The 353101-nt window shown below is 62.0% G+C and carries 320 protein-coding genes, 1 tRNA gene and 6 pseudogenes; 140 read left to right on the forward strand and 187 right to left on the reverse strand.

What is annotated here, in order from left to right:
• Window positions 1–173: succinate dehydrogenase, cytochrome b556 subunit (locus NCR40_RS22290; protein ID WP_502801018.1), on the reverse strand; the 173-nt coding region annotated here is incomplete at its 3' end.
• Between the two features lie 219 nt (window positions 174–392).
• Here NCR40_RS22290 and NCR40_RS22295 point away from each other — a divergent pair.
• Window positions 393–1283, forward strand: coding sequence for a LysR family transcriptional regulator (locus tag NCR40_RS22295; protein WP_244830215.1), 891 nt, complete (start codon window positions 393–395; stop codon window positions 1281–1283).
• A gap of 29 nt (window positions 1284–1312) precedes the next feature.
• On the opposite strand, the gene NCR40_RS22300 is transcribed toward NCR40_RS22295, so the two are convergent.
• The 6 genes from NCR40_RS22300 to NCR40_RS22325 form a co-directional block, all read right to left on the reverse strand.
• Window positions 1313–1588 (reverse strand): YlcI/YnfO family protein, encoded by a 276-nt coding sequence (locus NCR40_RS22300; RefSeq protein WP_250494073.1) that lies wholly within the window; start codon window positions 1586–1588, stop codon window positions 1313–1315.
• A 174-nt stretch (window positions 1589–1762) separates the two neighbouring features.
• Window positions 1763–2467 (reverse strand): TetR family transcriptional regulator, encoded by a 705-nt coding sequence (locus tag NCR40_RS22305; RefSeq protein ID WP_250510671.1) that lies wholly within the window; start codon window positions 2465–2467, stop codon window positions 1763–1765.
• Window positions 2468–2508: 41 nt separating this feature from the next.
• The gene (locus NCR40_RS22310; RefSeq protein WP_250510672.1) at window positions 2509–3426 is read right to left on the reverse strand and encodes an ABC transporter permease; all 918 of its coding nucleotides are present in this window, start codon (window positions 3424–3426) and stop codon (window positions 2509–2511) included.
• Window positions 3423–4529 (reverse strand): ABC transporter permease, encoded by a 1107-nt coding sequence (locus NCR40_RS22315; protein WP_502801015.1) that lies wholly within the window; start codon window positions 4527–4529, stop codon window positions 3423–3425. The genes NCR40_RS22310 and NCR40_RS22315 overlap by 4 nt, the downstream gene beginning before the upstream one ends.
• Entirely contained in the window at window positions 4526–6097 is a 1572-nt protein-coding gene (locus NCR40_RS22320) for an ABC transporter ATP-binding protein (RefSeq protein WP_250510673.1), read from the reverse strand. Before NCR40_RS22320 ends, NCR40_RS22315 begins: the two co-directional genes overlap by 4 nt.
• Window positions 6094–7101 (reverse strand): BMP family protein, encoded by a 1008-nt coding sequence (locus NCR40_RS22325; RefSeq protein WP_404989399.1) that lies wholly within the window; start codon window positions 7099–7101, stop codon window positions 6094–6096. The genes NCR40_RS22320 and NCR40_RS22325 overlap by 4 nt, the downstream gene beginning before the upstream one ends.
• Before the next feature lie 176 nt (window positions 7102–7277).
• Between NCR40_RS22325 and NCR40_RS22330 the strand changes: the two genes are divergently transcribed.
• The 5 genes from NCR40_RS22330 to hpxZ are packed head-to-tail and all read left to right on the forward strand — an operon-like array spanning window position 7278 to window position 11232.
• Window positions 7278–8081, forward strand: a complete 804-nt coding sequence (locus NCR40_RS22330; protein ID WP_250510674.1) for a cysteine hydrolase family protein — start codon at window positions 7278–7280, stop codon at window positions 8079–8081.
• Entirely contained in the window at window positions 8078–9211 is a 1134-nt protein-coding gene (locus NCR40_RS22335; protein ID WP_250510675.1) for an amidase, read from the forward strand. Before NCR40_RS22330 ends, NCR40_RS22335 begins: the two co-directional genes overlap by 4 nt.
• 49 nt (window positions 9212–9260) lie before the next feature.
• Window positions 9261–9458, forward strand: a complete 198-nt coding sequence (locus NCR40_RS22340) for an AtzG-like protein (protein WP_250494077.1) — start codon at window positions 9261–9263, stop codon at window positions 9456–9458.
• On the forward strand, window positions 9455–10858 hold the full coding sequence (locus tag NCR40_RS22345) for an AtzE family amidohydrolase (RefSeq protein WP_250510676.1): 1404 nt from the start codon (window positions 9455–9457) through the stop codon (window positions 10856–10858). The genes NCR40_RS22340 and NCR40_RS22345 overlap by 4 nt, the downstream gene beginning before the upstream one ends.
• Window positions 10855–11232: an oxalurate catabolism protein HpxZ gene (gene hpxZ / locus NCR40_RS22350; protein WP_250510677.1), complete on the forward strand. Its 378-nt coding sequence runs from the start codon at window positions 10855–10857 to the stop codon at window positions 11230–11232. Before NCR40_RS22345 ends, hpxZ begins: the two co-directional genes overlap by 4 nt.
• Window positions 11233–11288: 56 nt before the next feature.
• On the opposite strand, the gene NCR40_RS22355 is transcribed toward hpxZ, so the two are convergent.
• From NCR40_RS22355 to NCR40_RS22375, 5 genes are all read right to left on the reverse strand, one after another.
• Window positions 11289–12725 carry a purine-cytosine permease family protein gene (locus NCR40_RS22355; RefSeq protein WP_250510678.1) on the reverse strand — a complete coding sequence of 479 codons (1437 nt, stop codon included), beginning with the start codon at window positions 12723–12725 and terminating at the stop codon, window positions 11289–11291.
• A gap of 108 nt (window positions 12726–12833) precedes the next feature.
• A complete protein-coding gene (argE, locus tag NCR40_RS22360; RefSeq protein ID WP_250510679.1) occupies window positions 12834–13997 on the reverse strand; it encodes an acetylornithine deacetylase in 1164 nt (387 codons plus the stop codon).
• Complete coding sequence (locus NCR40_RS22365) at window positions 13990–14667, reverse strand: DUF1028 domain-containing protein (RefSeq protein ID WP_250510680.1); 678 nt, start codon at window positions 14665–14667, stop codon at window positions 13990–13992. Before NCR40_RS22365 ends, argE begins: the two co-directional genes overlap by 8 nt.
• Before the next feature lie 15 nt (window positions 14668–14682).
• Complete coding sequence (locus NCR40_RS22370) at window positions 14683–15114, reverse strand: RidA family protein (RefSeq protein WP_244830202.1); 432 nt, start codon at window positions 15112–15114, stop codon at window positions 14683–14685.
• 57 nt (window positions 15115–15171) lie between these two features.
• Complete coding sequence (locus NCR40_RS22375) at window positions 15172–16503, reverse strand: flavin-containing monooxygenase (protein ID WP_250494083.1); 1332 nt, start codon at window positions 16501–16503, stop codon at window positions 15172–15174.
• A gap of 234 nt (window positions 16504–16737) precedes the next feature.
• Here NCR40_RS22375 and NCR40_RS22380 point away from each other — a divergent pair, with 234 nt between their 5' ends.
• The 6 genes from NCR40_RS22380 to NCR40_RS22405 all read left to right on the forward strand — a co-directional run bounded on the left by NCR40_RS22380 (window position 16738) and on the right by NCR40_RS22405 (window position 23413).
• Window positions 16738–17664: a LysR family transcriptional regulator gene (locus tag NCR40_RS22380; RefSeq protein ID WP_250468380.1), complete on the forward strand. Its 927-nt coding sequence runs from the start codon at window positions 16738–16740 to the stop codon at window positions 17662–17664.
• Between the two features lie 166 nt (window positions 17665–17830).
• The gene (locus NCR40_RS22385) at window positions 17831–18979 is read left to right on the forward strand and encodes an SRPBCC family protein (protein WP_250510681.1); all 1149 of its coding nucleotides are present in this window, start codon (window positions 17831–17833) and stop codon (window positions 18977–18979) included.
• A 26-nt stretch (window positions 18980–19005) separates the two neighbouring features.
• Entirely contained in the window at window positions 19006–20187 is a 1182-nt protein-coding gene (locus NCR40_RS22390; protein ID WP_250494087.1) for an ABC transporter ATP-binding protein, read from the forward strand.
• A gap of 1 nt (window position 20188) precedes the next feature.
• Window positions 20189–21235 (forward strand): ABC transporter substrate-binding protein, encoded by a 1047-nt coding sequence (locus NCR40_RS22395; RefSeq protein WP_244830197.1) that lies wholly within the window; start codon window positions 20189–20191, stop codon window positions 21233–21235.
• A 77-nt stretch (window positions 21236–21312) separates the two neighbouring features.
• The gene (locus NCR40_RS22400) at window positions 21313–22566 is read left to right on the forward strand and encodes an ABC transporter permease (RefSeq protein ID WP_250510682.1); all 1254 of its coding nucleotides are present in this window, start codon (window positions 21313–21315) and stop codon (window positions 22564–22566) included.
• A 19-nt stretch (window positions 22567–22585) separates the two neighbouring features.
• Entirely contained in the window at window positions 22586–23413 is an 828-nt protein-coding gene (locus NCR40_RS22405) for an ABC transporter permease (RefSeq protein ID WP_244830195.1), read from the forward strand.
• A gap of 58 nt (window positions 23414–23471) precedes the next feature.
• Here NCR40_RS22405 and NCR40_RS22410 read toward each other — a convergent pair whose 3' ends face one another.
• Window positions 23472–23660 carry a hypothetical protein gene (locus NCR40_RS22410; RefSeq protein WP_250510683.1) on the reverse strand — a complete coding sequence of 63 codons (189 nt, stop codon included), beginning with the start codon at window positions 23658–23660 and terminating at the stop codon, window positions 23472–23474.
• 265 nt (window positions 23661–23925) lie between these two features.
• Between NCR40_RS22410 and NCR40_RS22415 the strand changes: the two genes are divergently transcribed.
• Window positions 23926–24129 carry a CsbD family protein gene (locus NCR40_RS22415; RefSeq protein WP_250510684.1) on the forward strand — a complete coding sequence of 68 codons (204 nt, stop codon included), beginning with the start codon at window positions 23926–23928 and terminating at the stop codon, window positions 24127–24129.
• Window positions 24130–24171: 42 nt separating this feature from the next.
• On the forward strand, window positions 24172–25341 hold the full coding sequence (locus NCR40_RS22420; protein WP_250468385.1) for a zinc-dependent alcohol dehydrogenase: 1170 nt from the start codon (window positions 24172–24174) through the stop codon (window positions 25339–25341).
• Between the two features lie 19 nt (window positions 25342–25360).
• Here the strand turns inward: NCR40_RS22420 and NCR40_RS22425 are convergent, their stop codons facing one another.
• The 3 genes from NCR40_RS22425 to NCR40_RS22435 form a co-directional block, all read right to left on the reverse strand.
• Window positions 25361–25618, reverse strand: coding sequence for a hypothetical protein (locus tag NCR40_RS22425; protein WP_250468386.1), 258 nt, complete (start codon window positions 25616–25618; stop codon window positions 25361–25363).
• 201 nt (window positions 25619–25819) lie between these two features.
• Window positions 25820–26482, reverse strand: a complete 663-nt coding sequence (locus tag NCR40_RS22430) for an HAD family hydrolase (protein ID WP_250510685.1) — start codon at window positions 26480–26482, stop codon at window positions 25820–25822.
• A complete protein-coding gene (locus NCR40_RS22435; protein WP_250510686.1) occupies window positions 26479–27993 on the reverse strand; it encodes a xylulokinase in 1515 nt (504 codons plus the stop codon). The genes NCR40_RS22430 and NCR40_RS22435 overlap by 4 nt, the downstream gene beginning before the upstream one ends.
• A gap of 275 nt (window positions 27994–28268) precedes the next feature.
• On the opposite strand from NCR40_RS22435, the gene NCR40_RS22440 reads away from it, so the two are divergent.
• Complete coding sequence (locus NCR40_RS22440; RefSeq protein ID WP_244830188.1) at window positions 28269–28691, forward strand: RcnB family protein; 423 nt, start codon at window positions 28269–28271, stop codon at window positions 28689–28691.
• Between the two features lie 91 nt (window positions 28692–28782).
• Here the strand turns inward: NCR40_RS22440 and NCR40_RS22445 are convergent, their stop codons facing one another.
• The 3 genes and pseudogenes from NCR40_RS22445 to NCR40_RS22455 all read right to left on the reverse strand — a co-directional run.
• Window positions 28783–29190: a VOC family protein gene (locus NCR40_RS22445; protein ID WP_250494094.1), complete on the reverse strand. Its 408-nt coding sequence runs from the start codon at window positions 29188–29190 to the stop codon at window positions 28783–28785.
• 188 nt (window positions 29191–29378) lie between these two features.
• Window positions 29379–30014: a TetR/AcrR family transcriptional regulator gene (locus NCR40_RS22450; protein WP_250510850.1), complete on the reverse strand. Its 636-nt coding sequence runs from the start codon at window positions 30012–30014 to the stop codon at window positions 29379–29381.
• Window positions 30015–30383: 369 nt separating this feature from the next.
• Window positions 30384–30569: pseudogene (locus NCR40_RS22455) on the reverse strand (helix-turn-helix domain-containing protein); the annotation flags it as partial.
• 93 nt (window positions 30570–30662) lie between these two features.
• On the opposite strand from NCR40_RS22455, the gene NCR40_RS22460 reads away from it, so the two are divergent.
• The 3 genes from NCR40_RS22460 (at window position 30663) to NCR40_RS22470 (ending at window position 32792) form a co-directional block, all read left to right on the forward strand.
• Complete coding sequence (locus tag NCR40_RS22460) at window positions 30663–31391, forward strand: haloacid dehalogenase type II (protein WP_250510687.1); 729 nt, start codon at window positions 30663–30665, stop codon at window positions 31389–31391.
• Window positions 31392–31646: 255 nt separating this feature from the next.
• Window positions 31647–32138 carry a DUF2753 family protein gene (locus NCR40_RS22465; protein ID WP_250510688.1) on the forward strand — a complete coding sequence of 164 codons (492 nt, stop codon included), beginning with the start codon at window positions 31647–31649 and terminating at the stop codon, window positions 32136–32138.
• Between the two features lie 30 nt (window positions 32139–32168).
• Entirely contained in the window at window positions 32169–32792 is a 624-nt protein-coding gene (locus tag NCR40_RS22470) for a superoxide dismutase (protein WP_250468391.1), read from the forward strand.
• Between the two features lie 100 nt (window positions 32793–32892).
• Here the strand turns inward: NCR40_RS22470 and NCR40_RS22475 are convergent, their stop codons facing one another.
• Genes NCR40_RS22475 through NCR40_RS22485 form a run of 3 tightly spaced genes read right to left on the reverse strand, consistent with a single transcriptional unit; the run spans window position 32893 to window position 33846 of the window.
• Window positions 32893–33309, reverse strand: a complete 417-nt coding sequence (locus tag NCR40_RS22475; protein ID WP_250510689.1) for an organic hydroperoxide resistance protein — start codon at window positions 33307–33309, stop codon at window positions 32893–32895.
• A 36-nt stretch (window positions 33310–33345) separates the two neighbouring features.
• The gene (locus tag NCR40_RS22480) at window positions 33346–33618 is read right to left on the reverse strand and encodes a hypothetical protein (protein WP_250468393.1); all 273 of its coding nucleotides are present in this window, start codon (window positions 33616–33618) and stop codon (window positions 33346–33348) included.
• Between the two features lie 39 nt (window positions 33619–33657).
• Window positions 33658–33846: a DUF4148 domain-containing protein gene (locus tag NCR40_RS22485; RefSeq protein WP_250510690.1), complete on the reverse strand. Its 189-nt coding sequence runs from the start codon at window positions 33844–33846 to the stop codon at window positions 33658–33660.
• Between the two features lie 271 nt (window positions 33847–34117).
• On the opposite strand from NCR40_RS22485, the gene NCR40_RS31345 reads away from it, so the two are divergent.
• Genes NCR40_RS31345 through NCR40_RS22495 form a run of 3 tightly spaced genes read left to right on the forward strand, consistent with a single transcriptional unit; the run spans window position 34118 to window position 36328 of the window.
• A complete protein-coding gene (locus tag NCR40_RS31345) occupies window positions 34118–34240 on the forward strand; it encodes a hypothetical protein (RefSeq protein WP_284507835.1) in 123 nt (40 codons plus the stop codon).
• A 7-nt stretch (window positions 34241–34247) separates the two neighbouring features.
• Window positions 34248–34988, forward strand: a complete 741-nt coding sequence (locus NCR40_RS22490; RefSeq protein WP_250510691.1) for a response regulator — start codon at window positions 34248–34250, stop codon at window positions 34986–34988.
• Window positions 34985–36328 carry a sensor histidine kinase gene (locus tag NCR40_RS22495; RefSeq protein WP_250510692.1) on the forward strand — a complete coding sequence of 448 codons (1344 nt, stop codon included), beginning with the start codon at window positions 34985–34987 and terminating at the stop codon, window positions 36326–36328. Before NCR40_RS22490 ends, NCR40_RS22495 begins: the two co-directional genes overlap by 4 nt.
• Before the next feature lie 94 nt (window positions 36329–36422).
• Here the strand turns inward: NCR40_RS22495 and NCR40_RS22500 are convergent, their stop codons facing one another.
• Together NCR40_RS22500 and NCR40_RS22505 are read right to left on the reverse strand one after the other, a co-directional pair.
• Entirely contained in the window at window positions 36423–37175 is a 753-nt protein-coding gene (locus NCR40_RS22500) for a hypothetical protein (RefSeq protein ID WP_250510693.1), read from the reverse strand.
• 312 nt (window positions 37176–37487) lie between these two features.
• Window positions 37488–38069, reverse strand: a complete 582-nt coding sequence (locus tag NCR40_RS22505) for a flavin reductase family protein (protein WP_250468397.1) — start codon at window positions 38067–38069, stop codon at window positions 37488–37490.
• A gap of 149 nt (window positions 38070–38218) precedes the next feature.
• Here NCR40_RS22505 and NCR40_RS22510 point away from each other — a divergent pair, with 149 nt between their 5' ends.
• From NCR40_RS22510 to NCR40_RS22555, 10 genes are all read left to right on the forward strand, one after another.
• On the forward strand, window positions 38219–38980 hold the full coding sequence (locus tag NCR40_RS22510; RefSeq protein WP_250510694.1) for a PadR family transcriptional regulator: 762 nt from the start codon (window positions 38219–38221) through the stop codon (window positions 38978–38980).
• Window positions 38981–38994: 14 nt separating this feature from the next.
• On the forward strand, window positions 38995–39825 hold the full coding sequence (locus NCR40_RS22515; protein WP_250468399.1) for a siderophore-interacting protein: 831 nt from the start codon (window positions 38995–38997) through the stop codon (window positions 39823–39825).
• 62 nt (window positions 39826–39887) lie between these two features.
• The gene (locus tag NCR40_RS22520; RefSeq protein ID WP_244830173.1) at window positions 39888–40064 is read left to right on the forward strand and encodes a hypothetical protein; all 177 of its coding nucleotides are present in this window, start codon (window positions 39888–39890) and stop codon (window positions 40062–40064) included.
• A gap of 221 nt (window positions 40065–40285) precedes the next feature.
• On the forward strand, window positions 40286–42895 hold the full coding sequence (locus NCR40_RS22525) for a PAS domain-containing hybrid sensor histidine kinase/response regulator (protein WP_250468400.1): 2610 nt from the start codon (window positions 40286–40288) through the stop codon (window positions 42893–42895).
• A 19-nt stretch (window positions 42896–42914) separates the two neighbouring features.
• Complete coding sequence (locus tag NCR40_RS22530) at window positions 42915–43502, forward strand: peroxidase-related enzyme (RefSeq protein WP_250510695.1); 588 nt, start codon at window positions 42915–42917, stop codon at window positions 43500–43502.
• Between the two features lie 149 nt (window positions 43503–43651).
• Window positions 43652–44548, forward strand: coding sequence for a LysR substrate-binding domain-containing protein (locus tag NCR40_RS22535; protein WP_244830168.1), 897 nt, complete (start codon window positions 43652–43654; stop codon window positions 44546–44548).
• Between the two features lie 135 nt (window positions 44549–44683).
• The gene (locus NCR40_RS22540; RefSeq protein WP_250510696.1) at window positions 44684–45433 is read left to right on the forward strand and encodes an SDR family NAD(P)-dependent oxidoreductase; all 750 of its coding nucleotides are present in this window, start codon (window positions 44684–44686) and stop codon (window positions 45431–45433) included.
• 88 nt (window positions 45434–45521) lie between these two features.
• Window positions 45522–46850, forward strand: coding sequence for an MFS transporter (locus NCR40_RS22545; RefSeq protein WP_244830166.1), 1329 nt, complete (start codon window positions 45522–45524; stop codon window positions 46848–46850).
• A gap of 24 nt (window positions 46851–46874) precedes the next feature.
• Window positions 46875–47717, forward strand: coding sequence for a transketolase (locus NCR40_RS22550; protein ID WP_244830165.1), 843 nt, complete (start codon window positions 46875–46877; stop codon window positions 47715–47717).
• Window positions 47714–48715 carry a transketolase family protein gene (locus NCR40_RS22555; protein WP_250510697.1) on the forward strand — a complete coding sequence of 334 codons (1002 nt, stop codon included), beginning with the start codon at window positions 47714–47716 and terminating at the stop codon, window positions 48713–48715. The genes NCR40_RS22550 and NCR40_RS22555 overlap by 4 nt, the downstream gene beginning before the upstream one ends.
• 25 nt (window positions 48716–48740) lie before the next feature.
• Here the strand turns inward: NCR40_RS22555 and NCR40_RS22560 are convergent, their stop codons facing one another.
• The 7 genes and pseudogenes from NCR40_RS22560 to NCR40_RS22590 form a co-directional block, all read right to left on the reverse strand.
• Complete coding sequence (locus NCR40_RS22560) at window positions 48741–49298, reverse strand: DUF2894 domain-containing protein (protein ID WP_244830163.1); 558 nt, start codon at window positions 49296–49298, stop codon at window positions 48741–48743.
• Window positions 49295–49936, reverse strand: coding sequence for an OmpA family protein (locus NCR40_RS22565; RefSeq protein WP_244830162.1), 642 nt, complete (start codon window positions 49934–49936; stop codon window positions 49295–49297). Before NCR40_RS22565 ends, NCR40_RS22560 begins: the two co-directional genes overlap by 4 nt.
• Window positions 49933–52212 carry a DUF802 domain-containing protein gene (locus NCR40_RS22570; protein ID WP_250510698.1) on the reverse strand — a complete coding sequence of 760 codons (2280 nt, stop codon included), beginning with the start codon at window positions 52210–52212 and terminating at the stop codon, window positions 49933–49935. The genes NCR40_RS22565 and NCR40_RS22570 overlap by 4 nt, the downstream gene beginning before the upstream one ends.
• Window positions 52213–52221: 9 nt before the next feature.
• Window positions 52222–52926: a DUF3348 domain-containing protein gene (locus NCR40_RS22575; RefSeq protein WP_250510851.1), complete on the reverse strand. Its 705-nt coding sequence runs from the start codon at window positions 52924–52926 to the stop codon at window positions 52222–52224.
• Between the two features lie 82 nt (window positions 52927–53008).
• On the reverse strand, window positions 53009–54094 hold the full coding sequence (locus tag NCR40_RS22580; protein WP_250494111.1) for a linear amide C-N hydrolase: 1086 nt from the start codon (window positions 54092–54094) through the stop codon (window positions 53009–53011).
• Window positions 54095–54568: 474 nt separating this feature from the next.
• A pseudogene (ampC, locus tag NCR40_RS22585) lies at window positions 54569–55744 on the reverse strand (class C beta-lactamase).
• A 23-nt stretch (window positions 55745–55767) separates the two neighbouring features.
• Window positions 55768–56529, reverse strand: a complete 762-nt coding sequence (locus tag NCR40_RS22590) for a YoaK family protein (RefSeq protein ID WP_250468407.1) — start codon at window positions 56527–56529, stop codon at window positions 55768–55770.
• Window positions 56530–56635: 106 nt separating this feature from the next.
• Between NCR40_RS22590 and NCR40_RS22595 the strand changes: the two genes are divergently transcribed.
• The 12 genes from NCR40_RS22595 to NCR40_RS22650 all read left to right on the forward strand — a co-directional run bounded on the left by NCR40_RS22595 (window position 56636) and on the right by NCR40_RS22650 (window position 72142).
• Window positions 56636–57115 carry a MarR family winged helix-turn-helix transcriptional regulator gene (locus NCR40_RS22595; protein WP_250510699.1) on the forward strand — a complete coding sequence of 160 codons (480 nt, stop codon included), beginning with the start codon at window positions 56636–56638 and terminating at the stop codon, window positions 57113–57115.
• Window positions 57112–59214 (forward strand): FUSC family protein, encoded by a 2103-nt coding sequence (locus tag NCR40_RS22600; protein WP_250494113.1) that lies wholly within the window; start codon window positions 57112–57114, stop codon window positions 59212–59214. Before NCR40_RS22595 ends, NCR40_RS22600 begins: the two co-directional genes overlap by 4 nt.
• Before the next feature lie 34 nt (window positions 59215–59248).
• Window positions 59249–59458, forward strand: coding sequence for a DUF1656 domain-containing protein (locus NCR40_RS22605; protein ID WP_244830156.1), 210 nt, complete (start codon window positions 59249–59251; stop codon window positions 59456–59458).
• Complete coding sequence (locus tag NCR40_RS22610; RefSeq protein ID WP_250510700.1) at window positions 59455–60459, forward strand: efflux RND transporter periplasmic adaptor subunit; 1005 nt, start codon at window positions 59455–59457, stop codon at window positions 60457–60459. Before NCR40_RS22605 ends, NCR40_RS22610 begins: the two co-directional genes overlap by 4 nt.
• Before the next feature lie 17 nt (window positions 60460–60476).
• The gene (locus tag NCR40_RS22615) at window positions 60477–61955 is read left to right on the forward strand and encodes an efflux transporter outer membrane subunit (protein ID WP_284507836.1); all 1479 of its coding nucleotides are present in this window, start codon (window positions 60477–60479) and stop codon (window positions 61953–61955) included.
• A 506-nt stretch (window positions 61956–62461) separates the two neighbouring features.
• Complete coding sequence (locus tag NCR40_RS22620) at window positions 62462–64708, forward strand: polysaccharide biosynthesis tyrosine autokinase (protein ID WP_244830154.1); 2247 nt, start codon at window positions 62462–62464, stop codon at window positions 64706–64708.
• An 80-nt stretch (window positions 64709–64788) separates the two neighbouring features.
• A complete protein-coding gene (gene tviB, locus NCR40_RS22625; RefSeq protein WP_250510701.1) occupies window positions 64789–66066 on the forward strand; it encodes a Vi polysaccharide biosynthesis UDP-N-acetylglucosamine C-6 dehydrogenase TviB in 1278 nt (425 codons plus the stop codon).
• 18 nt (window positions 66067–66084) lie between these two features.
• The gene (locus NCR40_RS22630) at window positions 66085–67170 is read left to right on the forward strand and encodes an SDR family oxidoreductase (RefSeq protein ID WP_250510702.1); all 1086 of its coding nucleotides are present in this window, start codon (window positions 66085–66087) and stop codon (window positions 67168–67170) included.
• A gap of 85 nt (window positions 67171–67255) precedes the next feature.
• A complete protein-coding gene (gene murJ / locus NCR40_RS22635; RefSeq protein ID WP_244830151.1) occupies window positions 67256–68551 on the forward strand; it encodes a murein biosynthesis integral membrane protein MurJ in 1296 nt (431 codons plus the stop codon).
• Entirely contained in the window at window positions 68548–69726 is a 1179-nt protein-coding gene (locus NCR40_RS22640; RefSeq protein WP_250510703.1) for a glycosyltransferase family 4 protein, read from the forward strand. Before murJ ends, NCR40_RS22640 begins: the two co-directional genes overlap by 4 nt.
• 17 nt (window positions 69727–69743) lie before the next feature.
• The gene (locus NCR40_RS22645; protein ID WP_250510704.1) at window positions 69744–70925 is read left to right on the forward strand and encodes a glycosyltransferase family 4 protein; all 1182 of its coding nucleotides are present in this window, start codon (window positions 69744–69746) and stop codon (window positions 70923–70925) included.
• Window positions 70922–72142 carry a glycosyltransferase gene (locus tag NCR40_RS22650; protein ID WP_250510705.1) on the forward strand — a complete coding sequence of 407 codons (1221 nt, stop codon included), beginning with the start codon at window positions 70922–70924 and terminating at the stop codon, window positions 72140–72142. Before NCR40_RS22645 ends, NCR40_RS22650 begins: the two co-directional genes overlap by 4 nt.
• Window positions 72143–72173: 31 nt before the next feature.
• On the opposite strand, the gene NCR40_RS22655 is transcribed toward NCR40_RS22650, so the two are convergent.
• From NCR40_RS22655 to NCR40_RS22665, 3 genes are all read right to left on the reverse strand, one after another.
• The gene (locus NCR40_RS22655; protein WP_250510706.1) at window positions 72174–72383 is read right to left on the reverse strand and encodes a hypothetical protein; all 210 of its coding nucleotides are present in this window, start codon (window positions 72381–72383) and stop codon (window positions 72174–72176) included.
• 215 nt (window positions 72384–72598) lie between these two features.
• Window positions 72599–73750 (reverse strand): glycoside hydrolase family protein, encoded by a 1152-nt coding sequence (locus NCR40_RS22660; protein WP_250510707.1) that lies wholly within the window; start codon window positions 73748–73750, stop codon window positions 72599–72601.
• A gap of 616 nt (window positions 73751–74366) precedes the next feature.
• Window positions 74367–75512: a GNAT family N-acetyltransferase gene (locus NCR40_RS22665; protein ID WP_250510708.1), complete on the reverse strand. Its 1146-nt coding sequence runs from the start codon at window positions 75510–75512 to the stop codon at window positions 74367–74369.
• A 525-nt stretch (window positions 75513–76037) separates the two neighbouring features.
• Between NCR40_RS22665 and NCR40_RS22670 the strand changes: the two genes are divergently transcribed.
• A complete protein-coding gene (locus NCR40_RS22670; protein ID WP_244830144.1) occupies window positions 76038–77000 on the forward strand; it encodes a GNAT family N-acetyltransferase in 963 nt (320 codons plus the stop codon).
• A 42-nt stretch (window positions 77001–77042) separates the two neighbouring features.
• Here NCR40_RS22670 and NCR40_RS22675 read toward each other — a convergent pair whose 3' ends face one another.
• Window positions 77043–78125: an EpsG family protein gene (locus tag NCR40_RS22675; protein ID WP_250510709.1), complete on the reverse strand. Its 1083-nt coding sequence runs from the start codon at window positions 78123–78125 to the stop codon at window positions 77043–77045.
• 105 nt (window positions 78126–78230) lie between these two features.
• The gene (locus NCR40_RS22680; protein WP_250510710.1) at window positions 78231–79286 is read right to left on the reverse strand and encodes a glycoside hydrolase family protein; all 1056 of its coding nucleotides are present in this window, start codon (window positions 79284–79286) and stop codon (window positions 78231–78233) included.
• Window positions 79287–79944: 658 nt separating this feature from the next.
• Between NCR40_RS22680 and NCR40_RS22685 the strand changes: the two genes are divergently transcribed.
• Window positions 79945–81069: an MraY family glycosyltransferase gene (locus tag NCR40_RS22685; protein WP_250510711.1), complete on the forward strand. Its 1125-nt coding sequence runs from the start codon at window positions 79945–79947 to the stop codon at window positions 81067–81069.
• Here NCR40_RS22685 and NCR40_RS22690 read toward each other — a convergent pair whose 3' ends face one another.
• Window positions 81070–82092, reverse strand: coding sequence for a polysaccharide deacetylase family protein (locus NCR40_RS22690; RefSeq protein ID WP_250510712.1), 1023 nt, complete (start codon window positions 82090–82092; stop codon window positions 81070–81072).
• A gap of 169 nt (window positions 82093–82261) precedes the next feature.
• A complete protein-coding gene (locus tag NCR40_RS22695) occupies window positions 82262–84076 on the reverse strand; it encodes a DNA-binding protein (RefSeq protein WP_250510713.1) in 1815 nt (604 codons plus the stop codon).
• Between the two features lie 200 nt (window positions 84077–84276).
• Here NCR40_RS22695 and NCR40_RS22700 point away from each other — a divergent pair, with 200 nt between their 5' ends.
• The 10 genes from NCR40_RS22700 to NCR40_RS22745 all read left to right on the forward strand — a co-directional run bounded on the left by NCR40_RS22700 (window position 84277) and on the right by NCR40_RS22745 (window position 95260).
• A complete protein-coding gene (locus NCR40_RS22700; protein WP_250510714.1) occupies window positions 84277–85152 on the forward strand; it encodes a GNAT family N-acetyltransferase in 876 nt (291 codons plus the stop codon).
• A gap of 5 nt (window positions 85153–85157) precedes the next feature.
• Window positions 85158–86084, forward strand: coding sequence for a 2-hydroxyacid dehydrogenase (locus NCR40_RS22705; RefSeq protein WP_250510715.1), 927 nt, complete (start codon window positions 85158–85160; stop codon window positions 86082–86084).
• A 139-nt stretch (window positions 86085–86223) separates the two neighbouring features.
• On the forward strand, window positions 86224–87654 hold the full coding sequence (locus tag NCR40_RS22710; RefSeq protein ID WP_244830136.1) for an aspartate aminotransferase family protein: 1431 nt from the start codon (window positions 86224–86226) through the stop codon (window positions 87652–87654).
• A 45-nt stretch (window positions 87655–87699) separates the two neighbouring features.
• A complete protein-coding gene (locus NCR40_RS22715) occupies window positions 87700–88197 on the forward strand; it encodes an Lrp/AsnC family transcriptional regulator (protein ID WP_244830135.1) in 498 nt (165 codons plus the stop codon).
• A gap of 133 nt (window positions 88198–88330) precedes the next feature.
• On the forward strand, window positions 88331–89410 hold the full coding sequence (locus NCR40_RS22720; RefSeq protein ID WP_250510716.1) for a tartrate dehydrogenase: 1080 nt from the start codon (window positions 88331–88333) through the stop codon (window positions 89408–89410).
• Between the two features lie 10 nt (window positions 89411–89420).
• Entirely contained in the window at window positions 89421–90887 is a 1467-nt protein-coding gene (locus NCR40_RS22725; protein ID WP_244830133.1) for an NAD-dependent succinate-semialdehyde dehydrogenase, read from the forward strand.
• Entirely contained in the window at window positions 90884–91861 is a 978-nt protein-coding gene (locus tag NCR40_RS22730) for a M14 family metallopeptidase (protein ID WP_250510717.1), read from the forward strand. The genes NCR40_RS22725 and NCR40_RS22730 overlap by 4 nt, the downstream gene beginning before the upstream one ends.
• Window positions 91862–91886: 25 nt before the next feature.
• A complete protein-coding gene (locus tag NCR40_RS22735) occupies window positions 91887–92234 on the forward strand; it encodes a cupin domain-containing protein (protein ID WP_250510718.1) in 348 nt (115 codons plus the stop codon).
• Between the two features lie 243 nt (window positions 92235–92477).
• Complete coding sequence (locus NCR40_RS22740; protein ID WP_244830130.1) at window positions 92478–93494, forward strand: ABC transporter substrate-binding protein; 1017 nt, start codon at window positions 92478–92480, stop codon at window positions 93492–93494.
• A gap of 23 nt (window positions 93495–93517) precedes the next feature.
• The gene (locus NCR40_RS22745) at window positions 93518–95260 is read left to right on the forward strand and encodes a GMC family oxidoreductase (RefSeq protein WP_250510853.1); all 1743 of its coding nucleotides are present in this window, start codon (window positions 93518–93520) and stop codon (window positions 95258–95260) included.
• Between the two features lie 56 nt (window positions 95261–95316).
• Here NCR40_RS22745 and NCR40_RS22750 read toward each other — a convergent pair whose 3' ends face one another.
• The 6 genes from NCR40_RS22750 to NCR40_RS22775 all read right to left on the reverse strand — a co-directional run bounded on the left by NCR40_RS22750 (window position 95317) and on the right by NCR40_RS22775 (window position 101651).
• Window positions 95317–96744 carry an aldehyde dehydrogenase family protein gene (locus NCR40_RS22750; RefSeq protein WP_250510719.1) on the reverse strand — a complete coding sequence of 476 codons (1428 nt, stop codon included), beginning with the start codon at window positions 96742–96744 and terminating at the stop codon, window positions 95317–95319.
• A 23-nt stretch (window positions 96745–96767) separates the two neighbouring features.
• Window positions 96768–97562 (reverse strand): ABC transporter permease, encoded by a 795-nt coding sequence (locus NCR40_RS22755; RefSeq protein WP_250510720.1) that lies wholly within the window; start codon window positions 97560–97562, stop codon window positions 96768–96770.
• On the reverse strand, window positions 97559–98428 hold the full coding sequence (locus tag NCR40_RS22760; RefSeq protein ID WP_502801016.1) for an ABC transporter permease: 870 nt from the start codon (window positions 98426–98428) through the stop codon (window positions 97559–97561). Before NCR40_RS22760 ends, NCR40_RS22755 begins: the two co-directional genes overlap by 4 nt.
• A 38-nt stretch (window positions 98429–98466) precedes the next feature.
• Entirely contained in the window at window positions 98467–99777 is a 1311-nt protein-coding gene (locus tag NCR40_RS22765; protein WP_250510722.1) for an NAD(P)/FAD-dependent oxidoreductase, read from the reverse strand.
• 2 nt (window positions 99778–99779) lie between these two features.
• The gene (locus tag NCR40_RS22770) at window positions 99780–100493 is read right to left on the reverse strand and encodes an HAD-IA family hydrolase (protein ID WP_244830125.1); all 714 of its coding nucleotides are present in this window, start codon (window positions 100491–100493) and stop codon (window positions 99780–99782) included.
• 81 nt (window positions 100494–100574) lie between these two features.
• The gene (locus tag NCR40_RS22775) at window positions 100575–101651 is read right to left on the reverse strand and encodes an ABC transporter ATP-binding protein (protein ID WP_250510723.1); all 1077 of its coding nucleotides are present in this window, start codon (window positions 101649–101651) and stop codon (window positions 100575–100577) included.
• Window positions 101652–101754: 103 nt separating this feature from the next.
• Between NCR40_RS22775 and NCR40_RS22780 the strand changes: the two genes are divergently transcribed.
• The gene (locus NCR40_RS22780; protein WP_250494137.1) at window positions 101755–102726 is read left to right on the forward strand and encodes a LysR family transcriptional regulator; all 972 of its coding nucleotides are present in this window, start codon (window positions 101755–101757) and stop codon (window positions 102724–102726) included.
• Here NCR40_RS22780 and NCR40_RS22785 read toward each other — a convergent pair.
• The 12 genes from NCR40_RS22785 to NCR40_RS22835 all read right to left on the reverse strand — a co-directional run bounded on the left by NCR40_RS22785 (window position 102640) and on the right by NCR40_RS22835 (window position 115125).
• Window positions 102640–103086: a helix-turn-helix domain-containing protein gene (locus NCR40_RS22785; protein ID WP_250510724.1), complete on the reverse strand. Its 447-nt coding sequence runs from the start codon at window positions 103084–103086 to the stop codon at window positions 102640–102642. The genes NCR40_RS22780 and NCR40_RS22785 overlap by 87 nt on opposite strands.
• A complete protein-coding gene (locus tag NCR40_RS22790) occupies window positions 103083–104252 on the reverse strand; it encodes an NAD(P)/FAD-dependent oxidoreductase (protein ID WP_250510725.1) in 1170 nt (389 codons plus the stop codon). The genes NCR40_RS22785 and NCR40_RS22790 overlap by 4 nt, the downstream gene beginning before the upstream one ends.
• A complete protein-coding gene (locus NCR40_RS22795) occupies window positions 104249–105667 on the reverse strand; it encodes an FAD/NAD(P)-dependent oxidoreductase (protein ID WP_250510726.1) in 1419 nt (472 codons plus the stop codon). The genes NCR40_RS22790 and NCR40_RS22795 overlap by 4 nt, the downstream gene beginning before the upstream one ends.
• Window positions 105646–105966 (reverse strand): (2Fe-2S)-binding protein, encoded by a 321-nt coding sequence (locus NCR40_RS22800; RefSeq protein WP_244830119.1) that lies wholly within the window; start codon window positions 105964–105966, stop codon window positions 105646–105648. The genes NCR40_RS22795 and NCR40_RS22800 overlap by 22 nt, the downstream gene beginning before the upstream one ends.
• On the reverse strand, window positions 105963–107810 hold the full coding sequence (locus tag NCR40_RS22805; RefSeq protein WP_250510727.1) for an ABC transporter ATP-binding protein: 1848 nt from the start codon (window positions 107808–107810) through the stop codon (window positions 105963–105965). Before NCR40_RS22805 ends, NCR40_RS22800 begins: the two co-directional genes overlap by 4 nt.
• Entirely contained in the window at window positions 107807–108751 is a 945-nt protein-coding gene (locus NCR40_RS22810; RefSeq protein WP_250468441.1) for an ABC transporter permease, read from the reverse strand. The genes NCR40_RS22805 and NCR40_RS22810 overlap by 4 nt, the downstream gene beginning before the upstream one ends.
• Window positions 108748–109704: an ABC transporter permease gene (locus NCR40_RS22815; protein ID WP_244830116.1), complete on the reverse strand. Its 957-nt coding sequence runs from the start codon at window positions 109702–109704 to the stop codon at window positions 108748–108750. Before NCR40_RS22815 ends, NCR40_RS22810 begins: the two co-directional genes overlap by 4 nt.
• 75 nt (window positions 109705–109779) lie before the next feature.
• Window positions 109780–111396 (reverse strand): ABC transporter substrate-binding protein, encoded by a 1617-nt coding sequence (locus tag NCR40_RS22820; protein ID WP_244830115.1) that lies wholly within the window; start codon window positions 111394–111396, stop codon window positions 109780–109782.
• Between the two features lie 86 nt (window positions 111397–111482).
• Window positions 111483–112757, reverse strand: a complete 1275-nt coding sequence (locus NCR40_RS22825; protein WP_250510728.1) for an NAD(P)/FAD-dependent oxidoreductase — start codon at window positions 112755–112757, stop codon at window positions 111483–111485.
• A gap of 22 nt (window positions 112758–112779) precedes the next feature.
• Window positions 112780–113448 carry a haloacid dehalogenase type II gene (locus tag NCR40_RS22830; RefSeq protein WP_250468443.1) on the reverse strand — a complete coding sequence of 223 codons (669 nt, stop codon included), beginning with the start codon at window positions 113446–113448 and terminating at the stop codon, window positions 112780–112782.
• Window positions 113445–113576, reverse strand: a complete 132-nt coding sequence (locus tag NCR40_RS31350) for a hypothetical protein (RefSeq protein WP_255784709.1) — start codon at window positions 113574–113576, stop codon at window positions 113445–113447. Before NCR40_RS31350 ends, NCR40_RS22830 begins: the two co-directional genes overlap by 4 nt.
• Before the next feature lie 70 nt (window positions 113577–113646).
• Window positions 113647–115125, reverse strand: a complete 1479-nt coding sequence (locus NCR40_RS22835) for an aldehyde dehydrogenase family protein (protein ID WP_250510729.1) — start codon at window positions 115123–115125, stop codon at window positions 113647–113649.
• Between the two features lie 237 nt (window positions 115126–115362).
• Here NCR40_RS22835 and NCR40_RS22840 point away from each other — a divergent pair, with 237 nt between their 5' ends.
• Both NCR40_RS22840 and NCR40_RS22845 read left to right on the forward strand, forming a co-directional pair.
• Window positions 115363–116235, forward strand: coding sequence for a GNAT family N-acetyltransferase (locus tag NCR40_RS22840; protein ID WP_250510730.1), 873 nt, complete (start codon window positions 115363–115365; stop codon window positions 116233–116235).
• A 113-nt stretch (window positions 116236–116348) separates the two neighbouring features.
• Window positions 116349–117758: an HdeD family acid-resistance protein gene (locus NCR40_RS22845; protein ID WP_244830110.1), complete on the forward strand. Its 1410-nt coding sequence runs from the start codon at window positions 116349–116351 to the stop codon at window positions 117756–117758.
• A gap of 10 nt (window positions 117759–117768) precedes the next feature.
• Here NCR40_RS22845 and NCR40_RS22850 read toward each other — a convergent pair whose 3' ends face one another.
• Together NCR40_RS22850 and NCR40_RS22855 are read right to left on the reverse strand one after the other, a co-directional pair.
• Window positions 117769–118509: a beta-ketoacyl-ACP reductase gene (locus NCR40_RS22850; protein ID WP_250510731.1), complete on the reverse strand. Its 741-nt coding sequence runs from the start codon at window positions 118507–118509 to the stop codon at window positions 117769–117771.
• Window positions 118510–118525: 16 nt separating this feature from the next.
• Complete coding sequence (locus NCR40_RS22855) at window positions 118526–119182, reverse strand: TetR/AcrR family transcriptional regulator (protein ID WP_250510732.1); 657 nt, start codon at window positions 119180–119182, stop codon at window positions 118526–118528.
• A 95-nt stretch (window positions 119183–119277) separates the two neighbouring features.
• Between NCR40_RS22855 and NCR40_RS22860 the strand changes: the two genes are divergently transcribed.
• Window positions 119278–120390, forward strand: coding sequence for an MBL fold metallo-hydrolase (locus NCR40_RS22860; RefSeq protein WP_250510733.1), 1113 nt, complete (start codon window positions 119278–119280; stop codon window positions 120388–120390).
• 94 nt (window positions 120391–120484) lie between these two features.
• Here the strand turns inward: NCR40_RS22860 and NCR40_RS22865 are convergent, their stop codons facing one another.
• The 3 genes from NCR40_RS22865 to NCR40_RS22875 form a co-directional block, all read right to left on the reverse strand.
• Window positions 120485–120718 (reverse strand): pentapeptide MXKDX repeat protein, encoded by a 234-nt coding sequence (locus tag NCR40_RS22865; protein ID WP_244830106.1) that lies wholly within the window; start codon window positions 120716–120718, stop codon window positions 120485–120487.
• A gap of 70 nt (window positions 120719–120788) precedes the next feature.
• Window positions 120789–121565 carry a molybdopterin-dependent oxidoreductase gene (locus tag NCR40_RS22870; RefSeq protein ID WP_250468450.1) on the reverse strand — a complete coding sequence of 259 codons (777 nt, stop codon included), beginning with the start codon at window positions 121563–121565 and terminating at the stop codon, window positions 120789–120791.
• A 19-nt stretch (window positions 121566–121584) separates the two neighbouring features.
• On the reverse strand, window positions 121585–122199 hold the full coding sequence (locus NCR40_RS22875; RefSeq protein ID WP_250510734.1) for a cytochrome b/b6 domain-containing protein: 615 nt from the start codon (window positions 122197–122199) through the stop codon (window positions 121585–121587).
• Between the two features lie 322 nt (window positions 122200–122521).
• Here NCR40_RS22875 and NCR40_RS22880 point away from each other — a divergent pair, with 322 nt between their 5' ends.
• From NCR40_RS22880 to NCR40_RS22890, 3 genes are all read left to right on the forward strand, one after another.
• Window positions 122522–123067 (forward strand): sigma-70 family RNA polymerase sigma factor, encoded by a 546-nt coding sequence (locus tag NCR40_RS22880; RefSeq protein ID WP_250469490.1) that lies wholly within the window; start codon window positions 122522–122524, stop codon window positions 123065–123067.
• Complete coding sequence (locus tag NCR40_RS22885) at window positions 123064–123705, forward strand: DUF1109 domain-containing protein (RefSeq protein ID WP_250494149.1); 642 nt, start codon at window positions 123064–123066, stop codon at window positions 123703–123705. Before NCR40_RS22880 ends, NCR40_RS22885 begins: the two co-directional genes overlap by 4 nt.
• 183 nt (window positions 123706–123888) lie before the next feature.
• Window positions 123889–124266 carry a DUF1090 domain-containing protein gene (locus NCR40_RS22890; protein WP_250510735.1) on the forward strand — a complete coding sequence of 126 codons (378 nt, stop codon included), beginning with the start codon at window positions 123889–123891 and terminating at the stop codon, window positions 124264–124266.
• Between the two features lie 4 nt (window positions 124267–124270).
• On the opposite strand, the gene NCR40_RS22895 is transcribed toward NCR40_RS22890, so the two are convergent.
• The 3 genes from NCR40_RS22895 to NCR40_RS22905 form a co-directional block, all read right to left on the reverse strand.
• Entirely contained in the window at window positions 124271–125134 is an 864-nt protein-coding gene (locus tag NCR40_RS22895) for an NmrA family NAD(P)-binding protein (protein WP_250510736.1), read from the reverse strand.
• A 113-nt stretch (window positions 125135–125247) separates the two neighbouring features.
• Window positions 125248–125661, reverse strand: coding sequence for a DUF1801 domain-containing protein (locus NCR40_RS22900; RefSeq protein WP_244830100.1), 414 nt, complete (start codon window positions 125659–125661; stop codon window positions 125248–125250).
• A gap of 172 nt (window positions 125662–125833) precedes the next feature.
• Window positions 125834–127057, reverse strand: coding sequence for a PepSY-associated TM helix domain-containing protein (locus NCR40_RS22905; protein WP_250510737.1), 1224 nt, complete (start codon window positions 127055–127057; stop codon window positions 125834–125836).
• 248 nt (window positions 127058–127305) lie between these two features.
• Here NCR40_RS22905 and bluB point away from each other — a divergent pair, with 248 nt between their 5' ends.
• Complete coding sequence (gene bluB, locus NCR40_RS22910) at window positions 127306–127962, forward strand: 5,6-dimethylbenzimidazole synthase (protein ID WP_250510738.1); 657 nt, start codon at window positions 127306–127308, stop codon at window positions 127960–127962.
• On the opposite strand, the gene NCR40_RS22915 is transcribed toward bluB, so the two are convergent.
• A complete protein-coding gene (locus NCR40_RS22915) occupies window positions 127953–128153 on the reverse strand; it encodes a hypothetical protein (protein ID WP_250510739.1) in 201 nt (66 codons plus the stop codon). The genes bluB and NCR40_RS22915 overlap by 10 nt on opposite strands.
• 6 nt (window positions 128154–128159) lie before the next feature.
• Between NCR40_RS22915 and NCR40_RS22920 the strand changes: the two genes are divergently transcribed.
• Complete coding sequence (locus NCR40_RS22920) at window positions 128160–128864, forward strand: DUF4148 domain-containing protein (protein WP_250510740.1); 705 nt, start codon at window positions 128160–128162, stop codon at window positions 128862–128864.
• Between the two features lie 6 nt (window positions 128865–128870).
• Here NCR40_RS22920 and NCR40_RS22925 read toward each other — a convergent pair whose 3' ends face one another.
• The 4 genes from NCR40_RS22925 to garD form a co-directional block, all read right to left on the reverse strand.
• Window positions 128871–130052, reverse strand: coding sequence for a lipocalin-like domain-containing protein (locus NCR40_RS22925; protein ID WP_250510741.1), 1182 nt, complete (start codon window positions 130050–130052; stop codon window positions 128871–128873).
• Window positions 130052–132619, reverse strand: coding sequence for an FtsX-like permease family protein (locus NCR40_RS22930; protein WP_250510742.1), 2568 nt, complete (start codon window positions 132617–132619; stop codon window positions 130052–130054). The genes NCR40_RS22925 and NCR40_RS22930 overlap by 1 nt, the downstream gene beginning before the upstream one ends.
• Window positions 132616–133317 (reverse strand): ABC transporter ATP-binding protein, encoded by a 702-nt coding sequence (locus tag NCR40_RS22935; protein ID WP_244830087.1) that lies wholly within the window; start codon window positions 133315–133317, stop codon window positions 132616–132618. Before NCR40_RS22935 ends, NCR40_RS22930 begins: the two co-directional genes overlap by 4 nt.
• A gap of 173 nt (window positions 133318–133490) precedes the next feature.
• Complete coding sequence (garD, locus tag NCR40_RS22940; protein ID WP_244830086.1) at window positions 133491–135083, reverse strand: galactarate dehydratase; 1593 nt, start codon at window positions 135081–135083, stop codon at window positions 133491–133493.
• Window positions 135084–135277: 194 nt separating this feature from the next.
• Here garD and kdgD point away from each other — a divergent pair, with 194 nt between their 5' ends.
• Together kdgD and NCR40_RS22950 are read left to right on the forward strand one after the other, a co-directional pair.
• Window positions 135278–136195, forward strand: coding sequence for a 5-dehydro-4-deoxyglucarate dehydratase (kdgD, locus tag NCR40_RS22945; RefSeq protein WP_244830083.1), 918 nt, complete (start codon window positions 135278–135280; stop codon window positions 136193–136195).
• 90 nt (window positions 136196–136285) lie between these two features.
• Complete coding sequence (locus NCR40_RS22950) at window positions 136286–137638, forward strand: MFS transporter (RefSeq protein WP_250510743.1); 1353 nt, start codon at window positions 136286–136288, stop codon at window positions 137636–137638.
• Between the two features lie 59 nt (window positions 137639–137697).
• Here the strand turns inward: NCR40_RS22950 and NCR40_RS22955 are convergent, their stop codons facing one another.
• From NCR40_RS22955 to NCR40_RS22975, 5 genes are all read right to left on the reverse strand, one after another.
• The gene (locus NCR40_RS22955) at window positions 137698–138030 is read right to left on the reverse strand and encodes a DUF2322 family protein (protein WP_244830080.1); all 333 of its coding nucleotides are present in this window, start codon (window positions 138028–138030) and stop codon (window positions 137698–137700) included.
• 45 nt (window positions 138031–138075) lie between these two features.
• A complete protein-coding gene (locus NCR40_RS22960) occupies window positions 138076–138570 on the reverse strand; it encodes an MOSC domain-containing protein (protein WP_250510744.1) in 495 nt (164 codons plus the stop codon).
• A 48-nt stretch (window positions 138571–138618) separates the two neighbouring features.
• Window positions 138619–139917 (reverse strand): MFS transporter, encoded by a 1299-nt coding sequence (locus NCR40_RS22965; RefSeq protein ID WP_250510745.1) that lies wholly within the window; start codon window positions 139915–139917, stop codon window positions 138619–138621.
• A 71-nt stretch (window positions 139918–139988) separates the two neighbouring features.
• Window positions 139989–140759: an enoyl-CoA hydratase/isomerase family protein gene (locus NCR40_RS22970; RefSeq protein WP_250510746.1), complete on the reverse strand. Its 771-nt coding sequence runs from the start codon at window positions 140757–140759 to the stop codon at window positions 139989–139991.
• Between the two features lie 26 nt (window positions 140760–140785).
• On the reverse strand, window positions 140786–142306 hold the full coding sequence (locus NCR40_RS22975) for an acyl CoA:acetate/3-ketoacid CoA transferase (RefSeq protein ID WP_250510747.1): 1521 nt from the start codon (window positions 142304–142306) through the stop codon (window positions 140786–140788).
• Between the two features lie 196 nt (window positions 142307–142502).
• On the opposite strand from NCR40_RS22975, the gene NCR40_RS22980 reads away from it, so the two are divergent.
• From NCR40_RS22980 to NCR40_RS23005, 6 genes and pseudogenes are all read left to right on the forward strand, one after another.
• The gene (locus NCR40_RS22980) at window positions 142503–143168 is read left to right on the forward strand and encodes a TetR/AcrR family transcriptional regulator (protein WP_250510748.1); all 666 of its coding nucleotides are present in this window, start codon (window positions 142503–142505) and stop codon (window positions 143166–143168) included.
• Window positions 143169–143295: 127 nt separating this feature from the next.
• A pseudogene (locus tag NCR40_RS22985) lies at window positions 143296–143982 on the forward strand (3-ketoacyl-ACP reductase); the annotation flags it as partial.
• Window positions 143983–144082: 100 nt separating this feature from the next.
• A complete protein-coding gene (locus tag NCR40_RS22990) occupies window positions 144083–145246 on the forward strand; it encodes a dihydrodipicolinate synthase family protein (RefSeq protein ID WP_250510749.1) in 1164 nt (387 codons plus the stop codon).
• A 4-nt stretch (window positions 145247–145250) separates the two neighbouring features.
• Window positions 145251–146102 carry a sugar phosphate isomerase/epimerase family protein gene (locus NCR40_RS22995; RefSeq protein WP_250510750.1) on the forward strand — a complete coding sequence of 284 codons (852 nt, stop codon included), beginning with the start codon at window positions 145251–145253 and terminating at the stop codon, window positions 146100–146102.
• Window positions 146103–146194: 92 nt separating this feature from the next.
• A complete protein-coding gene (locus NCR40_RS23000) occupies window positions 146195–146653 on the forward strand; it encodes a GNAT family N-acetyltransferase (RefSeq protein ID WP_250494166.1) in 459 nt (152 codons plus the stop codon).
• Window positions 146650–147267, forward strand: coding sequence for an FMN-dependent NADH-azoreductase (locus NCR40_RS23005; RefSeq protein ID WP_250510751.1), 618 nt, complete (start codon window positions 146650–146652; stop codon window positions 147265–147267). The genes NCR40_RS23000 and NCR40_RS23005 overlap by 4 nt, the downstream gene beginning before the upstream one ends.
• 18 nt (window positions 147268–147285) lie before the next feature.
• Here the strand turns inward: NCR40_RS23005 and pdxR are convergent, their stop codons facing one another.
• The gene (gene pdxR / locus NCR40_RS23010) at window positions 147286–148734 is read right to left on the reverse strand and encodes a MocR-like pyridoxine biosynthesis transcription factor PdxR (protein WP_250468520.1); all 1449 of its coding nucleotides are present in this window, start codon (window positions 148732–148734) and stop codon (window positions 147286–147288) included.
• A gap of 105 nt (window positions 148735–148839) precedes the next feature.
• Here pdxR and NCR40_RS23015 point away from each other — a divergent pair, with 105 nt between their 5' ends.
• Entirely contained in the window at window positions 148840–149586 is a 747-nt protein-coding gene (locus NCR40_RS23015) for an SDR family oxidoreductase (protein WP_250510752.1), read from the forward strand.
• Window position 149587: 1 nt separating this feature from the next.
• Here the strand turns inward: NCR40_RS23015 and NCR40_RS23020 are convergent, their stop codons facing one another.
• Entirely contained in the window at window positions 149588–150706 is a 1119-nt protein-coding gene (locus NCR40_RS23020) for a porin (protein ID WP_284507838.1), read from the reverse strand.
• A 151-nt stretch (window positions 150707–150857) separates the two neighbouring features.
• Between NCR40_RS23020 and NCR40_RS23025 the strand changes: the two genes are divergently transcribed.
• Window positions 150858–151493: a TetR/AcrR family transcriptional regulator gene (locus NCR40_RS23025; RefSeq protein WP_244830063.1), complete on the forward strand. Its 636-nt coding sequence runs from the start codon at window positions 150858–150860 to the stop codon at window positions 151491–151493.
• 268 nt (window positions 151494–151761) lie between these two features.
• Window positions 151762–153792 carry a glycoside hydrolase family 28 protein gene (locus NCR40_RS23030; protein WP_250510753.1) on the forward strand — a complete coding sequence of 677 codons (2031 nt, stop codon included), beginning with the start codon at window positions 151762–151764 and terminating at the stop codon, window positions 153790–153792.
• Window positions 153793–153868: 76 nt separating this feature from the next.
• Here the strand turns inward: NCR40_RS23030 and NCR40_RS23035 are convergent, their stop codons facing one another.
• From NCR40_RS23035 to NCR40_RS23055, 5 genes are all read right to left on the reverse strand, one after another.
• The gene (locus NCR40_RS23035) at window positions 153869–155140 is read right to left on the reverse strand and encodes a hypothetical protein (protein ID WP_250510754.1); all 1272 of its coding nucleotides are present in this window, start codon (window positions 155138–155140) and stop codon (window positions 153869–153871) included.
• A gap of 166 nt (window positions 155141–155306) precedes the next feature.
• Window positions 155307–155837 carry a hypothetical protein gene (locus NCR40_RS23040; RefSeq protein ID WP_250494172.1) on the reverse strand — a complete coding sequence of 177 codons (531 nt, stop codon included), beginning with the start codon at window positions 155835–155837 and terminating at the stop codon, window positions 155307–155309.
• A gap of 24 nt (window positions 155838–155861) precedes the next feature.
• Window positions 155862–156800 (reverse strand): CsgG/HfaB family protein, encoded by a 939-nt coding sequence (locus NCR40_RS23045; protein WP_244830057.1) that lies wholly within the window; start codon window positions 156798–156800, stop codon window positions 155862–155864.
• A gap of 14 nt (window positions 156801–156814) precedes the next feature.
• On the reverse strand, window positions 156815–157255 hold the full coding sequence (locus NCR40_RS23050; protein WP_250510755.1) for a curli assembly protein CsgF: 441 nt from the start codon (window positions 157253–157255) through the stop codon (window positions 156815–156817).
• Window positions 157256–157288: 33 nt separating this feature from the next.
• Entirely contained in the window at window positions 157289–157906 is a 618-nt protein-coding gene (locus NCR40_RS23055; protein WP_244830053.1) for a CsgE family curli-type amyloid fiber assembly protein, read from the reverse strand.
• A gap of 352 nt (window positions 157907–158258) precedes the next feature.
• On the opposite strand from NCR40_RS23055, the gene NCR40_RS23060 reads away from it, so the two are divergent.
• On the forward strand, window positions 158259–158459 hold the full coding sequence (locus NCR40_RS23060; protein ID WP_250510756.1) for a hypothetical protein: 201 nt from the start codon (window positions 158259–158261) through the stop codon (window positions 158457–158459).
• Between the two features lie 39 nt (window positions 158460–158498).
• On the opposite strand, the gene NCR40_RS23065 is transcribed toward NCR40_RS23060, so the two are convergent.
• The 4 genes from NCR40_RS23065 to NCR40_RS23080 all read right to left on the reverse strand — a co-directional run bounded on the left by NCR40_RS23065 (window position 158499) and on the right by NCR40_RS23080 (window position 161719).
• Window positions 158499–158846, reverse strand: a complete 348-nt coding sequence (locus tag NCR40_RS23065; RefSeq protein WP_250468531.1) for a ribbon-helix-helix domain-containing protein — start codon at window positions 158844–158846, stop codon at window positions 158499–158501.
• Between the two features lie 99 nt (window positions 158847–158945).
• Complete coding sequence (locus NCR40_RS23070) at window positions 158946–160529, reverse strand: GMC family oxidoreductase (protein ID WP_250510757.1); 1584 nt, start codon at window positions 160527–160529, stop codon at window positions 158946–158948.
• An 81-nt stretch (window positions 160530–160610) separates the two neighbouring features.
• A complete protein-coding gene (locus NCR40_RS23075; RefSeq protein WP_250510758.1) occupies window positions 160611–161258 on the reverse strand; it encodes a twin-arginine translocation signal domain-containing protein in 648 nt (215 codons plus the stop codon).
• A gap of 62 nt (window positions 161259–161320) precedes the next feature.
• Window positions 161321–161719, reverse strand: a complete 399-nt coding sequence (locus NCR40_RS23080; protein WP_244830045.1) for a VOC family protein — start codon at window positions 161717–161719, stop codon at window positions 161321–161323.
• Between the two features lie 180 nt (window positions 161720–161899).
• Here NCR40_RS23080 and NCR40_RS23085 point away from each other — a divergent pair.
• Window positions 161900–161976: transfer RNA gene (locus NCR40_RS23085), tRNA-Val, on the forward strand.
• Between the two features lie 76 nt (window positions 161977–162052).
• On the opposite strand, the gene NCR40_RS23090 is transcribed toward NCR40_RS23085, so the two are convergent.
• The 5 genes from NCR40_RS23090 to NCR40_RS23110 form a co-directional block, all read right to left on the reverse strand.
• Window positions 162053–162271 carry a hypothetical protein gene (locus NCR40_RS23090; protein WP_244830044.1) on the reverse strand — a complete coding sequence of 73 codons (219 nt, stop codon included), beginning with the start codon at window positions 162269–162271 and terminating at the stop codon, window positions 162053–162055.
• Between the two features lie 89 nt (window positions 162272–162360).
• Window positions 162361–164595, reverse strand: a complete 2235-nt coding sequence (locus NCR40_RS23095) for a putative bifunctional diguanylate cyclase/phosphodiesterase (protein ID WP_250494175.1) — start codon at window positions 164593–164595, stop codon at window positions 162361–162363.
• A 141-nt stretch (window positions 164596–164736) separates the two neighbouring features.
• On the reverse strand, window positions 164737–166854 hold the full coding sequence (locus NCR40_RS23100; RefSeq protein ID WP_250510759.1) for a hybrid sensor histidine kinase/response regulator: 2118 nt from the start codon (window positions 166852–166854) through the stop codon (window positions 164737–164739).
• 161 nt (window positions 166855–167015) lie between these two features.
• Window positions 167016–167654: a Vgb family protein gene (locus tag NCR40_RS23105; protein WP_244830040.1), complete on the reverse strand. Its 639-nt coding sequence runs from the start codon at window positions 167652–167654 to the stop codon at window positions 167016–167018.
• Between the two features lie 39 nt (window positions 167655–167693).
• Complete coding sequence (locus NCR40_RS23110; RefSeq protein WP_250510760.1) at window positions 167694–168914, reverse strand: helix-turn-helix domain-containing protein; 1221 nt, start codon at window positions 168912–168914, stop codon at window positions 167694–167696.
• Window positions 168915–169015: 101 nt separating this feature from the next.
• Between NCR40_RS23110 and NCR40_RS23115 the strand changes: the two genes are divergently transcribed.
• The 4 genes from NCR40_RS23115 to NCR40_RS23130 all read left to right on the forward strand — a co-directional run bounded on the left by NCR40_RS23115 (window position 169016) and on the right by NCR40_RS23130 (window position 174275).
• On the forward strand, window positions 169016–169777 hold the full coding sequence (locus NCR40_RS23115; RefSeq protein WP_250494181.1) for a DUF899 domain-containing protein: 762 nt from the start codon (window positions 169016–169018) through the stop codon (window positions 169775–169777).
• Between the two features lie 234 nt (window positions 169778–170011).
• Window positions 170012–170986, forward strand: coding sequence for a glycosyltransferase family 2 protein (locus tag NCR40_RS23120; protein WP_244830034.1), 975 nt, complete (start codon window positions 170012–170014; stop codon window positions 170984–170986).
• A gap of 190 nt (window positions 170987–171176) precedes the next feature.
• Window positions 171177–172733: a methyl-accepting chemotaxis protein gene (locus NCR40_RS23125; RefSeq protein WP_284503442.1), complete on the forward strand. Its 1557-nt coding sequence runs from the start codon at window positions 171177–171179 to the stop codon at window positions 172731–172733.
• A gap of 225 nt (window positions 172734–172958) precedes the next feature.
• The gene (locus NCR40_RS23130) at window positions 172959–174275 is read left to right on the forward strand and encodes an MFS transporter (RefSeq protein ID WP_250494183.1); all 1317 of its coding nucleotides are present in this window, start codon (window positions 172959–172961) and stop codon (window positions 174273–174275) included.
• Between the two features lie 58 nt (window positions 174276–174333).
• Here NCR40_RS23130 and NCR40_RS23135 read toward each other — a convergent pair whose 3' ends face one another.
• The gene (locus tag NCR40_RS23135) at window positions 174334–175257 is read right to left on the reverse strand and encodes a LysR family transcriptional regulator (protein WP_250510761.1); all 924 of its coding nucleotides are present in this window, start codon (window positions 175255–175257) and stop codon (window positions 174334–174336) included.
• 169 nt (window positions 175258–175426) lie between these two features.
• Between NCR40_RS23135 and NCR40_RS23140 the strand changes: the two genes are divergently transcribed.
• The 5 genes from NCR40_RS23140 to NCR40_RS23160 are packed head-to-tail and all read left to right on the forward strand — an operon-like array spanning window position 175427 to window position 180869.
• A complete protein-coding gene (locus NCR40_RS23140; RefSeq protein WP_250468560.1) occupies window positions 175427–176602 on the forward strand; it encodes an L-rhamnonate dehydratase in 1176 nt (391 codons plus the stop codon).
• A gap of 53 nt (window positions 176603–176655) precedes the next feature.
• Window positions 176656–177942, forward strand: coding sequence for an MFS transporter (locus tag NCR40_RS23145; protein ID WP_250510762.1), 1287 nt, complete (start codon window positions 176656–176658; stop codon window positions 177940–177942).
• Window positions 177943–177964: 22 nt separating this feature from the next.
• Window positions 177965–178966 carry a 4-hydroxythreonine-4-phosphate dehydrogenase PdxA gene (locus tag NCR40_RS23150; RefSeq protein ID WP_244830026.1) on the forward strand — a complete coding sequence of 334 codons (1002 nt, stop codon included), beginning with the start codon at window positions 177965–177967 and terminating at the stop codon, window positions 178964–178966.
• 6 nt (window positions 178967–178972) lie between these two features.
• Entirely contained in the window at window positions 178973–179929 is a 957-nt protein-coding gene (locus NCR40_RS23155) for an amidohydrolase family protein (protein ID WP_250510763.1), read from the forward strand.
• Window positions 179930–179948: 19 nt separating this feature from the next.
• On the forward strand, window positions 179949–180869 hold the full coding sequence (locus NCR40_RS23160) for a dihydrodipicolinate synthase family protein (protein WP_250494189.1): 921 nt from the start codon (window positions 179949–179951) through the stop codon (window positions 180867–180869).
• A 28-nt stretch (window positions 180870–180897) separates the two neighbouring features.
• Here NCR40_RS23160 and NCR40_RS23165 read toward each other — a convergent pair whose 3' ends face one another.
• The 7 genes from NCR40_RS23165 to NCR40_RS23195 form a co-directional block, all read right to left on the reverse strand.
• Window positions 180898–181287, reverse strand: a complete 390-nt coding sequence (locus NCR40_RS23165) for a hypothetical protein (protein WP_250510764.1) — start codon at window positions 181285–181287, stop codon at window positions 180898–180900.
• On the reverse strand, window positions 181284–181976 hold the full coding sequence (locus NCR40_RS23170; RefSeq protein WP_250510765.1) for a substrate-binding domain-containing protein: 693 nt from the start codon (window positions 181974–181976) through the stop codon (window positions 181284–181286). The genes NCR40_RS23165 and NCR40_RS23170 overlap by 4 nt, the downstream gene beginning before the upstream one ends.
• A gap of 1 nt (window position 181977) precedes the next feature.
• Complete coding sequence (ligK, locus tag NCR40_RS23175; RefSeq protein ID WP_250468575.1) at window positions 181978–182661, reverse strand: 4-carboxy-4-hydroxy-2-oxoadipate aldolase/oxaloacetate decarboxylase; 684 nt, start codon at window positions 182659–182661, stop codon at window positions 181978–181980.
• Window positions 182662–182663: 2 nt separating this feature from the next.
• Window positions 182664–183689, reverse strand: a complete 1026-nt coding sequence (locus NCR40_RS23180; protein ID WP_244830019.1) for an amidohydrolase family protein — start codon at window positions 183687–183689, stop codon at window positions 182664–182666.
• A 14-nt stretch (window positions 183690–183703) separates the two neighbouring features.
• Window positions 183704–185056, reverse strand: a complete 1353-nt coding sequence (locus NCR40_RS23185) for an MFS transporter (protein ID WP_250510766.1) — start codon at window positions 185054–185056, stop codon at window positions 183704–183706.
• A gap of 30 nt (window positions 185057–185086) precedes the next feature.
• Window positions 185087–186388 (reverse strand): gallate dioxygenase, encoded by a 1302-nt coding sequence (locus tag NCR40_RS23190; RefSeq protein ID WP_250510767.1) that lies wholly within the window; start codon window positions 186386–186388, stop codon window positions 185087–185089.
• Window positions 186389–186692: 304 nt separating this feature from the next.
• Complete coding sequence (locus tag NCR40_RS23195; protein ID WP_250510768.1) at window positions 186693–187898, reverse strand: MFS transporter; 1206 nt, start codon at window positions 187896–187898, stop codon at window positions 186693–186695.
• Window positions 187899–188006: 108 nt separating this feature from the next.
• Between NCR40_RS23195 and gcvA the strand changes: the two genes are divergently transcribed.
• Window positions 188007–188939 carry a transcriptional regulator GcvA gene (gene gcvA / locus NCR40_RS23200; RefSeq protein WP_250510769.1) on the forward strand — a complete coding sequence of 311 codons (933 nt, stop codon included), beginning with the start codon at window positions 188007–188009 and terminating at the stop codon, window positions 188937–188939.
• A gap of 89 nt (window positions 188940–189028) precedes the next feature.
• Window positions 189029–189805 (forward strand): EAL domain-containing protein, encoded by a 777-nt coding sequence (locus NCR40_RS23205; RefSeq protein ID WP_250468590.1) that lies wholly within the window; start codon window positions 189029–189031, stop codon window positions 189803–189805.
• A 352-nt stretch (window positions 189806–190157) separates the two neighbouring features.
• Here NCR40_RS23205 and flgM read toward each other — a convergent pair whose 3' ends face one another.
• Window positions 190158–190463 carry a flagellar biosynthesis anti-sigma factor FlgM gene (gene flgM, locus NCR40_RS23210; protein ID WP_250510770.1) on the reverse strand — a complete coding sequence of 102 codons (306 nt, stop codon included), beginning with the start codon at window positions 190461–190463 and terminating at the stop codon, window positions 190158–190160.
• Between the two features lie 250 nt (window positions 190464–190713).
• Here flgM and NCR40_RS23215 point away from each other — a divergent pair, with 250 nt between their 5' ends.
• The 4 genes from NCR40_RS23215 (at window position 190714) to NCR40_RS23230 (ending at window position 193071) form a co-directional block, all read left to right on the forward strand.
• Window positions 190714–191319, forward strand: coding sequence for a TetR/AcrR family transcriptional regulator (locus NCR40_RS23215; protein WP_250510771.1), 606 nt, complete (start codon window positions 190714–190716; stop codon window positions 191317–191319).
• 129 nt (window positions 191320–191448) lie between these two features.
• Window positions 191449–192138 (forward strand): type 1 glutamine amidotransferase domain-containing protein, encoded by a 690-nt coding sequence (locus NCR40_RS23220; RefSeq protein WP_250510772.1) that lies wholly within the window; start codon window positions 191449–191451, stop codon window positions 192136–192138.
• Window positions 192139–192496: 358 nt separating this feature from the next.
• Window positions 192497–192715 (forward strand): hypothetical protein, encoded by a 219-nt coding sequence (locus tag NCR40_RS23225; RefSeq protein WP_244830010.1) that lies wholly within the window; start codon window positions 192497–192499, stop codon window positions 192713–192715.
• A 122-nt stretch (window positions 192716–192837) separates the two neighbouring features.
• Window positions 192838–193071 (forward strand): hypothetical protein, encoded by a 234-nt coding sequence (locus NCR40_RS23230; protein ID WP_244830009.1) that lies wholly within the window; start codon window positions 192838–192840, stop codon window positions 193069–193071.
• 21 nt (window positions 193072–193092) lie between these two features.
• Here the strand turns inward: NCR40_RS23230 and kdgT are convergent, their stop codons facing one another.
• Entirely contained in the window at window positions 193093–194109 is a 1017-nt protein-coding gene (gene kdgT, locus NCR40_RS23235) for a 2-keto-3-deoxygluconate transporter (protein WP_250510773.1), read from the reverse strand.
• Between the two features lie 238 nt (window positions 194110–194347).
• Between kdgT and NCR40_RS23240 the strand changes: the two genes are divergently transcribed.
• From NCR40_RS23240 to NCR40_RS23250, 3 genes are all read left to right on the forward strand, one after another.
• A complete protein-coding gene (locus NCR40_RS23240) occupies window positions 194348–195238 on the forward strand; it encodes a LysR family transcriptional regulator (protein ID WP_250510774.1) in 891 nt (296 codons plus the stop codon).
• A gap of 146 nt (window positions 195239–195384) precedes the next feature.
• On the forward strand, window positions 195385–196560 hold the full coding sequence (locus NCR40_RS23245) for a CaiB/BaiF CoA transferase family protein (protein ID WP_250510775.1): 1176 nt from the start codon (window positions 195385–195387) through the stop codon (window positions 196558–196560).
• Window positions 196557–197321, forward strand: coding sequence for an enoyl-CoA hydratase (locus tag NCR40_RS23250; RefSeq protein ID WP_250468598.1), 765 nt, complete (start codon window positions 196557–196559; stop codon window positions 197319–197321). The genes NCR40_RS23245 and NCR40_RS23250 overlap by 4 nt, the downstream gene beginning before the upstream one ends.
• Window positions 197322–197331: 10 nt before the next feature.
• Here the strand turns inward: NCR40_RS23250 and NCR40_RS31520 are convergent, their stop codons facing one another.
• The 9 genes and pseudogenes from NCR40_RS31520 to NCR40_RS23290 all read right to left on the reverse strand — a co-directional run bounded on the left by NCR40_RS31520 (window position 197332) and on the right by NCR40_RS23290 (window position 208652).
• The gene (locus NCR40_RS31520) at window positions 197332–197784 is read right to left on the reverse strand and encodes a response regulator (protein WP_350029322.1); all 453 of its coding nucleotides are present in this window, start codon (window positions 197782–197784) and stop codon (window positions 197332–197334) included.
• 298 nt (window positions 197785–198082) lie between these two features.
• Window positions 198083–200860: pseudogene (locus NCR40_RS23255) on the reverse strand (CheR family methyltransferase); the annotation flags it as partial.
• 392 nt (window positions 200861–201252) lie between these two features.
• Complete coding sequence (locus NCR40_RS23260) at window positions 201253–202020, reverse strand: ABC transporter ATP-binding protein (RefSeq protein ID WP_250469491.1); 768 nt, start codon at window positions 202018–202020, stop codon at window positions 201253–201255.
• 20 nt (window positions 202021–202040) lie between these two features.
• A complete protein-coding gene (locus NCR40_RS23265) occupies window positions 202041–202832 on the reverse strand; it encodes an ABC transporter permease (RefSeq protein ID WP_250510777.1) in 792 nt (263 codons plus the stop codon).
• A gap of 9 nt (window positions 202833–202841) precedes the next feature.
• Window positions 202842–203672, reverse strand: a complete 831-nt coding sequence (locus NCR40_RS23270) for an ABC transporter permease (RefSeq protein WP_250468606.1) — start codon at window positions 203670–203672, stop codon at window positions 202842–202844.
• A gap of 29 nt (window positions 203673–203701) precedes the next feature.
• Window positions 203702–204763: an ABC transporter substrate-binding protein gene (locus NCR40_RS23275; RefSeq protein ID WP_250494202.1), complete on the reverse strand. Its 1062-nt coding sequence runs from the start codon at window positions 204761–204763 to the stop codon at window positions 203702–203704.
• A gap of 64 nt (window positions 204764–204827) precedes the next feature.
• Window positions 204828–205763 (reverse strand): TauD/TfdA dioxygenase family protein, encoded by a 936-nt coding sequence (locus NCR40_RS23280; RefSeq protein WP_250510778.1) that lies wholly within the window; start codon window positions 205761–205763, stop codon window positions 204828–204830.
• Between the two features lie 148 nt (window positions 205764–205911).
• Window positions 205912–207003 carry an NAD(P)H-dependent flavin oxidoreductase gene (locus NCR40_RS23285; protein WP_250510779.1) on the reverse strand — a complete coding sequence of 364 codons (1092 nt, stop codon included), beginning with the start codon at window positions 207001–207003 and terminating at the stop codon, window positions 205912–205914.
• Between the two features lie 137 nt (window positions 207004–207140).
• Window positions 207141–208652, reverse strand: coding sequence for a CoA-acylating methylmalonate-semialdehyde dehydrogenase (locus tag NCR40_RS23290; protein WP_250468613.1), 1512 nt, complete (start codon window positions 208650–208652; stop codon window positions 207141–207143).
• Between the two features lie 108 nt (window positions 208653–208760).
• Here NCR40_RS23290 and NCR40_RS23295 point away from each other — a divergent pair, with 108 nt between their 5' ends.
• On the forward strand, window positions 208761–209702 hold the full coding sequence (locus NCR40_RS23295) for a LysR family transcriptional regulator (protein WP_250510780.1): 942 nt from the start codon (window positions 208761–208763) through the stop codon (window positions 209700–209702).
• Between the two features lie 82 nt (window positions 209703–209784).
• Here NCR40_RS23295 and NCR40_RS23300 read toward each other — a convergent pair whose 3' ends face one another.
• Window positions 209785–210084 carry a DUF4148 domain-containing protein gene (locus tag NCR40_RS23300; protein WP_244829995.1) on the reverse strand — a complete coding sequence of 100 codons (300 nt, stop codon included), beginning with the start codon at window positions 210082–210084 and terminating at the stop codon, window positions 209785–209787.
• A gap of 280 nt (window positions 210085–210364) precedes the next feature.
• Here NCR40_RS23300 and NCR40_RS23305 point away from each other — a divergent pair, with 280 nt between their 5' ends.
• Window positions 210365–211603 (forward strand): NAD(P)/FAD-dependent oxidoreductase, encoded by a 1239-nt coding sequence (locus NCR40_RS23305; protein WP_250468615.1) that lies wholly within the window; start codon window positions 210365–210367, stop codon window positions 211601–211603.
• Window positions 211604–211648: 45 nt separating this feature from the next.
• On the opposite strand, the gene NCR40_RS23310 is transcribed toward NCR40_RS23305, so the two are convergent.
• From NCR40_RS23310 to NCR40_RS23320, 3 genes are all read right to left on the reverse strand, one after another.
• Window positions 211649–212545, reverse strand: a complete 897-nt coding sequence (locus NCR40_RS23310; protein ID WP_244829993.1) for a fructose bisphosphate aldolase — start codon at window positions 212543–212545, stop codon at window positions 211649–211651.
• A 189-nt stretch (window positions 212546–212734) separates the two neighbouring features.
• Window positions 212735–213151 (reverse strand): hypothetical protein, encoded by a 417-nt coding sequence (locus NCR40_RS23315; RefSeq protein WP_250510781.1) that lies wholly within the window; start codon window positions 213149–213151, stop codon window positions 212735–212737.
• 198 nt (window positions 213152–213349) lie between these two features.
• The gene (locus NCR40_RS23320) at window positions 213350–214219 is read right to left on the reverse strand and encodes an alpha/beta fold hydrolase (RefSeq protein WP_250510782.1); all 870 of its coding nucleotides are present in this window, start codon (window positions 214217–214219) and stop codon (window positions 213350–213352) included.
• 106 nt (window positions 214220–214325) lie between these two features.
• On the opposite strand from NCR40_RS23320, the gene NCR40_RS23325 reads away from it, so the two are divergent.
• Window positions 214326–215177 (forward strand): LysR substrate-binding domain-containing protein, encoded by an 852-nt coding sequence (locus tag NCR40_RS23325; RefSeq protein WP_250510783.1) that lies wholly within the window; start codon window positions 214326–214328, stop codon window positions 215175–215177.
• Here the strand turns inward: NCR40_RS23325 and NCR40_RS23330 are convergent.
• The 4 genes from NCR40_RS23330 to NCR40_RS23345 form a co-directional block, all read right to left on the reverse strand.
• The gene (locus NCR40_RS23330) at window positions 215155–216216 is read right to left on the reverse strand and encodes a phytoene/squalene synthase family protein (protein ID WP_250510784.1); all 1062 of its coding nucleotides are present in this window, start codon (window positions 216214–216216) and stop codon (window positions 215155–215157) included. The two genes, NCR40_RS23325 and NCR40_RS23330, sit on opposite strands and share 23 nt — an antisense overlap.
• A 49-nt stretch (window positions 216217–216265) precedes the next feature.
• Window positions 216266–216796: a septal ring lytic transglycosylase RlpA family protein gene (locus NCR40_RS23335; RefSeq protein WP_250510785.1), complete on the reverse strand. Its 531-nt coding sequence runs from the start codon at window positions 216794–216796 to the stop codon at window positions 216266–216268.
• A gap of 156 nt (window positions 216797–216952) precedes the next feature.
• Window positions 216953–217885, reverse strand: a complete 933-nt coding sequence (gene galU, locus NCR40_RS23340) for a UTP--glucose-1-phosphate uridylyltransferase GalU (RefSeq protein WP_244829987.1) — start codon at window positions 217883–217885, stop codon at window positions 216953–216955.
• Between the two features lie 100 nt (window positions 217886–217985).
• Entirely contained in the window at window positions 217986–218138 is a 153-nt protein-coding gene (locus NCR40_RS23345; RefSeq protein WP_244829986.1) for a hypothetical protein, read from the reverse strand.
• A 217-nt stretch (window positions 218139–218355) separates the two neighbouring features.
• On the opposite strand from NCR40_RS23345, the gene NCR40_RS23350 reads away from it, so the two are divergent.
• Window positions 218356–219492 (forward strand): acyltransferase family protein, encoded by a 1137-nt coding sequence (locus NCR40_RS23350; protein ID WP_250510854.1) that lies wholly within the window; start codon window positions 218356–218358, stop codon window positions 219490–219492.
• A gap of 56 nt (window positions 219493–219548) precedes the next feature.
• Here the strand turns inward: NCR40_RS23350 and NCR40_RS23355 are convergent, their stop codons facing one another.
• Genes NCR40_RS23355 through NCR40_RS23365 form a run of 3 tightly spaced genes read right to left on the reverse strand, consistent with a single transcriptional unit; the run spans window position 219549 to window position 225733 of the window.
• Entirely contained in the window at window positions 219549–221987 is a 2439-nt protein-coding gene (locus NCR40_RS23355) for a glycosyltransferase family 4 protein (RefSeq protein WP_502801019.1), read from the reverse strand.
• A gap of 23 nt (window positions 221988–222010) precedes the next feature.
• Complete coding sequence (locus NCR40_RS23360; protein ID WP_250510787.1) at window positions 222011–223522, reverse strand: oligosaccharide flippase family protein; 1512 nt, start codon at window positions 223520–223522, stop codon at window positions 222011–222013.
• Window positions 223523–223537: 15 nt separating this feature from the next.
• Complete coding sequence (locus NCR40_RS23365; protein WP_502801017.1) at window positions 223538–225733, reverse strand: NHL repeat-containing protein; 2196 nt, start codon at window positions 225731–225733, stop codon at window positions 223538–223540.
• A gap of 281 nt (window positions 225734–226014) precedes the next feature.
• Between NCR40_RS23365 and gmd the strand changes: the two genes are divergently transcribed.
• Together gmd and NCR40_RS23375 are read left to right on the forward strand one after the other, a co-directional pair.
• Window positions 226015–227058, forward strand: a complete 1044-nt coding sequence (gene gmd / locus NCR40_RS23370; RefSeq protein ID WP_244829983.1) for a GDP-mannose 4,6-dehydratase — start codon at window positions 226015–226017, stop codon at window positions 227056–227058.
• Window positions 227059–227064: 6 nt separating this feature from the next.
• A complete protein-coding gene (locus NCR40_RS23375; RefSeq protein ID WP_250510788.1) occupies window positions 227065–227982 on the forward strand; it encodes a GDP-mannose 4,6-dehydratase in 918 nt (305 codons plus the stop codon).
• A 63-nt stretch (window positions 227983–228045) separates the two neighbouring features.
• Here NCR40_RS23375 and NCR40_RS23380 read toward each other — a convergent pair whose 3' ends face one another.
• From NCR40_RS23380 to NCR40_RS23425, 10 genes are read right to left on the reverse strand one after another with little or no spacing between them, the layout of a single operon-like run.
• Window positions 228046–229212, reverse strand: coding sequence for a glycosyltransferase family 4 protein (locus NCR40_RS23380; protein WP_250510789.1), 1167 nt, complete (start codon window positions 229210–229212; stop codon window positions 228046–228048).
• 60 nt (window positions 229213–229272) lie between these two features.
• Entirely contained in the window at window positions 229273–230451 is a 1179-nt protein-coding gene (locus NCR40_RS23385) for a glycosyltransferase family 4 protein (protein WP_250494217.1), read from the reverse strand.
• Window positions 230448–231962: a glucose-6-phosphate isomerase gene (locus NCR40_RS23390; protein WP_250510790.1), complete on the reverse strand. Its 1515-nt coding sequence runs from the start codon at window positions 231960–231962 to the stop codon at window positions 230448–230450. Before NCR40_RS23390 ends, NCR40_RS23385 begins: the two co-directional genes overlap by 4 nt.
• A 4-nt stretch (window positions 231963–231966) precedes the next feature.
• Window positions 231967–233094, reverse strand: coding sequence for a glycosyltransferase (locus tag NCR40_RS23395; protein WP_250510791.1), 1128 nt, complete (start codon window positions 233092–233094; stop codon window positions 231967–231969).
• Complete coding sequence (locus tag NCR40_RS23400; protein ID WP_250510856.1) at window positions 233091–234062, reverse strand: glycosyltransferase family 2 protein; 972 nt, start codon at window positions 234060–234062, stop codon at window positions 233091–233093. The genes NCR40_RS23395 and NCR40_RS23400 overlap by 4 nt, the downstream gene beginning before the upstream one ends.
• A 29-nt stretch (window positions 234063–234091) precedes the next feature.
• Entirely contained in the window at window positions 234092–236323 is a 2232-nt protein-coding gene (locus NCR40_RS23405; RefSeq protein ID WP_502801020.1) for a polysaccharide biosynthesis tyrosine autokinase, read from the reverse strand.
• Between the two features lie 32 nt (window positions 236324–236355).
• Window positions 236356–237552, reverse strand: coding sequence for a polysaccharide biosynthesis/export family protein (locus NCR40_RS23410; RefSeq protein ID WP_370652230.1), 1197 nt, complete (start codon window positions 237550–237552; stop codon window positions 236356–236358).
• The gene (locus NCR40_RS23415) at window positions 237531–237974 is read right to left on the reverse strand and encodes a low molecular weight protein-tyrosine-phosphatase (RefSeq protein ID WP_250510792.1); all 444 of its coding nucleotides are present in this window, start codon (window positions 237972–237974) and stop codon (window positions 237531–237533) included. The genes NCR40_RS23410 and NCR40_RS23415 overlap by 22 nt, the downstream gene beginning before the upstream one ends.
• Before the next feature lie 9 nt (window positions 237975–237983).
• The gene (locus NCR40_RS23420; RefSeq protein WP_250468654.1) at window positions 237984–239381 is read right to left on the reverse strand and encodes a UDP-glucose dehydrogenase family protein; all 1398 of its coding nucleotides are present in this window, start codon (window positions 239379–239381) and stop codon (window positions 237984–237986) included.
• A 56-nt stretch (window positions 239382–239437) separates the two neighbouring features.
• Window positions 239438–240829 (reverse strand): undecaprenyl-phosphate glucose phosphotransferase, encoded by a 1392-nt coding sequence (locus NCR40_RS23425; protein ID WP_250510793.1) that lies wholly within the window; start codon window positions 240827–240829, stop codon window positions 239438–239440.
• 384 nt (window positions 240830–241213) lie between these two features.
• Between NCR40_RS23425 and NCR40_RS23430 the strand changes: the two genes are divergently transcribed.
• Window positions 241214–242719 (forward strand): mannose-1-phosphate guanylyltransferase/mannose-6-phosphate isomerase, encoded by a 1506-nt coding sequence (locus NCR40_RS23430; RefSeq protein WP_250510794.1) that lies wholly within the window; start codon window positions 241214–241216, stop codon window positions 242717–242719.
• A gap of 57 nt (window positions 242720–242776) precedes the next feature.
• Here NCR40_RS23430 and NCR40_RS23435 read toward each other — a convergent pair whose 3' ends face one another.
• Entirely contained in the window at window positions 242777–243634 is an 858-nt protein-coding gene (locus NCR40_RS23435; RefSeq protein WP_250494223.1) for a DUF6566 family protein, read from the reverse strand.
• A 416-nt stretch (window positions 243635–244050) separates the two neighbouring features.
• On the reverse strand, window positions 244051–245367 hold the full coding sequence (locus NCR40_RS23440; protein ID WP_250510795.1) for an acyltransferase family protein: 1317 nt from the start codon (window positions 245365–245367) through the stop codon (window positions 244051–244053).
• Between the two features lie 62 nt (window positions 245368–245429).
• Between NCR40_RS23440 and NCR40_RS23445 the strand changes: the two genes are divergently transcribed.
• On the forward strand, window positions 245430–246569 hold the full coding sequence (locus NCR40_RS23445; protein WP_250510796.1) for an acyltransferase family protein: 1140 nt from the start codon (window positions 245430–245432) through the stop codon (window positions 246567–246569).
• 79 nt (window positions 246570–246648) lie between these two features.
• Here the strand turns inward: NCR40_RS23445 and NCR40_RS23450 are convergent, their stop codons facing one another.
• Both NCR40_RS23450 and NCR40_RS23455 read right to left on the reverse strand, forming a co-directional pair.
• Window positions 246649–247359 (reverse strand): DUF899 family protein, encoded by a 711-nt coding sequence (locus NCR40_RS23450; protein WP_250510797.1) that lies wholly within the window; start codon window positions 247357–247359, stop codon window positions 246649–246651.
• A gap of 23 nt (window positions 247360–247382) precedes the next feature.
• Window positions 247383–248042 carry a glutathione S-transferase family protein gene (locus NCR40_RS23455; RefSeq protein WP_244829969.1) on the reverse strand — a complete coding sequence of 220 codons (660 nt, stop codon included), beginning with the start codon at window positions 248040–248042 and terminating at the stop codon, window positions 247383–247385.
• A 201-nt stretch (window positions 248043–248243) separates the two neighbouring features.
• Here NCR40_RS23455 and NCR40_RS23460 point away from each other — a divergent pair, with 201 nt between their 5' ends.
• Window positions 248244–248741, forward strand: coding sequence for a response regulator (locus NCR40_RS23460; RefSeq protein ID WP_250468672.1), 498 nt, complete (start codon window positions 248244–248246; stop codon window positions 248739–248741).
• 27 nt (window positions 248742–248768) lie between these two features.
• Here the strand turns inward: NCR40_RS23460 and NCR40_RS23465 are convergent, their stop codons facing one another.
• A complete protein-coding gene (locus NCR40_RS23465) occupies window positions 248769–249101 on the reverse strand; it encodes a hypothetical protein (protein ID WP_244829967.1) in 333 nt (110 codons plus the stop codon).
• 215 nt (window positions 249102–249316) lie between these two features.
• On the opposite strand from NCR40_RS23465, the gene nudC reads away from it, so the two are divergent.
• On the forward strand, window positions 249317–250243 hold the full coding sequence (gene nudC, locus NCR40_RS23470; RefSeq protein ID WP_250510798.1) for an NAD(+) diphosphatase: 927 nt from the start codon (window positions 249317–249319) through the stop codon (window positions 250241–250243).
• 3 nt (window positions 250244–250246) lie between these two features.
• Here the strand turns inward: nudC and NCR40_RS23475 are convergent, their stop codons facing one another.
• The 6 genes from NCR40_RS23475 to NCR40_RS23500 all read right to left on the reverse strand — a co-directional run bounded on the left by NCR40_RS23475 (window position 250247) and on the right by NCR40_RS23500 (window position 255249).
• Window positions 250247–250981, reverse strand: a complete 735-nt coding sequence (locus NCR40_RS23475; RefSeq protein WP_250510799.1) for a ribonuclease activity regulator RraA — start codon at window positions 250979–250981, stop codon at window positions 250247–250249.
• A gap of 4 nt (window positions 250982–250985) precedes the next feature.
• Window positions 250986–252740, reverse strand: a complete 1755-nt coding sequence (gene araD / locus NCR40_RS23480; protein WP_250510800.1) for an L-arabinonate dehydratase — start codon at window positions 252738–252740, stop codon at window positions 250986–250988.
• Between the two features lie 120 nt (window positions 252741–252860).
• A complete protein-coding gene (locus NCR40_RS23485) occupies window positions 252861–253526 on the reverse strand; it encodes a MarC family protein (RefSeq protein WP_244829963.1) in 666 nt (221 codons plus the stop codon).
• A 6-nt stretch (window positions 253527–253532) separates the two neighbouring features.
• Window positions 253533–254006: a hypothetical protein gene (locus NCR40_RS23490; protein ID WP_250510801.1), complete on the reverse strand. Its 474-nt coding sequence runs from the start codon at window positions 254004–254006 to the stop codon at window positions 253533–253535.
• Between the two features lie 54 nt (window positions 254007–254060).
• Entirely contained in the window at window positions 254061–254402 is a 342-nt protein-coding gene (locus tag NCR40_RS23495; protein WP_250510802.1) for a hypothetical protein, read from the reverse strand.
• Window positions 254403–254478: 76 nt separating this feature from the next.
• Window positions 254479–255249 (reverse strand): flagellar brake protein, encoded by a 771-nt coding sequence (locus NCR40_RS23500; protein WP_250468695.1) that lies wholly within the window; start codon window positions 255247–255249, stop codon window positions 254479–254481.
• Between the two features lie 277 nt (window positions 255250–255526).
• Here NCR40_RS23500 and NCR40_RS23505 point away from each other — a divergent pair, with 277 nt between their 5' ends.
• Window positions 255527–255970, forward strand: a complete 444-nt coding sequence (locus NCR40_RS23505; protein ID WP_244829959.1) for a DUF2000 domain-containing protein — start codon at window positions 255527–255529, stop codon at window positions 255968–255970.
• 12 nt (window positions 255971–255982) lie between these two features.
• Here NCR40_RS23505 and NCR40_RS23510 read toward each other — a convergent pair whose 3' ends face one another.
• Entirely contained in the window at window positions 255983–256801 is an 819-nt protein-coding gene (locus NCR40_RS23510; protein ID WP_244829958.1) for a helix-turn-helix transcriptional regulator, read from the reverse strand.
• A complete protein-coding gene (locus NCR40_RS23515) occupies window positions 256798–257436 on the reverse strand; it encodes a TetR/AcrR family transcriptional regulator (protein WP_244829957.1) in 639 nt (212 codons plus the stop codon). The genes NCR40_RS23510 and NCR40_RS23515 overlap by 4 nt, the downstream gene beginning before the upstream one ends.
• 159 nt (window positions 257437–257595) lie before the next feature.
• Between NCR40_RS23515 and NCR40_RS23520 the strand changes: the two genes are divergently transcribed.
• Window positions 257596–257877 carry a hypothetical protein gene (locus NCR40_RS23520; RefSeq protein WP_250510803.1) on the forward strand — a complete coding sequence of 94 codons (282 nt, stop codon included), beginning with the start codon at window positions 257596–257598 and terminating at the stop codon, window positions 257875–257877.
• A gap of 63 nt (window positions 257878–257940) precedes the next feature.
• On the opposite strand, the gene NCR40_RS23525 is transcribed toward NCR40_RS23520, so the two are convergent.
• The 9 genes from NCR40_RS23525 to NCR40_RS23565 form a co-directional block, all read right to left on the reverse strand.
• The gene (locus NCR40_RS23525; protein ID WP_250510804.1) at window positions 257941–259221 is read right to left on the reverse strand and encodes an MSMEG_0569 family flavin-dependent oxidoreductase; all 1281 of its coding nucleotides are present in this window, start codon (window positions 259219–259221) and stop codon (window positions 257941–257943) included.
• Window positions 259222–259248: 27 nt separating this feature from the next.
• The gene (locus NCR40_RS23530; protein ID WP_250468704.1) at window positions 259249–259533 is read right to left on the reverse strand and encodes an MSMEG_0570 family nitrogen starvation response protein; all 285 of its coding nucleotides are present in this window, start codon (window positions 259531–259533) and stop codon (window positions 259249–259251) included.
• A gap of 12 nt (window positions 259534–259545) precedes the next feature.
• Window positions 259546–260703 carry an MSMEG_0565 family glycosyltransferase gene (locus tag NCR40_RS23535; RefSeq protein ID WP_250510805.1) on the reverse strand — a complete coding sequence of 386 codons (1158 nt, stop codon included), beginning with the start codon at window positions 260701–260703 and terminating at the stop codon, window positions 259546–259548.
• The gene (locus NCR40_RS23540) at window positions 260700–261671 is read right to left on the reverse strand and encodes a sll0787 family AIR synthase-like protein (RefSeq protein WP_250510806.1); all 972 of its coding nucleotides are present in this window, start codon (window positions 261669–261671) and stop codon (window positions 260700–260702) included. Before NCR40_RS23540 ends, NCR40_RS23535 begins: the two co-directional genes overlap by 4 nt.
• Complete coding sequence (locus tag NCR40_RS23545) at window positions 261668–262219, reverse strand: MSMEG_0567/Sll0786 family nitrogen starvation N-acetyltransferase (protein ID WP_244829951.1); 552 nt, start codon at window positions 262217–262219, stop codon at window positions 261668–261670. Before NCR40_RS23545 ends, NCR40_RS23540 begins: the two co-directional genes overlap by 4 nt.
• A 2-nt stretch (window positions 262220–262221) precedes the next feature.
• A complete protein-coding gene (locus NCR40_RS23550; RefSeq protein WP_370652265.1) occupies window positions 262222–263292 on the reverse strand; it encodes an MSMEG_0568 family radical SAM protein in 1071 nt (356 codons plus the stop codon).
• Entirely contained in the window at window positions 263285–264289 is a 1005-nt protein-coding gene (locus NCR40_RS23555; RefSeq protein WP_244829949.1) for a Nit6803 family nitrilase, read from the reverse strand. Before NCR40_RS23555 ends, NCR40_RS23550 begins: the two co-directional genes overlap by 8 nt.
• Window positions 264290–264294: 5 nt before the next feature.
• Window positions 264295–264777, reverse strand: coding sequence for an MSMEG_0572/Sll0783 family nitrogen starvation response protein (locus tag NCR40_RS23560; RefSeq protein WP_244829948.1), 483 nt, complete (start codon window positions 264775–264777; stop codon window positions 264295–264297).
• Between the two features lie 154 nt (window positions 264778–264931).
• Window positions 264932–265129, reverse strand: a complete 198-nt coding sequence (locus NCR40_RS23565; RefSeq protein WP_250510807.1) for a hypothetical protein — start codon at window positions 265127–265129, stop codon at window positions 264932–264934.
• Window positions 265130–265146: 17 nt separating this feature from the next.
• On the opposite strand from NCR40_RS23565, the gene NCR40_RS23570 reads away from it, so the two are divergent.
• Window positions 265147–266538, forward strand: coding sequence for an aminotransferase-like domain-containing protein (locus tag NCR40_RS23570; RefSeq protein ID WP_250510808.1), 1392 nt, complete (start codon window positions 265147–265149; stop codon window positions 266536–266538).
• Window positions 266539–266593: 55 nt separating this feature from the next.
• On the opposite strand, the gene NCR40_RS23575 is transcribed toward NCR40_RS23570, so the two are convergent.
• The 13 genes and pseudogenes from NCR40_RS23575 to tssB all read right to left on the reverse strand — a co-directional run bounded on the left by NCR40_RS23575 (window position 266594) and on the right by tssB (window position 291292).
• A complete protein-coding gene (locus NCR40_RS23575) occupies window positions 266594–268402 on the reverse strand; it encodes a tetratricopeptide repeat protein (RefSeq protein WP_250510809.1) in 1809 nt (602 codons plus the stop codon).
• A 341-nt stretch (window positions 268403–268743) separates the two neighbouring features.
• Window positions 268744–269802 (reverse strand): alpha-amylase family protein, encoded by a 1059-nt coding sequence (locus NCR40_RS23580; RefSeq protein ID WP_350029323.1) that lies wholly within the window; start codon window positions 269800–269802, stop codon window positions 268744–268746.
• A 44-nt stretch (window positions 269803–269846) separates the two neighbouring features.
• Window positions 269847–272780, reverse strand: coding sequence for an NfrA family protein (locus NCR40_RS23585; protein WP_250510810.1), 2934 nt, complete (start codon window positions 272778–272780; stop codon window positions 269847–269849).
• A gap of 131 nt (window positions 272781–272911) precedes the next feature.
• Window positions 272912–275092, reverse strand: coding sequence for a glycosyl transferase family protein (locus NCR40_RS23590; protein ID WP_250510811.1), 2181 nt, complete (start codon window positions 275090–275092; stop codon window positions 272912–272914).
• A complete protein-coding gene (locus tag NCR40_RS23595) occupies window positions 275089–277314 on the reverse strand; it encodes a cellulose biosynthesis cyclic di-GMP-binding regulatory protein BcsB (RefSeq protein ID WP_250510812.1) in 2226 nt (741 codons plus the stop codon). Before NCR40_RS23595 ends, NCR40_RS23590 begins: the two co-directional genes overlap by 4 nt.
• Window positions 277315–277506: 192 nt before the next feature.
• Window positions 277507–278706 (reverse strand): non-hydrolyzing UDP-N-acetylglucosamine 2-epimerase, encoded by a 1200-nt coding sequence (gene wecB, locus NCR40_RS23600; RefSeq protein WP_244829942.1) that lies wholly within the window; start codon window positions 278704–278706, stop codon window positions 277507–277509.
• Between the two features lie 466 nt (window positions 278707–279172).
• Complete coding sequence (tssJ, locus tag NCR40_RS23605; protein WP_250494245.1) at window positions 279173–279703, reverse strand: type VI secretion system lipoprotein TssJ; 531 nt, start codon at window positions 279701–279703, stop codon at window positions 279173–279175.
• A 24-nt stretch (window positions 279704–279727) separates the two neighbouring features.
• Window positions 279728–280870, reverse strand: coding sequence for a type VI secretion system baseplate subunit TssG (gene tssG, locus NCR40_RS23610; protein ID WP_250510813.1), 1143 nt, complete (start codon window positions 280868–280870; stop codon window positions 279728–279730).
• Window positions 280834–282681 (reverse strand): type VI secretion system baseplate subunit TssF, encoded by a 1848-nt coding sequence (tssF, locus tag NCR40_RS23615; RefSeq protein ID WP_244829939.1) that lies wholly within the window; start codon window positions 282679–282681, stop codon window positions 280834–280836. Before tssF ends, tssG begins: the two co-directional genes overlap by 37 nt.
• Window positions 282682–282689: 8 nt before the next feature.
• On the reverse strand, window positions 282690–284270 hold the full coding sequence (gene tssA / locus NCR40_RS23620) for a type VI secretion system protein TssA (protein ID WP_250510814.1): 1581 nt from the start codon (window positions 284268–284270) through the stop codon (window positions 282690–282692).
• Window positions 284270–289393, reverse strand: coding sequence for a type VI secretion system tip protein VgrG (gene vgrG / locus NCR40_RS23625; protein WP_250510815.1), 5124 nt, complete (start codon window positions 289391–289393; stop codon window positions 284270–284272). The genes tssA and vgrG overlap by 1 nt, the downstream gene beginning before the upstream one ends.
• A gap of 8 nt (window positions 289394–289401) precedes the next feature.
• Window positions 289402–290733, reverse strand: a pseudogene (gene tssC, locus NCR40_RS23630) (type VI secretion system contractile sheath large subunit); the annotation flags it as partial.
• A gap of 46 nt (window positions 290734–290779) precedes the next feature.
• Window positions 290780–291292, reverse strand: a complete 513-nt coding sequence (tssB, locus tag NCR40_RS23635; protein ID WP_250510817.1) for a type VI secretion system contractile sheath small subunit — start codon at window positions 291290–291292, stop codon at window positions 290780–290782.
• Window positions 291293–291820: 528 nt separating this feature from the next.
• Between tssB and tssK the strand changes: the two genes are divergently transcribed.
• The 6 genes from tssK to tssE all read left to right on the forward strand — a co-directional run bounded on the left by tssK (window position 291821) and on the right by tssE (window position 299387).
• Window positions 291821–293173 (forward strand): type VI secretion system baseplate subunit TssK, encoded by a 1353-nt coding sequence (gene tssK / locus NCR40_RS23640; protein WP_250510818.1) that lies wholly within the window; start codon window positions 291821–291823, stop codon window positions 293171–293173.
• A gap of 32 nt (window positions 293174–293205) precedes the next feature.
• Window positions 293206–293898 carry a DotU family type IV/VI secretion system protein gene (locus NCR40_RS23645; RefSeq protein WP_250510859.1) on the forward strand — a complete coding sequence of 231 codons (693 nt, stop codon included), beginning with the start codon at window positions 293206–293208 and terminating at the stop codon, window positions 293896–293898.
• 5 nt (window positions 293899–293903) lie between these two features.
• Window positions 293904–295577, forward strand: coding sequence for an OmpA family protein (locus tag NCR40_RS23650; RefSeq protein ID WP_250510860.1), 1674 nt, complete (start codon window positions 293904–293906; stop codon window positions 295575–295577).
• Window positions 295578–295670: 93 nt separating this feature from the next.
• Entirely contained in the window at window positions 295671–296156 is a 486-nt protein-coding gene (locus NCR40_RS23655) for an Hcp family type VI secretion system effector (RefSeq protein WP_244829927.1), read from the forward strand.
• 119 nt (window positions 296157–296275) lie between these two features.
• A complete protein-coding gene (gene tssH / locus NCR40_RS23660) occupies window positions 296276–298951 on the forward strand; it encodes a type VI secretion system ATPase TssH (RefSeq protein ID WP_250510819.1) in 2676 nt (891 codons plus the stop codon).
• A gap of 10 nt (window positions 298952–298961) precedes the next feature.
• On the forward strand, window positions 298962–299387 hold the full coding sequence (tssE, locus tag NCR40_RS23665; protein WP_244831024.1) for a type VI secretion system baseplate subunit TssE: 426 nt from the start codon (window positions 298962–298964) through the stop codon (window positions 299385–299387).
• Between the two features lie 56 nt (window positions 299388–299443).
• On the opposite strand, the gene NCR40_RS23670 is transcribed toward tssE, so the two are convergent.
• The gene (locus NCR40_RS23670) at window positions 299444–300502 is read right to left on the reverse strand and encodes an NAD(P)-dependent alcohol dehydrogenase (RefSeq protein WP_244829925.1); all 1059 of its coding nucleotides are present in this window, start codon (window positions 300500–300502) and stop codon (window positions 299444–299446) included.
• Between the two features lie 413 nt (window positions 300503–300915).
• Between NCR40_RS23670 and NCR40_RS23675 the strand changes: the two genes are divergently transcribed.
• Window positions 300916–301194 carry a hypothetical protein gene (locus NCR40_RS23675; protein WP_244829924.1) on the forward strand — a complete coding sequence of 93 codons (279 nt, stop codon included), beginning with the start codon at window positions 300916–300918 and terminating at the stop codon, window positions 301192–301194.
• Window positions 301195–301211: 17 nt separating this feature from the next.
• Here the strand turns inward: NCR40_RS23675 and NCR40_RS23680 are convergent, their stop codons facing one another.
• Window positions 301212–301532: an HNH endonuclease gene (locus NCR40_RS23680; protein WP_244829923.1), complete on the reverse strand. Its 321-nt coding sequence runs from the start codon at window positions 301530–301532 to the stop codon at window positions 301212–301214.
• A 140-nt stretch (window positions 301533–301672) separates the two neighbouring features.
• Between NCR40_RS23680 and NCR40_RS23685 the strand changes: the two genes are divergently transcribed.
• On the forward strand, window positions 301673–301975 hold the full coding sequence (locus NCR40_RS23685) for a hypothetical protein (protein ID WP_244829922.1): 303 nt from the start codon (window positions 301673–301675) through the stop codon (window positions 301973–301975).
• 30 nt (window positions 301976–302005) lie between these two features.
• On the opposite strand, the gene NCR40_RS23690 is transcribed toward NCR40_RS23685, so the two are convergent.
• The 3 genes from NCR40_RS23690 to NCR40_RS23700 form a co-directional block, all read right to left on the reverse strand.
• Window positions 302006–302437, reverse strand: a complete 432-nt coding sequence (locus NCR40_RS23690) for a hypothetical protein (RefSeq protein WP_250510820.1) — start codon at window positions 302435–302437, stop codon at window positions 302006–302008.
• Between the two features lie 117 nt (window positions 302438–302554).
• Complete coding sequence (locus NCR40_RS23695) at window positions 302555–302767, reverse strand: DUF3079 domain-containing protein (RefSeq protein ID WP_250468816.1); 213 nt, start codon at window positions 302765–302767, stop codon at window positions 302555–302557.
• A gap of 116 nt (window positions 302768–302883) precedes the next feature.
• A complete protein-coding gene (locus tag NCR40_RS23700) occupies window positions 302884–304089 on the reverse strand; it encodes an NAD(P)H-dependent flavin oxidoreductase (protein WP_250510821.1) in 1206 nt (401 codons plus the stop codon).
• A gap of 556 nt (window positions 304090–304645) precedes the next feature.
• Between NCR40_RS23700 and cyoA the strand changes: the two genes are divergently transcribed.
• The 8 genes from cyoA (at window position 304646) to NCR40_RS23740 (ending at window position 312248) form a co-directional block, all read left to right on the forward strand.
• Window positions 304646–305530, forward strand: a complete 885-nt coding sequence (cyoA, locus tag NCR40_RS23705; protein WP_244829918.1) for a ubiquinol oxidase subunit II — start codon at window positions 304646–304648, stop codon at window positions 305528–305530.
• Between the two features lie 3 nt (window positions 305531–305533).
• On the forward strand, window positions 305534–307549 hold the full coding sequence (gene cyoB / locus NCR40_RS23710) for a cytochrome o ubiquinol oxidase subunit I (RefSeq protein WP_250510822.1): 2016 nt from the start codon (window positions 305534–305536) through the stop codon (window positions 307547–307549).
• Window positions 307550–308167: a cytochrome o ubiquinol oxidase subunit III gene (cyoC, locus tag NCR40_RS23715; protein WP_250510823.1), complete on the forward strand. Its 618-nt coding sequence runs from the start codon at window positions 307550–307552 to the stop codon at window positions 308165–308167.
• Complete coding sequence (gene cyoD / locus NCR40_RS23720) at window positions 308167–308499, forward strand: cytochrome o ubiquinol oxidase subunit IV (RefSeq protein ID WP_250510824.1); 333 nt, start codon at window positions 308167–308169, stop codon at window positions 308497–308499. Before cyoC ends, cyoD begins: the two co-directional genes overlap by 1 nt.
• Window positions 308500–308688: 189 nt before the next feature.
• The gene (locus NCR40_RS23725; RefSeq protein ID WP_244829914.1) at window positions 308689–309216 is read left to right on the forward strand and encodes a 2,4'-dihydroxyacetophenone dioxygenase family protein; all 528 of its coding nucleotides are present in this window, start codon (window positions 308689–308691) and stop codon (window positions 309214–309216) included.
• Window positions 309217–309325: 109 nt separating this feature from the next.
• Window positions 309326–310627, forward strand: coding sequence for an MFS transporter (locus tag NCR40_RS23730; RefSeq protein WP_250510825.1), 1302 nt, complete (start codon window positions 309326–309328; stop codon window positions 310625–310627).
• Between the two features lie 15 nt (window positions 310628–310642).
• Complete coding sequence (locus NCR40_RS23735) at window positions 310643–311371, forward strand: SDR family NAD(P)-dependent oxidoreductase (RefSeq protein WP_250510826.1); 729 nt, start codon at window positions 310643–310645, stop codon at window positions 311369–311371.
• Window positions 311372–311438: 67 nt separating this feature from the next.
• Window positions 311439–312248 (forward strand): IclR family transcriptional regulator, encoded by an 810-nt coding sequence (locus NCR40_RS23740; RefSeq protein ID WP_250510827.1) that lies wholly within the window; start codon window positions 311439–311441, stop codon window positions 312246–312248.
• A gap of 11 nt (window positions 312249–312259) precedes the next feature.
• Here NCR40_RS23740 and NCR40_RS23745 read toward each other — a convergent pair whose 3' ends face one another.
• Window positions 312260–317287 (reverse strand): autotransporter outer membrane beta-barrel domain-containing protein, encoded by a 5028-nt coding sequence (locus NCR40_RS23745; protein WP_250510828.1) that lies wholly within the window; start codon window positions 317285–317287, stop codon window positions 312260–312262.
• Between the two features lie 417 nt (window positions 317288–317704).
• Window positions 317705–319042 (reverse strand): AarF/UbiB family protein, encoded by a 1338-nt coding sequence (locus tag NCR40_RS23750; RefSeq protein WP_250510829.1) that lies wholly within the window; start codon window positions 319040–319042, stop codon window positions 317705–317707.
• Between the two features lie 493 nt (window positions 319043–319535).
• Here NCR40_RS23750 and NCR40_RS23755 point away from each other — a divergent pair, with 493 nt between their 5' ends.
• The 3 genes from NCR40_RS23755 to NCR40_RS23765 all read left to right on the forward strand — a co-directional run bounded on the left by NCR40_RS23755 (window position 319536) and on the right by NCR40_RS23765 (window position 321470).
• Complete coding sequence (locus tag NCR40_RS23755; protein WP_244829908.1) at window positions 319536–319928, forward strand: hypothetical protein; 393 nt, start codon at window positions 319536–319538, stop codon at window positions 319926–319928.
• Between the two features lie 542 nt (window positions 319929–320470).
• On the forward strand, window positions 320471–320881 hold the full coding sequence (locus NCR40_RS23760) for a hypothetical protein (RefSeq protein ID WP_244829907.1): 411 nt from the start codon (window positions 320471–320473) through the stop codon (window positions 320879–320881).
• 178 nt (window positions 320882–321059) lie between these two features.
• The gene (locus NCR40_RS23765) at window positions 321060–321470 is read left to right on the forward strand and encodes a hypothetical protein (protein WP_244829906.1); all 411 of its coding nucleotides are present in this window, start codon (window positions 321060–321062) and stop codon (window positions 321468–321470) included.
• A gap of 6 nt (window positions 321471–321476) precedes the next feature.
• Here the strand turns inward: NCR40_RS23765 and NCR40_RS23770 are convergent, their stop codons facing one another.
• Window positions 321477–321914, reverse strand: coding sequence for a response regulator (locus NCR40_RS23770; RefSeq protein WP_250510830.1), 438 nt, complete (start codon window positions 321912–321914; stop codon window positions 321477–321479).
• 228 nt (window positions 321915–322142) lie between these two features.
• Here NCR40_RS23770 and NCR40_RS23775 point away from each other — a divergent pair, with 228 nt between their 5' ends.
• Window positions 322143–322385 carry a hypothetical protein gene (locus NCR40_RS23775; RefSeq protein ID WP_250510831.1) on the forward strand — a complete coding sequence of 81 codons (243 nt, stop codon included), beginning with the start codon at window positions 322143–322145 and terminating at the stop codon, window positions 322383–322385.
• Between the two features lie 10 nt (window positions 322386–322395).
• Here the strand turns inward: NCR40_RS23775 and NCR40_RS23780 are convergent, their stop codons facing one another.
• From NCR40_RS23780 to NCR40_RS23790, 3 genes are read right to left on the reverse strand one after another with little or no spacing between them, the layout of a single operon-like run.
• Window positions 322396–323970 carry an efflux transporter outer membrane subunit gene (locus NCR40_RS23780; RefSeq protein WP_250510832.1) on the reverse strand — a complete coding sequence of 525 codons (1575 nt, stop codon included), beginning with the start codon at window positions 323968–323970 and terminating at the stop codon, window positions 322396–322398.
• Entirely contained in the window at window positions 323954–325537 is a 1584-nt protein-coding gene (locus NCR40_RS23785) for a DHA2 family efflux MFS transporter permease subunit (protein ID WP_244829902.1), read from the reverse strand. The genes NCR40_RS23780 and NCR40_RS23785 overlap by 17 nt, the downstream gene beginning before the upstream one ends.
• A gap of 10 nt (window positions 325538–325547) precedes the next feature.
• Window positions 325548–326735, reverse strand: a complete 1188-nt coding sequence (locus NCR40_RS23790) for an HlyD family secretion protein (RefSeq protein WP_250510833.1) — start codon at window positions 326733–326735, stop codon at window positions 325548–325550.
• Between the two features lie 338 nt (window positions 326736–327073).
• On the opposite strand from NCR40_RS23790, the gene NCR40_RS23795 reads away from it, so the two are divergent.
• The gene (locus NCR40_RS23795) at window positions 327074–327607 is read left to right on the forward strand and encodes a universal stress protein (protein WP_250510834.1); all 534 of its coding nucleotides are present in this window, start codon (window positions 327074–327076) and stop codon (window positions 327605–327607) included.
• Here the strand turns inward: NCR40_RS23795 and NCR40_RS23800 are convergent.
• Entirely contained in the window at window positions 327574–328320 is a 747-nt protein-coding gene (locus tag NCR40_RS23800; RefSeq protein ID WP_250510835.1) for an IclR family transcriptional regulator, read from the reverse strand. The genes NCR40_RS23795 and NCR40_RS23800 overlap by 34 nt on opposite strands.
• A 147-nt stretch (window positions 328321–328467) precedes the next feature.
• Between NCR40_RS23800 and NCR40_RS23805 the strand changes: the two genes are divergently transcribed.
• On the forward strand, window positions 328468–329655 hold the full coding sequence (locus NCR40_RS23805; RefSeq protein WP_250510836.1) for a fumarylacetoacetate hydrolase family protein: 1188 nt from the start codon (window positions 328468–328470) through the stop codon (window positions 329653–329655).
• 79 nt (window positions 329656–329734) lie between these two features.
• On the opposite strand, the gene NCR40_RS23810 is transcribed toward NCR40_RS23805, so the two are convergent.
• Together NCR40_RS23810 and msrC are read right to left on the reverse strand one after the other, a co-directional pair.
• A complete protein-coding gene (locus NCR40_RS23810) occupies window positions 329735–330718 on the reverse strand; it encodes a substrate-binding domain-containing protein (RefSeq protein WP_250510837.1) in 984 nt (327 codons plus the stop codon).
• A gap of 309 nt (window positions 330719–331027) precedes the next feature.
• Entirely contained in the window at window positions 331028–331534 is a 507-nt protein-coding gene (gene msrC, locus NCR40_RS23815) for a free L-methionine (R)-S-oxide reductase MsrC (protein WP_250510838.1), read from the reverse strand.
• A 327-nt stretch (window positions 331535–331861) separates the two neighbouring features.
• Between msrC and NCR40_RS23820 the strand changes: the two genes are divergently transcribed.
• The 4 genes from NCR40_RS23820 (at window position 331862) to NCR40_RS23835 (ending at window position 336719) form a co-directional block, all read left to right on the forward strand.
• On the forward strand, window positions 331862–333103 hold the full coding sequence (locus NCR40_RS23820; RefSeq protein ID WP_250494370.1) for an ROK family transcriptional regulator: 1242 nt from the start codon (window positions 331862–331864) through the stop codon (window positions 333101–333103).
• A complete protein-coding gene (locus tag NCR40_RS23825) occupies window positions 333093–334652 on the forward strand; it encodes a sugar ABC transporter ATP-binding protein (RefSeq protein ID WP_250510839.1) in 1560 nt (519 codons plus the stop codon). The genes NCR40_RS23820 and NCR40_RS23825 overlap by 11 nt, the downstream gene beginning before the upstream one ends.
• A 19-nt stretch (window positions 334653–334671) precedes the next feature.
• Window positions 334672–335688 (forward strand): ABC transporter permease subunit, encoded by a 1017-nt coding sequence (locus tag NCR40_RS23830; RefSeq protein ID WP_244829893.1) that lies wholly within the window; start codon window positions 334672–334674, stop codon window positions 335686–335688.
• A gap of 80 nt (window positions 335689–335768) precedes the next feature.
• A complete protein-coding gene (locus tag NCR40_RS23835) occupies window positions 335769–336719 on the forward strand; it encodes an ABC transporter substrate-binding protein (RefSeq protein ID WP_250468890.1) in 951 nt (316 codons plus the stop codon).
• A gap of 75 nt (window positions 336720–336794) precedes the next feature.
• On the opposite strand, the gene NCR40_RS23840 is transcribed toward NCR40_RS23835, so the two are convergent.
• A complete protein-coding gene (locus NCR40_RS23840; RefSeq protein WP_250510840.1) occupies window positions 336795–337712 on the reverse strand; it encodes an NHL repeat-containing protein in 918 nt (305 codons plus the stop codon).
• 136 nt (window positions 337713–337848) lie between these two features.
• Here NCR40_RS23840 and NCR40_RS23845 point away from each other — a divergent pair, with 136 nt between their 5' ends.
• From NCR40_RS23845 to NCR40_RS23855, 3 genes are read left to right on the forward strand one after another with little or no spacing between them, the layout of a single operon-like run.
• The gene (locus NCR40_RS23845) at window positions 337849–338334 is read left to right on the forward strand and encodes a molybdopterin-dependent oxidoreductase (protein WP_250468894.1); all 486 of its coding nucleotides are present in this window, start codon (window positions 337849–337851) and stop codon (window positions 338332–338334) included.
• Entirely contained in the window at window positions 338331–338879 is a 549-nt protein-coding gene (locus NCR40_RS23850; protein ID WP_250510841.1) for a nitrogen fixation protein NifQ, read from the forward strand. Before NCR40_RS23845 ends, NCR40_RS23850 begins: the two co-directional genes overlap by 4 nt.
• Before the next feature lie 35 nt (window positions 338880–338914).
• Window positions 338915–339304: a winged helix-turn-helix domain-containing protein gene (locus NCR40_RS23855; RefSeq protein WP_250510842.1), complete on the forward strand. Its 390-nt coding sequence runs from the start codon at window positions 338915–338917 to the stop codon at window positions 339302–339304.
• On the opposite strand, the gene NCR40_RS23860 is transcribed toward NCR40_RS23855, so the two are convergent.
• Window positions 339301–340632 carry a DUF2325 domain-containing protein gene (locus tag NCR40_RS23860; RefSeq protein WP_250510843.1) on the reverse strand — a complete coding sequence of 444 codons (1332 nt, stop codon included), beginning with the start codon at window positions 340630–340632 and terminating at the stop codon, window positions 339301–339303. The two genes, NCR40_RS23855 and NCR40_RS23860, sit on opposite strands and share 4 nt — an antisense overlap.
• 248 nt (window positions 340633–340880) lie before the next feature.
• On the opposite strand from NCR40_RS23860, the pseudogene NCR40_RS23865 reads away from it, so the two are divergent.
• Window positions 340881–341099: pseudogene (locus tag NCR40_RS23865) on the forward strand (biotin/lipoyl-containing protein); the annotation flags it as partial.
• A 171-nt stretch (window positions 341100–341270) separates the two neighbouring features.
• A complete protein-coding gene (gene lpdA / locus NCR40_RS23870) occupies window positions 341271–342680 on the forward strand; it encodes a dihydrolipoyl dehydrogenase (RefSeq protein WP_250510861.1) in 1410 nt (469 codons plus the stop codon).
• Between the two features lie 6 nt (window positions 342681–342686).
• Here lpdA and NCR40_RS23875 read toward each other — a convergent pair whose 3' ends face one another.
• Window positions 342687–346172: a response regulator gene (locus NCR40_RS23875; RefSeq protein WP_250510844.1), complete on the reverse strand. Its 3486-nt coding sequence runs from the start codon at window positions 346170–346172 to the stop codon at window positions 342687–342689.
• Between the two features lie 437 nt (window positions 346173–346609).
• On the opposite strand from NCR40_RS23875, the gene NCR40_RS23880 reads away from it, so the two are divergent.
• Entirely contained in the window at window positions 346610–346909 is a 300-nt protein-coding gene (locus NCR40_RS23880) for a DUF4148 domain-containing protein (RefSeq protein ID WP_244829885.1), read from the forward strand.
• A 37-nt stretch (window positions 346910–346946) separates the two neighbouring features.
• On the opposite strand, the gene NCR40_RS23885 is transcribed toward NCR40_RS23880, so the two are convergent.
• The 5 genes from NCR40_RS23885 to NCR40_RS23905 all read right to left on the reverse strand — a co-directional run.
• Window positions 346947–347273, reverse strand: a complete 327-nt coding sequence (locus NCR40_RS23885; protein ID WP_250510845.1) for a hypothetical protein — start codon at window positions 347271–347273, stop codon at window positions 346947–346949.
• 93 nt (window positions 347274–347366) lie between these two features.
• Window positions 347367–347585 (reverse strand): hypothetical protein, encoded by a 219-nt coding sequence (locus NCR40_RS23890; protein ID WP_244829883.1) that lies wholly within the window; start codon window positions 347583–347585, stop codon window positions 347367–347369.
• A gap of 79 nt (window positions 347586–347664) precedes the next feature.
• Window positions 347665–348408 carry an acetoacetyl-CoA reductase gene (phbB, locus tag NCR40_RS23895; protein WP_250510846.1) on the reverse strand — a complete coding sequence of 248 codons (744 nt, stop codon included), beginning with the start codon at window positions 348406–348408 and terminating at the stop codon, window positions 347665–347667.
• Window positions 348409–349254: 846 nt separating this feature from the next.
• A complete protein-coding gene (locus NCR40_RS23900; RefSeq protein ID WP_250510847.1) occupies window positions 349255–351570 on the reverse strand; it encodes a cytochrome P450/oxidoreductase in 2316 nt (771 codons plus the stop codon).
• Between the two features lie 80 nt (window positions 351571–351650).
• Window positions 351651–353101 (reverse strand): autotransporter family protein (locus NCR40_RS23905; protein WP_250510848.1); only part of this gene is annotated, 1451 nt, incomplete at its 5' end.

Raw genomic sequence — 353101 nt, forward strand, 5'->3', positions numbered from 1 at the left:
GTCAGGCTCTGATCGAGCAGATAGAGAATGAACGGCAGCGACACGAAAAGCAGCAAGCCGCTGATGCGATGCAGGATAGACACCTTCCCCGCGAGCGGCAAGCGATACTTCGCGAGTTGACCAAGCCCGATGTTCCGGAACTCGGGCCTTGGTTTTTTTACGGCTTCAGCCACGGGAAGACCCCTTCTCACTTTGGATTGAGCAACCGCAGCACGTCGCCGGCACGCTCGTCGAGCGCGACTCGTCCCGTCGGCCTCAGTCGAAAACCGGCCGTGTGTATTGGAGGAAGAGTTATAGGCGCGCGGTCTGCGCGATAGCGTTATTTTGTCGCGTCGTTGTTATACTGTCAAATATCTATCTCGTCTTTCTGAAATAGCTTTAACAGATATCGCATGGAATTGCGCCATATTCGTTATTTTCTGGCCGTGGCCGAAGAGCTAAACGTGACGCGCGCGGCGGAGCGGCTCGGCATCGGGCAGCCGCCGCTCAGTCAGCAGATTCACGCTCTAGAAGACGAAATCGGCGTGCGTCTGTTCCGTCGCACGGGGCACGGCGTGGTGCTAACCGAGGCCGGAGAAGCGTTTGCGGCCGATGCCAGACGCATCCTGAACGACACGCGCATTGCCGTGGAAAACGCGCAAAGCGCGGGACGCGGTGAAATGGGGCAACTCAACATCGGTTTCACGGGTTCGGCGGCGTTCAATCCGGTCGTGTCGCAACTGATTCGCGCGTATCGGCAGGCGTTTCCTAACGTTACTCTTACGTTGGCCGAAGGCAACACCGCCCAATTGCTGGCTTATCTCGATGCAGGCACCGTCGATGTCGCGTTCGTGCGGCTCGGCAGCCAGTCGCCCGTGGGCGTCGAGTTTCACCACATCGCGGTAGAGCCCATGCGCGTGGTGCTGCCCGTCACGCATCGGCTGGCGAAGAAAAAGAAGATCGCATTGTCAGCGCTGGCCGAAGATCCCTTCGTCATGCTGCCGCGCGTGGCGAGTCCGACGCTGCACGATGTGATCGTCGGCGCATGCAGGGAGGCCGGTTTCGAGCCCGTTGCAGGCCAGCAGGCGCCGCAGCTTTCGTCGGTCGTGAACCTCGTCGCGGCCGAGTTCGGCGTGTCGCTCGTGCCGGCTTCCGTGTGCCAGATACAGGTCGAAGGCGTCGTGTATGCCGACATGACCGGCAAAGCCGTATCGATCAGGCTTGCGTTGGCATCGCGGATTGAAGCCACGCAAGCCAAGACCGCGAACTTTCTCGATATGGCACTGGGTTTTGCTCAGGTTTAGGGTGGCCGCTTCCGCGTGAGCGAAGCCGCTCAATCGGCCTGAGCGTCGTGCAAATCGCCGAACAAATCCGACGTCGCACCGCTCGATGGCTGCAACGACTGCAACGCGCCGCTCCTGACCTGTTCGAGCACTTGCGGCGAGAGCCACCGCTCTTCCATTGCGGCGATGCCGCTTTCGATCATCTGCTGCAGAAAAAACGACTGCTTGCGCCCAGTCGCTTCCGCCAGTATGCGTAATCTTTGTTCGATCGCGGGCTCGACACGAACCGCGACGACCTTCAACTTGTTTTCGGCGGACCTTCTCAACCTTGACTCCCAATGCATGTCCCGCGTCGATAACGGACGCGTGCGTGGCTCGGCTTTTATCACAAAGAGGCGGCGCATCGCAATGCTTCTTTGTTGCGGCCTTCGCAAACATGCCTGCGCGCGCCTTGAATCGCACGCTTATTCACGCATCCACCGCTACACGCATTCACCGCATCACGCATTCACCGCAAGCTTCATCGCACCTTCTCTTGCGAGAAACGCACGCACGAGTTGATGCGCCTGATCCTTGTGCGCGGACTGCCACGATGCGGCGAGCATCTCGGTATCGAACATGCGTGACAGCGTGTACGCGTTCGATTTGTGAAAATACGCGAGACTCACCAGCGTGACATAGAGATGCAACGGGTCGATGCCGCGTCTTAACGTCCCTGCCGTCTCGCCACGACGGATCAGCGTGCGCAGCATGTCGAGCACCGGCGACGACATTGCGGGAATGACCTTCGAACGCTTCATGTAGCGCGCGCGATTCAGGTTCTCCCATGAAAGCAGACACAGCAACTCGGGGTGTGCCGCGAAATGGCCTTCGGTGAAGTCATAAAGTTGCAAAATGCCCGCGGCGGGATCGACGGTATGCGCGTCGAGCGTGACAGCTAATTCGGCTTCGCGAAGGCGCGCGAGCACATGCTCCAGGACTTCGACATAAAGCGCTTCCTTGCCGCCAAAGTAGTGATAGATCATGCGGATGTTGACCTTCGAACGGCTCGCGATGGTCTCTACGCGCGCACCGGAAAAGCCCTTGTCCGCGAACTCGCGAATGGCGATCCTGAAGATGCGCTCCTTCGTCTTCGCCGCGAGCTGCGTGCGGCGTGTGGGCGCGGCATCTTCTTTCGAGGCGCTTTTCAGCTTGGGCGGGGCCATGAGTCGTGTCGTTGATAAGGACATGTCGATGTTACCCGCCTTTAACGTCTGAACGGCAGCGTGAGCGCGGGCGGTGCGGTCTGTCTGCCGATGAGCCCCGCCACCGCGATCAACGCAAGCAAATACGGCAACATGATGAGCAACGCGGTGGGCACGTGCAGGCCGAACATCGGTAGCTGAAACTGCATGGCCGTGGCGGCACCGAACAAGAGACACGCGAGCGCCGTGCGGCCGATCTTCCAGTTGCCGAAAATGATGGCGGCAATCGCCAGATAACCCGTACCGTTGGTCATATTCTCCGTGAACGTGTGTATGTCGCCGATGGAAATGAAGCAGCCCGCTGCCGCCGACATCACGCCCGAGTACAGCACCGCGCCATAACGAATGCGCGTGACAGGCAGCCCCGATTGATCGACGGCGCGTGGCGCGACGCCTGTCGCATGCAGCGCAATGCCGAGCGCGGTGCGGCGCATGATGACCGACGTTGCGATCAAAACTGCAAACCCCGCATACAGCAGCCACACCTGACCGAACACCGGCTCGCCGATCAACGGCAATTTGCCGAGCACGGGCGGCGACCAGTGCGCGAGGCCGGGAATGACCGCGCTGGAACGTTCGCCGAAAACTGCCCGGTATGCGAGCGTCGTGCCACCAAGCGCGAGAATGTTGATGCCGATGCCCGTCACGATCTGATTCGCGCGCAAGGTCACGCTCAGAAACGCCTGCAGCAAGGCAAGCGGAATCACGCCGAGCATGCCGCATAAAAGCCCGAGCGATGGATGCCCCGTCAGCCAGGAAAACACCGCGCCGAGAAACGCGCCCGTCAGCATCATGCCTTCGACGCTCATGTTCAACACGCCTGCGCGTTCGCTGATGAGTTCGCCGGTCGAAGCAAGCAACATGGGCGCGGCCAGGCGAATGGATGCGCCGGCAAAGACCGCGAGAAGTTCGAGGTTCATCGCGAAGTTTCTCCTTTATCGAGCCACATTGCGCCGCCTGCCAAAGCGATGGTGACGATGCCCTGCACGATCAGCACGAGCGCTGATGGTACTTGCGCGACCATCTCCATGTTGATGCCACCCGAGCGCAATAAGCCGAACATCAAGGCCGCCGCGAACACGCCGGTTATCGAACCACGCGCGAGCAAACCGACGACGAGGCCATCGAAACCGTAGCCCGACGAGAAGCCCGCCTTCAGCGAGTATTGATCGCCTTGCAGCATCAACGCGCCGGCGAGTCCGCTGAACGCGCCTGCGATCGCAAGCGCGCCGACGAGCGATGACGTAATCGGCAAGCCCGCGCGCTTGGCGGCAACGGCGTTGAGCCCCGCTGCGCGCAACGACAGGCCGAAGCGCGTGCGCGCGAGCATCACGGCCGACGCAACAGCCAGCACGAGCGTCACCGGCAAGCCGATATTCAGATTCATGCCGCTTGCCATGAAGATGGCCGGCAGCTTGGTTACGTCGGGTATTTCCAGCGATTCAGGCAAGGTCGCGCCGCTCGTCATTGGTTGACGCAACAGTGCATCGCTTTGCACGCACCAGTAAAGCAGCCACACGGCGATGAACGAAAGCAGCAGCGTACTGATGACTTCGTTGGTACCGGCTTTAGCTTTCAGCACGCCGGGAACGCCGCCCCATACCGCACCTGCGGCGGCCGCCGTGAGCATCGGCACGATAAAGGCGAGGCCGAAAGGCAAGTGCGCGCATCCGCCGTAGAGACTCATCGCCGTGGCAACTATGCCGCCTATCGCCAGTTGCCCTTCTCCGCCCACGTTGGTCAGCTTCGCGCGATTTGCGATGACGAAGCCCGTGCCGACGAGCGCGAACGCGAGGCTGCGATTGACGGAGGCCCCGATTGCATAGGGCGAGCCCCACGCGCCATCGGCGAACGCGGCGAGCGCATCGGCAATGGATACGCCCATCAACGCAATCAAGCCGAGCGCCGCGAGCATCGCAAAGAGCACGGCCGCCGCGATCACGAACGCAACGCGTAATTGCGGCGCATGGCGCGCGCCGGACGTTGCCGCGAAGGGCCGATGCAGCTTCATGTTGACGTTCATGCGTTATCTCCCGAGCCCGCCATCCATGCGCCGATACGACCGCGATTGTTCGCATCGGGCGTACATGTGCCCATGATGCGACCGCGATACAGCACGACGATGCGATCGGCGACGCTCATCAGTTCGTCGAGTTCGGAGGAAATGAGCAGCACGCCCACGCCGCGGTCGCGCGCCGCGCGAATATGCGCATAGACGGCGGCCACCGCGCCGACATCGAGCCCGCGCGTGGGCTGCGCCGCAAGCAGGAACAGCAAAGGGTCGAGCGTGAGTTCGCGTGCAAGAACGGCTTTCTGCTGATTGCCGCCAGAGAGTCCGCCGAACAACGCATCGGGGCCGCTTGCACGCACGTCGAAACGTTGCATGAGTTCGAGCGCGGCATCGCGCATGGCGCGGCGGCGCAGAAAGCCACCGCGCGTATAGCGGTCGAGATGATTGAGCAAGAGGTTGTCGGTGAGACTCATGCCGGTGACGCAGCCTACCGCGTGACGATCTTCCGGCACGATACCGACGCCCGCTTCCGTTAATTCGCGCGGGCTGGCGTTGGACATGTCGCGGCCAGCGATAAAGAAGCGCCCCGACGATGCGCTCAGCATGCCCGCGAGCACCGCGCCGAGTTCGCTTTGACCGTTGCCCTCCACGCCCGCGATACCGACGATCTCGCCGCGATTCACGACGAGCGTGCAGTCCGCGAGACGCGTGACGCCTTCCGCGTCGCGAGCGCTCAGGCCGTCGAGTTGCAGTACTTCGTCATCGAGCGGTCGCGAGTACGGCGAGCCGCTTTGCACGAGTGACAGACGCGTCGCGAGATCGTCGGCGGCATCGCTGTCTTCGCGATGAATCATCGCGTGCACGAGCCGGTCGATATCCCTCGATGGATTCGACGAACGCGCGACCACGCGTCCGGATTGCAGCACGGTCGCATGTGTCGCAATGCGGCCGATTTCCTTGAGCTTGTGCGTCACGAGCACTACCGCGCAACCGCGTTTCGCCACGCGTTCGCACGTGTCGAGCAACGCATCGATCTCGGCGGGCAAGAGCACGGCGGTGGGTTCATCGAGCAGCAGAAGACTCGGCTCGCGCATCAGGCATTTGACGATCTCGACGCGTTGCCGTTCGCCGACGGACAAGTCCGCGATCTTCGCGTCGAGCGAAAGATCGAGACCGACGCTCGCCAACACGTCTTGCACGCGCGTGGCTTCCGCTGGCCGGTCGAGCCAGCCGCGCGCCTGACCGAGCAACAGGTTGTCGAGCACGGTGGCATCGTCGACGAGACTGAAATGCTGATGCACCATGGCGATACCGTTCGCGAGCGCTTCGCGCGGATTGCGCGGCCGATACGGCGCGCCGTTGACGCGCATGGCACCCGCGTCCGGCTGATGCACACCGAAGATCACATTGCACAGCGTCGACTTGCCCGCGCCGTTCTCGCCGAGCAGACAATGCACGTCGCCGGGAAACAGGTCGAGCGAGACGTCGTCGAGCGCCGTGAACGCGCCGAAGCGTTTGCCGATTCCCTGCAGCGAGAGAATGGGCGAACTATCGGCGGATGGGGAAGCCAGCGTGCTCATCCTTCAGAAACCTTGATCTTGCCGCTCTGGATATCGTCTTCGATCTGCTTGATCTTGGCGTCCATGGCGGGCGTGGATTTGCAGATCACCATGCCGGATGCTTTCGGCCCCATTGCAAGGCCGAACGCTTTATAGCCCGGCTGCCATTGCCCCTTCTCCAGTTGCTCGATGGCGTACTGCGCCTGATAGCCCACGCCCGTGATGCTGTATGCGATGTAAAGCGGATCGCTTCCGCAACGGTCCGTATAGCTGCCGATGATGTGCGTGTCTTTTTCCTTCGCCGCTTGTTCGAGCCCGCGCAAGCCGAGATTCAGGATGTGATAGTGCACGTCCGCGCCCTGCGCGATGGCCGCTGCCGTCGCTTCGCGCGCCTTCGCCACGTTGTCGAAGTCGCCGGTATAAGCCTCGAAGTACTTAACCTTCGGATTGATATAGCGCGCACCGTTGCCGAATTCCTTGCCCGCATTCACGATCGACGGGATCTCCATGCCGCCCACATAACTCACCGCGCCGTTCTTCGACAGCATGGCTGCGGCCGCGCCCGCGACATAAGCGATCTCGGCCTGCTTCACGTCATAGCCCGCGACATTCGGCGGCATGTTCTCGCCCTTGTTGCCGCCGACGATGGAGAACTTCACATTGGGAAAGCGCTTCGCGACCTTGAGTACCGCAGCCTGCGTCTGACCGCCGATACCGATCACGAGCTGATTCTTCGTCGCGAGATTCGTGAGCGCCTGCTCCATGTCCGCGTAGTTGATGTTCTCGATGATCTGCGTCTTCAGCTTCGGGCCGAACTCCTTTTGCGCGGCCGCGACGCCTTCATACCCCGACTCCATCCAGCCCTTGTCGGATTTCGAACCGGGGATCAGGACGCCCACGCGCATCGCTTCATCGGCCGCGTGCGCAGGGCGGATAAAGAACGCCGGCACGCCGAGCGCAACTACGCCGGCAATGGCCACGACGCGTTTCATCAGGATGGAAGGCTGTTGCGAACGGAACATCACTGGCACTCCTTTTGCGTTGAGTTTCGGTAAGTAGGTTATTCATGAGCGAAATGCACATTGCAACTTCAATGCCATGTTCAACCCGCGCGTGAATGTCGAATACTTCGCGTCAGTCGCGTTCGGTGTCATCGGCGACCTGCGGCAACATCCTCAACTCTTTTCCGATGGAGAACACGATGGACCACGCCCCGAACCCCGCCACGGCAGGCGCTGGCTTGCTCGGCGCATTTGCGCAGACGCGCTGGCAAGCGACGGAAACGCTCGTCGATATGGCCGTGCCAACGCCCGTTCCGCGCCTCGCGACACTCGATGCCAAGCCGCAGAAAGTGCGCTTCGACATCGAGAAAACAGCGCTCGTGATCATCGACATGCAGAACGACTTCTGCACCAAAGGCGGGTGGGTCGACCATATCGGGGGCGATTACGGTGCGGACCGTGCACCAATAGCGCCATTGCAAAGCCTGCTGCCGATCGCGCGAGAAAGCGGCGTGCCGGTGATTTGGGTTAACTGGGGCAATAGGCCCGATCTCGCCAACATGCCGCCTAATCAACTGCATCTGTATAAGCCGAAGGGAACGGGCATCGGGCTTGGCGAGGCCTTGCCTGAACATGGCGCACATGTCCTTGAAAAAGATTCGTGGGCAGCCGCCGTGGTCGATGAACTGAAGATCGAACCGCAAGACATCTGCGTGGACAAGTACCGCATCAGCGGCTTCTGGGACACGCCGCTCGACAGCATTTTGCGTAATCTCGGTACACGTACCGTGTTTTTCGCGGGCGTGAACACGGACCAATGCGTGATGCACACACTCACCGATGCCAATTTTCTCGGCTACGGTTGCGTCATGCTCACCGATTGTTGCGCGACTTCATCGCCCGACTTCTGCACGGAAGCGAGTATCTGGAACGTGAAGAAATGCTATGGCTTCGTCGCGGATTCGTTGCAATTCGCCGACGCATTGAACAGCGCGGCCGCATGAACGCTTTCGTTCCCGGTCCGCGTATTCGCGTGAACGCAACCGGCAGCGGCGCGCTCGATGGCTTGCGTTTTGCGGTGAAGGATTTGATCGATATCGCGGGCGTAACGACGGGCGGCGGCAATCCCGATTGGTTTGCCACGCACGATGCCGCGCAATGTCATGCGCCGTGCGTGGCGAAGCTGTTAGCGGCGGGCGCATCCGTGGATGGCAAGACCATCACCGATGAACTCGCCTATGGCCTCGAAGGCGCAAACGAACACTATGGCATACCGCTCAATCCGCGTTGGCCGCATGCATTGCCCGGTGGATCGTCGAGCGGATCGGCATCGGCGGTTGCGAGCGGCAGTGTCGATTTCGCACTCGGCACCGACACCGGCGGCTCGGTGCGTGTGCCTGCCGCGTTCTGCGGACTCTGGGGCATACGGCCAACGCACGACGCGGTATCGCTCGATGGCGTGCTGCCGTTTGCATCATGCTTCGACACGGTCGGATGGTTCGCGCGCTCGGGTGATGTGCTTGCGCGCGTTGCAAACGTGCTCCTCGATGAGGTCGCTTCCCACGATGCTCCCGCGCGTCTCGTGTGCTGCAAGGAAGCATTCGACGCGCACGGTTCCGCGCGTCTGCGCGAATTTGCACCCGCATCCGCCGAGATCGAACTCTTCGCGGGCGAGGGCTCGGACTGGCTGCATGTCTATCAGCAGTTGCAGGACGACGCGATACGTGCGTCTCTTGGTTCATGGATCGACACGCATACGCCGCGCTTCGGAGCGAACATCGCGCCACGCTTCGCGCGGCTCAAGTCGATCGACGACGCGGAGGTGAATCGGTGCCACGCTTTACGTGAGGAATATGCGGCACGTATTGCGCATATCGTCGCCGATGCCTTGATCGTGCTGCCAACTACGCCCGTCTCGCTTTTGCGCCAGAATGAAACGTCGGAGCGTATCGGCGCGTTCTATCGCGATGCCTTGACCTTCAACGCCATCGCGGCATTTGCCGGACTGCCGCAAGTGACCATACCCATTGCGAACGAATCGACCGGCCCGCTCGCGTTGTCCTTGATCGGTCCGCGTAACAGCGGCCGTGCCTTGATTGCGCGGGCGCGAAGTCTGTTTTCCAAAATCGAATGAGGTAGACGACCTTGTCTACTCATCATCGCTTTCAACATCGAACGAGACCATGAACAAGCCACCGGAAATCGATGGAACGCTCGACGCTTATGCCGACGCCGCACTTCGGCTGCACTTCCCTCATCTAACGGATGACACCGCCGCGCGTGTCAAGACGCAATTCGCGCGCATCGCGCAACTCGCGGCACCGGTACTCGCCTATCCCGTCGATGCCCAGGATGAACCTGCGCCGGTGTATCGCCCATGACCATCAACGACGCATTCCCTGCTGGCGCAGTTGCCATTGCACGTGCCTATGCCGAAGGTGCATTCAGTGCGCGCGAATTGATCGAAACAACGCTCGCTCGCATCGACACGTTTAACGCGCAGATCAACGCCTTCACCACGATCACGCGCGAACGCGCACTCGATGAAGCCACTGCCCTCGATGCACGGCGCGCGAGCGGCGCTGCTTTGCCACCGCTCGCAGGCGTTCCCTTTGCGGCGAAGAACCTGTTCGACATCGCGGGCGTCACGACGATCGCGGGATCGCGCGTGCTCGCCAATGCCGCGCCCGCCGCTGCGGATGCAACGCTCGTTACACGACTCACCGATCATGGCGCAATCATGGTCGGCGCGCTCAACATGGATGAGTTCGCCTACGGCTTCACCACCGAGAACAGTCACGCGGGACCGTGCCGCAATCCGCACGACCTGACACGCTCGGCGGGTGGATCGTCAGGCGGCAGCGCCGCGGCGGTCGCGGCGGGCTTCGTGCCGCTCACTCTCGGAAGCGATACGAATGGGTCAGTGCGCGTGCCTGCCTCGCTGTGCGGCGTGTTCGGCGTGAAGCCGACCTATGGACGCTTGTCGCGGCGCGGAACGTATCCGTTCGTCGCGAGTCTGGATCATATGGGCGCATTCGCGCGCAGTGTCGAAGACCTCGGCGCTGTCTATGACGCGCTACAGTTTGCCGATCCACTCGATATGGCTTGCGCGCAGCGTGAATTCGAGCCCGCGCGTGCGATGAGCGGAACCTTGCGCGTTGCACGTCTGACGGGCTATTTCGACGACTACGCAAACGACGATGCACGCAACGCATCGCTCACTGCGTCAGCCGCGCTCGATGCGACGGATACCGTCGAGTATCCGGATGCCGATGCGGCGCGTGGTGCAGCGTTTCTCATCACCGCTGCCGAGGGCGGCCAATTGCATATGAAGGACCTTCGCGCGCACTACGACGAGCGTGAGCCTTTGTCGCGCGACCGCTTGATCGCGGGTGCGTTGCTGCCTGCCGCATGGATCATTCAGGCGCAACGCGTCCGCGCTTCGTTGCGGCGACGCGTGCTGGAACTCTTCGAGCGCTACGACGTCTTGATCGCGCCAGCGACGCCAGTCGTGGCGCCGCGCATCGGCGACGAGTTCATGGAGGTCCGCGGTGCGCGAATGGCAGTGCGAGCCAGCCTCGGCATGTTGACGCAACCCATCTCGTGCCTTGGGTTGCCCGTTGTGACCGCGCCTATGCGAACGGAAGCCGGCTTGCCGATGGGAGTTCAGTTGATTGCCGCGCCGTGGCGCGAAGACCTGGCATTCGAAGCCGCCCGGCGTCTGGAGCAAGCTGGCGTAGCGGGTTGTGCGACACCGCGTTTTGCCGAGGAGACAGCGTGAACGAGATCAATCGACCGGATGTTCTTGAGGAAGTGAATGCGGTGTTCGACGCGTATGAACGTGCCCTGACTAGCAATGACGTCGCGATGCTGGATGACCTGTTTTTTGATTCGTCGCTAACGGTGCGCTATGGGGCGACGGAAAATCTCTACGGCTACGACGCCATACGCGAGTTTCGTGCGGCACGGTCCGGGACAGGTTTAGCGCGCGAGGTGACGGCACGAATGGTGACGACCTATGGAGAGTCGATGGCCGTTGCAAATATCGAATTCCGGAGGGAAGGCGACGCGCGTATAGGCCGACAAAGTCAGACGTGGATACGCTTAGAGGATGGATGGAAGGTCGTCAGCGCGCATGTCAGCTGGATGACCTAAACGCGACCGCGAGCGGCGATCCTCATGCAGACGGATCGCCGCGCCGCCAGGCATCATCACTCGTACCCGGGACCCGTGCGCGCTTGCCGCATCGTCAACGCGCCCTCTTGTCTGCGCCGATAGCCCGAATCCCGCGAAGCCAGCCAGTAATAAAGCGGCGAAGTCAGCAGCAGGCCAATGACCCACGACAGATCCGCGCCATCGAGATACTTCGGCACGGGACCGGCGTACATCGGCGTATTCATGAACGGAATCTGCACGATGATGCCGATTGCATAAGCGATCAAAGCCTGCGGATTGAAGCGCCCATAAATGCCGCCATCGGCTTCGAAGATCGATTGAATATCGTACTTCCCTTTATGGATGATATAGAAGTCGATCAGGTTGATCGCGGTCCAGGGCACGAGCACCACGAGCAAGGCAAGCACCAGATCGACGAGATTTCCCACGAAGTTGGTCGATGCGCCAATCGCTCCATAGCAGCAGGCAAGCAGAATCGCGACTGAAAGCACGGCGCGCGCTTCGGCCGTGGGAATCCAGCGATAAGCAAACGTCTGCAACGAAGTAATCGTGGCGAGCACCGCGCCATACAGATTGAGCGCGTTATGACTGATCACGCTAAGCAGAAACAAGACGAGCATGGGCAAGCCGAGGGGGCCGGTCGCAGTCTTGACGGCGTCCATGGTATCGGCGCCGGGCGCGACGGCAAGCGCGGCGACCGCACCGAAGGCAAACGCAAGCGAGGAGCCAATGGTGCAGCCCAGATACGTCGCCCAAAACGTCGACGCTACACGCACATTGCTCGGCAAATAGCGCGAGTAGTCGGAAACATAAGGTGCAAACGCAATCTGCCATAGCGCGGACAAGGAAACGGTGGCCAGCCAGCCTGCGAAATTGAAGCCGCCGCGCGTGAAGAAGTCGGCCGTCGCGATATGCGTGAAGATGTACGCAAAGCCTACGAAGATACCGATGCCCAGCACCCACGTACCGATTCGGTTGAGTATATGAATGAATCGATAGCCGATGATCCCGATCAACCCCGAGCCCACCGCACCGACGACGATCCCGACCGGCACCGATATCGACGTTTCGATGCCATGCAACGACTTGCCTGCGAGCACGATATTCGATGCAAAGAAGCCCACGTACATCACGCCCGCAATCACCGTGACGAGCAAGGCACCCCATGATCCGAACTGCGCGCGGCTCTGGATCATCTGCGGGATACCCATCTGTGGCCCTTGCGCCGAATGCAGCGCCATCAACACGCCGCCCACTGCCTGACCGACGATGATCGCGACGATTCCCCACAGCAAGTTCAAATGGAATATCTGCACGCCAAGCGCGCCCGTCACGATAGGCAATGGCGCAATGTTTCCGCCGAACCAGAGCGTGAATAGATCGCGCACCTTGCCATGCCGATCCTCCGTCGGCACATAGCCGATCGTATGCTTCTCGATGAACGAGGACGTGTTGCTATCCGACGTATTCAAAGTCGTCTCCTTTATTGATTTGGCGCATGCGCGAGTCGTTTCGAAAGACCATGCGCACCGCGGAGCCCGTCGAAAGTCTCGGGGCTCTTGAACGCGCCATGGCGCGTGTCAGGAAGCGGTTGCTAGATAATCCGCAAGACGCGCGAGCATGGCGTCGCAGGCGTCGAGTTGCTCGACGCTCACGAACTCGTCGGGCTTGTGCCCTTGATCCATGCTTCCCGGTCCGCACACCACGGTTGGGATGCCCGCTTGATTGAAGAGTCCGCCTTCGGTGCCGAACGCCACCGTGCCGAACTCGTTCGAGCCACTAAGAAGCGTCAGCAAGCGCGCTGCTTCGCTATCTGGCGGTGTGGCCAAGCCCGGATAGGCGCTCAAGGATTCGAAGCGAATGTCCGTGTCCGCTTTCACCGCGCGCATCTTCGGAAGTAATTCGGCTTCGGCAAAGCTTTGCAATTCATCCGCCACCTCATGCGCGTCGAAGCCGGGAAGCGCACGCACTTCAAAATCGAATTCGCATTCCGCCGGCACGATATTGAGCGCACGCCCACCTTTGATGACGCCTGCTTGCACGGTCGAAAAGGGTGGATCGAAGAGTGCGTCATGGTGCTCGGGCCGTGCCAGGTGCTCGCCAATATCATCCAGCTTGCCGATAAGACGTGCTGCATACGCTATGGCGTTCACGCCGTAGGGCGCGTAAGCCGAGTGACAAGCCGCGCCCTTCACCTGGCAGCGCATGGCGAGCTTGCCTTTATGACCGAGCACGGGCTTCAGTTCGGTAGGCTCTCCGATCAGGCACAAAACGGGCTTCTGTGGGCGCCTTGCCAGTTGCTCCAACATGGGCCGCACCCCAAGGCAACCGACTTCCTCGTCGTAAGAGAAGGCAAGGTGTACGGGCATGAATAGCGATTTCTCAAGAAACGTAGGCACCGACGCCAGCACCGAGGCGATAAACCCCTTCATATCCGCCGTGCCGCGGCCATATAAGCGCCCTTCCTTCTCGGTAAGCCGAAAGGGATCGAGCGTCCAGGCTTGGCCATCGACGGGCACGACATCGGTATGACCGGATAGCACGATGCCGCCCCTGTCACGCGGACCGATCGTCGCAAACAGATTCGCCTTCGTCCGCTCGGCGTTATAAAACAGTTCGCTCTCGACGCCGAGATTCGCAAGGGTGTCGCGAACGAACTCGATGAGTTTCAGGTTCGAATCGCGGCTGACGGTTGCAAAGCCGATCAGCCGTTCGAGCACGTCGCGGCTCGACATCTCACTCATTGCCCGGCACTCCATAGCTAGGCGCCGCTGTCGGGTTCAGCGCACGGGTCACGTAGTCCTGCATTTGCGGCCGATAAGCCTGCCACAGACCATCGAGCTGGCCGATGGGGTCGGCGTCGGCCCAATCGACGCGCAGATCGACGATAGGCCAACTCAGATCGCTCACGATCTTGAGCGCTGCGGAATGCACCGGCCCGGCTTCGCCGCCTGCGGTCATCGCCGCCTGCATCGCAGCGAGCAAACGATCCGCCAGCATGCCTTTTGTGTTTTCGAACGCGGGAATCATGGCTTCGATCACGCCGAGGCTCGCAAGCATGTTGCCTGCGGCGACGCATTGATCTCCAGCCACCGCGTGATGCAGGCCAAGCGCTTCCTTGCCGCTAAAAAGCGCGGTGCGGCCATGAGCGTCGATGACCGTTACTTGCCGATATTCGCTGTACGCGTTCGCATCGAGCGCACGGTCGAGCGCCGCCTGAGGATCGAGTTGCGCAGTGTCGATGAGGTCGAGGATCTGCGGCCCAAGTGCGGGCAAAGTCACGTTCTGCGTGGCCACCGCGCCCACGCCGCCGCGTGCCCACGGACATCGCGCGCCCACGGCGATACTCGACGAACTGATTGCAATGCCAAGCTGGCCGGTTTCCTGGCAACGTCCGATCACGGAGAATGTCATGCAAGGCTCCTCGACTTAGGCGGGCTTCCAACCTTCAGGAATGACCGCGATCACATCGATTTCCATCAGCCATTCCGGCTGTCCCAACGCGCTCACCACCAGCCCCGTCGAAATGGGAAACACGCCCTTGAGCCACTTGCCGACTTCCTGGTACACCGGCTCGCGATAACGCGGATCGATCAGATACGTGGTCGTCTTGACGATATGGCTCATGTCGCTGCCCGCCTCTTCGAGCAACTGCTTGAGATTCTTCATCGCCTGCTCGGCTTGCGCGCGTGCATCGCCGAGACCCACCAGATTGCCTTCGAAATCCGTTCCCACCTGACCACGCACATAGACCGTGTTGCCGGCGCGCACGGCCTGGCAAAGATCGTTATCGAGCGTCTGGTTCGGGTACGTATCCTTCGTGTTGAACATGCGGATACGCGTATGCGTAGGTTGGCTCATCGATGCACCTCGAAGCTGAGAATGATTGAATAGTGAATGCGGCGTCTTGGGCGATCGTCAGTTCACGCCCATCTCGCTGACCTTGTGCACGCGCGGATCGCTGAATGTCGCGGCTTGGCCGGCATGACGGCGCGACGCATCGTGATACGCGAGATACTTGCGCTGCGTGACGATATGATCGGCAATATGTTTTGCATCGTGCCAGACGCCCCAGATGAAAGCGGAGCCGCGCCGCGAAAGCCAGGGCAAGCCAAGGAAATAAACGCCGGGCTCCTTGGAAACGCCGCGCTGATGCTTGGGCTTGCCTTTATCGTCGAAGGCGTTGACATCGAGCCAGCTGAAGTCGACGGCGTAGCCGGTTGCCCAGATGATCGAACTCACGCCAGCATCGGCAAGGTTCAGTTCGAGAACAGGTTGCTTCATGCATTCCGGATCGGACGGAATGATGCGTGCCTCGGGCTCGTCCGGCAGATCGATACCATTGCGCGCCACATACGCGTCTGCGGCGCTCAGCAAAGACAAGTAGTTGTCGTCGCCGTTGTTGATGTTGGTCGTGAGGTCTGGCTGAAACGTTGCAATGCCATTCTCGAATGACTTCGTGAGACCGACGAGGTTCATGCCCTGATGCGCGAGACGGCGGAAATCGACTGTTTGTCCACCGCGCGCGCCACTCACTGCAATCGTGACGTGCTCCTTGCCCGGCCGCATGACTTCCGCATCCCACTCGCCGAGCACGCCCAGCCACCAGCAAAAATCACGGCCACGATACGCGCGCGGCGGACGGTCATGCGGGCCGACCGACAAATACACCTTCCTACCGGCGCGCATTAGTTCATCCGCAATCTGCACGCCTGACGATCCCGCGCCGACCACGAGCACCGCGCCTTCCGGCAATTGCTCAGGATTCCGATAATCAGCCGAATGAAGCTGCGTAAGACGTTCGTCCTTCGGGGCGATAGCCGGGATGACCGGCTTCTGGAACGGACCAGTAGCGACGACTACACGGCTCGCTTCGATCACGCCTTCCGATGTTTCGACGGTGAAGCCTTGCCGCCCGACATTGCGAACCACCTTCTTGACTTCGACGCCCGTGCGAATGGGTGCATCGAACTTTTCGGCGTAGGTGACGAAGTAATCGGCGACCTGATCTTTATTGGCAAAGCCATCGGGATCGACTTCATCGAACTCGAGATTGGGGAAACGATCGTGCCACGCCGGACCGTTCGCCACGAGCGAGTCCCAACGTCCCGTGCGCCAGCGTTCCGCAATGCGGTCGCGTTCAAGAACGAGGTGCGGCACGCCGAGCTTGCTCAGATGCTCGCTCATCGCCACGCCGGCCTGACCGGCGCCAACGACGAGCGTGTCGATTGAGGTTATTTCCACTGTCATGGCTATGTCCTTCGATATGGCTTTACTTCGCGGAAGTGTCCGGCGAAGTCAGCGTCCTTGAAATACGTGCAGTCGTGCGTGGCTGGCGTTCTGCCAATGAAGCCCAAATTTACGCTTGAGCGCAGAATTCTAAAAATATATTTAAAAAATGCTTAGCATCGGTTTTGGCTATGCAATCCTTTTTGGCGAAGCCACAATTCGGCCGGTCAACCGTTTAGAGGCGGAGCGTTTCCGATGGAAAACCACCCTTTGCGCTACTCGCTTCGGCAATTGCGCTACTTCGTCGTAACGGCGGAAGTGCTGTCTTTTACAGCCGCCGCACGGCGCCTGCACATTTCGCAGCCGTCGATCTCCACCGCGCTCGCGGACCTCGAAATATCCTTTGGCGTGCAGCTTTTCATACGGCATCACGCGGCGGGATTGTCGCTTACGCAAGCAGGCCGAGACCTTTTGGGGCAAGCGCGCAACCTGCTAAAAATAGCCGAAGAATTGCAAATGGCCGCTAAGGAAATGGATGGCGGCATGACGGGCTCGATCGCACTCGGCTGCCTCGTTTCACTTGCGCCGCCGCTCATGCCGGGGCTCATAAGCCGCTTTACCGGCGAGCATGCAGGGATTTCCTTTAGGACCGTCGAGGCGCATCAGGATGGCCTGCTAAGAGGCTTGCACGACGGCTCGCTCGATATTGCGCTGACCTATAGCCTGGATTTGACCGAGGACATCGCATTTACGCCACTGCTTTCTCTGCCGCCTTATGTCATCTTGCCGAAGACGCACCGGCTAGCCCGCGCGCGCAAGGTCTCATTAGCGGATCTCGAAGCGGAGCCTTACGTGATGCTGGATTTACCGCATAGCCGAGAGTATTTCGCGGCCCTTTTCGATGCCGTCGGCAACCGGCCGGTTCCCGCATTTCGGTCGTCGCAGCCTGAAGTCGTGCGCGGCATGGTGGCTAACGGCTTAGGCTATAGCATCCTCAATTTTCCGCTCAAATCGAATCGCACCGTAGATGGTGAAGACTTCGTGATTAAGCGCTTCAAGGACAACGTCAACGCAACGACGCTAGGCATTGCGCAATCGCGCACCATGAAGCCGCGCCAAGTGGTGCAACGCTTCGCCTCGTTTTGTGAGAACTATATCCGGCGGCTGCATCTAGACGCCTAAGAAACGCCAAAGCCAGGAACGCTACATAGGCAAAAGCTCTGCTTTGTATCCGAAAACAATATTTTGGCTGGTAATTTGGCTTGATAAATTTGTTGCCATGCGAGCGCAACGCCTTGCCGACTCTACGCTGGCGCGCTTATAAGGAAATAGATTCAAGGAGTCTTTCATGACCAGCCAGGCAAGAACGATCCCGATCACGGCACTCGTCGATGAGTTGCGCGCCGGTTGCGAACGATCGTTCAACGACGCGCATGCCATGCCGCCTGGCGTCTACACCTCCGCCGATTTCTTGTCGCTCGAAGAGCGCGACATCTTCGAACACGAATGGCAATGCGTTGGCCGCGCAAGCGCCTTGAAGATGCCGGGCGACTACCTGACGGCGCGCATTGGCGCACAGCCTATCGTGGTGTTGCGCGATGAGCAGATGCAACTCAAGGCGATGTCCAACGTCTGCCTGCATCGCATGTCGGTTTTGCTCGAAGGGCGCGGCAACGTGCGCAGGATCGTGTGTCCATATCATGCATGGAATTACTCGCTGGATGGCGCGTTGCAAGGCGCACCCCTGATGGACCGTCAAGAAGGTTTCTGCAAGGAAAGCTATAAGTTGCCCGCCGTGCGTTGTGAAGAATGGCAAGGCTGGATCTATGTAACGCTCGACGATCAAGCGCGGCCGGTCAGTGAACAGCTTGCCGATTTGAGCGGGCTCATCGATGCCTACGGCATGGAACACTACATCGAAACTTTCTATGAAGAGCACGTGTGGGACACCAACTGGAAGATCCTCGCTGAAAACTTCATGGAGAGCTATCACCTGCCCATGCTGCATCGCGCGACAGTAGGACCGCATTCACGTCTTGAAGAGATGGAATGCCCGCCCGGCTTTCCCGCATTCAACTACCACTGGATCACGAAGGAAGCGTCTCTGCCCATTGGTAACGCGCATCCGGACAACGCGCGGCTTACGGGACACTGGCGCAAGACCACGGCGCTGCTGGCGATCTATCCGACGCATCTCGTCACGCTCACACCTGGCTATTTCTGGTATCTCGTGCTGCAACCGCAAGGCGTTGGCCGCGTGCATATTCGTTTCGGCGGCGGTCTTGCGCCCGAGTTCATCGCCGACCCAGAAGCGAATGCGCATATGGCCTCCCTCAAGACCTTGCTCGATGAAGTCAACGCGGAAGACAAGCGCGGCGTCGAAGCGGTTTTTCGTGGCGTGCATGCGCCGCTTGCAAAGCCCGGCCATCTCAGCCATCTCGAACGGCCCAACTATGACTTCGCGCGCTATCTCGCCAGCAAGGTTGGCGCGCATTGAACACTGCAAACGGACAGGACCGAACGATGCCTGACGCTTCCTTCATCTCGTTCACGGGCGTGAGCAAGTCTTATGACGGCGTGCATTATGTCGTCGAAGACTTGAATCTCGACGTGCGCAAGGGAGAATTCCTGTCGCTGCTCGGGCCATCGGGCTCAGGCAAAACGACCACGCTCATGATGCTCGCGGGATTCGAATCTCCCACGCAAGGCGAGATTCGTCTCGATGGCAAACGTCTCGACGACAAGCCGCCGCATCTGCGCGATATCGGCATGGTGTTTCAGAACTACGCGCTCTTTCCGCATCTGACGATTGCAGAGAACGTCGCGTTCCCGCTTTCCGTGCGCCACGTGAGCCGCGCCGATCAGAAGGCGCGTGTCAAGCGCGCGCTCGAAATGATCGAACTGCCGCATCTCGCGAACCGGCGTCCTTCGCAGCTTTCCGGTGGTCAGCAACAGCGCGTGGCGCTCGCGCGCGCGCTCGTCTTCGAACCGAGCGTCGTGCTCATGGACGAACCGCTCGGCGCACTCGACAAGCGTCTGCGCGAAACCATGCAATACGAGATCATGCGGCTGCATCGCGAGTTGTCGCTCACCATCGTCTATGTCACGCACGATCAGGCCGAAGCGCTGACCATGTCGGACCGCGTCGCCGTGTTTTCCGATGGCCGTATTCAGCAAGCCGCCACGCCCGGCGAACTCTATGAGAACGCACAGAACGCTTTCGTCGCGAACTTCGTGGGCGAGAACAACGGCCTCATTGGCCGCGTGGCCAGTGCGAGCGACGAATGGGCGACCCTGGCCCTCGCGGACGGCAACATCATTCGTGGACGATGCGAACCCGGCCTCACCGAAGGCGACGAAGCCATGCTCGCGCTGCGCCCCGAACGCGCCCACATTCCGAGCGCGGAAGGTTCGCATGTCGACGAACACAGCAACGTGGTGCGCGCCCGAGTCGAAGAACTCGTGTATTGCGGCGATCATCATCGCGTGCACCTGAAGCTCGGCACGCGCGACAACCTCGTCGTCAAGCTGCCGAACACTCAGCGTCACGCCTTGCCCGCGGATGGCAGCACGGTCGATGTCGCCTGGCGCCACGACGACTGCAAGATACTTGCGATGAGCGCGTCCAGAAGCGTGTCCACACCTCTTTCTTCCACACCGTCGTCAACTTCAATCACCACGCCCGCTACAGCAGGAGCCAACTGACATGCGCACTTTTATCAAAACTCAATGCGCGGCACTCGCGTTATGCGCGTTTTCCAGCATCACCGTTCAGGCTGCAGAGACACTTTCGGTCGTGACGTTCGGCGGCGCTTATGAAGCCGCTGCGAAGAAGGCTTATTTCGAGCCCTTTACGCAAGCCACGGGCGTCGGCTTCTCGACGGAATCGTATGATGGCGGCTTGGCCAAGCTCTCCGCGATGGAACAGGCGAAGAACACGACGTGGGACCTGATCGACCTCGAAACCAACGACGCGATCACCGCTTGCGACGAAGGTCTTCTCATGAAGTTCGACAAGAAGACGCTCGGCAAGACGAGCGACTTCATTCCCGGCTCCATCCTCGATTGCGCAGTGGCGAGCATGGTGTGGTCCACCGTCTACGCCTACGATGCGAGCAAGTTGAAGACCGCGCCGACCAGCGTCAACGACTTCTTCGACTTGCAGAAGTTTCCCGGCAAGCGCGGCCTGCGCAAGTCGCCAAAGGTGACGATGGAATGGGCGTTGATCGCCGACGGCGTCGATCCCAAGGATGTCTACAAGGTGCTTGGCACGCCAGCTGGCGTGGATCGCGCATTCAAGAAACTCGACACCATCAAGAAGAACATCGTGTGGTGGGAGTCGGGTGCGCAGGCGCCGCAATTGCTCGCCGACGGCGCAGTGGCGATGACACAGGTCTACAACGGCCGTATCGACGATGCAGCGAAGAAGGACAACAAGCCCTTCAAGGCCGTGTGGGACGCGCAGGTGTACGACTTCGAATGGTGGGGCATTCCGACGGGCGCGAAGAACGCGAACACGGCGGCCAAGTTCATCATCTCGGCATCGCAGCCGAAGGCGTATGCGGATCTTACGAAGTACATCGCTTATGCGCCGCCGCGCAAGGACGCTATAGAACTGGTGGACAAGCAGCGTCTTGCCGACCTGCCGACCTCGCCTGCCAACTTCAAGCGCGCCGTGCAGATCAACGCGAATTTCTGGGCCGACAATGCCGATCAGATCAACAAGCGCTTTCAGGTGTGGCTGACGCAGTAAGACAGCAAGGTATCGACGCTGTCCGCTTCACGCGAAACATGATCCGAAGAGAGCCCGACTTGACCGCGACCACCAACATGTCCGTATCCGCAAAGGCCGCGCCATCGGGCTCTCCTAGAAGCGCCGACGGCCACGCGTCTTATCAGAAGGCGCGTCGCCGTGCATCGTTGCAAGCGCTGTTGCTTGCGTTGCCGCTGATCGTGTTTCTGTTGTCCACCTTTATCGCGCCGATTGCGCTACTGCTCGCGCGCAGCGTGCAGAATCGCGAAGTCCCCGACAGCATGCCCGCCCTCACGCGCGCGCTCGATGCGTGGGACGGCCACGGCTTGCCCGACGAACGCACCTTCGCATTGCTGGCCGCCGGCCTCAAGGAAGCCCAGCAAAGCGGTCAGCTCGGCACCGTGGCGCGCCGTCTGAACTTCGCGCAAGCGGAGTTTCGCAGCCTGTTGATGCGTACCGCACGCAGCCTGCCCGCCGATGCACCACCCGCATGGAAACCCGCGCTCATCGAAACCGACGAGCGCTGGAATTCACCGGAAATCTGGCGCTTGCTCAAACGCGCCGCGGCATCGCCCACGCCCGACTATCTGCTCGCAGCCGTCGATGCGCAAGTGACACCGCAAGGCAACATCGCGTCCATGCCGGCCGATTCATCGGTGTTTCGCGAGGCGTTCGTGCGTACCATCTCTATCAGCGCAACCGTCACGCTCATGTGTCTCGTGCTCGGTTACCCCGTTGCGTGGTTGCTCGCCAATCTGCCCGCTAAGAGCAGCAACCGTCTCATGCTGTTTGTGATCGTGCCGTTCTGGACCTCGCTTCTCGTGCGCACGACCGCCTGGTATGTGCTGCTGCAACCGGGCGGCGTCATCAACAGCCTGCTCATGGGGCTGGGCCTTGCGTCGCATCCCGTGCCGCTCATCTTCAATCGCGCGGGCGTGCTGATCGGCATGACGCACGTGCTGCTGCCTTATATGATCCTCGCCATCTTCTCGGTGATGAAAAGCGTATCGCCCGTTTATATGCGTGCAGCGAAGTCGCTGGGCGCGCATCCGTTCACTGCGTTCATGCGGGTCTATGTGCCGCAGACGCTGCCGGGCGTGGGCGCGGGATGCTTCCTCGTGTTCGTGCTGGCGCTCGGCTACTACATCACGCCTGCGCTACTCGGCGGCGCGGGCGATGAAATGATCAGCCAGCTCATCGCCATTCAGACCAACACGCAGCTCAACTGGGGACTCGCGGGCGCGCTGTCGGCGTACCTCGTGATCTTCACGGCGGTCTTCTATTTCCTCTTCAACCGCATAGTCGGCATCGACCGGCTGCGTTTCGGTTGAACGACACGGACTCGACGACATGCAAGATCAACGCAATACCGTGCTGACCGAACGCGTGGCGAATCGCTGGGTGCGCGTGCATACGGCGATCGTCTTGTTCTTTCTGATCGCGCCCATCCTCGCGATCATTCCGCTCTCGTTCAATTCGGGTTCGTACTTTTCATATCCGATGCAGGGCTTTTCAATGCGCTGGTACGAGCAGGCGTTGACGAGCGCGGACTGGCAGCGCTCGCTATTGAACAGCATCGGGATTGGCGCGGCGTCGACGTTGATCGCGACATGTCTCGGCACGCTGGCCGCGTTGGGCCTGAGCCGCGCGCAATTTCCGTGGCGCTCGCTCATCATGCCCATTATCATTTCGCCGATGATCGTACCCATCGTCGTCGTGGCTGCGGGCTTCTATCTAATCTTCGCGCCGCTCGGTCTCGTGAACTCGTATCCGGGCGTCGTGCTCGCGCATGCGGCGCTTGGTACGCCCTTCGTGGTCATCACCGTGACGGCTTCGCTGCTGTCGTTCGATCAGAGCCTGCTGCGCGCGGCGTCCGGTCTTGGCGCGGCGCCATGGATCACGTTCAGGCGTGTGACGTTACCGCTGATCATGCCTGCAGTCGCCACAGGCAGCGTGTTTGCCTTTGCCACTTCATTCGATGAAGTCATCGTGATTCTATTCATCGGCGGGCCGGATCAGAAGACCGTGCCGCGTCAGATGTGGAGCGGCATCCGCGATTCGATCGACCCTTCAATACTTGCGGTCGCGACCATGCTGATCGTCTTCGCCGTGCTGCTTTTTGCGAGCATCAATTGGCTGCGCGGACGTGCGGCGGCGGCCAGTCAGGCGCTCGGCTGATCAGACACACAATAAGCGGCGCGGGCCATTCAGACCGCGCCGCCCACACCGCTTTACATCAAGATTTATCGTCTCCTTCCGGCTCGATTTCCGTCAGATCGTCCGGGTCTACTTCCGCTTCGCGGACAGTCGTTCCTTCATCGTCGGTTTCCGATACATCCGTGGTGAGCGCATCGTCCGTGCCGGATTCGCCTTCGTCGTCGCTTTTCGGATCATCGGTCATGGGGGTTTCGGCGGGCGTGTTCATCTTGTTGCTCCTGATAGTTGCGTTTAAGTGATCGGATGGATAAACAGACGAATCACATCCGGACGCACAGATCAGGCGTGGATTCGATGCGCGATGTCGAACCATGAAGCGCACTTCTTTCTCGCAGCAATCGTAGTGCCGCATGTCGGCCGGAGCGCTCGCGCAATGTGTACACGCGCGAAGGCACACGCGTTGCTGAACTGTATCGACGCCAACGATTGGCGCAGAGATTCTTAGGCTTCCGATACATGGCACGGAGAACGCAATGAACAAGGATCAGAAAGAAGGCATCAAGGAACAAATAAAGGGCTGGACCGACACGGCCATCGGCACACTCACCGGCAACGAAGATCGCAAGCTGAAGGGTGACGTCGAGATAACGAACGGTGCGAATCAAAAGGACTACGGTGACCAGAAGGACAATATGGAAAAGGGCATCGAAGATCCCGGCGAGCCAACCAACAAGTAAGGCTTCGTCGACAGTTCACTCTCAAGGACAAGGATACTTCCAATGAAAGCGCTTACCTGGCACGGCAAGAAGGACATTCGCTACGACACGGTACCGGACCCGCAGATCGAACATCCGCGCGACGCGATCATCAAGGTGTCGAGTTGCGCCATTTGCGGCTCGGACCTGCATCTGTTCGATGGATTCATGCCGGGCATGGAATCCGGCGACATCATGGGCCACGAGTTCATGGGCGAAGTGGTCGAAGTCGGCGCTGAAAACGCGGCGCTCAAGGTCGGCGACCGCATAGTCGTACCGTTCACCATCTTTTGCGGCGAATGCGATCAATGCAAGCGCGGTAATTTCTCCGTGTGCGAGCGCAGTAATCGCAACAAGAGCACGGCCGACAAGGTTTTCGGACACACCACGGCGGGTCTCTTTGGCTACACGCATTTGACGGGCGGCTATGCCGGCGGCCAGGCCGAGTACGTACGCATACCTTTCGCCGATAAAACGCACGTGAAGATTCCCGATGGCCTTTCAGACGAACAAGTGCTTTTCCTCGGCGACATCTTCCCGACAGGCTGGCAAGCGGCGATCAACTGCGATATCGAGCCAACGGACACCGTGGCGATCTGGGGCGCGGGACCGGTGGGACAAATGGCGATTCGCAGCGCGTTTCTGCTTGGTGCAAAGCATGTCGTCGTAATCGACTGCGTGCCTGAACGCCTTGCAATGGCGCGCGTCACTGGCGCCACCACCATCAACTTCAAGGAAGAGAGCGTGGTCGAGCGCCTCGCCGATCTCACGCAAGGCAAAGGCCCGGAAAAGTGTATCGATGCCGTTGGCATGGAGTCGCACGCCACGGGCTCGTTCGACTCGCTTTACGATCGCGCCAAGCAGGCGGTCATGCTCGAGTCGGACCGGCCGCACGTGTTGCGCGAGATGATCTACGTGTGCCGTCCCGCAGGCATTCTGTCGGTACCGGGCGTCTATGGTGGACTGATCGACAAGATTCCCTTTGGCGCCTCGATGAACAAGGGCCTCACCTGGCGCATGGGTCAGACGCACGTGGCCCGCTGGACCGACGACCTGCTCAGCCGCATTCAGGAAGGTCAGATCGACCCCTCGTTCGTCATCACGCACCGCGTCTCGCTTGCGGAAGGACCGGAAATGTACAAGACCTTCCGCGACAAGGAGGACGGTTGCATCAAGGTGGTACTCACACCCTGAAGCAAAAAAACGCCGGTCTTCAAAGACCGGCGTTTTTCGATTCCTCGTCACGCACGACGGATTGTGGCGCAATAGGCAGTGGTTCACCATCGACGAAAGCGGTGCCGCATGTAAGCGCAAACTGCAGCGCCGCGTCGCGGCTGGGAAATGCGCCCAACTCGCGCAGTACCGTCTCCTCGCCGTCTTCTTCCAGAATCGATACGCGCGATACGAACAGCTTGCCGCTTCGACCTGCGGACGGCTGTAGCGCCACACCTCGATGATAGAGCGTAAGCATGGTGTCTCCTTCTTTTCCGAGCGTCCGTTCGCAGCGCGCGGCGCCTTATGCGAACGAGGCACGTTCCATGTGCAGCCATTCATATTAGCGCGTCATTAAGCGCGTGCTTTGCATAGAATCATGCTCGCTTAATGAAGGCATGCACCGATTGCCATCTCGCTTTAGCAAGCGGCGCACCTGAAAACACCGGCACCTTCTTGCTTAGGCCAGGTTTACGCCCAGCGCCTTGGCAAGCTCCTCGGCGGAGCGGACGATTTGCGCATCGTTCGAAAAAAGCGCGGCGCCAGTATCGTCGAAAGGCCAGGCCAGCACGCGCATGTTCGCCGCGATCGCCGCGCGCGCCCCAGTGGGACTGTCTTCCACGACGACCACTTCCTCCGGCTCGAGACGCATGAGCCACGCCGCGCGTTCGTACGGCTCGGCGCTCGGCTTGCCATTGCGCACGTCGTTCACACTGACGCTCACGAGTTGCGGTTCCTCGATGCCCAGTGCTCGCAAGTTCGCTTCAAGCAACATGCGCGACGAATTGGACACGATTCCTTGCGTTATGCCCGCCCGCTTCACCGCGCGATACACCTCGAGCGCGCCAGGACGCGGCACGAGCCGAGGCGCGCCTTTGAGATAATGCCGTGCGCGAAACGCGGACCAGTCCGCGAAGTCCGTCTCGATGCCAAAGCGTTCGCTACACAGCGCGTGCACTTCGCGCCCTGTCTTACCGAAGATCAGCGGATGCAATTCGTCGCCCGCTTCGATGCCGTGATGCGCAAGCACCGCAACCAGCGTGCTCAAATGAAGCGGTTCGCTTTCGGCGAGCGTGCCGTCCATGTCCCAAAGGACAGCCTTGATGGAAGTCTGATTCGTCATGTAGAGGTTGGGTTGTCTGGAAAGAGTCGGTCGAGATCGTCGTAAAACTGCTGCGAGTGCACATAAAGGCGCTCGAAAATCGGCATCATGCGGTCATAGGTATCGCTCGCACGCGGGTCGGGCTGCACTTCGCGCTCGAACTGCACGAAGGCGCGCACGGCGTCGGCGAGACGTACGAACTGGCCATGCGCGGTTGCAGCAAGAATGGCGCAGCCTATCACGCCGCATTCCACTTGCGCCGGCACGAGAATGGGCGTGCGGTACATGCTGGCCTTGATATCGAGCCAAAGCGACGCCTTCGCGCCGCCGCTTGCCGCAACGAGCCGCTCGACACCCACGCCTTCGGGCTGGATGAGCGCGATATGCCGACGCACGCCAAATGCAACGCCTTCGAGCACCGCGCGATGCAGATGGGCGAGCCCGTGACTCGCCGCAATGCCGAAGAACTGTGCACGCGAATTGGCATGCTCGCCGAGACGCTCGCCCGTGAGATACGGCAGAAAGAACAAGCCTTCCGAACCCACCGGCGCGCTTGCGGCCTTGGCAGCGACATCGTCGTAGGACAGCGCGTTTTCGTGGAACGCGCGACGCGCCCAGCGCATGGCATCGCCGCCCGAATCGAGCAACATGAAGCGTCCCCACAGCCCTTCGCAAGTCGCCAGATTCGACACTTCGGGATGCAGCATCGGTGTGTCGGCGATGATCGTGATGATCGACGATGTGCCCGTGATATCCGATGCCAGCCCCGGCTCGAACACGCCCGAGCCGAGCACGGACACCGGATAATCCGCGCCGCCAACCAGCACCGGCGTACCCGCGCGCAAACCGGTTGCGGCGGCCGCTTCGTGCGTCACGCCGCCGAGTATGTCGAGCGGCGCACGAATCGGCGCGAGCTTCGCGGCATCGAGCCCGAGCAAGGTCAGCATGTCTTGCGACCACTCGCGCGTGCGCGGGTCCATCATGAAGCTCGTCGATGCATCGCTCCAGTCGCACGCACGTTCGCCCGTGAGTTTGAAGTTCACGTAGTCCTTCGGCATGAACACCGTGCTCGCGCGTTCATAAGCCGACGGGTCGTGCTCCTTGATCCATTGCAGCTTGAAACCGGGCCACGCGGGTGTCGCGGGGTTCGCGGTCTTCGCGAGATACGAGGCGCTTGCGTGGCGCGCGCGGAACGCCGCGACCTGTGCGAAGGTGCGCTTGTCGTTCCAGAGCGGCGCGGTATCGCGTGTGAGTTGACCATCGGCGTCGATCAGCACCGTGCCGTGCATTTGGCCGCATGCGCATATCGCGACGACATGGGAAGCTGCATCCGGAACGTCGTCGAGCACTTCGCGTATCGAGCGCGCGGCGCCTTCCCACCAGTCCGCTGGGCGTTGCTCAGACCAGCCGTAACGCGGCACGATTTGCTCGTGCTCATGTGCGGCGATGCTGCGCACCACGCCACGCGCATCGACGAGTGCGGCTCGCACGCTGCCCGTCCCGACATCGATGGCAAGATAATAGGTCTGCATGTCGTTCCATCCGTTGGACAGCTTCATTGCGGTCATGCAGTCCACGCGGCCTGCCTTTCAAGTGTACCGACAGATGCCGAAGTACCCGGCCAGGCGGTACGTGCCGCGATCTGTATCCTTCGCGTGTCTGCTCCCCCCTCGCCGTAATGATACGTAAGCGACGCTTACATCTGCTCACCCCGTTTCCTTTCGGCTTTGAGTAAAGTCCGCTCATCGATTCGCAGCGCACGCATCAGGCGATGCACGCGAACCTCTCACTCGATTGGAGAATCAACATGAAGCAGAATCGAATCGTTGCCGCGCTGTTGTGCGCGACCTTGAGTCTTGCCGCCGGCGCTTCCTTTGCGCAGCAAGGCCCCGGCGGTCCGGATCAGAACCATGGCGGCGGTCCGGGACAAAATCACGGCGGCCCGCAAAATCATGGCGGTCCTGGCCAACCAGGACACGGCCCTGCTAATTACGGACATGACGCACCGCGCCCGCCCGAGCATGCGGACAACGGCCCACGCCATTCAGACTGGCAGAAAGGTCAGCATCTGTCGCAAGACTATCGTGACCATCAATACGTCGTCGATAACTACCATGAACACGGCCTGCGTCAGCCGCCGCGCGGCTATCAGTGGGTAGGCGTCGGTGGCGACTATCTGCTCGTCGCCGTTGCTTCGGGGATCATCGCGCAAGTCGTGCTTTCGCAGTAACTCGCACTACGCCGCGAGGCGTCTCGCGAAACGACACAAGCCGCATTGCCTTTCACGGGGCAATGCGGATTTCGCAATCTACGCTCGATGCTTACTCGTCGAACGTGCCGCGAAACTCCGGTGCGGCGTCCGAACGCGTATTCAACTCGAACATCACACCGCCCGGCGCGCGGCAAAAGAAGCGCGAGCCACGGCCATTGTTGAAGACCGCCGTTTCCATCTGAACGCCCTCTTGCTTGAAGCGATCATGCAGTTCCTGCAACGCATCGACAGTGGGCAGTTCGAAGCCCGCGTGGAAATTCCGGGGCCACGTGACGTCATCGCTTTCGACATGATCGATTACCACGTCGAAGCCCGGACGCTTCAAAATGTACGACTTGTCCCAGCTTCCTGAGACGGTGAAGCCCAGATAGTGTTCGAAGAATTTCGCGGTTGCAGCAGTATCGCGTGAAGGAAAGCTCAGGTGGTTGAGCTTCATGCTCTTGATGGTTTCTGTCATCGTCGTTCTCATTTGTTAATGGCGAAGGCCCATGCCGTTTCGCTCGACGACGTCAGAATAAAAGTAAAAGCTCACATTGGACAACTCGCATCGAGCGCCTCCAAGCGCGCGGCGTGAAGTCCGCATCGCGCGGTTCGTCGCGGCTTGGCACGCCCGTGCTTGCTTTGCGCTTGCTCACATTCGCATGTTCAGCTCTCGCGCGCGAGATACCCGAAAACCGCCGCGCGAACGCGCCGTTGCAGACGTTCGAGGTCGCGTTCCCCGCGTTCGCCCGCCGCGTCGGTCATGCCTCGGATAATCGCCGACAGGTCGCCTGCCGCTATTTCCGGTTGCGGATGCTTCGCAGCCGCTCTCGCTACGATTGCAGCAAACAGCCCCGCGAGGTCCACCTTGGCAAGCTCATCGCGCAAGGCCGGACGGCTCTCCTCGATATCGAGCAGACGCGCGAGCATCGGACGCTCGAGTTGCTGACGCACCGACGCGCCGATGAGATATTCGAGCGCCGCCTTGCCGCTTCGCTTATCCAGCGCGATGGCTGCGTCATCGTAGAAGCGTTGCGTCTCACGATGGATGAGCGCAACGGTCAGCGCGTCCTTGCCCGGGAAGTACTGATACAGCGAGCCGATGCTCACGCCGGCACGCGCGGCGACTGCATTTGTATTGAAGCCTTCGAAGCCTTCGCTTTCGAGCACTTGAGCCGCGGCTTCCACGATGGCGGCGACAGTCTCCGACGAGCGCGGCTGCGTCGGCGATTTACGCAGGCGCAAATGGGCACGCGGCTGACGCTTGTTTGCTCGCGACGTTTGCGGTGCGCGCTCGATCATGACTGCTTTTGCAGGGCGCGGCTTGCTCGTGTAAGCCTCGACGAGCGCGATCAGTTCCCATCGAAACACGGGTGATGCCAAGCGTTCGTTGCGCGCTGCCTCCTCAAGCGCGCCGCCCACCGCGCCCGCAAGCACTTCAGCGCCAATGGGCCTGTGCTCCGCGGAGCATCGCGTCAAGGCCGCGAAGAGCGCTTCGTACGCTCGTCTGCATTCGGCTTCGCAGCGTCCGTCTTCCAGCAGCACACGCTGCGCGGCAGGATTGCGGCGATGCACCTCGATCATCCCGTCGACGAACGCGGCGACTTGCCCACGTCCGACTTGCAGCACGGGAAGCAGATCATTGCGATGACGCTGGCGGACGGCGTCGATCAACGCGCCCTTGTCTGGAAAGTATCGATACAGCGAACCGATGCTCACGCCCGCCGCTTCTGCGACCGCATTCGTCGTCAGAAGCTGGCCGCGTTCACCGAGCAGGCGCGCGGCGGCATCCACGATGGAATCGATGGTCCTTATCGAGCGGTCTTGCCGGGGAGCGTTGCGAGCTTGCGCCATCATGCGGCCTTATCATTTTAAAATGAGTGATTCGCTCATATTCTAATCCGCGGCAAGATACCGGGTGTTCGTTACCAACGCCAAAAAGGAGCCGCAGTGAATCTTACCGATTTCGATACGCTCACCTTCGACTGCTACGGAACCTTGATCGACTGGGAAACCGGCATTTTCGAAGGCTTGCGGCCATTGCTCGAACGCGCGGTTCCGCCGCCCACGCGCGATCAGGTACTCGAAGCGCATGCGCGTCACGAGTCTTCGCAGCAGCACTACACGCCGGGCAAGCGCTATCAGGAGGTGCTGGCCATCGTTTACAAGCGGCTGGCTGAGGAATGGAAACTCTCTTACACGCAGGAAGAATGCGTCGCGTATGGTCGGTCCATCCGCAACTGGCCTGCGTTCGCGGATTCGGCCGAAGCGCTTCGTTATCTGAAGCAGCATTTCAAGCTCGTGATTCTCTCAAACGTCGATAACGAAAGCTTTGCGTTCAGCAACGCGAAGTTGCAGGTGGAATTCGACGGCATCTTCACCGCCGAGGATGTCGGCGCATACAAGCCATCACAACGTAACTTCGAGTATTTGCTGGAGAAGCTTGCAAGCCGAGGCATTCGCAAGGAGCAGATTCTTCACGTCGCGGAAAGTCTGTTTCACGATCACAAGCCCGCGAACGAAATCGGGCTGACGTCATGCTGGATTTATCGACGGCACGGGCAGCTGGGCTTCGGCGCAACGATGGACCCAGGCGCGCAACCTCGCATCGACTTTCGGTTCAAGAGCATGGCGGAGTTTGCGCAGGCGCATCGGGATGCATTGAGTGATACGGCTTGACCATGCCACTGTCTTTATTTGGAAATCATGTTGGCAAGCGGAGTCGCTAATAGGCTACTGGTGGGCCAATTCGTCGACGGTCAGAAGGAAGACGGTTAGTTGCTCTACGATCCGCGCATGGCAACCTTGCAAGCTTTCGCTTTACGCGAGGTTTAGCCCCCGCGTGCAGACTCCCTCGATACTGGTTATCATTGTTTGTCCCGAGTACGCAGGCTTTTCGTCGACGCAAAGGGCGCAGGAACTGGAGCCTACGCCATGCACGAACGAATCGAATTCCAAGCCGTGGACATATCGGCACAAGACAGCCCGAGTCTTCCCGTGTGGGAAGCACTCATGCGGCAAGCGATCAAAGCCGCAGCGGAACAACAGACCACGGCAGCACGCTCGACCTTCGAGCACGCACTTGAGATCGCGCGTCGACTCATCGAAGCACCTCCGCCCGGACGCGGCGAGGACTGTATCGCGGCGCTCGTCGTCTCGCATCACAACCTCGCCGATCACTACGCAGAACAAGGCAATCAAGACGCCGCCGCGCAGTTGCGCTGCGAGGCGCACGAAGCACTTCTGGCGCTGTCCGTAAGCGCAGAGCGGCCGGTCACGATCCGGCAAGCCGCCTTGCGTCACAGCCGCGAAACACACGTGGCGCTGATCCGCCACGTCGCCCGTCATGGGCCGCATTCCCTCATTGCCCGGACCATCGAAAACGCCAGTCTGGCGCTTTCCGCCAGCGGCCCGGCCCGGCATTGATTCCTCTCATCGTCAAAAAGGAGATTCGCAATGGCTTATTCCCTGCCTCCCCTGCCCTACGCTTACGATGCACTCGAGCCGAACATCGACGCGCGCACGATGGAAGTGCATTACACAAAGCATCATCAGACCTATGTGAATAATCTGAATGCCGCGCTGGAGAGTTCGGAGCACAAGGACTTGCCGGTCGAGCAACTGATCACGCAGATCGACAAACTGCCCGAAGCGGTCCGCACCCCGGTGCGCAATAACGGCGGCGGCCACGCGAACCATAGCCTCTTCTGGACCATCATGTCTCCGCAAGGCGGCGGCAAGCCGGAAGGCGAAGTAGCCCAAGCTATCGATACCGACCTCGGCGGCTTCGATGCCTTCAAGGAAGCTTTCACCAAGGCCGCACTCACGCGCTTTGGCAGCGGCTGGGCGTGGCTTAGCGTGACACCGCAGGGCAAGCTCGCGGTCGAAAGCACGGGCAATCAGGACAACCCGTTGATGTCGGGAATCGGCTCGGGCAATACGCCGGTTCTCGGTCTCGATGTATGGGAGCACGCCTATTATCTGAAGTATGAGAATCGCCGGCCCGAATACATCGCCGCATTCTTCAATGTGATCGACTGGAAGGAAGTCGCGCGGCGCTTTGCCGAAGCAAAGAAGTAAGTCTCGAGTATCGCGAGCGGGAGCTTTCCCGCTTTGAACGGCCAGCAGAAAGAAGCGCAGCCAGTGCACTTTGCACGGCTGCGCTTAGTTTTTTGCGGCTTCAAACTACCGTAATGGTCACATCGATATTTCCGCGCGTCGCCTTTGAATACGGACAGGTTTGATGCGCGCCCTCGACGATCGCCTGCGCCGCATCACGTTCGATGCCCGGCAAGCTCACGTTCAGGCGCGCGCGCAGCAAGTACGCATCGCCATTCATACCCAGATCGATCTCCGCATCGACGGCGGTATTGGCCGGCAATTTCACTTGCAGTTTCGCGGCGGCCTTGCCCATCGCGCCGATGAAGCATGCGGACCATCCCGCTGCGAGCAATTGCTCGGGATTGGTCCCCGCGCCAGGCGCGCCGGGCGGCGTGAGCGTGACATTCAGCCGGTCGTCGGAACTGCGCGCCGCGCCATCGCGGCCTCCGGTCACGTGTGTCTTGCCGGTGTAGAGAAGTTTGTCGAGTTGCGTCATGGTGTTCATCTCCTTCGGTAGGCGTTGATCAAGGCGTTAGTGATGCGCGAAGAGCGAACCCGTGCCGCTCGTCGGAAAAGTCGTGATCGTCGATGCGCTGCCAGATTGCGTCTGGACATCGCGCATGCCGCCATAGCCCTGCATGCCGCTATCGTTGATCGACTGCACACGCTGAGCGCGTTGCGATGCGCGCACGCCGGCCGACGTGTCACCGTGCGGCGCGAGACCGTATCCGCTGCTTGCGAAAACGGAACCCGCGGCAGTGGCGCTAGCAACGACGACTGCAGCGGTGATGAGCTTCTTGAACATGGTGAACCTCACGAAATGGATTGAGACAATGCGTGCCGATCAGCTACCGCGATACAGATTCGCGAGCGCCGCGATCTGCCCGTTCTTTTGCGCTTGCACGAGTTCGCGCTTCACTTCCGCGCGTGTCTTGCCGACCTGCGGTTGCGTCGACGTGGTGTGAACCTCCGCGTGAGCAATGCCCGTCATGGCGCTTGCAACGAGAGCGAAAGCAACGATGGAAATCTTCATGGTGCTACTCCTTAACTGGTGGGTGGGAGGCGACGCTTGAAATCCGCTGATGCCGTCGTTGAAGCATTAAAACGTTCGGACGTATCCGCTGTGTGTTGCGTGAGCAATGTTTTGTATCGAAGGCAGCGCGGATACATTGCGATACGAAGCGCCGTTCAAGACCCGCGAGTGAATCCGCATGTGTCGCGAGAAAGTCCGGATACACTGCGATACAAAACCGCTCGCGTTTTGCGCTATAACGCAGACACAGCGATCACGCGGGAGATTGAAAATGAAGCAGTTCTTCGCCGTCGCAGCGTTTTTATTCGGCGGTATCGCAACCGAACTGGCCCATCCGGTGCAGTGCCTCTCGATAACCCCGGGCCGCGTGCAGATCAAGCGCAAGAAGCCGTGAGCTATCGATGGAAACGACCGACCATGTGCTGATCGTCGATGACGATCGCGGTATCCGCGAGCTGCTCGCGACCTACCTCGAAAAGAATGGCATGCGCGTTTCGCTCGCCGCCAACGGACGCCAGATGCGCGCGGCGCTCGAACAGGGCGCGCCGGATTTGATCGTGCTCGACCTGATGCTGCCCGGCGAGGACGGCCTCGTGTTGTGCCGCGAATTGCGCGCGAGCAAGTTCCGCGCGGTGCCCGTGCTCATGCTCACCGCGCGCAACGAGGAAGCCGACCGCATTCTCGGCCTCGAAATGGGTGCGGACGACTACCTGCCCAAGCCCTTCGCCGTGCGCGAACTGCTCGCGCGCATCCGGTCCGTGCTGCGTCGCACACGCATGTTGCCGCCGGGAATGGAAGTGACCGAATCGGCGCAAATGCTGGGCTTCGGCGACTGGCGGCTCGACACCACCGCGCGCCATCTGCTCGATGCAGAAGGCACCATGGTGGCGCTGTCGGGCGCGGAATATCGCCTGCTGCGCGTGTTCCTTGACAATCCGCAACGCGTGCTTACGCGCGATCAATTGCTCAACCTGACGCAAGGCCGTCAGGCCGATGCCTTCGACCGCTCCATCGATCTGCTGGTGAGCCGTTTGCGTCAGCGTCTGCGCGACGAGGCGCGCGAGCCGCGCTACATCAAGACGTTGCGCAACGAAGGCTATGTGTTTTCCGCTGCGGTCACGCCGCTGGATGCATCGTCATGAGCGCGCTCGGTGCAACGACATTGACCGCGCATCCGCCACGGTTTTTGCCCTGGCCGCGCACGCTGTTCGCGCGGCTCGCGGTGATTCTGTTCGTGGGTATCGCGCTTGCGCAGACGCTGTCGTTCTGGATCACGATGACCGAGCGCGATCAGTCGATGACCAACGTGATGGTCGGCTACGTCGAGCGCGAGGTGACGAGTTCCGTGGCGCTGCTCGATCATCTGCCGCCCGCCGAACGTGCCGAGTGGCTGCCGCGACTGGCGCGCCGCAGCTATCAATTCATCCTCGGGCTGGGCGAAAGCGGCACGCCGCTCGATGCCGCGCTTTCCGAGCGCTTTGCGAAGTCGATAGCGGATGGCATCGGCAAGCGTTATCCGCTGACGGTCAATGCCGTTCCCGGCGATGCCGAACGCATGCAGGTTCACTTGCGTCTCACCGATGGCAGCCCGCTCACCATCGACATGCATCCGATGGTCGGCACGCCGCTGTCCGCGTGGCTGCCGCTCGTGCTTGCAGGACAACTCGTGCTGCTCGCGGCATGTTGCTGGCTCGCGGTGCGTATCGCGACGCGCCCGCTCAAGCAATTGGCCGAAGCCGCGGACACGCTCGGTCCGGACCTCAAGGCCACGCGTCTGCCCGAGCACGGTCCGGACGAAGTAACGCGCGCGGCCAAGGCATTCAACGCAATGCAAGACCGCGTCTCGATGTACATGACCCAGCGCATGCAGATACTCGCGGCCATCACGCATGACTTGCAGACGCCGATTACGCGCATGCGATTGCGCGTCGACACGATGGATGAAAATCCTGCCGGTGCCAGGTTACAGCAGGATTTGCAGGAGATGGAAACGCTCGTGAAGGAAGGCGTGACTTATGCACGGACGTTGCACGGCACGACCGAGGCGCCGCTCCGTGTCGATTCGGACGCGCTATTCGAGAGCCTTCTCAACGATTATCTCGATGCGGGCAAGGTCGTGTCGCTCAAGGGAAGTATCGGCGGCACGATGGTGACGCGGCCGCAGGCGTTGCGACGGATCGTCGGCAATCTCGTGGATAACGCGCTCAAGTTCGCCGGAGCAGCGGAGATCGAGATCGGCGGACTGCCGGACGGAGGCGCTTCGATCGTGGTGCTGGATCGCGGACCGGGTATTCCGGCTGAGTCGCTGGAAGCGGTGTTCGAGCCGTTCGTGCGGCTGGAAGGATCGCGTAACCGGCAGACCGGAGGGACCGGGCTGGGGCTCGCGATTGCGCGTCAGTTGACGCTTGCGATGGATGCGACGCTCACGCTGCATGAGCGTGAGGGGGGTGGGTTGGAGGCTAGGTTGGTGGTGAAGGCTTAGTGGGCCGCGGCTTTGCCTTCCGCGTGCCGACAAGCTGCCTCCAACATCCCCGCCGATACGCTCATCCACCAAGCATATCGGCGAAACACCTCTCCTACTCAGCCGCGACAGCCACCGGCATCAGCACCTCAGCCGCGATCCCCGCGATCAAGGCGGCAGGCAACGCCAATCCGGCATCGGTCGAAGCCACACGCGAGGCGGAAGAAGCCGCTGTAGCCTCGGGCGCAGGCAAAGCCAACTGCATCGCCCGTCGCGAACGTGCCAGCGAATTACGCACACGCCGCTCCGGACGATTCAGCATCCCGCCGCCAACCAGCGACACGAAAGTACCAATGAGCGGCAGGGCCACAAGCATCGTCGCGAACTTGAAGAGGCCGATCTTCAACGGACTGCGCGCCGCCACCGCCGACCACGCAAGCGAAAACACCAGATACGCGAGACCCGCTGGCGCACCCGCAAGTTCAGGCATGCCAAGGCGCTCGGCGAGCGGCATCGGAAAGATGAGCAGGAATAAAATGACGCTTGCAAGCGCATGCATGAGCAGCGCGCGGCGCTGTTTGAAGAGGCTCGTCACCGACCAGAACGCAAGCAGCAAGACGAATGGCGGACACGCCACGACCACTGCCGCGATGGCAAGATAAACCACCACGCCACCGGCAAGGTTGCGAAAGTAACCCTCCGACGCCGCGTAATAAACCAGATAAGCCGCCGCGAGCGAGGCCACGCACGCGAAGAAGGCCAACACGCCGCTTTTGCCATCGGGTGAGATCAAAAGTCTCAGCCACAATAGCCCCGTGAAGCCCACGAGATAAACGACGAATCGCAAACCCGAAAACCGTTGTTTCATACCACACCCCTTTCCCCGGATGGTGCGAGCGGCCTTCATGGCAGTCACACCGGCGCGCTGCTTTCGCAGCAAGCCCGTGACTGTATGAAACCTGTCCTCACCCACCTATCGCACACGTCCGAGTTCATGTGACGGATCGCGTGCTTGTTATTTGCGACGCAAGTGCACCATCGGTGCCTCGCGTTCGTCGACTGCTTAACGACCGGGAAAAGAGATTCTTTAGACCTTTTAAGTCACGCTTAGAACATGCGCTCTAAAGGCGTACAAGGCCGAGTCAGATCGACCGACGACAGCCTCGACAAGCGGCAAGTTTTATCGCGTGAGCGGCTTGGCTTGCTGCATGGATGAGCCGCGCACGAACTTGCCCGCGCCAAGATGATGGATGGTATGCAGCGACGCATTGGAGTCATCCACGTTCCAATGACCGTTAGAGAAAATGCGTTCGTCGGCCGCAGCGGACACGACTTCGGCGAAGCACGTGTCATAGGCGTCTTGCGTATGCGGCTCGCTGATGAGCCGGCATTCCAGCCATGCCGCACAGTTCGTCTCGATCAACGGAAGACCGAGCACTGGTCCTTTTATCGTCTCGATCCCGAAAGTCTTGAACTTGTCGATCTCGCGTCCGCTCGTCGAGCCGACCGCAAACGTCAAGTCGATAGCCGCCGCGCCCGGAATGACGACGCCGAAAACGCCGCTCGCCATCGCGAGTTCACGCGTGTAAGTGCTCTTGTCGATGACCACGGCGATACGCGGCGGCGTGAATTCGACCGGCATCGACCAGGCCGCGGCCATCACGTCGCGACGTTCGCCATGAACGCTCGTGACGAGCACGGTGGGTCCGTGATTGATCAACCGGCTTGCGTGTTCAAGGGCGACGGAGCGGAAGTGAGTCATCTGAGTTTCCTGCGTGTTAGGTAGGGGTGAATATCGAAGAATTGTAGGTGGCATCGCCGGACGGTTGCTTATCGTGAAATAGTCGCTTGACAGACGCTCTTACGATATATATCTTTAGATATGTTTTACGATATCTAAGGAGTGATCTCATGCGATCCAAATGTTTTCATCGCGGGCGCGACGCGGGTTCTCGCGCGGCTGGCTTCGATTTTCCCTTCGACATTCGCAACGCGCCCGAGTGGGTCGAGCGTTTCGCCTTCTCCCGCCTGGGGCTGATCGGCCGGCACGGACGCGGAGGTGGCGGCGGAGACGACCGCTTCGGCGGCGGCTTCGGCGGCGGCTTCGGTGGCCGTGGCGGACGCGGTGGCTTCGGCGGCGAAGACGGCATGCCGCGCGGCCGCAAGTTCTCCTCGGACGACCTGCAACTGCTGCTGCTCGCCATGCTGGCCGAGGCGCCGCGTCACGGTTACGAACTCATCAAGGCGCTCGAAGACCGTTCGAACGGTTTCTATGCCCCGAGCCCCGGCATGGTCTATCCGGCGCTGACCTACCTGGAAGAAATCGGCTACGCGACTGTCGAAGTGGAAGGCAACCGCAAGCGCTACGCGCTGTCCGACGCGGGCCGCGACTATCTGGAAGCGAACCGCGAACGCATCGACCTGATGCTCGCGAAGCTCACGCACTTTGCCCGCAAGATGGACCTCGTGCGCCGCGCCTATGCCGGCGAGGAAAGCGACGATGCCGCCGCCGACAACGGCTGGACGCCCGAGCTGATCGCCGCGCGCCGAGCGCTGAAACGTGCGCTGGTCTTGCGCACCGATGTATCGCCGGACGAGCAACGCCGTATCGCCGAAATTCTGGCGCGCGCGACCGCCGAGATCGAACAGAATCCCGCGCCCAAGCAGGCGTAAAGGAGCGACACACGATGACAGAATCCGCACTGCAACACCGTCCCGAACTGGAAGTCACGCGCGTGCGGCATGCGCTCAAGTTTCGCTTGCTGCAAGTCACGCAGGTTGCCACGCTCAACCCGCATTTGGTGCGCGTGACGCTTCGAGGCGACGATCTCGCCGACTTCGAAAGCGCCTCGTTCGACGACCACGTCAAGGTGTTTTTCCCGCTGCCGGGCGAGGACAAGCCCGTAGTGCCGCAAGCAGGCCCGAATGGTCCAGTGTTCGATCCAGACAAGCCGCGCCCCGTCGCGCGGGATTTCACGCCGCGCCGCTTCGATCGCGCCGCGCGCGAGCTCGACCTCGAGTTCGCCATGCACGAAGCCGGGCCGGCCACCGCATGGGCGGCACAAGCCAAGCCAGGGCAGTACCTCGGCATCGGCGGGCCGCGTGGCTCGTTCGTCATTCCCGCGCAATTCGACTGGCATCTCTTGATCGGCGATGAAACCGCCCTGCCCGCCATCGCGCGGCGGCTCGAAGAATTGCCTGCCGGTACACGCGCGGCCACGCTGATTCAGGCGGCGGACCTATCGGCGCATATCGAACTCGACACGCGTGCCGATCTCTTCGCGCAGTGGATTTATCGCAGCGACAGCGACGATGCACATGCCGCGCTCTTGCACGCCTTGCGCTACACGTATCTGCCCGAAGGCGACGGATACGTCTGGGCCGCCGGCGAAGCCACGCTCATGCGCGCAGTGCGCCAGTTGCTGTGCAACGAACGCGGTCTCGACAAGCGGCGCATTCGGGCTTCGGCGTACTGGAAGCATGGCGAGCAAGGCGTGCACGGGACCATCGACGAGTAACGCTAGAAGCCTGGGCACGCCGCGTGCAACATGCTCCATCGAACCCAACGCGTGGAGCGCACATGAGCGAGCAAAACGAACGGCAGACGCCGCCGAAGCAGACGAGCGAAGATCCGAACGTGGCTGACCGGCGTCTTTCCGATGAGCAGAAAAGTGAACTGAAGAACGAGCCAGAACCCGCCAAGGGCAGCGAAGGAGGCAAGCTGCCCGATCCGAAAGACGTAGGCGAAGCAGGCTAGTTCTCTTAACGAAGTGCAGAGTACATAGCGCCGCGAACGGGCGTTCGCAGCGCACTTTGTACCGAATCACACGGTTTACCAAGTGTTGAACTTGCTCGGAAGCGCCGATGTTGCCGCGCTTTGATGTATGGTATCCCTAAGCTATTGGTACGACCCCTAGCTCACAACCATATATCGCACCAGGCAACGCGTCTTGCCGGTGATTCGAAGCAAAGACGCCCATGCACGATCCTGCTCATTTCCTGCCGTCCTTCGTCTGGCGTGCGGCGCGAGACGGCACTATCCGCTACGCCAATCCGTGGGCTTGCCGGTATCTCGGCATTGCCATGCCGGAACTCGAAGGCCGTCACTGGGACGCCTTCGTTCATCCCGACGACATCCCGCCCGTGCTCGATGCGCTCCGTCAAATGCGCGACGGCACGCTGCTGCGCAATGTCGATGTGCGTCTCTTGCGCGCGGACGGCGCTTACCGTTGGCATACGCTTCACTTACAGGCGCGTCGCGACGACGAAGGCGAGTTCGGCGATACGGTCGGCGTGGCCATCGACATCCACGAATCGCGGCATGCATGGGCCTTGTACGAAGCAAGCGAACGGCGTTTGCAGGCTGCGTTCGCGGGCGCGCGCATGGGCGCGTGGGAATGGGACATGAAAACGCGCGTGGTGCGCATGACCGCGCAACTCGCTGCGCTCTATTCGTTTCCGCCGGGCACCGAGGCCGTCATGCTCTCGGAAGTGTGGGATCGCGTTGCGCCGGAATATCGTGAGCCGTTCCAGCGCATGCTCACCGAAGCACTGCGCGACGGCGGTCCGTTCGAGTTCGATTTCATGCTCGATGGCGATCAGTCCGAGCATCGCTGGCTGCGCATGCGCGGGCATCCCGAGTTCGACCGGCATGGCGTGCTGACGCGCGTCTACGGCGTGAGCTTCGATATAAGCGAACAGCGCGCGGACGAAGAGCGTCTGAGCCGTTCCGAGCGACGATATCGGGCGCTCGTCGAATCGACGGATGCGCTCGTCTGGTCCGCCGATGCCAACGGCGCTATTCGCCCCTCCGGCGGCGACTGGGAGAAGTTCACGGGCGCGCCGCCCGATCGTCTGATGGGCTTCGGCTGGCTCGACTTCGTGCATCCCGACGACCGCGAGCGCACGCGCAGCACGTGGCTCGACGCCGTGCGACAAGGCAACGCGCTCACGCTCACGTTCCGCATGTTCAGACGCGATGGCACCTACCGCATCGTGCAGGCGCATGCCGCGCCGCTCTACGATCATCAGGGCGCCCTGCAGGAATGGTTCGGCACGACCACCGACGTCACGCCACAATACGAGGCGCAGGCCGCCATCGAAGCGCGCAGCCTGCGTCTTACGGTGGCGATGCAGGCGGCCAAGATTCATATCGTATCGCTCGAACTCGAAACCTGGACGCTCCTTTTCGAAACCGGCGGCGAATGGCAGGTGAACGACACGATCACGTATGACGCGGCGCTCGCCCGCGTGCATCCCGACGATGCCGCGACGCTCGACCATTACGTGCGGCGCGTGGCATCCGGCGAAGATCCGGGCAGCCAGTTCGAGTTTCGTGTGCAGACGATGCACGGGGAACAGTGGATGCAGGGCAGCGCCCTGCTTCAGCGCAGCAAGGACGGCGTGCCGTTGCGCATCATCGGCAGCGTGATCGACATCACCGAACGCAAGCACATGGAACTCATGTTGCGCGAGGCCGGCCGTCGCAAGGACGAGTTTCTCGCAATGCTCGCGCATGAATTGCGCAATCCGCTCGCGCCGCTGCGCACGGCGATTGCCCTCGTGCAAAAGGATCACGACGTAGAGGCGCAAACGCGCGAGATGATCGACCTCATGCGCAGACAAGTGGAACACATGACGCGTATCGTCGATGACCTGCTCGAAGTGTCGCGTATCACACAAGGGCGCATTGCGCTGCAAGTGGAACCGATACTCGTGGGCACGGCGGTGTATCACGCGGTCGAGGCGATTGCCGGCATGGTCGAGGCGCGCTCGCAGCACATTGCCGTCGATGTCCCCGATGCCACCACATGGGTCTGCGGCGATGTCACGCGGCTCTCGCAAATCCTCGTCAACGTGCTCAATAACGCGAGCAAGTACACGCCCGAGCAGGGACGCATTTCGGTGAGTGTTCAGGCGGATGCGCAGTGGGTTTCGATCGTCATCGCGGATAGCGGCACGGGCATTTCGGCGGACCTTCTGCCCAAGGTTTTCGAGCTGTTCTCGCAAGGCGAGCGCACGCTGGACCGCTCGAATGGCGGGCTTGGCATCGGCCTTTCGCTCGTGAAGAAGCTCGTGGAGATGCACAAGGGAACCATCACCGTGCAAAGTCCGGGACCGGGACTCGGCACGACGGTTACGGTACGGCTGCCACGGCTTCATCATCATGAGCGGCATTCCGCGCGCGCGTTGTCGGATACCGAAGCGCCGAAAGCGAATGCTTCGTTGCGCATACTCGTGGTCGATGACAATCGCGATGCCGCCGATTCGCTCGCCATGCTGTGCGAATCCGAAGGACACAAGGCACGCGTGGCGTATTCGTCGGCCGAGGCGCTCGATGCCGCGCCGCCGTTTCATCCGGATGTCGCGCTGCTCGACATCGGCTTGCCGGATATCGACGGATACGAACTGGCGCGGCGCTTGCGGCGCAAGGGCGAACGTGCGCCCATGCTGATCGCGATTACCGGCTACGGGCAAGCGGAGGATCGCTTGCGCGCGCAGTCGGCGGGTTTCGACTATCACTTCGTGAAGCCCGTCAACGTGGATAGTTTATTGAAGCTGCTTTCGTCGCTGACCGTCGCGCGATGAAGCCATGACCGGAGAAACGATGACCACGCGTCCCATCAGCCGCTACTCCGTTCCCGATCCGCAAGCGTGGCCGGACGATATCCGTGCGCGCATTCTCGAAGTGCAGGAGAAGGCCGGCTTCGTGCCGAATGTGTTCCTGACGCTTGCGCACAGGCCCGACGAGTTTCGTGCGTTCTTCGCGTATCACGATGCGCTGATGCTGAAGGACGGCGGGCTGACCAAGGGCGAGCGCGAGATGATCGTGGTGGCGACGAGCGCGGTGAACGATTGCCTTTACTGCGTGGTCGCGCATGGCGCGATTCTGCGCATCTACGAGAAGAATGCGCTGGTGGCGGATCAGGTCGCGGTGAATCATCGCAAGGCGGACATCACGCCGCGTCAAAAGGCCATGCTCGATTTCGCGTTGAAGGTCTGCCAGGCTTCAGGCACGGTGGACGATAGAGACTTTGCCACGCTGCGCGAACACGGTTTCAGCGATGAAGACGCGTGGGATATCGCGGCGATCACGGCGTTTTTCGGGTTGTCGAACCGCATGGCGAACGTGATCGCCATGCGGCCGAACGAGGAGTTTTATCTGATGGGACGGGTGGGTAGGGAGCGCGGTTAGCGGCCTGTCGAGAGAAGGAAGCATTCGTTTCACAAGTCTTCCCGCGGCGCTGAAATGGCTGTGCTTTGCGAGTCCATTGCACTGCGTATGCCCCACGAATCGAGCTAAACTTCACCGCCCCGCTCCTCGACAACTCCACGCTCGCATCCATGCGCCTTCCTCCCCTGAAGTCGATCATCGCGTTCGAAAGCGTCGCCCGCACCAAGAGCGTCAACCGCGCCGCCGATGAACTCGGCCTCACGCCCTCCGCGGTCAGTCATCAGCTCGCGAATTTAGAGAGCATCGTGGGCCGCGCGCTTTTCACGCGGCTCGGACGCGGCCTCGTTCTCACGCCCACCGGCACGCAATATCTTGCCGATGTCACCGGCGCGCTCGCCGAACTCAACCGCGCAACCGAGCGGGCATCGAGCGAAACATCGGTCGAGATACTACGCATTCATTCGAGTCCGAGCTTCGGCCTCATGTGGCTCTTGCCGCGCCTCGCCGCGTTCCAGGAGGCGAATGGCGATATCCAGATGAACCTCGCGTGCTCCTATGAAAACGTGTCCTTTACCTCGGGTTTTTACGATGTCGATGTCCGTCACGGCTACGGGCACTGGACCGATATCGAAGTCAGAACCCTGCGTCACGAAACCATTGCGCCGCTTGCATCTCCCGCGTATCTGGAACGCTATCCGGTCGCATCGCCCGACGATCTGATCGAACACAGGCTGATCTTCTCCGAGTCGCCGCTCGTGCAATGGCAGCAGTGGTTCGGCAAGTTCGGCGTGGCAACGCGGCGCAAGGCATTCGACTTCTCTTTCGATCGCTCCTACATGTCGCTCGAAGCCGCCGCGCTCGGTCATGGCATCGCGCTCGAAAGCACCATGCTCGCCTCCGTGCATCTCGAACGCGGTTCACTCGTGCCGGTATTCGGGCGCGAGTATGCCGTCGAAGTCGGCGCGCATCATCTGGTATACCCCAGTCAGAACGCGGACCTGCCGCGCGTCGCGAAGTTTCTCGCGTGGATGGACCAGGAGATTGAACGAGGCCGTGAGAGACGGTGACAGCCCTCAAGGCCCGTAGTGAAAGGCGCCGCGAACACCTGAAAATTTCTCAGCAATAGCTGAGACAAACTCCGTTGATCGTCATGTGGAACGCGAAGACACTGCATCCACACCAGACAACCAACGGAGACAGACATGCTGCTCGACAACCAGGTAGTGATCGTCACGGGCGCGGCTTCGGCGCGCGGGATCGGCAAGGCAACGGCCAGGGCGCTCGCGGCGGAAGGCGCGCGCATCGTCATTCTCGATCTGCGTCAGGCCGATGCCGAAAGCGCCGCGAGCGATCTCGGCGACGGCCATCTCGGTCTTGCCTGCGACGTCACCGACAAAGCCGCCTGCGTCGATGCCGCCAACGCGACCATCGAGAAATACGGGCGTATCGATGCGCTCATCAACAACGCGGGCATCACGCAACCGATCAAGACGCTGGAAATCAGCGCGGACAATTTCGATGCGGTCATCGGCGTGAATCTGCGCGGCACGCTCCATATGTCGCAAGCCGTGATTCCGCAGATGAAGAAGCAGCAGCAAGGCTCGATCGTCTGCATGTCGTCGGTCTCCGCGCAACGCGGCGGCGGCATCTTCGGCGGCCCGCATTACAGCGCGGCCAAAGCGGGCGTGCTCGGTCTTGCCCGCGCGATGGCGCGCGAACTCGGCCCCGACCACATCCGCGTGAACTCCATCACGCCGGGCCTGATCCAGACCGACATCACGGGCGACAAGCTCACACCTGAAATGCGCACGGACATCATCAAGGGCATTCCGCTCGGACGTCTGGGCGACGCCGCCGATATCGCCAACGCCTGCCTCTTTCTCACGAGCGGCCTCTCTTCCTACCTCACCGGAGTCACACTCGACGTGAACGGCGGCATGCTGATTCACTAAGCATTCGACCTCAGATACGCACCCGGACCAACCGGGGCACGTGACCGGATCAACGCGCAGGCGCTTTTCCGGTCCATTGGAGACAAGCATGAAACCGAAATATTCCGCGCCGGCCGCCACGGCCGAATTTGCTTCGCCTGCCGATTCCACGAGCTTCGAAGCGCAGACTTACGCCAAGGTCGGACGGCGACTCATCCCCTTTCTGATGCTGTGCTATCTCGGCGCGTATCTGGATCGCGTGAACGTCGGCTTCGCCAAATTGCAGATGCTCAATGACCTGCGCTTCAGCGAAACCATCTACGGCGTGGGCGCAGGCATCTTCTTCCTTGGTTACTTCCTCTTCGAGGTACCGAGCAATCTCGTTCTTCATCGAGTCGGCGCGCGCAACTGGCTTGCGCGCATCATGCTCACGTGGGCGGTGATCTCGGCGAGCTTCGTGTTCGTCAAGTCGCCGACGATGTTCTATGTCCTGCGCTTTCTGCTCGGTGTCGCCGAGGCGGGCTTCGCGCCGGGCGTGATTCTCTATCTCACGTACTGGTTTCCCGCTGCGCGGCGCGCCAAGGCATTGTCGCTGTTCTTCATGGCCATTCCGCTCGCGGGCATGGTCGGCGGTCCGCTCTCCGGCTGGATCATGCATGCGCTTGCCGGTGCGCACGGACTTGCCGGATGGAAGTGGCTCTTCATGCTCGAAGCGTTGCCTTCGCTCTTTCTCGGCGTCGCGATCCTTTTCTATCTCGACAACAGCATTGCGCAAGCCAAGTGGCTCACGGATGCGGAGAAAGCCCTGCTCGCTCGCAACGTCGAAAAGGACAACGCGCAGACCGTGCAGCACGTATCGATTCGCGCGTTCATTGGCGACCGTCGCTTGTGGCTGATGGCATCGATCTACTTCTGCGTCGTCCTTGGACAATATGGGCTCACGTTCTGGCTGCCGACCATCGTGCGACGTGCCGGCGTGGCGGACCCGCTGTGGGTCGGCATCTTCACCGCGATTCCGTATCTGTGCGCCATCATCGCGCTGCCGCTCATCGGTTCGAGCGCCGACAAACGCCGCGAGCGGCGCCTGCATCTGGCCATTCCCATGCTCATCGCCGCAGCGGCGTTCGCCACCTTGCCGACGCTTGGCAGCGTGAGCGCGTCGATCATCTGTGTGAGCGTGGCGGCGGCAGGCATCCTGAGTTCATCGGCGCAATTCTGGTCGTTGCCAACGGCCGTGCTGGGCGGCATGTCGGCGGCGGCGGGCATTGCCGCGGTCAACTGCTTCGCCAATCTCGCGGGCTTCTTTTCTCCGGCCATCGTCGGATGGCTGAATGACTTCACGGGCAAATCGACGGCCGGTCTCATCTTCATCTCGATTGCAATCGTCGTGGGCGCGGCGCTGGTCTTTCTCGTGCCCGCCAAGACCGTGAACCGCTAAAGATTTTTCAAGGAGACAAACATCATGAGTAGTGCAGTCATCGAAGAGGTCACGCTCGCCGAGCGTGCCTACCGTATCCGCCGCAATGCGTTGTTGATGGGCGAAGTGCAAGGTCAAGGGTATATCGGCCAGGCGCTCGATATCGCCGACGTGCTGGCCGTCGCTTACTTCGGCGCGATGAACTATCGCCCCGAAGATCCCGAATGGGAAGAGCGCGACCGCTTCCTCTTGTCCAACGGTCACTATGCAATCGCGCTGTACGCTGCGCTCTTCGAAGCGGGCATCCTGCCGCAAGCGGAACTCGAGACCTACGGCAGCGACGACAGCCGTCTGCCCATGTCCGGCATGGCGAGCTATACGCCAGGCATGGAAATGTCGGGCGGCTCGCTCGGACAAGGGCTCACGATCGCGGTCGGCCGTTGCCTCGGTCTCAAGCGTAAAGGATCGAAGTCTTTTGTCTACACGCTCTTTTCCGATGGCGAATTGGACGAAGGCGCGATCTGGGAAGGGCTGATGTCGGCATCGCACTGGAAACTCGACAACCTCATCGCCATGATCGACGTGAACAATCAACAGGCGGACGGACCCTCGACGCAGATCATGGCGTTCGAGCCGCTCGTGCCGAAGCTCGAAGCGTTCGGCTGGTATGTGCAGCGCGTGACTGGCAACGACATCGACGCCGTCAAACAAGCGTTCGATAACGCGCGCAATTTGAAGGAAGCGAAGCCGCGCATCATCGTGTGCGATACGCGCATGGGCTGCGGCGTGCCGTTTCTCGAAGAGCGCGAAAAGAACCACTTCATCCGTGTCGATGCCGACGAATGGCAACTGGCGCTGCAGGCACTTGAACAAGGGAGACAAGCATGAGCGACACGCTGACACAAAAGCCGCGCCTGAAGACATCGGCGATGATCGCGTCCATCGCGAGCGAAGGACAGCTCACGCGCTCGGCGCCTTTCGGACACGCGCTGGTGGAACTTGCACGCACCAAGAGCAATGTGATCGGCATGACGGCCGACCTCGGCAAGTACACTGACCTGCATATCTTCGCGAAGGAGTTTCCCGAGCGCTTCTACCAGATGGGCATGGCCGAGCAGTTGCTGATGGGCGCGGCATCCGGCTTCGCGCATGAAGGCGCGCAGCCGTTCGTCACGACCTATGCCGTATTCGCGACGCGGCGCGCGTATGACTTCATCCACCAGACTATCGCCGAAGACAATCTCGATGTGAAGATCGTCTGCGCATTGCCGGGGCTCACCACGGGTTACGGTCCGAGCCATCAGGCCGCCGAAGACATTGCGTTGATGCGCGCCATGCCCAACATGACCGTGATCGATCCGTGCGACGCGCTCGACATCGAGCAGATGGTGCCCGCCATCGCCGCGCACAAAGGGCCTGTGTACGCGCGCCTGTTGCGCGGCAACGTGCCCGCCGTGCTCGACGAATACGACTATCAATTCGAACTCGGCAAGGCGAAGCTTCTGCGCAATGGCGCCGACGTGCTGATGATCTCGTCCGGGATCATGACCATGCGCGCGCTGGAAACCGCGAAGGCGCTCGAAGCCGACAACGTGGATGTCGCGGTGCTGCACGTGCCGACCATCAAGCCGCTCGACACCGAGACCATCGTGCGCGAAGCGCGGCGTTCGGGACGGCTCGTGCTCGTGGCCGAGAATCACACGGTGATCGGAGGGCTTGGCGAAGGTGTCGCTGCCGCGTTGCTGAACGCTGGCGTCGCGCCGCCGTTCAAGCAGATCGCCCTGCCCGATGCGTTTCTGGATGCCGGCGCGTTACCGACCTTGCATGACCGTTATGGCATTTCCACCCGCGTGATGAGCGAAACCATCAAAGGATGGTTGGGCTAACGGCACGAATGCGGGCGGGCGCGGCTCAACCGCGAGCCGCCTTGCCCCGCATGGGTTTCTTGACGGCGGGTGCATCGCCCGCCATTTCTTCCATCCACGAAAGCCCGTCCAGATACGCAAGAAAGTGCTGCAAATAAGCGGGTGAAACTTCGCGCATCAATGCAAGCGAACGATGCACCAGACTGCTCGAATTGAGCGGACCCGCGTTTTTCGGCACCCGCGCGAGAGACTCGTTCAGGCGCTGCTCGGCGCTGAGTCGGGCCCACACTTCACGGAAGTATTCGAGCAATTCGCTCTGTGAGGCATGCGCCACGCGCGCATTCATGTCGGCGACAAGCACGGCGAGCGGCGTGCTTTCAACCTTTCGTGACGGCTCGACAGGCGCGGCAAGTTGGACTTCTCGCGCGTAGTCATGGAGCAAGGTCTGCAAGCGCGCATCAAGCAAACGACGCGCCTCGCCACGCTGCGCGCTCGCTCTCCGTTCGAGCGAATCGATGAACGCGAAGCGCAGCGGACTCACGCGATCATCGCCCTGAACGCGCCATTCATCGAGCATTGCGCGTGCTTGCGAGCGCTCAGTCACCGCTTTACTCCACCGTTGGTCGGCCGCGGCACCGCTGAAATCTCGACTCGACGATTCTTCGCGCGACCCAGATCGTCGGCATTGGAACTGATCGGCTGCTCGGAGCCGAACGCCGCCGCGAATACGGACGACGATGGCACACCCGCGTCGATCAGCGCGCGCGTCACCGTCAAGGCGCGTTTGGCCGAGAGTTCCCAGTTGTCGGCGAAGCGGCGATTGCCTTCGTGCACCTGCTGATCGTCGGCGAAACCGCTCACCATCAGAATCTCTTCGTGCGAACCGAGATAGGCGGAAAGCGGTCCTGCAAGGCTCTTGAGCACATCACGCCCTTGCGGCTGCAACTGATCGGAATTCAACGCAAACAACACGCTGCCGCTAATGCCGATGCGCCCGTTCACCAGCGTCACGCGCCCCGACGCGAGCGGGCCAGCCAGCGCCTGCTCCAGCGTCTTGCGGCGCTGCGTTTCCATCTGCCGCTGCTTGACTTCGTTTTCCAGCCGCGTCGACAGTTGCAACTGCACGCCAATGACGCCGACCAGGATCAGCACGAACGCGCCCAGCAGTACCGACATGAGATCGGCGAACGCAGCCCAGATGGGCGCGGCGGCCTCCACGCCGCCATCGATCTCCTCGTTCATGCGGCCTTCGCTCCGGCGGCGCGCTGCCCCGCGATACGCTGCAGGTCTTCGACGATCTGCTTCTGCGAAAGCGTGCTCAGATCGATCACCTCACGCGCCTGCGCCACGTAATAGGCAAGCTGTTCGTCGCTGCGCGCAAGCGACTTGTCGAGCGCGGCCTCGATGCTCTTGAGATGCGCGACGAGCAGTTCGTTCGATGCGCCGAAAGACTGCACGGCGCCGCCGAGCGCATCGCCGAGACTCGCGACTTCGAGCGCGCCGCTCGTGACTTGCGCCGCGACCGCTTCGAGTTTGAGGGTCTCTGCCTCGACCTTGTCGGTGAACTGCGTGCCGACGCGCGCGAGCAGGTCCGATGACGAAGCGACGAGCGCATCGACGGCCACACGCTGTTCGTTCGACGTGTGATTCACCGCATCGAGCAAGGTTTCGAGCGTGGCGAGCAAGCGCGTGCGCTCGTCCAGCATGGCGTTGTCGTGGACCATGGATTCGCTGAGTTTCTCGCGCATCTGCGCAATCACATCGGCGGCGAGCTTCGGCGCTTCCGACGCCGCCGCGACCAGTCCTTCGATCTTCGCGATGGTGCCGCTTGCGCGCTTCTCGGCATCGGCGGCCATCTCGCTCGCGGTGCGCGCGAGCGTGTCGCAGATGTTCTGCTGACGCTCGGCGGCGAACGCGCTCGTCTCTTGCCATTGTTCGCGCTGGTTGGCGGCGAGCGTGGCGAGCGCATCGGTCCAGGCGTTCAGGCGCGCTTCGCTGTTCGATGCGATCTCGTCGCGCAAACCGGCGTGCGATCGATCGACGGCGAGCAGCAGCGAAGCGGCGTGTTCCTCGAAACTCGCCGTCGCTTTAAGCAACGCCTGCTCGTGTTGCGCGGCGAGATGCTCGCCGGTGCGCGTCTGTTGCGTGAGCGCTTCGCTCCACGTTTCGGCGAGCGTGGATGACGTGTGGTCGAGCCGCGCGGCGACGCCATCGATCAAACCGGACGCGCGTTGTTCGAACGTTTCGGCAAGACCATCGAGCGCGGCGCGCGTTCCCGTCGTCAACGCCTCGTTCGACTTTCGATGCCCGGCGAGCGACTGGTTCCAGTGCTCCGCGATCTCCGTCACCGAAGTCGTGAAGGCGCTCGTGATGCGTTCCATGCGCGCCGATACGCCTTCGAGCAACGCGGCCGAGCGCGTTTCGAAGCCCTGCGCGAAGCCGTCGAGCGACGTGCCCATGCGCGTGACGAGCGCTTCGTTCGACTGCCGATGTTTATCGAGCGAGTCTTGCCAGATGCCCGCGATTTTCGCCGACGAAGCCTCGAAGCCGCTCGACAAGCCATCCAGCTGCCGCGCCACGGCCTGTTCGATCTTGCCGTGCAAGGCTGCCGTCTCGCCCGCGATGCCGTCCATGGCGGATTGCATGATCGGTTGCAGCGCGCTGCTCGCGGCGCGCGCGCTGTCGGCGACGCTCTGCTTCAACGACTGTTCCACCGATGCCGCCAGCCGCCGATACGAAGTCTCGGTTTTGGCATGAAACGCATCCTGATTGGTCAGTTGCCGCTCGTTTGCCGCGATGCTCTGCTGTTCGATGGCGTGCATCATCGCTTGCAGGCGATCGACCAGCTTCGGCATGAGTTCGGCCTGCCGTTGCATCAGCTTCAGGCCTTCCTCGCGCCGATGCGTCTCTGTAAATACGCGCAGTGTCGTCGCAATCTTGAGGTCGAGGGTCTGCACGGCGTCGAGCCGTTCGCGGCGGCACAGCGCTGAAAGCAGGCCAAGCATGGCCGATGTCGCGACACCCGCGATCGATGTGCCGAACGCGAAACTCAGGCCCGTGACCGGCGCCGCGAGCGACGAGCGGATCGCCGAAAGATCGGTCGCGCTTTCCAGCGCCGCGCCGGTGCCGCGCAGCGTCACGACCATGCCGAGCAGCGTGCCGAGCATGCCGAGCAACACGAGCAACCCGACGAGATATGGCGCAAGCACAGGCGCCGGCAACGCGGCGCGCTCGCCTTCGACCCGCAAGCGCACCGCATTGCGCAAACCCACGGGCAGGCTTTCGAGCCAGACGGCAAGGCTCTTCGGCGTGACGGCGAGTTGCCGCAGCGCATGCGCGAATGCATAGGTGGTTTGCTGATAGCGCTGCAGTTCGGCCGCGCCCGCGAGGTAGCACGCGCCGATCAGGAGCGTGACGCAAAACGCGAGCGCATTCGAGCCGACATAGCCAATGGCGATTCCGCAAACGGCGGCAAGACCAGCGAGAAAGACGGCGACATTCAGGATATAGCGAGGCATGGCGTGGCTTTAGCGGGTTCGAAGGGCGGCAAGCAGCCCTTCGACCGGTTGAAAACGGACTTCGAGTTCGGCGAGCGAGACGTGGCGCATGTCGTCGCGAAAGGCATCGAGCCAGGCGTTCGACACGGGTGCGGCTTGGTCCGCGGCTGCGCGCTTCATGCGCTCGAAATACTTGCCGAGCAACACGGGCACGTGCGCGAGCAGGCTGCGTTCGCGTGCGCTCAACGCCTGTTCCATGACGGCATCGACGGCGGCGAGACGCGCCAGATCGGGCGATTGCGCCGCAAGCGCCGCGCGCAAGCGGCCGCGCAACAGGCCGATGTCGGTTTCCATGGTCTGCTGCAAGGACACATAGCGCTGGCGGAACGCCGCAAAGTCGAGCGAAAGATCGTCCGGAGGTGGCGTCGGCACGCGTGCGCGATGCCGTCCGGCTGCAGGCTTCTCGCCGCCCGCGACGGCATTCACCAGCGACGCGCGCATGCGCATGCAGGCTTCTTCCAGCGCGTGCGCACCTGAGTGCATTGGCACGAGAGGCGCCGGCGGCGCATCGGCGAGCGCGGTCGAAAGCGCGATCGCATCGGTCCAGCCGAGCCATTGGCTCAGGCGGTCCGAAAGCGATGCGGCGGGTTCGTGAACATCTAGGTTGGCGATGCGTGCCAGCAGACGCACGAGCGCCGGGCCGCTGAGCGCCGTGCGCGTCTGGGCTTGCACGATATGACCAGGGCAAAAGCTGCCTATTTTAACCGCTGACGCAGCGCCGGCCTCGATTTTGAGATGGAGGGACGCCGCACGTGCGTCACTGCGCTTTCGCGGGCAGGAAGGTGAACGACGGCGTCGTCACGAATTTATCCGCCGTCTCGCCCGAGAACACTTGGCCCGCGTCGATGGTCAGCTTCCTCACCGGCGCGCCCGGGCGCAGATCGACCTTGCTCAGAGACACCCAGAACGTGTCCGGGCGCGTGGCCGAATCGAAGTAATAGACGAGGTTGGTCTGGTCGGACACCGTGCGCCAGATCGTCGACGAGAGATTCGGCATGTTGTCGGAGCGAATGCCGAGCGGCACGCTCACCGAACGCATCACGCTCATCACGCTTGCCGCCGCCTGGAACGGATACGACTTCTGCGGCACGCCCGCCATGTAGTTCGGGTCGGCCTGCTTGGGGATCGAATTCATGAGGAACGACGCGCGCACGAAGCGGTCCGCCGCGCGGTTCGTGCCCGGCAGGAACGCCGTGCCGCTGACGCCTTTCCAGTATGCGTCGATGGCGAGCTGGTCTTCATACGCCGGTGAATTCGTCACCACCTTGTACTGCTTGCTTTGATGGATGATCAGTTTGCCCTTGATGTACTCGAAGATCGCGGAGTCGCCGCGCGCGTCCGAGAGCGCCAGATGGATGGTGAGAGGCTTGCCGTCCGGCAAAGGCGGCGCGATGATCTGAAACGGCTCGCGGCTCAGCACATAGACCGCTTGCGCGACCGTCGCGAAATTGTCGAGCGCGTACTGGGCCCACAGGCTGATGGAGAGCGGATCGCGTTTCGGGTCGGGTTTGCCGTAGTCGCTCTCGGCGAGATAAAGCGCATTCGCGACGAGTCCGCGTTCGTTCATGCCATCCACGGTGCCGATGTCGTAGCCCGATACCACCACGCTCCCGTACTTCGCTTTCCATTTGGTGGAACGCTCGCCGGCGTTGCCATCGCGCTCGATGCCGGCAGGCATCACCCAAAGGTTGGACCGCATGTCTTCGGACCAGTCCATCGTGCGGCCCGTGATGGTGAGTTTGTCGCCGACATACAGCGCGCGCGTACAGGCGAGAGCAAGCGAGGTGGACAACCAAGCAAGTGCAAAGAGACAGACGAGCTTCCGGGTGAATCCTCGGGTCATGGCAACAGTTCCGTTTATCGTTTCGAATTCTGAATGAGGACGGCGAAACCCTTTCGCGCGATGAACGGCGGCGCGTTTCTAGAGGTGACGCCGCGCCGTCTTCAGAAATAGGGGAATTCACAGCGTTTGTAAAGACGAAATGCCAAGCACGCTGAACATCGGCGCCAAAGGTGAGCCAGCTTAACCAACCGGTGAAAATTACCTAAACAAATACAATGAATCAATAGCTTCAGGATTTTTTCCCGCACGTCGTCAAGTGAGCAGGAGCGGCAGAGTAACAGGCCCGCTTTCAATCACACGCATTTTCGGAGAATAGTGCGGCGTCGAATATCGACTTCGCAACCGACCCGGCCGCCAGGCAGTCATAGCGATACGGTAATCGCGACGGTGATGTTCTGAGCGCGTGGGTATCGGCTCAACCCACGCGCCTTTATGGACGTCGATGCGCTTCTCGCGATGCAGCGCATCTGTAACCTACTTCACGGTATCCAGCGCCTTGACGATCGCATGCGCCGCCGCGACGCGTTCCGGAATAGGGAAGTTCTTGTTCGCCAGAAACACGATGCCCACGTCCTCTTCCGGCACGAATGCCAGATAAGCACCAAAGCCGTTGGTCGAACCCGTCTTGTTGATCCACACGTCCTGACGCGGTTTCATCGGCGGGTCGAGGCGCGTGGCGGGATGCGCTTCCAGCGCCATCGAAGATGAATTGCCGTCGAGCAACGCCTGCAGTTCGACCGGATACGGATACTGCTCCCAGATCAAATCCTGCGTCATCGGCGCGGTTTGAAAGTAGCCCGTATGCGTGGCGACGATCGCGCGTTGCAGTTTTGCATCGATACGTCCTGCTTCGTTCATGTTGGCCAGCAAGAAGCGCGTCATGTCGCCAGCAGTCGACTTCACGCCATAAGCCTCGGACGACAACACGCCCGGCGCCATGCGAATGGGCGCGCCGTCCTTCGCATAACCTTGCGCGTAATCGTGCTTGCGCGAAGGCGGCACGTCGATGAACGTGTTCTTCAATCCCAGCGCCGGAAAAATGCGCTGCTGCATGAGCTGATCGAAATCGGCATTCATGCTCTTCGCCGCGATGAACCCCAGCATGCCGATACCCGGATTCGCATACGTGCGGCACGTGCCCGGCTCGCACGAAGGTTTCCACGCCTCGAAATACTTGATCAGTTGCGCGTTGTCGTGAATGTCGTCGGGGACTTGCAGCGGCAAGCCGCCCGGCGTGTGCGTGCCGAGTTAGACGAGCGTCACGTCGTCGCCGAAACGGCTGCCGCGCAGCGACGGCACGAAGCGGCTCACGTGATCGTCGAGAGAGAGATGGCCGGTCACTTCGGCATAGGAAGCGAGCGTCGCCGTGAACGTCTTGCTCACCGATCCCAGTTCGAACAAGGTATCGCGCGTGACGGGCCTCGCGCCTTCCTTCGACGCCACGCCATAGTTATAGATATGCGTCTTGCCATCGAGTACGATCCCCACCGCCATGCCCGCAATGCCATTGCGAGCCATCAAGGGCTCGATGGTGCGATCGACGGTCTGCCTGATGGCCTTGTCGCTCGCCGCCGCCGCATTCGCCGCTTGGCTCGCGCCGATGGAAAAAATGGCCGTTGCCAAAAGGCTCAACGTCCCGATCCTGATCATGCAACGTCTCCGTTTAAGTGTGACTACTTCCGCGCCCGTCTCAGGCCAGCGGATAAATCGTCCATCACCGGCACCGCCGCAAAGAGCAGCAGCAAGGCCGCAAGCGGTACGGTCGCGATGAACCCGAGATGCGCGAAGCCTACCGCGCCTGCAAAGCCGCCCGCGATGAACATCGCGAAAAGCGAACTCAAGAGCGCGAGCCGCGCATGATTGGCGCACACATAGCGCTCGTCGTCGCGCCCGACGCGCCGGTTCCAATACAGACTCTTGCCCAGCTCTATGCCGATATCCGTGACGAGCCCCGTCACATGCGTCGTGCGAATCTCGGCTTTCGATATCTTGGTGATCATCGCGTTCTGCAGGCCCATCACGAAGCACAGCAGCATGACGGTCATCGGCACGTCCCAGAAACGATGCGCCTCCAGATTCGCGCCGAGCACGCCGAACACCAGCAGGAGGCAAGCTTCGAGGACGAGCGGAACCGCGAACACGCTATGCGCCGCGCGCTGGCGTCCCCAGTTGATGAGCAACGCGGAAGTCGCGGCTCCCGCGACGAATGCGAGCACCGCGCTCATCGCCGAGAACACGAGCGCCGCTTGCCCGAGCACGAAATTATCCGCGATCGACGACACCAGCCCCGACATGTGCGAGGTGTATTGACCCACGGCGAGAAAGCCGCCCGCATTGGCCGCGCCCGCCACGAAGGCCAGCGCGCAACCGAGGCGGCGGTTGGCCGACTGCGTGCGGCTGGGCGAAGTCAGGCCCCGGAGATAGGCGATCGGCATGACGTTTCCCGCGCGATGAAGAGACAAAAAAGATAACACGAGCGTGCCGCGATATTTTTGATCGATAGGACGCTAACGAATAAAACTGCCGATATAATCGCGCCCCATGAGCCATCTCGACCTTCTGCGCCGCTCCGTCAGCAGCACACTCGTACTTGCCGCGCGGCGCTGGCGGCGTACGAGTCATGGCGTGCTCGCGTCCTATGGCGTCTCTGAAGCGTGCGCGGTGCCACTGCTCACGGCCAACCGGCTCGGTGAGGGCGTGCGGCAAGTGACGCTCGCGGAGCATGTCGGTATCGAGGGACCGTCGCTCGTGCGTCTGCTCGACCAGCTATGCGCGGCCGGACTCGTGCGGCGCGACGAAGACCCCGAAGACAAGCGCGCCAAGACCATCACACTCACCGACGAAGGCCGCGCCGTCACCGCGCGCATGGAAGAGCGCCTGATGTCGCTGCGCGCGCGGCTGCTCAAGGGCGTGAGCCGCGAGGACCTCGAAACCACGCTGCGCGTGCTCAACGCGTTCAGCGCCACGCTCGACACCGTGCCCGCACGCGATGACGGCAAGAGCGGAGCGCGCACGCCATGAACTTCCCGTCCGCGCGCGAGTGGCTCTTCTCCGGCAAGACCTTCGCCGCCGCGATGATCGCGCTTTATATCGGCCTCGCGCTCGAACTGCCGCGCCCGTACTGGGCAATGGCCACGGTCTATATCGTCTCGAACCCGTTCGTCGGCGCGACGCGCTCGAAGGCTTTGTATCGCGCGCTCGGCACGGCTATCGGCGCGGCGGGCGCGGTGCTGATCGTGCCGCCGTTCGTCGAGTCGCCGTTTCTGTTCAGCGTGATCGTCGCGCTATGGACGGGCTCCCTGCTCTTTCTCTCCATGTTCGACCGCACCGCGCGCAGCTACGTGTTCCTGCTCGCGGGCTATACGCTGCCGCTGATCGCGCTGCCTTCCGTGTTGAACCCGGCCACCGTGTTCGATCTCGCGATCTCGCGCACCGAAGAGATTCTGCTCGGCATCGTGGTGGCGAGCATCGTCGGCTCCGTGGTGTTTCCGAGCCGGCTCGCGCCGACGCTCGTCGAGCGCACCGACGCGTGGTTTCGCGACGCCGCGTTCTACGCGAGCGAATCGCTCTCCGGGCGGCTCGCGGGGGCCGCCATCTCGGCGGCGCGGCAACGGCTCGCCGCTACGGTGAACGGCCTCGAAGTGCTGTTGAGCCAGTTGACCTACGACCATACGCGGCCGGATATCGTGAGCCGCGCGCGCGCCTTGCAAGGACGCATGCAGATTTTCTTGCCGCTGATCTCGTCGATGGCCGACCCGCTCATCGAACTGATCGATAAACGCGGCGCGGGCACGCCGGAGTTGCAGGCGCTGCTGCAAGACGTGGCTGCGTGGGTCGCCGCGCCCATGCCCGATTCCGCCGAGCCGACCGCCGTCGAAGCCTTCGCGCGCACGCCGGATGCGCTGCGTGCCCGCGCCGAAGCCATGCGGCCATCCGCCGAAGGACTTGCGAGCGAGAACGGCGCACTGCTCTCCAGCGCGCTCTGGCGGCTCACCCAAGTCATCGACGTATGGCAGGACATCCGCAGTTTGCGCCTCGCCATCCTGAACGACACTCACGAATGGCAACCGCGCTTTCGTCACTGGCGTCTTGGCGGCACCGCGCGCTTCTTCGATCGCGGCATGATGCTGTTCTCGACGGGCGTGGCGGTCAGCGCGATCATCGTCGCGTGCGGCTTGTGGATCGAATCAGGCTGGAACGACGGAGCCGGCGCCGTGACGCTCGCCGCTGTCGCCTGCTGCTTCTTCGCGGCGCTCGACGAACCCGCGCCCCAAGTGTTCGCGTTCTTTCTCGCCACCTGCATGAGCGTGGTGCTGGCCGGTCTCTATGTGTTCGCGGTGCTGCCGCACGTGCACGACTTCGCCATGCTCGTGTTGATCTTCGCGATACCGTTCCTGATCATCGGCACGCTGATTCCGCGGCCGCGCTTCAATCTCGTCACCATGCTCGTGGCCGTCAACACGGCGACCTTCATCAGCATCCAAAGCGCCTACGAAGCGGACTTCTTCGTGTTTCTCAACAGCAATCTGGCGGGCGTCGCGGGACTTCTGTTCGCCTTCGTCTGGACGCGCGTGACGCGGCCCTTCGGCGCGGAACTGGCCGTCGCGCGGCTCACGCGCTCGGCGTGGCGCGATATCGTCAGGAGCACCTTGCCCGAAGCCTTTCACGACCAGCGCAACTTCTACTCGCGCATGCTCGACCGGCTGATGCAGGTGCTGCCGCGTCTCGCCGCAACGGATGCGCACCGGCATCCGTCCATCGAAAGTTTTCGCGATTTTCGCGTGGCGCTCAACGCGCTCGATCTGCGCCGCGCGCGCCGCAAGATGTCGGTGGAAGTGCAATCGTCCATCGACGATGTGCTCGCCGGCGTTCGCCAGTATTTCCAGCATTGCCTCGAACGGCGCGCGCGTCAGCCGGTGCCGGGCACGCTCATTCAGACCATCGACGCCGCCGCGCGGCAAGTCGTGGCGGCCAACAGCGTCGCGGAAGAAGCCGCGCCCGTCGCGTCGCGCGGCGAGCGTTCGTTGCGCGATACGCTGCATGCGCTCGTCGGCATCCGGCTTTCGCTGCATCCGCCCGCTGTCGATAAACCCGCCAACGAACGTCAGGAACCCGCGTGATGCCGTCTCGAACGCTCTCTTCGGATCGACTCGCATGATCGGCGAAATCGATATTCTCGGCGTCTTCGTGCCCGCCGTGCTCGTGCTCATGTTCATCGCTTATCTGGTGAACCTCGTGATTCGCACGGTGCTCGCACGCGTGGGCTTCTATCGTTTCGTGTGGCATCGCTCCGTTTTCGATCTCGGCATCTACGTCTTGGTGCTGGGGCTTGTCGTCGTCGTTTCGCATCGGCTCATCCCGTGAAAAAAACCTGGTTCTCCGTCGGGCAGATTCTGCTCACGCTCATCGTCGTCGCAATTGCAGGCGCGGTCCTGTGGAAGCTGGTCGATTACTACATGTTCGCGCCCTGGACGCGCGATGGCCACGTGCGCGCCGACGTCATTCAGGTCGCGCCGGACGTGGCCGGTCTCATCACCGATGTCAAGGTCGTCGACAACCAGCAAGTCAAACGCGGCGACGTGCTCTTCGTGATCGATCAGGCGCGCTACACGCTCGCACTGCGCAACGCGCAAGCCGCCGCGCAACAACGCCGCGCCACGCTCGATCAGGCGAAGCGCGAGGACGTGCGCAATCGCTCGCTCGGCAATCTCGTTGCGCGCGAGGTCGTGGAAGAAACGCATTCGCGCGTCGAACAGGCCGCTGCCGCGCTCGCGGATGCCGACGTCGCCATCGATACCGCGCGGCTCAATCTGCAGCGCACCGAAGTGCTGAGCCCGGTCGACGGTTATCTCAACGACCGCGCGCCGAAAGTCGGCGAATACGTCGCCTCGGGCCGCGCCGTGCTGTCCGTGGTCGATATGAACTCCTTCCGCGTCGATGGTTACTTCGAAGAGACCAAGCTGCATGGCATCGACATCGGCCAACCGGTGGATATCAAGGTGATGGGCGAGCCAAATCTCCTGCGCGGTCATGTGCAGAGCATCGTGGCGGCAATCGAGGATCGCGATCGTCAGCAAAGCTCGAGTCTTCTGCCGAACGTGAACCCTGCGTTCAGCTGGGTGCGGCTCGCGCAGCGCATCCCCGTGCGCGTGACGCTCGATGAGATTCCCGCCGATTTCCGCATGATCGCGGGACGCACGGCGACGGTTTCGGTACGCGGCATCGGCCCGACGGTCGGCGCGCGGCCCGCTTCGAACACCGTGCCCGCTCAGGCCACCGCGCCTGCATCGCCGGTGGCGGCGCATGCGGCTTCGGGTGCTTCGGGTGCTTCGGGTGCTTCGGGTGCTTCGGGTGCCTTCCGATGAAACACCGCGTCATCTCCATGCCTAAGCGACCCAAGCGACCCAAGCTGCTCAAGCGCTGCGGCCTCACGCTTCTTGCTTCCACGCTCGCGCTTGCCGGCTGCATGACCGTCGGACCGAATTACAAGCTGCCCGACGGCGCGGTCGTCAACCGGGACTACGCGAATGCCGCCATCGATGGAGCCGATCGAGCGCCCGTCACGCAAGGCACGGTGCCCGCGAAGTGGTGGCGTCTCTACGACGATCCCGCGCTCGACGAGCTCGTCAACGAAGCGCTGCTTTCGAATTCCGATCTGCGCGTGGCGGCGGCGAATCTCGCGCGTTCGCGCGCCGAAGTGGAATTCGCCAATCAGCAAGGCGGCTTCTCGTCCAAGTCGTCGGTGGGGTTTCAGCGCGCGCAGGAATCGGCGGAGCAGTATCTGCTGACCGAAAAGCTTCCGGTCGTCAATGAAGGCGTGCTCGACCTGAGCGTCTCCTATGAATTCGATCTCTTCGGCAAGCTCAAGCGCGGTGTTGAAGCCGCCAATGCCGATGACGAAGCCATCGAAGCCGCCCTCGATCTCGCGCGCATCACCGTGGTCGCCGATGTCGTGCGCGCGTATGTCGATTCGTGCGCGGCCGCCGAAGAGCTCGGCATCGCGCAACGATCGCTGTCCTTGCAGAAGCAGCGTGTGACGCTATCGCAGCGTCTGCGCGATGCAGGCCGTGGCAATCAGTCCGAGGTTACGCGCGGACAAACGCAGTCCGACACGCTCGCCGCCGACATCCCGCGTTATGTGGCGCGTCGCCGCGTGGCGCAGTATCGGCTCGCCATGCTGCTCGCGCGTCCTGCCGCGCAATTGCCGCGTGCCACGCTCGCCTGCAAGAAGGCGCCGCATGTGCGGCAGCCGATTCCGGTCGGCGACGGCGCGGCGCTGCTCAGACGCCGACCCGACGTGCGGCAGGCGGAGCGGCAACTGGCGGCATCGACGGCGCGTATCGGCGTGGCGACGGCGGCGCTTTATCCTTCGGTGAGTTTCGGGGCATCGGTCGGGTCGGTGGGCGTTGCCGAAGACTTGCTCGGCGCCTCGACCAACCGGTGGGCTTTCGGTCCGCTCATCAACTGGAACTTTCCGATCAACGGTCAGCGTGCGCGCGTGCGCCAGGCCGAGGCGGCATCCGGCGGCGCGCTCGCGCATTTCGACGGCGTCGTGCTCAACGCGCTGCGCGAAACGCAAAGCGCGCTTGCGAACTACGCGTCCGACACCACACGCGCCGACGCATTGCGCACCGCGTACAAGTCGGCGGTCGAATCGGCCGATGAAACGCATCGGCTGTATTCGGCGGGACGCGAATCCTTTCTCTCGGATCTCGACGCCACGCGCACCTTGACGAGCGTCGCCGCGCAAGTGGCGGCGGCCGAAGCGCAGGTCGCGCAGGATCAGGTCACGCTGTTTCTTGCGCTTGGCGGCGGATGGGAACGCGATGAAGAAGTGGCGGTGGGGGGCGGGGGTAAGTAATCGTGCTCCTTGGGCATCGACTGGAACCAGGTCGATGCCCGAGCGCATCGACTTGCAGTCCGCTATTCCCGACACTGGTTTTCCCTAATCAAAAACAAATTAGCGCGGGTTTGTATAGCGTATTAAATCTGAACAAGTCATTACGCTTATCAAAGCCTTATAAATTCGCCTGAAGATAATCACGCAATCAGGCTTGTACGTGTAAATCCCAATACTGATTTTCTCCGGCTTGTCACAAGCCATTCACCGGGAAACACCAAGCCAGATAATCGCCTTCAGGAATCCGCATGAATTTTTGAAGGCTGGCATGCACCACGATTGGATATGTGGGCTTCCGCGCATACCAGCAACCTACCCGCTGATACGGTTGCGACACGCACAATCCTCGCCTCTCTCACGGTCCATATCGATCGGCGGCACCTTCGCGAGACGGCTCGGCAGGCCGTTACCAGCATGTCGTCTTCAAGCCTCGTTTGAATTAACCATAAGATTCGGGATCTGCTCACATGATTGCGAGTGATAAATCGTCTGAAGAAGCCGGCGTTGAATCCGATGACGAAATCCCTTTCGCTGCGCTGATTGATACGATTATTAACCACCGCATTCTTATTAGCACGGTGGTTTGTCTCGCGCTATTGATTGGCGCCGCGTATGCCTATCTAAGTCCACCGATTTTTCAATCCGCCATTCTCATCAAGGTGGATGACAACAAGGACGTTTCCAATTCACGCGCTGGCGACCCTTTAAGCAATATGTTGCCGACACTCGATGACCGCTCTTCCGCTGAAGGCGAAATTCAGGTGCTGGGTTCGAAGCTCGTCGTCTCGCGCGCCGTCGACGCACTCAAGCTCTATATCAGCGCGCGGCCGTTGCGCCTGCCCTTCATCGGCAGCCGTCTGGTTCATCACGACGGCTCGCTATCCGAGCCGGGCCTCTTCGGCTTCGGCCATTACACCTGGGGCGACGAATCCATCAGCGTCACGGACTTCGACGTGCCGCGCTCGCTCGAAGGCCAGAACTTCCTGCTCACGGCCGGCAGCGATGGCGAATACACGCTCGGCCACCCGGCGCTCGGCGCGCCCGTGACGGGCAGGGTGGGCGAGATTCTGGAAGCGCAAACCGCCAAGGGGCCGGTCAGGCTTTTCGTCTCTTCGCTCAAGGGCAATCCTGGCGCCGGCTTCAACGTCAATCATTACTCGCGTCAATTGACCATCGACGCGATTCAGAACCAGCTCAAGATCAGCGAACAAGGCAACAAGTCGAGCGTGCTGAAGGCGACGCTGGAAAGCGCCGATCCCGTGCAAGTGGCCGCGACCATCAACGAGATCGGGCGGCAGTATGTGCGTCTCAACGGCGACCGCAAGGCGGTGATCGCGGAGAACTCGCTCACTTATCTGCAGCGCCAGTTGCCCGTGCTCAAGCAACAGATGGAAGAAGCGGAGAACGCGTACAACACGTACCGCGACGCCAACTCGCTGCTCGATTCGGACGAAGCCAACCGTCTGCTGCTCAAGCAGACAGCCGACGCCAACGGGCAACTGCTGGCCTTGCGCCATACCCGCGACGATCTCGCCACGACCTTCTCGCCTTCGCATCCGCGTGTGGTCGCGGTGGACCGGCAGATCGCCGCGACTCAGCAATTCCTCGAAAAACTCAACGACCGCACCCGCTCGATGCCGATGGCCGAGCAAGGCGCACTGCGCCTCCTGCGTAACGTGCGCGTGAATACCGATCTCTATACGGCGCTGCGCAACAACATCGAAGAGATGATGCTCATCAAGGCGGGCAAGGCGGCATCGGTGCAACTGATCGATATCGCCGACGTGCCCGAACAACCGGTCAAGCCAGTCAAGCTACTGGCGCTCGCCATCGCGCTCGTGCTCGGTCTCTTCTTCGGCATCGGGCTCGCGATGCTTCTGGATCGCGTCTTCCGTGGCGTCACGGACACGCAGGAGATCGAGATCGAGACGGGCCTTTCCGTATTCGCAACCATTCCGAAGAGCGCGCGGCAAGCTGCGCTGACGACCGCCATCGGTGGTTCCGCGCCGCGTCAGGCCGTGCTCGCCGCGCAGTTCCCGAAGGACCCGACCGTGGAGGCGCTGCGCATCCTGCGCTCCGCGTTGCAATTCACGCTGGTCGGCGCGCGCAACAACGTCGTGATGATCGCCGGGCCGCTGCCGGGCGTGGGCAAGTCGTTCCTTTCGGCGAATCTCGCCACCGTGCTGGCTTCGGGCGGCACGCGCGTGCTCCTGATCGACGCCGACTTGCGCAAGGGTTATCTGCACAAGCAGTTCGGGCTCGATCCGGGACCGGGTCTCGCCGACATGCTGGCGGGCAACCGCACGCTCGAGGCCACCGTGAATCGCCAGGTGTTTCCGAACCTCGATGTGCTGCAAGGCGGTCCTTATCCGTCGACGCCGGCCGAGCTGCTTCTGCGAGCGAAGTATCGCGAAGTGATCGACGAGGCATCGAAGGCCTACGACATCGTGCTGGTCGACGCGCCGGCCGTGCTCGCCGTATCCGATGCAGGCGCCATTGCGCCGGCCGCAGGCAGCATTTTTCTGGTTTCGTCTTACGGGCAGACGCGCGTCGGTGAAATCAAGGAATCGATCAAGCGCCTCAATCAAACCGGCGCACGCGTGACGGGCGTGCTGCTCAACAGCGTCGCATTGCATACCGCCAATACCGCGCTCGCGGGGCGCTACGGCAGCAGCGCTTATGTCGCGCATAACTACGAGTCGGCGCCCGACTGAAGCGAGAGGACATCCGGCTTTAACGGATATGCGGTAACCCAATCACAACCTTGCGTTGCTTCGAGACTGGAGACACCTCAATGCGTTCGCTCACGGACCAGAAGATCGCCGTCATCGGGCTGGGCTATGTCGGCCTGCCCCTCGCGGTGGAGTTCAGCAAGCATCACGCGGTAGTCGGCTTCGACGTGAACCGTCATCGCATCGACTCGTTGCGCGAAGGACACGACGCCACGCTGGAAGTCGGCGACGACGAGCTGCATGCGGCGCAATCGCTTGCATTCACCGACGATCCCGAAGCGCTCAAGGATTGCACCGTGTTCATCGCCACGGTGCCGACGCCGATCGACCGGCACAAGCGCCCCGACCTCGGCATGCTGCTGCGCGCAAGCGAAACGATAGGCGGCGCGCTCAAACCGGGCGACGTGGTGATCTATGAATCGACCGTATATCCGGGCGTGACCGAGGAGGAGTGCGTGCCCGTGCTCGAACGCGTGTCGGGCTTGCGCTTCAATGTCGATTTCTTCGCGGGCTACAGCCCCGAGCGGATCAACCCGGGCGACAAGCTGCATCGCTTGCCGGACATCAAGAAAGTGACATCAGGGTCCACCCCCGAAGTGGCCGAAGCCGTGGATGAACTCTACGGACAGATCATCACCGCCGGCACGCACAAGGCCGCGAGCATCCGCGTGGCAGAAGCGGCAAAGGCAATCGAGAACACACAGCGCGACGTGAACATCGCGCTCGTCAACGAGTTGTCGATCATCTTCAACAAGATGGGTATCGACACCGAAGCCGTGCTGCTCGCCGCCGGCACGAAATGGAACTTCCTGAACTTCAGGCCCGGACTCGTGGGCGGTCACTGCATCGGCGTGGACCCGTACTACCTGACGCACATGGCGCAGTCGATCGGCTACAACCCGGAAATCATTCTCGCCGGACGGCGCCTGAACGACAGCATGGGCACGTATGCGGTCTCGCAACTCGTCAAGGCGATGACGCGTGCGCGCATCTATATTCCCGGCGCGCGCGTGCTCGTCATGGGGCTCGCGTTCAAGGAGAACTGTCCGGACATGCGCAACTCGCGTGTGGTGGACATCGTCACTGAACTCACGCAATACGGCACGAATGTCGATGTCTACGACCCGTGGATCTCGCGTGAAGACGCGTTCCACGAATACGGCATCCAGCCCGTGGAAGAGCCTGCCAAGGGCGTGTACGACGCAATCGTCGTGGCGGTATCGCACCGGCAATTCACGGAAATGGGTGCGGCCGCGCTGCATGCCTACGGCAAGGAGCAACACGTCGTCTACGATCTGAAATACGTTCTTCCCGCCGACGCAAGCGACTTGCGCCTGTAGTGCAGGCATAAAATGACAATGAAAGATCGATACGAAAGCGTGCGCGAACAATTGCGCGCACGTCCGGAGACATGGCTCATCACGGGCGTGGCCGGCTTCATCGGCTCCAACTTGCTCGAAGCGTTGCTCGCGCTCGATCAGCGCGTGGTCGGACTCGATAACTTCGCGACCGGGCACGAACGCAATCTCGAAGAAGTGCGCGAGAGCGTCGATGAAAGGCAGTGGCGGCGCTTTCGCTTCATCGAAGGCGACATCCGCAATCTGCTCGATTGCCAGGCGGCCATGCAAGGCGTGGATCACGTGCTGCACGAAGCGGCGCTCGGTTCGGTGCCGCGCTCGGTGGCCGACCCCATCGCCACGCACGAAACGAATTTAAGCGGCTTCCTGAACGTGCTATGCGCCGCGCGCGATGCGCAAGTGCAGAGCTTCACGTATGCGGCATCGAGTTCGACATATGGCGATCATCCCGGCTTGCCGAAGGTGGAAGATCGCATCGGCCAGCCGCTCTCGCCTTACGCGGTCACGAAGTATGCGAACGAGCTCTATGCGTCGGTGTTCGCGCGCGCTTACGGCTTCAATGCGACGGGCCTGCGCTACTTCAACGTCTTCGGCAAGCGTCAAGACCCGGATGGCGCTTATGCCGCCGTGATTCCGAAGTGGACGGCCGCGCTCATCAACGACGAGATCGTGACCATCAACGGCGACGGTGAAACGAGCCGCGATTTCTGTTTCGTCGATAACGTCGTGCAGATGAACCTGCTCGCGGCCAAGGCGGATGCCGCGGCCCGCGGTCAGGTCTACAACGTCGCCGTGGGCGATCGCACGACGCTCGGACAACTCTTCGCGGAACTCAAGCGTCTGCTCGCCGCGCACGGCATCGCTTATGAGCGCGATGCGCAGTTTGGACCTTTTCGAGCGGGCGATGTCCGTCATTCGCAAGCCGATGTCGGCAAGGCCGAACGTCTGCTCGGTTATGACGGCAAGGTGCCGTTTGCGGAAGGACTCGCGCGCGCGATGCCGTGGTACATCCGCTTTCTGGCAGACCGTGCTGGCCACGAGCCGAACCGCGTCGACGCGCTCTCGGCCATGGCCAGCGGAAAGTGAGGCCGCCGCGTTGATATCACAATTCGCCGCGTTGAGAGACCGCTTGCTGCAGCTTCATCCCGACCATCTTCGCGCTGCGCGGGGTATGTCGAGAGTGGCGGCGTTCGTGCTGATCGGGCGCTCCGCGGGCGCGTTCAAGGAGATGGTGATCGCATATCGCTACGGCATCAGCAACGTGGTCGATGCCTATCAGATCACCCTCATGCTGGTTTCGTGGCTGCCGTCGGCGTGCTCCGCCATCTTCGCCATCGTTCTGGTGCCTGCATTCGTCGATCTGCGCAAGCAATCCGCGAGCGAAGAAGCGCAATTTCTGAGCGAACTCGTTACATGGTCGGCCGTGGTGGGACTCGGTTTCACCGCGATCCTGTATCTGATCTGGCCATACGTTCTGCGGCTCATGGCGGGCAATCTCGCCGTCGAGACGCAGGACATGGCGCATCACATGATGATGGTGATGGCGCCCATCGGCGTCCTCATCATGATGGTCACGGCCTACTCGACGCGTCTGCAATCGAGCGAGCGTCATATCGCGACCTTGCTCGACGGCCTGCCTGCCGTGATGACGCTTCTGCTCGTGCTGTTCTTTACCGGCAATAGCGCAATGCAGCCGCTCATGTACGGCACGTTGCTCGGATATGTCGCGCTGGTTCTGGTGCTGAGGCCGCTCGGCGGCAAGGTCGATAACAACTATGCGCGCTTGAGCTTCACGTTCCGCTCGCGCAAATGGCCGCCCGTCTATCACGCGGTACGCGTCTTCATGCTCGGTCAACTGGTGGTGTGCTGCACACCCGCGATCGATCAATATTTCGTCGCTCATCTGGGCGATGGCGCGGTCGCGACCCTCGGCTATGCGAACCGCGTGTTCGGTCTGATCATCAGCATGGGCGCGCTTGCCATTGCGCAGGGCACCTTGCCGGTGCTGTCCGACATTCTCGGCCGCGACGATCACAAGCGCGCGCGTCATACCGCGTTCCAATGGTCGCTTCTGATGCTCGGCGCGGGAACCGTCTGCGCGGCGATTGCATACCCGCTTGCGCCGTGGATGGTCGGTGTGCTCTTTCAGCGTGGCGCGTTTACCGCGCAGAACACGGAACTGGTCGCGGAACTCATGCGCTTTTCGCTCGTGCAGTTGCCGTTCTACTTCGCCTCGCTCGTGATGATGAACCTGTTGTCGGTCGAGGGACGTTACAAGGAGATGGCCATCATTACCGCACTGGGGTTTATCGTCAAAGTCGCAGCCAACACATTGCTCACGCGCTGGATCGGCATGCCGGGCGTGGTCGTCGCGACCGGCGTGATGCAGGCATCCGTCTTTTGCCTCTCGATGCTCTTCACGCGACGAATCCCGCCGCTGCGACCAACCGGAGGATTGGCTGCATGAACATCATGCTGTTGGTGAGCTCGATGGGCAGCGGCGGCGCCGAGCGCGTGGCCGCCACACTCGTGGATGCATGGAGCGAGCGCGGCGACAAGGTCACGCTCGTCGCCACGTATAGCCGCAAGCGCGCGTGCTTCTATGCGCTGTCCGACAAGGTGCGCTTCATCCAGCTTGCGGATCGGATCACGCCCACGCGCAATAAATTCTTCGGGTACATGCAACGGCACCGGGCGTTGCGCAAGCTGATACGCGAGACCGATCCGGACGTGGTGATCAGCTTCCTCACCAACGTGAACGTGGCAAGCATTCTCGCTTGCGCGGGTCTGCGCGTTCCGGTCATTGCATGCGAACACAACGATCCTTCCGTCGATGGCCGCACGCCGTTCTGGAAGTTCGCCACGCGCCTCGCTTATCCGCATGCGCGCGCCGTCACGGTACTGACCGACAACGTCGTTGCGCCGTTCAACGCGATGGTGCCCGGCATCAAGCACACGGCGGTCATGCCGAACCCGCTGCCCGACGACCTGTTCCACCAGCCCGCGCCAACGGCAAGCCCCGATGAACGCATGCGGCTCGTTTCGCTCGGACGGCTGCATCCGCAAAAAAACTACGGCTTATTGATCGATTCGTTCGCGGCCATCGCCCATGAATTTCCACAGTGGGATGTGTGGATCTGGGGCGAAGGAGCGGAACGCATGACGTTGCAATCGCGAATCCAGCAGCGCGGCATGAGCGGACGCATCTTCATGCCTGGCGTCACCGACAAGCCGTGGACCGAAGTGCTGCGCTCGCAGGCCTTCGTCATGTCCTCGCGCTTCGAAGGCTTTGGACTTGCGCTGGCCGAGAGCATGGCGCTCGGCGTGCCGGCAGTGGCAGTCGACTGCCCGAGCGGTCCACGCGATATCACGCGCGATGGCGAAGACGCCTTGCTCGTGCCACCTGGCGATCCCATTGCGCTCGCGCACGCATTGCGCCGCATGCTTGCCGACGAAGGTTTGCGCAAAGCGCTCTCCGTCAAGGGCGCGCAATCGGTACGCGCGCGCTATGCCGTCAGCACCATCCTGCGGGCGTGGGACGAACTCTTCGCGCGCGTGGGTATCAGCGAAACGAAAACATCGACCGGTACGGATACTGGCCTGCGTCATGCAGAAGCATCGAGCCCCGGCACGTTGAACTAGATCCTGAGAGGCAGGCGATGAACAAGGTCATTCTCTTTGCGAATACCGACTGGTATCTCTACAACTTCCGTCTTTCGCTTGCCAATCGACTTCGCGATCTTGGGCATGAAGTCATATTGCTTTCGCCGCCCGGCGAATATGGACCGCGCCTGATCGAACTCGGCTTTCGCTGGCATGCGGTGCCAATGGTCCGGCGCAGTCTCAATCCATTGCGCGAACTGAATCTCGTGCTCTGGCTCGCGCGTTTCTTTCGCGCGGAACAGGCTTCGCTCGTGCATGGCTTCACGATCAAGAGCGCGGTCTATGGGTCGCTTGCCGCGAGGCTCGCAGGCGTGCCCGCTCGCGCGAATTCGGTGGCGGGGCTGGGTTACGTTTTCACGAGCCGCGACATGAAAGCGCGCTTTTTACGGCCCGTGGTGCGCCAGGTCCTGCGTCTGGCTCTTGACGGCGAGAACTGTGCGCTGATCCTGCAAAATCCGGATGATGTAGCGATGTTCAAGAGCGCCCGTCTTGCCAATGAACAAGCCATCCACCTCATCAAAGGCTCCGGCGTGAATTGCGCGCGCTTCACGGCGCCTCCCGCCGATGCGCCTCTTTCGCACGCGCCGCTGCGCGTGCTGCTTGCGGCACGCATGCTGTGGGACAAGGGCATTGCCGAATTCATCGAGGCCGCGCGCGTGCTCAAGCGCGAGGGACGCACCATCCGCTTCATTCTTGCGGGGACGCCGGACGCGGGCAATCCCGCTTCGATCGAACAGTCGACGATAGAAGGCTGGGTGAAGGAAGGCCTCGTCGAATGGCGCGGTCATGTCAGCGACATGCCGGGTCTGTTTGCAGAAACGGATGTCATGGCGCTGCCGAGTTATCGCGAAGGCTTGCCAAAGTCCCTTATCGAAGCGGCCGCGTGCGCATTGCCGCTCATCACGACCGATGCACCCGGCTGCCGCGAAGTGGTGAGCCGCAACGGCGAAGACGGGCTCGTGGTGCCGGTGCGTAATGCAACGGCGCTGGCCGACGCCATCCGCCTGCTCGACGACGATCGTCCGCTCGCGCGCAAGCTCGGACTCGCCGCACGCGAGAAGGCGCTGCGCGAATTCGATGAAGCGATCGTCATCGACAGGACCCTTGCGGTGTATCGCGCGCTCGCGCCCGCGACATCGACGGCGAGTGCGCCCGCATCCGTCGAGATCACGCCTTGAAGATCGTTCACGTCATCACCGCATTGCCCGCGGACGGCGCGGAGATGATGCTGTATCGACTGATTCGCGCATCGCGCGGCGAAGGCGTCGAGCATGCGGTCATCTCGCTGTCGTCCGAAGACACGCTGGCGGCGCGCATTCGTGAGGCGGGCGCCGAAGTGCGCATACTCGGCATGAGCAAGAGTCTGCCGGAGCCGCGCAAGTTAGTGCAGCTCGTGCGCTGGATCGACGAACTCGAACCCGATGTCGTTCAGACCTGGCTTTATCACGGCGATCTGATGGGCGGACTCGCGGTCACGGCCGTGAGAGCATGGCGCAAGAAACGGCTGCCGCTCGCCTGGGGCATTCATCACACGGACCTTCGTTCGAGCGGTAGCAGCCGCATGACGCGCTGGGTGACGCGAGCATGCGCGCTGCTGTCAAACCACGTGCCTGATGCGATCATCTGCTGCGGCGAAGCTGCACGGCGCGCGCATGTCGAAGGCGGTTACTGCGCGAAGAAGATGATCGCGGTTCCAAACGGCTTCGAACTCGATGTCTTCAAGCCCGCGCCAGCGTCTCACATGGCATTACGCGAAAACCACGGCTTCGCTGCGGATGCGCCGGTCGTCGGCATCATGGGCCGGTATCACGCGGTCAAGGACTATCCCAACTTCATCGCGGCAGTGCGGCGTGTGCTGCAAGCGTTGCCGCAGTGCCGCTTCGTGATGGCAGGCAATGGACTCGACGATGACAACCGCGAGCTCGTCGAACTCATTCGCAGTGAAGGCGTGGCACATGCGTGCCGCTTGCTTGGACCGCTTAAGCATCCTGAAGCGCTATTGGCGGGGCTCGATGTCTTCTGTCTTTCGTCACGCAGCGAGGGATTGCCGACCGTCATCGGCGAAGCCATGGCATGCGAGACGCCATGCGTGGCGACCGACGTCGGCGATACCGCGTGGCTCATCGGGGAAACGGGAACCGTCGTGCCGCCTCGAAATGCCGATGCACTGGCGCAGGCGCTCGTCGACATGTTGATGCTGCCGCGGACGCGGCGCGCGGCGCTCGGCGTGGCGGCAAGAGAGCGAATCGACAGGGTTTTTTCGATCGAAGCCAGCTGGCGTCGCTATGAAGACATCTACTTGCGAATCAGCGAACGAAGAGGCTCAGTGGATGAAGCGTCGGCGCCAGTCGCACAGGTGTCGGCGAATGAACGACACATTGGTTCCGGTCAATAACCGCGCACCGGAAGATTTTGCACACGCTTCGTCATTTCGGATGTCCCGAACCCGGCCCGGAATGGCCCGCGCCTTTAGTCTTCAGCTCGCCCGCCTTATGCGAACGTGACCAGATGCTCGTGCGCCCTTGCTCCTCGCGCCGGCGGCGGCGCGAGGGCAGCAGTACGTCGGCAAGCGCGAGCAACGCAAGCGCGACGACAGCGAAGAAGGCGATCGTGCCAATGATGATGGCGAGATCCATTGAATCTCCAGACTTTTCCTGCGTTTTCGGAGATGGCGTTTCGTTACGCCCGATACTTTATTAGAGCACCATCCATGCCAATCGTTTTCGGCATCTCCGTCTAAAAAGCCTGGCATGGTGAAGCGCCGCGCAAAGAAAAATCGGTGCACCAAGCACCGACACCGGGCGCGCGCTGAACGCGCGCCCTCTTTTCGACATGTTGCCTCGCTAAACGCTTAACGCGTGTAGACCATGTTGGTGACTTCGACCGTCGGACCGGCGTTGTCCCAATCGGTCTTGCTAAAGCCAAGCGCTGAATGCATATAGACCGGCGACGCACTCGTGATATGACCCGTGACCGAATGGCCGTTTAGCGCGAGGCCACCGACTTCATACGCGACGTGATTGGCGTTGTTGTCGCGATGGTTCGAGATATCGATCGAGACTACCTTGTTCACCGAACCTGGCAAGGCGCCCAGATAAATCAGAATGCCATAGCGGCAGCTGTTCGTCGTTGGGCTGATGATCTTGATGTTCTGCAGCACGGCGTTGTTGTTGTTGGGTTCGATGTCGAGGCCCGCCGAAGGCAACGTGCCGCCGATGTTTTCCCAGGTCGGCGTATCGAACGTGATATTCGCGCCACTCGTGATCGTTGCGCCCTGACGGCGGCAACCGGTCGCGTGGTGCTTCGTAATGTTGACCGTGTTGCTCGGCGTCGTCAGGCTGCGATACGAGTTGCCGATGTAGATGCCGTCGCCCCAGCAGTTGATCGTGGTCGGCGAGGTGATCGTCACGTTGGTCGAACCCGCGATGGAGATGCCCATGCCCTGGCCGCCGTCGTTCGGATCGTTGGTCGCGGAGTTGAGTTCCTTGCTGCCGTCGAGCGAGGCGTTTTCAATCTGCACGTTCTGGGCATCCCAGACGCGCAGGATCTGATAGCTGGCGACGTTGTGCGCGTGCAGCTTGATCGACGCGCCGCTTGCGAAACGCAGGTGTGAGTTCGTGCGCAGGTCGAGGCCGGCCGCATCGATACGGCTCTTGCCGGTGATCAGCAGAATCTTGCCGACTGAACCGTCGATCGCTTTCTGAAGCGCGACGCGGTCGTTGGTAGTGCCATCGCCCTTCACGCCGAAGGACGTGTCGGTGACCGTGCCGGATGTCGTCGCGGCCTGCGTCGACGAAGCGACCGCCGGTGTCGAAGCAGCTTGGGTGCTTGAGGCGGAACTGGTGCCGGACGCACGGCGGCGGCGCTTGGAGACGGAATCAGCGACATCTCCTTCACCGCCGCCACCGCATGCGGAAAGTGCGAGCGATCCGGTGCTGGCCATCACCGCAGTGAGAAACTTGCGACGCGTGAAGATTCGATCGATCTGATCAGCAAATTGCATTGGAGTAACAGGAGTTTTTTTGGTCAAGGACATGAGCTCGAAGTTATCAATGGGCGTCTGACGAACAGATTCGCCGTGTCAGCTTTCGGATTGGATTTTCACGACTCGGATGGCCCTTGGAAGGACCAGCAAATTCGCGCACTCGTCGGAACGGCATTAATTACCTTTAACGAAATTATTTTCGCTTCTAATAAGGCATTAAATACCGACTACGGATCGTATGATACAGATCGTTGTATGACGAATAGAGACGAATCGTAACTATCTGTAACTGTATAACGGGGACAGGGCCGAATTTTCTGGCTCACGCAACGCGCGATCGCACGTCAGGCGGGAAATGCGCTTTTCTATTGCGCATATAATCAGATGAATAAGCAATTCTCGAATTTATTGCGAAAAACGAATTCTGTCGCAGTGAAACAACGGCTATTTATCAGATTAATAAAGGAAATTTTCCCTGAATTCTTCTAATCAGCTGATTGGAGATCTTTCAGCAAAATCTCTGATTTTCGTGTTTAGCTTGTTTCCCGCAACGCTGAGCGCACGGAATTAAACAAGCTTGATCGGTCATTCTCAAGCCGCGCTGAATTGTGAACAGATTCGCTTCTAGGCCGTTCTACGCCTGTTCTTTGCCCAAGGATTTTTCTGGCCGAACGTTCGAACGCCAGACATTATCGCTCGCTTTCTTAAGCATTCGTTGTGCGCCAGAAATGGCGAATGCCACGCGTCCCCAGTTCGTTTGCGCAAGTTGCAGACTGCAAACCATTGCGGTATTGCCCCGGCTCCAGTACGGCTTGAACGTTTCTGCGCCGATGCCGAGGTCGAAATCCAGACGCTGCTCGATTGCCCACCGAACCCATGCCTCGGTTGAAACCGCGCCGGGTGCGAATTTCCCAAAGCGCTTATCGAAACTCGCAATCAGACCGATCATGCTCTTTGCGCCGAGACCGATCATGTTCACGGCGAGAATCTCGCCATCGAGTTTCAGGACCATGAGCTTTGCACATGCGAGGGGATGACAATGATTCAGCAGCTCGATTAGATAATTGCGGAAGGTTTCCTCCCACAGCCAACTGCCCTTCTTGTCGACGCGTTCGCCCCACTCGCGCTTTCTCGCCAGCATCCAGTCGACCATGCGCGCGTTCTCTTCACGGTCGTGCGGGCCGAGAATACACACCTCGAACTTGCCTTCGCGCTCGAGTCGTTCACGCAACTGGCCGGGTCGCTTGCCCGAAAGCTTGCCCAAGCCAATGACGAATTCATCCCAACAATTCACTTCCGAAAGTTTAGCCACGGCATAGGGATGTTCCTTGGCGAGCATGATCCCCGGATGCTCCGCAGCGAGCCGATACAACTCGCTTTTGCAATCGACATACGGAAGCAAAACAATATCGCCCTTCCCTAGGTCACGCGCCGCCTGCCAGATCGATTGCGACAGATCCGGCGATGCATACGCGGGATCGGTCAGCACGGTCGTATAGTCTGCCGATTCAGAGCTAAGTGGCCGAAGCACGTTCCAGAGACGATTGCGCGAACGCACGAGCGGCCAAATGGCGACGATACGTTCCTCGCGCCGCGCAGTAATGATGCAAAGTGACCGTCCCGCAGGTTTGGCGACATGACGCCAAACCAATGAGCAGACCGCAAACGATTCATGATGCCGCCCGTCGGCGAGCGTCCACAGTTCATCCCATTCTTTATGCAGCGCTTCGAATTCGTCAGGACTTTTAATCAGATCGATCACATATTTGGCCGTATTCATCGGGCAGCTCCGGCATCGTTATTCGAGGTCCGCTTGATCATGGATCTGCAACCGCACAAGCGTGCCCTCATAGCGCGCACTTAAGCACAAGCTTGGCTCTCGTTCGAGTCAAGATCTTGCATCGAATAGCAAACTGCCCAACGTGCGATGGCGTACAGTGGTGCATGCGATTGGTCTTTACGCTCCAGTAAGTTCCTATACAGGGTCGCGCAGGAGACGGCGCGACTTCGTCTCGATAGAACGCACATCCTCATGCTGTCACCGGTCCGCGACAAGCGGCCTGCAACACGGCGCTTCATCTGCGAGGCGGCCCGGTGCAATCGTCCATCTTTGGCGGCGAACGGGATGATCAAAGCGACATACACACAAAGCGAACGGCTTTCATGAACCGAGTTGTGAGGGACAATGGATAACGAATGCTATTCAGTAAGCTCTTCACCTATCGAGCCAAGCTCAAAACCGGTTAAAAAGAAAATCAGGGAAAACGTCAAGAACGATTCGAGCACCACTAAAGCAGAAGGCATCGTGGAGCGCTCCATCTTTCATGAGCCCTGGTGGCTTGAAGCGGCGACCGACGGTAAATGGGGCATTGCTGAAGTAAAGCAGGGCGATGTCGTCATTGGGGAAATGCCTTATATGTTCGAGCGTAAAGGCATCTGGCGCATATCCGTGCTGCCGCCTTTGACGCGCACGCTTGGCCCTGTCATCAAACCGCAACGTTTAGGTAGTGGCGAGCGCGAATGGTGTTATCGAATGGACATCACGAATCAGCTCGTCTCGAAGATTCCTGCGTGTGCGCATTTTCATCAATTGATGGACACGCGTATGTCGCAAGCCGAAGCTATTGCATTTTCGCTGCATGGCTTCGATGTCTCCATAGGCTATACGCTCGAGTTGCCGGCTGATCGAAGCGAAGCCGAGGCATGGTCGGCGCTACGGCGCAATACACGCAATTGGCTGCGTCGCGCCACCGAACGGCTTACCGTGCGCGAAATAAACAGCCCCGACGCCTTCACGGATTTCTACGACGCCAACCTCGCCGTGCGCAAACGCAATAACGTGTACGGCTCGCAGATCATGCGCCGCGTGCTCGGCGAAGTCATCAAGCGCAATGCAGGTGTCATGCTTGGCGCATTCGACGAGAACGGCCAACTCGTCGCCGAGACCGCACTCGTGTGGGATACGCGTGCCGTGTACTACCTGCTGTCATCGCGCGCGGCGGATGCACACGGCGGCGCAATAAGTCTTCTGATTTGGGAAGGCGCGCGCGTGGCGCGAGAACGCAAACTCATTTTCGATTTCGACGGCATTTCCACCGCTACCATTCTCGACTTTCTATCGGGCTTCGGGGGACGCCTTGTAACGCGCTATGAAATTGAACGCATGCGCGCGGATTACGGCGCCCTGCGCACCGTACTAAGAGGCGAGAAGATGGCAATCCGCACTGGCGCGCGACGCTTGCGCAAGGCAACGCTCGATAAAACGTGAATCATGCAGGCGAATGACCGCGCCATTGCTTGCCATGCGCGGTCATAAGCCGAGGAAATACGCGTACACGCCCTCGTAATAGCTCTTGATGATTTCCGCAGTCAGCACCAGCAATATTCCCACGGTCCACCAGCATACGAAGCGATTCTTGAAGCGCGTCTGCCCGACGAGAAACGGCAGCAGCAAGGGCACGCAATACCATACGCGCCCTTTGCCGAAGGGAAACAGCAGGAAGGCAAGCACCAGATAAAGCACGAGCGCGACGTCCATGAAACAGATGTCGCGCCATGCCTGAGCTTTGCCCGCCTGCTTCGTTTTCCATTCCGTATAAAGCATGACAAGTGCCGCCGTCATATAAACCACGAGGAGAATCACCAGTTTGATGGTGAAATCGTTCTGGTAGCCCGCATATTCGTCGATACGACGGCCGCCAAAGTTCTTGAAGAGAAAGCCCGCCGACGAAACCAGCACGACCGCCACCGCCGAAGCGCTTCCCAACGCGAGCCATCTGCGATTGCCCCATGGACGCATTGCGATAAGCAGGAGCGCGGGCACCGCGAACGTGGTGTGAATGAAACTCGCGAGCAGCCATCCCGTTACGGGTCTTTGGTAGCGCAAGGACACGAGCATGGCGATAGAGAACGCCATCCCCTGGCGAATTTGAAAGAGTCCGACAGTGGCGAGCGCCATCGGCACGACACACCAGAGCACGAGACCCAGCAATGGCCGGCGTACTTCCAGAAGCGCAATGAAGATCAGCGCGTTGAGCAGCACCACCGTAAGTCGCACACCGGCATCGGGTGTCAAGCCCAATGCGTTCAAAGCGACGACCCAAGCGCGCCAACCGAATTCCTCGGTGATCGTGCTGATGACGAAACTAACCGTGGATTTGCGTTCCTCGTAAGTATTGAGGAACCAGTCCCACGTGGTCTTACGGAAGTATTCGAGGTAATTGTCCTGATCGAGCAACGTCGGCACATTGCGTACGCCCGTCGCCATCACATACAGGACGACGAGCGCGAGAATGATGAACAGCAAGCCATTCGGCGTCGCCAGATAGGAATGAGCACGCGCACGAGGACGGGAAGGAGAAACGCTTCGCGCTTCCATTGCTCTTGCTCTCATCTAGGAATTCCCTTGCTAGCGCGATTCTGATGATATTGGCGACAACCCGCTGAGGGTGTCGTGAGTACATGCGACCCGTCTGTACGTTGTCGCACAGCATGTGGTTTAACGGATGAGGCGTAACCCGGACACGACGATAGCCGGCCCGCGCTTATCGTAGTCGACGCTTTCGACTGAGGCTAGCCGCGAATTCACCCATACCGGCGAGACATTCGTCACGCTACCTTTCACCGTCCATCCTTTAGTGTCGAGACCGGATACGCTAAAGGCATTGTCGGAAGAAGATTCATCGCGCTGTCCGCTTATTTCTATGCTTACGGTCTTAGGCTTGGGGCCGGGCAATTCCGCGAGATAAACGAGAATGCCGATACTGCATCGGCGCGTAAGCGGATCGACAATGCGAATGTCTTCGAGCACGTCGCGATTGGAGTTCGGTTCGATATCGATTCCTGCCGAAGGCGCTGTTCCACCGATGTCTTCCCACACACCACGTTCGATCAGCACGTTCATTCCACTGATGAGCGACACACCCTGACGCCGGCACGCACGCGCATGATGATCGCGGACGACGATATTGCGGGATCGTCGCGTCGCCCGTTCATAACTATTGGCGATATAAAGGCCATCGCCCCAACAGCCGATCGTTGTGGCCGAGTTTATCGTGACATTCGTGCTTCCCGCGATAGAAATGCCCATACCGTAGCCACCGTCGTGTGTTTCGGGCGGCGCTGCGTTGAGTTCCTTGCTGCCATCCAGCGTCGCATTTTCCAGCAGCACGTTATCCGCATCCCAGATACGGATCATCTGATAAGAAGGCGTGTCGTGAGGCAACAGCTTGATCGATGCGCCATCCGCAAAACGCAGATGCGTACTGCTGTGCAGATCCAGACCTCGCGTGTCCATTCGACATCGACCTTCTATCAACAAGGTCTTGCCGACGGTACTGTCTATCGCGGCTTGAAGACGCGCGCGGTCATTGCTCTTACCGTCGCCTCTCACACCGAACGTGCTTGCCCGTATAAGCTCAGTCGAATCATTTGTTTGCGCATGCGCGCGATGCGGCGCAAGGGTTTGCACCAATGCGCACGATGCAAAAACCTTTAATGCAGTTCTTCTATCGAGCATATCGTAATGGTTTAACGCGTTGAACAAAGCATTCACGGGATGGACCCGCATCGCGACTTACATCTTCGACTCTGAAAACCTTTAGGTCTATTGTCACGCGCTGACGCGCGTCTTAGCGGTGGCCGATCAAGCGCTCCGATCCAAAGGTTTTCATCGGACGAGAGATCTTCGACGACCTTGCACCGTGTCACGCCCACCGCTATTTCATTCGTTGTTAGTACAATTGAAAGCCAAGCTGCTTCGCTCGTTTCAACGATCAGTGTCAGCATTTCGCTAACGCTTTGCCACAGGCTTGACTCAAAATGTTCAACAATGCTTAGAGCACAAAAGTCGTCGTCGAAGCGCTAGCAAATTTGAATCGATACGCGGTCTAGCCCACATTTCATCTTCAAAAAAAGATGCTCACTTCGCTGCACTCCGCGAGATGATATTTGGACTCCGAAAGGCATTTAATCATGGGGGTTTCCCTAATTAATCAGTAAATACGGCAAAAAGCAAATGGCTTGATGAAATAGCCGTTAGCCGTAAGCGCGATGTACCGCCTTGTCATCTCATTCCGTTGCTTTTCGTTTTTCAGTTTCGTCGATGTTGCGCCGCTTACTTCCTGGACTATCTGCATGCTTCGGTCTCGCCGAACGATAGTTCGTCCTCACTGAAATTAACGACCGTCCGCGTTTAAGACGAGCATAAGACAATGCTAAACCTCGCTCTCGGTTGCCTGACTTCGTTTTGTCTGACTCTTTGGATCGTGCGTTATGCGAGTCATGCGGGATCGCATTTACTCGACACCGACCTCAATGGAGTGCAGAAGAATCATGCGGTCCCCGTGCCACGCGTGGGCGGTGCGGCCATCGTCGGCGGAACGGCAATCACGTTCATGATGGGCGGCCTCTTCGGTGCGAATCCACGCGGCGAGTCGATGCTGTTATTGGCGTGCGCCGCTTTACCGTTCCTGGCCGGCTGTCTCGAAGACCTGACCAAGCATGTAAGCCCGCGTGCGCGTCTGCTCGCGGCCATGGCAGGGTCGATCGGCGGCGTCTATGCGTTGCATGCGGTATTGGTTCGCGTGGATCTGCCGGTGGTCGATCACGGGCTTCAACTCATGCCGCTTGCGGTCGGCCTCACCGTGCTGACCGTGTCGGGGCTCACGAACGCAATCAATCTCATTGACGGCATGAATGGCCTCGCATCGGTCTCGTCCATCCTGATCTTCGCTTCGATAGGGTTCGTCGCGCATCAAGTCGGTGACTGGCTGATCATGAGCGTCGCGTTGACCATGATCGGCACCATCCTTGGCTTCGTCGTATGGAATTATCCAGGCGCCCACATTTTCCTGGGCGATGGCGGTGCATACTTTATCGGCTTTGTCATGGCCGAATTGCTCGTGCTGCTGATCGCGCGGCATCCTTCCGTGTCGGCGTGGTATGCGGCTGTCGTCGCCATCTATCCGCTCTTCGAAACCGTGTTCTCGATCTATCGCCGCAAGTTCGTGCGAGGCCGACCCGTGAGCGAACCAGATGGCGTGCACCTTCACACGCTCATCTACAAGCGCATTGCACTCAAAGGATCGGACTATAGCGATGTGCGTCAGCGCGCGCGCCGCAATGGCCGCACATCGCCTTATCTGTGGGTGTTGTGCGCTGTGGGCGTCGCGCCCGCAACGGTGTTCTGGGACCGGCCGCTTGCGCTTTTCGTCACCGGCGCGATGTTCATCGCGGTCTACGTATGGTTCTATGCAAGCATCGTGCGTTTCAGGACGCCGCGTTTTCTCACCGCGCATTCGTCGATTGCTCCGACCGCCTCCGAAACCCGCCGTTGATCACGCAGGCTCGGCGGCAGGCAAGCTTGTTTGATCGACCAATCGCGTGGCCGCCAGCTCGCTAAGCTCCTCCATGTTGAGCGAAGCGAAGCCGTGGCGTTCGCGCAGCAGAACATAGTGCTCGGCAATGCGCTCAAGAAACGCGATGTTCTGCGCGATATTGCGGCCGAAGTTATGCGGATGCCACCAGAGGTGATAAAGGCGCTTGTTGAGCGCCGCATCGGTCATGGCATTTTTTATTCGTCCAAGGCGCAAGCCATCGAGCATTGCCCATTTGCTTGAATAAGGCCTCAGAAAACTGCTTGCCGGAAAATTGAAAGGCGCGCTTTCGAAGCATGATTCGAGCGCATGGGTATTGTGTCCGGACACGTTCATATAAGCATCGAGCAAACGCGTTGCGCGGCGCAGATAGCCTTGCCCTGCCTTGTCGGAGGCCGCATAAGCGTGACCGCCTTGTGTTCCGCGATAACACACGATGCCATGCCGCGCGAGCGCCGCAAGGTAGTCTTCATTGCACTGGTTGCGCGGAAATACGATGCTCTTCAACCGCAAGCCTGCGCGCCTGGCAACCTCCGTGGCGCATTCGATATCCGCTTCGAATTCGCGCAAGCCCTGACCTTGTTCTAGACAGTAGTAATGCGAATAGGTGTGCGTGCCGATAGCCTGACCAGGCTGCTCCGCAATGCGTTCGACGAGTTCGGGCGCGAAGTGATAAAGCGGATCGAGCGCCTGGCCTGCATCGATATATTCATAAGGGGAAATGCCTGCGCGCACGTAATTCGGCCGCAGGGAAGGCGGCGGTAAAGCCGCGCGAAGTTCATCCGCATTGCGATGAAAAAGAAAGCCTACCGTGGCCCATGTCGCGTGAATGCCGTTTGCGGCAAAGACATCGAGCATGCGCGGAATGGCCTCGCGCACGCCGCGCAGGTTCGCGCCATAGCTCTCGATGGTGCGCGTCTCGCGCACGCCCCAGAGCAATTCGAAGTCAAGCGAGACCGTGAACACCCCATGGTCGAATGTCATGAAGCGGCTTTTCGTCGTGGAAGAGAAATGAATCAGGCGAACGATGCTTGATGCATGCGCATGTTCGCTGATTTCCCCGCCGACGATGGTGGGCTACCGCACTTAGACGAAGCGGGCCATCGACGATGGCCCGCTTGACGTTCTCACTCGAGTTCCGCTTGATTAACGCCTACTCTTCGATCTTCGAAATCGCCGAAGTAGCCGGGTCATAACGATAGCCCTTCTGCGCAAGCTGCTGGACCATCTTGTCGCCGATTACCCTTTGCTGCGCTTCACGCAACACGAGTTCATGGTCCGGCTTGAGCCGTTCGAGTTCCAGCGCAAGCCGGCGCATGAGCGCGACTTCGCCGGTGCTGCGTGCATCGATGAAGAGCAGTTTCTCGTTCGCGCCGTCGAGCCGCTGTTTCAGGTCCTTGGCATAACTGACCCATTCTTCGGCCTGCGTGCGCAGCTTGTCGTAGGCCTTCGTATGATCCTTGGCCTGTGTCGTGATCTGCCGTTGCAAAGCGGCGATCTCGCCTTCCACCGCGACGCCGCGTGCCTCGAGTTCCATGCGCTGCGAGGCGTGAGTGCTTCTTGCATCGGCTTCGCGTTGTTCCTGTTCGGCCAAACGCTCCTGCAGCAATGCCGCCTGCTGTTCGGCATTCTCCGCGCGCTCGCGGGCAGCGGCGGCATCTTGCGCGCGCTGGGCGGCGTCGGCGCTTGCCGCGTCCTTTTGCTCGTTCAACGCGCTGATCTGCGAACGCGCCGCTTCGAGTTCTCGTGCGACACGCTGAAGCTCGCCGGACTGCGCCGTGGCTTCATCGTGCTTGGCCGCGTGAGCCTGTTGCAACTCGTTTAGCGCACCGCGTGCCGCGTCGAGTTCGACTTCGAGTTCCGCGATACGCGCAAAACGCTCGTTCGCTTGCTGCTCGACCGCCGCCACGCGTTCGGCGGTAACGCCCGCTTCATGCGCGTAGCGTTGCGCTTCATCGGATTTCGCCTGGCTTTCATGCTGCAGCGCCTCGGCTCTTTGACGCGCCTCGTCGCGTTGTCGAACGAGGCTGGCAATCTCGTCGTCCTTGCTCGCGACATGCGCGCTCAGCGCTTCATGCGCCTGCCGCACGTCGTCGCGCTCGCTCACGAAGCGCGCGATCTCCTCGTCCTTTTGCGAGACGGCCACGTGCAAGGCATCGTTGTGCTCCTGGACGATGCGCGCGATCTCCTCGTGCTTGCCGACTGTCGCCGCGTTCAACGCGTCGTCGCGTTCGCGGACGATTCGCGCAATCTCGTCGTCCTTCGCCGCGACGGATGCCGTGAGCGCCTCATGCGCATGGCGCGCTTCGTCCCGCTCCCGCGCAATTCGGGCGAGCTCGTCATCCTTATCCGAGATCGACGCGGCCAACGCTTCCTGCGAACGCTGCGCTTCCTCGAAGGAGGCGATCGCCGCCGCAAGCCTGCCCTGCTCCATCGATTCCCGCTGCGTCAGTTCCTCGACGCGCCGTTCGGCGGTCTCGGCGCGGGCGCTCACATCGGCAAGCGCACTGCGCAGATGTTCGACCGTCTGTTCCGAAGCCTGTAACGCCTGCGCCAGATTGTTGCGCTGCTGGCGCTCGCGGCCGGCTTCCTCGTCGGCCTGCTGGAAACCGGCGAGCGCTTCGTCGCGTTCCGCGAGCGTGGCCGTAAGCCGCTGATCCAGCGTGCGCAATTGTGGTTGGAAGCGTTGCCCGGCCTGTTGATGCGCGCCCGCCCAAAGCTGATGCGCCGCGTTCAGAAGCGTCTCGGCGACGCCTTGCGGCAAGCTCGCTTCGTCGTCGACGGGTGTGGGCGCGGCTTGCGGCTCCTGTGCCGCTTTCCAGCGCTGCAACGCGTTTGCCACCTCGATGATGGAGCCGCTGCGGATTTCGTTCCAGACGGTCAATGGCGACAACTCGCGGCCTTCTCCGCTCAACCGTTGCGCGATCGATGCGACCTGTTGATCCGTAATGGTGCTTGACTCTGACATGTGCCCCTCAACACTGTATTTGCCTGATAAAACATCGACTGGCGTAACGTTACTACGTTCGCCGCGAGATCCGTCATTTTCCGTGCACGGCGCGGCGCCTGCCATCGCGCGAAGCCCCGCTCGCGGCGCAGCAGGATCGTCCTAGCCCGGGTCGTTCGCGGCTGTCAAAGTAGCATGCGTCCCCGTCCCTGGAGTGCGCCGTGTCCGTTGCCGAAATACGCTCAACCATTCTGTACCGACCCTTCGAAGCCCGCGACATCGACGCCGCGCATGCGCTGTCGGTCCAAGTGAAATGGCCGCACCGCGCCGACGACTGGCGCTTCGTTCTCGACGCTGGCGCCGGCTTCATCGCGCAGGAAGGCGAGCGCGTGGTCGGCACCGCCCTCTACTGGAAGTTCGGCGAGGATGCCGGCTCGCTCGGCATGGTCATCGTCGCGCCCGACCGGCAAGGGCACGGCATCGGGCGAAAGCTGATGGAACTGCTGCTCGATGCGCTCGGCTCCCGCGTCACCCTCCTGCACGCGACGCCCGCCGGACAGCCGCTCTACGACAAGCTCGGTTTCGAGCCAATCGGCACCTTGCATCAACATCAATCGGCCGATTTTCGCGCACCCGCCATTTTGCTGCAGGCCGGTGAAAGCCTGCGTCCGCTCGAATCCGCCGATACGCCGCGTCTCGCCGAACTGGCATCGCGCGCGGCCGGTGTGGATCGCGGCGCGATTCTGCAGCAACTGCTCGGCGTGGCGCAAGGCGTCGCGCTGGAATCCGGCGGCGAGATCGTCGGCTTCGCGCTGATGCGGCCATTCGGGCGCGGCCACGCCATCGGTCCGGTCATCGCCACGGGCGAAGGTCAGGAACGGTTGCAGCGCGCGCAGGCGCTGGTTGCGCATTGGCTTGCCGCCAACGAAGGCGCCTTTACCCGCATGGATACGCCGGGCGACAGCGGCCTCACGCCGTGGCTCGAACAACTGGGACTCAGGCAGGTCGATGCGGTCGTCAAGATGGCGCGCAATGGTGCGCCGCGGCCGGACGCGTCGGTGGGCCAGTTCGGCATCGTCAATCAGGCAGTGGGTTGAATACGATGGCTCTTCTCTATAAGGCCGACCCCGAGCGCGGCAGACAGTGGGCGCAGCTTTTCGCCAGCAAGGCGCCCGAGACACCGTTTCGCCTGTGGCCGGATATCGGCGATGCCGCGTCCATCCTCTATCTGGCCGCATGGCAACCGCCCGCCGACCTCACGCGCGCGCTGCCGAATCTCGAAGTGATCTTCTCGGTGGGCGCGGGCATCGACCAGTTCGATCTGTCCGCCGTGCCGTCCAGCATCGCCGTGGTGCGGATGGTCGAGCCGGGCATCGTCGAGGGCATGGTCGAATACGTGACGCAGGCGGTGCTCACCGTGCATCGCGATCTCTTCGACTACGCGGCGCAGCAACGCGAACGCGTATGGCGTGCAATGCCGGTGCGCGCGGCATCCACGCGGCGTGTCGGCGTGCTGGGCCTCGGCATGCTCGGCACGGCCGTGCTGAAACAGTTGCACCGTTTCGGCTTTGCGTGCGCGGGCTGGAGCCGCTCGGCGCATGAACTGGAAGGCATCGAATGTCATGCGGGTGTCGAGTCGCTCGATGCCTTCCTCGCCCGCACCGATGTGCTGGTGTGCCTCTTGCCGCTCACCGATTCCACGCGCGGCCTGCTGAACAAGCGCGTGTTCGCCGCGCTGCCGCCAGGCGCGTCGTTCATCAACGTCGGGCGCGGTCCGCAAGTGAATCAGGACGATTTGCTCGATGCGCTCGATAGCGGCCATCTGCACGCCGCCATTCTCGATGTCACCGATCCCGAGCCTTTGCCCGACACGCATCCGTTCTGGACGCATCCGCGCGTGCGTCTGACGCCGCATATCGCGAGCGCGACGCGGCCGGAAACAGCGGTGGACGTGGTGCTCGACAATTTGCGCCGGCATCGCGAAGGGCAGCCGATGATCGGTCAGATAGACCGCAGCCGGGGCTACTGAGGCGCCTCAGCACAAAATGCTGCGCACGCCCCGCAAAACGCCGCATATTTGCTTTTCCGCGATTTATTTGGCGATGCGCCCGACGGCGCTCCCCCGATAGTATGGAACGGTCCAGCTTACTTCCGAGAAGAGCCCGCTCATGTCGAATCAATCCAAGCAAGCCCTGGTCGAATCCGACCGCAAACATCTGATTCACCCAGTCGCAAGCTACCGCGCCCATGAAGCGCGCGGCGTCACCGTGCTCGATTCGGCGGACGGCGTCTTCTTGCGCGATATCGAAGGCAAGGAACTGCTCGACGCGTTCTCCGGCCTCTGGTGCGTGAACACGGGCTATGGTCATGCGAGCATCGTCGAGGCGGCCTCGAAACAGATGGCGCGTCTGCCTTACGCGACCGGCTACTTCCACTTCGGCTCCGAACCGGCTATCGAACTGGCCGAAAAGCTGGTCGATCTCGCGCCGGCATCGCTTACGCATGTGTACTTCACGCTCGGCGGCTCGGATGCGGTCGATTCCGCGCTGCGCTTCATCACGCACTACTACAACGCGACCGGCCGTCCGGCGAAGAAGCACTTCATCGCGCTGGAACGCGGCTATCACGGCTCGTCGTCGGTTGGTGCGGGGCTGACCGCGCTGCCCGCGTTCCATCGCAACTTCGATCTGCCGCTCGCGACGCAGCATCACATCCCCTCGCCGTACGCGTATCGCAACGACTACGCGGACGACAACGCGCTCATCACCGCGTCGGTGGCGGCGCTGCGGGCCAAGGTGGAAGCGCTCGGCGCGGAGAACGTCGCCGCATTCTTCTGCGAGCCCATTCAAGGTTCGGGCGGCGTGATCGTGCCGCCTGTCGGCTGGCTCAAGGCCATGCGCGAAGCATGCCGCCAACTGGACATCCTCTTCGTCGCCGATGAAGTCATCACCGGCTTCGGGCGCACCGGCCCGCTCTTCGCGTGCGAAGGCGAAGGCGTGGAACCGGACTTGATGACGGTCGCCAAGGGCCTGACGGCAGGTTACGCGCCGATGGGCGCCGTCCTCATGTCCGATGCCGTCTATCAAGGCATCGCGTCGGGTACGAACAATGGCGTGGCCGTGGGTCACGGTCACACTTATTCGGCGCATCCGGTGAGCGCGGCGATCGGTCTCGAAGTCATGCGGCTTTATCACGAAGGCGGACTGCTCGCAAACGGCCAGGCGCGGGCGCCGCGCTTTGCCGAAGGGCTCGATTCGCTGCTTGCGCATCCGCTCGTCGGACATTCGCGGCATCGCGGTCTGCTCGGCGCGCTCGAACTCGTCGCCGACAAAGAGACCAAGCGCGGCTTCGACGCCTCGCTCAAACTGCCGGACCGCATCGCCGCTGCCGCGTACGCCAACGGCCTCGTGTTCCGCGCGTTCGGCGACAACATCCTCGGCTTTGCACCGGCGTTGTGCTACACGGAAGCCAATTTCGACATGATGTTCGAGCGTCTCACGAAGACACTCGACGACGTCCTCGCACAAGCGGAAGTGCGCGCGGCGCTGGGCGGCGCGGCAGGCGGTGCAACGGGATTTAATCGTCGCGTGGCTGCGTGATACCATCGACCGACTTCTCCGACATGTCCCGCCCCGCCTCCCACGATGAGCACCGACTGCAAGCTGGACCGAATCGACCTGCGCATCCTCTCGCAATTGCAAAAGCGCGGACGCATCACCAATGTCGAACTCGCCGATGCAGTCGGCTTATCGCCAAGCCCTTGCCTGATTCGCGTGAAGCGTCTGGAAAAGGCGGGCTATATCGTGGGCTACGGCGCGCAGATTCAATTGGAGAAGCTCGGCGACATTCAGGTGGTCTTCACCGAAGTCACGCTGGCGGATCACCGGCGCGAAGACTTCATCAAGTTCGTGAATGCGGTGAAAGACGTGGACGAGATCGTCGAATGTCATCTGGCGAGCGGCGGCTACGACTATCTGCTGAAGTTCGTCACGCGCAGCGTGAGCCATTATCAAAACATCGTCGAAGGGCTGTTGGAGCGGGATATCGGCATCGAGAAGTACTTCAGCTACGTCATCATCAAGACGGCGTTCGCGAAAACGCATTACCCGCTCGAAACGCTCTTCTCGCCAAGCCAGCACTGACCACCGCAACGCGCATTCACGCGCGTTGTTATCCTTGTTTCCTGTATTGAAGCTTCGAACGCTCGCGCCGCGGGCGGGTCGGCGCACGACCCTCGCGCGCGTGGTTCCTGACTAAACGAAAGCGGAGATCCTCATGTCCAGCAAATATCGTATTGCGGTTATTCCCGGCGATGGCATCGGCAAGGAAGTGATGCCCGAAGCCATTCGCGTGCTCGATGCCGTGAGCAAGCGCTTTGACATTGCGCTCGAATACAAACATATCGAATGGGCGAGCTGTGATTACTACGCGGCGCACGGCCAGATGATGCCCGACGACTGGAAGGCGCAATTGCAGGACACGGACGCCATTCTGTTCGGCGCGGTGGGCTGGCCGCAGACCGTGCCCGATCATATTTCGCTGTGGGGTTCGCTGCTCAAGTTTCGCCGCGAGTTCGACCAGTACATCAACCTGCGTCCCGCGCGTCTTTTCGAAGGCGTGCCCTCGCCGCTCGCGAATCGCAAGGCGGGCGACATCGACTTCATGATCGTGCGGGAAAACACCGAAGGCGAGTATTCGTCGGTCGGCGGCGCGATGTTCGAGGGCACGGAACGCGAGTTCGTCTCGCAGACCTCCATCTTCACGCGCAAGGGCGCGGAGCGCGTGCTGAAGTTCGCGTTCGATCTCGCGCAACGCCGCGAAAAGACCATCACGGTGGCGACCAAGAGCAACGGTATCTCGATCAGCATGCCGTGGTGGGATGCGCGTGCCGCGGAGATCGCGAAGCAGTATCCGGACGTCAAGTGGGACAAGCAGCATATCGACATTCTGTGCGCGCGCTTCGTCTTGAGCCCGGATCGCTTCGATGTGGTCGTTGCCACCAATCTCTTCGGCGACATTCTTTCGGACCTCGGGCCGGCGTGCACCGGAACCATCGGCATCGCGCCTTCGGCCAACATGAATCCGGAGCGCAACTTCCCGTCGCTGTTCGAGCCGGTGCATGGATCGGCGCCCGATATCGCGGGCAAGGGCGTTGCGAACCCGATCGCCATGATCTGGTCGGCCGCGATGATGCTCGACTTCCTCGGCAACGGCACGGGCAAGGAGCGCGAGGCCCACGACGCGATCCTCGCCGCCATCGAGGCAACGCTCAAGGAAGGCCCGCATACCGGCGACCTGGGCGGGAAGGCGAACACGACGCAAGTCGGGCAAGCCGTCGCGCAACGTCTGCTTTAAAGGAGCTGCCATGAGCCATACATTGAGCGATCTGATCCGCGCCGATAATTTCATCGATGGCAAATGGGTGGCGGCCGCCGACGGCAAGCGCTTTGCCGTGACGAACCCGGCGACGGGCGAAGTCATCGTCGAAGTAGCCGACAGCGGCGCCGCCGATGCCCGCGCCGCCACCGATGCCGCCGCGCGCGCGTTTCCCGCTTGGCGTGACACGCTGCCGAAGGATCGCGCGGCGGTGCTGCACCGCTGGCACACGCTGATCGTCGAGAATGCCGACGCGCTCGGCGAACTCATCTCGCTCGAACAAGGCAAGCCGCTTGCCGAAGGTCGCGGCGAAGTGCTGTACGGCGCGTCTTATGTGGCGTGGTTTGCCGACGAAGCTACGCGCATTTACGGCGACATCATTCCGCAACAGCAGCGCGGCAAGCGCATGAGCGCGGTGAAAGAACCGGTGGGAATCGTCGCGGCCATCACGCCGTGGAACTTTCCGCTCGCGATGATTGCGCGCAAGATCGCGCCCGCGCTCGCGGCGGGCTGCACGGTCGTCGGCAAGCCAGCCGAAGACACGCCGCTGACCGCGCTTGCGCTCGTCATGCTCGCGCACGAGGCGGGCGTGCCGGCGGGCGCGTTGAATCTCATCAGTTCGTCGCGGGAGAGCGCGGTGCCCGCGGTCGCCGACTGGCTTCAGGACAGCCGCGTACGCAAAATCACCTTCACGGGTTCGACTCCTGTCGGCAAGTATCTCGCGCGCGAGTCGGCGGATACGCTGAAGAAGCTCTCGCTCGAACTCGGCGGCAATGCGCCTTTCATCGTGTTCGATGACGCCGATCTCGACGCGGCGGTGACCGGCCTGATGGCCTCGAAATTCCGCAACGGCGGACAGACCTGCGTGTGCCCGAATCGCGTGTTCGTGCAGTCCGGCGTGTACGAGCGCTTCGCGGACTTGCTCAGTAACCGCGTCGCTGCATTGAAGGTTGCGCCCGCGACCGACCCGAAAGCGCAGATCGGCCCGATGATCAACTCGCGCGCGGTCGACAAGATCGCCCGCCATGTCGATGACGCTGTCGCGCGCGGCGCACGCGTGCTCGCGGGCGGCAAGCGGCTCACGGAACTCGGGGCGAACTACTACGCGCCGACCGTGCTCGCCGATGCCACGCCCGACATGCAACTGAGCTGCGAGGAAACCTTCGGTCCTGTCGTGCCGCTCTTTCGTTTCGACGACGAAGCCGAAGGCATTCGCGCCGCCAACGACACGCCCTTCGGCCTCGCATCGTACTTCTACAGCCAGGACGTGAAGCGCATCGACCGCGTGGCACGTGCGCTCGAAGCGGGCATCGTCGGCATCAACGAAGGCGCGCTCGCGAGCGAAGCCGCGCCTTTCGGCGGCGTGAAGGAATCGGGCTACGGCCGAGAAGGCTCGAAGTACGGCCTCGACGACTATCTGTCGATCAAATATCTCTGTCAGGGCGGTCTCGAATGAACGCGACGGCTTATCCCATTCAGGTCACGTTTCCGGACATCAGCGCGCATGAGGCCGGCAACACCGGCATCCCTTATGTGCATACCTTCGATTCGGGCGTGGCCGGTCCTCACGTGATGATCAACGCGCTCACGCACGGCAACGAAGTGTGCGGCGCGATTGCAGTCGATGAACTCCTGCGCGCGAAAGTGCGCCCGCGGCGCGGCAAGCTCACGCTCGCGTTTGCGAATGTCGATGCCTATCGACGCTTCGATGCCGCGAAGCCGGATGCCTCGCGCTTCGTCGATCAGGACTTCAACCGCGTGTGGACCGCGCAGACGCTCGACGACACCTCGCGCGATTCGAGCGAACTGCGCCGCGCCCGCGCGATGCGTCCGGTCATCGACACGGTGGATCTGCTGCTCGACCTGCATTCGATGCACGAGAAGAGCGCGCCACTGATCGTCGCGGGACCGCTCGATAAAGGCATTGCGCTGTCGGCGCAACTCGGCACGCCCGCGACCGTGATCTGCGACGAAGGCCATCCCGAAGGCCGCCGCATGCGCGATTACGAAGGCTTTGGCGATCCGGCCAGCGAGAAGAACGCGCTACTGATCGAATGCGGACAGCACTGGGAAGCAAGCGCGGTGGACGTGGCGCGCGACGTCACGGCGCGCTTTCTCCGCCTTGCCGACGTGCTCGATGAGGCCGATCTTCCCATTGGATGGATCAAGCCGTCACCGCCGGAGATGCTGATCGTGCGCGTGACGGAACCTGTCGTGGCAAAGAGCCTCGACTTCCGTTTCGCCGATGCCTACACCGGACTCGAAGTCTTTCCGGAAGCCGGTAGCGTGATCGGCTGGTCCGAAGGCGAAGCGGTCCGCACGCCCTATGCCGATTGCATGCTCGTCATGCCTTCGCTGCGCCAATTGCGCGCGGGCGTGACGGTGGTGAGGCTTGGGAAGATAGAACAGCGTATCGCTGCATCGCAATAACATTTGATCGACAAGACACGACCATATGAAAGTTCAGCAGATCAAGCAGAGCATCGGGCTACAAGGCCTGGAAGACTGGGGCACGGCAGGCCTTCCGGGCACACCGCAAGTCAGGGTTTCGGGCGTACAGCGCGTGATTCCGGGCAGCGAGAACATCGACACCGGCGTGTTCGAATGCACGCCGGGCACGTATCGTCGCTCGGTCAAGGAAGCGGAAGTCATGCACTTTCTTGCCGGAAGCGGACGCTTCACGCCCGATGGCGAAGACACCGTGCACTTCACGGGCGGCGACACGCTGTTTTTCGCGGCGAACACCGAAGGAACATGGGAAGTCGAGGAGACCATGCGCAAGGTCTACGTGATCTTCCAGTGAAGCGTTTCTTGAATTGCAGGGCATAACCTAAGGTCATGGAGCCTCCAACAATTGCGGCGTTGCTCCAGCGAATTTGACCCAATATATTTTTGCTCAGACCCGCGTCGTTCTTGCGCGATGACATGCTCATCCGCAGTGACGGCGCGACCTGCAAGACGTCCTTCGCTTCAACCTTGTCGAGGAAACGCCGTGATCAATATTGCAAGGTTCAGTTGTTCCCGTCTCACGCTTCGCCCGCTTGCCATGACTTTCGCGCTTGGCATGGCCTTGGGCGGCGCGGCACCGGCTTTTGCCGCGGGCAGCATCACTTTCGTGTCGCAAGGCGGCGCTTATCAGGAAGCGCAGACCAAGGCGATTCTCGATCCCGCTGCGAAAGAACTCGGCATCACGATCAAGCAGGACAGCATTCCGGATGCATGGCCGCAAGTCAAAGCGCAAGCCGCTACCGGCAAGCCGATCTGGGACGTGATCGATACCCCGACGTCGAACTGTCTGCGCGGCGGGCGCGAAGGCTTGCTGGAAAAGCTCGACTTCTCGAAGATCCCCAACGCGGCCGCGATGCCCGAGCAATACCGCACGCCCTATTCGGCGGCGTACGAGTTTTATTCGACCGTCATCGGCTACAACAAGAAAACGCTCAAGAAGGTGCCGCAAAGCTGGAAGGACTTCTGGGACGTGAAGGGTTTCCCCGGCACGCGCGCCTTGCGCAACGACCCGCAGACCGTGCTCGAAGCCGCCTTGCTCGCGGACGGCGTGGCGCGCGACAAGCTCTATCCGCTCGATGTCGATCGCGCGTTCAGGAAGCTCGAAGAGATCAAGCCGAACATCACGGTATGGTGGACCTCGGGTGGCCAGTCGGCGCAGTTGCTGCACGACGGCGAAGTCGACATGACGATGATCTGGAACGGACGCGCGAGCGCCGTGCGCAAGGACGATCCGGACGTGGACTTCACCTTCAACGACGGCATCCTGCAGAACACGCAGTTGTGCATCCTGAAGAACGCGCCGAACCTCAACGATGCGGTGCGCTTCCTCAATACCGCGCTTTCGCCGGAATTGCAGGCGAACCTGCCGACGTATATCGATTACGGTCCGGGCAATCCGGCCGCGTTCAAGACCGGCAAGATCAGCGAGAAGCGCGCATCCGAGCTGCCGAGTTCACCGGCCAATGCCGCGAAACAAGCGCTGATGCAGGAAGAATGGTGGGCATCGGACCCGGGCATTCAGGCCAAGGCGCGGTGGCTCAAGTTCATGCAGTGAGCGTGCAGCGCGCGCGTTCCGGCATGATCGATTATCTGATTCTCGGCGGCGGCTCGGCGGGCTGCGTGCTGGCCGCGCGCCTGTCGGAGGACGCAGGCAGGCACATATGCCTCGTCGAGGCGGGCCGCGACATCTCCGCGAGCACCATGCCGGACGCGGTTCGCAGCCGCTATCCGGGGCGCGCTTATCTCGATACGAACAACATCTGGCGGCAGTTGAAGGCCCGCATGAGCGCGCTCGCGCCCGTTCGACGTTATGAGCAAGCGCGCATTCTCGGCGGCGGTTCCGCGATCAACGCGCTGATGGCCAATCGCGGCGCGCCCGCCGATTACGACGAGTGGGACACGCTCGGGGCCGATGGCTGGAACTGGCAGAACTGCCTGCCCTACTTCCGCAAGCTCGAAACCGATTGCGACTTCGCCGGCCCCTATCACGGCTCGGACGGACCGCTGCGCATTCAGCGACCGAAGTGGGCGCGCATCTCGCCGTTCGTGCGCGCCGTGCTGGATACGCTTAGCAAGAGCGGCCATCCATTACATGACGATCAGAACGGGCCCTGGCAAGACGGCGCGTTTATCGGCTCGCTCTCGGTGAGCGCGGCGGGCGAACGTATTCCGACGTCCATCTGTTATCTCGACGATGCCACTCGCAAACGCGTGAATCTATCGATCCGCACGGGTCTCGTCGTCGATCGCATTTTGTTCGATGGCAAACGCGCGATCGGTGCGCGCATCCTGCGGCCGGATGGCACGCACGAAGATGTGCACGCGCGGCGCGTGATCGTCTCGGCGGGCGCGATACACAGTCCCGCGTTGCTCATGCGCAGCGGCATCGGGCCGGCGCAAGCGTTGGCTGCGCTCGGCATCGAAGTATGCGCGGACCGGCCGGGCGTGGGCGGCAATCTGATGGAGCATCCGTCGATTGCGGTGTCCGCGTTTTTGCCGCGTTCGGCGCGCACGCCTTATCCCGATGAGCATCACGAGCAGGCGATCGTGCGCTTCTCATCACATCTCGATGACACCGTGCCCGGCGACATGCACGGCGCGATTCTTTCGCGTTCCGGCTGGCATTCGGTGGGTTATCGGCTCGGCACGATCTTCTTTTGGGTCAACAAGTCGTATTCGCGCGGGCGGGTGACGTTGGCATCGGCGAATCCACTCGATGAACCGAAGGTCGATTTCGCCATGCTTTCCGATACGCGCGACCTCGAACGGCTCAAGCTTGCCTTGCGCTTCGGCGCGCAAACACTTAACGCGGCGTCGATGGATGCGCATCGCGACATCGTGTTTCCGTCGAGCTATTCGCCGCGCGTCGCAGCGGTCGCCGTGCCGGGAATGTGGAACGCGTTGCAGCGCGGCGCGTTGAGTGCGCTGCTGGATGTTGCGGGACCGTTGCGTGGATGGCTGATCCGACGCGTGGTGACGCAGGGCGTGAGTATCGCCGACTTGATGAACGATGACGAAGCGCTCACGCGGTTCGTGACACGATCGGTTGGCGGAACGTGGCATCCGTCGGGCACATGCCGCATGGGCGCTGAAAACGATCCGCTCGCCGTGACTGACGCGCGCGGCGCGGTGTATGGCGTCGATGGTCTTTATGTATGCGACGCCTCGCTGATGCCTTCGATACCCTGTGCCAATACGAATGTGCCGACGATCATGATGGCCGAGCGCGTGGCGGATATGCTGCGGGCGGAGTCGAACGCCAATCGCTTTGCGAGCGAGGTCGGAGTGGTGGATGGGTATGGGTCGAAGCGGATATCGTAGGGCGTGAGATTGGCGGTCGCGTCACGCGCGCTAAGAATCGAGGCGCGTGCGCTTGACTACTCCCCAAACCCCACAATCCCCTTGACCTCCAAAAACGCCTCCAATCCCCACTCCCCATACTCGCGCCCATTCCCCGACTGCTTATATCCGCCAAATGGCGACCCCGCATCCCACGCCGGATAGTTCACATAAACGCTACCCGCGCGCATGCGTAGCGCCACCTTCCGCGCCCGCTCCTTATCCCCAGACTGCACGTAAGCCGCAAGCCCGAACGGCGTATCGTTGGCAATCGCAATTGCTTCTTCGTCATCGCGATACGGCATGATCGCAAGCACCGGCCCGAAGATTTCCTCGCGCGCAATCGTCATCGAAGGATCCACACCAGCGAACACCGTCGGCTTCACGTAGTAACCACGTTCCAACCCGTCCGGACGCCCCAAACCGCCCGCCACCAACTCCGCGCCTTCTTCGATGCCGATGCCAATCAACCGCTGCACGCGCGTGAACTGCACGTCGCTGACGACCGGGCCCATCGTCGTGCCGTCCGCATCGGCGGGGCCGACGCGCTGCTTCGAAGCCGCACGCCGCGCGATCTCCACGGCCTCTGCATGACGCGATGCAGGCACGAGCATGCGCGTGGGCGCATTGCACGACTGACCGCTATTGCCGAAGCACGAGTTCACGCCCGCCGTCACGGCCGCTTCCAGATCGACATCGTCAAGCAGGATGTTCGCCGACTTGCCGCCCAGTTCCTGATGCACGCGCTTCACGGTCGGCGCGGCCAGCTTCGCAATCTCGACTCCCGCGCGCGTCGAGCCAGTGAACGACACCATGTCCACATCCGGATGCGAAGACAGCGCCGCGCCCACGGTCGGACCGTCGCCATTGATGAGATTGAACACGCCCGGCGGCACGCCTGCCGCATCGAGAATCTCGGCAAACAAGAGCGCATTCAGCGGCGATACTTCGCTTGGCTTGAGCACCACCGTGCAACCCGCAGCGAGCGCGGGCGCGACCTTGCAGACGATCTGGTTGATCGGCCAGTTCCACGGCGTGATGAGCGCAGCGACGCCGACCGGTTCGTGGTTAATGAGCGTCGTGCCCTTCCTGCGTTGCCACTGAAAGCGCGCGACCGTGCGCAAGGTCTCTTCGATATGCCGCTTGCCGAGCGACGCCTGCCACGCATGCGATAACTTGGAAGGCGCGCCGATTTCACGCGTGATGACTTCGGCCATCTCGTCGTAACGCGCAAGGTACGCTTCGAGTATGCGTTCGAGCAACGCAACGCGCTCTGACACCGGTGTCCGCGAGTACGTTTCGAATGCACGCCGCGCGGCTGCAACCGCGCGATCGACATCGCGCGCATCGCCGAGTGCGATCTCTGCAAACGCTTCTTCCGTGCAGGGATCGATCACGGGCAGACGTCGCGTGCCGGCCGGTTCGACCCACGCGCCATCGATGTAGAACTGCAATGAGTGTGACATGCGTTGATCCGTTTCTATAAGCGTTAAGTGCGCGCCACCGCCGAGCGCCGGCTCACGACGACGATCATCACGAGGCACAACGTAATCGCCGTGAGCATGGTGCTGATGGCCGCGATGGTCGGATCGATCTCGTCGCGCAAGGTGACGAACATGCGACGCGTGAGCGTCTGGTTGCTGCCGCCCGAAATGAACAGCGCGACGACGGTTTCATCGAGCGCCTGAATGAAGACGAACACCGCGCCCGAGATCACGCTCGCGCGAATCTGCGGCAGCGTCACCGCCATGAAACTGCGAAAGCGGTTCATGCCGAGACTGCGCGCGACCATTTCCTGCGTGCGGTCGAAGCTGCGCAGATCCGCGCCGACCGAGATGAGCACATAAGGCAGACCCAGCATGGTGTCCGCGATGATGAGCCCGCCCAGCGTATTCACATATCCCGCTTGCGCGAACACGAAGAACACGCCCACCGCGACGATGATGATCGGTACCATCATCGGCAACATGAGGAGCGTGCGCAGATAGCGCATCGACCAGTGCGAGCCGTACTGAATGCCATAAGCCGCCGCAATACCGAGCGGCGTCGCTATCAATGCCGCGCATGTCGACGCGGCGAACGTCGTCTTGGCTGCGTCGATCCACGCGGGGTTGTCGAAGAACGCGTGATACCAGCGCAACGAATACGCGGGCGGCGGAAAGGTCAGAAAGCGTGCATCCGAAAACGACAGCGGCACGACGATCACCACCGGCACCATCAGGAACACGAGAATCAGGAGCACCGATGCGCCGAGTATGATCCGGCCGAGCGACAGTCTCTTCATTTCGCCCCCAGCGTTTTTTCGAGCGGAATCACGCGGCTCGCGAGCCAGAAGATTGCAAAGACACACAGCAACAGCACCACGCTCACCGAACTCGCCGCGCCCCAACTGTTGTAGATCTCCGCATTCCGGCTGACGATCATGGAGACCATCATCGACTTGCCGCCGCCCATGAGTTCCGGCGTGATGTAGAAGCCCAGGCACAGCACGAAGACGAGTGTCACGCCCGCGACCACGCCGCCCATCGAGAGCGGCAAGAACACGCGCATGAACACATGCAAGGGCGAACCGCCGAGACTCGCGCCCGCTTGCGACAGGTTCGGCGGAATCTTCTGCATCGCCGAATAGAGCGGCAGCACCATGAAAGGCAAGAGGATATGCACCATCGCGATGATCGTGCCGAACTGGTTATACGAAAGCTGCAAGGGCCGCTCGATCAGCCCCATGCCGAGCAGCGCCTTGTTGATGAGGCCCGTGCGCTGCAACAGCACGAGCCATGCGTAAGTGCGCACGAGCACACTGGTCCAGAACGGCAGAATGACCATGCCGAGTATCAACGCGCTCCATCGCGGCGAAACCGATGCCGCGAAATATGCGACCGGATATCCCAGCAAAAGCGTCACGCCCGTCACGATGATGGACAGCTTGAACGTCAGCAGAAAGGTGTCGAGATAAGCGCCCGTGAAAACGCGCCGATAGTTCACGAGCGTGAACGCGCCTTCGTGATAAATGGACTGCCACGACAGCCACGCGAGCGGCACCACCAGCAGCACGATCACCACGAACAACGCGGGCGCCATGAGCAGCAGCATGGCGCGGTCTTCGCGTCTTTGATGGCGCACCGAGGGGTCGGTTGCGGCGGCATGCATCGGGGTTGCATCCTCTAGTATCCGTTTGGCTATCGTCATCATGCACCCACGGCGTCGAGAAACTGATACCACGCGGCGACGAGCCTCACGCCCGGCGCGCGCAGCGCATGAAAAGGCACCGGCCGCAGGCCGTCTTGCGCGAGCAGCGCGAGATCGGGCTTGTCGCCGAGGGCGAGCGCCGCTGCATGTTGCCCGACGAGGCTCGCCATGGAAATCCCCGCGCCGTTGTAGCCGAGGCAGAACGTGGTGGCGTCGTCGCTACGGCCGACATGCGGCAGCGCGTTGAAGGTCATGCCGACATAACCCGACCAGCGGTACTCGACCGGCACGCCGTTGAGTTGCGGGAACAGCGCGATCATCGCGCGTTGCAACGCATCGAAGCCGGTTGGCTCGCCTTCCTTGCCGAAGGCATCGCGTCCGCCGAAGAGCATGCGGCCATCCACCTTGCGAAACCACTTCATCATGCGGCGCGTTTCGGCGTAGCTGCGGCGATTGATCATCATCTGCGCGTCGAGGTCGGCGGGGAGCTTCGCGGTTGCGATCATCGCGCTGCGAAACGGCACGAGTTCGCGATGATAGGCGGCGGTGGCATCGGAAAGATTCGAATAAGCGTTGGTCGCGACGATCACCTGTTTCGCGCGCACCGTGCCGCCAGGCGCACGCAGGATCACGCGACGATCGTCCGCGCGCGTCATGTCGATCACCGGTGTCGATTCGAAGATCGGCACGCCGCGCGCAGTCAGACCGTCGGCAAGCCCGCGCACGTATTCCAGCGGCAAGATGGTGCCCGCGTCCGCGCTCAACACGCCGCCCACGAAACCACGCGAACCCGTCTCGTGTTCCACTTCGGCGCGCGACTGCACGCTCATGGTCGTGTCGCCGAGTGTCGTGCGAACCCACTCGGCTTCCGCCCGTATCGAGGCGAAAGCGCGCTCGGTATGAGCGCAACGCAGACTGCCCGTGTGCTCGAATTGCGCGGCCTGCAAACCGAATTCGTCGATGAGCGCTTCCACCGCGCGCACGCCCTCGTGCGCGAGCCGATGCATGCGCTTGGCCATAGCGACGCCATGCGCGCTCGCAATCGACGGAAACGACAGCCTGAATTTCGACGACACCACGCCGCCGTTGCGACCGCTTGCGCCCCATCCGACCGGATTCGCATCGAGCACGGCGCACGCCACGCCGCGCTTTTGCAAGGCATGGGCGGCCGTCAGCCCCGAATAGCCCGCACCGATGATCGCGACTTCCACATCGAGGTCGCGAGCCAAGGGCGCCGTGGCGGCAGCGGGGCCGGCCATCGCCCGCCAGAGCGAGTCGGGTACGGGACGCGGCGTCGTCGGGGCGCGCATGATCAGGCGGCGGCGCGCAGTTCGGCCTCGACCGCATCGGCGAGCGCGGCGAGGGTCGCGAACTTGAACGTCGGCGTCGTCACGTTCTCCGGCACGGGCGTGGCGCCGAAGCCTTTCTGACCTTGACGGCGTTCGATCCAGCACGTCGCATAACCGAGCTTCGTCGCGACGCCGATGTCGTGATACTGGCTCTGCGCCGTATGCAGAATCTCGTCGAACTTGTAGCCGAACGCAGCCTGACGTCCACGGTTGTAAGCGAAGAATTGCGGGTCGGGCTTGGCGACACCGGTTTCGTCGCAGCAGACGGTATCGTCGAACGGATTGCCGAGCGTATGCGCATACGCCGACAGCGCGACGCGGTCCGCGTTGGTCATCGCGACGAGCCGGAAGTGCTTGCGCAGGCGCTTCAATGCGGCAACGGAATCTTCGAAGGCGGGCCATTCGAGCACGTCGCGCTGGAACGCGGCAGCCGATTGCGCGTCGTCGGGCAAACCGAGTTCCTTCGCCAGATGCAGATAGACGTTGGCCATCTCATGGCTCGAACGCCCCGGATACTTCGCGCGGCCATCCATGTACGGCGTGAAGATCTGGTCATCGGTCAGGTCCTTCGCCTTCGGGCCGCCCAGACGCCGCACGGAATCGAGCACGCCTTTTTCGAAGTTGATCAGCGTGCCGACGACATCGAACGTCAGGACCTTGAAATCGGTGAGATTCATTGCATCATCCTTTTGCGGGTTGCGTATGAGTTGGCAACATGTGCCAGTCGAATCGCCCGTGCACAGGCGATGAAAAACCGTTCATGCGGGCACGACGATGGTGTCCGCGGGATCGAGCGCCACGATCATCTCGGCGCCCGGCTGGGGAATGCGGCGGCGCGCCTCGAAGCTGCCGGGCTGTCTCAGGCTGATGGCCGTGCCGTCTGCGAGCACCGCGAACACGCGCAGACTTTCGCCCTGATAAAGCACTTCGGTCACGCGACAGGAAAAGCGGTTGGCGTTTGCTTGCGCGTCGCCATGCTCGATGAAAAGCTTCTCCGTCTGCACCGCGAGCAAGAGCTTCTCGCCGCGCGGCAACGGGTGCGCCGTGCGCAAGACCGTGTTGCCGAGACGCACGGCGTCGTCGCCCGCGCGGCTCACGTCGAGCAAGGTCGCCTCGCCGATGAAGCTCGCGACGAACGCATCGCAAGGACGGTCGTAGAGACGCTCGGGCGTGTCGATCTGCACGAGCTTGCCGTCTTTGAGCACGGCCACGCGGTCGCTCATGGTGAGCGCCTCGCGCTGATCGTGCGTCACGTTGACAATGGTCGCGCCAAGCCGCCGATGCAGCCGCCGCAGCTCGATCTGCATGGTCTCGCGCAATTGCTTGTCGAGCGCGGAGAGCGGCTCGTCCATCAGGATCAGTTGCGGCTCGAAGACCATCGCGCGGGCGAGCGCCACGCGTTGCTTCTGCCCGCCCGACAACTGGTCGATGCCGCGATTCTCGTAGCCCGCGAGTTCGACCATCGCCAGGGCATCGGCGACCTTCTTCGGCCAGGTGGATTTCGGCTCGCGTCGCGCACGCAGGGAGAACGCGACGTTCTCGCCCACCGTCATATGCGGAAAGAGCGCGTAGTTCTGAAACACGATGCCGATATCGCGCTTGTGCGGCGGCGCAAATGTAATGTCGCGCTCGCCGACCCAGACGCTTCCGGACGTTGGCTGCACGAAGCCGCCGAGAATGCCTAGCAGCGTGGTCTTGCCCGAACCCGACGGGCCGAGCAACGAGACGAATTCGCCCGGCGCGATGTCGAGAGAAACATCGTCGAGTGCGGCCAGCGCGCCGTAGCGCTTGGTTGCCGACCTGATCGATACGCCGGTTTTCGCTCGTGCATCCATGAGTGTCGTCTCGTGTCTTCGGGCTTGAGGATTAAGAAAAATATACGGCGCGATGTTTTTGACGGCAATTCCAAAATTGTTGGATCGGGCATAACATCAGGTCATGCCAAACCTTCGCAAGAAACTGCCCAGCGCCAACGCGCTCTTCGTCTTCGAAGCGGCCGCGCGCTGCGGTAATTTCACGCGTGCCGCGCAAGAACTTTACGTGAGTCAGCCCGCAGTCAGCCGCATGCTCGCGCGCATGGAAGACCATATCGGCGTGCGGCTTTTCGAGCGCGTGCGCGGCGGCATTGAACTGACGGAAAGCGGGCGCATTCTGTATCGCAAGATATCGGAAGGCTTCAATGGCATAGAAAGCGCCATCCGCGAAATCGAGGCACGCGCCACCGGCGTGGAGTCGGTCACGCTGTCGGTTTCCACCGCCTTCACCACGCACTGGCTGATGCCGCGCATGAGCCGGCTCAATCAGGCGTTTCCTTCGGTGGACCTGCGCTTTCAACTGATCTCGGGGCGCATTGGCGGGCCGCTCGTCGATGTCGATCTCGGCATGCGCTTCCTTCACGATGAAGAGATCGACGAGAACGCCGTGCTGGTCATGCCCGAAGCGCTGCTGCCGGTATCGAACGAGCGATACCACGAAACCGCGTGCACCGAAGCGGGCCGCGCGCATGGCGATACGGTGATCGTCATGGACGACGGCGAACGCGGCTGGCATGAGCGCTTTCACGCGTTCGCCGACCAAGAGCGGCATGTCGCCGGCATGCTCAGTTTCAACGACTACGCCATCGTCGTGCAGGCCGCGTTGCTCGGGCAAGGCATGGCGCTCGGCTGGCTCAACGTGGCGTCTCACTGGCTCGCGCAAGGCGCGCTCGTGCCGGCGGAACAGGAACTCATCGTGACGAGCCGGCGCTGCTGCCTCGTCACGCCGCCGAACCGGCCGTTGCGGCCTATCGTCGCCGACGTGCGCGACTGGCTCATCGCGGAAACGCTAGGCGACATGCGCGTCGTCGAGAGCAAGTATCCGCGGCTCGGTCTTCGCGATGCCCTTAAGGCAACCGGCATCGAGCTTGGCTGAACGCGTGTCCGCATGGTCGCGTGCGTGCTCGATGAACGTACTCGGCGTCATGCCGCACAAGCGCTTGAAATGCCGCGCGAGATGGCTTTGATCGAAAAAGCCGACTTCCGTCGCCACCACCGATCCCGGCATGCCCGCGAGCAACAGACTCTGCGCACGCCGCACCCGCACGCGGCACAGATACTTGTAGGGCGAAAGCCCGATCTGCTCGCGAAACACGGTCGCAAAGCGCGACACCGACAACGCCGAGACATCGGCGAGCTGCGCAAGACTCACGGTCTTGTCGAAATTCGCTTCGATATAGGCGAGCGCGTTGCCGAGCACGGCGGGCTTGATGTTCGCGTGGCTCTCGTGGTTCATGAAGAAGTCTCTGACGTGGCCGATTCCGCGTGTGCCGATGCGCCGCGCTGGAATCGTTGAATGGAGAACGAATCGAGAGGAATGGGTGTGGCGCCGGTATCGAGCAGTTCCGCGAGCGTTTCGCCCACGCCCGGCCCGATCTGAAACCCCGAGCCGCTGAAACCGAACGCATAGAAGAGGCCATCGGCTTTCGTGCTCGGGCCGATCACCGGTTCCGAATCCGGCAGATAGCTTTCGACGCCGCTCCAGACGCGAATCACATGCAAGGGTCCGAGCGCCGGCACCATGCGGCGAAACTGCGCCATCTGCGCGACGGTGTTTTCCGGCAGCACGCCCGCGCGGCGCGTGGCGATATCGGCGGGACCGGGCGGGCCGCCGCCGAGCACGAGATTGCCGCGCGGAATCTGGCGGAAGTACACGCTCTCGGCCTTGACTGTCGTGTAGACGCCCATCGAATGCTGGAAGACATACGGCACGGGTTCGGTCACGGCCATTTGCGGGCCGCGCGCGACGAGCGGCACAGGCTCGCCGAGTTGCGTCGACAAGGTATTGGCCCACGCGCCCGCGCATACCAGCACTTGTTCGGCGCGATAGATGTCGCCCGCCGCGCTTTCCACGCGAAAGCCGCCCGCTTCTTTCTCGATACGCACCACTTCCGTGTTCTCGACGATGCGCGCTCCGAGCCGCGTCGCCGCACGCCCGAACGCAGGCGCGGCGAGTCGTGGATTGGCGTGGCCATCGAGCGGCGAAACGGATGCGGCAAGGACTTCGCGGCCGAGGAAGGGGAAGCGCTCGAACATCGCCCGGCCTTCGAGCACTTCGAGATCGAGGCCGTGGGCGCGCGCTTCATCGGCATAGCGCTGAAAATACTCGGCGTCGTGCGCGTGATAGCAGACGCGCGTATGGCCCGAAGGCAGGAATTCGACATCTTCGCCGAGCAGTTCCCGCGAGCGTTTCCAGGTCTGCAAGGCGCGATTGGACATGGCCAGCTGCGAAAGCGCGCGGCCCTGGCGACGCACGCCGCCGAAGTTCACGCCGCTTGCCTGCTGCCCGGTGAGACCGCGTTCGAGCACGATCACGGAACGCTTACGGCGGCGCAAAAAGAATGCGGTCGTCGTGCCGACGATACCGCCGCCGATCACGATCACATCGGCGCGCTCGTTCATTCGCTCAACTCCTTTTCGATTCCTCGATGCACTTCGTCCTGCGGCGTCACGGACATCGGCAGCGGCTTGACAGGCGCTTGTCCGCGCAGACGTCCGACCGCTTCGAGCGGCACGCGCGCCTCGGCGGCGATGACTTCCGCGCCCGCGTGCGCGCAATATCGGCCCTGACAGCGGCCCATGCCGACGCGGGAAAACGCCTTCGCGCGATTCGCTTCCCGCGCGCCCATTTCGCGTACCACGCGACGCAATTCGCCCGCTGTGATGGCTTCACAGCGGCAGACGATCGCCTCGTCCGGAAGCGCGGCAGCGAAGCGCGCGGGCCACGGGAAAGCGGCCCGCAGGCCGGCGGCGAATCGCGTGAAGCGCGCAAGTTCGTCGCGTAATTGCGTGACGCGCGCGTTGTCGGGCGCGAGCCCCGCATCGTGCAAGGCGGCGAGCGCCGCGAGTTGTCCGGAGCGCTCGGCGGCGTCCGCGCCTCGCACGCGTGCGCCGTCACCCGCGAGATAGACGCCGGGCACGCTGCTGCGGCCATCGCCGTCGATGCGAGCAAGCCATTGCCGGGCGGCCTGATCGAAGACGAACTCGCAGCCCGCGAGATCGGCGAGCTGCGTTTCGGGACGGAGGTGATAGCCGAGCGCGACGGCATCGCAGGCAATATCGAGTTGCGCGCCGTTCGCCGTTTCAACGCGCACGCCGGTGACGCCATGTTCGGCCGTCCCGCCGATGCCAACCGGCGTGATGCCGCGATGCACCGCCACGCCCGCGCGACGCAATACGCGCATCAAGCCGATGCCCTTGACGAGCGTCGATGGCATGGCGAGCAGTTGCGGCAACGCGCGAATGCGTTGTGCAAGCGTCGAGGTGTCCAGCACCGCACCGACCGTCGCGCCTGCTTTGACATATTGCGCGGCGACAAGATAGAGCAGCGGTCCCGTGCCCATCAGCACCGTGCGCGCGCCGATTGCACAGCCTTGCGACTTCAGCGCGACCTGCGCGCCGCCGAGGCTATACGTGCCTGCGTGATGCCAGCCCGGCACCGGCATGAGGCGGTCGGTGGCGCCGCTGCACACGATGAGCGCGTCGAAGTCGAGCTTGCGATAGCGCGTGCCGCTGACGATATGCACCACGTTCGGTTCGATGTTCCACACGAGCGTCTCGGGCAGATAGTCGATCTGCGCGCGCAAGCCGTCGAACGTGCGATGCAGCGACTGAGCGCGGGCGGCTTCGCTGCCATAAAGCGTTTCATACGAGCGCGAAAACCCCTCGGGCTGCCGCCGATAAATCTGCCCGCCGTCGCGCCGTCCTTCATCGACCACGGTCGGACGCAAGCCCGCGCGCACGAGCGCTTCGGCTGCGCGCACGCCCGCCGGTCCGCCGCCGATGACCACGACCTTCAAACGCTCGCGCGCGGCCATACACCCTCCTTCGTCTGACCGATGCGTGTGACGATCGACATGCCTTCTTCAACCGGCGTCGTGCAGGCGCGCAGGCGTTCGCCGCTCGCGGTCCAAACCCAGCAATCCTGGCACGCGCCCATCAGGCAGAAACCGGCGCGGCGGCCATCGCCGAACTCGGAATCGCGCAAGGTGTCTTGCGCCGTCAGCAGCGCGACCATCAGCGTGTCGCCTTCCTTGGCCTGTGCGATGCTGCCGTCGATAACGATGGTCACCGTTTTGCGCCCCGTCTCCGCCACTCTCACGAAACGTGCGTTCATGCAGCCACCGCGTTGTCTTGTGTCTGCATGCGCGTGAGGTCGTCGGCCGAGCGGTGGCACAGAATGGCGGCGCCCGAAGGCAAGGTCTTGACCGATGGCGGTGTCACATTGCACTTGCCGTCGATGCGCACCGTGCAACGCGCACGGAAGCTGCACAACGCATCCACGCCGCTATCCGAGCCGAGCACGGGCAAGGCAGTCAGCGTCGATGCGCGCCGCTCGTCGAGCCAGCCCGGTTGCAGCGCAGGCACCGAATCGACGAGCAGACCCGTGTACGGGTGATACGGCGGATGCGAAAGCGACTCGCGCTGGCCCGCTTCGACACACTGGCCCGCATACAGCACGATGACTTCGTCGCAGATGGCCCGCACCGTCGAGATGTCGTGGCTGATGAACATGAGCGAGACGCCGAGTTCGCGGCGCAATTCCGCGAGCAGATCGAGAATGGCCGCGCCGACCACCGTATCGAGCGCGGACGTGACTTCGTCGCAGAGAATGAGCGCGGGGTCGGCGGCGAGCGCGCGCGCCAGATTCACGCGCTGCTTCTGTCCGCCCGACAAACCGCCCGGCTGGCGCTTCGCAATCGCTGCGGGCAGTTTCACCAGATCGAGCAGTTCCAGCATGCGCTTCCGTGCCGCCGCACCGCGCAGGCCGTGATAGAAGTTCATCGGCCGCGCGAGAATATCGGCGATGGTACGGCTCGGGTTGAGCGCGGTATCGGCGTTCTGGAACACGATCTGCACGCGCCGGTATTGTTCGAGCGTACGTTCGGAGAGCTTGGCCGGCAGCGGCTTGCCGTCGAGCAGCACGTCGCCGCGCGCCCGGTCCACCAGACCCGCGACCACGCGTGCAAGCGTCGTCTTGCCCGATCCCGATTCGCCGATCACACCGAGCGTGCTGCCACGCGAGATCTTCAGGCTCACGTCGTCGAGCACGCGCACGGCGGGCACGCCGTTCGCATCGACACGGCCATAACCCGCGCTCAGGCGGCGAATTTCCAGCAACGGCTTTGCGCCCTGACTGGTGAGCGGCGAGAGTTCGGCGAGCAGCGCATCGGGGCGGCGCACCGCGCCGAGCAACTGGCGCGTGTAATCGTCGGCGGGAGCGTCGAGCACTTGCGCGGTCGCGCCGTTCTCGCGCACGCGTCCGCCGTTCAGCACGACGATGCGGTCCGCCATCTGCGCCACCACGGCGAGGTCGTGCGATACGTACACCGCCGTCGTGCCGAGTTCGCGCACCACGCGCTTGAATGCGGCGAGGACTTCGATCTGCGTGGTCACATCGAGCGCGGTGGTCGGTTCGTCGAACACGACGACGGCGGGATCGGTGATCAGCGCCATCGCGGCCATCAACCGCTGCAACTGCCCGCCCGAGACCTGATGCGGATACCGGTCGCCAATGCTTTCCGGATTCGGCAACGCGAGCGCGCGGAACAACGCGACCGCCTTCTCGCGCGCCGCCGCGGCGGACATGAGTTTGTGCAGCAACGCGGGCTCGGTCACCTGATCCATGATCGTGCGTGCCGGATTGAATCCCGCCGACGCGCTCTGCGCCACATAAGCCACCGTGCGCGAGCGCAGCGCGCGACGGCCCTTTTCACTCAGTTCGAGCACTTCGGTGTCGCCGATCTTGACGGAACCGCCCGCAATCGCGCAGCCGGTGCGCGCATGGCCGAGCAGCGCCAGCGCAATCGTCGTCTTGCCCGAGCCCGACTCGCCGATCAGCGCGAGCACTTCGCCCTTCTTCACGACGAAGTCCACGCCTTTGACGATCTCGACGACCGGGTCCGGCGCCGCGCCCGCGACCACGCGCAGGCCTTTCACTTCGATCATGTTGGTGGTCATTGCGCGCCTCCGTTGCCGCGCGCACCGTGGCGGCGCAGGCTGTCGATGAGCAGATTCACGCCGACCGTCAGCGTGGCGATGGCGACCGCCGGCATGAGCACGGCCGGCGCGCCTTCCGCGAGACCGCCGATGTTCTCGCGCACGAGCGAACCCCAGTCCGCGTTCGGCGGCTGGACACCGAGGCCGAGAAAGCTCAGGCCCGACAGCAGCAACACGATGAACACGAAGCGCAGGCCGAAGTCGGCGAGCATCGGGTGGATCATGTTCGGCAGCACTTCGACGCGAGCGATATAGAACAGCTTCTCGCCGCGCGCTCTTGCCACCTGCACGTATTCGAGCGTCATGATGTTGACCGCGAGCGAGCGCGAAATGCGGAACGCGCCGGGAATGTAGGCGAGCGCGGCGACCATCGTCAGCATGGGAATCGACGAGCCGAACGCGGCGATCACCACCAGCGCGAGCACCTTGCTCGGAATGGAGATGAGCGCATCGAAGAAGCGGCTCAGGATTTCATCGACCCAGCGGCCAGACACAGCCGCGATCAGACCGAAAAACGTGCCGATGAAACTCGCGAGCAGCGTCGCCGCGAGCGCGAGGCCCACCGTGTACTGCGTGCCGTACAGCACGCGGGAAAGCATGTCGCGGCCGAGATAATCGGTGCCGAGCCAGTGCGCCGCGCTATAGCTGCCGAAGATGTCGATGGAAGTCATCGCGCCGCCTTTGTACGGCGCGACGAGCGGAGCCAGGAACGCGACCGCGAGCCAGAACACGACGATGAAAAGACCGATCAAGCCGAGCACCGAGAAGCGTCCGGCGAGACGCCGCAGCGGGCCGCGCTTCTGCACGATGACCGGCGCTTCGGCCACGTCCGGTATTCCGGGCTCCGGCTCGTACATGACCTGCGAGGCGTGTGGCACGTGAGGTGTCGAGGGACGATTCATCGTTGACGCAGCCGTGGGTTGGATACGATCTGGGCCAGGTCGGCAATCAGCACGAGCGCGAGATACGCCGCGCAGAACACCATGACGCAGCCCTGCACGAGCGGCATGTCGCGGTTGGTGACGGCATCGACCATGAGGCTTGCAAGACCGGGATAGTTAAAAATCGATTCGACGATCACCACGCCGCCGAAGAGATACGAGAGACTCAGCGCCACCGCGTTCGCAATCGGCCCGATGGTGTTGGGTAAGACGTGCCGCAACACCACGCGCATCGGCGATGCGCCCTTTAGACGCGCCATCTCCACGTAAGACGCGTTGAGCTGATCCAACACCGCCGCGCGCGTCATGCGTGCCATTTGCGCGACGATCACGCAGCAGAGCGTCATCACTGGCATCGCGTAGACCCGCAAGAGCGCGCCGAACGACGACACATCCGAGAGATACGAGAGCGCTGGCAGCCAGCGCAGCTTCACCGCGAAGATCAGGACGGCGATGGTCGCGACGAGAAACTCGGGCACGGCCACGGTCGAAAGCGTCAGCACGTTGAGCGCGCGGTCGAGCAGCGAGCCGCGAAACATGGCCGATACGATGCCGATGAAGAGCGCCACCGGCACCGAAACCAGCGCGGTCAAACCGGCCAGCACGAGCGAATTCGGCAGACGCGAGGCGATCAGCTGACTCACCGGGAGATTGTTCGACAGCGACGTGCCGAAGTTGCCCGAGACCACATGCACGAGCCATTGCACGTAGCGTTGTAGCGCGGGCTGATCGAGCCCGTACTCGTGACGCAGGGCCGTGACCTGCTCGGGCGTGGCCGCCTGGCCGAGCGCCTGCTGTGCGGCATCGCCGGGCAAGAGACCCGTGATGCCGAACACCACCGCCGAGACGATCAGCAAGGTCAGCAACGCGAGGCCGATGCGCGTGGCGACGAGTCGTTGCGCATGAACTTTCATCGGATATCGCCTCCGGTTTGAGGTTCGCGCGCCGTCCGTTGAGGGCGCGCGATGTCGCTTGAGACGCAGCGTGCTTTACGCCGTGAGCCAGACCTTTTCCGCGAACATGAAGCCGCCGAGACCGGCGAGCGGAATCGAGCCGAGGCCCTTGAGCTTCGCGGTGTGGGCATCGAGGGAACTCTGGAACATCGGAATGCCGATGCCGCCGTCCTCGTGCACGAGCTGTTGCATGTCGCCGTAGATCTTCTTGCGCTTGGCGTCGTCCGGCTCGCCGCGCGCGGCCACCAGCATCTGGTCGAACTGCGGGTTCTTCCAGTTGGCTTCGTTCCACGGTGCATCGGACTTGAAGAACTGCGTGAACAGCACATCCGCGCTCGGGCGTGCGTTGATGTTGCCGTAGCCGAGCGGATGCTTCATCCAGTGATTCGACCAATAGCCGTCGGCGGGCACGCGCACCACTTGCAGATTCAGGCCCGCTTGCGGCGCGACCTGTTGCAAGAGCACGGCCATTTCGACCGAACCCTCAGCCGCCGGCGATGCGTACAGTTGCACCGGCGCGCTGCCGAGCTTCGCCTTCTGGAAGTAGAACTTGGCCTTGTCCGGATCGAACTTGCGTTGCGGCAGACCGGCCATGTAGTACTTGTTGGTCGGATCGATCGGCTGGTCGTTGCCGATTGCGCCATAGCCGCGAAACACGGTCTGGCGAATCTGGTCGCGATCCATCAAGTGCATCATGCCGCGCCGGAAATCGCTCGTGCCCGTGATGCCGCCGTCGTCGCGCACGATCAGGTCGGTGTATTGACCCGTCTTCGTTTCCAGCACGTTGAAGCCTTGCGTGCCCTTGATGCGGTCCGTCGAGCGCGCGCTCACCGCGTTGATCAGTTGCACGTCGCCGGACAGAAGCGCGTTGACGCGCGCGGATTCATCGGCGATACCGATCAGCTCCACTTCGTCCAGATGCGGCAGGCCCGGCTTCCAGTACTTCTCGTTGCGCACGCCGACCGTACGCACGCCCGGCGTGAATTCCTTGACCTTGAACGGACCCGTGCCGATCGCCGTCTTGAAGTCGGTGGTGCCGTCCTTGATGATGAGGAAGTGCGAATCCGCGAGAATCACGGGCAGGTCGGCGTTCGCGCCGGCGAGCGTGATGGTCACTTCGTTCGGGCCGGTGGCCTTCACGTCCTTGAACTGGTCGGCAATGGTCTTGGCCTTCGAGCCGACCGCTGCATCCTTGTGACGCATCAGCGAATAGATCACGTCCTGCGGCGCAAGCGACTTGCCGTCGTGGAACTGCACGCCGCTTCTGAGCTTCACGACCCACACGGTCGCGTCTTTCGTTTCGAGCGATTCAGCCAGCGACATCTGCGCGCCGAGATGCGAATCCAGTTCGGTCAGGCCGTTGTAGATCATGAAGCCGCGCACGTAGTCGGTGCCGAGCGCGCCCTTGGCGGGGTCGAGCGTATCGGCGGACGAAGACGATTGCGTCGCCACGCGAATCCGTCCGCCCTGCTTCGGCTTTTCCTGCGCGAACGCGGCGCCGCTCACGGAAAGCAGGCCCGTGCCGGTGACGGACAGCAAGCCGCCCGCGGTCAGCGCGCGCAGCACGCTACGGCGCGACGCGCCTTTTTTCGTCAGTTCGTCGAGCCGGATACCGGCATGGTCGACTGCATCAGGCGATTGATCGATGCTCATGAACTTCTCCGCGTGAGATTGGGGCTGAATGAATCGCCGGCTCGGTTGTTTCCGGCTGGCTGTATTTGCTTCGATGCTTCGATGCTTCAATAGAAAACGTCTTTGATCGAGTAGTACGCACCGACCAACGGCAGGAACCACGGCTTGCCCGTGTGACCCGGAATGGCGGGCCAGTCGAAATCGCGCCACGGATTGGCGTCGGCCTTGCCGTTCATCACGTCGGCCATGACCTGGCCCATGTGCGTGGACATCTGCGTGCCGTGGCCGCTGTAACCCATCGAAAAGTAGATGCCGTCGTGCTGCCCGGCGCGCGGCAGACGGTCCGCGGTGATATCGACGAGACCGCCCCAGCAATAGTCGATGCCTACGCTCGCGAGACTCGGGAACATCTGCGCGAGGTTGTCCTGCAGGATGCGGCCGCTCTTCGCATCCGAAGGTCTTTCGGATGCTGTGAAGCGCGCGCGTCCGCCGAACAACAAACGCGCATCCGGCGTCACGCGAAAATAGTTATGCATGAGGCGGCTCGTGGTGTAGGAGCGGCGCTTGGGCAAGATGCGCGCGAGCTCTTCTGCCGGCAGCGGCGCGGTCACGATGATGAACGAGCCCACCGGCGCGAGCCTGCGTCTGTACCATGAGAACGGACCGTGCTTGGAAGGACCGGTCGCGATCAACACTTGCTTTGCGCTCACCGCGCCGCGCGCCGTATCGATTCGAAATCCGCCGTCTTTCTTCGTGATGCCGCGCACTTCCGCATGTTCGAAGAGCTTCGCGCCTTGCCGCACGGCGGCGTTCGCAAGACCCGCCGCGAACTTGCCCATATGCATCTGGCCACCATGACGTTGCAGCAAGCCGCCATGAAAACTGTCCGACTGCACTTCGCCGCGAACCTGTTCGCGAGTCAGCACGTCGATATCGGGATCGACTTCGCGGCGAATGAGTTCGGCGGTCCGTTCGATATGCGCGAGATGATGCGGCTTCGACGCGAGCTTGAGCTTACCCGTCGAAACATAATCGCAATCGATACCTTCCTCGCGAATCAAACGCTCGACGGTATCGACGGCGGCCGCATACGCGCGATAACAGCCCTGCGCACGCTCGACGCCCAGTTGCGAGCGCAACGCCGCATAGTCCTGCGCCACGCCGGTGTTGCACTGGCCGCCGTTGCGCCCGGAAGCGCCGCCGCCCATTTTCCCCGCATCGAACACGGCGACGCTCGCGCCGCGTTTGGCAAGCGCCAGCGCCGCCGACAGACCGGTGAAGCCGCCGCCGATCACCGCCACATCGACCCGGCCATCGGCCGGGCCTTCCTGCGCCGCCGTGAAGGCGGGTGCGGTATCGAGCCAGTAGGAGTCGAGTTTCATCGGCGGGTCCGGAGGATGACGATTACAGGCCGAGCTCGGTGGCGAGATCGCCGATGGTGTCGACTTCGTAGTACTCGTAGTACGGCGTGCTCGGCTCGTGGCCGCGCTTGACGAACGCCTTGTGCTTCACGCCCATGTCGTGCGCGGTCATCAGGTCGTAGCGCAGGCTCGACGACACGTGCAGCACGTCTTCGGGGTTGCAGTCGAGCTGGTCGAACATGTACTCGAAGCCTTGCATGCGCGGCTTGTACGACTGCGCCTGCTGTGCCGTGAACACGCGATGGAACGGCGCGCCGAGCTTGTCGACGTTGCTTTGAATCTGGTCATTCGATGCGTTGGAGAGAATCACGAGCTTGTACTTCGAAGCGAGACGCGACAGACCTTCCGGGACGTCCGGATGCGGCCCCCAGCTCGGCACGGCGAGGTAGTACTTTTCGGCTTCGGCTTCGTTGAACTCGACGTTCATGCGCTGGCACGCACGGCGCACGGCATTGACGATGACATCGCGATACGGCTTCCACGCGCCGAGCACTTCGTCGCGGCGGTATCCGGAAAAGAATGCGACGAACTTTTCAAGCTCGGCGCCCTTCAGACGGTCGCCGTACATCTCGCGGGCCATATCGGCCATGCGGAACTTCGTCAGCGTGCCGTAGCAGTCGAAGGTGATGTACTTAGGCTCGAAATCGATCATGGTGTCAGTCCTATCGGGTAATGAACCGCGCAGGGTTCAGGGGCGAGGGCCAGGAAAAACGCATTTCCTGAAGAAAATTTAATCAGGGCAAAAATACTGATGTCGTTGAATGCGGGTGCTTCGACCATGCAAAACAACTCGTTTCGAGGCATGTCCGCAGCAGCTTATGCGGCGCGTTTCCGACGCACGATCGATCGTTCATTGACCGATGTCGATCAGCACGCTCTTGATGCGCAAATTGGCTTCGAAGGCTTGCCGCCCGAGGTCCTTGCCGATGCCCGAACCCTTGTAGCCGCCGGTGGGAATCACGAAGTCGCTGGTCCGGCCGTAGCGGTTGACCCACACCGTGCCCGCCTCGATGCCGCGCACCATACGCAGCGCGCGGCCGAGGTCTGCAGTGTGCACGCCGGCGGCGAGGCCATAGTCGGGGTGAGCGGCGAGTGCGAGCGCTTCCTCTTCGCTGTCGAAGGCCTGCAAGGTCAGCACCGGGCCGAAGATTTCGTGGCGCACGGCTTCCGTTTCCTGTGTCACGCCGGTCAGAAGCGTCGGCGCATAGAACGGTCCGGGCGTCGCGGCATGCGGGCGTTCTCCGCCGCAGCGCAGCGCGGCGCCGCTCGCGACGCTGCGTTGTACGATCGCTTCGATACGCGCGGCTTGCGGCTCGGAGATGATCGGCGGCAAGGTGGTGTCGGCGGCCCAGGTCGGTCCGGCATGCAGTTCGCCGAATACATGTGCAATGCGATCGGCGAGTTCATCCGCGATCGAACGCTCGACCAGGAGCCGCGATCCCGCGACGCATACCTGGCCCGCGTTGCCGGCGATCGCACCGGCGATACGCCGCGCGACTTCATCGATACGCGGGGCATCCGCGAAGACGATCTGCGGACTCTTGCCGCCCAGTTCCAGCGTCACGGGCTTGGTGCCGGTCTCGGCGCAGGCGGCCATGATCGCGGCGCCCGTGCGTGTCGATCCCGTGAACGTCACCTTGGCGATGCGCGGATGACGCACGAGCGCGTCGCCGGTCGTGCGGCCATCGCCCTGAACGACATTGAAGATGCCTGGCGGCACGCCTGCTTCGAGCGCGAGCCGGGCGAGACGCAGCACCGAAAACGGCGTCATCTCCGAAGGCTTGAGAACCACCGCGTTACCGGCCGCGAGCGCCGGTGCGATCTTCCACGACGCCATCACCAGCGGAAAATTCCACGGTGCGATGGCGCCGATCACGCCATACGGCTCGGTCATGGTCATGCCGAGATGCCGATGATCCGTCGCCGCGACCTCACCGCCGATCTTGTCGGCGAGTTCCGCGTAGAAGCGGATGCCTTCGGCGGTGAACGGCACGTCCCAGTTGAATGCATCGCGCACGGGACGCGTGGAGCCGAGCGCTTCGAGCGGCGCGAGCGTGGCGGCGTCGGCGGCAACGAGATCCGCGAAACGGCGCAGCACGCGGGCCCGCTCGCGCGGCGCGCAGCTTGCCCAGCCGCTCGTGCGCCACGCGGTGTAGGCGTTCTGCACGGCGTGGTCGATCATGGCCGCATCGGCGACTGGAATGGATGCGTACGCGACGCCATCCGAAGGCCGCGTGACGTCGATGCGCGTGGTGCCTGCATCGACGAACTCGCCACCGATGAAGTGGCCGCGCGGCACGGCAATGACGGCGGGATCGAAACGGTCCATGTGCTTGGGCCTTGTATGCGTTGATGTCGTATGAAATCTTAGGTCCGAAGGCCCGGCATAATTCGCTGACAAAATTGCGCAATCGGCATATCGGGCGCGTTCTTGCACGCCTAACCCGTGGTTTTGCATTGCATCAAAGGCGCAACGCTTGATAGGAAGATCGTCCTAGTCATGCGCGTTGTGCGGTGTCACAGTCGCGATAACCGTCTACAGAACGCTCAGAACCAGGAGGCCGGCGTGCCCGACTCTAATCAGCACGATGCGATTCGATATCGCGCTTTCACGCCCGACGACATCGCGGCAGGACACGCGTTGTCGAGCGCCGTCCGGTGGCGGCATCGTCCGGACGACTGGCGGTTTGCCGCGCGGACCAGCAGCGGCATCGCCGCCGTCGACGCTTCCGGCGCGGTGGTCGGTACGGCACTCGCATGGAAGTTCGGTTTGGAGGCCGCGTCCATCGGCATGTTCATCGTGTCGCCGGAGCATCAGCAACTCGGCATCGGCCGTGAGCTGATCGAGCGGCACATACGGGAACTCGGCGCGCGCACGGTCGTCATGCATGCGATCGGTTCCGGGCTCGCGCTATGCGAAACGCTCGGCTTCCAGAAGACCGGCACCATCCATCAGCATCAGGGCGCGGCGTTTCAGCCGCCGCTCGTTTCGCTGCCGCCGGGCGAGCGGCTGCGGCCCATCGGCGCGAACGACACGCCGCGTCTGGTCGATCTCGCCTCGCGTGCAAGCGGGCTGGATCGCAGCGCCGTGCTGCCGCAATTGCTCGATGTCGCAAGCGGTATCGCGCTCGATCGCGACGGCGAGTTGCTCGGCTTCGCATTGTTCCGGCGCTTCGGCGACGGTCATGTGATCGGCCCGGTGGTCGCGCCCGACTCGCCGAATGAAAGCCGCGCGAAAGCGCTCATCAGTTATTGGCTCGCGCTGCATGCAGGTATGTTCGTACGTGTCGATACCCCCGCGAGGCTCGGACTTTCGACATGGCTCGAAGGCCTCGGCTTGCCGCATGTCGACAGCATCGAGCGCGTGGTGCGCAATGGTCCCTTGCCCGTCGATGCCACATCGATCGAATACGCCATCGCCAGTCAGGCGTTAGGTTAGGGCTTGTCATCGCGAGCTTGCCGCTTCCCCGTCCGATGCTTTATATAGTGAGTGGCCGCGTCGTTTGCGAATGGACGCACTCCACGCACCGAACAGTTCGACGGAGCTTCGACATGGTTCGTCTCGTGATGATTCTTCTCGGCGTGGACTATCTGCGCACGCGCTGGCGCGAAGTCATGGTGCTCGGCTTTCTGAGCATCGCGCTGGGCGGAGTCATTTTCGTCGATGCCCTCGACGGCTCGCTGTACTTTCCCATCATCCCGTTCGCGCTCGCCTTGCTGCTCGAAGGACTCGCCACGCTTGCGGTTGCATGGACCGGCATGGGCGGGCAACGCACGCTGCGCTACGTTAAGAGCGCGGCGTTCTCTTTGTCGGCGCTGCTCGTGCTGATCGGCGGCGAGCGCGGCAACTTCGTGCTGTCGCTCATCTTCGGCACGCTCTTTCTCGTAGATGGCGCGTTGCAGATCGTCTCCGCGCGCGTGGTCCGCTATCGCCGCTGGAAGCTCGCGATGGCAGGCGGCGTGTTCGAGATCGCCATCGCCATTTTCTTCTACCAGCCGTATCCGGATTACTACGCGGGCACGGTGGCTTATTGCGTGGCGTTTGGCCTTTTCTTCGGTGGATGGAACATGCTGCTGCTCGCCTCGCGCGTGCGGCGTCTCGCGCGCAACCCCGCAGCCGATGACGCCGCGGCCGCCGCAGCTGCATCGCAGGCGTCCGTGCAGGCGGCACGCACGCCGGTCGCGGGCGTCGTCTGGGACGGCCCTCCCGGACCCGACGAAGCCGCCTTGACCGTGCATGTATGGACGCCGGTCGGCACCGCGAAGATGCAGCCGCGCAGGCAGTTGATCATCGACCGGTACATTGCCGCCGTCGACCGCAACGGCACCATCTCGACCGGCCATGCCGCGCTCGAAACGCCCGAGGGCGTGTATATCAGCCTGTATCCGGCGGTGGAGATAGACCGCTCGCCGGACGAGTTCTCGCGCCTCTTGCGTGCGACCCGCGATAACGATGTGCCCGGCATGTTTCAACCCGACTACGCGACCGAATCGAAAGCATGGTGCCCGTCGACGCAACAGGTACGCATCCGCAATTACGATCCCGAAAGGCTCGCGCGCTTCTGGCAGGAATATCAGCGCGATACGACCTATAACCTCACGTATCGAAACTGTTCGAGCACCGTGGCGCGCGCGCTCGAAGCGGCCATCGAAGGCGCATCGGCGCGTGTGTGGGGCAAGCGCGGCGGGTGGAATCCGCTCGTGCGCATCATGACGACGCCCGAGCTATGGGTGGCGGCGCAAGTGCGCAAGCGCGCGGCGACCATGGCGTGGACGCCGGGCCTGACGCTCGACTACGCGCGCGCGCTCAGCATGTTGGCCGATCCGCGCCGTTCGGGCTGGGTGAAGATGGCGCGCATTGCGCTGGCGACGATGTATCGATCGCGTCAGCGCTGGCGTGCGGAAGAAGAGGCGGCGCAAGACGCCGCCGCGCAAGCCGGGCAAGTGAAGGAACCGGGCTGAACGCCAACCTTCAAAGCGTCATGCCGCCCGCTACCTCGATCACCGCGCCGTTGACGTAACTGGCTTCGTCGCTTGCGAGGAACGCATAGACATTCGCGACTTCCTCGGGCTTGCCGAGACGGCCGAGCGGCACATCGGCGCGCATCTTTTCTAGCACTTCGGCGGGGATGGTCGCGAGAATCGGGGTATCGACGAAACCGGGTGCGACCGCATTCACGCGGATGCCCTTCGGCCCGAGTTCACGGCTCCACGTTTTCGTGAAACCGATCACGCCGAACTTGGCCGCCGCGTAATTGGTCTGCCCGAAATTGCCGTAGATGCCGACCACCGAACTCGCATTCAGGATCACGCCCGAACCTTGCGCGATCATGCCATCGGCCACGGCCTGGCTCGCGTGAAAGACGGCGCGCAGATTCACGTCGATGACATCGTCGAATTGCTTGAGCGTCATTTTCTGCAGGCGTGCGTCACGCGTGATGCCCGCATTGTTCACGAGCACGTCGATGCGCTTATAGCGGTCGCGCACCGTCGCCACCATCTCGTCGACGCGCTCGCGATCCGACATATCGACGCAGAATGCGCTCGCTTCGGCGCCCGCTTGCCGACACGCTTCGACCACCGCTCCCAGCGCTTCCGCATTGCGGTCACATGCCGCGACGATCGCGCCTTCCTGCGCGAACTTGAGTGCCGTGGCCGCGCCGATGCCCTGCGCCGCGCCCGTGATGATCGCTACTTTTCCTTTCAGTCTCATTCGTTCGAACCTTGTTTTAAGGGAAAAATTGAAGTTCTTTCGACGATGAATCGGGCACGCCATACCCCGCCAGAAAGAGATCCACCGCCGCTTCCGCCACCCGCTTCTGCTCGCGCTTGGACAAGGGCGATTGACCCATCGTGACCTGCGGCCAGAACGCGAATCCCTTGACGATGCCATGCAACTGCTGCGCCGCGAACGCCGGGTCCGACGCCACATTCAGGCGGCCATCGGCGGCGGCGGCGCGTATCCATCGCGTCAAGTCTTCCTCGCGCTCGCCAAGCTTGCCGACCATTTCCCGCGCGCGCTCGGGCGAATGAATGCCCTCCGCAATCGCCACTCGCGCAAGCGATAAAAACGCGGCGTCGTTCAACAGATTCAACTTGCGCGCAAGCAGGTCGAGCAACTGCGCACGCAACGGCGATCGAGGGTCGTAGGCAGGAGCGTCGTCGGACTGGCTTGCGGTCCACAACTGATGGAGGATCGCCGCGAACAGCGCGTCCTTGCCGTCGAAATGGTTGTACACCGTTCTCTTCGATACCCCCGCGCGCGCCGCGATGCGGTCCATGCTCGTGGCGTCATAACCCGAGGCGATGAATTCCTCCACCGCCGCGTTCACGATGGCGGCGCGTTTGCGGTCGGTCAGACGAGGTTGGTCAGCGTTCGATTCCATCAGGCAATTTTACACTGAGCGGTTTACTTTCATCTCGAAAATAAACTACACTGGGCAGTCTACTTTCCTGCTGCACCAACCGGATGCCATTTGCCATGACGTCGATTACCGCCTCGATCAGCCGCGCGCTCGGACTCACCGCAGCCAGGCGCGGACGCGAACTGTCGCATACGTCGCCGCAGCACGACGGCGAGCGCTTTCGCAATGTCAAGCCGCGTCCGGCCGAGGGCATGGGCAAGACCTTGCGCATCATGTGGAACATGATCGTCAACAAGCCGCGCGGCACCGCGCCCGTAGCGCCGCCGGCCGTGCTGACACTGACGCGCGCGCAACTCGATGCCGCGCCGGACCGCAGCCTCTTTCGCCTCGGCCACTCCACGCTGCTCTTCAAACTGCGCGGCGAGTTCTGGTTGACCGATCCGGTGTTCGGCGAGCGCGCATCGCCGTTCCGCAAAGTCGGGCCGAAGCGTTTTCATGCGCCGCCCATCGCGCTTGCCGACCTGCCGCCGTTGCGCGGCGTGATCCTTTCACACGATCACTACGACCATCTCGACCGCGAGACCGTGCTTGCGCTCGCCGCGACGACGGACGTGTTTCTGACGCCGCTCGGCGTGGGCGACAGGCTGATCGAATGGGGCATCGACGCGAGCAAGGTGCGCCAGCTCGACTGGTGGCAAAGCGTGGAGCTAGACGGCCTCGCATTCACCGCGACGCCCGCTCAGCACTTTTCCGGCCGCAGTCTCTTCGATGGCAACAGCACATTGTGGGCGTCGTGGGTGATCGTCGATGACGCCTTGCGCGTGTTCTTCAGCGGCGATACCGGCTATTTCGAAGGATTTCGGACCATCGGCGAGCGACTCGGACCGTTCGATGTCGCGTTCATCGAAACCGGCGCCTACGACGCGCAGTGGCCCTACGTGCACATGCAGCCCGAGGAGACCGTCCAGGCGCACGTGGACTTGCGCGGCCGCTGGATCGTGCCCATTCACAACGGCACGTTCGATCTGGCGATGCATCGCTGGCAGGAACCGTTCGAGCGCGTGACTGGGCTCGCGCTTGCGCGGGGTATCGCGCTGGCGACGCCGCGCATGGGCGAGCGGCTGAATCTGGTCGAGCCGCATCGCGGTGAGAAATGGTGGCGCGAAGTGCCGGAAGTCGAGACGGTGAAGACAGGATGGCGGTGGTGCGCGGGACGCGAGTCTTCGTAATGCTTGTTGCCGCAGCGGTTGTCGCTTCGCATGGCTTTGAAGCGCATCTGTCCTAAAAGGAATAAGGCCGGGATATCACTCCCGGCCTTTGCGCTTACTGCGCCATCGCGCCCGAAGCCGCGTGATCCTTGCTCATCTTGTCGTGCTTCTTCATCTTGTCGCCCTTGCCCATCGAGTCATGCGACATCGCGTCCTTGCTCATGGAATCGTGAGACATGCTGTCCTTGCTCATCGAACCCTGCGCCATCGTATCGCTTGCCTGCGCGTAGGCGGCCGTCGTGCCGATTGCAAGCACCGCGGTGAAAACTGCCGTCATCAATTGCTTCATGCTACTTCTCCTTGAGTGAGTGAGGTTGAGTCTTCTGCTCCGGCCAAAGCCGGATTCCAACGAGCGGCGATCATGAACCGCCGAACCAGTTGTAGCCCTGGTCGACCCAATAGCCGCCGGGATACGTGTTCGTGACGAAGATCTCGACGATATGCTTCGGGTTCTTGTAGCCGAGCTTGGTCGGCATGCGAAGCTTCATCGGATAACCGTATTTCGCCGGCAAGCGTTCGCCGTCGTAATCGAAAGTGAGCAGTGTCTGCGGATGCAGCGCCGTCGGCATGTCGATGCTCTCGTAGTAGTCGTCCGCGCAACGAAAACCGACATACTTCGCCGTCGTATCCGCGCCGGCGCGACGCAGGAACTCCGAGAACGGCGTGCCGCCCCAACGTCCTACGGCGCTCCAGCCTTCCACGCAGATATGACGCGTGATCTGTTCGGCATGCGGCAGCGCGTAAAGCTGCGGCAAGGTCCATACGCGCTGCCCCGCCACGAGCCCGCTCACCTTCAGCCGATAGTCGCTGCCATTCACGCTCGGTACGTCGTCGATTCCGTAGAACGCGTTGAATGGAAACGGCCGCGTGATTTGCGCTTCCGTGTAGGTCGGTGCGAGCCGCGCGGGATCGAATAGCGCGCCTTGCACGCGGTCGTTGAGCCGCGATACGGCAGTCAGGAATGTGTTCACCGAGTCGTCGTCGGTGATCGAGCAGCCGGTGAGCATCGCCAGTCCGCCGAGCGACAACAGGCGCTTGCCGAAAAGACGCCGCGACGGCATATCGAGTTCGCGCCGCGCATCCGCGAGAATCGATGCGCGATCGAGCGTCATGATGCTTCTGTCCATGGGTTTCATCGTGGAGTCTCGTATCGGTTCAACGGCCGCGCAGCATCGTCAGAAGCGAACGCGGCACGAGTGCGACCATCGCCACATGGACGACGATGAACGCCGCCATCACCGCCATCGCGCAGAAATGGACGACGCGCGCCCGGTCATAGCCGCCCATGAGTTCGCGCAGCAGCGGAAACTGCACCGACTTCCATATCGCGAGCCCTGAGAGCACGAGCACCATCAGATCGATCACGACGACGAGATACGCGAGCTTCTGCACCGCGTTGTACTGGCGCAAGTCGCCATGCGAGAGCTTGCCGGTAAGCGCCGCGACCAGGTCACGCCATACGGCGCGTGGCGACACTAGGAAGAACCTGGCGAGGAAACGGCCGCTCGCGAGATTGAGTATCAGATAGAAGATGCCGTTGAAGAACAGCAGCCACATTGCCGCGAAATGCCATTGCAACGCGCCACCGAGCCAGCCGCCAAGGGTGATCGATGGCGGAATGACGAAGCCGGGAAAGACGGGCGATGCGTCGTAGATGCGCCATCCCGAGAACAGCATGATGAAAGCGGCAAAGGCATTGAGCCAGTGCGAGACGCGCAGCCAGAGCGGATGCACGGGTTCAGAAGGCTGATCGACAAGAGTGGTTTGCATGATCGTTCGGGGCGCCACGCGGTTGTGTTCCGAGTAATTCGCCGCCAACGCGCCGCCGGTTACAGCGACACCTTATTTTTATCGATGCAAAGAAACTGTAACCACGGGACGCGTTGCAACGAACTACCCAGGTCGACCCTTCCACTACACGACGATGACGATGAACACCGACGGCACGTTGCACGCAATCAGCGCCAATGTTGCGACGCATCTTGGCTTCGGCTATTCTGAATCGACCGATCCAGAACGTGAACGTGACCGCGCGGCCACGCAGCGCAATGCGGAATCGCCCATTCGTCGCCTCGTCAACACAGGACCCATCTTGCATGACGCGGAACACCGCCTGAAGGCTCTGTTCGTGCTCGGCCTGGACGGCGAGCAGACTGCCTACCGCGAATTCCTGCAGGCGCTGACGCGGCATTTGCGGGCTTATCTGCGCAAACGTATTCCGCAGCATCGCGAAGATGTCGAAGACCTCGTGCAGGAAATCCTGCTCGCCGTGCACAATGCGCGGCATACGTATCGGCCGGACGAACCGCTCACGGCGTGGGTGCATGCCATTGCCCGCTACAAGCTGACCGACTTCTTCCGCTCGCGCTCGCGTCACGAATCGCTGAACGACCCGCTCGACGACCATACCGACCTCTTCGCGCTCAGCGACGACGAACCCGCGCGCGCGCGTCACGACATCGGCAAGTTACTCGAACATCTTCCTGACAAACAGCGCTTGCCTATCGTTCATGTCAAGCTCGAAGGCCTTTCCGTCACCGAAACGGCGCGCATCACGGGGCTGTCCGAGTCGGCGGTGAAGGTGGGCGTGCATCGCGGCCTGAAGGCACTTGCCGCGCGCATCCGGGGTATCCGATGAAAACCGATGACCTGATCGATCTCCTCTCGAATGGCGCAACGCGCGTCGATCGCGCGGCCATTGCACGACGCTTCGGCGAGGCGTTGCCGCTCGGTGTGCTTGGCTCCGTCGTGTTGATGCTGATGGTCTATGGAATGCGGCCCGACTTGCGCAGCGTCGCGGGCACCGCGATGTTCTGGGCGAAGATCGCATTTCCCTCGTGCGTCGGCATCGGCGCGTTGCTCGCCGTGACGCGGCTCGGCAGGCCGGGTGCGCGCGCGGGTCATGCGTGGGCGCTCGTGGTGCTGCCTTTCGTCGTCGTATGGGTTGCCGGGGCGTTCGTCCTCGCGGCCGCGCTTCCCGTGGACCGCGCGCCGCTCGTTCTTGGGCATTCGTGGCGCAGTTGTCCGTTCAATATCACGCTGCTATCGTTGCCGACGTTTCCGGCCGTGTTTTGGGCCGTCAAGGGGCTTGCACCCACACGTTTGCGGCTCGCTGGCGCGGTCGCGGGCTTACTCGCAAGCTCGCTCGCCACGCTGGCGTATTGCCTGCATTGCCCGGAGATGAGCCCCGCGTTCTGGAGCGTGTGGTATGCCATCGGCATGCTCATGCCTGCCGCTATCGGCGCATGGCTCGGGCCGCGCTTGCTGCGTTGGTGATAAGACGTCGGGCTTGCTCGCCGCGCTCGCCGTGCTTTCGCGCGTGCGTGAATGAAGCGCCGGTCATTCCAAGCCATCTTTCGTTTCGATCGAAAGATCCGCAATCGGCAAGTTGGTGCAAGGAGGCAAATGGGTCAAGCGCTTTGCGCTATGCTGACAGACCATTCATCGCGAGGATCGACTATGAAAACGGCGTTCAAGGCGGCATGTCTGGCAATGGCGGCCATGCCGCTTTTCTGTTCCGCACAGACCAGTTGCGACTCGAAGCGCGCCTCAATCGAAGAGGAAATTACCTATGCGCGTGCGCATGGCAATGCGAGTCGTATCGATGGCCTGGAAACCGCACTTGGCAAACTGAACGCCAATTGCACGGAAGCGTCCTTACGCAACGAGAGCCAGCGCAAGGTCGCATCCGCGCAAAAGAAGCTCGCCGAACGCGAGCACGATCTGCAGAAAGCGAAGACCGAAGGCAAGAGCGCGAAGAAGATCGCGGAGCGCCAGCGCAAGGTGGATGAAGCGCACGCGGAACTCGTGCGTGCGCAGACCGAAGCGGCGCCTTGAAACTTCAGTGCGAGGAAACGAGTTTCCCGATCACCGCCAGCAGCGAGACCGAGCCCTTGCGGACACGCTCCACCGGGCCTTCGAAGTCGATCCAGCCTTCGTTGAAGCCGTCGAGCATGCGCATGCGCGGCGTGGGATGCTGCATGCCCTGACTCACGAATAACGCTTCCCACTGTTCGCGCGGCACGGCTTGCGCGCGCACCGGCTTACCGAGCGTCTGCGCGAACGCCGCTGCGATATCGTTTGGGCTGACGCGTTGCGGGCCTTCGAGTTCGACATACCGCACGCCACTCCATTCCTCTTGGAGCAAGGCGGCGGCGGTGCGGCCGACGTCTTCCGTGGCAATCATCGGGATGGCGCGATCGAGCGGCTGCAGGAACGAATGGACGATGCCCTCGGCGCGCGCCGTATCGACGTCCCATTCGCTGTTTTCCATGAACCAGCCCGGACGCAGAAAGGTCACGGGAATCGGCTGTTTGCTCAACGCTTCTTCCATCAGCGTGCGTTGCGAGAGCAGATTGCTTTCTTTCGCCTGCGCACCGATGGTCGACAGACAAACGATCTTCTTCGGCTTCGCAAGCGCGATAGCGGCAGCGACCGCATCGATCACTTCGCGCGCGCTCGCAAAGCCGGGCGCCGGATCGAAATCCGAGGGCGGAAGAATGAACACGCCCGTCGCGCCTTCGAACGCATGCGCGAGCGCTCGCGCATCCGTCATGTCGGCGAGCGCTACCTCGCAGCCGCGCGCCTTCCACGCGTCGCCCTTCTTTGCATCGCGCACGACCGCGCGGACCGTCTGACCCGCGTCGAGCAATGCCTTGGCGAGCGCGCCGCCTACCTTTCCGCTGATTCCCGTGATGACGTACATGATCGACTCTCCGTGTTCGTTATGAAACGATGAGTCGAATGGTAGAGCGCGTATTCGATGCGAAAAATGGCTTTGAGGTTATTGGATTGATGACGCCGCGTTATGTCCGCCGTTCAGCCTTCGCTACCCGCCTTCACCCGCTTGCGCGCAGGCGCGTTCTTCTTGAGCTTTGTCTGGTTATAAGCGATAGCCGCGCGCACGAGCGCCTTCAAAGCGCGGGCATCGACCTTGTCGCCTTCGAGATAGTCGATGGCGCGTCGCGCGTTTCCTTCGAGGCCCGCGTTGAAGAGCTGGTCCGGATCGGCAATACCCGCGCCGTGCGCGAAGGTCAGCTTCACCTTACCCTTGTGCGCGTTGGCCACCGCGATCATGCCGTCGCACGACCAGACCGGGCTGCCCATCCACTTCCATTCCTCGATGATGCGCGGGTCCGCCGAGAGAACCACGCGGCGAATGTCCGCGAACGTCTCGCCGCGCCAGTCGGTGATTCCCGCGATCAATTCGTCGATCTGTTCCGATGCATTCATGAGTGCTCCATGTCTTCTTTTCATGCACCGAGTGATGGTACTGCACAGGGTCTCGCCGTCCCGCGAATCCGCGCACGCGCCACAAGAAAACGCCTCGGCGGTCTTTCGACTCGCAGAGGCGTCTTCCACTCTCAGGTCATGCACGAAGCACCCGCCGATGCCGCCCAGCAAATCAGGACGAAACCGACTGGCCGCGTGCGACGCGTTCGCGTGCCGACGCCGCCGAGCGCGAGCGCGCCGTGCGTTTGCGCAGCCAGATCATCAGGCCAGTCGCGCTGAGGATCGCCACCATGACGCCGACGCAGCTGATGAGCACGCGTCCGGTCACGCCAATGATGCGTCCCGAATGCAACGGAAACTGCGCCTGCATGAAGATGTCGCCGGCCGACCCGCGTCCGGGAATCGACGATCCGGCGAGCTTGCCGGTGTAGCCGTTGTAGTAAAGCCAGGCGTTGCCGAGACCGCCGTCGCCGTGATCGTTGCCCGGAGCGAAGAAGCCGACGCCGTAAGCTTGCATCGCCGGAAGGTAATACAGCGCGCCGGGCGGTGCGGCGATATCGAGGCGCTTTGCATCCGCGACGGCGGTCGCGAGGACGCTTTCGACCGGCAACGCCGTGCTGCCCTTGGGCGCCGCGCGCGTGAGTTCCGGGTTATCGAACATGGTTGGCGCGAGCGGCGAGAGGCGCGAGACGAGCGGACGCACGACCGGATCGCCGAGATTCATCGATATCGAAGTGATGGCGACCATCAGCAGCAAGCCCCAGATCCAGACGCCGCCCGACCGATGCAGATCGAACGTGAGCGCATAACCGCCGCGCCTGAAGCGAAACGCGAAGGACTTGCGCCATGCCTTGACGCTCGGAAACGACAGCACGAGCGCGATGCCGCTGTCGAAGAACCACAAAATCCCGACGATGCCGAGCAGCCACGTTCCCGTATCGATGCCGCCGAGCACCGGCAGATGCAGCGTGTAATGCAGTTTGTAGAGGAACGGCATCAGATCGATACGCGCCAGCGACACCGTGCCCCACAGCCGCTTGCCCTGAATGACGCCCGTTGCCGGATCGACCGCGACCTGACTGTAATCGACATCGAATGGCGCACCCGTTGCCGGGTTCGTGCGCGGCGTGACGAGCATCTGCAGCGTGTGGCCGGGTTCGGCGCCGAGTTGCAGATACGTCACCTGAACGCGCGGATCGGCGGCTTCGACCTTATGCGCGAGTTCGAGCGCCGGCAACGCGGCGCCTTCCGTGCGCGCGTAAAACAACGCCGGATTGAGCCACGCGTCGATTTCGTGATCCCACGCGATCACCGCGCCGGTGAGACCGGACACGAACAAAAAGAGCGCTGTCGCGACGCCGAGCCATCGATGGAGCCGAACCAGAACGGGCCGCACGTCAGCACGCCTTCGGAAGATCATTCAACGCAATTGCCAACATGCCAGCGACGCTCGTCAATTAAGAATGGTTCGCATTCTACGGCTCGCGCATGGTATCAATCAAGGTTTTTGTAAGCTGTTGTTGCATTCAGCATGGGCTTGTTTGCACTTGATGGGGACATCGGCCATGCAGCACGAACAGCGCGAGCGCACCCGCATGAACTAGAATCCGCGCAGCACGAACCCACTTTCCAGCGCATTTCTCAATGAACGAGCCTTTCGACGAAGCCGCGCGCGATGCCGTTTATCGCGCAATCCACGAACGGCGCGACATGCGCCATTTCACGCGCGAACCGGTCGCGCAAGACGCGTTGAAGCGTATCGTCGATGCCGCGCTGTGTGCGCCGAGCGTCGGCTTCATGCAGCCTTGGCGCATGCTGCGCATCACGTGCGATGCTACGCGCGAAGCGCTTCACGCTATCGTCGAACGGGAACGTGTCGCCACCGCCGATGCCCTCGGCGAGCGTCGCGACGCTTTCATGGCGCTCAAGGTGGAAGGCATGCGCGAGTGCGCGGAAATCATCGTGATGGCGCTCATGGACGGACGCGAGGCGCACGTCTTCGGCCGGCGCACCTTGCCGCAGATGGATCTCGCGTCGGTGGCGTGCGCCATCCAGAACATGTGGCTTGCGGCGCGCGTGGAAGGCATCGGCATGGGATGGGTCTCCATATTCGATCCCGACGACGTCGCCGACCTGCTCGGCATGCCGGAAGGCGCGCAGCCAGTCGCGATTCTCTGCATGGGACATGTCGAGCGCTTTTACGACGAACCCATGCTCGAAACCGAAGGCTGGGCCAAGCGCCGTACCCGCGAGGAATGCGTGTTCGAGAACCGCTGGCCGGTGGCATCGGATCAAAGCTGATGGCTGGACCGCGCGTTGCGCACTACAAGTGACGCGGCGGCGCGGTGATCCTTCACATCAATCCAGTGAGTTTGGCGGCGATTGGCGAACGATTGGCGCATCCGTCGGACGGCATCGCGCGTACCAATCAGACACGCGGTGGTCCGATGCACGTTGTCCGCCATTTCGCCAGACGATTCGAGGAGGATCACGCTCTCATGCTTCGCTACGCAGACCGCATTACGTTTATTGGCGCGGGTGTCATCGTGCTGTCCTTGCTGGCCGTCAACCTGCTGCCCAAGCAGGACCGACGCAGCGACGACAGGACGAACATGATGTCGCGCGACCGCGGCGCAGTCGTGCGCGGCAGCGTGCGCGAGGAAGCGCCGGAGCCTGCAAAGGCGCCTGTCGTAGCCGTCGCCGATGCGCGTCCCGAAACCGCGACCGCAACGGCAACCGCAGCCGAAATTACACGCGATGAACCCGCGCCCAGGCCGGTTGCACAGACAGAACCGGCGCGCGTGCATCGCGCACAGAAGCGGACATTGGAAACCAGAAAGACTGCGCGCGAAAAGCATCGCGGTAACCATGCCGTCGCGCAAACCCGCGTGGCGCCGCTTGAAGCCGCGGCGGTGCGCGCGCCTGTGCCGCCCGTGCAACGCGCGCCGCTCGAATCCGCGGCCGCGAATACGCTCGATAAACCCGCGCGCGCTCCGGCCACCGATGCGCCCATGCCAGTAGCCGCTAAACCAAGCGCGGTTGCTAACGCGACGCCGGCTTACGTCGTATCGATTCAGGCGCCGAAAACGCGCGCCGAAGTGCAGGACGAGTTGCGCCGGGCGCGCATGAACGGCAACTTGCCTCGCTTCGGCAATCCCGATCCTTACGGTCCCGGCGGCACGCCGAGCGCGACGGCGCCCTAACCGGCGTCAGCGCTTTTCGACTTCGATGGCCTTCGCATAACCCGTCAGTTCGAGATAGCCGCGCCCCCGTTGAGCGGGCGCGGAACCCGTCCCCGTCAGGGTCACCGCGCCCTCCCAGTAAAGCGCGCCGGTGGAATCGCGTGAGTCGAGTTCCTGATCGTCGATGAGCGGTGCGAGCTGCCATTGCAGCGCGCCAACGCGCACCTTCATCGCCACTGGATACGTCGTGCCCGTGCGCGGCGAGCGCCATCGACGTTGCGGCGTGAAGTCGACATCGGCGGGGCCGTATTGCGTCGCGTGTCCGGCGGCATCGCGTAATGCGGCATGCGCCCAGATCGCGTGGCCGTCGCGGCTGCGCACCTTGAAGGCCATGAGTGCGGAGCCGTCGTCGAGATTCGCGCCGAGCCAGTCCCAGCCGGATGCATCCGACGAAAGCAGCGTGCTCGACCATTCGTGATCGAGCCAGGCCTTGCCGGTGACGGCGACCGTATCGCCTTTTTTCTCGGATGCCGACGGCCGCGTGACGCTTCCGCTCACGCTCAATTGCGGCTCGCTGTAGTAGTAGCTCGCCTGCGCGGGAAGCGGGCCCTTCTGCGAGTAGCCCGCATCGCCTTGCAGCATCGGCGGCTGCGTCGGCGCGAAGACGAGATGCAATGCGAAGCCGGCGGCATCGGCGCTGACGGTGTAGCGGCCGTCCGCTGCGCGCGTCATGCGCCACGAATCGAGCTTGACGTCGGTGTTGCCGTTTTTCGCGTAGGCGAGATCGAAGCCTTGTCGCGCGACGTTCTGATCGTGCACGAGGCGGCCGTGCGCGGGATCGCTCAGGGCGGCATGCGCGATGATGAGTTGCGATGGATCGAAAGCACTCGTTGGCGCGCCCTTGCCGGTCTTCGAACGGAAGAAGGTGATCTGGAAGCCCATCGGCTTGTGATCGAGTGTTTCGAGCCAGCCGGTTGCGTACCACCATTCGGTGCGGTAAGCCGGGTGGGAGCCGGTGTCTTGGGGCCATTGGATGGAGTGGCCGGGGCTGACGGATGCAAATTGCCGGTCGGTGGAACTGGCTGTGTCGGACGTCTCCGTGGTGCTTGCCGCTTTCGCCGCATCTGCCGCATCTGCCGCGCCTTCCGCATCTGCCGCGCCGGCGACGGTCGCCAAAAGCATCATCGTCGAAAGCAAAGACGCACGCATCACCAATCCTCCCGCACCGCGCGCACGGCATCGATGGACACCGCGCGTCTTCCCGCCAGCACCGCCGTCGCGCATGAAGAAGCGAGCATCACGCAGCCGATGATCGCGATCATTGACCAGGGCACATGCAGTGACATCGTCCAGTGAAACGACTGTGGATTGACGATGAACACGAGGATCAAACTGATCGCGAACCCAAGCACGCAACCCATCGCGATACCGAGCAAGGTAAGCAAGCCACCTTCGCTTGCAAGCAGCGCCAGGATCTGCCCGCGCGTGACGCCGACATGCCGCAGCATGCCGAACTCGCGAGCGCGCGCAAGTGTCTGCACCGAAAACGTCGCGCCCACGCCGAACAGGCCGATCACGATAGCCACGCCTTCCAGCAAATAAGTCACCGCGAAACTCCGGTCGAAGATGGTGAGCGTGCGCGCGCGGATGTCGCCCGGCTGCGAAAATTCGAGCGTGGCGCCGAACGGCAAGCGCTTTAGCGCGTCGATCACCTGTGCGGCCGGCACGCCCTTCGACAGCGTGATGCCGGCGTCGGTCGCGGTGGTGTCGCCCGTGATGCGGCGGTAATCGGCGAGCCGGATCTGCAACGCGCCCGTCTGCCGCACGTAGTCGCGCCAGATGCCCGCGATGACGAAGCGCTCCTTCGCCGCGCCGACCGGCAACGCAATGCGCTCGCCGACCCGATAGCCATAAAGATCGACCGTCGCCTCCGACGCCCATACCGGCGTCTCGTTCGGTTGCCACGACGAAGGCGGCAGCACGGAACCCGTCATCTGCAACGTGGCGCCCGGATCGGCGGCATCGATTTCGCGTGCGATCAGCACGATAGGCGGCTTCGCCGAATCGAGCGTCACCTGCGAGGTGCGCAAAAACGCCGTGTGTTCGATGCCCTTTGTCGCCGCGAGTTGCGCCTGCTCGGCCGGACGCAAGCCGCCCGTATCGCCGCTCGACGCCATGCGCACGTAGAGATCGGCGGAGAGCAGATGCATGAGCCAGTCTTCCACCGACACGCGAAAGCTCGCCACCATGATCGCCATCGCGACGATCAGCGTGAAGCTCGACAGCACGCCGCCCATGGCAATCGACGCTTGACCGGGCGCATTCGCAAGCCGCGCGAGCGCGAGCGTGGCGATCGTGCCGCGCGCGCGCGGCGCCTTATTCTTTCGCGATGCATACCCGACGCTCGCCGCGCGAAACACGATGGCCGTCAGACGCGGCATGAGCGCGATGCCACCGACGAGCAGAAACGCGACGGCGAGATAACCGGCGATGGGGGCATCGAAGACAGGCGGCACTTGCGTCAGCACCACGCCGAGCGCAAGACAGATCAACGCCGGCCACGGCTTGCGCAGCGGCGTGAGCGCGGCTTCCTCGCTGCCCGCCTTGAGCGCGGGCGCGGGCCGCGCGCGCGCCGCTTCGAGCGCGGGAACGAGCGTCCCCGCCAGCGCCACGCCAATCCCGAGCGCAAGAAAGATGGTTGTCGCAAGCGGTTCGAAACCGACTCGCGGCTGCACGCCCGGAAAGTAGCCGCCGCCCAGATCGCTGCCGAAAGAGCGCAGCGCCACCGCCGCCACCGCATAACCCAGCGCAATGCCGATGATCGCGCCCACCACGCCCAGCAATGCGCCTTCGAGCATGATCTGCCGCACGAGTTGCCTGCGCGTCATGCCGAGCACGCGCAACATCGCGAATTGCGCGCGGCGGCGCACGACGCCCGCCGCTTGCGTCGAAAACACCAGAAACGCGCCGGTAAAAAGCGCGACGAGCGCCAGCACGTTCATGTTGATGCGATACGCGCGCGAAAGCCGGTCGGTGCGGCTTTCGACATCGCGCGTCTGTCCGACGACAAAACGCGCTCCGAGCGACTGCTGCAGCTCGCGCTGGAAGGCGTCGCGATCGACACCGCGCGCGAGTTGCAGATCGACGCGCGACAGCTTGCCCGTCATATGGAAGCGCGTCTGCACCGCCGCAATGTCCATCACCGCGATGCGCTGTCCCGGCAATGCCCGCGCGATTCCGCCCGCCACCCGCAACGGCACCTTCTCGGTCCCGCTCAACAACGCAACCTTGCCGCCGGCGCGTGCGCCGAGCCATTGCAATGCGGCGGTCGACAGAAAGATGGCATCGCCCGACAGCACGTCGAACGGCGCGTTGGCGGACGGCACGCCCGTAAGGTCCGGCGCGACGCGCTTGGCGCGGAACACATCGATGCCAAGCACCTTGAGCGGCGCATCGCGGCCGGGCACGGCGGCATCGACTTCGAGCACGGGACTCGCCATGACCACGCCTTCGTGCGCGGCGAGTTGCGGATAGATGTTTTCATCGACGAACGGCTGTGCGCCGCGTACCTGCAAGTCCGCCTGGCCGGACAGACTGCGCGCGGCGGCGGAAAACTCGTTGAACGCGGCGCTGTTGATGAGCTGCACCGCGTAGCCGAGCCCGACGCCAAGCGCGATAGTGAGTATGGCGACCAGCGCGCGGCCGCGATGACTGTGCCATTGCGCGCCGAGCAGCCAGCGCGTGAGCGTGCGGGGCGCGGCGGCGAGCGCCGTCATTGGACGCGCGCTGCGTTGAACGCCGCGAGCGATTCCGCCTCGTGCAAGGTGCCGTCCGCGAGCACGAGCACGCGATCGGCAACCGCGGCGGCCGCTTCGGAATGCGTGACCATGATGGTCGCGGCGCCCGTCGATTTCGTTTCGTGGCGCAAGAGCGCGAGGATTTCGTGCGCCGTTTGCGGATCGAGATTGCCGGTGGGTTCATCGGCGAGAATGAGGCGCGGCCGATGCACCAACGCGCGCGCAATCGCCACGCGCTGCAACTCGCCGCCGGACAACTGTCGCGGCAAATCATCGTCGCGGCCCGCGAGACCGACAGCGGCGAGCATCGCGTTCGCGGGCGCAGGCGGCATGGCGTTGAGCAGCAGCGGCACGGCGACGTTTTGCGCGAGCGTGAGATGCGGCAGCACGTGAAACGCCTGAAAGACGAAGCCGAGCTTCTCGCGGCGCGTGCGCGTGGCGGCATCGTCGCTTTGGGTGGACATCGGCGCGCCATCGATCAGTACGTCGCCGCTGTCGGCGGTATCGAGACCGGCGATCAGATTCAGCAAAGTGGACTTGCCGACGCCCGAGTCGCCCATGATCGCGACGAACTCGCCCGATTCGAGGATGAAGTCGAGGCCCGCGAGCACGATGCGGCCGTTGCCGTAGGACTTGCTGAGGCGGCGGCATTCGAGTGCGGGGGCGATGGAGGGCATGAGGGCCAGGCGTGGGACGGTCGTTTCAAGGGGCAAGTAGTGTACCCGGAGCCATCGCGGCAAGCAGCGACGGCAGCGCTCGCCTCGACGCGCTCACGACCACAAACGACTGCGCCCCGTTCACCAGCCATGCCGGTGACGGGGCGCATCGCTCCAGCGAACAGCGATAAAAATCAGGTCACCGGCGCCGGATTGAATAGAACCAGCGCGTTATGCAGTTTCAGTTTCTCGGCGCGCGTCTGCTTCTTTCCGCTCGCGACATCGAGCATGAGACGGAACAACTCCCAGCCCACGTCTGCAATCGTCGCTTCGCCCGTCGCGATGGTGCCCGCGTTGATATCCATCAGATCGTGCCAGCGCCGCGCCAGATCCGAACGCGTCGCGACCTTGATGACCGGTACTTCGGCCAGGCTGTACGGCGTGCCGCGTCCGGTGGTGAACACATGCAGGTTGATACCCGCAGCCAGTTGCAGCGTGCCGCAGATGAAGTCGCTCGCGGGCGTCGCCGCGTAGATCAAGCCCTTCTGCTTGACCTTTTCGCCCGGCGAAAGCACGCCCGAAATGGTCGAGCTACCCGACTTGACGATGGACCCCATCGCCTTCTCGACGATATTCGACAGCCCGCCCTTCTTGTTGCCCGGCGTGGTGTTCGCGCTACGATCCGCGCCGCCGCGCTTCAGATAATCGTCGTACCACTGCATCTCGCGGATGATCGCCGCCGCCACTTCGCCGTTCGCGGCGCGCGCCGTCAACTGGGCGACGCCATCGCGCACTTCGGTTACTTCCGAGAACATGACGGTCGCGCCTGCACGCACCAGCAGGTCGGTCGCGAAACCGACTGCCGGATTCGCCGTCAGACCGGAGAAGGCGTCGCTGCCGCCGCACTGCACGCCGATCACGAGGTCCGCCGCCGGACACGTCTCGCGGCGACGATTGTTGAGGCGTTTCAGGTGCGAGTCGGCCATGCGCATGATGGAATCGATCATCGACTCGAAGCCGACGTGCGATTCGTCCTGCAGCACGACCGCGCCGCCGTTCTCGTCCGCCGTGAGATCGCCGATATCGGCAACGTCGTCCACTTCCACCGATGCCGCCGCGATAGGAATGGTGCCAGGCGGCATCAGGCGCTCGGGCTGCAGCTTCTCGCAGCCGAGACTCACCATCATCACTTCGCCGCCGAAGTTCGGATTCAGCGCGATATTGCGCACCGTGCGGATAGGCACCATGGCGTCGGGCGCGTCGATGGCGACGCCGCAGCCGTACGTATGGCCGAGGCTCACGACGTCGTCGACATTCGGGTATTGCGGCAGCAGTTCCGTCTTGATGCGCGTCACCGCGTGCTGCACGACGTCGGCCACGCACTGCACGGTCGTCGTGATGGCGAGGATGTTGCGCGAGCCGACCGAGCCGTCCGCATTGCGATACCCCTCGAACGTGAAGCCTTCGAGCGGCGAGTTGTCCGGCGCCTTGATGGTCGCGATCGGCAGATCGTGCAACTCGGGCGGCGTGGGCATGCGCAGCACGTGCTCGTTGATCCAGCTTCCCTTTGGCAGCGGCTTGTTCGCATAGCCGATCACGACGTTGTAGCGGATGACCGCGTCGCCTTCCTGCAGATCGGCCAGCGCGACCTTGTGGCCTTGCGGCACGCGCTCGCGCAGCACGAGGCCGTCGGCGAACGTGGCGCCTTCGCCCAGACCGCCGTCGTTGACGACGATCGCGACGTTATCGTCCGGGTGCACGCGAATATAGAGCGGGGACTGATTCATTCTTGATGATCCTTGGCGCGAAAACTTCTGCCGGCTAGAGTTATGTCATCCTACAACATAGCCGCCGTCTTTTGGTCGGTGTTTACCCCGAAGAGCGTCGATTCCATTCACTTTTGGTTGTACGACGTCACCCCATGTTGTACGATGACCTATAAGCGCTGCAACCGCCGGACGCTGCCCACCGAGATAACACCATGACGACACCGCAAGAACTCAAGCAAATCGTTTCCGAAGGCCTGCTTTCTTTTCCCGTGACCGACTTCGACAGCCAAGGCAACTTCCGCGCGGATACTTACGCCGAACGCCTCGAATGGCTCGCGCCCTACGGCGCATCGGCGCTGTTTGTAGCGGGCGGCACGGGTGAGTTCTTTTCGCTGACGCAACCCGAATATTCGCAGATCGTGAAGACGGCCACCGAAGTGTGCCGTGGCAAGGTGCCCATTCTCGCCGGCGCGGGCGGCCCGACGCGCACGGCCATCGCGTTTGCGCAGGAAGCCGAGAAGAATGGCGCGCAGGGCATTTTGCTGATGCCGCATTATCTGACCGAAGCGTCGCAAGAAGGTATCGCGGCTCACGCCGAAGAAGTCTGCAAGGCCGTGCCGAAGATGGGCGTCATCATCTATAACCGCGCCAACTCCAAGCTCAACGCCGACATGCTCGAACGTCTGGCCGACCGCTGCCCGAACCTGATCGGCTTCAAGGACGGCGTGGGCGAGATCGAGCCCATGGTCACCATCCGCCGCCGTCTGGGCGACCGCTTCTCGTACCTCGGCGGCCTGCCGACCGCGGAAGTCTACGCCGCCGCCTACAAGGCGCTCGGCGTGCCGGTGTATTCGTCGGCCGTGTTCAACTTCATTCCGAAGACCGCGATGGACTTCTATCGCGCCATCGCGGCGGACGACCACGAAACCGTCGGCAAGCTGATCGACGACTTCTTCCTGCCGTACCTCGCCATCCGCAATCGCCGTGCGGGCTATGCGGTGAGCATCGTCAAGGCGGGCGCGAAGCTGGTCGGTCACGACGCGGGCCCGGTGCGCGCACCGCTCACCGACCTGACCGAGGAAGAAGTCGCCCAGCTCGACGTGCTGATCAAGAAGCTCGGCGCACAGTAAGAGTACGACAGGCAGGAGACACAAAAACGCGCGGCGCCGTAATCAACGAGCGCCGCGCGTTTTTTTTGCCGTAACCAAAAGGAGATTGCCATGTCGATGAGCCGCGCTGCTGCTCCGGCCGACGCCATGAAGCGCACGAAAGTGCGTTACGTGATTCTGTTGCTGATCTTCGTGATCACGACCTTCAACTATGCGGATCGCGCGACCTTGTCGGTCACCGGCTCCGCGATGCGCGCCGAGTTCGGTTTCGACGCCATCCGCATGGGGTATATCTTCTCGGCCTTCAGTTGGGCGTATGTGCTCTCGCAGCTTCCCGCAGGCTGGCTGCTCGACCGCTTCGGCGCGCGGCGCGTGTATGCGGCGAGTATCTTTCTGTGGTCGCTGTTTACGCTGCTGCAAAGCTCGATCGGCCTGCTCGGCAGCGCCGCCACCGCCGTGACCGCGTTGTTCGTGCTGCGCTTCATGATGGGCGCGGCCGAAGCGCCCGCCTTCCCCGCCAACGCCAAAGTGGTCGCAAGCTGGTTTCCGACCAGCGAACGCGGCACGGCATCGGCCATTTTCAATGCGGCGCAATATTTCGCCGCTGTCGTGTTCACGCCGTTGATGGCCTGGCTCACGCACGCTTTCGGCTGGCATCACGTGTATATCGTCATGGGTATCGCCGGCTTGCTGCTTGCGCTGACATGGCTCGCTGTCATGAAGAATCCCGCCGATCATCCGGGCATCAACAAGCAGGAACTCGATTACATCGAGGAAGGCGGCGGTCTCGTGCGCGGGCATCGGCGTGGGCGCGTCGGTGGCAACGGTGGCAACGCTTTGGGCTGGAGCGCCGTGCTCCAGTTGCTCACGAACCGCATGCTGCTCGGCGTGTATCTCGCGCAGTTCTGCATCAACGTGCTGACGTACTTCTTCCTGACGTGGTTTCCCATCTATCTCGTGCAGGCGCGTCACATGACGATTCTGCAAGCGGGCCTGATCGCCTCGCTGCCTGCAATCTGCGGCTTTCTCGGCGGCGTGCTGGGCGGCGTGCTGTCCGACTCGCTGATCCGCCACGGGCGTTCGGTCACGTTCGCGCGCAAGCTGCCGATCGTCGCCGGCATGTTGCTGTCGTCGTGCATTATCGGCTGCAACTATGTGGATGCGGACTGGCTCGTCGTGGCGTTGATGTCGCTCGCGTTCTTCGGCAAGGGTATAGGTGCGTTGGGCTGGGCGGTGGTCGCGGATACGGCGCCGAAGGAAGCCATCGGCTTGTCGGGTTCGATCTTCAATATGTTCGGCAATGCGGCGGGCATCGTCACGCCGATCGTGATCGGCTATATCCTCGCGCGGACCGGCTCGTTCAACGGCGCGCTGGCGTTCGTCGGCGTCAATGCGCTGATCACGGTGTTTGCCTATCTCGTGATCGTCAAGGACATCAAGCGGGTGGAGTTAAAGCCGGTTTGATGTGTCAGCTCGATGTGTCGGCTTAAGTCGATGAAAGCGGCCTTCGTGGCCGCTTTTTCTCATTCCGCGGCGATCACTTCAATACGCAACGGTTCGCCACCATTTGCAATCTCGACCAGCCGATCCACATTCGGATGCGCGCCCGGACGGCTGCGCGCATCGGTCGTATGTTCGGCGAAAAGAGCGAGGCCATACTCGGCGGCCTCGACATCGAGCGTGCCGAAGGCCTGCTTGAGATAGTGATACACCGCGAGCGAGCCCTGCTTGCCCGGCTTGTTTTCGATGCTCGACACCACCGCGCCTCGGCTATCGATCAGATCGATACGCCCGATACCATCGATGCCCGGCAATTGCGCCAAGTTGTCCTTGAATACGCTCTTCGGCTCGATCACGCTTGACGCTCCTGTTCGATAATGGACGTTCGGAAGCGCGCTATCTTACGTCAAAGGCACGATCGCATCGCCAAGCGCGATCGCTCCGCCTTCGATCACGCGTGCCGTGATTCCGCCGAAGCCGCGCACGGCGTTATAGCCGCCGACGCCGAAAGTCTCTTCCATCCGCGAACAGGGATGACATTCGCCGCTCGCTTCGAGCACCGCATCGCCGATACGAAACCGACGGTCCTTCAGCGCATGCAGATTGATGCCCGACGTGACGATATTGCGTCGCAGATCGAATGGCGAGACTTCGTCGCGGCCAAGATGGCTCGCAATGGCACGCATGCTTTCGAGCTGTATCAGCGTCACTTGCCGATTGCCCTGCTTGCGGCTGTAGTGGTCGCCGTCAAGGCCGCCGCCTGTCAGCGCCGTCGTACTCTCGACCTGTTGCATGGGCGCGCGCCGCGCCGTGCGCAAGCCTATCCATACTATTCCGCCGGGCAGCACGGGCGCGAGCATGAGACGGGCGAGCGGCGACTCAGGATTGAGCGGCATAAGGACGATGGAAGCGCACGGCGATGCGTAGGATTCTATCGTTTGCCTTTAACTCGCGTCGGCCTGCAGGCCGTCGACATCGGTCACCGTCCTGGACGCGCGAATCACGCGCATCAAGAGCCACGCAATGAGATAAGCGCTGCCGCAGATCACGAAGATGACGTTGTAACCGGCGCCGATGTTGCCGAGCAACTTGAAGTGGTCGAGCACCGCGCCGACGAAAAGCGGAAAGAGCGTCGCGCCCAAGGCACCCGCCAATCCGCCGATGCCGACCACGGAGCCGACCAGTTGCTTCGGGAACATGTCGGACGCGGTAGTGAAAAGATTCGCCGACCAGCCCTGGTGCGCCGCCGCCGCGAGACTGAGCAAAGCGACCATCGCCCACATGTTGTCGATCCACGGCGCGAATGCAATTGGCGTGACGAGCAGCGCGAGGCCGAACATGGTCGTGCCACGCGCCTTCGAAACGCTCCAGCCGCGCGCAATCAGTTTCGACGATACCCACCCGCCACCCACGCTTCCGATGGACGTCGCGACATACACGATCACGAGCGGCAGCCCGAGGTTCTTCAAGTCGAGATTGAAGCGCGAATTGAAGTACGACGGCAGCCAGAACAGCATGAACCACCAGATGGGATCCGTCAGCAATTTACCGACGAAGAACGCCCATGTCGGCCGCAACTTCAAGAGCGCGAACCAGCTGATGCGCGGTTGCGTCGCGGCGTTGGTGGAAGCGCCATCGTCGATCAGGCGAAGTTCTTCCCGCGACACCTTCTTGTGTTCCAAAGGCGCCTGATACATGAAGTACCAGAAGCCGAGCCACACGAAACCGGTCAGGCCGGTGACGAAGAAAGCCGCTTCCCATCCGTACACGGCCGCGAGCCAAGGCACGGTCGCCGGCGCCACCACCGCGCCGATGCTCGTGCCCGAAGTCAGAATGCCGACCGCGAACGCCTGTTCCTTGCGCGGGAACCATTCGGATACGCTCTTTACCGCGCATGGAAAGCTGCCCGATTCCGATAAGCCGAGCAAGGCTCGCATCACGCCGAAGCCGAAGGTGCTGCGCACGAGCGCGTGTCCGCACGCCGCGATGCTCCACAACAACACGCACACGCCATAGCCGATTTTCACGCCGACGCGATCGACGAGCTTTCCCGACAGCAGCATGCCCACTGCATAGCAAGCGGTGAAAATGACGACGATGTAGCTATATTGCGTCTCCGTCCAACTGAACTGCACCGCGAGCGCGGGTTTGAGCAGACCGAGCACTTGCCGGTCCAAATAGTTGATGGTGGTCGCAAAAAACAGCAGCGCGCAGATGCGCCAGCGGTAACTGGAACGGTCCATGTTTTGTCTCTCTCCACTTCATACGGTTTACTAAGTAATTATCGGGCTCGCGATGACTACGCCGAGAGACGTCAAAATCTCGCGCTGCGTTTCTCGCGAAAAGCCGCCACCCCTTCGAGCGCATCCGGCGATGCCTTGCATACCGAAGCCGCCAGTTCGTGCGCAATTTCTGCCTGGCCCGTTTCGACTAGTCGAAGCAGCCGCTTTCCAACCGACAGCGAGGTCCGCGACCGGCCGACGAGCAACGCGCTCACGGTATCGACACGTGCGCGCAAGGTATCCGCGGGCAAGGCTTCGTTGACGATTCCCCATGCCACCGCGCGCGCGGCATCGATAGGTTCGCCGAGCAGAATCAGTTCACGCGTGCGTACCGCGCCCACGAGTTCCGCGAGACGCGCGCAGCCCATCCAGCCGGGGATCGCGCCGACGGAGGCCTCGGGAAAACCGAGCTTCGCATCGACGCTCGCATAGCGCAGATCGCATGCAAGCGCGAGTTCCAGTCCGCCGCCAAGCGCACTGGCCGAGAGCACCGCGATGGTCGGAATATCCAGTTCCGCGATGCCACGAAACACGCGATTTCCCTCGCGTATGAAGCGCGTGCCCATCTTCTGGGGATCGATGTCGCCCCACTCGTTGATATCCGCGCCGCTCGAAAAGAAGCGCGGACTCGCGGTTTCGAAGCGCAAGACGCGCACGTCATCGTTGCGCTCGACTTCTTTCACGGCGCGCGCGATATCGTCGAGCATGTGAAGCGTCAGCGCGTTATGACGGGCCACGCGTTCGAGCGTGATGACCGCGATGCCGCCCTCGACGGCGAAGCGAATGCCGGATTCCGATTGCATGCCTGTCTCCTCGTTCCGATTCGTTGTCATGCGGCCGACTCCACTTCGAGCAAATGCTCGTCGACGAGCGGCTCGAACGCCATGCGCGCGAGCACGTCGCGGCGCACGTCAATACCCTTCGCCACTTCGATGAGCCGCACGCCGAGCGCATCGAGCCGGAACACGGCGCGCTCGGTCACGTAGAGGACTTCCTTGCCTTCGAGACGCGCCTGCACACCGCTGAACGTGACATGGCGCACGCGCTTCACGGCCTTGGGCACCGAACCGGGCGTGACTATTTCGAGGCTGTCGGCGTGCTGCTTCACTTCGAGACCTTTCGCCTCGAATGCGCCGCAGAAGACGATCTTCTTCGCGCCCTGTGCAATGTCCATGAATCCGCCCGGGCCGACCACCGTGCTGCCGAGCTTCGACACGTTGACGTTGCCTTCTTCGTCGAACTCGCCCATGCCGAGGAAGGTCACGTCGATACCGCCGCCGCTGTAAAAGTCGAACTGATCGACGCTCGGGAGGATGGCATCGGCATTTCGCGCCGTGCCGAACATGGCGCCGTCGAGCATTACGCCGCGATGCACGCCCTGCTCCACCGATCCCCAGTAGTCGTTGGCGCGCCCCCGTCTTGCGAGCACGGCGGGAATCGCGCCCGGAAAGCCGAAACCGAAGTTCACCGACTGGTCCACGCCAAGTTCCCGCGCCGCGCGCTCGGCGACGATCAGGCGCATGCCTTCGGGATAAGCCGCCTCATCGTTCGAAGAGTGCGCTTCCAAGAGCGCTTCGCCGCTCAACGCCGCGTCGTAGTCGCTGATCGCACATTGACGTTGCGCGGGCGTCTCGACGATCCGGTCGACCATCACGCCGGGAACGCGCACGAGCCGCGCGGGCACGTAGTCTTTCGAACGCGTCTTCACCTGCGCGACGACCGTGCCGCCGCTATTGTGCGCAGCGAGCGCGACCGCGTAGATATCGAGGTCGGCGGGTTCGTGGCGCGTGGTGAGGTTGCCGCTGTCATCGGCGGAAGACGCCATGACGATGGCCCAGTCGATGCGAAACGGCATGTAGCGCAAATACTCTTCGCCGCCCAGCGTCACGAGTTCGACGAGATCCTCATGCGTTTGATCGTTGAGCTTGCCGCCGCCGAAGCGCGGATCGACGAACGTGCGCAAGCCGACGCGCGTCAGCACGCCAGGACGCTTCGCCCCGATCTCGCGAAACAGCGTGGCAATCACGCCGCCCGGAAAGCTGTACGCCTCGATACGGCCGCTCTCGGCGAGTTGCTGCATGGCCGGCGACCAGACCCAATGTCCGCCGATCACGCGCCTGACCATGCCTTCGTGCGCAAAACGGCCCAGACCGCTGCCGCGCCCGTCGCCGACGCCGAGCGCGTGAACCACCGTCAAGTCACATGGATGCCCCGTCGTCAGAAAACGCGTTTCGATGGCGGCGAGCACGGCGTCGGGTTCCAGCAAGCCGCCGCCGGAACCGGTGATTGCAATCGTCGCGCCGTCGGGGATCGCGTTCGCGACGGCCTCGGCGTGAATCCATTTATCCAATTTGAATTACCTCGTTCAAAATCTCTAAAACCGAACTGGTTCGTTACTTAAAGAAGATGTTGGCACACGCTCGGATTGGCTTCAAGCGCTCGATGAACAAAATGGGGTTTACGATGATCACGTCGACAGTGCGCGCATTGCCAGTGCCGGCGGCGTCGGCTAACGTTCAGGCTTCGAACACGAAAGAGACGGGGCAATGCCGATAACGACCGCCGAAGCGCCGGACGCGCCGAAGAAAAGCAAACGCACGCGCGATCCAATCCAGACGCAGACGAAGATCCTGGCCGCGGCCAAGGCGGAATTTGCGAAAGTCGGGCTGGGTGGCGCGCGCATCGATTCGATCGCCGAAAAGGCGGGCGTCAACAAGCGCATGATTTACGAATACTTCAAGGGCAAGGACGAACTCTTTCAGGCGGTGCTGGAAGACGCGTGGTCCGATATTCGCGACGCGGAGCGCAAGCTGGAACTCGGCCACTTGCCGCCCGCCGAGGCCATCCGCGCGCTCATGACGTTCACCTGGGAGTATTACCTCAAGCATCCCGAGTTCATGGCGCTCGTGAACAGCGAGAATCTGCATCGCGCGCGGCATGTGAAGAAGTCGCTGCGTTTTCGCGAACTGCACGGCGGTTTCATCGACATGCTGCAGTCGATTCTCGACCGTGGCGTCGCGGCCGGCGACTTCCGCAGCGGCATCGACGCGCGCCAGTTGCATCTGACGCTTGCGGCCATCGGCTACTACTACCTGACCAATCGCTTCACCGGCGAAGTGATCTTCGGCTTCGATTTCGTCTCGAAAGAGGCGCTGCGCGAACGGCTCGAATTCAATATCGATACCGTGCTCAGCCTGCTGCGTCCGCGCTGACCGCATTTCGGCGGCCTTTCTCTGCCGCCGCTCCCCTGCTAGGTAAAAACCCTCTTCGGCTCGATAGCGCTTGATTTTATAAATAACGAACCGTATCGTTACTTATAAATCATGGAGGGAAAGGGCAATGAACGAATGTCCCGTTGCGCTCGTCACCGGCGCGCGTCGCGGCATTGGCCGCGCGATCACGCTGGAACTCGCAAGCGCCGGTTTCGATATCGCCATCACGGATATCGCCGCATCCGCCGAACTCGACGATGCCCGCGACGCCGTCATCGCACGCGGCGCACGATGCGCGGTGCAACTCTCCGATCTCGCCGACATCGCGCAACACGACAGCCTGTTCGGCGCAATCGAAGAACGTCTGGGACCGGTGACGTGTCTCGTCAACAATGCGGGCGTCTCGGTGATGTCGCGCGGCGATTTGCTCGATGTATCGCCGGAAAGTTACGACCGGTGCCTCCAGGTGAACACGCGCGGCACGTTTTTTCTGATGCAGGCATTCGGGCGGCGCATCGCACGCACTACCGCTGCGCCTGGGGCGAACTATCCACCTTCGATCATCACCATCACTTCGTCGAATGCCGTCGCGGCCTCCGTGCAGCGCGGCGAGTATTGCGTGTCCAAGGCCGGTCTCTCCATGGCAACGACGCTCTTCTCGCTACGGCTCGCGGACTTCGGCGTGGGCGTCTACGAAGTGCAGCCGGGTTTCATCGAAACCGAGATGACGGCGCCCTCGAAAGCGCGCTATGACGTGCAAATGGAACACGGTCTCACCGCGATCAAGCGCTGGGGCACGCCGCAAGAAGTGGCTTCCGCCGTGCGCACGCTCGCCACGGGCGGCTTGCCCTACAGCATCGGCCAGTCGTTCGCATCGACGGCGGTCTTCTCGTTCACAAATACTGAGCATACGCATGCAGATCACGCTTCCGACCGAACGCGGCACACTGGAAACCTATCGTCTGATTGGCACGCCGCTCGTGCCGCGCCAACCCGATGCGCCGTTCAATCGCATCGCGTACTCGGCGGCACATGTCGTCGCCGATCCACGCAAGAGCGGCGAGCTTCACGAACCCGTTGCGATCGACTGGGCGCGCACGCTCGAGTATCGGCGCTATCTGATCGGGCAAGGGCTCGGTATCGCCGAAGCGATGGACACCGCGCAGCGCGGCATGGGCCTGCCGTGGAAGAGCGCGCTCGAACTGATCACGCGCACGATAGCGGATACGCGTGACATGCCCGGCGCTTCGATCGCTTCGGGCTGCGGCACCGACCACGTCGCGCCGCATACAGTCGGCTCTTGCGACGACGTGATCCGCGCCTACGCCGAACAACTCGAAGCCATCCAGCACGCAGGCGGCCGCGTCATCCTGATGGCAAGCCGCGCGCTCGCACGGGTGGCGCGAAATGGCGACGATTACCGGCGCGTCTATCGTGAAGTCCTGTCGATGTGCAATGAGCCCGTCATCCTGCACTGGCTCGGCGACATGTTCGACCCGGAACTCGCGGGTTATTGGGGCGCGCCAGACTACGAGAGCGCGGCGCGGACGTGTCTTGACATTATCGGCGAGAACGCGGCGAAGATCGACGGCATCAAGATTTCGCTGCTCGACGACGCGAAGGAGATCGCGTTTCGGCGCCGCCTTCCGCATGACGTGAAGATGTACACCGGCGACGACTTCAACTATCCTGTTCTGATAGAAGGCGACGAGGTCGGGCATTCGCATGCGCTGCTCGGCATTTTCGATGCCATTGCGCCCGCCGCATCGCAGGCGCTCGCCGCGCTCGCCGTCAACGATCACGCGCGCTATCACGCGTTGCTCGCGCCGACCGTGCCGCTATCGCGCCATATTTTTCGTGCGCCGACGCAGTACTACAAGACGGGCGTCGTGTTTCTCGCGTATCTGAACGGCTTTCAGGATCACTTCTTCATGCTCGGCGGGCATCACGGCATGCGGCCGCCCGTGTATCTCGCGGATGTATTGCGTCTTGCCGATCGCGCCGGCCTACTGCGCGATCCCGAGCAAGCAATTTTGCGAGCGCGCGCGGTTTTATCGGCCCTCGGTTGCGGCGCCTGACATCATGCGCAGCCTGCAAGGAAGACTCGATCTATGCTCGATCAACACGGCGACGCTCGGCCATCGCGAGCCGCTCGACGTGACCATCGACCGTATCGCGCGTGCAGGATTCGGCGGCATTGCGCCGTGGCGGCATGAGGTGGAACAAGCAGATGTCAAGCAGATTGCACGGCAGATACGCGCGCACGGACTCACGGTGACGGGCTATTGCCGCTCGACTTACATTCCGGCGACGACGCGTGCCGGGTTCGACGCGAACATTGCAGCGAACCGCGCGGCTCTGCGCGATGCAGCGATTCTCGACGCACGCGCCTTTGTCATGGTCGTGGGCGCGCTGCCCGATGACAGTCGCGACCTGCGCGGCGCGCGCGAGCAGATAGCGGAAGGCATCGGCTTGTTGCATGAAACCGCACGTGACTGCGGCGTGCCGCTCGCGCTCGAACCGCTGCATCCCATGTACGCGGCAGAACGTTCGGCCATCAACACGATCGCGCAAGCGCTGGCGATATGCACGGACATCGATCCTCATGCGGATGGCTTTCTCGGCATCGCTGTCGATGCCTACCATTGCTGGTGGGACCCGGCGCTCGTCGAGTCGATAGGCGCGGCGGGACGCGACAAGAGGATTCGTGCGTTTCACGTATGCGACTGGCTGCGCGACACGCGCGACATGTTGCTCGATCGCGGCATGATGGGCGACGGCGTGATCGAACTCGCGGCGCTGCGGGCCGCAGTCGAACGCGCGGGCTATGACGGTTTGATCGAAGTGGAGATTTTTTCGAAGGACAACTGGTGGCGCCGCGATCCCGCCGATGTGCTCGACGTTTGCGCGCAGCGTCTGCCGAGTGTGTGCTGAAATCTTGGCCTAGTTTGTTTGCGCTTTCTTGGCTCTCGTCGCTGGGTCATCGAGAATGTATCGTACGGTTCATGCCTCAAGGAGAAACACGCATGAACCCAAGGATCGTCATACGCCATCTCGATACGCCCGCCGACTGGACGCGCGCTTTCTCGGTGATGAAGCAACTGCGTCCGCATCTGACGGATGCCACGGCTTTCTGCACGCAACTGCGAGCACAGCATGAACAAGGCTACCGTTTGATCGCCGCGTCCGACGCGGACACGGTCCTCGGACTCGCGGGTTATCGCACGCAGATGAATCTGATCTATGGACGCTTCGTCTACGTGGACGATCTCGTCGTCACGAACGAGTTGCAACGTAGCGGCATCGGCGCAAGCCTGCTCGATGCCGTGCGCAACATCGCGCGCGAATCCGATTGCGCCCACTTCGTGCTCGACACAGGCCTGCATATGGCGCTTGCGCAGCGCTTCTACTACCGCAATGGCTTGCTCGCGCGAGGCATGCATTTCGTCGAGACGCTGAACGACACGACGGAGCAGACGCGATGAGACTTCTTCTGCTCAACGCCAGCCCGCATGGCGAGAACAGCCACGGCCATCGACTCGCCATGGAGATGATCGAGCGTCTGCGCAGCACCAATATCGTCGAAGTGATCGAACGCGATCTGACGGCGCATCCTCTTGCGCCCATCACACGCGATTATGCCGGCAACGTTACCTCGCGCACGCCCGATGCCAGCGCGTTCGATCTCTCCGAAACGCTGGTCGGCGAGATAGAAGCGACCGATGCGCTCTTCATCAACACGCCGATGCATAACTTCACCGTTCCCGCCGCGTTGAAACTATGGATCGACTATGTGTTGCGCATTCATCGCACGTTCGCGGCCACGCCCGAAGGCAAGATGGGCTTGATGCGCGACCGGCCCACGTTCGTGATCGTCGGGTCCGGCGGTTTTCATACAGGGGAACGCGCGCGTCAGCCGGACTTTCTGACGCCGTATCTGCGATATGCGCTGGGTTCCATCGGCATTCACAGCGTGCAGTTTTTGTTGCTGCAGGGGCTCGTCATGGGAGACGCCGCAGTCGAGGACGCGTTGCGTGTTGCACGCGCCAGGCTCGCGCATCATGCGCTCTTCGCTTCGAGCGATTCCGTCGCGCTCTAATCGCGCTTTAATCGCGCTTTAGCCATCGAACGCGCGCCTCAGCATGCGCGCAAGACGCGACGCTTCCGCTGCGGTGCCGACATTGGCAAAGCCGAGCACGAGGCCACTCAACGTGCGCTTCGTGCGTTTGCCCAGATACCACGCCGATAAACCGATCACCGCGAACCCTGCCTCGCGGGCGCGCGCGGCGACAGCGAGATCATCCACGGGACCGTCGCGGCCCGCATTGAAGATGGCCACCAGATGCATGCCGCCAGCGGGCAACTCCACGCTCAGCCTCGCCCCGAACGCCTGCACGAGCGCATCGGCAAGCAAGGTGCGACGCTCGTCGTACAACGCACGCATGCGCTTGAGATGCCGCGCGAAATGCCCTTGCGCGATGAAGTCCGCCACGGCCGCCTGCAATAGATACGGCGAGCCCGCGTTGGTGCTCCTCGTCAATTGCCCGAAGCGCGCGACGGCCCGCTCGGGCACCACCACATACGAAAGCCGCAAGCCGGGAAACAGCACCTTGCTGAAGGTGCCGCAATAAATCACGCGATCATCCCGGTCGAGGCTCTTCAACGCCGGCAACGGACGCCCGACGTAGCGAAACTCGCTGTCGTAATCATCTTCCACGATCCAGCTTCCCGCGCGATTCGCCCAGTCGAGCAGCTTCATGCGCCGCGCGAGCGAAAGCGTGACGCCAAGCGGACTCTGATGCGACGGCGTAACGAACGCAAAGCGCGCATTCGGCGCGAGCGCTACGCCGCGTTCGACATCGAGACCTTCGTCATCGACCCGTACCGGCACGAGCCGCAGTCCCGCTTCGATAAGAAAGTTACGCGCGAGCAGATAGCCCGGTTCCTCGAACCACGCGCTGTCGCCCGGTCGAGCGAGGCCGCGCAAGATGAGTTCGAGCGTCGCGCGATAGCCGTTGGTCACGAACACCTGTTCCGGCGAGCATTCCACACCGCGCGACAAGCCGACATACGTTGCAATGTGCTCGCGCAACGGTCCATAGCCCGCTGGTTCCGGATAGGTGAGCGCGGCGACATCGCCGCTTCTCGCGCGATACGCCACGAGCCTGCTCCAGACCTTGCGCGGAAAGGCATCGAGCGCGGGCAGGCCGGGGCGTAGCGGCTTCGCGTCGTTGCCGATGTCATCCGCACGCGCAGGCTGCGCGGGCGCAAGCGCGCGGTCACGGCTCTTGCGCGATCGCGCGGCGGTCGCCGACGGAGGCAACGACGACGATACGAACGTACCCGCCGCGCCGCGCATGTGCAGATAGCCTTCGTTGACGAGGATGCTGTAGGCCAACTCCACCGTGCCGCGCGCGGTGTTGAGCTGCGTCGCCAAGCCTCGCAAGGCGGGCACGCGGTCGCCGGGCCGCAAATGCCCTGCCGCGATAGCCGACTTGAATCGCTCGCAAATCTGCAGATAGATCGGCAATTCCTCGCGCCGGTCGATTTCCATGTTCCACGCCATGACGCATCCTATGGCCTAGTCAATCTTGCGAATCTTGTCCCTTTTGGGTGAGCCATCATTCTTGCACAATGGCTTCAACCAATCATCCACTTGAAGAGGCTGGACATGAAGATTGTCGTTATTGGCGGAACGGGGCTCATCGGTGCGAAGGCAGTCGCCATTCTGCGCGCACAGGCTCACGATGTACTGGCCGCATCGTCGCGCGGCGGTGTGAATGCCGTCACGGGCGAAGGCTTGAAGGAAGCGTTGACGGGCGCGCACACGGTTATCGACGTAACGAACGCGCCTTCATGGGCGCCCGATGACGTGATGGCGTTCTTCCGCACGTCGACCATGAACCTGATCGAAGCCGGGCACGCCACGGGCGTGAAACATCATGTGGCGTTGTCGATTGTCGGCACGGATCGCATGCCCGACAACGGCTATTTTCGCGCGAAGGACGAGCAGGAAACGCTGATTCGCGAATCGGGTTTGCCTTACACCATCGTACGCGCGACGCAGTTCTTCGAGTTTCTGCAAGGCATCGCCGATGTCTGTACGAGCGATGACCAAACGCGTCTCTCGCCGCATCGATTTCAGCCGATTGCAGCGGACGACGTGGCCGCCATCGTCGCGGATATCGCGCTGATCGCGCCGCTGAATGGCGTGCTCGATATAGCCGGACCGGAGCGCGCGCCCATGAACGAATTGATATCGCGCTATCTTCAGGCGGTGAGTGACACGCGCGATGTCGTCGTCGATACAAACGCCACGTACTTCGGCGGCACGCTCGAAGAAAATTCGCTCGTGCCGCTCGCCGATGCGCGTCTGGGTCGCACGCGTCTTGCAGACTGGTTGCGCCGCGAAGCCTGAATCAGAAGATGTGCATCAGGCCGACATACGCACCCGTTTGCGATTCTCCCGCGAGCGGGCTCGTGCTGGGCGTCGTGTCGCGCGGCGTGGCGAACACCGAAAACGTGCCGTTCGCGCTGTTGCGCACGTAGGCTACCGTGCCATAGACGAACGTGCGCTTGGTGAAGTTGTAGGTCGTGCCGAGCGCATAGAGCGTCGCGTGACTGGCTGGATCGTGCGCCGTATCGCCCGTGCCGTCGCCCACGTGAATGTAAAAGCCCGCGGCCGTCACGGCCCATTGCGGCGTCCACTGGTAAGTCGCGCCGAGCCAGTAGTGATCGGCGCTATCCGCCACGCCTGCGGGCGAATCCGGCGCGGCGTAGTGCGTGTACGCGGCTTGCAGCTTGAACTTGTCGACCTTCACGTTTGCACCGACAAAGTATTCGCGCGACGCCTGGAAGATGTTGTCGAGCCGGCCATCCACGCTGCGCAGTTCATCGTAGATGCCGCGCACGTCGAGCATCGACGAATGATAGGTGAGCATGATGCCGTCCGAGCGGCCGAACTCGCCCGTCGCGCCCTTGTTGAACGCGCCCGGCTGATTGCCGAACGCATACTGCCCCTGCACGTCGAGGCCATGAAACACCGGGCTGTGATATTCGACGTTATTGCTGCTTTGCTGCCAGTTGCGTCCTCTCACGAGCGATGCCGACGACACCGCCTGCTGCACGAAGGGATCGAATTCCCAGACGCCGTCGCTATCGATGAAAAGATTACGGCCGGCCTGCAATTGCCCCCACTCTTTCGAAGTCAGTCCCACATAAGCGCGCCGCGACCACATGCGTCCGCCGCCCGTTGTGCCGTTCATGATCTGCAAGGCGGTTTCGAGCGTGAAGATGGCCGACGTGCCGCCGCCCAGATTTTCGATACCTTTCAGCCCGAACATGCTCGTGCCCCAGTCGCCGCCTTCGGCGCTCCAGCGCGAGGACGTGCCTCCTTGACCGTTCGCCACGTGGTTCAGATATTCGATGCCGCCATCGAGACGGCCATACATGGTGACCGTGGATTGCGCATACGCGCCCGACGCAAAACCTGTCGATAAAAACAGGATACCTGCCGCTTTGATCAAACGATGTCTCATGATGTGTTGCACTCCTTTGACTGGCGCAATCTTATTGACGGAAGTATCTCCGGCAGCAACATAGCACCAACTCGCGAAGTCTTCACGAATGACGGCGATGGAACATGTTAAGCATACAATCGCGTCTCTCACCGACTCGAAGCCTCGCCGCATGATCAAGCCTAAACAACGCGACGCCGAACGCACGAAAGCGGCCTTGCTCGAAGCCGCCGCCGAAGCGTTCGCTCAAAACGGTTTCGCCTCCACGCGCGTGGAAGACGTCGCGCAAAGCGTCGGACTCACCAAGCGGCTCGTCTTTTATTACTTCGATTCAAAAGAGAAACTGTATATCGCGACGCTCGAAGCGGCGTATCAGCGCATCCGTCGCGAGGAAGAAGCGCTCGGCGACGCCAACATGCCGCCACGCGAAGCGCTCGCGCAAATCTGCGCCTTCACGTTCGATTATTACGTGAGCCATCCGAGCTTTGTGCGGCTCGTGGCAAGCGAGAACATAGAAGGCGGCGCATTCCTCGCGAAATCGGGCGTGGTGCGCGAAAGCAATCAGGGCATCATTCGCCTGCTCGACGCCATCCTCGAACGCGGCCGCGAGCAAGGCGTATTTCGCCGCGATGTCAGCGCGAAGGACGTGCACATGACCATCAGCAGCCTGGCTTTTTTCTGCATCGCGAATCAGCACACCTTCGGCACGCTGTTCGATATCGACATGAAAGCCGAAGCGTTTCTCGTGGCCAAGCGCGCGCAGATCGTGGATATTGTCGACCGGTTTTTGATGCCTTCTAGCAGTTGACGGGGTCTTCTCCGTACCCGCCAGCCAGGACGCGCTTACGTTGAAACCGATTCAACCGGCGATTTCGAAGACAAGTTCGCCGCCGATTCTTATGTTTTTCTTATAAATGGCTTAAGGGACAAACCCAAGTATCTCTCTTGATTCGGATCGCTAAGATTCTCCTCGAAGTTGTACGACCACATGAGAAGATTGCGCCGCCTTATCGGATGACATCAGGCAGCGTTCTCCCTCGGATGACGTATTCAAACAACGAGGCTTTGACCCAAGCATGAGAAATTGCATCCACAGCAGTTCAAAGAGAGAAACCAAGAGCAGTCCGTCGCGGATCGCGGCCGCGTGGCTTTTATCGGTTACGACGGTGTTCGCGCTCGGCGCTTGCGGCGGCTCTTCGTCCACGCCGACAAACGCGGCGGTCGAGAATAACGGCGAAGCACCGGCGGCTTCGGCGGCTTCAGCGGCTTCGGCGGCTTCAGCGGCTTCGGCGGCTGCGCCTGCATCGGCAGCTATTCCTGCATCGACCGCTACACCGGCGCCAACCGCCTCCGACGCCACGCCTGCGCAAACCGCGTCCGATGCCGCGCCCGCCAGTGACTCGGCCGTCGTCACGCCGCCCGCAGGCTTCAAGGTCGGCACGACGCTCTACGACGCCGCATTGCCGCCCGAACCGTCGTTGCCCACCGCCGCGCAAGTCTGCAAGGAACTGCCCGCCGCGCTCTCCGCGCTGCCAAACGGCCTCCTGCCCGATAGCGCCGACGCCACCGACACTGCGCCCGACACCGCGCGCATTCAGGCCGCGCTCAACGACTGCGCGAACAAGTCGAGCACGAGTCTCGCGACCAACAAGGCCGTGCATCTGATGGCCGGATCGGGCGGCGCGAACGCGTTTCTCGCAGGCGCGCTGACCATGCCGACCGGCATCACCTTGTGGATCGATCAGGGCGTCACGCTCTTCGCGTCGCGCGACCCACGTCAGTACGACAAGACCAAGGGGACGGCGAGTTGCGGCGTCATCACCGCGAGCGACAACGGCTGTCTCGCGCTCATCAACGCGAGCAAGGTCGCCAATGTCGCGGTGATGGGCGACGGTGTCATCGACGGGCGCGGCGGCAGTCCCCTCGTGAGCAGCGTGCCGAACGACCCGAATCTGCTCAAACGCCCCGACGGCACCACCATGAGCTGGTGGGACATCGGCTGGAAGGCCAACAAGGTGCTGAATCAGGCGCAGAACAATCCGCGCCTCGTCCAGATCAGCAACGGGCGCAATTTCACGTTGTACCGCGTGACGTTGCAGAATGCGCCGAAGTTCCATGTGGTGCCGAGCGGCATCGACGGCTTCACGGCATGGGCCGTCAAGATCTACACGCCGACGGCCGCCTATGAAGCCATGACGAACTATCTCGGCATGCCGTATAGCCCCGCCACCGCGAAGAACACCGACGGCATCGATCCCGGCAGTTCGGGCGTCATCACGAGCAATGCGGGCAATCCCGGCAGGCTCGCGGGGGACGCGAGCAACATCCTGATCGCCTATTCGTTCATCCGCACCGGCGACGACAACATGGCGATCAAGGGCGGCACGGGCACGGTCAACGGCCGGACCTATAACCTCACCGTTGCGCATAGTCACTTCTACGAAGGCCACGGCATGTCGATCGGCAGCGAAACCGCTGGCACCGACAACGGCGCGGCCAATCCGGATGTCGTCGCGGTCAACGGCGTCTTGCCGAGCGTGAGCAACGTCAATGTCTACGATCTCGCGATCGACGGCGCGGACAACGGCCTGCGCATCAAGTCGGACTGGAGCCGCAGCGGACTGATCTCGAACATCCGCTATTCGAACATTTGCATCCGCACGCCTTCGTCGTCGCCGGACGGCAACCCGCAGGCACTCATCTTCTCGCCGTATTACAGCGCGACGAAGAATGGCGGCCTTTATCCGAACATGCAGGGCATCGCGCTCGATGGCGTGCGTATCGTGAATGCATCGAGCTATACGTTCCAGGGCTTCAATTCGGCAAGTCCCATCATGCAAGGCTCAGGATGGTCCGGCGGCACGGCGGGTGTGCCGAATCCGCCGGTCGTGAATCCGCTCGTGATTTCGCTCAACAACGTTATCGCGGATATGGCGCCGGCTGGCTTCGCCGTGTCGGATGCGCTTATTGCCATTGGCGCGGATGGAACGAATCTGCCCTTTCAGACCGCCGGCAGCGTGACGGTCACGCGTTCGACCAACACGGGCACGTCAGGCCCGGTCGATTGCAGCGCCGCCTTCGTGCCTTTCCCGGGGCAAGGCGCGTAACGCAATAAGAGACTCGAATAAAAAACGGGCGGCTCCCGCATGAGCCGCCCGCAAGGTACTGCAAGAACCGCGATGCTTACTTCTGTGCGATGGTCGCCTTGTTGCCCGTGCCCGTTTGCGTCACGACAGCCGTGTTGCCGTAGCCAGCTTGCGTCACCGATGCGTTGTTGCCCAGGCCAATCTGCGTGATCACGCCGACGTTGTTAGCGCCCGTTTGCGACGAGGTCGCGACGTTGCCGAAGCCCGCTTGCGTCAGCAGCAGGTCTTCATACGAGCCCGACTGCGAAGCCTTCGCCGTGTTCAGATCGCCGATTTGCGACGACACGATGTTCGATTCACCCGCGCTGTCCTGCGTCAGATCGGCCTTGTTCGACGAGCCGAGTTGCAGCGAGCTTGCCGTGTTGCCGCCGCCGAAGCGCTGTGCAACCGAAGCCGTGTTGTTGCTGCCGGTCTGGACGACGGTCGCGTGGTCGTTCGAAGCGTACAGTTGATCGACGTAAGCGGTGTTGAACGCGGCGCCCGACTGAACGATGTTGGTCGTCTCGTTTTGCGCGTTGATCTGATGCACGCTTGCAAGGTTCGGCAAGTTGGCGCCGCTCTGGTCGATGGTCGTGTGGTTGTTGCCACCGTTGGTCGACGAGACGTTGGCGATTTCCGCGCCGTTCTGCGTGATCTTGACCGTGTCGGCGTATTCGTTGTTTTGCTGAACCGACGTGTCGGTCACGCCGCCCGTTTGCGTCACGGTCGTGTCGTTGTAGCCGCCGCCCGTGGTTTGCACCACGGCCTTGCCGTGGTCACGGTCTTGCGAAATCTTCACCGTGTTGCCGATCGTGGCCGACTGCGTCACGGTGGCTTCGCCGCCGTCGATCTTGCCAAGCGTCGAACCTTGATTGATGGTGACGGTGTTCGAGCCGCCGCCCGTTTGTGAGATCGTCGACTTGCTGTTGGCGCCGTATTGGTTGACGGTGTCCTTGTCTTGCGACGCGTTGGTTTGCGTTACGTTGGCCGTCGAGTTCGTGCCGTTCTGCGAGATGCGGGTGGTTTCGCTGTGTGCGCCGTCTTGCGTGACCGTCGCGCCGAGCTTCGAGTTCGCCGCGCCGCTCAGTTGCTTGATGTCGGTGTCGTTGTTCGAGCCGTTCGACGACGTGACAGTAGCTTGCGCGTTGTTCGCGCTTTGCAGAACATTGACCGTGTCGTTGCTCGATGCCGTCTGCGTCACGGTAGCCGTGTTGCCGGCGCCGATCTGCGTCACGAAGGCTTTTTCGCCTACCGACGAGTTGTCGGCGAAAGCTGCCGTCGATGCCAGTGCTGCCAGACCCATAGCGATGATAGATGCCTTGACTTTCATTTTTATGCCTCGTTGATTTGATATTTTGAGTACTTCGATTAGTCACCCTAACGGCTGACGGCCCCTACCGTCAGCCGGCACGACTCCACCTACTCTCCTGCATCACACCTTACTGCTTTACCGCGGTCTCCTCTCACCCTGGCACTCGACCATGGCGTTCAGGCACCTACTTCATGAGGACCGAAGCCCTCGCGCCGCCCGTCTGCGTCACAGACACGCCTGCGCCGTTGCGGCTTTGCAGGATGGAAACCTCGTTGCCGGCGCCGTACTGCGTCACCTGCGAAGACATCGAGGAACCGATCTGCGTGACCGCTGCTGCATTACCGCTGCCGCTCTGCACCGTGACCGAGCGGTTGTTCGTTCCGGCCTGATAACCGGCGTACTGGTTGCCGCTGCCCGACTGCGAAAGCGCCGTCCAGTTGTCGTTGCCTGCCTGCGCCGTCGCGGCGGCGTTCGCCACGCCCGCCTGATTGGCGAGCAGCACGTTCTGTCCTGCCTGCAGGCCGACGATGCGATTGCCCGCGCCCGCCTGATTGACACGCGCCGTCTGCCCGCCGAAGCCCGGCTCCGAAGGACCGAAGTCCGAGATCGGCGAGAGGTCCGCCGCGAACACCGCGAGCGATGCACTCACGACCGCGCCGCACGCCGCGAGCAGCGCGATTTTCGGGGCGCGTGTCAAGGAACGCATTGACTTCATTTCAGTCTCCTCCATCAATGTGCCTTAACTCTTGGCCGCCGATGCGCTCGGCGGATCGATCTTCTCGGGGCTATACGCGGGATTGATCTGCTCCATCGTCGCGGCATAGCCCTGGTTTTCCTGCAAGTAGCGCTGCATGGTCGGGTCATACCAGTCCTTCGTGTCCTTGAGCGACCACGACTGATTGGCCACGCCTTGCACGATCAGATGCACGAGCGCCGATTCGATCGCTTCGTTCACGCACAACTGTTGCGGCTCGTTGCGCGTCATGCCGAGTTCGGCCTGCAACAGATCCTTGAAGCCGATGAAGCGGTACACGCCCGTATCGACCTGAATCGAATAGATAGTTTTGGTGGTCGAGACGCTGTTGAGAATGGTGCCGTTGCGAATATCCACGGCACGCAGGTTCACCGTCACCTGATCCACGCGATACTGCTGCGACGCCGAAATCCCCAGATACGCGACGCCCGCGCCGCCCGTGCGAATGTTCGAGTCGTAGCCGACGATGCCGCCTTCCAGCACGATGCTCGCCGGCGCCAGCGATCCGATCTGCGGAATCGCGCGGTTCTTGTCGTCGGGCGTTTCGAGCGCCCGCATGATCTTGCGTTCGGTGAGCAGGTCCTGGAGATTCTCGCGTTCGACCGGCGTGAACCAGCCCGAATCGCGCATGGCTTTCACGAGGAACGACGCGCCGCCTTGTGTCACTTGCGAGGAAAACGAACTGTCCGGCGACGGCTTGTATTGGCCCGTCAGATCGCGAAAGCCATACACGGCCGCGACGATGCGTCCTTTAGGCGGCGGCAGATGCGTGAGATCGCGGGTCACGCGTGTCGGCGGCGTGAGGGTTGCGTTTCCCGCCGAGGGCATCGGCGCGGTGACGCAACCGGTGAGCAGCATCGAGCCGATGACGGCGGCGCCGAGCGCGGCGCGCATCGCGGAAAATTTGAAGTTGTTCTTATTCATGACGATGTTCGAGCTCACTGTCCGTTGCCAACGACGAAGGTCGTCGATGCGCCCGTGGTCTTGTCCGTGGTCGTCACTTGCAGATTGCCGCCCGTGACTTGCGTGATCGCAATCGAGAAGTTGCCCGTATTGATCGTGCCCGGATGCAAGGTGCCGTCGGTGCCGACGATCGAGCTCGAAATCGACGATGCGACGCGCGACAGGATCGCCTGCTGAAGTTGCGTGTTGAACTGGTCGAGCGTGGACTGGCTGCTCGTGCCGAGATCCGACAGCGACGGGTCCTTGTACTTGTTCTGGGCGTTCGCTTCGTTGAGCAGGTTCGTGCCGTTCAGCGGGTTGCCGCCGAAGTTCGGATTGACCGGTTCATAGACGAGCGAGGTGGCGTGTGCGGCGGCGAGCGTCATCGAGAGCGCGCAGGCGAGCATCGCGCGTTTTGCGGGCGCAGTGATCTTCATCGTGAATCCCCGTAATTGGCCGTGTTGCTTTTTTTAGAGTTCGTCCGTCGCCATGTCGGCGTCGCGGAACAAGAGGCGCGATATGTCGGCCTGCATGACGTTCTGAAACGCGATCTGCGCCGCGTTTTCCGCCACCGGCTTCACATTGGAGCGAGCGATCGGCAGGAACGCCTGGAACACGCGGCGTTGCCCGAACTCGACCCACACGAGGCTGCCGTAGCGCGCCGAGGGCCGCTCGTGCACCGAGACGATGTAGCGCTCGGAGAGGGGAATCGCGCCCCATGCCTGCGCGAACCAGTTGTAGAAGTCCTGGCCGGCAAGCGTCACGGTGTCGGTGGTGACGACGCCGCCGAGCGCATCGTCGAGCGGCTTCTGACCGTTGACGTCGGCGCCGCGGGCACGCGGGGTATCGGCGAGGGTATCGCCCTTGTCGAGCGATGACGAACCATTCACCGTGCCGCGCGAGCTGAGAGGCGCGCCATTGGCGGCGGGCAGCGCGGTGCCGCGGTTCAGCGGGCTGGGCGTCGGCGTGCTCGGCAGCGAAATGAGCGGCTGAGCTTGCGCCGAGGTCGTCACATGCGTGGCGATGGCCGGCGCTTCCGCGTCCTGCGCGTGAGCGCCCGTGATACTTCCCCAAAACGTGATGCACACTGCGGTCGTTCGCCGGAGGGTTTTAAAACCCTTCTCGAGCGAATTGTTTTTATCTCGCTGCATGACTTCCCCGTAAGCCTCTGGCCGCTATGGTGCTGCCTTGAAGCGTTTGTTTTTATTCGTAAGACGGAACCGATTCTGATCGAGACGCGACGGCTTTTATGTTGTCGTCGCCACATTCGACTGAGGAAAGTCGCAAGAAATGAAATCGTGTTGGAAAGGCCACTCAAAGCCAGTTGAAAATCACTGTAAAGAAACGTTTGCCGATGCCGTTAATCGGTGCAGAGCGTGCCGAATTAGGGTTTTCCACAGGCAGCGCCGCTGACAGAATTGATTGCGACAAGAGATAACGATGGTTTTCAGCTACAGAGATATGTTGGTCACGCCGGCAGCAGTCCGGCATGGAAATGCGTTTGCCGCAATGGCGCGCATTCAGGACGTGGACGGCCGCGAGCGTTCGGTGCAACTGCCGGGGGAATTCGATTGCGTGGAAGAAGCGATCAGGTTTGCGATCGCTTCGGGGTTCGAGTATATCGATGGGACTTGTAATTGAAGGGTTCAGCGCTGTCTGGACTGGCGGCGGCGCTAGCCGCTACCGCGCCTTCAACACCCTCAACCCCGAATCATTCAACGCATTGCCCACGCGCGCTTCGCTTTCGGCTGGCGCCTTCTTCGCTTCGCGAATCGACAGATACCGCAGGCAGCACACGCGCAAGAACGAGGCGAAGTTGGTTGGCATCTCGCCACGCAATGCGATCAACTCGTCGTAGAGCTTCACCGCGAACTGACTCGTCGTCAGATTTTCGCGCTCCGCGATTTCCTGCAGCACATCCCAGAACAGATTCTCCAGCCTGACCGTGGTGATCACTCCGTGAATGCGCAGCGAGCGCGTGCGCGATTCATACAGAATCGGATCGGCGTTGATATAGACCCCGCACATGAGAAAGCCCTCCCGTGATTGCCGGTCAACCCTACTCCCGGGCGACTCGTCCAGCAATCGAGTCGGACCCGGAAGCACGGCAGGCATTAGTGCATCCATTTAGACGCGGCGCGCGTTCATCTGTCCCGCGATGTAATCCGCCTGCCGGATCGCGAGCGTCACGATGGTGAGCGTCGGATTTTCCGCCGCGCCCGTCGTGAACTGGCTGCCGTCGGAGATATACAGGTTTGCAACCTCGTGGGTCTGGCCATGCTTGTTGCACACGCCGTCCTCGGCGCGCGCGCTCATGCGGGCCGTGCCGAGATTGTGCGTCGATGGATACGGCGGCACGCGATACGTCATCTTCGCGCCGGCCGCCTCGTACACGGCGCTGCCCTGCTTGTAGGCATGCTCGCGCATTGCTTGGTCGTTCGGATGATCGTCGAAATGGACGTTCGCCACCGGCTGGCCGTATTGATCCTTCACGTCCGAATTGAGCGTCACGCGATTCGTCTCGCGCGGCATGTCCTCGCCGACGATCCACATGCCGGCTGTGTAAGCGTACTGATCCATGGTCTGCGCGAAGCTCGGACCCCACGCGCCCGGATCCACGAAAGCAGCATAAAACGGCAGACCGAGCGACACCGTTTCCAGATGGTAGCCACCCGCGAAACCGCGCTTGGGATCGAACACGGCTTCATCCTCGATGATGCCCGCCATCGTCGTGCCCTTGAACATCTCGACCTTGTCTTCGAACACGCCGTAGACCGAACCCGTCGTGTGGCGCATATAGTTGCGGCCCACCTGTCCCGAGCCGTTCGCGAGCCCGTCCGGAAACTTGCTCGATTGCGAGTTCAGCAAGAGGCGCGGCGTCTCGATGGAATTGCCCGCCACCGCGACGACGCGCGCTTTCTGACGTTGCAGCTTGCCGCTCGCGTCGTAGTAGACGACGCCGCTCGCCTTGCCGCGCGCATCGTGTTCAATGCGCACCACGTGCGCCTGCGTGCGCAACTCCATGTGCCCCGTGGCCTGCGCGCGCGGCAGTTCGGTATAGAGCGTCGACCACTTCGCGCCCATGCGGCAGCCTTGAAAGCAGAAGCCACGCTGGAAGCAATGCGCGCGGTCGTCGCGCACGGTGCTGTTGATCGCCATGTGGCCGGTGTTGCATTCCTTGTATCCGACCTTCTCCGCGCCCGCCGACATCACCTTGAAGTTGTTGTTGCCGGGCAGTCCGGGGAAACCGTTGGTGCGCGTGACACCCAGCTTCTTCTCTGCGCGGTCGTAGTACGGGTTCAGCTCGTCGCGCGTGACGGGCCAGTCGAGCAGGTTCGCGTCCTTGATATCGCCATACGTGGACTTCGCCTTGAACTCCCACGGCTGGATGCGCAGGCTCGCGCCCGCCCAGTGCACGGTGGTGCCGCCCACCGTCTTGCAGATCCATGCGGGCAGATTCGGGAAGTCCTTCGCCACGCGCCACGACCCGGACGTCGTGCGCTTGTCGAGCCACGACAGCATTTGAAACGCGTTCCATTCCTCCGTCGAAAAATCGCTTTGCGTATGCGAGCCGCCCGCTTCCAACACCACCACGTCGATCCCTTTCTGCGCAAGTTCGTTGGCGAGCGTCCCGCCGCCCGCGCCCGAACCGATGATGACGACCACATGGTCGTCGCTCTGCTTGAACTGCACCTTGTTGCCTGCGTACATGTCTGTCTCCGCTGTGTCCGCTGTATCGCGAGAGTCGGCGCTGCTGCCTGCTCGCCCGATGTCGTTTCGATCCGCGCGCAATCAGCCGTCTTTCGGAATCGGTCCGCTTGCGGCGACCGGCGGGTCCGGCAGCCATGACAGATTGTTGAAGCCCTGATAGAGATAGCCTCCGTCTCCCTTCGATGCCCCATAGCCGAAGTGCGCATACGCCATCGCGTTGCTGTAGAGCGAGACGACCGCGGTGCTGCGAATGGTTTCGAAGAACGGTGTGCCGGCAAGCGCCGCGACATCCTTTGCCTGGTCCGCCGCGGCGCGTTTGGTCCAGTCGGAACCGGCGCCGGCATCGAGCTTGCCGATGCCATCGGCGAGTTGTTGACGCACGGCCGGATCGGCCTTGGCCTTCGCGTCGAGGTCTTTGACGACGAGCGCATACACGGCGTTGTCCAGCGTGGGATGCGGAAACACCTGGCGCGTGAACGCAAGCAACACTTCGCCCTGATGCGTGTCGAACCCTTGCAGTTCGAGCGCCCACACGCGGCTTGGCGCCAGGCTCGCGAACACCGAGGTTACGGCGAGCGTGCCGACCAGCACGCCCGAACCGCGCAGGAATTCGCGTCGTGTCAACGCAATTTTTGGCTGCGCGGCTTGCGTTTCCGAGTGCCGCACGCCCGCCTCGATGACGTCGCCCGCCCGCCGCGGCGCGACGATCGGAATGATCGTGTCTCGCATGTCTATCTCCTTGTGGGGTACTGCAACAGCTTATTTATGTGTATGCGCTGCTCGAAATCGTGTTACTGATAATGGCCGTGCCGCTCCAGCACTTCGATCTTGTATCCGTCCGGGTCCTGAATGAAGAAGTAACGGGCGATGAGCGCGCCGTCGTCGTCGCGGAATTCGCGCAGGTCGTTGGGCGTCATGCCCAGTTCGATGAGACGCTCACGCTCGGCCTTGGCATCCGCGACACTCACGGCGACGTGTCCGTAGCCATCGCCATGGGTGTAGGGCTCGGCGCGTCCCTTGTTCCACGTAAGTTCGATTTCAGCGTCGGTTTCGTCGTTACGCAAATAGACGAGCGTGAAGTCCGGGAAGTCCAGCCGGTGCGCCGTCTCGAGATTCAGCGCGTTCTGGTAAAAGCGCAGCGAGCGGTCGAGGTCCTGCACACGAATCATCGTGTGGATCAGCTTTGACATGGCGTCTCCTCCTTGTGACGCAAGTTTAGGGAGACGCTTGGGGTCAAGGTAATGCCCGGCTAAATAGCCGACTCGGGACTTGCCCTGAGAGGCGAATTGAAAGCCTGCCGCGCCGCCGCAAAAATTTTTGCGTGCGCTCTTGTGCATTGCGATGCCGCTCTCTATAATCCGCCGCTCCACAGGCTCGTAGCTCAGTTGGTTAGAGCACCACCTTGACATGGTGGGGGTCGTTGGTTCGAATCCAATCGAGCCTACCAACGAATGCATTGCATCAAGAAAAAACGCCGCGTATAAGAACGCGGCGTTTTTTTTCGTCGATCAAATCGAGTGTTTTCAGTCCCAGCAGTTACGGAACGCGACAGCGGCGATCACCGGCACGGTGAGCACGAGCGGAATGGCGAAGTAAGGCACTTCCAAATCCACGACCCAGCTATAGATCAGCCAGCCGATACCCACGCCAAGCGTGCCGATGCCAACGAGCGCGGTCAGCACGTTGAGCATGACGGGAGACATCCGCTTCTTGGGCGTTTCCTTGGTCGATGGAGTTTCCATGATGGCGGCAGGCGCATTCGAACGCGCGACAGATAAACAAGTCGATTGTATACCCGCCTGCGAGCCGTGCCGACAAGCAGGCCGCAGCGTCAGCCCGCTGCCAGCCGCTGCACTTTCGTGACTGTCTTGAGCAGCGAGTCGAGCGGGACCGGCCGGCTCAGCAAATAGCCCTGCACCTTGTCGCAACCCGCCTCGCGCAGACAGTCCAGTTGCTCTGCCGTTTCCACGCCTTCCGCGACGACCGTCACACCGAGCTTATGCGCGAGCTCGATCACGCCTTCCACCACGATGCGCATCATCTCGTCGGTGGCGATGTTATCGACGAAAGACTTGTCGAGCTTCAGCACGTCGGGCCTGAAACGCGTCAGATAGTTGAGACTGGAATAGCCGGTGCCGAAATCGTCGATGGCAATCCGCACGCCCATCTCGCGCACTTTCGACAGCACGTCCTGTGCATCGTCGACGTTTTCGATCAGCGCCGACTCCGTAATTTCCAGCGTGACGTTGTTCGGGTCGATACAGCATCGCTTGATCGCGTGCCTAAGCACGGAGACGAGACGCGGATCGCGGAACTGTTTCGGCGATACGTTCACCGCCATCGAATGCACGGCGGGCATTGCATGCGAGAGTCGGGACGCCGCCTGCACGGCTTCGCGAATGATCCAGTGCCCCGCTTCGACGATCAAGCCGCTCTCTTCGAGCATCGGCACGAACGCGCCCGGACCGAGCAGACCGAGCAGCGGATGATTCCAGCGCAACAGCGCTTCCACGCCCACGAGCGTGCCGGAATCCACGCGATATTGCGGCTGGAAATGCAGCAGGAACTGGTTCTGGCGAATCGCGTTCAACAGTTCGGATTCGAGATGCGCACGCGCCAGTTCGTCCTTCTCGCGCTCGCCGAACACGCGGAACGTGTTGCGGCCCGCGCGTTTGGCCGCGTACATGGCCATGTCGGCGCTGATGAAGAGCGACTCGGGCGAACTGCCGTGCTCGGGAAAGAGCGCCACGCCGATCGAACAGGTCATCGCGATGCTCTTGCAATCCATCGCTATCGGGCGATGACACGCAATGGCAAGCCGTCGGCACGCCCGCGCGATTTGTTCGTGATCGAACGCGCCCGGCAGGATCACGGTGAACTCGTCGCCGCCCGGCCGCGCGACGATTGCATCGGGCGGCAGCGCTTCCTGAATGCGCGAGGCCAGGGCTTTGAGCACGGTGTCGCCGGCGGTGTGGCCGGCGGTGTCGTTGATGGACTTGAAGCGGTCGATATCGACGAAGAGATAAGCGAACGGCTCGCCCGATGCGCAGCGCGCGTCGAGCGCCTCGACAATCGCGTTGCGATTATGAAGACCCGTGAGGCTGTCGATGTTCGCCAGGCGATGCAATTGCTGAAGCCGGTTGCGCTCCTCGGTGGCATCGACGCAAACGCTCACCACGCGCGACACCGCGCCGTCTTCGCTGACGGGATAGATATCCGCGCGAACCCAGCGCGTGCGTTCCTCCGGCAAGCGCAAACGGAAATAGCTTTGCGCGGGCATGGCCGTGTTGACGGCGGCGCGCATCTGCGTGCGCAGCCCGGCGATATCCTCGGGATGCACGCGCTGCGACCATGCGGTCTCGTCCGCTTCGAGCGCGGACACGGGCATTTCCCACATGCGCTCGAATGCCGAACTCACATGCAGCAGTTCGCGGAAGTCGTGGCTCGCGGTCCAGAACACGGCATCGACGTGATCTTCCATGTCTTTCTGCACGCGCGCCTTGCCCCGCAATTCGTCGATGAGCGTGCGCTCCGCCGTGATGTCGCGCGACTTGCAAAGTACCGCTATCAGCTTGCCGAACTCGCCGTAGACCGGCGCGAAAGTGGAAGTCCACCAGCGCAGATTGCCGCGCATGGTGCAGCACGCGCCGGTAAAGGACGTGGATTCGCCGGCCTTGGCGCGTTCGAAAGCGCGGCGCGCGTCGGGGCCGTCCCAGAGCGCGAGCCAGTCGATGCCGACGACATCGTCGGCGGCGCGCGCTTCGATCAGGCGCTGGCCGACTTCGGAGATGCAGACGACCTTGCCTTCCGGACTCAAAAGCTTGATGCAGTCGTCCGCGATGGAGAGAAGACCATTCGAGAGCTGACGCGCGACGAAGGTTTGCCGGTGCGCGCGCTGCATCTGCTGGATCACGACGACCGCCGCGATGGCGATGGCCGCCAGCAGCAGGTTCCACGGCAGCGGAATGAAAGGCGTCACCGCGGCGACCAGCAAGACGCCGAAGAACGCGGCTCCAAAGCCGTCCAGGCGCCGTGTGCATTCGACATAGTGAGATTCGCCGGCCACGCTTTCGCCGATGATCCCGAGAAAATCAGACGCTCTGCCCTGCACCTTCGACCCCGTCCGCTGTTGCTGTTGCTTTTGGTTTATCTTACTGATGCATAACGGCGGGATCGGTAAATACTTTAGATGGGATGGAAAGCGCGCTCACTCGCGTTTCAGCACCGACGCAATTTCCTTCGCCAGTTGCTCCGCCCGATAAGGCTTGTTCAGCAGCGTCACGTTGGGCCGCAGCACGCCGTCGCGCGAGATGATGTCGCGGGTATAGCCGGACGCGTAGATCACCGGCACCGGCTGCGGCTGGGCGAACGCCCATTCGGCGAGATCGGCGCATTTCACCTTGCCCGGCATCACCACGTCGGTCAGGATCACGTCCACGCCGATTCCGCTTTCCAGCACGCTCATCGCCGCGTCGCCGCTTGCGGCCTTGAGCACGGTGTAATGCATGGCTTCGAGAATCGCGACCGTCGAGGAGAGCACGGCGACGTCATCGTCGACGACGAGCACGGTTGCGCTGCCCGTGTGCGTGGGAATGCTGCCCGCTTCGGCCGACGAGGTCTCGTCGTCGTAACTGCGCGGAAAGTAGATCTCCACCGTCGTGCCGACATCCACCGTGCTCGACACATGGATATGGCCGCCCGACTGCTTGACGAAGCCGAACACCATCGACAAGCCGAGCCCCGTGCCGTGTCCTTCCGGCTTGGTGGTGAAGAATGGCTCGAAGGCGCGTTCGAGGACATCGGGCGGCATGCCGGTGCCCGTATCGGATACGGAAAGACGCACGTACTCGCCGGGACGCAGGTCGTTGCCCTCACACGCGGCGTGATCCAGCGACTCGTTCGAACACGTGAGCGTGAGCCGGCCATCGCCGCTAATGGCGTCGCGCGCGTTGATCGCGAGATTGAGGAGCGCGTTCTCCAACTGATTGCGGTCGACGCAGAAATTCCACGCCTGTTCCGGCAACGCGGCGCCGATCACCACCGACGCGCCCACCGCGTGCTGCAGAAGTTCGTGCAACTCGGCAAAAAGCCGCTGCGGATTGACGACCACCGGCGAGAGCGGCTGCCGCCGCGCGAACGACAGCAGTTGCGAGGCGAGCGTCGCGCCGCGCTGCACGGCGTCCAGCGCAGCCTGAACGCGTTCGGGCACGCGCGGGTCGGTTGGCGGCAGATACTGCATCAATTGCAAATTTCCGCTGATGGCCTGCAGCGTGTTGTTGAAGTCGTGCGCGACGCCGCCCGTCATCGCGCCGAGCGCTTCCATTTTCAGGCTTTGGCGCAATTGCGCCTCGACCGCGGTGCGCGCCGCCACGGCTTCGGAAATCTTGTCTTCGAGACCGCGCGTCAGCTCCTTGAGGCTTTCTTCGGCGATCTTGCGGTCGTTGATATCGACGATCACGCCGGGAAACCGCTGCGGCGCTCCGGCTTCATCGTATTCGCAGCGGCCGGACGCCAGAATCCAGATCCAGCCCTCGTCCGGCGTGCGGATGCGATATTCGGCGCGATACGGCGCACCATCGCGCAAGGTCGCGGCGATCAGCGAAGTCACGCGTCCGCGGTCGTCCGGATGGATGATCTCGAGCGCCGCCTCGATCGGCAAGCCGGTTTCCACTTCCTGAAGCGAGAAGAGAAAAGTGCGCGCGAAACGTTCGTCGCCCTTCACGCGGTTTTGCGTGATTTCCCACACGAAGGTGCCGCGCACGGCGCCCGAATTCAACGCGAGTTGCAGCCGCTCGTTGGTTCCGCGAAACGCCGCTTCGGCCGCACTGCGATTGCGTTCGAGCAGCACGCGCTCGGTTGTCTCGACGACGACTGCAAGCACGCCCACCGGCACGCCTTCATCCGATGCAACCGGGCTGTAGTGCAGATCGAGCCATGTTTCGACGGGATCGTGCTCGCGCGCCAGCACGAAGCGCGTGTCGCGGTAAGTCAGCGACTCGCCGCGCATGCCCGAATCGATCACGTTACGGTTGAAGTCCGCCGCCTCGGGCCATGCCTTCTCGATAGCCATGCCGAGGATGCCCGGATGCCGCACACCCGAGAACTTCGCATAGGCTTCGTTGTAGACGAGCGTGCCTTCGTCGCCCCAAAGCAGGGCCATCGGCAATGCGTTGGGCAGCATGACCTGCACGACCGACCGCAAGACCGGCGGCCAGTCGTTGATCGGGCCCAACGGCGTTTTGCGCCAGTCGAAATCGCGTATGAAGCGCGCCGTTTCGCCGACCCATGAATCGAGTTGAGGGCGACCGAAAAAAGTCGAATCCAAATCGGGGAATCCTTTTCCTTTGAACGATGCGCGAAGGGCGCGCACCAATCCGACAGAGTAAAGCTAATTCGCGGCGCGCGAAATGTCGGAGTAGCGTGTTCGCAAGGGGGATGCCTGGTCTTCGACTCGAGGCTTGACGGTTTCGGCACAGCGCCGGTGCATCATTCTGGCTTCGGCTTTTTCACGGCTCTTATCTTGCCTGTGCGCCCGCCGCCGCAAAAAAAGCGCTCGCCGCCGTCCGATTCGAGTCCCGAGACGCCCACGCCTTCCGGCATGTCGAGCCGCTCGAAGACTTCGCCGGTGGCCGGGTCGATGCGTCGCAGTTCGCTCGCGTCGCTTTCCCACGTGGCGTGCCAGAGTTCGCCGTCGACCCAGGTGACGCCCGTGACGAAGCGATCGGAATCGATGGTGCGTAGAATTTTGCCATCGCCCGGATCGACTTGATGAATCTTGCGCTCGCGATATTGTCCGACCCAGAGCGTGCCTTCCGCCCACGCGAGACCGGAATCCGCGCCACCGCCGGGCGCGGGAATGGTCGAGACGACCTCGCCGGTTTTTGGATCGACCTTTTGAATGCGGTCCTCGGCAATCTGATACAGATGCTCGCCATCGAAGGCAGTGCCCGCGTGCGCCGCGACCGCGAGCTTGCGTCGGGTCTTGCCGCTTTCGGGGTCGAGCGCGTTGAGGGCATCGCCCGAGGCGAACCAGACTTGCTGTCCGTCCCAGCTCACGCCGTGCACGCCTTCCACTTCGGGAAAAGGTCCGTATTCGCGGATGATCTCCGCCTTTGCGCGTTTCATGTCGCCTTCCTCTGCTCACTGGTTGATCGAGACTTCATGCTAGTCGTAGGCCAAACCAGCAGGGAGTAACAAGGCCGTCGTGAAACCGGGCAGGGGTGCGGTCATCCAGCGGCGCGCGCGTCCTTGTCCGTATGCCTGAACCTTGCCCGCCGCCGCGAGCGTCGTAAGCGCGCGCTGTACCGTGCGCTGGCTCGATCCAAGCGCCAACGCAAGCGCCGAACTGGACCACGTTTGACCATCGGCGAGAACGGCCAGCAGCGTCGCGTAGGCGTCTTCCGTCGGCTGCGCCAGAACGACGACTTCATCTGCCCGACGCGGCGTCAGCGTGAAGCCGCGCGGCGTCGCGCTCACCGTTGCGAGCGATTGCAGCATCGTCCTCAAGCGCCCGATCTCGACCCGCAAGCGCGCCCGATGCGTGTCGTCCGCATGCTTCATGCGAAACGCCCGCACGATGAGCGTGTCGCGCGGCACATCGTCCGGCCATGCTTCGGCAAGCGCGCGCGCCAGCGTGAAAAGCACCGGACGCGTGGCGAGCGCAATGGTCACGCCGCCTTCGCGGACGACATTGCGACACGCATCCACGATGAACGCAGCCGATGCAAACAGCGCCTCCACTTCATCGAGCCGCAGGAGCCGCGCTTCGCCTTGTGCGATACGTCTGGCCGCTGGCGCATCGAGCACGCTCGACGCGCTTTCCGCTTCGGCTTCGAGCGCGGCGATACCCGACCGATGCGCCGCCTCTCGCGCGCGCGTCAACGCTTCGCGCGCAGGCTGCGTCTCCACACGCCGTATCGCGATTGCCGCCGCAATGAGTTCGCGCGCGGCCTCCGATGCCGGTGGAAGACTTAAGGCGTCGAGCGATGCGAGCAAGAGCCGAGCATCGTCCAACCGGCCGAGCAACGCGAGCCTGCGCACCGCCAAAATGCGCGCATGGACCGCGTTGACGTGGTCGCCATGCGCTTCGAGCGTAACGCGCGCGGCATCGAGCGCTTTCTGCGGCCACGCAAGATCGCGCGATGCCAACGCGATCTCCGCTTCGGCGACCACGCATCGCGAACGCGCAACCGCTTCCTTCGCGCCGAATCGACGCGCCGCGCTGCGCAGCAAGGTCTTCGCGCGCGCGAACTCGCCGAGTTGCGCCATGGCGATGCCACGCAGTGCGAGCGCGGCGGCGTCGTCGCGCAATGCAACACGATTGAGCGCGCCAAGGGGGTCGCCGGCCGCGAGCGCGCGCGCCGCCGCGTTGATCAGTGAATCCATGCCGCCTCAGATTCCCGCCACAATTGTCACTCCCCTCAGGTGTGCGTCCGGTACTAATCTAACACCGTGCATTTCGAAACCTCACTCGGGAGACAAGCACGATGACGAGTCATACGACAGGAACGCGCGACGACTGGCTGGCCGCACGCTTGAGCCTTCTTTCGCGCGAAAAGGAACTCACGCGGCAAAGCGATGAACTCGCCGCGGCACGTCAGGCGTTGCCGTGGGTTCGCATCGACAAGACTTATCGCTTCGATACGGAAACAGGAAGCGCCACGCTGGCTGACCTATTCGGCGGCCGCTCGCAGTTGCTCGTTTATCACTTCATGTTCGGGCCGGACTGGAAGGCGGGCTGCCCGTCTTGCTCCGCGATCGCGGATGGCTTCGACGGTTTCGCCATTCATCTCGCGCATCACGATGTCGCGCTGTGGTGCGTGTCCCGCGCGCCCATCGAGAAGCTCGCGGCCTACAAGAAGCGTATGGGATGGCACTTCCCATGGGCCTCCGCGCACGATGGCGACTTCAACTTCGACTTCAACGTGTCGTTCACCGAAGAGCAGCAGCGCGACGGCAGCATCGAATATAACTATGCGAAAAATCGCCACGCGATGGATCAGAAAGACCCGCCCGAAACCGTCAAGCAAGGCGCCGCCGATGTCGGCACGACCGCGCCCGCGTATTCGCTCGACAGACCAGGCTTGAGCGTCTTCGCGATGCAGGACGGCGACGTCTATCACACGTACTCGGCCTACTCGCGAGGTCTCGACAGTCTCTGGGGCATGTATCAGTGGCTCGATCGCGCGCCGAAAGGCCGCAACGAAACCGGCAACTGGTGGAAGCGTCACGACGAATATCCGGGCTGAAGGCGCGGGGCATCGCGCCAGTTAGGTAGGGCGATGCACGCGTGAATCGCGTAAATCGGTATGGCGTACGAACCCGAACCGCAAACGCCGTATTAATTACCCATTTTTTTCGGATTATTTTTCTTCCTCTTTCTTCTACCTTGCTAACGACGCGAAAGATTTCGCATTGTGAAGCGGCCGCTGAAAATCGCCGACAAAATCGCCGATATAAACAAACGACGAAGCGAGAAGAAGATGAAAAACGCGCTGACGGTCTCCATTTGCTTGCCCACTTGCAACCGGCCCGAACTGATCGTGCAGTGCCTCGACTCCTGCCTCGCGCAGAAGTATCCGCACATCGAAATATTGATCGGGGACGACTCGCGTGACGATCTCACGCAGCAGCTCATCGCCGCGTGCTACGCGCACGACGCGCGCGTGCGATATGTACGCAACGACGTGCCGCTCGGGCAAGCACGCAATGTGTCGAGCCTCTTCGAGCGTGCGACGGGCGCGCTCGTCATGCTGATCCACGACGACGACTATCTCGTGCACGACGCCGTCGCGCGGCTCGCGGCGCTTTGGGCGACGTATCCGCATCTGCAAGTCGCGTTCGGCGATCAATACGAGGTCGATGCCGAAGGTCGCGTCGATGTCCATAAAAGCGCGGCGCTCAATGCGGCGTTCCATCGAAAACGGCGCGCGCAAGGCATGCAGCCGCTGCCAGGACGAACCGGTCTTGTGCAAATGTTCCCCAACAATGGCTGGATGGCGCTCGCGGCGCTCGTGCGGGCAGTGGGGTATCGCGAGGAAGTCGGCGCGTGCTGCGATTACGTGTTCGGCGCGCAGTTGTGTCTGGCGGCCAAGCATGTCTACTATCTGCACGAATACGTTTCGTACTATCGCAAGACGACGGCTTCCGTGTCGCGCAGCACGCGCCGTTCGGTCAGCGCGGCAGCGTTTAGCGCCTACCAGTTCGTTTCGGCGATGACGCTCGATCCATCGCTCGAAGCGGCGCGCGGCATCGCGTTGCGCCGGTTGGCGCCGATCGTCGTTTCGCTGCACGCGCGGCACGATGCGCCGCTCGCCGCGCTGCGCGTCGCCTTCGAACATCCCGATGCCTACACGTATGGCGCAAGTCTCAGGCTCTACTATCACCTCTTGCTGATCGTGCGCGCGCTCGTCGCCATGCGTAGCCGGCAGCGTTCAGGCACGCCGCGTTTTCCCTGATGCGCTGAATGTCCGAGGTTTTCGCACGGTCGATCTCAAAGCCGCGCAGTTATCGGTAACCGTTTCCCTAAAGGCCATCGCGTTGCGGTCGTTATACAGGCGGCCGGTGACATTTCACTGGCCGCGTGGCAGGCGAGAGCATCGTCGCGTGCCGGCGCGCGAACAAGATGCAGCCACCTTTGGGACGAATATGTTTTCCACAATCAAGGGCCGCCTCGCCCTCGCCATGACTCTGCTGAGCATGCTGCTCATCGGCATCGGGCTGGTCGGACTCGTCGGCATGAGCAAGTCCAACGAGACGACCCACGACCTCTTCACGAATGAAATGCCGAGCGCGGTGTCGGTCGGCAATGCGGAAATGTTCATGGCGCGCGAACGTCTGAGCTTCGATCGAGCGGCGCTGAACATCGGCACCAACGCGGCGGACGAGGCCATCGGCCGGGGCGCGCTGATGCGCAAGACTTCCGACGACGCATGGACGAAGTACGCCGCCCTGCCCCAGGCTCCCGGCGAAAAGCAGCTTGCGGACAAATTCAACGAGCAGCGTCTGCAAATGCAGAAGCTGCTCGACGAAGGCTATGCCGACGTGCGCGCGAAGGACCAGGCGAAAGTCACCGCCGACGCCGCCACGATGCAGGCCGCGTTCAACGACTTCGCGAAGACCGGCGTCGAGTTGCGCAAGCTGCAGTTCGACCAGGCGCAAAGCGACTACGACGCGAGCCAGGCGACCTTCGCCATGTTCCGCATGGTGTCGATCATCGCGATCGTGATCGGGCTCGCTGCATCGTCGTATTCGTGGTTCTCGCTGCGCCAGCGCATTGCGCGCCCGCTCGACGCCGCGCTCGAACAGTTCGGCGCCATTGCCGCAGGCGACCTGCGCCGCGATGTGCGCATCACCTCGAACGACGAAATGGGCCAGTTGCTGCGCGGGCTTTCGACCATGCAGGCGAGCCTCGTCGAAACCGTGCGTTCGGTGCGCTCGGGTAGCGAATCGATTGCATCCGCGACCAAGCAGATTGCGGCGGGCAACGTGGACTTGTCCTCGCGCACCGAGGAACAGGCGTCGGCATTGCAGGAAACCGCGTCGAGCATGGATGAGCTCACGGGCACGGTCAAACAGAACGCCGACAACGCGCGCCAAGCGAGCGTGCTGGCCGCCAATGCATCGGAGATCGCGGGCAAGGGCAGCCATGTGGTGTCGCAAGTGGTGACCACCATGGGCGAGATCAACCAGAGCTCGACGAAGATCGCGGACATCATCGCGATCATCGAAGGCATTGCGTTCCAGACCAACATTCTCGCGCTCAACGCAGCCGTGGAAGCGGCGCGTGCAGGCGAAGAAGGACGCGGCTTCGCGGTCGTGGCAGGCGAAGTGCGCTCGCTCGCGCAACGCTCGTCGGCGGCGGCGAAGGAGATCAAGGAACTGATCGATACCTCCGTCGAACGCGTGCAATCCGGCGCGGCGCTCGTCGATGAAGCCGGCCGCACGATGAACGACATCAGCAACGCCGTGCAACGCGTGACCGACATCATGGGCGAGATCGCGGCGGCATCGGAAGAACAATCGAGCGGTATCGAACAAGTGGCGCGCGCCGTGACGCAAATGGACGAAGTGACGCAGCAGAACGCGGCGCTCGTCGAGGAAGCGGCGGCAGCGGCGCAGTCGCTCGAAGATCAGGCGGGCGCGTTGCGTACCGCAGTCGAAATCTTCCGTCTTCATGACGAAGGCGCACGCATCGCCGCTTGATCGTCTACTGGTTCACCCTGACGGCCCGCGTCTTCTCAAGGAAGCGCGGGCCGCTGCATTTTTTCGAAGCCGCTTTCAAGGACATAACCTGTGGTAATCGCCTCATAAGGCAAATTCAATAGACGGCTATCGCTGTTTTCTCCAGACTTCGGACGTCGGATCGATACACGATTCGCCCTCGATAAGAGCGCGCATGAAGCGCACAAGCCTCAGAGGAGACACGCTATGTTCCATCGACCCAAGGTCACCCGGTCGGTCCTCGCGCTCATGTGCGCGATGTCTTTCATCATGTATCTCGATCGCGTCAACCTGTCCGCCGCGGCAGGCCTGATTCGCGATGATCTTCATCTCAGCAATACCGATATCGGCTTCGTGTTCGGCGCCTTCGCCTACACCTATGCGATCTGCCAGGTGATCGGCGGATGGGTAAGCGATCGCTTCGGCGCGAAGACCACGCTCGTGCTGTGCGCGTCGATCTGGATCGTCGCCACGGTCGCGACGGGCTTCGCGGGCGGCGTCGTATCGCTCTTCTGCGCGCGCATGCTGCTCGGTGTTGGCGAGGGCGCGGCGCTTCCGGCGCAGGCCCGCGCGCTAGTCAACTGGTATCCGGCGCAAAAGCGCGGCTTCGTGCAAGGGCTCACGCATTCGTTCTCGCGCCTGGGCAATGCGCTGACGCCGCCGCTGATCGCGATTCTCGTCGCCTTTGCGTCGTGGCGTGCATCGTTCATTCTGGTGGGCGCGCTGACCGCGGTCTGGGTGCTGGTCTACGCGTGGTACTTCGCCGATAACCCGCGCAAGCATCGACACATCACGGCCGAGGAGATCGCCGAGCTGCCGCCCGAGAATAAGGTGGCCGTGGAGAAGACCCGCGAGCCGACGCCGTGGGGACGTCTCATCAAGCGCATCGGGCCGACCATGATGGTCTACTTCTGCTACGGCTGGACAGGCTGGCTCTTCTTCACGTGGCTGCCGACGTTCTTCATGCACGGACGCGGCCTCGATCTCAAGAGCTCGGCGCTTTTTTCAGCGGGCGTGTTTCTCTCGGGCGTCGTGGGCAATACAGCGGGCGGCGTGATCTCCGACCGCATTCTCAAACGCACCGGCAACGTGGTCGCCGCGCGGCGCAACATGATCATCGTCGCATTTCTCGGCGCGTTGATCTTTCTCGCACCCGTCATGGTGGTGAAGTCCTTGCCGGTCATGGCAGGCTGCATGAGTCTGTCGTTCTTCTTCCTCGAAATGACCATCGGTCCCATCTGGGCCGTGCCGATGGACATCACGCCCAAGCACGTCGGGATTGCGAGCGGGCTCGTCAATGCGGGATCGGCCATTGCGGGCATCTTCTCGCCGATCGTGTTCGGCTTCATCGTGGATCGCACCGGAAGCTGGACCTTGCCGTTCGGCGGCTCGCTGGGACTGCTTGCGGTGGGTATCGTGATGACGTTCTTCATGCGACCCGATATCGAACTCGATCCGGCGAACGATGCCGATTCCTCGTTGCGCGATGCCGAAGGGAAACTGGCATTCGCGGATCGCCGATGACGGACGGCGACGGCGTCTCGCGCTCGACACGCATGACGCGGCCGTGCCGTCGCCCTAACTAGGCTGCCCGAATCGCCTCGATGACCAGTTGCGTAGCCGGACTGATGCGCCGGTTACTGCGCAGGATCAACCCATAAGGCGCGAGCCGTCCACGCAACGGCGTGGCAATGGAAGCGATGGTATCGAGCGAAGCGTAGTAGTCGGCAACTGAACTCGGCAGCACCGCCAACATATCCGAATCGCGCAACAGCGAAAGCGTCGTGAGAATGGAAGACGTCTCGACGGTGCTCACCGGCGGTGCGACGCGTGACTCCCTGAAAGTCTGATCGATGATCTCGCGCATCGGGCTCGGATGCGGCTGCACGATCCACGCATACCCCGCGAGCTCATCCAGTTTCGGGCGCCCGGCCGATTCGAACGCCGGATGCCCGGGCCGCGCGACAATCGCCAATGCCTCTTCGGCAAGCGTTTCGAAACTCAAGTCGTTGGCGGGAAACCCGTAGGGAATGCGCCCGACCACGATATCCAGTTGGTCCTGCTGCAAGGCTTGCACGAGCACATCGCTGGTATCGATCTGCACGGTGATATGCAGGCGCGGATGCGCGTCCTTCAACTGCACGATTACTTTCGTCAACAGCTCGGGCGCGGGCGCCATGACCGCGCCAATCCGCACCTTGCCGATATCCCCCGCTTCGATGGCCGCGAGTTCTTCGCGCAACTCGTCGAGGTCTTCGAACACCACGCGCGCATAACGCATGACCGCTTCGCCATATACCGTGGCCTGCATGCCGCGCGCATGCCGCACGAACAGCGACGCGCCCATGGTGTCCTCCAGTTCCTTCAACGCCTTGGTCGCGGCGGGCTGCGTCATGGCGAGTTCGTCGGCGGCGCTGCGCAGAGACTCTGTTTCGGAGAGCGCCATCATCAGTTGAAGATGACGCAAGCGCAGGCGTTTGCGGATGGTATTGGCAGGCGCAATCATGTCGGCGATAACCCTGTGAGCGCTTTCCCGCGATAACCGCAGGAAATAACCCGATGCAAATTATTCAATAGTCAGTTATCGCGCAGTTTCGCACACTAGCGTCACCCGAAACAGCCGCGCAAACCCTTCCTCGCGCGGCCTTCCATCAAACAAGAAGGAGACATTCGCGATGAAGATCAAGCATATCCGTGCACGCGTATTCGAATGGAAAGGCAAGGTCGTGCCGCCGCAAGCGCACTTCTGCACGAATGCCGTGGACATTCTCTACGAACGCGGCGACGCCATGGGCTCGTTCCGCTTTCACCAATGGCTTGTGGTCGAAGTGGAGTGCGACGACGGCACCATCGGCATCGGCAATTGCGCGCTTGCGCCGCGCGTGGCCAAGCAGATCGTCGACGAATATCTCGCGCCCATCGCCATTGGCGAAGACCCGTTCGATCACGAATACATCTGGCAGAAGATGTATCGGCGCACGCTTGCCTGGGGGCGCAAGGGTATTGGCATGGCGGCGATCTCGGCTGTCGATATTGCCTTGTGGGACATCATGGGCAAGGCGGTGAAGAAGCCCGTCTTCAAACTGCTCGGCGGACGTACCAAGGAAAAGATCTGGTGCTATGCCTCGAAGCTCTACAACAACGACGACCGCGACGTGTTTCTCGCCGAAGCAAAGAGCTATCTCGACGACGGCTTTACCGCGATGAAGATGCGCTTCGGCTACGGCCCGAAAGACGGCCCGAGCGGCATGGCGAAGAACGTCGAACAGTTGCGTCTCTTGCGTGAACTCGCGGGCGACGACATCGACATCATGGTCGAATGCTATATGGGCTGGACGCTCGAATACGCACGCAGAATGTTGCCGCGCCTGGCCGAATTCAATCCGCGCTGGCTGGAAGAACCGGTCATCGGCGACGATATCGAGGGCTATCGGGAACTGAAGAAGATGAACGTCATCCCGATCTCGGGCGGCGAACACGAGTTCACCATCTACGGCTTCAAGGACCTGCTCGAACGCCGCGCCGTGGACGTCATTCAGTACGACACGAATCGCGTGGGCGGCATCACGGCGGCGCGCAAGATCAACGCAATGGCCGAGGCGTGGTCCGTGCCGGTCATTCCGCATGCCGGACAGATGCACAATTATCACCTCACCATGTCGAGCGTGGCGAGCCCCATGTCCGAGTTCTTCCCGGTCTACGACGTGGAAGTGGGCAACGAGCTTTTCTACTACATCTTCGACGGTGAACCGCAACCGGAGAACGGCTATCTGCAACTCTCCGATGAAACGCCGGGCCTCGGCATCACGCTCTCGGACAAGTATCTGGATGACTTCAACATCATCGAATAACGCATGAACGATGGGCCAATGCAGCCCTCGACATCAAGGATTGGAGACACGCAATGGAAAGCAGAATAGAAGCGCCCGCGCTCGACGCGGTTACGTCGGAGCGCGCGACGAGCGTGCGCTGGCGCATCTTTGGCGTGGTGTTTCTCATCACGCTGATCAATCTCGTCGATCGCATCTCGCTTTCCATCGCGATGCCCACCATCGCCAAGGAATACGCGCTCTCGCCCGCCATGCAGGGGCTGATCCTGTCGAGCTTCTTCTGGTCGTATGCGCTGTTGCAGATACCGGGCGGATGGCTTATCGACCGCTACGGTCCGCGCAAGATCATCGCGGGCGCGACGGTGTTGTGGGGCATTTTCCAGACCTTGATGGGCGCTGCCGGCGGCGGTCTGTCGATGCTGTTCCTGCGTGTGGGTCTGGGCGGCGCCGAAGCACCGCTCTTTCCCGCCGGCAGCAAGCTCAATGCATTGTGGCTCTCGAAGAAAGAGCGCGGTCGCGGCGCCGTATTGATGGATGCGGGCTCGCCATTGGGCGCGGCCATCGGCGGGCTTGCAATCTCCAATCTCATCCTCGCGTTCGGCTCGTGGCGCATGGCGTTCGTCGTGGCGGGCATCGCGACCATTGCGGCGGGCTGGCTCGCATGGCGCTATCTGCGCGACGATCCCGCGAAGCATCCCTTCGTGAATGGCGCGGAACTCGCGCGAATTCGTGACGGCGCGGCCCCGGTCGCCGCGAGCGTCATCGCCGAGGAACCCTTGCCGCTGCGCTCGACCATCGCCATGTGCGTCGGCCGCATGAGCTGGGCGATGATCTTCTTCGGGCTCATCACGTGGGGACCGAGCTATCTGACGCAAGCACGCGGCTTGAGTCTTTCGCAGATCGGCGCGGCCACGTTCTTCATCTTCTTTTCCGGCGCTTTGGGCTCGCTGTCGGGCGGCTTTCTCTGCGATGCACTTTGCACGCACGGCTTCTCGCGCGGCAAGGTGGTCAAGAGCATGATCGCGCTATCGGGCGTCACGACGCTTGCCGTATTCGCCGCGCTGCCGACCATTCAGTCGCCGGTGAGCGCGGTCGCGGTGCTGTGCGCGGCGTCGTTCTTGCTGATGTGGGGTAGTCTCTACTGGAGCCTGCCTTCGTTGCTCGCGACGCCGGGGCGCGTCGGTCTGCTCGGTGCATGCATGAACTGCGCGGGCAGCGTCGGCGGCATCTCGATTCCGCTCATCACCGGCTTCATCCTGCAGCGTACCGGTTCGTTCGATACCGTGCTGCATTTCTACAGCGCCTGCGCGCTGGTGTATATCTTCGGCTCGATCGCCATCGATCTGCGCCGTACCCGCTAAAAAACTCAAAGGTTGATCCGTCATGAAACCTCGCATTGCTGTCCTTCTCGGCGACCCCGCCGGCATCGGCCCCGAACTCATCGCGCGCCTCGTTGCACGGCCGGAAAATCGCAAGCGTGCCGATCTGCTCATCATCGGCGACCGGCGCGAACTCGATCGCGGCATGGAGATCGCGCGGCAACGTTTCGATTACACCGTGGTGAACGATGAAGCCGCCGCCGCGCGCGATACCGACGTGCCTTCGCTCATCGACTTCCGCCTGCCCGACGACGCGCCTTACGAGCCCGCCGTATCCACGGAACGCGGCGGACGCTACAGCCTAGAAGCGTTCAAACAAGCCCTGCAACTGACGCGCGCGAACCGCACCAACGCCATGTTGTTCGCGCCCGTCAACAAGACCTCGCTGCACATGGCGGGCATGGACACGAACGACGAGATGGAATGGTTCGCGCATCAGCTCGACTATGCCGGCGCGTTTTGCGAATTCAACGTGCTCGATGAACTGTGGACCTCGCGCGTCACGTCCCACATTGCATTGAAGGACGTGAGCGCGCGGCTTTCTGACGAACGCATAGTCGGCGCGGTGCAGTTGATTCACGACGGACTCAAACGCGCGGGCATCGCGGCGCCTCGCATCGCGGTCTGCGGCTTCAATCCGCACAACGGCGACAACGGCGCATTCGGCCGCGAAGAGATCGATGTCATCACGCCGGCCGTGGAGCATGCACGCGCGCTCGGCTACGACGCGCAAGGCCCCTTTCCCGCCGACACCATCTTTGTGCGTGCACGCGACCAAAAGGTCTTCGATGGCGTCGTCACCATGTATCACGACCAAGGCCAGATCGCGATGAAGCTCATGGGCTTCTGGCGCGGCGTCACGGTGCACGGCGGCTTGCCTGTGCCCATCGCGACGCCCGCGCACGGCACCGCGTTCGATATCCACGGCAAGGGTTCCGCCGATGTCGGCGCTACACAGAAGGCCTTCGATATTCTCGTGCGCATGGCACAAGACCGCGTGAGCTAAGAGCCCATGATGCACGCCCATATCGATGCCTTGCGCGAGCGCTTCCTGCAAAGCGGCGACGATGCCGACCTGCCTGTCGTCGATGCGCATCATCATTTCTGGGACCTCGCGAACAACTATCATCCGTGGCTGCGCGATCTGCCGCGCATTCCGTTCCGTTATGGCGATTACGCGGCCATCTGCCATGACTTCCTGCCCGACGATTACTTTGCGCAGGCGGCGAGTCATCGCGTGGTCAAGACGGTGATGATGGAAGGCGAATGGGACGCGCGCGATCCGCTCGGGGAAGCGCGCTGGGCGAGCGCGCTCAATGCGCGCACCGGCCTGCCCAATGCAATGGCCGGACAAATCTGGCTGGATCGCGAAGACGTGCGCGCGGTGCTTGATGGATATCGTGGCTTGCCGCTCGTGCGCAGCGTGCGTCATAAGCCCAAGACCGTGCCGCGCGCGGAGTATCGCGCGGATTTCTCGGCAGCGGGTTCCATGCGCTGCGAGCGGTGGCGGCGTGGTTACGCGCTGCTCGCGGCATATGATCTGATGTTCGAACTGCAGGCTCCGTGGTGGCATTTCACGGAAGCGGCCGAACTTGCGCGCGACTTTCCCGATGTGAAGATCATCGTGAATCACACGGGCTTACCGGCCGATCGCAGCGAGGAGGCGTTGCGCGCATGGCGCGCCGCGCTCGATACGCTCGCGCGCTGGCCCAACGTGTGGCTCAAGATATCCGGCATCGGCGAAGCGGGGATAAACTGGAGCGTGGAGCGCAACGGGCCGGTGGTGCGCGAGGCCATCGCGAGCTTCGGCGTCGAGCGCTGCATGTTCGCGAGTAATTTTCCGGTGGATAGCCTCGTCGTTTCGCTGGACAATCTTTTCGGCGGCTTCAAGGCGATGGTCGCGCACCGAACGCCCGCGGAAAGACTGGCCCTTTTCCACGACAATGCCAGCGCCCTCTATCGCATCTAAATCCAGGAGACAACAATCAATGGCAGCTCCCCTTTATCGCGGCGTGTTCCCCGTCGCGCCTACCATCTTCGACGACGCAGGCAAGCTCGATCTCGAAGGCCAGAAGCGCGCCATCGACTTCATGATCGATGCCGGTTCGAACGGCTTGTGCATTCTCGCGAACTTCTCGGAGCAGTTTGCGCTGACGGACGCAGAGCGCGATGCCGTGCAGCGCACCGTGCTGGAACATGTCGCGGGCCGCGTGCCGGTGATCGTCACGACGACGCATTTCAGCTCGCACGTTTGCGCCGAACGCAGCCGCGCGGCGCAGGACGCGGGCGCGGCCATGGTCATGGTCATGCCGCCCTATCACGGCGCGACTATCCGCGTGAGCGAGCGCGGCATTCAGGATTTCTACGCGAAGGTGTCGGACGCCATCGACATTCCGATCATGATTCAGGATGCGCCCGTCGCGGGCACGCCGCTGTCCGCGCCCTTTCTAGCGAAGCTCGCGCGTGAAGTCGAAAACGTGTCGTACTTCAAGATCGAAACGGCGCAGGCTGCGTCGAAGCTGCGCGAGCTGATCGAACTCGGCGGCGATGCCATCGTCGGCCCGTGGGATGGCGAAGAAGCGATCACGCTGATCCCCGATTTCGATGCAGGCGCGACCGGCGCGATGACGGGCGGCGGCTATCCCGACGGCATTCGCAAGATCGTCGATGCCTACGCTGCCGGCAACACCGACGAAGCCGCCGAGTTGTATCAGCAATGGCTTCCGCTCATCAATTACGAGAACCGCCAGTGCGGGCTTGCCGCATGCAAGACGCTGATGAAGGAAGGCGGCGTGATCGGCTCGGACGCGGTGAGGCATCCGCTTGCGCCGATGCATCCTAAAGTGCGCGAAGGCTTGCTCAAGGTGGCGCGAAAGCTCGACCCACTAGTGCTGCGCTGGGGGCATTGACGCTGCTTTAATAGCCTGAAGTCCGCCCCTACTTCGCGCGGTCGATGAGCTGCCGTGCGGTCTCCGTCGCGAGATCCGCATGCAGCTCGGCCCACTTCCCGAGCAAGGTGGCGTCGTCGGTAAAGAAGATCGGCGGCTCGATCCAAGCTTGCACCTTGCCGTCTTTCGACGATGCTTCGAACACGCGCAGATCGGGGTCGTCGCTGACGCCCGCGCGAAGCAGCTCGCGAAACGACAGCGATTCGCGTACGCGCACTTCATGCACCGGCACTTCGCGAAGAATGGAGACGGCCGCGCGCGCGATGCGCAAGGCGCTCTCTCGTCCATCGGCCATCAGAAACAAAGTGACGCCGCCTGGTGCCGACAACGCCAGGCGGAAGAGTGCAAGTCTGCATCGTTCGCTCAAGCGCGTGCTCATCGAACGGGTTCCATGCCATGACGTTGCATGACAGCGCCGGCTTCCGGAGAACTCAGGTAAGCAAGAAGGGAGCGCGCGAGCACGGGTTCGCGCGCGGCCGTGCACACGGCGCCCTGAAATACCGTGAGCGTCTGAATGTCCGCAGGCAACGGACCCACTACGTCGATGCCCGCGACGCCGATCAGCTCGCTCATCTGCTGAAAGCCCAGCTCCACTTCTCCTTGCGCGATAAGTCCGCCCACGGCCACGCCGGGCGGCGCCTGCACGATACGCGACGACACCTCCTGAAGCACGCCCCAGCGCTCGAACAGCCGCATGAGATACGCGCCGCTCGGCCCGGTCGAATAGCCGATACTGCGCGCGGCCAACACTGCGTGACGCACGGCGCTTTCGTCGTCGATGGAGGGATGCGGCGCGCCCGCCTTCACCGCGACGGCCACGCCCGAACGCGCGATATTCACGCGTCTCGCCGGATCGATACGTCCTGCTTCGGCAAGACGCTCGATGGCGTTCGCGGCCAGCACGACGATATCGAACGCTTCGCCTTCCTCGATACGCCGCAACGCCGCCACGCCGCCCGTCGATTCGATCGCGACCGGCTGCGCGAATGCGCTTGCATAAGCATGGGCGAGATCGGCTAGCAGATGCTTCGTCGCCATCGACGAGATGCCGGTGATCGTCGTTGCCATATCAGTCGATGTAGCGCAGGCCCGCGCGTTGCAGCGGCTCGCGCATGTTGTACATGTCGAGACCCAGTACGCCGCTCGCGAGCTTGTCGCGCTTCTCTTCTTCCAGCGCTTCGCGCGCGCTCGCCTTGTCGAGCACCTGTCTCGCCGATGCAGCCGGCACCACGACCACGCCATCGTCGTCGGCGACGATCACATCGCCGGGAGTAACCCATGCGCCCGCGCAGACCACCGGAATGTTGACCGAGCCAAGCGTCGCCTTGACCGTTCCCTTCGACGAGATCGCGCGGCTCCACACGGGAAAGTTCATTGCGGTCAGCACACGCACGTCGCGCACGCCGCCGTCGATGACGAGCGCACGCGCACCGCGCGCCTTGAAACTCGTCGCGAGCAGGTCGCCGAAGAAGCCGTCGGTGTTGTCGGTGGTGCAGGCGGCCACGACAATATCGCCGGGCTGAATCTGTTCGGCGGCGACGTGCAGCATCCAGTTGTCGCCGGGTTGCAGAAGGACCGTCACCGCCGTGCCGCTCACCTGAGCGCCCGCATAGATGGGCCGCATGTACGGCTTCAACAGACCGACGCGCCCCATTGCTTCATGCACGGTCGCCGAGCCGAGCGCGCCGAGTTTCGTCGCGGCCTCTGCGTCCGCGCGATCGATGTTGCGATAAACCACTCCGAGTTCGACCATGTTCAACGTCCCTTTGACTTGAGCGCCGTATCGAGGCGCGGATACACACGGCGCGCGTTGCCTTCGTAGATCTTGTAGCGCGCTTCGGGTTCGATCTGCGCGGCTTCGACATAGCGCTTCGTATCGTCGAAATACTGTCCCGTTTGCGGGTCGATGCCGCGCACCGCGCCTATCATCTCGCTCGCGAAGAGGATGTTGTCGACGGGAATCACACGCGTCAGCAGGTCGATGCCCGGCTGGTGATACACGCAGGTATCGAAAAAAATGTTCTTCAGCAAATGGTCTTCGAGCAGCGGCTTTTTCAGTTCCTGCGCCAGCCCGCGAAAACGACCCCAGTGATAAGGCACCGCGCCGCCGCCATGCGGAATTACGAAACGCAGGCTCGGAAAGTCGCGGAACAGGTCCGAGGTCAGGCACTGCATGAAGGCGGTCGTGTCCGCGTTCAGATAATGCGCGCCGGTCGTGTGAAAGCACGCGTTGCAACTCGTGCTCACGTGGACCATCGCGGGAATATCGTACTCGACCATCTTCTCGTAGATGGGATACCAATAACGGTGGGACAGCGGCGGGCTCGTCCAGTGACCGCCGGACGGGTCCGGGTTCAGATTGATGGCGACATTGCCGTATTGCTCGACGCACTTCACGAGTTCGGGAATGCACGTCGCCACATCGACGCCAGGGCTTTGCGGCAGCATCGCGGCGGGGACGAAGTGATCGGGGAACAACTCGCTCACGCGAAAGCACAGCTCGTTGCAGATCGCGGCCCATGTGCTCGACACGTCGAAGTCGCCGATATGATGCGCCATGAAACTCGCACGCGGACTGAAGATGGTGAGGTCGAGCCCGCGTTCGCGCATCAGGCGAAGCTGATTGCTCTCGATCGACTCGCGCAATTCGTCGTCGCTGATACGCAGTTCGGAAACCGCCGGCCTCTCCGAAGGATTGTTGATGCCGGCAATCTGCCGGTTGCGCCACGCTTCCAGCGCCTTGGGCGCGGTGGTGTAGTGGCCGTGAATGTCGATGATCATCCTTGCTCCAGAAACTAGTGTGCAGCGGCGTTCGTTTGCGGCGCGGGTTCGCCGGCGCGCGTTTTCTGCGCGACAAGAATGGCGACGGCGGCAAGCGTGGCGGGCACCGCGAGCATCGCGAGGATCGCGCCGAATTGCCAGCCCAGACCGAGCAGTGCGCCGCCGATCGCCGAACCGAAAATGCTGCCGAAGCGTCCCATGCCGAGCATCCAGCTCACGCCGGTGGCGCGCGCCACGGTCGGATAGCGTCCCGGCGCGAAGGCGTTGAGGCCGGTCTGCGCGCCGCTCATGCAAAAACCCGCGGCGAACACGAGCACGGCGAGCGACGACGACAACGCGCCGATCCACGCAAGCCCCAGCACGCACACCGCGCCGCCGAGATACGCCGCGCTGATGACAGGCGCGGGCCGCGTCTTGTCCATGATGAAGCCGACGATGATCGCGCCGATGGTGCCGCCGATCTGGAACATCGCCGTGATGTTGGCGGCGGTGGAAACCGTGAGACCCGCATCCTTCATCAAGGTGGGCAGCCAGCCGGTCAGCAGATAGATCACGAGCAGGCCCATGAAGTACGTGACCCACAACGCGGCGGTCATGAAACCATAGCCTTGCGAGAACAGCACGCCGATAGGCTTCTTGGTCGGCAGCGGCGGTTCCGTCGATACGAAGACTTCATCGCCCTTGAAGCGCTCGCCGCAGACACGTCCGAGCACCGCGCCGATCCGTTGCGAGGTCGCGCCGCGCACCGACATGAGACGCGCCGATTCGGGCAGCAGCCAGATCTGCAGCGGAATCAACACGAGCGGCAACGCGCCGCCGAAGATCAGCACCGAGCGCCAGCCGTGCTCGGGAATCAGCCAGCCGGCGACGAAGCCGATCAGCGCGGAGCCGAGGTTGAAGCCCGTGAACATGATGGTGATGAGCAGCGAGCGCTTGCGCTGCGGCGCGTATTCGGAGAGCAGCGTCGTGGTGTTGGGCATGGCCGCGCCAAGACCGATGCCGGTCAGCAAGCGCAGGAGCGCCATCGACGAGGGCGAATTGGTGAACGCCGTCGCGATGGTAAAGACGCCGAACAGGAACACCGAGGTGATCAGCACCCACTTGCGGCCGATGCGGTCCGAAGCCGGTCCCGCCGTCAACGCGCCGATCACGAGTCCGATGGGCGCGGCGCTCATCACGAGTCCGAACGCGGGCCGCGAGATGTGCCAGTCGCCGATGATCGAGGGCGCCACGAAACCCATGATGGCGACGTCCATGCCGTCGGCCGCGACGACGAGAAAGCACAGCGCGACCAGCAACCACTGGTACGCCGAGATGGGCCGCGCGTCGATGAAGCCCTTGATGTCGATGGTTTTACCGCTGTTCATGTTCGTCTCCGTGTTGCATCGTTTTGGCCGTCAAGCCTTGTTCTTCTCTTCTTTGTCCCAGGCGAGATTGCCCGCGCCCTTGCCCGCCACCGAGTAGAGCGCGCCGGGCGCATTGCGCGTCTTCTGGAATTCCTCGAGCGTTTCGCCGCGCATCGCCGCATAAATATGCAGGTTCGAGATGCCCGTCACCGCGCCCAGCTTTTCGAGCATGAAAAAGATCACGCCATAGTGAAGAAGACCGCGCCAGTCGCGGCGGCGCAGAAGATCGCGCTCCTGTTCGCTCAGACCCGCTGCTTCGTAGCTCGCTTCCTCGTCGGCCTTGAACGCCTCGCGATGCGCGGGCTCGACCATGCGATGCAGATAATCGTTGATGCGATAAGCCCGCACCGCCGTTTCGATGCTGAACGGATACGTGCCTTGCAGCTTCTCGACATCGGTGAGTTGCACGGCCATCTTCTGGCGATGACGTTCGAGTATCGCGGGCTTCGTCTCGCTGTCCTCGCCTTCGTAGATGGCGGTCGCGATACCGGCCATCGACGGAAGGTAGTAGCTGCGGTGCTTGCACACGACGTTGTTCGACAGCGCGCCGCGCATGGTCAGCCACATGATCACTTCAGCGCCTTCGAAGCCGCCGAGTTCCGCGTATTCGGCGAGCGTCATGTCGGCGAGTTGCTCGGGGTCGCGCTCGAAGAGATCGAGGAAGCGGTGATCCCATTCCGTGTTGTTGAAGCCCGCGCGTTCGCCGTGAACCTGATGCGACAGGCCGCCCGTCGCGATGATCGCGACCTTGAGGTCTTCCGGATAACTTTCGATGGCGCGGCGCAGCGCCTGACCGAGCTTGTAGAAACGCCGCGCGCTCGGCACGGGCAGTTGCAGCACGCCCATTTGCAGCGGAATCAGTTGCATCGGCCAGTCGGGCTTGTGCGGGGTAAGCATCGAGAGCGGCGAGAAACAGCCGTGATCGAGCGGCTTGTTCTGGAAGAACGACATATCGAACTCGTCGGTCATGAGCGAGTTGCCGATGTGCGCCGCGAGCGCGGGATGCCCCTTGATCGGCGGCAGATCGCGCGCGCCGCCGCCTTCGTCCGCGACGCGCCATTCCGGACCGACGCCGAGCGCGAAGGCCGAGTAGTGATCGAAAAAGAACGACGTGATGTGGTCGTTGTAGATCGTCACGACCACATCGGGGCGCTTCTCTTCGAGCCATGTGGCGAGCGGCGCGAAGTTTTCGAAGATGGGAGCCCAGACCGGGTCGTCACGTTTGTTCTTGTCGAACGCGAAACCGATGGTCGGGGTATGCGAGGCAGCAATGCCGCCGATGATGCGAGCCATTGTGATGCTCCTTCGGGTGCCGGGCGACGCGTTACGCGTCCATCGGCAGCGGTGTCTGGTGCGGAAAACTGAATGGAAGATAGCGGCTGGCGGTTGCGCGGGAAACTACGCGTAAACCATGAAGATGGGCGCGATTCGATACGTCCGACGGCGTTCGATGCCTTTGCTTGCTGGGGTTTGGCGAGCGATCGGCTGGCTGCGTGATGCGGCGTCCGATAAATAAAACTGATGCGCGAAGAAGGAAGACGCAAGGTCGCCAGACCGCCCGCTTGTTCGCGGACGGATTGGCACGAACATGCGCGATCTAGGCCTCGCGCGCGAGGCGCGAGCGCAGTGCGATAGCCAGCGGAAAAATGGCGATGGCCGTGAGAGCCGTGGCAAGCGTGGCGCCGTGCACGCCGATCCGGTCGCCGAGGAAACCGTAGATGACCGGCGAGATCGCGCCCGACGCAATGGTGCCGGTATAGAAAAGCGCAAAGGCCCGCTCGGCTCCGTCGAGTGGCGCCAGTTCCGGCACGGTGCCGTAGAGCACGGACGAGGTGCCATTGAGCATCACGCCGAGGAGCGGCAGCAAGACCATCGCGACGCTCAGCGGGCAGAGCATCACCGCGACGATGCAGGCCGCCGTGCCGCCCTCGGTTGCGAGCACGGTGCCGATCACGCCCAGCCGCGCGCCGAGCCATCCGCAGGCGAACTTGCCGGCCGCGCCGCCGATGAAAACCAGCGCGAGCGCCGTGCCCAGCATCGGTTGAGAGATGCCTTTCTCTTTCAACAAGAACGGCAGGAACGTCAGCAGGCCCATGCGGACGCTGGTGTCGAGCACGCCTATCGAGAGCAGCACCGAAAAACCTCGTCCTGAGCCGCCGCGGTTGCCGATTAAATGTACATCGGCGGCCGGCGTGCTTCTCGGTACGACAGGGAAGAAAAGTGCAATGGATACAGCGACGACGCAACCCAGGACCGACATGATCCAGAGCGCGTGACGCCAGGGCATGAGCGTAACGAGAAGAGAGATTGCGGCCGGCAATGCCGATTTGCCGAGATCGCCGGAGAAGTTGTAGACGCTCAATGGGCCGCGCGCGCGGCGGCCATAGACGCGCGACACCGCGCCCGATGCAATGGGATGCTGCGTGCTCGACCCGCTTCCCGATACCGCCAACGCCACGCACAAACCGAGCAGGCTTCCCGACATACCCGCGAGCGCGTAGCCACCGGCTGCGAGCAACGTGCCGAGCGCAAGCGTCGCCCGGCTGCCAAGCCTTTGCGCCAGACGCCCGGCCGGTATCTGGAGACTCGCCATGGTTCCGGCATAGACGCCGCGCAGCATGGCGAGCGCGCCATACCCCAGACCGAAGTCCGCCTGCCACACCGGCAGCAACGCGTAGATCATGTCCGTGTAACCGTCGTGCAGCGCGTGTGCGACGCAGGACAACCAAAGCACGCGCGAAGGTAAAAGCGCGGTCCGGTCTGTTTTAAGCAAGGACGGCAAGGAAAACGGAATAAAGCGCATGAGTCTCCCGGACGACGGCGTGACGAGGCCTAAAAGACAATTTTATGACTCGAGGAAGGCGCCTTCAATTGACGTAAGATCGCGTCAATGGAGAGATAAAGTCACGCCATGGACGAACCAGCAAATCTGGCGCAGGACCGGGACAGGCTGCCGCCGCTCAATGCGTTGCGCAATTTCGAGGCGGTCGCCCGGCATGGAAGCTTCGCCGCGGCGGCGGCCGACCTGCATGTCACTCATTGGGCGGTCGGCAAGCAAATACGGCTGCTCGAAGACTGGTTCGGCGTGCCGTTGTTCGAGCGGCGCGCGCGCGGCGTTCAGCTTACCGATGAAGGCGCGGCGCTCCTCAACGACGTGAGCAGCGCGTTCGAACGTCTCACACGCGGGGCAGCGCGCCTCAGGCACGATGAATTCACGCGCCGCGTGTCCGGCATCGTGCGCGTGAACGCGCTGGCAAGCTTCGCGTTGTGCTGGCTGCTGCCGCGTCTCGCCGACTTTCAGGCGCGCTTTCCCGATATCGACGTCAGGTTGTCGACCACGTCGCGCAAGTTGCGGTATATCGGCGATGCCTTCGATATCGGCATACGCTCGGGTCATGAACAAGGCGCGGGCGTCGTATCGCGCTCGTTGATGGCCGATGTGCGCTTGCCGGTGTGCAGCCCCGCGCTGCTGCGTCAGCGTCCCATAGCAAGCGTCGCGGATCTGCGTCATCACGCGCTGCTGCATTCCGCCAGCACGCGCACGAGTTGGTCGTCGTGGCTCAAGGAGGCGGGCGCGGCGGACTTGCGCGCGGCCCGGCACGTCGAGTTCGAGCACACATATCTGCAACTCGCTGCTGCAGCGGAGGGGCTTGGCGTGGCGCTCGCGTCGTTGCCGCTGATCGGACGCGATATCGCCGAAGGCCGACTCGTATGCCCGATCGCGGCGCCGGCGTGGCGCGCGCCCGATTACACACTGGTGATCAACGCAGACCGCGTCGGGGATGACGCCGTGGTTTCCTTCGAGAAGTGGATCATGGCGAGCGCGGGAGGTGCCGGAAGTTAAAGAAGCGCGTCCCATCGTCCGATATATTGAAGGCCGGCGCGCGATGGCAAGCGGTCGCTTCAAAGACCAACTTTTCAGACGAACGAAACATGATCAAAATTCACGAGGCGGGACAGCCGGCGAACGGCCCCGTTCGCTGCGGTGGCTGCAATAGCCCCGAAGTGGCGCAGATCGAAATGGCCTTTGCGTTTCAGCCTATCGTCGACGTGCGGTCGGGCAGTCCCTATGCCTACGAGGCGCTCGTACGCGGGCCGAATGGCGAATCGGCGGGTTCGGTGTTGTCGCAGGTCGACGACTCGAACCGTTATAACTTCGATCAACGTTGCCGCACGACTGCAATCGAGCAGGCGGCAAGCATGGGCATGGACAGCTTTCTGTCGATCAACTTCATGCCGAACGCGGTTTATCAGCCTGCGGCATGCATTCGCAGTACCTTCGAGGCCGCCGAGAAACACGGCTTCCCGGTGAATAAGATCATCTTTGAAACCATCGAAGGTGAAAACATCATTAGCCGCTCGCATCTGGTGCAGATTTTCCGCGCGTATAAATCGTTCGGCTTTCAGACCGCGATCGACGATTTCGGCGCGGGTTATTCAGGGCTCACACTGCTCGCCGACTTTCAGCCGGACTTGATCAAGCTCGACATGGCATTGGTGCGCGACATCGACACCGACACCGTGCGTCAGCGGATCGTTGCCGGGGTCTTGAAGATTTGCAGTGATTTGGGAATTCGCGTGATCGCGGAAGGCATCGAGACGCAAGGCGAGCGCGATTTTCTGGAAGCAGCCGGCGTGAGCCTGATGCAAGGCTATTTGTTCGCCAAGCCCTCGTTCAAAGAGATGCCCGCGATTGCCAATGTGCGTTAATGCCGGGTGCCAAAATGTTGAAAGCCGCGCTTGGGACGTTGCTAATCGTTTTGGCGGGATGCGCGGTGCCTGGTGCGCCGGCATCGCCGGAGAATAGCGTTGGAGCCGAAGGGTCGGCCACCCAAGCTCCGGCATCGACTGATCATTCACATTCAGAGCGTGTCGAGGCGCCGCGCAGAAATCCGAAGATGTATGGGCCGCCAGGCGAGTGATTGATGTCGGGCGCGCTACGCGTCGGTCCGCTCGACTACGAATCTGCAGAATCGGCCATGCCATTTGAACGGGGCATTTGGTTTTGTCCCCCGACGCTTTGCGCTACGCCGTCCGCGCTCCATTCCCGCTCAACCACCCATCAACGCATCGTCGTCTTGAGCAAATCGCCTGCGGTGCTCAACATGCCGCTCGCAATCTTGCCCGAGTCGATCTTGTAGGTTCCATCACGCAGAGCCGCCTTGATCGATTCGACCTTCGCCGTGTCGATGTCCGCGCCGCCCGTGACTTGCATCGACGACAACGAGGACAACGTCACTTTCGAGCTGGTTGCGTTGGTCGCGCTGGTTTGCTGCACGCCGCCCGTAGCCTGCACATCGCGTGTGCTTGCTACGCGAAAGGTGTCGGATTGGAGTGCGGCGGGCGTGTTGTTCGATTCGATCTTCATGGCTTTGGCTCCTTGTCTGTTGAGTTCTTTAACGGAGTGGGGCTTGAAATCTTTACCAAGCCCGGCGGCCTGCCGACACCCTCGCAACCTCGTCCAGCCCGCAAAGCCTTATCCAGTAAGCCTCCCGTGTATTTGCAACAAATTGAAACAAAGTGTGAGGAATCGCACATAGACCGGACTTGGCGTCTGCGAGGGCAAGAAATTTCTTAAAATACTAGACGACTGGTCTACTATAAGCTAAAGTCCACCCATGCCTACCGCAAACACATCAGAAACCGTCGACGTCCGCGAAAACATCATTGCCGTTGGTCAACGGTTGATCGGCGCCAAAGGCTTTTCCGCCGTCGGCCTGAACGAGATTCTCACGGAAGCCGGCGTGCCGAAGGGCTCGTTCTATCATTATTTTGGCTCCAAGGATGCGTTCGGCGTGGCGCTCCTGGAAAGCTATTTCGAGGACTATCTGAACGACCTCGACCAGACGCTAGCGCAGCCCGGACTGAGCATGGCGCAGCGGCTGACGAACTACTGGAGCATCTGGCAAGAAACCCAGTCCTTCTTCGATTGCCAGGGCAAATGTCTCGCGGTCAAGCTCGGCGCCGAAGTGGCAGACATGTCGGAGGCCATGCGCGCCACGTTGAAGCGCGGCACGGCAGGGATCGTTCGCCGTCTTGCAAGTGCAATCGAAATCGGTGTGGCGGAAGGCTCGCTTTCGATCGAAAGTGATCCGCAAAGCGTTGCGCAGAGCTTGTATCAACTGTGGCTCGGCGCCAGCATCATGGTGAAGATTGTTCGCAACACGCAGCCGTTTGAAGTGGCGACGACGACAACGCAGCGGATCTTGCGACTTGCTCCCTGACGAAGCAGGGAGCGAGGTGCCAGCACTTCTTTGGAGGTGCTTTTTTTTGAAGCATTTACTAGACGACTGGTCTACTAACCCCATCAACCTTCTTCACGGTTTCGCCTTACTAACCCACGGAGATGCAACATGAAAGTGCTCATGGTTCTGACCTCGCATGACCAACTCGGCAACACGGGCCGCAAGACGGGTTTCTGGCTCGAAGAGCTGGCCGCACCCTACTACGCCTTTAGGGATGCGGGCGCGGAAATCGTGCTGGCATCGCCTAAAGGTGGTCAGCCGCCGCTTGACCCGAAAAGCAACGAGCCGGCCAATCAGACCGAGATGACACATCGTTTCGAAGCCGATTCGCAGGCTACCGCGCAGCTTGCCAGCACGGTAAAGCTCGATCTCGTCTCGCAAGCCGATTTCGATACCGTGTTTTATCCGGGCGGTCATGGTCCGCTCTGGGACCTGGCCGAAGACAAAAACTCGATCGCCCTGATCGAAGCCTTCTTGGCCGCTGGCAAGCCTGTCGCGCTGGTCTGCCACGCACCTGGCGTGCTGCGCCATGTCCGCACGCCGGAGGGCGCACCGCTTGTCGAAGGCAAACGAGTCACGGGCTTCACCAACTCCGAGGAAGCCGCGGTCGGACTGACCGATGTCGTGCCGTTCCTCGTTGAAGACGAACTCAAGGCGAAGGGCGGCATCTATTCGAAGCTCGAAGACTGGGCACCTTATGTCGTCACCGATGGCCTTTTGATTACCGGGCAGAACCCGGCTTCATCGTCGTCCGCTGCGGCGACGTTGATGAAGCACCCGGCGCTCGCCGCGCAATAACCGACGTCGACGTTACCGGCGCGCGCGGCCATTGGGCGGCCGCGCGCCATGGAACCCACGCTCGTGTCAGGACTCGCGATGCACGGGCAAATTGCCCGGCGCGTGAACTCATCGATCCCACATCACGAAACCAGCCCGCGTGTCGTGAGAAATCCTGCTGCGTGGCAGCATGCACGCGTTGCACATAGCCCCGGTGCGTTTCTCATCGCGAAATTTCTTCTCCAAGGTCCTGATTCCACGCGCAAATTTAGTCGTCATTCTCCCCGATGCAGCGCCACGCTTAAGGGCTACGCTCTTATATAAGAGGCAGCCGCAGTCACGGCGCTTGCCCAACGCTTCCTACAACGCCGGAGTCATCATGATGCAAATCTACGTTGAACCCTTGCCCAAGGGCCGATGGGGCCCAATCGATGGATACACACTCGAGTATCCCGACGGCACGAAGATCACCGAGCAGGTGTTCAGTTCGGAAAAGCTCGCGGTCAGCGAAATCAGGCTGCGCGGCTATACGCCCTTGCTGGCGAAGGTGCGTATCACGGACAAAGGCGAGCCGGAGCACTGGGAAAGCGTCGAGTGACGCATCGTCGATACGAACGTGCTTCGCCGATTTTCTTTCGCGAAGCACGTTTTATTTTTGTGATATTGCTGCTTCATCCGGAACGCAAATAACGGCGCGGCTACATGGCCGATGGAGAAGCGATGCGACGAGGACCCTTCAGCGAAGCCGGCAGAAAACGCCGGCGTCTCTTTTTGAGCAAGGCGCATGTCGCGCTCGCGGCCTTCGGGACGCTAGGCTCGGTGCTCGGCATTGGTATCGCCATCGACGGCGGGCTCGAATTCAATCGCACCAAGGTGTTCACGGGCGTTGGCCTTATCGCCGTTTCGACCATTCTTTATATCTCGATGCTGTTCGTGAGCGACGAGCCATCCTGACGGCTCGTCGGCCGCACGAAATCACACGTGCACGTCGCGCTCGCCGAGCGGCCGCACCGGTTCTTCCACACGTTGTTCTTCAAGGCCATGACGCGCCCGATGCCGGCGCACCCAGAGCGCGGTCAGAATTGGCACGAGAATGGCCGTCACGAGACAGGCGGTCGCGACCATCGCGGTGGCCGCCGGCACGAGCGGCTTGAAGCGCGGAATCATCTCGCCGATGATCGCCGGATTCGCCACCGCCGCGCCCGCCGTCGATGAAGCCGCGAGTCCCGCCGCGCCATTGCCGCCCGCAATCCAGCGATCCGCGAGAATCAGCGGAATGCCCGTCACGACGATCACGCCCAACCCAAGCGCAACGCCCGGCAAGCCGCTCGTCGCGATCACGTGCAGGTCGATGCCATTGCCGAGCGCGAAGCCGAAGAACGGGATCAGCGGATGCACGCAGCGGCCGAACAGTTCGCGCAGGTCGCTGTCCAGATTGCCGAGCGCGAAGCCAACCAGAAACGGCAGCACCGCGCCGACGAAAAGGCGTGGCTCGAAGAACGCGACGCCCGTCGCGCCAAGAATCAGCATGCTGACGAGCGGCCCGGATTCCACCGACATCAGCACGAACGCGCCCGCTTCCTCGCGGCTGCCGTACTGCTGCATCACGGCGGCGTAGAGTCCGCCGTTGGTCATGTCCATCGACGTGGTGATGGCGAGCACGGACAGGCCCGCGAAGAGACCGGCCTTGACGCCATCGATGGGAATGAAGTGCGCGGCGACGATGGTCGCGATCCACGCAACCGCCATCTTCGTCACGAGCAAGGTGCCCGACTTGCGCAGCACGGTGCCGGTCGCGCGCAGGTCGATGGTCGCGCCCATGCAGAAGAACCACACCGCGAGAATCGGCACGGTGCCCGTGATCAACCCGTTCGTGAACGAGCCGAAGTACTTGCCCGCGCCCGGCGCGAAAGTATGGACGCAGGCGCCGAGCAGCAAGGGCACGAGCATGAGACCGCCTGGAATGCGGTCAATCGCTTTCTTTATATTCATGTCTCCTCCGTGGACTTTGGCGTCCGGATGGCGGGCTGTCTACCCAGTGCAATGCGCCGCTTTAAGCTCGGCCGCATCGGTTCGGCGCAATATAGCATCGCTGTTTTATATTCGCTGAATGCAAAGCCGGGAGGCGGGTTAATCGTTTACCCGTGCGCGGGCAGAGTTACCGGGTTTGCCTGTCCGGTGGGCCTTCGCGGACACTTCACATTCGCGAGCACGACAAAACGGAGCCTTAGTGAAATTCGATACGACCACCATCCGTCTGGTTCTCGCCATCGCGGACGAAGGCAGCATCTCGCGCGCCGCGGACAAGCTCAGTCTCGCGGTGGCCGCCGCCTCGCGGCGCGTATCGGACCTCGAAGCGCAACTGGGCGCGAAGCTCTTCACGCGCGTTCCGCACGGTGTGCAGCTTACCGAGCCGGGCGCGAAGCTGCTGCTCTACATCCGCCAGATCGACAATCTGATCGACCGTCTCGAAGGCGATGCGCGCGCGCTCAAGGAAGGGCGCCACGGGCGCATCATCATCGGTGCGCCGAAGGCGGTGGTCATGCAGTTTCTGGCGGGCGCCATCGCCGCGATTCAGCGCAAGCATCCCGGCATCTCGCTCATGGTTCAGGAGGAGAACAGCAAAATCGTTCAGCAGTTGTTGCGCGACAAAGTCATCGATATCGGCATCTACGAAAAGAAGAGCGGCTTTCTCGACCTGGACCGCGTGCCGTATCGCGAAGACCGGCTCGAACTCGTGTATAGCACCGAACATTTTGAGTTCGACGATGCGCCGCTCGGTATCGACGAGATCATGGACTTGCCCGTGATCAGTCTCGGCAAAGGCTCCGCCATTCTGTCCGCGCTGCAACGCGCACATCAGAGCCGGGGACGACTCTTCGCGAACAATTACGCCGTGAGCGGCTTCGACACCATGCTCGTGATGGTGCGTCAGGGCTTGGGCGTCGGCCTCATGCCCGCGGCTGTGCTGCGCAGCTTTCACCCGGAACGCGCGATTGCGTCGCAGGAGATTGCAGGCGACTGGCATAAGCGCAGCTACGTGCTTTCTTGCGTCGAAGGTCACGCTCAGGAACAGACACTTCAACGCGTCGTGGCCGAGCTGCTCGACGAACGCGACTAGTCTGAACGAGGAAGCACGCTCGAGGCTTTCGCGAATTGCGAAGCCAGCCTTGCCCGCGCAAGCCTTGCGGCATTGCAAGCGGTGGTCGAAAGTGAAGGCATGACCCGCGCCGCAGGTCGAAGCCCTTCTCCACCGAACCAATCGACATGACCCAGACAAAACCTCTCCCCTTGGAAGGAATCCGCGTGCTCGACGTAAGCCAGGTCATGGCAGGACCGTTCGCCTGCATGCTGCTCGCCGACATGGGCGCGGATGTCATCAAGGTGGAACCGCCCGAAGGCGATCAGACGCGCGGCGCGATGGGCTTCAAGATGAAAGGGCCCGACAGCATGGGCTTTCTCAACATGAACCGCAACAAGCGTTCGGTGACGCTGGACCTGAAGAGCGAAGAGGGCCGCGAGCTCTTCTACAAGCTCGCGAAAACTGCCGATGTGATCGTCGAGAACTATCGGCCGGGCGTGGTGCAGCGGCTTCGTATCGATTACGAGTCGATCCGGGAGATCAACCCGAAGATCGTTTATGTGAGCATCTCGGGCTTCGGGCAAAGCGGCCCGTGGTCCACGCGGCCCGGCTTCGATCTGATGGCTCAGGCCATGTCCGGCGTCATGAGCGTGACGGGATATCCCGGCGGCAAGCCGGTCAAGGCGGGCGTGCCGGTGGCGGATATCGGCTGCGCGCTCTTTGCGGTGTCGGGGCTGTTGTCGGCTTATATCGGCGCGCAAAAATCGGGCGTCGGTCAGCATATCGACGCTTCTCTCTTCGATTCCGTCATGGCCTTCTCGATCTGGGACATGTCGGAATACTGGGGCACGGGCGTGCCGCCGACACCGCTTGGCACCAGCAACAAGATGAGCGCGCCGTATCAGGCCGTGAAGGCGCGCGATGGCTACTTCGTGATGGGCGCGACTAACCAGAAGCTGTGGACGAAGCTGTGCGGGTTGTTAAAGCGGCCCGATCTGATCGACCACGCCGACTATGCGAACGTCTCGCTGCGCCTGAAAAACCGCGAGGCCATGATCCAAGTGCTCGAAGAGGAGTTCGCCAAGCGCGACAGCGCGGAATGGGTCGATACCCTGCTCGCGGCCGGCATTCCAGCCGGCCCTATCCTGACTTATCCGGAAGCATTCGAGAGCGAACATGCCACGCATCGCCGCATGGCAATGGAAATCGATCATCCGCACGAAGGCAAGGTGAAGAACATCGGCTTTCCGGTCAAGCTGCTCGGGACGCCGCAGACCGTGCGCCGCCATCCGCCCCTGCTCGGCGAACATAACGAAGAGATCTTCGCGGAGATCAACGGAACCAGTGGAATGAAGCCATGAGCGAACATGTCCGGCTTACGCTGCATGCATCGGGCGCGGCGGAGATCGTCATCGACCGGCCCGAGCGTCACAACGCCATGTCGATTCCCATGTACGAAGCGCTGCTCGCGCGTATCGACGAATGCCAGCGCAATAAAGACGTGCGCTGCATTCTCTTTCGCGGCGCGGGCGGCAAGTCGTTTATCGCGGGAACGGATATCGAGTACTTCAAGGACTTTCGCGGCGGACACGATGGCGTGGCCTACGAAGCGCTGGTCGAGCGCGTGATCGATACAGTCGAGCGCATCGCGCTTCCCACGCTCGCCGTGATCGATGGCTGGGCGGTCGGCGGTGGTCTCGCGCTCGCCACGGCCTGCGACTTTCGCGTGTGCAGCGAAAACTCCCGGTTCGGCGCACCGATTGCCAAGACGCTCTCGAACACGCTTTCGTCGCGCAATATCGCGCGGCTACATGCGGCTTTCGGCGTGCCGCGCGTCAAGCGCATGCTGATGCTCGCCGACTTTCTCGCAGCGAACGAGGTCCTGGCGTGCGGCTACGTATATTCGGTGGTGACGAAAGACGCGCTCGATGCAAGCGCGCATGCGCTTGCCGAGCGGCTCATGGCGTTGTCGCCAATCACGCAGAAGGCGGTAAAGGAGAGCCTACGGCGCATCGTGATCGACCAGAGCTTCGCGGACGAAGACATCATCGAGGAAGTCTATGGAAGCGCGGCTTTTCGTGATGCGGTGACAGCATTCACTTCGGGCAAGCCGAAACGGTGAGCGCGATTCTTCAACGCCCGCTCAGTGCGAGCGTGTTGAAGAGCGTTTGATGATCGAAGGGTTTTTGACAACGCGGATGATGCCGGTAGGCGATATCGATCGAATCGACACCGTACCCGGTTGCAAAGATGAAGCGGATCTCACGCAGCGTCAGTTCATCTGCTACGGCGTATGACTTCTCGCCGTTGAGGTCGATGTCGAGAATAGCAACGTCGATGTAATGTTCGTCGTCGTCTAGAAGCGCCAGCGCGTCCTGCGCCCACGCCACCGGCCCGACGACGATTGCCCCTGCAATTTCGAGCAACGCGGACAGCGCGAGCGCCACCAGGTAATCGTCTTCCACGACCAAGATGCTCAAACCTTCGAGCGGTGTCCCGACTACTGCCATTTTCGGACCCCCTAGGGACTGCTGCCGTGCATATGCGCTGGTCGCAGCGGATCTCGATATGACACGAAACCCCATCCCAGTTGAAGTCGAGCTCGGTGCGAGCGTGTAGCGTGAAACGAAGCGCTTTCTCGATGAGTTGCCGGCCGAAGCCGATTTTCTTGTCCTCGGGCGTGATGCGCACACCGCTTTCGATCCAGTCCAGAACGAGCCATTCCGGCCCGGACTCTCTTTTCTCGACAATCCAGCTGACGACGAGCCGTGCGCCTTTATGCTTCAACGCGCCGTACTTGAGCGCGTTGGTCGCGAGTTCGTGAAGCACGAGCGCGATCGTCTGAACGTTGCGAAAGCCGAGCGGCACGACCGGTCCACTCACCGAGACCCTGTCGCTGCTGCCGACACCGAGCGCCTCGAATTCAAGGCGAACGATGTCACCCAAATTGATCAGATGCCCGTTCGCTTCGCCGATCAAGCCCTGCAGCCTGCCAAGCGCGGCGAGGCGACTCGTGAACGTGTCGAGCGCTTCGTCGCCCGAGAGCGTCTGTTGCGCGATCGACTGAATCACCGACAACAGATTTCGCGTCCTGTGTTGCAATTCCGCAATCAAAACGTCCTGTCTACCTTCAGCATGAACCATTCCCGTGATATCGACGAAAGCAATGACCACACCGTCGATCTTGCGATCGCCGTTGAGATAAGGTGCGAGACGCACGAGGAAATGATTCAGCCCATCCTTGCTGCTGACCTGCTGTTCGCGTGTTTCCTGACTCCTGAATACCTCACGGATGCCTTCTTCCAGCCCCGGAAGGTCGAGACGGCTGACGAGCTCCGAAATGGGACGCCCGCGATCGACCGGACGGATATGGAAGATATCGGCCATTGCCGGGGTAAACGAGCGAATGGAAAATTGCCGGTCGAGAAACACGGTGGCGACCGACGTGCTTTCGAACAGGTTGTGGAGATCGCTGTTCGAGCGGTCGAGCGCGTCGATCTTGCCATTCAGTTCCAGATTGACGGTGTGCAGCTCCTCGTTGAGCGAGACGAGCTCTTCCTTGGACGCCTCCAGCTCTTCGTTCGACGATTGCAGTTCCTCGTTGACCGAAACCAACTCTTCGTTCGACGACTTGAGTTCTTCGAGCGCGGTCTCGTATTCCTCTATCATCGATTGCAGGCGTTCACGGGTATCCCGTAGTTCCTTTTCGATTTGCTCCGCGGTGCCGTCGTGCATGGCCTCGGCGCGCGCAAGCGCCTCTTCGCGCGTGAGCACGGGCCCTTGGTCCTGGAACACGACGAGATACATGCGCTCACCCGGCGCTTGCTGGACGAGCGGCTCGATGGTCAGATTGATCACCTGTACACGGCCGTCCTCGCCCTCGACCACCACCCCCTCTCGCGCGATCGTGCGGCCCGAGTCGACCGCTTCGCGAAACACCGAGCGCAAGTCGAGGCCCAGCCCCTTGCGCGCCATTGCGAATAGCTGGCGCGTCGGCATGCCGGGCGCTGCCTCGAGATATTTGCCGGTGCGGCCCGAGTAGTAGACGACATCGCCATCGCGCGTCACGAGCACGTGCGGCGGCGTGAAGCGGTCGATCATATGACCGTCGACAGCCAGGCGCAGCGCGGCGCCGCCCAGGGGCGGACGGCTTGGCGTCAACGCGGACAGATGGCCGATAGTCAGCGCGGATACCGCGAGTGGCAGGCGCACTTGCGACACGACATCGGCGCGGCGCTTGAAAAGCCTATGCTTCTTGTCGAGCGGAACGAACAACTCGTCGAACTGGCTCACGTTTTCCGACGGGCCGAGGAACAGAAAACCGTCCGGGCGCAGCGCATAGTGGAAGGTCGGAATGACCTGATTCTGGACCTCGATCCCGAAGTAGATGAGGAGATTGCGGCACGACACGAGATCGATGCGTGAGAAAGGCGGATCGCGAATGACGCTGTGCGGCGAAAAGATGCACAGTTCGCGCACTTCCTTGGCCACCACGAAGCTGCTGCCGTCCGGCACGAAGAAACGGTCGCGCCGCTCTTGCGATACATTGTCGAGCAACGCCAGCGGATAGCGCGCCGCACGCGCCACCGTGAGCGCTCCGTCGTCGATATCGGTGGCGAAGATCTGGATGCGCGGCGCCTTCTCGACACCTGCGATCTGTTCGGACATCAGCATGGCGATGGAATACACTTCCTCGCCCGTGGCGCAGCCCGGCACCCAGACACGCACGACATCCTCGGCGGTGCGGCCTTCGAAAAGCTTCGGCAGGACGAGTGTGGCGAGACTCTCGAACGCGTGCTCATCGCGGAAAAAGCTCGTGACGTTGATCAAGAGATCGCGAAACAGTGCCGTCACTTCCTGCGGATCGGCCGCGAGCCGCGCTACATAACTCTCCGGAGTTGCCATCGCCCGGACCTGCATGCGCCGCTGCACCCGCCGCGAAAAAGTCTTGACCTTGTAGCCGCTGAAGTCGTGTCCGACGTTATCGCGCAAGATGCCGTAAATGGCTTCTCGCGCCTCGTCGAATGCTTTCGCGGCGGCTTCGACTTCGGGCTCTTCCACGACGGAATCGAGCCTGAAGGCGCCCGCGGCAAAGCTCGCGAGCTTCGCGCCCATTTGGTCGACCGGCACGGCGAAATCGACCAGGCCAGTGGCAATGGCGCTATTGGGCATGTCCGGGTGATGCGGTCCGAAGCCGTCCGCAACCTGTGCGAGCGTCAGTCCGCCCCGCTCCTTGATGGCCTTGATGCCGAGCGTGCCGTCCGAATCGCCGCCCGAGAGAATGACGCCTGCCGAGAGTTCGCCGATATCGAGCGCGAGCGTGCTTAGGAAATGGTCGATCGGCTTGCGCTCGCGACGCGGCTTGTCCAGTGACTGCACGTGCAAGGTCCGGTTCGAGACGCTGACGATGGCATCGCGCGGCAAGAGATAGACGCTATCGATCTCGATCGGCTCGCCTTCGGCAATCGCGTGTACCTGCATTGGCGTAAAACGCGAAACAATCTCCGGCAACAAGCTGATACGGTCCGGGCTCAGGTGCGTGATGATCACGCAAGCGAGGCCTGGCTTTTCCGGCATGCCGCGAAAGAAGCCTTCGAGCGCCTCGACGCCGCCAGCGGACGCGCCGACGCCGACAATGGGGAAGTCGGTTGCCGGTGTCATGACTTCTCCCGCATCGGCGCATTGTCGCTGTGGTCCAGGCGCCTTGCCTCCGGGAGAAGTCCGGCTTCGCGAGCAAGGCCTGAGCGCGCCCTGACGAAAACCGCGAGATGTTCCGTAAGACGGACGTCGATTGCGTGCTTGCTGGTCATGGACCGCCTCGAAGAACAAAGGTATCAGTCTATATTACCGCGCGCGCAACGGGCGTCGAAGCGTGCATGCAAGGCGGGCAGACACGTATGGCGTGACGCGAGCGGTCAGCCAGAGTGTTGAACATAAACGGCCCGCGCGGGCCGCTTCACGAATATAAGCCTTGACTGGCCGTCGAATCCGTTCGATTTTTATTTCACGGCGATGGCGATGGCGACGGCGACGAGCGCTGTCTGGCAGCGCTTCTACGCTTCGTGAAAGAACCCTTCGAGAATACCGTCCCTGAGCGCGACGACATCGAGACTGCCGCGCTTGCGCGGACGCGGCAGGTCGACATCGACGATTTCGCCGATACGTCCCGGACGCGCTTCCATCACTACGATGCGATCCGAGAGCAGCACCGCCTCCTCGACGTCATGCGTGACGAGGACCATCGTGATGCGCTCCTGCGCCCAGATGCGTTGCAGTTCGTCCTGGAGCCGTGCGCGCGTGAGCGCATCGAGTGCGCCGAACGGTTCATCGAGCAAGAGCAAACGCGGCCGGTTGACGAGCCCTCGCGCAATGGCGACACGCTGCGCCATGCCGCCCGAGAGCTGATGCGGATACTGTCCCTCGCACCCCTCGAGGCCGACGAGCGCCACATGCTCGGCTACCGCACGCGCTTTCTCGTGCTTGCTCAAAGGCGCGTTGCGCAAGGCCACCGCGACGTTCTGTTCGACGTTCAGCCATGGAAACAGACGATGATCTTGAAACACGATGCCGCGCGAAAGATCCGTCGAGACCACGCGCTCGCCGCCGAATTCGATCTCGCCTTCGTACGACGCATCGAGGCCTGCGATCAACCGCAAGAGCGTCGACTTCCCGCAACCGCTCGCCCCGACGATACTCACGAACTCGCCGCTTCGGATCGAGAGGTCGATACGATCCAGCACGGGCGCACCTGCATCGCCTTCATAACGCTTGCTCACCCGCCGCAGCGCGAGGCCGCTCGTATCCGTTGCCATCGTTGGTATCGCTGCCATCGTCATTCTCCTCAAGCCGCGCGCGCTTCGCTGAACCAGCGCCGCTGCACCGCACGCGCGAGCGCGTTGAGCGCCCACCCCGTTATTCCCACGACGATCACGCCAAATACGACGAGATCCATCCGAAACTGTTCGCTGCCATCCACGAGCGTATTGCCGATCCCGCTTCCCGCGACGAGCAGATACTCCGCGCCGAGCGTCGCGAGCCACGAATAGATGAGCGCGAGATAGATGCCCGTGAAGATCGAAGGCAGCGCGGCCGGCAGCACCACGAACGCGAGCGTCTGCAACTTGCCGTAGCGATACGCGCGTGCCACTTCGAGAAAACGCGGCGGCACGGCGCGGATGCCGTCGCTCGTATGCATCACGACCGGAACCAGCGCGGCGAGCGACAGGAACACGACCTTCGCGACATCGCCGAGACCGAACCACACGGAGATGAGCGGAATCCACGCGAACAGCGACACTTGCTTGAAGGTGTTGAAGCTCGGCGCAATGGCGCGATTCGCGAGCTTCGACACACCCAGCAACGCGCCGAGTGCGAGCCCGAGCGAAGTGCCAATCACAAAGCCCGTCAACTCCCGCGCAAGCGACGCCGACAATGCACGCGCCAGCGCGCCGCTACGCAACTGTTCCCACGCGACATGCAGCACTTGCGCGGGCGACACCGTCATGCCGTGGGCGGGCTTGGCATCGCGCGATACGAGCCACCATATCGCCAGCGCCGCGAGCGGCAGCACGAAGCCGCGCCAGCGCTTCGGCACGGCGACACGCGGGACTGCTTCGAGTTCTATCGATGACATCGGCCGCTCCTAGACCGCGCCGCGCTGCAACTTGCGCTCGAGCGCGGTCAACAAGCGATCGGCGACATAGCCGACCGCGCCCACGATCAAGACCGAAGCCAGCACCAGATCGAGCTGAAAGAGCTGGCGTCCGTACACGATCAGATAGCCGAGCCCTTCCGACGATGCCACGAGTTCCACGACCACGAGCGTCAGCCATGCTTTGGTGAAGGCGAGGCGAATGCCCGTGCCGATCATCGGCACCGACGAGGGCAAGACCACACGCAAAATGGTTTGCCAGCGCGTATAGCGATACACCGCCGCGACCTCACGCAACTCGGGCGGCGTGCTGCGAAAGCCCTGCAAGGTGCTCAGGGTCACCGGCACGAGCGCGGCATGACCGATGAGCAGATACTTCAACGGCTCACCGATGCCCACCACGATCATCAGAAACGGCAGCCAGCCGAGCACGGGCACCTGCACGATCGCGTTGAAGCTCGGCAGCACATACGCCTCGACCGTGCGCGACAGGCCGAGCACGCCGCCTAGCAGAATGCCGAGCACCACGCCGCCGCCAAAGCCGACAGCCGCGCGCGACATGCTCGCGCCCAAGTGCATCCATAGTTCGCCGCTCTTGATGAGCGCGGTAAGGGTATCGAAGACCAGCGAGGGCGGCGGCAGAACCTGCGCGGAGATCCATCCAAAACGCGAGCCTATAACCCATAGCAACGCGCAGGCGAGCGGCAGAAGCCACGGCAATACGGCCCAGCCAAGCGAACGCGCCGTGCCGCCGGATGCGCGCGCGACCGAAGCGTTGCGGCGTGCCGCCGGCACCAGCACACGCGAGAGAGCATTCGCCATCGGAAGTTCTCCGTTAAGAAAGAAGCGGGTCAGGCGACCGGCTTGCCCGACGCATCGAAGCGCGGCCAGTAGCTTTCGAGCTTGAGCGACTTGAGCGCCTGATCGAGATACTTCGGCTCGAACCAGCCGTTCACGCTGACAGGTTGGCGAATGAGGTTCAGCCGCAAGGCGTCATCGGCGACGGACTGATAGCGTGCCTGCACAAATGGATCGATGAGCGGCGAATTGCGGTCCTTCAAAGGCTGATTCGCATACTCCGATGCCCACGACTCCGACGGCACGCCGCTCTTCGACCACAACGTGAAGAGCGCATTGCGATTGCCTTCGTCGGACGACCATTGCGCGGCCTGCACCACCGAAGTCACGACCTTTTGCACCACGTCGGGATGCGCGCTTTCGAAGTCGTCGAGTACGAGCAGATGCGCTTGCCGCGTCAGTTGCATGCCGCCATCGCGCGACGCATAAACGATCTTCGCGAGACCCTGGCGCTGCAACTTGAAGAGCGAGTAGTCGAGAAACACGGCATCGACGCCCTTCGACGCAAGCGCTGCCTGCGCCGCGGCCGTATCGAGATTGATGACGCGCAGATCGCGTTCGGTCAGGCCGTTTTCCTTGAGCACGTTATCCGCGACGAGCTGCAGATTCGTGCCCCGAAAAATCGCCACGCGCTTGCCCTTGAGGTCTTTCACCGACTTGATGTCGGAGTCCGGCGGCACCGCGACGTACACGCCCGCGCGCACATTCGATTCGAGCAGCAAGTGCGTCTTCAGGCCGTTCGCGCGTCCGAGCACGGCGGGCAAGTCACCCTGATACGCGAAGTCGATCTGCTTGTTGGCGAGCGCCTCGTTCACGGCCGGACCCGCGCCCTTGAAGAAGATCCACTCGACCTTGATGTGATCGCCCTGCAATGCATCCTCGACACGATGCTGCAATTGCGCGGTGGCGGCAGGCGAGCCGCCGAACGTGGGCGGGTCGCCCGCGCCCTGCTGCGCGACGCCGATGCGCACCGTTTCCGGCGCCGCGGCGTGCGAGATGGAAGCGAATGCGGCGCACAAAAGAGCGCCCGCGAAGCGCGCGAATCTCGTTGTCATTTTGTCCTTCGGCGTTATTCGATGATCGACTGGCGATGACCCGCGTCATCGCCAGTGAGGGCGTTCAGGCGCGTGCTTCGCGCTTGACGGTGCGGCTCTTTCTACCGTCGATGGAAACGGGCACGTCGCCGTGAACGGTCGCGCGACGCACGACGCGGTGGTCATCGCCGTAATCCGCCACCGCGTAGTGCTGCGTCGCGCGGTTGTCCCAGATCGCGACATCGCCTTGCGTCCAGCGCCAGCGCACCGTGTTCTCGAGGCGCTGAATGTGATCGTGGAAGATTTCGAGCAGTCGGTCCGAATCGCGCTGCGACAGGCCGACGAAGCGCTGCACGAAGTGACCCAGCACGAGCGTGCGTTCACCCGTTTCCGGATGCACGCGCACCACGGGATGTTCCGTCTCGTAGAGCGTGGAGGTGAACTGCTTGCGGTACTCGCGCTCCGTCTCGGTGTCGGGCGCGTTGCGCGTGGCTGCGTAGTCGTAGGCGTTCGAATGCAACGCCCAGAGGTTGTCGGCGAGATCGCGCAAGGGCTGCGGCAGGTTGCTGTAGGCGGCGGCGGTGTTGCCCCACACGGTATCGCCGCCGGCGGGCGGGATCACCACGCCGCGCAGGATGGAAATCTTCGGATAAGCATCGACGAAAGTGACATCCGTATGCCATGAATTCGCGCGCGTGCCGTGCTTCGAATCGAGTTCGAGCAGACGGCTCGTGCCTTCCTTCGAAGGCACCGTGGGATGCGCCACGGTGTCGCCAAAACGCGCGGCGAACGCTTCCTGCGAAGCGTCGTCCAGATGCGACTGGCCGCGAAAGAACAGCACCTTGTGCTTGAGCAGCGCGTCGTTGATGCGAGTGATGGCGGTATCGTCGAGATCGCCTGAGAGCGTCACGCCGCGCACTTCGGCGCCAATGCGGCCGCCTATGGGACGGACCTGGAAAGGCTCCTGCGTGGCGGCGGGCTGACGGACGGAATCGTGGTCGAGCGTAGCGGAATCGGACATCGGTTGCTCCGTTGGTTTCGGATATCGTAGGCAAGCCGCGAAAGAACGCGACCGAAACATTGAAGCATCGACTGCCCATCCGACCAACGAAGCGTTTCGACTAAGCTTTACAGCGCCGAGGTGATGACGCCTTGCTCGAATCCGCTATTCAACGCGAATAACGCTGTAAGGATTCAATCGTTTCATCGAGTTCCGCTTCGAGCCGCGCCATCAATTCCGCGGCGGACATTTCGCGCGCGAGTGCGGCCGCCTGCCCGCCCCATTGCGCGCCATAGCCGAACTCGCCTCGTGCCTTGGCCGCCGCATGCAGCGCCTTGCCCGCGTCGTAAGTCACGGGATACGCGGGGTTGTTCGGTGCGTTTGCCTCACGCCCGAGTTCCGTGAACTTGTTGACGAAACTGCGCGCCGGGCGGCCCGATATCGCGGCGGTAAGCGTGGTGTGATTCGCGGCATCGCTCAGAAGCGCGCGACGATATCCCGCATCGATTGCGGACTCGGTGGTCGGAACGAAAGCCGTGCCAAGCTGCGCCGCCTGCGCGCCGAGCGCGAGCGCGGCGGCGACTCCGGCGCCATCCATGATGCCGCCCGCCGCGATCACCGGTACGTCGAACTTGCGCACGAGCAAACGCGTGAGGGCGAAGGTGCCGAGAAAATCGTCGTCGGCTGCACTGTCGAAGATACCGCGATGCCCGCCCGCTTCGATGCCTTGCGCGACGATCGCATCGATACCCGCTTTTGCGATTTGCTCCGCTTCACTCACATTAGTTGCAGATGCAATCAGTTTGATGCCCGCGTTACGGAGGGCATCGATATAGTCCTTCGAAGGCAGGCCGAAGTGAAAGCTCACGATAGCCGGCTTTTCTTCGACGAAGACCTTGAGCATGGCTTCATCGACGACAAAGCTCGTGTAGATTTCGCTGAGCCGCGCGGGCGGCGTGGCGCCGTATCGCGCGAAGACGGGCGCGAGCCATTCGACCCACGCGCTTTCCAGAGCGGCGTCGGCTTTAGCCGGGCTATGACAGAACACGTTGACGTTGAACGGCTTGTCGGTCAGCGCGCGCGTCTCGCGAATGACCTTGCGCGCCGCTTCGGCGTTCATCGCGCCCACGCCGAGCGACCCCAGTCCGCCCGCATTCGATACCGCCGCCGCGAGCGCGGGCGTCGTGACACCGGCCATCGGCGCTTGAATGATGGGCTTGTTGATGCCGAGTAACGGCAATAAAGCGTTGCTCCTGCTCATGACCATGTCCTCTCGATAGTGGCCTCGAGCTTCTCGACGATGAAACCGCACGCAAGGCTGCAAGGCCAGATGACAAATCGCCCGCTCCTTCCTGCACGGAAGCCAAGCGGGCGACGACCACCTGTGCTGCGTATGCCTTACTTCGCGGTCGGCATCACGAATTCCGCGCCCTTTTCCGTGCTTTCCGGCCAGCGTTGCATGATGGACTTTTGCTTCGTATAGAAGCGCACGCCTTCTTCGCCATAAGCGTGCATGTCGCCGAAGAGACTGCGTTTCCAGCCGCCGAAGCCATGCCATGCCATCGGAACGGGAATGGGTACGTTGATGCCGACCATGCCCACTTCGATGCGTCGGCCGAACTCGCGCGCAACGTGACCGTCGCGCGTGTAGCAGGCGACGCCGTTGCCGAACTCGTGCGCATTGACGAGTTCCACGGCTTCGCCGAAGTCCTTCACGCGCACGCATGAAAGCACCGGCCCGAAGATTTCTTCCTTGTAGATGCGCATGTTCGGCGTCACATGGTCGAACAGCGTGCCGCCCGTGAAGAAGCCGTCTTCGTGACCGGGAACCTTGTGGCCGCGTCCATCGACGACGAGTTTCGCGCCTTCATCCACGCCCAGCGCGATATAACCTTCGATACGTTCCAGCGCGGCGCGCGTGACGATCGGCCCCATTTCGGCATCCAGCTCCATGCCGTTCTTGATGACGAGCTGCTGCGCACGTTCGGCGAGGCGCGGCACGATCTTGTCCGCCACGTCGCCCACCAGCACCGCGACCGATACCGCCATGCAGCGCTCGCCCGCCGAACCGTAGCCCGCGCCGATGAGCGCATCGATAGCCTGATCGAGATCGGCGTCCGGCATCACGACCATGTGATTTTTTGCGCCGCCGAGCGCCTGCACACGCTTGCCGTGCTTCGCGCCGGTCTCGTAGATATAGTTGGCGATGGGCGTCGAACCGACAAAGCTGATCGCGCGCACATCGGGATGTTCGAGCAATGCATCGACCACGACCTTGTCGCCTTGGACCACGTTGAAAATGCCATCCGGCAGACCCGCTTCCTTCAGCAGATTAGCCATGAAAAGCGACGCGGACGGATCGCGCTCGCTCGGCTTCAGGATGAACGCGTTGCCGCTTGCAATGGCCACCGGGAACATCCAGCACGGCACCATGCAAGGGAAGTTGAACGGCGTGATGCCCGCGACGACGCCGAGCGGCTGACGCGTCGTCCAGTTATCCATGCCGGTAGAGACTTGTTCGGTGTAATCGCCCTTCAGCAACTGCGGAATGCCGCAAGCGAATTCGATCACGTCGATACCGCGCGACACTTCGCCCTGCGCGTCGGTAAAGACCTTGCCGTGCTCGGCGGTGATGATCGCCGCGAGTTCATCGCGACGCAGGTTCATGAGTTCGAGGAACTTCAGCATGACGCGCGCGCGCCGAATGGGCGGCGTATCGCGCCATGCGGGGAACGCGGCTTTCGCGCTCTCGACGGCGGCATCGACATCGGCGACTTCGCCGAGCACGAGCTTGCGCGGACGCTCGCCCGTCGCGGGATTGAAAATGGGCTGCGAGCGGGCGCCCGAGCCATTCACGCGTTCGCCATGAATGAAGTGAACCACGTCGGCGGTGTCGTTATACGCTTGCATTTCGTCTCCTGTCCAGAAGTGTCAATGCCAAGAGTGTAGGACGGAATCGTGCGCCGCGAACGCGTTATGATTGAACTCATTGTTCATAACGGCAAACAATCCCCGCGCATGGACGCACAAAAAGTCGAAGGGCTCTGGACGCATCTGCATTGGCTCACGGTGCTCGCCGAGCAGGGCAGCTACACGGCGGCGGCGGCGCGGCTCAACGTGAGCAAAGCCGCAATGAGTCAGCGTATCGCCGAACTGGAGCGCGCGGCAGGCGTGCCGCTCGTCACGCGCACCACGCGCAGCGTGCGCTTCACGGAGGCAGGACGGCGTCTCGTCGACGATACACGCACGCAGTACGAGCATATCGCCGCGAGCTTTTCGAGCGTGAGGGAAATGGCGGGCGTGGCGCGCGGCTTGATCCGCGTTACCGCGCCAATGGCGTTCGCGCGTCAGCAATTGGTGCCGCATTTAGCGGGCTTTCTGCATGCGCATCCGGAAGTGCGGGTGCAACTGGAAGCATCGGACAGGTTGAGTTCCATTGCGACGGAGGGCTTCGATCTCGCCATCCGGCACAGCGCGCAAGCGCCGGAAACGCATGTCGCGTGGAAGTTGTGCGATACCCATTCGGTGATCGTGGCGACACATGCATATCTCAAACGGCGCGGCATGCCCGCGACGCCCGCCGATCTCGCGGTGCACGACTGCCTGTTTTATCCGCGCGCGCAGACATCGGGCGTGTGGTCGTTCGTGCGTAAGGGCGCGCGCAAGACGGCGGCCGGGCCTCATACGCTTGCGGTCAACGGGCCATTCTCCGCGAACAATAGCGAAGTGCTGCGCGATGCCGCGCTCGACGATCTGGGTATCGCGCTGTTGCCCGACTTCAGCGCGCAAGCCGCGGTGCAGGCGGGAAAGCTTGTGGTGTTGCTGCCGGACTGGCGCTGCGTGGGCACATTCGCCGATCAGCTTTATGTTGTGCGTCCTTATGCGCCTCATGTGCCGCGTGCGGTCGCACTTTTCATCGGCTATTTGCGCGAGACCTTTGCGGGCGGCTTTCCGCTTTAGCGTTTTCTTTAGCGCTTGCTTTAGCCAAAGAAAAAGCGCCCGCAATTGCGAGCGCTTTCTTTATAGCGAGACTACCTGTTGCTTAGTGGTGCGCAAACGTCGGGAAAACGTCGGCTTGCACCGCACGCGAGCCGGCTTGCGCCGAGCCTTCAGTCGCACCGCCAAAGGAGTTGCCTTGACCCGCAACGCGCGCTTCAGCAGCTTGAATGTCCGACGGATAGTGCGAGTCGCTCACGAAGCCGGGGTTATAACCGGCCTTTTCCAGCTGAACGATCTGTTCGCGAACTTCAGCGCGCGTAAGCGGTTGGTTCGATTGTGCGAAAGAAGCAACCGGTGCGGCGAAAGCGATGGCAACTGCTGCGATTCCAATGAGCTTGTTCATGATTGATACCCTCCAGCTTAGGTTTTTGGGGCTGTCGCTCACTTGGCATTTGCTCGTGTGCGACCGTTGAAGAGAGTTTAGTGAGTGCTTCGCTAAGGGTAAATACTTAATCCACGAAATCAGTTTTGGTGAAATCGCGACTAATCCAGGCCTGAAAACTCCAGTTCTTTAGCATCGACGGGAAATTGCTTAGCGCATCGCCTATAAAGTAAGCAGGACGTTGTCCACGACACATCATGCCAAATGGATCGAACGTTCGGTTTGCAGAGGAGGCAATGCCTTGAAGCGAATCGTGGTCGTTGGGGCGGGTTTTGCCGGACTATGGAGCGCGCTCGCCGCCGCGCGCAAACTCGATGAATTGCAGCAACCAGCGGATCAGGCCGAAGTGGTCGTCCTCAATCCGCAGCCTTATCACAGCGTGCGCGTGCGCAACTACGAGCAACCGCTCGATCCCACGCTCGTGCCGCTCGACGGCGTGTTCGGTCCGACCGGCGTGCGCTTCGTCCAGGCGACCGCGCACACGGTCGATAGCGCGAATCGGCGCGTCATGTTCACGCGGGAAGACGGAGAAGGTTCGCTGGAATACGACCGGCTCATCCTCGCGGTAGGCAGCGAACTGGTACGCCCGGAAATTCCCGGGCTGGATCGCCACTCGTTCGACGTCGATACCTACGCGGGCGCCTGCAAGCTCCAGGCGCATCTGTCCACCCTGCCCGCATTGCCCGACTCGCCCGGACGCTATACGGCTGTCGTGATCGGCGCAGGCCTCACGGGAATCGAACTCGCGGCGGAATTGCCCGGCCGCCTGCGTGAGATCGTGGGCGAAGCGGATCGCGACAAGGTGCGCGTGGTGCTCGCGGATCGGTCGCCGAAAATCGCGCAATCGATGGGCGGCGCGCAAAGCGTCGTCGTTCAGGCCATGACCTCGCTCGATGTCGAGCTTAGGCCAGGCGTATCGCTGGAAGAACTCGACGGACACGGCGCTTCGCTTTCGGACGGCGTCAATGCCGATTACATCCAGGCATGCACCGTGGTCTGGTGCGGCGGCATGCGCGCCAACGCATTGGCGAGCCAGCTTCCCGTCGGACTCGATTCCATGGGCCGCGTGCCCGTCGATGCCTATCTGCGCGTCACGGGCGTTCCCGGCGTATTTGCGGCGGGCGATTGCGCACGCGTGCTGATCGACGGCAAACGGCCTTCGGTCATGTCGTGTCAGCATGGCCGGCCGATGGGCCGCTACGCCGGCAATAACGCCGTCTGCGATTTATACGGAGAAGAGATGCTGCCGTTGCAGATCGACTGGTACACGACGGTCTGCGACCTGGGCCCGTGGGGCGCAGTCTATACGGAGGGATGGGAACGCAAGCTGGTGTCGGAAGGCGAGGCCGCCAAGGCGACCAAGCGCACGATCAACGGGGAGCGGATCTATCCGCCGAGGAGCGGCTGCCGCGAAGAGTTGTTCCGGGCTGCCGCGCCTATCGTGCAGACGCCGCCATCGACGACACGCGCCGATTCATGATCGTGGCGATGAGGGCAGACACCACGCCTCATCGCCACTGAAGCGTCAAACCTTGTCGACCGATGCTTCGTAGATCTCGTCGATGGACTCGCCGAGCGTCGCGTTGAACTCTTCGTCGCTCATCGACTTCTTCAGTTCGTTGATGAGCGCGCGCGAGAAGCTCGCGATCATGCCGTGGTTCTTCGCCAGACGCTGGCATGCGTCGGTGCGCGTATAGCCGCCCGAAAGCGCCACCACGCGCACGACACGCGGATGCTCGATCAGCGGCGCGTAGAAGTCCACTTCATCGGGGATGGTCAGCTTGATCATCACCTGACTGGATTCCGGCAGCGCGTCGAGACCTTTCAGCAATTCGTCGCGCAGAATTTTTTCCGCACCCTTCTTGTCCGTGCTCTTGATGGACACTTCGGGTTCGAGAATGGGCACGAGACCGTGTCCGATGATCTGATTGCCCACTTCGAATTGCTGCTTCACGACTGCGGCGATGCCCTTTTCGTTCGCGTCCTTGATGACCGAACGCATCTTCGTGCCGAAGATGCCGAGCTTGACGGCGCGTTCCAGCAGCGCGTCGAGGCCGGGGTTCGGCTTCATGACCTGAACGCCGTCGGCTTCCGCTTCGAGGCCCTTGTCGACCTTGAGGAACGGCACCACGCCACGGTCTTCCCACAGAAACGCGGGCACGGACTTGCCATTTGCCTGACCGTCCATGGTGGCTTCGAAGAGAATGGCGCCAATGACCTTTTCTCCCGTGAATGACGGCGCGGTGATGATGCGCACGCGCATTTCATGCATCAGCTTGAACATCTCGGCGTCGCCGTTGTAGGCGTCTTCAGCAATGCCGTACTGCTTGAGCGCGCCCGGCGTCGAACCGCCGCTTTGATCCAAGGCGGCGATAAAACCTTGCTTCTCCGCCATTTGCGACAGCATCTTTTCGTTAGCCACGAACATTTCCCTCCTCAAAGTTCAAACACCGGAACGCGCGCGAGCACGGCCCGGGCTTCTGGTTCCACTACGGTAAGTGTAATGGTTTTGAGGCGCGACTTGACTGTGCATATCCGCCATTTCCCCTGCCACACACTCAAATCGAGGAGAGAAAGGGCGACGCGGCAGGGCTTTTGCGGCTCGATCTGCTCAAGGCGCAGCGGAGTTGAAGTCCCCGGCGTTCACGGGTTCGACCGCGCGTGCGCTTCGCCCGAGCATGAACGCAGCGCGGCGCAGGAACGATGGCGCGCCTTGCGCCGCCATGATTTCGAGGGTGGGTAATTCGGGCGTTTCTAAAACCGGCTGAGATTGCGCCTGTATTTTTTCAGGCGCTGGCGCTTTGACGTTGAAGAGCGCTTCACGCGCATTTGCGCAATGCACGTTCAGCAAGCGACGCATTTCCGGATTTTCGATGAGTGCTTGCGCCGTCGCGAGACCGCGCTCGAATTGCAGCGCATAAGCGATATCGGCGAAATTCTCGTATTGACCGCTATCGGCCAGTTCGAACGCCAATTGCTGGGTGCGCTGGCGCTTCCATACTTCGAGATCGTCTTGGCCCGTACTCACATTGGCCTCTTCTTGGCGATGAGGTGGCAATGATGTTAGCCCGAGACCCGCGCGTTTGCGTTGTCCCGCCACAACAAGCAGACAAAAAGTCGGACGATAAGTGCTTGCCTTCCGTTACTTCCTTAGCAATAGCCAAAGATATTCTTTAGCGTGACTTTCGAGCGAACGAGCGTTCTTGCTAAAGAATCGCTAAGGAAATTACCAGGCACCGGCAAACGCCTGTATAGCGCGATTAAATGCGGCCGGGCTTGCCACGTTCATTCCGTGCGATGCCCCGGCAATAGTTTGCCGATCCGCGAATTCAATCCATTCCGCCAGCTTGTCGACGTTATTGCGGAACATGCGCGGGCTCTTTTGTCCGTCTATCAGCAAAGTGCGGCACTTGATATCGCGCGCGGCGTCGCGGGTATAAGCGGGCAAGGGATCGCGAAGTTGCTTCGGCACCGTAAGCGCGTTGTCTATCGCCATCCGTCGAAAAGCCGGCGTGCTCTTTTGCCAGAAGCCCGGCATGCTGACCGAATCGACGAACAGTTCCAGCCCCGGCTCGATTTCGCCCATCTCGATGAGTTCCGCCACGCGCGTGCGCAACGCGTTGGTCGCGGGCGGCAAGCTGGCGGCCGAAGGCTGCGGCGAAACCTGGAGCGGTCCGCCCGGGTCCGCGAGCGTGAGCGTCTTCACGAGACGCGGATATTCCCTTGCGAGATGAAACGCGACGCACCCGCCGCGCGAATGCCCAATCAGATGCACGGGTGCAATGTCGAGCGCCTCGATAAATTCCGCCATCTCCGCGACATGCGCTTCCCAGCTGAATTCGCCCTGCACGAAGGCATCGACGGCGGGCCAGTAGTGACTGAGACTCGGCGCGATGCAACGAAACTGCCTGGCAAGCGGCAGAATCTGCGCGCTCCAGTAGCGGTAATCGCAGAGCGAACCATGCACGAACAGGAGCGGCTCGCCTTCGCCGCAATCCACGTAAGGCACGGAAATGCCGGACGCGGTCGTCGCGAAAGACGCTTCGGGCAAGGCTTGCAAGGCGGACAGTACGGCGGGATCGGCACGGGCGTTCATTGATTCGCTCCTTTTCCACACTATGCCGTCCGCCAATTTAAAAGAAAATCGCATAATATTGATAACATCGTTCAGATTTTCTGATACCAAGTCGTTATACACAGTCATGAAAGCACTCGACCTCGATGTCCTTTCCATGATCGTCGCCGTCGCGGACACGGGCAACATCAGCCGCGCGGCGGAACTCGTGCATCGCTCGCAATCGGCCGTCAGCATGCAGATCAAGACGCTCGAGACCGCGCTTGGCAAGGCGCTATTCGTGCGCAAACCGCGCAGCGTGACGCCCACGCAAGACGGCGAAGTGTTACTGACCTACGCGCGCCGCATGCTCGCCTTGCGCGATGAAGCATGGGCCGCCGTCGTGCGGCCGGACGTGACGGGGCGCGTGGTGATCGGCGTACCGGACGACTACGCGTCGTCGCTGTTTCCGCCCATCCTCAAGAAGTTTTCGGCGACCTTTCCCAAGGTCGAGATTCAGGTGGTCGGCTTGCCGAGCGTGGCGCTTGCGCCGATGCTGAAAGACGGCTCGGTCGATCTGGTCTGCGCCACGCGCGTGAAAGGTCTGAGCGGCGAATTCCTGCGTCACGAGCCGATGGTTTGGGCCGCCGCGCCCGGCGCCACGGAAATCTGGCGCGAACGTCCCTTGCCCATTGCCGTGTTCCTGCCGGGCAGCGTGGCGCGCGAGAACGCCATACGCAGCCTGGAACGCGCGCGTATCGGCTATCGCACGTCGTACGAGAGCCCGAGTCTGCTCGGTCTTCTGACGATGGCCGAAGCCGGTCTTGCCATCACGCCGCTTGCCAAGTGCGCTGTCCCCGCGCATTTCACGCTACTCGGTCAGGCGCAAGGGCTGCCGGAAATAGCCGCGCTCGAAGTGGTGCTGGCGCGCAGCGCGGCATCCAAGCGGCCGCCTTGCGACTTCCTGGCCGAACGCATCATGGCCGAGCTGCGCCGTTGAGGGCGGCTTGGATGTCGCTGATTCTGCGTTCGGCCCACGCCTTCAGAAGCCTATTCGATGCAACCAGCGGCATCGACGCCGCCATGATGCGATAGACATCGTTGCGGCGCACCTTGGTGATGCGCTCCGGGGCGAGCCATGCGTCGTTACGCGCCAGCAACACCAGCGTTTCCAGCCCGATCATGATCGGCCACAGGCACGCGAGCCGCAGCCGAATGGCGCTCGATGGAATCGCCATCGTGTAGGCCAGCGCGTCGCCATAGAGCGCGATGGTGGTTTGCAACAGCTCGTCTTGCACGGGACGCGCTTTATCGGATGCCTCGGGCGCGAGCAGTTCTCGTGGCGCGATGCCATGACGCGCCAGCATCGACGAAGGCAGATAGCAACGCCCGATACGCAGATCGCGCGCGCAATCGCGCAGCACGTTGGTCATCTGCAGCGCCTTGCCGAAGCGCACGCCGCGCGCAAGCATGACATCCGGCGCGGCATTGAGCGTGCCCGGCATATGCGCGTAGGTCATCTTCGTCCAGAACTCGCCCACGCAGCCCGCGACGAGATAGGTGTAGCAGTCCAGTTCCTCGAATTCACCGAGCGCCGCGATCTCGCCCGAGGTTTCATCCGGGAACGTGCGCAGATCGAACTCCATGCCCGTTGTGAGCGTGGTCACGATATCGCGCACGGCATCGCGGTCGGCCTTGCTCAATTGCGGCAGGATGGCAAGCGCTCCGCCGAGCGATTCGAGCAGCGCGCGTTCATCCGCTTGCGCTTGCTGGCCCGCTACTTCGCCGGCTATGCGAGCCAGCGCGCCATCGTCCGGTGCGCCGTTGACTTGCGCGCGCAACGACAGCAGCAATTCCAGACGAAGTTGCGGCGCGATGAGCGACGTATCCGCGATGGTATCGGCGGCGCGCGCAAGCAGATACGCCAGCGCGACGGGGTCGCGCATGCCCGCCGGAAGAATCCGCAGCGTCAGATAGAACGAGCGCGAAACGCTCTTGAGAAGCGGGCCGAGGAGGACTGCCCGGGTCGATTGATTCATGAGTGGGATCAGAGAGCGCTCAAGCAGGCGAGAGCGCATTGTATCCGGCTCAACGGTGCCGCTTGTGCCTTCGCCTCTTTGCGCGATGATGCAAGGGAATGGCGACGGCATCATGCGCCGATACACGCTCGATCACCACTTGCGCCGTGCCCGCGTGTTGCAGGCCGAGCAATACCGCCGCCGCAAACGAAAGATCGATCACGCGGCCCTTCTGGTAGGGGCCGCGGTCGTTGATGCGCACGACGACCGACCGCGTCTTCGCGGCATTGCTGACGCGCACGTAAGTGCCGAGCGGCAGCGTGAGATGCGCGGCCGTGAGCGCGTTCATGCCGTAAGCCTCGCCGCTCGCGGTGGGGCGGCCTTGGAAAGCGTCGGCGTAATAGCTGGCCATGCCGATCTGGAAGGCATATGCCTTCTTGGCGTGCACATGCTTCGTGTGCGACACGGCCTTGTGTAAAGCATGATGCTTGCGTGCTGGCTTGACTGGCCGATGTGAAGTCCATCCGCACAGCAACACGCAAGCGCCGATGGACACGATCCAGGCCAATAGCCGGCGCGCATGAAATGCGCGGACCTGCATGGGCGATCTACTCCATGAGTTACCGATTCGTGGATCGGATCGCCCTTAACGCCCTCTGCTTTTTAGCGTTGACCTGCCTTCCTTGGATATGACGCTTCTTTACAGGACTACGTTTACCTTACGATGATCATGATTCGTCATTCGAACTATTCCCAATCACAGCGAATCCTGTAGCGATTCCGCATGCGTCATCGGTTCGTCCTTTGTTTGCGGCATGAGCGCCCATACCGCCGCACGCAGATACGCCTCAAAGTCTCCGCGCACTTCAGGATGTTGCAAGGCCAGTTGTACCGTCGCCTTGAGATACCCGAGCTTGCTGCCGCAGTCGAAACGCGTGCCGTAGTAGCGATACGCCAGCACCTGTTCGACCGCGAGCAAGGAGCCGATGGCATCGGTTAGCTGAATCTCGCCGCCCGCGTTGGGCTTCGTCTTGCGCAGATGATCGAAGATGCTCGGCATCAGCACGTAACGCCCGACCACGCCGAGATTGGAAGGCGCAAGCGCGGGCTGCGGCTTCTCGACGACACCCGACAACTTGATGACGTCCTCTTCCCATTCGCGGCCTTCGATCACGCCATACGACGCGCTTTCCTCGCGCGCGATGCGTTCCACACCGATCACCGAGCTGTGATAGTGGTCGAATACATCGACGAGTTGCTTCATGACAGGCTCGGCGCCGTGCAGCAGATCGTCGGCCAGGATGACGGCGAATGGTTCACCGCCGACGAGCCGTTCCGCGCATAGCACCGCATGACCCAAGCCCAGCGCGGCCGGCTGGCGCACGTAGAAACAATCCACGTTGGCGGGCTTGATGCTGCGTACCGCATCGAGCAGAACCGCCTTGTTGCGCGCTTCCAGTTCCGCTTCGAGCTCATATGATTTGTCGAAGTGATCCTCGATTGCGCGCTTGCCCCGGCCCGTGACGAAGATCATCTCCGTCATGCCCGCAGCAATGGCTTCTTCCACCGCGTATTGAATGAGCGGCTTATCGACCACTGGCAGCATTTCCTTCGGACTCGCCTTGGTGGCTGGCAAAAAACGTGTGCCGAGACCTGCGACTGGAAATACGGCCTTGGTCACTTTAAGCATGACTGCTCCTCCAGATCGAAACCGGAAATTGATGTTGTCCCCGCGCTGTTTTTCTTGTGAATTCGCCCGCACTTGCGGCAGGCTTCGGGCGTTGCGCGCGTTACTCCGCTTCCTCCATCTGCGATGCCTGCGCATTGTTGGAGCCCTTCTTGCGGAAGGGATCGAGAGGGTCGTTGCGCAACGCGTCGCGGTACGCGGACGCCGCCACGAGTACCAGCAGCACGGCTATGCCGGCGACTGCATGCATATCCATGATCGACACCCATTCGCCTGTAGATGAGGGCTCACCGTAGCAGAAAAAAATCGATAAATAATTCGCCCGCTTTAAGCCGTTACGCTGCCTGCTTTCTTAAGAAATGCGCCGAATTTTTTGCTTAGGCACGGATTTCTTGCTGCTCTAACATGGGCCGATCCCTTCGGCTCCTTAAGGTTAAGCGATGAGCGACTCCCCGGCCTTCGACGAAAGCGGCATGGCGCTGCGCACTTCCGCGCGCAATTCGAACGCTATCGCCGACGATAAAGACGTCGCGATCAACGCATGGCGTGGTGTCGCCGCGTTGCTGGTCGCGTACTTTCATTGCAGGCAGGTTACGTGGGTCGGCATGCAGCAGTTTCATCGCGCTTCGCCCGCGTTCGACCTCAACACAGTCGTCAGTTACCTCACGTTCCCTGTCGCCTGGGGATCGGCCGGTGTGCCGATTTTCTTCATCATCAGCGGCTATTGCATTCATCGCGCGATGGCGCGGCGCCTGAATGCCGACCCGCGCGCGCCGTTCGACGGCTTGAATTTTCTGCTACGGCGGTTCGTGCGGATCTATCCGGTTCTGATTGCCGCGCTGGTACTGACGTTCGTGCTGGATTCGCTTAGCGCCGGCTTTGATCCGGTCAGCCGCAAGATCAATCCCTTCGATCTTCATGCTTTTCTCATCAATCTCTTTTCCTTGCAGGGAATCGCGGGCAAGACGTTCGGCTCCAATGGCGCCTTATGGACGCTCTCCGTCGAGGTGCAGTTCTACCTCGTATATCCGCTCGTAATTGCATTGCGGAGGCGAATCGGAATGCCGGCGGTCGTCGGCCTTGTCGCTGTCGTCAACATCGTGTCGGCGCTCGTCTTCGAGCGCCAGCAGATCGTAATCTTCACGTCCTACTGGCTTTCATGGATGCTTGGAGCATGGATCGCCGAAGCGAAAGCGCGCAACGTGCGCGCACCGAGGCGCTCGGGAGTCGTGGCGGTTGGCATCGCACTATGCGGATGCGCTGCCTTCGGGCTTGCGCAATACTTGGCGTTTCAGCTTTGGGCGCTGGCGTTTGCCGTTTATTTGTTTGGCGCGCTAGATCGGCCCATGCGTGAAGGCGGCCCAGTGCGCGTGTTTTCCGTGCTCGGCGAGTTCAGCTTCTCGCTTTACGTCGTGCATCTGCCCATTTTCGTGCTGCTTGGGTCCGTGCTTTTTCATTCGGTCTTGCAAACGGGCATCTGGGCCTCGTTTGCTTTTACCGCCATTGCAGTTGTGGTTGCCGCAGCGTTCTATGCGCTTGTCGAGCGACCCGCCATGGCCTGGGCCGCAAGATTGAAACCTGCGAAGACACGCGTTCGCATTGCGCGTTGATAAAGCGCCAATAAAAAAGCCGCCTCGAAAGGCGGCTTGATCGAAGTTCGAGTACCTCAGCTACGCTCGCGCTTCTTCGCCTTTGCCGCCACGTCTCCGAGGATTCTCTCGACGCTCTCGACATATCGCTCGGTCCCGAATCTTTTTGTTGCGTGTACGAAGCCGCTTTCGGTCAGACGGTCACGAAGCGGTGAATCGCCCTTGAGGCGATCCAGTATGCGCGCCAGTTCGGCGGCATCGCCGGGAGCGCAGAGCAGGCCGTTCTCGCCATCGTCGACGATATCCGTCACGCCGCCCGCACGCGTCGCAACAACGGGCCGTTTCGACAACATGCCTTCGATGATCACGCGGCCAAACGGCTCCGGCATGATCGACGTATGCGTGACCACATCGACCGCTTTCATGCACGCGGCAATGTCATCCTGAAAGCCGAGAAAATGCACGCGGTCCGCAAGCCCGTGTTCGAGTACGAAAGCACGCAGCTCGGCCTCGTACTCGTGTTCTCCAAAAAGCGCCGCGCCAACCAGAACGGCATGCATGTCCGTGCATTCGCGCAACGCTTCGAGCAGTACATGCTGACCCTTCCAGCGTGCAAGACGGCTAAAGCATCCGACGAGAAACGCATCTTGCGGCAAGCCGAACCGTGCTCGCAACTCATGCTGCGCCACCGTTTCGATGCTAGTGAAAGGCTCCGCCGATATGCCGTTGAACACGACATCGAGCCGCTCCTCGCGCAAACGCGTGAGCGCCGTGACCGCGGCCGCCGATGCCGTCGAATTGGCAATGACATGTTCGAGCATGAGCTTGGTGCACCACTTGATGATGGAAAGCTGCGTGCGCCCGAAATGGTCCTCGCTCACGATATCGCGCAGATGCCACACCACGGGGCGCCGCGAGATTAGGCCGGCGATGGCGCCGATCACCATCGCGCGCTGCGTGTTGACGTAGATGACATCGGCATTGCGCGATTTTTCGAGCGTGCCGCGCAGGAGCTTGACGACGCCGCCCACCACGCCCGCGCCGGGACGCGTCATGCCGTCCTTGCGAACATTGCCGAGCGCTTTGCCGTCGAGCACGTCTACCTTGATGCCGACCGCTTCTAGCGCAATGCGAAACGGACCATCGTCGAAAAGAACCGTCTGCACGTCGCCACGCATGTTCTTCACCACTTCGAGCATGGAGAGTTCCGCGCCGCCGAGCGAGCCGCTTTGATCCACGGCAAGCACGCGCAAATCGCTCTTTTCTTCGACCTGAACTTCGGGCTCTGCCGGCAGCGGAGGAAGAACGAAGCGCGGCGCCACGCGTGCGACATGCGCATGGAACTGTTCCCTGAAACGCGCGTTGGAAAAACGCTCTGCGTTCTTGCGACAGTCGGCTGGCTTGAACGTCACCGTGCCGTCTTCGAAGGCCTCGACAGCATCCACGATGGCGTCCGCCGACTGCTCCTGAAAGAACATGCCCGTGGGCTCGGCCTGCGACGCATCGCGCACGGTTTCCAATGCGCCGCCCTTGCCGTAGGCAATCACTGGCGTGCCGCACGCTTGCGCTTCGACCACCGAGATGCCGAAGTCTTCTTCCGCCGCGAAGACGAACGCTTTCGCGCGGCGCATCTTTTCGTGCAGCACGGAGAACGGCTGATACCCCATGATGCGCACGTTGGGCGTAGCCTTCGCACGGATCTTCGCCATGTCCGGGCCCTCGCCGATCACGACGAGCTTGCGCTCAGGCATCTGCGCGAACGCCTCGACGATCAGATCGATCTTCTTATACGGCACCATGCGCGACGCCGTTAAATAAAAATCGTCCTTTTCCTCGCACACGTTGAACGCGGCGACATCGACAGGAGGAAAGATCACTTGCGACGAACGCCGATAAACCTTGTGGATTCGCCGCGCAATGAAAGCCGAATTAGCGATGAAATGATTCACCGAATTCGAGGTACGTATGTCCCAGCTGCGCATGTAATGCAGCGCCATACGTGCGATCAGCGACTTCATGCCCGCAGTGAGATTCGACTGCTTGAGATACTGATGTTGCAGGTCCCATGCGTAGCGTATGGGCGAATGCACGTAACTGACGTGCACCTGATCGGGTCCTGTCAACACACCCTTCGCTACCGCATGGCTGCTCGACAGAATGAGGTCGTAGCCGGACACGTCAAGCTGTTCTATCGCGAGCGGCATGAGCGGCAAATATGCGCGATAGCGCTTCTTCGCGAATGGCAACTTCTGGATGAACGAGGTCTTCGCCTGCTTGCCGCGCAAGAACGCTCTGTCTTCGAGGAAGTCGACGACGCTGAAAATATCCGCGTCCGGAAAGCACGCGATCATCTGTTCCAGCACACGCTCCGCGCCAGCGTAGGTCACGAGCCAGTCATGCACGATAGCGATACGCGGTACACCGTTCGCACGCGCGATACTGCGCTCGCGACGCGGCACAGGCGTCATGGCTGGCGCCGGCTCGTGCAGGAAATGACGCGCTTTCGCGCTCCCCATGAACGCGTCTTCGATATTTGTTTTCATGCGTCACTCCTCGCCTTCAACGGTAAATGATTGCGTCTTCCAAAACGCCCGGCGGCCTTGCGTAACACTGCAAGCAAAAACGCACGCAAGGCCGGCCGCGTCACCACGGACCATCCCGCATCGACGAGTGCGAGCAAGGCGGCAGCGGATATTGCATAGAGCGGATGCGCCATGGCATCGATCAGATAGCCAAGCACCAGCCCCGCGAGCAGAAACGCGAGATGGGCAAGCATGTCGAGCGCAATCGGGGTTGCGCGCACACGGGTCAGCCACAAGAGCACCGCATAGTCCGCAAGCGCTCGCAGGGCAACCACGCTTGCGGCGCCAACCGGCCCGTATCGTTGAATGCCGAACCATAGAAGCGCCACGAAGAACGGCAACTGGAAGAGTCCTGCACGTGCAGCCGAAGCGGGGTTGATCTGCGACTGAATGAGGATGCGCGTGACGCTCGCCTGACCGACGAGCCATACACCGATCACAAGAATGCGGCCTACCGGCGCGCTTGCGATGGCGAGGTCAGCGCCGATCCACACATGCAGGAACGGTTCGAGCACGAGCATCGCGAAGATCGCGAGCGGCGTAAATACGCCATTGAGGAATTCGAGCGATGTCGCGGCCATCTTGCCGGCGTCGCTGCGATCGATCGATGAAAGGCGCGGAAACAGGGTGCGCACCATCGCGTTGGGCAGCATGTTGAGACGCGTGACGAGGTTCTGCGGCACCGTGTAATACGTGACGAAACGCGCGCCGAGATGCGCGCCGAGCAGAACGCGATCGAGCGAATCGGTGAGCATGGAGGTCATCGTTGAGACCAGCATCCAGCCGCCGAAGCGAAAGAGCCCGCCCATAACGGCACGCTTCGGCCAATCGATGCGGCGTATCGCCAGCAGCTTCAGACTCGCTCTTCCAAGCAGAATGGCCGCAAGCAATCTCGCGACGACCGCGGCAGCTAGCACCGTTTGCAGATTGGCCGCGATGAACCACGCAGCACCGAGCGGCAGCAACTGGAACAGGAAAGTGCCGAAGGTCTGATTGGCGTTATAGATGCCGAAGCGTTCCATCGCGTTGATCGCGCCAGCAAAAACCCACGACACATTGGCAATGGGAATGGCGAGCGCGAGAAACGGCAACGCGCGATAAACCTCATGCTGCAAGGCCGGTGCGGAGTGCGCCACATACGCCGTATAGAGAAACGCGCCGAAGTAGATGGCGAGGCCGCCTGCCACGCCCGTCGCGAAGTTGAGCCACACCGCGCTCCAGAAGACCTGCGCGCGCTGTGCCATATCCCCGGCCGCATGCGCTTTCGCTATCTGATGTTGCGCGGCCATGCTCATGCCGAGATCGAGAATCCCGAAGTAGCCGATCAGCGTCCATACGAGACTGATCACGCCATAACGCTCCACGCCTACGAGGTGGATATAGGCAGGCACCGTTGCAAGCGATACGAATGTCGGCAGGATCAACCCGACGAAGTTGATGCCGACGTTCCTGACCATGCTCTTTTCCATCGGTTCCTCGCGACTTCATGTGCCGGGTTTCCAGCGGTACATCATCACCTTGCCTCGTGCGTCTTCCTCGACGAACACCAGGTACTCGCCACCGCCGCGCCTATAGGCGCTCACGCCATTGGGTACGTCCACCCAGCCCGACGCATGACCGACTTCCGCCCCCGGCTTGATTACGCCTACCTCTTTGCCGGAGTCCTTGTCGAACACGTGCACGTCGCCAACAGGCTCGACCGCGAACACGTATTGCCCTTCGACGGTCACACCAATCACGGTCGATAGCGGCTTCTTCTGCGTATCCCACGGCAAGTCGATTGCATAGCGTTGATGCGGGCCGTCGGACCAGTGGTCGTAGCGCACGAGGCGCTTGCCGACCTCTTTCCAATAGCGCTTGTCGTAAGGCGCGTCCGCTGTATAACCGGTGACATAGAGCGTGTCGCTTGCCGCGTCGTAGATCGCGCGGCGCAATTCGGTGAACGGCGCGGGAACGGGGTACGTCTCGATGTTTTCGTAGTCGTAGACAGGATTGCCTTGCTTGTCGAGGCCGCCATAGCGCAGGCGATAAATGCCCTTCACGTCGCTCGTGCGCCAGATGTCGCCTTTGATATCGACCCACCAGCCCCAGCCGCCCGTCATGCGCGCAGTGCCCGGATTACGCTTGAATTCGCTTTCGTCGAAGCGGCCGTTGCCATTGCTATCGCGCCAAATCCACTCGCCGCCTTCGGGGCGGTTCGGCACGTTCTGCACGGGGCGTGGTCTTCCCGCGATAAAGCCCGAGGGAATTGCCAGCTCGCCGTCATGCTTCGCATCGAAGCGATAGATCTTCATGTGATCCGCATACATGTCGGTCAGATACAGGAACGCGCGGCCATCGAGTTTTCTTGCGATAGGCATGCCCGGCCATTGATCGACGTGGAACACCGGATCGTCGGGATACTTGAAGCGGCCCGACAGAAAGCCCGCGTATTTCCAGTCCTGTCCCGCAGGCTTTGACAGATCCAGCTCGAACCGCTTGTTGCCGGTAAAGACGCTATTGGGGCGGCCCGGATCGATCCACGCGCCATCGACGAAAAGAAGCCCTTGCGTCTGCCAACGCAACGCGCCATTGGCGGCATAGCTTTCCAGCGTCGCGCCAAGACCGGCGCCCGTCGAACCCGTGCGTGGCCCTATTCCGTTCGTCGACACGTAGACGTTGCCAGCGGCATCGACACCCACGCCTGTCAGGCCATTGAAGCGACGCGGGCCCGGCGTTCCCGCAACGCCGGAGAAGATGCCGCCGCGCTCGCCCAACGCGCCAGCTTCGTGATAAGCATTCGCCTTGCGTATAAAGAACAACACTTGCTGACGCGGCCCGTTATCGGCTACAAGCAGACGCCCTTCTCTGTCGATGGCGATATCCACCGCGCTGCTATCGGCATTCAACCGCGGCGCATCGTCCAATAACGCGCCCGATGCGGCGTAATGCGCGATGCGCGGATGATCGCCATTGCTCTCCACGATCGCCCATAAGGAACCATCCGCCGACAGCGCGATTTTCCCCGGCTGCGGCGCGCTCCATTGCGCTTCCTTTTGCATCGACTGCGCGTCATAGACTTCGATGCAATTCAGCGCCGTGTTCGCCACATAAAGCCTTGTTTCGCTTGCAGCAAGACCGCTTACGTCCTGTCGTGCGTCGTTCGACTCGTTGATCGTGAGGAAGCTGCGCGCCAGCGTGGCGCGCGGGTCCTTTTCTTCCAATGCACTCGCACCGAAAGGCACGGGACGCTTGACGTCGTTGATATCGCGACGCGATACGCCCCACCACTGCTTGCCCGCAGGCGGCCACACGCCTTGCTTGACGAGCCGGCCTCGTTCGTTACCTACGCCGACGGCGACAAATACATAGCGCGAATTCACTGCAACGGCATTGCCGCCGGAAGCGCCCCATCCATGCGTGCCGCCGGCGTAACTCGACATGCGGCCATCGCGATACACGCTCGCTTCCGCGCCGCTTTCGTCCCACGGCGCATTGGTGAACACGCGGCCATCGGGCGCAACGGCAATCGCCGTGATGTTGATCTGCGTCCATGTGCCGTCGCCAAAGCCCGACGTATTGCCTATCCACGATGTCTTTGCATCGAGCACGGGCGGCGTCGCGAATGCGCCAGCCGCCACGCACGCGAGCGGCAAACAGATCAGCTTGCAAACGGAAGTGAAGAACGAATGACGCCGCAACGGGGCCTCCGATAAAACTGCGTGCACGCCGGGTGCGCTCGATGCATCGGGACGTCGTCTGGTCGCATCAACGAGAAGAGTCGCGGTCCGACGCTTTGCAGGTTAGAGGCCAAATAAAGCTAAAAAAACGAAAAATATTCGTCTGCTAAATGGCATTCGCATGGCTTAAGAAACGTCTTTTCCTAAGCGCCGAATGGCGCGCTCATTAAAAATTGCTAAAGGTTTTTTTCCGATTTCTTTTGCCTAGAATCGCCTCATGACATCACCGACGAGGTAACACCATGGCCACGCAGAACAAGGCGATCATCACCGGAGTATCGGGGCAGGACGGCGCGTATCTTGCCAAGCTGCTGCTCGACAAAGGTTACGAAGTGGTCGGTACGTATCGGCGCACGAGCTCGGTGAATTTCTGGCGTATCGCGGAACTCGGTATAGACCGGCATCCGAAGCTCAAGCTGGTTGAGCACGATCTGACCGATCTTGGTTCGAACCTGCGTCTGCTCGAATCCGCCGAAGCAAGCGAGCTCTATAACCTCGCGGCGCAAAGCTTCGTGGGCGTCTCCTTCGATCAGCCTTCGACGACCGCGGGCGTCACGGGCTTAGGCGCACTCAATCTGCTCGAAGCCGTGCGCGTGATCGATCCGACGATCCGCTATTACCAGGCATCGACATCGGAGATGTTCGGCAAGGTGCAGGCGATTCCGCAATCGGAGGAGACGCCCTTTTATCCGCGTAGCCCATATGGTGTGGCCAAGCTGTTCGCTCATTGGACGACGATCAATTATCGCGAGTCGTACAACATCTTCGGATGCAGCGGCATCTTGTTCAATCACGAATCGCCGTTGCGTGGCCGTGAATTCGTCACGCGCAAGATAACGGATACGGTTGCAAAAATAAAGCTCGGCAAGGAAGAGTTGCTCGAGCTTGGCAATCTCGACGCAAAGCGCGACTGGGGCTTTGCCGCCGAATACGTGGAAGGCATGTGGCGCATGCTGCAGGCGAGCGAGCCCGATACTTATGTGCTCGCCACCAATCGCACGGAGACGGTACGCGACTTCGTGCGCATGGCATTTGCCGCAGCGGGTTATCAACTTGAATGGGCCGGTAAAGGCGAGCGCGAACGCGGTATCGACATATCGACGGGACGCACGCTGGTGCGCGTGAACCCGAAGTTCTATCGTCCGGCGGAAGTGGATTTGTTGATTGGCAGCGCGGACAAGGCACGCGAAAAGCTGGGCTGGCATCCCACGACCACGCTCGAAGCGCTCTGCCAGATGATGGTTGAAGCGGACCTGAAGCGTAACGAATTGCAGCCTACCTTCTGAACGCCCATGCCTCGTCGCGCACTCATAACCGGGCTCTCCGGCTTTACGGGCCGCCACATGGCGGCGCATTTGATGAACGCAGGCTACGACGTCTGGGGCACCACGTCCGCTTCGCCGGAAGCCGATGTCCCCAATGTCGTCGGCCTGCCCGTCGATCTGCTCGACGCTGACGCCCTCAAGTCATTCGTCGCCGATGCGCGGCCCGATGTCGTCGTGCACCTGGCGGGCGCGGCGCATGTCACGGGCAACACGCCGAGCACGACTTATCTCGTGAATATCGTCGGCACGCGTAACCTGCTTGCCGCGCTCGCCGCGCTCGACCGCAAGCCGCGCGCGGTCTTGCTTGCAAGCACGGCCAATGTGTATGGCAACGCAGTGGTGGAAGTGATCGATGAAGATGTCGATATCAAGCCCGCCAACGACTATGCGGTCAGCAAGCTCGCGATGGAACAGGCATCGCGGCTATGGATGGACCGGTTGCCGATCTTCTTCGTGCGGCCGTTCAACTATACGGGCGTGGGGCAAAGCGAAGACTATGTGTTGCCGAAGATCGTCGGGCACTACGCACGGCATGAAGCGCGCATCTCGCTCGGCAATCTGAATGTGTCGCGCGACTTCTCTGATGTACGGGACGTGGTGGCCGCCTATGCGAAATTGCTCGAAGCGGCGCCTGCGGGTGAGACGTTCAATATCTGCTCCGGGCGTAGTCATTCGCTTGGCGAGGTGCTTGAAATGCTTGCGCGCATAGCCGGCTACAAGATCGATGTATTCGTCGATCCGCGTTTCTTGAGACGCAATGAGATCGCGCGGCTCGTCGGGTCCAATCGCAAGTTGCGGCGGGTGATCGGGCAAGTGCCGGCTACACCGATCGATCGCACGTTGGAGTGGATGTACGAGTATATGAGCACGCGAGTAGCGGTCTGATTTGCGCTTGAGCGTCGATTAAAAGCGCTTCGGCGGTTATCCGCGGAAGCGCTTTATCGTTTTTCAATGCACCGGTCCCGCGTCAATCGCTTCCTCATAAACCGCAGCCACGCGCCGCGCAATCACGCCGCGATCGAAATGTTCCCACGCGTAACGCCTGCAATCCGCCTCGCTCGGGAGATCGAGCGATCCATCGAACGCGGCGATCAGTCCATCGGCGATAGCATCCGCGCCGGTCGATGCCAGCACGAGGTCCTCCGATAGTCCACGTACCGCTTCTGGCAAGCCACCAACCGGCGTAACCAGCACCGGCGTTCCCGAAGCCAGCGATTCCACGGTAATCAAGCCGAAACCTTCCAGCGCGACTGTCGGCACGATACTCACATCGGCGGAACGATAAAGCGCGGCGAGCTGCTCATCGGGCACGAAGCCGAGCAGGCGCACGTTATCCTGTAAGCCCGCTGCATCGATACGCTGCTGCAACTCATCCGCAAGCCGGCCTTTGCCCGCGATCAGCAGTAGCACATCGGGGATCTTCGCTTTCACGCGCGTCATCGCGTCGATCAGCGATTCGAGTCCCATGCGCCGCACGAGCCGCCGCACCGCGAGCACGATCGGTCTTCCCACCGGCAATTGCAGACGCCTGCGCGCTTCGGTGCGCGTCATCTTAAGGTCGAATTGCGCAACGTCCACGCAGCCCGGCACCACGCGAATGCGCTCTTCCGGCACGCCATAGCGCGTGCTCAAAATCTGCCCGAACGCTTCCGACAAGACGATCAGCCGCGAAGAACGCGCATACACGCGCCGCTCCAGCATGAACTTCGCGCGCTGCCCGAACGAGTCGGCGCCTTCCACATGACTCTCATCCGCCCAAGGCCCCTGAAAATGCGATACCTGCGCGATGCCGCGCGTCACATCGAGACCAGGAAACGTATAAAGCGCGAAGTGCGAGGAGACGACATCGGGACGCTCACTCTTCAAGGTATCGCGCAATGCGTTGCGCGCATTCATCAGGCGTCGCGGCAACGACTGCGCGGCGGGACCGAAGCCGCGAATCGCGCCGCCCGTATCGACAGCCACTCGAGGCGAGCCCGCGACCACGCCGCGCACTTCGACGCCCGCTGCGGGCAGCGCACCGACCAGCGTGTAATACATGCGATCGAGTCCGCCCGCGCGCTCGGGGAACCAATGCATACCGATTTGCAGGGACTTGATAGTGTGCGTGCTCATGTGTGGGTCCAAGGTCGGGTTAGTCTCGGGATAAGCTCGGGATAATCTCGGGTTGAGCGGTCAGACGCCTGTTTGCGCGGAGGTTGCAGCAAGCGGGGCGGGTGAACGCTCACGCTGCGCGAAGCTGCGATAAAGGTCGAGGTAACGACGCGCCATGCGCGCCCAGTTGAAATTGGTCGCGAGTTGCGTCGCCGCTTCGCCCATTTCGGCGCGACGTGCGGGCGAATGCGCCAACGTATCGATGGCGCGTGCGAGTGCCAGTTCATCGTCGGGATCGTCGAGCACGATGCCGCACGTGTCGCCTATGATCTCCGCGCCTCCAGCCGTTTGCGCCGTCACCACGGGAAGACCCGCTGCAAGCGCTTCGAGCAGCGAAAGACTCATGGCTTCGTAACGCGAGGGAAACACGAAGACATCGACGGAATGCATCAAGGTCGGCATGTCCTTGACGAGCCCGAGAAAATGCACGCGGTCCGCAATGCCGAGAATGCGCGCCTGCTCCGGATAAGGACTGCCCGGCAGATAACCCGCCACGACGAGCTGCACGCTACGCGGCAGACCCACCAGCGCTTGTAGCACCGTTTGAAGGTTTTTGCGCGGCGTGCGCAAGTCGCCGACGAAGAGCAACAGGCATGCGTCATCGGGGAGACTGAACATCGCGCGGTTCTTGCTCGCATGCGAGAAAGCGGCCGTGTCCACGCCGTTATAAACCACTTCGACACGATTTCGCTCTATACCGCCCGCGCGTATCTCCTCGGCCACTTTCTCCGATACCGCCGCGATCACACGCGAGCGTCGATAAGCCCATCCTTCGAGCCACGCATTCATGCGGCTATAGATCACCTGATACGCCGACCAGACACCTCCGCTCAAGCGAAACGGATAATACGGGCTACGCGTCCAGCCGCCATGGACGAAGTGCGCGGTGTTCACGTCGGCCCTTGCCCACGTGATGAAGCCATTCACGTGCAGGACATCGTATTCATCGCGATGCGTGCGCAACCACCAGGCGCTCTTGATGGCGAAGACCTGTTGCTTGAGCAGCCGCGTCGGCCAGTAGCGGCCCGCTGTCACGCGCACCCAGCGCAATCGCGGGTTTTGCAGCAGTTCGGGCGCAACATGCGACGCAATCAGCGTCACGTCATGCCCTTCCGCGAGCGCCGCGCGTGCAATCTCGTAGTTGACGCGCCCCTGGCCGTCGTTATGACGCACGACGTGCGTGACGATCGCGATCTTCATCGGCTTGACCTCGTGATGGAAGGAGAAAACGTGGCGCGCCGGCGCGTGAGCTTGGCATGATGGCGCGCGGCGATGATCGAAAAGAGGCTCATGAACAGCAACGATCCGCCCGTGCTGACGAAGGTGTTCGCGAACACGAGAATGCCGACCATCGAAAATGAAAGACTCAGGCACGCTTGCGCGAACTTGTCGTCGCGCAGGGAAAATGAAGCGCGTAATGCACGCACGAGCAAGAGGCCCACGCCCGCGACATACATCAATCCTCCGGGCCAGCCGAGCACGAACGGCACGTTCATGAGACCGCTATCGAAGCTGCCGTATTTGCCAAGATCACCGTTTGCGCTCGCGAGTTTCGTCGAGGTTCCGGTAGCGCCAAAACCTTCGCCGGTGACATCGGTGAAGGCGGTGACCATGAAGTTCGCATAGAACTCGTTGCGTGCGGCGTAGCTGCTGTCGTCGCTCAGGTTGGTCATGGTCTGCAGACGCGTGCCCAGACGGTCGGCAATCGGGCCGACGGTCATCAAAGGGATCGAGATTCCGACGAGCACGATGGCGCCAAGCAGTATCCGCAAGCGCACGCGGTTGCTTGCCTTGATGAGCTGCAACACCATCGAGATGATCCATCCGCCCCACGCCGAGCGCACGAGCGAAAGACCGAACGATACGAAGCCGAGACCGCCCGCGATCCATTTGACGCGCTGCGTGCCCGCCATCACGAAGGTCAGCGCGGCCATGACCACGAGCGCAAACGGCCCTGACGAGTTCATCGTGCTGAATACACGCACGCCGAGCGGCACCGGCTCGCCTTGCGAGTTCATCTGCGAGCCGATCATCCACATGGCGTCCCACGGCGGCATGACGAAGAATTGCACGATGCCGTATGCGCCCATGATGAAGAGGCCCCACACGAACGTATCGAGCATGACCTTGCGATACGTCGGATACTCGTGCGCATTCACGAGAATGTGAAAGCCGATCAGCACCGGATAAAGCCAGTTGGCGAGGTCGTAAGTGGCGGCCATCGGCCCGCTCGCAGCCACCCCGATGAGATACGCATACGCGATACCGAGCAGCATCAGCAGCACCGGCAGGCCGCGCCGTTGCGCAAGCACGCGATATTGCCGCAAGAGCGTGATGCCGCAGATCATCGTGACGACGAGTGGCGCAATCTGAATGAGACTCGTCGGCGTGAAGCCGCCCTTGCCCCAGTCCGCGAGACGCCGCACTTCGGGGCTCAGAAACCAGACCCACCACATGAAGCCCACATAACGCGCAGGACTCTTGAAGTAGAGCCATAGCGCTGCAAGCGTGGCCATCAACGGGAAGGCGAGCGTGAGCACGGTGCCTTGCTTGGCGAGCACGAGCAGCGTCGTCAAGCCCCAGACGATGGCTTGCGCGGTCCACTCCGGTGCGCCCTTGCGCGTGTGCGTCGAGTCCTCGCTGACCTTGCCGATGCGACCGGCGAGATCGCGTGGGGCGCGTGGGGAATGAGGAAGCGTGGGTGCGGTCATCGCATCAACTCGTGCGGTGCGTCGGTTGTGAACGCGTATGCATGTTGCGTCCGAACGAAGGACGCAGCGCCTCACGCGTAATCCTCACGTGCTGCAGCGCGAATTCCCGCGTGGTGTAGTCCTGCTCGATGAAATGCCGCAGCGCCGCTTGTGCGCGATGAAGCGCAAGCGCCGGGTTCGAGCGCATGTCATCGAGCGCGCGGCGCATGGCGGCGGAATCGTGCGCGGGCACATAGGCGACATGTCCTGCGCCGAAGTAGTCGCGCAGGCCACCGACATCGGTGACGATCACGGGCTTGCCAAGCGCGATGGCTTCGAGCAGCACCGTCAGCCCCGAGGCATGCGTATTCGCGCGCAATGGCACGACGATCACGTCGGCCCAATCGTAGACCTCGCGCGCGGCCTTGAGACCGATTGCAGGCGCCACATGAACATTCGACGCACGCAAGGCCGCCGGCACCCGGCGACGCGTTGCAATTCGCACTTCATAGCGCGCGTCGTTGCGAAACGCGGCGGCAAGCGTCGGCCAGTCGCGGTCACGGTCATTGCCAATTGCGCCGATGCGCACCGGCGCGTGCGGCGTCCATTCGCGCGGCTCTTGCACCGTGAAGTCCTGCATGTTCAGACCATAGAAGACTTGGGTCGCTTCACGGTCGAAGTATTCGCGCACCAGCGCTGCATTCACGCTGGAATGCGTGGTGAGAATATCGGCCCTGTCGATCAGCTTGCGATACACCCAGCGACGTAACGCGCCATAACCCGCCCACTTGTCGAGCAACCAGATCGACTGCGCGAGCAAGAGCGGCGAGCCTGGCGACTGCTTGCGCCGGCCTTTGAGAAGCAGCAACAGCGCGACCGAAAGATGCTCGTGCTCCGTATGCGTCCATACGACATCCGAGGACAAGATGTCATCGCGATTGCGCCACGTATGAATGAAGTCGAACCCTACGATCGCCTTAAGCGCGCGCCGCAAGATGCGCATCGGCTTACCTTCGGCGGCATCGCGTGAATAGGAAAGCACGAACTCCGGCGATTCGGCATGGTGATAGCCGTAGAGGCAGCCGATCTTGTCGCCGGAACGGTAGTGCCGTGGGTCCGCGCCATGAAAGAGATGCACGTGCACGTGAGTCATAGCGTCCTCGCGGCATGAATGGATTGCGTGGCGTCATCGCGCGAATGTCGTGCATCGCGGCGCGCTTCATATGCGCCTCGTCGGACCGCGCGCCAGCGTTGCCATGCGCGCGGCAATCCGAAACGCGCGGCAGCAAGCGCGTGCAGCGCACCCGGATACACGCGCGTACCGATCAACGCATACCAAAGCCACGCGACCTCGCGATCGAACGATGCCAGTTGTTCGCTCAGGATCAGGTGGAAGTTGTAGGCCGCGTCCTTTAATGCGTTGAGCGTTTGCGCGTCGCGGCGATCATCGTCGAAACGTTCTGCCGGGAAGTGATCCACCGCGATCAGCGGGTCGTACATCACATGCCATCCCGCGCGCTCCACGCTCATGCTGAACGCCATGTCGTTATGCACTTGCGCGCCCGCGCCGCGCAAACGCGTATCGAAGCGCAGCATCGCCACGGCCACGCGCCGATAGCTCATGTTCGCACCCTTCAGCATGCGTACACGGCGCGCCGCGCCCACGCCGAGATGATGATTGCCGACAATGCGCCCCGTGCGCCGGATCACGCCCACCTCCTCGCGCGACGCATCCAGCACGCGGCCTTTCTCGTGGACCCAGTCGCGTCCGCCGATTGCGCCGAGCTGCGTATCGCGCGCGAATGCCGTGACGATGCGCGCGGTCCAGTCGGGGCGCGGCGCCGCATCGTCGTCCGTGATGGCGATGATGTCGCCCTGCGCGGCCTCCAGCCCGCGATTGAGTGCGGCGACCTGGCCGCCCGCGCCGGTATCGATCACGCGCAACGTAAAGCCGTTCGCGCTTTTCATCTCGATGGCGAGACGTCGCGCGGTCGCATCGTCTTCCGGACGCGCAATGACCAGCACTTCATCGGGCAAATGCGTCTGCGCGCGCAGTGCGGCAAGACAGCGCTTGAGGTCCGCCGGGCGCCGATAAGTCGGCACCACCACGGAAACTTTCAGAGTCATGGCTCGTTCCTCTCGAATCGACTTCATGCGCTCAAATATTCTTCCGTGCTCGCGTAATGCGAGCGCCCGTAGCCGCGTGCCCGCAATGGCGTGCCATTGAGAATCGCGCCCTGCACCGCGATTCCCGCCGTGCGCAAACGGCGCGTGGCTTCGCTGATCTCCGCTTCGTTATGTGCGCCGGAGCGCAGCACGAGGAAGTTGGCGCCCGCGAGCTTGCCGACGATCAGCGCATCCGTGACTGCGAGCACCGGCGGCGTATCGACGATGATTGCGTCGTACGCGCGGCTCAGGCCATCGAGATACTGCTGAAGACGCGGCGACATCAATAGCTCCGAAGGATTCTCCGGACGCTTGCCCGCGGCAAGGAACCCGAGCGATGGAATGCGCGTCGTGCGTATCGCTTCTTCGAGCCCGATGTTCCCCGCAAGCAACTCGGCAAGACCCGGCACGCGTTCGCCGTCGAAGGAACGTTCGAGCTTACCGCGTCGCATGTCGGCGTCGATCAGCAAGACTTTCTTGCCGGTCGCCGCGAGCAGCACGGCAAGATTCACCGCCAGAAAGCTCTTGCCGACGCCTGCTGCTGGCCCCGTGAACATGACGACGCGATTGCGCGATTCCATCAACGCGAATTGAATCGACGTGCGCAGGCTGCGCATGATCTCGACGGTGACATCGTTCGGACGCATGGTCGCGAGGATCGGCGTCTCGCGCAGTCGATCGCCACGGTTCTGATAGCGGCGCGCGTCGGTATCGAACTTGATCTGTTCCGCGCTTTGCGGCACGAGGCCGAAGATAGGCAATGCAGCGACACGTTCGAGTCTTTCCGGATCGTCGATGCCCTTGAAGATTGCGCGCCGCGCAAACACGAAACCCGTGCCGAGGATCAAGCCGAGAATCACGGCCGCCGACATGATGAGCACTTTCTTCGGCTTAACCGGATCGCCCGGACGCAGCGCGGCATCCACGATATGCACGTTGCCACCCGTTCCCGCGCGCTGCACGGACAATTCCTGCACGCGATTGAGCAGCAGCACGTAGATGTCTTCGGCCACTTTGGCATCGCGCTGCAAGGCGACCGCCTTCACTTCGGATTGCGGCAGATCGCGAAAACGCGATGCATAACGTTCGCGTTGCGCTTCGAGTTGCGAGAGCTGATCGCGCGCGGTCTGCAACGCGGGATGCGCGTTACCGTAACGCTGCTCGAGTGACGAAATCTGCAAACGTAGCGCGGAAATCTGCGCTTCATAATTGATGCTGCCTTCGAGATAGACCTTGGCTTCGTCGCTTGCGTTGATGACGCCCGCTTGCCTTTGATACTCGGTCAAAGCCGCTTCCGCGCGCTGAAGATCGGACTTCAGACGCGGCTCTTCGCTGCGCAGGAATTCGAGCATCTTGCTGGCGTCGGCCTGCTTACTCTCGATATGCTGACGCAGATAAGACTGCGCAAGCGCATTGGCGATTTCCGCCGCCTTGTCCGGATTCTGATTTTCGAGCGATATTTGAATCACGCCGGTCTGCTTGCCTTGCTCCGTCACCGTGATCCCCGATTGAAACGCGCCGATGGCGCTCAGGTCGTTCGCGCGCATTACCTTGAACTGCGTGCCGGGGCGCGCCACGAGCTTCGTCACCAGCAGCGTCACGCCATTGCCGCTTGCGCTTGCGCCGGCCCTGCCTTGCAAGAGCGCATGACCGTCCGGATCGACGAGCGAAAAACGTTCATCGCCGAGTGCGGTGAGGATCAGGTCCTTGCCTTCGTAGCGCGGCTCGACATCGACGGAATCGACGTCGATCACCTCGCCACCCCACGCGTATTTCGTCATGCCGAACCAAGGTTTCGCGGGCTGGCCGGGCGTCGCGAACCGCGCCGCGATGCTGCCGAAAAACGGCATCGTCATGGGCGATACCGCGAAGTTCAGCTTGCATTGATCGACCACCGGCGCGACCACGCCACGGCTCTTGATGATCTCTATTTCCGCATCCGTCGGCAGCGCGCTCGATCCGCTGTTGATGGCCTGACCCGTCTGCGTCTGCGTCAGCGCTTGCGACGTGTTGTCGTTGGTCTCGACGCGCACGTGCGCGTCGGCGGAGTAGATGGGCCGCGCGAGATAGCAGTACACAGCCGCCGCCGCGATGACGAAAGCAGCGACGCCGATCAGCCACCAGATATCGTCGATCACGGCCTGGATCAGATTGCCGAGGACCACGTCCTCTTCATCCGGCTTTTGCAAATAAGGATGAGCTTGCATATCCACGATTCGGCTCCCGCCACGGGTAATGGTTGAAACGCTCAGCGCGTCAGTTGCTTCAGGTAGAAGATCGTCTGCAGCGTCGGCAGCACCTGATTGATCAGGCGATTGAACTGCACCGCGCCGGCCGTTCCGACATAGACCACGTCTTGCGGACGAAGCTGAAACTGCGTCGACAGCAAGAGCGAATCCGGTTGCGACATGTCCAGGCGATAGATGTCCGGCTGCGAAGGATTCGCACGCACGCCGCGCACGACATAAATCTGGCGCACGTTGGCGTCGGTATCGAGCACGCCGCCCGCTTGCGTGAGCGCATCCGCAATCGATGCACGGCCGCGCACCATGTTCACCGGCATCGGCGTCTTCACTTCACCCATCACGAAGATGCGGCTGTCGTAGCGGTCCGGGATGTTGAGGATGTCGCCCGATTGCAGCATGACGTTCTGCGAGACATCACCGCGATCGAGCATGCCGTTTGCATCGAGTACATAGAGCTTGCCGCCGCGCGTGAGGCGCACGCGCTGCAGGTCGGCTTCTGTCGTCGTGCCGCCAGAACGCGTGATGGCATCGACGAGCGTGAGCGGTACATCGCTCACGGCGAGCGGACCCGGCGTCTTCACTTCGCCCGTCACCGCGATCTTTTGACTGCGATAGGCCAGCACGCGCACATCGAGCTGCGGGTTCTTGATATACGGCGAGAGCTTGGCCGCGAGTTCGTCGCGAATCTCGCCGACGGTCTTGCCCGCCACACGCGTCTTGCCGATGAACGGAAAGAAGATGTAGCCGTCCGCGGAGACCGTCTGACCGTATGGATCGGCCTGTCCCGGCAAAGCCTGCGTATAAGGCTGCGCCAGCGCGCCCGCGACGGTTTGCGTGGTGTTGCCGCCCATCGACAGGGTGCTGCCTTGCGGCGTCGTCAGTTCGGGGTGATCCCAGAGCGTTACGCCTAGAATGTCCTGCGGCGCCACGCGATAAACGTATTGCGATTCGTCGGCGAAGCGCGCGGGCGGCAAGGGTTGCGCGACTTCAGGCGCGGTCATTTCCTCTGCGACGACTTGCGCCGTGATCAGACGCACGGGATAGGTCGCGGTCGGCGTGGGGTCGTTGTCCTGCAGACGCGATGTGTTCAGGAAGTTTCCCGGTGTGGCGGCACATCCGGCAATCAAGGCCGACAAAAAGGTCGTCAGCAAAATCGAGTACTTAGACAAGCGCGAAATCAGCATATTTTGTTTAGCCATCCAAGGACCAGACGTTCGATGAGTCCGACACTCTCCCGATAAGCGGCTTCATGGCCGCCATACGGGTCTGTCACCTCCGAGTCTTCCCACTTGCCTAAGAGATGCACCTTGCCGCGCGTCGTGGGCGCGAGTCGTGAAATCGCATCGATCTGTTTGCGCTCGGGCACGAGGATCAATTCGGCATCGCGCGCCATTTGACGATTGAAGCGGCGCGAGCGATGCCCCGACGAATCCAGCCCGAGTTCGGCGAGCAGACGCTGCATGGTCGGGTCGATGTCGTCGCCTTCATGCGCATAGAGACCCGCCGAACGAAACTCGATCGGACGGCCACCGCGCCGCGCGAGATGCGCACGAAAGAGCGCTTCGGCGGCGGGGCTTCTGCAGATGTTGGCGTGACAGACGATCAATACGCTTCCGAACATGCGCGCGCTCTAGGCCACGCTCGCCGTCACGTCACGTTCGACGTGGCGCACGCCGCGCCCGATCGCGTGATACTCGATGCCCATTTCCTGGAGGGTTTCCGGCTCGTAAAGATTGCGGCCATCGAAGATCACGGGTGTCTTGAGACGTCGCTTGATCGCGTCGAAATCAGGACTCTTGAAGACTTTCCATTCGGTGACGATCACGAGTGCATCCGCGCCGTCGAGCGCTTGCTTGTGATTGTTCGCATACGTGAGACGTCCGAGCGCATCGGGCTTGTCGTGCAGGTCGATGGCAAAGACGCGGCGCGCCTCATCCACGGCGACGGGATCGTAAGCCACGATGGATGCGCCGCGTTCGAGCAACGCAGCGGCCAGCACGCGGCTCGGCGCATCGCGCATGTCGTCGGTATTGGGCTTGAACGCAAGTCCCCAAAGCGCGATGGTGCGTCCCGTGAGATCGTCGCCGAAACGTTCGACGATCTTGCGCGTGAGCGTATCTTTCTGCGCCTCGTTGACGTTCGAGACCGCCTTGAGAATGCTCATCTCATGGCCGAATTCCGTCGCGGTCTGGATCAGCGAACGTACGTCCTTCGGAAAGCACGAACCGCCATAGCCGCAGCCCGCGTACAGAAAGTCATAACCGATACGCGGGTCCGAACCGATGCCGCGCCGCACCGCTTCGATATCGGCGCCCACACGGTCCGCGAAATTCGCGAGCTCGTTCATGAAAGAGATGCGCGTGGCGAGCATTGCGTTGGCCGCATACTTCGTGAATTCCGCCGACTGCACGTCCATGTAGAGCGTGCGTTCGTGATTGCGGTTGAATGGCGCATAGAGGCGCTTCATGCGATCGCGGGCGCGCTCGCCGGGCACGTCGTCGTCGCAACCAATCACGATGCGGTCGGGCCGCGTGAAGTCTTCTATCGCCGCGCCTTCCTTGAGGAACTCGGGGTTCGAGACCACCGAGAACATGTGATCGACGCCGCGTCCGGCCAACTCGGTTTCTATCGCAGCCTTCACGCGTCGAGCGGTGCCAACCGGAACGGTGGATTTATCGACGACGACCTTGAAGCCGTTCATATAGCGGCCGATATCGCGCGCGGCGCCGAGCACGTATTGCAAATCGGCGGAGCCGTCTTCGTCGGATGGCGTACCCACCGCGATAAACAGCATCTCGCCATGTTCGACCGCCTGCTGCACATTTGACGAAAACGAGAGCCGCCCCGCTTCGCGATTGCGATCGATCACTTCCTTGAGTCCCGGCTCGTGGATCGGAATTCCGCCGCTGTTGAGAATGGCGATCTTGCGTCGATCGACGTCGAGACACAGTACTTCATTGCCGATGTCCGCGAGGCATGCGCCGGTTACGAGCCCCACGTAGCCGCTGCCGATGATCGTCAGTTTCATGGTCCTGCTCCAGGTAGTGAAAATATCGTTGCATCGCTAACTACTTTGTCTGCCGATTAATACGCGTTTGCGCCTGCAAAGCCCTTCCACAGCGTCAGCGCGACGATCTTCATGTCGAGTCCGAAGGTCCAGTGCTGCATGTAGTAGAGATCCAGCTTTACGCGTCCCGACATCTTTTCGATGCGATCCGTCTCGCCGCGATAGCCGTTCACTTGCGCCCATCCCGTGATGCCCGGCTTGATGCGGTAGCGATGCATGTAGCCTTTGACGAGGTCCTTGTAGATATCGTCATGTTCGAGCGCGTGCGGCCGCGGCCCGACCACCGACATCTCGCCGCGCAGCACATTGATGAACTGCGGAAGCTCATCCAGACTCGTGCGCCGCAGGAACGCCCCGACCTTCGTCACGCGCTTGTCGCCGCGACGCGCTTGCGTTATTTGCCCGCTCGCTTCGGTGTGTACCTTCATCGAACGAAACTTGTAGATCTCGAACTCGTATCCGTCGATTCCTTTGCGCTTTTGCTTGAAAAACACCGGTCCAGGCGACGAGAGCTTCACCATCAACGCGATCACCGCGAGCAACGGCGCCATGCCAAGTAGCACCAGAGCGGCGAAGACGCGATCGAAGACGAGCTTGGGAAGCACTTTCACATCCGTGATCGGCGATGCCGCCAGGTTGATCGCGGGCACGCCGAGCAAATCCACCACCGCGTTGCTGAAGAACGAGAGGCTGCGGACATCCGGAATGAAGCGCACGTTCACGAAGTCGTCGCGAAACTCGTTCACGAGGCGGTGAATGGTCTGCTCTTCGGAAATCGGCAAGGCAAGCCATAGTTCGCGAATCGCACGGCCGCGCACACGCTTGGTCAATTCCGCGAGATCGCGTTCGATAGGCACGCCCTTGAAGGCATCGCCTTGCAAGGGTGAATCGTTTGCGTCGAGTTGCAAGTCGAAGACGAGCACGGGGCTAAAGCCCGCTTCGGGACGATTGCGCATCTGGCCAATCAGGAACTTCGCATAAGGCGCCGAGCCGACGATAGCCACCGTCTTCTGATTGAAGCCTTCGCGGCGGATAAACCTGAGCGCCGTATAAATCACGGTCTTGGTGACGATCAACAAACCGATGGTCGACGCAGCCCAGTAAATCAGCCACAAGCGCGACAGCGACTCCGCGCGATGAATGCTGAAGGTGAGCAGCACGCCCGCGCTTTCGACCAGAATCCAAGCCGCGATCAAGCGCAGCAGCAGGTCATAGAACGGCTTGCCGCGCCATGATTGATAGATGCCGAGAGACGGAAACGTCATCACCATCAGCACGCATGAAAACGCGAGCATGGTGCCTTCCACGTCGTCGACCCATACGAAAGCGCCCGCATAGAGCGACGCGCCGAGCGCTGCGCCCAGCACCGCCATGGCAATGTCGACGACTCTCGATAGCACGCTCAGCATCGCTTTACCCCTGGAAGAAAGATCGCCCGCATATTCGTCTTGTCGCGGATGGAGTCGCCAGCAAATTGCTTGGGTGCTCTTGTCCATCCGCTGTTCAGGCATATGGAATCGGAATAATTAAGGCGCCGCAACCGCGAAAATATGTCTGCGTGTTCAGCCTGATTTTTTTAGAATTATTTGCTCAAGACCCCCTTGCTGGACGGGGCTTTGCAGGCATCGGCTCGCTTAGCAAAAAATATTCGGGCACTCGAACGCATGACAGTCGAGGTTGCTTTCAACGAATAAATGCAGCGCCGCGTCATGATTTTTTTGTTTTAACGTCTCTTTTGCTGCGTGCTAAAAATTGCCTTACCGAATCAGGCGATCAACGCCAGGAGGCTTTTCATGAACGCTTCAGATACCGTGCTCGCCACGGTCGCCGCAGATACGCGCCTAGCCATTCAACCCGTGATCCTTGCAGGTGGTTCGGGCACGCGTCTTTGGCCAATGTCGCGCGAACATTTTCCCAAGCAGCTCATCGGTCTCATTGGCGAGCAGTCGTTGCTGCAGGCCACTGCCAATCGGCTCGATGGTCTTGGCTCGGTGTCCGCGGAGAAGACGTTGCGCGTGGCGGATGCCATCATCGTGTGCAATGAGGAGCATCGCTTCACGACGGCTGAACAACTGCGCGGGCAAGGCCGGCGCGCGCGGCTCGTACTCGAACCCGTGCCGCGCAACACGGCGCCCGCGCTGACTGCAGCGGCCATTCATGCGTCACGCGCAGGCGAAGATGCAGTGCTCGTCGTCATGCCCGCCGATCATGTGGTTGCAAATCAGGACGAGTTTCATCGAGCGATTGCGACCGGCGCGCAATGCGCGGAGCAAGGGGCGATCGTCACCTTGAGTGTCGTGCCTTCGCATGCGGAAACGGGCTACGGCTATATCAAGAGCGGCGAAGCTCTGCCGTGCGGCGCGTGGAAGCTGGAGCGCTTCGTCGAAAAGCCGCATCTCGAACTCGCGCGTCAGTATCTAGAATCGGGCGAATATGGCTGGAATGCCGGCATTTTCATCGTGCGCGCATCGACTTGGGTTGCAGCTATCGAACACTATCAGCCGGCTATTCATGCAGCGTGCGTCGCGGCATTCGATAAAGGCAGCGACGATGGCGAGTTCTTCCGGCTGGATCGCGATTCGTTCGCGGCGTCGCCGTCGGATTCGATCGACTATGCGGTGATGGAGCAACTTGCGGGTGAACGCGCCACGGAGGCCTTCACGGGTGCTGTCGTGCCGCTCGACGCAGGCTGGTCCGATGTCGGCTCATGGGATGCGATCTGGAACATATTGCCTAAGGACGATTCCTCGAATGTCGCGCGCGGACGCGTGATGTTCCAGGGCGCTTCATCGACTTATGCGCATTCCGAAGGGCGGCTGATTGCGTGCGTGGGTACGCAAAATCTCGTGGTGGTCGAAACGGCCGATGCAATCCTCGTTGCCGATAAATCTTGCGCGCAAGACGTTAAGGCAATTGTCGGGCGCATCAAGTCCGAGCGCGGCACGGAGGCTGCGGATCATCGCAAGGTGCACCGGCCGTGGGGACATTACGATTCGGTCGATCAGGGCGACCGCTTCCAGGTCAAGCGCATTGTCGTCAAACCGGGCGCGCGCCTCTCATTGCAGATGCATCATCATCGCGCCGAGCATTGGGTCGTGGTGCGGGGAACGGCGCTCGTCACACGGGGAACGGAAACGTTCATTCTGGCCGAGAACGAGTCGACGTATATCCCTATCGGCATTCAACACAGGCTGGAAAATCCGGGGAAGATGCCGCTTGAAATCATCGAGGTGCAGTCGGGGACTTATCTCGGCGAAGACGACATAGTGCGATTCGAAGATACTTACGGCAGAAATTAAGCTCTAAGCAAGAGCGCGCGGGCCAGCCTTTAGAAGCTGGTCCGCGCGTTCGTATTTTTAGTCGCGCATCTCGAGCGTCATGCGCTCGACCGGTCGCTCTTCAGGCTGCATGACTTGAGCGGACTCCATGTCCACTTCATCGGGTGTATCGCCGCGCGTGGCTTCGGCCGCGATCCAGCGCCGCGCCCATTCGAGCGCATACGTGCGCGCTTCATCCGACGAAGCGAAGCGCGGCCCGATCAAACCGGAACGCTCGATACGCCGCCCGTCTTTCACGATTTCCGCCCAGCCGCGAAACATGTTGCCGGACACCGGCCGCGCGATGGGATAGATGTTGTAGCCGCGCGCATCGACGACCGGCGGACACGCCGGTTCAAAGGGCAACGGCGCCTCGTACGGCCGCGCGGGACGCGATGCGCGCATGCGCCTGACCGTCAGCACGGACGCATTGGCTTGCGCCACGTCGCGCGCTTCCGGCAGACGCCGTGGCGTGCTCGCGAGACTGTTGAACGGCAAGGCGCCCGGCGTTTGCCACGACTCCGGGTTCTGCCAAAACACACCGCGCAGACGGTCACATTCGTACGCCACGGGCGCAGGACGCGGCGCCGCTTCGGTGACCGGCTGACGCGGTACATAGGCGAAAGAACGGCCCGCGTTCGCCAGTACCTTGACGATCTCGATGAGAATGCCGTTCAGTTGCCATTCGACGAAACGGCGCCGGCAGGTTGGAACCGTTGGGTAATGGCTTGGCAATCTGGACCAGGTTTCGCCTGTGGTGAGAATCCACAACACGGCATTGACTACTGTACGTGGATGGGCTTTGGGACGCCCGCGCCTATGCTCGCGGACTTCGCTCTCTCCTATGATTTGGGAGACCAATACCCACTCTTCATTGCTGAGTTCGCTAAAAAACATTGCTTTGCTCCATGCAGTCGACTGCGCTGCGGATATCGGTCTGCGTACTGGTCAAGCACTGACGACGAAGCACAAACCCCGGCTTTGTCAGCACGCGAACGAAGGATCTCGAGGTACTCGCAAACGTTTGCTCGAACAACAAAATGGTGCATTCGTCCGATTCGGTTTTCGCTCTTGGTGCAGCAATTTAACCAAACCGGCGCACGACGCGTAGTCCAGCTCGTGTATGAAGAATATGTGCAGGAAGCATACCATTACTATGGTTTGTCCGAATATGACAACACAAGACTTTTTGAGCGAAACTTAGCAGTTTTTTCACTAAGACCTAAAGCATGGGCTAGCGCGGCAGGACGGCATTCTTTAGCGCAAAAAATAATCTTTGTGAAGCGCTAAAAAAACCTTGGTGCTCAAGTGCTTCAGCGTGCTTCCCCGCCGCTTAATTCGGCATTGGCCGGACCTTGCACTGACACCCGCATAAAGCGCCGATTCTTGAGCCGTAAAATCGGTGCTTCGATAAAACGCCACGAAAGCCGCGCCAAACTCCACGTCAGCGCAAACGACGCAAGTACGCAAAGAAAACGCGCCCACCATGGAACACCCGACGCGCCAAACAACGCCTTGACGCTCGCGCTCTTGTAGAAGTCGGGAATGAAGCCGTGGTAAAGATAAAATCCATAGCTAATCTTTCCTAGCGCCGCCAATGGCGCCCACTCAAGCACGCGCAAGAGCGGACCGCTTGCGCTACATGCTATCGCGCAAACGAGCATTGCGATACATGCGCCATAGAGAACATACAGCGCGGTGTATGAATAGGGATTGGCCAAGCGCTCCCACTCGGGTTCCTGAAAACACAAGAGCGCGATCACCGTAGAGATAATGACGACCGCGTAAAGCGGCGCGCGCAAGCGACTGCGCTTGACGAACGCGGCTCCTATACCCCCAAGCGCAAGCAACCAAAAATTGGTTAGCGGATGCGTATAAATCGCAATCGGTGAGTCGTGCAGCGCCTTCATGGTAAAGAGCGAGCCCACCCCAAGCGCAAGCACCAGCCAGCATATGCGCCCGTGCCAATCTGCCCGAAGGCCAAGCAACAGTGGCGCGAAGACGATATAAAACTGCTCCTCGATCGAGAGGCTCCATAAGTGTGAATAACGGCCCGGCCACGCGTGCAGCACATCCGCAATCCAGAAGTTCGACAAATAGGCGAAGTGATACGGCATGCCGCCCGCCAACTCGGGGCCGGCGAAACCCATGGTCATCAGCACCGCAAGCGTGGCGAGCAGCAGATAGTAGATCGGGAAAATGCGCAACGTCCGCCGATACAGAAAGCGTTTCAACTCCGCGCCGAACGTACTCGTGCCTGCATCGATATACCGTCGCTGTGTCGTCAATATGTCGGTGATCAAAAATCCGCTTAGCGCAAAAAATATCCATACGCCCAGATGGCCCAAGCCGGTTCCTTCGGCCATTGCCTTGTGATGAAGAAACACCAGGAACACGGCGATGCCGCGCAGGCCGTCGAAGCCGCGAATTTTCTCGTTCATCTTTGCACGATCTTGTCTGGTAGATAGGTGGCAGCTTAAGAATAGAAGGGATAAAAATAAAAAAATCCCTTTGTACTTTTCTTGTGTGCTTGAGCCTTGGGCTGAAGCCGCTAAAGCTGCCGCTACCGTGCACCGGAAATATTTCCTAACAAGCCGAGCTATTTCTTCCCAATTTTTTAGATCGACCATCGAGCTCGAGCGCGTGCGACTAAACGACTAGCCGCCGATCATGACTTCCTTAAGGAATATCGATGAAGAAGCATGTGCAAGAGCTGACAGGCTTGCGCTGTATTGCGGTGATGATGGTCGTCATCGGACACGCGCAGCATATGAGCGATGGCGGTTTCAAAGGCGTCTATGCGCCGCTGCGCCTAATATCGGATGGCAGGCTCGGCGTGCTGATGTTCTTCGTGCTGAGCGGTTTTTTGATTACAGGCATTCTGCAAGCCGAGTGGCAAGCAACCGGCACCATTCGCCTCATGCCTTTTTACGCAAAGCGCGCGCTGCGCATCTGGCCCGCGTTCTATATCTATCTCATGATCGTGTCGACGCTAGCGGCTGCCGGTCTCGTCGATGTCGATCATCGGCAGGTTGCTTTGGCTGCATTGCATCTCTGGAACTATGCCGGCGTTGCGGGCCTTGCGAACGTGAACGCGGCTCACGTCGAAGGCGCTTGGTATCTCGGGCACTTCTGGACGCTCGCGCTCGAAGAGCAGTTTTACTGGTTTTGGCCGCCGCTTCTCTTTTACATCCTGAAGCGCGGCAATCAACGTGTACTCATCGGATTGATCTTCTTCGTGCCACTCGTGAGAATAGCCACTTATTTTGCGGCGCCGAGCCTTCGCGGGCAACTCAGCATGATGCTGCATACCGGTATCGATCCAATTCTCATCGGCTGCTATGTCGCGATGAATAAGGACCGTCTCGCGCAAAAGGTCGCGTCGCTGCCGTTAGGCTCGGTCATTCCCAGCGTGCTGATCGCGCTTCTAATGTTCGTCGTGCCTCCCGTGCAGGACAAACTCGGCGGCTTATGGCGCGCCACCTATGGCACGACGCTCGAAGCCGCGATGGTCGGCTTCGTCATCATCGTGTTGGTATCGCAAAAGGGCTTTTGGTTCTCGCGCTTGCTGCGTACCGCGCCGTTCGTTTATGTCGGCACGATCTCGTTCAGCCTTTACTTATGGCAGCAGCTATTCATGCATCCGCATTCGCCGGTTGCATTCGGCTTTCCGGGCTGCGTAATCGGTGCGCTCGTCGCCGCGAGTTTGAGCTACTTCCTGGTCGAAGTGCCGTTCCTGCGCATGAAGGATCGCTTCGCGGCGCGGGTGGGCAGAAGCCGGCAGGCTGGCATGACGCATGGCGATGCGCTCGGCACGCAGGGGCCGAAGTAGTTTGCATGCGCCAGTGACCGTGTGCGGCGTGTCGCTGACGCGTAATTGCAGGTGCTTGCAATTGCGATGGTTCAGCACCTTACTCACTCTTCGCCCCATACTCCAGCTTTGGATACCAGTCCGTTCCGCGCCCTTCCGGCGTCATGTCGAGCACGGTCCAGAGCGGCATTGGATCGGGCGCGCCGCGCGGGTCCTCGCCGGGATCGGCCGTGGCGAAATCCATCTCGCCGCTCCAGAAATGGCGAATCACGCCGTCGCGCCGCGTGAAGACATTGATGGCCGGTTCGTCGCCGCCGTCTTTCGAAACGCCGTGATAATCGCGGCTGAAATTGCCATTCGTATCCGAGAACAAGGCAAGATCGCGCCAGCCGCGCTCTTGCTTGAACGCGACCAGCCGTTCGAGCGGCGAACGCGCGATGACCGCCAGCGCCACGCGCTGTCCAATGTCCGCCGCCTCCCCTTCCCACGCCGATAGCAGCGACGTACACATCGGGCACGGCCGCTTGCGCTCCGGCCCGAACATGTAGCTATACGTGACGAGCGTGTTCTTGTCGCCGAAGAGCCCGTCGATATCGACCGCGCCGCGCTCGCTATCGAAGTGATAATCGCCCTTGACGATACCGCCAGGCGGCAGCGCGCGCCGCATCTCCGCAACCCGCTCGATATGTCGCCTCAATTCGATTTCCTCGGCAAGCAACGCAATACGCGCCTGCCGATACTCCGCGCTTTCGTTCGGAAAAGTCATGGTGGCGCGTTGGGCCAGTTCTGCTGCGGGAACGAGCTTATTCATGTTTCGTCTCCTGTCATGAAGGCTTAATCGCGATCCGGCGCGCCCGGCGGAAAGAACGCGCGATACGGCCGCGCTTCATCCACCGCACGCGCGAACGAAGGCCGCGCTAGCAGACGCTTTCGATACGCGATGACGTTCGCGTACCGCTCATCGATGCGATGCGTCCAGTCCGCGTAAAACAGAAACGGCGCCGCGCCGCAATCGGCGAGAGTGAAGGCATCGCCCGCCGCCCATTCGCGTTTGGCCATCAGGCGGTCGAGCCAGGCGTAGGACGTGTCGAGCATCGCGCGGGCATCCGCGACACCGTGCGGGTCGTGCTCGCCATCCGCGCGCATGCAATCGAACACGATCTTCTGCTGCGGCGTGGACACGTAGTTGTCAAAGAAGCGGTCGAGAAAGCGCACTTCCAGTGCGGCGCGCGGATCTTCCGGAATCAAGCGCACCGGGCCGGGATGAAACAACCCGAGATACTCGATGATCACGCTTGCCTCGATCACGGAACGGCCGTTGTCGACGAGCACGGGAAAGCGCTTTATCGGCCACAACTCCGTCAGTTCCCGCATCGCCTCGGGCGTTTGCGGCGAAAGCGCGCGCCATTCGAACGGCGTCGCGTTCTCGTACAGCGCGGTCAGCACCTTCTGACAATACGAGGAAAACGGATGCGCGTACAGAATCAGACTCATCGACAAACCTCCTGTAATGAGCCGAAAGAAGCAAAAAACCGTCGCGACTTTGGCCCTTATCTGCACGACGCGCGGCCACGTTGAAAATCGACAGCGGATCATGCGGAATTAAAAAAATTTTGTTGTGCGATGCAGCGCTGACGTGCCGTCCTTTGTTAAGGTGCGAGACCCGAAGCACCAGCGAAACCCGCGAAACTCTGCATGACGCCCATCTATAAGATAAATATCGTGATAGCGGACGACCAGCCCGTCGTGCTGCTGGGCCTGCAAAGTTGGTTCGAGGCGCGCGGGCGTTATCGGGTGGCGGCAACGGCGCGCAACGCCGCGCAGTTGTTCACGAAGCTCGAAAGGACGGGCGGCGATCTCATCGTGATGGATTGTGCGTTCGAAGGCGCGCCAGGCGGCGAGTTTCCGCTGCTGCGCATGGTGCGCGAGCGTTTCCCCGATGTACCCGTAGTTGCTTTTACGCAGGAAACCGAGCCGAGTACGCTCTTCGCGATGCAAGAGGCGGGCGCGGCGGGTATCGTCAGCAAGTGCGACGAGTTGCGCGAAATGGAGCGCGTTTGTCAGCGCGCGTTGTCAGGGGCAACGGGCATTGTTTCCCGCCGTATCGCGGCGTACTGCAACACCGCGCGCAGCTTCGATATCAATCCGTCGTATCGCGACGTGCGCGTGTCCGTCAAAACAGTCGCAAGTTGAACGCGGGGCGCGTGCCCCGCGCCATTGCTAGACCTTCTGTTTGTCCAGTTCCACCAGCGCGCGCCTGGGGTAACCGACTTCCTTGCCGTCATCGAAACCCTTCTCGTACGCGCGCTGATCGAGCGCCCTGAAAAGCGGTTCGAGCTCGTCGACCTGAGTGCGGATCAACTGCATCAGAGGCTTGATGAGCGCGGCGGACACGACGCCCGCGTCCTCTCCTGGCCGCTTCGCGCCGCATACCACTTGGACCATCGCGCGCAACGTCTGCGCGCGCTGCACGCAGTAATCGGCAAGCGGCATGCCGTGCGTGATGACGGGCTGCCCTTTCTCGTCGATCGACACGGATATGTTTGGCTCCATGAGTCTTCCCCTTTTAGTTGAGTTGGAGCTGAACTCTAGGAGTCTGGGCTTGGCGGCCGCCACGGGATAAATCCTAAAACCGCGCGATAACTGTAAGCCTGCCGTCAAGCAATTGCCCATCAGCAAGAACCCGCCAACTTCGCTACGATGTCCGACTGAACGAATATCCCCAGTACGCGCGGATGACACGCATCCCGCTCATCGATAAAAACATCATGCCCACGCCGCCCCACGCCATCGGTTTCACGCTTGCTCCGCTCGACCGCGTCTCCGAAAAGCGCGACGACGACAGCTTCGTCGCCGGTCTGCGCGATCAGACGTCCACGCGCTTTCTGCTCTTCGTGAACGATGTGCCGCTCTTCAAGCGCGCGCACGGTCACGATCCTTTGTTCGATGCAGACGAAGCCGCGAAATTCGGCGCGCCGCTGCAAACTGTGCTGCTCGGTCGCGAAGCGGATGGCCGAGCGCTCTTCGCGCACGCGCTCGAAGGCAGCGCCGAGAGTATTGCGAATGCGCTCGACGCGTCGCCCGTCGAAGCGGTGGAGTTGCGGCCCATCGCAATGCAAGGTCTTGTCGAACCGTCGCTCGTCAGTGCGCTCGGCGAAGCGCGTTCGATGCTCGACTGGCATCGGCGGCACCGCTTTTGCGCGAACTGCGGCCACGCCACGGATGCCGCCGGCGCGGGCTGGCGACGCCTTTGTCCGAATTGCCACGCACAGCATTTTCCGCGCGTCGATCCGGTCGTCATCATGCTCGTCACCGATGGCGAGCGCTGCCTGCTCGGGCGGCAAAAGCAGTTCGCGCCCGGCATGTACTCGGCGCTTGCGGGCTTCGTCGAGCCGGGCGAGACGTTCGAGCATGCGGTTTACCGGGAAGTGCTGGAGGAAGCGGGCATCCGCTCGGCCGACGTGCGCTACTACGCTTCGCAACCGTGGCCGTTTCCATCGTCGCTGATGATCGGCTGCTTCGCACGCGCGGTCGAAACCGACATCACGATCGACTACAACGAGCTCGAGGATGCGCGCTGGTTCTCACGCGAGGAAGTAGCGTCGATGCTCGATGGCTCCCACGCGCAAGGCTTGTCCGCGCCGAAGCCGTTTGCCATCGCGCATCATTTGCTGAAGGCGTTCGCGGAAGAATAAAAATCAGCCGCGTGTCTTGCGCCATTGCGCGTAGGCGGCGAGCGTTTCTTCGTTCGGCGGATACATGCCGCGCAAGATCGCGCCGTCCGCCACGCGCTTCGCGATGAACTCTTCCAGCAACTCCTGCTCGGCCGCGTCCCTTGCGACCTCGGACGCCATGTGACGCGGCACGATGACGACGCCATCCACGTCGCCGACGACGATATCGCCCGGATACACCGCCACGCCGCCGCATGCAATCGGCACGTTCATATCGACCGCGTGATGCTTCGCGAGATTGAGCGGCGCGCTCGCGCCCGCGCAGAACAACGGCAAGCCGATATCGCCTATCGTGCCGCTGTCGCGCACGCAACCGTCCGAGACCATGCCCGCGACGCCGCGCACCTTGAGACGCGTGGTCAATATCGATCCCGTCGACGCCACCGTGCGATCGCCGCGGCAATCCTGCACGAGCACGCTGCCAGGCGGCGCCGTTTCGACGGCCTTGCGCTGCGGATGATCGGGGTCCTTAAACACGCCGACGTGATCGATATCCTCACGCGCCGGAATATTGCGCAACGTGAACGCGGGGCCGACGAGGTTCGGCGCGCCGTTAGCGGGCTTGACGAGCGGCGCGACGCCTTGCAGAAACACGTTGCGCAAGCCGCGCTTGAAAAGCTGCGTGGTGAGCGTCGCGGTGCTGACGTGGCGCAGTTGCTCGATGGTTTCGTCGGCGACGTCGATGTCTTGAATGGTCATGGTGTCAGTGAATTTCCGGATCGTCGTGCGATTTCATTTCAGCAGAGTCATCGGCCAAGGGTTCTTCGAGAAAGTCGAAGTCGCAACCCTTGTTCGCCTGGGTGACGTGCAGTTGATGCATCACGCCAAAGCCGCGCTCGAACGGGCGTTTCGGCTTGATCCACGCCGCCTTGCGCGCGGCGAGTTCCGCGTCGCTTACGTCGAGATGAAGCTTGCGCGCGTGCACGTCGAGTTCGATGACATCGCCATCCTCGACCAGCGCAAGCGGTCCGCCGACGAACGATTCCGGCGCCACGTGCAGCACGCACGCGCCGTAGCTCGTGCCGCTCATGCGCGCATCCGAGATGCGTACCATGTCGCGCACGCCTTGCTTGAGGAGCTTTTGCGGAATCGGCAACTGGCCCCACTCCGGCATGCCGGGCGCGCCGACCGGTCCTGCGTGCTGCAGTACGATCACGGAATCGGCGGTGATGTCGAGTGCTTCATCGTCGATGCGCGCGGCCATGTCGGCGTAATCCCTGAACACGACCGCCGGGCCGCGATGCCGCAACAGATGCGCTTCCATCGCAGCCGGCTTGATGACGGCGCCATCGGGCGCAAGGTTGCCGGTTAGCACGGCGAGGCCATCGTTCGGCACGAGCGGGTTGCTTCGCCGGCGAATGACGTCATCGTCGAAAATTTCGGCACCCTGAATATTTTCGCCGAGGGTCGCGGCATTGACAGTTAGTTGCGAGCCATCGATTAGATCGCCGAGTTCCGCGAGCAGCGCGCGCAGGCCGCCTGCATAGAAGAAGTCCTCCATCAGATATTTGCCGGCCGGACGCAGATTCGCGATGACGGGCGTGATGCGCGACAACTCATCGAAACGCGCGGTCGTGAGCGGCACGCCCGCGCGGCGCGCGACGGCCACGAGATGCACGATGGCGTTGGTCGAACCGGACATCGCGAGCACGGTGGTGATGGCGTTATCGAACGACTTCGGCGTGAGGATGTCGAGCGGCTTAAGATCGGTCCACACCATTTCGACGATGCGTTGCCCCGTCAGCGATGCGAACTGCGCGTGCCGCGAATCCACGGCGGGGATCGAAGCGAAGCCCGGCAGCGTGAGGCCGAGCGCTTCGGCGGCGCTCGTCATGGTCGAGGCGGTGCCCATCGTCATGCAATGGCCCGGCGAGCGCGCAATGCCGCTCTCCACGCCCTTCCACTCGTCTTCCGTGATCTTGCCCGCGCGCAGTTCGGCCCAGTACTTCCACGTGTCCGACCCGCTGCCGAGCGTGCGGCCGTTCCAGTCGCCGCGCAGCATCGGGCCGGCGGGCAGGAAGATGGAAGGCAGATTCATGCTGATCGCGCCCATCAGCAGGCCAGGCGTGGTCTTGTCGCAGCCGCCCATGAGCACGCAGCCATCGAACGGATATGACCGCAGCAGTTCCTCGACTTCCATCGCGAGAAAATTGCGGTAGAGCATGGTCGTCGGCTTCTGGAACGGCTCGGCGAGCGTCATCACCGGCATTTCGACGGGAAAGCCGCCCGCCTGCCAGACGCCGCGCTTCACTTCCTCGACGCGCTGCTTGAAGTGCGTGTGGCACGAATTGATCTCGCTCCATGTATTCACAATGGCGATGACCGGCTTGCCCATGTAATCGGACGAGTGATAGCCCATCTGCGCCGTGCGCGAACGGTGACCGAAGGAGCGCAGGTCGTTCACGCCGTACCAGCGGTGGCTGCGCAACTGTTCGGGCGTCTTGCGGGATGAGGTCAAACCGTGTCTCCTTAAGCGGCCGGTTCGTCGTCCGGTCTTTCAGTGCGATGGTATCGCTACCATAGAATCGAACCGCATCCTAGCGCTCGCATCGAAGACGCGTCGCCTAGGGTTTACGATTCATTTGATACTGAGCCGCACCGACGCAATGAGATCGGAGAGCCCGAGCCAGAGAATCTGCACGCCGATGCAGAAGATGACGAACGCGAAAAGCCGCATGGCGACCTGCGTGCCGACCGTGCCGAGCAGCCTTTCCAGATGCCCGGCAAAGCGCACGCACAAGTAGATGCTCGCGCAGACGAGCACGAGACCGACGATCACGCCGATCAGATGCACCGGCTGCAACCCTTCACGCGGCGACCCGGTTCCGAGCGCGATGGCGACAGCGATGGCACCCGGTCCGACGGTGATCGGCAAAGTCAGCGGATAGAACGCCTTGGCGCGCAGCGAAGCACCGCTACGCGGCGTGGGCGCGGGTTCGGTCGTTGTGTCGTCGTCGGGCGCCTGGAGCAATCCCCACCCCGCCATGGCCACGACGATACCGCCCGCCACGCGCAGCACCGGAATGGAGATGCCGAAGAAGTTGAGCACATAAGCACCGACCAGCAGCGACACGACCAGGATGGCGAAGCTATTGATGCAGATGCGCCGCGCGAGTTCGCTGCGTTCGGCATCGGCCAGATGCGGCAGCATGCTCAGCACGACGAGTGCGACCGCGGGCGGATTGATGATCGGAAAAAGGCCCGCGACGATCACGAGCACGGTCTTCGCGAACTCCGTGAACATGTCCGCTCACTCCAGATTGAACGCCGTGATCCGAACGTCCGAGTCCTTGCAGGCGTCGTCACGGCACACGCCGCTGAACCAGATTTCGCCGTCGCCGATCATCGCGCCTTGATCGCGCACGAAGAGCTTGGCGTATTGCTGATGCGCGACGGTATCGACGAGTTCTGGCGTGAAGATACCCGCGTAGGCCGCCACGAACTCGCGCTTGTTACGCAGCAAGGCGTTGTCGCCATTGCTGTTGCGATGCACCGCGATCGGATAGTGGACCATGCCGGCGACCGCGTTCTTGTCGCCGGCCGCGACGGCCTGTTTGAGCTTGTCGAAGAACGCGCGATATGTCTCGTGGGCGCCGAAGAGCGTGTCGATGCGGGCATCGACATCCTGATCGGTCTGCGCGTTGGCCGCCGGTGGCAGCGCGCCGCACAACGCGGCGGCGGCGCAGCAAGCGCTCAGGAAACGGAACATCGATCGAAGCGGCATGCAAAGGCACTCCGTGTCAAAAGAAACCGCGAAGCATCGCGCCAGGCGTCGCACTCAGGCGAGCGGCGCGCCGAGAATCAACAGCCATTCGGTCAGAAACGAGCCCAGCCCCACGCCGATCAGCACGCGCGCGAGGATCGTCCAGAAGCGGTTATCGACATTGCCGGAACAACGCCACGCCACCGTGCACCACGCCAGATAGAGTACCGAACCCGCCGCGAATAACGCGAGCGTGCCGGGCCAGAACCAGATGGTGAGCAACAGGAACGTTTCGGGAGCGAGGCCGCTCGACAGCAGGTAGAGATAGAGCGCCCACCATGCGAGATGCAAGGGCAGACCCAGTAGCCACCAGACTTTCCAGAAGCGTTCTTCTCCGCGCCAGGCTCTGGGCAACATAGTCAACATGCGTCGTCTTAACGGCTGGAATGAGGCCCGAATTCTACTCCACGCGCCTCGTTTCCTCTGTCCGCGCTCACGCCGACAGGCTGCGCCGCTTCGCCTCGATGCGCGTGATGAGTCGCTGCAACACGCTTTCCGCCGAGCCCGAAAGCCGCGTGAAGCGAAAGCCGACGACATAGCGCACGTCGCCACGCGGCGTCGTGATACTGCGTGGCGAGACGAGCGCGAGATCCACCGAAAGCGAGCCGCCCGCACCGAGGTTCAAAAGGACATCGGTGAAGAGCGTGCCGATCTCCGTTTCCGCGAGGCGCGGCGTATCCATGCGCAGCGCGACGCCGCCAAGCGAAATGTCGTGCACTTCGCAGTGGAACGGGTCACCGTCCGGATAAGTGCCCTTGGCGAAGAAGGGATCGAGAATGGGCGCCGGCACGCGGAAGTACTCGCGGCGCTGCACGTGATAGACGGCTTCCGGGAACGATACTTCGAACGCTTGTCGTCCCTCGAAGCTCACCGCTTGCGCCGGGCCCGTCGTGAACTCGACGCGTACGCCTTCCGGCGCGCCCTTGAAGTACAACTGCGGCGCTGCGAGCAACGCGCGATTGTCCGACTCCACGCCGCCCCAGTCGAACACGATACGCCCTTCGCGCGGGTCCACTTCCAGCAGTTGCGTGACGATCTGGCCGTGCGCGCTCGCCACTGTCAGCATGTCGCGCCGCTGCAGGAGCGAACGCAGACAAATGCCCATTTCGGAAGGCGTACGGCGGGCAAAGCGCGCGTAGTCTTCTGCGAGTTGTTCGATGTCGGTAATGGGCGGGGCAGTCTGCGACTGCGTTTCAGCGAGCATGGCGGTCGGGTCGATTGAGGTTTCCAGCAGGAACGACGAACAATGCGAGCTACGTCTCGAATATGCGCAGTTTGCACGAAAAGCAAACGCTTCATAACGCGGGTTACGACTAGGTTTTCGTGTTATTTCAGCGTTTTGCCCGGCAGGAAAGGGTTCGAGGCTTTCAGAATGCCTGCGCCGACGCGCCAGCGTTGCAACATGCGTGCAACAGGATTCAAGACGACAAGCCGCCAGCGCTTTCACAATGCGTCACTTCGAACCGAAACGGACAGCCCTTATGACGAGCGCATCACCGGAACAACATGAACCAAGCGCGCGGCCGCAACGCTGCGTGATCGTGGTGGATAGCGAACTGCCACCCGGCCGGGCGGCGAACGCGGCGGCGGTGCTGGCGCTGACGGTGGGGCAGCGGCATCCGTCGCTCGTCGGCGCGCCGCTCGTCGATGCCTCTGGGCACGCGCATCCGGGGCTGATTCCCATCGGCATTGCAGTGCTGGCGGCAGATCAGGACACGTTATCGGCGTTGCGCGCGAAGGCCGCGGCCGCATCGTGCGATGTCGTGACGTTTCCCGTGCAAGGCCAGCAAACGACCGATTACGACGCCTTCCGCGATGCCGTCGCCAGCGTGGAAACCGAGGCCTTGCGCTATGTCGGTCTCGCGCTGATCGGCGACAAGAAGCCCGTCAGCAAAGCGGTCGCGAATCTCGGCCTGCTTAAATAAACTTGCTTCGATTCAACGCGTCGCCGTCTTGTATGCGCCTGGCGTGACACCAAGCATGCGGCGGAAAGTGCGCGTGAGATGCGCCTGATCCGCGAAACCGGTCGCGGCCGCGATATCGCTCAACGCGCCGCCATCGCGGATCAACGCCATGGCGACGCGCACGCGCGCCTGCCGCTGATACTCGTGCGGCGTCATGCCGGTTTCACGACTGAAGGCGCGAAACAAGCGATAGGGCGGCAAATTCGCCGCCTCCGCGATATCCTCCAGATGCACCTGCTCGCCCAGACGTTCGTCGATAAACCCGCGCGCGGCCGCCACGGCGCGCGGTTCGCGCGGCGCTTTTGCGTCCTTCGTGCGATCCGTCATATGCCGGCCGGTGAGACGCGCCGCGAACTGCAAATACCGCTCGTCGCGATACAGCGACGGTCCCTGCTCTTCCGATGACCGGTGCACATCGTGAAGCGCCGCGCACAACGCCGGATCGCGAATGATCGGGCCGATCAGCCCTCCGCCGCGCATACGTTCGTCGCCCGCGAGCGCACGCAGATGCGCGACATCGACATAGAGTGTGCGCTGCGTCCAGCCGGCTTCGTCGACGGGCCAGCCCGCGTGCGGTTCATCGGCGTCGATGGCGTAGAGGTCGCCACGTCGCGCCACAAACTCCGTGCCGCGCATGCGGATGCGGATGGCGCCGCCCGTCAGCAGCGCGAAACAGGCGGTGTCGTGCGCATGGACGTCGTAGGAGAAATCGGCAAAGCGGCCGCGCAGCAGTTCCGCGCCGAGTTCCGGCGCGCGCCAGATGTGCGTGTCGGCCTTGAGCGGCGCTTTCATTTCGATTCGAACGGCAAGCTCGCGATGAACTGATCGATCGCGGCGTACAGCGCGTTGCGACGCACGCCATCCTGCGCCTCGATGGACAAGCCCGCGAAGAGCGTCATGCAAAGCGCAGCGAGCGCATGGATGTCCGCGTTGGCATGGAGCTCGCCGTGTTTGCGCGCATCGTTGAGCCGCGCGGCGATGGCGCTTGCCACCTGACGGCGAATCTTGCGCAACTCGTCGCGCAACTCGCCGTGCTCCGGCGCCACCGACATGCCGCCCAGAAAGATCATGCAGCCGCGTGGCCCCGTCCCGCTCGTGAAAAGCTCAATGCTCGTGCGGAACATGGCGCGCAAACCGTCGCGCGCGGACTCGTGCGCGCGCAACTGGCGCACCGCCGCGCCACCTTCCGCGGCGGAATAGAGCGCGATCGCCTCGCGGTACAAGTCTTCCTTGCTGCCGAACGCGGCATAAAGGCTCGGCGAGTTGATGCCCATGGCATCGACGAGATCGGCCATGGAACAGGTGTCGAAACCCTTGGCCCAGAACACTTCCATCGCGCGCCTGAGGGCGGCGTCGCGGTCGAAGGCGCGCGGTCGGCCACGCGTCTTGTGAACCGTCTCCAAGACTTCATCTCGATGCAGCGTCATGTCGTCTCCGTTTTTATGAACGACGTGGCACGCGATTGGTGCGTTCCATGGAATTCTGAATTCTGTGTTGATCGTAACAAAATATCTGGACCTTTGCACGGACCAGTGTTTTAATATGTGTGTCGATCATTACACAATTCAGCTTTCTGGAGCATCAACATGAAATCATCTATTACCGCCTTGGCCGCCGCGTTCGTTCTGGCCGCGCCGCTGGTTTCGTTTGCGCAAACCGCCGCGCCTGTCGTGTCGCAAGCGAGTCCGGTTTATTCGGTGTTCGTGGATCAACCCACGGGCTACACGTTCGTGAAGATGCCGGCCGGCTGGAAGTTCGTCGGCGCCGTATCGGCGGAAGACACGCAGCATCTGCCTGCCACCGTGCTGACGTCCGGCGCCATGCCCGCCGACTATGCACAGCTCAATAGCGCTGCATCGGTGAAGTGAATGTGTGGCCAAGGCCCGCTTCGTTGTTCGTTTTAGCGCGGGCCGTTTCACTCGCGTCAAGCATCAGGCGCACGCGATCGATATCTGATCGACCGTGGCGGCCCGTTCGGCACAGATCGCATCGACGATAAATTGCGCGTCGCGCGCGACGCCCGAAAAGCGGCCCGAGCCCCATGTGTGCAACCACGGCAAGCCCACGAAGTAGATGCCGGGCGTGGCTGTCACGCCGCGCCGGTGCGTCGGGTAGCCGCGTCCGTTGAAGACCGGCGCATCGAGCCAGCTGAAGTCCGGCGTGAAGCCGATGCACCACACCACCGACGTGATCCCGCTGTCCGTCAACGCAAGCTCGGTGCGCTCGTCTTGCGGCTGCCACACGGGTTCGTAGCGTTCGCCTGCGGGTGCGTCGATGCCATGCTTGTCGATGAAGCCATCGATACTCATGTTGATGCGGTTGTAGATATCGTCGGCTTCGTCGAGATTCGCGCGCAGGTTGGGCGCAAAACGCAGCTTGCCATCGCGGAGATCCTGCAGCCGCCCGAACAATTCCATGCCTTCCTGTGCAAAGCGGCGCAGGTCGATATCGCGGCCGCCGTCGCGGCCCGTCACGTAGTGATTGGTGTTGTCGCGCACGCCTTCGCGCAACGGATGATCCGTCACGGGCATTTCGTAGTAGCGCATGTCCGCGAGCCAGTCGACCACGTCGCGTCCGCGATAGAACCGCGCGCAACGCGGCGCTTCGCCCACGGCGAGATGCACCTTGCGTCCCGAGAGATGCAAGTCCTCCGCGATCTGCGCGCCCGACTGGCCCGATCCGACGACGAGCACCGCGCCCGGTGGCAACTGATCCGCATTGCGATATTCCGACGACTGCACCTGCGCGATCTCCTGCGGCAAGCGTTCGGCCATGCGCGGGACGATAGGCGTGTGATAGCCGCCCGATGCCACCACGATCTGATCCGCCGTGAACTCGCCCTGCGTGGTCTTCACGGCATAGCGGCCCGCTGCATCACGTTGCACGCGTAACACGGCGGTCTGCTCGAGCACGGGCGCATTGACCTTCGCGATGAAGCCATCGAGATAGTCGATGATCTCATCCTTCTTCATGAAGCCATGCGGGTCCGCGCCGGTGTACGGGTAGCCCGGCAACGCGCATTGCCAGTTCGGCGTGACGAGGCAGAAGGTGTCCCAGCGCTGCGTGCGCCAGGTATGCGTGACGGTCGCTTTCTCGATCACGAGATGATCGATGCTCGCCTGCTGCAGAAAGTAGCTGACCGACAGCCCGGCCTGCCCGCCGCCAACGACGATCACGCTGTAATGCGTCTCTGTGGAAGTGACGTTCGACATGTTCCGATTCCCTTTGATTCAAGGACTTCAATCGAGCGCGAGCACGGTGACGAGCGCGCCGGGTCTTGCATCGAAGCGGCCCGCGTCGGCTTCGATCTGCGCAAGTTGATCCATCGCGGCCGAGCACGCGAAGCCGTACTTCTCGCGCACGCGCTCGGAGCCTATCGTCAGCGCCTCGCGTGAGCGCGCGACGAAGTCATCGACGGGATAGGTGTTGCCCGGTGTGAAGAATTCGCCGACGACCGTGGACGGCGAATAACAGTTCGCTTCGACGCCATCGGGCCAGCGAATTCGAAAGTGCATGACAGGCATGGTGGCGTTCCTTTAGACGGTCGTGAGCGGCAGGCTTTGCAGCCACTTGCCGTAGATGTCGAGATGATGCGCAGCGCTCGCCTGCCATGTGTAGCGGTCGAGCAAGGCCGGCACGGCTTGATCGAAATCGATGTCGTGTGCACCGTCCATTGCTTTTGCAAGCGCCTTGGCAATCGAAGCGGCGTCATGTGGATCGGTGAAGATGCAGGTTCGATCGTCGAGATAGTCGGTGAACGGTTCGATATGCGAGATCACGACGGGTTTGGCGCTCGCCAGCGCTTCGAGTACGACCAGGCCGAAGCCTTCGCGTAGCGAGATCATGGAGACGACATCGGCGATGCTGAACAGCGCGGGCATCTGATCGTCGGGCAAGGGACCGGTAAGGATCACTTGCGTGTGATCGAGGCGGAGCTCGGCTGCACGCGCAAGAAAGCGGCGCGTGTAGGCGTCGTGGTCGAGCAGGCTCGCGCCGCCGGCAAGCACCAGTTGCGCCGATGGCCGTTGCGCACGCAGCAGCGCAAACGCTTCGAGCAGCATGAGCGTGTTCTTGCGCGCCTCTATGCCGCCCACAGCCAGCACGACCCGCCCCGCGCCTATCGCGAAGCGCTTGCGTAACTCGTCGCGCTGTCGGTCCGCGCGCGCCGCATAACGCGTTCTGTCGATGCCGTTTCTCACCGTGCGCGCATGCACGCCATGCGTGTCGTACATCGTGCGCGTCCATGCATCGCTGACGCAGAGCACGGCGTCGGCGTCTTGCCACGCGCGACGTTGCCAGTGCGAAAGACGCGCATCGTCGAAATTGTCGAGATGATGAACGGTACGCACGAATCCCTTGACGCAGCCTTCCGCTTTAAGCTCGGCGAGCGCATTGCCGCCAATGCTGTCTTGCGCATGGAGAACATCGAAGCTCTCCGCGCCTTCTTCGATCAGCGCATGTTTCAGCGCGCGGATGCGCTCATCGACCATTGCGACGAGACCATCGCGCGTTCCGGCCACGCGCGCCAGCACCACGCGGCACGGCGATGCGCGGAACATGGATTCGCCTTCACGCGCGGGCGCAAAGATCGTCAAGAGGTGGCCGCTTTCGTGGAGCGCACGCGCGAGTTCGAGGCTATGCACGACACCCCCGCGCGGATTCACCGAATGCGTGAGCAAGCCTATGCGCATCATGTCGCGCTCCTCGCGCAAATGAAGCCTTCTTCCCGCAGATTCCATAACAGCGCGCTTTCCCCGCCACGTTCGACGACCACTTCGCGCGACGCATCCACCGAGCCGATCGCGGCGCACGCCAGCGAACGGGCTTCGAAACGCGCGCGCACGGCATCGACATGTTCGGGGCGCACCGACAGCACGAAGCCGAAGCTCGGAAAGGCGGTGAGCCAGCGTTCGAGGTCGGCGTCAGCGGGACGCGGGATGGCATCGAGATCGATACGAGCGCCCGCCTTCGAACATTCGAGCAGCATGAGCGCGGTGCCGAGCGCGCCCGCCATGCTGATGTCCTTCGCTGCATCGCAGAGTCCGTCTTCGGCGAGCGCGGGCAGTATCTCGAAGTCGTCGCGCGCACGGCCTTGCGGCGCATCGGTCGACGCATTCCAGAACGGATACGGGTCTTCATACTTGCCGCGCAGATCGACGGCCATGAGAAGCGCGTCGCCGGGTCGTGCATCGAAACTCGTCAAGAGCTTGCGGGCGCGGCCGAGAATGGCCACCGCGAGTTGCGCGCCGTCGCTCTGCACGTTGCTATGTCCGCCGACGACAGGCACGCCGTAGGTCGCCGATGCAGCCGTCATGCCCGCGAGCACTTCGGAGGCGTCTTCGATATTCGCGTTCCATAACGCATCGACTACGGCGAGCGGGCGGCCGCCCATCGCATAGATATCGCTCACGTTGACCATGACCGCGCTATAGCCCGCGAACCACGGCATGGCGCGCACGAAGTCACTGACCATGCCTTCGATGGCGAAGAGCAGAAAGCCGTCGCCATCGCGAATAGCCGCGCAGTCGTCGCCGATTGCAACCGCTCGCGAAAGATCGAGACGGTTGTCGGGCAAGCGGCTCACGACATCCGCGATATCGCGCTTGTGGCGAAAGCCGCGGCTCTCGCGCAAACGCTCGACCAGTGCAGACAACGTGCTCATGACGGCTTGCGCGCCAGCGCGACGAAGCCGCTTTGCGGCGTGACGCACGGCGGATACGCATCGAGTTGCGCCTGCATCAGATGATGCGGGCGCCCGAAAATGGCTTCCTCCTTGAGCGAATCCCAGCGCAGGCGCGCAAAGAGCGGCGCGTTCTGCGACTGCACGTGCGCGAGAAACGTCTCGCAGCCCAACGCATGCGCGCTCGATACCGCAAGCCGGATCAAGGTCGCGCCGATCTTCGCGTGCGAGCGAAACGCAGCGTGCACGGCAAGGCGCGAGCCGAACCACACGCCGGGCTCTTCCTCGTGGATGCGCACCGTGCCGACGACCTGTTCCGGCATGCCCGCCACGCAACTCAGCGCGACGAGCAGTTGCGCGCGTTCGTCGATAGCGTCGCGGTCATCGCCGATAAATATCCCTTGCTCCATGCAGAACACCGCGCGCCGCAGCTTGTAGGCTTCGCTCGCTTCCCACGACAGCGTCGCCCACTTCACGCGATATTCGACCGGCGAGTAATCGAGATCGGGCACATCGGCTTCGACGAACATGATCACACCTCGTACGATGAAAGCGACGAACACGCGCCGCACTTGCCGCAGCCGGCCTTGATATCGGTCGAGCGCATCTGTGCTTCGGCGAGCATCGAGCCGATGGGCGCCAGCACCGAACGCATGAATTCCGGCTCCGGCGCGGGATGGTCTTCGAGCGGCGTGCCGCTGATCGGCACGAACGGCACGACGAACGGATACACGCCGAGCGCAATCAACTCGCGCGACATGTCGATGATCGACTGCGCGCTATCGCCGAGGCCGGCGAGAATGTACGTGCTGACCTGTCCGCGTCCGAAGACGGCGACGGCTGCCTTGAACGCTTCCATGTAACGCGACATCGGCACGCTGGCCTTGCCCGGCATGATGCGATCGCGCACGGCGGGCGTCACCGCTTCGAGATGCATGCCGAGCGTATCGATGCCGCTTGCCTTCATGCGCTCGAACCAGCGGTCGTCATCGGGCGGTTCGCACTGCGCCTGAATCGGCAGATCGACGGCGGCCTTGATGGCGAACGCGCTGTCGCACAGCACTTTTGCGCCGCGATCCGGCGTGGGCGGCGTGCCGGTCGTGAGGACCATATGCTTCACGCCATCGAGCAGAACCGCCGCGCGCGCCACTTCGGCAAGCTGCTCGGGCGTCTTGTGCGCGATGGTGCGCCCCGCCGCGAGCGATTGCCCGATCGCGCAGAACTTGCACGACTTGCGGCGGCTTTCATAGCGGATGCAGGTTTGCAGCACCGTCGTCGCGAGCACGTCCTTGCTGTGCAAGGTGGCGATGTGCGAGTACGGCACGCCGTCGAGCGTCTGCATCGCATAGAAACGCGGCGCTTTGGGGAAGCTGATGCTCGCGATAGGGATCGCATTGCGCATCAACGCGCTCGTGCCGTTCGCGTCCGCTTCGCCCGCGACGAAGGGCGAGTTCCACGCGGTGCTCGTATGCACGGGCACCATGATCGTCACGCCATCGACGGTGACGGCCTTGTGATCCGATGGCCCCGCGCCGCCGCGCCGGCTCGAAACGCCGGCGCGCGGATCGACGAGCCGCAGGCCCGCCGACTGAAGCTCAGTCATCAATTGCCGGCTCGACGCTGGCAGGTTCTCTCTGGCGCTCATCGTATGAGGCTCCGGTGAATGGCATGACGGGCATGGCGGGACGGTCGTTGATCGCAAGACTCAGCAACTCGGGTCGCGCGTAATGGCCGACCGAATCCATCATGCGTTTGCGCTTGGTGATGAGCGACATGTCCAAATCGGCGATGACCATGCCCTCGCCTTCGCGCAACGGCTCGACCACGTGCTGGCCTTCGGGCGAAACGATCGCGGTGTTGCAGCCGCCACGCAGCGCGCGCTGCAGATTCGGATCGGGCGTGATGGCTTCGATCTGCGCCTCGGTGAGCCAGCCCGTCGCGTTGACGACGAAGCAGCCGGACTCCAGCGCGTGATGACGGATCGTCACTTCGATCTGATCCGCGAAGATCGGCCCGACGAGCGAGCCGGGAAACTGACTGCAGTGGATCTCTTCGTGCTGGGTCATCAACGCATAGCGCGCGAGCGGGTTGTAGTGCTCCCAGCAAGCAAGCGCACCGACACGTCCAATGCTCGTATCCACGACCTTGAGACCCGCTGCATCGCCCTGTCCCCAGACCATGCGTTCGTGATACGTCGGCGTGATCTTGCGGCGCTTGAGCAACAGCTTGCCGTCGGTATCGAAGATGAGTTGCGCGTTGTAGAGGCTGCCGTGATCGCGTTCGTTCACGCCGAGCACGACCACGATATTGCCGAGCCGCGCGCGTTCGGCGACTGCATGCGTGACCGGTCCCGGCACCACGACCGCCTGTTCGTAAAGCTTCATGTGATCGGCGCCCATGGCAACCGGCGCGCGCACGAACGAGAAGTACGGGTAGTACGGCACGAAGGTTTCGGGGAACACGATCAACTGCACGCCTTTCGCGGCGGCTTCGTCGATAGCCGTGCACACCTTGTCGAGCGTTCCGTCGGGCCGCTCGAAGTCGGGCGTGATCTGCACGGCCGCCGCGCGGACGATGCGTTTTGCGCTCTGTGCGGCCATGATCGTCAGACGGTCCACGTATGAATGATCAGCGCGTTATCCTTTCGATGGAGCAGCTGGATGTCGAGGACATCGAGCGGACTGATCGGCCGGATGCCTTCGATCAACGACGCTTCGCCGTGCCCATACAGCGCTTGCAACGCGAATCGGCATGCATAGACCTTGCCGCCTTCGGCCATGAACTTCTGTAGTTGCTTGTTGAAGTTGAGATGACCGGGGAAGGCTTCGTCGCCAAGCGTGGGAAAGCCGCGTTGCAGACCGAGCGTGACGCCGGGGCCGTAGAGCAGCACGGAAGTATCGAAACCCTTGCGTTGCAGACGCGTTGCCTGCAGCAGATTCACGAAGCCGATCGAGCCTTCGAACGCGACCGTATGAAACGTGACGAGCGCTTTTTCGCCGGGCTCGGCTTTGACATCCTCGAAGACCTTCTCTTCGTAGTCGACCAGATAATCGCCGTTCTTGTGAAGCGGTTGCGTGACTGCGGGCATGGCATTCTCCGATGGTGGTGTCTGATATGGCGCGCATCGAGTTGTCGCGACGGCGAGCCTACAAACGCAACGGATATGCCAATGATTGGCCCGCGAAATGCAATCACTTCGCGATCAATAAAAAGCGCTGCGGCGATGCGCGCCGAAAAAATTTTCACGCGCCATGATGGGTAACGCTTCGCGACGTTTTGTCGATGCAATCAATGAAGATCGCGCGCACGAATTCGGCGCAGACACGCATGGCGCTGGTGCGCGCGACACCGAAGCCGTGCATCGATGCGATCAATGCAATCAGCTCGTCCAGGCTTATGCGATCTTTTTTGATGCGGCATGCTTGGCTGATCGCATGCACACAAGGGAATCGCCCCTATGAATCAGCCCGCGCATCACTGGATCAGGAAGCTCGAAGAGAGCCGCAAGCCTGCTTATCTGACGATTCCCGATCTCATCGAGGAAGATCTCGCGAGCGGTCGCTTGCGTCCGCGCGATCGTCTGCCGGGACTGCGCGATCTCGCCGACGTCCTGAACCTCAACTACACGACCGTGGCGCGCGCTTATGCGGAAGCACGCAAACGCGGCTTGCTGGATCTGCGCGCGGGCAGCGGCACCTTCGTGCGCGGCCGAACGCAGACCTTGCCGCTGGCGGGCGGCAGCAGCGTCGAGATGTCGATGAACATGCCGCCCGAGCCGCCCGGGTTGACGGCGCGCTTGCGGGCATCGGCGGCCAGTCTGATGCAGAGTGCGGACCCGTGGCAGTTGTTGCGCTATCAGGACTTCGGCGGGACGGCGGCGGATCGCGCGGCGGGCCGTGTATGGCTGCGCATGCGACTGCCCGATTGCGAGGACGATACGGTGCTCGTCTGTCCCGGCATTCATAGCGCGTTGGTGGCGCTTGTTTCGCAGCTTGCGCGGCCGGGCGAGATGATCTGTCTCGATACGCTGGCGTATCCTGGCATCAAGGCTATCGCATCGCAACTCGGGGTTCGCTTGCAGGCGTTGCCGCGCGACGACGAGGGGCCGCTGCCGCATGCGTTCGAAGCGCTTTGCAAGACGGAGAAGCCAGGCGGCTTCTACTGCAATCCGACCTTGCAGAACCCGAGTACGTTGACCATCAGCGCGCAACGACGCGAGGCATTGGCGGATGTCGCCATGCGCTATAACGTGCCGATCATCGAGGATGAACCGTACGGCATGTTGCCGCTCGATGCGCCCGCGCCGCTTGCCGCGCTCGCGCCCGAGCTGACTTATCACGTCACGGGCTTATCGAAGACCTTCGGTGCGGGCTTGCGCGTGGCGTATCTCAAGGCGCCGACGCCACGGCAGACGCAGCGGATCGCTGGCGCGTTGCGCGCGACGACAGTGATGCCGAGCCCATATACGGTGCTGCTGGCGACGCACTGGATCAACGACGGCACCGCCGCCGACGTGCTCGATGCCATGCGCGAGGAATCGATCGCGCGGCAGGCGATTGCGGCGCAGGCGTTGCGCGACTTTCCGTTTAGCGCGCATCCGCATGGCTTTCATCTCTGGTTGCCCGTGCCCGACTTGTGTGACTGGAGCGCTTCGGAATTGGCGTTGCAGTTGCGTAATCAGGGGATCGGAGCCGTTGCGGGCGCGGCGTTTTCAACGGATGGCAATCCGCCTAATGCGTTGCGCTTGTGTCTGGGTGGACCGCAGAATCGCGAGGATTGCAGGGAGGCTTTGAAGCGGGTGGCCGATATGCTGGCCGATCCGCATCATTTGCATATGCCGATGCTTTGAGGGGTGTTGACGAAGCCACGCATATGAGCCGCCCCCATGGCGCAGGGCTTGTCGATCAGGTCGTGACCGAAGCCATTGCGAGCTTGATCAGACTGTCTCGGACGCGCTCTATCACTTCATCCCAATCGCCACGCCGCTTCTGCCGAAACAACCGCGCAGACGGATACCAGGGCGAGTCTTCGCGATCATCGAGCCAACGCCAGTCACCCGAGAATCGATTCAATATCCATACCGGCTTTCCAAGCGCACCTGTTAGATGGGCGACGGATGTATCGACGCTGATCACCAGATCCAACTGCTCGATGATGCACGCCGTATCGACCAAGTCGTTGGCGTCGTTCATCAAGTCGATGACTTCGCCATGCGGTGAAACCTCGGCAAGCTGCGTTCGGGGTTTGCCGTGCTGCAAGCTGAAGAAAGTCACGCTGGGGTTATCCAGCAGCGGAAGGAGGTTCCGAAAGTGTAGCGATCGCAAAGCATCGAGTTTCGTTTGATCGGGACCGCTCCTGAAATTGCCAAGCGCGGGCGAACCCGCCCAGGTAAGCCCAACTTTCAAGGATCGTCGCGCACTCAACCCGCTCATGCGCTTGGCCCAAGCTTCGAGACGCTCACTTGGCAGCTTAACGTACGGCGCCCGCCAAGGAATGCCATGTAGCGTCATATGCATGAGCCCCGGAACACTCATTGAGAAGCACCAGCGGTCGTAATCGGCTGCGCCGGGTTGCACACCGATATCGATGATGGAATCGATACCTTCGACGCCCTGAAACAATGCGAAAAGCCCGTGATTACAGGCCACTGTCAATCGAGCGACGCCCGCCGTTTTGAGGAGCGGCATGAAACGCACGAACTGAATTGCATCACCGAGGCCCTGCTCGAAAACAACTAGTAAAGACTTGTCCTGAAGGGACTCGCCTTGCCACGCGACAATCGACACCGCCCTTGCCTTCCGTTCTATCAGGCCAAAAGTGGCGTAGTCAAACGAGTCGGAGTTCCTTTCTTCGAAAAATTCCCACCCTTCTTCATATCGACCCATTCTCAACAGCAGGATGCCAAGGCCAAACTTAGCCCCCGCACTCTGCGGACGCAGGGCAATCGCCTCGCGCAACCAGGTTTCCGCCTCCTGTAGTCGGTTGAAATCGGTGAGCAAGGCACTTAGATTTAGACGAGCTTCGAACGATTCGGGTTGCAGAGATATCGCTCGGCGAAGGCACAGTTCGGCTTCGGCCCACTCGCCACGCCGCTGCTGCACAAGCGCTACCCCGCAATGCCCAAAGCCGTTAGTTGGATCGAGAGCCGAAACTTGCCGGTACGAAGCAAGAGCTTCATCGTCTCGGCCGGCGTTGAACATCACGTCGCCGAGTAGGCAGTGTGCCTCGGTCGCCGTCGGGCGAATCTCGATAGCTCGTCTGCTTATCTCTTCAGCCTCTGTGAGACGGCCACTCGATCGCGCTATTGCTCCAAGACTGATATGTGCGTCGAAATGTTGCGGCTGAAGGGCGATGGCGTCGTGAAAAGCAATTTCAGCGAGATCGGCACGACCACTATCTCGCAATATGCAGCCGAGCACATGACTTGCCATTGCAAAGCCAGGGCGAAGTGTCAACGCGCGGCGAACCAGCGGCTCAGCGTCGGCAAAACGTTTGAGCTGGAACAGGACGGCGCCGAGATTGAGCGCGATATCCGCCGAATCGGGTCGAAGTTCAATGGCCCTGCGTAATATGACTTCTGATTCCGCCAAACGCCCGACCTGCATGAGAAAGACGCCGAAGTTGTTATGTGCGGCAGGAGAATCTGGACGTAAGGCTAGTGCTTCTCGAAACGCCTTTTCGGTTTGCGTTACCGTTGCATCTTGCGTACTCATTTTTGAATCCATCTCTACGTTGCAGGCCTTCTATTTCCGCGCCATTGCAAATGGGATAAGTCCACGCGGCTGATCCTTCTTTCTTTTTGTAACGACGACTTCCTTAGTTGTGGTTTCACTGATTTGAAACGCTAAGGTAGTCCGTCACGAAACTTATGGATCAGTCGCTGAGTCGTTCATACCAGACGTAATAATTCAAAGCCTCTGCGACGTGGCGGCAGCGGGCTATCCAATAGGTCATAAAAGATAAAGAATTGCCTGGATTGACTTGCGCGTTACTCGAGATTTGACGCCTACCACCTACAAAGCGGAACCATAAACACAAAATATTCAAAAAATCTCTATCGCACCCCATAGCTCCTAACAGAATACGCCTGCATCAATCCCTGTACGAGCTCGTTCGACACATAATGCGGCCCATCGAAAAGATAGGTTTTATATCCGCGATAAGCATCGATCTGCGGCTTCAATTCATCGACCGTTGCGGAGCGAAATCCGCCACCGACATTCGGTCGAAACGCCTCCGCGATTATTCTCACGCGATGGCGCCCCAGGCGCGCCGCAAGCTGATCCGCATATTGCCGCGCTACTCGCGGTTCGCGCGCATAGACGCCGCATCCATCCTGCAATAGCACACCGACATCGCGCGGCAGCCAGCCATCGAGCCATTCGGCGATCGCACTCCCACCCACGTTCGCGCGATCGTAGACGCTGATCCAGAGCGGCCGGGGCAACGCATCGAGCAAGGTGCGCAGCGCGCTCGCATCCTGCCAGGTCGGATCGATCTCGACGGGAAAGTAGTAGCCCGTCACGTGCACCGGCAAGACGACATCCGCCAGACGCATCGACTCGATGGAAAGCTGCGCCGCATTCGCACGCGCCACCGCTTCGCTGAAACGTCCCGACAAGCCGATGATCACATCGCGTGCCCAAGGCTCACGTCCAATGCGCTCCCAGTCCGGCATGCGCGGCGCCGGCCGAAAGCCCGCGCCGGGCACGAAGGAGATGCCATCGACCGCCGTCCATTGGACGATCAGTTCGTGCGCGCCAAGCTTGTCCCAGTCGCCGTGCGGATCGTAAAACGTGTTGTCCGGCTGCCAGACGATGCCGGAGACGATGCGCGGCGGTTGCGCCGGCGCCGCGCTCGCGAAGCATATCGATGCGAACACGCACGCCGTCGTCATCACACGGATAACGGCGCGCGAAGTCCGCGCGGGCAACGCGCTTGCGATTGCATCTGCCTGCGAGCCCAATCCAGGCGACTGATCGACGCCGCCGCCCGCACTTACAGGCGACGAAGCAAGCGACCGAGCGCCGCGCACACTGAGCCCCGCGAACAACGAAGCGCGTAATCGCCGTGCAAACGCATGACCCGCGAACATGTCATAAACCTCGTACATGCAAGACCTGCACTGCATCCAACCCATCGGCAGCATGAGCGCCATCAGTACGAGAATACCGCACCGAAGAACACGCCCTTCGCGCGATCGTCGCCAGCCACGCGCACGCGATATTGCACCGATATATCGACGAACGAGCGCGTCGTATCGTAACCATCGCCACGGAACCAGTAACGCGCCGCCACGCCCGCGCCGATGCCCACCGGCACGCTGCGATCGATTGCAGAATCGTAGTCCACGCCGACCACCGCATGCGGAAACACGGTGAGGCGCGGGCTGATCGAATCGATACGATACGTGCGTCCGAGCCGCGCGTTCGCGGTCGCATACGTCGACGGATTCACAAGGTAATGGCCCGCCTCGCCGTAGAACGTGCCGGTCCACCAACTCGGCACGTCGAGGCGGCGCGTGTCGCCGAAACCGGTCGAATAGGCCGCGCGCGCGAGCCAGTCGGAGCGCACGTCCGAGCCTATCGGCAAGATCTTTTCGATGGCGAAGATCGCATTCACTGATGCAAACGGCTTCACGCGCGCACCCAACGCGGCCTGCAACGTCGATGATCCCGACGGTCCGCTACCCTGCACGCCGAAGTTCTCGTAACCGCGCGCATAGACTTCGAACATGCGGTCGCCGAGGCTGCCGAACGGGCGCCAGTACGCCTCCGCGCCCGCTTGCCAGTTGCTCGACAGGCCGGGCGTCGGGTTGAACGCAAAGCCCTGCTGCGCGCCGCTGCCGCGATAGTTCACGTTCATGCTGAAGCCCCAGTCGCGGGTGGCTTCGGCGTGCGCCGCGCGCGCGTCGTACACGGCTTGCGGCGGGAGCGCGTCGTCTGCGTGAGGCGCGCTCGCGGTGCGATCCATCGCGCGTTCGAGATAGCGCGCGCCTTCATCGTTGCGATGCATCGAAAGCGCGGCATAACCCGCATCGGCTTGCGCGCCCGGTGGCAATGTCCCGCTTCGTTCAGCGCGTGCGAAACGGTCCAGCGCAAGCTGCCGCTCGCCCGCCCGCGACGCGATGAAGGCCGCCTGCAGGTCGCTCATCGAATCGAGCAGATTGGCGTCGATAGCCGCGCGCGCTTCCTTCGATGCCTCGCGCGTTTTTCCCGCCGCCGCGAGCGCATCGATCAGCGCGATGTGCAATTGCGGATCGTCGGGTACGGCGGCGACTGCATTGCGCCAGTGGTCGATGGCCTCGCCATGCTTGCCATCGCGTTCGGCCAAGCGTGCGGCGCGCGTGTCGGCGAGCGCGGGGTCGTGGGCGTAGACATCGCACGATGCGCCGTAGCGGTCTTCGCGGCAATCGAAGGTCGGCCGCGCACGCGGGTCGATGTCGTTCTGCGCGGCGGCGGCCATTTGCAGCATCGTCTTTGCGCGCTGACGGCGTAGAGCGATGGCTGCGTCGGCATCGTCGAGCGCGGCGGCGTTTCGTTGCGATACGTACGGCAGCGCATCGAGCGCGGCTTGCGGACGGTTCTGCGCGAGCCGCACATCGGCGATGATCGTGCGTGCCACACGGGCATCGCGATATCGACGTTCGGCTGCGGAAGCGGCTTCGCCGCTCGTCGAGGCCACGTCGTTCGTGGCTTGGTTGCCGCGCGACTGCGTTACGCCCGCAATTGACGGATTGGCGCGGCGCGCATCGGCTTCGTCGAACATCACGTTTTCGCCGGAAGCCGCGGCTTCGGCGCGGCGCGCGTCGCCTTCGGCGATCAACACGCGTTCCAGTTCGATGCCCGTGGGGTCGGCGCGCATGGCGCTGCCTTGCGTGTCGGCGTTCACGTTTGCATCCGTAGCTTCGCTGCCGCGTTGTCGATGGCGCACTGCCGCCGAACCAGCGAGCATCGCGCTGCTTGGGTCTGAGGGGTCGGCGCTTGTCTTTGCACTGGCAGCGTCACTTTGGCGCTGATTCCGCAATGCCGAGGAAGCAACGCTCATCGCGCCACCATCGTTCTCATCATCCGCCTGCGCCCCAACGTTCGCCCGCGTATCCCCCGCCTGCGACAGCGACTCCGGCGCCACCGCCAACGCGTGCGCGAAATCCGCGTCCGCATTCGCGCCGCGCGCCGCACGCGCATAACCGCGCAAGGTCCACCAGAGCGCGTCGTTGCGATCGATCGCGATGCAATCGCTCGCCGCCGCTTCCACGCCCGCCAGATCGCCACGCGCGAAGAGGGTTTCGAGCAACTGCGTGCGAAACTCCATCCGCGACGGCGCGAACGCCACCGCCTTGCGCGCATGGCTTTCCGCTTCGACGAGATCGCCATTCGCACGCGCCGCATACGCCGCCTTCGATTCCACCGGCGCCAGCCGATCGCCGATATAACGCCGCCGCGTGCGCAATTCGTTGTTCTCGCCGAAGCGACGCGCGGCATCGGCGGCGGCGGCGTAGGCTGCGGGATCGTCGCCGGAAGCGGCGAGCGAATCAACGAGCAGATAGCGCAAGCGCTCGACTTGCGGCGCGAGACGCACGGCTTCACGGCTCTCGCGCACGGCCGCCGCGTAATCCTTCTTGCCGAAATCGCGATACGCCGCGCGCGCGGCCACGAGCGCCGGACCTTGCAGATCGCCGGCGCCGCCACCGCCCGGATGCCCTTCGCCACCGCCCGCGATCGACGTATCGATCTGCCGGCGGCGCGAGATCAATGCGGGCACGGGTCCGAGTTGCGCGATCGCATTGGACAGTTCGTGGCTCGCTTCTTTCAGACGGCCACGCGCCGCCAGCGAATTGGCCAGCAGCACGCGCAAACCCACGACGTCCGGCCGCTGCCGAATCGCCTCGCGCGCCGACGCGGTGGCATCGGCATATCGATGTTCGCCGAACGCCGCATAAGCGTCGCGCGCAATGCGATACGGCGCGCCGCTCAATTGCAAGGGCAAGGTTTCATCGGCGTGTGCGTGACCGCTCGCGCACATCATCGCGGCGGTCCAGAACATGACGCGAGCGACGCGGGATGTCGCGCGCGTTGCCGGCGGCGTCATCCGGCGCGCGTTCGGCCCCTGACGATCGGGCATCGTTCCGGTGTGCAATCGAGCCCCATGCTTTCTCGCAACCAAATCGATTCCTTCCCGCACAGCCGATTCTTCGCCACGCAGGCGCGCACGATAGCGCTTCATTGCCCACCCGCCCGCTTCGCATACCGGCGCCGTTGCTCGCCCACCGCCGAAGCGAGCGCTTCGCTCGTAATCACGCGTTCGGCGACCATGTAATCGCCGATACGTCCATGCCGCTCCGGCCGATAATTCTGCAACGCCGTTTCGAACGCGCGGCGCGTGACGAGGCCCATCTCGATCATGATGTCGCCAAGCAAGGGCACGCCGCGCGCAGCCTCGTCGTTCACCGCCTTCGCGGCCGTCTGCTCGTCGCCGGAAAGCGCCGACACGCCCACATCGCGCAACATCCGCAAGCCTGCCGCGATCTCGCTTTCGCGCACCACGTTGATCGATACCGCGCAGCCGGTCGCTTCGCGCAATTCGGCGAGCGCCGCGTCATCGAGCAGACTGGCGCTCACGAAGATCGCGTTGCCGTTCGCATCGGCGCCCTGGGGCATGGCGCGCAGGCGCACGAGCGTTTCCGGCGGCACCGCGACGCCCGGCTCGTTCTGCATGCGAGCCACGTCGAACCTTCCACGCGGCAAGTCCGCCTGAAACGCGATTGCTTCCGCGAGCGTCTCCTCGTCGAGCCAGCCGCGCGTGACGAGCACGCGTCCGAGCGGCGCTTCGCGCGCATGGTCCGTCTGCTTCGCCTGTTCGAGCCGTTCGGGGTCGATCGCCTGCCACGACACCAGCAAGTCGCCGAGGTCCTGACGCGTGCTGCGCAAGCCATCCACGCTCGGGAAATCGTGCATCGTCTTGTCCCACGCGAGCCGCCTTCCCGTCACCACATGCACGATAAAAAGGCGCCACGCGCGCGACACCGCCATGAAGTTGACCACGTTGCCGATCACCATGCGCGGCACCGCCAGAATGCCGTGCTCCCAGCCGTAAAGCCGCGTCGTGAAGACGATGCGCTGCGTGACGCGCAGCAAGAGCGCGACGAAGTTCGCGGCGAGCAGCGCCTGCAGCCAGCCGGAATCGATGAACGGTGACGGAAAGAAATCATTCGTGAAGCCGAAGTACGAAGCGCTCGCGAACAGCATGAACTGCACGGCAAGCAGATAGGCCAGCATGCCGACGAACGCCGTCACCACGCCCTTGCGATCGCGCAGCAAGAGATAGCGGTTGGCGAGCGTGCCGCTCCAGCCTGTCAGCGCCCAACCTTGCAAGCCGATGCCGAGCGTCCAGCGCGCCCGCTGCCGGTACGCGGTGCGAAACGTGTCGGGGAAAAATTCGCGCACGCAAAGCGGCATGGTGGTCGTGATCTCGCGCTCGGGACCCAGGCCGAACCACACCTTGCGGCGCGACGTGAACTGCACCGGAAACAGCGGAAAGATGGACTGCATGCCCATCTTGAGAATGCGCGCGCCGATATCGTAGTCTTCGGTGAGGCTCTCGGTATTGAACGGCTGACTCTCGGTCTGCCGAACGAGCGCGAGCATCGCGCGGCGCGAGAAGCACGTGCCCACGCCGGCGGAGGGCACCGCACCCGCGAGACTTTCGCGCACGACCAGATCCTTTGCGTGCCATTCCGCGAACTCGTCCATGTACGTGCCCGCGACCAGTTCGAACCAGTTGCGTTCGAGCGATGCCACCGGCAACTGAATCATGTCTTTACGCGGCAGCAGATAGTTGAAGAACTTGAGTTCGATGGGATGCAGCACGTCCTCGCTATCGTGCATGACGATCCCCGCGAACTCCACGCCCGCCTCGAACTCGTAGCGCAGAATCGCCTGCACGAGCCAGTTGAGACAGTCGGCCTTGCAGGTCGGCCCGTCGTGCGGCACTTCCACGCGATGCAAATGCTTGTAGCGATGCCGCATGCGTTCCACTTCGCGGATCGTCGCCGGATCGTTCTGATAGGTGCCGACGAAAATCGTATAGCTGCGGTAATCGAGCACGCGCACGAGGTCTTCGATCATCGGCGCGATGACATCGTGCTCCTGCCAGGCGGGCACCATGATGGCGATCGGCTGCTCGTCGCGCGCGTAAAGCTGCTCGACGGTGAGCGGCGCGTAACGGCGTTCCACCGTCACGCGCCGCCAGAACTTGCGGGTCCAGAACCAGATATCGATGAAGAGATCATCGAGACTCGACAGCAGGATGATCGTCGCCACCACCGCCGCGACGTATTCAAGTGTCTGGTAGTACTCGGCGACGAGTATCTGGCCGTACCACCTGATCGTTTCCAGGATCACGCGCCGTTGTCCTTCTTCTGCCGGCGCAGATGCCTGCGGCGCGCCTGACCCGCCAGCGCGATCAGCACCAGCAACAACACCACGAGCACGGCCGGAATGCCCCAGCGCGCCCAGTGCCGCGTGATCCAGTCGGAGCTGCCCGCCGGTTCATCGACGAGTTCGTCGGGATTCACGGTATCGAACTGCTTGAGGACGCCGCTGCCGTCCACCACGGCAATGTCGCCGCGCGAGAGTTGCAGCTTGTCGCTAAGTACGGGCATGGCGCCCGCCGAGCGATACACCACGCCGCTTTGTCCGTTTGAGCTCGCCACGCTCACCACCGCGACACGCGAAAGGCCCGACATGTCGAGCAGCATGTCGCCCGAAGCGGACTTCAGCGAGAGCCTGTCGGCCGAATAAACGGCGGGATTGTGCTCGTCGGCAAGCGGGACATCGGCGGCGAGGAACGCGCCATCCGGATGCACGGTCGCGCCCGACTCGCTCACGGCGAACTTCGCCTGCACGGGAGCGACGCCCGCCGCGCCTGTCAGATAAGCGAGACGCGGCACGCTGTTCAACGCATCGTCGAGCCAGGCGTGCGGCACATAAACCGTCGCCGCCGATGCAAAGCGCGCCGCCATGCCCGCGAAGGTGTTGTCGAGCGTGGAGTTGCCGAGTTGCAGATGGCTCGTCGGCAACACGGCGACCGGATAGGCCTGGCGCGCCTGACAGCCCGCATCCGGTTGACGGCGAAAGCTCACGCGCAATTCGTTGGTGCGTGCAAGCGCATAGCGCGGAATCGGCACGATGATGCGTTGACGCACGCCATCCACGTTCAGGAGGCGCGCGCCGATCATCACGTCGTTGAAATACACCGTCGCGGTCGCGCCGCCGTTGGAGAGTGTCGGCGATGCCGCGAGGTCGAGCACCACGTTCTGCGGCAGACGGCCGTTGCCCGAAGCCGCGGCGAGGTCGAAGCGCGCGGACCATGACGCGTTGGTCTGCACGTCGATGCTGCGCGGATCGCCGCCGAGCTCCGAAAGCGCGATGTTGTCGCCGCGCACGCGCTGGTCGGCATCGATCGAATGCACGATCAGCCGGTTCGATACATCGATGGGCCGCCAGCTTGCCGCCAGCGCGCCGATGCCGCGCGTGTCGCCGACCACGATCACCGCGCGTCCGCCGACATGTGCAATGCGCACCTCGCCCGGCGCGAGCGGCGCGGTCAGCGTGTTCATCGTGCGGGCGCGCCATTCGTCGAAGGCGGGCACGGCATCGGCGGAAGCGGTGGCGACTTGCGCGCGCAACGCATCGAGCGCGCCGACGATGCGCTTTCTCATGCCGTCATCCGCCACGATCACGTCCGGACCGAACGCCGCGCGCGCTCCGAGCGCGACGAGCGCGCCGAGTTCGGCGTCATCGCTTATTGCATGCTTGCCGCCCGAGGCCAGCGCGCTGAACGCGGGAATCGCGCGCAAAGCCGCGGGCACGTCGATGCCGGTCAGGTCGGCCGTATCGCCCACGGCTGGCAGCGCCTGCACGAGCGGGCGCTTGCCGTCGCGTTGCAGGAGCGCATCGGTGCGCCAGGCCGTGTCGTAGGCGTCGCTGGCGAGTTTTGGCGACGACACCGCGAGCACCGGCGCGTAAGGCAGCGCGCTCCACGCCGTGCGCAGATCGCGAATATCGGCGGGATCGAAGCTGAAGGTCAGACGCGTTTCCGGACGCACGCGCAGCACGTTGCCGATCGCGGTCTGGTCCGTACACACGTTCTGATTGATTACCGAGGCGAAGCCGAGCCCGAGCCGCACGAAACCGGCCGAACGCGGCGCGCCGTCCACGCCGATGTTCACCGCGACGTTGCCCGCGTCCTGCGTGAAGGCGCGCGAGAGCACGGGCGAGCCGTCGAGCGAGAGCAGCATCGTCACGCGTCCGCCGTCGCCGCGTACGTAACCGCCGTCGAGTTGCAGCGTGGCGTCGCTGAGCGGGACATCGGCGGGAACGGGGAGATAGAACTCCTGGCGCGTGTCGGGTGCGCTCAGCGTGACGTCTTGCAAGAGCCCTAGCTCGCGTAATGTCACCGTGCGCGCTTCGCGGCCGTTGAGCCCGAGATGCGCGAACGTGCTTGCAAGATCGCCGGCGGCGGCGAGCGCCGCGCACGGAAGCGCCATGAAAAAGGCCGCCCATGCGGCGGTCAAAGCGAGTGCGACGCGCAATCGGCGCGGTTTGATGATGTCGTTGATCAAGGCGAATGGCTCGAATTTTGGCGCATTCTCACGCACAGCCGCTCAGTCGCCCGAAGAGGCTCGAGAGCGCGAACGCGCGAGATTGCGATGGTCTTTTTGGTGCAACGCCCAAGCTGGCAGTTATTTCGTTCGATATCCGCATCGTTCGCTTCGCGGCCTTGCGGCGCTTCGCGCGATGCGCGCACTGCCGCACTACGCAACCGCCGCGCGCATCAGACGATGCTGCTCCTCGGACACGCGCAAGTCGGGGCGAAACTCCTCGAAAGGACGGTCCAGCAACGCCGAGACGATGCGCGACGAGGCATGGCCGTCGCCATAAGGGTTCACGCTGCGGGCGAAGGCGGCGCGGGCGCTTTCATCGTCGAGAAGCAGCGACACAGCGCAAACGATTGCATGGCGATCCGTGCCGACGAGCCGCGCGGTGCCGGCCTGCACGGCTTCGGGGCGCTCGGTGACATCGCGCATCACGAGCACCGGCTTGCCGAGCGCGGGCGCTTCTTCCTGCACGCCGCCAGAGTCAGTCAGTACGATGGACGCGCGCTGCAGGAGACGCACGAAGCCCATGTAGTTTTGCGGCTGGATGAGGAACACGTTCGGCGAGGCGCCGAGCGCGCTGATCACCGTGGCCTGCACGTTCGGATTCAAATGCACCGGATAGACGATCTGAACATCGTCACGCCGGGCGATCTCGCCGAGCGCCGCGCAGATGTCGCGCAGACCTTGGCCGAAGCTTTCGCGCCGATGACCGGTCACGAGCACGAGTTGCTTCGAATCGTCGAGATACGGGAAGCGAGCATCGAGCGAGGCTCGCAGCGTGGCGTTCGAGTCGATGCGCTTCGTCACTGACAAAAGCGCGTCGATCACCGTGTTGCCCGTGATGATCGAGCGGCCTTGCAGCGTCTCGCGCGCGATGTTCTGTTCCGAGCGCTGCGTCGGCACGAACATGAGGTCGCTCATGACATCGACCACGCGGCGGTTCATTTCTTCCGGCCAAGGCCGCGTCATGTCGCCGGTACGCAAGCCTGCTTCGACGTGCGCCACCGGCACGCGCCGATGAAACGCCGCGAGCGCGCCTGCCGTTGCCGTGGTGGTGTCGCCGTGCACGAGAATGCGGCACGGCTTTTCTTCTTCGATGACGTTATCGATCGCGCCGATCAGCCGCGCGGCCAGCCCGTTCAGACTCTGGTTCTCGGACATGACCGCGAGGTCGTACTGCGGAGCGATATCGAAGAGATCCAGCGCCTGTTGCAGCATCGAGCGATGCTGACCGGTTACGCACACGATGGACCGAACGCCCGGCTCCGCTTCCAGCGCCTTGACGAGCGGCGCCATCTTGATGGCTTCGGGGCGCGTCCCAAAAATGGACAGTATCGTTGTTCGCTTCGTTGTCATTGGTCCCGACGGCTACACAATCTTTAACAATTTCGATTGTATTCAGACGTTTAGAAACCTTCTGCCAACTAAAGTGTAAAAAAGTCTAACGAGAGCTTTCTGCTCTCGCGTGGCCATGTTTTGTCAAGTCATGGACGGTGGTTTTTACCGGAACGGTTAGTTTTTTCCCACACTTCGAAGCGCGCAGCCGCCTCATGCGCACGGCCGTTTTATACGATCAATCGAAGTCGATATCCAGTAGTACCGAACTCATGGATTTCCCATGAGCGTCGAGGGCGAGGGACGTCGGGCACTTGCCTGGGAGCGAATGCTATTGCCGCGACACAGCCGTCTTCTATCATTCGCTGCGCAGCCCGCCATGCAGACTCCCGTGAGCATGGATAGCGGGCGGACATTGTCCGTAGTGAGGAACGCGGTTCGCGAGCGAAATGTCCGTCGAACTGAATCAGTGCCCCGGTGCGCAAGTCTATTTCTTGCCGCTTGCCTTAGTATCGGTGAGCTCCGTTACTTGCCGATCGGATAGCTCGAGTTTGAGCGGAGCATCGGCGGACAGCTTCTTCGCCTCGACGACCTGCTTCCAGCTTCCGTTCGCAGGCGGATCGCGATAGAAAGCGGCGATCGCTATGTATGCCGTTTCCTTTTCCAATGGCTGTGAAAGACTCACCGATGCAGCTGGGTTGACCACCACGCCTAGGCTTGCCTGGAGATCCTGCGCGAGCATGGTTTTGTCGTCACGAATGAGATCGCCATAGGCCGCGCTGTCGAATAGCTTGCGGTCCTTCAGTTGATAAATGCGTACCGCCACTGAAGTCGAACGACCCGCCGCGTCCTGATTCAGCCCGGCGCGCGCGGTCAGATCCACGTCGAGCACTTTCACCCGCTTGTGGAAGACTGCGTTATAAGCGTCGACCGAGGTATCGGAAACGGTTTGCCAAGCGCCGCATCCGGAAAGCAGCAGCGTCGCGGCGACGCTTGCTGCGCTAAATCGTTTCAACATGATTGCCCTCTGCTTGATTCGAAGTCACGCCGCGTGCGGGCTGACATATGGCTTGAGATAAGGATTGATGCCGGGAGCAGGAAGCGCCTCGCACACACCGAGCGATATCTCGATGTCGCGTTCCGCCTCGGAGGGCAGCACGACGGTCCAGCCGAGCCGCGGGGCGCGCGCACCCAGCAGGACGCCAACCGCCGGTGTCGGAACGAAACGCGAGGACATCTGCACGCGCAAATGCACATCGGCCTTGACGCCGATATAGAGACGCACCAGTGCCATCAGATCGCGATGCAGCCACCCACCGGGCAGGAGATCGTTGGCCTGCTCGGCGTCGCGCGGACGCATCGTCACACGCACCGCACGGCTACGATAGGTAATTCGCTTGCCGAGCACATAACCTCCGCCGAGGCCACGTCGCTTGCTGCCGGCGCTTGCGGCACCGACGTCTTTCGCGCTTAGCGGCGAACCCTGTTCCGTGCGCTTCGCAACCGGCCAGAACTCATCGACCCTGACCTCCACGCCGGGCGCACCAAGCGCAATGACGCCAGCCAGACCCTCCGGCGTGCGAGTACGTTGGACCATCAGACTTAGCAAGGCGAGCATGCGCGAATCTGGCAAACCGGCGCGCGCGGGCTTGTTGCCCCAGCCGAAACCAGCAAGACACAAAAGCTTTTGCGAGTGCTGGTCCGTACCGCCGTGGCAAAAACTTTCCGGATAGCGATACTTCTTCCACGTCCGATAAAGCAGCGTCGCCAGCCGATGATTGAATTGGTCGAGAAACGCTTCGACTGCTTCGTGCCCCTCCTCGCGCTGGACGATATCGTCGAGATAATGCGTCGGCATCGTCGCATCGACGCCGTACAGACCCATGAACGTAGTGCGCACGGTAGGCGCAAGCAGGGCATCGCCCTCGTCCGCGTATTCGATACTCGCCATTTCGCCTGCGGGAAAGCCCATGCGCGGGCGCGGCCTGAAGCGCACGGGTTCGTGTTCGGGCGTGTCACGCTCGCCGAAACCCGGCCTGTTCGGCTCGCTCGCCTCAAAAAGACGGCACAGTTGCATGAAACTCATTCGTGGCGCGCGCGCGAGCAACGCGGCGACGAACGGTTCGACCCCCGATAGATCGCGCGCCGTCATAGCGGAGCACGCCGCGTCTTGCTGCGCGGCCATTCGATGCGAGCCTGCGAAGGCAGACTCACGATGGCGAGCTTCGTGAAGAGATTGATTTCCGCATACAGTTCGAAGAAGCGATGCAGCAGTTCGGCGAACAGCATCACGTCGCCTTCGCCCGAGAACGCCTGCGAGTCGAGCGTCACTTCGATCAGCACGCCGCGCTCCACAGCGCCGCCGGAAATCTCCTCCAGCAGTTGCTCCGAGACGTGCAGAATGCCGGCGAGCCGCCGCCGATTGAGTTCGTCGTTGGTCCAGTCATACAGTGCGAGCGCGCCGCGCAAGACCTCGGCGTTGAGCATCGATAGAAAATTTGGCGCGAGATGTGACAACACGCGCCACTGAAACCGGTCGCCGGTGGGCGGATAAAGCGGCAGCGTCGGCGCGACGAGATTACGCACGCCGCCCACGTTTGGCGTGCTGAGCGCGAGCTCGTCGATGCGCGCTTCGCGCAAACCCTTACGCGGCAACATTCCGTTGGTGCCGGTCACGCGTAGCGATATGCTTTCCTCTGGCAGCGTCTGCATCGAATCCCATGCATGTCCGCCAAGAATCACCCACGTCTCGTGTAGACCGTCCATACCCGGCCGCACGCGTGTATGGAAGTATCGTTCGGGCGACTCGTGCCGCAACATGCCTCCGCGATGTCGAAACGTCGCGAAGGGAACATATTCGAAGCGCTCGGCGGTTTCGTGATCGAAAGATTCGGCGGCATCGACCGAATAGGTTTCGACGTGCCCGCCCTGATGCCCCGCGGGCACCACGCGATACTCCGTCTCGTGATGATTGATTACCACCGGCTCGGCGTCGAGGCTGAACAGGTTGATGACCGGCGTGCAGAAGAGGCGCAAATTGTCTTTGTTAAAACGCTGATCCGACGGATATGCATGCTTCAACACAATTTCGAACTCGAAGCGCGTCGCGCCCACCGGAAGCATGTCGATGTCGAGCCCGCAAAGATCGACGAACAGAAACTTCTCGCGGAACGTGAAATATTCAAGCAGCAGCTGATAGCCCGAAAATGCAGCATCCGACTTAGGCCACAACCGTTCTTCAGGAGAGAACCCTGCTGGTTCGATGCTCACGCCTTTGCACGGCAGGGCCTCGCCGTTACGAACCTCGGGGATGCGCCATTCGATGGCGTCGACCTGACGGGTCAGCGCAAGGTGCATGGCAAACGCCGTCGGCTGATCCGCGCTCAGGTGTAGTCGCAGGCGCGAGAGATCGGTTTCCGTGCGGCGCGCCGAGTTATCCAGTTCAAAGGCTATCCGAATGACCGAACGGCCGTCGTGCCGCACCGCGGGGCCTGCCTGCAAGAGGCGCAACGGCTGCATGGCGACGGGCTGCGTCGTGCGGTAGAGGCATTGCACCGTCCGAGGCGCAGCGGTTGTGCCTGAATCCGTCGGCACGGAAATCGGCGCGGAGCGCACCGCGACGCCTGCCGGGACGTATGCGGTTTTCTGCATCCGCTCGCCTTGCGGCAAGAGTTCCACGACGGACAGCGATGGGATCATCCGCAAGTAGTGCGGCCAGAGCAGGCTTACGATGCCTTCTGTCAGCTCCGGCAGTTCGTCGTCGAGTTTCTGCCGAAGCCGGCCCGTGAGAAACGCAAAACCTTCATAAAGACGTTCGACGTAGGGGTCGCGATCACCCACGCGATCGAGATTGAGCATGCGCGCGCGATCAGGATGCGCCCGTGCGAACTCGCGCCCAGACTCGCGCAGATAACGCATTTCTGCTTCGTAGTAGCGCAGGACCGGATCGCCGCGCGAGAGGTCCTGATTGGGGTCTTGTGTCGATTCGTCGTTCATCTATGTTTTCATGACAGCGTGAGCGCACGCGCCGGGTCCAGCACGATCAGTTCACTACGCAGTTCGCCGATACGGTTGGTCAGCGTTGTCTTGTCGGCGTCCTTGCGGACACTCATCGTCTTCAATGCACGCATCAATTGCTGCTTGACCTCAAAAGCGAGCGCCGGCTCCCAGCGTGCGAGAGGCAAGGTGCGCGTAGCGGCATCGAGTTCCGCGAGAAGTGAGAGTGCGGTATCCGCGCGGCCGGCCTGCTCGGCCAGACGCGCCATCATCAGGCGCTGCAGATAGCGATGCTTGTCTGTCTTCATGCCCGGCAGCGCATCGAGCCAGATAAATGCGGCTTCAATACCATCGCGCGCGAACAAATCACGCGCCTGTGCTTCGATCTCGGGCCAGTCTCCGGCCGCACCTTCCGCGGCATTTGCCGACACCGGCAACGCCGCGATACTCTCGCCTGCGTCAAGATCGCGCACGACGGCGTGACGCGCGATCCACTCGAGCGTGACATCATCGGCGAAAGGTGTACCGTCAGTGAAGGCAAGCCGCTCGATGCCGGGAAGACGTTCGAGAAAGAGCGCGAAATCCGCGCGCAGCAAATCGCGCCATGCATCATAAGGCGTGCCTACGTTATCGAGCGCAACGTGCTGAAAATGTTGCAGATCGAACCAGAGGTGATTGACCCCTTCCATGAACGCCGCTTCGACGCGTTCCAGCAACTCGTTCCACTGCTTTTGCAGCACGAGGCGCTTGAACTGCTGACGCAATTCGCCGCGTGGCGCGGCGAGGCGGGTTCGAGCGCCGGCATCCGCGGGCGGAACTTCGTGAAGCGTATCCCAACGGATACTGCGCACGAGTCGCGCAGAAGGCAGATAGCCGTTTTCCTGATCGCGCAACCATGCTGCCATGGTGCGAGCCTGATCGAGCAATTCGCGCTGCGATGCGATCGGGGCGCTACCGGCAAGCGCCGGAGCCGACGGAATCGGCGCGGTCGTGCTCGGCTCGGCGCTTTGTATGCCGTCGTCCTTGCGTTGGAAGCGAGAGGCGAGCATCTGCAAGTTGGGCCGCGCCGCTTCCGGCCATGTGAGTGTCTTTCCGACGATCGCATCGAGCGCGGCGACCGCGCGTTCCACATCACCAGGATCGAAAGCGTCCCGGCTGTCGAGCAAGTCCAGCGTGCGTGTCGTAGCGAGCATTTCGAGCGCGCCCTTCCTGGCTTCGGGACGCAAAGGCAAGATGGCATCGCCGAAGCGGTCGATCATGGCAGCAGCGAGTTCGAGACCATCGACGAAGCCTTCAGGTCCGTCCTGACGCAATCGCGCAAAAGCGTAATGGCCCGCGACACGCAGATCCTTGCCGACTTCTTTCGTGATTTGCTCGCACGAGCGGACAATCAACGAATCGTCGATGCCCGAAAGTTTCCCTGCTTCATCCTTCAAGCTGAAAAAGGCGTCTTCGTAACCGGGATCTCGACCGACGCCTGCATCTCCGGGAAGCGGCGCGAGCCAAGCCTCCCAAGTGTCGAGGCGAGCGCGAGCAAATTGGGCAGCATCGCGCGAAGGGAAAAGCGTTTTAAAAAGACCAGCAAACATCAATGCATCTCTGTGGTTGCGCCTTGCGGCAAGGGAATGCCCAACTGATTCGCCGCAGTGAACGCTCCGGGAGGCAGCGGCGGAGGGTTCGAGGCCGCCGACGTCGCCTTCGTCTTCGCGGGGTTATTAACCAGGAAGACGCGCTCCGGCAAAGCGAAGTGTCGTAACACAAGTACATCGAGCGGACCCGCGCCGCCTTCCGCGCGCATCTGCACCGAAAGAGGCAGCGCCTGACTTTGATCGGGTGTCCAGGAAAGCAAGTAGCGCGCGCTGTCCTGTTGCGTAACCTTCGCACGCTCGAGCAGGCGTATCACGCCGAAACGGCCTTGGGCATCGAGGGCCGAGCGCAGGCCGCCTTGCGCCGTTTCCCATTCCAGATGCGTGACGTTCTCCAGCGACTGGCCCGGCCATTCGAAGGGCATCCATTCTTCTTGCTGATTGAAGTACTTGAACGTGCGGCCCGCAAGCACGAACGTCATTTCGGTGACGCCGGGAGTTGGTACACCACGGAGATCGAAGCGGACGTGTGCATCGCCGGATGGAAACATCACGGTCGAGACGCGCGTGAGCTTGTTGAGCGCGATAAGGAACGCGGGATCGAGCGTAAGCGCGCCCTGATTCGCGCCCTGCGCCGCGGCCCAGTGATCGCCCTGCCGTTCGATGATGCCTGCAAGTTGCGTCGCGACGAACTGCGCAATCACGCCATTGTCGAGCCGCAGGAAGCGCGCAAGATCGGGCAACGATGCATCGTTGTCAGAATCCGCGAACGGATAGCGGGATGCGAAGTTGCGATTCCAGTCCGCGAGAATGGCCGTGCGCCAGATGTCATTCAGACTTGCGGACGCGGGGCGCACGACAACCTGCCACGTCTGGTCGAAGGGAGCTTCAAAGAGTTTGCCGAAACCGGCCCAGCGCTCGCCGAGGCTCGCGGACACACGGCTTGCGTAGTCGCGGCTGTCAGCAATATCCGAAGTCTTTCCTTGCAGCATCGCTTGCGCCGCGGCGCGCGACATGGCGTCCGGGTCGGGACTGGACATCATCTGCTGCGTTCTCAGGCGCATGGCGGTGACGCGTTCGAGATAGCGCGGCAGACTGAGGTCGCCGACAGGTTGCGGCACGCCTTTCCCATTCACGGACGCAGCGGCTACGAGATCGCTTCCGGTCAGGCGCAGGACGGGGCCGAAAGCTTCGGCGAGCGGGGTGATCCTAGCTTGAGCGCGCTTCGATGGGTCTTTCTCGTCGGCGCCCACGAGTTGCTGCGCCTTCGCGATCAGACTGTCCGACAACGTTTGCGTCGATGCGCCGGCGCCGGCCTGATAGACGATTGCGTCCATCAACGCGACGAGCGGCGAGCGTTGCGGGTCGCCGAGCAGTGTCAGTTGATCGACCGTGCCGGAAAGCGACGATGCATCCTGCCAGCGAATACCGTTGAGAAATTGCGCCCAGGCGCGGAAGTAGTCGTCGAAGTAGCGTTGGCGAAGTTCGGCCTTCAGCGCCGACGGCGATGTATTGTCGGCTTTCGCGTCTGAGAGCACCCAATCGCCTGCGACGGTGTGATGTTCGCTCGCCTCGTCGATCGCTTTGGGAATGCGTTCTTCCCAAGCGGCGCGCGTGAAAACGCCCGGGACCGTGGCGCTCGTGCCGAAGAGGCCGCGACTAGGATGATCCCCGAGGATGCCGGCCAATGTCAGCGGCGGATATTTGGGCTTGGTCTCATCGATGATCTGCTGGTAGATCGCATCCGTCGAATTCTGGATTCCGCGCACGCCGATGATCGTCTGACGCGCCGACGCTGTCAGTGCCGCGTCGGGTGTCAAGGCCGGCGACGCCCCGTGCTTTAAGTGGCTTGCATAGAATGCAATTGCGTGCTGGCGCAGGTCTTCCCACGCGCCTTGCGTGAGCGTCGCATCTTGCTGGCGCGCAGGTTCGTTGGTGGCGAGTAGCTGCGTCGTAAGGAAGGTTGCGTCGGCGTGCTCGGGGTTGGCGAGCATGAGATATGTTCTTAGCGTGTCATAGGCTGCCTGAACTTGTGCGTTGCCGCCACTGGCGATTTCGGCATCCGATAGCGAGGCAAGTTGGCTCAGGCGGTTTTCGAGTTTGGCTTTGATGGGAACGATCAGGACGCGTGAGGCGGCGTTGAGGTAAGCCGGCCAGAGGCGCTGGTATAGGGCGGCGTCGTGGTTCAGACCGAAGCGGGTGTAAAGCGGTGCGCCTTCCTTCCTGCGGATTTCGAGCGTGTCGAGTTGTTTGTCGAGCGCGTCGAGGGAAAGCAAGGCTTGCGTGGGATTTTGGGTAGATGAGACCCGACTCGATGTCGACGCCGCCTCTTGCATCGCCGACATGTTCGCCGCACCTGAGATCGCGGACCCCAGAAGCCAGACTGCTGTTGCGGCGATCAGCGCCCACGCCGCTGCGCCAGGCCACGAGAGGCCGACGCGATAGCCATGGACCTTCCGGCTGTGGTCGGCGATGGCGCGCCAGACCGCTGGATAACGCGCTTGTACGTCACTCGTGGCCAAATCCTGCCCGGCTAGCGTTCCTGAAAAAACCGGAGCGAAGAGAAGTCCATGAACATCGTTTCGCCAAACTTCAGATGCAGCAATCCTTGACACGAGACTACTCAATTTCTCGCGCGCTCCGTCGATGTGCTGCGATAGCTCCGCGATGACTCTATCTCGCGGATCGCTCGCAAGACGAGACACACCCACGCCAGCGAGGTTCGTAGCCAGATCAAAAAGCGACGCTTCCACGTCCATGCCGGGAATGAGTCCGCTCGACCAGGTCAAGCCAATCGCATCGCCCTCGGGATGAAGGAAAAACTTGCGTGCGAAAGAACCACTTGCAAACGACGGCATCGCAGCCGATGCGGTCTCGGAACCGGCCTTTGAGATAGAAGGCGTCTTGACTAGAAAATTGCTAGTGCCGCCGACTTGCGGCTGACTGCCGGAAAGCTTGAAGAACGCCCCACCGCCATTAGAGATGAGCACGTCTTCCTGGGCCGCGAACAGTAGGCGCTTTCCCTTGATCAAAACGTCGCCGTTTGCAGTCAACTCGATCGGCCCTGCTTGAGCCTGAATCTGAACCGGTCCTTTAACCGCGAAAAATTTCAGCCCGAGCTTGTGCGCCAGCAGTGATATGGCTTTGCCTGCTGCCACTGTGAACTTCTCGGTCACGCTGAACTCAGCGTTACCACCCGTTGTCGCGCTGATATGTCTGCCGCTGGAAAATTGAATATCAGCCGGCGTTGCCGATACGATTCCGTCCGGTGCGCTGACGAGCACGACAGCTTTCTTCAGTTCAGCATAGTCATTCAAAAGGCGCACTTGTTGTGCCTTGACATCGGCGAGCTCCGCCTGGGCGGCTTGCGCGATCGCAGACAACGAGGTGGCTTGATCTAGCGCTGCCTGTAACTGCTTCATGGCGTCTGGAGCGTCGAGTTGCTTACCCAAAGCGCCCGGCTTTGCCTCGGCGGTGATCAGTACGCCCTTACCGCCCCTGACCGCCACGCGTTCGTCGCTGCGCAATTCCGCGCCTCTGCCTCTCTCCTTGCGATTGCCATCGACCATATGCCCCAGATTCAGTTCGCTGGTCTGAAAAGGCGTAGTCAGGTGGATATGCTCGATACCTTCTTTATCCTCCATGCGCAGTTCGTTCTGCGCAGCGGTGCGAATAAGATTTCGAGTATTGTTGAGGTTATTGACGGGATCGGGATTCAGACTGTCGTGTAAAGCTCCAACGATGATTGGCCTGTTCGGATCTTGCGCCGTGAAAATAAGCGCTACCTCCGTCCCGTCGATCAATGGAAAGTGGTGCCCGTAATCCGCCCCTGCGTAGGGCTTCGCCATACGGATCGCACGGCTGCGCCCACCCGGACTCCATTCGTCCAGATCGAACGGCATCTTGGTGACATACAGCCCCGTTTCAGTTAGATAGCTATACTTATATTTCCCTGGCGAATCGATCCGCGCCGGCAAGATGCCTTCGATTTTCGGCCGAACAACCGAGTCGATACTTGTACGCCACTTGCGATCCGCTGGAATCGCCCGAAAGGCACACCAGTACGAAGTTCTCCGCCCGCCGCCGCAACGAACTGAAGTGATGAAAAGCCCATGCGGCGCGTCTTGCGGGTTCACGTCCAACCGGGTCACCTCGCCCGCTTCGAGCGAGAACGGATTACCCCGCCCTCGATAGCTAACTTGCATAGCCAGGTGTTCTTCATGCCGCCGGCGCGCGACTTCTTGCCCCTCTTCGATGGTTTCGTAATGTTCGCCCCAGGTGGAATCCACCCCGTTGGTGCTTTTATCACCCAGTGCAGCATTGGTCTCCACTAGCAGCGACACGTCCGCCTGCCGATGGTTGTAGTCGTTCAGTTGAATCGCTTCGGGCACACGCCGCGTAATCGTACGCAGTGACCGGACGGACTCCGCGCCCGCGCTTTCCAAGCCCGAGTGCGCACGAAATGGCACAGTCCGTTGTTTGCGCGCGTAGCCATCCAGATCGTCACCGAAAATGATTACGGCGCGATCATGCTTCTGCTCGAATCTGAACCACAGACCTTCCTCAGCACAAAGTCTTTGGATAAATGCGAAAGTGGTCTCGTGATATTGAGTGATGTACTCGTGGCGTTTGTACTTGCCACGCAGCCCTTTGAAATCGAAGTCCACACCCAGACGATAGCCATAGTGCCGCAGCGTATCCGTGATAATTTCGACCACGGATTGCTTTTGGAACAGCCGGCTTTTTCGGACACGTGCTAGATCTGAAATCCTAGGCTCGAGCTTGACCCGGTAATGTGTTTCGTCGGCAGATGTCCCGAGTACCTCGAAACACGTGATGATCCCGTGCGTCAAATATGGCTTGGGCATCGTGCTGAAGTCTTTCGCCCTGTCGCCAAACATTTTTTCAAGGTATGCCCAGTTCGGATCGATCGGTTCAATCGTGAACGTCGCCGGGCGGCCGACCACCTGATTCATTGGGATGTCGGCAAGCGGGCTAGTGAAATCAATCCAATACTCGTATAGCTGACTGATAGCAGCGAGTCCACTGAATTTAAGGACAGAATTTGGACCAGGTTCCGGCTTTAGGCTCAAGCTATACGCTTGACTTGGCAACACCATCGACATTGTTCAGCGTTCTCCAAATTCAAAACATGTATTCGACTGCGACACCGACGTCCGATTGCCTTTCGAATGGGCCCGGCAATCCGCGAGAGCAGGAAGATGTATGGCAGACGCGAGTTAATGCGACTATTCGCGGTGGCTTCCTTTGTTTCGTACAGCGCCGGCTTCTGTGCCGAGTTAGCCGAGAAGAAACACGCAAAGTCGTGGTTCTTATAGAACGACAAGGGAATGAACCCGAGGTTGGCGAATTCAAATTCGCGCGTTTCGGGAATCAGCACTTCGGTCGGGATCTTCGGCTGCACACCGGTGCCAAGGTCATACAGGTGAACCGGCAGATCTTCCACCTTTCCGCCCGCTTGCGGACCACGAATCTGCACACACCAACCGTTGTTCACGAAGCTACGCGTCATGTTCGCCGCAAACGCAAACGACGCATTAACCCACAGATAACGGTCATGGTCAGGACCCTTGACCTGCTCTTCATAGTTGAATGCGCGGACGGGCGTGGTGTCCTTGCCGTACGGCAAACGGCCAAGCACGCGCGGCATGACCAGACCCACATAGCGCGAGTCATCGGTGTCGCGGAAGCTCTTCCATTTCACGTATTCAGCGCGATCAAAGAAGTTTCCGATGTCCTGGATAGCCGCGACTTCTTCCATCGACTTCTTGCCGAAGAACTGCGCGCCAACCGAGCCGATGAAAGGCATATGAGCCGCTGCCGCGACCTTCGAGATATTGCGCAGAAGCGCAACGTCCACCGGCGAGTTGGCGAATTCGAAGTCGCTGACCATCGCGCTGATAGGCTGGCCACCCGGCGTGTCGTATTCTTCGATGTACGTCAGTCGATACAGGCCGCTCTGGATCAGCTCCGGCGCGTCCTCGAAGTCGCGGCTAAGCGCGTCCTTCGACACGTCCAGCACCTCGATACGGGCATTCTTCCGAAAGTCCGTTCGGCTAACGAGCATCTTCAGACCGCGCCAACGGCCTTCGAGCGCCTGGAACTCGGGGTTGTGCATCACTGCGTCGAGTTGCTTGCTGATCTGACGGTCGAGCTGACCGATGAAGAAATCTAGCAGCGACTTGTCCAGGCGATCCACCGGCTTGCTGCTTTGCGCCACGAGTTCGAGGAACGCGCCCATGCCGCGTGCGAGACGTTCGTCGGCAGACGCTTCCGACAATGTGTCGTTGTCACGAAACGCTTCCAGCGGCCGAGCCTGCGCAACCGGCGTAAGATTGATCTTGTCGCAAAGCGATGCATAGACGCTACCGCCTTGCGCATCACGAGGTGCGTCAAGCACGACGGTCTCTGCCGCGGCGCTCTGGCGTGCGGGATTCTTGCTCATTTTCTTGTCCTGTCTACGGTGCTTTTCGAGAGGTGCCGAGGGCGCGTTAAGCGTTGCCTTCGGGCTGCGTGGCAGCCGTGGCGATTTGCGATAGTTCGCCGCGCAGCTTGTCCGACATTTCCTTGTTCTTCAGAATCTTTTCGAACTCGCGGCGGAAAGTGCTGTTGTCCAACAAATTCGACTTCAGATCGCGCAGCAGATTGCGCACGGCCAGAAGTGCCTGAAGTTCCGGAATCTGACGCGCCACCTGTTCCGGCTCGAAGTCCTTCATCGAACGGAACGACAGGTTCACCGGCAACTCAGAGCCGTCGTTCGCGAGCGTATTGTCCGCACCGAACTTGAGGTCTGGCGCGTAATCAGCAAGCACCGCGTCGAAGTTGTTCTTGTCGATGTTGACTTTCTTTCGTTCGGCGAGCGGCGCTTGCTCTCGCCCCGCGCTGAAATCGCCTGCAACGAGTAGCTTCAGCGGCAACTCAATTTTCTTTTGCGCGCCGCCGGTATGCAGGTCGAGGGTGATCGAAACCCGGCTCATCGGGATTTCGCGCTGGAAGCTGTCCATAAATAGTCCTTATTGATTAGCCATAAGCGCCACTCGATCTGCGAACACGCAGGAACCTCTCGAAGAAGATTCGTTGCGACAACGAACCGCACTACTTGAAGGCGCGACTCTCGAGCACGCTCATGGATCTGTTCACTTGATTGTGATTCTCATTGGGGCACTATTAGAACAGGTTCCACATCAACTGCCAATGATCGTACGGCGTGACTAATAGTTAGGCAACGAAGCTTTATGCAAGGCCTTAATCTTTGTCCCTTCAAAGACTTAGTACTACTCGTGTAAATCGACGGAAGCTGAGATTCGTCGGTCCCTCAACTCAAATGCAACACCATTTGACAATTTCCACGTCGCGCACTGGACGCGCTTCATATCTCGAAATAAATGTTTCGCGTCTCCGGCGAAACGGTACACAGAATGTCCTCGTTAGCAGATATGATTCGTCGCTTCGTTTTAGTTATCAGCTATACGAACTAAGTGGTGAGAGATAGAATTCTCAACTGATGGCAACAATAGCTAGAGAAGAAAGACATGCGGATCGAAAAACCGCTTTGGCATGAAGGCCTGATCCTCACGCAACAGCATTTTCAGCAACAGGACCGTTGGAACGAGTTCGCCTTGAGGCAAGTCGCGACGGCCGCGCTGGCTCAACCATGGGGCACCCTGTCCGTCGAGGTAGATGAAGACGCGCTCGCGTCCGGGCGATTCAAACTGACTCGACTCAAGTTGCGTTTTCCGGATGGCACTCCCATCGACACGACGCTTGCTCAGGCGCTGCCTCCGGCGCGCGATTTGCTCGAAGGCGTCGGTGCTAATCGGCAAAGCGTTACTGTGCTGGCCGCGCTCGCGCTTCCCGATGCAAACGGCAGCAACTGCCGCATGGATGAGACAGCGTTGACTCGTCCGCGCCGCTCCTATCGTGAGTTCGTGAAAGTCGTCGATCTCAATGGCTCGGATGAAGCGGAGATCGCGGCCGAACGCCATGCCCTTAGGCTGCTGTTCGACTTCGAACCACACGCCGACGACACGGTATGCGCCATCGCACGCCTGTCGCGTTCAACCAGCGGACAGTTTCAGCTAGTCTCGCAATACGTGCCACCGTGTCTGACGTTGGGCGCTCATGCTCTGCACATGGAGCGCATCAATCGCCTGACCGACATTCTGCTGGCAAAAAGTCTCGCGCTCGGTGCGCGTCGTAGTGAGCGGGTCGATCAGGTGACGGAATACGGCGTGGCCGACGTACAGCTGTTCTGGCTGCTGCATTGCATACATGCAGCGTGGCCGAAGCTGCGCTTTCTTGCATCGAATCCAAATCAGCCTCCTGAGCGGCTGTACGCGATCATCGCCGAACTAGCGAGCGCGCTGATGACGTTTTCGACCGGATCTCAGCTTACCGACATCCCTCTCTACGATCACGCACGCGCCGATGAAGTCTTCACGGAGCTGGAAGCGTTGATTCGCCAATTGCTCGATGCAATCATCCCGTCGCGCGTGGTGTCGATCGGGCTGTCTCGTGACAATGCGACGACATGGTCAGGCAAGATTATGGACGAACGTATCGCATCGGATGCAGCGGACTGGTATCTGTCCGTGAACTCATCACTCCCGGCGTTCGAACTCGTCGAACGCATCCCGCGCTTGTGCAAGATCGGCGCGCCCGACGATGTCGAACACATCGTCAATTCCGCGCTTGCGGGCATCGCACTCAAGCCTGTGCAACGGGTGCCGTCGGCTATTCCGGTCCGTCTCGACAATCACTATTTCGCGCTGGACGCCGCGAGCCCCGCGCACGCCCGATTGCTGGCTGCCCGCGCGTGCCAGATCTACTTGCCCTCATCCGTGCCGGATGCGGCGCTTGAACTCTACGCGGTGCTACGCGCATGACGACGCTTACTTTTTCGCCGGCGCGCGGCGACATGTTGCTTCGGTCGACGAAGCCGACCATCGAGCCGGCTGCGGGTCTGACAGGCTTGCTACGCGCGTCCGCTCTTCTCGTTACCACACTATCGGCCGGTGGCAAAGCCAGTGACTTCGACGTGCTGCGCCACCGTTGCAAGGAACTTGTCGAAGCGTTTGAGACGGCGCTTACGCAGCATGGGTATTCGCACGACGTAGGCGACGACGCAATCGTCGCGCTTTGCGCACTGCTTGACGAAACCGCCTTGCGTCATCTCGATCCTGTGAATAAGAACAAGTGGATCGCGGAACCCATTCAAGTCGAGCGTCTGCAGCACCATAACGCTGGCGAATACGTATTCGAGCGAATGGCAATTCGCATGCGCGAAGCGGCGCCGAGTGTCGACTTGCTCGAATGCTATGCAGCAATCCTCGGTCTTGGCTTTCGGGGTCGTTATGCGTTAGAGGACGAGACAAAACGCAACGCGCTCATTACTAGCCTTAATGCGCAAATTGAGCAGTTACGCCCGTCTCAACAGCCTGTGTTTCTGATCGAACATGGCGGACGCCGCCTCGGTAGCTGGTTTCAGCGCCTGTCGCCTTGGGGTATTGCCGGATTGTGCGCCGTAGTTGCGCTGGCTGTCTGGTTTGCGTGGCACGTGGCGCTCGATGCTCAACTGGTTAGCACGATTCCGTCGGGCATCAAGCGGTGAATTCAATGCAACGGCTGGGGTATCCCTTTCGCACAGTAGTCGGTATCGCCGCAGCGCTGATACTCGCCGTACTCTGGCTCGTCATGCCGGTGACGACGACGCTCGCCTGGTCATTGACTGCCGTCGTCGTGCTGGCGGCATTACTCGCCATCGGTTTGCGCACGCATCAACAGACACGAGCGCGTCAGGCCAGTGAACACGTTTTGACGGCGCTCGGCTCCGCCACGGCGGAGGTACCAGTCAGGCTTCGCACGCGCATGCCGCTCGTCCTGGTGACGGGTGACGCCCTGCCATCGATCTTCAATCATGAGAGCAGCAGGGAACGTCTTGTTCATGTCGGAGAGGGAGCCATCTGGGTACGTGCGGATCGTATCCAGGATCTGCCGCGCCTCGCGCTCGCCATGCGGCAATGGCGCGACGGTCACGCACCTGACGGCGTCGTGCTGAGCGTGGCGCCTGCGCTGCATGCCGACGCTGACGCGCTGTCACAGTCGCTGCGGATCGTCCGTCAGGCAGTCGCCGATGCCTCTCGCATGATCGGTGCACCGTTGCCCGGCTATGTCGCCGTGTATCAACGGCTGGTCAGAAACGCGCAGACCGATGCGCTCGCCGCCGTGCAGTGGCACGGGATCTCAAGCGGATCGCCGCTCACCGACATGAAGCGCTTCGATGCGGTAATCGAGAGTTCCGAAACGGATGCACGCCGGCACGCAACAGACCCATATGCTGCCGCAAGCGTTGCCGGACTGGCTTCGATTATCGGATGGACCCAGCGCGTGATATTCGACACACTAGCCGATTCCCGTCAGCCGGCAGCCCCGTGGGCGCTTCACGGCGCCGGGTGGATCGACTGCGGTCCCGCAAGCAATGCCGATAAACCGTGGGAGCGCGACGTCCAGATGCAGACGCGCGTTATACCGGCGGTCGTCGCGGGCTCGCCTGCGCCGTGGCCTCTGCCACAGCCGTTGATCGCGACTATGTCGCAGCGCGTGAGAGCGTCGCCGCGGCACGTAGCACTCGCGCATGTCGGCGCAATGTGCGCGCTCGCGCTGGCCGCCGCATTTTGGGGCGCAGGCCGGAACAACGCCGCGTTGCTGACACGTATCGGCGGACATATGGAGCGCTATGCGGGCATCGCGCCCGAGCACGATGCCGGTCGCCGCGACGCGCTGCACGCGCTTATCGCCGATCGCGACGAACTCGATCGTTACGGGCGTTCGGGTGTCCCATTGCGGCTGTCGCTCGGCGAATATCACGGTGCGCCGCTCATGCCTTCGCTCAATACCGCGATCGCCGCATATCAGCCACCTGAACCGCCGCCTGCGGTCGTGACACTCGACAGTATGTCGTTGTTCGATAGCGGCAAGGCAATGCTTAAGCCTGGTTCGAATCGGGCATTGTTCGACGCCGTGGAGATGATCAAGGCGCATCCGGACAAGCGTATTCTGGTCGCGGGACACACGGATAACGCAGGCAATCCGCGTAGCAACCTGACACTTTCCATGGCGCGTGCAGCGGCGTTACGTGACTGGTTAATCGACGCGTCGGGTATCTCCGCCACGCAGTTCGCTACGCAAGGATACGGCGACACGCGCCCGATTGCCGATAACAACACGCCAGAAGGGCGTGCGACGAATCGACGCGTGGAAATTACGCTTGTGCCTGATACGAACAAGTAGATTTTAGAATCCCCGGGGCTACGGCCTTGGGATCTTGAGGCCCGGGAGAATGCTCTCCCGAGCACGTTTTGTTGTACTAAGAAGGAGCAGTAAATGGCAATTCCCGCATACATGTGGCTCAAGGATGACGGTGGCGCCGACATCAAGGGTTCCGTTACCGTGCAAGATCGTGAAGGCAGCGTCGAAGTCGTCGCTTTCGATCACGGCATCCACATCCCGACCGATGGCAACACCGGCAAGCTGACCGGCACGCGCGTGCACGCGCCGATCACCTTCACGAAGGAAACGGATGCGTCGACGCCTTATCTGTACAAGGCTGTGACGAGCGGTCAGACGCTGAAGTCGGTCGAGATGAAGTGGTACAAGATCGACGACGCGGGCAAGGAGAAGGAATACTTCAACACCAAGCTCGAGAACGTCAAGGTTGTCGCTGTGCGACCGAAGATGCACGACATCAAGGTCCCCGACTACGAAAAGCACAACCACCTCGAACAGGTGGAACTGCGCTACGAGAAAATCACGTGGGCGTACAAGGACGGCAACATCATTCACGCTGACACGTGGAACGAGCGCTCGTAATTCAGGCGCTTGAGTTGCAAACGGATCTGATCCGCTGATCGGGTCCGTCGCCGGTCCATATCGAATGGGCCGGCGATTTTTCATATTTCGCCTCCTTCGGTTTTCTTCGCTTTCCCGTTATGACATCCCGAGATTCCACGCAATTGCTTCGCCGGCTCAACCCGCACTGCTCACGTACGCTTGAAGCGGCCGCGAGCCTTTGCCAAACGCGTCTATCCGACGAAATCACGGTCGAGCACTGGCTTTTGAAGCTGATCGAGGCCGATGACGGGGACATTCCGGCGATCCTCAAACACTACGATATCGATATCGATGCGGTGTGGAACGCACTACTCGCGGCCATCGATCGGCTGGCACGCAATCTGCGGGGCATGCCTTCGATTTCAATTCAGCTCGCGAGCATGCTGCAAGACGCGTGGACCTTGGCGTCACGCGAGGATATCGACGGCAAGATTCGCTCGGCGCACTTGCTGCGGGCGATCATCGACGCGCCGCACGTGCTGCGTACGAAAGACGCCTGGCCGCTGCTGTCGCTGTCCAGCATGCAGATCGAGCGGTTGCTGCCGCGTCTTGGCCGTTTGTCGTGCGAAAACCGCGTCGACGAACCGGAAGCGGAAGACGAGGCGCGCGAACAGGCAGCGTCGGCATCCGAAGAAAATCTGCCATCTGCTACACCCGCGCCGCCACGCTCGACCGAAGGCGAAGCCCTTGCGCGCTTTGCTATCGATCTGACAGAAAAGGCCCGCCGTGGCGACATCGACCCCGTGTTCGGACGGGATCGTGAGATTCAACAAATGATCGACGTGCTCGTGCGCCGTCGCAAGAACAACCCGATCCTCGTCGGCGATCCGGGCGTAGGCAAGACCGCGATCGTCGAAGGGCTGGCCCTGCGTGTCATCGACGGCAGCTTGCCCGCAATCCTGCGCGACGTACGCATTCTCACGCTTGACCTCGGCCTGCTGCAGGCGGGCGCTGGCGTGAAGGGCGAATTCGAACAGCGTCTGAAGAACGTGATCGACGAAGTGCGCGCATCGAGCACGCCGGTTCTACTGTTCATCGACGAAGCGCATACATTGATCGGCGCGGGCAATTCAGCAGGTGGATCGGACGCCGCGAACCTGCTCAAGCCGGCGCTCGCGCGTGGCGAACTGCGCACGATTGCAGCAACGACCTGGGCCGAATACAAGGAGTATTTCGAACGCGATGCAGCGCTCGAAAGGCGCTTCCAGCTCGTCAAGGTCGAAGAACCCGGCGACGATGCCGCATGTCTCATGTTGCGCGGCCTTGCCACGCGTTACGCACGGCATCACCACGTGCATATTCGCGACGAGGCACTCGTCGCCGCCGTCAAGCTGTCGCGCCGTTACATTCCGTCGCGGCAGTTGCCGGACAAGGCCGTCGATCTCATCGACACCGCAGCCGCACGAGTTCGCATGGGACTCGATTCGCCGCCAGCCGAACTGCAACGCGCACGAGCGGCAGTGGCTGCGCTGGAACTCGAGTGCGCGACGCTCGATGCCGACGAGCGCGCCGGTGTTGCCGACGTGGCGGCCCGTCGCGCGGCACTCGATGTATCGATCATGCACGCGAAGCAAGAAGCGAGTGACCTGCAAGCGCGTTATGAACGAGAACTGACGCTCGTGCGGAGTCTGCTGGAACAGCGGGGTGACGGCAGCACTAAGCCGCATGCCGATGCCTTGTCGCAAGCCCGCCACGCGCTCGCCGACGCGCAAGGCAAGACTCCGCTCATCTTCGCCGATGTCGACGCCCAAGCCATTGCCCGCGTCGTCGCGGAGTGGACAGGTGTGCCGGTGGGCAGTCTGGTCGAAGACGAGCTTCTGAGCCTGCTCGCGCTGGAGGAGCGCATGGCCGCACGCGTGGTTGCGCAAAACGACGCGCTCGGCACACTTGCGCAAAGCCTGCGCACGGCGAAGGCGGGACTCAAGAGCGAGCACGCGCCGCTCGGCGTGTTCCTGCTGACAGGACCTTCGGGTGTCGGCAAGACCGAAACCGCGCTCGCGCTTGCCGATGTCCTCTTTGGCGGCGAGGCCGCCCTTACGACGATCAATATGTCGGAGTATCAGGAGGCGCACACGGTCTCGCAGCTGAAGGGTTCGCCACCAGGTTACGTCGGTTACGGACGCGGCGGTATTCTTACCGAAGCGGTGCGGCAACGCCCTTATAGCGTCGTATTGCTCGATGAAGTGGAGAAGGCGCATCGCGACGTGCTCGATATCTTCTATCAGGTGTTCGACCGCGGCACCATGCGCGATGGCGAAGGTCGCGAAATCGACTTCCGCAACTGCGTGATTTTGATGACGTCGAATCTTGGCAGCGCGCAGATCGACGAAGTGACGACGGACAATCCGGACATTGCTCAGGCGGCGCTCCTCGATGCGATCCACGAGCCGCTCGTCAAGCATTTTCAACCTGCGTTGCTCGCGCGCTTCCAGACGCTCGTCTACCGGCCATTGGCCGCCGACGCTCTGGCGCAGATCGTTCGACTGAAACTCGGCAAGATTTCGGACCGCTTGCAAAAGCAGCATGACGTCAATCTCGTTTGCGACGACACGCTCATCGCCTCGCTCGCAGAACTGTGCCTCGCCCGCGAATCCGGCGCGCGCAATGTCGACACGTTCCTCGATCAGCGCATCCTGCCGACCGTTTCGCGCGAACTTCTGACACGCATGGCCACCGGCACCACGCCGGCCGAGGTTCGCCTTGCAAGTTCCGAAGGAGGCAATCTGACGATCGAATTCGTCGATCGCGGCGAAGTTGTCGCTGCACACGGCTGAGCGCTGCGTCATGGCGGCCGGCCCATCGCTCTACGACATGCTCCTCGGTCAGATTGACGGGGAGTCGATCGACCATTTCGACGACCGCACGCTCGAAGCCTTAAGCGTGCAGCAAAACGTGCGGCGTATTCTCAATACGCGTGCGGGCGCACTGAAGCATCTACCAGACTACGGTTTGCCGGATCTGACCAATGTTTATAAGGAGTTGCCCGGCTCGTCACACGCGCTCAAGCAGCAGATGGAAGCAACGCTTTTGAAGTATGAGCCGCGGATTCGCTCTATCGATATCGGCATCTTGCAAAACGACGACCCCGGCTTGCAGGTGAGCTTCGAAATGACCTGTCATTTGAAAAAGACAGGGCTCGTGCGCTTTGGCACGTACTTCGTTCCGCCGGGCGTATTCCGCCTGGAACGTCGCGTTCGCGAAGGTCGCTAAACACCACGGAACAAGCCCGCTCACGCGGGCTCTCCTTCACTCACCAAATAACTCCCCTACTGCGCCAACGTCCCCATATCCACCACGAACCGATACTTCACATCGCTCTTCAACATACGCTCGTAAGCGTCGTTGATCTGATCCATGCGAATCATCTCGATGTCGGACGTGATCCCGTGCTTGCCGCAGAAATCCAGCATCTCCTGCGTCTCCGCAATACCGCCGATCAGCGAACCCGCAATCGACCGGCGCTTGAAGATCAGGTTGAACACAGCCGGCGAAGGATGCGGATGCTCCGGCACGCCAACCAGCGTCATCGTGCCATCACGCTTGAGCAAGACCATGAACTGGTCGAGATCGTGCGATGCCGCCACCGTGTTCAAAATGAAATCGAAGCTGTTGGCGTGCGCCGCCATCTGCTCCGGGTCTTTCGAGATCACCACCTCGTTCGCGCCGAGACGCTTCGCATCCTCGATCTTGCCCGGTGATGTCGTGAACAAGACGACATGCGCGCCCATCGCCGCCGCCAGCTTCACGCCCATATGGCCCAAGCCGCCCAGTCCGACGACGCCCACCTTGTCGCCCGGCTGCACGTTCCAGTGACGTAACGGCGAGTACGTGGTGATGCCCGCGCACAGCAACGGTGCGACGGCCGCCGGGTCGAGGTTGTCAGGCACCTTCAACGTGAAGGCTTCGTCGACGACCATCGAGGTCGAATAGCCGCCGTACGTCACGCCGCCCGACTTCTTGTCGGGCGAGTTGTACGTCTGCACGAAGCTTTCCGGGCTCTCGCAGAACTGCTCCTCGCCTTCCTTGCAAGACGGGCACACGCGGCAAGAATCGACCATGCAGCCGACGCCCGCCAGATCGCCCACCTTGAACTTCGTCACCTCCGCGCCGACTTCCGCCACGCGCCCGACAATCTCATGGCCCGGCACGACCGGATAGTTCGTGCCGCCCCACTCGTTGCGCGCCATGTGCAGGTCCGAGTGGCAGACGCCGCAAAACAGCACGTCGATGCGGACATCGTTCGGGCCGACATCGCGACGCTCGATTTCAAGCGGGCCGAGCGGTTTGTCGGCGGCGGATGCTGCATAGGAATACGCCTTGCGCATGATTGTTTTCCCTCTTGAGTTTCAGGCTTATGACAGGAACCGCGTCCTTGCGACACCTCAGGGACACGGTCGAAACGGAAGTGCGCGCGAGAGCGCGCATCGTTTTTTTATGTGCGACAACGAACGTTCGCCGCGCTGTCGCAAACGTGTTGCGGTGATCTTGCCGATCACGCCGATGTTTCGGCGGCAAATCGCAACTTCAGTACTGTATGCCTATAAGCATCTTTCTGCACGACCGATGGGGACCTCCCCCGTCCGTCTCCCTGCGCAAGCGGGACTATGCGTGCAAAAGTTGCAGATCTAAGGTTTGGGTAAGCGCGGAAGCCAAGGAACGTTCGGGGCGCTTCCGAAAGCAACGGAGTAGCTGGCGTCGGGGCGCCGGCATCGAATCGATATCACACGAGAGCGAGACCATGAATTCGAAGGCGGTAACAGCGAGCATCGACACGCAGAGCGGCACGATAAGCGCCGAGTTTCACGTCGACACGGGGCGGTTGAGAATACTGGAGCGCGGGCTATTGCGCGTGGAACTATTTCCGCCGCATTCGTGGTTCACCATCGCATCGGTGGCGGGGAACAGCCGCTGGGGCACGCGGCCGCGCGAGCGCGACCTGCAACTCGTCGTCGAGAGTTACATCATGCAGCGCTTCGGGATGTCGGCGCTGCGCGCGGATGTCTCGATGGCGCAATGACGCAGACGCGGTCCGCGTCACCGCTTGCGCGCCGAGCGTCGGGTGCGCTGATAAAAACTATTCGGCTTGGTGCGCACCCAGTCGACGAAGCTGCGCACTGCTTCGTCCTGCATGAGCGCGTCGATGGTGGCGAATCGTTGCGCGAGTTCCTTCTCGGTAAAGAGCGCATGCAGTTGCCGATGACAGATGCGATGCAGCACCGCCGTCTGCCGTCCGCCCTGCGACTTCGGCACGAGATGATGCAGGTCGCGCTCGGACGCGGGCACGGGCCGCCCGCATAGCGCGCACGTTTCTTCCGGTAACGGCCGATACCACGGTTCGGGCGCGGGCTTTGCCATTCGGCTCCTTTTCTGGCGCTGCGTCGTTGCGTTGGAACTGATCGTTTCGAGTGTACGCCGAGGCTGTTTTGTTTTCTGGCCGGACGTGGCACCATGGAACTGCTAGCTCACCGCTCACGCAAGTCGACGTCGGAGAAGCCATGGAAGTGACCATCAACGAATTGGCCGGCCTGCTCGAAGAACTGGAACAAGAAGATCCGGTCGATTACGGCGACCTGCCGTTCGGCGAACCGGAACTGCGCCGTCTCGTGTTGACTTCGCTTCTGGAACGGCATCGCGGTCTGCAAGACAGCGGCCTCAATCCCGGCGATGTCAGCCTCACCTACATGCTCACCACCGCGCTGCTCGTGCTCGAAAACCTTGTGCTGCACGCGCGCATCATGCTGCTGCAAGGTCAGCGCATCGACGTGAATGCGCTGTTGCGGAAGTATTCAGGCAGTTGAGTTCCGCGACAGACTTTCGATAAGATCGGCTCAGCCGCGCGGTTCTGAAGGCGGACGGTAGCCGGGAATACGCATCAGCGCTTCATGGCACGAGACGGCGAGCGCCGCGAGACGGTCCACGCTTGCACGCATGTCTACCTGCGTCTGCGCGATCGTTTGCCGCAATGCGTCGAGCCGCGGGGTGATGGTGTCGTCTATCGTCTCGCCCTGGCTTCCCAGCAGAAGGATGGCTTCCGCGTCCTCGCGCATCTCGCGCAATTCCATGATCGTCACCTTGCTCTGCGCCTGCACGCGTGCATGTGCTTCGGCAATTGCGCCAAGCCCCATGCGGCGCATGCGTTCGACGAGCTCGCGCATCGAGCGCATGGCGAGTTCACCGGCACCGTAAGCCATGAATTCGACATCGTCGATAGACAGGGAAAGACGGCCTTCGGGAGATTCGAATTCGAGCTTCGTGGACATGTCGGGCATCGCTGTGTTTATGAGATGCCCGAATTCTAGGGATGCAGCCTGCGCCTGAGGTTCGGATTAGTTCTAAAGCGCTGGTCGCCGCGTCGATTGATCTATTTCGAGAACGCGTTACTTGGCGGATGGCGCGACGGAAGTAGCGTTTTCGACCACGCCGAGATCCCAATCGCCGAACTCGTACCAGTCTTCTCCGAGCAATTCGGCCGGATGCTGCGTGCGATTCGAGCCATTGCCGCAGCGCATCGCTTTCTCGGAGCAGTAGTGGTCGCAGCCCCAGCAGTTACGCTCCGGGTGGCTGGGGTGAAGGGGGAATCGCTTCGCCATGGTCGACATGTTCCTGTTGCAATGGTCACGCAGGTTAGGGCGAAAGCCCCGCGCGCATCAATAGGAGCAGGGCCGAGCTTCGTTGCGCGGCGCGAAGAACATCGTTTCGGCGGAATTTATCGGAGGCTCAGTACCGGCTTCGTCGCTCCGGTCAGAAGAAGCTCGATCAAGTCGCGCACGCTGCGAATGGCCGGACCGAATGGCAGGGTTTCGCGTCCACGGAAGAAGAGGCCGTTGTTGACATCGCCACGCAAAGCCGCCGCGAGCCGGGTATCGATACAGAAGTGCCCGAACTTCTCGATGCCATCACGCAAACCGCATGCGCTCAAACATTCGAGCGCCGACGGACATGTCTGCTCGCGCGCGCCGATCTTCGTGCGGATGCGCTCCTCGTTGCGCAAATAGCGCATGAGCCACGGCGTCTTGACCGCACGCGCGGGCAAACCCGTCACGCTGATGAACTCCACGATGTCTTCCGGCGTCGCTTCGGTGAGCACGCGCTTGAACTCGGGATGCGCGTCGCCTTCCTTGGTGACGGCAAAGGGCGTTCCAATCTGCACGCCATTCGCGCCCGCCGCCAGCCACTTGCTCACCGCTTCATGACTGTTGATGCCGCCCGCGACGATCACCGGCACTTCGCCTCGGTTCAGCCCGAGCGATTCGAACACGGTCTGCAGTTCGCCGAGTACACGTTCGAAGCCGAAGCGCTCGTTATGCATGTCGGCGACGTCGTTGACGCCGAGATGTCCGCCCGCATGCGCGGGATGTTCGATGACGATTGCGTCGGGCAGGCGGCCTTTCTTCATCCACTTCTTCAGCACGAGCGCGACGCCGCGACTGTCCGAAAGTATGGGAATGAGCGCAATGTCGTGGCCTTGCGTGAGATCGGGCAGGTCGAGCGGCAAGCCCGCGCCCATGACGATTGCGCCCGCGCCTTGCTCGCACGCGACGCGCACGTAGTCGGCGTGCGCGCGCACGGCTTTCATGACGTTGACCGCGATCATGCCGCGCCCTTGCGACAGTTCACGCGCGGCCTGAATCTCGCGTTCCAGCGCGATGAGATTGACGCGTTCGAGCGTATCGCGCGACGGATCGGCGCGGCACATGGCGAGAAGATCCTCATGATGATGCCGCAGGTCGATGCTCGCGATCGTGCCGAGCGCGCCCTCTCGCGCGACGCTGCCCGCCAGCCGATGCGCCGACACCCCAACGCCCATGCCGCCCTGCACGATAGGCAAGAGCGTGCGACCCCGAATGACGAGCGGCGCAAACAAGTGTGAGGAAGCGCGCGACGCGCCGTTTTCAGCTTGATGTCGATTCATGATTGGACTGCCCGAATGAAATGCGCTGCGTGATTCGATTCCACCTGCGCTTGCACCCGATGGTATGGGCAGCTTTCTCGCTCGACAATCGCATGTCACGCGCTGATATTGACGAATGTCACACGAGGCCTTTCTTTGGATCGGGTATGCGCGAGGTTGCGCGTCTTGCGAGACCGCTTTTCTACTCATCCCAACCGGCACCATCTCCTCTTGCAACATGATTTGACACACGATTGCCAGTCGTCTGTCAGCATGGCACACCGTCTGGTTAATTCGTTTTGCTTAGGCCTTGGACAAAACCGCTCAATAACAATAAAAGCCGCTAAAACAAGCGCCTCGCTTGCGAAAAATCAAGAGTCCAAGACATATAAATTCGTCACAAATTGAGCGGGCAATAAGCGTTCGCGTGACACAGCGTCGCACGCACTTCAAATGAAACGCTTTTCCATAGATTAGCGTTTTCGTGCTCAATGCTGCATGGCATCATCGTGGCGCGGCGCAACGCCGTGCACGGCGTTCTTCCAGAACGCTTCGATCAAAGAAACCAGCGAATGCAATGAATGAGAAAACCAAACGTTTAGCAGCGCCACTGTTAGCGGGGGTGGCCAGTCTCTGTCTCTCGGGATGCAAGCTGGAAGTGTTGGACTCGAAGGGCAGCATCGGCAAAGCGGAAGCTTCGTTGATCGCTCTTTCGACTTACACCATGCTTCTCGTCGTCATCCCGGTCATTTTGATGACCCTGTTCTTCGCGTGGCGCTATCGCGCGTCGAATAAGAACGCTACCTACGCGCCCAAATGGACGCACTCCACGGCAATCGAAATCGTCGTCTGGGCGATTCCCGCTGTCATCATCCTGTACCTCGGCATTCTGACGTGGAAAACCACGCATGAACTCGATCCGTACAAGCCGCTTCAATCGGATGTCAAGCCGATCAACGTAGAAGTCGTCGCGCTCGACTGGAAGTGGCTCTTCATCTATCCGGATCTCGGCATTGCGTCGGTGAACCAGTTGGCCATTCCCGTTGGCACGCCGGTGAACTTCCGCATCACGTCGGATTCGGTGATGAACTCGTTCTTCATCCCGCAACTCGGCGGCCAGATCTACGCAATGGCCGGCATGCAGACGAAGCTGCATCTGCAAGCGGATCACGTGGGCGACTATGCGGGCATCTCCGCGAACTACAGCGGCCAGGGCTTCTCCGACATGAAGTTCCGCGCTCTCGCCATGTCTTCCGCCGATTTCGATGCATGGCAGAAGAAGGTCAAGACCGCGCCCGCGCGTCTGGACATGGACGTCTACGCCGGCGTCGCGAAACCGAGCGAGAAAGATCCGGTGAAGTACTTTTCCACCGTCGATCCCAAGCTCTTCAACAACATCGTCGGCAAGTACAACAACGGCCGTTTCGATGTCAACGGCGAAAACTGCGTAACCAAGGGGTAAGCCATGTTTGGCAAATTAACGCTCGAGGCGATCCCGTACCACGAACCCATCATCATGGGGGCGACGGTCCTCATGGCGATCATGGTGATCGGTGCGGCCGCCCTTCTCACTAAGTTCGGCAAATGGGCCTGGCTCTGGAACGAGTACCTGACGTCGACGGATCACAAGCGCATTGGCGTCATGTATCTCGTCGTGGCGGGTCTCATGCTGGTGCGCGGCTTCGCGGACGCCATCATGATGCGCGTGCAGCAAGCCATCGCGCTGAATAATCCCGGCATCTTCCCGCCGCATCACTACGACCAGATTTTCTCGGCCCACGGCACCATCATGATCTTCTTCATGGCCATGGCGCTGCTGGTCGCATTCTTCAACCTCGTGGTGCCTTTGCAGATCGGCGCGCGCGACGTGGCGTTTCCGTTCATCAACTCGCTGTCGTTCTGGATGACGGCCGTGGCCGCCGTCCTGATCAATCTCTCGCTCTTCATCGGCGAGTTTTCGAAGACGGGCTGGCTCGCGTATCCGCCGCTCTCCGAGACGCAATTCAGTCCGGGCGTCGGGGTCGATTACTACATCTGGGCCTTGCAGATTTCCGGCGTCGGCACGTTGCTGACGGGCGTGAACTTCTTCGTCACCATCGTGAAGATGCGCGCACCCGGCATGACGTGGATGAAGCTGCCGGTGTTCACATGGACGGCGTTCTGCTCGAACGTGCTGATCATGGCGACGTTCCCGATCCTGACCGTCGCGCTCGCGCTGCTCGGTCTCGACCGCTACCTCGGCATGCACTTCTTCACGAACGACGGCGGCGGCAACCCGATGGTGTATCTGAACCTGATCTGGGCTTGGGGACACCCCGAGGTCTACATTCTGATTCTGCCGGCTTTCGGCATTTATTCGGAAGTGGTCTCGACGTTCTCGAAGAAGCCGCTGTTCGGCTACAAGACGATGGTCTACGCGACGTGCTGCATCATGGTGCTGTCGTTCCTTGTGTGGCTGCACCACTTCTTCACCATGGGTTCGGGCGCCAACGTCAATGCCTTCTTCGGCATCATGACGATGATCATCTCCATCCCGACCGGCGTGAAGATCTTCAACTGGCTGTTCACGATGTACCGTGGCCGCATCCAGTTCACGACGCCCGTGTTGTGGACCATCGGCTTCATCATCACGTTCACGCTAGGTGGCATGACGGGCGTCATGCTAGCCATTCCCGGCGCGGACTTCGTGCTGCACAACAGCCTCTTCCTGATCGCGCACTTCCATAACGCTATCATCGGCGGCGTGGTGTTCGGCTACTTTGCCGGCGTGCAGTACTGGTGGCCGAAAGTGTTCGGCTTCAAGCTGGACGAAAAGCTCGGCCGCAACGCCTTCATTTGCTGGTTCGTGGGCTTCTTCGTGGCGTTCGTGCCCATCTACATCCTCGGCTTCATGGGCATGACGCGCCGTATCAACCACTACGACAACCCCGCATGGCAGCCGTATCTGATGGTCGCGGCTGCGGGCGTCGGCATCATCGCGTTGGGCGTGGCCTTCCAGGTCGCGCAGATCGTAGTCAGCGTGATTCGCCGCAACCAGCCGGCGTATCGCGATGTCACGGGCGACCCGTGGAACGGCCGCACGCTCGAATGGGCGATCAGCTCGCCGCCGCCGGTCTACAACTTCGCGCATATTCCAGCCGTGCGTGAACTCGACGAGTTCGCCGACATGAAGGAAACCGGCCGCAGCATGGCCGATCAGGGACCGTACCGCGCCATCCACATGCCGTCGAACACGAGCGCGGGTCTTGTCGTCGGCGTGTTCGCGCTGGTGCTCGGCTTTGCCGCCATTTGGCATATCTGGTGGATGGCTATCGTCGGTCTGGTCGGCATTGCCGCGACCGTCATCGGCTACAGCTTCCGTGCGAACGCTGGCTACATGATCCCCGCCGCGACCGTCAAGGCGACCGAAGAGCGGAACCGTCCGCCGAAGTCGCCTGCAAAGACCGGCGTCGCGCGCGACCTGGAACTGGAGGTGCTGTAAATGTCGCAATCGACACTATCCGCGCATCACGCGCATCACGCGCATGACCATGAGCACGAACACTCGTCGCATTCCGTGTTCGGCTTCTGGGCCTACCTGATGACCGACTGCGTGCTGTTCGCCTCCCTTTTCGCGACCTTCGCGATGATGGGGCATCAGTTCGCGGGCGGCCCGACGGCAAAGGATCTCTTCAATCTCAACGATGTCGCGATCGAAACCGCGCTGCTGCTCACGAGCAGTCTGACGTTCGGCTTTGCGATGATTTTTGCGCAACGCAAGAAGACGGGCGCCGTGCTCGCGTGGCTCATTGTCACGTTGCTGCTGGGCGCGGGCTTCCTGTGGCTGGAACTGCACGAGTTCGCGCATCTGATCGCCGAAGGCGCCAGCCCTCAGCGCAGCGCGTTCTGGTCGTCGTTCTTCACGCTCGTCGGCACGCATGGTCTGCACGTCACCCTCGGCATGATCTGGCTGATCGTGCTTGCGGTGCAGATGATCGCCAAGCCGGGCATGGGCGAACGCGAACTGCGCCGGCTCGCCTGTCTGAGCCTTTTCTGGCACTTCCTGGACATCGTCTGGATTTGCGTGTTCTCCTTCGTCTACCTTGCGAGCCTCGTCTAATGGCACATACGCATTCAACACATGGCGATATCCCGCATGTCAGCGTGCGTGGCTATCTGATCGGCTTCGTGCTGGCGGTCGTGCTGACCTTGGCGTCGTTCTGGCTCGTGATGTCGGGCACGTTCAGCGGCGAGCGCGCGATCACGGCGCTTGCAGTGCTGGCCGCCGTGCAGATGGTCGTCCACGTGGTTTTCTTCCTGCACGTGAACGCATCGAAGGGGCAGCGCTGGCACGCCTTGTCGTTCGCCTATACGATTTTGATGTCGCTCGTCGTTGTCGTCGGAACGGTGTGGGTCATGCATAACGTCCACATGCTGATGATGGCGCGTTAAGCCCATCGGTCCTTCCCAAGGAACCGTATTGCTGCGTCAAAGCGGACCTGCCTCGCAGGTCCGCTTTTTTTTCATCGGTGCGAATCCCTATTCTTAAGCGCGTGATGAATCTTGACAATTTGTCGCAGCCGCGTGAATATCTGTCCATAATTTGGTTTAATCATCCACAATATGGACAAGGAGACGCGAATGCCCGCGCCCAAGAATTCGGCGGATGCCCTCACGCCGTATCAATATCCCAATCCCAAGGAAGCGCAGAAGGAAATCGTCGTGAGTCACGCGATTCCAACCGACGAACGCGAGTGGGTCCCGCAAGCCGAGAACGTCTGGTTTCGTCCGCTGTGCCTCAATGTGTCGACCGGTTACTGGATGAACCTGCTGCGCGTGCGCAAGTCAGGCGTGCTGTCGCGTCACCGTCATCCGCAAGCCGTGCATGGCATGGTGCTCAAGGGGCGTTGGCGTTATCTGGAGCATGACTGGGTTGCAACAGAAGGCAGCTACGTGTTCGAGCCGCCCGGCGAAACGCACACGCTTTACGTGCCCGAAGACGTCGAGGAAATGATCACCTACTTTCAGGTGAACGGCGTGATGTTCTATTGCGATCCGTACGGCAACTACACCGGTTATGAAGACGTGTTCACGAAGGTGGACATGTGCCGCAAGCATTACGAAGCCGTTGGCCTGGGCGCGGATTTCGCCGATCAGTTCATTCGCTGAATAACGCTTGAAGCAACGGCTTGAAGCACAGTCTGAAGCAACGCAATTCCCGCAGCACCTTTTGCCAACCGAACCGAAGCATAAAAACAAGGCTCTCGGAGGAGACAACATGCAGAGTAAATCGCCGCGCCTGAAGCGCATACAGTGGGTCGCGCTCACGTTCCTGACGCTTGCCGGAATCGTGAACTATCTCGACCGCAGCACGCTTTCCATCGCGAATCATTCGGTCACACAGGAGCTGGGCCTGTCCGCATCGCAGATGGGCTTGCTGCTCTCAGCATTCTCGTTCGCGTACGCGTTTTCGCAGTTGCCCATCGGCGTGATGCTCGATCGCTTCGGCGCGCGCATCATGCTCGGGCTCGGCATGTTCGTGTGGTCGGTGGCGCAGTTGTTCGGCGGCCTCGTCACGACGCTGCATCAGTTTCTCGCGGCCCGCATCGCACTCGGCATCGGCGAGGCGCCTCAATTTCCGGCGGGCGCCAAGGTCGTCAGCGAATGGTTCGCGCAGCGCGAACGCGGCAAGCCGACCGGCATCTTCGTGACGTCGTCGACCATTGGCCCGGCGCTCGCTCCGCCCATTCTCACCGTGTTGCTGCTCAACTTCGGCTGGCGCAACATGTTCGTCATCATGGGCGTACTCGGCATCATGGTGTCGGTGGGCTGGTATGTGGTGTATCGGAACCGCAAGGACATCACGCTCGATGCGCAGGAAGTCGCGCATCTGACCGAAGGCGAACCCGCACAGCGCGCCGAACGCAATATGACCTTCGCGGAATGGCGCGGTCTCTTCGGCAAGGCGACGACCTGGGGCATGATCTTCGGCTTCATGGGCGTGATCTACATGGTGTGGCTGTATCTCACGTGGCTGCCGGCGTATCTCGAACACGAGCGTCATCTGACGATTGCGAAGACCGGCTGGGTCGTGACCATCCCCTATCTTGCCGGCACGCTCGGCATGCTGTCGTCGGGCTTTATCGCCGATGGTCTGATGGCGCGCGGCGTCGCACCCATTCGCAGCCGCAAGTGGCCGATCTGCTCGGGTCTCATCGGCGGCGCGCTCTTCACGGTGCCGGCCGCGTTCACGCCGAATCTCACGCTCGCTATCGTGTATTTGTCGGCGGCAATGTTCTTCGTCAACATGGCGAGCGGCGCGGCGTGGGCGCTCGTCTCGGTCGCGGCTCCGCGTCATATGGTGGCCTCGCTCGGGAGCATCCAGAACTTCGGCGGTTACTTCGGCGGTTCGTTCGCGCCGTTCATTACCGGGCTCGTGGTCGACAAGACGCATTCGTTCGTCAACGCGTTCCTGATCAGCGCGGGCGTGGCGTTCGCCGCCGCGCTCGTGTACATGTTCGTCGTGCGCTCGCCGATTCAGGATTCCGAGGCGAGAGCCGCCGCCGTTCCCGTCGTCTGACCATTCAAGCTACTCATGACCTTTCAACCTGATCTGTACAAAGGCAAGACCGTCGTCGTGACGGGCGGCACGCAAGGTATCGGCGCGGGCATCGCGCAGGAATTCGCGACGCTCGGCGCGCGCGTCATCGCGGCGGGTATCGCGCCGACGGCAGCGCAGAAGGACGCGCTCGGCGCGGGAATCGAAGTCGCCGCGCTCGATGTCGCCGATGCCGCCAGCACCGCCGATCTTTTCGCGCGTCTCGATTCGCTCTACGTGCTCGTCAACTGCGCAGGCATGATCAAGCGTGGCGACGAGCACGACATCGAAACCTTCGAGCGCGTGATCGCCGTGAATCTCAACGGCACCATGCGGATGTGCTCGGCGGCGCGACCGTTACTCGCGAAAAGCCGGGGATCGATCGTCAACACGGCGTCGATGCTGACGTTCTTCGGCGGCGGTCTCGTGCCCGCGTACAGCGCGAGCAAGGGCGGCGTCGCGCAGTTGACGAAGTCGCTCGCGATTGCTTACGCGGCAGAAGGCATTCGCGTGAACGCGGTCGCGCCCGGCTGGATTGCCACGCCGCTTACGCAGGCGCTGCAGGAGGACGACGGCCGCTCGCAAGCCATTCTCGAGCGCACGCCCATGAAGCGCTGGGGCTTGCCGGAGGATGTCGCGCGCGTGGTGGCGTTTCTGGCGTCGCCGGCGGCGTCGTTCATGACGGGAACGGTCGTGCCGGTTGATGGCGGCTATCTGATCGCCTGACGCGCCAATCGACGGATCACGCGGCGTGCCGATATACTCGGCGCGCCGTCGCACTCAGGTTTCCAAAATGTCCGCAGCTTCCGACTCCTCTTCCTCCTCCTTCGACGCGGCGAAAGCCAACGGCACCGCCGCGTTCTCGAAGTTCATGGTGGTGCTGCAACTCATCGCCGATGCCGACGAACCGCCAACCGTCGCCAGCCTCACGGCGGGATCGGGTTATCCGCGTCCGACGGTGTATCGCATCGTCGGCGCGCTAATTGCCGAAGGGCTCGCGGTCGAGAGCGCACGTGGTGGAAGTTATGCGCTCGGCCCGCGTCTGATGTCGCTTGCGAGCCGAAGCTGGGAGCGCTCCGATCTGCGCATCGCCGCCACCGACGCGTTGCAGGCTCTGCGCGACAGTACGCAGGAAACCGTGCATCTCGCCGTGCGCAGCGGCGCGGAGATGGTGTATATCGAAAAGCTCGAAAGTCCTCATGCGGTGCGCATGGCTTCGCGCATCGGCACGCGCGTCACGCTCTATTCGAGTTCGGTGGGCAAGGCGTATCTGTCGACGCTCGGTCGTGCCGAGCGCGATGCGTTGTTGCAAGGCATGGTGTTCGAGCGCTTTACGTCGAATACGATCACCGAGCGTCGCGCGCTCGATGCGGAACTCGATGCCTGCCACGCGCGCGGCTATGCGGAAGACCGCGAGGAAAACGAAGCGCAGATTTTTTGTTATGGCAGCGCGATCGTCGGGGCGAACGGCACGACGCTCGGCTGCGTAAGCGTGAGCATTCCGCTGTTCAGAAAGAGCGCGACGCCTGTCGAAACTTATATCGAACCGCTCAAGGCCGCGTGCCGCGCGATCGGGGAGCGCATGAGTCCGGGTACGCGCTGACGCGCGCGTGCTCACCAGATGTACCGCGCGCCCAGCAAACCTTGATAGCTGCGATAACCGCCGTCGCCTTGCTGGTAGCCGAGGTTGCCCCACAGACGCCAGTTCCGCGCGAGTTGCGCCTGCGCGCCGACCTTTACTTCGAGGCGATTTCTCGGGCCGTCCTGCGACACCACGATCTGATTGAAGGCGATGGAATTGCCGCTCGTGTCGTGCCACCAGTTGACTTCCAGATACGGCAGCCAGCCCGGCGCCGCGGCCGATCCCGGCGCGTGAAAAACGCGCATGCCCACGCGCGTCGTCAGTGCATTGATATTGCCGCCATGGACGATCGTGCCCCCAGACTCTACGTGATCGTCGGCGGCATAGTTCGAATAGATGACTTGCGCTTGCGGCTCGATCAGCACCGGGCCGCTCGACGTCTGACCTACCGCGAACGCCCATCCGCCTTCGACCGATCCGCCCCACGTATGGCTCGCGTAGCTCTCGCCATTCAGTTGCGCGCCCTTGACCGTGTTGTCGAAGTGCGCATATTGCAGCCACGTATCCACGTAAGGTCCGACAGGCGAAAGCGCATTCGCGCGCCAGGTCGCGTAGACGCCGGCGCTCGCGCCGTTCACATTGCCTCGCGCGGTGGCGGGATTGTTACGCGCAGTGGCATCGGTCGTCGACGAGCCATAACCCGCCATGATGCCCGCCTGCCAATGCTGCGCGTTCGACACGCGATGCAGCAAGTCGATGCCCGCCTGAAAGACCGCGGTGTCGGTGGATTCGGCAAGCCGCCCGCCGGCCGCGTTGCCGTCGGTGTGCGCGGCGTGAGTGCGCACCCAGGCCGTCGATTCGTTGCCGCTCATGCCATCCACGGCGAAGGGATCGGGGAAGCCCGCGCGGTCGTGCAAGGTCATGACGAACATGTCGCGCGCCGCTGCCTGATTGCCAAGATAACCGCCCGGTTCGGGTCGTGGCGCGGGTGTCGGTGTAGGCGACGGTCCGTCCGTCAAGGTTCGCAAATACCAGTTGCCATCGGCGGGTGTACTCGCGCCGCCTTTGTACAGGTTGTATTCGTATGGACCCGCGACGACGCGGCCATCGAGCGTGAACTGGCCGTTCGACTGACCATCCACCTGAACGATGCGGATTCCGTTGCTCGTTATTGCCCCCGCGCCGCCCGCGTTCCGCACTTTCACGGCGGTCTGACCGGCACTGTCGCCATGCACGATAAGGTGATCTGTCGCGGAACCGTCGCTGCCCAGCGCCGTGCTCAACGTCAGCAATCCGTTGTTGCCGATGTAGTTGCCCGCGACCGTCAACGTACTCGTGGGCGTCGGGCTGCTCATGCGGATTTCGCCGTTGTTCGTCAACGTTCCGCCGATACTGAACGCGCCAGCCGCGGCATTCGCGAAACCGGGCGCGGCATCCGCGACCGCGAGCAATCCGTTGTTCACCACCGCGCCGCCCACGCCGCCATAACCGCCGAATGTCGCGCCCTGCGCCACCGATACTTGCGGCGTGTTCGGCAATTGCGCGTTGTCGGTCAGGATGAGCGCGCCCGAATTCACTTGAGTGGTCCCGCTGTATGTCTGGCTGCCCGGCAGCAACAGCGCGCCAGAACCTTGCTGCGTCAACGCGCCGGTTCCGCTGATCGAGTGGCCATAGACGTAGCGATCGCTGCGATTGAACACCAGCGCGCCGTTGTTGACAATATCGCCCGCGACGCTGCCCGACGCGCCGCCCGTGCCGAGCTGCAGCACGCCTGCGTCAATGGTGGTCGGCGCCGTGTAAGTGTGGTCCGCGCTCAGAATCAACCGGCCGGCGCCGGTTTTCGTAAAGCCGCCCGAGCCGCTGATGACACCGTCGAACACGGTGTTCGTACTGTAATTTGCCGTGAGCGTTGCCGTGCCGAGCGAGACGTTGCCCGCGCCTGCGAGGCTCGTGACCTGCTGATTGAAACCGTTCAGATCGAATGTCGTGCCCGGCGACAACATCACGCGCGAACTCGGCGCGATGACATTCTCCGCCCCGGCTTGCAGCGTCCCGCCTTCGATCAGCGTCGCGCCGGTGTACGTGTTCGCCTTTGACAATTGCAACGTGCCCGCGCCTGCCTTGGTGAGCGTCTTGCCATCCCAGCCCGTCGTCTGATTGGCCGTCTCATTGGCGAGAACGACGTCCATGTCGAACGAATCGCCGGGTTGCACGAGCGTGAAGACGCCGTTCGCCGTCGCGGGCGTCGTCCCGTGCGCGGCATACCACGTGAGCCCGACGCCCACGTTGTAGTTCTGGGCGGTATAAGCGGACGAGAGCGTCAGGAAATCGACGGAACTGGCCGTGCCGCCGATGCGCGTCGATGCGAACGTTCCACTGAGCCCGCCGGGCGTGGTCGCGTGGATTTCCGTGAATGCGCCCGCTGCCAGTTGCGCGGCGCTCGTCGCGGGCGCTGCCGTGTAACCCGCGAGGTTGAAGATCGCGCCAGGACCGATCGATGCCGTGCTCGCCGAGATCACCGGTTCGGCAACCCCCGCGATGCTGGACAGTGTGCCGGTCATGGTGAAGGCGCGGCCGACTTCGAGCTGGCTGCGGCTCGACAGCGCGGTGGTCGCGCCGGACGCGGTCGTCCAGTCGGCCGCAGTCGTGAACGCGCCAGTTTGCAAAAGCCGTAATGTGCCGGCTTCGACGCTGACCGCGCCTTGCGTCGAACCGGAGGCGGCGAGATTCGCCGCGCCGACGCCCGTCTTCAAGAGCGCGCCTGAGCCGCTCAGTGTGTTGAGCATCAGGGCGTCGTTGGCGAAATCCAGTTGCAGGATGGCGTTATTCGTCACCGCGCCTGCGCCGAGCGCGGTCCCGGTTGCCGCAATCAGCTTGCCCGTAGCGATGGTCGTGCCGCCGCTATACGTGCTCGCGCCACTTAGGCTCAGGGTCGCCGGGCCGGTTTTTACCACGCTTCCGCTACCGCCGATCGTGCCGCTGAAAGCGGTATCGGCGAGATTGACGGCGGTGAGTGCCGCACCGCCGAGTGCGACTGCGCCCGCGCCGCTCAACTGGTTGATTTGCTGCGCGAAGCCGTTCATGTCGAGCGTGGCGCCGCTCGCGATTTTGACATTGCTGCTGGTCGCGAGCGAGTCCGTCACATCGGTTCTCAGCGTGCCGCCGTCGATCAGCGTGCCGCCGGTGTGGATTAGCGGCGCCGATACGATCAACAGGCCCGGACCTGTCTTCGTCAAGGTGCGGCCGTCCCAGCCGCTCGCGAAGACACCGACCCGGTCAGCCAGCGGCACGTCGAGGTTGAAGGTACTCGCGGCATCGGCGAGAGTGAAGGTGCCGTTGGCGATAGCGGCCGGTGCGCGCCACGTCAGGCCGAAGCCAACGTTATAGTTCAGGCCATCGGGGCTTTTCGCGCCGGTGAGCGTCAGGTAATCGGCGGGGCCTTGCGTGCCCGAGAAGCCGACGCTGGCGAAATCGCCCGAGATCCCGCCTGTCGTCCGAATGATGTTGAATTGCGTGCTCGTAAGCGCGCTGGCCGTATTGGGCGCGTCGGCTCCGAAACCGCTCACGGTCAGCGCGCCCCTGAGTGTCGCCGTGCTGGCCGTGATGATCGGCTGCACTTTTCCTATGCCCACGTTCAGCGCCGAGCCTACTTCCTGCGTGAAGTTCGTGGCGATTTGCAGACTCGACTTGTCCGAGATGCTTGTCGTCCCACCGACGCGCGTGGTGTACACGTCGGCGTTGAAGGCACCCGGATGGTCGAAGCCGAGCGTGCCCGCTTCGACGACCACCGTGCCTTGGCTAGAGCCGGCTTTCGTCAGGTGAGTGGCGCCACTGCCAGCCTGAATGAGCGTGCCGTTGCCGACGATCTGCCCCGCGAATGTCGCCACCGTATTGCGATTGAAGCGCAGCATGCCGTTGTTCACGACGTCGCCGTCGAGCGAGCCGCCCGCGCTGCCAGTACCGATCGTGAGGCTGCCGCTGTTCTGCACCGTGCTTGCCCCGCCATGCTGCGTGAGCGTGCCGCCGAGCGTCAGATCGCCGATCACGTTGAGCGCGTCCGGCGTCGTGCCACCTATCGCGATGTTGCCGGTCAGCGTCCAGACGCTCTTCACGCCGGAGGTGAGCTGGCTCAATCCCGGCCCGCGGCCCGTCGCGATGTTCCCGGACTGCACGGCCGAGCCGGTCAACGCGAGCGTGTTTCCCAATCCTTCGATGTCGAGGATATTGTCATTCGCGCCTTGCAGCGACGACCCCGTTCCCAGCGTCACGCGATTGTTCGAACCGACGAGAAGAATCGCCGCCGATCCCGCACTCGCGATTTTGCCGTTATTGACGAGTGTGCTGTCCTGTTGAAGTTGAACACCTGCGCCAACGGTGCTCTGGATGCTTCCGGTCGAGCTGTTCACGACCGACATTGGAAGCGTTCCGGTGTTGACCACGCCAGCCTGATAACCGGTTATCGATCCGTCGTTGTTGATGACGACCGAGCCTGTCTCGACGAATATTCCGTCGCCATAGGTCGCATCGCCCACGCCGGAAGCAATCGATGCCTTCGCGTGATTGTTGATGATCACCGTTCCGGTCGAGCCGATATAGACGCCATTGGGCGTTTGCTTGATGGGCCCGGCGACCGCGCCATTGATCGTGCCGAAGTTGTCGAACGTCCCACCCGACGCGTCGATATACGCGACACCGTGACTGGTTCGTGCGCTTATGTCGCCCCGGTTGATCAGATCGTTGGAATTTCCGCCGCCGTCGAAAAGCACGCCGAACGTATTGCCGAGCAGCGCGCCGCCCGCGTTATTGGTGAGCGTTGCGGGCACATAGAATTTGATCGCGGCCGCCTGGTTGTCGACCGCACTGACGATGACTCCCGCGTTGTTGAACGTGACAGGCGCGATGGCCGTGACATCGATTGCGTTCTCGGACTGCGTTGTGATAGTCGTGCCCGGAGGAACCACATAAGAGCTGTCATCCGATAAGACAGCGCCCGTCGTGCTCGACGCAACCTGTCCCGCTTGAGAGGGCGCCGCGAACCCAATCAGGGCGGCGGCCGCCAATGGACGCAGTCTCGTGTTGAACGATGCGCAATGACGGGTTCGAGCGCGACGTGTTTTCATGCGAATCGGCCTCGCCCCGGTGCGTCGTATTCATGCCGGCGTTTGTTCAAGTAATACTTCGGCTTATCGTTACGAATCTCCGGTGCTTTACCGGGGTGTAAGCGACACGTGTCATTCTAGGACACAGTTCCCCATAAAATTCTCGTTACCTAGGATCACTTATGAAATTAGCTTCGCTTATTTTGTTAACGATCGCAGACGTCTTACCGTTCGATGTCATGTCTGCCATGCAGACTCGGAACGCCTGTAGATCGAATCACTCCGCCCGTTTCGATGAAAAGCGACACCGTGCCGATGCGCGCGAGCCTGCGCATGACCGTCAGCGTGGCCCGCGCATCGCCACGCGGATTGCTTCGCTCACCGCTGCTCCGCACCCGCCCGCTGCGCGATAAGCCGGGGCAAACGCGGCAGCATATGCGGCCAATGAGTGGCTTCGTGCGCGAGCCGCGTCGCGAGACTATGGCAGCCGAACTGATCGCGCGCCAGCCGAGCGATGACCTTGCGCGCGATCTTCCACACGTCGATGTCGGGCGCAACGTCATGCGCCATGTGCTCGACCGCTTCCATCGTGCGCGACAGCAGCATCGCCCGCGACGCGATGCGCCCGTGCGCCGCGCTGTACATGTGCTCGACGGGCGCCTTGCCGATGGCATCGAATAAATGTGCCACGCCCACACCATGCCGCGTGTGCTTCGTGGAGAAACGTTCCGCCTCGCGCCGATACGTGGCCTCGACACGTACTTCGTGATGGATGGAGTGAGTGTCCGGCCGTCCGTGCTCCAGATGCACGCGCGCAGCCGCCTTGTGATCGCCCTGCAATAGCGCATCCGACACGCCGACGATGAACTCGCGTTCGTGCGCGGCGAAAAACATCGTCGGATTATCGGCTTCGAGGACGATCTGGCCGAATGTGTCGGTGTCGATGCTCACCCGTGCGCCGGCGGCATCGAGTCCGGCGTGATAGAGGCCCGCGCCGAGCGCCATTTCGAAGAACGCTTCGATGAGGGTCGCAATGAGATCGGCCTGATCCAGTCCGTGACGCGCGAGCGCTTGCGCGTCCGAAAGAGAAATGGTCGCGATGGAACGCGTGGTCAGAACGGCGTCGTTGCAAAAGTCCCAGAGCACTTCCGGCACGGCGAGCCGGTTATCGTCACGCAACCGGTAGCGCAAAAAGCTCTGGTCGGCGGCGCGCTGGCGTAGGTCGATCATTGCGTCGACGGTTTCGGTGACGCGACGCACCCATTCGGACGGATGCATGTCGCGCGCCTTGGCCGAACGGCGTTCCGCAAAACGCGCGGCGGCGAGCGCGAGATCGAGATCATACGCGAGTTCCTGGCGTGCATCCGGACGCAGGAGCGTGACGCGCACCGCCATTTCGCCGATGCGCGCCGCATGCGTCTGCTCCGCGATGCCCGAGCGCAGCGGCGCGGCGCTCACCTGCGTCAGCGCAACACCTTGCGCGCGCAGGGCGGCGGCGGACACATCGCGGAACTGCGTGGCGTCGTACGGCGTGAAAAGCCCGTCCATTTCAGTCAGCGCAACGCGCACCGCCGTTTCCGCCAGCGCCGGATGACGTGCGAGCGCGCCGGACGTCGCGTTCAGGACGCGCGGCAACTGCCGCAGCACGGGCAAGCTCGACGCGAGCGGCGCGGCACGCGCTCCATGTAGCGCGAAGAAGCGGGCGACGCGCTGCATCGAGGCACCATCCTCGCTATGGTGACTTTCCCGTATGAATGCACGGCCTAGGCGCCAAAGGGTGGCGAGTCGTCGCATGGCAGAGTCGGGCTCGCTGAGTAAGGTTTAAGTTCGCAAACGTGCAATAGACATGCCTCGGTGCAGGCTTTTGAAACGCGTTTTGTCTTCCATGTGTAACACGTTTCAGCCAGCCGTGCGTGTGCTTGGCTTTGTTGCTAGTCGCCTCGAAAGTCGATGGCCAGCTTCTTACCGTCCCGTTTTTCATGTGCTAATTTTATTTAGTACGAGGGATTCGCGAACCTCGTCGAACGCGTCGAAGCGACGGCGACATCATGAGCAGTCCGTTGGTCGAAGCCGGATCGCGCATGTTTCACCCGCTCTTTCGACAATTCGCTCCGTTGCATCGAGCGATTCGGATACTCGGATGTGTCTCATTAGATTCTTAAGCCCGATCGAGTTTAATGACACTCATCCCAAGCAAACAAGGTCAGCGATGAAAGCCCCTCAAGTCACGGTAGATGCGCAAGGCAACACGATTGTTTCCCATTCGACACCTATCAGCGAGCACTGCAAGAGCCGCGTGCGTTTGCTTGCATCGCTGGTCGAGATGATTGCCGCGCCCGGTGCCTACGAGCAATTCGCAATGTTTTCGGACGTCATGCAGCGCGATCTTCTGCATCTCATGCACTCGCTTGCGGAAGAGCAAATGCCGCTCGTCGAGGCGCTCGAAAAACACACGGCGCAGGTTTATTACGAGAAGGGCGTGAATGCGGCGCTCGAGCATCGCAGTCGTCAGCAACAAGCGGAAATCGCTGAACCGCCGCCGGTCGAATCAACGGACTACCCGCACATTTCAATGCCGGCTTTCGAAGAAGTTCGGCATTAATAAGGCAGTGTTGTCCTAGTTGCAAATGGAAGGATGGATCATTGAAGCAGTTGAGGTGGCATCGGATGTGAACCGGTACTAGCATTTTGAAGCACCGGTCGCATCCGCAGTACGCGGTAGTCGAGTAGTGTCGGAAGTAAAGCAGCAGCAGTACGAGAAGTGAGCAGTAACTGTAGCAACGCAGTACCAGTAGCATCTGAAGCACCCGCAGTATCCGCCGTACGAGAAAGTGAAGCAGTATCAGAAGCAAAGCACCACCCGTAGCAAAACGCAGTACGAGAAAGTCAGCAGTACCCGAGCCCCTGCCCTAAGCCAGCAGGGGCTTTTTTCATTTTCGCGTCCGTTTTCAGCACACCGTCACTTTGTATTATTTTGTCGGCACATGCTGCACATAAATTTCGATACGGTATCGTAATCCCTGCTAGCAACACGTTAGCAATATAAAGAACGACGAAGCCGCGTACTTCATCGAAAAATCATGCTGAGAGGCACTTTTGAGCGCCAGCAATATCATTCCCATCCGCACAAAAGACAGAGGCGCCATGCAGAACCAGGCCGAACAACCAGTCGAGCAAGCCATGTATATCCTCGGGCAGATCGGTGCCGTAATCTGTCACGACCATGGGCCGCGTCCCAACACATCCATCCTCACCAAGATGGCATCGCGTCCTGCCGAAGGTCTTTGGTTCGCGGTGGCGCGCATGGACGAGTTGTGTCCGCCGCAACGCGGTTCGAGACGCACGCTGCTTCGCTGGAAGCATGAGGAAATCGGACGTCTGAGCCGTCTGTTACCGCATCCGCTACCGGCGGATGCCTGCGCCAAAACCCAGATGCCCTTCTGGGCCGGCTATTGTCAGTACTGGGAAGACGTGCTCAAGCAGCATGTGCAGCGCGACATCGACAGACTGAGCATCGAACTCAATGGATTGCAGCGCAAGAGCGCGAACCTGTGAGTCGCCGCGAGCCTCGACAGCGTCAGGTTGCGGCCCAGGGGCAACTCGGGCACACTCGCGCGCTCGCCCGCGGCAGTCGATCACCCTTGAGGAATGCTTCCTTGCCGTGCTCGAACGGCATGCCGCGTCGCACTGCATCGGCGTGCTCAGCCCGAGTTTCAAGGTAAAGGAACAAACGATGGATGAAGTAAAGGTCACGGTCGACAATGACGGGCATCCCGTCATCGGCCATTCGGAATCGATAGAACAGCGCTGCAACCATATCGCGCAGGCCATTGCCGCGCTCGCCGATAGCGTCGCGGCCGCCGACAGTTCCACACAGCGGTCGCTCATGGCGCTTTTGCGCACGCTCACGCACGAGCAACTCGCGCTGACCGCTGCGCTCGGCGACCACGCAGGCGAGTTTTCATCCGACGAAGCGTATCGCAGGACGTACCGCCGTGCCTTCAGAAAAGGGTATAGCGCGGGATTGCAGCGGACCTTGCCGGCGCGTCAGACCGAGACCGTGGAACGGCCGATCAAATCTTCGGGCATTGCAACGAAGCGCCTGCGGCAGGACGCTCTGCGCAACACGGTTCTGGAGCATTGAAGAGGCTCATGCCTGGCGCATCGAATAATACTCATGCAGCACGGCGATCAGCCGGTCGAGTTCGGTCGGCTTGACGAAGTATCCATTGAAGCCCTTCAGCCGCGCGCGCGTTTGATCTTCCAGGCTCGTGCGGCTCGTGTGCGCAATCAGCAGCATGGCGGGATCGGCGGCGCGGATGACTTCGGCGACTTCCCAGCCATCGCCGAGCGGCATCATCAGATCGAGCAGCACCACGCCAGGACGCCACTTGCGCACGGCCGTCACGGCGTCGAGCCCAGTATGGGCGGCGCGCACGGTCAAATCGGCGTCCTCGAGCGCGAGACAAATGGCGCGTGTCGCGTTCATGTCGTCGTCGGCAATCAGCACGCGTGGTTCGCCGCTGTCGGCCGAGCGTTCAGGCATCTGCCAAACGGCTTCATCGATGAGACGGTCAAGTCGTTGCATGTCGTTGCCCTCAGGGAAGCAAGGACGAAAGCAACCCGCGTTCCCTGTTTGGAGCAATTGGCTGTCCTCAGGCAGCATATGGCTCACGGCGATTACACTCGGGGAATACCCGATGCCCATGACACCCGCCGTCAGGCGACACGTCGAGCGTTTTTTGCACCGCCGTGACGCCTTCGCTCCCGACATTGGCGCGTCGATGACGTCGCCGCACAACCCGAGGTCCACACGATGTTCGTCGTCTACTGGCTGAGCGGCACATTGAACGAGGCAACGCCCCAGGCCGAACACCGAAGGTTCGATCCCACCGCGCTCGCGGATGCGCTGCAATACGCCGAAGCACTTCGCCGCCGACAGGCGCAAGGCGAGGACATCGCGTTCGTTACTTTGTGCAGCGAGAATCCGCAGTCTGTTGGCAAAGCCGGAGTCGCCGATCCACCCGCCGATTACGCATGGAAGAAACGTCGACGCTAAGCCTTGCGCGTTACGAACGTGCGTCCTTCTGCGCCTGGGCCACGTTCGGATCGTCGTCCTGCCATCCGCCGCCCAGTGACTTATAGACCGCGATGAGATCGGTCGTCACATTCACCGTCGATTGCGCAAGCTGCTCACGGGTCTGCGCAAGCTGACGCTCCGCGTCGAGCACCGTAACGAATGCGGTGATGCCCTTGCGATAAGCATCGGTCGCGAGTTGCAGGCTGATCTCATTGGCATCGACAGTCCGCACGAGCGCCGCACGCCGGTCCTGTTCTGTGCGATACGAAACCAGCGCGTTATCCACGTCCTGCAACGCATTGAGCACGGTCTGCCGATAAGCCAGCCCCGCTTGCGCGGCCTCGGCTTTCGAAATGCGTATGTTGGCGCGCAGCGCCCCGCCTTCGAAGATCGGCAGCGAGATACTCGGCCCGACCGACCAGAACAGACTCGACCAGCGTGCGAGATAGTTCGCCTTCAACGCGCGCGTGCCGACCTGACCCGTCAGCGAGATATCCGGATACAACTGCGCGACGGCCACGCCTACCTCCGCGGTCGCGGCATGCAACTGCGCTTCGGCGCGACGGATGTCGGGGCGACGCCGCGCGAGCGTCGAGGGAAGCCCGATCGGCACCATCGGTGGAACGGGCGGCACGGCGCGCGCATCGGACAACTCGGCGTCGAGCGTACCGGGCGGACTGCCTATCAGCACGGCGAGCCCATTCAGCGCCTGTGCGATTTGCGCGTCGAGCGTCGGCAGTTGCGCCTGCAGCGTGCCGACTTGCGCACTCGCGCTTTGCACGTCCTGCTGGCTCGTCAGGCCCACGCGCGCCTGCTCGCGCGTGAGATCGAGAATTTGCTGCTCCGCGTCGATCTCGGCGAGCGTGATCTGCTTGATGGACTGTGCGCCGCGCAACTGCGCATACGTGCGCGCCACTTCCGATTCGAGCGAGACGAGCGCGTCGTTGCGGCTTTCCATCTCTGCCTCGGCCTGCGCATTGGCGGATTCCACCGAACGTCGCACGCGCCCGAAGAGATCGAGTTCCCACGATGCATCGAAGCCATCTTGATAGATCGTCGCCGGCCCGGTGGCCGAATCGAGACCCTGACGCAGCGTCGCGCCTTGCGCGCCAAGCTGATCGATCTGGTTATAGACGCCTTGCGACTGGAGGATGCCCTTGAGCCCGAGTTGCTCGCGCATCACGCTGGCGCTCGCGTTGACCTGCGGCAAACCCTGCGCCGCTGCCGACACGCTCTGTTCGCGCGCCTGCGCTATCCGCAACACGGCTTGCTGCAAGTTCAGGTTGCCCGCCGCCGCGCGGTCGATCAGCGAGTCGAGCATCGGATCGTTGAACTGCTTCCACCAGCGCGGATCAGGATCGGCAGCAGTCTGCACGACCGATGGCGCATCCGCATGCGGCACGCGCGGATCGTTCTGCGGATTCTGCGAGCGCTGCGTGTCGCTCCAGACCTCGGGGACATCGGCGCTCGGCGCCTTGTAATCGGGTCCGACAGTACACGCGCTCGTCAGCAAGGCGAGCATGAGAATGGAAAGACGCGGCTTCATCTCAATGGCCTCCCGCACCGCCAGCAGCTTTCACCGGCGAGAAGAAAAACGTGAGCGGAATGAACATGAACGAAAAGATCGCGCATGCGGCGAAGACATCGAGATAGGCGAGGATCGTCGCTTGCGAAACGAGCGTCTTGTACATTTGACCCGTGGCGGCCGTCATCGCCTGCGACATGGTCTGGCCCGTGTCCATCAGCGTGCGCGCAATGCGCTGCACCGCGTCGTTGTACGGCTGGTTGAGCGGCGTCAGATGCTCGACCATATGCGCCATGTTCGCCTGCGTGCGCTCGCGGATCATCGCGGTCGCAAGCGAGATGCCGATGGAACCCGCCACGTTGCGAAACATGGTGAAGAGCGCGGAGGCGTCGTTGTTCATCGACTTCGGCAGCGAGAGATAGGCGAGCGTCGTCACCGGCACGAACAGAAAACCGATGGCGGCCGACTGCGCGCTGCGCATCATCGTCAACGTTCTATAGTCGATGTTCGGCACCAGTCGATGCGAGTAGAGCAGCGCGACGCCCATCAGAAAGAAGCCGAAGCCGACCAGGTAACGCGTCTGCACGTAGCTCATCAGCTTGCTGACGACTGGTATCAGGAACACGATCAGCAACGCGCCCGGCGACAGCACGAGACCGGCAAGCGTGGCCGTGTAACCGAGCTGCTGCTGCGCGAGTTGCGGTATCAGCACCGCGCTGCCGTACAGCACCGACGCGAAGCCGACGATGGCCGCCGACCCCAGCGCGAAGTTGCGGTCTTTGAGCACGCGCAGATCGACCACGGGTCGCTTCGCGTACAACAGCCAGAATGTCGCACCGACGATGCCGACCGCCGCCAGCACCGCGAACGTGATGATGAAGTTCGAATGGAACCAGTCGTCGTCCTCGCCGCGATCGAGAAACACTTGCAGACAGCCGAGTCCGAGCGCGATCAGGCCAATGCCCACGCCGTCGATACCCACGTCCTTGTGGCTCTGCTTCTTTTCCCACGGCGGATCTTCGACGAACTGCATGACCGCGATGGTCGTCAGCACGCCAACCGGCACGTTGAGCAGAAAGACCCAGCGCCAGGTGAAGTTGTCGGTGATCCAGCCGCCGAGCGTCGGCCCGAGAACGGGCGCCACGACGATCGCCACCGCCGAGATCGAAAACGCGCGGCCGCGCTGCTCGGGCGGGAAGGTATCGAGAATGATCGACTGCTGGCTCGGCTGCAAACCGCCGCCGAAAAAGCCCTGCAGAATGCGGAAGATGATGAGCTGCCCGAGATTCGTCGCGATGCCGCACAGAAACGAACACACGGTAAACGCCGCGATGCAGATCAGGAAGTAGCGCTTGCGCCCGAGGATCTTCGAGAAGTAGGCGGACAGCGGCAGCACGATGCCGTTCGCGACGAGATAGGACGTGAGCGTCCACGTGGCTTCATCGTAGCTCGCGGACATGGTGCCGGAGATGTGCGGCAGCGCGACGTTGACGATGGTCGTATCGAGCACTTCCATGAATGCCGCGAGCGTCACCACGACGGCGATCAGCCACGGGTTCGACTTCGGCTTCCAGTTGCTGTGATCGTGCGCGGCGGTATCGCTCATGGCTCGGTTCTCAGTGCGTGAGCATCACGGTCGGCACGACCGACAGACCGAGCGGCAGCGACGTGCCCGGCTTCATGCCATCGTCGATGACGATTTTCACGGGCACGCGCTGCACGATCTTCACGAAGTTGCCCGTGGCGTTCTCCGCCGGGAACGCGGAGAAACGCGAGCCGCTGCCGAGTTGAACGCTGTCGACGTGACCGTGCAGGTCGAGGCCCGGATAGGCATCGACTTCGAGCTTCACCTTGTCGCCGGGACGCATGCGGTCGAGTTGCGACTCCTTGAAGTTCGCCGTGACCCAGACGCGCGTGGTGACGAGCGTGAGAATCGACGTTCCAGCTTGCAGGAAGGTGCCGTATTGCACGTTGCGCCGCGTGATCCAGCCGTCGGCGGGCGCGCGCAGTTCCGTGTACGAGAGATTCAGTTGCGCGGCTTCGACTTGCGCCTGTGCCTGACGCACTTGCTGGCGCTTCTCTTCGACGGCCGCGATCACGGTGGCTATTTGTTGCGGCACGAGGCTCGCCGTGCGCACTTGCGCACGCGCCTGCGCGACGTTCGCCGCAGCGCTTTTTTGCTGCGCGGTCGCGGTATCGATGTTTTGCTGCGACGTCGCGCGGATATCGACTGATTGCTGACGCTGATACGCCGCGCTCGCCTGCGCGAGATTCGCCCGCGCGTTCTGCTCCTGCGCCTGTGCCTGCGCGAGCTGCGCCGGATACTGCACACGCGCCACTTCGAGCTGCGTTTCCTGCGCATGCAACTGCGCCTGGACAAGCCCGAGCTGCGCGTTGGCTTGATCGAGCTGCGCCTGATAGTCGCGCGGATCGATCTTGATGAGCAGATCGTCCTTATGCACGAAGCGATTGTCGTCGATGTTCATCGTCACGACATAGCCCGATACCTTCGGCGCGATGGTCACGGCGTCGCCATCGGTGTAGGCGTCGTCGGTGCTGATCTCGTTGCGCGTCATGAACCACCAGACGAAGGCGCCGATAGCCAGCACGACCACGACGACGCCAAGGATGATCAGGGGTTTCTTGCCAGGCCCCTTCTTTTCGCCCTTGCCGTCTTTACCGTCTTTACCGTCTTTACTGTCCTCGCTTTCCTTGCTGTCTTTTTCTTTCTCGCCGTCGTCGTCGCGCTTGCGGTCGTCGTCGCGGTCGTCGTCTTGGGCTTCGGAATCGTGTTGATCTGGCATCGCCGCTCACTTGTCAGGTTGAAACCCGGACGATGCGCCGGGTGGAACCTCGGGTTCTGGACCTGCGGATGGACCACGCGCAATCGACGCCGCGTATGCGGGGCGCCGTGCGGAATCATCCGGGGGCAGGCAGCAAGCAAATCGTGTTCCGCGATGGCATTTGTCGGCCTGGCGCGAACGTGCGGGCGGGTTGGCATGAATTTGCGCTTGCCGCGTAAGTGCGACGGCCGGAAGCTTTTAAATGCGCGTTGTAGAAGTTTCCACGCCGCTCATTTGCTCCTAACTCTGTGCGCCGATCATGCGTTTCATCGAATCGAAACCCTGCAACGGAGGCCATCATGTACAAGCACATTCTCGTCGCGGTCAGCACGAGCCTCAGCGAAAGCGCCCTGACCACTGCCATCTCGCGCGCCCGCGACTGCAACGCACGCCTCACCGCGCTGCATGTGGTCGATCAGACGCCGTGGTGGGCTGTCGTCACCGCCGAGTGTAATTTCGCGGAGACCGCCGCGGTCATCGACGATCACGCGCGCGCCGTCACGCGCTATAGCGCCCGGATGATCGAGCGCGCGGGCATCGATGGCGTCGCGCGTAGCATCACGCTGCCGCCGCATGGCGTGAGCATCGGCGAGGCAATTGCCGATGTTGCAAGCGAGATCGGCGCGGACCTGATCGTTTTAGGCGGCGAAGCGGAAACCGGCTGGAGATTTGGCGAAGCGCGCATGCGCGACGTGATCTGCACGCATACGGCATGCGACGTTCTGATTGCATCGCATGGCGTGGGGCACGTGTTCGATACGGGCGAAATGCAGGCGATCGAAGCGCGCTTCACACAAGCTCACAGCGCCCCGCGCAACAACGCCGCAAGCTGAACGATGCCCATTGAAATCTGCTTTTCGCGCTTTGCATCGAGTCTTCCGATGGGCACGCTCGTCGATACCGCCACGCGCTTGCCCGCCGGCGTCATGCCGACATAAGCCGCGAAACACGCAAGCCCTTCCGTCACTTCCTCGCGTTCGAGCGCGAGACCGCTCGTGCGAATGGACGCGAGCTCGCGCAACAGCGCCGCGCGCCGCGTGATGGTGCGCGGCGTTACCGCTTCGAGACGCTCGGGCAGGCGTTCGCTGACGGCATCGTCTGTGAGACCGGCCAGCAGCGCCTTGCCGAGCGCGCAGCAATGCGCGGGCAGCCGCGAACCGAGATCCGATACGAGCCGCACCGGCCGATGCGCGTCCTCGCGCGCGACATACACGACCTGCACGCCATCCAGCACGGCAAGCTGCACGACCTCGTTATGCGTGTTGATGAACGCGCCCGCGCCCTCGCGAAACGCCGCCTGCAGCTTGTCGTGACGCACGTACGCGTTACCAAGCTCGAACAGGCCGACGCCGACCACGTAGCCATCGTCGCGCTTCTCGACCCACTGCATGCGCGCAAGCGTCTCCAGCAGCAGATAGAGCGTGCTGCGCGACAACCCGGTGGTTTCGGCGAGCGTGGCGGCGCGCACGGGCTTGGAGGCGTCGGCGAGCGTCTGAAGAATGTCGCTCGCGCGGCGCAGGGCGGGCACGTCGTAGGCTTTATCCATGTCGATGGTCGCGGTTATTACTAAATCGGAAGCGAGATTGAGACTGCGCATATTCCAACAGGTTGGATAAACATGCAACCCAATGGACACTAACGCACCTGCGGGCTACGATCGTTTTCCCTTTTCCCGTGCACGGTGATCCCACTCATGCAGCCCGTTTCCCTTTCCGCGTATCTGCCCGAAGACTTTGCCGATGCCTTGCTGATCGGCCGCGTATGGCGTCCCGCGCCGGTGAACGGCCCAGCGGTCATTGCCGTGCGCCGGGGCGAAGTGTTCGACATTACGCGCGCCGCGCCGACCACAGCCGATCTCTTCGACAATCCCGACGCCGTGAACATCGCGCGCACGGCTGAAGGCGAACGCCTCGGCACCGTGGAAGATTTGCTGCAAGCCACGCTCGATGCCGCAACCGACAGTCCACGCCTGCTCGCGCCCTGCGACGTGCAGGCGGTGAAGGCGTGCGGCGTCACCTTTGCGGTGAGCTTGCTGGAACGCGTGATCGAGGAACAGGCGGGCGGCGATGCGACGAAGGCGAAGGAAGTTCGCGAGACCATCAACAAGTTGATCGGCGCGGATCTTTCGAAGATCAAGCCCGGTTCGGAGAGCGCGGCCAAGTTGAAGGCGGAGCTGGAGCGGCGCGGCGCGTGGTCGCAATACATGGAAGTGGGCATTGGGCCGGACGCGGAAGTGTTTTCGAAGTCGCAGCCGATGTCGTCGGTGGGCTTTGGCGCGGACGTGGGGCTTTATCCGACATCGCAATGGAACAACCCGGAGCCGGAGATCGTGCTGGCGGTGAACGCGCGCGGAGAGATCGTTGGCGCCACGCTTGGCAACGACGTGAATCTGCGCGATATCGAAGGCCGTAGCGCGTTGTTGCTCGGCAAGGCGAAGGACAATAACGCTTCGTGCGCGATCGGCCCGTTCGTGCGCCTGTTCGACGAGCGCTTCACTTTGGACACGGTGCGCGGCACGACTTTGTCGCTGCGCATCGAAGGCGCGGACGACGATTTCGTGCTCGAAGGCGTGAGCCATATGAGCGAGATCAGCCGCGACCCCGCCGACCTCGTCAAGCAGACGCATGGCGCGCATCACCAATACCCAGACGGCTTCATGCTGTTCCTCGGGACGATGTTTTCGCCGATCAAGGACCGCGACACGCCGGGCGGCGGCTTTACGCATCATCTCGGCGACGTGGTGACGATTGCCACGCCGAGTCTGGGCGCACTCGTGAACACGGTGCAGCTTTCGACGGAAGTCGAGCCCTGGACGTTTGGGGTGCGCGCGTTGTATCAGAGTCTGGCGGCGCGTGGGTTGTTGGGCGGGGCGGCGGGTTGAGCGTTAGAGGATCGCCTGAACTTCAGCCTGCGCGCATGGCCCATCTGGCGACGCGCAGGTCATCGAGCGACAGCAGGCATTACGAAGACGCGCCCAGCCTCGGCGGGTGCTTCATCCCCTTCGCCACCACCTGCACCGGCGTCTCCATGTACGGCGACAAATCCCGCTGTCGCCGTTTCTCCAGTAGCGCCTTCACCGCGACATCCACGCCGAATACCGCCTGACGCGCACCGAACTGCTCGACCGTCGCAAGCAGGCGCCCGTCTTCCAGCATCGGTTGCACGGCGTTGATGTTGTTATAGCCCGTGACCAGCACGCGGCCTTTTTTCCCGGCGATGCGAATGGCATCGATCGCGCCCATCGCGAGGGTATCGTTCGCGCACAACATGCCGCGCAAGGTCGGGCGCGTGTAGAGCATCTGCAGCGCAATGGACTTGCCGCTCGCGAGACTCCAGTCGCCCGCGTCGGCGGCCGCGACGCGCACGTTCGCCGCGTTCATCGCATCCCTGAACCCGATGGCGCGCTGCTGCGCGTTGCGGTCGTTCGCCGGTCCTCCGATGATGCCGACTTCATCGCCCGCTTTCAGCTTCGAGCCGAGATAATTGCCGACGAGCCGCGCGCCCCGGCGGCTGTCCGGACCAACGAAGGGAATGGTGAACGCCGGGTCGTCGGCGTCGTCGTCGAATGCGTTGTCGATGGCGATCACGATGATGCCCGCGCGTATCGCCTTCGTGGCCGAGGGAAGCAGCGCTTTCGAGTCCGTCGGCGCGATCACGATGGCCTGGACCTTCGCATCGATCAAAGACTCGACGATTTGAATTTGCGCGGCGACGTCGTTGTCGCCCTGCGTGCCGCGCGCGATCAAATCCAGCTGCGACGCGAAATGGCGCTGGTAGTTGTTTGCGCCGTCGATCATGGACACGACGAAAGGATCGTTCACCGACTTCATCACGAGCGCGATGGTAGCGCGGCCATCGGCGGCGCGCGCATCGCGAACACGTACCAGGCCGCTCGCGCTCAGGGCGCACGCGGCAAGCAGACGGCGGCGGGCAAGGCTCGGCATCGGAATGGAGGGCGTTAGGGTCGCCCCATTGTAGCCGCAGGCGGGGAAGACGCTTGCCGAAACGCAGCGAACTACCGCGTGGCCACGTTCGACAGATGGATTGCGTTGAGCGGAGTGATGACGCGCACGGCCAGCGACCTATTGCGTGATCGCTCCCACTGCTTGAGATGCGTTGAGCGGAGTAGAGCCGCAAGCGTCCAGCGAGCTACCGCGTGATCTCGACCGGAGCGTGTCTCGCGTCGAGCTAAACGGGAACTGCAAGCGCATACCGCGCCGATTGCAAAACCGCGCGCTTCAAAGAAACGGCCATCAACCCTTCGCGCGCTTGCTCCACGCAATCGCTACGAACGCCGTGCACAGCGCTTCCATGCCCGTGGCGTCTTCATCGTCGAAGCGGCCGGGAATCGGGCTATCCACATCCCATACGCCGATCAGAGCGCCAGCGGCATCGACGAGCGGCACGACGATCTCCGAACGCGACGCCGAGTCGCACGCGATATGACCCGGAAACGCCTCGACGTCCGGCACGACCTGCGTGCGCCGGTCGCGTGCCGCCGTGCCGCACACGCCGCGTCCAAGCGCAATTCGCACGCACGCCGGCTTGCCTTGAAACGGCCCGACGACGAGCTCGGCGCCGTCGAAAAGATAAAAGCCCGCCCAGTTCAGATCAGGCAGCGAGTGAAAAACCAGCGCCGAAAAGTTCGCCGCGTTGGCGATGAAATCGCTTTCGTCCGCCAGCAGCGAGCGCACCTGTTGAAGCAGATCGTCGTACTGGGCAGTTTTACTCGCGTGGGCCGACTGAGAGATCGAAAACATGATGGCGCAACCGCAATGTCGAAAAGGTCGCCGACGATAGCACAACGCTCATCGCCACGCAGGCAAAGGCACGGACGCCCGAAACTTGGAACTGAAGGGTCTATCGCCTAGTGTGAAAGGCGCACATTTGTCGGGAGCGTTGCTTGCATTGCATGCCACGGATGGTTTTCATTCGCTGCTTAAAAGCAGGCTTGGGGAATTCCCTCTCTTTACAAGAAGGCGCCGCCGTTTTTAAATAAATCAACTTGATTTAATTAATGCCCCGCATGAGGGCGACACGAGACAACGAGCAGCGCTTCATGCGCTGACTCGACAGGAGACAGGCGCGTGAAACCAGCAAGCGGCAGAGGCAGCAACTCCGCGAACGTCCGGCGCTACAACGAACGCCTGCTGTTGCAGGCGCTGCGGCGCACCGAGCCCGCATCGAAGGCCGATCTCGCGCGTCACGCGAATCTGACGAGCACGGCGGTTGGCAGCATCATCGAATCGCTCGGCAAGGCCGGGCTCATCGAGTACACCGGACGCCGGATCGAAGGCCAGCGCGGTCAGCCGGCCGCGCTCATCCGGCTCGATCCGCGCGGCGCATTCGGTATCGGCGTGCGGCTGGACCGCACCGGCATCGAGACGGTGCTCGTCAATTTCGCGGGCGACGTGCTCGGGCGCAGCGCCATCGACATGGTGCTGCCGCATCCGTCGGTCGTGCTCGAAATCGTGCGGCGCGATGTCGAACGGATGCTCGCGCTGCTTAGCGCGTCCGAACGTGAACGGCTCGCGGGCATCGGCATCGCGCAGCCGTTCAATCTCGGCAGCTGGCTGCGCGAACTCGGCCTGCCCGCCGAAAACTTCCGCGCCTGGGACGAAACCGATTTCCCCGACGCCCTCTCGCGCGCGCTCAACCTGCCCGTCTTCAGCGAAAACGACGGCAACGCCGCCGCCACCGCCGAACTGTTCTACGGTCACGGCCGCACGTGCGACGACTTCATCTACCTGTTCCTGGGCTCGGCGATCGGCGGCGGCATTGCCATCGACGGCGATTGTCTGCGCGGCGCATCCGGCAACGCGGGCGATATCGGCGTGATTCCCGTGCCGCCAAGCCGCCTGCCCTCCGCCCCGCAACCGGCTGGGCAGTGGGACATTTTGCTGTCGCGCGCCTCGCTCAATGCGCTCGTGCGGCATCTGCACTACAGCGGCGCGGCGGCGGACAACCGCGTCGACTTGCAGGCGTGCATCGAACAACGCCTGCCCGCCGTCGACGAATGGATCGAGGACTGCATCGAAGCTCTCGCGCCCGCGTTGCGCGCAACCTTGTGCGTGCTCGACGTGCCGATGGTCGTGATCGATTCCGACATCGACGGCGGCCTGCTCGACCGGCTCGTTGCACGCCTCCGGACTACGATGACCGCCAACGCGCCCGAGGCACGCGGCACGCCCGCGCTCGTGCGCGGCACCTTCGGCCCGGATGCGGGCGCGATCGGCGCCGCCACGTTGCCCATGTTCTACAACTTCTCCCCGCGCGCCGGCTTTCGCCACGCGGGCATCAAAACGCAAGAGGTGAACCATGCCGCATGACACCGCGGACCCACGTACGTCGCTTCTGGAAATGCGCGGCATCAGCAAGACGTTTCCGGGCGTGCGCGCGCTGAACGACGTGCGTCTTTCGGTCTTTCCGGGCGAAGTGCATTCGCTGATGGGCGAAAACGGCGCGGGCAAATCCACGCTCATGAAAATCCTGTCGGGCGCGTATCAGGCCGATGCAGGCGGGCAAATTCTCATCGATGGCAAGCCGGTCGTCATCGACGGTCCGCTCGCGGCGCGTGCGCTCGGCGTCGCCGTGATTTATCAGGAACTGAGTCTCGCGCCCAATCTTTCGGTGGCCGAGAACATCTACGCGGGCCGCGAACTGCGCAAGGGCCGAGGTCCGTGGTCCGTCGTGGATCGCGCCGGCATGGAGCGCGGCTGCGTGGACGTATTGAAGCGGCTGGGCGCATCGTTCAAGCCGCATACGCTCGTCGGCGATCTTTCCATCGCGGAACGGCAGCTCGTGGAAATCGCGCGCGCCGTGCACGCCCACGCGCGCATCCTCGTGATGGACGAGCCGACCACGCCGCTCTCATCGCGCGAAACGGACCGGCTGTTCGAGCTCGTGCGCACATTGCGCGCGGAAGGCATCGCGATCATCTACATCAGTCATCGCATGGCGGAGATTTACGAGCTGTCGGATCGCGTTTCCGTGCTGCGCGACGGCAGCTACGTCGGCACGCTCAAGCGCGACGAACTCTCCGCCGAGAGCCTCGTGAAGATGATGGTGGGCCGCGACATCTCCGGCTTCTACAAGAAGGAACACGCGCCTTACGATCCCGGCAAGATCGTGCTGTCGGTGCGCGATATCGCCGACGACCGCCGCGTGCGCGGCTGCAGTCTCGAACTGCACGCGGGCGAAGTGCTCGGCATCGCGGGACTCGTCGGCGCGGGACGCACGGAACTCGCGCGCCTCATCTTCGGCGCGGAGGAACGCACGCGCGGCGACATCCTGATGCACGGCAAGCCGCTCAAGGTGCGCACGCCGCGCGATGCCATCGACGCCGGCCTCGTCTATCTCACCGAAGACCGCAAGGGTCAGGGCTTGTTTCTCGACATGAGCGTGCGCGACAACATCAACGTCGCGGTCGCCGGACGCGATTCCAAGATGGGCGTGATGGACATCGCGCACGGCAACAACCGCGCGCGCGAGGCAATCGCCGCGCTCACCATCCGCGTGCCGAACATGCGGGTGAACGCGGGCGCGTTATCGGGCGGCAATCAGCAGAAGGTGCTGCTATCGCGTCTGCTCGAAACGCGGCCGCACGTGCTGATCCTCGATGAACCGACGCGCGGTGTCGACATCGGCGCGAAGTCGGAGATTTATCGAATCATCAACGAACTGGCGCGCTCGGGCGTCGGCCTCATCGTTATTTCGAGCGAGTTGCCGGAAGTGATCGGCGTGGCCGACCGCGTGCTCGTCATGCGCGAAGGCCTGATAGCGGGCGAACTCGGCGGACATTCCGGCAAGCCGATTTCGCAGGAAGGGATCATCGAACTGGCGACGGGCTCGAAGGTCAAGCTCGATCAGGCCGCATAAAAGCACATTGGAGAGAGACATGGCTAACACCACCAAGCAGGACAACGTCGGGCCAGGCGCGGCGGAACGGCAGACGCGCATCGAACATCGCGAGCGCATGCAGGTGCTGATGCGCACCGCCGGCATGTTGCCGGTGCTGATTCTGCTGTGCATCGGCTTCGGCATCGTCACCGACGGCTTCTTCAGCCTGCAGAACATGTCGATCGTCACGCAGCAGGCGTCGATCAACATCGTGCTCGCGGCGGGCATGACCTTCGTCATTCTCACGGGCGGCATCGACTTGTCGGTCGGCTCGATCCTGTCCGCGGCGGCCGTCACCGCGCTGCTCGCGTCGAACCTGCCGCATCTCGGCTGGCTCGGCATTCCGGCCGCGCTTGCCGTCGGTCTCGGCTTCGGCGTGGTCAACGGGCTGCTGATCTCGCTGCTCAAACTGCCGCCGTTCATCGTGACGCTCGGTTCGCTCACGGCGGTGCGCGGCATTGCGCGGCTCATCGGTAACGATACGACCATCTTCAACCCGCAGCTGTCGTTCGCGTTCATCGGCAACGACACGGTGCTCGGCGTGCCGTGGCTCGTGATCATCGCGCTCGCGGTCGTCGCCATTTCGTGGTTCATTCTGCGCCGCACGGTGCTCGGCCTGCGCATCTATTCGGTCGGCGGCAATCCGGAGGCGGCGCGACTCTCGGGCATCAAGGTGTGGGGCATCCAGCTTTTCGTCTACGCGATGTCGGGACTGCTCGCCGGTCTCGGCGCGGTGATGTCGGCGGCGCGGCTCTATGCGGCGAACGGTCTGCAACTCGGCCAATCGTATGAACTCGATGCCATCGCCGCGGTCATTCTCGGCGGCACGAGTTTCGTGGGCGGCGTGGGGTCGATCGTCGGGACGCTGGTCGGGGCGCTGATCATCGCCGTGCTGTCGAATGGACTCGTGCTGCTCGGCGTGTCGGATATCTGGCAGTACATCATCAAGGGGCTCGTCATCATCGGCGCGGTGGCGCTCGACCGTTACCGCCAGCGCGGTTCGGCCCGAACCTGAAGTTTCGCTTTGAAAACACCGGGCGCATGCAGGTCCGCCTGCGCCCGTCCAACTCGAATGGACCCACTGGAGACAACAACATGCGCAAACACAACAAGCTTTTCGCCAGCGTCGCACTCGCAGTCGGTTTTTGCGCGGCGCTGCCCGCCGCGCAGGCCGCCGACAAGCAACTGAAGTCGGTCGGCATCACGGTCGGCTCGCTCGGCAATCCGTACTTCGTGACCATCTCGCGCGGCGCGGAAGCCAAGGCCAAGCAGATCAATCCGAACGTCAAGGTCACGGCGGTATCGTCGGATTACGACATGAACAAGCAGTTCACGCAGATCGACAACTTCATCTCCGCGCACGTCGACATGATCCTGCTCAACGCGGTCGATCCGAAGGCGATCGAACCCGCCGTGAAGAAGGCGAAGGCGGCGGGCATCGTGGTGGTCGCGGTCGACGTGGCCGCTGCCGGAACGGACGCCACCGTGCAGACCAACAACGTGCAGGCGGGTGAACTCGCGTGCGATTTCCTCGCGAAGAAGCTCAACGGCAAGGGCAACGTGGTGATCGAGAACGGGCCGCAGGTTTCGGCCGTGACGGATCGCGTGAAGGGTTGCAAGGCGGAACTGGCGAAGAATCCGGGCATCAAGGTGCTATCCGACGACCAGGACGCGAAGGGTTCGCGCGAAGGCGGCATGAACGCGATGCAAGGTTATCTCACGCGGTTTCCGAAGCTCGACGGCCTCTTCGCGATTAACGATCCGCAAGCCATCGGCAGCGATCTCGCGGCGAAGCAACTGCGTCGCAACAATATCGTGATCACGTCGGTGGATGGCGCGCCGGATATCGAAAACGCGCTCAAGACCGATACGCAGATTCAGGCTTCCGCGAGTCAGGACCCGTGGTCGATGGCGCAGCAGGCGGTGAGCGTCGGTTACGACTTGATGAACGGCAAGAAGCCGAGCAGCACGATGATCCTCATGCCGTCGACGCTCGTCACGCGGGAAAACGTGGCGAATTACAAGGGCTGGTCGTCGCCGCGTTGAGGTTCGACGTGACGTAGGCGCGAAAGAAGGCGGCGAATGCGTCGCCTTCTTTTTTTGGATCGACCTTGGGCTCGCTCATCTAATCGGCAACACGCGCAGCGCGCTCGTCTTGCCCGACGACGCACCCGCGCGATCCACCGCGATCAGCCGCTTGCGCGCGACATCGACGGCCACGCCGCGAGGCGCGTCGAAGTCGCTGGCGATGACCGCCGCCGTACCGCGCTTCGACACACTGCACAACGCGTGCGCGCCGCATTTCGTGTAGAGCGTGCCATCGGGCGATGCGGCCATGAGATCGGGCGCATCGACGGTGGCGAACACATTGGTGGCCTGCACCGGGCCGCCCGCCGTGCGCGCGTCCTGCAGATCGACCTTGAAGATGCGGTTCGCCGCCTGATCGCTGATGAACAGCGTGTCGCCGACGACCGCGAGGCCCACCGGCTTCTTCAGGCCGATGACGAGATCGCGCTCGGTCACGCTGCCCGGCGTCGCGCCGCGCGTGATCAGGCTAACGCCGCCCATCGACGGCGCATCGCCTTCCTTGCCGAACCAGCTCGACAAAAACGTGCCGCTGTCCAGCACGACGAGCCCGAGGCGGCGTCGCGACGGGTTTGCATCGGCGGCAAGTGCGACTTGTCCGCTCGCGGCGATGTCGAACACCGCGCTGTTCTTGCCGAAGCCGAAGCGCTCGACGAGCAGATGTCCATTCGGCGCAAACGCAATCTGACTGAGCGCGCCGCGCTCGCCTTCCTGCGCGGGAATGCGCGCGTAGAGCGAAAAGTCGGGCGATGCATCGTCGAGATTCGAGGTCATCACGATGCTGTTGGTCTTGTCGTCGGTGACGAACACCGCGCCATCCGACGCGCGCACCGCGACGCCGTTCGGCGAGCCGGAAAGCTGGACCGTCTGCGGCGCGCTGACCGAGCCTCCGCCCGAAGTGCATGCGGCGGTGACGAGCGCCAAAATCGCGATCCACGCAGGACGACGGCTCATGAAGGCTCTCCCGTTGGCCGGAAAACGATAGTTGTGAATAATGCCGCATCCATGATCATCATGCCGCGAAAGGCATGGCATCGTACAATCTGCCGTAATATATTCAGCGATACATCGCATCTGCCCGGTCATCGCCATGAATCACGCGCATTCGCTCAGCCTTTCACCTGTCGTTCAGATTGGCGGCGCGGTCGAACGTCCGCTCGTGCTCGATGTCGCCGCCTTGCGCGAGTTTGCGAGCGCGAGCATCGATCCCTTCGATCTCGTCTGCTTTTCGACCGGCCGTTATATTCGACCAGTGGAACGATATCAGGGCGTGCAGTTGCGCGTGCTGCTCGACGCCGCTGGCGTGCGCCGTCCCGGCAGCACGGATTTCAAGCGCACCGTGTTTCTCGCGCATGCGCACGATGGCTATGCGGTGACGTTTTCCTGGCATGAGCTTTTCAACACGCCCGTGGGCGAGCAAGTGATCGTGGCGTATGCGTGTGCGGATCGCGAACTCGGCGTCGAAGATGGCCTGCCGGTGCTGGTGTCCGGCGCGGATACGGTGCACGCGCCGCGCCACCTGAAGCGGCTGGTACGCGTGGATGCCCACGTGCTCGGCAGCGGCCACTCGCCATGAACGTGAACGCGGCGGCGCGCGCCCTTCTCGCCCGAGCGGCTCACGCAGCCGTGCCCGATACGGTGTTGTTCGCGCGGTTGATCGGCGCGCGCATGGAAGCCGGCGATGTATCGCTGCTCGGTCTCAACAAGCCGGAACTCGATGCCCTGACCACGCGCCATTTCACGCAGACGATCGACGGCGATCATACGCCGCCGTGGACGCCGCACCGCGTGTTCGTACACGATCTTCATGCGCTTCTGATGCGCCATGACGTGACGCTGACGCATTCTCCCGACGACGCGCATTGTCTCGCGATGATCATTGCCACGGCGTGCCTGCGTCCCGACCATTTATGGCGCGATCTCGGACTCGATGGCCGCGCCGATGTCAGCGCCATGCTCGAACGCCATTACCCCGCGCTCGCCGCGCGCAACGTCGACGAAATGCGCTGGAAGAAGTTCCTGGCGTACGAGGTGGCGAGCGCAAACGGCGTTGCGCCGACCTGCGCGCCGGGCTGTCCGGGTTGCGAGGATTACCGCTTCTGCTATCCGTTTCGCCAGTAGCGTTCGGAGGGTCTCGTTCGTGTATTCTCTCGGGCATGGCCACATCCCTCAAAACGAAACCTGCGGCGACGGCCCAAGAAACCGTCGAAGTGCGCTTTCGCATGCGCATCCGCAAAGGTGAAGCAATCGCGCTCGGGCCGGGCAAAGTGGTGCTTCTCGAAGCCGTGCGCGAACACGGTTCGATCTCGGCGGCGGCGCGTAGTCTCGGCATGTCGTATCGGCGCGCGTGGCTGCTCATCGACGAATTGAACCGCTCGCTGAAGTCGCCCGCAACCGTCTCGGAGCAAGGCGGCCAGAGCGGCGGCGGCTGCGTGTTGACGCCCGTGGGTGAACGCATCGTGCAGCTTTACCGCGATATCGAAACCGAAGCGCACGCCGCGTGCGCCGGACACATCGGCGCACTGACGAAGCTCCTCAAGTCCTAACCGTGGCGCAGGCAGAACGCCGAACGCGGCGGCGCGCTCGTGCGGCTCACGCGCTCGTCGACATCCAGCCGCGCGACGAATTCCACGAAACTCGCCACGCTCGCCGTGCGCAACGGCGCGTAGTCCACGCCGTGACGGTCGCAGACGCGCTTCAACGTGTTCATCGAATCATGGTCGATGCAGTCCACCGGAAACAGCACCACGTCCGCGTTCGGCAGCGCGGCGGCGAGCAATCCCTTGCGATCCTCGATACCGCCATCGTGCACGGTGAGCGCGCCGCCTGCCGTTTCGACGAGCGACTTCAACACGGCGTTCGAGTTCGGTCTGCCGCCCACATAGACGATGCGTTTGCCGTTCACCCAATCGAAGGCGCGCTGACGCGTGTCGGACGCTTCGGCGTTATCGAGCGTCGCGCGTTCCAGCGCCGCGCATTCCGCCTGCACGACTTTCAATAGCGCTTGTGCCTCGGCGAGCCGCGCGCGCAGCGTCTCGGCTTCGTCCTCTTCCTGCTGCGCGCGCCGTTCCGCGGCTTCGCGACGGCTCGTATGCAGCGCGAGACGGCGTTCGCCTTCCTCGGCCTTTTCGCGCAGGCGTCGCACTTCTTCCTCGAGTTCGCTCGGGTCCGTCTCCGGCTTGCGTTCGCCTTGCGCCGCCAACTCGCTCAACTGGCGCAGCGACGCGTCGCGCTCGCCGCTCACATCCAGCAGACGCGCCTGCTGCCGTTCGATCTTGTCGCGCAGCTCCGCGTTCTCTTTTTCGAGCGCCACGAGACGCCGGATATCCGCGCGATTCGCCGCGCCCACGAGATGCGAGAGCATGTGCAGCTCGCCAAACGCCGACTGCCGCACTTCGATATTCGCGTGCGGATGCGTCATCAGCGCCCAGTAGGCGGGCGGGATGTCGCCGGACTTGAGCGCATCGGACCAAAGGTCGAGGAGTGCGTCGCTGCTGCGCGCGGCATCGAAACGGCGGAGCGCGCCTGAATAACGTTCGTCGAGCGCCTTGTTGAGCGCCTTCGCGCCCGCGCCGCCCGCAATCGCCAGTTCGACCGCCGCGTGGTGAATGTCGAGATCGCTCGCGTGATGACGATCCAGGTTCGTGAACTTCGGCACCAGCTTGCGCAACTCGTTGGTGGAGAGACAAGTACCGATGATCGAGCAATGCAGATGCGAATCCAGCTCGGAGAGCCGCACGCGCTTCTTCGCGCCGCGCGCGTCGGCAGCCACGGCCGCGACTCGTTGCGGCTGCGGCTCGCAACATGCGTCGGACGTGTGCGCGTGCATGTCGATGCGAGTCGGGCGGGCAAGTGGAAACGGAGGGGCCTGCATGATCACCTCATGTTTGATCGGGCGGGAATGGTCGGTCCGCGTCTGTTTTCGCAATATACCACCGAATATAGCGAGGGCCGTCCGGCAAGCGGCAGTGCGGCGAGCGTGCCGCACACGGCGTATCCTGTGGCTTCTGCGCGGCCGGGACGGACAAAACGGATGCAAACAGATGCAAACGGAGGCAAGCGCCCCGCCCTTCGCCGCCGCACGGTTTCCATCGCACAAGCATGCTCACAAGGAGAATCTGAATGGCAAGGGTTGAAGTCAAGGTTCCGCAGCTTTCCGAATCCGTCACCGAGGCAACGCTGTTGCCCTGGAAAAAGAAAGCGGGCGACCCGGTGACGCAAGACGAAATCCTCGTCGAACTGGAAACCGACAAAGTCGTGCTGGAAGTTCCCGCGCCTTCGTCCGGTGTGCTGGGCGAGCTTCTCAAGAAGGAAGGCGATATCGTCCACGCGGATGAAATCCTCGCCGCCATCGATACGGAAGGAAAGGCCGCAGCAGCGCCGGCTCCGGCTGCCGAGAAGCCGGCCGCCGCGCCTGAAAAGCCCGCCGCCGAACAACCGGCCGCTGCCGCGGCGCCCGCGCCCGCGCCCGCGCCTCAAGCGGAATCCAGCGAGAAAGCCGACTACGACGTCATCGTGATTGGCTCCGGTCCCGGCGGCTATATCGCCGCGATCCGCGCCGCGCAACTCGGCTATTCGGTCGCGTGCGTCGAAGAGTGGATCAACCCGGCCGGCAAGCCGAAGCTCGGCGGCACGTGCCTGAACGTCGGCTGCATTCCGTCGAAGGCGCTGCTCGCATCGTCGGAAGAATTCGAGAATGCGCGACTGCATCTGGGCGATCACGGCGTGAACGTCGAGAACGTGAGTTTGGATCTGACCAAGCTGATCGGCCGCAAGGAAGCGATCGTCGAGAAGATCACGGGTGGCGTCGAGTTCCTTTTCCGCAAGAACAAGATCACCTGGCTCAAGGGCCACGGCAAGCTCGCGGGCAAGGCTGGCGGCAACTTCACTATTGAAGTGAGCGGCGGCGACAAGGACGGCAGCCATACGGCGAAATACGTGATCATCGCGACGGGGTCGAAGGCGCGTCATTTGCCGAACGTGCCCGTGGATAACCGCATCGTCTCCGACAACGAAGGCGCGCTCGCCTTCGATTCCGTGCCGAAAAAGCTCGCCGTGATCGGCGCAGGCGTGATCGGTCTGGAACTCGGTTCGGTGTGGCGGCGGCTCGGCGCGGAAGTGACCATACTCGAAGCGCTGCCGGACTTCCTAGGCTCGACCGACACCGCGCTGCAAAAGGAAGCTGCCAAGCAATTCAAGAAACAAGGCTTGACGATCCACCTCGGCGTGAAGATCGACAGCGTGAAGACGAGCGACGCGGGCGTCTCCGTGTCTTACAAGGACAAGGACGGCAACGCGGCGACGCTGGATGCGGACCGTCTGATCGTCTCCATCGGCCGCGTGCCGAATACGGCGAATCTCGGTCTCGACTCGATCGGGCTCGCCGCCGATGAGCGCGGCTTCATCCCCGTCGATGGCCATTGCGCGACCAAGGTGCCGAACGTCTATGCCATTGGCGACGTCGTGCGCGGTCCCATGCTTGCGCACAAGGCCGAGGACGAAGGCGTGCTGGTGGCGGAGATCATCAACGGTCAGAAGCCGCACATCGATTACAACTGCATTCCTTGGGTAATCTACACGCATCCGGAGATTGCATGGGTCGGTCAGACCGAGCAGGCGCTGAAGGCCGAGGGCCGCGAGTTCAAGGCCGGCCAGTTCCCGATGATGGCCAACGGCCGCGCGATGGGCATTGGTGAAACGGACGGCTTCATCAAGGTGATCGCCGATGCGAAAACCGACGAGATTCTCGGCGTGCATATCGTCTCGGCAAACGCGTCGGATCTGATTGCCGAAGCCGTGGTGGCGATGGAGTTCAAGGCGGCGTCGGAAGACATCGGCATGATCTCGCACCCGCATCCGTCGCTGTCGGAGGTGATGCGGGAAGCGGCGCTTGCGGTGAACAAGCGCGCGCTCAACATCTAAAGCCGCTCAGACTCGCCGCGGCATCCACACCCGCAACAGCGAATACAGCCGATCCACATCGATCGGCTTCGCCAGATAATCGCTCGCGCCCGCGGCGAGGCATTGCTCCTGATCGTCCTTCATCGCCTTCGCGGTGATCGCGATGATCGGGAGCTTCTTGAAGCGCGCATCTTCGCGGATGCGTCGCGTCGCTTCCAGTCCATCCATGCCGGGCATCATCACGTCCATCAGTACGACGTCGATGTCCGCGTGCCGGTCGAGCGCCTCGATGGCTTCGAAACCATTGCGGCCGATCGCCACTTTCAAACCCTGATGCTCCAGCGCGCTCGATAACGAAAAGATGTTGCGGATGTCGTCGTCCACCAGCAGCACGCGGCGTCCGTCGAGCACGCGGTCGCGCGAACGCGAGACGTGCAGCATCGCCTGGCGATCCGCCGACAGGTCGGATTCGACCTTGTGCAGGAACAGCGTGACTTCATCGAGCAGACGTTCCGGCGAACGCGCACCCTTGATGATGATCGACTGCGAATAACGCATGAGTTCCGCTTCTTCGTCGTGAGTCAGATTGCGGCCCGTGTAGACGATCACCGGCGGAAACGACAAGGCATCCGTCGACGCCATCTGCCGCAGCAGATCGCCACCCTGCATGTCGGGCAGCTTCAGGTCGATGATCATGCAGTCGAAGATGGTCGTCTTCAGCAACTCCAGCGCGTCCTTGCCGAACTCGACAGGCGTGATTTCCACGTCCTGATCGCTGATGAGTTCGACGATGCTTTGCCGCTGCCGCGCATCGTCCTCGACCAGCAGCACGCGCTTGATCTTCTGACTGCTCTTGTCGGCGAGCCGCTGGAAGATGCCCATGAGTTGTTCGCGCGTGGTCGGCTTGACCGCGTGGCCGATCGCGCCGAGGTGCAGCGCGGCCTCGCTTCTGTCCGACGCCGACACGACATGCACGGGAATATGCCGCGTCTTCGGGTTCGCCTTCAACTCTTGCAGAACGACGAGCCCCGAGCGATCCGGCAAGCCGATATCGAGCAGAATCGCGCTCGGCGAACGTTCTTGCGCCAGCCGCAGCGCTTCGCCCGCCGTGCCGCTCACGATGCAGCGATAACCCAGCTCGTGGGCCAGATCGAGCAGCACTTGGGCGAAGCTCGCTTCGTCTTCGATGACGAGCACCAGGCGCCGGCCGGCGGCTGCGGCGTCGAGCCGGTCGTCGTCGATCACGGGCGTCGGTGTGACCAACGCGGCCACGTCATCGAGTGACGCACTGGGCGTCTCCACCGGAACGGGCGCGGGTGCAGGCACAGGCGCCACGAGTTCGAGCGCGTTTTGCACGGGCGGCGTGAGGGCGTCATAGATGACCGGCATCGTGAGCGTAAAGGTGCTGCCCACGCCCGGCGTGCTCTGCAACGCAATCGACCCGCCGAGCAGATGCGCGAGACTGCGCGAGATCGACAAGCCCAGACCCGTGCCGCCGTAGTGACGGCTCGTGGTGCCATCGGCTTGCTGGAACGCTTCGAAAATCGCTTCCTGCTGATCCGGCGCAATGCCGATGCCCGTATCCGTCACGACGAACTGCACCGCGTCCTTGCCCGCGTTCTTCAGCGTGAGCGAGACCGTGCCCAAGTCGGTGAACTTCACCGCGTTGGCGAGCAGGTTCTTGAGTATCTGCTCGAGCCGGCGGAAGTCGGTCGTGAGCGTCGGATATTGCTCGATGTCGTTGCGCAGTTCGAGCTTCAGCTTCTTCTGGCGCGCGAGCGGCTCGAAGGTGCGCGAAAGCGTATCCACGATGCGCTGCACGGGCACATGCTCGATGTGCAGATCGAGCTTGCCCGCTTCCACCTTCGACAAGTCGAGAATGTCGTTGATCAGATTGAGCAGATCGTTGCCCGCCGAATAGATCGTCTGCGCGTACTTGATCTGATCCTGCGTGAGATTGCCGTGCTTGTTCTCCGAGAGCAGTCTCGCGAGAATCAGCGAGCTATTGAGCGGCGTGCGCAACTCGTGCGACATGTTCGCCAGGAACTCGGACTTGTAGCGGCTTGCGCGCTGCAAGGCCTCGGCGCGCTGCTCCAGCACTTCCTGCGCCGAGTTCAGCGCCGCGTTGCGTTCGTCGAGCACGCGCGCCTGTTCCGCGAGTTGATCGTTGGTCTGTTCGAGCTCGGCCTTCTGGTTCGCGAGATACACCTGCGCCTGCGACAGCGCGTTGGTCTGTTGCTCCAGTTCCTCGTTGGTCGTGCGCAGTTCTTCCTGTTGCGTCTGCAACTCTTCGTTCAACTGCTGCGTCTCTTCGAGCACTTGCTGCAAGCGCTCGCGATACTGCGCCGCCTCCACGAAGTCGCCGATATTCCCCGCCACCGACAACATGAACTGGCGCTCGCGTTCCGTGAGCGCGTGCATCGCGCCGAGTTCGATGGCGCCGTTTGCCTCGCCCTCGTTTTCGATCGGGACGACGACGAGGCTCGTCGGCGTGGCCGAGCCGAGCGAAGAGGTGACCTTCCAATAGCCGGCCGGCACTTCGTCCACGTTCGTCAGGCGCTTCGAATGCACGGCCTGCCCGACGAGACTCTTCACGCCCGCGAGCGTCTGCGGCGACGTCTCGCTGTCCGGGTCGAAGCCGAAGCTCGCGGTGCGCCGGAGCGCGCCGTCGACATCGACGACGTAGAACGCGCCTATCGATACCTTGAGGTAGTCGGCCAGAAAGTCGAGCACCGTCTGGCACAACTGGTCGAGCGACTGCCTGCCGATCACCTGCGCCGCGAGCAGCGTCTGCCCCTCGCGCAGCCACGCCTGCTCCTGCAACGCGCGCGTCTGCTTCTCGTGTTCGCTGAGTGCCAGGCCATACGCGTTCGAAAGCTGCAAGAGCTCGCGGCGGCCGAAGACCGCCAGAATCACTGAAAGCGACAGGCTCAGCACGAGAAACACGATGACGGTAATGGACGTCAGTTCCTTCGCCGACTCCACGCGCTGAATTCGCAGCGTCTGCTCGATGTTGAGAAACGCGTCCAGCTCGCGCACCGTCTCGGCGCGTTCCGCCGCACCGCCTCCGGCACGCATCTGCGCGAGCGCATTGCCGTTGGCGCGACGCTCGGCGATCACGGCATCGGCGACCTTGTCCCATTGCGTCTGCAACGCGCGGATGCGGATCATGCGGTCCACTTGCGGCGTGTTGTCCGAGACGAGCGCGGCGAGCGTATCGATATCGGCGGTGAGCTTGGGTTTGGCGGTCTCGTAAGGCGCGAGGAAGCTCTCGTCGCCGGTGAGCAGATAGCCGCGTACCGCGCTTTCCTTCTCGCCGACGAGCCGCCCGATTTCCTGCGTATTGCCGATCACGCGTTCCGAGTGCTCGACCCAGTCGATGCCCGAGAGCAGATACAACACGAGAGCGACGAACGCGACCGCGGTGACGATGCCCGTCCCCAACGGCAGCGCGATATTTCGCAAGAGAATGCGACGAAACGTGGTTTCATCGACACCGGACCGCAATGGCATGGACAACTCCGATGGATATGGTTTCGTGAATGACGCTCGGTACGCGGCGCACGTATTTGCGCGCTTCGGCCGACGCGCATGTGAAGATTTTTTTCAAATCAGGCCGGTGCGAATCATAACCGGTCGGCGCTTGGAAACGCTTGACGGCGCTTGAAGGCGCTTGATTGGCGCTTGATGGCATCGCCCAATACGAACACGCCTTTCGACCCGCGACGTTGCCCAAACCGGCACGTCCGTTCGCGCTCTTTCACTTTGCTGAACAATTGCGCGGACCACCTTACAATGCACGGCAGCGGCGGGCGGCGCAATCCAAAAGGTGAGCGCACGCCGGTCGCTTGGCTTTGGCTGTTCGCTGGTGCTTCTGATTGTGACTGTGCTTATAACCGACCTCGGCGGCCGGTCCCGGCCGCACGAATCAATCGACTTTTGGAGAGGATATGAAAGCAACGCTTGCCAGTAAGCTCGTCGTTTCCGTCATCGTGGCTGCATTCGGTGTTTCCGTCGCGCCGCTGTCTTTCGCTCAGACCAGCAGCACGACGGACGCGACTCAAGCCGCACCGTCGACCAAGGCGCAACGTAAAGCCGCCCGCAAGCAGGCACGCGCGAAGAAGAATGCCGAGCTGAAGAAGCTCGAAGACGCGGGCTACAACCCCGCGAAGCGCGATGATTCCACGTATCCGCAAGACGTCCAGAACGCTCAGAAAAAAGCGGGCATCGGGCAAGGCGCGAGCCAGTAAGTCGCTGTGAAGCTCCCGCACCTTCGGGTGCGGGAGTTTAATCGCGCGCTGCTTGCTCCGCGCGCGCCACGCAACTGAACGATACCGTCGAAGTCTGTTCTTCGAGCGAGCGTATGCCGCTCGTCGCTTCGGATCGGAGCGACACGCGTTGATCGCGTTGCTTGCAGTAGTCGTTGGCGGCGTCCATTGCGGCACTGCGCGCGGTCGACCAGGACATGCGAGTGCCGGTCGCCTTGCCGGTCACGGTGTAGACATCTGGCTGCGAGCCGGCCGTGACTTCGCTCGTGGTCCCGCACGCGGTGAGTGAAAGAGCGAACGCGAGCGCGCCGCACAGACGCGCGAGTGTGAAGAATGGTAAAGACATACGCTTGAAATGAGCCGTGATTGATGTACGGCCCGCATATTACAAGCGCCCGCGATTTTCTTCACGGGTCAGAGGAAACACAGCGCCTGCGCTTCAGGATTGCGCGATGCGATCGAGCAGCCGCTGAAGCCGCGTATGCTGACTCGGCGCGAGTCCCGGCGTCGATAGCGCCTGCACGACGCGGTTGCGCCAGTAAGTTTTCGAAAAAAGCGAATTCGCGCCTTCGAGATTCAGCACCTGTTCGAGATGCTCGATCGCGGAATCGAGATGACCGATGTTGTAGACGGCGGCATCCGCGCTGAGTTGGTTCATGGACTCACCCGTATCGACATGTCGGACGTCATCGACGCGCCACGCGCGATTGAACGCATGACGCGTCGCTCCTTGCTCATCAATGCATGTGCTGGCCGCCGTTGATGGCGATATTCGAGCCGGTCACGAAGCCTGCGTCTTCAGAGCACAGGAACGCGACGAGCGCCGCGACTTCTTCCGGCTTGCCAAGTCGCCCGGCTGGAATCTGCGGAAGGATCTTCGAGTCGAGAATGTCTTGCGGAATCGCGGTCACCATCTTGGTGGCGAGATAGCCCGGCGAGATCGTGTTGACCGTCACGCCCTTTTTCGCCACTTCGAGCGCGAGCGACTTGGTGAAGCCATGCATGCCCGCCTTCGCCGCCGAATAATTGGTCTGCCCGACTTGCCCCTTCGATCCATTGACCGACGAAATATTGACGATGCGGCCCCAGCCGCGCGAGACCATCTCCTCGCAAACCGGCTTCGTCATATTGAAGACGGAATCGAGGTTCGTGCGCAAAACGGAATCCCAGTTCACCTTGCTCATCTTCTTGAAAGTCGTGTCCTGCGTGATGCCCGCATTATTCACGAGGATATCGACGGGACCGACTTCATGCTGGATTTTCGCGACGCAGTGCTGGCTGGATTCGTAATCGGCGACATCCACTTCGTAGGCGCGAAAGGCGCGGCCCTGACGATCCATGTTCGCGAGCCACTCGGACGCCAACGCGTTTCCCGGCGAATGCGTCACGACGACAGCGAAACCCGCATCGTGCAATTTGATACTGATGGCTTCGCCCAGTCCGCCCATGCCGCCCGTTACCACTGCAATTCGCTTGGTCATTGATGATAGCCCTCGTTACGTTTCTCTCAGATTGATGATGTTCAACTGCTTCTCGCGCCGCACTTTTGGTTTGCAGTCTCGCGGCGCGAAGATGTCAGGCAAAAGCATGCCTGCCCGAAATGTTCGGAAAGCGTCCTCCAGTTGGCGGCGTGGCAGCCTTTAGCACGCCGCGCCTATGCATTCAGTCGACGCAACGACAAATTCAGTAATGTCGATTAAGGAAGTTTTGCACCAAACGGTGCACCAACTAGCTTGCAAAAATCGAGTGGTCCTTTTAATGGACCTTATTGAAAATCTCTCAGGTTCAGCGTTTGCCCTCGCGTACCTCCGACTGTGCAAGAATCGCGAGCGAGCGACTCCGTCGCACGGATATCGTGCGAATGCGCAAACGGAGACGTGAAGTTGTTCGATGAATGGTGCTTGTGCGTCGCACCAATTGAGACTGATTTTAAACGACAAAGGTGGACAATAAATTACATATTACTAGGTAATAACCCTAGTTGGAGTAAAAAAGTCCTTTGAATTGCAGCAGATGCATTGTCTAAAGGACCGCACGGCCGTTCATTAATCATCTTATTCAGCCGAAGTCTTGCATGACATTAACCCGTCCGTATAAGGATGGGCAATCTGCAGATAAGACGTGTGATCACAATTCACTAATTGGATCGTTACAAATATGCTTTGGTTATCACAAAACATTCCGAAAACTTATACGAACGATGACGGAGCGGAATATCAACAGTTCACCTTCGGGTTAATCGGCTTTACGATTGATAAAGATCGGACGTATGAACGACCTTTTAAATGCGCTCGAGCGCCGCACAGAAAGTTCGCCCCAGCCGATTATCAAAGCTCCAAAACGAGCCGCGGTCCTTTCGCGCGTGAGCAGCATGTCATCATGCGGCGATTCGATTGCCGCTCTGCTCTAGTCAGGACCACATCGCGATGATCGATTTCTCCTTCGAGCACGCGCACTTCGCAAGAGCCGCATAAACCTTCTTCGCAATCGCTTTGCACATCGACGTTTGCGCGCCTCAGTGTCGCAAGCAAAGTTTCCCCCGCTCCAACCGTCAGCGTGAAGCCGGAGTCCTTCAGTTCCACTTCGAACGCGTGCTCGCTGCCAGGATCGAGTGCACTGAGTGTCGATTCGAAATGTTCCGTGGTGAGCGCGTCTTCCGGCCACGCGTCGCTGACTGCGGCGAGCGCATCGAGCATGCGCGCGGGACCGCATGCGTAGACTTGCGTGCCGCCATCGACGTGCAGCGACGCGAAGTCGATGCGCTCGCCTTCCGCCGACACATACACACGCAGACGGTCGCCATGAAGCGCGGTGAGTTCATCGACGAACGCCATCGACGCGCGCGAGCGGCCGCTGTAGTGCACTTCGTATTCGATGCCAACGGCGCGCGCGCGCCGCGCCATCGCACCGATCGGCGTAATGCCGATACCGCCCGCGATCAGCACGAGCCTGTCAGCGGTCTCGTCGAGCCGGAAGTGATTGCGCGGCCCGCGAATGCGCCAATGCGCGCCGGGCTTCGAATTGCCGTGCACCCATGCCGAGCCGCCGCGACTCTCCGTCTCGCGCAGCACGGCGATCTCGAACACGCCGCGCTCGTCCGGGTCGCCGCACAGCGAATACTGCCGCGATAGTCCCGTGTCGCCGCAGACGACATCGATATGCGAACCCGCCGTCCAGCGCGGCAACGCGCGGCCATCGGCGGAAGCGAGACGCACGCGCACGACGCGATCCGCGCACGCCTTTACGCTTTCGACGATCACCGGCCGGCTCACCGCATGCGCCGACGGCTCGCCGATCCGCACCACTTCGCGCGCCTCGCGCACCGACGCGTCCGCGCGCTCCGGGTTCATCGCCGGGTCCCATTCCACGAACACGTGTTCGGGTCCGCGAAACGAAGTGTTCGGCACATAGGTAAAGCGCTGCTTCGCGAGCTTCATGTGCGGCAAACGGCGCGTGAGTTCGTCGAGGAAAATCTGCATCTCCATGCGCGCGAGATTCTTGCCCATGCATTGATGCGCGCCGTAGCCGAAAGTCAGTTGATCGCTGGCGTTTTCGCGGCGGATGTCGAAGAGGTCGGCGTCGGCGAACTGATGCTGATCGTGATTCGCCGATGAGGTCACGATCAACAGCTTCGAGCCCGCCGGAATCGCGATGCCGCCGATGACCACGTCCTTTGTCGCGAGCCGCCGCCACGCCGCGACCGAACCGTTGTGGCGCAAGCATTCCTCGACCGCGTTCGGAATGAGGCTCGGGTCGTCGCAGATGTCGCACCACGCGTCGGGATGTTGCAGCAGCAGCTTCATGGCGTTGGCGGTCGCGTTTGCGGTGGTTTCGTGCGCGGCGACGATACCCGCCATCATCATCGAATGCAGATAGGAGTCGGTGACGACCTCGGGCTGCTCCTTTTGCTTGCGGATGCCGTACTGCATCCAGCCGGGACCGGACGGATCTTCGCGCATCTTGTCGAGCACCTTGCCCGCGTACTGCCAGAAATTGCCGACCGCGTGCGCCACGGCGACCTGCTCTTCGGGCTTCGGACGGCCCCATGTATTGACCGTATGCGCGATCGAGTAGCGGCGCAACGTGTCCATGTCTTCCTCGGGCACGCCGAGAAAATGCAGCGCGACGGTGAGCGGCACTTCCCAGAGCATCTGATCGACGAGATCGGCGCGGCCATCGTCGATAAAGCGATCGACGTAGCTGCGCGTGAGCGCGCGGACCATCGGCGCGTGATGCGCGAGCTCGTCGGGCGTGAAGGGCTCCATCAGCGCGCGGCGGCGCGGCATGTGCGCGGGCTCGTCTTCGTTGACGAGCGTGCGGTTGAGCGCAAACCCGTAGGACGCGAGGACGGCGTTGGCTTCGGGACCCGTGGGCGTGATCTTTTCGAGCGCGATCGACGGACTGAACGTGAGGTTGTCGCGGAAGATCGCCTTGATGTCGTCGTAGCGCGTGACGACCCAGTAGCCGAGCTTCGGACTATAAAAGACGGGCTCCTGCTCGCGCGCCCAGCGAACATATTCGGGCGGATCTTGCTGATAGCCGTCGCCGAAGGGATCGAAACTGGCCGCGCGCGAGCTGACAGGGCAGCCGTTCGGGGCGAGAGAGGCATCGTCGTGCAGGGGGCATTGCGGCGCGCTGCTCATCTTCGTCTCCTGTGTTCGTGCTCTTTTAGTCTCCAATAGTATGCATGGAGTCACGCGAGCGAACAGGTTTCAACGAGCGCTCACCACTTCCACCGCACGCCGAGACCGCCTTCGATCGCGCTGCGACGCGCGCCGCCGATATTCGTCGTGTAATTCACGTTGGCGAACGCGCTGCCGCGTGCGCTCACCTTCGCGACGATACCCGCGCCGAGTTGCGCGGTCGTGGCGGATACGCTCGTCGGAATCACGGTCGATGCGGCGAAGGTCACGGTATCGGTGGCGCCGAAGTAGCGCCAGAGGTTCGCGCGCAAATAAGGCTGCCACGAAGTCCCGGCCGCATCGAAGTTGGCGAACAAACGTAGGCCGAGCCGCCCGATCAGACCGCTCGCTTCATCGAACGATACGTGCGAGATGCCGTCATCGATATCGTCGAGACTCGCGTGCTGCCAGATCAGTTGCATTTGCGGCTCGATGCCGAGGCCCGCGGGCAGCGCGATGGGCAGCCCTGCTTCGAACGATGCGGCGAATGTCGTGCCGTGTGTGCTGGCGCCGACGCCGCGGTTCGATACCGGATCGGCGGTGAGCGTGCTGCCGAGCACGACGGCATCCGTGTACCAGCCGCCGGGGCCGATGTGCGTCCAGTAGAGGCCGGCGCTGTAGGCTTCGACCGAGAGATGGCCCACGGCTGAGTTGGGGAAGCCGAGCGCGAAGCCGCTGACGTCGCCGCTTGCGCGCGCGAAGCCGAGGAAAAAGCCATAGTGATTGCGATGACCGGTGGAGCTGGCATTGGCGTACACATCGTGTCCGACTTGCGCGCCACCGATTCCACCGCTGAATTCCGGGTCCGCCGCGCCGCTGTTGCGCAGCGTCGCGTGGCCGCCCCAGACGCGCGCCCATGCGGCGGGCAGCGCGCCGGTTTCGCCTAGCAATGACTGCTCGCCCTGACGTTCGTGGAATGTGCCGATTTGCTGGATCGCCAGTTCGCGCATGATGATCGGCACTTCGGTGTAGACGGGCACTTCGGTTCGATAAAGCGGCGTCGGAGCCGCGCCTGGCGGTGGCGGCGGCGGAAGCGGCGGTGTTCCGGCGGCGGCGGTTGGAGTCGGTGGGTTTGGTGTCGGTGTCGGTGTTGGTGTTGGTGTTGGTGTTGGTGTTGGCGTTGGTGTTGGTGTTGGTGTTGGCGTCGGTGTTGGCGTCGGTGTTGGCGTTGGTGTTGGCGTTGGTGTTGGCGTTGGTGTTGGTGTTGGCGTTGGTGTTGGCGTTGGCGTTGGTGTTGGCGTTGGCGTTGGCGTTGGCGTTGGCGTTGGCGTTGGTGTTGGTGTTGGCGTTGGTGTTGGCGTTGGCGTTGGCGTTGGCGTTGGCGTTGGCGTTGGCGTTGGCGTCGGCGCTGGCGTTGGCGCTGGCGTTGGCGCTGGCGCTGGCGTTGGCGCTGGCGTTGGCGCTGGCGTTGGCGCTGGCGTTGGCGTTGGCGTTGGCGTTGGCGTTGGCGTTGGCGTTGGCGTTGGCGTTGGCGTTGGCGTTGGCGTTGGCG

It is taken from the genome of Caballeronia sp. GACF4 (assembly GCF_023631025.1).
GTDB lineage: Bacteria > Pseudomonadota > Gammaproteobacteria > Burkholderiales > Burkholderiaceae > Caballeronia.

What these genes read in the sequence shown, in the direction of transcription:
- NCR40_RS22520 (WP_244830173.1), top strand. Translation starts at nt 39,888, where the DNA reads ATGAGCGAGCAAAACGAACGGCAGACGCCGCCGAAGCAGACGAGCGAA.
- NCR40_RS22980 (WP_250510748.1), top strand. Translation starts at nt 142,503, where the DNA reads ATGCCGATAACGACCGCCGAAGCGCCGGACGCGCCGAAGAAAAGCAAA.
- NCR40_RS23185 (WP_250510766.1), bottom strand. Translation starts at nt 185,056, where the DNA reads ATGAACAGCGGTAAAACCATCGACATCAAGGGCTTCATCGACGCGCGG.
- NCR40_RS23110 (WP_250510760.1), bottom strand. Translation starts at nt 168,914, where the DNA reads ATGGATTCACTGATCAACGCGGCGGCGCGCGCGCTCGCGGCCGGCGAC.
- NCR40_RS23810 (WP_250510837.1), bottom strand. Translation starts at nt 330,718, where the DNA reads ATGCCGAGCCTTGCCCGCCGCCGTCTGCTTGCCGCGTGCGCCCTGAGC.
- NCR40_RS23755 (WP_244829908.1), top strand. Translation starts at nt 319,536, where the DNA reads ATGAAAGCCCCTCAAGTCACGGTAGATGCGCAAGGCAACACGATTGTT.
- NCR40_RS23320 (WP_250510782.1), bottom strand. Translation starts at nt 214,219, where the DNA reads ATGAACGCCCGTGCCGATCCCGCCGTACTGTCCGCCTTGCAAGCCTTG.
- NCR40_RS23270 (WP_250468606.1), bottom strand. Translation starts at nt 203,672, where the DNA reads ATGGCGAATGCTCTCTCGCGTGTGCTGGTGCCGGCGGCACGCCGCAAC.
- NCR40_RS22580 (WP_250494111.1), bottom strand. Translation starts at nt 54,094, where the DNA reads ATGACCCGAGGATTCACCCGGAAGCTCGTCTGTCTCTTTGCACTTGCT.
- NCR40_RS23520 (WP_250510803.1), top strand. Translation starts at nt 257,596, where the DNA reads ATGAAATCATCTATTACCGCCTTGGCCGCCGCGTTCGTTCTGGCCGCG.
- NCR40_RS22345 (WP_250510676.1), top strand. Translation starts at nt 9,455, where the DNA reads ATGACCATCAACGACGCATTCCCTGCTGGCGCAGTTGCCATTGCACGT.
- NCR40_RS23730 (WP_250510825.1), top strand. Translation starts at nt 309,326, where the DNA reads ATGCAGAGTAAATCGCCGCGCCTGAAGCGCATACAGTGGGTCGCGCTC.
- NCR40_RS22605 (WP_244830156.1), top strand. Translation starts at nt 59,249, where the DNA reads ATGATCGGCGAAATCGATATTCTCGGCGTCTTCGTGCCCGCCGTGCTC.
- NCR40_RS23050 (WP_250510755.1), bottom strand. Translation starts at nt 157,255, where the DNA reads ATGAAGATCACTGCGCCCGCAAAACGCGCGATGCTCGCCTGCGCGCTC.
- NCR40_RS23825 (WP_250510839.1), top strand. Translation starts at nt 333,093, where the DNA reads ATGCCGCATGACACCGCGGACCCACGTACGTCGCTTCTGGAAATGCGC.
- NCR40_RS23045 (WP_244830057.1), bottom strand. Translation starts at nt 156,800, where the DNA reads ATGAATAAGAACAACTTCAAATTTTCCGCGATGCGCGCCGCGCTCGGC.
- NCR40_RS22380 (WP_250468380.1), top strand. Translation starts at nt 16,738, where the DNA reads ATGGAAAACCACCCTTTGCGCTACTCGCTTCGGCAATTGCGCTACTTC.
- NCR40_RS23675 (WP_244829924.1), top strand. Translation starts at nt 300,916, where the DNA reads ATGAATTCGAAGGCGGTAACAGCGAGCATCGACACGCAGAGCGGCACG.
- tssK (WP_250510818.1), top strand. Translation starts at nt 291,821, where the DNA reads ATGCGGATCGAAAAACCGCTTTGGCATGAAGGCCTGATCCTCACGCAA.
- NCR40_RS22450 (WP_250510850.1), bottom strand. Translation starts at nt 30,014, where the DNA reads ATGATCGAGCGCGCACCGCAAACGTCGCGAGCAAACAAGCGTCAGCCG.
- NCR40_RS23655 (WP_244829927.1), top strand. Translation starts at nt 295,671, where the DNA reads ATGGCAATTCCCGCATACATGTGGCTCAAGGATGACGGTGGCGCCGAC.
- NCR40_RS23245 (WP_250510775.1), top strand. Translation starts at nt 195,385, where the DNA reads ATGACCCAGACAAAACCTCTCCCCTTGGAAGGAATCCGCGTGCTCGAC.
- NCR40_RS22615 (WP_284507836.1), top strand. Translation starts at nt 60,477, where the DNA reads ATGCCTAAGCGACCCAAGCGACCCAAGCTGCTCAAGCGCTGCGGCCTC.
- NCR40_RS22725 (WP_244830133.1), top strand. Translation starts at nt 89,421, where the DNA reads ATGAGCCATACATTGAGCGATCTGATCCGCGCCGATAATTTCATCGAT.
- NCR40_RS23360 (WP_250510787.1), bottom strand. Translation starts at nt 223,522, where the DNA reads ATGGAAAAGAGCATGGTCAGGAACGTCGGCATCAACTTCGTCGGGTTG.
- NCR40_RS23380 (WP_250510789.1), bottom strand. Translation starts at nt 229,212, where the DNA reads ATGAGCACGCACACTATCAAGTCCCTGCAAATCGGTATGCATTGGTTC.
- tviB (WP_250510701.1), top strand. Translation starts at nt 64,789, where the DNA reads ATGCGTTCGCTCACGGACCAGAAGATCGCCGTCATCGGGCTGGGCTAT.
- flgM (WP_250510770.1), bottom strand. Translation starts at nt 190,463, where the DNA reads ATGAAGATCGAATCGAACAACACGCCCGCCGCACTCCAATCCGACACC.
- NCR40_RS23890 (WP_244829883.1), bottom strand. Translation starts at nt 347,585, where the DNA reads ATGAACCAACTCAGCGCGGATGCCGCCGTCTACAACATCGGTCATCTC.
- NCR40_RS23830 (WP_244829893.1), top strand. Translation starts at nt 334,672, where the DNA reads ATGGCTAACACCACCAAGCAGGACAACGTCGGGCCAGGCGCGGCGGAA.
- NCR40_RS23580 (WP_350029323.1), bottom strand. Translation starts at nt 269,802, where the DNA reads ATGTACGAGGTTTATGACATGTTCGCGGGTCATGCGTTTGCACGGCGA.
- NCR40_RS23835 (WP_250468890.1), top strand. Translation starts at nt 335,769, where the DNA reads ATGCGCAAACACAACAAGCTTTTCGCCAGCGTCGCACTCGCAGTCGGT.
- NCR40_RS22890 (WP_250510735.1), top strand. Translation starts at nt 123,889, where the DNA reads ATGAAAACGGCGTTCAAGGCGGCATGTCTGGCAATGGCGGCCATGCCG.
- NCR40_RS23735 (WP_250510826.1), top strand. Translation starts at nt 310,643, where the DNA reads ATGACCTTTCAACCTGATCTGTACAAAGGCAAGACCGTCGTCGTGACG.
- NCR40_RS23415 (WP_250510792.1), bottom strand. Translation starts at nt 237,974, where the DNA reads ATGTTCGGAAGCGTATTGATCGTCTGTCACGCCAACATCTGCAGAAGC.
- NCR40_RS22715 (WP_244830135.1), top strand. Translation starts at nt 87,700, where the DNA reads ATGAGCACCGACTGCAAGCTGGACCGAATCGACCTGCGCATCCTCTCG.
- NCR40_RS22530 (WP_250510695.1), top strand. Translation starts at nt 42,915, where the DNA reads ATGACCACGCGTCCCATCAGCCGCTACTCCGTTCCCGATCCGCAAGCG.
- NCR40_RS22340 (WP_250494077.1), top strand. Translation starts at nt 9,261, where the DNA reads ATGAACAAGCCACCGGAAATCGATGGAACGCTCGACGCTTATGCCGAC.
- NCR40_RS22770 (WP_244830125.1), bottom strand. Translation starts at nt 100,493, where the DNA reads ATGAATCTCACCGATTTCAAGGTCCTGACGTTCGATGTCGTCGGCACG.
- NCR40_RS22800 (WP_244830119.1), bottom strand. Translation starts at nt 105,966, where the DNA reads ATGAACGCACGTTTCGTGAGAGTGGCGGAGACGGGGCGCAAAACGGTG.
- ligK (WP_250468575.1), bottom strand. Translation starts at nt 182,661, where the DNA reads ATGGTCGAACTCGGAGTGGTTTATCGCAACATCGATCGCGCGGACGCA.
- NCR40_RS22920 (WP_250510740.1), top strand. Translation starts at nt 128,160, where the DNA reads ATGCTTCGCTACGCAGACCGCATTACGTTTATTGGCGCGGGTGTCATC.
- NCR40_RS23775 (WP_250510831.1), top strand. Translation starts at nt 322,143, where the DNA reads ATGTTCGTCGTCTACTGGCTGAGCGGCACATTGAACGAGGCAACGCCC.
- NCR40_RS22750 (WP_250510719.1), bottom strand. Translation starts at nt 96,744, where the DNA reads ATGTCACACTCATTGCAGTTCTACATCGATGGCGCGTGGGTCGAACCG.
- NCR40_RS22835 (WP_250510729.1), bottom strand. Translation starts at nt 115,125, where the DNA reads ATGGACCGTTTCGATCCCGCCGTCATTGCCGTGCCGCGCGGCCACTTC.
- NCR40_RS23275 (WP_250494202.1), bottom strand. Translation starts at nt 204,763, where the DNA reads ATGACAACGAGATTCGCGCGCTTCGCGGGCGCTCTTTTGTGCGCCGCA.
- NCR40_RS22705 (WP_250510715.1), top strand. Translation starts at nt 85,158, where the DNA reads ATGGCTCTTCTCTATAAGGCCGACCCCGAGCGCGGCAGACAGTGGGCG.
- NCR40_RS23395 (WP_250510791.1), bottom strand. Translation starts at nt 233,094, where the DNA reads ATGACTCACGTGCACGTGCATCTCTTTCATGGCGCGGACCCACGGCAC.
- NCR40_RS23885 (WP_250510845.1), bottom strand. Translation starts at nt 347,273, where the DNA reads ATGTCTTTACCATTCTTCACACTCGCGCGTCTGTGCGGCGCGCTCGCG.
- cyoA (WP_244829918.1), top strand. Translation starts at nt 304,646, where the DNA reads ATGAATGAGAAAACCAAACGTTTAGCAGCGCCACTGTTAGCGGGGGTG.
- NCR40_RS23025 (WP_244830063.1), top strand. Translation starts at nt 150,858, where the DNA reads ATGATCAAGCCTAAACAACGCGACGCCGAACGCACGAAAGCGGCCTTG.
- NCR40_RS22335 (WP_250510675.1), top strand. Translation starts at nt 8,078, where the DNA reads ATGAACGCTTTCGTTCCCGGTCCGCGTATTCGCGTGAACGCAACCGGC.
- NCR40_RS23125 (WP_284503442.1), top strand. Translation starts at nt 171,177, where the DNA reads ATGTTTTCCACAATCAAGGGCCGCCTCGCCCTCGCCATGACTCTGCTG.
- NCR40_RS23015 (WP_250510752.1), top strand. Translation starts at nt 148,840, where the DNA reads ATGAAGATTGTCGTTATTGGCGGAACGGGGCTCATCGGTGCGAAGGCA.
- NCR40_RS23080 (WP_244830045.1), bottom strand. Translation starts at nt 161,719, where the DNA reads ATGTCAAAGCTGATCCACACGATGATTCGTGTGCAGGACCTCGACCGC.
- NCR40_RS23500 (WP_250468695.1), bottom strand. Translation starts at nt 255,249, where the DNA reads ATGCTCGCTGAAACGCAGTCGCAGACTGCCCCGCCCATTACCGACATC.
- NCR40_RS22720 (WP_250510716.1), top strand. Translation starts at nt 88,331, where the DNA reads ATGTCCAGCAAATATCGTATTGCGGTTATTCCCGGCGATGGCATCGGC.
- NCR40_RS22590 (WP_250468407.1), bottom strand. Translation starts at nt 56,529, where the DNA reads ATGCCGATCGCCTATCTCCGGGGCCTGACTTCGCCCAGCCGCACGCAG.
- NCR40_RS22405 (WP_244830195.1), top strand. Translation starts at nt 22,586, where the DNA reads ATGCAAGATCAACGCAATACCGTGCTGACCGAACGCGTGGCGAATCGC.
- NCR40_RS23075 (WP_250510758.1), bottom strand. Translation starts at nt 161,258, where the DNA reads ATGCGAGACACGATCATTCCGATCGTCGCGCCGCGGCGGGCGGGCGAC.
- NCR40_RS22545 (WP_244830166.1), top strand. Translation starts at nt 45,522, where the DNA reads ATGAAACCGAAATATTCCGCGCCGGCCGCCACGGCCGAATTTGCTTCG.
- NCR40_RS23170 (WP_250510765.1), bottom strand. Translation starts at nt 181,976, where the DNA reads ATGGCAACGACGATCACCGGCATCTCGTCGATGGCGACGAAGCATCTG.
- NCR40_RS22495 (WP_250510692.1), top strand. Translation starts at nt 34,985, where the DNA reads ATGAGCGCGCTCGGTGCAACGACATTGACCGCGCATCCGCCACGGTTT.
- NCR40_RS22865 (WP_244830106.1), bottom strand. Translation starts at nt 120,718, where the DNA reads ATGAAGCAATTGATGACGGCAGTTTTCACCGCGGTGCTTGCAATCGGC.
- NCR40_RS23450 (WP_250510797.1), bottom strand. Translation starts at nt 247,359, where the DNA reads ATGAATAAGCTCGTTCCCGCAGCAGAACTGGCCCAACGCGCCACCATG.
- NCR40_RS23460 (WP_250468672.1), top strand. Translation starts at nt 248,244, where the DNA reads ATGACGCCCATCTATAAGATAAATATCGTGATAGCGGACGACCAGCCC.
- NCR40_RS22810 (WP_250468441.1), bottom strand. Translation starts at nt 108,751, where the DNA reads ATGAATCGTCCCTCGACACCTCACGTGCCACACGCCTCGCAGGTCATG.
- NCR40_RS22870 (WP_250468450.1), bottom strand. Translation starts at nt 121,565, where the DNA reads ATGAAACCCATGGACAGAAGCATCATGACGCTCGATCGCGCATCGATT.
- NCR40_RS23550 (WP_370652265.1), bottom strand. Translation starts at nt 263,292, where the DNA reads ATGACTGAGCTTCAGTCGGCGGGCCTGCGGCTCGTCGATCCGCGCGCC.
- msrC (WP_250510838.1), bottom strand. Translation starts at nt 331,534, where the DNA reads ATGTTTTCGATCTCTCAGTCGGCCCACGCGAGTAAAACTGCCCAGTAC.
- NCR40_RS22415 (WP_250510684.1), top strand. Translation starts at nt 23,926, where the DNA reads ATGAACAAGGATCAGAAAGAAGGCATCAAGGAACAAATAAAGGGCTGG.
- NCR40_RS23645 (WP_250510859.1), top strand. Translation starts at nt 293,206, where the DNA reads ATGTTGCTTCGGTCGACGAAGCCGACCATCGAGCCGGCTGCGGGTCTG.
- NCR40_RS23035 (WP_250510754.1), bottom strand. Translation starts at nt 155,140, where the DNA reads ATGAAAGTCAAGGCATCTATCATCGCTATGGGTCTGGCAGCACTGGCA.
- NCR40_RS23150 (WP_244830026.1), top strand. Translation starts at nt 177,965, where the DNA reads ATGAAACCTCGCATTGCTGTCCTTCTCGGCGACCCCGCCGGCATCGGC.
- NCR40_RS22930 (WP_250510742.1), bottom strand. Translation starts at nt 132,619, where the DNA reads ATGACGGCGCTCGCCGCCGCGCCCCGCACGCTCACGCGCTGGCTGCTC.
- NCR40_RS23300 (WP_244829995.1), bottom strand. Translation starts at nt 210,084, where the DNA reads ATGAACAAGCTCATTGGAATCGCAGCAGTTGCCATCGCTTTCGCCGCA.
- NCR40_RS23070 (WP_250510757.1), bottom strand. Translation starts at nt 160,529, where the DNA reads ATGTACGCAGGCAACAAGGTGCAGTTCAAGCAGAGCGACGACCATGTG.
- NCR40_RS23385 (WP_250494217.1), bottom strand. Translation starts at nt 230,451, where the DNA reads ATGAAGATCGCGATCGTCACGCACGTCGTGCGTCATAACGACGGCCAG.
- tssE (WP_244831024.1), top strand. Translation starts at nt 298,962, where the DNA reads ATGGCGGCCGGCCCATCGCTCTACGACATGCTCCTCGGTCAGATTGAC.
- NCR40_RS22755 (WP_250510720.1), bottom strand. Translation starts at nt 97,562, where the DNA reads ATGAAGAGACTGTCGCTCGGCCGGATCATACTCGGCGCATCGGTGCTC.
- NCR40_RS23205 (WP_250468590.1), top strand. Translation starts at nt 189,029, where the DNA reads ATGATCAAAATTCACGAGGCGGGACAGCCGGCGAACGGCCCCGTTCGC.
- NCR40_RS23455 (WP_244829969.1), bottom strand. Translation starts at nt 248,042, where the DNA reads ATGAGTCTGATTCTGTACGCGCATCCGTTTTCCTCGTATTGTCAGAAG.
- tssA (WP_250510814.1), bottom strand. Translation starts at nt 284,270, where the DNA reads ATGTTTGCTGGTCTTTTTAAAACGCTTTTCCCTTCGCGCGATGCTGCC.
- NCR40_RS23290 (WP_250468613.1), bottom strand. Translation starts at nt 208,652, where the DNA reads ATGCAAGCGTATAACGACACCGCCGACGTGGTTCACTTCATTCATGGC.
- NCR40_RS23060 (WP_250510756.1), top strand. Translation starts at nt 158,259, where the DNA reads ATGGTTTTCAGCTACAGAGATATGTTGGTCACGCCGGCAGCAGTCCGG.
- NCR40_RS23575 (WP_250510809.1), bottom strand. Translation starts at nt 268,402, where the DNA reads ATGAGTACGCAAGATGCAACGGTAACGCAAACCGAAAAGGCGTTTCGA.
- NCR40_RS22730 (WP_250510717.1), top strand. Translation starts at nt 90,884, where the DNA reads ATGAACGCGACGGCTTATCCCATTCAGGTCACGTTTCCGGACATCAGC.
- NCR40_RS23420 (WP_250468654.1), bottom strand. Translation starts at nt 239,381, where the DNA reads ATGAAACTGACGATCATCGGCAGCGGCTACGTGGGGCTCGTAACCGGC.
- NCR40_RS23430 (WP_250510794.1), top strand. Translation starts at nt 241,214, where the DNA reads ATGAACGCTTCAGATACCGTGCTCGCCACGGTCGCCGCAGATACGCGC.
- NCR40_RS23165 (WP_250510764.1), bottom strand. Translation starts at nt 181,287, where the DNA reads ATGAGCACGCGCTTGAGCGAACGATGCAGACTTGCACTCTTCCGCCTG.
- NCR40_RS22850 (WP_250510731.1), bottom strand. Translation starts at nt 118,509, where the DNA reads ATGAGACTGAAAGGAAAAGTAGCGATCATCACGGGCGCGGCGCAGGGC.
- NCR40_RS23495 (WP_250510802.1), bottom strand. Translation starts at nt 254,402, where the DNA reads ATGTTGCCCAGAGCCTGGCGCGGAGAAGAACGCTTCTGGAAAGTCTGG.
- NCR40_RS31350 (WP_255784709.1), bottom strand. Translation starts at nt 113,576, where the DNA reads ATGGTCGAAGCACCCGCATTCAACGACATCAGTATTTTTGCCCTGATT.
- tssF (WP_244829939.1), bottom strand. Translation starts at nt 282,681, where the DNA reads ATGAACGACGAATCGACACAAGACCCCAATCAGGACCTCTCGCGCGGC.
- NCR40_RS23030 (WP_250510753.1), top strand. Translation starts at nt 151,762, where the DNA reads ATGAGAAATTGCATCCACAGCAGTTCAAAGAGAGAAACCAAGAGCAGT.
- NCR40_RS23120 (WP_244830034.1), top strand. Translation starts at nt 170,012, where the DNA reads ATGAAAAACGCGCTGACGGTCTCCATTTGCTTGCCCACTTGCAACCGG.
- NCR40_RS22875 (WP_250510734.1), bottom strand. Translation starts at nt 122,199, where the DNA reads ATGCAAACCACTCTTGTCGATCAGCCTTCTGAACCCGTGCATCCGCTC.
- NCR40_RS22485 (WP_250510690.1), bottom strand. Translation starts at nt 33,846, where the DNA reads ATGAAGATTTCCATCGTTGCTTTCGCTCTCGTTGCAAGCGCCATGACG.
- NCR40_RS22305 (WP_250510671.1), bottom strand. Translation starts at nt 2,467, where the DNA reads ATGGCCCCGCCCAAGCTGAAAAGCGCCTCGAAAGAAGATGCCGCGCCC.
- NCR40_RS23155 (WP_250510763.1), top strand. Translation starts at nt 178,973, where the DNA reads ATGATGCACGCCCATATCGATGCCTTGCGCGAGCGCTTCCTGCAAAGC.
- tssH (WP_250510819.1), top strand. Translation starts at nt 296,276, where the DNA reads ATGACATCCCGAGATTCCACGCAATTGCTTCGCCGGCTCAACCCGCAC.
- NCR40_RS22505 (WP_250468397.1), bottom strand. Translation starts at nt 38,069, where the DNA reads ATGACTCACTTCCGCTCCGTCGCCCTTGAACACGCAAGCCGGTTGATC.
- NCR40_RS22895 (WP_250510736.1), bottom strand. Translation starts at nt 125,134, where the DNA reads ATGTACGTCATCACGGGAATCAGCGGAAAGGTAGGCGGCGCGCTCGCC.
- NCR40_RS22995 (WP_250510750.1), top strand. Translation starts at nt 145,251, where the DNA reads ATGCGCAGCCTGCAAGGAAGACTCGATCTATGCTCGATCAACACGGCG.
- NCR40_RS22855 (WP_250510732.1), bottom strand. Translation starts at nt 119,182, where the DNA reads ATGGAATCGAACGCTGACCAACCTCGTCTGACCGACCGCAAACGCGCC.
- NCR40_RS22490 (WP_250510691.1), top strand. Translation starts at nt 34,248, where the DNA reads ATGGAAACGACCGACCATGTGCTGATCGTCGATGACGATCGCGGTATC.
- NCR40_RS22830 (WP_250468443.1), bottom strand. Translation starts at nt 113,448, where the DNA reads ATGATCGATTTCGAGCCTAAGTACATCACCTTCGACTGCTACGGCACG.
- NCR40_RS23795 (WP_250510834.1), top strand. Translation starts at nt 327,074, where the DNA reads ATGTACAAGCACATTCTCGTCGCGGTCAGCACGAGCCTCAGCGAAAGC.
- bluB (WP_250510738.1), top strand. Translation starts at nt 127,306, where the DNA reads ATGAACGAGCCTTTCGACGAAGCCGCGCGCGATGCCGTTTATCGCGCA.
- murJ (WP_244830151.1), top strand. Translation starts at nt 67,256, where the DNA reads ATGTCGAGAGTGGCGGCGTTCGTGCTGATCGGGCGCTCCGCGGGCGCG.
- NCR40_RS23180 (WP_244830019.1), bottom strand. Translation starts at nt 183,689, where the DNA reads ATGATCATCGACATTCACGGCCACTACACCACCGCGCCCAAGGCGCTG.
- tssB (WP_250510817.1), bottom strand. Translation starts at nt 291,292, where the DNA reads ATGGACAGCTTCCAGCGCGAAATCCCGATGAGCCGGGTTTCGATCACC.
- NCR40_RS23650 (WP_250510860.1), top strand. Translation starts at nt 293,904, where the DNA reads ATGCAACGGCTGGGGTATCCCTTTCGCACAGTAGTCGGTATCGCCGCA.
- NCR40_RS22595 (WP_250510699.1), top strand. Translation starts at nt 56,636, where the DNA reads ATGAGCCATCTCGACCTTCTGCGCCGCTCCGTCAGCAGCACACTCGTA.
- NCR40_RS23505 (WP_244829959.1), top strand. Translation starts at nt 255,527, where the DNA reads ATGACGAGCGCATCACCGGAACAACATGAACCAAGCGCGCGGCCGCAA.
- NCR40_RS22690 (WP_250510712.1), bottom strand. Translation starts at nt 82,092, where the DNA reads ATGACATTCGACCATGGGGTGTTCACGGTCTCGCTTGACTTCGAATTG.
- NCR40_RS23555 (WP_244829949.1), bottom strand. Translation starts at nt 264,289, where the DNA reads ATGGCCGCACAGAGCGCAAAACGCATCGTCCGCGCGGCGGCCGTGCAG.
- NCR40_RS22565 (WP_244830162.1), bottom strand. Translation starts at nt 49,936, where the DNA reads ATGAACGAGGAGATCGATGGCGGCGTGGAGGCCGCCGCGCCCATCTGG.
- NCR40_RS22825 (WP_250510728.1), bottom strand. Translation starts at nt 112,757, where the DNA reads ATGAAACTCGACTCCTACTGGCTCGATACCGCACCCGCCTTCACGGCG.
- NCR40_RS22630 (WP_250510702.1), top strand. Translation starts at nt 66,085, where the DNA reads ATGAAAGATCGATACGAAAGCGTGCGCGAACAATTGCGCGCACGTCCG.
- NCR40_RS23540 (WP_250510806.1), bottom strand. Translation starts at nt 261,671, where the DNA reads ATGAGCACGTTGTCTGCACTGGTCGAGCGTTTGCGCGAGAGCCGCGGC.
- NCR40_RS22900 (WP_244830100.1), bottom strand. Translation starts at nt 125,661, where the DNA reads ATGAATGCATCGGAACAGATCGACGAATTGATCGCGGGAATCACCGAC.
- NCR40_RS22535 (WP_244830168.1), top strand. Translation starts at nt 43,652, where the DNA reads ATGCGCCTTCCTCCCCTGAAGTCGATCATCGCGTTCGAAAGCGTCGCC.
- NCR40_RS22760 (WP_502801016.1), bottom strand. Translation starts at nt 98,428, where the DNA reads ATGCATGCCGCCGCAACCGACCCCTCGGTGCGCCATCAAAGACGCGAA.
- NCR40_RS23140 (WP_250468560.1), top strand. Translation starts at nt 175,427, where the DNA reads ATGAAGATCAAGCATATCCGTGCACGCGTATTCGAATGGAAAGGCAAG.
- NCR40_RS22365 (WP_250510680.1), bottom strand. Translation starts at nt 14,667, where the DNA reads ATGACATTCTCCGTGATCGGACGTTGCCAGGAAACCGGCCAGCTTGGC.
- NCR40_RS23695 (WP_250468816.1), bottom strand. Translation starts at nt 302,767, where the DNA reads ATGGCGAAGCGATTCCCCCTTCACCCCAGCCACCCGGAGCGTAACTGC.
- NCR40_RS23130 (WP_250494183.1), top strand. Translation starts at nt 172,959, where the DNA reads ATGTTCCATCGACCCAAGGTCACCCGGTCGGTCCTCGCGCTCATGTGC.
- NCR40_RS23065 (WP_250468531.1), bottom strand. Translation starts at nt 158,846, where the DNA reads ATGTGCGGGGTCTATATCAACGCCGATCCGATTCTGTATGAATCGCGC.
- NCR40_RS23490 (WP_250510801.1), bottom strand. Translation starts at nt 254,006, where the DNA reads ATGCCGCTTCGATCGATGTTCCGTTTCCTGAGCGCTTGCTGCGCCGCC.
- NCR40_RS23220 (WP_250510772.1), top strand. Translation starts at nt 191,449, where the DNA reads ATGAAAGTGCTCATGGTTCTGACCTCGCATGACCAACTCGGCAACACG.
- NCR40_RS23805 (WP_250510836.1), top strand. Translation starts at nt 328,468, where the DNA reads ATGCAGCCCGTTTCCCTTTCCGCGTATCTGCCCGAAGACTTTGCCGAT.
- NCR40_RS23230 (WP_244830009.1), top strand. Translation starts at nt 192,838, where the DNA reads ATGCGACGAGGACCCTTCAGCGAAGCCGGCAGAAAACGCCGGCGTCTC.
- NCR40_RS23510 (WP_244829958.1), bottom strand. Translation starts at nt 256,801, where the DNA reads ATGAAAGCGCCGCTCAAGGCCGACACGCACATCTGGCGCGCGCCGGAA.
- NCR40_RS22390 (WP_250494087.1), top strand. Translation starts at nt 19,006, where the DNA reads ATGCCTGACGCTTCCTTCATCTCGTTCACGGGCGTGAGCAAGTCTTAT.
- NCR40_RS22470 (WP_250468391.1), top strand. Translation starts at nt 32,169, where the DNA reads ATGGCTTATTCCCTGCCTCCCCTGCCCTACGCTTACGATGCACTCGAG.
- gmd (WP_244829983.1), top strand. Translation starts at nt 226,015, where the DNA reads ATGGCCACGCAGAACAAGGCGATCATCACCGGAGTATCGGGGCAGGAC.
- NCR40_RS22540 (WP_250510696.1), top strand. Translation starts at nt 44,684, where the DNA reads ATGCTGCTCGACAACCAGGTAGTGATCGTCACGGGCGCGGCTTCGGCG.
- vgrG (WP_250510815.1), bottom strand. Translation starts at nt 289,393, where the DNA reads ATGTCGATGGTGTTGCCAAGTCAAGCGTATAGCTTGAGCCTAAAGCCG.
- NCR40_RS23040 (WP_250494172.1), bottom strand. Translation starts at nt 155,837, where the DNA reads ATGAAGTCAATGCGTTCCTTGACACGCGCCCCGAAAATCGCGCTGCTC.
- tssG (WP_250510813.1), bottom strand. Translation starts at nt 280,870, where the DNA reads ATGGCCGCGCAGCAAGACGCGGCGTGCTCCGCTATGACGGCGCGCGAT.
- NCR40_RS23515 (WP_244829957.1), bottom strand. Translation starts at nt 257,436, where the DNA reads ATGACGCTGCATCGAGATGAAGTCTTGGAGACGGTTCACAAGACGCGT.
- NCR40_RS22515 (WP_250468399.1), top strand. Translation starts at nt 38,995, where the DNA reads ATGACAGAATCCGCACTGCAACACCGTCCCGAACTGGAAGTCACGCGC.
- NCR40_RS23440 (WP_250510795.1), bottom strand. Translation starts at nt 245,367, where the DNA reads ATGGTCGATCTAAAAAATTGGGAAGAAATAGCTCGGCTTGTTAGGAAA.
- NCR40_RS23570 (WP_250510808.1), top strand. Translation starts at nt 265,147, where the DNA reads ATGAATCAGCCCGCGCATCACTGGATCAGGAAGCTCGAAGAGAGCCGC.
- NCR40_RS23535 (WP_250510805.1), bottom strand. Translation starts at nt 260,703, where the DNA reads ATGATGCGCATAGGCTTGCTCACGCATTCGGTGAATCCGCGCGGGGGT.
- NCR40_RS23700 (WP_250510821.1), bottom strand. Translation starts at nt 304,089, where the DNA reads ATGAATCGACATCAAGCTGAAAACGGCGCGTCGCGCGCTTCCTCACAC.
- argE (WP_250510679.1), bottom strand. Translation starts at nt 13,997, where the DNA reads ATGAGTGAGATGTCGAGCCGCGACGTGCTCGAACGGCTGATCGGCTTT.
- cyoC (WP_250510823.1), top strand. Translation starts at nt 307,550, where the DNA reads ATGTCGCAATCGACACTATCCGCGCATCACGCGCATCACGCGCATGAC.
- kdgT (WP_250510773.1), bottom strand. Translation starts at nt 194,109, where the DNA reads ATGAATATAAAGAAAGCGATTGACCGCATTCCAGGCGGTCTCATGCTC.
- NCR40_RS23465 (WP_244829967.1), bottom strand. Translation starts at nt 249,101, where the DNA reads ATGGAGCCAAACATATCCGTGTCGATCGACGAGAAAGGGCAGCCCGTC.
- NCR40_RS23115 (WP_250494181.1), top strand. Translation starts at nt 169,016, where the DNA reads ATGACGAGTCATACGACAGGAACGCGCGACGACTGGCTGGCCGCACGC.
- NCR40_RS23325 (WP_250510783.1), top strand. Translation starts at nt 214,326, where the DNA reads ATGAAAGCACTCGACCTCGATGTCCTTTCCATGATCGTCGCCGTCGCG.
- NCR40_RS23000 (WP_250494166.1), top strand. Translation starts at nt 146,195, where the DNA reads ATGAACCCAAGGATCGTCATACGCCATCTCGATACGCCCGCCGACTGG.
- NCR40_RS22480 (WP_250468393.1), bottom strand. Translation starts at nt 33,618, where the DNA reads ATGTTCAAGAAGCTCATCACCGCTGCAGTCGTCGTTGCTAGCGCCACT.
- NCR40_RS23750 (WP_250510829.1), bottom strand. Translation starts at nt 319,042, where the DNA reads ATGCAGCGCGTCGCCCGCTTCTTCGCGCTACATGGAGCGCGTGCCGCG.
- NCR40_RS22885 (WP_250494149.1), top strand. Translation starts at nt 123,064, where the DNA reads ATGAAAACCGATGACCTGATCGATCTCCTCTCGAATGGCGCAACGCGC.
- NCR40_RS22795 (WP_250510726.1), bottom strand. Translation starts at nt 105,667, where the DNA reads ATGGCCGCGCGCGAGCGTTTGAAGGTCGTGGTCATCGGCGGCGGACCG.
- NCR40_RS23855 (WP_250510842.1), top strand. Translation starts at nt 338,915, where the DNA reads ATGGCCACATCCCTCAAAACGAAACCTGCGGCGACGGCCCAAGAAACC.
- NCR40_RS22665 (WP_250510708.1), bottom strand. Translation starts at nt 75,512, where the DNA reads ATGAATACGGCCAAATATGTGATCGATCTGATTAAAAGTCCTGACGAA.
- NCR40_RS23545 (WP_244829951.1), bottom strand. Translation starts at nt 262,219, where the DNA reads ATGTTCGTCGAAGCCGATGTGCCCGATCTCGATTACTCGCCGGTCGAA.
- NCR40_RS22555 (WP_250510697.1), top strand. Translation starts at nt 47,714, where the DNA reads ATGAGCGACACGCTGACACAAAAGCCGCGCCTGAAGACATCGGCGATG.
- NCR40_RS22525 (WP_250468400.1), top strand. Translation starts at nt 40,286, where the DNA reads ATGCACGATCCTGCTCATTTCCTGCCGTCCTTCGTCTGGCGTGCGGCG.
- NCR40_RS22620 (WP_244830154.1), top strand. Translation starts at nt 62,462, where the DNA reads ATGATTGCGAGTGATAAATCGTCTGAAGAAGCCGGCGTTGAATCCGAT.
- NCR40_RS23425 (WP_250510793.1), bottom strand. Translation starts at nt 240,829, where the DNA reads ATGCTGAGCGTGCTATCGAGAGTCGTCGACATTGCCATGGCGGTGCTG.
- NCR40_RS22475 (WP_250510689.1), bottom strand. Translation starts at nt 33,309, where the DNA reads ATGACGCAACTCGACAAACTTCTCTACACCGGCAAGACACACGTGACC.
- NCR40_RS22465 (WP_250510688.1), top strand. Translation starts at nt 31,647, where the DNA reads ATGCACGAACGAATCGAATTCCAAGCCGTGGACATATCGGCACAAGAC.
- NCR40_RS23190 (WP_250510767.1), bottom strand. Translation starts at nt 186,388, where the DNA reads ATGGCTCGCATCATCGGCGGCATTGCTGCCTCGCATACCCCGACCATC.
- NCR40_RS23265 (WP_250510777.1), bottom strand. Translation starts at nt 202,832, where the DNA reads ATGTCATCGATAGAACTCGAAGCAGTCCCGCGTGTCGCCGTGCCGAAG.
- NCR40_RS23090 (WP_244830044.1), bottom strand. Translation starts at nt 162,271, where the DNA reads ATGGAAACTCCATCGACCAAGGAAACGCCCAAGAAGCGGATGTCTCCC.
- NCR40_RS22740 (WP_244830130.1), top strand. Translation starts at nt 92,478, where the DNA reads ATGACTTTCGCGCTTGGCATGGCCTTGGGCGGCGCGGCACCGGCTTTT.
- NCR40_RS23560 (WP_244829948.1), bottom strand. Translation starts at nt 264,777, where the DNA reads ATGCCCGCAGTCACGCAACCGCTTCACAAGAACGGCGATTATCTGGTC.
- cyoB (WP_250510822.1), top strand. Translation starts at nt 305,534, where the DNA reads ATGTTTGGCAAATTAACGCTCGAGGCGATCCCGTACCACGAACCCATC.
- NCR40_RS22710 (WP_244830136.1), top strand. Translation starts at nt 86,224, where the DNA reads ATGTCGAATCAATCCAAGCAAGCCCTGGTCGAATCCGACCGCAAACAT.
- NCR40_RS22510 (WP_250510694.1), top strand. Translation starts at nt 38,219, where the DNA reads ATGCGATCCAAATGTTTTCATCGCGGGCGCGACGCGGGTTCTCGCGCG.
- NCR40_RS22640 (WP_250510703.1), top strand. Translation starts at nt 68,548, where the DNA reads ATGAACATCATGCTGTTGGTGAGCTCGATGGGCAGCGGCGGCGCCGAG.
- NCR40_RS22820 (WP_244830115.1), bottom strand. Translation starts at nt 111,396, where the DNA reads ATGAGCATCGATCAATCGCCTGATGCAGTCGACCATGCCGGTATCCGG.
- NCR40_RS23875 (WP_250510844.1), bottom strand. Translation starts at nt 346,172, where the DNA reads ATGCCATTGCGGTCCGGTGTCGATGAAACCACGTTTCGTCGCATTCTC.
- NCR40_RS22445 (WP_250494094.1), bottom strand. Translation starts at nt 29,190, where the DNA reads ATGACAGAAACCATCAAGAGCATGAAGCTCAACCACCTGAGCTTTCCT.
- NCR40_RS23760 (WP_244829907.1), top strand. Translation starts at nt 320,471, where the DNA reads ATGCAGAACCAGGCCGAACAACCAGTCGAGCAAGCCATGTATATCCTC.
- NCR40_RS22500 (WP_250510693.1), bottom strand. Translation starts at nt 37,175, where the DNA reads ATGAAACAACGGTTTTCGGGTTTGCGATTCGTCGTTTATCTCGTGGGC.
- NCR40_RS22845 (WP_244830110.1), top strand. Translation starts at nt 116,349, where the DNA reads ATGGTTCGTCTCGTGATGATTCTTCTCGGCGTGGACTATCTGCGCACG.
- NCR40_RS23485 (WP_244829963.1), bottom strand. Translation starts at nt 253,526, where the DNA reads ATGTTCACGGAGTTCGCGAAGACCGTGCTCGTGATCGTCGCGGGCCTT.
- NCR40_RS22660 (WP_250510707.1), bottom strand. Translation starts at nt 73,750, where the DNA reads ATGCAATTTGCTGATCAGATCGATCGAATCTTCACGCGTCGCAAGTTT.
- NCR40_RS22550 (WP_244830165.1), top strand. Translation starts at nt 46,875, where the DNA reads ATGAGTAGTGCAGTCATCGAAGAGGTCACGCTCGCCGAGCGTGCCTAC.
- NCR40_RS22745 (WP_250510853.1), top strand. Translation starts at nt 93,518, where the DNA reads ATGATCGATTATCTGATTCTCGGCGGCGGCTCGGCGGGCTGCGTGCTG.
- NCR40_RS23785 (WP_244829902.1), bottom strand. Translation starts at nt 325,537, where the DNA reads ATGAGCGATACCGCCGCGCACGATCACAGCAACTGGAAGCCGAAGTCG.
- NCR40_RS23770 (WP_250510830.1), bottom strand. Translation starts at nt 321,914, where the DNA reads ATGCAACGACTTGACCGTCTCATCGATGAAGCCGTTTGGCAGATGCCT.
- NCR40_RS23725 (WP_244829914.1), top strand. Translation starts at nt 308,689, where the DNA reads ATGCCCGCGCCCAAGAATTCGGCGGATGCCCTCACGCCGTATCAATAT.
- NCR40_RS22295 (WP_244830215.1), top strand. Translation starts at nt 393, where the DNA reads ATGGAATTGCGCCATATTCGTTATTTTCTGGCCGTGGCCGAAGAGCTA.
- NCR40_RS23020 (WP_284507838.1), bottom strand. Translation starts at nt 150,706, where the DNA reads ATGAGACATCGTTTGATCAAAGCGGCAGGTATCCTGTTTTTATCGACA.
- pdxR (WP_250468520.1), bottom strand. Translation starts at nt 148,734, where the DNA reads ATGGCGTGGAACATGGAAATCGACCGGCGCGAGGAATTGCCGATCTAT.
- NCR40_RS23390 (WP_250510790.1), bottom strand. Translation starts at nt 231,962, where the DNA reads ATGACCGCACCCACGCTTCCTCATTCCCCACGCGCCCCACGCGATCTC.
- NCR40_RS22780 (WP_250494137.1), top strand. Translation starts at nt 101,755, where the DNA reads ATGCCAAACCTTCGCAAGAAACTGCCCAGCGCCAACGCGCTCTTCGTC.
- NCR40_RS31345 (WP_284507835.1), top strand. Translation starts at nt 34,118, where the DNA reads ATGAAGCAGTTCTTCGCCGTCGCAGCGTTTTTATTCGGCGGTATCGCA.
- NCR40_RS23530 (WP_250468704.1), bottom strand. Translation starts at nt 259,533, where the DNA reads ATGCCTGTCATGCACTTTCGAATTCGCTGGCCCGATGGCGTCGAAGCG.
- NCR40_RS23375 (WP_250510788.1), top strand. Translation starts at nt 227,065, where the DNA reads ATGCCTCGTCGCGCACTCATAACCGGGCTCTCCGGCTTTACGGGCCGC.
- NCR40_RS22935 (WP_244830087.1), bottom strand. Translation starts at nt 133,317, where the DNA reads ATGCCCTCCATCGCCCCCGCACTCGAATGCCGCCGCCTCAGCAAGTCC.
- NCR40_RS22675 (WP_250510709.1), bottom strand. Translation starts at nt 78,125, where the DNA reads ATGAGAGCAAGAGCAATGGAAGCGCGAAGCGTTTCTCCTTCCCGTCCT.
- NCR40_RS22320 (WP_250510673.1), bottom strand. Translation starts at nt 6,097, where the DNA reads ATGAGCACGCTGGCTTCCCCATCCGCCGATAGTTCGCCCATTCTCTCG.
- NCR40_RS22570 (WP_250510698.1), bottom strand. Translation starts at nt 52,212, where the DNA reads ATGCCTCGCTATATCCTGAATGTCGCCGTCTTTCTCGCTGGTCTTGCC.
- NCR40_RS22310 (WP_250510672.1), bottom strand. Translation starts at nt 3,426, where the DNA reads ATGAACCTCGAACTTCTCGCGGTCTTTGCCGGCGCATCCATTCGCCTG.
- NCR40_RS23840 (WP_250510840.1), bottom strand. Translation starts at nt 337,712, where the DNA reads ATGAGCCGTCGTCCTGCGTGGATCGCGATTTTGGCGCTCGTCACCGCC.
- NCR40_RS22370 (WP_244830202.1), bottom strand. Translation starts at nt 15,114, where the DNA reads ATGAGCCAACCTACGCATACGCGTATCCGCATGTTCAACACGAAGGAT.
- kdgD (WP_244830083.1), top strand. Translation starts at nt 135,278, where the DNA reads ATGACGACACCGCAAGAACTCAAGCAAATCGTTTCCGAAGGCCTGCTT.
- NCR40_RS23350 (WP_250510854.1), top strand. Translation starts at nt 218,356, where the DNA reads ATGGCGCTGCGCACTTCCGCGCGCAATTCGAACGCTATCGCCGACGAT.
- NCR40_RS22735 (WP_250510718.1), top strand. Translation starts at nt 91,887, where the DNA reads ATGAAAGTTCAGCAGATCAAGCAGAGCATCGGGCTACAAGGCCTGGAA.
- NCR40_RS23900 (WP_250510847.1), bottom strand. Translation starts at nt 351,570, where the DNA reads ATGAGCAGCGCGCCGCAATGCCCCCTGCACGACGATGCCTCTCTCGCC.
- NCR40_RS23215 (WP_250510771.1), top strand. Translation starts at nt 190,714, where the DNA reads ATGCCTACCGCAAACACATCAGAAACCGTCGACGTCCGCGAAAACATC.
- garD (WP_244830086.1), bottom strand. Translation starts at nt 135,083, where the DNA reads ATGAATCAGTCCCCGCTCTATATTCGCGTGCACCCGGACGATAACGTC.
- NCR40_RS23330 (WP_250510784.1), bottom strand. Translation starts at nt 216,216, where the DNA reads ATGAATCAATCGACCCGGGCAGTCCTCCTCGGCCCGCTTCTCAAGAGC.
- NCR40_RS22960 (WP_250510744.1), bottom strand. Translation starts at nt 138,570, where the DNA reads ATGCCGCTCAATCCTGAGTCGCCGCTCGCCCGTCTCATGCTCGCGCCC.
- NCR40_RS22425 (WP_250468386.1), bottom strand. Translation starts at nt 25,618, where the DNA reads ATGCTTACGCTCTATCATCGAGGTGTGGCGCTACAGCCGTCCGCAGGT.
- NCR40_RS22410 (WP_250510683.1), bottom strand. Translation starts at nt 23,660, where the DNA reads ATGAACACGCCCGCCGAAACCCCCATGACCGATGATCCGAAAAGCGAC.
- NCR40_RS23845 (WP_250468894.1), top strand. Translation starts at nt 337,849, where the DNA reads ATGAATCACGCGCATTCGCTCAGCCTTTCACCTGTCGTTCAGATTGGC.
- NCR40_RS22395 (WP_244830197.1), top strand. Translation starts at nt 20,189, where the DNA reads ATGCGCACTTTTATCAAAACTCAATGCGCGGCACTCGCGTTATGCGCG.
- NCR40_RS23790 (WP_250510833.1), bottom strand. Translation starts at nt 326,735, where the DNA reads ATGCCAGATCAACACGATTCCGAAGCCCAAGACGACGACCGCGACGAC.
- NCR40_RS22785 (WP_250510724.1), bottom strand. Translation starts at nt 103,086, where the DNA reads ATGAACCACGAGAGCCACGCGAACATCAAGCCCGCCGTGCTCGGCAAC.
- NCR40_RS23670 (WP_244829925.1), bottom strand. Translation starts at nt 300,502, where the DNA reads ATGCGCAAGGCGTATTCCTATGCAGCATCCGCCGCCGACAAACCGCTC.
- NCR40_RS23800 (WP_250510835.1), bottom strand. Translation starts at nt 328,320, where the DNA reads ATGGATAAAGCCTACGACGTGCCCGCCCTGCGCCGCGCGAGCGACATT.
- NCR40_RS22440 (WP_244830188.1), top strand. Translation starts at nt 28,269, where the DNA reads ATGAAGCAGAATCGAATCGTTGCCGCGCTGTTGTGCGCGACCTTGAGT.
- NCR40_RS22375 (WP_250494083.1), bottom strand. Translation starts at nt 16,503, where the DNA reads ATGACAGTGGAAATAACCTCAATCGACACGCTCGTCGTTGGCGCCGGT.
- NCR40_RS23740 (WP_250510827.1), top strand. Translation starts at nt 311,439, where the DNA reads ATGTCCGCAGCTTCCGACTCCTCTTCCTCCTCCTTCGACGCGGCGAAA.
- NCR40_RS22685 (WP_250510711.1), top strand. Translation starts at nt 79,945, where the DNA reads ATGCTAAACCTCGCTCTCGGTTGCCTGACTTCGTTTTGTCTGACTCTT.
- NCR40_RS22765 (WP_250510722.1), bottom strand. Translation starts at nt 99,777, where the DNA reads ATGCGCGCCCCGACGACGCCGCGTCCCGTACCCGACTCGCTCTGGCGG.
- NCR40_RS22805 (WP_250510727.1), bottom strand. Translation starts at nt 107,810, where the DNA reads ATGACCACCAACATGATCGAAGTGAAAGGCCTGCGCGTGGTCGCGGGC.
- NCR40_RS22385 (WP_250510681.1), top strand. Translation starts at nt 17,831, where the DNA reads ATGACCAGCCAGGCAAGAACGATCCCGATCACGGCACTCGTCGATGAG.
- NCR40_RS23280 (WP_250510778.1), bottom strand. Translation starts at nt 205,763, where the DNA reads ATGTCCGATTCCGCTACGCTCGACCACGATTCCGTCCGTCAGCCCGCC.
- NCR40_RS23250 (WP_250468598.1), top strand. Translation starts at nt 196,557, where the DNA reads ATGAGCGAACATGTCCGGCTTACGCTGCATGCATCGGGCGCGGCGGAG.
- NCR40_RS23160 (WP_250494189.1), top strand. Translation starts at nt 179,949, where the DNA reads ATGGCAGCTCCCCTTTATCGCGGCGTGTTCCCCGTCGCGCCTACCATC.
- NCR40_RS23145 (WP_250510762.1), top strand. Translation starts at nt 176,656, where the DNA reads ATGGAAAGCAGAATAGAAGCGCCCGCGCTCGACGCGGTTACGTCGGAG.
- NCR40_RS22970 (WP_250510746.1), bottom strand. Translation starts at nt 140,759, where the DNA reads ATGCAATCGGAATCCGGCATTCGCTTCGCCGTCGAGGGCGGCATCGCG.
- NCR40_RS23335 (WP_250510785.1), bottom strand. Translation starts at nt 216,796, where the DNA reads ATGCAGGTCCGCGCATTTCATGCGCGCCGGCTATTGGCCTGGATCGTG.
- NCR40_RS23005 (WP_250510751.1), top strand. Translation starts at nt 146,650, where the DNA reads ATGAGACTTCTTCTGCTCAACGCCAGCCCGCATGGCGAGAACAGCCAC.
- NCR40_RS23345 (WP_244829986.1), bottom strand. Translation starts at nt 218,138, where the DNA reads ATGGATATGCATGCAGTCGCCGGCATAGCCGTGCTGCTGGTACTCGTG.
- NCR40_RS23445 (WP_250510796.1), top strand. Translation starts at nt 245,430, where the DNA reads ATGAAGAAGCATGTGCAAGAGCTGACAGGCTTGCGCTGTATTGCGGTG.
- NCR40_RS22860 (WP_250510733.1), top strand. Translation starts at nt 119,278, where the DNA reads ATGACGTCGATTACCGCCTCGATCAGCCGCGCGCTCGGACTCACCGCA.
- cyoD (WP_250510824.1), top strand. Translation starts at nt 308,167, where the DNA reads ATGGCACATACGCATTCAACACATGGCGATATCCCGCATGTCAGCGTG.
- NCR40_RS22790 (WP_250510725.1), bottom strand. Translation starts at nt 104,252, where the DNA reads ATGAACGAGCGCGCCGATGTGATCGTGATCGGCGGCGGTATCGTCGGC.
- NCR40_RS23880 (WP_244829885.1), top strand. Translation starts at nt 346,610, where the DNA reads ATGAAAGCAACGCTTGCCAGTAAGCTCGTCGTTTCCGTCATCGTGGCT.
- NCR40_RS23475 (WP_250510799.1), bottom strand. Translation starts at nt 250,981, where the DNA reads ATGACCATTCAAGACATCGACGTCGCCGACGAAACCATCGAGCAACTG.
- NCR40_RS22645 (WP_250510704.1), top strand. Translation starts at nt 69,744, where the DNA reads ATGAACAAGGTCATTCTCTTTGCGAATACCGACTGGTATCTCTACAAC.
- NCR40_RS22695 (WP_250510713.1), bottom strand. Translation starts at nt 84,076, where the DNA reads ATGTCAGAGTCAAGCACCATTACGGATCAACAGGTCGCATCGATCGCG.
- NCR40_RS23295 (WP_250510780.1), top strand. Translation starts at nt 208,761, where the DNA reads ATGGACGCACAAAAAGTCGAAGGGCTCTGGACGCATCTGCATTGGCTC.
- NCR40_RS23355 (WP_502801019.1), bottom strand. Translation starts at nt 221,987, where the DNA reads ATGGGGAGCGCGAAAGCGCGTCATTTCCTGCACGAGCCGGCGCCAGCC.
- gcvA (WP_250510769.1), top strand. Translation starts at nt 188,007, where the DNA reads ATGGACGAACCAGCAAATCTGGCGCAGGACCGGGACAGGCTGCCGCCG.
- NCR40_RS23690 (WP_250510820.1), bottom strand. Translation starts at nt 302,437, where the DNA reads ATGTCCACGAAGCTCGAATTCGAATCTCCCGAAGGCCGTCTTTCCCTG.
- NCR40_RS23765 (WP_244829906.1), top strand. Translation starts at nt 321,060, where the DNA reads ATGGATGAAGTAAAGGTCACGGTCGACAATGACGGGCATCCCGTCATC.
- NCR40_RS22420 (WP_250468385.1), top strand. Translation starts at nt 24,172, where the DNA reads ATGAAAGCGCTTACCTGGCACGGCAAGAAGGACATTCGCTACGACACG.
- NCR40_RS22950 (WP_250510743.1), top strand. Translation starts at nt 136,286, where the DNA reads ATGTCGATGAGCCGCGCTGCTGCTCCGGCCGACGCCATGAAGCGCACG.
- NCR40_RS23135 (WP_250510761.1), bottom strand. Translation starts at nt 175,257, where the DNA reads ATGATTGCGCCTGCCAATACCATCCGCAAACGCCTGCGCTTGCGTCAT.
- NCR40_RS23680 (WP_244829923.1), bottom strand. Translation starts at nt 301,532, where the DNA reads ATGGCAAAGCCCGCGCCCGAACCGTGGTATCGGCCGTTACCGGAAGAA.
- NCR40_RS23860 (WP_250510843.1), bottom strand. Translation starts at nt 340,632, where the DNA reads ATGCAGGCCCCTCCGTTTCCACTTGCCCGCCCGACTCGCATCGACATG.
- NCR40_RS22965 (WP_250510745.1), bottom strand. Translation starts at nt 139,917, where the DNA reads ATGGACCGTTCCAGTTACCGCTGGCGCATCTGCGCGCTGCTGTTTTTT.
- NCR40_RS23525 (WP_250510804.1), bottom strand. Translation starts at nt 259,221, where the DNA reads ATGTCGAACGTCACTTCCACAGAGACGCATTACAGCGTGATCGTCGTT.
- NCR40_RS22400 (WP_250510682.1), top strand. Translation starts at nt 21,313, where the DNA reads ATGTCCGTATCCGCAAAGGCCGCGCCATCGGGCTCTCCTAGAAGCGCC.
- NCR40_RS22655 (WP_250510706.1), bottom strand. Translation starts at nt 72,383, where the DNA reads ATGGATCTCGCCATCATCATTGGCACGATCGCCTTCTTCGCTGTCGTC.
- NCR40_RS22925 (WP_250510741.1), bottom strand. Translation starts at nt 130,052, where the DNA reads ATGCGTGCGTCTTTGCTTTCGACGATGATGCTTTTGGCGACCGTCGCC.
- NCR40_RS22600 (WP_250494113.1), top strand. Translation starts at nt 57,112, where the DNA reads ATGAACTTCCCGTCCGCGCGCGAGTGGCTCTTCTCCGGCAAGACCTTC.
- NCR40_RS22330 (WP_250510674.1), top strand. Translation starts at nt 7,278, where the DNA reads ATGGACCACGCCCCGAACCCCGCCACGGCAGGCGCTGGCTTGCTCGGC.
- tssJ (WP_250494245.1), bottom strand. Translation starts at nt 279,703, where the DNA reads ATGTTGAAACGATTTAGCGCAGCAAGCGTCGCCGCGACGCTGCTGCTT.
- wecB (WP_244829942.1), bottom strand. Translation starts at nt 278,706, where the DNA reads ATGACAACGAAGCGAACAACGATACTGTCCATTTTTGGGACGCGCCCC.
- NCR40_RS23195 (WP_250510768.1), bottom strand. Translation starts at nt 187,898, where the DNA reads ATGCGCTTTATTCCGTTTTCCTTGCCGTCCTTGCTTAAAACAGACCGG.
- NCR40_RS23410 (WP_370652230.1), bottom strand. Translation starts at nt 237,552, where the DNA reads ATGGCTAAACAAAATATGCTGATTTCGCGCTTGTCTAAGTACTCGATT.
- NCR40_RS23435 (WP_250494223.1), bottom strand. Translation starts at nt 243,634, where the DNA reads ATGTTTTTTAGCGAACTCAGCAATGAAGAGTGGGTATTGGTCTCCCAA.
- NCR40_RS22435 (WP_250510686.1), bottom strand. Translation starts at nt 27,993, where the DNA reads ATGCAGACCTATTATCTTGCCATCGATGTCGGGACGGGCAGCGTGCGA.
- NCR40_RS23285 (WP_250510779.1), bottom strand. Translation starts at nt 207,003, where the DNA reads ATGAGCAGGAGCAACGCTTTATTGCCGTTACTCGGCATCAACAAGCCC.
- NCR40_RS23105 (WP_244830040.1), bottom strand. Translation starts at nt 167,654, where the DNA reads ATGAAACGCGCAAAGGCGGAGATCATCCGCGAATACGGACCTTTTCCC.
- nudC (WP_250510798.1), top strand. Translation starts at nt 249,317, where the DNA reads ATGCCCACGCCGCCCCACGCCATCGGTTTCACGCTTGCTCCGCTCGAC.
- NCR40_RS22990 (WP_250510749.1), top strand. Translation starts at nt 144,083, where the DNA reads ATGCAGATCACGCTTCCGACCGAACGCGGCACACTGGAAACCTATCGT.
- NCR40_RS23225 (WP_244830010.1), top strand. Translation starts at nt 192,497, where the DNA reads ATGATGCAAATCTACGTTGAACCCTTGCCCAAGGGCCGATGGGGCCCA.
- NCR40_RS22430 (WP_250510685.1), bottom strand. Translation starts at nt 26,482, where the DNA reads ATGACGAATCAGACTTCCATCAAGGCTGTCCTTTGGGACATGGACGGC.
- NCR40_RS31520 (WP_350029322.1), bottom strand. Translation starts at nt 197,784, where the DNA reads ATGGGGTTTCGTGTCATATCGAGATCCGCTGCGACCAGCGCATATGCA.
- NCR40_RS22315 (WP_502801015.1), bottom strand. Translation starts at nt 4,529, where the DNA reads ATGAACGTCAACATGAAGCTGCATCGGCCCTTCGCGGCAACGTCCGGC.
- NCR40_RS23850 (WP_250510841.1), top strand. Translation starts at nt 338,331, where the DNA reads ATGAACGTGAACGCGGCGGCGCGCGCCCTTCTCGCCCGAGCGGCTCAC.
- NCR40_RS22775 (WP_250510723.1), bottom strand. Translation starts at nt 101,651, where the DNA reads ATGGATGCACGAGCGAAAACCGGCGTATCGATCAGGTCGGCAACCAAG.
- NCR40_RS23585 (WP_250510810.1), bottom strand. Translation starts at nt 272,780, where the DNA reads ATGACGCCGCCGGCAACGCGCGCGACATCCCGCGTCGCTCGCGTCATG.
- NCR40_RS23685 (WP_244829922.1), top strand. Translation starts at nt 301,673, where the DNA reads ATGGAAGTGACCATCAACGAATTGGCCGGCCTGCTCGAAGAACTGGAA.
- phbB (WP_250510846.1), bottom strand. Translation starts at nt 348,408, where the DNA reads ATGACCAAGCGAATTGCAGTGGTAACGGGCGGCATGGGCGGACTGGGC.
- NCR40_RS22815 (WP_244830116.1), bottom strand. Translation starts at nt 109,704, where the DNA reads ATGAAAGTTCATGCGCAACGACTCGTCGCCACGCGCATCGGCCTCGCG.
- galU (WP_244829987.1), bottom strand. Translation starts at nt 217,885, where the DNA reads ATGCTTAAAGTGACCAAGGCCGTATTTCCAGTCGCAGGTCTCGGCACA.